The 336,942-nt window shown below is 40.7% G+C and carries 280 protein-coding genes, 4 tRNA genes, 1 pseudogene and 1 riboswitch (1 of these 286 only partly in view); of the genes and pseudogenes, 93 read left to right on the forward strand and 192 right to left on the reverse strand.

Going from position 1 to position 336,942, the window contains the following annotated elements:
* On the reverse strand, positions 1–151 hold the 5' portion of the coding sequence (locus tag OIZ54_RS07400; RefSeq protein WP_029772387.1) for a PilT/PilU family type 4a pilus ATPase. It extends 983 nt beyond the left edge of the window; 151 of the gene's 1,134 nt are visible here — the first part of the coding sequence; it begins with the start codon at positions 149–151; its stop codon lies off the left edge, out of view.
* 9 nt (positions 152–160) lie between these two features.
* A complete protein-coding gene (locus OIZ54_RS07405) occupies positions 161–1,201 on the reverse strand; it encodes a type IV pilus twitching motility protein PilT (RefSeq protein ID WP_004586840.1) in 1,041 nt (346 codons plus the stop codon).
* A gap of 2 nt (positions 1,202–1,203) precedes the next feature.
* On the opposite strand from OIZ54_RS07405, the gene OIZ54_RS07410 reads away from it, so the two are divergent.
* The 8 genes from OIZ54_RS07410 to OIZ54_RS07445 all read left to right on the forward strand — a co-directional run bounded on the left by OIZ54_RS07410 (position 1,204) and on the right by OIZ54_RS07445 (position 8,225).
* Positions 1,204–1,917, forward strand: a complete 714-nt coding sequence (locus OIZ54_RS07410) for a YggS family pyridoxal phosphate-dependent enzyme (RefSeq protein WP_096041190.1) — start codon at positions 1,204–1,206, stop codon at positions 1,915–1,917.
* Positions 1,918–1,934: 17 nt separating this feature from the next.
* Positions 1,935–2,756 carry a pyrroline-5-carboxylate reductase gene (gene proC / locus OIZ54_RS07415; protein WP_004586838.1) on the forward strand — a complete coding sequence of 274 codons (822 nt, stop codon included), beginning with the start codon at positions 1,935–1,937 and terminating at the stop codon, positions 2,754–2,756.
* A 26-nt stretch (positions 2,757–2,782) separates the two neighbouring features.
* Entirely contained in the window at positions 2,783–3,316 is a 534-nt protein-coding gene (locus tag OIZ54_RS07420; protein WP_004586837.1) for a YggT family protein, read from the forward strand.
* A 57-nt stretch (positions 3,317–3,373) separates the two neighbouring features.
* Positions 3,374–3,817 carry a DUF4426 domain-containing protein gene (locus OIZ54_RS07425; protein WP_004586836.1) on the forward strand — a complete coding sequence of 148 codons (444 nt, stop codon included), beginning with the start codon at positions 3,374–3,376 and terminating at the stop codon, positions 3,815–3,817.
* Positions 3,818–3,821: 4 nt separating this feature from the next.
* Positions 3,822–4,421 carry an XTP/dITP diphosphatase gene (locus OIZ54_RS07430; RefSeq protein WP_055254892.1) on the forward strand — a complete coding sequence of 200 codons (600 nt, stop codon included), beginning with the start codon at positions 3,822–3,824 and terminating at the stop codon, positions 4,419–4,421.
* Positions 4,418–5,554: a radical SAM family heme chaperone HemW gene (gene hemW / locus OIZ54_RS07435; RefSeq protein WP_055254894.1), complete on the forward strand. Its 1,137-nt coding sequence runs from the start codon at positions 4,418–4,420 to the stop codon at positions 5,552–5,554. The genes OIZ54_RS07430 and hemW overlap by 4 nt, the downstream gene beginning before the upstream one ends.
* Before the next feature lie 86 nt (positions 5,555–5,640).
* Positions 5,641–7,473, forward strand: coding sequence for a DUF885 domain-containing protein (locus OIZ54_RS07440; RefSeq protein WP_264390070.1), 1,833 nt, complete (start codon positions 5,641–5,643; stop codon positions 7,471–7,473).
* A gap of 83 nt (positions 7,474–7,556) precedes the next feature.
* The gene (locus tag OIZ54_RS07445) at positions 7,557–8,225 is read left to right on the forward strand and encodes a hypothetical protein (RefSeq protein ID WP_264390071.1); all 669 of its coding nucleotides are present in this window, start codon (positions 7,557–7,559) and stop codon (positions 8,223–8,225) included.
* Here OIZ54_RS07445 and OIZ54_RS07450 read toward each other — a convergent pair.
* On the reverse strand, positions 8,222–8,938 hold the full coding sequence (locus OIZ54_RS07450) for an SIMPL domain-containing protein (RefSeq protein WP_264390072.1): 717 nt from the start codon (positions 8,936–8,938) through the stop codon (positions 8,222–8,224). The genes OIZ54_RS07445 and OIZ54_RS07450 overlap by 4 nt on opposite strands.
* A 114-nt stretch (positions 8,939–9,052) precedes the next feature.
* Here OIZ54_RS07450 and OIZ54_RS07455 point away from each other — a divergent pair, with 114 nt between their 5' ends.
* Entirely contained in the window at positions 9,053–11,725 is a 2,673-nt protein-coding gene (locus OIZ54_RS07455) for a bifunctional acetate--CoA ligase family protein/GNAT family N-acetyltransferase (RefSeq protein WP_138577998.1), read from the forward strand.
* Complete coding sequence (locus OIZ54_RS07460) at positions 11,722–12,669, forward strand: ion transporter (protein ID WP_264390073.1); 948 nt, start codon at positions 11,722–11,724, stop codon at positions 12,667–12,669. Before OIZ54_RS07455 ends, OIZ54_RS07460 begins: the two co-directional genes overlap by 4 nt.
* 8 nt (positions 12,670–12,677) lie before the next feature.
* Here the strand turns inward: OIZ54_RS07460 and OIZ54_RS07465 are convergent, their stop codons facing one another.
* From OIZ54_RS07465 to OIZ54_RS07475, 3 genes are read right to left on the reverse strand one after another with little or no spacing between them, the layout of a single operon-like run.
* On the reverse strand, positions 12,678–17,183 hold the full coding sequence (locus OIZ54_RS07465) for an EAL domain-containing protein (protein ID WP_264390074.1): 4,506 nt from the start codon (positions 17,181–17,183) through the stop codon (positions 12,678–12,680).
* A 20-nt stretch (positions 17,184–17,203) separates the two neighbouring features.
* Positions 17,204–17,605 carry a GNAT family N-acetyltransferase gene (locus OIZ54_RS07470; RefSeq protein WP_004586827.1) on the reverse strand — a complete coding sequence of 134 codons (402 nt, stop codon included), beginning with the start codon at positions 17,603–17,605 and terminating at the stop codon, positions 17,204–17,206.
* 3 nt (positions 17,606–17,608) lie between these two features.
* Entirely contained in the window at positions 17,609–17,812 is a 204-nt protein-coding gene (locus tag OIZ54_RS07475; protein WP_004586826.1) for a DUF3283 family protein, read from the reverse strand.
* A 156-nt stretch (positions 17,813–17,968) separates the two neighbouring features.
* Here OIZ54_RS07475 and OIZ54_RS07480 point away from each other — a divergent pair, with 156 nt between their 5' ends.
* Entirely contained in the window at positions 17,969–18,667 is a 699-nt protein-coding gene (locus tag OIZ54_RS07480; RefSeq protein WP_024031530.1) for a substrate-binding periplasmic protein, read from the forward strand.
* A 15-nt stretch (positions 18,668–18,682) separates the two neighbouring features.
* Here the strand turns inward: OIZ54_RS07480 and OIZ54_RS07485 are convergent, their stop codons facing one another.
* Positions 18,683–18,928, reverse strand: a complete 246-nt coding sequence (locus OIZ54_RS07485; RefSeq protein ID WP_004586824.1) for a DUF1289 domain-containing protein — start codon at positions 18,926–18,928, stop codon at positions 18,683–18,685.
* A gap of 108 nt (positions 18,929–19,036) precedes the next feature.
* Entirely contained in the window at positions 19,037–20,176 is a 1,140-nt protein-coding gene (locus tag OIZ54_RS07490; RefSeq protein WP_029774392.1) for a 1-acyl-sn-glycerol-3-phosphate acyltransferase, read from the reverse strand.
* Positions 20,177–20,606: 430 nt separating this feature from the next.
* On the opposite strand from OIZ54_RS07490, the gene OIZ54_RS07495 reads away from it, so the two are divergent.
* Positions 20,607–21,551, forward strand: a complete 945-nt coding sequence (locus tag OIZ54_RS07495; RefSeq protein ID WP_264390075.1) for a D-2-hydroxyacid dehydrogenase — start codon at positions 20,607–20,609, stop codon at positions 21,549–21,551.
* A gap of 295 nt (positions 21,552–21,846) precedes the next feature.
* Positions 21,847–22,227, forward strand: a complete 381-nt coding sequence (locus tag OIZ54_RS07500; RefSeq protein WP_264390076.1) for a DUF3192 domain-containing protein — start codon at positions 21,847–21,849, stop codon at positions 22,225–22,227.
* 92 nt (positions 22,228–22,319) lie between these two features.
* Here OIZ54_RS07500 and OIZ54_RS07505 read toward each other — a convergent pair whose 3' ends face one another.
* The 3 genes from OIZ54_RS07505 to OIZ54_RS07515 all read right to left on the reverse strand — a co-directional run bounded on the left by OIZ54_RS07505 (position 22,320) and on the right by OIZ54_RS07515 (position 28,464).
* Positions 22,320–23,225, reverse strand: coding sequence for a diguanylate cyclase (locus OIZ54_RS07505; RefSeq protein ID WP_264390077.1), 906 nt, complete (start codon positions 23,223–23,225; stop codon positions 22,320–22,322).
* Positions 23,209–27,000: a PAS domain-containing hybrid sensor histidine kinase/response regulator gene (locus tag OIZ54_RS07510; protein WP_264390078.1), complete on the reverse strand. Its 3,792-nt coding sequence runs from the start codon at positions 26,998–27,000 to the stop codon at positions 23,209–23,211. The genes OIZ54_RS07505 and OIZ54_RS07510 overlap by 17 nt, the downstream gene beginning before the upstream one ends.
* A 66-nt stretch (positions 27,001–27,066) precedes the next feature.
* Positions 27,067–28,464: a PhoH family protein gene (locus OIZ54_RS07515; protein ID WP_264390079.1), complete on the reverse strand. Its 1,398-nt coding sequence runs from the start codon at positions 28,462–28,464 to the stop codon at positions 27,067–27,069.
* Between the two features lie 306 nt (positions 28,465–28,770).
* Between OIZ54_RS07515 and rapA the strand changes: the two genes are divergently transcribed.
* The 3 genes from rapA (at position 28,771) to OIZ54_RS07530 (ending at position 33,891) form a co-directional block, all read left to right on the forward strand.
* A complete protein-coding gene (rapA, locus tag OIZ54_RS07520) occupies positions 28,771–31,665 on the forward strand; it encodes an RNA polymerase-associated protein RapA (protein WP_264390080.1) in 2,895 nt (964 codons plus the stop codon).
* A 534-nt stretch (positions 31,666–32,199) separates the two neighbouring features.
* Complete coding sequence (rluA, locus tag OIZ54_RS07525) at positions 32,200–32,853, forward strand: bifunctional tRNA pseudouridine(32) synthase/23S rRNA pseudouridine(746) synthase RluA (protein WP_024031523.1); 654 nt, start codon at positions 32,200–32,202, stop codon at positions 32,851–32,853.
* Positions 32,854–32,934: 81 nt separating this feature from the next.
* Positions 32,935–33,891: an alpha/beta hydrolase family protein gene (locus tag OIZ54_RS07530; RefSeq protein WP_264390081.1), complete on the forward strand. Its 957-nt coding sequence runs from the start codon at positions 32,935–32,937 to the stop codon at positions 33,889–33,891.
* Here OIZ54_RS07530 and djlA read toward each other — a convergent pair.
* Genes djlA through OIZ54_RS07545 form a run of 3 tightly spaced genes read right to left on the reverse strand, consistent with a single transcriptional unit; the run spans position 33,874 to position 36,412 of the window.
* On the reverse strand, positions 33,874–34,734 hold the full coding sequence (gene djlA, locus OIZ54_RS07535; protein WP_029773301.1) for a co-chaperone DjlA: 861 nt from the start codon (positions 34,732–34,734) through the stop codon (positions 33,874–33,876). The genes OIZ54_RS07530 and djlA overlap by 18 nt on opposite strands.
* A 17-nt stretch (positions 34,735–34,751) precedes the next feature.
* Positions 34,752–35,414, reverse strand: a complete 663-nt coding sequence (gene murU / locus OIZ54_RS07540; protein WP_264390082.1) for an N-acetylmuramate alpha-1-phosphate uridylyltransferase MurU — start codon at positions 35,412–35,414, stop codon at positions 34,752–34,754.
* Positions 35,411–36,412 carry an aminoglycoside phosphotransferase family protein gene (locus OIZ54_RS07545; protein WP_264390083.1) on the reverse strand — a complete coding sequence of 334 codons (1,002 nt, stop codon included), beginning with the start codon at positions 36,410–36,412 and terminating at the stop codon, positions 35,411–35,413. Before OIZ54_RS07545 ends, murU begins: the two co-directional genes overlap by 4 nt.
* 101 nt (positions 36,413–36,513) lie before the next feature.
* Here OIZ54_RS07545 and lptD point away from each other — a divergent pair, with 101 nt between their 5' ends.
* From lptD to OIZ54_RS07580, 7 genes are all read left to right on the forward strand, one after another.
* Positions 36,514–38,766 (forward strand): LPS assembly protein LptD, encoded by a 2,253-nt coding sequence (gene lptD / locus OIZ54_RS07550; protein WP_055254919.1) that lies wholly within the window; start codon positions 36,514–36,516, stop codon positions 38,764–38,766.
* A 92-nt stretch (positions 38,767–38,858) separates the two neighbouring features.
* The gene (gene surA, locus OIZ54_RS07555) at positions 38,859–40,154 is read left to right on the forward strand and encodes a peptidylprolyl isomerase SurA (RefSeq protein WP_264390084.1); all 1,296 of its coding nucleotides are present in this window, start codon (positions 38,859–38,861) and stop codon (positions 40,152–40,154) included.
* Between the two features lie 2 nt (positions 40,155–40,156).
* Positions 40,157–41,149 carry a 4-hydroxythreonine-4-phosphate dehydrogenase PdxA gene (gene pdxA, locus OIZ54_RS07560; protein WP_024031517.1) on the forward strand — a complete coding sequence of 331 codons (993 nt, stop codon included), beginning with the start codon at positions 40,157–40,159 and terminating at the stop codon, positions 41,147–41,149.
* A complete protein-coding gene (rsmA, locus tag OIZ54_RS07565) occupies positions 41,146–41,952 on the forward strand; it encodes a 16S rRNA (adenine(1518)-N(6)/adenine(1519)-N(6))-dimethyltransferase RsmA (protein ID WP_004585856.1) in 807 nt (268 codons plus the stop codon). The genes pdxA and rsmA overlap by 4 nt, the downstream gene beginning before the upstream one ends.
* Positions 41,936–42,325 carry a Co2+/Mg2+ efflux protein ApaG gene (gene apaG / locus OIZ54_RS07570; RefSeq protein ID WP_004585855.1) on the forward strand — a complete coding sequence of 130 codons (390 nt, stop codon included), beginning with the start codon at positions 41,936–41,938 and terminating at the stop codon, positions 42,323–42,325. The genes rsmA and apaG overlap by 17 nt, the downstream gene beginning before the upstream one ends.
* An 11-nt stretch (positions 42,326–42,336) precedes the next feature.
* Positions 42,337–43,155, forward strand: a complete 819-nt coding sequence (locus OIZ54_RS07575) for a symmetrical bis(5'-nucleosyl)-tetraphosphatase (protein WP_264390085.1) — start codon at positions 42,337–42,339, stop codon at positions 43,153–43,155.
* A gap of 112 nt (positions 43,156–43,267) precedes the next feature.
* Positions 43,268–45,283: a methyl-accepting chemotaxis protein gene (locus OIZ54_RS07580; protein WP_004585853.1), complete on the forward strand. Its 2,016-nt coding sequence runs from the start codon at positions 43,268–43,270 to the stop codon at positions 45,281–45,283.
* Between the two features lie 86 nt (positions 45,284–45,369).
* Here the strand turns inward: OIZ54_RS07580 and OIZ54_RS07585 are convergent, their stop codons facing one another.
* Both OIZ54_RS07585 and OIZ54_RS07590 read right to left on the reverse strand, forming a co-directional pair.
* Positions 45,370–47,556, reverse strand: coding sequence for a YgiQ family radical SAM protein (locus tag OIZ54_RS07585; protein WP_264390086.1), 2,187 nt, complete (start codon positions 47,554–47,556; stop codon positions 45,370–45,372).
* Between the two features lie 105 nt (positions 47,557–47,661).
* Complete coding sequence (locus OIZ54_RS07590) at positions 47,662–49,863, reverse strand: EAL domain-containing protein (RefSeq protein WP_264390087.1); 2,202 nt, start codon at positions 49,861–49,863, stop codon at positions 47,662–47,664.
* 141 nt (positions 49,864–50,004) lie between these two features.
* Here OIZ54_RS07590 and OIZ54_RS07595 point away from each other — a divergent pair, with 141 nt between their 5' ends.
* Complete coding sequence (locus tag OIZ54_RS07595; RefSeq protein ID WP_004585850.1) at positions 50,005–50,586, forward strand: SRPBCC family protein; 582 nt, start codon at positions 50,005–50,007, stop codon at positions 50,584–50,586.
* A complete protein-coding gene (locus OIZ54_RS07600; protein WP_064385742.1) occupies positions 50,555–51,442 on the forward strand; it encodes a TIGR03899 family protein in 888 nt (295 codons plus the stop codon). The genes OIZ54_RS07595 and OIZ54_RS07600 overlap by 32 nt, the downstream gene beginning before the upstream one ends.
* Positions 51,443–51,466: 24 nt before the next feature.
* On the opposite strand, the gene OIZ54_RS07605 is transcribed toward OIZ54_RS07600, so the two are convergent.
* The 8 genes from OIZ54_RS07605 to OIZ54_RS07640 form a co-directional block, all read right to left on the reverse strand.
* A complete protein-coding gene (locus OIZ54_RS07605) occupies positions 51,467–52,237 on the reverse strand; it encodes a TIGR04219 family outer membrane beta-barrel protein (RefSeq protein ID WP_004585848.1) in 771 nt (256 codons plus the stop codon).
* Between the two features lie 3 nt (positions 52,238–52,240).
* A complete protein-coding gene (locus tag OIZ54_RS07610; protein ID WP_004585847.1) occupies positions 52,241–53,227 on the reverse strand; it encodes a DUF2333 family protein in 987 nt (328 codons plus the stop codon).
* Positions 53,228–53,235: 8 nt separating this feature from the next.
* Positions 53,236–53,748 carry a copper chaperone PCu(A)C gene (locus tag OIZ54_RS07615; RefSeq protein WP_264390088.1) on the reverse strand — a complete coding sequence of 171 codons (513 nt, stop codon included), beginning with the start codon at positions 53,746–53,748 and terminating at the stop codon, positions 53,236–53,238.
* Between the two features lie 79 nt (positions 53,749–53,827).
* Entirely contained in the window at positions 53,828–54,154 is a 327-nt protein-coding gene (locus OIZ54_RS07620) for a hypothetical protein (RefSeq protein WP_264390089.1), read from the reverse strand.
* 9 nt (positions 54,155–54,163) lie between these two features.
* Positions 54,164–54,370 carry a PspC domain-containing protein gene (locus OIZ54_RS07625; protein WP_024031508.1) on the reverse strand — a complete coding sequence of 69 codons (207 nt, stop codon included), beginning with the start codon at positions 54,368–54,370 and terminating at the stop codon, positions 54,164–54,166.
* 10 nt (positions 54,371–54,380) lie between these two features.
* Positions 54,381–55,073, reverse strand: coding sequence for a PspA/IM30 family protein (locus OIZ54_RS07630; RefSeq protein ID WP_264390090.1), 693 nt, complete (start codon positions 55,071–55,073; stop codon positions 54,381–54,383).
* A 245-nt stretch (positions 55,074–55,318) separates the two neighbouring features.
* Positions 55,319–56,308: a tRNA dihydrouridine(20/20a) synthase DusA gene (dusA, locus tag OIZ54_RS07635; RefSeq protein WP_126005878.1), complete on the reverse strand. Its 990-nt coding sequence runs from the start codon at positions 56,306–56,308 to the stop codon at positions 55,319–55,321.
* An 81-nt stretch (positions 56,309–56,389) separates the two neighbouring features.
* The gene (locus OIZ54_RS07640) at positions 56,390–57,010 is read right to left on the reverse strand and encodes a MarC family protein (protein WP_004589061.1); all 621 of its coding nucleotides are present in this window, start codon (positions 57,008–57,010) and stop codon (positions 56,390–56,392) included.
* A gap of 94 nt (positions 57,011–57,104) precedes the next feature.
* Here OIZ54_RS07640 and OIZ54_RS07645 point away from each other — a divergent pair, with 94 nt between their 5' ends.
* The 3 genes from OIZ54_RS07645 to OIZ54_RS07655 all read left to right on the forward strand — a co-directional run bounded on the left by OIZ54_RS07645 (position 57,105) and on the right by OIZ54_RS07655 (position 58,504).
* Positions 57,105–57,539, forward strand: a complete 435-nt coding sequence (locus OIZ54_RS07645; RefSeq protein ID WP_029773280.1) for a transcriptional repressor — start codon at positions 57,105–57,107, stop codon at positions 57,537–57,539.
* Between the two features lie 72 nt (positions 57,540–57,611).
* Complete coding sequence (locus OIZ54_RS07650; protein WP_029773279.1) at positions 57,612–58,079, forward strand: chemotaxis protein CheX; 468 nt, start codon at positions 57,612–57,614, stop codon at positions 58,077–58,079.
* On the forward strand, positions 58,076–58,504 hold the full coding sequence (locus OIZ54_RS07655; RefSeq protein ID WP_054983902.1) for a secondary thiamine-phosphate synthase enzyme YjbQ: 429 nt from the start codon (positions 58,076–58,078) through the stop codon (positions 58,502–58,504). The genes OIZ54_RS07650 and OIZ54_RS07655 overlap by 4 nt, the downstream gene beginning before the upstream one ends.
* A gap of 183 nt (positions 58,505–58,687) precedes the next feature.
* On the opposite strand, the gene OIZ54_RS07660 is transcribed toward OIZ54_RS07655, so the two are convergent.
* The 4 genes from OIZ54_RS07660 to orn all read right to left on the reverse strand — a co-directional run bounded on the left by OIZ54_RS07660 (position 58,688) and on the right by orn (position 59,960).
* A tRNA-Gly gene (locus tag OIZ54_RS07660) sits at positions 58,688–58,763 on the reverse strand.
* Positions 58,764–58,882: 119 nt separating this feature from the next.
* Positions 58,883–58,958, reverse strand: a tRNA-Gly gene (locus OIZ54_RS07665).
* A 196-nt stretch (positions 58,959–59,154) separates the two neighbouring features.
* Positions 59,155–59,230, reverse strand: a tRNA-Gly gene (locus tag OIZ54_RS07670).
* Between the two features lie 184 nt (positions 59,231–59,414).
* Positions 59,415–59,960, reverse strand: coding sequence for an oligoribonuclease (orn, locus tag OIZ54_RS07675; RefSeq protein WP_004589057.1), 546 nt, complete (start codon positions 59,958–59,960; stop codon positions 59,415–59,417).
* Positions 59,961–60,085: 125 nt separating this feature from the next.
* On the opposite strand from orn, the gene rsgA reads away from it, so the two are divergent.
* Together rsgA and asd are read left to right on the forward strand one after the other, a co-directional pair.
* Entirely contained in the window at positions 60,086–61,144 is a 1,059-nt protein-coding gene (rsgA, locus tag OIZ54_RS07680) for a small ribosomal subunit biogenesis GTPase RsgA (protein WP_264390091.1), read from the forward strand.
* Positions 61,145–61,159: 15 nt separating this feature from the next.
* Positions 61,160–62,038: an archaetidylserine decarboxylase gene (asd, locus tag OIZ54_RS07685; protein WP_004589055.1), complete on the forward strand. Its 879-nt coding sequence runs from the start codon at positions 61,160–61,162 to the stop codon at positions 62,036–62,038.
* 152 nt (positions 62,039–62,190) lie between these two features.
* On the opposite strand, the gene OIZ54_RS07690 is transcribed toward asd, so the two are convergent.
* Positions 62,191–62,517, reverse strand: coding sequence for a hypothetical protein (locus OIZ54_RS07690; RefSeq protein WP_096041164.1), 327 nt, complete (start codon positions 62,515–62,517; stop codon positions 62,191–62,193).
* A gap of 43 nt (positions 62,518–62,560) precedes the next feature.
* Between OIZ54_RS07690 and OIZ54_RS07695 the strand changes: the two genes are divergently transcribed.
* Entirely contained in the window at positions 62,561–62,911 is a 351-nt protein-coding gene (locus OIZ54_RS07695) for a DUF5522 domain-containing protein (RefSeq protein ID WP_029773276.1), read from the forward strand.
* A gap of 29 nt (positions 62,912–62,940) precedes the next feature.
* On the opposite strand, the gene OIZ54_RS07700 is transcribed toward OIZ54_RS07695, so the two are convergent.
* The 6 genes from OIZ54_RS07700 to OIZ54_RS07725 all read right to left on the reverse strand — a co-directional run bounded on the left by OIZ54_RS07700 (position 62,941) and on the right by OIZ54_RS07725 (position 69,651).
* Positions 62,941–64,044: a capsular biosynthesis protein gene (locus OIZ54_RS07700; RefSeq protein ID WP_096739093.1), complete on the reverse strand. Its 1,104-nt coding sequence runs from the start codon at positions 64,042–64,044 to the stop codon at positions 62,941–62,943.
* 175 nt (positions 64,045–64,219) lie between these two features.
* Positions 64,220–64,639 (reverse strand): group I truncated hemoglobin, encoded by a 420-nt coding sequence (locus tag OIZ54_RS07705; RefSeq protein WP_096739092.1) that lies wholly within the window; start codon positions 64,637–64,639, stop codon positions 64,220–64,222.
* Positions 64,639–65,472 (reverse strand): DUF3034 family protein, encoded by an 834-nt coding sequence (locus OIZ54_RS07710; protein ID WP_264390092.1) that lies wholly within the window; start codon positions 65,470–65,472, stop codon positions 64,639–64,641. The genes OIZ54_RS07705 and OIZ54_RS07710 overlap by 1 nt, the downstream gene beginning before the upstream one ends.
* The gene (locus tag OIZ54_RS07715; RefSeq protein ID WP_264390093.1) at positions 65,459–67,774 is read right to left on the reverse strand and encodes an EAL domain-containing protein; all 2,316 of its coding nucleotides are present in this window, start codon (positions 67,772–67,774) and stop codon (positions 65,459–65,461) included. The genes OIZ54_RS07710 and OIZ54_RS07715 overlap by 14 nt, the downstream gene beginning before the upstream one ends.
* The gene (locus OIZ54_RS07720; protein ID WP_264390094.1) at positions 67,767–68,426 is read right to left on the reverse strand and encodes a methylamine utilization protein; all 660 of its coding nucleotides are present in this window, start codon (positions 68,424–68,426) and stop codon (positions 67,767–67,769) included. The genes OIZ54_RS07715 and OIZ54_RS07720 overlap by 8 nt, the downstream gene beginning before the upstream one ends.
* Positions 68,427–68,547: 121 nt before the next feature.
* On the reverse strand, positions 68,548–69,651 hold the full coding sequence (locus OIZ54_RS07725) for a phosphoribosylaminoimidazolesuccinocarboxamide synthase (RefSeq protein ID WP_264390095.1): 1,104 nt from the start codon (positions 69,649–69,651) through the stop codon (positions 68,548–68,550).
* Between the two features lie 377 nt (positions 69,652–70,028).
* On the opposite strand from OIZ54_RS07725, the gene OIZ54_RS07730 reads away from it, so the two are divergent.
* From OIZ54_RS07730 to OIZ54_RS07745, 4 genes are read left to right on the forward strand one after another with little or no spacing between them, the layout of a single operon-like run.
* On the forward strand, positions 70,029–71,099 hold the full coding sequence (locus OIZ54_RS07730) for a CDP-glycerol glycerophosphotransferase family protein (RefSeq protein ID WP_096041158.1): 1,071 nt from the start codon (positions 70,029–70,031) through the stop codon (positions 71,097–71,099).
* Between the two features lie 11 nt (positions 71,100–71,110).
* On the forward strand, positions 71,111–71,809 hold the full coding sequence (locus tag OIZ54_RS07735) for an ABC transporter ATP-binding protein (protein WP_264390096.1): 699 nt from the start codon (positions 71,111–71,113) through the stop codon (positions 71,807–71,809).
* Positions 71,806–73,146 carry an ABC transporter permease gene (locus OIZ54_RS07740; RefSeq protein ID WP_264390097.1) on the forward strand — a complete coding sequence of 447 codons (1,341 nt, stop codon included), beginning with the start codon at positions 71,806–71,808 and terminating at the stop codon, positions 73,144–73,146. Before OIZ54_RS07735 ends, OIZ54_RS07740 begins: the two co-directional genes overlap by 4 nt.
* Positions 73,147–73,159: 13 nt before the next feature.
* Positions 73,160–73,660 (forward strand): DUF3299 domain-containing protein, encoded by a 501-nt coding sequence (locus tag OIZ54_RS07745; RefSeq protein ID WP_004589066.1) that lies wholly within the window; start codon positions 73,160–73,162, stop codon positions 73,658–73,660.
* Between the two features lie 5 nt (positions 73,661–73,665).
* Here the strand turns inward: OIZ54_RS07745 and mutM are convergent, their stop codons facing one another.
* Both mutM and OIZ54_RS07755 read right to left on the reverse strand, forming a co-directional pair.
* The gene (gene mutM, locus OIZ54_RS07750) at positions 73,666–74,475 is read right to left on the reverse strand and encodes a bifunctional DNA-formamidopyrimidine glycosylase/DNA-(apurinic or apyrimidinic site) lyase (RefSeq protein WP_024033345.1); all 810 of its coding nucleotides are present in this window, start codon (positions 74,473–74,475) and stop codon (positions 73,666–73,668) included.
* The gene (locus OIZ54_RS07755; protein ID WP_004589064.1) at positions 74,475–74,990 is read right to left on the reverse strand and encodes a hypothetical protein; all 516 of its coding nucleotides are present in this window, start codon (positions 74,988–74,990) and stop codon (positions 74,475–74,477) included. Before OIZ54_RS07755 ends, mutM begins: the two co-directional genes overlap by 1 nt.
* Before the next feature lie 118 nt (positions 74,991–75,108).
* Between OIZ54_RS07755 and OIZ54_RS07760 the strand changes: the two genes are divergently transcribed.
* Complete coding sequence (locus tag OIZ54_RS07760; RefSeq protein WP_264390098.1) at positions 75,109–76,035, forward strand: manganese-dependent inorganic pyrophosphatase; 927 nt, start codon at positions 75,109–75,111, stop codon at positions 76,033–76,035.
* 256 nt (positions 76,036–76,291) lie between these two features.
* On the opposite strand, the gene OIZ54_RS07765 is transcribed toward OIZ54_RS07760, so the two are convergent.
* The 8 genes from OIZ54_RS07765 to OIZ54_RS07800 form a co-directional block, all read right to left on the reverse strand.
* The gene (locus OIZ54_RS07765) at positions 76,292–77,041 is read right to left on the reverse strand and encodes a HesA/MoeB/ThiF family protein (protein ID WP_264390099.1); all 750 of its coding nucleotides are present in this window, start codon (positions 77,039–77,041) and stop codon (positions 76,292–76,294) included.
* On the reverse strand, positions 77,034–78,560 hold the full coding sequence (thiE, locus tag OIZ54_RS07770) for a thiamine phosphate synthase (RefSeq protein WP_264390100.1): 1,527 nt from the start codon (positions 78,558–78,560) through the stop codon (positions 77,034–77,036). The genes OIZ54_RS07765 and thiE overlap by 8 nt, the downstream gene beginning before the upstream one ends.
* Before the next feature lie 13 nt (positions 78,561–78,573).
* Positions 78,574–79,365: a thiazole synthase gene (locus OIZ54_RS07775; protein WP_264390101.1), complete on the reverse strand. Its 792-nt coding sequence runs from the start codon at positions 79,363–79,365 to the stop codon at positions 78,574–78,576.
* A gap of 4 nt (positions 79,366–79,369) precedes the next feature.
* Positions 79,370–79,564: a sulfur carrier protein ThiS gene (gene thiS / locus OIZ54_RS07780; protein ID WP_096739084.1), complete on the reverse strand. Its 195-nt coding sequence runs from the start codon at positions 79,562–79,564 to the stop codon at positions 79,370–79,372.
* Positions 79,565–79,571: 7 nt separating this feature from the next.
* Positions 79,572–80,573 carry an FAD-dependent oxidoreductase gene (locus OIZ54_RS07785; protein WP_055252896.1) on the reverse strand — a complete coding sequence of 334 codons (1,002 nt, stop codon included), beginning with the start codon at positions 80,571–80,573 and terminating at the stop codon, positions 79,572–79,574.
* A gap of 55 nt (positions 80,574–80,628) precedes the next feature.
* The gene (gene thiC / locus OIZ54_RS07790; RefSeq protein WP_264390102.1) at positions 80,629–82,581 is read right to left on the reverse strand and encodes a phosphomethylpyrimidine synthase ThiC; all 1,953 of its coding nucleotides are present in this window, start codon (positions 82,579–82,581) and stop codon (positions 80,629–80,631) included.
* A 143-nt stretch (positions 82,582–82,724) separates the two neighbouring features.
* A riboswitch (TPP riboswitch) is annotated at positions 82,725–82,830 on the reverse strand.
* A gap of 94 nt (positions 82,831–82,924) precedes the next feature.
* Complete coding sequence (locus OIZ54_RS07795; protein ID WP_004589048.1) at positions 82,925–83,323, reverse strand: META domain-containing protein; 399 nt, start codon at positions 83,321–83,323, stop codon at positions 82,925–82,927.
* 307 nt (positions 83,324–83,630) lie between these two features.
* Entirely contained in the window at positions 83,631–84,044 is a 414-nt protein-coding gene (locus OIZ54_RS07800) for an acyl-CoA thioesterase (RefSeq protein ID WP_248444157.1), read from the reverse strand.
* A gap of 83 nt (positions 84,045–84,127) precedes the next feature.
* Between OIZ54_RS07800 and OIZ54_RS07805 the strand changes: the two genes are divergently transcribed.
* Positions 84,128–86,245: a TonB-dependent receptor gene (locus tag OIZ54_RS07805; protein ID WP_264390103.1), complete on the forward strand. Its 2,118-nt coding sequence runs from the start codon at positions 84,128–84,130 to the stop codon at positions 86,243–86,245.
* Between the two features lie 846 nt (positions 86,246–87,091).
* On the opposite strand, the gene epmA is transcribed toward OIZ54_RS07805, so the two are convergent.
* Positions 87,092–88,066, reverse strand: coding sequence for an elongation factor P--(R)-beta-lysine ligase (epmA, locus tag OIZ54_RS07810; protein ID WP_096041146.1), 975 nt, complete (start codon positions 88,064–88,066; stop codon positions 87,092–87,094).
* Between the two features lie 56 nt (positions 88,067–88,122).
* Complete coding sequence (efp, locus tag OIZ54_RS07815; protein WP_004587956.1) at positions 88,123–88,689, reverse strand: elongation factor P; 567 nt, start codon at positions 88,687–88,689, stop codon at positions 88,123–88,125.
* A gap of 41 nt (positions 88,690–88,730) precedes the next feature.
* Here efp and epmB point away from each other — a divergent pair, with 41 nt between their 5' ends.
* Positions 88,731–89,744, forward strand: coding sequence for an EF-P beta-lysylation protein EpmB (epmB, locus tag OIZ54_RS07820; RefSeq protein ID WP_029773264.1), 1,014 nt, complete (start codon positions 88,731–88,733; stop codon positions 89,742–89,744).
* Here epmB and OIZ54_RS07825 read toward each other — a convergent pair.
* Positions 89,741–89,950, reverse strand: a complete 210-nt coding sequence (locus OIZ54_RS07825) for a hypothetical protein (protein WP_024031488.1) — start codon at positions 89,948–89,950, stop codon at positions 89,741–89,743. The genes epmB and OIZ54_RS07825 overlap by 4 nt on opposite strands.
* A gap of 82 nt (positions 89,951–90,032) precedes the next feature.
* Between OIZ54_RS07825 and OIZ54_RS07830 the strand changes: the two genes are divergently transcribed.
* Positions 90,033–90,323 (forward strand): hypothetical protein, encoded by a 291-nt coding sequence (locus OIZ54_RS07830; protein ID WP_004587953.1) that lies wholly within the window; start codon positions 90,033–90,035, stop codon positions 90,321–90,323.
* A 589-nt stretch (positions 90,324–90,912) separates the two neighbouring features.
* Here OIZ54_RS07830 and OIZ54_RS07835 read toward each other — a convergent pair.
* Positions 90,913–91,404 carry a DUF3016 domain-containing protein gene (locus OIZ54_RS07835; protein ID WP_248444166.1) on the reverse strand — a complete coding sequence of 164 codons (492 nt, stop codon included), beginning with the start codon at positions 91,402–91,404 and terminating at the stop codon, positions 90,913–90,915.
* 187 nt (positions 91,405–91,591) lie between these two features.
* Here OIZ54_RS07835 and galE point away from each other — a divergent pair, with 187 nt between their 5' ends.
* Together galE and rsuA are read left to right on the forward strand one after the other, a co-directional pair.
* Positions 91,592–92,608 (forward strand): UDP-glucose 4-epimerase GalE, encoded by a 1,017-nt coding sequence (gene galE, locus OIZ54_RS07840; protein ID WP_064386952.1) that lies wholly within the window; start codon positions 91,592–91,594, stop codon positions 92,606–92,608.
* Between the two features lie 497 nt (positions 92,609–93,105).
* The gene (rsuA, locus tag OIZ54_RS07845; RefSeq protein WP_264390104.1) at positions 93,106–93,804 is read left to right on the forward strand and encodes a 16S rRNA pseudouridine(516) synthase RsuA; all 699 of its coding nucleotides are present in this window, start codon (positions 93,106–93,108) and stop codon (positions 93,802–93,804) included.
* A gap of 89 nt (positions 93,805–93,893) precedes the next feature.
* Here rsuA and OIZ54_RS07850 read toward each other — a convergent pair whose 3' ends face one another.
* The 19 genes from OIZ54_RS07850 to OIZ54_RS07940 form a co-directional block, all read right to left on the reverse strand.
* On the reverse strand, positions 93,894–94,247 hold the full coding sequence (locus tag OIZ54_RS07850; RefSeq protein WP_024032429.1) for a four helix bundle protein: 354 nt from the start codon (positions 94,245–94,247) through the stop codon (positions 93,894–93,896).
* Positions 94,248–94,409: 162 nt separating this feature from the next.
* Entirely contained in the window at positions 94,410–95,183 is a 774-nt protein-coding gene (locus OIZ54_RS07855; RefSeq protein ID WP_055018931.1) for a YggN family protein, read from the reverse strand.
* 1,394 nt (positions 95,184–96,577) lie between these two features.
* Positions 96,578–97,498 (reverse strand): UTP--glucose-1-phosphate uridylyltransferase GalU, encoded by a 921-nt coding sequence (gene galU, locus OIZ54_RS07860; RefSeq protein ID WP_264390105.1) that lies wholly within the window; start codon positions 97,496–97,498, stop codon positions 96,578–96,580.
* Positions 97,499–97,659: 161 nt separating this feature from the next.
* On the reverse strand, positions 97,660–98,664 hold the full coding sequence (locus OIZ54_RS07865) for an NAD-dependent epimerase (RefSeq protein ID WP_264390106.1): 1,005 nt from the start codon (positions 98,662–98,664) through the stop codon (positions 97,660–97,662).
* Between the two features lie 80 nt (positions 98,665–98,744).
* Positions 98,745–99,911, reverse strand: a complete 1,167-nt coding sequence (locus tag OIZ54_RS07870; protein WP_264390107.1) for a nucleotide sugar dehydrogenase — start codon at positions 99,909–99,911, stop codon at positions 98,745–98,747.
* Positions 99,912–99,968: 57 nt separating this feature from the next.
* The gene (locus OIZ54_RS07875; protein WP_264390108.1) at positions 99,969–100,925 is read right to left on the reverse strand and encodes a DHHA1 domain-containing protein; all 957 of its coding nucleotides are present in this window, start codon (positions 100,923–100,925) and stop codon (positions 99,969–99,971) included.
* A 101-nt stretch (positions 100,926–101,026) separates the two neighbouring features.
* Positions 101,027–101,638, reverse strand: coding sequence for an adenylyl-sulfate kinase (gene cysC, locus OIZ54_RS07880; RefSeq protein ID WP_264390109.1), 612 nt, complete (start codon positions 101,636–101,638; stop codon positions 101,027–101,029).
* Between the two features lie 828 nt (positions 101,639–102,466).
* Positions 102,467–104,203, reverse strand: coding sequence for an SLC13 family permease (locus tag OIZ54_RS07885; RefSeq protein WP_264390110.1), 1,737 nt, complete (start codon positions 104,201–104,203; stop codon positions 102,467–102,469).
* 70 nt (positions 104,204–104,273) lie between these two features.
* Positions 104,274–105,686 (reverse strand): sulfate adenylyltransferase subunit CysN, encoded by a 1,413-nt coding sequence (cysN, locus tag OIZ54_RS07890; RefSeq protein WP_264390111.1) that lies wholly within the window; start codon positions 105,684–105,686, stop codon positions 104,274–104,276.
* A 103-nt stretch (positions 105,687–105,789) separates the two neighbouring features.
* A complete protein-coding gene (locus tag OIZ54_RS07895; protein ID WP_096739064.1) occupies positions 105,790–106,137 on the reverse strand; it encodes a four helix bundle protein in 348 nt (115 codons plus the stop codon).
* Positions 106,138–106,228: 91 nt separating this feature from the next.
* The gene (cysD, locus tag OIZ54_RS07900; protein WP_121636967.1) at positions 106,229–107,137 is read right to left on the reverse strand and encodes a sulfate adenylyltransferase subunit CysD; all 909 of its coding nucleotides are present in this window, start codon (positions 107,135–107,137) and stop codon (positions 106,229–106,231) included.
* 1,356 nt (positions 107,138–108,493) lie between these two features.
* Positions 108,494–109,363 carry a glycosyltransferase family 2 protein gene (locus tag OIZ54_RS07905; protein ID WP_264390112.1) on the reverse strand — a complete coding sequence of 290 codons (870 nt, stop codon included), beginning with the start codon at positions 109,361–109,363 and terminating at the stop codon, positions 108,494–108,496.
* Positions 109,364–109,366: 3 nt separating this feature from the next.
* Complete coding sequence (locus tag OIZ54_RS07910; RefSeq protein WP_264390113.1) at positions 109,367–110,236, reverse strand: glycosyltransferase; 870 nt, start codon at positions 110,234–110,236, stop codon at positions 109,367–109,369.
* A 160-nt stretch (positions 110,237–110,396) separates the two neighbouring features.
* Positions 110,397–112,028 carry a glycosyltransferase family 2 protein gene (locus OIZ54_RS07915; protein WP_264390114.1) on the reverse strand — a complete coding sequence of 544 codons (1,632 nt, stop codon included), beginning with the start codon at positions 112,026–112,028 and terminating at the stop codon, positions 110,397–110,399.
* 194 nt (positions 112,029–112,222) lie between these two features.
* Entirely contained in the window at positions 112,223–113,425 is a 1,203-nt protein-coding gene (locus OIZ54_RS07920; protein ID WP_264390115.1) for a hypothetical protein, read from the reverse strand.
* Positions 113,425–114,522 carry a glycosyltransferase family 61 protein gene (locus OIZ54_RS07925; protein WP_264390116.1) on the reverse strand — a complete coding sequence of 366 codons (1,098 nt, stop codon included), beginning with the start codon at positions 114,520–114,522 and terminating at the stop codon, positions 113,425–113,427. Before OIZ54_RS07925 ends, OIZ54_RS07920 begins: the two co-directional genes overlap by 1 nt.
* Positions 114,513–115,397 carry a hypothetical protein gene (locus OIZ54_RS07930; RefSeq protein WP_264390117.1) on the reverse strand — a complete coding sequence of 295 codons (885 nt, stop codon included), beginning with the start codon at positions 115,395–115,397 and terminating at the stop codon, positions 114,513–114,515. Before OIZ54_RS07930 ends, OIZ54_RS07925 begins: the two co-directional genes overlap by 10 nt.
* Before the next feature lie 6 nt (positions 115,398–115,403).
* On the reverse strand, positions 115,404–117,422 hold the full coding sequence (locus tag OIZ54_RS07935; protein WP_264390118.1) for a rhamnan synthesis F family protein: 2,019 nt from the start codon (positions 117,420–117,422) through the stop codon (positions 115,404–115,406).
* Complete coding sequence (locus OIZ54_RS07940; protein ID WP_264390119.1) at positions 117,422–118,489, reverse strand: HAD family hydrolase; 1,068 nt, start codon at positions 118,487–118,489, stop codon at positions 117,422–117,424. The genes OIZ54_RS07935 and OIZ54_RS07940 overlap by 1 nt, the downstream gene beginning before the upstream one ends.
* Positions 118,490–118,806: 317 nt before the next feature.
* On the opposite strand from OIZ54_RS07940, the gene OIZ54_RS07945 reads away from it, so the two are divergent.
* Together OIZ54_RS07945 and OIZ54_RS07950 are read left to right on the forward strand one after the other, a co-directional pair.
* On the forward strand, positions 118,807–120,195 hold the full coding sequence (locus OIZ54_RS07945) for an MBL fold metallo-hydrolase RNA specificity domain-containing protein (protein WP_264390120.1): 1,389 nt from the start codon (positions 118,807–118,809) through the stop codon (positions 120,193–120,195).
* Between the two features lie 511 nt (positions 120,196–120,706).
* On the forward strand, positions 120,707–122,218 hold the full coding sequence (locus tag OIZ54_RS07950; protein WP_264390121.1) for an OmpA family protein: 1,512 nt from the start codon (positions 120,707–120,709) through the stop codon (positions 122,216–122,218).
* A gap of 118 nt (positions 122,219–122,336) precedes the next feature.
* Here OIZ54_RS07950 and OIZ54_RS07955 read toward each other — a convergent pair whose 3' ends face one another.
* The 14 genes from OIZ54_RS07955 to wecA (OIZ54_RS08020) form a co-directional block, all read right to left on the reverse strand.
* Positions 122,337–123,125, reverse strand: coding sequence for a sulfotransferase family protein (locus OIZ54_RS07955; protein WP_264390122.1), 789 nt, complete (start codon positions 123,123–123,125; stop codon positions 122,337–122,339).
* A 1,142-nt stretch (positions 123,126–124,267) separates the two neighbouring features.
* Positions 124,268–125,122: a sulfotransferase domain-containing protein gene (locus tag OIZ54_RS07960; RefSeq protein ID WP_264390123.1), complete on the reverse strand. Its 855-nt coding sequence runs from the start codon at positions 125,120–125,122 to the stop codon at positions 124,268–124,270.
* 11 nt (positions 125,123–125,133) lie between these two features.
* Positions 125,134–129,123, reverse strand: coding sequence for a glycosyltransferase (locus tag OIZ54_RS07965; protein ID WP_264390124.1), 3,990 nt, complete (start codon positions 129,121–129,123; stop codon positions 125,134–125,136).
* Positions 129,123–130,211, reverse strand: coding sequence for a dTDP-glucose 4,6-dehydratase (gene rfbB / locus OIZ54_RS07970; RefSeq protein WP_264390125.1), 1,089 nt, complete (start codon positions 130,209–130,211; stop codon positions 129,123–129,125). The genes OIZ54_RS07965 and rfbB overlap by 1 nt, the downstream gene beginning before the upstream one ends.
* A 1,179-nt stretch (positions 130,212–131,390) precedes the next feature.
* A complete protein-coding gene (rfbD, locus tag OIZ54_RS07975; protein WP_264390126.1) occupies positions 131,391–132,299 on the reverse strand; it encodes a dTDP-4-dehydrorhamnose reductase in 909 nt (302 codons plus the stop codon).
* 21 nt (positions 132,300–132,320) lie between these two features.
* Positions 132,321–132,866 (reverse strand): dTDP-4-dehydrorhamnose 3,5-epimerase, encoded by a 546-nt coding sequence (gene rfbC / locus OIZ54_RS07980; protein ID WP_264390127.1) that lies wholly within the window; start codon positions 132,864–132,866, stop codon positions 132,321–132,323.
* Positions 132,867–132,878: 12 nt separating this feature from the next.
* Positions 132,879–133,790, reverse strand: a complete 912-nt coding sequence (rfbA, locus tag OIZ54_RS07985) for a glucose-1-phosphate thymidylyltransferase RfbA (RefSeq protein WP_264390128.1) — start codon at positions 133,788–133,790, stop codon at positions 132,879–132,881.
* A gap of 65 nt (positions 133,791–133,855) precedes the next feature.
* Complete coding sequence (locus OIZ54_RS07990) at positions 133,856–135,331, reverse strand: lipopolysaccharide biosynthesis protein (protein ID WP_248451572.1); 1,476 nt, start codon at positions 135,329–135,331, stop codon at positions 133,856–133,858.
* A 2-nt stretch (positions 135,332–135,333) separates the two neighbouring features.
* Entirely contained in the window at positions 135,334–135,984 is a 651-nt protein-coding gene (locus OIZ54_RS07995) for an ABC transporter ATP-binding protein (protein WP_248451573.1), read from the reverse strand.
* A gap of 18 nt (positions 135,985–136,002) precedes the next feature.
* The gene (locus tag OIZ54_RS08000; protein ID WP_264390129.1) at positions 136,003–136,788 is read right to left on the reverse strand and encodes an ABC transporter permease; all 786 of its coding nucleotides are present in this window, start codon (positions 136,786–136,788) and stop codon (positions 136,003–136,005) included.
* Between the two features lie 3 nt (positions 136,789–136,791).
* Positions 136,792–138,411 (reverse strand): polysaccharide biosynthesis/export family protein, encoded by a 1,620-nt coding sequence (locus OIZ54_RS08005; RefSeq protein ID WP_413680478.1) that lies wholly within the window; start codon positions 138,409–138,411, stop codon positions 136,792–136,794.
* 74 nt (positions 138,412–138,485) lie between these two features.
* Positions 138,486–138,875 carry a hypothetical protein gene (locus tag OIZ54_RS08010; RefSeq protein WP_248443205.1) on the reverse strand — a complete coding sequence of 130 codons (390 nt, stop codon included), beginning with the start codon at positions 138,873–138,875 and terminating at the stop codon, positions 138,486–138,488.
* Between the two features lie 45 nt (positions 138,876–138,920).
* Positions 138,921–139,958, reverse strand: coding sequence for a UDP-N-acetylglucosamine--undecaprenyl-phosphate N-acetylglucosaminephosphotransferase (wecA, locus tag OIZ54_RS08015; protein WP_096739041.1), 1,038 nt, complete (start codon positions 139,956–139,958; stop codon positions 138,921–138,923).
* Between the two features lie 136 nt (positions 139,959–140,094).
* Complete coding sequence (wecA, locus tag OIZ54_RS08020; RefSeq protein WP_096739040.1) at positions 140,095–141,150, reverse strand: UDP-N-acetylglucosamine--undecaprenyl-phosphate N-acetylglucosaminephosphotransferase; 1,056 nt, start codon at positions 141,148–141,150, stop codon at positions 140,095–140,097.
* Positions 141,151–141,675: 525 nt separating this feature from the next.
* Here wecA (OIZ54_RS08020) and OIZ54_RS08025 point away from each other — a divergent pair.
* From OIZ54_RS08025 to OIZ54_RS08050, 6 genes are read left to right on the forward strand one after another with little or no spacing between them, the layout of a single operon-like run.
* Positions 141,676–142,581, forward strand: a complete 906-nt coding sequence (locus tag OIZ54_RS08025) for a Wzz/FepE/Etk N-terminal domain-containing protein (RefSeq protein WP_264390131.1) — start codon at positions 141,676–141,678, stop codon at positions 142,579–142,581.
* Positions 142,581–143,411, forward strand: a complete 831-nt coding sequence (locus OIZ54_RS08030) for a glycosyltransferase (RefSeq protein ID WP_264390132.1) — start codon at positions 142,581–142,583, stop codon at positions 143,409–143,411. The genes OIZ54_RS08025 and OIZ54_RS08030 overlap by 1 nt, the downstream gene beginning before the upstream one ends.
* An 8-nt stretch (positions 143,412–143,419) precedes the next feature.
* Complete coding sequence (locus OIZ54_RS08035; protein WP_264390133.1) at positions 143,420–144,469, forward strand: glycosyltransferase; 1,050 nt, start codon at positions 143,420–143,422, stop codon at positions 144,467–144,469.
* Positions 144,466–145,191 carry a WecB/TagA/CpsF family glycosyltransferase gene (locus OIZ54_RS08040; protein ID WP_096739036.1) on the forward strand — a complete coding sequence of 242 codons (726 nt, stop codon included), beginning with the start codon at positions 144,466–144,468 and terminating at the stop codon, positions 145,189–145,191. Before OIZ54_RS08035 ends, OIZ54_RS08040 begins: the two co-directional genes overlap by 4 nt.
* Entirely contained in the window at positions 145,178–146,479 is a 1,302-nt protein-coding gene (locus OIZ54_RS08045) for a hypothetical protein (RefSeq protein ID WP_264390134.1), read from the forward strand. The genes OIZ54_RS08040 and OIZ54_RS08045 overlap by 14 nt, the downstream gene beginning before the upstream one ends.
* A 19-nt stretch (positions 146,480–146,498) precedes the next feature.
* Entirely contained in the window at positions 146,499–147,407 is a 909-nt protein-coding gene (locus OIZ54_RS08050; RefSeq protein WP_264390135.1) for a beta-1,6-N-acetylglucosaminyltransferase, read from the forward strand.
* A gap of 16 nt (positions 147,408–147,423) precedes the next feature.
* On the opposite strand, the gene OIZ54_RS08055 is transcribed toward OIZ54_RS08050, so the two are convergent.
* From OIZ54_RS08055 to OIZ54_RS08135, 17 genes are all read right to left on the reverse strand, one after another.
* A complete protein-coding gene (locus tag OIZ54_RS08055) occupies positions 147,424–148,719 on the reverse strand; it encodes an oligosaccharide flippase family protein (RefSeq protein ID WP_264390136.1) in 1,296 nt (431 codons plus the stop codon).
* Positions 148,709–149,941: a glycosyltransferase gene (locus OIZ54_RS08060; protein WP_264390137.1), complete on the reverse strand. Its 1,233-nt coding sequence runs from the start codon at positions 149,939–149,941 to the stop codon at positions 148,709–148,711. Before OIZ54_RS08060 ends, OIZ54_RS08055 begins: the two co-directional genes overlap by 11 nt.
* On the reverse strand, positions 149,938–151,185 hold the full coding sequence (gene wcaK / locus OIZ54_RS08065; RefSeq protein ID WP_264390138.1) for a colanic acid biosynthesis pyruvyl transferase WcaK: 1,248 nt from the start codon (positions 151,183–151,185) through the stop codon (positions 149,938–149,940). Before wcaK ends, OIZ54_RS08060 begins: the two co-directional genes overlap by 4 nt.
* An 8-nt stretch (positions 151,186–151,193) precedes the next feature.
* A complete protein-coding gene (locus tag OIZ54_RS08070; RefSeq protein ID WP_096739031.1) occupies positions 151,194–153,200 on the reverse strand; it encodes a secretin N-terminal domain-containing protein in 2,007 nt (668 codons plus the stop codon).
* The gene (locus OIZ54_RS08075; RefSeq protein WP_264390139.1) at positions 153,197–153,688 is read right to left on the reverse strand and encodes a hypothetical protein; all 492 of its coding nucleotides are present in this window, start codon (positions 153,686–153,688) and stop codon (positions 153,197–153,199) included. Before OIZ54_RS08075 ends, OIZ54_RS08070 begins: the two co-directional genes overlap by 4 nt.
* Positions 153,685–154,227, reverse strand: a complete 543-nt coding sequence (locus OIZ54_RS08080; protein WP_157774063.1) for a hypothetical protein — start codon at positions 154,225–154,227, stop codon at positions 153,685–153,687. Before OIZ54_RS08080 ends, OIZ54_RS08075 begins: the two co-directional genes overlap by 4 nt.
* Positions 154,224–155,183: a hypothetical protein gene (locus OIZ54_RS08085; RefSeq protein ID WP_264390140.1), complete on the reverse strand. Its 960-nt coding sequence runs from the start codon at positions 155,181–155,183 to the stop codon at positions 154,224–154,226. The genes OIZ54_RS08080 and OIZ54_RS08085 overlap by 4 nt, the downstream gene beginning before the upstream one ends.
* Positions 155,183–156,022 carry a general secretion pathway protein GspK gene (locus OIZ54_RS08090; protein ID WP_264390141.1) on the reverse strand — a complete coding sequence of 280 codons (840 nt, stop codon included), beginning with the start codon at positions 156,020–156,022 and terminating at the stop codon, positions 155,183–155,185. The genes OIZ54_RS08085 and OIZ54_RS08090 overlap by 1 nt, the downstream gene beginning before the upstream one ends.
* Complete coding sequence (locus tag OIZ54_RS08095) at positions 156,006–156,692, reverse strand: type II secretion system protein (RefSeq protein ID WP_096739026.1); 687 nt, start codon at positions 156,690–156,692, stop codon at positions 156,006–156,008. Before OIZ54_RS08095 ends, OIZ54_RS08090 begins: the two co-directional genes overlap by 17 nt.
* On the reverse strand, positions 156,673–157,062 hold the full coding sequence (locus OIZ54_RS08100; RefSeq protein ID WP_096739025.1) for a hypothetical protein: 390 nt from the start codon (positions 157,060–157,062) through the stop codon (positions 156,673–156,675). Before OIZ54_RS08100 ends, OIZ54_RS08095 begins: the two co-directional genes overlap by 20 nt.
* A 7-nt stretch (positions 157,063–157,069) precedes the next feature.
* A complete protein-coding gene (locus OIZ54_RS08105; protein WP_096739024.1) occupies positions 157,070–157,558 on the reverse strand; it encodes a prepilin-type N-terminal cleavage/methylation domain-containing protein in 489 nt (162 codons plus the stop codon).
* Positions 157,545–158,735 (reverse strand): type II secretion system F family protein, encoded by a 1,191-nt coding sequence (locus OIZ54_RS08110; RefSeq protein ID WP_096739023.1) that lies wholly within the window; start codon positions 158,733–158,735, stop codon positions 157,545–157,547. Before OIZ54_RS08110 ends, OIZ54_RS08105 begins: the two co-directional genes overlap by 14 nt.
* The gene (locus OIZ54_RS08115) at positions 158,732–160,405 is read right to left on the reverse strand and encodes a GspE/PulE family protein (protein ID WP_264390142.1); all 1,674 of its coding nucleotides are present in this window, start codon (positions 160,403–160,405) and stop codon (positions 158,732–158,734) included. Before OIZ54_RS08115 ends, OIZ54_RS08110 begins: the two co-directional genes overlap by 4 nt.
* A complete protein-coding gene (gspG, locus tag OIZ54_RS08120) occupies positions 160,380–160,784 on the reverse strand; it encodes a type II secretion system major pseudopilin GspG (protein ID WP_055016685.1) in 405 nt (134 codons plus the stop codon). The genes OIZ54_RS08115 and gspG overlap by 26 nt, the downstream gene beginning before the upstream one ends.
* A 97-nt stretch (positions 160,785–160,881) precedes the next feature.
* On the reverse strand, positions 160,882–161,598 hold the full coding sequence (locus OIZ54_RS08125) for a DsbA family protein (protein ID WP_264390143.1): 717 nt from the start codon (positions 161,596–161,598) through the stop codon (positions 160,882–160,884).
* 75 nt (positions 161,599–161,673) lie between these two features.
* Positions 161,674–163,509 carry a hypothetical protein gene (locus OIZ54_RS08130; protein ID WP_264390144.1) on the reverse strand — a complete coding sequence of 612 codons (1,836 nt, stop codon included), beginning with the start codon at positions 163,507–163,509 and terminating at the stop codon, positions 161,674–161,676.
* 293 nt (positions 163,510–163,802) lie between these two features.
* Complete coding sequence (locus OIZ54_RS08135; protein ID WP_264390145.1) at positions 163,803–166,475, reverse strand: SLBB domain-containing protein; 2,673 nt, start codon at positions 166,473–166,475, stop codon at positions 163,803–163,805.
* Positions 166,476–167,353: 878 nt separating this feature from the next.
* Between OIZ54_RS08135 and OIZ54_RS08140 the strand changes: the two genes are divergently transcribed.
* A complete protein-coding gene (locus OIZ54_RS08140) occupies positions 167,354–169,252 on the forward strand; it encodes an acyltransferase family protein (RefSeq protein WP_264390146.1) in 1,899 nt (632 codons plus the stop codon).
* A 54-nt stretch (positions 169,253–169,306) separates the two neighbouring features.
* Here OIZ54_RS08140 and OIZ54_RS08145 read toward each other — a convergent pair whose 3' ends face one another.
* Both OIZ54_RS08145 and OIZ54_RS08150 read right to left on the reverse strand, forming a co-directional pair.
* A complete protein-coding gene (locus OIZ54_RS08145) occupies positions 169,307–170,089 on the reverse strand; it encodes a YdiY family protein (RefSeq protein WP_121636916.1) in 783 nt (260 codons plus the stop codon).
* 190 nt (positions 170,090–170,279) lie between these two features.
* On the reverse strand, positions 170,280–171,098 hold the full coding sequence (locus tag OIZ54_RS08150) for a mechanosensitive ion channel family protein (RefSeq protein WP_024032471.1): 819 nt from the start codon (positions 171,096–171,098) through the stop codon (positions 170,280–170,282).
* 263 nt (positions 171,099–171,361) lie between these two features.
* On the opposite strand from OIZ54_RS08150, the gene OIZ54_RS08155 reads away from it, so the two are divergent.
* The 7 genes from OIZ54_RS08155 (at position 171,362) to OIZ54_RS08185 (ending at position 185,104) form a co-directional block, all read left to right on the forward strand.
* A tRNA-His gene (locus OIZ54_RS08155) sits at positions 171,362–171,437 on the forward strand.
* A 235-nt stretch (positions 171,438–171,672) separates the two neighbouring features.
* A complete protein-coding gene (locus tag OIZ54_RS08160; protein ID WP_264390147.1) occupies positions 171,673–173,001 on the forward strand; it encodes a hypothetical protein in 1,329 nt (442 codons plus the stop codon).
* An 11-nt stretch (positions 173,002–173,012) separates the two neighbouring features.
* A complete protein-coding gene (locus tag OIZ54_RS08165; protein ID WP_138577039.1) occupies positions 173,013–174,143 on the forward strand; it encodes a FecR domain-containing protein in 1,131 nt (376 codons plus the stop codon).
* 86 nt (positions 174,144–174,229) lie between these two features.
* Complete coding sequence (locus OIZ54_RS08170; RefSeq protein ID WP_264390148.1) at positions 174,230–180,391, forward strand: beta strand repeat-containing protein; 6,162 nt, start codon at positions 174,230–174,232, stop codon at positions 180,389–180,391.
* Positions 180,392–180,394: 3 nt separating this feature from the next.
* The gene (locus tag OIZ54_RS08175; RefSeq protein ID WP_096739013.1) at positions 180,395–181,243 is read left to right on the forward strand and encodes an MBL fold metallo-hydrolase; all 849 of its coding nucleotides are present in this window, start codon (positions 180,395–180,397) and stop codon (positions 181,241–181,243) included.
* A gap of 5 nt (positions 181,244–181,248) precedes the next feature.
* Entirely contained in the window at positions 181,249–183,471 is a 2,223-nt protein-coding gene (locus OIZ54_RS08180; protein WP_413680484.1) for a CHASE2 domain-containing protein, read from the forward strand.
* Positions 183,443–185,104 carry an HD family phosphohydrolase gene (locus OIZ54_RS08185; protein WP_264390149.1) on the forward strand — a complete coding sequence of 554 codons (1,662 nt, stop codon included), beginning with the start codon at positions 183,443–183,445 and terminating at the stop codon, positions 185,102–185,104. Before OIZ54_RS08180 ends, OIZ54_RS08185 begins: the two co-directional genes overlap by 29 nt.
* 258 nt (positions 185,105–185,362) lie before the next feature.
* On the opposite strand, the gene OIZ54_RS08190 is transcribed toward OIZ54_RS08185, so the two are convergent.
* The 12 genes from OIZ54_RS08190 to prlC all read right to left on the reverse strand — a co-directional run bounded on the left by OIZ54_RS08190 (position 185,363) and on the right by prlC (position 197,609).
* Complete coding sequence (locus OIZ54_RS08190) at positions 185,363–186,790, reverse strand: NAD-dependent succinate-semialdehyde dehydrogenase (RefSeq protein WP_054982874.1); 1,428 nt, start codon at positions 186,788–186,790, stop codon at positions 185,363–185,365.
* A gap of 229 nt (positions 186,791–187,019) precedes the next feature.
* Positions 187,020–187,358 carry an ISC system 2Fe-2S type ferredoxin gene (fdx, locus tag OIZ54_RS08195; protein ID WP_004585776.1) on the reverse strand — a complete coding sequence of 113 codons (339 nt, stop codon included), beginning with the start codon at positions 187,356–187,358 and terminating at the stop codon, positions 187,020–187,022.
* Between the two features lie 10 nt (positions 187,359–187,368).
* Positions 187,369–189,231: a Fe-S protein assembly chaperone HscA gene (gene hscA / locus OIZ54_RS08200; protein ID WP_054982875.1), complete on the reverse strand. Its 1,863-nt coding sequence runs from the start codon at positions 189,229–189,231 to the stop codon at positions 187,369–187,371.
* A gap of 41 nt (positions 189,232–189,272) precedes the next feature.
* A complete protein-coding gene (gene hscB / locus OIZ54_RS08205; protein ID WP_004585774.1) occupies positions 189,273–189,800 on the reverse strand; it encodes a co-chaperone HscB in 528 nt (175 codons plus the stop codon).
* Positions 189,801–189,896: 96 nt separating this feature from the next.
* Positions 189,897–190,220, reverse strand: coding sequence for an iron-sulfur cluster assembly protein IscA (gene iscA, locus OIZ54_RS08210; RefSeq protein WP_004585773.1), 324 nt, complete (start codon positions 190,218–190,220; stop codon positions 189,897–189,899).
* 9 nt (positions 190,221–190,229) lie between these two features.
* A complete protein-coding gene (iscU, locus tag OIZ54_RS08215; RefSeq protein WP_004585772.1) occupies positions 190,230–190,613 on the reverse strand; it encodes a Fe-S cluster assembly scaffold IscU in 384 nt (127 codons plus the stop codon).
* Between the two features lie 42 nt (positions 190,614–190,655).
* Complete coding sequence (locus OIZ54_RS08220) at positions 190,656–191,873, reverse strand: IscS subfamily cysteine desulfurase (protein WP_004585771.1); 1,218 nt, start codon at positions 191,871–191,873, stop codon at positions 190,656–190,658.
* 25 nt (positions 191,874–191,898) lie between these two features.
* Positions 191,899–192,390, reverse strand: a complete 492-nt coding sequence (gene iscR / locus OIZ54_RS08225; RefSeq protein ID WP_004585770.1) for a Fe-S cluster assembly transcriptional regulator IscR — start codon at positions 192,388–192,390, stop codon at positions 191,899–191,901.
* A 220-nt stretch (positions 192,391–192,610) separates the two neighbouring features.
* The gene (gene trmJ, locus OIZ54_RS08230; RefSeq protein ID WP_054982876.1) at positions 192,611–193,339 is read right to left on the reverse strand and encodes a tRNA (cytosine(32)/uridine(32)-2'-O)-methyltransferase TrmJ; all 729 of its coding nucleotides are present in this window, start codon (positions 193,337–193,339) and stop codon (positions 192,611–192,613) included.
* 99 nt (positions 193,340–193,438) lie between these two features.
* Entirely contained in the window at positions 193,439–194,194 is a 756-nt protein-coding gene (locus OIZ54_RS08235) for a class I SAM-dependent methyltransferase (protein WP_004585768.1), read from the reverse strand.
* Between the two features lie 50 nt (positions 194,195–194,244).
* Positions 194,245–195,426 (reverse strand): response regulator, encoded by a 1,182-nt coding sequence (locus OIZ54_RS08240; RefSeq protein ID WP_064386199.1) that lies wholly within the window; start codon positions 195,424–195,426, stop codon positions 194,245–194,247.
* 131 nt (positions 195,427–195,557) lie between these two features.
* Positions 195,558–197,609, reverse strand: a complete 2,052-nt coding sequence (gene prlC / locus OIZ54_RS08245; protein WP_264390150.1) for an oligopeptidase A — start codon at positions 197,607–197,609, stop codon at positions 195,558–195,560.
* Positions 197,610–197,835: 226 nt separating this feature from the next.
* Between prlC and gorA the strand changes: the two genes are divergently transcribed.
* The 3 genes from gorA (at position 197,836) to OIZ54_RS08260 (ending at position 201,141) form a co-directional block, all read left to right on the forward strand.
* The gene (gene gorA, locus OIZ54_RS08250) at positions 197,836–199,197 is read left to right on the forward strand and encodes a glutathione-disulfide reductase (RefSeq protein ID WP_055254577.1); all 1,362 of its coding nucleotides are present in this window, start codon (positions 197,836–197,838) and stop codon (positions 199,195–199,197) included.
* Positions 199,198–199,510: 313 nt separating this feature from the next.
* A complete protein-coding gene (locus OIZ54_RS08255) occupies positions 199,511–200,095 on the forward strand; it encodes a hypothetical protein (protein ID WP_264390151.1) in 585 nt (194 codons plus the stop codon).
* Positions 200,096–200,304: 209 nt separating this feature from the next.
* Complete coding sequence (locus OIZ54_RS08260; protein WP_055254579.1) at positions 200,305–201,141, forward strand: mechanosensitive ion channel family protein; 837 nt, start codon at positions 200,305–200,307, stop codon at positions 201,139–201,141.
* Positions 201,142–201,191: 50 nt separating this feature from the next.
* Here the strand turns inward: OIZ54_RS08260 and tldD are convergent, their stop codons facing one another.
* The 25 genes from tldD to OIZ54_RS08385 all read right to left on the reverse strand — a co-directional run bounded on the left by tldD (position 201,192) and on the right by OIZ54_RS08385 (position 230,451).
* Positions 201,192–202,631, reverse strand: a complete 1,440-nt coding sequence (gene tldD, locus OIZ54_RS08265) for a metalloprotease TldD (RefSeq protein ID WP_024032486.1) — start codon at positions 202,629–202,631, stop codon at positions 201,192–201,194.
* Positions 202,628–203,455, reverse strand: coding sequence for a carbon-nitrogen hydrolase family protein (locus OIZ54_RS08270; protein ID WP_264390152.1), 828 nt, complete (start codon positions 203,453–203,455; stop codon positions 202,628–202,630). The genes tldD and OIZ54_RS08270 overlap by 4 nt, the downstream gene beginning before the upstream one ends.
* A complete protein-coding gene (locus tag OIZ54_RS08275; protein WP_264390153.1) occupies positions 203,452–207,309 on the reverse strand; it encodes a YhdP family protein in 3,858 nt (1,285 codons plus the stop codon). Before OIZ54_RS08275 ends, OIZ54_RS08270 begins: the two co-directional genes overlap by 4 nt.
* Positions 207,309–208,781 carry a ribonuclease G gene (rng, locus tag OIZ54_RS08280; protein ID WP_004585759.1) on the reverse strand — a complete coding sequence of 491 codons (1,473 nt, stop codon included), beginning with the start codon at positions 208,779–208,781 and terminating at the stop codon, positions 207,309–207,311. The genes OIZ54_RS08275 and rng overlap by 1 nt, the downstream gene beginning before the upstream one ends.
* A gap of 1 nt (position 208,782) precedes the next feature.
* Positions 208,783–209,352: a Maf family protein gene (locus OIZ54_RS08285; RefSeq protein ID WP_264390154.1), complete on the reverse strand. Its 570-nt coding sequence runs from the start codon at positions 209,350–209,352 to the stop codon at positions 208,783–208,785.
* Positions 209,352–209,831: a rod shape-determining protein MreD gene (gene mreD, locus OIZ54_RS08290; protein WP_264390155.1), complete on the reverse strand. Its 480-nt coding sequence runs from the start codon at positions 209,829–209,831 to the stop codon at positions 209,352–209,354. Before mreD ends, OIZ54_RS08285 begins: the two co-directional genes overlap by 1 nt.
* Positions 209,824–210,666, reverse strand: coding sequence for a rod shape-determining protein MreC (gene mreC, locus OIZ54_RS08295; RefSeq protein WP_264390156.1), 843 nt, complete (start codon positions 210,664–210,666; stop codon positions 209,824–209,826). The genes mreD and mreC overlap by 8 nt, the downstream gene beginning before the upstream one ends.
* Positions 210,666–211,709, reverse strand: coding sequence for a rod shape-determining protein (locus tag OIZ54_RS08300; protein WP_002958401.1), 1,044 nt, complete (start codon positions 211,707–211,709; stop codon positions 210,666–210,668). Before OIZ54_RS08300 ends, mreC begins: the two co-directional genes overlap by 1 nt.
* Positions 211,710–211,845: 136 nt before the next feature.
* Complete coding sequence (locus OIZ54_RS08305) at positions 211,846–213,885, reverse strand: SUMF1/EgtB/PvdO family nonheme iron enzyme (RefSeq protein ID WP_004585755.1); 2,040 nt, start codon at positions 213,883–213,885, stop codon at positions 211,846–211,848.
* A 176-nt stretch (positions 213,886–214,061) separates the two neighbouring features.
* Complete coding sequence (locus tag OIZ54_RS08310) at positions 214,062–217,742, reverse strand: H-type lectin domain-containing protein (protein ID WP_264390157.1); 3,681 nt, start codon at positions 217,740–217,742, stop codon at positions 214,062–214,064.
* Positions 217,743–217,798: 56 nt separating this feature from the next.
* The gene (locus tag OIZ54_RS08315; protein ID WP_095206642.1) at positions 217,799–218,284 is read right to left on the reverse strand and encodes an agglutinin biogenesis protein MshP; all 486 of its coding nucleotides are present in this window, start codon (positions 218,282–218,284) and stop codon (positions 217,799–217,801) included.
* Positions 218,274–219,113 (reverse strand): type II secretion system protein J, encoded by an 840-nt coding sequence (locus tag OIZ54_RS08320; RefSeq protein WP_264390158.1) that lies wholly within the window; start codon positions 219,111–219,113, stop codon positions 218,274–218,276. The genes OIZ54_RS08315 and OIZ54_RS08320 overlap by 11 nt, the downstream gene beginning before the upstream one ends.
* Complete coding sequence (locus tag OIZ54_RS08325) at positions 219,113–219,655, reverse strand: prepilin-type N-terminal cleavage/methylation domain-containing protein (RefSeq protein ID WP_264390159.1); 543 nt, start codon at positions 219,653–219,655, stop codon at positions 219,113–219,115. Before OIZ54_RS08325 ends, OIZ54_RS08320 begins: the two co-directional genes overlap by 1 nt.
* On the reverse strand, positions 219,642–220,133 hold the full coding sequence (locus OIZ54_RS08330; protein WP_054982903.1) for a type IV pilin protein: 492 nt from the start codon (positions 220,131–220,133) through the stop codon (positions 219,642–219,644). Before OIZ54_RS08330 ends, OIZ54_RS08325 begins: the two co-directional genes overlap by 14 nt.
* Before the next feature lie 9 nt (positions 220,134–220,142).
* Positions 220,143–220,670 carry a prepilin-type N-terminal cleavage/methylation domain-containing protein gene (locus tag OIZ54_RS08335; protein ID WP_029773099.1) on the reverse strand — a complete coding sequence of 176 codons (528 nt, stop codon included), beginning with the start codon at positions 220,668–220,670 and terminating at the stop codon, positions 220,143–220,145.
* A 22-nt stretch (positions 220,671–220,692) separates the two neighbouring features.
* The gene (locus OIZ54_RS08340) at positions 220,693–221,277 is read right to left on the reverse strand and encodes an agglutinin biogenesis protein MshB (RefSeq protein ID WP_264390160.1); all 585 of its coding nucleotides are present in this window, start codon (positions 221,275–221,277) and stop codon (positions 220,693–220,695) included.
* A 5-nt stretch (positions 221,278–221,282) separates the two neighbouring features.
* Positions 221,283–222,500, reverse strand: coding sequence for a type II secretion system F family protein (locus OIZ54_RS08345; RefSeq protein ID WP_096041080.1), 1,218 nt, complete (start codon positions 222,498–222,500; stop codon positions 221,283–221,285).
* Positions 222,487–224,214, reverse strand: a complete 1,728-nt coding sequence (locus tag OIZ54_RS08350; protein ID WP_138611080.1) for a GspE/PulE family protein — start codon at positions 224,212–224,214, stop codon at positions 222,487–222,489. The genes OIZ54_RS08345 and OIZ54_RS08350 overlap by 14 nt, the downstream gene beginning before the upstream one ends.
* Positions 224,211–225,401, reverse strand: coding sequence for a tetratricopeptide repeat protein (locus tag OIZ54_RS08355; protein WP_264390161.1), 1,191 nt, complete (start codon positions 225,399–225,401; stop codon positions 224,211–224,213). Before OIZ54_RS08355 ends, OIZ54_RS08350 begins: the two co-directional genes overlap by 4 nt.
* The gene (locus tag OIZ54_RS08360) at positions 225,398–226,300 is read right to left on the reverse strand and encodes an ExeA family protein (protein ID WP_096041078.1); all 903 of its coding nucleotides are present in this window, start codon (positions 226,298–226,300) and stop codon (positions 225,398–225,400) included. The genes OIZ54_RS08355 and OIZ54_RS08360 overlap by 4 nt, the downstream gene beginning before the upstream one ends.
* 2 nt (positions 226,301–226,302) lie before the next feature.
* Positions 226,303–227,961, reverse strand: coding sequence for a pilus (MSHA type) biogenesis protein MshL (mshL, locus tag OIZ54_RS08365; protein ID WP_264390162.1), 1,659 nt, complete (start codon positions 227,959–227,961; stop codon positions 226,303–226,305).
* Positions 227,945–228,268 (reverse strand): agglutinin biogenesis protein MshK, encoded by a 324-nt coding sequence (locus OIZ54_RS08370; RefSeq protein ID WP_264390163.1) that lies wholly within the window; start codon positions 228,266–228,268, stop codon positions 227,945–227,947. Before OIZ54_RS08370 ends, mshL begins: the two co-directional genes overlap by 17 nt.
* Positions 228,246–228,926, reverse strand: coding sequence for an agglutinin biogenesis protein MshJ (locus tag OIZ54_RS08375; protein WP_264390164.1), 681 nt, complete (start codon positions 228,924–228,926; stop codon positions 228,246–228,248). Before OIZ54_RS08375 ends, OIZ54_RS08370 begins: the two co-directional genes overlap by 23 nt.
* Positions 228,923–229,522, reverse strand: coding sequence for a PilN domain-containing protein (locus OIZ54_RS08380; RefSeq protein WP_054982910.1), 600 nt, complete (start codon positions 229,520–229,522; stop codon positions 228,923–228,925). Before OIZ54_RS08380 ends, OIZ54_RS08375 begins: the two co-directional genes overlap by 4 nt.
* Positions 229,519–230,451, reverse strand: a complete 933-nt coding sequence (locus OIZ54_RS08385) for an MSHA biogenesis protein MshI (RefSeq protein WP_264390165.1) — start codon at positions 230,449–230,451, stop codon at positions 229,519–229,521. Before OIZ54_RS08385 ends, OIZ54_RS08380 begins: the two co-directional genes overlap by 4 nt.
* A 77-nt stretch (positions 230,452–230,528) precedes the next feature.
* Here OIZ54_RS08385 and OIZ54_RS08390 point away from each other — a divergent pair, with 77 nt between their 5' ends.
* Complete coding sequence (locus OIZ54_RS08390; RefSeq protein ID WP_264390166.1) at positions 230,529–231,437, forward strand: 1-aminocyclopropane-1-carboxylate deaminase/D-cysteine desulfhydrase; 909 nt, start codon at positions 230,529–230,531, stop codon at positions 231,435–231,437.
* A 138-nt stretch (positions 231,438–231,575) separates the two neighbouring features.
* Here OIZ54_RS08390 and OIZ54_RS08395 read toward each other — a convergent pair whose 3' ends face one another.
* The 6 genes from OIZ54_RS08395 to OIZ54_RS08420 form a co-directional block, all read right to left on the reverse strand.
* Complete coding sequence (locus tag OIZ54_RS08395; RefSeq protein WP_264390167.1) at positions 231,576–233,249, reverse strand: EAL domain-containing protein; 1,674 nt, start codon at positions 233,247–233,249, stop codon at positions 231,576–231,578.
* A 145-nt stretch (positions 233,250–233,394) separates the two neighbouring features.
* The gene (gene arsC, locus OIZ54_RS08400; protein ID WP_054982914.1) at positions 233,395–233,811 is read right to left on the reverse strand and encodes an arsenate reductase (glutaredoxin); all 417 of its coding nucleotides are present in this window, start codon (positions 233,809–233,811) and stop codon (positions 233,395–233,397) included.
* 9 nt (positions 233,812–233,820) lie between these two features.
* Positions 233,821–234,837, reverse strand: a complete 1,017-nt coding sequence (gene arsB / locus OIZ54_RS08405; RefSeq protein ID WP_264390168.1) for an ACR3 family arsenite efflux transporter — start codon at positions 234,835–234,837, stop codon at positions 233,821–233,823.
* Between the two features lie 9 nt (positions 234,838–234,846).
* Positions 234,847–235,569: an arsenical resistance protein ArsH gene (gene arsH, locus OIZ54_RS08410; RefSeq protein ID WP_264390169.1), complete on the reverse strand. Its 723-nt coding sequence runs from the start codon at positions 235,567–235,569 to the stop codon at positions 234,847–234,849.
* A 171-nt stretch (positions 235,570–235,740) separates the two neighbouring features.
* Positions 235,741–238,467 carry a response regulator gene (locus OIZ54_RS08415; RefSeq protein WP_264390170.1) on the reverse strand — a complete coding sequence of 909 codons (2,727 nt, stop codon included), beginning with the start codon at positions 238,465–238,467 and terminating at the stop codon, positions 235,741–235,743.
* Positions 238,468–238,637: 170 nt separating this feature from the next.
* Positions 238,638–239,549, reverse strand: a complete 912-nt coding sequence (locus tag OIZ54_RS08420; protein WP_264390171.1) for a LysR family transcriptional regulator — start codon at positions 239,547–239,549, stop codon at positions 238,638–238,640.
* 138 nt (positions 239,550–239,687) lie between these two features.
* On the opposite strand from OIZ54_RS08420, the gene OIZ54_RS08425 reads away from it, so the two are divergent.
* From OIZ54_RS08425 to OIZ54_RS08440, 4 genes are all read left to right on the forward strand, one after another.
* Positions 239,688–240,860: an MFS transporter gene (locus OIZ54_RS08425; RefSeq protein WP_264390172.1), complete on the forward strand. Its 1,173-nt coding sequence runs from the start codon at positions 239,688–239,690 to the stop codon at positions 240,858–240,860.
* A gap of 69 nt (positions 240,861–240,929) precedes the next feature.
* Positions 240,930–242,069: an MFS transporter gene (locus OIZ54_RS08430; RefSeq protein WP_024032516.1), complete on the forward strand. Its 1,140-nt coding sequence runs from the start codon at positions 240,930–240,932 to the stop codon at positions 242,067–242,069.
* An 11-nt stretch (positions 242,070–242,080) separates the two neighbouring features.
* A complete protein-coding gene (locus OIZ54_RS08435; protein WP_264390173.1) occupies positions 242,081–242,614 on the forward strand; it encodes a redoxin domain-containing protein in 534 nt (177 codons plus the stop codon).
* A gap of 63 nt (positions 242,615–242,677) precedes the next feature.
* Positions 242,678–243,088 carry a hypothetical protein gene (locus OIZ54_RS08440; protein WP_029773082.1) on the forward strand — a complete coding sequence of 137 codons (411 nt, stop codon included), beginning with the start codon at positions 242,678–242,680 and terminating at the stop codon, positions 243,086–243,088.
* A 121-nt stretch (positions 243,089–243,209) separates the two neighbouring features.
* Here OIZ54_RS08440 and ssb read toward each other — a convergent pair whose 3' ends face one another.
* The gene (ssb, locus tag OIZ54_RS08445) at positions 243,210–243,914 is read right to left on the reverse strand and encodes a single-stranded DNA-binding protein (RefSeq protein ID WP_024032519.1); all 705 of its coding nucleotides are present in this window, start codon (positions 243,912–243,914) and stop codon (positions 243,210–243,212) included.
* A 20-nt stretch (positions 243,915–243,934) separates the two neighbouring features.
* Positions 243,935–245,302: an MFS transporter gene (locus OIZ54_RS08450; RefSeq protein WP_264390174.1), complete on the reverse strand. Its 1,368-nt coding sequence runs from the start codon at positions 245,300–245,302 to the stop codon at positions 243,935–243,937.
* A gap of 163 nt (positions 245,303–245,465) precedes the next feature.
* Here OIZ54_RS08450 and uvrA point away from each other — a divergent pair, with 163 nt between their 5' ends.
* Together uvrA and OIZ54_RS08460 are read left to right on the forward strand one after the other, a co-directional pair.
* Positions 245,466–248,288: an excinuclease ABC subunit UvrA gene (uvrA, locus tag OIZ54_RS08455; protein ID WP_029773081.1), complete on the forward strand. Its 2,823-nt coding sequence runs from the start codon at positions 245,466–245,468 to the stop codon at positions 248,286–248,288.
* A gap of 35 nt (positions 248,289–248,323) precedes the next feature.
* Positions 248,324–249,361 (forward strand): hypothetical protein, encoded by a 1,038-nt coding sequence (locus tag OIZ54_RS08460; RefSeq protein ID WP_264390175.1) that lies wholly within the window; start codon positions 248,324–248,326, stop codon positions 249,359–249,361.
* 414 nt (positions 249,362–249,775) lie between these two features.
* On the opposite strand, the gene trpS is transcribed toward OIZ54_RS08460, so the two are convergent.
* Genes trpS through rpe form a run of 3 tightly spaced genes read right to left on the reverse strand, consistent with a single transcriptional unit; the run spans position 249,776 to position 252,165 of the window.
* Positions 249,776–250,780 carry a tryptophan--tRNA ligase gene (trpS, locus tag OIZ54_RS08465; protein WP_029771853.1) on the reverse strand — a complete coding sequence of 335 codons (1,005 nt, stop codon included), beginning with the start codon at positions 250,778–250,780 and terminating at the stop codon, positions 249,776–249,778.
* 36 nt (positions 250,781–250,816) lie between these two features.
* Positions 250,817–251,482, reverse strand: coding sequence for a phosphoglycolate phosphatase (locus OIZ54_RS08470; RefSeq protein WP_055254629.1), 666 nt, complete (start codon positions 251,480–251,482; stop codon positions 250,817–250,819).
* Complete coding sequence (gene rpe / locus OIZ54_RS08475; RefSeq protein WP_029771856.1) at positions 251,482–252,165, reverse strand: ribulose-phosphate 3-epimerase; 684 nt, start codon at positions 252,163–252,165, stop codon at positions 251,482–251,484. Before rpe ends, OIZ54_RS08470 begins: the two co-directional genes overlap by 1 nt.
* A gap of 409 nt (positions 252,166–252,574) precedes the next feature.
* Between rpe and OIZ54_RS08480 the strand changes: the two genes are divergently transcribed.
* Together OIZ54_RS08480 and OIZ54_RS08485 are read left to right on the forward strand one after the other, a co-directional pair.
* Positions 252,575–252,871, forward strand: a complete 297-nt coding sequence (locus OIZ54_RS08480) for a hypothetical protein (protein ID WP_029771857.1) — start codon at positions 252,575–252,577, stop codon at positions 252,869–252,871.
* A gap of 3 nt (positions 252,872–252,874) precedes the next feature.
* On the forward strand, positions 252,875–253,060 hold the full coding sequence (locus tag OIZ54_RS08485; RefSeq protein ID WP_024032525.1) for a DUF2970 domain-containing protein: 186 nt from the start codon (positions 252,875–252,877) through the stop codon (positions 253,058–253,060).
* Here the strand turns inward: OIZ54_RS08485 and OIZ54_RS08490 are convergent.
* From OIZ54_RS08490 to OIZ54_RS08530, 9 genes are all read right to left on the reverse strand, one after another.
* Positions 253,008–253,874 (reverse strand): Dam family site-specific DNA-(adenine-N6)-methyltransferase, encoded by an 867-nt coding sequence (locus OIZ54_RS08490; protein WP_004589353.1) that lies wholly within the window; start codon positions 253,872–253,874, stop codon positions 253,008–253,010. The genes OIZ54_RS08485 and OIZ54_RS08490 overlap by 53 nt on opposite strands.
* 53 nt (positions 253,875–253,927) lie before the next feature.
* A complete protein-coding gene (locus tag OIZ54_RS08495) occupies positions 253,928–255,298 on the reverse strand; it encodes an AAA family ATPase (RefSeq protein ID WP_264390176.1) in 1,371 nt (456 codons plus the stop codon).
* Entirely contained in the window at positions 255,298–256,368 is a 1,071-nt protein-coding gene (gene aroB, locus OIZ54_RS08500; RefSeq protein WP_024032528.1) for a 3-dehydroquinate synthase, read from the reverse strand. The genes OIZ54_RS08495 and aroB overlap by 1 nt, the downstream gene beginning before the upstream one ends.
* A gap of 28 nt (positions 256,369–256,396) precedes the next feature.
* Positions 256,397–256,915, reverse strand: a complete 519-nt coding sequence (gene aroK, locus OIZ54_RS08505; RefSeq protein WP_004589350.1) for a shikimate kinase AroK — start codon at positions 256,913–256,915, stop codon at positions 256,397–256,399.
* Positions 256,916–257,099: 184 nt separating this feature from the next.
* Entirely contained in the window at positions 257,100–259,190 is a 2,091-nt protein-coding gene (locus tag OIZ54_RS08510) for a type IV pilus secretin PilQ (RefSeq protein ID WP_096041064.1), read from the reverse strand.
* Positions 259,177–259,713 carry a pilus assembly protein PilP gene (locus OIZ54_RS08515; RefSeq protein ID WP_096041063.1) on the reverse strand — a complete coding sequence of 179 codons (537 nt, stop codon included), beginning with the start codon at positions 259,711–259,713 and terminating at the stop codon, positions 259,177–259,179. Before OIZ54_RS08515 ends, OIZ54_RS08510 begins: the two co-directional genes overlap by 14 nt.
* Positions 259,710–260,315, reverse strand: coding sequence for a type 4a pilus biogenesis protein PilO (locus OIZ54_RS08520; protein WP_096041062.1), 606 nt, complete (start codon positions 260,313–260,315; stop codon positions 259,710–259,712). Before OIZ54_RS08520 ends, OIZ54_RS08515 begins: the two co-directional genes overlap by 4 nt.
* A complete protein-coding gene (locus OIZ54_RS08525) occupies positions 260,305–260,877 on the reverse strand; it encodes a PilN domain-containing protein (protein WP_096041061.1) in 573 nt (190 codons plus the stop codon). Before OIZ54_RS08525 ends, OIZ54_RS08520 begins: the two co-directional genes overlap by 11 nt.
* Entirely contained in the window at positions 260,865–261,944 is a 1,080-nt protein-coding gene (locus OIZ54_RS08530; RefSeq protein ID WP_264390177.1) for a pilus assembly protein PilM, read from the reverse strand. Before OIZ54_RS08530 ends, OIZ54_RS08525 begins: the two co-directional genes overlap by 13 nt.
* Before the next feature lie 131 nt (positions 261,945–262,075).
* Between OIZ54_RS08530 and OIZ54_RS08535 the strand changes: the two genes are divergently transcribed.
* Positions 262,076–264,592: a penicillin-binding protein 1A gene (locus OIZ54_RS08535; protein WP_264390178.1), complete on the forward strand. Its 2,517-nt coding sequence runs from the start codon at positions 262,076–262,078 to the stop codon at positions 264,590–264,592.
* A gap of 55 nt (positions 264,593–264,647) precedes the next feature.
* On the opposite strand, the gene metL is transcribed toward OIZ54_RS08535, so the two are convergent.
* The gene (gene metL / locus OIZ54_RS08540; protein ID WP_264390179.1) at positions 264,648–266,993 is read right to left on the reverse strand and encodes a bifunctional aspartate kinase/homoserine dehydrogenase II; all 2,346 of its coding nucleotides are present in this window, start codon (positions 266,991–266,993) and stop codon (positions 264,648–264,650) included.
* A gap of 6 nt (positions 266,994–266,999) precedes the next feature.
* Positions 267,000–268,247, reverse strand: a complete 1,248-nt coding sequence (metB, locus tag OIZ54_RS08545; protein ID WP_264390180.1) for a cystathionine gamma-synthase — start codon at positions 268,245–268,247, stop codon at positions 267,000–267,002.
* Positions 268,248–268,515: 268 nt separating this feature from the next.
* Between metB and metJ the strand changes: the two genes are divergently transcribed.
* Positions 268,516–268,836 carry a met regulon transcriptional regulator MetJ gene (gene metJ / locus OIZ54_RS08550; protein WP_004589341.1) on the forward strand — a complete coding sequence of 107 codons (321 nt, stop codon included), beginning with the start codon at positions 268,516–268,518 and terminating at the stop codon, positions 268,834–268,836.
* A 61-nt stretch (positions 268,837–268,897) separates the two neighbouring features.
* On the opposite strand, the gene OIZ54_RS08555 is transcribed toward metJ, so the two are convergent.
* Both OIZ54_RS08555 and rpmE read right to left on the reverse strand, forming a co-directional pair.
* Complete coding sequence (locus tag OIZ54_RS08555) at positions 268,898–270,139, reverse strand: malic enzyme-like NAD(P)-binding protein (protein ID WP_029771819.1); 1,242 nt, start codon at positions 270,137–270,139, stop codon at positions 268,898–268,900.
* A 520-nt stretch (positions 270,140–270,659) separates the two neighbouring features.
* A complete protein-coding gene (gene rpmE, locus OIZ54_RS08560) occupies positions 270,660–270,875 on the reverse strand; it encodes a 50S ribosomal protein L31 (RefSeq protein WP_004589339.1) in 216 nt (71 codons plus the stop codon).
* A gap of 232 nt (positions 270,876–271,107) precedes the next feature.
* Between rpmE and priA the strand changes: the two genes are divergently transcribed.
* The 5 genes from priA (at position 271,108) to OIZ54_RS08585 (ending at position 276,208) form a co-directional block, all read left to right on the forward strand.
* The gene (gene priA, locus OIZ54_RS08565) at positions 271,108–273,294 is read left to right on the forward strand and encodes a primosomal protein N' (protein ID WP_064386261.1); all 2,187 of its coding nucleotides are present in this window, start codon (positions 271,108–271,110) and stop codon (positions 273,292–273,294) included.
* A gap of 11 nt (positions 273,295–273,305) precedes the next feature.
* Entirely contained in the window at positions 273,306–273,833 is a 528-nt protein-coding gene (locus OIZ54_RS08570; RefSeq protein WP_004589337.1) for an SPOR domain-containing protein, read from the forward strand.
* A 79-nt stretch (positions 273,834–273,912) separates the two neighbouring features.
* Positions 273,913–274,431, forward strand: coding sequence for an ATP-dependent protease subunit HslV (hslV, locus tag OIZ54_RS08575; RefSeq protein WP_004589336.1), 519 nt, complete (start codon positions 273,913–273,915; stop codon positions 274,429–274,431).
* 11 nt (positions 274,432–274,442) lie between these two features.
* Positions 274,443–275,771 carry an HslU--HslV peptidase ATPase subunit gene (gene hslU / locus OIZ54_RS08580; RefSeq protein WP_004589335.1) on the forward strand — a complete coding sequence of 443 codons (1,329 nt, stop codon included), beginning with the start codon at positions 274,443–274,445 and terminating at the stop codon, positions 275,769–275,771.
* A 62-nt stretch (positions 275,772–275,833) separates the two neighbouring features.
* The gene (locus tag OIZ54_RS08585; RefSeq protein ID WP_004589334.1) at positions 275,834–276,208 is read left to right on the forward strand and encodes a gamma-butyrobetaine hydroxylase-like domain-containing protein; all 375 of its coding nucleotides are present in this window, start codon (positions 275,834–275,836) and stop codon (positions 276,206–276,208) included.
* A gap of 31 nt (positions 276,209–276,239) precedes the next feature.
* On the opposite strand, the gene OIZ54_RS08590 is transcribed toward OIZ54_RS08585, so the two are convergent.
* The 3 genes from OIZ54_RS08590 to OIZ54_RS08600 all read right to left on the reverse strand — a co-directional run bounded on the left by OIZ54_RS08590 (position 276,240) and on the right by OIZ54_RS08600 (position 279,783).
* Positions 276,240–278,120, reverse strand: coding sequence for a methyl-accepting chemotaxis protein (locus tag OIZ54_RS08590; RefSeq protein ID WP_064386264.1), 1,881 nt, complete (start codon positions 278,118–278,120; stop codon positions 276,240–276,242).
* Positions 278,121–278,209: 89 nt separating this feature from the next.
* On the reverse strand, positions 278,210–279,247 hold the full coding sequence (locus OIZ54_RS08595; protein ID WP_096738977.1) for an MJ1255/VC2487 family glycosyltransferase: 1,038 nt from the start codon (positions 279,245–279,247) through the stop codon (positions 278,210–278,212).
* Positions 279,244–279,783 (reverse strand): phosphatase PAP2 family protein, encoded by a 540-nt coding sequence (locus tag OIZ54_RS08600; RefSeq protein WP_064386266.1) that lies wholly within the window; start codon positions 279,781–279,783, stop codon positions 279,244–279,246. Before OIZ54_RS08600 ends, OIZ54_RS08595 begins: the two co-directional genes overlap by 4 nt.
* 202 nt (positions 279,784–279,985) lie before the next feature.
* On the opposite strand from OIZ54_RS08600, the gene rraA reads away from it, so the two are divergent.
* Both rraA and OIZ54_RS08610 read left to right on the forward strand, forming a co-directional pair.
* Positions 279,986–280,483: a ribonuclease E activity regulator RraA gene (rraA, locus tag OIZ54_RS08605; protein WP_004589330.1), complete on the forward strand. Its 498-nt coding sequence runs from the start codon at positions 279,986–279,988 to the stop codon at positions 280,481–280,483.
* A 76-nt stretch (positions 280,484–280,559) separates the two neighbouring features.
* Positions 280,560–281,606, forward strand: a complete 1,047-nt coding sequence (locus tag OIZ54_RS08610) for a formimidoylglutamase (protein WP_264390181.1) — start codon at positions 280,560–280,562, stop codon at positions 281,604–281,606.
* 203 nt (positions 281,607–281,809) lie between these two features.
* Here OIZ54_RS08610 and OIZ54_RS08615 read toward each other — a convergent pair whose 3' ends face one another.
* Positions 281,810–283,474, reverse strand: a complete 1,665-nt coding sequence (locus tag OIZ54_RS08615; RefSeq protein WP_264390196.1) for a GGDEF domain-containing phosphodiesterase — start codon at positions 283,472–283,474, stop codon at positions 281,810–281,812.
* Between the two features lie 122 nt (positions 283,475–283,596).
* A complete protein-coding gene (hutI, locus tag OIZ54_RS08620) occupies positions 283,597–284,844 on the reverse strand; it encodes an imidazolonepropionase (RefSeq protein WP_264390182.1) in 1,248 nt (415 codons plus the stop codon).
* Positions 284,845–284,955: 111 nt separating this feature from the next.
* Here hutI and hutC point away from each other — a divergent pair, with 111 nt between their 5' ends.
* From hutC to hutH, 3 genes are all read left to right on the forward strand, one after another.
* Entirely contained in the window at positions 284,956–285,663 is a 708-nt protein-coding gene (hutC, locus tag OIZ54_RS08625) for a histidine utilization repressor (protein WP_029771749.1), read from the forward strand.
* A 67-nt stretch (positions 285,664–285,730) separates the two neighbouring features.
* Complete coding sequence (gene hutU, locus OIZ54_RS08630; RefSeq protein ID WP_126005641.1) at positions 285,731–287,404, forward strand: urocanate hydratase; 1,674 nt, start codon at positions 285,731–285,733, stop codon at positions 287,402–287,404.
* Between the two features lie 2 nt (positions 287,405–287,406).
* Positions 287,407–288,960 carry a histidine ammonia-lyase gene (gene hutH / locus OIZ54_RS08635; protein WP_248531375.1) on the forward strand — a complete coding sequence of 518 codons (1,554 nt, stop codon included), beginning with the start codon at positions 287,407–287,409 and terminating at the stop codon, positions 288,958–288,960.
* Here hutH and OIZ54_RS08640 read toward each other — a convergent pair.
* Positions 288,938–289,708, reverse strand: coding sequence for an NADP-binding protein (locus OIZ54_RS08640; RefSeq protein ID WP_248531377.1), 771 nt, complete (start codon positions 289,706–289,708; stop codon positions 288,938–288,940). The genes hutH and OIZ54_RS08640 overlap by 23 nt on opposite strands.
* A 116-nt stretch (positions 289,709–289,824) precedes the next feature.
* On the opposite strand from OIZ54_RS08640, the gene OIZ54_RS08645 reads away from it, so the two are divergent.
* From OIZ54_RS08645 to OIZ54_RS08660, 4 genes are all read left to right on the forward strand, one after another.
* Positions 289,825–291,852, forward strand: coding sequence for a methyl-accepting chemotaxis protein (locus OIZ54_RS08645; protein ID WP_029773386.1), 2,028 nt, complete (start codon positions 289,825–289,827; stop codon positions 291,850–291,852).
* A gap of 431 nt (positions 291,853–292,283) precedes the next feature.
* Positions 292,284–294,992 carry a preprotein translocase subunit SecA gene (gene secA / locus OIZ54_RS08650; protein WP_096738971.1) on the forward strand — a complete coding sequence of 903 codons (2,709 nt, stop codon included), beginning with the start codon at positions 292,284–292,286 and terminating at the stop codon, positions 294,990–294,992.
* A gap of 60 nt (positions 294,993–295,052) precedes the next feature.
* The gene (gene mutT, locus OIZ54_RS08655) at positions 295,053–295,451 is read left to right on the forward strand and encodes an 8-oxo-dGTP diphosphatase MutT (RefSeq protein ID WP_264390183.1); all 399 of its coding nucleotides are present in this window, start codon (positions 295,053–295,055) and stop codon (positions 295,449–295,451) included.
* Between the two features lie 5 nt (positions 295,452–295,456).
* Positions 295,457–296,524: a phosphotransferase enzyme family protein gene (locus OIZ54_RS08660; RefSeq protein WP_264390184.1), complete on the forward strand. Its 1,068-nt coding sequence runs from the start codon at positions 295,457–295,459 to the stop codon at positions 296,522–296,524.
* Between the two features lie 170 nt (positions 296,525–296,694).
* On the opposite strand, the gene OIZ54_RS08665 is transcribed toward OIZ54_RS08660, so the two are convergent.
* From OIZ54_RS08665 to pmbA, 3 genes are all read right to left on the reverse strand, one after another.
* Positions 296,695–298,770 carry a M13 family metallopeptidase gene (locus OIZ54_RS08665; protein ID WP_264390185.1) on the reverse strand — a complete coding sequence of 692 codons (2,076 nt, stop codon included), beginning with the start codon at positions 298,768–298,770 and terminating at the stop codon, positions 296,695–296,697.
* 250 nt (positions 298,771–299,020) lie between these two features.
* Positions 299,021–299,503, reverse strand: a complete 483-nt coding sequence (locus OIZ54_RS08670; protein ID WP_264390186.1) for a DUF721 domain-containing protein — start codon at positions 299,501–299,503, stop codon at positions 299,021–299,023.
* A gap of 117 nt (positions 299,504–299,620) precedes the next feature.
* Complete coding sequence (gene pmbA / locus OIZ54_RS08675) at positions 299,621–300,970, reverse strand: metalloprotease PmbA (protein ID WP_264390187.1); 1,350 nt, start codon at positions 300,968–300,970, stop codon at positions 299,621–299,623.
* 144 nt (positions 300,971–301,114) lie between these two features.
* Between pmbA and yjgA the strand changes: the two genes are divergently transcribed.
* Both yjgA and hemN read left to right on the forward strand, forming a co-directional pair.
* Positions 301,115–301,648, forward strand: coding sequence for a ribosome biogenesis factor YjgA (gene yjgA / locus OIZ54_RS08680; protein ID WP_004589315.1), 534 nt, complete (start codon positions 301,115–301,117; stop codon positions 301,646–301,648).
* Between the two features lie 112 nt (positions 301,649–301,760).
* Positions 301,761–303,134 (forward strand): oxygen-independent coproporphyrinogen III oxidase, encoded by a 1,374-nt coding sequence (hemN, locus tag OIZ54_RS08685; RefSeq protein WP_248452220.1) that lies wholly within the window; start codon positions 301,761–301,763, stop codon positions 303,132–303,134.
* 107 nt (positions 303,135–303,241) lie between these two features.
* Here the strand turns inward: hemN and OIZ54_RS08690 are convergent, their stop codons facing one another.
* From OIZ54_RS08690 to OIZ54_RS08700, 3 genes are all read right to left on the reverse strand, one after another.
* The gene (locus tag OIZ54_RS08690) at positions 303,242–303,757 is read right to left on the reverse strand and encodes a DUF2489 domain-containing protein (RefSeq protein ID WP_004589313.1); all 516 of its coding nucleotides are present in this window, start codon (positions 303,755–303,757) and stop codon (positions 303,242–303,244) included.
* A gap of 12 nt (positions 303,758–303,769) precedes the next feature.
* On the reverse strand, positions 303,770–304,369 hold the full coding sequence (gene yihI / locus OIZ54_RS08695; RefSeq protein WP_004589312.1) for a Der GTPase-activating protein YihI: 600 nt from the start codon (positions 304,367–304,369) through the stop codon (positions 303,770–303,772).
* Positions 304,370–305,111: 742 nt separating this feature from the next.
* Positions 305,112–305,744, reverse strand: coding sequence for a c-type cytochrome (locus tag OIZ54_RS08700; RefSeq protein ID WP_004589311.1), 633 nt, complete (start codon positions 305,742–305,744; stop codon positions 305,112–305,114).
* A gap of 280 nt (positions 305,745–306,024) precedes the next feature.
* On the opposite strand from OIZ54_RS08700, the gene yihA reads away from it, so the two are divergent.
* Positions 306,025–306,681, forward strand: a complete 657-nt coding sequence (gene yihA, locus OIZ54_RS08705) for a ribosome biogenesis GTP-binding protein YihA/YsxC (RefSeq protein ID WP_264390188.1) — start codon at positions 306,025–306,027, stop codon at positions 306,679–306,681.
* Positions 306,682–306,691: 10 nt separating this feature from the next.
* Here the strand turns inward: yihA and OIZ54_RS08710 are convergent, their stop codons facing one another.
* The 3 genes from OIZ54_RS08710 to polA form a co-directional block, all read right to left on the reverse strand.
* Entirely contained in the window at positions 306,692–307,210 is a 519-nt protein-coding gene (locus OIZ54_RS08710; RefSeq protein WP_264390189.1) for a DUF1285 domain-containing protein, read from the reverse strand.
* Positions 307,207–307,794, reverse strand: coding sequence for a YceI family protein (locus OIZ54_RS08715; protein WP_064386286.1), 588 nt, complete (start codon positions 307,792–307,794; stop codon positions 307,207–307,209). Before OIZ54_RS08715 ends, OIZ54_RS08710 begins: the two co-directional genes overlap by 4 nt.
* A 709-nt stretch (positions 307,795–308,503) precedes the next feature.
* Complete coding sequence (polA, locus tag OIZ54_RS08720; protein ID WP_264390190.1) at positions 308,504–311,233, reverse strand: DNA polymerase I; 2,730 nt, start codon at positions 311,231–311,233, stop codon at positions 308,504–308,506.
* 525 nt (positions 311,234–311,758) lie between these two features.
* Between polA and elbB the strand changes: the two genes are divergently transcribed.
* The 3 genes from elbB (at position 311,759) to OIZ54_RS08735 (ending at position 315,761) form a co-directional block, all read left to right on the forward strand.
* Entirely contained in the window at positions 311,759–312,406 is a 648-nt protein-coding gene (elbB, locus tag OIZ54_RS08725; protein WP_264390191.1) for an isoprenoid biosynthesis glyoxalase ElbB, read from the forward strand.
* A gap of 203 nt (positions 312,407–312,609) precedes the next feature.
* A complete protein-coding gene (locus OIZ54_RS08730; protein ID WP_004589305.1) occupies positions 312,610–313,005 on the forward strand; it encodes a c-type cytochrome in 396 nt (131 codons plus the stop codon).
* 182 nt (positions 313,006–313,187) lie between these two features.
* On the forward strand, positions 313,188–315,761 hold the full coding sequence (locus tag OIZ54_RS08735) for a diguanylate cyclase domain-containing protein (protein ID WP_096738961.1): 2,574 nt from the start codon (positions 313,188–313,190) through the stop codon (positions 315,759–315,761).
* On the opposite strand, the gene rep is transcribed toward OIZ54_RS08735, so the two are convergent.
* Complete coding sequence (gene rep, locus OIZ54_RS08740) at positions 315,754–317,772, reverse strand: DNA helicase Rep (RefSeq protein ID WP_004589303.1); 2,019 nt, start codon at positions 317,770–317,772, stop codon at positions 315,754–315,756. The genes OIZ54_RS08735 and rep overlap by 8 nt on opposite strands.
* A gap of 161 nt (positions 317,773–317,933) precedes the next feature.
* On the opposite strand from rep, the gene ubiK reads away from it, so the two are divergent.
* A complete protein-coding gene (gene ubiK, locus OIZ54_RS08745; RefSeq protein ID WP_004589302.1) occupies positions 317,934–318,197 on the forward strand; it encodes a ubiquinone biosynthesis accessory factor UbiK in 264 nt (87 codons plus the stop codon).
* A gap of 79 nt (positions 318,198–318,276) precedes the next feature.
* Here ubiK and OIZ54_RS08750 read toward each other — a convergent pair whose 3' ends face one another.
* The 8 genes from OIZ54_RS08750 to ilvG form a co-directional block, all read right to left on the reverse strand.
* Positions 318,277–318,924 carry an NAD(P)H-binding protein gene (locus OIZ54_RS08750; protein WP_264390192.1) on the reverse strand — a complete coding sequence of 216 codons (648 nt, stop codon included), beginning with the start codon at positions 318,922–318,924 and terminating at the stop codon, positions 318,277–318,279.
* 8 nt (positions 318,925–318,932) lie between these two features.
* On the reverse strand, positions 318,933–319,592 hold the full coding sequence (gene can, locus OIZ54_RS08755; RefSeq protein WP_024032154.1) for a carbonate dehydratase: 660 nt from the start codon (positions 319,590–319,592) through the stop codon (positions 318,933–318,935).
* A gap of 64 nt (positions 319,593–319,656) precedes the next feature.
* Entirely contained in the window at positions 319,657–320,832 is a 1,176-nt protein-coding gene (locus tag OIZ54_RS08760; RefSeq protein WP_064386297.1) for a methyltransferase, read from the reverse strand.
* A gap of 62 nt (positions 320,833–320,894) precedes the next feature.
* The gene (locus tag OIZ54_RS08765; RefSeq protein ID WP_039972499.1) at positions 320,895–321,881 is read right to left on the reverse strand and encodes an ABC transporter substrate-binding protein; all 987 of its coding nucleotides are present in this window, start codon (positions 321,879–321,881) and stop codon (positions 320,895–320,897) included.
* A 144-nt stretch (positions 321,882–322,025) separates the two neighbouring features.
* Positions 322,026–323,579: a threonine ammonia-lyase, biosynthetic gene (gene ilvA, locus OIZ54_RS08770; protein WP_264390193.1), complete on the reverse strand. Its 1,554-nt coding sequence runs from the start codon at positions 323,577–323,579 to the stop codon at positions 322,026–322,028.
* A gap of 2 nt (positions 323,580–323,581) precedes the next feature.
* Positions 323,582–325,438, reverse strand: coding sequence for a dihydroxy-acid dehydratase (ilvD, locus tag OIZ54_RS08775; RefSeq protein ID WP_024032149.1), 1,857 nt, complete (start codon positions 325,436–325,438; stop codon positions 323,582–323,584).
* Positions 325,439–325,543: 105 nt separating this feature from the next.
* Positions 325,544–325,786 (reverse strand): acetolactate synthase 2 small subunit, encoded by a 243-nt coding sequence (gene ilvM, locus OIZ54_RS08780; RefSeq protein WP_004589295.1) that lies wholly within the window; start codon positions 325,784–325,786, stop codon positions 325,544–325,546.
* Complete coding sequence (ilvG, locus tag OIZ54_RS08785) at positions 325,783–327,432, reverse strand: acetolactate synthase 2 catalytic subunit (protein WP_004589294.1); 1,650 nt, start codon at positions 327,430–327,432, stop codon at positions 325,783–325,785. Before ilvG ends, ilvM begins: the two co-directional genes overlap by 4 nt.
* Before the next feature lie 866 nt (positions 327,433–328,298).
* Here ilvG and OIZ54_RS08790 point away from each other — a divergent pair.
* Positions 328,299–329,177, forward strand: a complete 879-nt coding sequence (locus OIZ54_RS08790) for a TraB/GumN family protein (protein WP_004589293.1) — start codon at positions 328,299–328,301, stop codon at positions 329,175–329,177.
* Between the two features lie 36 nt (positions 329,178–329,213).
* Here OIZ54_RS08790 and OIZ54_RS08795 read toward each other — a convergent pair whose 3' ends face one another.
* The 6 genes and pseudogenes from OIZ54_RS08795 to OIZ54_RS08820 form a co-directional block, all read right to left on the reverse strand.
* Positions 329,214–330,626, reverse strand: coding sequence for an ATP-binding cassette domain-containing protein (locus OIZ54_RS08795; RefSeq protein WP_096041039.1), 1,413 nt, complete (start codon positions 330,624–330,626; stop codon positions 329,214–329,216).
* 77 nt (positions 330,627–330,703) lie between these two features.
* Positions 330,704–332,428: a response regulator gene (locus tag OIZ54_RS08800; protein ID WP_096041038.1), complete on the reverse strand. Its 1,725-nt coding sequence runs from the start codon at positions 332,426–332,428 to the stop codon at positions 330,704–330,706.
* 158 nt (positions 332,429–332,586) lie between these two features.
* Entirely contained in the window at positions 332,587–334,920 is a 2,334-nt protein-coding gene (locus OIZ54_RS08805) for a fatty acid cis/trans isomerase (protein WP_096738955.1), read from the reverse strand.
* Complete coding sequence (locus OIZ54_RS08810) at positions 334,917–335,282, reverse strand: hypothetical protein (protein WP_029774302.1); 366 nt, start codon at positions 335,280–335,282, stop codon at positions 334,917–334,919. Before OIZ54_RS08810 ends, OIZ54_RS08805 begins: the two co-directional genes overlap by 4 nt.
* Before the next feature lie 118 nt (positions 335,283–335,400).
* Positions 335,401–336,198, reverse strand: coding sequence for a VOC family protein (locus OIZ54_RS08815; RefSeq protein ID WP_054982956.1), 798 nt, complete (start codon positions 336,196–336,198; stop codon positions 335,401–335,403).
* A gap of 660 nt (positions 336,199–336,858) precedes the next feature.
* Positions 336,859–336,942 (reverse strand): annotated as a pseudogene (locus OIZ54_RS08820) (elongation factor Tu); the annotation flags it as partial.

Below are 336,942 nucleotides of genomic sequence, written 5' to 3' on the forward strand. Positions count from 1 at the left end.
CAAGCGATTGCTCGTCACTTAACTTATCGTCGCTAAGAGCGATAAGCTCACCATTAATTTTTGCACTGACTGGTAATTGACTAGAGACAAATAAATCCGAGCCTTTTTTATCAATCATTATGTGTAAAAAGTGATTTAAAGATAAATTCATAATATGTCCTTAGCCACCAAACTGGGTTTTATCTTGGGCTTTTTCTTTTGCGGCTGCGGTTGTCACAATACCGTGATTAACTAAATTATTTAAACATTGATCCATGGTTTGCATACCGTGTGATGCACCCGTTTGAATAGACGAATACATTTGTGCAATTTTATCTTCACGAATTAAGTTACGAATAGCCGGTACACCAATCATAATTTCGTGCGCGGCCACGCGTCCACCGCCAATTTTTTTAAGTAGTGTTTGCGAAATAACGGCACGCAGTGACTCAGAAAGCATTGAGCGCACCATATCTTTTTCTTCACCTGGGAATACATCAATAATACGGTCAATCGTTTTTGGTGCTGAGGTGGTATGTAGCGTACCAAACACTAAGTGGCCAGTTTCAGCGGCGGTCATCGCAAGGCGAATAGTTTCTAAGTCACGTAGCTCACCAACAAGTATTACATCCGGGTCTTCACGCAGCGCGCTGCGCAGTGCATTAGAGAAGCTATGCGTATCTCGGTGCACTTCACGTTGGTTAATAAGACTGAGTTTATTATCGTGTACAAATTCGATAGGATCTTCAATGGTGAGGATATGGTGATGTTTTGTTTGATTTATATAATCGACCATAGCCGCAAGCGTTGTTGATTTACCCGAACCAGTTGGGCCGGTAACCAATACTAAACCACGCGGGTTATCTGATATTGTTTTAAAAATATCTGGCGCACCTAAATCTTCAAGCGTCAGTACATCGCTAGGGATGGTACGAAACACCGCTGCAGGGCCGCGGTTTGAGTTAAATGCGTTAACACGAAACCGAGCAAGGTTAGGCACTTCAAACGAAAAATCCACTTCTAGATTTTGTTCGTAGTCCTTGCGCTGATTATCGTTCATAATGTCGTAAACAAGGCTGTTTACGTCTTTGTCTGCAAGTGCAGGTATATTAATGCGGCGAACATCACCATCTACGCGTATCATAGGTGAAACACCTGACGATAAGTGTAAATCAGATGCTTTGTGTTGCACACTAAACGCTAATAATTCGGTAATATCCATTTATGACTCCACAACTAACTGATAAATATATGGTTACAATAGCAGAACGACTCACATCCGCCTACGCTAGAATTGCCAGCGCGGCTAAAAATGCTAAACGTAGTAGCGATGCTATTACGCTGCTAGCAGTATCAAAAACAAAACCAAGCGACGATATTATTGCTGCCTACGAGCATGGCCAGCGCCAATTTGGTGAGTCTTATGTTCAAGAGGCTGTAGATAAAATAGCTCAACTACACACATTTAGCGACATCATTTGGCATTTCATTGGCCCTATTCAATCAAATAAAAGCGCCCTTGTTGCTGCACATTTTGATTGGGTACAAAGCGTAGATAGAATAAAAATAGCTAAGCGTTTAAACAGTCAACGTCCAGAAAACCTAACGCCTTTAAATGTGCTTATTCAAGTAAATATAAGCGCCGAGGAGGCAAAGTCAGGCTGCAGCGTAGAGCAAATACCCGAACTAGCTGAGTTTATTGACCAATGTGAGCAACTCACTTTGCGTGGTTTAATGGCTATTCCGGCTAAAAGCGACGATCCGAGTGAGCAAAGTCAATCTTTTGAGCAATTACAAACTTGCTTTGATAAACTAAAGGCCCAATATCCTCATATAGATACGTTGTCGATGGGGATGAGCAATGATGTTGAAGCCGCCATTAGCGCAGGTTCAACCATGGTGAGGATCGGCACAGATATTTTTGGAACTCGAACTTAAAAGGTGATAACAGACATATGTCAGATAAAACAATCGCATTTATAGGCACAGGTAACATGAGCTACGCCATTATTGGTGGCATGGTAAAAAACGGTTTTAATGCAAACAACATCATTGCTACAAACCGCAACCAAGAAAAGCTTGCCAAGGTAGCAGACGATTTCAAGGTGAAAACCACCAGCGACAATAACGAAGCCTTACGCGATGCTGATGTCATTGTATTGTCTGTTAAACCACAAATGATGGGCGATTTATGTAAATCGTTTCAAGAATCGGGTATCGACTTTAGTGATAAACTGTTTATTTCGGTAGCGGCTGGCTTAACCGTTAAGCGTTTACGCGAAATGCTTGGCCAAAACGTTAAAATGGTTCGTTGTATGCCAAACACGCCATCGCTACTAGGGCGTGGTGTATCGGGTTTATTTGGCGCAGATGAAACAGCCGAAGAGCACGACTTTGTACAACAAGTATTTGAGTGCACAGGTATTGTTGTTTGGGTAGAGCAAGAGTCGCAAATTAACGATGTCATTGCTGTGACAGGTTCATCGCCCGCTTACTTTTTCTTATTTATGGAAGCCATTGAAGAAAAAGCGAAAGCACTTGGCTTTAACGATGAAGATGCGCGCCGCTTAGTGCAGCAAACTGCGCTGGGTGCAGCCGAAATGGCATTGAGCCAACCAGAGATAAGCATTTCGCAATTACGCGCTAATGTAACTTCTAAAGGCGGCACCACCCATGCTGCGGTTGAGCATTTAAAAGGCGAAGGCCTAGTGCAAACAGTTAGCGATGCAATGGATGCGTGTATTGCGCGTGCAATGCAAATGGAAAAAGAACTTTAAAATTACTTTTTATTGAAGGTTACACTATGAATGCCATGCAATTTTTGATCAGTACCCTGTTTGATTTGTTTTTAATGGTGGTACTACTGCGTTTTTGGCTACAGTGGGCAAAAGCCGACTTTTACAACCCAATGAGCCAATTTGTGGTTAAAGCAACTTCGTTTGCAGTTAACCCGTTACGTAAAATTATACCCGGGTTAGGTGGGCTTGATTTAGCCTCTCTATTGCTGGCATTTATTGTAGCCGTTGCCAAAATTAGTACTTTAATGCTGGTGATATACGGCGCATGGGCTGCGCAACCTGTGTTTATACAAGCACTTATTACCGTACTTAAAGAAGGCTTAAACCTTGTATTTTGGGTATTGATTATTCGCGCTATTTTAAGCTGGGTAAGTCAAGGTTATAACCCAATAGAAGCGGTTTTCCATCAGCTTACTGAGCCAATGCTCAAGCCACTTCGTAAAATTATTCCACCAATGGGTGGCTTAGATTTATCGGTGCTTGTACTAATTATTGGTATTCAGTTTTTACAAATGCTGCTAATGGACTTTTTAGCCTAAATTTTTTGTTATAAGCAAAAGAGGCCCTTTGGCCTCTTTTTTATATAGGACATCATAATGAACCGTTTAATTAAGTTTTGCTTTATTAGTTTTTTAGCCTTTGCTTTTAATGCCCACAGTGAAGACATGCAAGGCGCACAGTACAAAGAGCTGGGCCCTTGGCAAGTGCATTACATTGCTTTTCCATCTACCTTTATTCAGCCGCAAATAGCTAAAACATATGGCCTTGAGCGTAGTGGTTATAAAGGCATTGTTAATATTTCAGTACTGAAAAACAATAGCGATAAAACCGCGCAAACCGCTCAGCTCAGCGGCACCGCAAAAAACCTACTCGGCAATAAGCAAGCCCTTACTTTTAAAGAAGTAAAAGAAGGTGAATCAATTTATTACCTTGCGCAAGTAGACTACACCAACGAAGAGATTTTACGTTTTGAGATAAACATCCAGCAAGGTAGTCAGTCTCAAAAACTCACGTTTCAGCAAAAATTTTACGTAGATTAAAAACATGACCAAAACATTAGTGCTTGCCACAGGCAACCCTGGCAAAGTTAACGAGCTGGCCAATATGCTTAGCCCGCTTAATATAAATGTGCTTCCGCAAAGCGATTTTAACGTAGGCGAAGTGGCCGAAACCGGCACCACCTTTGTAGAGAACGCGATAATTAAAGCCCGCCATGCTGCTAAAATTACCGGCATGCCAGCCATTGCAGATGACTCAGGCTTAGAGGTAGATGGCTTAAATGGTGCGCCGGGTGTTTACTCAGCTCGTTTTGCCGGTGAAAGCGCCAGCGATCAAGACAACATAGATAAACTACTTAACGAATTAGCCGATAACCCAAATCGTAAAGCCCGCTTTTGGTGTGTACTGGTATTAATGCGCCACGCCGATGACCCTACCCCACTTATTTGCAGCGCAAGCTGGGAAGGCGAAATTACACAAACCCAAAATGGCGAAGGCGGCTTTGGTTACGATCCGGTATTTTTTGTAGCAGAGCAAAACTGTACCAGCGCCGAGCTCACCAAAGAGCAAAAAAATGCGGTGAGCCATCGCGGCCAAGCACTTAAAAAGTTATTACTAGAGCTACAAAGCAAAGGCGGCCTGTGAACCTTCCACCACTGAGCTTATATGTGCACGTACCTTGGTGCGTGCAAAAATGCCCCTATTGCGATTTTAATAGCCATGGGCAAAAAGGCGATATTCCTGAAGCTGAATATGTTCAGCATTTAATTGACGACTTAAAAGCCGATTTGCACTTGGTGCAAGGGCGTAAAATTCACAGTATTTTTATTGGCGGCGGTACACCAAGCTTATTAACTGGCGATGCATATACCCGCTTATTAAGCGAAGTCGATAACCTAATTGGCCTAAGCGACAACTGCGAAATAACCCTTGAGGCAAATCCTGGTACCGTAGAAACCGGACGCTTTAAAGAGTACGTTAAAGCGGGTATTAACCGTATTTCTATTGGCGTGCAAAGCATGCAAAACGACAAGTTAAAAGCACTTGGCCGTATTCATGGCGCCGATGAAGCGCACTACGCTGCAGAGCAAGCTAAGCAAGCCGGGTTAAATAGCTTTAACCTTGATTTAATGCATGGCTTACCGGGGCAAAGCCTTGACGATGCGCTGAGCGATTTAAAAAAAATAATTGCTTTAAACCCGCCACATATTTCCTGGTATCAGCTCACTATTGAGCCTAATACACAATTTGCATCCAAGCCGCCAACTTTGCCACAAGATGAAACCCTATGGGATATTCAAGAGCAAGGCCAAGCACTACTTGCTCAAGCCGGTTACATACAATACGAAATATCGGGCTATGCAAAGCCAGGCTTTCAATGCCAACATAACTTGAATTATTGGCGTTTTGGCGATTATCTCGGTATTGGCTGTGGCGCTCATGGTAAGGTGACTGATGCAAAAACCGGCATTATTACCCGTACTGAAAAAATTAAGCATCCGCGCGGTTACATGGATATGCTTAAGCCGTACTTGTATAAAAGCTGGCAAGTAGAGCAAGACGATTTAGCCTTTGAATTTTTTATGAATCGCTTTCGCTTAGTCGAGCCTTGCCCTATTGATGATTACAGTGCGCTGACTAATCAGCCATTGCAAAGCCAACAAGCAGCGTTAACTAAAGCAATAAATGCAGGTTTGTTGATACAAGAAAACGGCCACTGGCAAGTTAGCCTCAAAGGGCATCGTTTTTTAAATGACCTGCTAGAATTGTTCGTGTAGTGGTTTTAACCACGCGCGATAAACATAAAATACAAGCAAATAAATATAATACACCCTAATGGGTTTCTAACAACAAAGGGAAAACAATGCGTAAACTTACCTTTATTGCAGCAGCCGTGAGCGTTGCTATTTTAGCCGGTTGCCAGCAGGCACCACAACAAACAACGCCAGCGCCTGCAGTACAAGCGCAACCTGTGCAAAGCGAAATCGACAAAGCGAATGCGTTTTTTGAAGATACCTTTAACCGCGATGTAATGAACAGCCCGGTTTATCAAACTTACATGGGTATTAAAAAAGATTACGATAAATGGGATGACGGCAGCGAAGAGCAAAAACTAAAAGACCTTGCGCAAGCAAAAGAAGACTTAGTTACTTTAAATGCTATCGACCGCGACCTGCTTGATGATGCCACTAAAGTAAGTTATGACTTAAAAAAACAAGACCTAGAAAGCTCGATTGCTGATTTTAAATGGCGTTACCATAACTACCCAGTTAACCAAATGTTTGGTACTCACTCTATGGTGCCTGCGTTTTTAATTAACCAACATTCAATTAGTAATGTTAAAGAAGCTAAAGATTATATTGCGCGTTTAAACGGTGTACCTACTGTATTTGATCAGCTAATTACTGATTTAGAAACCCGTGCTGATAAAGGCATTATTGCGCCTAAATTTGTGTTCCCACATGTTATAGATTCGAGCAAAAACATCATTCATGGTGCGCCATTTGAAAAAGGTGAAGACTCAACCCTATTAGCCGACTTTAAACGTAAAGTAAGCGCTCTTGAAATTAGCCAGAATGAAAAAGATGCCTTAATTAGCGAGGCAACTGATGCATTAAAATCAGCAGTTAAGCCTTCTTACTCTAAGTTAATTAATTACTTAGCACAGTTAGAAAAACGTGCAGATAACCGCGATGGCGCATGGAAACTGCCTGACGGCGAAGCGTTTTACAATAACGCACTTAAGCGCACCACAACAACTGACTTAACCGCTAAAGAAATTCATGCCATTGGCCTTGCTGAAGTAAAACGTATTCATGATGAAATGCGTGAAATTAAAGACAAAGTAGGCTTTAAAGGCGATTTAAAAGCGTTTATGCAGTTTATGAAAACAGATAAACAATTTTATTATGCCAATGACGAGCAAGGTAAACAGCGTTATTTAGATGAAGCCACTGGCCTAATCAACACCATGAAAACTCGCCTAGATGAGTTATTTATTGTTAAGCCAAAGGCTGATCTTAAAGTTAAAGCCGTAGAAGCATTCCGCGAAAAAGCAGCAGGTAAAGCATTTTACCAACAACCTGCGCCAGATGGCTCACGCCCTGGTATTTACTACGCAAACCTTTACGACATGGAAGCAATGCCAACGTACCAAATGGAAGCATTAGCATACCATGAGGGTATTCCGGGTCACCACATGCAAATTGCTATTTCACAAGAGCTTGAAGGTGTACCTAAGTTTCGTAAGTTTGGTGGCTACACCGCTTACATTGAAGGTTGGGGCTTATACTCAGAGTACATTCCTAAAGAAATGGGCCTTTACTCAGACCCATACTCAGACTTTGGTCGCCTTTCTATGGAATTATGGCGTGCGTGTCGCTTAGTCGTTGATACCGGTATTCACGCAATGAAATGGACTCGCCAAGAAGGTATTGATTACTACGTAAATAATACGCCTAACGCCACATCTGACGGTGTTAAAATGGTTGAGCGTCACATTGTAATGCCATCGCAAGCGACAGCTTATAAAGTGGGCATGCTTAAAATTTTAGAGCTGCGTGAAGAGGCTAAAAAGCAACTAGGCGATAAGTTTGATATTCGTCAGTTCCACGACGTTATACTTAAAAATGGCCCTGTACCACTTAACGTACTAGAGAACTTTGTAAACGAGTGGGTAGCAAGTAAAAAAGCTTAATACTTGGTTATAAATAGAAAAAGGTCGCTGATGCGGCCTTTTTTGTTTTATAGTAATAAAAACGCTCAGAGGTAGAGTTAATAATGGATTTAAGCATACAATTACTTAATGCGCGCATTGCTAAGCATCAGCTAGACGAGCTCGATAACGACTTTAAACAGTTAAGCCCTGCTCAGCAAACATTACAGCTAAACCACCTTTACGAAAGTGCTTTGCGGATGAGTATTAAATACGACTTTATGCAAAACATGGCAACACGTATTTTAACAACCAACACCCCACCAGCACCTTTTATAAACCAATTAACAACGACTGATGCATTAACGTTTTTTACACCTGCATTAAAAGAAAATAACGGCTTTTTAGCACAAGACAGCCAAGGAAATAATGTACTGCACAATGCATTTAAACACGCCAATGCTCAAAAGCTGGCGTTTAACTATGTGCGCTCATTAATGCTATTTGAATCTAACGATAATTTAGTAAAAGCCCTTGCACAAACAAATGCTCGTGGCCTTACCCCTGTTGCCTGTTATATCGCCTATGCTGATAAACCTAGCACACCAATAAAGCATGAATTTTCAGCATTATTAGCGCTTATGGAAATAGAGCAAAAACAAAATCCAACCGCTAAGCAGCAACTGGCAAATATATTAAAAGGCGCTGATATAAACGAAACCAGCATTTTACTTAGCGCTGCTTACCTACAGCGCTCAACCGCACAACTTGCCCACTTAGTTAGAGCAATTTAGTCACTTAAGTAATATTCAACACTGGTGACCACCCTCACCTTTTTGATATGTGGCGTGTTTGAATCGCGATTGCTAATGCTAAATTGCCCTTGGCGAGCGGATTTTATTTTACCCAGCGTTGAGTTCGAATCTTTAGCAAATTTGTTGGCAACTTCACGGGCTTTTTCTGTAGCCTCTTGCACCATGGCTGGTTTTATATCGTTAAGGCCGGTAAATAAATACTCAACTTTGGTTTCGTAGCTATTTTGCACAATGGCAATGCCCTGTTTAGCTAATTGACTCACTTTACTCAGCGCATTTTGTACTTTGTCGGGCGCGTTCGAATACACAATAATATTAGCGCGTACCAAGTAACGAAACTTTTGATTATCGTTAGCGTATTCTCGGGCTTGCTTATCAATTATCGACTGGCTACCCATACTTATTTCGTCATCATCAAAGCCATGTAGCTTTAAAAATGCAATAACAGCATCGTTTTTTTGCTCAACTCGACTAACCAGTTTTTCTAAGTCGTTGTCTGCATCACTGTATTGCAGCGGCCAAATTACCGTATCAGCGCTAACTTCACGCTCTGCTAACCCTTTCACCTGCACACTACGTTCCATGCTTTTTACATCTACTGCGGCACTTTTAATAATAAAGCCTAATAAAATTAAGCCTATACTTAGGCAAATTGCGGCTATAACGGTGTAAAAACCGGGTGTTTTATTCACAAAAAACTCCTTGATTGATATCAATAATAAGTATCTATGCGCTCGAAATAACACAGCAAACAGGGTACATTGAGACTATAAATAACGCAAAATATAATCAGCCAAGGATATGCCATGAGCTTAAAGCGCATCAGCCAATTTTTTAATCCGGCCTCGGTAGCCGTTATTGGCGCCTCGAATACCCCCACACGCGCGGGGTTTGTGGTTATGCGCAATTTATTACAAGGTGGGTTTAAAGGGCCAATCATGCCCGTAACCCCTACCCATAGTGCGGTACACGGTGTGCTTGCCTACCCTGATATTGCCGCGCTGCCCAAAGTGCCCGACTTAGCCGTTATTTGTACAAATAAAAATACCTTACTGAGCATTATCGAGCAGCTAGGTGAACTTGGCTGTAAAAGTGCAATTGTGATTGCTGATGGGCTCTCATTGAGCCAAAAAACAGCCTTAAAGCGCGCTGCAAATGCACATCACGTTACTTTGCTTGGGCCTAATTGTTTAGGGCTGCTTATTCCGCATATTGGCCTTAATGCCAGCTTTTCTCACACAGTTGCAGCACCAGGGAAACTGGCATTTATATCACAATCCGCAGCGGTGTGTTCCACTATTTTAGATTGGGCTAAAAATAAAGAAATTGGCTTTTCGTATTTTGTTTCGGTCGGTGATTGCCTAGATATCGATTTTGACGAGCTGCTCGATTTTTTAGGCCGCGATGCTAAAACCAAAGCGATTTTGCTCTACATAGATAATATTGAGGATATTCGCGGGTTTATATCAGCAGCACGGGCAGCGGCCTTTAGTAAACCGGTTATTGCCATTAAAACGGGAAAAACCGGAGCAGGCGCACTGGCTGCTGAAATTCATACTGGTGGCAAGCAAAGTTCAGATGCAGTGTACGATGCGCTTTTTCAACGCGCCGGAATGCTACGTGTTAGTGATCTGCGCGAACTTTTTGCAGCCACGCAAACACTTGCCATCCACCCTAAATTACTAAAAGTTGAGCAGTTAACCATTTTAACCAACGGCGGCGGCCCGGGGGTTATGGCGGTCGATGAGCTTATTTTAAATTCGGGCAAACTTACCCAGCTTAGTGAGCAAACACGATCCGCACTCAATAAAGTTATTCCGCAGTCGGATACTACATCTAACCCTGTCGATATTTTTGGCGACTCTGCTCCGGCGCGTTACAAGCAAGCATTAGAAATTTTACTTCGCGCCGAAGAAGTTAAAAACTTACTTATTATTCATACCCCTTCGGCACTGGCACCAAGTGAAGACTACGCCGATATGATAGTGCAAACCTTACAAAAAATACCAAAGATGGCGCGCCCTTATGTAATGACCAACTTTATGGGTGAAGATGCGGCTTATGCTGCGAGGCGTGTTTGCTCTAACCACACTATTCCAACCTATCGCACGCCTGAGGGTGCGGTTGGCGCATTTATGCATTTAGTTAGTTATCGTCGTAACCAAAAACATTTAACGCAAACACCCGAATCAAATACCGATGATGCAAAAATAAATAAATCAGCGGCCACTACGCTCATTAACGAATTTTTAGAAGAAGAGCAAAGCTACTTACCCACTCATCAAGCAAGCCAAATTCTTAGTCATTATGGTGTTGAGTGTATTCAAACAGAAGTAGCCTACACGCCCACAGAGGCGCGTGAGCAAGCAATTGAATTAGGCTTTCCGGTAGCGTTAAAGTTGATTAGCCCAAGTATTGCCTCAAAATCAGAAGTAGGGGGTGTGGTTCTTAACTTAAACGATGCAAACGAGGTTGAGCAAACCGCCTTTGCCATGCTGATACGAATTAAAAACACCTATCCAGATGCTGTTATTGAAGGGTTTTCATTGCAAAAAATGGCGCCGCGCGCCGGCGCTAATGAACTGCGAATCGCCATTAAAACTGAGCCTAATTTTGGCCCTGTTATATTACTTGGTGAAGCGGGTAATGGGTTAGAGTATGCCCAAGCAGCCGTTGCTTTGCCGCCGCTTAATATGAATTTAGCTAAATACCTCATTGCAGCAGCAAACGATAAAGGCGTATTAAAAGATCGCATTTTGCCAGAAAAAGTCGATAAATATCGCTTATGCGCCCTGCTCACACGTATATCTCAACTTGTTGTCGATCAGCCCGATATAAGTGCCATGGAACTTAATCCTATTTTAGCCAGCAATGGGCAATTTTTAGTGCTTGATGCCACTATAAGTGTTAATCGCTATCAGGCACGCAGCGATCGTAAACGTTTGTGTATTCGCCCTTACCCTATTGATCTTGTAGAAGAAGTAACCCTTAAAAATAATACGCGAGCTACATTAAGGCCTATTCGTCCAGAGGATGAAAAAGCCCACCAAGAGTTTGATCAATCACTCAACAAAGAAGATCGTTACAAACGCTTTTTTGGTGAGCTGCCCCAGTTTAACCACGATCAGCTCGCAAAAATGACGCAAATAGATTACGACCGAGAAATGGCCTTTATTGTTTGCCAGCGCTTTGAAGGTAAAAGCCGCACCCTAGGTGTAGCACGCGTTATTATGGACCCTGATAATTTACATGCTGAGTTTGCAACCGTGGTTCGCTCTGACTACCAAGGCTTAGGGCTTGGCAGACTGCTTATGAGCGCTGCAATAAATCATTGTAAGCGCCAAGGCGTAGAAGTAATTGAAGGCATAACACTGCCTGAGAACACCGGCATGATTGAGCTTGCCCGTAAGTTAGGTTTTACAATTAGCCGTGATTTTGAAGAAGGCAGTATTAATATGCTGTTAAAGCTAAACACATGAGCAGCACAGCAAGACAAACGTTAGCGCAGGTATTTGAAGGGACTGGCGATTACCGCAAAGCGGGGCATATACTCGATACCGCGCTGATTGCTTTAATTATGCTTAACGTTATTGCCATTGTGTTGGAATCAGTACCGAGTATAAACAAAGTATATTACCCGCAGTTTTTACTTTTAGAGGTTATTTCGGTGGCTATTTTTAGCCTTGAATACCTTGCAAGGCTCTGGGCCTGTGTCGATAAAAGCAAATACGCAGCTATAAAAGGTTCAAACGCAAAACGCCGGCTGCATTATTTTTTATCACCTTTGGCTCTTATCGATTTAATAGCCATTTTACCCAGCTTGCTAATGTTTGTGTTTCCTCTGGATTTACGTTTTTTACGTGTATTAAGGCTGTTAAGAGTATTTAAACTTACTCGTTACTCACGTGCAATGCAGTTGTTATTACAAGCATTTAAAGACGAAGCGAGCTCGTTACTGGCCGCGTTTTTTATTATGTCGGTACTGCTAATACTTGCCTCCTGCGGTATTTATTTATTGGAACACGATATTCAGCCAGATAAATTTGGCTCTATTCCTGCGGCTATGTGGTGGGCTATGGCGACCCTCACTACGGTTGGGTATGGTGATGTTGTACCGCTAACGCCACTTGGTAAACTATTTGGTGGCGTAGTTACTTTGGTGAGCATGGGAATGGTGGCAATTCCTACAGGCTTGCTTGCCTCAAGTTTTTCGGAGCAAATACGTAAACGCCGGCAATTTTTTGAAGATGCCGTACATGAGCAAATTCACCAAGGCAGTTTAGATGACTCACAGCGTTTGCACTTAGAGGAGCTGCGCTACAAGTTAGGTTTAAGTAAGCTTGAGGCCAATAAAGCAATTAAAACGCAGCTTAATCAACGCAACAGCCATTTATTTTGCCGCCACTGTGGTAAACGCCCATAAGCTTATTTTTACTGGTTAAATATGTTGCCCCAATCTTGTTTAATCATTGCGGGAACAGCTTCTTTAGGTACTGGCTTACTAAATAAATAGCCCTGAAAATGCTTACACCCTAACTGTTTTAAAAACTGCAGCTGTTGTTTGTTTTCAATGCCCTCAGCCACACACTCTTTACCTAAACTATGAGCTAAGGTAAGCGTTGATTGAATAATGGCTTCATCATCCGAGTCCACACCAATATCTTGCACAAAGCTTCTATCTATTTTTAGTACATCGATAGGAAAACGCTTTAAATACGTTAATGAGGCATAGCCTGTTCCAAAGTCATCCATGTAGAGCTTACAGCCAAGCTTTTTCAGCATTTCCATACTGTGCAGCGCATGTTTAGAGTCACGCATTAAAATAGACTCGGTAATTTCAAACACTATGGCTTCTGAGGGCACATTAGCGTGGCTCAACGCTTTATGAATGTCGGTTACAAGCTCTTCGTATTCAAAATCAAGTGCAGAGAGGTTTATCGACAAGTACAGCTGAGGTGAAATCTCACGCCATTGTTTAAGGGCTTGCAACGCACGGGCAAAGGTTTGCAGCATAATTTTTGTTATTAACCCTATGCTCTCAGCCGCTAAAGAAAACTCTTGCGTGGGCACTAAAGTGTTTTCTGGCCAGCGTAACAACACTTCAAAACCTTCGGTTTTTTGAGTGTGCGCATTCACTATAGGCTGGTAGTAATTGCAAAACTCTTGCTCTTGATACGCTTTAGTTAGCAAAGACTCTAAATGCAGGGCTTTTTGTACATGCTGATTCATCTCCTGCTTGTAAAACTTATAACTGCTTTCGAGCGACTCTTTTGCATGGTACAAAGCTATACTGGCAGCTTTTAACAGCGCAGCATGATCTGCGGCGTCATCAGGCGCTATTGCTACCCCGATACTTAAATTAACGTTTACCACCTGGCCATTAAATTCCATATTTTGGCTTACAGAGTCTATTAATTTAGAGCAAATAAGCAATACTTCTTCAATTTGCTGCACATCTTCCACCAGCACCACAAATTCATCGCCACCAAAGCGCGCAACACTTGCAGAAGGACGCAAAGAGCGCTTAATACGCTTAGCCACTTGCTTTATTAGCTCATCAGCCGCTTCACGTCCAAATGAGTCGTTAAAGTATTTAAACCGCTTAATGTTTATGTGCAGCATAGCTACTTTACATTGATGATTTTGCGCCTGCTCAATCGCATGCTCAACCCTGTCGTTAAACAGCATACGGTTAGGCAAACCGGTTAATGAGTCATAGTTGGCTAAAATATGAAGCTCATTTTCAGCCAATTTTTGCGCATGAATGTCGGTTAAAATAATAACGTAGCTGCTTAAACGGTGTTCGGTGTCGGCCACTGCACTTATTTTTACTAACACATGGCGCTGCTCACCACTGGCAAGGGTGACTAAGTCTTCACAGGAAAAATGCTCACCCACATTTAGCTTTTGCATTATCCGTAAGTAGTCAAAGCGATTACTTCGCGATATACCTAAATTAAGGGCGCGGCTAGAGCGTGGCTCACTAGGAAAGTTAAAGGCCGTTTGCAACGATTTGTTAGAGGCGCGAACCGTAAAGTTTTTATCAAGAATAAATACCCAATCGCGGGTTTGCTCAAACGCAGCGGTAAATAAACGGGCATGCTCTTCAAACACCATTTCGCGGGTCATATTGGTGTAAGTACCCGCTACTTTTTTAGGAAGTTGTCCGCTCCATTCCACCACTTTGCCAAAGTCTTTATACCAACGCCAATAGCCTTTAGCGTGGCGTAAACGATAAGTGCAATTAAAGTAGCCTTTATCGGTTGATAAAAATTCTAACCATTCTAATCTGAAAAGCGCTTTATCTTGCGGGTGAATTTTAGCTAGGTAATCATCTAGGCTCACGCTTTCTTGATCATACCCCAGTTCATTACATAAGCGCGGCTGGTAAATACTACTCGATGTAGACTGCCAATCCCACATGCCAGACTCACTACCCTCTAAGGCTAGTTTTAATCGCGCTTCACTTTCTTTACTTTCTTTATTAGCGGCCAGTAATATGCGCTGAATTTTGTTGCGGCGCATTACCCAAAAAGCAATAAATGCGATAAACAAAACACCATAAAGCACCATAAAATATGGCGCTCGCCACAGGGGATACTTAACACGAATTTTTAGCACTGCAGGCGGCGTGTACTCACCGGTTAACGGATCTTTAGCCCATACTTTGAGCTGGTAATTACCTGGATTTAATTTAGGGAATAACACCCGATTATTATTACGGGTGTAGGTTTTTTGGCCGTTATCGAGCTGGTACTCATAAATTATGCGCTCTTGATAGCTAAACGCCATCGCCGAAAACGCTACCTCTAAACCGATATCATCATGGTTGAGGACTATTTCATTTAATGGCTGTTTTAAATCGATAGATAAGTCGCGCGACATTAAATCAACTCGCGTTATATTTACATGATCAATTAATGAGTGGTAATTTTGATTTTCCATCGGATGAAAATATGTAATGCCCTTTAAGCTGCCATAGGCAATGCGCCCATCGCTTAAATGCGCCATGGCACTGCTGTTAAACTCAGCAGAAAGCAGCCCCTCAGATGTAGTAAACTGCTGAAAATGAAGTGTTTCTGGGTTTAGTCGCCATATGCCTTTATGGCTACTCATCCAAATCATGCCATTATCATCAAGCACCATGTCATAAAGTAAGGTACCTAACTTATTTTTTTCTAAGTCAATCGTGTGTACCAATTTGTAACTGGCTGCATCAAGCCCAATCAGACCAAAATTAGATAGCGAAATCCATAAAATATTGTTGTTATCGACCACGTAAGAAAGCACATTAATAGCCACGTTATCGTGCTGTTTTGGCACTTTATAAATGGTGTTTAATGCTAATGTGGTTGGGTTTACCTGATATAAAATACCCGCATTAAAAAACAGGGGCATATCAGGCTTGGTTGCCAGCGCTGGCGAAAAACCATGCGCCAAAAACGGCTCTATTTTGCTAAAGGCCCCTTCTAATCGGGTGATCTGCTGAGTATCAATATTATATACAAACATACCGTGATCTGAGTGCACATAGTACAAATCACCGTTAGGCATTAAGGTTACGCCGTGTACCCAGCCTTCTATGTAGGCTCTATTGTTGGGGTTTGTTATTGTTGGCTCGTTAATTTGATGCGTTATGGGGTCAAACTCAAACAACCCACGGTTTGTATGTAGCCAAAGCTTTTGCTTATAAGGAATAATTTCATACACGCTAAATTCGGTAGTCAGTAAGTCTACTTTGTGGTTTTTTAAGTAAACTTGGCTGGTGTTAGTGGCTAAATCAATTTCGGTTAAGCCATTATGCGTTGCCAGCCATAGGCTATTGCCATACTCCGTAATGCCCCAAACCGAAGGATGAGAAAGGCCATCGCCACCCAGTTTACTACCATCTATATTGCTAAAGTGATAGGTATTATTAGACAGATAAAATGCACCATCGGTTTTAGTAGCGAGCCAATACCCCCCCGATTTATCTTTTACCATGTCTATCATACTGGTATCAGATAGGCTGTATTTACTTTGCGTAATACGTGTGTTTTTTACCAACTCTTTGGTATTTAGATCAAACTTAAAGAGCCCTTTATTAGTCGCCAGATCTAGCTTTTCGCCTTCGTTGATGATGCGCCATACATTTAAATCGGCAATAACGGCTTGGTTTTTAAATGCTATGTCGGGGCGTTCAAACATGCCTGGCAAGTCGCTAATATCAACTTGATACAAGCCTTTAACGGTGCCTACTAACAACTGATTATTTTCAATAACCGAAAACGATTTAACGTTGTTTTGATAAATATGCTCAGCTTTGCTTTTTAAATGCTGCAGCGGCCTAATTTGCTCAGAGGCGATATCAAATACAAACGCCCCATGGCTTGTGCCTATAAAAATATACCCATTGTAATGAAAAAGCTCTCTGACTAAGGTGTTTTCGTATTCTTTAGGCAGCTCAAATAAGCTGGTTATTTTACCTGTTTCAATATCTAATTTAGCAAAGTCGCGACCACGCCCAATCCATAAGGTTTTGTCATCAACCGCTGCCATACTAAATACCGACTGGCTTAAAATTTGTTTTTCGCTGGTTGGTTGAGAAATAAATTGCTGGTAGGTGTCGGTACTTGGGTCGTATTTAAATAAGCCGGCAAGTAACGAGGCTATCCAAATATTGCCTGCGGGGTCTTGGTAAATACAATCAATTATGGCTTCTTCAAGCTCGCCATTAGGGCCATTAATTGAAACAACTTGGTAACCATCATAGCGGTTTAACCCCCCCTCGGTAGAGAGCCATAAGTAACCGTTATCATCAAGCAGCATAGTGTTCACATAGCTTTGCGACAGGCCTTCACTGGGGGATAAACGTTTAACCTGTGCGCCAACATGGCAACTAAATATAGCGATTAAAGCTATACAGCAACTAATGATCCAATGAACGCCTTTACTCATGGCTTGATCCGTTGTTTTTGTTATAAGTATTCGAGAGCGACTATATTTCGATGCGTATAAATATCAAAAAGTGCTTTTAAACCAGGAGTATATGTTAATACTTGGTTAAAACCAAGGCTCGTATATAAAGCTGTAATATTTTTATAAGCAAAGGTGTAAAGCGGCATGCTTTGCTGTTTTATAGCGGCGCATACAAGTTGCTTTGCCAGCCCTTTTGCACGGTGCTGCGGGGCAACAAATACGGTCGATAAAAATAAAAAGTCGTGTTTATTTTGTATTCGACACGCCGCAACTATCTGCATTTCACTGTAAACAACCCAAACCTGATCTTGCTTATTAGCACGTCCTCTTACGCTATACAGTGCATAAAACTTATTAACTAATGGAATCTTAAGTGTGTCTAACTTTTGTACTGTGTACATATATTAGCTTAGCATTAACGCCAAATACTGCTCAAACTGTTGCTTTAAAAACGTTTGCTCTGCCACTGGGCGGCTATGAATCGTATTATAAACTTGCTCACGTGTTTTTTTATTACGTTTAATTTGATAAGCCCAAAATGAGGCTTCGTAATCTAATTGAATCTGGTATTTTTGCTCTCGGGGTAAAGCACATAAATTAAAACTCACAACCACTCCTAAGTACGGTTAGTTATCCGCATTTATTATACGTATATTTGAACCCATTTACTGTTTAAAAAGCAACAAACATGGGCAAAAACCAAACTATTTTGGTATTATTCGCTGCGTTCATTTGCCCTCTCCTTATTTTAAACGGAAGTAACCTTGCAGATACAGCTCAATGCTTTGTTTTTATTAGTCGTTTTATTTTTTAGTAAAATTACACTCGCCAATCACAATAGCGTTATATTTAACCGCCCAGCCGACTCAGCTCAAGCAAGCTATGCGCTCGCTTTACTCACATTAGCCTATAAAGAACTTAATTATGAAGTACACATAATTGATTTTAATCGCCAAAATGCCTTATTAGCAGCCAATAATGGGGTGTTAGATGGCCAACTTGGCCGCGATATAAGTATAGAGGCGGACAATAAAAACCTGATCAGAATTAACTACCCACTGTTTGACTATAAGCTTTTACTGTTTAAAAACTGCCAACCCAATACACTCGATAAGCTCGATAGTATTGCGGTTTTATCAGGCTATCCAGTTCAGCACCATTACTTAAATGAGCATAAGTTTAACGGCAATATTATTGAAGTAAAAAATATTACGACCCAACTTAACCTACTAGCCCAGCATAAAGTTGATGGGGCAATTATGCTCGACTTTGTGCTTAAAGCCGATAACTTTTCCCTACCAGAGACCTGTATGCAAACCCAGCTGCTAAGTACATTTTCGCTCTATCACTATGTACATAAAAAGCACGCGGCTTTGGTAAGTAAATTATTGAATGCTTTAAATAAGCTACACGATAACGGCACTAGTCGCGCATTGCGCGCAAAATACAATTTAAAACTCTAGCATGTACAGCAAGGTTTAAAATTCAAAGCCTTGTTGTTTATCTAAAGTGGCTTGTGATTGCGCAGCTTGGCGCTTTTGTAAATACCGTTTGTAACGTTGTTGGCACAAGCTAAGTACTTTCTTTTTTTGCGCATTGCTTAACGCATTCCAATTAAAGCGCTCATCCCGGCTTCGGTAGCAGCCTTTGCAATAACCTCGGTTGTTTACTTGGCAAATACTTTTACAGGGGCTTGGAATATCAAATATTTCAATTTGTTGCATTGCGCCCCCTAAGTAAATTAATTGCTTTGTATGAGTATAGCGTTATTTATGCACAAAAAAAAAGCAGCGTTTACGCTGCTTTATTACACTATTTGCCAACGCAGATGCCTAATGGCTTTGCTCACATACTTTGTTTGTGATTTCAGTTTTGCGTTGAAATGGCTTTGCATACATAGCTAAAACAAGTGGCTTTAGCTCTTCTGGCACTAAGGCTAAACGCTGTTCAAAAGTGGCGGTATCGGGCTCATCAATAACTGCTTGCTTGCACCCACCGGCAATGTAATTTCCTGGGTGTAAGTAAAAAGACTCAACAATGTGCTTATCAATTGTTTGCGCCAGCTCATCAGCATCATCGCAACCGCTTTCAACCGGTTGTCCAAATGCTAAGTGCACATGCCCTTTAGCAGAGCTAAACCCTTCAACAATACTTGCTATGTCTTCGCCTGCTGATTTTACGTATTCACCGTGCTGCTGTTTATGATAAAGCTCTTTTGCTTTAGAAATTGCACAAGGCTCATACTGGTAAGAAATAGACACAGGAACAATTTTTAACTCTTTAATGTACTCGCCAAATTCTTTCTTTTGTTTACGACCATTAAGTTGCAGCATTTTTAAAAGCGCCGGATCTGTTTGATCAAAGCCGTCTTTTGCACGCCCTTCTTTTTGCGCAATCCAAATAGAATTTCCTGCTGTTAACGAGTCATAAATATACGATGACAACTGCGTAAGCGCCTTAAGCATCTCTTTAGGTGCTTTGGCTGAGCGCTTAACGATAAAGCTTTTATTTAAACGCATCAGCTCGGTTATATACGGTATTTGCAATAAGTTATCACCAATTGCTATACGCACCGTCTTCATTTTATGTTGATACAAACCCCAATTAACAAGTGCAGGGTCCAGCACTATGTCGCGGTGGTTTGATATAAATAAATACGCCTGCTGCGGGTCTAATTTGTCTAATCCCGAAAAGGTAACTTTTGAGGTAGTGCGTTTTATAAGTTTATCTAAATACTTTGCAACTTCGTTTTGTACATCTTCAACGCTCGTAAATTTACCCCATTTTTTTCGTAACTGGCTTCTCACCAGTGTACGAGCAATAAAAGGCATAGCGGATATAAAGCGCGGTAAGTTGTACTTTGCTATTACATCTATAAACGCATTATCGTTAATTAAACGCGCTAGCGAGGCCGCAACTTCATCGTCGTTGTAAGGTCTTATGTCTGCGTACTTATCTTCTAATTCACTCATTACTGCATCTACAATGTTAAAAAACGGCACGCAAAACGTACCGTTTATATATAATTTTGATTATAACTCAGCCACTCTTAAATAAGAAATAGCCATTTGGTTATGCTTATTTGCGAGCCATTTCAGTCTATGACCACACAAAAAGGGGTTGGTGCATTGTTTTTTTAGTTTTATCAACGTTAATAAGGCTTGTTGACCTTTCACAGGAAAGTGAGTTCAACCTCAATTGATAAACAGGCCCCAGCGATATAGCCCGCTAAAATATCATGTTATTTATATTTGAGTGGGCAGACCAGACAATTTAAACTTTTATCAGCAACCTGACTTTTTGTACTAAGCATTTGGTAGTAATAGCATTAACAAAGGTGTGTATTCGTAGTACCTTAAACGCTCTTGCCATTTTACGGTACGCATTTAGATAGGACACACAATGAAAATCACCATTCTCGATAACGCTACTTTAGCTAAAACCTCGTTAACTTGCATTGAAGAACTAGGTGAGCTAACTACTTACGAACTTACGTCACCTGAGCAAGTTGTTGCTCACAGCCAAGGCGCGGACGTCCTTATTACCAACAAGGTTGTGCTAAATCGCGATACGATAAGCCAACTTAAAACGCTTAAGCTTATTTGCGTAAGTGCAACAGGCACTAATAATGTTGATTTAAACGCCGCTGAAGAATTTGGTATTGCCGTTACCAACGTAGCAGGCTACTCAACCCCTTCGGTTGTACAGCACACGTTTTCGTTAGTAACTAATTTATTAGGTAATACACACCGCTACCAGCGCGACTGCCAGCAAGGCGCTTGGCAAAAAAGTGAGATGTTTTGCAGATTAGATTACAGCTTTAATGATTTACAAGGTAAAACATTTGCCATTATAGGTGGTGGAACGCTAGGTAAAGGTGTGGCGACAGTAGCGCAAGCTTTTGGAGCCAATGTAGTGGTTGCAGAGCGTAAAGGCGCCTCTTGTAGAGAAGGCCGTACACCTTTTGAAGAAGTATTAAAAACCGCTGATATAATTAGCGTGCACTGCCCGCTTACTGATGAAACACGCGATTTAATTTCGTTAGATGAGCTAAAAATGATGAAACCCAGCAGTATTATTATCAATACCGCCCGTGGTGGCATTATAAATGAAGCCGACTTAGCCACAGCCCTAGAGCAAAATTTAATTGCCGGTGCGGGAGTTGATGTACTTACTAAAGAGCCGGCAGAGCCTTCTAACCCGCTAGCTAATTACACAGGCGAAAACTTGCTTCTTACACCTCACATTGCATGGGCCAGCACAGAGTCAATCGTGCGCTTAATTAATGAGGTAAGCCTAAATATTGCAGCCTTTACTAACGGTGAGTCTCGTAACCGCTTGGTATAATAACAGTTTGCAATAATAATTAGCCGCATTGAGGCTAGGTTTTACCTGCCTCAAAGTCCCTCATTCTATTTAGTAAATAGCTGTAACGTGTTTTCGCTATGCTAAATAAACGCAGGCTTGCTTAATCGTTAAAAAACCTAAAAAGTGGCTGTTTTTGCTAATGATTTTTATAATTAATCACTTAAAAACAGCCATCACAATCTAACCCTATGAATTTTATAACTTTGTTATATTGGCCTATTACTTGCTCCTTATAAGTAAATAATTAAATTGAAACTCATCAAGGACTATAACAATGAAAAAATCACTTTTAGCTGCTGCACTTATTGCTCCGTTTTTAACAGGCTGTGTTATTGCCGTATCAGATGGCGAAGCAGAAACGCACTGGGCAGGTAACGACTCATCAAGCTGGCAACATCAGCATAAAAAAAACCGCGAAGCGATTGCAGATTTAAAAATGGATAGCAGCTACCAGTCTGTTTTAGCGCAATTAAAAACGCCAAACTTTACCGAGCTATTGAAAAAAGACGATGATGTGTATCAGGTACTGTTTTACGTGACTAACAGCATTCACTCTGATGGCAAAACAACAAAAGATGAATGCACGCCATTGGTATTTAAAAATGATAAATTGGTAGGTATTGGTGAAAGCGCGCTGGGCATGATCACAAAATAACAACGCGCTAGTATCGTAAAGTCGCCCCGCTAGGTAATAAGATTAACGTGTGGGGCCGATTTAAATAACGCTTTAATATAAACACAGCCACATTATAAGTTAAGCGCAACCACCTGATCGCGCCCTGCATCTTTTGCGGCATATAGCCCTAGGTCAGCTTGTTCAAGCAAGGCTTGTTCGGCACTTGCATTGCCGTTTTCCATACTAGCAATGCCAATACTGATTGTTATGTGATCTGCATTTAACGAAGCTTTGTGCTCTATATTGAGGCTGTTTACCGCTTTTCTTAACTTTTGGGCAAATGCTAATGCCTGTTGTTTATTAACATCGGGTAATACCGCAGCAAACTCTTCCCCCCCGTAGCGGGCAATAAAGTCAGTACTACGCTCACATTGCGCTGCTAACGCCTGGGCAACCTGCTTTAAACACTCATCCCCCGCTCGGTGACCATAGCAATCGTTGTAACGCTTAAAGTGATCTATATCCATTAATAAAACAGACAAACACGAGCCATTACGTTTACTTCTGCGCCATTCACGAGAGAGGTTTTCATCTAAATAACGCCTGTTGGGTATTTCCGTTAAACCATCAATTGAGGCAAGCATTTCTAACAAATCATTTTTTTGCTTGATCAGTAATTGGTTGCGTACCCGCACTCTGACTATAGACGCATTAAAGGGTTTAGTGATGTAATCCATTGCACCTAATTCAAGTCCTTTTGCTTCATCGGTGTGGCTATTATTAGCCGATATAAACACTATAGGAATAGACTGAGTAATAGGGTTTTCTTTAAGCTGTACAAGCACTTCGTAACCATCAATGCCTGGCATCACCACATCTAAAATAATTAAATCGACCTGATTTAATTTAATAAAGGTGAGCGCTTTTTCGCCGCTTTCGACTAAAAATACGTCATGCTCCGTGCCCAGTGTTTTTTCAAGCACCAGCCGGTTAAGGGGATCATCATCCACAATCAGTATTTTAGCTTTTTTCGACATCCCGTCCCCCTAAGGTTTCAATAAATATAATCACTTGCTTTAGCTGAATGATTAGCTCTTTTAAAGTGTGCTGAAGCGGCTCGTTAGTTGTTTTAAGGTGCGTTTCACATTGTTTTGCACACAATGAAAGCCTAATAAAACCTAAGTTACCTGCCACGCCTTTAATGCTATGCACTAAGCGTACCACTTCATCTCGCTGGGTGTTTTCTTCAATTTGTTCTAACTGCGTTTCACACAACTTCGCAAATTTTCCGACCATGGTTGCCAGTAAATTTTCATCAAAATTAAACTGGGTGAGCGCAAAGCTTTGGTCATAAAACTTAGGTTTTATAAAGTCTACGTCTCTAATTGCATCTAACAGCACAGCTGCAACCACAGGTTTAGTCAAATGCTTATTCATGCCGCTACTAAGTGAGCGCTCAACATCTGCAGGTTCACAATGTGCTGTTAAAGCAAAAATAGGCAGCTGGCGCGCGTCAAACTGTTGGCGAATCAATTGCGTTGCTTGGCAACCATCAATATGCGGCATTTGCACGTCCATCAAAATTAAATCTGGTTTTAATATTTGTAGCAGCTCTATTGCATCTGGCGCATTGGTAACCGTTATTACATTTATATGGGCCTGTTTTAGCACACTGCTAATAATGTCTAAATTAAGCGGGTTATCATCAACCGCCATAATAAGTAGACCCGATATATCTTTTTTTACTTCTTCATTATTTTCAGCGGCTTTAGGTGGCTCCGCCCCCGCATTAGCATTTAAGCTAATCAAGCGCTGAGCTAACGCCGTAGCTTTAACATGTTGCGCGTTAATTTGCGTAGTACAAGGCAATGCTAAAGTGTGCTCGTGATTCACCACAACCACAGGGGAAGAGTCGCCACTGAGCGTTTCGTGTATAGATTCAACCTTTAATAAATCGTTCAATGTGGTTTCATCAATAATCAGTTGCTGTGCATCAGCAAGCTTTATTGGGTAGCGAAGCGCCTCTTCTAAATCAATAGCTACCACTTGTGAGTAGGCATTAACCACTTCGTTTAGCTGTACAGTGTCATCGCTGACAATGGCTAATGTATTAGGTATAAATACACTATTTTTAGCCGTATCTACCGCAAGCGCTAGAGTAAAGAAAAACTCACATCCACGGCCTTTGTCACTATTAATTGCAATTTCGCCGCCCATTAAGGCTACACCATGTTTAACTATAGCAAGTCCAAGCCCGACCCCTTGGTGAATACGCGTAGAGGATTCATCGCCTTGAGTAAAAGCATCAAACAGTCGTCGTTGGTCAGCTTTAGCAATACCTACACCACTGTCTATTACGTGAAAACAAATACGTTGCTGATCTAAAACGTCATTTTCTTCAAGCACCATTTTTAAGGTAATACTGCCTTTATTAGTAAACTTAACGGCATTGGTAAGTAAGTTACCTAATATTTGTTGTAAACGTATTGAATCCCCCACCAGCGCGGGGTTAATGAGTGGATCTATTTCAATATTAAAGCTTAACCCTTTGTTTTGACACAATGGCGCTGTTAAGCTCTCGCAAATATCAATCAGTTCAACTAAGCAAAAAGGCACCGGTTTAATTTGCGCTTGCGAACTTTCTACTCGGGCAAAATCGAGCATTCTGTTTAGCATCAGCAACAAGCTTTGAGCTGCGTTTTTAGCCTGCTTAGTTTGTTGCAGCTGCTTATTTTTTAAGCCTTGCTCTACTATCATATCTAACAGCCCTAACACAGCGTTAAGAGGGGTGCGGATCTCATGGCTTAGATTAGCAATAAAGCGGCTTTTAGCTATTGTTGCGCGTTCTGCGTCATGCTTAGCTTTAGTCAGCGCACTTACATCTTGAATATGAATAACATAATAAGAGGGATCACGGTTTTCATCCCACACCAGCGACACACTCAGCTGCAGCCAACTTGTTAGTTTTCCTTGTGAGAGCGTTAAATGATAAACCCGTTTTTTATCATCTAATAAGTGACAAAGCGCATTTTTTATTTCTTGCCACTGCGCCTCATCAAACAGCATTTTTAGTGGCTCACCAGTTAAAATATCTTGCTGTGAAAATAACTTACGAGCCGCTTTGTTAACTTGCAATATGGTGTGCTCAAGCGAAAGTAACACCACACTGTTTGCTGCAAACTCTATTGCACTTCTAAATTTAGATTCTGACGCTTTTAACGCCGATAGAGTTTGCTGCTGCTCAGTAATGTCTCGCCCAATTCCCATAGTGCCTAATAAGTGCTGGTGCTCGTTATAAAATGGGGCAATCGTTAATTGATACGATTTGTCGGTGCTATCTATGCGTTGCTCAATGCTACTTTTGGTTTGTAAAACTTGCTTTTCTAGTAGGCTTAACTGTAAATCGTCGCTGTCTAAATCTTCAATACGCTTACCGACGAGGATGGCTTGCTCTTTGCCTACATAGGCTTCAAATGCTTTATTACAACCTAAAAAAGAGCCATCAATATTTTTAAAGTAAATAAGATCAGGCACACTATTTAGCATGGTATTTAATAGCGCTAGGTGTCGCTCTTTTGCTTCGTAGCTACGTTTTAGCTTTTGAGATTGCAGCTGTAACTGCTCATCGAGTTCTTTATTAGCCTCTTGGAGCGACTCAACTAACTGTGCATTTTTATCAAATACATATTTAACGCGAGAAAACCAAGGCTGCCAATTTAAAGGAATGGGGTAATTAGAAAGCGCGGCTTTAGGGGCATCATTTTGTTCAAAATATTGCATTAAATGAGTCATAGGTCTAACAAAAATACGTTGGCTTAACCAAAAAAATACCGCAAACATTAAGCTTAAAAATAACGTTAAAAACGCAAACTCTAAAAGAACCTCATACCTAATTGGCGTGATCACTTTTATTTGCGGCTCATAAAAGGCGGCATGAATGGGCAGATTCCCCATAGCTTGCATAAAAAACTGCGCATTTGTGTTATTAACTAAGTTTATTTTTTCATTGTTATGGGCTAATTCAGGCCAATAATCTTTTAAGGCTGTTGCTTCATTTAACTGCTTAACAGAGCTGGCTATCACTTGATGCGACTGGTTCATAAACACATATTCGCCTTCGCTTGGTGCCACCTTTTTAAGCCAGCTAGACATGGCCTCTAAATCGTATATTAAAATGATGTAGTCTGACGAATTAGGTTGTTTTTTACGGCCAATAGCAAAATAAGCGCTATCGCGTATTTTAACAATGGCGCTTGAGGTAAGCTGGCCAGGTATAAATGTGGGCTTAAAATTACCATTTAAAATTTTATTAAGCATAGTGCTTTGGCTTTTATTACGCCTTACCACATAGGCAAACCCCGAATCATCAACATAGGCAACGGCCGATAACGATTGCATAAGCGACAACGCGGTATTAAACGTCGGGCTTAGGGTTGTAGCTTGCTGCCATTGGATCAACGCCCGGTTAGAAAAAGCAAACTGCCCTTTACCGACTATTTCGCCTTGGCGCTCGCTAAAATGGCGGTAGTAGTAATTGTCGTATTGATTAATACCTTCTAGTAAGTTGCGATTGAACTGCTCAACACTAGGCTGCTGATACGATATAAAGGCATTGTCAAAAAAGTCGTTTACCGAGCTCATTATATGGCTAACTTGAGCCGACACTTGCTCAAAATCGGCTTGACGTTTTTCTATGGCGCGCTCAACTTTTATATTATACAAGTGCAAACACAGTAAAAATGCCACAAATAAGGGAACAAATAATGCTACAAATAAAGAGCGGTAATAGTCTTTTAGAGGTAAAAATTTCAACGTTTTGCCTAAGTTTTGGCCCGATAGTCAGCCACTAGACTATCGAGCCAAATTGTTCTGCGCAAGTTATAAATTTTCTTCTGCAAAGGAGGCTAAACGGCTGCGCACTACCCCGTTTAAATTAACTGTTGCACTACCTTCAAAGTCTTTAAAACGCTCAACAATATAAGTAAGGCCGGAGGTAACGGGGGTTAAGTAGTTACTATCTATTTGCGCTAAATTACCGCTACAAATTAGTTTTGTTCCCTCGCCACAACGGGTAATAATAGTTTTAAGCTGAGATGCCGTTAAGTTTTGGCTCTCATCCAAAATTACCACTGTATTTTGAATACTACGCCCACGCATAAAGTTCACCGACTTAAACTGTACATTGGCTTTTTCCATTATGTAATTGCGACTCGAAATTGGGTTCTCGTCTCCTTTGTGTAGTACCTCTAAGGTGTCGGTAATTGCAGCTAACCACGGCGCCATTTTTTCTTCTTCGGTTCCGGGTAAAAAACCGATAGACTCAGCTATTTCGGGGGTATTACGCGTTACAATGACCTTGTCGTAAATACCACGCTCAATCACCATTTCAAGCGCACTGGCCAGTGCCAGTAATGTTTTACCGCACCCCGCTGGACCGGTTAAAATAACCAGCTCAATACTAGGGTCAAGCAAAGCGTCGAGTGCCATACCTTGGTAAATATTTTTAGGTTTTACGCCCCACGCTTGCTGGTGCATTAAACGCTCAACACTAATATCTTTTAATTTAATACGCTCGTTATCGTAAGATTTGACCCGCGCAGCAAAGTGCTCGCTGCCATCAAGTATGTACTCATTGCAAAACACATCTGGAATTAAGTTTTTAGCCACATAATGAAACGTATCACGGCCGTGCTGCTGTGTTTCGCATTGCCCTACGTGCTGCCAAAAATCGCCCTCTATTTTTTTATAGCCGCTAGTTAATAAAGCAATATCATCAATTAGTTGGTCGGTACGGTAATCTTCAACATATTTAAGGCCTGCACCTTTTGCTTTAAGGCGCATGTTTATATCTTTTGTCACCAATACAATTTTTGAATCGCTGTGCTGTTTTTGTAAATACACGGCGCAGTTAATAATACGGTGATCGTTTTCATCCCCCGGTAAACCAGAAATAGAATCTGCAAAAAGATGATCATTAACAATAATGAGCGTGCCAGTGGAATTGGCATTTGCCTTTTTATTGCTAGGCAGTGCAACACCCTGCAACATTTGCTCTGGAGTTGCGTCTTTTAGTACCTCATCTAAGCCGCGAATAGCCACTCGTGCATCACGGCTTACGTCGTGTTTTCTATCTTTAATGTGGTCAAGCTCTTCTAAAACAGTCATGGGAATGACAACGTTATGTTCTTGGAAAGACAAATAAGCGAGGGGTTCGTGGAGTAATACATTGGTGTCTAGCACATACATTTTACTTTCAAGGTTCGAAGCTTTTTCCATAGCACTTTCCTTACGTTTTATGATTTTTATGCTATACCAAAATAACTAAGTAAAACGGGCATAAATTCAAACCTGCAATACTTAATTGCTAAGGCATAATCTAAGTTTAGTCTATTTGTCATAAAAGTCCGTTTTATTACAAACACGATATAGTTTTTATTTACCTAAAAAAGAGCCATTTGTTAGCACTGTTAATGGGATTAATTCGCACTTATAAAATTAATTAAAAGTGAGTCAAATAGCGCCTTGCAGTGGTGTTATGTAACAGGTAACATAGCCGCCTTTTTCTTCATAGACGAGACATACATGAATTTTTCCTTAGGTCAGCGTTGGATCAGTGATACAGAGTCAGATTTAGGATTAGGCACCGTAGTTGCCATTGAAGGCCGCCAGGTCAGCATTTTATTTCCTGCCAGTGGTGAAAACCGTGTTTATTCTAGTGCAGAAGCACCGGTTACCCGTGTGGCATTTAATCCAGGTGATGTGATCAAAAGCGTTGAAGAATGGGAATTAGAAGTAGAGTCTATTGAAGTGCAAGGTGAACTACTTTGCTACGTAGGTACTCGCGTTGATACCGGCGAAGAAGCAAAGCTAAAAGAAACCTTTTTAGATCATTTTATTAAGTTTAATAAACCGCAAGATCGTTTATTTGCAGGCCAAGTAGATCGCTTTGATCGCTACACCTTACGTTACCAAACATGGCAACACCAATTTGAGCGCCAGCAATCGCCTATTAAAGGCCTAATTGGCCAGCGCGCTAACCTTATTCCGCATCAGCTTTATATTGCACAAGAAGTAGGTAAACGTTTTGCCCCACGTGTACTGCTCTCAGATGAAGTAGGCCTTGGTAAAACCATCGAAGCCGGCATGATATTACACCAACAAATCATTAGTGGCCGTGCTAGCCGTGTACTCATTGTGGTGCCAGAAAACCTGCAACACCAATGGTTAGTAGAAATGCTACGCCGCTTTAATTTACGTTTTTCTATTTTTGATGAAGAGCGCTGCGACGAAGCCTTTGCAGACTCGCCAAACGTATTTGATACCGAGCAGTTAGTGCTTACCAGCCTTGAGTTTTTAACCAAGAAAAAACGCTGGTTTGAACAAGCAACACTTGCTGATTGGGATTTATTAGTTGTTGATGAAGCGCACCACCTAAGCATTAACAATGGTAAGCCGAGCACCGAATATCAGCGCATGGCTGAGCTTAGCCAAGATATTCCGGGTCTTATTCTATTAACAGCAACGCCTGATCAACTTGGTCACCGTAGCCACTTTGCCCGCTTGCAATTGCTCGACCCAGATAGATTTTACGACTACGACGTATTCAAAGAAGAAGAAGCTAATTACAAAGACGTTGCCGAAGCGGCAAATCAGCTACTGCAAGCACAAACCCTTGATGATACAGCCAAAGCGACACTTATTGAGCTATTAAAAGAAACCGATATTACTGATGTGCTTGAAAAAGCTCAGCAAGGTGATTTACCGGCGCGTAAAGAAATACTTAACATGCTGCTTGATCGCCACGGCACAGGTCGTATTTTGTTTAGAAACAGCCGCAGCGGAATTGATGGCTACCCTAGCCGTAAATTACATGCTTACCCAATGGCACTGCCAAAGCAATATAAAACAGCAATGTCGGTACTTGGCAGCATGAGCGGTATACAAAGTGCAGAGTTAAGCGCACAACGCGCGCTGTTTCCAGAGAAAATCTTTCAAGAGTTTGAAGGTGAAAGTGCCAGCTGGGGCGCATTTGATCCACGTGTAGATTGGTTAATCGAAACACTTAAAACCCTAAAGCACGAAAAAGTACTGCTTATTTGTGCCAAAGCCGAAACCGCTATTAGCCTTGAGCAAATTTTGCGTGAGCGTGAAGCAATAAAAGCATCTGTATTCCACGAGGGCATGTCGATTATAGAGCGTGACCGCGCAGCAGCCTTTTTTGCCGATGAATACGACAACGCACAAATACTGCTGTGTTCAGAGATTGGCTCAGAAGGACGTAACTTCCAGTTCTCGCATCACTTAGTGTTATTTGATTTACCACTAAACCCTGACTTACTTGAACAACGTATCGGCCGATTAGACCGTATTGGGCAAACAAAAGATGTTAATATTCATGTGCCGTATTTTGAAAATACAGCGCAAGAAGTATTACTGCGTTGGTACAACGAAGGCCTTGATGCATTTGAAAGCACATCTACCACTGGCCAGCTATTGTATAAAGAATTTAGTGAAGACCTACTTGATTACATTGCTGCCCATAATTGTGATGAAGAAGAGCTCGACCCTCTACTTGAGCAAGTAGCAAAGCAAAATGCCGTGCTACGCAAACAAATGGAAAGTGGCCGTGACCGTTTATTAGAGCTGCATTCATCTGGCCAAGGCGCTGCCGATTCATTGGTTGAAGAAATTGAAGCACTTGATAACCAATTTGAGTTACCAAGTTACATGATCAACGTATTCGACACATTTGGAGTAAGCCAAGAAGACAAAGGCGAAAACACCATTATTTTAAAGCCAACAGAGCATATGCTAAGTGCATCGTTCCCAAGCTTAAAAGAAGATGGCATGACGGTTACCTTTGACCGCGATACCGCCCTTTCGCAAGAAGACGTACATTTTATTAGCTGGGATCATCCTATGGTGCAAGGCACAATGGACATGATTTGTGATGATGACTTTGGTAGTGCCTCTGTTGCTTTACTTAAAAACAAAAAATTACCACCAGGTACCTTTTTTGTTGAGCTAATATTTGTAGCCGAAGCTATGGCACCAAAAGCCCTGCAAGTAGGTCGCTTTTTACCGCCAACGCCTATTCGCATATTACTTGATAAAGCCAGTAATAACCTCGGCGAAAACGTGGCGTTTGATAGCTTTAACCAACAGCTTTCAGCCGTTGGTCGTCAAACTGCAAGTAAATTAGCAGGCGCTTTACAAGGTGCGGTTCACCCAATGATCAACACCGCAAAAGACATGGCTCAGCAACAGCTTGAGGTTATACGCAGTGCGTCACTTGAAAAAATGCAAAGCACCTTAGGTGAAGAACAAGCTCGCCTTGAAGCGCTTAAGCAAATTAACCCTAATATTCGCCAAGAAGAAATTACCTTCTTCGATAAGCAGCGCAGCGAGCTGACAACGCATATAGAAAAAGCCCAGTTAAAACTTGATGCGATACGCTTAATCGTAGTTTCACACTAAAGGTTTTTGAGCGTTTAGTTTATAGCTATCTGCCGTTAGTTAGCTCAAGATTTAACTAAACTACACTTCAAAAAGCACGGTTTACAGGCCGTGCTTTTTACATTCACCTCTACAATTACTCATCAGTATCTTAGCCACCTAGTATAGCCATTATTTCAATATCTATTTCTGTAACTCTATAATAGATGCTGTCTGAGCCACAAACGGCACGTCGATTGATCACTAAAACCGCTTTTTTCTGAGTTAGCAAGCTTACCATTTATTGCTTCTGCTCTTCTTGCACGGCGAATTAAATCATTCACCAATTCACTTTTATTTATGTAATCCCCCCACGTTTTCAACGTAATTACGAAGCCATAAATCATTCTGTTCAGTAAGTGAAATACTTTGCCTTGCCATAATATGTTCCTATAACTTTAAGCTGGTGCAGTTTTACTCCAGCATGAAAAATACGCAATTAAACTTTTATCTTTTCCTTGAGCCTTTGCTCTCGCTCCCCTAGAATAGCGCCCTGCAAAATTACTGAGGTCGGCCGTGTTAGTTAATTACAATCCCCCAATGAGTCCGTATTTAACAATACTGCACCAAGATGACGACTTGCTCATCGTTAATAAACCCAGCGAACTTTTAACCGTCCCAGGTAAAGATCCAAAACATGCCGATAGCTTAATTAATCGCGTTAACCGTGTTTTTCCTACAGCTAAAATAGTGCACCGCCTAGATATGGCAACGTCAGGCATACTTTGCCTTGCTATGAATAAGGCAGCTCATAGGCATTTAAGTATGCAGTTTCAAGAACGTGAAACTGCAAAACGCTATATTGCACGTGTTTACGGCCAACTTGAGCAAGATACCGGATCGGTTGATTTGCCACTTATATGTGATTGGCCTAATCGTCCTAAGCAAATGGTTGATTATGAAAACGGTAAGCCCTCGCTAACCCACTTTAAAATACTTGCACGAGAAGCGGGCGCAACACGTGTAGAGCTCACGCCAATTACGGGGCGCTCGCACCAATTACGCGTGCACATGCTAAGCCTTGGCCACCCAATACTGGGCGATAGACTTTATGCCCATAAAGAGGCCCTAGCCGCGGCGCCACGTTTACAACTACATGCGCAAATGTTGCAACTAAAACACCCCGTGACCGAGCAAGTACTGACCTTTGAGGTAGAGCCCGACTTTTAATAGGTAAAGCCCGCAAAGTTAGTACTAAACTTTTACCTTAGCGCGCCGATACTTAGTTATTACTCACGTTTTGGGCTTACTATGATATCTGCGCAGCTAATCAAAAAAACGCTACAAAGTGTATGTTGTTGCTCTGCGTTATGCTTAAGCGCATATGCCAGTGCTGCAGAGCATATAGCCCCACCTTCTTTATCAAGTATCGAAAATAGCGATATAAAACGTCTACTACCCAATGATGAAGTTAAACCCATACTTGCTGGTGATACAGAATTTTTAAGTTTGTATAGCGAATACATGAGCCGCGATTTTAGAGGTATTGTATTACTCATCCCTGATTGGAATTCTCCCCCCACCAGCAATGCTGGCATGAGTTACCTGCGAAAAGAGCTTACTAATTTAGGTTACACAACCTACGCCATGACAGTACCCGATATAGATTGGCAAGCAAGTAAAATGGCTGCACAAGCAGCTGCCCAATCAAGCACGCAATCAAGTACGCAAGCGCAAAATGAAGATCCAACAAAAACGGCGCAAAGTAACAGCGACGGTGCTGTTACAACGGCTCAAGAGCCACACTTTGTTAATGCCATTGATTTGGTGAGTAATGAGGTACTAAGCAATTATAAAACTAATTTAATAATGCGTTATGAGGCGCTCTATCAAAACGCAATGAGTGAGCCAAATAATATTGTCGTCATAGCACAAGGTACCAGTGCCGGAGTATTGCTAGAATACTATGCCGATTTTCCTGACTCGCGAATAGATGCGTTTATAAGCTTAAGTAGTTATTTACCTAATACACAGCGCAATAAAGGTTTAGCGCAAACCACATCGCTGGTGACCCCCGCCTTGCTTGATATTTACTATGCAAATGACAATACCGATATACTTATGAGCCTTAAAAACCGCCAGCGCTGGGTAAATCGAAATGCTAAATTTGATTACCGCCAGCGCCAACTCTTTGGCCTGCGCGATGCGCCAGAGCAGCATGCACGGTTAACTAAAGTGATAGACGGTTTTTTACGCCGCCTTTTTTAAATACTCGTAAGCCGCTTGAATATCTTGGCTTTTTTTAACTGCTACTTCCATCATGTGTTTAGGTAGCCCTTGAGAGACTAATTTATCAGGGTGATGCTGCGCCATTAATTTACGATACGCTACTTTAATATCTCGTTGCGTCGCGTCACTACTTAACCCTAATAAAGCCAAGGCCTGTGAGCGGTTCATGCTGTTATTAGGGGGCACATGATGACCAGAACCTTCACGGTAACTGCTACTTTGACCTTGCTGCTGTTGCCTATACTGTTGTTGCTGCTGTCTAAAACTAAATTCAGCTTGGTAACGCTTAAGAATAAAAGCAAAATGGGTTTTAGAAATACCTAATTGCTTACTTACCTCTTGTAACAGCTGTTTTTCTTGCTCTGCGAGCACGCCATCAGAAAACGCCATTTGAATTTGAATTTCTAAAAACAGTTGCAGTAAGTCGTAACGTTTTGCAAAGCGTTCTTTAAAGTCGTGTACTGTTTCTTTAATCGAAAAGTCGCTGTCTTTACCTGATTGAAATGCATGCTGAGCTTCGCGGCGCTCATCGCCCTTTAGCCCCATTTCATCCATAAACATACTTGCCGCTTTTATATGCACCTCGCTTACGCGACCGTTCGACTTTGCAATATGCCCCATAACCGCAAAGCAGCTCGAAAAAAACAACGCTTGGCGCTCGTTTACATCATCACCTTTAAACAAACCTGAAAAGCCCCCGGCTTTATCAAAATCGTTTTTTAAGCTTTTATCAAATAAATGGCCGAGGTATAAACCTAAAATGGCACCAAAAATTTTGCCAAACATAAAGCCAAAACAAAAACCGAGTATTTTTCCCCACATCTAATTAACCGCCTCTATTAAAGTGTGTTTTGTATGCGCTCGTTGAGCTGCGCGAGTCGCTGTGGTGTGCCGATATCGTCCCACTGACCAATATAAAGCTCAGTTGAGATAACCTGTTGGGCGAGCTTTTCTCGCAATATTGGCCCAAGCGGGCGTATGCCAGGCTCTAAACCTTTAAAAAAATTAGCGTGGTAACGGCTAATTCCCGAAAATGTATACTTTTGACTCTCAGCCGATAAGTGACTTAACGCAAAATCCCCTTTTTCGTTATGAGGTGGGTTTTCTACTAACACTATGTGGGCCTCGCCGTCTTGCAGGTGCAACTGTGTAAGCGCACTCACATCGTAATCTGTGTATACATCGCCGTTAATTACAATAAATTGCTCACCTAGTAATGGCAGCGCCTGAATAATTCCGCCAGCGGTTTCAAGGCCGCCCTCAGCCTCTTGGCTATATTCAATGCGCACACCAAACTCAGCACCATTTTTAAAATAGCTTTTTATTTTATCCCCTTGCCAAGCTAGGTTTATAACAATGTTAGTAATGCCAGCGGCTTTAAGGTTATTAATATGGTGCTCAATCAGCGGTTTACCCGCCACTTTTAGCATAGGTTTAGGCATAGCTTGTGTAAGCGGCATCATTCGCTGGCCGCGCCCGGCTGCTAAAATCATGGCTTTCATGTGCGCTCCTTAGCTAATTTTAGTGTTACCTGCGGTATTACAGCGCTACTTACCCACTCACTTAAGGCTGCAAGCTCTGGATAGATTTTTGCAACATCAACAATGTAATCCAACGTCGGTAAAATATTATCAAGGTAGCCGGTTTTACCATCGCGTAAATAGAGCCGGCAAAATATTCCCGCTGCCTTTAAATGGCGCTGAATACCCGTTAAATCAAACCACTGTTTAAACTGCTCAAAAGAAGTATCTGTTATTAATTTTTGCGCTGTAAATTCTTCATACCCGTACTTAAGCAGCTGATTGAGCTGTGCTTGTGGCAACTTAAAGTAGCAATCACGTAGCAGCGACACTAAGTCATAGCACAGCGGCCCGCGCACGGCATCTTGGTAATCTATAATTGCCCACTGCTCATTGCTATACATAATATTACGGCTGTGATAATCACGATGAACCGTGACCGTAGGCTGCGCTAGCATAGCGTTCGTTAATAGCTCACAGCTTTGCTGCCAAAGTGTTTTTTGCTCAGTACTCATTGTTAAGCCAATAAAATCAGTAACCAGCCATTGACTAAAAATATTCAGCTCAAGATGAATAAATTCTTTATTATAATTTTGCATAGCTGCTGATTCAGGTGTTTTGGCCCAGCTTGCCGCTAAACGGATTAATTGCTTGTAATATTCATCTCTATTTGGCTCATCGAGCTTATCGGCTAAGTGTGTATTTCCTAAGTCACTTAACACAAAAAAGCCTTGTTCTTCATCGCTTGCAATTATTTCAGGCAATAAAAAGCCGTTGTCGGTGAATACTTTATTAAGAGAGATATACGGAGCGTTATTTACTTTTTGCGGGTCGGAGTCCATCACAATAAACGCTTTTCCGGCACAGCTTAAACGGTAATAACGGCGAAAGCTGGCATCCCCAGTAATGGCTACTAAGGAGTGTGGTTTAGCATCAAAGTGCGTATTTATAAATAGTTGTAAATTATCAAAGCGTGTCATTATATAAGATGTCTATTTTTATAGGTCAATTACTGTATTTGCCATTGTTTTCCTTTATTATGTCTAGCTTATAATAAACCAAAGAGCATTAAGGTCGATAAATGAGCAAAACCTGGGGCATATTGATGCTAGGCGTAATTAGCGCACCATCGCTTGCCGAAACTGAACTGGCACACAATTTATGTGGCATTTCAATGCAAACCAGAGCTTGGCAACCTCTACCAAACTTAGCGGTAGGATCGGTTGATATACAAGCTGACGATGTAGAGCTCCTAGGCACACAAAGCGCTGAATTTACCGGCAATGTTGATATTAACACCCTTGATATGAGTTTGTCCGCACAAACTGCGCTTATAGATAAACAGCGCGGTTTACTTAATGCAACAGGCCCTATTACTTATCAAGACCGTGTAAGCCAAGTAAACAGCTCAGGTTTAAATGCCGATTTAAATAATTCAGAAATAAGCCTACTAGGTGCCGATTACAGCTTAACAGCGCAACAAGGTAAAGGTGGCGCCGAAAAACTCACTGTCAACGAGTCTGGCTTATTGTTAATGAATGCAAGCTTTACTACTTGCCCAAGCGATACACCCGTGTGGGAAATAGAAGCCGACGAAATTAACCTCTCTCGTGAAGAAGGTTGGGGCGAAACCTATAACGCCGTTTTACGTATTCTTGACACTCCCGTTTTATATTTACCTTATTTCACGTTTCCGCTGGATGAGCGACGCAAGTCGGGCTTATTAACACCAAGCATTTCGAGCTCCGACCGTTACGGCCTTGAAACTGTTACGCCTTATTATTGGAATATTGCGCCTAATTTTGACGCCACTATTACACCACGTTATATGTCGCGCAAAGGCTTACAATTGCAAACCGAGTTTAGATACCTCACGGAGCAACATGAAGGCTTAGTCGGTATTGAATACTTAGATAGCGATGATTCGGAGCCAAGCCTTGATGAGCGCTATATGTTTCATTGGCAGCAACAAAGCTATTTAAGTGAAGACTGGCGCGCCAATATTGATGTAACTAACGTCAGTGATGACAACTACATCACCGATTTAAGCTCTAATTACGCAAATAAAACCGATACCCAACTTTATCGTACCGGCTCTGTGACTCACCTTGGTGACACATGGCGTACCGATATTAAATTTCAAAACTTTGAAGTACTGGGCGATCACTTAGAGTCGTATGCCGCGGTTCCACAAATTAGCTTTACACAAACCGCCCCATGGCGTTTTGATAACTTTGACTTTAGTTTGTCGGGTGAAGTAAGCCACTTTACCAACGACTCTTCAGAAATTGCCATAGACAGTGCTACCCGTGTACACGTAGAGCCAAAAGCGCGCTTTAACTACGCAACACATGCGTGGTCGTTTCTCTCAGAAGTGAGCTTATTGCAAACTAACTACAAGCAAAGTGGTAATTTAACGGGCACTCAATATAGCGATAGCGTTTCGCGTACCTTGCCAAAAGTACGTTTGTACTCGCAGCTTAACTTTGAACGTGACACCTCGACCTTTTTTGAAGATGGCATTCAAACTCTTGAGCCACAAATACAGTATTTATATACCCCTAATAAGGATCAATCTGAGATAGGTCTATTTGACACCACCCGCTTACAGGATGACTTTTTTGGCCTATTTAGAGATACGCGCTTTTCGGGTGTAGACCGTATAGCCGCAGCTAACCAATTTACGTTAGGTGCAACAACACGCTTATTTGATAATAAACACGAAGAAGTGTTTAACTTTAGCGCGGGTCAAATTTTTTACCTAAACGACTCGGCTAAACCTACCGAGCAAGATTTAGACTCAGAGACAAACTACAACGCCCTTTTTGCAGCGCAAACAATGCTACATTGGCACCGCCGTTGGTACCTCTCAGCGGGTATGCAATACGACACGGATGGTAAGCAAATGATCCAGTCAAATGTCACCCTCGATTACAAAGGTGACAATAATGAGCTAGTTCAATTGAACCATCGCTATGCAAATGATGTCTCAGGAAATACAATCGAGCAAACGGGTGTATTTACAAGTATCCCAATTAGTGATCAGTGGCAATTTATTGCAAGCTACCACCGGGACCTTGAAAATAATCGAAGCATCGAATTTTTAAGCGGATTACAGTATGAATCATGCTGTTGGGCAATCCAAATTACTGGTCACCGTCAGATTGAAACCGATTTAAATCAGTCTATCGGGCAGCAACAAGCCACTTTTGATTCAGGTATTAGTTTAAACTTTGTATTAAAAGGACTTGGCAGTAAGAGCCGTTACGATGCACAAAAATTATTACAACAAGGTATTTTTGGCTACCGTAGACCGTATTTTCTTAATAATTAAGGCAAACGAGCAATTAAGGTGATACTTTAAAGCCCTAAAATGCAGTACGCCCTGTTTTAAAGCAGTACTATTAGAAGAGTAGTAAAAAGAATATGAATTTAAAAAAACTATTATCAACAGCTATTTTAAGCTTAAGCTTATGCCATGGCGCATTTGCCGCCCCACAGGAAATCGACAAAGTAATTGGTGTTGTAAACCAAGGCGTAATTTTAAAAAGTGAAGTAGACACCATAATTAATCGTGTTAAAAAGCAAGCCGCAGAGCAAGGCCAACAACTTCCTAAAGACGAAACGCTTCGCGTACAAGCCGTTGAGCGTTTAGTTAACCAAACGCTTATGATGCAAATGGCTGAACGTATGGGCCTTGAAATTTCAGACAGCCAGTTAGACCAAACACTCGCGAATATGGCAAAAGATCAAGGCGGCAGCATTGCCGATCTTCGTCGTACCATTGAAGCCGCTGGCGAGAGCTTTCAAGCCTACCGCGAAGAAATTCGTAAAGAGATCACCACCCAACAGGTTACCCGTGCCAATGTAGATCGTCGAATCTATATTAGCCAACAAGAAGTAGATAACCTGTTGAAAATAATGGAAAGCCAAGGTCAAAACTCTGAAGAGTATGATATTGGCCACATCCTTATTGATATTCCTAACGATGCAACAGCAGATGAAATCAGCAGTGCTAAAACACGTGCTGACAAAGTTATTGAGCTATTAAACGATGGCCAAGAGTTTAAACGCATCGCTATTTCATCATCAGGTGGCTCAAAAGCGCTTGAAGGCGGACAACTCGGTTATATGGGTATCAACGAAATGCCTTCGTTATTTGCCGAAGCTGTAAAAGGTCAAAAGAAAGGCGCTATTGTTGGCCCGCTTCGCTCGGGTGCTGGCTTTCATATAATTAAGGTGCAAGATGTACGTGGTCGCCAATTAGTAGAAACCACAGAAGTACGCTCACGCCATATTCTTATTAAGCCTTCAATTATTTTAAGTGAAGAAAAAGCACGTAGCATGCTAGCAGGATTTGCCAAAGATTTACGCGCAGGAAAAGCAGACTTTGCTGAGCTTGCTAAAGAATATTCAGAAGATCCAGGCTCAGCCCTTAAAGGCGGTGAGTATGATTGGACTGACCCTACAACGTATGTACCGGCGTTTAAAGATACTTTGTTATCACTTGATAAAAATCAAATTAGTGAACCATTTAGAACACAATTTGGATGGCACATAGTACAACTTTTAGATAAACGTGTAGCAGATAAAACCGAGCTAGCTAAACGTAACCGTGCGCACGGCATGTTGTTTAATCGTAAATTTAAAGAAGAAAGTTTTAACTGGCAGCAAGAAATGCGCGAACAAGCCCATGTTGAAATTTTCCCTATAGACGAGTAATTATGACATTACGAATTGCAATTACCCCGGGTGAACCTGCGGGGATTGGCCCTGACTTGCTGCTGCAATTAGCGCAGCAACCATGGCAAGCTCAACTGGTCGCTATCGCCGACAAACAGTTATTAAAAGAACGCGCTCAACACTTGGGCCTTAATATTGAGCTAATTGATTTTGATGAAAATGCCCCTGCAGCTATAGCGCCTGCAGGTAGCATTTATATTCACCAAGTAGATTTAGGCACTGACGTTAAGCTAGGTGAACTAGATGACTTAAACGGCCAATACGTGCTTGATACCTTACGTATTGCCAGCGAAAAAAATATGGACGGTACCTTTGATGCCGTTGTCACGGGCCCTGTTCACAAAGGGATTATTAATAAAGCCGGTATTTCCTTTAGTGGCCACACTGAGTACTTTGCTCAGCAGTCGGGCACCTCTGATGTAGTAATGATGCTAGCAACTGAAGGCTTGCGTGTTGCCCTAGTAACAACGCATATACCGCTGGCTTATGTATCGCGTGCAATTACACAAGAGCGCTTAACTAAAGTTATTAGTATTTTAAACCACGACTTACAAACTAAGTTTGGTATTGAGCAACCAAAAATTTTAGTGTGTGGATTAAACCCCCATGCCGGCGAAGACGGTCATTTAGGCACAGAAGAAATAGAGACAATTTCACCTACGCTTGAGCTTTTAAACAGCCAAGGCATGAATTTAATTGGTCCGCTTCCTGCCGATACCCTATTTCAGGATAAATACCTCTCTCAAGCCGATGCCGTGCTTGCTATGTATCACGATCAGGGTTTACCTGTGCTAAAATACAAGGGATTTGGTAACTCGGTAAATATAACCTTAGGTTTACCATTTATCCGCACTTCGGTTGATCACGGTACTGCGCTTGATTTAGCAGGCACCGGTGACGCTGAAGTTGGCAGTTTTGAATTAGCGATCCGCGAAGCAATTAAGCTCGCCCATGAAAAAGCACAGAATCAATGACCGATAAAGTACATTTAGGACACCGCGCCCGTAAACGTTTTGGGCAAAACTTTTTATTTGATGAATCTATCATTGATAAAATAGTGACTGCAATCGATCCTAAACCACAAGACAACCTAGTAGAGATTGGCCCAGGTTTAGGCGCAATTACCGAGCCTGTTGCCGATTTAAGCGGCCAACTTACTGTTGTTGAGCTAGATAAAGACTTAGCTCAGCGTTTAATTGAGCACCCTTTTTTAGGTCCTAAATTAAACGTAAACCAAGGCGATGCAATGAAGTTTGACTTTGCAAGCCTTGTACGCGATGACAAAAAATTAAAAGTGTTTGGTAACCTGCCTTACAATATTTCTACGCCATTACTGTTTCATCTTTTTGAGTTTGCTGATCATATTGAGCACATGCACTTTATGCTGCAAAAAGAAGTAGTAAAACGTATGGTTGCAGGCCCAGGCAGCAAAACCTTTGGCCGTTTAAGTGTGATGACACAATACTACTGCCACGCAATGCCCGTGGTTGAAGTACCGCCAGAGTGTTTTAAACCAGCACCTAAAGTAGACTCTGCGGTTATTCGTCTGATCCCTAAAAAAGCCGAGCAACGTACCGCTAAAAGCGTGAAAATTTTAAACACCGTGTGTTTAGAAGCCTTTAATCAACGCCGTAAAACATTGCGTAACAGCTTAGGCAACTTACTCACCGCAGATGAGCTTACCAGCATTGGTATTGATATTACTTTGCGTGCTGAAAGCCTAACGTTACAACAATTTATTGATATAGCTAATTGGATTTATGACAACAAGCAGTAATATTGGCTCTCCTGTAAAAGTCTCTGTAGAGACTTTTTATGTTGAAGGGCAATCTCAGCCTGAGCTAGAAAAGTACGTTTTTGCCTACTCAGTGACAATTAAAAACCACAGTCTTTGCAGCGCTACACTTTTAAGCCGTTATTGGTTGATCACCGATGCCAATGGTAAAGAAGTTGAAGTAGAGGGCGAAGGCGTTGTGGGCGAAACCCCCGTTATAGGCCCAGGCGAAACTTACAAATACACCAGTGGCGCAATATTAGACACCCCTGTTGGCACCATGCAGGGACACTACACACTGCGCAATGAGTTTGGCTCTGAGTTTGAAGCACCTATAAGCGTATTTCGTTTAGCGTGCCCTAACATTTTACATTAGTAAAAAGCGCCATGGCTGATTACGCAATTGGTGATTTACAAGGCTGCTTTAAAGAGTTTAGCCGCTTGCTCAAACGGGTTGACTTTAACCCAAGCAAAGATCACCTTTATTTAGTGGGCGATATCGTCGCACGTGGGCCGGACTCTCTGGCCTGCCTAGATTATATTTATCGCCATCAAGACAGCATGACTGTTACTTTAGGCAATCATGATTTACACATGGTTGCCTGTCACTATCTTAATAAGCCAATCAACCCCAAAGATAACCTCGGTGCTATTTTTGATAGTAAAAAGCTTCCTCACTATATCGCCTATTTGCAAACTCAGCCGCTTGCTATTTATTTAGCACAGCACCGCAGCTTTATATCGCATGCAGGGCTTAACCCTAATTGGTCTATAGAAAGCGCACTTAAACACGCACAGTTTGCTCAGCGTTGTTATCAATCGGCAAATGCTAAGCACTTTTTTGAAAAAATGTATCAGCCTCATCCCGCTATATGGCATGACGATTTAAACGAATTTGATAAGTTTAGGTACATTGTTAACTACTTTACCCGCATGCGCTTTTTAACCAGCAACAACACGTTAGAGCTTAGTGCGAAAGGCGCAATTAGCGATAATAAAACGTTAACAGCCTGGTTCACTCACCCTAATATAAAAGCATTAGAAAACAACCTTATATTTGGCCATTGGGCCGCTCTTGAAGGGGTTACTCAGCTCAATCACATACATGCGCTCGATACCGGATGCGTATGGGGCGGTGCTTTAACGATGATGAACTTGCAAACTAAGCAAAAAATAGTAGAAAAGCCGACGCTTTTATCTAAATAAACTGTAAAACCCCAGCACATATGTTAAATTTAAATTAATAGATATTAATTGCTTAACTTATTGGTTAAAAAGCCGATAAGATGTGATTGAAGTACTTTAATTGGAAATCCATATGAATCTGACAGTAAGCCAACGAATTTGGTGTGGTTTTATATTTATCACCTTATTACTCATAATCATTGGTGGTAACTCTTTAATAAAAATTGCGAGCATTGACCGCTCTACCCAGCAGGTAAACCAGTTATCACTGCCCGCGCTTAATAAAAGCTCAGAACTACAAGCTGAATTTATTTTAATGAGTAAAGCAGCCCAAGCTAGTTTTTATACCACCTCAAGCGCACAGCTCACCCCTATAAAACAAAAAGTACTTGAGCAAAAAGACAAATTCAACTCGCTGCACGCCGACCTTCAACGTGTTGTAAAAAACGATGCATCACTGAGTCAAAAAAGCCAAGCAGTAGAAAAAACCTACTTAAGCTTTTTAGGTACGGTCGAAAACCTATTAGCTGATAAAGATAAACAACTAGCACTTAATAAAACCCTCACAGCACAGCTTGAAACAATTGAGATTGCAGCTGAAGATGCCAATTCAGTCGTGCTTGATATCACAGATATTACTAACTTTGAGCAAAATCACCCACGCGCTTACCAAGCCGCCAATAACTTAGAAAACAACTTTATGTCTGTGGTGAGTAACAGTACCGATATGCTCACGGTTAAAACGACAAACACCCTAGATATTGTAAAAAATGAGCAAGCTTATTACCTTGACGAAGTAATTCGTACTTTAACGTTAATAAAGCCAGCTATAGAGCAAGATAACAACGACCTATACAGTGATTTACAAGCATACGTTGATACGCTGATAGAAAATATCAGCGGTAATAATAGCCTAGCGGCCAATAAGCAGCGCCTTATTGACGCTATCGCACTTACCGAAAAAGAACTTGCCCAATCAGAGCAAGCGACCACTATGGCACTGTCGCAAATTGATGATTTAGTAACACAAGCAAGTACTGTAGCTTACAAATTACAAGAAGGTGTTCGCGAGGATGTAGACTCAGCGACGCTCTGGACATGGGCAGGTATGATCATCGCAACGTTAATTGCAATTGCAATTGCGATTCTTACCGTTAATAGAATCACTAAGCCACTGGCTGAGGTTAATCGGATTTTAGATATTGTTGCCAGCGGTGATATGACCCAACGCTTAGATGACTCTGCAAAAGATGAATTTGGCGAGCTATCAAAAAGCTGTAACACCCTTATAGATAGCCTACGTAGCTTAATTAAGGGCATTATTTCACGCTCAACTCAATTAGCAGCGGCGTCTGAGCAAACATCAGCCATTACCGGTGAGTCAAGCCAAGCTATTCGTAACCAACAAGCACAAGTAGAGCAAGCGGCAACCGCCACAACCGAAATGAGCAGCACGTCGCAAACAGTAAGTAACAGCGCACAACAGGCACTTAACGAAATTAAAAATGCCGATAAAGAAGCTGAACGTGTAAAAGGTATTTCTCATCAAAATAAAGCCACTATTGAGCAACTTGCTCGCGAGGTGGACGATGCATCAGGTGTTATTAATAAGCTTCATCAAGACAGCGCATCTATAGGCAGTATTTTAGATGTAATACGCGGCATTGCAGAGCAAACCAACCTATTAGCACTTAACGCTGCAATTGAAGCAGCGCGTGCAGGTGAATATGGCCGAGGTTTTGCGGTAGTAGCGGATGAAGTACGCTCACTGGCAAGCAAAACGCAAGAGTCGACCCAAGAGATACAATCTATGATTGAATCGCTTCAAAGTGGCGCAGAAGCGGCTGTAACAGCAATGGATAAAGGTAAACAGCAAGCAGAATCATGTGTTGAACAAAGCGACTTAGCAAGCAGCGCATTAGACTCAATTACACTTGCCGTATCGCAAGCACACGATGTAAGTGAAGAAATCTCTACCGCAGCTCAAGAGCAACAACAAGTATCACAAGAAATTAGTGAACGTTTAGAATCTATTGTAGCCATAGCCGAGCAAACAGCTGAGGGTGCAAATCAAACAAACATTTCAAGCTCAGAAGTAGCCAAACTTGCTGAAGAGCTAAGAATATCGGTAGAAAATTTTAAAGTGTAATGTACACCTAACAACAGTAAATTAACGCAATAAAAAACCCGATACTGTTACTCAGTATCGGGTTTTTTATTTACTTGTTTTAACACTTAGCGAGAAGCACGCTGGCGATTGCCGCCCACTTTAGGCTTAGTGTTAGCCTTTTTAAATTGGCTAAACCCAGTATGGCGCGTTAAGGCTGGACGCCCTCCTTTACCTTTACCAGCGCCTTTATGTGCTTTTTCATCGCGGCCTTCTTCTGGCACTAAGCAATTTGGGCCTTTACCAATTAAATTGGCTTTACCCATACTACGCAGTGCATCGCGGATCATTGGCCAACCCGATGGATCGTGATAACGCAATATGGCTTTGTGTAAGCGACGTTGGCGTGCTCCTTTTGGCACGGGCACTTGCTCTTTGTTGTTTTTAATATTACGCAACGAGTTCATTTCTGTATGGTAAATGGTGGTTGCATTGGCCATAGGCGACGGGTAAAAGTTTTGTACTTGGTCTAACTTAAAGTCGTTATATTTAAGCCACAATGCCATATTAACCATGTCTTCGTCTTTGGTACCTGGGTGCGCTGAAATAAAGTACGGTATTAAATACTGCTTTTTACCCGCTTCTTTTGAGTACTTATCAAATAGCTCTTTAAATTGATCGTAGGCTCCCATGCCCGGCTTCATCATTTTAGACAAAGGGCCATCTTCTGTGTGCTCAGGGGCAATTTTTAAATAGCCACCCACATGATGTGTCACCAGCTCTTTTACATAGCGAGGGTCTTGTACGGCTAGATCGTAACGAACGCCTGAGGCGATCAAAATCTTTTTAATGCCCTTCACTTCACGGGCTTTTTTGTATAAATCGATAGTAGGTGTATGGTCTGTATCCATGTGCTTACATATATCAGGGTAAACACATGAAAGTCGTCTACAAGTACTTTCTGCTTTTTTGCTCGTACAGCGCAATTTATACATGTTAGCCGTTGGGCCACCTAAATCAGAAATAACACCGGTAAAACCAGGTACTTTATCTCTAATTTGTTCTATTTCATCAATAATCGACTCTTGCGAGCGACTTTGAATAATACGTCCTTCATGCTCGGTAATAGAGCAGAACGAACAGCCACCAAAACAGCCACGCATAATATTAACCGACGTTTTAATCATATCGTAGGCTGGTATTTTTGCATCACCATAACTTGGGTGCGGTATACGCTGATAAGGCAAACCAAATACATCATCCATCTCATGGGTTTCGAGCGGAAATGCCGGCGGGTTAACCCAAATAGAGCGATCGCCATGGCGCTGAAATAACGCACGAGCACAACCTGGGTTGGTCTCTTGGTGCAAAATGCGCGAAGCATGGGCATAAAGCGGTTTATTAACACTTACTTGCTCAAATGCAGGCAGTTTAACGTATGTTTTTTCCCACGGTTTAGGACGCGCAGGCTGAATAGTTATTGGTTTAGCGGCCTCTGCTTTTAAATCAATACCGGCTTGCTTAAACTCTGATTTACTACACCCAACATCATCAGCCCCATAGGGGTTTGGAATAGGGTCAATTTTGCCAATTTTATCAATCGCTGTTGAATCACTTCCGCGCCAGCCCGGTATTGGCTCTTTACGAATAACCGCTGTACCACGAATATCCTGAATTGTATCCATAGTTTCGCCAGCGGCTATACGGTGGGCTACTTCCACCAGCGGGCGCTCTGCATTACCATAAATAAGGATGTCGGCTTTGGCATCAAATAAAATACTACGGCGTACTTTTTCTTGCCAGTAGTCGTAATGAGCAATACGGCGCAAGCTTGCTTCAATACCACCAATAACAATAGGCACACCTTTGTAGGCTTCGCGTAAGCGCTGAGAGTAAATCATCACCGCACGGTCAGGGCGCTTACCACCCACATTACCTGGTGTATAGGCATCGTCATGGCGCATTCGTTTTTCTGCCGTGTAGCGGTTGATCATCGAATCCATGTTGCCGGCTGTTACACCAAAAAATAAGTTTGGTTTACCAAGCCCCATAAAGGCATCTTTTGATTGCCAATCTGGCTGAGCAATTATACCCACTCTAAAGCCTTGCGCTTCAAGTACACGGCCAATTACCGCCATACCAAAACTAGGGTGATCTACATAGGCATCGCCGCTAATAATTATAATGTCGCAGCTATCCCAGCCAAGAGCGTCCATTTCTTCGCGAGTGGTAGGTAAAAATGGGGCGGTGCCATAACATTCTGCCCAATATTTGGGGTATGAAAATAGCGCGCGTTCAGCTTTAAGGGAGCTCATAGTTTTGGCCGTAGAATAACAAAAGGCGCGAATTATATCCTAATACATTGCTTATTTATACAACATTGCCTAGAGATATCGCGCCTACTGTAAAGTCTGTTGATATTAAGTTTTTTTATTTCGCTCTTTAATAAACTCTAAAAGTTCGTGCTCAGGCATCGGCTTAGCGTACATAAAACCTTGTACTTCATCACACCCTAAGTTTTTCAAAAACTCTGCCTGCTGCTGTGTTTCTACACCTTCAGCAATTGTTTTTAGTCCTAGTTTAGCACCAAGCGACACCACCAAAGCAGCAATAGCACCGGTATCGTTATCAGGTAAATCTTTTACAAATGCGCGGTCTATTTTAAGCCTATCAAGCGGTAAACTTTGTAAGTAACTTAACGAAGAAAAGCCCGTTCCAAAATCATCAATCGCCACTTCTACGCCTAATTCTTTTAACTCTTTTAGGGTATTGATCACGGTTTCTAATTCATCCATTACCACACTTTCAGTCACTTCTAACTCTATATTGCAGGGTTTAACGTCGTACTTTTGTAAGGTGTTTTTTACTGTTGAAGCGTAGCCTTTAACCTTAAATTGCGGCACAGATACATTTACAGCAATGCAAATTTCTTCACCGAGTGCCTCTAAGCGTTTTTGCTGTTGGCAAGCTTGTTCTAAAACCCATTGGCCAATATCAACAATTAAACCGGCATCCTCTGCTAAAGGCACAAACACCGCTGGAGATATAAACGAGCCATCTTCTGATGGCCAGCGCAGCAATGCTTCACAGCCAATCAAAGACAAATCATCGAGTGAAAGCTGAGGCTGATACCACACTTGGAGCTTTTGCCGAGCAAAGTCATGACGTAACTGCCTAATAATACCTAAGCGCCAAGCCATTTTGTCTTGCATATCAATATCGTAGTAAATACCCTCTTTGCATTTAAGCTTTTTAGCTTGGTTTAATGCAATATAGGCAACTTTGAGTGTATCTAACCCAGCACTTTGAAAGTCTTGCTGCTGACATAAACCAATTCTAAAATCGACAGGTAAAATATGCTCGCCAGCACTAAAAGGCACACTTAGCACGTCGTTAAATTGTTCAAGGTCAAACTCCGTTTGGCGAATAATAAAGCCAAATACATCTGCGCCAATACGCGACAATAACTTTGCGTCTGGGTAAGCATCTTTAAGTCGCTTTACAATCTCGATTAACAAATGATTGCCAATTTCTTGTCCTAAGCCATTGTTAATATCTGCAAAACCAATCACATCAATTAATACAAAAACGTAGTCATTAACATGTGGTTTTTGATAACGCACCACCCGCTCAATAAAATTAGTACGATTAGAAATACCGGTTAGTACATCTTTGTAGGCCGCATCTCTTAGTTTTACAAACAGCCTTACGTTATCAAGGGCTACACTCACATTAGTAAGAAAAATCTCTGCAAATTGCAGCTGCGCATCACTCGGTTTATGCTCGCACTCTAAATAAATAGCAGCCTGGCGGTGCTTACTTTTAACAATAAAAGTTACGCTCGAATCGGTTTGGCAATGCTGAGCCGACTCAAAACACTGCTCTACTTGTTCAAGCGCAACGCTATCAACATTAGCAAGCTTTTCACCAAAGTAGCTCTCATAATGGCCACTGCCACCTAATACTTGAATAAAGTTATCGCCATCTAGCTTACTGCATACCAACCCAACTTGCTGACACTCTAAAATAATGCCCAAGTGTTTAATAATCTCTTTGCACAACACTTTAATATCGGTAAGCCCTAAAATAGACTTTGAAGCCGAAACAATGGTGTTCATCGCATCACTTTGATACTCAAGTTGGCATACTTGCTCGTACGAGCGAATAGCGGTAATTAAAGAAGTTACTAATTTAGAACGAGTTAACTCTGTTTTTGTTTTATAGTCGTTAATGTCATATTCGCGAATTACTTTTTCTTCTGGGGTGTTGCCCGCTTGGCCGGTACGTAAAATAATTCGCACATGCTGGTTGTTAAGCTCTTCGCGTACGCGTTTTACAACTTGCAAACCCGCATCATCAGACTCCATCACTACATCTAAAAAAATAACGGAAATTGTATTATTGTTTTTGAGTATTTCGATGGCTTCGCTGCCAGAGTACGCATCGTGAAAACGCAGCCCTGCCCCCCAAAACTCTACGCCCGACAACGCAAGCTTAGTCACTGAATGTATTTCAGGATCGTCATCAACGATCAAAACATCCCAAAAATCAGATAATTCTTGGGTTATTTCTTCTTCGCTGTCTGGCGCTAAAAATAAAAAATCGCTTTGCTCTGACGACATTATCTACCCTTTATCAGTTTTAATACTTATATAAGCTCATACCTATGTGCTAAAAATATATTTTTGGTTTATAGGCTAATTCATACTATAGTCGATTAATAAAAAGTTGTTATATTTCAAACTAAAAAACTCGTAAAAGGTGTGCCTATTAAATTTTTTAAAATCCTTATAAAAACGCTCTTATTGTTAGTTTTAGTGGCTATTTTGATTGGTTTAACCCTGCCGCAAAATTACAGCGTAAATAAAAACATACAAATAAATGCCAATGTAGCGACCGTTAAATCGCTGGTCTCTGACTTTAGCCTTTGGCATACATGGTCACCTTGGGGCAAAGTAGATCCGTCTATCACTTTTACTTTAGGCGAACCTAGTCGCGGTATAGGCGCGCATCAATCGTGGCAAAGCGACTGGGGGTATGGAGAAATGACCATTACTTCGCTTTCGCAAAATAAAATGACCTTTAATGCACTTTTAAAAAATGAGCATATTATTGAAGGTGAAATTACATTTACCGAAGTAGAAGGTGTGGTAAATGTAACGTGTAATATTAATGGCCAAACCAATACCCCGCTAATTTCGGGTTATCTATCAATTTTTAGTGAGTATGTATTAAGCAATACAGTGTCACTTGGCTTAAATAACTTACAAACAGTGGCGCAATTACGCGACCAAAAAACACAGCTGGATAACGATGACAGTAAAATCAGCCCAAGCGAGAATTAACCTCGCCAATATCATTGAGTCTTTACTTGGTTACCCCGTAAAAAAAATAACCACAAATACTGGGCAACCAAGTACAGATCAAAGTTACGGTTCTAAAGGCGATCTAAACCCGCTTTATCACATAAATAGCGATAACCCTATTTTAGCGCGCGCCCAAAAGCGCCAAGATTTACTGCTTATAAAACAGCAGCAAAATATAGAAACCATTTTAGCTAAAGCAATGGGGTTTTGCCCCGATGTGGCAAGTAATAAGCAACCAGATGCCGACTGGATAGAACGCTTTATTGCCCTATGTGAAGACACCTCAAATGAATCGATGCAAACACTGTGGGCTAAAATTTTAACTGGCGAGACCCTCAACCCCGGTACATTTTCTATAAAAAGCTTACAAACACTCAAGCATATGACCCAACGCGAAGCAGATGCATTACAAAAGTGTGTATCGCTGAGCAGCTACAACGCAAAAGACGACAGCCACTTTATTTTATTAGGGTTTTATAAAAAGCCTTCGCTTTTCGACTTACTACGAAAAGGCAATAAGGTATCGCTTAATTTAGGAAAAACGGGGATCAGCTTTCCTGATATTTTAACGCTAATGGATCTTAATTTACTCTACAGAAAAGAAATAGAATCGGCGGTATTAAAAGCAGGACAAGAACTCACCCTGTCGTTTTTATCGCAAAAAGTGACATTAAAAGCTAAAAGCAGTGACTTAGTATTAAGCTATTACAAGTTTACCCAAACAGGCGATGAGCTTTCTAAGCTTATTAATTACCCTGTAAATAAGGTGTATAAGCAATTAATTAATAATGCATTGGAGGGAGAGTTTGATTTAACGTGGCATGTTAATAAATAACACACCACATAGTAGGTTTACTAATTAAAAGTGAACTTGAATACCCGCAAATGGGCCTGATGCGTCAATATCGGTATTAATATCATCAACATCATCTAGCTCTAACGTCATAGAACGGTAACCCGCTTTAATAGCTACATCTACCGCTAGGTTATCAATAAGTTCATATGCTACGCCTACTTGGTAGTCTTGTACTTTACTATCGTCGATAGCTAAAAAGCTGCCTTCAAAAAACACACTTAAACCCGTAAATGGTAAGCCTGCTTCAGCACGGCCATAAGCAAGTGGCACAAAGCCCGAAAAATCTTTAGTCTCAGAGAAGTTAGTGCCACCTTGTTGAGTGGTACCAGTTACAACAATGTCGCCGTCAAACTGCTTTGCGTTTAAACCTAAATCAATTGAAATTAAATCGTTATCAAAAATTTCGTAATAAAGAATGTAATCAATGTGAGTTAAATCACTTAATGTATTTGCAGTTGTACCAACCACGTAATCTGAGCCATTAAAGCTAAACGTATCAGTAAGGGTTGCTGAGCCATTAAGTTCAAGCTCAGTGTATTTAAGCTTTAGGTTAGGAACTAATGGCACTGGGTGCTCTAGTGCCGCGTAGTAGCTAATAAAGGTTTCGTCTTCAAAATTAAAATCTTGTGGTGCGTTATCTTTGTAAGAAAACTGACCGTCGTTATCTGACTGCCAGCCATCAACACCTACATATAAACCTAATAGAGTGTCAGCTTGCGCTGCTGGTGCTAAACATGCCATTGATAGGGCAGCTGCTAAACAATACTTTTTCATTTTTTATCCTTGAGCTAGTAGTTCGCTAAGTTCGATTAAAGCCGCATTGGCTCTTGAAATATAATTTGCCATAACTAAAGAATGATTTGCCACAAAGCCAAAGCCATTCCCGTTTAATATAATTGGGCTCCACACGGTTTCTTGTGTTGCCTCAAGCTCACGTATAATTTGCTGTAAGCTTACACGCGCATTTTTCTTTTCTAATACATCAGCAAAGTCATACTCAACTGCTTGTAAAAAGTGTAATAACGCCCACGTTGCACCGCGCGACTCGTAAAACACGTCGTCTATTTCCCACCACGACGTTCTTACTTGTTGCTGAAGTGGTGTATAGGTCGCTTGCGTGTTTGAAGAATTACCGGCTAAATCGGTATTTACTTTGTCTTGGCCAACACTTGCACTTAAACGCTGACTTAAACTGCCTAAACGCTTTTCGGCTTCTTTTAACCAGCTACGTAGATTATCTGCACGTGAATAAAATTGGCTATCGCGCTCATGCTCGTTAGCAATTTGTGAGCGGTACACAAGAAGGTAGTCTATTCCCTTTTGATACTCTCCCTCGGCACTTGGCCATGCCCATGCCTCAGAGCTAATATTAAATTGCGGCTGCGCTTTTTTAAGGGCTTCATGTTCGGTAGATTGCGACTGTGAACGGCTAAAGTCTTTACGCATTGATAGCGCTAAATCACGCACCATTTCAAGCGCGCCATATTCCCACGCAGGCATGTCATCCATTATCACACTTGGCGGCATCACATCGTTTGATAAATATCCACCTTGCTTATCAAGTAATGTGCTAGCAACGGTAATAAGCGTTGAGGTGGTTGTATAGCCTGTTACCATTTTTTCGTTGCGTGCTTGCGCGGTTTCTTTTGCATTAGTTACTACGTTAAAACGTGCCGGCTCAATGCTCCAATAAACTGCAATAGCGTAAAAAATAATAAGTAGTACCACCAAGGCACCAGCTATTTTTCCTTTATGTTGCGACATTTATCCTCCTAGTGATGAGCGTGTTGTTTTTTAGATGGCTTTGAATGCGCAGCTTGCGCTTCAAGCGAAACCACTTGAGCATTAGTAAACAAGCGGTTACCGTCACTAAAATATAGCGTGAGTTTACGTTCTTGCCCTACTTTTAGTGGCTCTTGTGGATCAAATACCATTAAATGGTAACCACCAGGCTCAAAGCTTAGGCTTTCATGACCCTTAATAGTAACGACTTTAACCTGTTGCATTTTCATCATGCCATTGACATGTTTGTGCTCATGTATTTCTACACGGCCTAAACCTTCGATGGTTGCTTTAGTTAATTTAGCAACACCACCACCGTGGTTAGAAATTGTTAAATAGCCAACACTCGACTTACTACCAGGCAAAAATGCCCTTACTTGTGCATGGCTTACTTCAAGCTTAGCTTCGTCTGTATCGTGGCTGTGCCCAGCATGTGCAGCAACCGATGACGAAAACACATTAATCATTAACGCCGAGGCCATAAAAAAGCACTGCTTCATCATCGCTTTATTCCTTGTGAAAGCATAAAATTTCACTTTAAATTTAACATAGTTAACTAATAATAGTCAGTTAAATTAAGGCTTAAGAGGTTACTTTTTTGTTATCGAGCACCAACCAGCACAGTACAGCTACAAATAATAATGGCCAGGCTATCATCACTGAACCAAATAACAGTGCCAAAATGGTGCCAACCAGCGCGACAATCCCTGCGCCTATTAACCCCATAGTCACTAAAGCCATTACGGCTACCACTGCAATAATAGCGACTAATACGCCAGCCAGCTCAAGCCCCACCCAGCTCATATCTGCAATCCAAAGTGGAAACTGCCATGAATCAAAATGTATTAGCGACACAGTATCAGTAAAAAGTAACACATATACGACAACACATATTGCTAAGATTTTCATATCCCTCTCCTAATACGCACGCTCTTCAAGGCAGCAGTGAGCAATCAAATAACCAAGCGCCACTGCAAACGGAAAACTTATGAATAATAAAATTGTTACTAAGCGTGTTGACCACACTGGAAAATCAAGGCGACGCGCTAACCCACTGCATACGCCCGATATTTTTTTATTCAGTGAATCTTTGTACCAACCACGCTGTGTTTTAAAGTTATTCATACTCTACTCCTTAAGCGCTTCGCGCAGTTGTATTGGTATTACTTTGCTTAACACTGGCTTTTAAACGAGCCAGCTCTGCATCTATTTTTTCATTTTTAACTAAAGACTCAATTTGCTCAGCGGTTGATTGCGCTGTATTTGTAAGTTCATAAGCATCAACCTGTGCTTCTATGCCTTCCACTTTTTGCTCTATCATTTCAAAGCGAGACAAAGCATTTGCGACCTTGTCACTGTGTAATTGCATGTTCACTTTTTCACGTGCAGCAACAATATCGTGGCGTTTTATTAATTGAGCTTGTTTGCTTTTAGCTTGCGCCATTTTTTGCTGTAAACGCTCACAATCTGCCGTAATTTTCTCTATCGACTCTTTTAGAGTATTTAGCTGAGTGTTTTTTGCTGCAATTTGCTCATCTACTCGCTGTTTTTCTACTAACGCAGACTTGGCTAAATCGTCACGGTTTTTAGCAACTGCCAGCTCAGCTTTTGTTTGCCACAAAGTTAAGTCTTTTTGTTTTTGTGCAATTTGGCGTTTAAGCGTTTTTTCTTCGCACAGCAAGGCTGCGGCCGTGCTTCTACATTCGTTAAGCGCTTCTTGCATTTCACTTAGCATAAGGTTGAGGAGTTTTTCTGGGTCTTCTGCTTTATCCAGCATGGCAGCAATATTGGATTGGATAACATCATTTACGCGATTAAATATACTCATTGTTTTGTCCTGTTGTTTTTAATTGATAACAACAACAAGATTCCAAGAGTTATGCCAAGTAACAAAAAGTTATTTATAAGCATTTAAATTCAATTAGTTAGACAGCTAATAAGTTATTTTAAACTGACTAAAAACTGAATATTAATAAGCGAAAATCACTAATTTATTTATCTTTTGACTAAATTTTAGTTATAAAAAAACCACTTTAAAAAGTGGTTTTTTTATAACTGCTCAGCGCTTTAGTATTACTCAGGCACAAAACTTAATGCTTTATCCATTACCGACAAATCAGCCTGTTTACCGTGACCATTTTCTGAAAGGTGACGTCTAAATCCGCGCGCCCCTGGCTGCCCCTGAAAAATCCCCAGCATATGGCGTGCTATATGCCAAAAGTTAGCACCTAAACGCATTTCTTCTTCTATGTAATCATACATAGCGCGCACCACATCGTGACGAGTCTGAGTATTAGCCACCTCACCGTAAATCTTTTCATCCACCTCATTAAGCATAAATGGATTACTATATGCTTCGCGACCAATCATAACGCCGTCTATATGCGCTAAATGCGCTAGGCTTTCTTCAATTGTTTTAACGCCGCCATTAATGCTTAAATCGAGCTGTGGGTAGTCTTTTTTTAGTTGGTAAACGCGTGGGTAATCAAGAGGCGGTACTTCACGATTTTCTTTAGGGCTTAAACCATTTAACCACGCTTTACGGGCATGAATAATAAAGTCATCACAGCCAACTTTATGGCTGGCTTCAATTAATGCGCATAAAAACTCATACGAGTCTTGCTCATCAATACCGATGCGTGTTTTTACCGTAACAGGAATACTAACTTCGCTTTTCATTGCCGCAACACACTGTGCAACCAGCTCAGGCTCGGCCATTAGGCATGCACCAAAGCGCCCGTTTTGTACTCTATCTGAAGGGCAGCCTACATTTAAGTTAATTTCATCGTAGCCACGCTCACCCGCAAGTTTTGCACACTTTGCTAGCGCCTCGGGATCAGAGCCCCCCAGTTGCAAAGCAACCGGCCCCTCGTGCTGATTAAAGTGTAGGTAATCGCCGCGACCAAATAAAATCGCCCCCGTGGTGATCATCTCAGTGTATAAAACAGCGTGCTTAGTCATCTTACGATGAAAAGTGCGACAATGACGATCAGTCCAATCAAGCATGGGTGCAACAGAAAAACGTCTGTTTAACGTTGGATTATCTAATGTGCGTTTTTGCAATGTAAAAGCCTCGGGGATTATAAGTAAATGCGCCCATAAAAAGGCGCTGTATTTTACACAAAAGCCTAATTAGCATCAATGTTAGCTGTATATTTGTAAACCAAAATAATGCGCGATACCGTTGAGTATATTTGTAACTGCCACAGAGCTTAAAATTAACCCCATGATTCTACTTATAATACTTGCGCCACTGTCGCCTATTAATTTATGCACATGATTTGCGAGTAACAACAGCACAAGCACAACAACTAACACAACCAACATCATCGACGATGTAGTAACTTGCTCAACCCACGTGTATTCTTCGTTGCGAGTCATCAGTACTGCGCCAAGCATGGCGCCTGGGCTTGCTATAGAGGGAATGGCTAGCGGAAAAATAGCTGTTTCTGTGCTGTCGCGCACACTTTTAATCTCAGACTCGGGCTTACTTTCACCAAAAATCATTGAAAGCGCAAAAATAAGCAGGACTATGCCCCCGGCTATTTGAAACGCCGACAGCGGTATTTCAATTGCATTTAATAGCTGCTCACCGGCAATAACAAAAAAGAGTAAAACCACAGCGGATACACCCACGGCTTTAAAAACAACTTTTCGTTTAAACTTTTCATCTTCCCCACGTGTCACAGCAATAAATACAGGTACTGTACCTATAGGGTCTATCACCGCAAAAAAGAAAATAAATATAGCTACCAGTTCATGCATTAATGGGGTTCCTAGATAAAAAGTGTTTAATAAAAACGCTGCAAGTACAACACAGTATGTTAGTATATCACGGTAGCGTAAGGATAAGAGAATGATGAATATAGAATCACTCGTAAGTAAAGCAAAACAAGTTTGTGACAACCGTGGTGCGCGTTTTACGCCTATCCGCGAAAAAGTATTTCGCCTATTAGCTAGCGCCCAAGGCGGCGTTGGGGCGTACGATTTACTTGAGCAATTAAAAGTAACAGAAACAGGCGCAAAACCTGCAACAATTTACCGTGCGCTAGACTTTTTATCAGAGCTGGGCTTTATTCACAAAATAGAAAGCACCAATGCATTTATGCTTTGCCATCACTTTGATCATATTCATCCTGTGCAGCTATTAATTTGTGACAGTTGTGGCTTTGTAAAAGAGCTGCACTCTACGGTTATTTCTCACGAGCTAAACAACTTAGCAGCAGAAAGCGGCTTTGTTGTATCAGGGCAAACTATTGAAGCACACGGTAAGTGTGAGTCTTGTAGAAGCTAAACCCAAAGTTTGTTTTAAAGCTATACTCATATTTAGATAGCCACTTTAGCACCAATTTTAAGAGTACCTAACATGAATGTTGAGTTCATTAATCCATTTTTATCTTCTTTGATCAATGTGTTATCTACAATGGCACAAACCGAGTTAAAACCAGGTAAGCCGCGTATAAAAACAGACGAAGTCGCCTGTGGCGATGTATCTGGTTTAATTGGCATGGTGGGCGCGCAAACTCGTGGCTCATTTTCAATTACCTTTGATGAAAACTTAGCTCTGACCATCATGGAACGCATGCTTGGTGAGCGCCCTGACAACATAGACGATGAAGTAACTGATATGGTTGGGGAAATTACTAATATGGTTACCGGTGGAGCTAAAAACTTACTCGGCGAAAAAGGCTATGACTTTGATATGGCTACGCCAATTGTAGTTGCAGGTAAAGGCCACACCATCACACATAAAAGTAAGGGCAAAAAAATAATTATGCCATTTAGCTGTGATGCAGGCGATGCAAATATAGAAGTTAGCTTTGATAAGTTATGAGCTGGCAACAAACTCAAATAACCTTAAAACCGCGTGCTCGAGGATTTCATTTAATTGATGATGAAATACTCGCGCAGCTGAGCGAGCTGGCTAATTATAAAGTTGGCCTATTACATTTGTTTATTCAGCACACATCGGCAAGTTTAACCATAAACGAAAACGCCGATCCAACAGTGCGCATGGATATGGAAAGCCACTTTAACCATTTCGTTCCAGAGCGCCAACCTTACTATCGTCACGATTACGAAGGTGATGATGATATGCCAGCCCATATAAAAACCAGTACGTTAGGGTGTGAATTAAGTATTCCTATAAGCAATGGGCGCTTAGCGCTAGGTACATGGCAAGGTATTTACTTAGGCGAGCATCGCGACGCTGGCGGCGCAAGACGTATTATAGCGACCTTGCAAGGCGAAACCTTTTAACCTTGTATTGACCTCCCCTCCCTAGCTTTACCCACGTCACTTCGCATTATTTAAAACCCTTTATATCGCGCGGCGGCATGCGGCCACTCGTGCGTTTAATATTTATAAATAATTTCCGTAGGTATAAATCAGATCAAAATATTGTTTTAAAGGTGTTTATTTTAGTGGGATATTTAGAGAGATTGGAGCGGCACACGAGGCTCGAACTCGTGACCTCGACCTTGGCAAGGTCGCGCTCTACCAACTGAGCTAGTGCCGCTTTATAGATTGTCAGTAATTTGTCCGTTGGTGCGCGACAGGTCGCGTCCTACGTTCTGGCAACTGAGCTAGTGCCACATTACATTTTATTCAATACTTCAATTTCTTTTGGTGAGAAATTGGAGCGGCACACGAGGCTCGAACTCGTGACCTCGACCTTGGCAAGGTCGCGCTCTACCAACTGAGCTAGTGCCGCTTCATAGTAAGTCAGTAATTTGTCCGTTGGTGCGCGACGGGTCGCGTCCTACGTTCTGGCAACTGAGCTAGTGCCGCTTTATAGATTGTCAGTAATTTGTCCGTTGGTGCGCGACAGGTCGCGTCCTACATTCTGGCAACTGAACTTGTGCCGCTTTACTTCGTTTACTATCACTACAATTTCTTTGGTAAGAAATTGGAGCGGCACACGAGGCTCGAACTCGTGACCTCGACCTTGGCAAGGTCGCGCTCTACCAACTGAGCTAGTGCCGCTTCATAGTTAGTCAGTAATTTGTCCGTTAGTGCGCGACAGGTCGCGTCCTACGTTCTGGCAACTGAGCTAGTGCCGCACTTACTGATGTGGTATTTAAACCACTCAAACACACCAACCCCGCGAGGGTTATCGTCTTGAGCGGGGCAGGATTCTACAATAATCTAATGTGTTTGCAAGTGTTTTTTACAAATTAAAGAATTTTTCTCTATACACCTTTAATTCCATAATAGAATCTTTAATGTCATCGAGAGCTAAATGAGAGCCTTTTTTATTTACCTGTTCTAGTACCTCAGGCTTCCAACGTCGGGCAAGCTCTTTAATTGTGCTTACATCTAAATTTCGATAATGAAAAAAGTCTTCAAGCTCGCGCATATACTTATTCATAAAGCGTCTGTCTTGACCTATTGAGTTACCACACATAGGTGATTTACCCGCAGGAACCCACTGCTTTAAAAAATTAAGCGTTTGTTCAACCGCATAAGCCTCATCGTATGTACTGGCTTTACAACGGGCAGTCAAACCTGATTTCCCATGCTGTGTAGTACACCATTCGTCCATGCCATCTAACAACTCATCACTTTGGTGAATAGCTATAGTAGGCCCTTCCGCGAGTATATTTAAATCGGCATCAGTTACTACTGTTGCAATTTCGAGTATTTTATCTGTGGCCGGCTCAAGTCCAGTCATTTCCAGATCAAGCCAAATTAAATTAGATTCATTAATAGTCATAGTAACCTTAAACAGTGCTTTTCTTTAGATCCAACGCATTTCGATATATCATATTAGCATCAACCGTCGAGCTAAAGCTTTTTTATACGCAAAGCCGACATTTAAACCAAGGTTATAGGCCAAAAGTGGCAAAACAGAAAAAATTAAGTAAAGGCCAATCTCGCAGGATCAAGGCTAATCATCAAAAGCGCTTAAATAATGCCGATACAAAATTGGCAAAAGGTGGCGCACAAGAGTGGCAAACAGATAATCTGGGCGCAACCGAAAACGCTGTCGTGATCAGCCGTTTTGGCCAACACGCCGATGTAGAAACACAAGAAGGTGACGTATTACGCTGTAATATTCGCCGTACCGTTACTAACTTAGTGTGTGGTGATGAAGTACTATTTCGCCGCGCAAAAGTAAGTGAAGGCGACTTAGCGGGCGTTATTGAAGCAACACAAGAACGCCGCTCACAGCTTACGCGTCCCGACTTTTACGATGGCGTAAAAGTAATCGCTGCAAATATTGACCAAATTTTAATGGTCTCAGCGGTACTGCCAGAGTTTACGCCCAGTATTATCGACCGTTACTTAATTGCCTGTGAAGACATGGGTATAGAACCTATTTTAGTACTTAATAAAATCGATTTAATCGACGACGAAGGCCTAAATGAAATTCAAAAAGTACTCGATATTTATCGAAGCCTTGGTTATCAGGTACTGCTTGTAAGTAGTGTAACCGGCGAAGGCATAGATGATTTAAAAAACGTACTGGTTGATAAAAATAATATTTTTGTTGGTCAAAGTGGCGTAGGTAAATCAACCTTAGTTAACACTGTGCTTCCTGATGCCGAAATATTAACTAAAGAAGTATCAGAAAACAGTGGCTTAGGGCAACATACCACCACTGTATCGCGCTTACATCACCTACCAAGTGGTGGTAACCTAATTGACTCACCGGGAATACGTGAGTTTGGTTTATGGCACTTAGATGTTGAACGGGTAACCTGGTGCTTTAAAGAGTTTAGAGAGTTTATAGGTGGATGTCGTTTTAGAGACTGTAAGCATTTAAACGACCCTGGCTGTATAATTCAACAAGCGGTAGCCGATGGCGATATTTCGCAATTGCGATTCGACAGCTACCACCGTATTTTAGAAACAATGGCCGATGGCCGTGCTGGTGCACGCGCACCTCGCGTTTAATTTAGGAAACAATCTGTGAGTTTAGACAAATTTAAAATTGCAATGCAGTATGCAATGCCAAAGCACTTTATTTCACGCGTAGTAGGTAAATTAGCAGCAGCAAAAGCAGGTGCTTTAACTACAACGCTTATTAAACTATTTATTAAACAATATAAAGTAGACATGAACGAGGCTTTGTATGAAGACCCAGCGCACTACAAAACGTTTAATGAATTTTTTACTCGCCCATTAAAAGATGGTGTGCGTCCAATGGCGCAAGGCGAGAACGTAATTACTCACCCTGTTGATGGTGCAATTAGCCAACTGGGCGACATTGTTGATGGGCAGCTAATACAAGCAAAAGGTCATGACTACAGTCTACAAGCACTATTAGGTGGCTCTGAAGATGATACAACACCATTTTTAGGCGGAAAATTTGCTACTATTTATTTAGCGCCAAAAGACTACCACCGTATTCATATGCCTATAGACGGCACACTAAGTAAAATGATTTACGTACCGGGCGACTTATTTTCGGTAAACCCGCTTACAGCGCGAAATGTCCCTAATTTATTTGCTCGTAACGAACGTGTAGTGGCTATTTTTGAAACCGAAATTGGCCCACTTGCTATGGTACTAGTAGGCGCAACCATTGTAGCCAGCATAGAGACCGTTTGGGCAGGCACAGTAACACCACCCGCCGGTAGCGATGTGTTTAGCTGGAACTACCCAACTAAAGGCGAAAACGCCATTACCCTTAAAAAAGGTGAAGAAATGGGCCGCTTTAAACTAGGCTCAACAGTGGTACTAGCATGGGGTGCAGATAAAGCAGACATTTTAGACGACCAACTGCCTGAAACAGTAACGCGTTTAAACACCGCATTTGCAACAATTAAAGAAAGTGAAGAGCTGTAAGCCCTCTGAATAAAGACGTTTTATCACATTGCTCTGTTCTCGTAGTTCACGGTTTTGAGTTCAGAGCAATGTTAATCTATAAGCTAAGTTTGATTTCGCTGCACCTGAAGATAATTTAAAACGGTTTAAATACAATCATTACTAAATTACGCTTAGCTCTGTAGCAGCTTCAACAATACAGTCAGCTTACGCTTATCAAGTTCACCCATTTGCTCGCTATTACTGAGCGCAAAAATAACCCCTTCGTGTTCGGCGCAATTTATATCATCTCGCGATTCAACCACATTTGCCCATAGCTCTAAATCATCTATCTCTATTTCGTGGTTTACACAACGTGTTAGCACGTCAATCAATACCGGCTTTGTGAGTGTATAACCGGGAGCACTTTCCTCTGCTGGGGTAGAAATAATCACGCTAATAGCATCATCTCTTTGCTCACCAAAGGTAATAAATTCGGCCAATGCTTTTTGTATATTCATAATATTTGTTATTCTTGCTGCTCTACTGCTGATAAGACTTAAAATGACGAGATTAAACTGCTCACAATGCCACACTGCGCTTAGTTGTAATGTAAACGATATAAACGCATGTTGGTGTAACCAATTACCTGCTATTTTACCGCTTGAAGAGTCAGCAACAAGCTGTTTATGCCCGCAATGTACGCTTAATAAAATAAACGCTTATTTAGCGCATATTTATACTCAGCCAATCAAAGCACAAATTGAGTTTGCTAAAAAGTTTAGAGGTAATGACAATTTAATTGAAGGGCTAGACTACACCATGCAAAATGGCTACATGGTGTTTAGTAAATGGTTTTTTTTAAAGCGAGGTACATGCTGTAAAAATGGCTGTAAAAATTGTCCTTACAGCTAAATCACAACATGTTGATATACTATACGCGGTTAAATAAGTTCGTTGGGCACATTGTTGCTGTATTGTGCAAATTTATCCGCCCCTTTAAAACGTAACTCAATTGCTTTGATATGCTCTTCTTCGGCGTGTTTCCAAACGCCCGGCACACTATACACATGCTTTAAATAGCAAAAAAACTTATCGCGTAGCTGCGGATTAAACTGCCATCCTTGAGCTACATCTGCTACTTGGGCAGCTAAGCCCTCACGAGTATCAGCATGCTTGACTAAGCCTTCTATATTATAACAAGCCTGCCCTACAGTAATTACGCGCTTATTTAGTAACAGTGCTTCTAAACCGACCGTAGAGTTGATAGTGATCACCGCTTCTGCGCATTCAATAAGTTCACAGGTTTTATTGCCGTTTGCAAAAAGTGCAATTGGGTCTTTATCGTATAAATGGGTGTAATGCTTGTGCCACGACGGGTGTTCTTTAAAAACGACCTTTAAACTAGGGTCGTTCAATGCTTTCACTGCGCTAACAACTTCATCGTATAGCATTTCCATTGAGTCAATCCATGGCGAAAAGCTCGCTAATTGCGTATCGTGAGGCACTTGAAAAGGCACAAATATGTAGCGTTCAGGTATATTTTCAGCTGCAAAATCACAGCGTTTTTTATGGTTTTCTCGTGGGACAAGCGCCGGTGCATCAAAGTTTAAGGCATTATTTGCATTAAAATTTAAATAAAAATCAGGATCTCGACTTAGCGACGCATTAAAGTTAATCCCTTGAGGGTCTAAACTGGTGGTACCCGGAAGTAAACCATTTTCATAATAAAATTGCTTAATACCCAGTGCCTTGGCAGCCATAGCAACGGTAGTATTAGGCAGTTTATTACCATTCCATATCACCATTACATCAGGGTTAACTTCCGTTAATAAAGCTAAATATTTTGCGTAACGCAAACGCTCAAAAAAGCGCAGCCCCACTTTGTAAACCGCCGATACTAAAGCATTGTTCCAAAGGTTATTACGGGCGCGCTTACGTTTTAGTTGTGCATTAATAACATCGTTAAAATCAACTTTAAACGCTTTACTTAAATAGTGTATAGCTGAAAGCTTTGGCGCCCCCATAACATGCAGTTGGCAATCCATACTCAGCTTTTTGATTATTTTTTTATAGTACTTTGCGTGTACATTTTTGCGGGATATAAATAGGTAAGACATACAAGCTGTGCGCGCCAATTATTGTTTATAGGAAATAATACTAAGTGGACACTATTACAAAAGTAAGGTTCACTCCTACGAGTAAATAATTTACAGATGTTACCTAAATTCTTATTATTTTACTACGCAGCGGTGCCATCCTAGATAGAATCTCATTTTGTATGCTATGGCTAATATTTTGCTCTTCCATCGCATTTACAAGTAAGTCCACCACATGGTTAAAATCTTTCTCAGTTATGTGCATCCCAGTATGAATATCTACCATAGAATCTCCTGTGTACTTGCATGGGCCATCAACTAGCATACACATATGCATAATAAAGCCTTCTCTAAAGTGGCTTATGTCGCTGTGTTCAAAATAATGCAGTACTTGTTCATCACTACCTATTTGGTAAATAAAACTGTCTACAATACGCGTAAGCCCCGCTCGGCCATCAAGCTGTTGATAAAGCGATAAATTTGTTGAGCTTGCGCACCCTGCCAGGGCACTTAAACACAACCATAAAATGACAACGTTTTTCATTACCAATACCCTGTTACCGATAAGTACCACCCTGTTTGATCGCTCGCTCCTGCAATGCTACCTAAATCTAAGTATGCAGCGGTGACACTCACGTGTTTGTTTGGCATCCAAGCAACAAATAAATCTTTCCAGTCTTGTTCACCCAAATTAAGGTTATTAGGCTTTTGCCTATACTCTATACCTACGGCAACACTTCGGCTCAAAAACACAGCGGTGCTGCCTTCAAATAAAATTTTTGCATCATCATTTGCCCCACCATAACCAAGCAAACCGAGTTGATTAGCCTCACTGTAGCGAGTTGTGACGTTCCAAAACCAGTTAAGCCCCCCTACAGCGCCTAAGTGGAGTTTACTAGCTGCGAGGTAGTAATCAGTTCCACTAGTATCTTGTGCACCTACTAGGGTCGCAACAGCGCCATCGTCAAGGGATTTATGCTGTATACCCACACTCAATTGCGGCCAGTCACTGTAAACTATATCGCCGTATAAACGAATTTTAGCGCCCGTGATAGATTGCTCTATTTCGGTATCAAGTGCAGGCACGTCAAAACGTTGTTGAGCATAGCTAAGTTCTACACGATTAAATAGGTTAACTTGTGCTCCACATACATCTAAAGTGTAGTCTGTTACATCTGCACGGCTACAAAAACCATTCACAGAGAACTCGTCTTCGCTGGCGTAACCTGCAAGCTGTGCCCAAGGCACAATACCGCCGCCCCCGCTGCCTTCTATTTGCGAAACCCCGGGGGTCGCTAATAATTTGCCATCGCTTGCGAAACCAGAAAAGCTCGAGCTAAGTAATAACCCAAGTAATAAACACTTAACTTTTTTCATAATATTCCTTTAGCCACTGTTCTAATAGTTCTGCTTTTAAAGGCCTACTTAGGTAGTAACCCTGAGCATGGTCACAATGCATAAGTTTAAGTAAGTCTAACGAATCCCTGTTTTCAACGCCTTCTGCAACAACGCTAAAGCCTAGTTGATGCCCTAAGGTAATAGACGACTGCACTATGTATTGATCCTTGCGCGACTCATCTAACTTTAAAATAAAGCACTTATCTAACTTTAGCTCATCAATAGGCAGCATTTTTAATCTCCCCAGTGATGTTTGCCCTACGCCATAATCATCCAATGAAATTTTTACACCGATGGCTTTTAAGTTTTGTAATGCTTTTATGCCTTTTTCTTCATTTTCAATCATGTCGCGCTCAGTTAATTCAACAGTAATGAGGGTTGGATCAACATTGTATTTTTTTAGAGTACGCACTAACGCTGAATGAAAACTCGGTGAGGCAATATCTTGTGCTGATACATTAATTGCTGCCTGCATTTCAATCCCTTTAGCCTGCCAATCAGCCACCTGAGAAACCACCGTGTTAACAACCCATGATGTAAGCTCAACGATAAGCCCCGATTGCTCAGCTAAATCAATAAACAGTTCTGGGTTTACCCAGCTGCCATCTTTACGTTGCCAGCGGATCAGTGATTCGACTTTATTTATTTTTTGTGTGTGTAAATGCAGTTTAGGCTGATAGGTCATAAATAATTGCCCATCATCATCGCTAATGGCTTGTTTAAGCTCATCTAACATTTTAAGACGATCTAAATGCGCTTCGTCTTCACCATTTTGGTAATAATGAATACTGTCTTGGCTATCTGTTGCATTGTCTACGGCAATAAGTACGCGTCGCATTAAATCGTCGCTGGCAAGACCTTGCATGGGATACTCGACAACCCCAGCGCTAAAGCGTAAGTTAATTTTTAACGTTTTAATGGTATAACACGCTAATAGCTGTGCCATTAAACCAACTATACCGCTTTTTTTCTCTCTGGCAGCGGCACTTGGAAACACAGTTAAAAACTCATCACCACCAATACGCGCATGAAAGCCGCCAAGTTCGTCCGAAAAGCCACTAATTCGATTGGCAACCGCTTTTAAACATTCATCGCCTACGCGTGGGCCTAGCTTATCGTTTATATGCCGTAAACCTTTTATATCAATAGCAACCAGGGTGTATTGTGTAGAGGGAGTCAGCTCATCATCGAGTACTTCAAGCATAGCCGAGCGATTATAAAAGCCTGTAAGCGAATCATGGCGTGCCTGAAAACTAATTTTTTGTTCACGCTCGTTAATATCGTTACCCATGTTATCAAAGGCGTTAGCAAGGGTTGCTATTTCGGTACTTTGTTTAGATGCATTAAATTCAAATGCGTAATTACCTTGTGCAAATTGCCTGGCAATAACTGCAAGCTGTGAGAGTGGGGTTGTTAAGTTATTTGCCAGTAAACTACTGGTAATAACCCCCACCAGCATCGTTAAAATGGCCATAATAATTAGCGTAAACAATAAGTTTTCAAAATCGTTATAGCTTTGCGTTAAATCAGCACTGAGCAAAATTGTTACCGCATCCCCTTGTAGGGAGGGCAACATAATATCTTGGTTTTTATATACAGGATAATCACCAAACAAACGCGTTGTTGTGGTGGTATTAAAGTAGTTTTTAGGTGAAAAAAACTCTGGCCGATTAAGCAACGAGCTTCTTACGAGGTTGTCCTGCTCAGCAATAAAGCTGACATCCATTCCTGTTAGGTTTTTAAGTTCTAGGGCGACTTCGTCATCAATTTTAAAACCCACTAAGCTGTATGCAACGGTTCTAGGCGCCCTTACAGGTAGTAAAATAACTTGATATAGCTGATTATTAAGAACGACAAAGCTCGATTGCTCTGGCGAAGTTAATAACTCATCCAGTAACGGCTTTAAATTTTGAGGGTACAAATCTGCATTAGTATTGGCTGAAATTAATTTACCTGATAAATCAATCAGTAGCATAAGCTCTGCATCAATACGCTGGCTGTGATTAAACAACACACTACTTATGGTGCCTGCATCGCGAGTGGCAACCGCTTGCTTAAAGCCAAAGTCGGCAGTGAGTACTTTAGCAGCAGTAAGCAGTAGGCTTTCTTTTGCGCTCAGATATTGCTTATATACATTTTGCGCTACGCTAATATCTTGATTTACTTTTTCTTCTTGAAATTTACTTGTAGACCACCAAAAGCTAACAATGCTCACCATAGTGGTCAGTAACACTAAGCCTACACATAAAACAATAATGCGGTTTTTTAAACTGTTAGTCATTTCCGCCCTTAAACTTACTGCCAAAAGTATTTCGCGGTGCTGGGGTGGAGGTATTAACCTTAATTAGTAACTCATTGTTATTGTTTATTGTTATCATTTTTTTATTTTCCAACGGTGCAGTTTGTAGCGCATGCCACACACTCAGCGTAGTCGGTAACGGCGTTATGTCTAAGGTTAACTTACCCGTATTATTAGTTTTATAAACGTATTCACTATTGGCTACATAAATATAGCCAACCATAGAGTCATGAATATCACAGCCTAGTACAACAACACCTTGTTGATCAAAAGTCACAGGCTCTTTAGGTTGGCCTGAATAGAGTTTTAGCTGAAAGGGCTTAGCCTGAGAAAAAGAGTAAACATGATGGCGAATATTATCGCTGTTAGGAAAGTTAACCTGCTGGCCTTTTTGCACCACCAGTAAATCAGGCAAAAACGCTTTATGTACTTGGTCCATTACCGCAACGGGTAACGTAGTGCGCTCTGACTTTGCCGCCTTATAAAGCTCAACGACTGCACCTTTTAGTGGCTGACCATGCTGGTCTTGAATGACTAAATCAATATTTGCACCCAGTACGCCTTGGCTAAAAAATAAAGTAGCGGCGAGTAAATAACCTCTTTTATTAAAAACTTGCTGCACTTGCCTAAACATATCAATACCTAAAAGTTAATCTTAGGTTAAGTTAATTAGAGACCAGCACTAATTGCAAGGAATATAGCCCAGTAACTAAAAATAAAGACTGGGCTTTGTTTGTTTTAATACTTTAGTTGTACTATTTTACAATAAGACCGTAATCAGTATCTAAAATATTAATTACTTCTTGGCGAGGATCTTCAGGAATTACAATCTCTTTACCAATGATTTTACTGGCAATGCCTACATAAGTGTTAGACACCTCAAGCATGACCGATTCTGGTAAAATAAAGTCTTTAGCAAGCTGCTCACGCTCATCCATGCGGTCTTTATTTAACAGCACGTCACTTTCTGGCACAGTAGAAATTAATAACTGGCGGAACCCTTCTTTAGAGTTTTCGATTATTTTACCATCGCGGTAAGCCGCGCCATCCCATATGCGCGAAGAATCTGGGGTGCCTACTTCATCAATATAAATAAGCTGTTGGTTACCGTCTAAATCCTCTACATAACCAAACTCAAATTTTGTATCTACAAATATTTGATCAAGCTTTGCCAGCTCTTCACTAATTAGCTTAAAGCCCTCAACCAATAGCTTTTCGTATTTAGTCACATCCTCTGCCGATTTAAAATTAAATACGTCTAAATTATCAGTGATATTAGCGCGCGTAATATTCACATCATCAACAGGTGGAATATCAGCCACGCCTTCGATAATACCTTTTGTAGAAGGGGTTATTAGTACGTTTTCAAGCTTTTGGTTTGCTCTTAAGCCCTCAGGTAAATCTATGCCACAAAAGTTGCGAACCCCTTTACTGTAATCACGCCACATGCTGCCGGTTATATATTGGCGCGCAATCGCTTCTACTTTTACGGTACTTGCTTTGCGTACAATCCATACATAAGGATGTGGAATATCAACAATGTGGTTACCCGCAAGGCCAGCTTTATCAAATAACTTAAACCAATGAGATGCAACAGAGTTAAGCGCAATACCTTTTCCCGGCACGCCGTTTAAGCCATTTTCGCCTTGCCAAATACAATCAAAAGCAGAAATACGGTCTGAAATAACCATAATTGCCAGCTCAGTTCCTTGCGGAACTTTATAGTTTTTTTCTTTAATGAGGCGTGCGCTGTCTTCATCTGTTAGCCAATAAACCGAACGAACTTTACCGCTGTGTACGCCACCTTTAGTGCGAATGGGTAAGTCATCGTTTACGTCTAAAACTTTATAGCTAGTCATGCTATCTCCGGGGTTAGGGATGCTCATAGAGCAAAGTATGGTATGGGGTTATAAGCGCTATATAATAAATCAGCCTACCCTAAAGCTCAATCAGCACTGAAAACTAAATAACCTGAACTCTGGTTAAGAGACTGACTAGGGCGTGTTGTATTATGCTGATATTTAAATTTATTTTCTCTAGCCAGAGATTTTCAATGAAAGTAAGGTGAATTTACGCGTCAATAGCTGGCCTATTGCAAGTAAGCTCAACGCAGTTAGCGCTGAAAATAGCTGCTAGAGATAGGTTTATTACCCAGAGCTCAGGTTAAATAACCACGCAATATTTATATGGCTGTAATAATGCGGTAAACTTAGCGTGCTAACTAGAGGAGTAACGCTTGGACTACCTAACTGCGACCGCAAATAAAAAATACCTAATGTATATTTCGCAAAATTATTCATACGCTATTTTAAGGCCGCTTCAGGCGCAAATTTTAGCCCATGGTGGAGAAGTTCGGTGGTTTTTAGCGGGTAATGAAGTAAACCCCGACTTTTTAGATGATGATGAAAAGCGTTTAAACTCGATTCCCGCTACCCAGAAATGGAATCCAGATTTAGTTTTTATTCCTGGTAATATTGTTCCAAGTTTTATTCCTGGTAAAAAAGTAGCTGTTTTTCATGGTTTTAATTCAGGAAAACTAAATAGAAGAGGGAAAGAAGATCACTTTAATATTCGTGGGTGTTTCGACTTATACTGTACGCAGGGTCCCAATACCACCACCAAATTTAAAGAGTTGGCGCGACAATATGGTTTTTTTAAAGTAGTAGAAACAGGCTGGCCAACATTAGACCCTCTTTTTAGTAATACGCTAAACAACCCTTATGTAAATAATGATCCACGTCCTACACTACTAATTTGCTCTACTTTTTCACGAAACCTGTCACTAGCTCCCAAACTATATGAACAAATAAAGCAATTTAGCCTGCAAGGGAAGTGGCGTATTTTAATGCAATTTCATCCTAAAATGCCCCAAGAATGGGTAGATAAATATAAAGCATTAAATAATAAAAACTTAACCTTTATAGAAACCGATAATGTGATCCCTCTTCTCAAAGCGGCTGATATAATGCTGTGTGATACATCATCGGTGCTATTAATGTTTTTATTACTAAGAAAGCCCGTTGTTACATTTCGAAATCAAAAGCCTCAGCCTCATTTAATCAATGTGACAGAGGCTGATAAAATAGAAGCAGCAATAGAGCACGCATTAACGAGACCTAAAAATTTAATGCAGCATATTGAAAATTATTGTCTAGATATTCACCCTTATAGCGACGGTAAATCTAGTTTACGCGTGCTTAACGCAGCTAATGAGTTTTTACACAAAAGCGACAAACTTAAACCAAAGCCAATAAATATAATTAGAAGCTTTAAAATGCGTAAAGACCTCAAGTATTGGGGTTGGTAACACCACACTGTATGATTGAGCTTGATAATGTAACCTTTAAATGGCATAAAAATGATGCCAAGCCTACGCTAAATATTCCAACCCTTAGGGTTGATAAAGGCGAGCATATTTTTTTACATGGTCCCAGCGGCGTCGGTAAATCAACCCTGCTTGCGCTATTGGCAGGTATAAACACACCAAGTAGTGGCAACATACGTATTTTAAATCGCGATTTAAATACACTTAGCAATACGCAAAGAGACGTATTTAGAGCGGAGAATATTGGCTATATTTTTCAAAACTTTAATTTATTACCGTATTTAACACCCATTGAGAATGTCACGCTTGGCTGTGAATTTTCAAAAAGTAGAAAACAAAAAGCCTTACAGCAAACAACAGAGTCCAAGCCAAGCTTACAAAAAGAAGCGATACGCTTATTAACAGCATTAGGCTTAAGTGAGTCTTATCATAGTAAAGATGTTGCCTCGCTCAGTATTGGTCAGCAACAGCGGGTTGCCGCCGCTCGCGCATTTATTGGCAGCCCAGAGATTATAATTGCTGATGAGCCTACCTCGGCACTCGATACCGCAAATAGAGAAAGCTTTATAAAGCTGTTATTCGAACAGGCTAAGCGCGCCAACAGTACGTTAGTTTTTGTAAGCCATGACGAAACATTAAAACCGCTATTTAATCGTGCAATTAGCCTAGTTAGCTTACAGGAGCAGTTATGATCCTGACTAAGTTAGCTTATAAAAGTTTGCTAAATCGCCGAGCAAGTGTACTGCTCACATTGTTTACCATTGCTATTAGCGTGATGCTTTTACTAAGTATTGAGCGAATTCGCGTGGATGCAAAAACCAGCTTTAGTAATACCATCTCTGGGACAGACCTAATTGTAGGCGCCCGCACCGGCGATATTCAATTACTGCTTTCCTCTGTATTTAGAATAGGTTACGCAAATAATGGGGTGAGCTGGCAAAGTTATCAGTACATCGCAGCTCAGCGTGGTGTTAAATGGAGCATTCCTATTAGTTTAGGCGACAGCCACAAAGGCCAAGCTGTACTAGGTACAAGCCGCGATTACTTTACCCACTATCGCTTTGGTAAAAAGCAAACGTTAAGTTTTCAACAAGGCCACGCGTTTGAGCATTTAAACCAGGTGGTACTTGGCAGCGATGTAGCGAGCCGTTTAGGGTATACACTAGGTGATAACGTAGTAATCTCACACGGCATGGGTAATACGAGCTTTCATCATCATAAAGACAACCCGTTTACTGTTATCGGTATTTTAAACGCCACTGGCACGCCAGTAGATAAAACCTTACACATACCTCTAGCAGCTATTGATTTAATACATGGTGGTTCACATTCTGCGAATAATGAGCACGATGAGCACGATGAGCACGATGAGCACGATGAGCACGATGAGCACGATGAGCACGATGAGCACGATGAGCACGATGAGCACGATGAGCACGATGAGCACGATGAGCATAACAACCTAATCGGTGAGCCAAGCCAAATTACTGCGTTTTTAATGGGATTCGACTCGCCTTTATACACATTGCAAATTAGGCGTAATATCAACCAATACAAAAAAGAGCCACTTCTGGCCATTATGCCCACAGTGACCTTAAAAGAGCTGTGGCAAATGCTCGCCATTGTCGAAAAAGTACTCTTACTGTTTTCAGGCGTTGTTATATTAGTCAGTTTATTGGGCATGTTGACCACACTACTGGCCAATTTAAATCAACGCCGAAGAGAGCTTGCTATATTGCGCTCAGTCGGCGCACGGCCATGGCAGCTATTTACACTAATAAGCATGGAATCGTTATTTACAACATTATTAGGCTGCCTAGTTGGCTGTGGTTTGTATTATGGCGTTATGCTTATCAGTAGCAGCTATTTGCAAAGCCATGCAGGCATAAGCGTTAATATTGCCATGCTCTCTTACTATGAACTCACTTTAATAGGCGTTATTATGGCCGCTGGGTTTATAATTGGCTTAATACCAGCTACCCGCGCTTACTTTTATTCGCTTAGCGATGGTATGAGTATAAAAACTTAACTTTAGGAATTTCATGATACTTTTTAAATCCGCGCTTTATTACTGCACGCTAGTAAGCTGCCTACTTATTAGCTTTGTCAGTAGTGCAAACCCGCCGAAAGAAATTTTTTGGGAAGACTTAATCCCGCAAGGGCATGTACAAATAGATACCCAAGCACAGGCTAACCACGAAGGCAGTGAACAAAACTGGGTGCAGCCAGAGTTAGATGCTCCTGTGGTTGAAGCATTAAATGGTCAATCAGTGAGCTTACCGGGGTTTGTTGTCCCACTTGAAGGCGACAGTGAAGTCATTACTGAGTTTTTGCTTGTGCCATACTTTGGCGCGTGTATTCACGTACCGCCCCCGCCTCCAAATCAAATCGTTCATGTAACAGTAAAAGGCGGCGTCCCCATTGAGAGCCTGTATGATGCGATTGTTGTTACCGGCGTTATCAGTACCGAAACCTGGTCTGGTGAAATAGCCCAAGTGGGCTATAAAATGAAAGCCGTCGGTGTGGCACCGTTTGAGCTATAACACGGCTATTTTTGGCAGTGCTTACAAAACACCGTACTGCGCTGCCCTAGTCTAATTTCTTCAAGTGGCGTTTTACACGTTACGCACGCCTCTCCTTTTCGTCCGTACACTAACAACTGTTGTGCAAAATAACCTGGTTTGCCATCACTTTGGGCAAAGTCTTTAAGGGTTGTACCGCCTTGTGTTATTGCCGCTGCTAGAGTGTCTTTAATAATAGGGATCAGGGTTTGATATCGCTTTAACGATACTTTGCCTGCTTCGCGTTTTGGGTGTATTCCCGCCTTAAATAACGACTCATTGGCATAAATATTACCTACGCCCACCACCACCGCGTTATCCATAATAAATTGCTTCACGGGGACTTTTTTATTTCGCGATTGCTCGTATACACGCTTTGCAAAAAAATCATCCGTAAGCGGCTCAGGGCCAAGTTTTGAGAGTAACTTATGAACATCCCCTGGTGCTTGCCATAAACAGCAACCAAACCGGCGAGGGTCGTTTAATCGCAGCGCCTTGTCATTACTAAGAACAAACTCAACATGATCATGCTTTTTAAGCGGCTCGCGTTTATCCACAACGCGCAAATTACCCGACATTCCCAAATGTAAAATAGCACTCCCTAATTCGCAGTGCAGCAATAAATACTTTGCACGGCGCTCAATTCGCTCTACCTTCAACCCTTCTAACTGATAAACATCATCGGGCACAGGCCATCGCATGCTGGCATTATAAATATTTACCTTCGTCACTACCTGGTTTTCTACATGCGGGGTGATCCCCAGTCTACTTACTTCTACCTCTGGTAATTCAGGCATTAATGCAACTCACTTTTTGAAAAATCAACACTTGGAAATAACTGCTTTGCAGTCGCTAAATCAAGCCCCATCACGCGCTGGCTATTTTTTTCCAACAAATAATACTTACCGTTACCTTTGTACAGTAAATAAACCCAAGGTAAGCGCTCACCAGCCAACTCAAAGGTGGCCACATACAATGGTGAGTTTGGATTAAATACAACAGACTCATTTACCTGCATCAACGCAGCCGTTTGCCAATGGTTAATTAGCTCAGCTAATTGCTGCTGTGATGCATCCCACCTCACGGGCGTATTTTCTTTTAATGCGGTTGTACGCCAACTTGTACCAATACGTTCAATTTTCTGATCAACAAAGCTCAGTGTTAACACAAAACTTTGTAATGGCAGTACCGGTTGTAATGTAGGCTCGTCTTCGCCCCCTAAAAACTGCTTATGCCAGCCATTTAAAAAGAAGATCATAATCAACATCGAAAAAATAATAACGTTGTTCCAACCTTTGCGGCCCAGTCGCATATTTATACACCCAGTAAATTCAAGATTTTAAAGTGTAACTAAAACTTAATTGCACTGTCTATATGTTAAAGGCCACAGACTTTGGTAGAATATCGGCAAATTTAAAGGAGTTCCGTCAATGTCTATGTATGTAGTGGGCCATAAAATCCCAGATTCAGATTCTATTTGTGGTGCAATTGCACTTGCTTATTTAAAAAACCAAATCGATGAGCCAGCAATACCAACACGCCTTGGTGAAGTGTCACCAGAAACTCAATTTATCCTAGATAAATTTGGCTTCGAAGCACCTGAGCTTAAATTAAGCTACGCTGGCGAAGATGTATATATTGTTGACCACACAGAAAAAACACAAGCACCAGATGATATCGACCAAGCACGTGTTGTTGGCGTAGTCGATCACCATAAACTAGGCGATTTAACGTCATCTACACCGCTTGAGTGTTGGATCCGTCCGGTAGGCTGTTCAAACACCATTATTAAAATGATGTATGACTTCTACAACGTAGAAATCCCTAAAGATATTGCTGGCATCATGCTATGTGCAATTTTAAGCGATACCGTTATTTTTAAATCGCCGACCTGTACAACGGCTGATATTAAATGTGTAGAAGCACTAGCAGAAATTGCCGGCATTGAAGACTATAAAGAACTAGGCATGGACATGTTCCGTGTTAAGTCAGCTGTTGAAGACACCCCTGTGCGTGACTTAGTAATGCGTGACTTCAAAGACTTCAACATGAACGGTCACCTAGTGGGCATTGGCCAGCTAGAGGTTATTGACCTTGCAGTGTTTGACGAAATTAAAGCAGACTTAGAAGCCGATATTGCTAAGCTAAAAATTGAAGGCAACCGCCACTCAGTATTTTTACTGCTTACCGACATCATGAAAGAAGGCTCACAAATGCTGATCGCTTCAGATGATGCAAACCTTGTAGAGCAAGCTTACGGTGAAAAGCCGAGCGAAGACAAAGTATGGCTAGATGGCGTATTAAGCCGTAAAAAGCAAGTAGTGCCACCACTACAAGACGTGTTTGCCAAGCTGTAAGCTGTAAGTAAAAATAAATATTAAGCACCGCGTTTACCATAAACGCGGTGCTTTTTTATTGGTAGGCGTGAAGCTTGCTCACGCAAAAAAGAAAAAGCGTAAATAGATTTTATATCAACGCGCCAGCAAGCAAGGCGCCTATAGATTAATTAAACTACGATGCTAATTTTAGCTGTCGACAAAGAGCTTGCTTACGTTAGAAGCGCAGCTTCTGATGGCTTAACCCCGAGTTTAGCCCCGCGAATTACCGCATACTTTATTCACCGCACTCTTTGCAGTTTATATCTTTAATCATTTTAAATTGCTGTTGCTTTAAGCTCAGCGCATCAAAGCTGATAAACACACTACCTTCAACATGCCCTAATAGCATATTAAGCGTAAGCTGTGCCTGCATAGAGCCTATAATTCCTAACAGTGGGCTTATTACACCTACATTACTACAATTTACAGCGGGTGCGGCGTCACTTTTTGCAAAAACACAGCCATAACATGGGCTACTGTTTTGCCTAAAATCAAAGCCCATAAGTTGCCCACGACTTGCAATCGCGGCACCTGCAATTAAAGGCAACTTATGAGTAAAGCAATAACGGTTAACACTGTAACGTGCTGCAAAATTATCAGAGCAATCAAGTACTATGTCGGCATTTTTTAAAAGCTCCCCTGCGTTGTTATCATCGAGCTTTTTACAATGCGTCACTATTTCTATTTGATTATTAAGGCTTGTTAATACTTTGCCAGCAGCGGTAACCTTGTTTTGCCCTAAGTGATTAACTTTAAAAAGCACTTGGCGCTGCAAGTTAGAAAGCTCAACCGCATCATCATCTATTAAAATAAGTTTACCAATACCTGCCGCAGCTAAATACAAAAGTGCAGGGCTACCTAGCCCGCCAACTCCCACTACTGCAACGGTGGCTGCTTTAAGTGCTAACTGACCTTCTAGGCCCACTTCTTTTAATAATAAGTGGCGACTATAACGCAGGGTTTCTTTATCGCTAAGCTTATTCATTAGGCTGGTTTATAGCACTTTGTAGCGCACTAATTGCAGCAATATAATCATCCGCTTCACTAATCGCTCGTACAACCGCAACACTGCCTACTCCTGTATTTGCAACCTCGCTTGCGCGGGTTAAATCTATGCCCCCAATGGCAACTGTTGGGTAGTTTTGCATTAATGGCACACACTTTTTAAGTTTATCGAGACCTTGTATTTGGCCGCTCATATCTTTGGTTGTGGTTGGGTAAATAGCACCAAATGCCATATAACTTGGTCGGTAGTTGTGCGCACGTAACATTTCGTAAAAACCGTGGGTAGAAAGCCCAAGCCTTAAACCTGCTTCTTTAATCGCGGCTAAATTAGCGGTTTCTAAATCTTCTTGGCCTAAGTGTACGCCGTAGGCACCGTGCTTTATTGCCAACTGCCAGTAGTCGTTTATAAATACGTGAGCGTGGTACTTTTTACCCAGCTCTACGGCCTGCTTAATTAACTCATCAAGCTCAAGGTTGGTTTTATTTTTAACGCGAAGCTGCGCCGTAGTAATACCTTGCTGCAAACATTTATCTAGCCAATCTAGGCTATCGACCACAGCATACAAGCCCAGCTTTTTGCTCTCACAAGGTGCAAAATCAGCCGCCATATTAAATTCCAGCGGCACATCAAAATCAAGCTCATCACCAAGCCAGCTACCAGGCTCAATTACTTGCGGGTAGTCATCTAACTGTGTAGGAAAAGCAGTATGTGCAACAGGGCCTATTCCTTCGCCGTATCTAACCGACTGCTTTAAGCCCTGATTTATATAGGCTTTAGCTAAAATAAAAGCATCTTTTAGGGGGTAGTCTTTTGCTAAACACGCGGCAATAACCGAGGCCATGCTACAACCTGTACCATGGCTATGAGGGCTTTGAATTTTTTTATTACCAAGCCAATACTCTTCGCCGTTTTGTGTGCAGTAATCAATACAATAACCTGTTGGGTAATCCCAGTGCCCGCCTTTAATAACAACCGCTTTTGCGCCCCAACTTAATAGCTTTTTAGCAGCGTCTTTCACGGCGCTTGGGCCAATTAAATATACGCCTGTTAATAATTGCGTTTCGTGCGTGTTAGGCGTTATTACATCCACCAGCGGCATTAAGCATTCTTTAATGGCACTTACGGTATCTTCCTCTGTTAATACATCACCACTTGAAGCAATTGCAACGGGGTCGTAAACAATCACAGGCGGTACAGGCCATTTTGCCTTATAATGCGCTATATGCTCGCTTATTAATTGAATTTGCTGCACATTAGCCAGCATGCCAATTTTAATTACTTTGGCTTTCATATCGCTTTCGAGTGCGAGTAATTGCGATTCAATAATATCGGTAGATACCGCGTTAATGGCCTCTACACCTAAGCTATTTTGCGCCGTAAGCGCGGTAATTGCAGTACAACCATGCACGCCAAAACTTTGCATTGCTTTTATATCGGCTTGAATTCCTGCGCCACCACCTGAGTCTGAGCCTGCAATTGTCCACACTAAATTATTCATACTCTTTATTTCCTTACTGCTGATGCCAAAACGGCATACCCATTGTAGGGGTTGAGGGGGCTGCTAAGTCTTTTTCAGGCATTGCTTTGGCATTATACGCAAAGCGCCCAGCCTCTACCGCGGCTTTAAATGCACGGCTCATCGTAATTGGGCAGCCAGCCCCTGCTATCGCTGAATTTAATAATACCGCATCATACCCTAATTCAAGCGCTTGGCAGGCATGCGAAGGCAAACCAAGCCCTGCATCTACAATTAATGTTGTGTTTGGTAAGCGCTCACGAATTGTTTTTAAATTATAACTATTTAAAAGCCCCTTGCCGGTGCCAATAGGCGCGCCCCAAGGCATAAGCACCTCACACCCTAGCTCGTTTAAACGCTGGCAAAGCACTAAATCATCAGTGCAATAAGGCAATACTTTAAAGCCATCATTAATTAATATTTTTGTGGCTTCTAACAATGCGAATGGGTCGGGTTGTAAGTTGTAGTCATCACCTATTAGTTCAAGCTTAATCCAATCGGTTGCAAATACTTCACGGCACATTTCAGCAAGTGTTACGGCTTCTTTTACACTGTGGCACCCTGCGGTATTAGGCAGTATTTTAAGGCCTGTGTTTTTTATAAGCTGCCAAAAGTCATCCCCTGCGGCAGCGCTTTGCTGGCGCCTTAATGACACCGTTACTATTTGCGCACCACAGGCTTTTATAGACTCTTCCATCACCGCTGGAGAGGGATAAAGCGCCGAGCCTATTAATAAACGGCTATTTAGTTGCTCGCCATAAATAGTTAAGCAATCGTTACCTTGCATAATGCTACCCACCTTGAATAGGCGATAACAATTCAATGCTATCCCCTTCGTTAATTGTGGTGCTGGCATGCAAACTTTGTGGAATAAATTCGCCATTTAGTGCCACCGCGAATGGAGGCTTTGCACCAAAATTTTGTAATACATCAACAAGCATTGCGCTTTTAATAGTTAGCAGCTCACCATTAATTGTTATAGTCATTTATTACTCACCCTATTTGAGATAACGCATCAGCCACTAAGGCGGGCCCTAACATGTAGCCATGACGATATAAGCCATTAATGCTAATTACGTTACCTGTTTTTAAAACCGCAGGGCGGTTATCGCTAAATGCGGGGCGTAACCCGCTTTGAATATTTAACAGCCGTGCTTCGGCAAACCCGCTGTGCACAGTGTAAGCCGCCGAAAGTAGTTCAAGCGTGGAGCGTACTGTTGCAGGGCCACTATCATCAGACTCTATTTCAGTTGCACCAATTACATACTCATTATTAGGTTTTGGCGCTATATAAATTGGGTAGCGCGGGTGCATTAAGCGCACAGGCCGCGTTAAATTAACCTCAGGTGCATGTAATCTAGCCACCTCACCGCGAACCCCTCTAAGGGGTTTATCGCCTTTAGCACCTAAGCCACGACAATCAATAATGTAATCAAACGCGCGGTTATTCACCTCGCCGTTTTGAATGCTAACGCGTTGGTTAAAAACAAACTTAACCTTACGTTTATTAAGCATGGTAAAGCTTGCTTTATAAAAGGCCTGGTTATCTATTTGCCCTTCGCAGGGTAAAAACACCCCTTGATTAAAACGATTAGCTAATTCGGGTTCTAACTGTGTTATTTGCTGAGCATTTAACGCCTGCGCGCTGTGCCCTGCTATAGGCTTAATACGCTGGCTAAAGCTTTGTAAGTCACCTTTATCTTGCTGGTGCGCCACGACCAGCGTGCCTTTTTGCTGATAAAAAACCTCGCCTTCAAGCTCGCTCACTATCTCTGGCCAGCGCTTGAGTGAATTTAGCCCCATGATGGCTAAATCCGTTTCACATAATACCGACTCAGCAAGCGGAGCAAGCATTGCCGCAGCCACTTTACCGGCACTATTTTGTGTGTGTTCGTCACTGGCTTCAAACACTGTTACATGATGCGACTTACTAAGCTCGAGGGCAGCTAAGCGCCCTGCTAAACCAAACCCCACAACAGCAATGTTGTAAAACATAAAACCTCCTTTTAATAAAAGGCTAGCAGCCATAAGCCGCTAACCTGTTATTGGCTTATATTGCTTTGTGGTAAATTTCTGAGCCCGTTTGTTTAAACTCTTCAGATTTCGCTTTCATTTGCGCTTCTACATCAACCATTTTGATCTCAATTGCATCACCAACATTGTTAGGATCGATCCCGCGTGATTCGAGATCTTTGGCGTAATCGCGTACCTCTTGGGTAATTTTCATTGAGCAAAATTTAGGGCCACACATAGAGCAAAAGTGCGCTACTTTGCCAGACTCTTGCGGTAGGGTTTCGTCGTGATATTCACGGGCACGTTCTGGGTCTAAACCAATGTTAAATTGGTCGTGCCATCTAAATTCAAAGCGCGCTTTAGATAACGCATTATCGCGCTCTTGAGCGCCGGGGTGGCCTTTGGCTAAGTCGGCCGCATGCGCTGCAATTTTGTAGGTAATTAGGCCCTCTTTTACATCTTCTTTATTGGGCAAACCTAAATGCTCTTTTGGTGTTACATAACACAGCATGGCACAGCCGTACCACGCTATTTGTGCAGCGCCTATACCCGATGTTATATGGTCGTACCCTGGTGCTATATCGGTCGTTAATGGGCCTAATGTGTAAAAAGGCGCTTCGCCACAATGCTCTAATTGTTCATCCATATTGGCTTTAATCATATGCATTGGCACATGGCCTGGGCCTTCAATAAATACTTGTACATCGTGTTTCCACGCAATTTTTGTAAGCTCCCCTAACGTACGTAGCTCACTAAATTGTGCTTCGTCGTTGGCATCAGCAATCGAGCCTGGACGAAGGCCATCTCCGAGCGAAAAACACACATCGTATTGTTTTAAAATTTCGCAAATATCTTCAAAGTGCGTATATAAAAAGTTTTCTTTATGGTGCGCTAAACACCACTTAGCCATAATTGAGCCACCCCGCGATACAATACCGGTTACTCGCTTTGCCGTCATTGGCACGTAACGCAGTAATACGCCGGCATGAATAGTAAAGTAATCAACACCCTGCTCGGCTTGTTCAATTAACGTATCGCGAAATATCTCCCACGTTAAATCCTCGGCCACTCCGTTTACTTTTTCTAGCGCCTGATAAATTGGTACGGTGCCAATGGGCACAGGCGAGTTGCGTACTACCCATTCACGGGTTTCGTGAATGTAACGCCCAGTTGATAAATCCATTACGGTATCGGCACCCCAGCGGGTAGACCACACCATTTTTTCTACTTCTTCTTCGATTGATGAGCTTACCGATGAATTACCAATATTAGCGTTCACTTTAACTAAAAAGTTACGGCCAACTATCATGGGCTCGGTTTCGGGGTGGTTAATATTATTTGGTAAAATAGCGCGACCGCGGGCTATTTCGTCGCGTACAAATTCAGGGGTAATAAAATCGGGAATACTCGCCCCAAACGATTCGCCTTTATGCTGTGCTGCTAGCAGCTCTTCTCTAATTTGTGCACGACCCATGTTTTCGCGTATGGCTACGTATTCCATTTCAGGGGTAATAATGCCTTGGCGAGCATAATGCATTTGCGTCACGTTTTTGCCCGCTTTACCACGGCGAATTTTAGGTAAATGATCAAAGCGAATATGATCAAGGCCGTCATCGGCCATACGTTGCTGAGCAAATTGCGAAGTGACTGAGTCGAGCACTTCGGTGTCGTTGCGCTCTTTTATCCACTGCTCACGAAATTTAGGTAATCCCTTACGTACGTCTAATTCAAAGTTAGGGTCGGTATACGGGCCTGATGTATCGTAAACACGCAGTGGATCGTTTGGCTCATACACAGGGTTTTGCTCATCGCCACCAATAAACGTATCGCTTAATGTAATTTCGCGCATACCCACGCGTACACCGCTTTGACTGCCCTCAACATACACTTTTTGTGAGCTTGGAAATTGCTGACCCGTTAAATTATAAATGTAATCTGACGCTGCAGCGCGCGTTTCTCGACGTGTAGATTTATTTGTAGTGTTTGACATGACTTACCTCATTGCTAAAGGGTTGTCTTGTCAGATATTCCATAAGGAATAGAGAAAGATCGTAAAGCAGTGGTTACGCTGCTTTGCGGCCTAAAATGGCTAGTTATTTTGTTGTGCGCATAAAAAAAGACGCACAAGCGTCCCATTTTAGGCAGCTTGTTCCCTACGCAGGTTTTAACCTGATCAGGTTCACGGATCCCGCTTTCGCGATCTCAGCCTTAATTATTTAAGGCACTCCGACAAGTAAAATTATGTTCGTTGATTTGCTATTTTTATCAAATCAGCGTTGAGTGTACGCCAGTTAAAAATTGCCCGCAAGGGGCAGTTTTAAATACTCATGCCACTACTTTGCAATAAATAAAAAAGTTTGATCGCCCTGCATAACTAACTGTGAGCCTTGCATGGTAAGCGTTGCACCTTCTCGTAGCGCTTGTAAAAACTGCTGCTCTAGCTCATCAACGTCTGCTCCGCACGACTTACGCGTCATGCCAAGTTTATTAACGCTAATACTGCTGTCTTTAAGCTCGCCTTCACCAAAAAACTTATTACATCCTGCAAACCCGTTTACTTGCAACGCTTCAATAAAGCTCATTGATGCACTGTACGAGGCCGGCACAGCTAAACCATCAACCTTTGATAGTTGCCATTGTGTGTACTTTAGCTGCTCAGTGGTCACCGTCCCTGTGGCTGTACAACCAATACATAAACCGATTAAAAGCATCGGTAGTGCTGCTAATTTCATGCTATTTCTAACTAAATATTTAATTACCGTAATAGTAACAATTTTTATGCGGTTTATCCGTTAAAAATGCATGTTTTAAATGTAAATTTTTGTTCTATGATAGTTTAGAGAGTGTTGAACTTTGCAGATTAAAACGTTTTCCAGTAAGGGGGCTTTAATCGCCTTGCTTGATTTGTAACTTAGTGGGCTCGATAACAGCACCTACGCTGCTCGCTATTTACGATAAACAACTCCACTACCTAGGCGCTGCTATAAAACAGACTAGGTTAAGGTTAAATTTAATCCCAAAGGTCACAGCCCCTAAAAATTATACTGGATAATCTTGGGTGTAATTTTTAAATAAATTATCTATTTCGGGAGGTAAAAAAGGGCGGCCTTTTTCATTAACCGAGGTGCCTATAACCTTGGCTTGTAGCATTACTTTGTTGTCGTGTTTACGCACTAAGGTTTGCTTAAACGCAAACTTTATACGGCTTATACGCTCAGGTTCAACTGCTATATAAAATTCATCATCTGGTACAAGCGAATGTTTATAATCAACCTCACTGCGTATCACCACTAAATTAACTTTTTGCTTTGCTAGTAGTGCAAAATCAACCCCATTTACAAACAAAAACTCATGGCGAGCATGCTCTAAATAATTAAAGTACACACTGTTATTTACAATTCCTTGTAGGTCACATTCGTAATGGCGCACTTTAAAATCAACTTTAAAGGTCATATTAGTAATCCTGATTATTTAACGTATAATCGCTGCGTTATAACACAAGTATTAAAATAATTGCTACCATACGAGTCCCCAAAATGGAGTTAAGTAACCTAATGAACTTACGTTTGTCTTTAATTACTGCGGCGTTATTACCGCTAATTAGTACACCACTTATAGCAAACGCTGATGACAGCGACCTAGAACGAATTGTTGTTACAGGCGACTTTCAACGTGAAAGCATTCAAACATTAAGCGCTAGCGCTAGCCTATTTAGCAAAGATGAAATTAATCAACGTGGTGCAAGTTACTTAGACGAAATGCTAGGTAGTACAGCCAACGTAAACTTTACATCTGGTGCCTCTCGTGGTCGTTATATTCAAATTCGTGGAGTGGGACTTCGTTCACAATTTGTAGATCCAATTAACCCATCGGTTGGCTTAGTTATTGACGGAATTAACTACTCGGGTTTAGGTGGCAGCTCATTATTATTTGATATAGACCAGGTAGAAATTTACCGCGGCCCACAAGGCACTCGCTTTGGTGCAGACGGCATGGCCGGTATGATCCAAATGGAATCAGCTCAGGCAACTGCCGATCCGAGCTTAAAATTACAAGTGGGTATGGGTACTTATAACTCGCGCGAAGCAGGCCTTGCAGCAAGTACTGGATTAACCGACGACACAAGTGCCCGCGTCAGCTACTTTCGCAGAAAATCAGACGGCTACGTAGATAACCTATATTTAAACGACGAAACTCAACAACAAGATGAGCAAGTAGCCCGCTTTAAATTAAACAGCCAACTTACTGAGCATTTAAACACAGAGTTAAACCTGCACTACATAGATATAAACAACGGCTACGATGCGTTCACGCTTGATAACAGCCGTAATAGTGTAGCCGACGAGCCAGGCCAAGATAATCAACAAAGCTACGCCATTGGTATTAATAATACCTACACAGGCTTTAATGCCTTTGATGTAAGCTTAAACCTTTCAGCCATTGATACAGAGCTACTTTACAGCTTTGATGAAGACTGGGTATGTAACGATGCAAGCGAGCCACAATTATGTGCAGCTGGCCTACACCCTTGGGGTTATAGCTCAACCGATGTGTACACGCGTGATCGCGATGATCAATCGGCTAATTTACAATTTAATTCTAAAACAGGTAACTGGGTTGCCGGTGTTTACTATCAAAACCGCGACGTAGATTTAGAGCGCGAATACACATGGCTTGCAAGTCCATTTGCATCAACCTACGAAACCAGTAACGTAGCTGTTTACGGCCAAGTAGCCACACCTATAGGCCCTAAAACCACGCTCATTACCGGTTTACGTGTAGAGCAATACCAAGGTGATTACACCGACAGCAACGGCTTTATTGAAGAGACTGACGACGTAATGGTAGGCGGTAAAATAGCACTTGAATACCAAGTGATTGATCGTACTATGATCTACACCAGCATTACCCGTGGTTATAAAGCTGGCGGTATTAATTCAGAAGCATTAGCCAAAGCTAAAGATGAAGGCTTAAACCTAGATGCTGATTTTTTCCAGCAGCATACAAGCTTTGACCCAGAATACCTTTGGAGCAGCGAGTTTGGCGTTAAGGGTTCATCGCTTGATGATAAATTTACTCTTCGTTTAGCAGCATTTTATATGCACCGCGACAACATTCAGTTAAAAGCATGGCAAGTAGAAGGTCAGCAATTTACAGGCTACGTTGATAACGCAAGCTCTGGTAGCAACTACGGGCTAGAAGTTGAAGGTAGTTACCAACTTACCGAAGACTTATTCTTAACAGGTAGTGCGGGTTACTTAAACACAGAAATTGACGACTTTGTAACGCAATCTGGCTTAAATCAAGACGGTCGTGAGCAAGCGCAATCACCTAAATACCAATACGCATTTAGCGCACGTTACAACTTTACTAATGAGCTGTACGGTATGATTGGTGTTGAAGGTAAGGACGATTACTACTTCTCCGATAGCCATAATTCAAAAGCACCCAGCAGCAATTTAGTAAACCTAAGTTTAGGCTACGAAGCCGACATGTGGGCAGTGCGCGCATGGGCACGTAACGTATTTGACGAAACAGTACCAACCCGCGGCTTTGAGTTTGGTAACGACCCACTTGATGGCTACGCTACACACACCTACGTGCAATTAGGTGAGCCAAGAGTAGCGGGTATAACGTTTACGTTAGAGCTGTAAGCTTTAAGCTGTAAGCTGTAAGCTGTAAGCTGTAAGCTGTAAGCTGTAAGCTGTAAGAAAAAATAAATATTAAGCACCGCGTTTACAATAAACGCGGTGCTTTTTTATTGGTAGGCGTGAAGCTTGCTCACGCAAAAAGAAAAAGCGTAAATAGATTTTATATCAACGTGCTAGCAAGCAAGGCGTTTACAATTAATTATTACTTCTTCACTACTGCATGTTTTCTGTGGTGATAAAATTTCTTTAGTTTTTACTTAAAAGAACAATTTTGACCACCGAGGGCGCAGCGCGCTACACTGAGACGTTGTTTGCTCTTCTCCTTCACTTCTCCGTGTTCTCTGTGGTGATAATAATTTCTTAATTACTGATGCACTAGAACAAAACGCTTTTACCACCGAGAACACCGAGGCACTGCCACTACACTGAGAAACACACAAATAGCAGCGAGTTTATCTCGCGTCTGGCATTTAATACAAAATACGCGGCATAAAGCCGCGACTACAACATGACCCTCTAAAGCGCAGCGCCTCCTAACCTCTTTGTGAAGAAATAACTTAACCCCTATTGCACAAAGAGAATAAAAAGAGGAGTAAATGAGAAAACATACAAGTAGCAGCGAGTTTACCTCGCGTCTGGGTTTATTGTTTTAACGCGGTATAAATACCAAATGCGCCTACATTAAAAACACAATGTCGTAGGCGTGAAGCTTGCTCACGCAAAACTGCAAATACTCAATATGCGGCATACGAATACAACATGACCCTCTATAGCGCAGCGCCTCCTAACCTCTTTGTGAATTAATGCTTTAAATTTTTTGGGTGGATAACCACGCCTACAGGTAAAGCATCACGCCCTATCTACATCAAACGCGATGACTTCTTTTATTGTATCTTTAGCGGTGGCTAGCATAACTAACCTGTCTATACCCATAGCAACGCCTGCGCATTGCGGTAAGCCGTGCTCAAGTGCGGCGATTAAGCGGGTATCCATAGGCACGTGGTTTAGCCCATTGGCAGCGCGATAGGCGTTATCTTCATCAAAGCGCTTTGCCTGCTCTTTAGCATTAGTTAGCTCATTAAAGCCGTTCGCTAATTCCATATTTTTATAATAAAGCTCAAAGCGCCCTGCTACGCGGTTATCGTGCTCACAAATTTGTGCCAATGCCGCTTGCGATGCCGGAAAGTGATACACAAAACACGGTTTAGTTTGCCCAATAGTTGGCTCTACTTTCATACAAAATAACAGCTGCAGCAAGGTATCTTTATTGGTCTCGTTTTCGGCTATATCGGCAAAGCCGTGATCGCAGGCAAGTGTTTGCAATTGTCTAAGCGTAGCTGTTAATGGGTCAAGCGCTAACACTTGCTCAAATGCTTGTTGGTAAGTCAGTCGCTCTGCAGGCTCTACATTTAAAATGAGCTGCATTAGCTCATCCATTTCATCCATTAATGCAAACTCATCAAACCCAGGGCGATACCACTCAAGCATAGTAAATTCGGGGTTATGATGGCGCCCCGCTTCTTCGTTTCTAAATGCCTTACAAAGCTGAAATATGGGCCCAGAGCCTGCTGCTAGCAAACGCTTCATTGCAAATTCAGGCGATGTTTGTAAATAAAGTGGCAAGCCACCCGCGTGGCCTGGGCCTACAAACTGTGTATTAAAACTTGCTAAATGCACATCGGTTACACTGGCACTGCTTAAGCTCGGTGTTTCTACTTCCATTACATTACGCGTATAAAAAAACTCACGAATTATTCTCAGTATGGCTGCACGCTGCTTAAGGGTGTTTATGCTTGCACTAGGTGCCCAAGGTGTTGCTGACATATTTTCTCCAAAAAAAATCCCAGCTTAAGCCGGGATTTTATAAACCGTACTCAAGCTTACTTAACACGGCCTACGTATTCACCGCTACGGGTGTCTACTTTAATTACTTCACCAATTTGTACGAATAATGGAACGCGTACTACTGCACCAGTGCTAAGCGTTGCAGGTTTACCGCCTGTGCCCGCTGTATCGCCTTTAAGACCAGGATCAGTTTCAGTGATCTCAAGCTCAACAAAGTTAGGTGGAGTAACCGCGATTGGGCTACCGTTCCATAATGTAATAGTACATACATCGTTTTCAACTAACCATTTAACGGCATCGCCAAGTGCTTTTTCGTCAGCGGCAATTTGTTCAAATGTTTCGTTGTTCATGAAATGCCAAAACTCACCGTCTGTGTATAGGTACGCTAAGTCGGTATCCATTACATCGGCGCCTTCAACTGATTCACCCGATTTAAAGGTTTTTTCAAGCACCTTACCAGAGATAAGTTTGCGGATACGAACACGGTTAAACGCTTGGCCTTTACCAGGTTTTACCATTTCATTTTCTAAAATACTGCAAGGTTCGCCGTCCATCATAATTTTTAGGCCGCCCTTGAACTCGTTGGTGCTATAATTCGCCATCGTTTCCTCTATTTAATTTTTTTCGAGTAATCTACGTGCCAATGATACAAAGAAATGAAGCAAATTTGCATAAAAACTGGCAAAAAGAATTAGCAAATGTAGTTACCTGCCCAAAAACCTTGCTTGAAATGGTCGGTTTATCGAGCCAAGCCCATGAAAACGACCTAAAAGCCCGCAGTTTATTTCCGGTACGCGTGCCAGTCCCTTTTATAAAAAAAATACGCAAGGGCGATGCAAACGACCCCTTATTGCTACAAGTTATGCCACGCCATCAAGAGTTTTTAACCAAAACAGGTTTTAATAAAGACCCTTTACTAGAGCAAGACAACGAACAGCCTGGGCTTTTACATAAGTATAAATCCCGTGTTTTAATTATGTTTAAAACTGGCTGTGCAGTAAATTGCCGTTACTGCTTTAGACGCCACTTCCCGTATCAAGAAAACCAGCTTAATAAAAAAAGCCTGCTTGATGCGCTGAGCTATATAAAATCAGATGCCAACATAAACGAAGTGATTTTAAGTGGTGGCGACCCACTTATGGCCAAAGACGATGCCATTAGCTGGTTTTTAGATGAGCTTGAGCAATTACCTCAAATTAAACGCATGCGAATACACAGCCGTTTACCCGTTGTAATACCTGCGCGAATTACCGATGAGCTGTGCGCGAGGCTAAAGCAATCACCGCTAAAAATTATATTTATTAACCATATAAATCATGCCAACGAAATAGACGACGAGTTTAAAGCCGCCATGCAAAAGCTAAAGCAAGCAGGCGTAACGTTATTAAACCAGGCAGTTATTTTAAAAGAGGTGAACGACACCGTTGAGGCACAAATAAATTTAAGTGAGGCGTTATTTGATGCCGACGTACTGCCATACTATTTATATTTGCTAGATAAGGTTGAAGGCGCAAGCCACTTTGATATAGAAGAGCCACAGGCAATAAAAATAATGGCAGAACTATTAAAAGCTCTGCCTGGATTTTTAGTGCCTAAATTAGTAAGAGAAATAGGCGGTCAAAAAAGCAAAACACCTATCGACCTTAAGTTAGTTTAAACGTATATATTCACATTGTTACCCAGTGTTGCAGTGACCGACTGAGCCGGTGATTGCGCACTTGTTGGCTGGGCAGCACCTTCAATTAGTGCAAGTGCTGCTGCGCCATCTGCTAATTGCTGCTTTTTAGACAAAGCAGCGGTATATACTTCACCACCTTGGCCAGAGCTAGACATAGCGGGTAGATTTCCACCTGATATATTCATCGTTATAAGCCTTAATCAACCTGACATTTAAATGTAATCCAAGTACTATATCGGCAATGCAGTACAAAGCTTTAGGAAAACCATGGATTCTATAATTGAACAACTCAACGCTAACTTAAAAATTGTTTATCGCCAAGCACTTGATGCCGACAAAAAACTAGATGAGCTACAGCAACAAGGCCACGGTAAATTTAAAGCCTTGTTCCCAGCTGATGCCGGATTTAGTTTTGAAGCTAAACGCTTTAAGCCATACGTACTTGATGTAGCAGCCGATGTAGAAAGCTTAAGCACAGATGGTTTTGATGAAGAAAAGCTTAAAACAACGGTTATTAAGCTACAACAGTTACTTACCCTGCTCGCTACGTTTAAGTAATAGCGGTAAGCAAGAATAAATATTAAGCACCGCGTTTGCAATTAACACGGTGCTTTTTATTAGTAGGCATGAAGCTTGCTCACGCAAAATATAAACATAATTTTCCGCCTCTAAAGCGACCCGCCTCTTAACCTTTCAGTGAATAAATAACTTAATATTTTGCACAAAGAGAAGTGAAAGAGGAATAAATGAGAAAACAAGACAAATACTTACTTTAAGCTTTTCTTTTCCTCTAAAGCGCAGCGTCTCTTAATCTTTTTGTGGATTAATTCTTTAATTTTTTGAAAAAGTGGAGTGCAAAGCTAGTAGCAGCGAGTTAACCTCGCGTCGGATATTTTGCATTAATAAATATACGCAGCATAAATTCCAAATCCACTAGCAAGCAATGCGCCTACAATAAATTTAACCTCGGAGCTTGTTTGGGTTGTAGACGTAGAGCTTGCTCACGTTAGAAGCGAAGCTTCTCATGGTTTTAAAATATAATAATAACCACTGCTTTTAAACGCCAGCAAGCTGCGCATCTACCAGGTGGTACTTAACACCTCTGTGATTTCAATCTAAGCAGTGAAGCCTACTCACGCAATACTACCTAATCTAAATTTGCTAAAATTTGCTCGCCAAACCATTCGGTTATTAAGCGTTTTTCATAAAAAAGCGGCTCGTCGCGACCCATTTTAATTTTATCCATAAAGCCCATGTCTTTAAGCTCTACATCGTCCTCTTCACTCACTACACTCCCTTTATTATCGCTTAGCGAGTAATTGAGCTTAATGCGCGGAAAATAAATAGGTTTTACTACGCGTATTTCATCCATGCCGCCATAGCGTACGTCCCCTGCTAAATCGATATCGGTTATTTCTAAATTTAGCTTGTAGCCTTTTGGCAATTGCTCAGCAAGTTTAGAAAAATGTTTTTCGAACTGAGTAGCAATTTGTTTGTGGTACGACGCTTTACCCTGGCTAGAAGCGCGCACATCGCGGTAGTCTTTAAAATCTTGCCACTTAACTACAGATTCTCCAGCGTGTGCAAATGCAGGTAATGTAATACACATTGCCATAGCGATTGTTTTAACTGAATTCATAGCATTCTCCAAAGGGGCAGTACTAATTATTTAGACTTAGCCCAGTAATAGACCATACAAGTTTAACACTAGTTTATTAACCATTACTTAATTAACCTATTTTAATACGCTTTTAAAATAAAGCATGTAAATACTAAGAATATATGATGAAATTAAGATAATTGAAAAAGGTATCCACGGAGCATTCATGGCAATTTTAGTAACAGGCGGCGCAGGCTACATAGGCTCACACACCGTTTTAGAACTTTTACAGCAAGGTAGCGAAGTTGTTGTTGTTGATAACTTAAGTAACGCATCAAAAGAGTCGCTTGCACGCGTAAAGCAAATCACAGGCAAAGAAGCCACGTTTTACCAAGGCGACATTCTTGATAAAGTTTTTTTAGATGCCATTTTTACAAGGCACACCATAGAGAGCGTTATTCATTTTGCTGGCTTAAAGTCGGTTGGTGAGTCGGTAGCTAAACCTGTTGAGTACTATCAAACAAACGTACAAGGTACGCTAACACTTGTAGATGCCATGCGTGATGCAGGCGTATTTAAATTAGTATTTAGCTCATCAGCCACAGTTTACGGCGACCCTGCAAGCTTACCAATTAAAGAAGACTTCCCGGTAGGTGGCACAACTAACCCGTACGGCACATCAAAACTGATGGTTGAGATGATGCTGCAAGATATTGCTAAATCAGATGAGCGTTTTGCATTTGCTATTTTGCGTTACTTTAACCCAGTGGGCGCACATGAGTCAGGCTTAATTGGCGAAGATCCAAATGGTATTCCTAATAACTTATTACCATTTATTGCCCAAGTTGCAGTAGGTAAATTAAAGCAGCTTGCTGTATTTGGTGATGACTACGACACCGTTGATGGCACTGGTGTACGCGACTATATTCACGTTGTAGATTTAGCGATGGGGCACTTAAAAGCGCTTGATAAAATTGCCAACAATACCGGTGCACTTGTATATAATCTTGGCACAGGCAATGGTTACTCTGTACTGCAAATGGTTAACGCCTTTATAAAAGCCAGCGGCCAAGACGTTCCTTATCAAGTATCGCCTCGTCGCCCTGGCGATATTGCTGCATGTTACGCAGCGCCAGAAAAAGCACTTAATGAGCTAGGCTGGGAAGCGGTGCGTGGAATAGATGCCATGATGGAAGACACATGGCGTTGGCAATCAAATAACCCTAATGGTTATAAAAGTTAATTAAACATACTTTTTAATTTTAGGTGTGAAGCTTGCTCACGCAAAACTGCTAATACTCAATACGCGGCATAAAGCCGCGACTACAACGTTACCCTCTAAAGCGCAGCCTCTCTTAATCTCTTTGTGAATAAATAACTAAACCCCCTATTGCACAAAGAGAAGAAAATGAGGAGTAAATGAGAAAACATATAAGTAGCAGCGAGTTTATCTCGCGTCTGGGTTTATTATTTTAACGCGGTATAAATACCAAATGCGCCAGCAAGCAAGGCGCCTACTTAAAAACACAATGTCGTAGGCGTGAAGCTTGCTCACGCAAAACTGCTAATACTCAATACGCGGCATAAAGCCGCGACTACAACGTTACCTTCTAAAGCACAGTTCACCCGCATCTATTTTTGCTTGGTAAAGCCTTAAAATTTGTGGGTAGTTTACTGTCATGGGGTTTCACTATCGGCTATAATCGCGCCCATTGTAGCCGACTAAAAATGTGAACTAAAATGAAATTCCCTTGCCGCTTAGATAAATTTATTAGCCACCTAGCAGAGCTGCCACGCTCAAAAGCACGCGCTGCAATTAAGCGTCAAGAAGCGCAAGTAAATGGTGAAGTTGTTACCGCGTTCGATTTTCAAATAACCCAGCAAGATGAAGTAACATTTGCTGGCGAGCCTATGGTGTTTTTAGGCAAGCGCTACTTTATGCTGCACAAACCTGTAGGCTACGTGTGTGCCAATGTAGATGAGCTACACCCTACGGTATTTGATTTGCTTGATGAGCCAAATATGGCCGACTTTCATGTAGCAGGTCGCCTTGATATAGATACTACTGGCTTAGTGCTTATTACCAACGATGGCGACTGGTCGCATCGTATAACCTCGCCCAAGCACAACAAATTAAAAACCTATTTAGTAGAAACCCAAGAGCCTATAACCGAAGACGCATTAGAACAACTACGCAACGGCGTACAACTTCACAACGAAAAAGATCTCACCCGCCCAGCTAAAGCAGAAGCACTTGCCACCTACAGCTTACGTTTATCAATCAGCGAAGGTAAATACCATCAAGTTAAACGCATGTTAGCCGCAGTAGGTAACAAAGTGGTAGAACTACACCGCGAGCAAATAGGGAATATTATACTAGACGAAAACTTAGCAGGTGGAGAGTATAGGGAGTTAAAAGAGGGAGAGGTAAAACTATAGAGCGGTCAGCGGTCAGCGGTCAGCGGTCAGCGGTCAGCGGTCAGCGGTCAGCGGTCAGCGGTCAGCGGTCAGCGGTCAGCGGTCAGCGGTCAGCGGTCAGCGGTCATTTTTAATGTTGCGATTAAACTAGTCAACATTTTTGAAAGCGCTACGGTTTCATCAAGCCACTTTCGACCAACGGACTTATCTATATAACAAATATCTATTCCAATATAAATTTGCGTTCTTGCTTCAGCTATTGATGAGCGAGCGATATCTAAAAACCTCACTTTTTCTTTATTGCTGTCTCTTGTCATTCCCTCGGCTATATTACTAGGAACAGACAAGCCAGAGCGCGTTAATTGATCTCTAAATCCGTAATCTTTTATAGTGCTAGTCGCTTTATAAATATCAGCACTTAAGCGAGCAGATCGTTTCCATACTTCCAAGTTTTCAAAGTTCATGGGCTAAATCCTAGCTATTTACTGTTAGCTTAGAAGTATTTCAAGAAATAGAAACCCTAAACGCAATTAAAGCCTAAAACTGACAGCTGACAGCTGACAGCTGACAGCTAAAAGCTAAAAGCTAAAAGCTAATAACTAACAGCTTATAACTCCCCACTTTTCTTACGATTTTATCTGCACTAAATCAAAGTCAGCCATGCCCGGGACTATCGCTTGCAAGCGCGATTCGGTCACATCAAGTGCGTTTAAACATTCGCAATACTCAGAGGCTTTAAGCTCAAGTTGCTGGGCCTTTTTTTGTAGTGATTTATCTATTTCTTTAGAGATAATATTCATACGTTGGCCCATGTCGTTAATGCGGTCTTCAATATTACCTTCGCGTGATTTAAACGCATCTCCAAGTGACATTAAAATAGCGCCTAACGAGCCATGTACGGCAGAGTGTATTTGCTGGCTTATTTCTTTAGTGAAAAAATCATCTATTTGCGAGAGAGATTGTGGAGCAATAAAAAAGAAGTCATCGCCGCGCTTAAATTTATCCATAAGCGCCCGCTCTACGTACTGGAGCTGGGTTTTTAGTACTTCCGGCTCTTTATCAGACATCCCCTCAACCACATGCTCAATGGCGCTTAAACCTAAGTTAACCCCATCAGTGGCTAAGTTAACAAGCTCAGGCACCGTATGACGAATACCATTACTAAATTGCTCAAGTACTTTGCTTTCTTCAGTGCTTAAATCAACCCAATAACCACGAATAAAAAGCTGGTTATTATTATTAATTTGCACGCGGGTTTGGCCTTTATCAAGAATACGTATAACGTCGTCGGTAATTATTAAGCCATGACTCAACTCAACATCGCACTGCGACTGAGCTAAAACTGCAGAGCTTGAAAGTGCTAAACACAACGCCAATATCGAACGAGATAACAACGCCATATACACCTCAACAAGCTAAAAAAGGAAGGTAGGTAGGTTAACAAAAAACCAACTTTATGCAAGAGAAATAGCGGTTAGCGGTTAGCGGTTAGCGGTTAGCGGTTAGCGGTTAGCGGTTAGCGGTTAGCGGTTAGCGGTTAGCGGTTAGCGGTTAGCCAGAATAAATTATTAAACACTGTGGTTACAATAAACGCATTACTTTGTATATGGCGTAGAGCTTGCTCAGGGGTGATGCGAAGCTTCTCATTATTTATATTAATTATTACCGTGAATACAGCGGTGCTTTGCGCTAAGCTGTACTAGCTAAGCCGAGAATGTATTAGATCTTCTCCTTCTCTTCTCCGTGTTCTCTGTGGTGATAACAATCGCTTAATCACTTGAATGGGCTTAGCCCAAAACAAATCTACCACCGAGGGCACAGAGGCGCTACGTGCTACACCGAGAAGGTATTAGCTCTTCTCCTTTTCTTCTCTGTGTTCTCTGTGTTCTCTGTGGTGATAATAATCACTTAATCACTTTGTGTATTTAAAAACAAATCTACCACCGAGAACACCGAGGCGCTTCGCGCTTCACCGAGAAGGTATTAGCTCTTCTCCTTTTCTTCTCTGTGTTCTCTGTGGTAATAACAACCGCTTAATCACTTTGCGTGTTTAACCTAAAGCAATTTGACAACCGAGAGCACGGAGGCGCTAAGCGCTACACCGAGCAGTTATTAGCTCTTATCCTTCCCTTCTCCGTGTTCTCTGTGGCAATAACAATCTCTTAATCACTTGAATGGGCTTAGCCCAAAACGAATCTACCACCGAGAGCACGGAGGCGCTACGCGCTACACCGAGCAGTTATTAGCTCTTCTCCTTCCCTTCTCCGTGTTCTCTGTGGTGATAACAATCTCTTAATCACTTGAATGGGCTTAATCCTAAACAATTTTACCACCAAGGGCGCAGAGCCGCTGCGTGCTACACTGAAAAGTTACTAACGCCAGCAAGCTGTGCGTCTACAAGTAACAATTACTTCTCCTCTGCGTGTTCTCTGTGGTAATAACAATCTCTTAATCACTTGAATGGGCTTAGCCCAAAACAAATCTACCACCGAGGGCACAGAGGCGCTTCGCGCTACACCGAGAAGGTATTAGCTCTTCTCCTTCACTTCTCCGTGTTCTCTGTGGTGATAATAATCACTTAATCACTTTGTGTATTTAAAAACGAATCTACCACCGAGAACACCGAGGCGCTTCGCGCTTCACCGAGAAGGTATTAGCTCTTCTCCTTTTCTTCTCTGTGTTCTCTGTGGTGATAACAACCGCTTAATCATTTTTTAAAATGTTAAGCAAAATATATACACTTAAAAAAAGCGCGGCATATAGCCGCGCTTTAAATAATATAAGCTTAAAAACTCTATAAATTTACAACATTTTCAGATTGAGAAGCTGGTTCATCATTTACCAACGTTGTTAAATATTGGCCAAAGCCTTCACCTAACTTAGCATCGCGCATACCGTATTCAACAATTGCTTTTAAGTAGCCTAGCTTGTCACCACAATCATGCGAGCGCCCACTCATATGGAATGCTTCAACCGTTTCTTGGGTCATTAGTGCATCAATAGAGTCGGTTAACTGTATTTCACCACCCGCGCCTACAGGTGTTTTAGCAAGTAGCGGCCAAATGTTTTTGCTTAGTACGTAACGTCCTACTACTGCAAGGTTTGATGGGGCTTTATCTGCCTCTGGTTTTTCAACCATGGTTTTAATTGCTGCGCTATTACCTGGTGTTAATTGCACGCCGTTTATATCAGCAATACCGTATTTGCTCACATCCGCCTGTGCTACTGGCTCAAGCATAATTTGACTTGCTTTGGTCTCGTTAAAGCGTTTGATCATTGCGGCGAGGTTTTCAGTTTTTTGATCGGCAGTATAAGCATCAAGTATTACATCTGGCAGTAATACTATAAAATCGTCGTCACCCACAATTGGCTTTGCACACAAAATAGCATGGCCTAAGCCCTTTGCCTCACCTTGGCGCACACTCATTATAGTTACATCATTAGGGCAAATAGAGCGTATTTCTTCAAGTAATGCACGCTTAACGCGTTTTTCAAGCGTTGCTTCAAGCTCGTAACTGGTATCAAAGTGGTTTTCTATGGCGTTTTTAGAGCTATGTGTTACCAGTACAATATCTTTAACACCAGCAGCTACACACTCACTTACTATGTATTGAATAAGTGGTTTATCTACAATTGGTAACATTTCTTTAGGAATTGCTTTGGTCATAGGCAACATACGCGTACCAAGACCAGCAACAGGAATAACAGCTTTCATGGGTAATCCTTTATTTATAAATTAATTATTTTTAACTTAGCAGGTTAAATGTATATGGGGGCTGAATGGAGAGAAGCTATCAGATCAATCAAAATGATAATTAAACAATTTTTAAGTAAACATTGCTTTCAAAAAAAGCAGTGTTTACTTCGCTATAAAGCTTATTTATAGAAATTTTTATACCATTTAATTAGTTCGCTAACGCCTTGCTCAACACTCACTTGGGCTTTATAACCCGTTACATCAAACAAGTTTTGCGTGTGGGCATATGTTTTATAAACATCGCCTGCTTGCATTTCACGAAAATTTTTATTTGCCTCAGTACCTAGCTCGGTCTCAATTGCTTCAATAAACTTCATTAGGTTTATTGGGCTACCGTGGCCAATATTATAAATAGCATAAGGGGCAGAACTAGTCGCTGGTGAACCGCTCTCTACACGCCAATCTGGGTTTGCTTGAGGTATGACATCGGCAGCGCGTACAACACCTTCTACAATATCATCAATGTAAGTAAAGTCACGCCACATATCACCATTGTTATTCACATCAATAATATCACCGGCGAGTATTTTTTTTGTAAAAATATACGGCGCCATGTCTGGGCGACCCCACGGGCCGTAAACGGTAAAAAAGCGCAGCCCAGTAGTGGGTAGTTTATATAAATGCGAATAGCTATGTGCCATTAACTCATTTGCTTTTTTAGTCGCGGCATAAAGTGATACAGGATGATCAACACTATCACTAGCTTCAAATGGCGTTTTTTCGTTTAGCCCGTAAACAGAACTAGATGATGCATAAATAAGGTGCTTAACATGGTTATGCCTACACCCTTCCAGTACATTTAAGTACCCCACTAAATTAGAATCAGCGTATGTATCCGGGCTCTCTATTGAGTAACGTACGCTTGCTTGCGCAGCTAAGTGTATTACTTTATCAAACTGCTGTGCAGCAAATAGCTCACTCATTGCAGCCCGTGCGCTTATATCAAGCCTAATAAACGTAAAGTTATCGTGGCTTTCAAACAGCGCCAAACGTGCTAATTTTAAATTTACATCGTAATACTCGTTTAAATTATCAATACCTACTACGATGTGGCCCGCTGCTAATAATTTTTGACACGTTGCAGCACCAATAAAACCTGCAGCACCGGTAACTAAATACTTCATATTTTCCTAAATTGAGCAAAAAGCCGCATCAACATAAATTCAGCGGCTTCTTAAAGTAATATCTAACAACTATTATTTAATTAGTCACTACCAAATAAATCACGAGTATACACTTTATCCGCAATGTCGCTTAATTCGTCAACCATACGGTTTGAAACGACTACATCTGATATTTGCTTAAACTCGTTTAAGTCTTTTATTACGCGTGAGTGGTAAAATTCGTTTTCTTCAAGCACTGGTTCAAATACAACAACCTCAATACCTTTAGCTTTAATACGTTTCATAATACCTTGAATAGCAGACGCTCTAAAGTTATCAGAGCCTGTTTTCATTACTAAACGGTAAACACCAACAATTTTAGGGTTGCGTTTAATAATTGAATCAGCAACAAAATCTTTGCGTGTTGTATTAGCATCTACAATAGCGCCAATTATATTGTTTGGTACATTTTGGTAGTTAGCACGCAGCTGTTTGGTGTCTTTTGGTAAACAGTAGCCGCCATAGCCAAACGATGGGTTGTTGTAATGCTTTCCGATACGTGGGTCTAAACCTACACCTTCAATAATTTGCTTACTATCTAAGCCATGCGCTTCTGCGTAGCTATCAAGCTCATTAAAATAGGCAACGCGCATAGCAAGGTAAGTATTAGAAAATAGCTTAATAGCTTCAGCCTCTGTAGAGTCAGTAAATAGCACTTCTACACCTTGCTTGATTGCACCTTGCTTAAGCAAATTAGCAAAAATAGTAGCGCGTTCACTTTGTTCACCTACAACAATACGTGACGGGTGCAAGTTATCATAAAGTGCTTTGCCTTCGCGTAAAAACTCAGGAGAAAATATTAAATTTTCAGCATTAAGTTGCTTTTTAATTTCCGCTGTAAAGCCTACGGGAATAGTCGACTTAATCACCATAACCGCATTGGGGTTATGCGCCATAGTATCTTTTATTACGGCTTCAACCGAGCTGGTATTGAAATAGTTTGTTTCAACATCGTAGTCGGTTGGTGTGGCTATAATAACGTAGTCGGCATTTTTATAAGCAGCCACTTTATCGGTAGTGGCTGTAAAATTTAAGTCATCACGGGTTAAAAAATCGCTAATTTCTGCGTCAACAATTGGCGACTGCTTGTTGTTTAAAAGTGCTATTTTTTTCTCGTCAATATCAAGCGCAACCACTTCATTGTGTTGCGCCAAAAGCATAGCGTTTGAAAGGCCTACATAACCTGTACCTACCACGGCAATTTTCATATTAATCCTGTAGAGTTAAAAAGTTTAGAGTTAAGCATTTTATTAAGTACTGAGATATTAATTATAAAAGCTTACAAGTTGCTCAACAAAATTAGCCACTTGTAATTTGGGTAACTCATTAATACCTGCAGCAGCAGCTCGGCCACCACCTGTAGCAAACTGACTACATACATCAACAGCACCTTGCTTATTGTTAAGTGGCGCTCTAACACTTACTAAATAGCTGCCCTTATTATTAAACGTAAGTACTGCATGCGCTTTATTAGGTGACCGATTAGCAAGATCATTACCTAAAACGCCGCTTACTCGGCGAGCCCAAGCTTCATCTTCTAATAAAATTACCTTAGCTGTATCGCAATCATGAAGTATTTGCGCATTAGCCGCTTTTTCCATATCCGCTTTATAAGCTTGCTCAAGAGTATAATAAACTGAGCTTTTATCGTTAATTGCATCAAAAGGCGACTTATACTGCACAAGCAGCTCGAATAAATCTTCTGGTGCAAAGTGTAAATCAGCCACTTCACTTCCGTAGCCGTTATAATTTATGTAAGTACCAAATGCTTTCAACTGTGACTTTTGAAGTTCAGTTAATCCAAGCTTATCGGCCTCCCTATCAGCCTTGGCAAATAAGTTATCACCATAGGCTGCAGTAATTGCCCATAAATGAAATTGTTTATCTATTAAATCACTGACAATTAAACTGGTACACATATTCGCATCTAAATCTATGTGTGCAAATAAATTAGTATGATTAGGTATATCGCCAGCTTTATGGTGATCTACATACATAACACGCGCCCCAACACACAAAGCATCGTGAAGAGCCGGCATATTTTTTTCCATCGAAATATCCAATACCCTAATACAGTCCCCTTCTTGCGGAGTGATTTTTTGCATTAATTGAATATCGCGTTTAACACCTGTTACCTTAATGGTATCTGTTGGGTTTGCTAATTGCAGCTGTAATAAGGCAATAATGCCGTCGGCATCACCGTTAAAAATGTCGTATTTCATAATACTCTCAAATACATAAACAAAAAGACGCCAATATAACTAAAGGGCACGTAAAAAGCGCAGCCTATTGCCACTCACTCGCTTTCCTTAGTTGGTAACTTTTAGCCATTAGCATTTACAATCTTGTTATTAATTAAATAATCTACAATTTGTCCAGCGCACTGCTCAATGGTTTGTTCGGCCGTTTTAACATGTATATCAGGGTTTTCAGGCACATCAAATGCTGAACTGATCCCTGTAAAGTTCGGTATTTCGCCTGCACGTGCTTTTTTATATAAGCCCTTTGGATCGCGGCTTTCGCAAACAGCAAGCGGTGTATCTATGAACACCTCTACAAATTCACCTTCATTAACTATACTTCGAGCTTGATCACGATCAGCTTTAAATGGCGAAATAAACGCAGTAGATACAATAAGCCCCGCATCTACAAATAATTTAGCAACTTCACTTATGCGGCGAATATTCTCAACACGGTCTTCATCACTAAATGTAAGCCCCTTATTTAAGCCCATGCGTACATTATCGCCATCAAGCAAATAAGTATGGCAGCCTAATGAAAATAGCTTTGCTTCAACAGCATTTGCCACTGTAGATTTACCTGAACCACTTAAGCCAGTGTACCAGAGCAATACAGGCTTATGACCTTTGTGCTGTTGCTTCTGCTTTCTCGACACTGTTTGAGCGTGCCATACTATATTTTCATCTTGGCTCATTGAAATACCCTTGTTCTATACTATTTAATATATTACTACTAAAAAGTGTTTGCGTGTAGAAGTAAAAAGACTATCGAAAAGCCATGCATATATTTTAACCTTTGCAGTACTCATTTAAATTAATTCAAAACGATTTTACCACCGAGGGCACAGAGGCGCTGCGCGCTTCACCGAGAGGGTATTAGATCTTCTCCTTCACTTCTCCGTGTTCTCTGTGGTAATAACAATCTCTTAATCACTTTGTGTATTTAAAAACGAATCTACCACCGAGAGCACCGAGGCGCTGCGCGCTTCACCGAGAAGGTACTAGCTCTTCTCCTTTTCTTCACAGTGTTCTCTGTGGTAATAAAATCACTTTCGTTGTTTATTTAAAAATAAATCTACCACTGAGAGCACCGAGGCGCTGCACGCTACACTGAGTTACAAACGCCAGCAAGCTGCGCGTCTACAAGTAACTATTTACTTCTCCTCTGCGTGTTCTCTGTGGTGATAATAATCACTTAATTACTTTGTGTATTTAAAAACGAATCTACCACCGAGAGGGTACTAGATCTTCTCCTTCACTTCTCCGTGTTCTCTGTGGTGATAATAATCGCTTAATTACTTTTGATTAAAACCAAAGCAATTTGACCACCGAGGACACCGAGGCGCTTCGCGCTTCACCGAGAAGGTACTAGCTCTTCTCCTTTTCTTCTCAGTGTTCTCTGTGGTAATAAAATCACTTTCGTTGTTTATTTAAAAATAAATCTACCACCGAGGGCACAGAGGCGCTTCGCGCTTAATCAAGAAGTTATTAATAGTGCAAGTAAGCTACTTGCCTACAACACCCTAATTTGCACTAAAAGGAAAAAAAACAGGTACGAACAGCAGCACAACCAGCGCATACACTATGCTGATAGGTAAGCCTATTTTCAAAAAGTCGTTTAACCTATAGTTACCAGAATTAAATACCATCAAATTAGTTTGATACCCATACGGGCTTATAAAGCTTCCACTTGCAGCAAACGCAACCGCCATTACAAAAGGCAGTACATCAACACCAAAGCCCAAAGCAACGCTGTAGCCTATAGGAAACATTAATGCAGCTGCGGCGTTATTAGTAACGAACTCCGTCATTAACCAAGTAACTAAATAAACCAGTATAAACGCAGTATACACATACCTAGGGTCATCGAATTGACCTATAACCCCACCTAGGGATTCAACCACGCCAGAGTTAACCAACGCACTTGATAGTAAAAGTGCAGATGAAACCACAAGCCAAATATCAATGGGAAATCGCCTTACCAGCTCATTGGTTGTTAAGCTTCGGGTAAATAAAAGACCACCCATAAGTAACACCAACCCTTCTAATAAATCTAGCACTCCAGCAGCCGCTAATGCTATTGTGGTTACAAAGCCCCCAATAGAAAGCCACGCGCGCCAACCGTTAATTCTACTTTCTGGCTCTACACCGGATAATGTTAAAAAGTTTTTGTTTATATTAGTCCTAGATTTATAGTCATCACCCACTGCTAATACTAAAAAGTCACCAGAGCGAATAACTACATCACCTAACTTACCCGAAACCTGTTCACCATCTCGCCTTATTGCCACTACTGCAGCATCAAACAACGCCCTAAAGCCCGTAGTTTTAAGCGTGCGTCCTACAATTATACTTTCAGACCTAACCACTACCTCAGTAAGGTTGCTGTTTAAGGTACCATTTTTTTCTGCAAAAATTTCTAACCCTGAAAATTGCCCTAATTGCAGCAACTTAGTTATGTCACCACAAAAAATAAGCCTGTCTGAAGGCTGTATTACCTCCGACGGAGAAACTGGGCTGATAAGCCTGCCTGAGCGTACTATTTCAACTAAAAATAATGACTCTAAATGCCTAAGCCCATTAACCTCAACAGAACGTCCTACTAACTCTGAGCCAGTAGATACTTTAGCATCAATAAAATACCCTTCAGAAGTAACGTTATTTTGCTCAATACTCGGTAACATGCGGGTACATAAAAACATAGTTAAACCGCAGCAAAGTACTAAAATGGCACCTACAGCAGTAAACGAGAAAAACGATAACGACTCACCTGACGCCTCAATATACATTGAGTTAACGATTAAATTAGTAGACGTACCTATTAACGTAAGCGTTCCTCCTAAAATAGAGGCATACGATAAAGGTAATAGCAATTTGCTAGCAAAATGATGGGGGTTATTCCTAATTGGCGAAAGTAACGTAGCCACAACCGCAGTATTATTTAATATAGAAGAAAAAAACGTGGTAATACCAAACAACCTAAACCAAGTAGAGATATAACTATCTACAATCGTTTTAGACGCTATTACTCTTAAAAGGCGGGTTTTTTCGAGTGCAAGCGAGCACAGTACCAATAAAATTAATGTTACTAGACCTGGGTTAGCAATGCTCGTTAAAAACTGCTCTTTAGTCACTAAATCACAAGCGATCAAAGCAATAAGTGTTGCACCAAAAACAGCAACGGGGCGCGTTTGCAAAACAATTAAACCTAAAATTGTAAAAGCAAAAATACAAAGCGTTAGGTATGCATCTAATGGCATGGGTAAAGTAGCCATCCTTAGTTAAAAAATAAAAGTGCGGGCTAAAAAAGCCCGCTATATCTTGAGTAATCTAACGAATTACTTTTGCATCCCAATGCGGGAAGTGCTTACGTACAAGCGCATTAAACTCAACTTCAAATGCAGAGTGCTCGCTTTTAGGTTTACTTCCTTTTGCATCCAACGGTCTGCGTATCATACCCGCGCCAACAGTAACGTTAGTTAAGCGGTCAATTACAATAAATGCCCCAGTATGTTTATTTACATCATAGGCATCAAATTGGACGGGCGCTGTTAATGCAAATTGACAGTTACCAATTTCGTTTAGATTTAATTGTGATGCTTCTTGCTGCTCTAAAGTATTTACATCAACTTTATAATTAATCGCCTCAGCGTAACCATAAACCGATTTACTTCCTACTTTAATTTCGTATTCACGGTCAACGTGTAAAGCTTCTTCAGTCATCCATACTACATCTGCTTCAAAGCTATCAGCTGAGTGAGGTTTTTGATGAGGGCGTACAAGCATATCACCACGGCTTATATCAATTTCATCTTCAAGCGTTAAAGTAATAGCCATACCTGCAGAGGCTTTTTCAAGGTCGCCATCAAAAGTAACGATTGACTTAACCTTACTTTCTTTACCTGAAGGGAGTGAAGCAACCGTATCGCCAACTCTAATATCACCCGCAGCAATCGTACCGCTAAAGCCCCTAAAGTCTAGATTTGGGCGATTAACATATTGCACCTGTAGCCTAAACTCATCGTTTTTCGCATGGTTTACTTGTACAGTATTCAGTAACTTCATTAAAGTAGAGCCAGGGTACCAGCTCATAGCTTCGCTTTCGTTTACTACATTATCTCCACGTAACGCCGAAATTGGTACAAAACGTACATCATCAAACGAAAGATCCTGCGCAAACTCGCGGTAATCTTTTTTAATGTTTTGATAAACCGACTGCTCGTAACCTACCGCATCCATTTTATTAATAGCGACAACTACGTTTTTAATACCTAATAAAGAGCAAATATAGCTATGGCGACGTGTTTGCACCTGCACACCATGGCGCGCATCAATTAAAATAATAGCCAAGTCACAGGTAGAAGCACCTGTTGCCATATTACGTGTGTATTGTTCATGCCCTGGCGTGTCGGCAATAATAAATTTACGTTGGTCTGTTGCAAAATAACGGTACGCAACATCAATAGTAATACCTTGTTCGCGCTCAGATTGCAGGCCATCTACTAAAAGAGATAAGTCGAAATCGTTATCTGTGGTATTAAAACGTTTTGAATCCTTTTCGATAGCAGCCATCTGATCTTCAAAAATCATTTTGCTATCATAAAGCAAACGGCCAATTAATGTAGATTTACCATCATCCACGCTACCACATGTTAAAATACGTAGCATGTCTTTGTTTTCGTGTACTTTTAAGTAAGCTTCAATATCTGTAGCAAGTAAGTTTGGTTGTGTTTGTTCGGTCATTTTAAGTCCTTTATAAGCTGTAAGTGACGAGCTGCGAGCTGCTGGCGTCGAGCTACGTGCTTAAATTTGTTTATGTTGCGAGCTACGAGCTACGAGCTACGAGCTACGAGCAACTTTTAATTGTTCTAATCAGACTACCTAGCATTTTCCCAATTAATTCACATTCACTAATAATCGATAAGCTATTTTCTTTTGAAATATAAGCTAGTTCAGTTGCAATCATTAACTGCGTTTTTAATTCGCCTAAAGAGCCCTTTGCTATAACTAAAAAGCGAGCTTTTTCTCTATCGGACTCTCTTTCAAAGCCTTCTGCAATATTGCTAGGAACAGAAACGCCGGCTCTACACATTTGATCTTTTAAGCCAAAGTCTTTTAGCTGCTCAAATGTTTTATAAATTTTTATACTTAGGCGAAAACTACGCTGCCAAACCTCTAAATTTTCGTATCTCATAAGCATCCTTGTTTATTACTTTTGGCTACTTACTGAGAGCTAATAGTTGCATATTTATGCTCGCAGCTCATAGCTAGAGGCCCTAAGCGCTTTAGAAGTAGCCTTCCATCTTTTTCTTCTCCATAGAACCTGCAGAGTCATTATCAATTACTCGCCCTTGACGCTCAGAAGTAGTACATAACAGCATCTCTTGGATTATCTCAGGAAGGGTTTGTGCTACAGACTCAACAGCACCCGTTAGCGGGTAGCAACCAAGCGTTCTAAAACGAACCATTTTATTTTGTACTTGTTCGCCCTCTTCAAGCTCCATACGCTCATCATCAACCATAATAAGCGTGCCATCGCGCTCAACTACAGGGCGCTCTTTAGCAAAGTACAATGATGGAATTTCAATACCTTCAAGGTAAATGTACTGCCAAATATCTAGCTCGGTCCAGTTACTAAGCGGGAACACACGAATGCTCTCACCTTTATCTACTTTACTGTTATAAACATTCCACAATTCTGGGCGTTGATTTTTAGGATCCCAGCGGTGGTTTTTATCTCGGAAAGAATAAACACGTTCTTTAGCACGCGACTTTTCTTCATCGCGGCGAGCACCACCAAACGCAGCATCAAAGTTATTCATATCAAGCGCCTGTTTAAGACCTTGCGTTTTCATAACATCCGTATGCTTAGCACTGCCGTGTACAAATGGGCTCATGCCCATTGCCATACCTTCAGGGTTTTTATGAACAATTAGATCAAAGTCATACTTTTCGGCCATTTGATCTCTAAACTGGATCATTTCTTTAAATTTCCAGTTAGTATCAACATGCATAAGCGGAAAAGGAATTTTACCGGGGTAAAATGCTTTACGTGCTAAATGTAATAAAACCGACGAATCTTTACCTACAGAGTAAAGCATTACTGGATTATCAAACTCAGCTGCAACCTCCCGCATAATATGAATCGACTCGGCTTCGAGTGCCTTTAGATGAGTTAGCTTTTCTTCATTCATGATGTTTTTTCATATCCTAATTTATCAAAATCCATTCGCGTCAATTTTAATGACCGACTTAAAAATTTTATGCACCGGTAGTCTATGTTTAATTACTAGGGCATGCAATGTGTGTATTTATTCAAAGGCGCCTAGCGGTCAATTAAGCATCGGCCAATTTTGGCGTAGACGAAGAGCTTGCTCACGTTAAAAGGCCAGCTGCTCATGGCTTCAAAATGTAATAAACACCAGCAAGTTGCCCCTCTACAAGTAATAATTAACTCTATTTCTCTTCCCCGTGGGGATAACCTTTTCATCACTTTGTGTATCTAGGCTAAAAATTTTTACCACCGAGAGCACAGAGGCGCTGCGCGCTACACTGAAAAAGATCTTCTCCTTCTCTTCTCCGTGTTCTCTGTGGTGATAATAATTTCTTAATCTCTTGAATGGGCTTAACCCAAAACAATTTGACCACCGAGAGCACAGAGGCGCTGCGCGCTACACTGAAAAGATCTTCTCCTTCTCTTCTCCGTGCTCTCTGTGGTGATAACAATTTCTTAATCTCTTGAATGGGCTTAACCCAAAACAATTTGACCACCGAGAGCACAGAGGCGCTGCGCGCTGCACTGAGAAAGATCTTCTCCTTCTCTTCTCCGTGTTCTCTGTGGTGATAATAATCTCTTAATCACTTTGTGCACTTAACCAAAAGAATCTACCACCGAGAGCACAGAGGCGCTGCGCGCTGCACTGAGAAAGATCTTCTCCTTCTCTTCTCCGTATTCTCTGTGGTGATAATAATCTCTTAATCACTTTGTGCACTTAACCAAAAGAATCTACCACCGAGAGCACAGAGGCGCTGCGCGCTGCACTGAGAAAGATCTTCTCCTTCTCTTCTCCGTATTCTCTGTGGTGATAATAATCTCTTAATCACTTTGTGCACTTAACCAAAAGAATCTACCACCGAGAGCACAGAGGCGCTGCGCGCTGCACTGAGAAAGATCTTCTCCTTCTCTTCTCCGTATTCTCTGTGGTGATAATAATCTCTTAATCACTTGATGGGCTTAACCCAAAACAATTTGACCACCGAGAGCACAGAGGCGCTGCGCGCTGCACTGAGAAAGATCTTCTCCTTCTCTTCTCCGTGTTCTCTGTGGTGATAACAATTTCTTAATCTCTTGAATGGGCTTAACCCAAAACAATTTGACCACCGAGAGCACAGAGGCGCTGCGCGCTACACTGAGAAGTTATTTATAACGCCAGCAAGCTGTGAGTCTACAAGTAACTATTACTTCTCCTTCTTTTCTCTGTGTTCTCTGTGGTGATAACAATCTATTCATTTTTTATGGGCTTAACCCAAACGCTTAGTCTTTCGCTCACTTACTTCCAATTCGATTTATACGGCCCTTTTCGGCCTAGTACCCCATCGACAATACCTTTAAGCATAAACACCAAACGCTTGCGCCTATTTTGTTGCATAACCGAATTTAAAAATAACCTTACAGGCATAAAAAATAAGCATCTGAGTTTCCAGTACATTGGCACATAAGGCCTGCGGCTCAAAAGTAGAATGTTTCTAAATTGATAATAAAGCCTAATAGGTGCGCCTACCTTATAAGTTACGCCTACAAACTTACTACGTGAATCGCCTAACCGGTGGACCATTTCTACATTTTTGGCCTTAGCAATATCAAACCCCATATCACGAGCACGCCAACACCATTCATGATCTACACCATCAATAAATAATGACTCATCTTTAAGCCCAATATGATCCAATGCACTCAAATCAATCATCATACCTGAGGCTATTATTTGTGTAACGCCCACTAAATCTTCGTATTCAAACACATCATGCTGTATACGAGGGCGAACATTTTTATCTGAAAAGGTACACTTAATACGTGGCCCTATTGCAACAATGTTTTGTTGTACCTTTTTTGAAGCTTCAAATAAGCTATGCAATTCAAAAACTAAATTACTTGGGATTAAGCTGTCTTGATCGAGTAAAAGCGCATATTCACAACCAGCCTTAAGTAAAAATATGAGGCCTGCGTTGTGTGCTGCAGCAATCCCTTTGTTCTCAGGGAAATGTATATAATGGTAGTGTTCAATAACCTTTTTAAAATCATTTGGCTTAGGGCTATTATCAACTATTACCACCTCATCTGTTTGGCCGTATAACCGAGTAAGTAAACGTTCTGTCAACGTAATATCAGGGTTATAAACGACTAAAACGGCACCAATCATATGCTAATTATGCTTTTTTAAATTTAATAAGAAACGATCTACTTTATAGGCAAACTTTATCCCCCACGACGGCATCATTCTTAAAAGCAATACAAAAGTCGCATAACTGTAGTTTTGTAATGAACGTTGCGAAAGAGCCTCCATAGCTAATAATCGAGCCTTAAATTCGTTAATTGATTTACCTCGTCCACGCCTTTTATAAAAACCATCTACGCGCCTAAAATGCAACAAAGGCTCTTTAACGTTGGCAAATTTATAACCATCTTTCGCTAAAGCAATCCATAAAAAGTAATCTTGTGTGTTTAGCTTATCTGCTAAATATCTGTGTCCTCGTTTAAAGACCGAGTACCTAATAGCAACAGTGGGATGGTTTATAGGGCAACGCCTAGAAAAGGAAGATAACAGTTTAGAGTGAGTGAGTGGTAGCCTACGAACTCCAGCTCTTACACCTTGTTCATCGACTTCCCATAATGCAGAACCTAACACGTCTATTTCACTATGCTTATCAAGTAACGTGACCTGCTTTTCAAATCTGTGTAATACGCAAATATCGTCGGCATCCATTCTAAAAAAATATTTAGGAGCCAAAGGAAGTGTCATCTCAATGATATAATTCATACATGCACTCAACCCTTGGTTTTGAGTACCATGTACCAATATAAAATTAGTGTATTTTTTTTCTGTTTCTGATAAATACAAAGAAATGGCATCGGCTATACCACCATCAATTACAACAACAAATAAGTCTGGTGGGAGAGTTTGGTTTAAAACGCTTTCAACAGCTTGCGTTACCCACTTAATTTTATCGTTTTTGTAAACAGACATCCCACAAACAGTCTCTACGCTTAAAGGTAAAGCTTGTGGTGTATTCATATAAAAATGACTGTTTGCAGCCGAGGTTGGATTCATATTATCTCTATAAAGTTAAAACAACCAAATAACAGTCATATATACTTAGCAATTCTGTCATTTTATCGCACTTTTATTTATGATTCAAAAAAACTATTAGTGAGTTATTTGCAACTAACAACACTTATTCAAAGGGTTTTATCGAAAAGTTTTCCCTACGAAGGGTTAAGTTTGGATTATAAGCAGGATCTGATAGTATCGTATCCTGCCATGTTGACTTTAAGTAATTTAGTTCATTTTCAAAGCGTTGAACTTTTTCAGGAGTATCTTCATAGCCTCTTGAAACCGATTCATGATGATACAAAACCGCTTCAGCACAATACAAGTTACGTCGTCCCAATTGCTGCACTTTTAGGCATAAATCAACATCATTAAAAGCAATCGCTAAGCTTTCTTCGTTTAAACCTTCAACCGCCCAAAAATCATTTTGTTTAATAAGCAAACATGCTGCAGTCACAGCACTATAATTTTGAGTAGCAATAAGTCTGTTCATATAGCCGTGGTGATCACCAGGAAAATATTTGTGTCCGTGCCCAGCACCACCTCCATAGCCCATTACTACACCTGCGTGTTGTATCCGTTTATCTGAATATAATAGCTTTGCACCTACACAACCTATATCTTCACGCATTACATGGCTAACCATATTTAAAAGCCAATCGGGTGTAATTACTTCAATATCATTATTAACTAAAGCGAGCACCTCTCCTTTGGCTTGCTTAGCAGCAAAGTTATTTATAGCGGAATAATTAAAAGGCTTATTATACGTTAATAGCGTGATCTTAGGGTGCTCACTTAGCTGATTAAAATAGCGTAGGGATTCACTATCGTCCGAATTATTATCTACTAATAATATTTCGTAATTAGTATATGTTGACTTATTTAAAATTGAATCAATACATGCTCGTACTAGCTCTTTAGCATTACAAGTAGGAATAATTATAGAAACAAGCGGTTTATAGTCTAAATGCCACCGTAAAGATAAAGTCGGCAAGTCATTGCTATTGTCTATTTCAGCCACTTTATTATATAAGGGTTCCAAAAATGCTTTTGCATTAGCAAAGCTAACAAAATTAGATGGCCTTGAAAGCATTACAAGCGGTATATGCTGTATTGTTAAAGGCAAATTATTTAAATAACAAAAAGCCAAATATTTAACCACATTAAATGCACTCAAAGAACCGCATACATCTGTAAAGTCAGCTAACGTTTTAACCCATAATCCTGAGTTAATATAACCCGCAGTTAATTGCAAATCAGGATTCCAATCAGGCTTAAAGTCTGGGTACTCTCGTTCGTGTTCATCATTAAGTGTATCAGTATCAAAGTAAGCTAAATCGCTCTTTGAATTTATATAGTGTGATAATGAAAACGTTAAATAGCAGTCAAGTTTATCGCCACTGTATATAATAAAACTAGCTTTGTTCTTACATTCACTTAACCGAGCATCTTCACTTAAATCAGACGTAATAATAAAATCAAATTTACAATGCTGTAATAAAAAACTAAGTAAGTTTTTTTCGTCATCGCCCCTACACCAAAAAACAATGGTAATAAAAGGAGTATGCTGATTTTTAATAGAATCAAGAGTTATAAGTAGCTCATTACTATCATATCGCTCAATACACACAAGCAATACAGTTTCATCGCGAATACTTATATCTATTTCTGTTAGCGCTGTTAGCTGAGCGTTTTGATGTTTCATATAAGCCAAGTAAGACGCTTTTTGCTCTTCTATAGTTTGTAGCTGATACATCAAACCGCTTTTATGTAAATTATTACTGTATGCTGCAACCAATTTAGGGTGTTTTTTAATACCTTCAACCCATGTATTAGGCGTATAGTTAATAATAAACTTAGCTAAATTTGCTATTAATTTTCTGACAAATTGCAATTAAGTAGTCCCGTAGCAATGAACGATAAAGACAGCCAGCTCAAACATCAACCTTATCAAGACGCTAGTAACGCTTTAATATAAGCCATTAAACTGAAGCGCACCTGAAGCAAGTTACACACATAGCCTCTGAAATCATTTTTTTTTGTATTTATTGTTTTCTCGCTGTTTACTATTAGCGTGGGGTAACGGCTGTAAATAGCATCTTTAGTGTATTGTATAAAACTGGGTAAAGCTTCTTTTGGCCGAACCGTTTCAAACAATGCAGCCACAAAAGGAAATCTATCCTCTACCTGTGGTTGAGCATAGACGCACAAAGCTAAACTTTTTAATAAAGCCCGATCTTGTGAGGCTATAAAATTAAATACATCTATACATTGCGCCTTAGAAACTTCTTGCTTAAAAAAGTGTTGATGGGGCTGCTTTTGTATTACAGCTATAAGCTCTTCTGCTTGCTCAAAAGGTGCTTGCTCTGCAAGCCTCTCTATCCAACGAATAGACTGCCTTTTATAGTCATTAAACTGATGCTTACCCACAAAAGTAAATTGCTTTATTCCTTTGTTATAAGCTTGCAGCACTCTGTCTAATCGGCCAGCATATTGACCTAACTCGTAATAATTAAAACATCGTTTAATTTCAAGTGCCTCTAAACAATATCCAGGGTTTATTCGCTCAGAGACCTGCACATCGTAATCAGTATTTTTGTTATTAAATACTACACTTAAAAAATCACATACAATGCTTTTTTTTACAAATAAATCGTCATGATAAGCTCGTAATGTAAGCTTTTTACCAAGCTGTTGCCCGTATTCTCCCAAGCGTTTTAGTGTGTGCATAGGTAGTGTTTCAGCCCTTTTTATAACCGCGGTATTACCATGGCGTTTAACTGACTGATTATAATGAGACTCGTGCAACTGAGCTGGGTTACGAACATACGCAATACATTGCGCATCAGGAATCGCTTTTATTAGTGCAGGTAAGCGGCTAAAAAAGAATTCTGAGCTTAATAACAATGTACTACAGTTAGCAGCTTGTGCTTTAGTTATTATGTCTTGCAGCTTCTTTGGGTTAAATACATAATCACCGTTATGCGCAGAAAAAACAGATAAAAAGTTACCCGAACTAATTCCGTTACTATCTTGCTGATGCTCGGGGTAATAGACCCCTTTAGCTAAAAGATAGCTGGCATGATCTTTCAGCCACTTTTGAATAGCAGACGTCCCCGTTTTAGGGGGGCCAATATGAATAATTGTTTTCATTAAAAATCTGTACGGTTAAATAAGCTTAAAAAGTTATTAACTCGCATATTTTCAGCATTTAATTTTAAATACGAGTTAACATAATCAAGCGTTGCTAAATTGGCCATTGAGCCATCCTCACGCTCAACTTGAACCGGTATATAATTAAGGCCACACGCTACACACAGCTTCCAAAATTCGTCCGACCAATGGCTAGAAAAAAGCTCAACCACGGTTGTACCTGGCCTACAAAATACTATATTAGCTAAACCGGCACCGTGCGGGGCAACAACAACATTTGCGGCTCTAAAAATTTTAGCATTTTGTTTTACCGTATTTTTCTCGCAATATATAGTATCAATACCAGCTAAATGTAGTTCGTTTATAAACTCGTTTTCATTTGTAATTATTCGTTTGCTACCTAAATTACGACTAATATACAAAGACGTACCAGCACTTATTGGTAAATTTGAAGAGAACGTCTCACGGATAAAATCAACAATCCAATCAGACGTATAAAGCGCATCCCTTGGCTCACTTACCGACACAAAACAACTACACTTTAATATCCTGTTATAGGCACTTCTGCCCTCTACTTTATTAAAGTCGATATTAAGAATCTCGAACGCTTCTTTAATGAAAGGCAAGTCTTTAAAATTAATAATTATTTTATCAAAAAAGTTTAAATCTATACCTAATGACTTAATAGCTTGCACTTTTGGTAACACGTCAAACAAAAAATGGCTATAAAACTTACCGCCCGGAGACGTTAAATCAAGCACCTTACACTTAGAATAGTCGGCATACTCTTTAGCAGCATTTAATTTATCAGCAGCTGCTTTATAGCTAAAGCCATTTACAACTTTACCGTGGCTTAAAAAACCTTTTTCTTCATCTAAACACGCCATAGCGTTGTTTGATGCAAAAACAGCAACCCCTTTTTGTTTAAATACATTGCCACGAAAACGGGCATGCTGAGAGACAGCCTCGGGTACTGCTACTGCCGGGTATTGAGCGCCCCTTTTTATTGTTATTTTTTCGCTTCTATTAATAATATCATCAATAATAAACTGACTATTTTTAGGTTTTGAGAGGCGTTTTAGTCGGTTTAAAAACACAAAATATCCCTACAAGGCTTTTGTGCAAACAGCTCATCTTGGCCTATAAACTCTTTAGCACAACGGCGATTTGGCCCTAAAAAGTGTGCATTTAAAGCCTGCAACTCACCTTTACTGAGCAAAAGGCGGGTAGGCTTTTTTGATTCTGGGTAGTCATTAATTTCAGCTATTAGCTCATCACGTATACGCGTGTATTGAGGTATATCGGTAACCCCCTTAGTACGCTCCTGCATGAGCATTAATGCACTTGTAGGTAAAGACTTATTTACAACAACATTGTCGTTAGTACTTTTAAGCTGAAGATCAAACAACCTCAAAAACGTCTCAACTACGCCATCGTCGTAATTAACCAGCCATATATTTTCTTTTCCTACCTTCGAAGCCCAACGATTAAGTTGCTGAAAGTAATTTAGTCGCGGAAAGTTATTCAACGCCATTTGAAAAAAACGCCCCTGATATCTTACTTGAGGATCTTTTACTAACTGATTAAATAACGATAAAAGTAAATCCGACTGACGCCTTACAGTGCCAATTACCACAACCTTTTTAAACTTTTTAACCCATTCCTGAAATCGAGGGTTATTAAAATAAAAAGGCGAAAGCTCACTAGAGATTAGTGCAGAATGACATTGATTAGCCCGTATCTCTTGCTCGAGTAAATCAAGTACTTCTGGTATTTTGTACTTTGCAGGGTAGCCATGAATAGGGGCAAAAGCTAAAGCAAAATGATGGTGCGCTTGGTCGTTCATTTGTAACAGCGTAGAATATAAAATCCCTTGTTGTTTTAGAGTCTCTTTTTGCAAATCTAACTGAAATTGCACTGCTGACGTACCGGTTTTAGACCAACCAATATGCAAATATAAAGTATCAAACATTAATTACTACTCACCTAAAAACCCAAAACGGCCAAAATCACTCACTAACACACCCCATTTAAGAATGTGTGCTTCGTTTAAACTTAATTCACCCACAAAAGGATTTACATACCCTGCGGCATGCCACTTATCGAGAGGGTTTAAAATATGTAAATTTTGCAGCCCAAAATCCCCTGGAATTTGTGCATCGGCTACAGCATTATCGCCCACATGTATAAAGCTCTGCCCCTCAGGCAAGCTTTCTTTTATATGTTGCCACAATGTACCATTGTCTTTACGCTTACCTAACTCACTTGAAACCAACAGCTCAAACCCCACGCTAACACCTACTTTTGCAAGCATAAGCGCCACTTGATTTTGTGTATAATACGTATCGGAGGCAACCGTTACTTGTTTGCCTGATAAAATTAAATGGTTAAACAAATCGACCATTTCATCTTTAGGCAAAATCATTTCTAAATCGTAGGCAAACTCTTGCTCTGCATAGCTATTAGCTTGCTCAACGGTCCAGTTATAACTACTAGCCAAATGTAAATACGTTTCAAAAATAGTTACATCGCCAACAAAGTTTTTTTGCTGCCTCACTTCAAACTCGGCATTGTTACGGGCTTTAACAAACTCGTGTTCATTTAAAACAATACCCTGCTCTACTAAATTTTTACCGAGCAACAGCTTAGCGTAGTCTGGCGCGTGATATTTGCGCCTTACTAATGTGTCAAACACGTCAAAACTAATATGTTCAAAACTATTAAGTTGATGAGTTAAGCCCTCAGCACTATTAACATACTGCGATAAAATAAAACTTTTATCATGGGTAAACTGACCCGAGGTAGGATAATAAAACAACTGTTGATAGCCATTTTTTTCTGCAAGAGAGCCGATTAAACGCTCAAGAGCGTGAAGCTCTGAGCCATCGTTAGGTAAGGGCTCTGCAGGAAAATCATCATAGTTGTATGACTTATTTAATAATTGCTTAAGTGCGTCAGGCCTTGCCCAAAACATACCACCAGCAGGGTAAGCTATAAAGTCATCCGCAAGCTCTATTTGCCACTCACCCGCCATTTTTTTAGCATGAGGTTTATTTTTAAGCCAGTGATTAACCCAATTAGGCATCATCCAAAACGAGGTTGGGTAATAAATTCCCGTACTTGGGTTATTATCAAAATGATTTAAAACTTGTTTAATAACATGCTGGTCTTTTAAAAGGTATTCGCCTAGGTAATCGGCCCATTGTGTTTGAGCGCGGCCAGAATAAAGCGATTTTTTAGAATGCATATGACAAAACAAATCGTAATTTTGTAAATCTTTAGCAAACTCAACAAGTAAAGGTCCAAAATTGCGCCCATGATTAGGCACAACTTTAACAGTTACCTTACTTACTTTTGGGCAGGCACTAAAAACATTTTGTGCTTTAGCTGCAAGCGTGTCACTCGCAACGCTTACAAATACATCCACCGATTGCTCGTATTTAGCTAAACAGCTGGCGTAATAATCTATAAACTCACCATAAAAAACATGAAAACACATGGCAATCTTTTTACTTTTTGGTGTGCCATCTGCGGTGGAGCTAATCGCTTTAGGGTGCCATTTACGAGCAGCAGGCATAGCTAAACGTCCTTCTGCTTGGCCATGTGCCATATAGTGCACTAATGCATGCTCGCCTTGTAAATAAATATCGGTATTACATTTATAATAAAGCTCAGTATCAAAGTTGGGGCTTGGGTTAACACAGCTAAATGTGCCCTTGTGTAAATAATCTTCAAAAGCTTCTTGTTCGCAGCTAAACACACGGCATTGATTAGCACTGTACCAATGACTATCAAACAAACCTTTAGCTTTAGCAGTCGTTAATAACATGGCTATTTTTTTTGGTGAATAATGTTTAAAACCAGCACTTCGTTTAACATACTGACGGGTTAATAGCCTACGCTCTACCCCTTTTGCAATCCTGAATAAAAAAGACTGTTTTTTAACAAAGTTAAATAAGCCAGGTGCTGTTTTTTTTATAAACTGTTTGTTAATCATTAACCTAAACCAAAAAATTGAATTGCATTTACGGTACCATTACCCGCCACATCGTCATCAATATCAAAAATGTGTCTCACCGCATGAGGGATCATATTAGGCTTAGCTAAATAGCCTTCTAATAGAGTTTCTAGCTCATTAGCTGTAAAACTAACTGCATACTGTGCATTGTGCTTACATAAATTTAATGCGCCCGCCATAACTTGCTCTAATAAGTGAAAGTAGCGCTGCGATGCAACCTTTCGCCCGTAATACATATCAAATTGTTTAGGGTTAAGAGTATTAAATTTAATGTCTCTAAACTGCCCGTTAGGTGCCGTTAGCAATGACTCTAAAAACATAGAACGGTCTAATGCTAAGTAACCATCTCCTAGTTTAACCCCCTCTTTTAAATAGCCTTGCATAAACGCGTTTGTGTTCGCTACTTTATGCGAGCCTGGGTTAGAAGAGATCAAATAATGCCCATGCGTATTTTTGTTAAGCAATATGCCTAACAAGCACTGAATGGTACCTGAGTAACCTAAATCGACTAAGTGCAGAGTATGTTGAGCGGTTACCTCTATTGACTTTAAATACGCTAAATAAGCACATTTTATAGGCGCAACCAATAAACCTATTTTATCGTGGTTATCAATTAATATAGCAATGACTTTGCTTTTATCTTTTTTTAAATCTATCTGCGTATTAAAAACGTGCTCGGTAAAAATGCTAGTAATTTCCGAGTCGCAAAGTAAAAAGCGAGTACGCATTAAATCATAAAATGTACCTGTAAAATTGCCTTTTAAAGAATACGCATAGCTTCGCTCATCACTAAGCAGCAGCTTGAATAAAAATGCACGCGACGCTAATAAATAATAGCTGTTACGCTGTTTGCCAGCGCCATTTAAATGCTGGTTATATGCTTGCTGTAACCAATAGCCTTCACGCGCTAAAAAATACAGTGGCTGGTCTGGCGGCTGGTTGTTTAATAGCCGTTGCGAAAAAAAGCTTAGTACTGGGCCTAAAAATACAGAGCCAAAGTTAGCAAAGCGAGGCTCACTTGTTGGCATTTCACAATTACTTAGCATAGTTTTAGTCCATACATATGTTTAAAAAGCGTTTAGCCGCACTATTTTATATACAGCTAAATTAACCGGCGGTGTATTGTAGGTTGCAATACAGCTTGAGTAAACTGCATTACTCCACACATAGGTAAATAACGATAGAAATGGGCCACCTAACTTTTTTAACACAAATAATGGCGTAAATTATATGCAAAATAAGCTTAATTTGCGCCCTCAAGCATTAGCCGCTACTTTTATGTAAGCTATATTATAATTACAACCTTCAGACTAACACCTCATAAACTAAGTAGGCAGCTTGGGTTAATTAAAAAAGGGAGACTATGCAAATTATTCACCACGGAGCGGTTAATGGCGTAACAGGGTCATGCCATGAGCTAGTAATTAACACCCACACTAGCATATTAATTGATTGTGGCCTCTTCCAAGGTGAAGACTCTAAAGCCGACTTATCAATAAAATTCAATACAACTAATATAAGTGCGTTAATAGTAACGCATTGCCATATTGACCATGTAGGGCGCATACCTTATTTATTAGCCGCTGGATTTACAGGCCCAATATTTACAACCTCTGCATCAGCAAGTTTGCTTCCTCTTGTAATTGAAGATGCCTTAAAAGTAGGTGTAACACGCGACCCAAAAATTATAAAAGCCTGTTTAAACTTACTACAAAAGCACATTGTAAAAGTTAACTTTAAAACATGGTTTACCCTTGCATGCAAAGGAGAGCAAAATGCAAAAGTAAGATTTCAGCGCGCTGGCCATATACTTGGCTCTGCATATGTAGAAGTAGACATTTCCAATAAAACCAATGTAAAGCAACCCAATAGCTCCCCCCATAGAGTGGTATTTTCAGGTGACTTAGGTGCTCCTTACACGCCCTTGTTACCAGCCCCAAAAGCTCCCTACAAAGCAGATACATTAGTAATTGAATCAACGTATGGAGATAAAAACCATCAAGGCCGAAAAGAGCGTACACACACATTAAAAAATATTATAGAACGTGCAGTTGCAGATAACGGCGTAGTATTAATACCTGCATTTAGTATTGGCCGTACACAGGAGCTACTTTACGAGCTAGAGCAGTTAATACATCAATCGGCTAAAGGCTCACCTTGGCGTAATATACACGTGATACTAGACTCACCTATGGCAGCCAACTTTACAGAGCAATATATTAAATTTAAACACTTATGGGACGCCGAGGCTAAACGCAAAGTAACCAAAGGCCGCCACCCGCTAGACTTTGAAAACCTAACCACGGTAGATACTCATAGCGAGCATATCGCTATTATTAATTATTTAGCCTCGCGCCAAACACCCGCCATTGTTTTAGCAGCTAGCGGCATGTGCAGCGGTGGGCGAATAGTTAATTACCTTGAGCGTTTTTTGGGCGACAAAACAACCGATGTATTATTTGTTGGCTACCAAGGACGCGGTACCCTAGGCCGCGAAATTCAAAAGTATGGCCCACGTAATGGGTATGTTTTTATAAACGATACGCGTATTACAATTAACGCACAGGTGCATACCATCAGCGGCTACAGCGCCCACGCCGATCAAAACGGCTTGGTTAATTTTGTCACCGGCATGCGTAAAAAGCCCAGCCATATAAAAATTGTGCATGGCGATGACAATGCAAAACGCACTTTAGCAAATAAGTATAAAGAGGTATTGGGCACTGAGGTTAAAATTGAGATAGGAAAGTAGCTTAACTCAACACATTTTTACCCCCAAGGGCACAGAGGCGCTTCGCGCTTCACCGAGCAGGTATTAGCGCTTCTCCTTCTCTTCTCCGTGTTCTCTGTGGTGATAATAATCTTTTAATCACTAAACCATTTCTACCACCGAGGGCACAGAGGCGCTTCGCGCTTCACCGAGAAGTTATTAGTTCTTCTCCTTCACTTCTCCGTGTTCTCTGTGGTGATAACAATCTTTTAATCACTAAACCATTTCTACCACCGAGGGCACCGAGGCGCTTCGCGCTTCACCGAGAAGTTATTAGTTCTTCTCCTCCTCTTCTCCGTGTTCTCTGTGGTGATAATAATCTTTTAATCACTAAACTATTTCTACCACCAAGGGTACCGAGGCGCTGCGCGCTACACTAAGATATTATTAGTGAATTACGCCAGCAAGTTAGTTGCCTACAAGATGTACTTTCCTTTACTTGTACCCGTAAATAATATAATTTTTATTTATTAAATTTTTAAGGAAGAGAATAATGAAAAAGGAACAATGCTCTGCACTCATGCTGTTATCGGGTTTATTTTTAGCCACACCTACAATAGCAAGTACAACCAACTTAGTTATAGATAAACTCCCTAACGCCAAACGCCTATCAAGTGCTTCATACGCTTATACACCCCTAGACATACTTATAAACACAAATAAAAAGCAATTTAAAACCCTTGAAGGGCAATACCATGTTTACTCTCAAAAAGTAGATGCCTCAGAGCAAATTAGTCACACCCATTACTTAACCGACATTAAACAAAAATTACAAAATGAGGGTTACACTGTGCCCGTATTTTGTTTAAAAGACTGCAATATAAAACCACTCAGAAACGCCATTGAAGAGGGCTTTAGATATAATAATTTGTATAAAATGAAATTAAGCAATGTAGAAAAAAATAGATTTGGCTTTTTAACAGCAATAAAACCAATCGACGGGCATGAGCAAGCTATTACTATTTTCGCACAAAATAATCGCTCAAATGATTTATTGGCTAGTTACGAACAACTAACCGAAATACCACTACCTAGCAGTGGTGTAAAAATAGCGAAAAACTTTGTTATTGAGCCACTCGACTATACAAGCTTAAAAGCCCCTAAAAAAGATACCAAAGGAACCTCAGACCATCCTTTAATTGAGCGTTTTCCTGGGAGTTATTTGGTGGGCTCTGCGGTTACCGATTTTGAATCGTACCCGTTAATAACTGGTAAGTATAAAAAAACCATACCCACTAAAAAAGTAGAGGGTAAAGTTACCACGGTTAATTACCGTATAGACAAAAAAGTAGGCCCCTACGCGGTATATAAAAATTATATGAATGCACTACAACAAGCAGGGTTTACCATTTTGCATAGCTGTAAGGCATCAACATGTGGCAACATGGTGTTACGCGATAACTTAAAAAATACCGTGTTTGTAAAAAACCATAAAAGTGACATATACAACATGAGTAAAAAAAGTCACTACTACCTTTTCACAGCAGAGAAAAAAGCCCCAGAAGGAAACATTTATACCTCTTTGTATAGCTTTCAACGTAGGGGCAGTGAAGAAGTAGAACTCGTTGTTGATATAATTGAAGAGCGCGAAATGAGTAAAGTGGCGCTAAATGTAGATGCCGACACCATAGGCAAACAAATTCAAAGTACTGGGAGCATATCGCTATATGGTATTGAGTTTGACTTTGACAGCCACACACTTAAGCCAAGTTCAAGTGAGCAACTTTCGCAAATAGCTGCATTTTTAAAACAAGCTAGCAATGTGAGTTTATACGTTGTTGGCCATACCGATAACAAAGGAGCCTACAGCTATAACCAAGACCTATCAGCACGCCGGGCTGCAGAGGTAGTAAAACAGCTTGTTAATAAATACCAAATAAAATCAAGCCGATTACACCCCGTAGGTGTAGGCCCTGTAGCGCCAGAGGCCATGAACGACACAGACCAAAACAGGCAAAAAAATCGCCGTGTAGAACTGGTATTAAAATCGCCAGAATATTTATAACTCGCTTTAAAAGTCGCGATTATAATAGCAAAAAGTCTTTATGGGCTTTGTAATGCCCATAAAGACTTTGGCAGGAAAGAAGTAAGACCTTTCGTTTTTGATAGCATGTATTTCATTATTAACTAAATAACAAATCTTCCTTATTACACTGCTTACTGTAAAGTGCTAAATCTTCCGCATACAGTTTTTTTACTAACTGTACTAGTTCTTCGGTATATAGTGCCTTATGGCTTGGGCATTTACCCGCACGTTTAAGTACAGCAATATCAAAGGCTGCTGTTTGGCTGTAGTTAGCATCGTTAAGCATTTCAAATTTGTCGGTGCCATGACCAGTTAAACTACGTGCATCAACCACGTTAAAATCGATTTTTTCATTTAATGTGACTATTGCCTTATCAAAATGCTCAAGGGCAAAGTAATCATCGTACTCTTTATAAAGTAAAAATTGGTTTTGCGGCTTCCAATGTATATTAGCCCCTTTCATGGGTGGTACAGCCAATGATTTTACAAATTGCTCAAAGGTTAAATCATCAAGGTTAACCTCGCGCTTTAGTAAATCTCGGTACTGCCACGCATCGGGCTCTTTAGCAACAAACTTATCTAAAAACACGCTTGCTAAACGTCTAAATGGGCAACGCAATACAACAAATTTATAGTGTGCTGTAGCTGCTTCTTTTAAAGTAGGCTTAAATGTTTGGTTATTAGCATGTATCCAATTACCTTGCTCAATACCGCTAATACAACCATTTGCAATTGCAACCGATAAGCGCAGTGTAGAGCAGCCATTTTTAGGTATAAAACTATATACGGCGTTACTATTAAACACCTGCATAGCATAGTTCATACAAAATTGATGCTGTCCGTTTTGATTTAAATTATTAAAATTGTTTGTGCTAAAATTAAACATAACTACCTGTATTCCTTGTTGATAAATACAATAAGTGTATTTTGCGATTTAGTTTTAACTTAATGCTTATAAATCTCTAAAAACTATTCCTAAGCCTTTTAAACTCAGCGCTTATACACTTATCTTTGTTTAAGCGTTCATTTAAACGCCCAATTACCTTTGAAACCGATAAATAGCGCCCAATATCAAACTTATCAGCAATCTTAAATAAAGTCGCTCCGGTTTAATCCTGGCACAGTTTAATAGCAAAACTTCTTGGTATATTTCGCCCCTTAACCCCACCAAATACTTTGTGCAAGGGCTCCGGCAGCCACATTAAAAAAGCCAGCTACTTTTATCATCAATATCATACCTTGCCACTATAAATTGCGTTTCGCTATTCGTGGTTAAAAAATTACCTTTTACCCACTTAATAAAAATCACTGCCAAGCATCGACAACTGCTTTTTAGCACCATAAAACGCTGCAACTTCTTCGTTTAACTCGCCCTCTACAAATAGTTTATAAGCTACTATGTTTTAGCGTTTATTCTGCAATGCAAAGGTAAAGATTTTATAAAACCAAGGAGGCGTTTTGCATTTATTTAAAAACATCGGATAACTTGTCCACTTATAATCAACCAGTTCGTTGACCATAAGGGTGCTACTTTCTATTGGGTTGCGGTGAATATAGCGGCTACATATGATAAGTAGTTATCTGCATCAACCAGTATTGCTTTGTAACGACCACTAAATAAAACACCGCCTTAATGGTAAATACGGTTAAACCACTGTTTATATAGCCATTAATATGCTTCATTACTTTGCCTAAATTCGCATCAGGCATTTTTGTCAATATATGCTAATGAATTGCCATTAAGCAATAGGCATGTATTTCGCAGTTAAATCGCTGGGTGGCAAGTTCTATACAATAAAGAAACTGCTTATAATCTCGCGCCGACAAAAATATATTTTCACGCCCTCTAAAACGGTTCATAACAGGATAAAAAGCGTTTTCATATTCAATTCTGAGTGGGCTAGCTATAGCAGCAACTTTAAACGTTATAATTGCTTAAAAGTAGAGACCGCTATGTCTTAAGTCAAGATTTGATCCAGCAGATCCCCACAGTCTTGGATTGGTCCATTGGCCCTGTGTAGTTTTTAACTAATAAGTTTTATAGCCAACATTTTTTAGTTCTTGTCCTATATTCTCTATAAAAATAGATTTTAGCTCGTCGCTTAGCTCTTTTTCCCACCTTAGATTAGACGAATCACCTTCCTTAGTTGTAAGGTGTTGTTTAACATTAGACCTATTTCCTAAAACAAAATCATAATCCAACTCACTACCTAGCCATTTAGATAGCCTTTTAGTCTCGTTATATGGCTCTTTTATAATATCTTCATATTTAATTTTAAATCTACGTTCGTCTTCTTCAATACTTGAAAAATGATGTAAATATTGCTTAAAACCAACACATAGCTCACGAATAAAATCGGCTTCAGACTGCTTTTCTTTCCAGCCAAAACCCAAGAAGTCCCTTTTCTTGTTAAACTCTCGGATAGAAATAAAAATATCCCTAGGATCCCTAATTAAAAATATATTTTTACAAAGTGCAATATTGTTATAATTTTCAATTGCTTGCGGCGTTGCTTTTTCGGGGTAATAAATACACTCTTCATTTAAACATTTTTCTTTACTAATGATCATATCAAAAAGGGTGTTTAAAAATCTTTTCCTTAATTCATTCGATAAGTTTTTTTTATCAAATATTTCGATGTCATTGTATGGTATAGGACCAAGTAAATTATTACCTTCAGATATTAATGAATCATTTGTCCATGTAGATAGTGGATCATTTCCTATAATAGAGGCAGCTTTGTCAAAGTAGGAAAGATACCTGTTTTCATATGGGTACTTATTGTCTACATATACATTTTTGCCTGATGAAAGTAATTGCATCATAAGCGTGCTACCACATCGCCCATGTATTAATCTTAAGAAAATAGGTATTTTCTTCATATTTCTTCCCTTTATAAAAATAATGATTCTTGAATTAGTTTACTATAGTTTTTTACCATAGACTCATAGTTAGGTAGACGTTTTAAGTGATACTTCGCGCCAGTAATTAATGATTTTCTTTTCGGTGTGTTAATTATAATCTTACTTAGTTTTATTGATAACTCTTCTACATCCCCTGGCCCATAGAACAGTGCACTCACTTCATCTTTAACTTGCTCAGCAATGCCAAATACTGGCGTAGTGACAATGGCTAGGCCACAATGCATCGCTTCTTGAATAACACGCGGAAAACTCTCAATACGAGAACAACATACAAAAATATCTGCTGCCGCATAATATAAACCTACATCTCGTGTTTCTGGAATTATAGCTATTTTCTTTTGTCGCTCTGCAGGCAGCTTTTTATATGCTTCATGCAGAGTATCACTATAATCTGATTTACGATCACCTATTACAGCAAATCGAGAACCTACTACAGTTTCATCTTCCAATAGTTCGATAGCTTTAATAAGGTCTACTTGTCCTTTTCTCTCACAAACTGTGCCAACTATAATAGTGTAGATCTCATTGCCTTTAAGGTTCAATTTAGCACGCGCTTCATCACGGGTGTAAGGTACACGTTCTGACATCAGTTCATCATCAAAGCCATTATAAATAACCGAGTAATTCTGTTTAAGTGCATACGGTTGATATATGTTCTTAGTTGCTTCAGAGACGAAAACAACTTGATAAGCATGCCCGAGACAAGCTTTCGCAGCGTTTATAGCAACTTCCCCCCATTCAGAAATATGACTAAATGGAGTTTCACTTTCATGAATAATCCAGACACTCGATATACCTAACTTTTCTGCTACATCCACTCCCCAAAAACAAAGGATAGTGTTAGCAAAAATGACATCGATATTATACTTATTTAACCAGTTAGTAATTAAATTTATACGATTAAAATAGTCAAACTGGATACCAGCTAATACTTCTGGTGGAATTATCGCAACCTCAATTCCTAGCTCTTCAACTTGCTTTCGTAAAGGGCCGTCTTGAGGGCTGATAAATAGAGGTTCAATGCCTTTTGACTCTTTTAACCCTGCTGCGATATCTAATAACTGAATTGGCGCACCTTCTAAATTTAGGTTGTGGGAGAAAAATGCAACTTTTTTATTGCTCAGATCACCTTCGTCATCTATGAAAGTACGCCCTTTAGCATTAAAGGTTTCATGGCTATTTACTAAGTTAGGGTTGTAGTATTTCTCCTTGAAATTTTTATATTTATTAACAAATGCAACTTCTTCTTTAGGGTTATCTTTATACCCACGTGATTTACCTTCATAGTGGTACAATTCTGCTGTTGGAGCATAAACAACACGTTTGCCACTTTCTAAAATTCTATAACACAAATCAACATCATTGTAAGCAACAGCAAAGTTCTTTTCGTCAAACTGACCTAGTGAATTAAAATCATCTCTTCTCATTAATAAGCATGCTGCTGTAACACATGAATAATTCCTAAGTACTTTTGCAAACCCCATATAGCCACCATCATAGTCTGCTAAATGCTTTAAAGAGTGGCCCGGTAATCCGTGATGTAAATCATGTAATACACCAGCATGTTGTACAGTATTATCAGGGTATAAAAGTCTAGCCCCTACTGCCCCAACCCCGTCAATTTGAAGGTAGCCAACCATTTGACTTAACCAATTCGGGGTTATTACCTCGGTATCATTATTCAGAAACAGTACAAGCTCTTCTTTGACTTTATTTACTGCTTGGTTATTTACGTAGGCATAACTGAAACCAGATTTTTTATTCTTAATATCAAAAACGGTATGCTCAGTTTGTTCAAATAGCGCTAGCGCGCTTTCTTCATCAGACTCGTTATTGACTATATAAACTTTAAAGTTTTTGTATGTTGTTTTTTCTAGAGATACGAGTAAACGTTTAGTAATTTCAGCTTGATTTTTTGTCGGTATTATAAGGGCAACACTTGGCCCATTATCACCAAAAGCATGACTATAAACACCACACCCTGCTTGCTCTGCCCATTCTGGCTGATAGGCCTTGGCAGGAATACCGCGCCTATCCAATGCGTCTTGTACAGCATTAATACCAGCAACAAAACTATAGTGTTTTTCGTTACCACTTGCAGCAGTTGAGCCAGGTAGTACTCTCCAATGATACAATACTTTAGGGATGTGACCTACGTGCCTTGCTTTTTCTGTGACTCTTAAAGCAAGATCATAATCTTGGGATCCTTCATAACCTAAGCGCGTTCCACCCACTTTTTTATATAGCTCAGTACGCACTGTAAAAATGTGGCACATGTACATGTAGGATAGTAATAACTCAGGAGACCATTCAGGTTTAAATTGGGGTGCAAATCGATTACCTTTTGGATCGTTTTTATCATCATCGGTATAAATTACATCTGACTCAGGGTTTGCATCAATATAAAGGGCAATTTCAGCTAAGGCATCAGGTGTAATTTCATCATCTTGATCCATGAAAACTAGAAAGTCACCGGTTGCTAGTTCTGCGGCACTATTAGTGGCTGCGCTAATGTGGCCATTTTCTTCTCTGAAACATATTTTGACTTGGTCATTATTTTTTGAATACTCTTCTAAAAAATGTTTCAAGTTAGGATCTGTACTACAGTCATCGGCAATACATAGCTCCCAGTTCCCATAAACTTGCTCTTCTATAGTTTTTAGAGCTAGCTTAAAAAACTTCATCGGAGGATTATAGACAGGCATGATAATACTGAGCTTAGGGAGCTTTTTATTTGATAATTTTTGTTTCAAAGCCCAGAAATGTTGGGAATTCCATTTATTCGCTTCACACCATGTTTGATAATGATCCTTCTTGGTTAATACCGGCTTACTGGCTTTAGTCTCAAAGCTTGTACGCGGTAAGTCTGAAATAGGCCTTTTTTCGCTTTCCCCCCAAAGTACAAAGTGTGTAAGCAAACTACCTTCAAAGTCCTTCAGATCCTGATTATTTTCTAAGTATACTCTTGGGTTGAAAAGAGGCTGGGGTTTACGGCCCTCACTTTCACCTATGATTAAATAATGATAAAAAGGATTTATACCATTTTCAGCCACATCTGGGTTAGTCGCTAAATAATAACAAATATTAAAGTGAGGGTTTGGATTTTTACCTTTTGAGGCCCCCTTGATAATAAAATCATAGAGCTTATTTGCGTGACATATTTCATCTGGATCTAACTGGCTAAAGTAATAACCTTCATCCCACAAATGCGACTCCTCTATCACTTTTGCTATATCCGCAATAGGAAGCTCACCAATAACTTTTACAGCGGTAAGTAGAGTGCTACTTTTTATTGTAATTGTTTTTTGCTCTATAACCGCATCACTGTCTTCTTTTTTAAATACAGCTTTTAATAATAAGCTATCTTTTAAAAACCAATGGGGCTTAATATAGCTACCATTTACAATATGGCTAAAACCACAACAGGTATTTTCTACTAAATCAGCTAGGTCGGTACGTTCGACATTGCACGGGCTACTCGTTATATGCTCGTGTTCAATATAGAGCTCAACATAATCGGCTTCATCACACCAGCCTGCTATAGAGCTTTCAATAAGCCCATCAAAACTATATCGGGTAACAGTAGACGGAATTTTAAAATGTAATTGTTCAGCTAACTGCTCGACACTTACTATACATTCGGCTACCTCATCAATATGCCCATTTATTATAAATTCGGCTTTCATAACAAGTGTTGTAAGGTGGCGCCATTCTTTTTTTATTTCAGCCTTAGTTAACGCGTAGTTAAAACTTGCGTTTGGATTAGATAAAACGCCTTCTAAATCTTGCCTAAAATCTTTGCAAGGTACCTCTGCTAACTTTTCACCTGCTAAAGAAATTATTACTGTATCGGCATTCTGAGCCCAACCTTTTAGTTGGCCATCAACTAAGCCATCAACAAATACGGCTGGTAAATCAACGTTAAAAGTTGGCTTTATTGTTTTATTACGCTTGAACACTACTTAGCTCCTAATAATGGGCCCCACCAGGCTTCGTTATCTAAATACCAATTTAATGTTTTGGCAAAACCTGTTTCAAAGCTCTCTGCGGGTACATAACCCAGTTCGTCATTTGTTTTGGTTGCATCAATGGCATAGCGGCGGTCGTGCCCTGCGCGATCTTCAACATAAGTAATTAATTGCTCAACATTATTTGCTATGGCCGATTTAGCATTCGGAAAGCGCTTTGCAAGTTCTGGGTTTGTAGCAAACTTTTCACCCATTACTTTGCACACGAGTTTAACTATATCTATATTGGCCCATTCGTTGTTGCCACCAATGTTGTAGTTTTCACCAATGCGGCCCTTTTGTAGCACTAGCTCTATACCACGAGCGTGGTCTTCTACGTATAGCCAGTCGCGAATTTGCTGGCCATCGCCATACACTGGCAGTGGCTTGTCGTTTAAAATATTAGTAACAATTAAAGGAATTAACTTTTCAGGAAAGTGGTACGGCCCGTAGTTGTTTGAGCAGTTTGATGTTGTTACCTCAAGCCCATACGTATGGTGGTAGGCGCGTACTAAGTGATCGCTTGCCGCTTTTGATGCAGAATAGGGTGAATTTGGTGCGTAGGCAGTTTCTTCGGTAAAGGCTGGATCGGTTGCACTTAGTGTACCGTATACTTCATCGGTACTCACGTGGTGAAAACGGTGCGCTAAAGGGGCTTTACCCGCGGCTTTTGGCTCATCTATCCACTTTTTTTTAGCTGCTTTTAATAAGCTGTATGTACCCAGTATGTTTGTTTCTATAAAGGCATCTGGCCCGGTTATTGAGCGATCAACATGTGACTCGGCAGCAAAATGCACTATGGTGTTTAATTGGTGCGTGTCGATTAAGTTTTCTATTAATGCAGTATCGCAAATATCACCATGTACAAAGGTCATATTTGGGTTGTTTTCTACTAGGTCAAGGTTGGCTTTGTTACCTGCATAGGTAAGGGCATCAAGCACAATTACTTTGTCTTGTGGATGGTTTGCAAGCCAGTAATGTACAAAATTGGCACCTATAAACCCTGCACCACCGGTTACTAATAGATTTTTTACTGTCATTTATTTTTCCATTTAAATTGGTTTTACAGCCCTGCGTAATCACTACAAGTAGTAAGCTGCAAGACTACACATTATTCAATAATACTTATTTTACTCGCCTAAAGAGTGAGGCTTATAACTCTCTCAATAAGCATTTTTATTACAGAGAATTGGTAACGCCAGCAAGCTGCGCGTCTACAAGTAACAATTACTTCTTTTTCACTTCTGCGTGTTCTCTGTGGTGATAAAATCACTTTCGTTGTTTATTTAAAAACAAATTTACCACCGAGAGCACCGAGGCGCTGCGCGCTTCACTGAGAAGTTACTAACGCCAGCAAGCTGCGCGTCTACAAGTATCAATTACTTCTTTTTCACTTCTGTGTGTTCTCTGTGGTAATAAAATCACTTTCGTTGTTTATTTAAAAACAAATTTACCACCGAGAGCACCGAGGCGCTGCGCGCTTCACCGAGAAAGATCTTCTCCTTCTCTTCTCTGTGTTCTCTGTGGTGATAAAATCACTTTCGTTGTTTATATTTAAAAACAAATTTACCACCGAGAGCACCGAGGCGCTGCGCGCTTCACCGAGAAAGATCTTCTCCTTCTCTTCTCTGTGTTCTCTGTGGTGATAAAATCTCTTAATCACTTTGTGTGTTTAAAAACAAATTTACCACAGAGGACACCGAGGCGCTTCACCGAGAAAGATCTTCTCCTTCTCTTCTCTGTGTTCTCTGTGGTGATAAAATCACTTTTGTTGTTTATTTAAAAACAAATCTACCACCGAGGCGCTGCGCTGAGAAGTTACTAACGCCAGCAAGCTGCGCGTCTACAAGTATCAATTACTTCTTTTTCACTTCTGCGTGTTCTCTGTGGTGATAAAATCACTTTGTGTGTTTAAAACAAATCTACCACAGAGGGCACCGAGGCGCTGCGCGCTTCACCGAGAAAGATCTTCTCCTTCTCTTCTCTGTGTTCTCTGTGGTGATAAAATCTCTTAATCACTTTGTGTGTTTAAAAACAAATTTACCACCGAGAGCACCGAGGCGCTGCGCGCTTCACCGAGAAAGTTCTTCTCCTTCTCTTCTCTGTGTTCTCTGTGGTAATAAAATCTCTTTCATCGCTTATTTAAAAACAAATCTACCACCGAGAGCACAGAGGCGCCGCGCGCTACACCGATAAGCTTTTAATAACGCGTCTACGGGTTAAATTTTTAGCGCTAGTTCATCTAACATATCACTTAACTGTGAACGCCAATGTATTGTTTGCACGCCACTCAACTGTTCTGCTTGCGCTTTATTTAACACGCTAAACGCGGGGCGCTTTGCCGGTGTAGGGTAGCTAGTTGCCGGTATAGGGCGTATTGGTATTGCTTTACTTAACAGCCCCTTTTCTATAGCAAGCTCTTGTATTGCTACAGCAAAGTCAAACCATGATGCTACACCTGCATCAGTCCAATTTAAAATTGTTGTTTTATTGCTATTTAGTGTTGAATTTATACCGCTTTTTTGATTTTGTTGAGTAGCTAATGCCCATAACATATTAGCAAGCCCTGCAGCCCACGTTGGTGTACCCACTTGGTCTGCTACTATACCTAATTGCTGTTTTTGTTGCATTAAATTCAACATACTTTTGACAAAGTTCCCACCAAAAACAGAGTACACCCACGCAGTGCGCACAATTATAGCTTGGCTGCCTAATAGATTGCTCACAGCTTGCTCGCCCGCTAATTTAGATGCACCGTACACACTTAACGGGTTGGTTATGTCGCTTGCTTCGTAAGGGGTGGTTTTTGTGCCATCAAACACAAAATCGGTTGATACATGAATTAATTTAGCGCCAATGGTTTTACACACGGAAGCTAAATTAGCAGCGCCTTGCTCATTCACTAAATAGGCTTGTTCCGCATCGCTTTCGGCTTTATCTACTGCGGTATAGGCTGCTGCGTTAATAACTACATCGGGAGAGTGTGCAATTAACACCTCATTTAGTGCAGCCATATTGGTGATATCTAATGCTTTACTATCAAATAATTCAAGTTCTATATCGGCAGGGCGTAGCTTTGCAAGCTCACTGCCTAGTTGGCCATTTTTACCTGTTACTAATACTTTCATATCTTTACTAACTTAAATTTATTAAAACGTAGGCGCAGCATTAAATGCAAGGCCTGCCTCATCTTTTGCCGAAAGCTGCGGGGCTTTTCCTTTTACTAGTGGCCAGTCTATGTTAAGCGTCGGGTCATCCCATTTAACTGATACCTCGGCATTTGGGTTGTAAACGTCGGTACATTTATATACAAACTCGGCGCTTTCGCTGGTTACATAAAAGCCATGGGCAAAGCCTTCTGGCACCCATAGTTGGCGTTTGTTTTCGGCCGATAATAACACCCCAACCCACTGCCCAAAGGTAGGCGAGCTTTTACGCATATCTACCGCTACGTCAAACACTTCACCTTGGGTAACACGCACTAATTTACCTTGGGTATTTTGTGTTTGGTAGTGCAGGCCACGCAGTATGCCATGTGCCGATTTACTGTGGTTTTCTTGCACAAAGGTGCGCTCGCCACAATGCTCATTAAACAGCGATATACGAAAGGTTTCCATAAAAAAGCCGCGCTCGTCACCAAATACTTGTGGTTCTATTATTTTTACATCAGGGATTTTTGTTTCAATAAATTTCATTTTTAATGCCTATTAAAATACAGTTTGATCCAATAGCCCTAGTAAGTACTTACCATAGCCCGACTTTTTAAGCGGTTTGGCTAACTTTTTAAGCTGTTCTGCGTTTATGTAACCCATGCGGTAGGCTATTTCTTCTGGGCAATTAATTTTTAAGCCTTGGCGTTTTTCTATTGCGCGAATAAAGTTAGCGGCATCGAGCAGGTCGTCTAATGTGCCGGTATCTAGCCATGCGGTACCGCGGCCCATAATTTCTACATTTAACTCTTTTTTGGCTAGGTACTGCTCTATTACATCGGTTATTTCTAGCTCACCGCGTACCGACGGCTTTACATTTTTTGCAAATTCAACCACGCGGTTATCAAAAAAGTATAGTCCTGGCACTGCATAATTTGATTTAGGTTTAGCTGGCTTTTCTTCAATTGATATTGCTTTACCGTTTGTATCAAACTCCACTACACCATATGACTCTGGGTTAGCGACATGGTAACCAAACACCGTGGCGCCATTTTCACAGCTAGTCGCATTTTGTAACGATACCGATAAGTCGTGGCCATAAAATAAATTGTCGCCTAATACTAAGGCAGCACTGTGGCCTTGTAAAAAGTCTTCGGCTAATAAAAATGCTTGCGCTAGGCCATCGGGGCTAGGTTGCTCTACGTATTCAAAGCTAATACCCCACGCACTGCCATCGCCCAGTAGCTCTTTAAAGCGTGGCAGCTCGGTAGGGGTGGCAATAATTAAAATTTCGGTTATGCCAGCAACCATTAAGGTGGATACGGGGTAAAAAATCATTGGCTTATCGTATACAGGCATTAACTGTTTACTTACCACTTTTGTAAGTGGGTATAAGCGCGTGCCAGAGCCCCCCGCTAAAATTATACCTTTGCGAGACGATTTTTGTTTTGGAGCAGTTATTATATTCATAATGTATCCGATTTATTTACTTTGTGTTTAAGTTTTTGTTAAGCCTACTCCCTTTTAGCTTAACGTTATCTGAGCTCTTTTACTGTTGCTAAAATTATTTTACCAATACCAAAAAGCATAAGCTGTAATACTGCAAACAGTAAAATATTGTATAGCGTTTTTGGGTATTGATTATCTTGCGGTAGTGTCGGTGCCTCTACCACTATTAGGTATTTTAATTGGCGGTACGCCTCTATACGCGCTTTATCAAGCGATACCTCTGATGCTGTATAGCCTTTTATAGCCAGCTCAAGCTCTATTTTTAAATCCGAAAACTGCGCTAATACTTCGCTTACTGCAGTATCGTTTGTATTTAAAGGTTTAGCTGTTGCTGAATTACTACCTGTACCTTGCTGTTGCGAAAGTCTTTCTCGCTCAAGCTCTAATTGTATTTTTAATGCGCTAAGCTCGGCCTCTAGCATAACCACTTGAGGTGCTTTTTCGGTCATGGTTGAGCGCAGCCCTTTTAGTTGTGCACTTTTAGTGGCTATTTCGCTTTCTAACCCATACGTAATTTGCTGTAATGCTGCGCCTTCTGCCTCAGGGTCTAGTAAGTTGTTTTTTTGCTGAAAGGCTAAAATTTTACTTTGTGCGTTACGTAGGCGCTGCTCTACTTTAGTATGTTCTGTTTTTATAAATTTAAGCTGCGCATCTGCCAATTGGTGGCCTATAGAATTTATGTACCACTCTGCACGGTTTACTATGGTTTGCGTTAATTGCTTTGCATACTCTGGTGTAAAACCCTGCACCAGTATTTTAATTACACCTGAATCTTCGTCAATTTCAATTGTGGTGTGCTCTTGGTAATATTTAAGTAAATCTTCAATACTTGCACTAGCACTTAATCGTGAAAAAATATCACCGCCTTCGTAATAGTGCTGCTTTATATTACTGTGGGCTTGTAAGTAGTTAAGCATGTCTTCTGAATGAATGTATGCTTTGGCTATTTCGGTATCGGCAGTCGAGCTAGAAGCAACCCCTAAACCACTTAGTATCGCCATAGAAGGGTCCATGGTTGCCATGCCATCAGGTTGCTGAATAATAAGCTGCGCTCTGCTTTCATACCGTGGTGCAGCCCACACAAGCTGATAAAACGCAAATAATATAAATGGCACTAACAATAGTACAAACCATGGTTGAGTGTATGTTTTAAAGTGTGGTTTTTTGCTTAACTCTGCATAAAAACTTTGTGCTTTTATAATATGTTTATTCTTATATAAATTATCAGCACTATTTTTTTCTGTAGATGAGCTTGTTTGTGTTTGCTTTGCCTTATTTGCTATTTTTGCTGAAAGGCGCTCAAGTTCTTTATTTATTTTCTCGCTTTGGGGTTTTAAGTTGCGGGCTCGTTGCATAATTCGGCGAGCTAAATATATGTCGTTTGGCTCTACTTGTTTAGCAAGGCCAATTAATTTTTCGCCATCATCCCAAATAGCTTTATCGGTTTTTAAACCAATATCTTGAAAACGTTGTTCTATTTTATCTACCGCTTGTTGACTCATAATTATAATGCCTGGTAATGAGCAATTCCTTGCTCTAAATCGTTGTAAAAAGTGAGTTCGCCTTTATGGAGCACAATCGCACTGTCGCAAAAATGCCTTAATTCGTCCATTTCGTGGCTTACCATAATAACATTAGCGCTTTTACTTTTTTGGGTAAGCGCTTGGCGTGTTTTGTTTCTAAAATTAGCATCACCTACCGATGTAACCTCATCAATTAGGTATACGTCAAAGTCGATACCTATTGAACATGCAAATGCTAAGCGGGGTTTCATACCACTTGAGTACGTATTTACAGGTAGGTCAAATTTAGGGCCTAGCTCGGCAAATTGGCGCACCCTGCGAACATATAGGTCTAAATCGGCCACACCGTTGATCATGCCAATAAACCGAGCGTTCTCAGCGCCACTCATTTGCGGGTGTATCCCTGTTGTAAGTGCTACCGGCCACGAAAGGTGTAAGTCGGTAATAATTTCGCCTTTATTGGGGTATTCGCTACCGGCTAACATTTTAAATAGTGTTGATTTACCCGCACCGTTTGAGCCTAAAATAGCAATATTGTGGCCACTGGGTATTTCAAAGGTTACGTTTTTAAAAATGTACTGGTTACCCAAAGATGAGGGGTAATACTTAGTTACATTACTTAGCTTAATCATTATTTAGCCTTATGTCCGTCATCGGCTAATTGCCTGCTTCCACGACACATGGTAGGTCGCTAATGCAAAAAATAGTAAAACTAACGCTGATGAAAACAAGTAAAACTCGCTAACGCCATCGGTAGGGTATGTTTTATACGCGGCATGGCGCGAAAGCTCTATTGCGTGCAACATAGGGTTCCAGTCTAAATAGGGCCAATATTCTTTGGGTATATCCTGCATCGAGAAAAACACTGCAGAAATAAAGAATAACGGCCTTACTAACACACTTTGCACCTTACCTAACTCAGGGATATAGCATTTACCTACAGCAAATAAAAGCCCTAGAGATATTCCAATTACCCATACAGAAAATGCGTTAAATAATAAAAACAAAGGGTCGCTAATTTTGAAATCCATACCTAAAAAATACATAAGCAAAATTATTAAAGTAAACACGACCAATTTAATTAATAAATAAAAGCTCGCCGTCGCTAAAACACTACTAATAGGCTGTACTTGCCTAAAAGCAAATAGCGCTTTGTTTTTTTTAATTGAGTTAGATGTATTCATTAACGTATCTAAAAAAAGCTGAATTAGCAGCATTCCATACATCATAAACTCAAAGGTAGGCACTGTGTGCGAATCGCTCCCTGCAATCATTCCACGTATGTACGATAGTAAAAAAATAAAACTTAAAGGCTCAAATACAGCCCATGCAAGCCCAAACTTATCATTAAAACCAGTGCGTATTTCGCGTACAAACAGGGCAAATATAACATCGCGCCATATTGCCCAGTTATTACGTTTTATAATAGTGGTCATTGGTTAGGTAGCCACATTTGCAGCTATCGCAATTTGATAAATAATTTGGGTAATATCTTTAACCGATTGCATTAGCTTAGTATCTACTTTAGGGAGCACTAAAATTTGGTCGCCCGCTTTTAGTGGTCCTGTGGCATCAAGGTCTATCATGCCATTAGGGTGAATTACCATTATTTGTTCATAGTTGGCTCGCTCGCTGTAGCCACCGGCCCACGCAACATAATCTTTAATTGTAGCTTGCTCGTTATAAACTAATGACTGTGGCATTAGTACCTCACCACTTACATGTACTAAATCGGTTTTTGCAGGTATATGAATAATATCCCCTTGCTCTAAGCGAACATTAGCCACTTTGCCACCATCAGAAATAACAACTTTACCTAATGGCACAGCTTTACGCGCTCGCTCGGTAAATTCTAAAATCATTCGACCTTCTTCGGCTCTAATTTTAGCTTCGCCGTCTGATGAAGCTGGTGCTGTAAATACACTTCGCTCTAGCCTATCTAACGATTGCTCTATCATTTCTTTTTGTTTAGCCGCTACACTTTTACGCTGGATATAAATGGCTTGATAATCAGCAAGGTCTTTATCAATTTCGATATTAGCTAGGAGGTCATGAAGACGTGTTTCTTTTTTAACAGCAAAGTACGACGGCCCTAAATAGCTGCCTGCGACTTGTATATCTAAAACTTGAGCACGTATGTCGTCATTAAATATAAGTTTATCACCATCTTTTAGCGTAAAGTGTTTAAATTCACCGTATGGCAAGTACACAGAAAAAGGCCCGTCGTTTCTATCCCCTGAAATTGCTACGTGGCTTACTTTAGCCATAGGTAGTGCAAACTCAGCTAATTGTTCGCCAGTTGCTTGGCTGCCCTTAAATTCAAACCTAAATGGAGCTCGTACACTCCCTGATACAACTACGGTTGCTTTTTGACGCTCTACTAAAATTACGTCACGGTCTTTAAAATTAAATTTGGGGAGGTAACCTTTTAAAATAAAGTCATATAGGTCAATATTTTGGATTACTTTATTGTCTCGTAATACTTTTATGCTGCGGTAACTACCGCGTTCAGAGTCTATACCACCTGCGCGTTTGAGGTAATAAAGTATGCTATCTGAGGCGATACCGGCATATTGCCCTGGGCGAGCAACACTACCGCTTATATAAACGCTAACCGGTGTAGCGGTAAGCAAGTTTACGTAAATCTCAACGCTCTTTTTATATACTTGCTTAATTTTTTTTGTCACGTAGCTATTTAACTGGCTGGCTTTAACGTCTGCTACATATACTGGGCCAATGTTAGTGATAAACAAATTACCCTGATTATCTACAGTAATAACCTCTGATTGGTTAATTGCACCCCATAACCATATTGATACTTTATCTCCTGGTGCTATCGTATAGTCGTCATTTAGACCATCTTGGCGTTCGCTTTCATAACCCCCAGCAAATAAGTTTGCACCGTAAGGTGGCGGTAAACCAGCCTCTGCAGAAGGTAGCAATTGCGAAGCTGACATTTCGCCCGGTAACATAGTCCCTGCGCGAGGCTGCGAATTGTAGGTGCCGTTTTCTAATTGGTTTAACGAAACTTTTTCAGCAGCATATGCAATATTTGTCACTTGTAAGCTTATAGCTAACAAGACCAACGCATAGATTGATTTTAAATTATGGATAAAAGTGTTCATAGCAGCCGTTAAACTCCAAAGCTAATTTGGTTATTTTTATTTTCGATAACTTGCGGGGTCATAGACCATTGCTGAGTTTTTTCGTTTTTGCATACTGTTCGACGCTCTTTTTTTACTTTGTTGTTTTCATCACTTAAATATATTATGCGGCACTGCGTGCCTAAAGCAGATGTATATTTTTTTCCTAAGAGCATCATTGTCCCATTGTAAATACTAACATATCCTTGTGGGCGGCCTTGAACTGCTTTATCTAGCTCACTAGGCAATGCATCTACTTTATTAGACTCTATAGGTTTATCAATAAGGGCAACTGAAGCTTTTATAACTGGAGGAGACGAAGTACAACCTAGTGTAAATAATAGAGGTGTAAGCAACGCAATTAAACTTTTATGTTTCATTTTATAATTCATAACCTTACGTATTAGAAAATTAGCAAACTAATGCTAACTATTTTTAAGCTCAATTTTATTCCATACACGCTGTGTTATAGCAGCATAACAGATAAATAAAATAATAAATGTGACTAGCATAATCCATTCAGGCACTAGAAATATATCAGCAGCACACCCTAGCACAGCCAGTAACGAGGCAAAACTAGAAATACAAATAAGTGCTGACGTACGACTATACCCTGCAGCTTCAAATAAATGATGTAAGTGCTGACGATCTGCAGAAAAAGCGGAGTTTCCAGATTTTAACCTGCGTATTATCACAGTAGCCATATCTAAAATAGGCACCCCCATTATATAGAGAGCGGTTACAGGCTTGAATGCAGGAGTTTCTAAGTTGACGCTTAATACCATTAACCACACCAATGATAAACCAATGAGCATGTTACCTGAGTCACCCATAAATATTTTTGAAAAAGACTTATGTAGCTTTAAGTTAAACATTAAATACGCAAGTAATGAGGCTATAAATAAAGTGGGGAGTAAAAACCAGTCATTTGCTACCCTATTTAAAAAAAATGCTATAGCAGCAAAAGCAATTAAGCTAAGCGCACCCGCAAGCCCATCGATTCCATCCATCATATTTATTGCATTAATGCCGGCAATAATCGCGACTATGGTTACAATAATTCCAAGTGTTCCAAGCTTAATTTCGAAATCACCTAAAAGATAACCAAGGCTATTTAAGTGCATTTCTGTTCCAAATATCATTAAAGAAGCAACAATAACTTGCGCAACTAACCTCGTTTTTACAGATAAGTCGTAACGATCATCCAGAACCCCTAAAAATAAAACTAAGGCTGCGGCGACTAAATATATATTTAAATTTCGGCTTTGCTCAATAAATAATACTGATGCAAGCATGATAGATAAATATATTGCTATACCACCTACTAAAGGTATGTGCCCTTCATGTACTTTGCGTGCGCATGGGTAATCAACTAGGCCTGTTTTTATAGCGATAGGATTTACAATCTTTATTGCTAAAAAAGATAATATAAAAGATATTGTTAGAGGTAACCAAAAGTCCATATTTAGGCCATTGAAACTGTTTAATCTGTATAAGTTAAATGTATATGCGCTTAAACAACTTTTATAGGGTTTGCATTAACCTACTAAAAAAGCCTTCGATAGAGCGTATGCTAAGCCCGTTAAACTGTAAACTCAATTAAATTTGCTTTGTAGTAAAACGCCTAACAAAAGTAAGTACCTTCCAGATGTGTAATATAGTAACACTGTAAATTAAGAATAAAATAATAAACCCAAAAAACATTACAAACTCGGGTACATTAAGTAATTCAGCTACCACACCTACGCCTGAAAAAAGTACACTTAAAGTAAATATAATTATCAAAGCTGAACGTGAGCTAAACCCAGCCCGAAGAAATATATGGTGAAGGTGATCTCTATCAGCATGAAATGGCGATCTCCCCTTTTTTATACGCCTCACAATAAGTGCGGCCATATCCATTAATGGTATAGCGACTATCCATAAGGCAGTAACAGGTCTAAAGCTTGCCGATTGTCCTTGAGTGTTGGTCACTAGTAACCATACAACCGTAAAACCTATAAACATACTACCAGCGTCTCCCATAAAAATTTTTCGATAACGGGTTCCACAAAAGCCTAGGTTAAAAATTAAATATGGAATTAATGCAACTACAATTAACACGGTAAATAGGTTTTCTTTTTGGTTTAGCAGTAACAAAAGTGCAATTGCACCTAAAGTGTTTATGGCCATAGCCCCTAAGAGACCGTCTATCCCATCAACCATGTTAAAAGCGTTTATCAAACCAATCACAGCTAAGTAAGTAAAAAAGATGCCAAAATAGCCTAACTGCACATCACCAAAATAAAAAATATCACCAAGTTCTACAATATAATTATCTATTGCTATTATCATGAACGTTGCCACAATAATTTGGAAAACAACTCTAAATTTCACGCTTAATTCGTGTTTATCATCCATCACACCAAGCAAAACCATTAAACCAGACGCACATAAATAGCTCGTTAGTTCTTGATTAAAAGGCAGCCAGATACTGCATGACATAGCAACACTTGCAAAAACAGCGACTCCACCAATAAGCGGTACATGTCCATCATGGTGTTTACGCTCATTTGGTTTGTCGACAAGATTATACTTAACTGCAAATGGTCTAAATAATTTAATGGAGCAAAGCGACAGAACAAATGATGAAATAATAGCTAAAATAAATTCCATACGCCCTCCTATGCTGTGTAATGTCTTAATGATAATTTATTAGTACTCATGAAAACCCATTTTTATTGTTACGCGCAATCTTAAGCGATTTATAGTATTTTTCTATAAATATGTGACTACTAACTTATGGCGCTTTTAAATGCGGATAAACCAATTGATATGAATATTATCAACAGATTCCTTCCCTTAAGCTTAAAGCATCCTGCTTTAAATTAACCCTAACCACTACTGCGTATCTAAACTTAACGCACCCATAAAATGAGTGGAGTTAAATTCTACTTTAAATCAAATAGTCGGAGATTCTAACATAGCTTTTTTTGTAAATCACAACTGTTTACACTGAGCTTGCAATTTACGAAAGCTTTTTAACTAAAGTCATACATTGAGTAGCTATTACGTTTTAATATCTCTTTTTACCCTACGTGTATTTACTAAGCGCACATTTGAGCTATGGCAACCTAAATAAACTTAGGTATAATCCCTCCACTAAAATTAAGTACGTCACTAATTAAGCAGGGAAAAATAATGGGCAATGCTGATAAAGCTTTAGAGAGCTTACCGCCTCCAGAACTGAGTGAAATAATAAGCTCTATATGGTCTTTTAAACTTTATATCTTTGCAATTTGCTTTGTCTGTGCAGTTATCTCTTTTTTTGTAGCCATAAATACTCCCAATACCTACAGAGCTGAAACATTACTAGCCCCAACACAGTTGCTTCAAGGGCAAAGCTCACAAATGGACTCACAGCTTGGAGGCCTTGCTTCTCTTGCTGGTTTAGGTAACTTAACAGATGACGATTTTAAAACAGAAGTTGCACAAGCAAAAATGTTAACCAAAGAGTTTGTATATGCGTTTATAAAAAAATACGACCTACTTGCACCTCTTGTTGCCGCTAAGAGCTGGAATAAAGAAGAGCAGTCATTTACATACGATTCAGAAATATACGACACTAACAACGCAAGCTTTTTGCTTCCAAAAAATACAAACCCATATTGGCTTGCCTTTAAAAAGTTTGAAAGCAACCTGCTAATAGATACAGAAAAAAATGGATTGGTGAGAATCTCTTATGAGCATATTTCCCCTGTACTCGCGCAACAAATTGTGACCAATTTAGTTAAAGATATAAACGCACAAATGCAAAGTTATGATATAGAACAAGCAGATAAAAGCATACATTACCTCAACGAAAAACTAACACAAACTCGTATTGCGGATATGGAAGCGGTTTTTTATAGGCTAATAGAAGAACAAACTAAAACAAAAATGTTAACCGAAATAAAAAGTGAGTATATATTTACTACTTTGGATCCGGCTATTATTCCTGAAGAAAAGGCTGGTCCTAAACGTGCTTTCATTATTATAGTAAGCATTTTTTTAGGTGGTATTTTTGGAAGTTTTATAGCCCTAATTCGCTTTTATAAGGCTCGCTAATGCAAGCCCCTTTAATAACAGTTTATATGCCAACGCATAATAGGCTTAACAACCTAAAACGTGCTGTACAAAGCGTGCTTAGTCAGTCTTACTCTCAGTGGGAGCTTATTATAGTCAACGATGGTTCATCTGACGGAACCTTTGACTACTTAAATGAGTTAGCGCTCACTGACCCACGCATTATTGTTTTTCATCATGAAACAGCCCTTGGGGCCTGCGCTGCTCGTAACAAAGCAATTAACACAGCCTCTGGTGAATTTATAACAGGCCTTGATGACGACGACGCATTCACATATGACAGGCTTTCCTATTTTATGGATAACTGGTCTGATTCATACACCTCGTTATGTACTCCTGTAACCGTATGTAAAAGCAACTCAAAAGTTGAGCACAATTTCTTTATAGGCGAACTTACCTTAAACGATATCCTTGTAGTGAATAAAGTAGGCAATCAATTGTTTTGCAAAACTGAAAACCTTAAAAGTATTTGTGGGTTTGATACTAAGTTTAAAGCATGGCAAGATTACGACACGTGGATTAGATTTTTCAAACATTATGGCACCGGCCTAAAACTACCTAAATCCACCTATCTACAATATGAAGAACAATGTGATACAAGTATAACGCGCTCTCCAAACAGGCTTACAGGATTTAAGCAGTTCTTAAATAAACACTCACTATTAATGGACAATAAGCAACTAAACGCCATGAAATGTTGGGAAGCAATTATATGTGGCAATTGGGTGTCGCTTAGTTTGCTAATAAATTCACATAAAGATATTTATAAGTATGCACTGCTTCACAATATGAAAAAATTACTGGGACGTTAGGTGTTAACATGCACATTTTTTTTGTTTTTGAAGACTTTTGCTTAGGTGGTGTAGAAAGGGTAACCGAGCAGCTTATAACCGGTTTGCAATCAATTCATAACTGTAATATTACGATTGTGTGCGAACAAAAAAGTGGCGAATTAACGGCTCGTTTTAAAGAACTAGCGCCAATTTACGAATTGGGTAATAAAAATAAATTTATAAATTTTCGCCAAATATCGCTCGACTTAAGCCCCGATTTAGTTGTATTCACTAAAGGCGGGCTATCTAAATATGGATTATTTATATCTAAAAAAATAAAAAAAATAGCCATACAGCATACACCTATTAATCTTCCTCAAGAGAGCAGATTTAAAAATGTCGTTAGGCGCTTAGGTGCCACATTCCTATACTCCCAGCTGGACGCTGTAGTTTGTGTATCAAAAGGTATTTTAACAAACTTAGTAAAACTAAATGTTGTATCAAAAAATAATGTGCATTGTATTTACAACCCTGTACTAGATGAGTCAATTAAACAATTAGCAAACAAAGAAGTTAAATACAGTGATTACTTTGTGTGTGTTGGTAGATTACATCATCAAAAAGGTTACGATTTACTTGTTGATGCGATTGGCAAGGCTAAGCAAACAAACCACGTAATAAAAGTCGTAATTATTGGCGATGGTCCTGAGCATAAAAATTTAAAAAAACTGATAAGCGATAAAAGTTTAAGTGACAATATAATTCTTCATGGTTCAACAAATAACCCATATAAATATATTGCCAACGCAAAGGCAATATTACTGACCTCACGATGGGAAGGCTTACCCACTGTTTTAGTCGAGGCCGCTTATCTAAATACACCAATAATAACGTTTGATTGCCGATATGGCCCTAAAGAGCTGACTAACAATGGTAAAAATGGCTATTTAGTCGACTTTTTAGATACAGATCAACTTGTAAAAGAAATAATCACTGTAAACGAAAAAAGAAACCTAATGCCCTCTCCTGCCGTGGATGATTTTTTATTACCTGCAGCCACACAATACTATTACACATTATTCAAATCACTATTATGAACGAACAGCTTAATAATAAAATACACTCTGGCGATCGCTTTATTGATATTCAAAACAGTGCATTTGAATCAAAAAATTCAACTGTCATTTCGTTTCTCAATCCCTTTTCGTATTACGAAGTAGTTAAAGAAGAAAGTTTAATTAATGACGTTGATATTTATTTTTCTGATGGCGCTTTGCTATGCATTCTTCACAACTTATTTTTACCCAAAATAACCAGGGCAAGCTTTGACTACAGCTCAATTGCGGAGCCTTTCTTACAGTATGTAGCAACAAAAAATAAACGCATTGCAATTATAGGTGCCACTACTGACGAAAATACGCTGGCCGTTATTAACCTAAAAAAGCAGTTCCCTAACTTGAATGTTGTGTACCAGCGAGATGGATATATCAATGACCCTGATAAGACAATTAATGAGCTTAATTTGCTAAAGCCTGATGTTGTGTTAGTCGGTATGGGTACTCCATATCAGGAACATTTTTCTATAAAGGTAAAACATCAACTGATTAAATCTGCTGTTATTATTACTTGCGGCGGTTTTTTAACGCAAACATCTATAAAACCCGATTACTATCACCCTTTAGTGAAAAAGCTTGGGTTAAGATGGCTACAACGTATGGTATTGCACAAGCATGTGCGCGACAGAGTATTAAAAAAATACCCTAAATTTACAATAAGCTATTTATATAAAATGATTGGGTTTAAGTTTGCAAAAAAATAATGTTCCTCTAAACACTGCACAATGGCTAGTGCTATCGACATTATTTGTTTTATGTTACTGGCCTACGTACTTTATCCCTACGATTGATGCAGCTGTGATGCAAAAATCATATTTTGTAGTGATGCTTGCTTATTTAACATTAATTGTTTTTGCAACTAGAATCAAAGTTAGCATACCTAATGTTGCGTTTGTATACTGCCTCCCGCTTTTTGCGATGTTGATAAGCTTTCCTTTTGCTATTAGAAATTTTTCAGCTTTTCATTTTTCTGTCCTAATTAAGCCGATTTTATTATTTTCATACGTTATATTTTTCTATTCTTTACTTGTAGAAAACTTCAATATTATCAATAGTATAAAAATAAAAAAAGCTTTAACCACTATTTTTATTATTCAATTAATAGTTATCTTATTACAAATAGTATTTGGTGATATTGCAGCATTGAAAATACTGAGCTTCAAGGACGTTTATAGTGGGTTTGGCTTTAGAGCACCTGGTACATTCGATTGGGTTTATATTACCTGTTATTTCTTAAGCTTTTTTATAGCTGTTTATATTATTGAGTTCTTTTTTGGTAGTAATAAAAAAGCTGCGGCTTTATATATTATTTTAGCCTTTCTTGCGATTTTTTTATCACAATCAAAAACCGGTTATTTAGCAACTGTAATTACTGCATTATATTTTACATTTTTTTCTATAATTTTAAGGCTGGGGATAGCTAAAAAAATTATGCTTAGTATGGTTATTCTTCTTACTTCATTTATATTTTTAATAGTCTATTTTGGAGTGAACCTTGATTACATAACAAGGTTTATTGATCTATTACAACAAGGTCATTTAGATGGCTCAACATCAACTCGCAAAGGACAAACCTTACTTGCCCTAAACGAAGGCTTTAAACATTGGTATAGCGGCTCACCAATGTCTCTTAAGGGCGTTATTATTGAGAATAGTTATCTAGATTATTTATTTCGCTATGGACTGCTTGGCTTAATCGCCTTTACTTCAATGCTATTTATTTTTTATTGTTATTCACTAATGGTTTGCATGAAGTGTAAAAAACTTTACGATAGAGAATTAGCTAGTTTTGAGCTATTTCAATTAAGTGTTGCTTGTCATATTAGTTTTTTTTCAGCAACGCTTTACTCATTTACAGGCACACCTGTAGATGCATACCGCTCTGCTTTATGGTCTAGTTTTCTTATCGCGCTTGTTGCTTTTATAAATAGACTAAATAAAAAACACCTCAAAACGCTACATAATAAAACGATAGCAAATAATAAATTTTAATGAAAACCATAGGTCATACATGAATTGTATAGCAATTACGGCACACCAAATAAGCTCCTCATTAGAATACACAGTATTAAAAGCGTCAAAAAATCCAAAAAACATCATTTTGATACATGTAGATAAAAAATCTAATATTGAACCATTTTTACACTTAAAATCTAAAAATGTTATTTTTATAGAAAAAAGAATAGAGGTGTCTTGGGGGGATGTATCGCAGATTGATGCCACTCTCGAACTTATTAAAGCCTCTTTAGAGTACCAATATCAATATTTTCATTTAATATCTGGTGACGATATATTAATCTCACAAAAAAGGTTAGATACATTGCCAAGTAATGGAAAGTATGAATATATTGCCTTTCAGGAAAGCCGCACTTCGCCTATAAACCCAGATCTTAGGGTGTTGTTTAATTATCCTTCTTTATGTTTTAAAAAAAATAACTCTTTTATTGAGAAAGTTTGTAAAAAAGTAATTTTTCCATACATTAATATACGTTTTAAATTAAGGCTGTACAGTAAACTCGACATTCAACTTTACAAGGGCACTAACTGGTTTAGCTTAACCAAAGGCTGCATTGAGATGATAAATAGCTTTGTTGCTCGCAATCCTCACTACAAGCTCAAATTTGCGCGTTCCTTATGTGCTGATGAAGTCTTTTTTCACTCTATAATTTATAATAGTGAGTTTAAAAATAACATTTATAAACATCCTAAATCTTTAAATATTGGTAGTATCGCGGAGCATGCACTGCGTTATGTAGATTGGAAAAGTGGTCCTGACTACCCGAGAACGCTGCAAAAAGAAGATTTTCAAAGGGTAAAAAATAGCGAAATGCTTTTTTCGAGAAAAATATCGAGCTCAATTTCATTAAACGAGCTTCGCTATTTTGATATTGAGTCTGACACTATAAACGACAGCATTTAAGCTGTCGTTTGTCGCTCTATAGCAAAGTGTAAAAAAAATATACAGACACATATAATCCCAAATTAGCACATAATATTAAAAAGAAACTTCTTTTCGATATGCTTTGGTTATAACGACCAAAATAGAAAAAAGATCCTATAGTTAAAGAGACTTGCAACCCAGCAACGCCTAACGCAAATTGATTTATATTGTTAAGTTGTGCGATAAAAAATAATGAAGTTACGCTTATAAAAGCAGATATCATACTCCATTTAAATTCAATTTTAGTATTACCCTTTGCTTGCGCTATTACGCCAAATAAACTACCAAAAGGTGCCACCAAACCAAGTATAAGTAATATGCACAATACGGGTAATGATTTTTCGTATTCATGAAAGAAAAAGCTTACTAAAACAAGTAACCCAACCACATAGAGTAAGTATAGGGTAGAGTTTAATATTAATAATGTTCTAGCCGAACCATTTAGTACCTTATAAAATTCTCTCTGGTTATCTTGAAATAGTGCAAGCTTTGGATAAAGCATTCTAGCAATTAATGTACGAATAAATTTAACTGGCTGCATTATGAGCTCTTTCGCAAAAGAGTAAAGGCCTAAGATTTCGACCCCCATCACCTTTCCTATAATTAACTGATCTAGCTGTGTACGCACTTGACTGACAATTTGTGAGCCCATTTGATAACTTCCGAATTCAAGCGCTGGCTTAATTATTTTTAGGTCTAATGTAAATGTTGGGTGCCATGTTTTTTCTGCATTGATTATAAAAATAATATAACGTGTAAAATTCATTATAAGATACGAATAAAGGTATGGAAAAATACTGGGTACACCTAATTTTATTAAGATGAATGTAGAAATTAGCATGCCAAATTTAACAAAAATATCAATTTTTGCTAAAACAACGTTTTTTTCACTTTTGATAAAATTGGCTTGATATTGCGCCGATATAGCCAATAAAATGAAATTAAAGGCCATAATATACATGCTTTTTGCTATATCATTGGACTCATAAAAGTTTTCAGCTGGCGAAGCCAGTAGCAAAATAACTATGCTCGCTAAGCCACCTAAAGCACAATTTGTAAAATACAGAGTAGAACTTTCTGCTCGGGTTAAATGCTGCTTATATATAAAGTAATTAGATAACCCCATATCTTGCACTAAAAATGCAATTGCTAAAAACACATTTACAATGGCTAATACACCAATTGCTTCTGGGCTTGTGTAATACGCTAGCATTGAAAATATTAAAAACTGCACACCTCCTGCTACCCCTGAAGATAAAAATAACCAAGCTCCCTGCTTTTTATTGCTCATTAACCTTTTCCAATATCCCTATAAACTCTTTGTAAAGTTTGGTTTGTTCAAAAGAAGCATCAATCCGTTCCTTGGCTTCTTTACGTATTTCTTCGATATTTATTTCATCATTTACTATTTTTAAAGCCACTTTAGCTATTTCTTCGGCATTACGCTCTGGTACTAAAAAGCCACTTTTCGAGTCAGTTATTAATTCTGGTATACCACTATGGTAAGTAGATACAGCAATTAGCCCCATGGCCATAGCTTCCATTAAGGACACTGGGATGCCTTCCATATCTCCTGACTTTGCTGTTATTGATGGCAATAAAAATACATCTGACTCATTAAGTAGATCTGAGACTTTATTTTGCGGCTGAAAGCCTAATAATTTTACATTTTTTAATGCTAATTTAGCTATTTTATTTTCAATATCACTTTTTAATTCGCCGCCACCAATAATATTGTATTCAAACTCAATTCCTTGGTTTTGCAATATAGCCATTGCATCTAGCGCGTATGTAAGCCCTTTTTTTTCTGTAAAGCGAGCGACGGTGATAATTTTAAGCTTTTTAGATAAAGGCTTATCAAAACTCCTACACTTAAACTGCTTACTATCTATCCCCATGCGATTGACTTTTATTTTATTCTCAGGACAGCCTAGCTCTTCTAGCCTACTCCTCCAGAGGTCACTAATAGGAACCATAAGTTCGCCGGTCATAAAGAGTTTTTTGTAGTCATCTTTAAATATTTTTAATATGGAATGAACAGAAATATCCGAACCATGGAAGATCGTTACAAGTTTACCCTTTAATAAATTTAGCTCTCTTAATTTGTTAGCTACTACGCCTGCGGTTCCAAAATGAGCAACAAAGATATCAGCTTCAAATACCTTGCTATTTCGAGTAACTATACTAGGTAATAATAGTGACTGACTGTGGAGCCCAAAACGATTAATATTTAATGCTTTTAATTTATTTTTTATGTTTAGTGGCTTAATTGTATTTAATATACGTTTAGCTCTAATATTAATCGCGCTATCTTGTGTTAATTCGCTTGTTAAGTAAGTCGTTTTTTCTATTAGTGAGTAATCTATTACAGATTGGTGGCACTGCGCTATATTACCCTTGCGAGTAGCAATAATATTGACTTCATTTCCAAGTTTGATCAGCCCAATGATCTGATTAATAACAAATGTTTCTGAGGGTTCTGGAAATTGGTTCAAAAAGAACGTGATTTTCATTTTTTTCCGCTGATATTATTCAATGTATTTTGTACCATCATCCTTACTTTTTGCCTTTCATGTTCAACCTGAACATTCATTTTTACTTTAACTTGCTCAATGTTGTTTAGTACTTCCTTTGCAGTGGTTAATAAATTACCATCAAATAAGGTACTAATATCTTTTGAAAGCTCGGGCATTTCCAGCTGCGCCATAATGCCTTTAGATTTGTGCTCGTAATTTATCGCAATTGCAGGCGTGCCAAAGTTCATTGAAATAATGGCGCTGTGTAGGCGAGTACCAATCGTTAAGATACAGTGGCTTAAAAAAGAGCCTAATTCGATGTCATTTAGCTCGTCCATTATGACATGGCAATGCTCAATTTCCGTAACTAATCTTTGGACTTTTAAAGCGACCATTCTATCGTCTCGATGATAACCTCCAATCCCAGTACACGTTGAACAAAGCACTACTTGATAGCCATCAGCTATGAGCTCATTAATGGCAAATGCAAAACGAGCTTCGTACTCTTGCTGAGTAACACCTAAGCGCTTGTCGAAAGGCGCCAGCTTTCTAAGTGTTATAGCAACGGTAGGTCTACCAGTAACTAATTTAGTAAGATGTGGCTTTAAAGTAAGTACGTTATTAGGCACCGTCCATGCTGTATCAGCGCCGCTAGTTACTTTTGAAGTACTAATGGATGCGCTATGCATATAATCAAGGCTTAAACTCTCTCTTAACGCTAGTGAGTCAATTGATGAAAAAACTTGATTTGCTAGAGCAGAATATTTTTTGCTATCGAATGGGCCAACTGAGTGCCCAAGCATAAATAGTTTTTTATTAGCAATTAAAGCACACAAAGCATGCTCGAACTGAGCAGGGCCATATAAATCAACGAAGAAAGACCCCCCTACTTGTATAACAGCGTCGTAATCTTTTAAACTCTCTATATATTGCTGAATATGCTCTGGTAACTTACTTATATTATTTGCTTTAAGTTTTTTAGCTAGACTGTACCCTAAAAACCGTTGACTGATTTTTTTCCATAAACGCTCTTTAAAAGAGCCACCAGATGAGTGGTACTCATCAAGTGGGTCTGGGTGCAGGGTTTCATTTAGTAAGTAACTTGAACTAATAGGAAAGCGACTGTAAATATCTAGCTTTATATCTGGATGTTGTAACTTTAATTCGGCAATTAAACCTCTTAAAATTGCACCATCGCCTCTATTCCCACACGTATGGTTACCTACTAATAATAACTTCATTTATATACTCATCTAATTGTAATAGGCGCACTGTATAGCTCAGCCATTGCTTCGCTGAATTCATCTACTTCGAAGCTTTCATTCACTACTTTAGTTGTAATTAGCATTACTAGCTCTGTGCGATCCATTGAATCTACATTGCTTTTAAATAAATTACCTAAAATAGGTATAGTGCTTAGTAATGGCACGCCATTGTTATATTTATTTTTCTTTTCTTGAATTAAGCCGCCCAACGCAACTGTTTGCCCGTCGGCTGATAAAATTTCAGAAGTGATTGCACGGTTTGTTATAGTTGGCGAAGTACTACCACCCAGCTCATTAGGATTTGCATCACTCACTGACATAGATACACTCAGTGTAATTACACCTTGTGAGTTAATAATGGGTGAAATAGACACATTTACACCTGTAGAGCGATATTGTACGGAGTTAGATACAGCGCTATTATCACCTAAACTTTCTACAGTTTGCGTAATAATAGGTACCTGATCTCCTGAGGTAATCGTTGCTGATTCGCCGTCTCTTACAATTAAGTATGGTCTTGATATAACACGCGCATCGCTCACGCTATCTTTCCAATTGAATGTTGCTTGCCAGTTGCCACTTAACACAGCCCCAGCAATACTACCTGAACTTGAAAGAGTTGCACTACTAGCAGAAAGCGAGTCGTTTGTATTTGAGTTTTCATAAAACCAATCTATACCCGATGACATACTATCACCAAGCGTTACTTCTAAAATGGTTACATCAAGAATCACCTGCCCAGGCAATACATCCATTTTTTGCATTAGCGATTCAACTAAACGATATTCATCGTTTGTAGCGTAAAAGATTAACGCATTTTGCTGCTTGTCGAGGCTAAAGCGCATAGTACCCGTTGTACCACTAGTTTTTCCTCTTTCCCCTTCACCATTAGCCCTTTTTGTGGTCGGAGCTTGGCCATTTAGCAATCCATTTATTGACTCCAACATTTCTTCTGCTTTAGCAAATTTAGGTTTGTATACAAAGTACTGCCTTTCATCACCAGCAATTGGAACATCTATTTTATTTGCCCAAAATGTAATTCGGTCGATTATTTTTTCACTCGCAGCATACGCTACAAAAGCATTAATACGAGGAATAGGAACAAACGATGCATCGCCCTCTTTAGATACATGCATACCATCTTCGATTAGCAGTTTTTCAATTTGCTCTATCCCCTCAATAGGCGAAATATTAGCAAATTCTATCAACCTAATCTGTCGCCCATATGCGCGTGGTACATCAAGCATATTAATTATTTTCATAGCGCGTAATATTTCAGCGCGCTCGCCTTCTAAAATAATTAATTTTTGTAGTGAATTCACTGTAACTTGGGCTGTTGATAGCTTTTTCATTATACTGGTAATGTTTCGGCTACTACTATAAACATATGGCACAATCTGTGTGATTGCACCTGATATGTCAGGGATATCCGCAGTATTATTACCTATACCAATTGCTATTGAATTTTTTTGATCTGAAGAGGTTGCTTTAGAAAGATATAAAATATTATCTTTCCTTAAAGTTCTAATAGCACTTTCTTCAAGTGTTTTTATTACTACTTCATAAAATGCAGCTCTGGAGATAGCACTCGATATGTTTAGTGTTATTTTTTCACCTGATGCCGCTAATTGAGGCGCAACTACATAGTTAATATTTAATAGATCGTCAAATACACGGCTTGTAAACTCTTTTATAGACACTTCGTCTGCAGAAAAAGTAATCGGCTCTCCGGTTAGCTCAGGCGCTTTTTTAGCTTCTTCTTCTAAACGTGTTATACCACCTAAATCTTGTACTTTTAATGAACTAAATTCAGCCTGCGTTTTAGTTTGTTCTTTAGCTATCTGCTCTTGCGTTTGTTTAATGCCTGTTGTTTTTAATATTGATCTATCTACTGATAAATCGTTATCTCGTAATTTACTTGTTGTTGTACAACCAGAAACTGCTAATGCAACTAAAACTAAAAGAGATCCTTTTAATGGTTTATTATTCATTTTGTTACTTCCTCAACACCATTTGTTTTTGTAATACTGATAATTTCGGGTTTATACATTTTCAGTAAAACTTGTTGACCGTTATTAGATAATTCAACCGCAGCTGCTAAAATTTCCTGTAGCTCTAACGATTCAAACTTATCTCCTTTTGAAAGGTTAATTAACTCCTCTCCATCAGGGGTTTTTATCTTGATTCTTGCATTTGCAACTTCACCACTGGTGTAAACAGAAACTAATGAAAGCGTAGCATCTATAACATCTGGGCCCTCAGAGTTTTCGCTTTCATCTTTACCTATTTCTGTGTAATCAACGCCTAAGGTGTTAGCCAATTGCTCTATATTAAATTGAGTTTGCGCTACTTTACTTGCATTTAACTTTACAGGTGCAGTATCCTTTTTTTGGCGACTTTGATTGTCGGGTAACAAAAAGTCACTTACCCATATAATTATCGCAATACATACACATAAAAGGATTAATATATTTCTCATGATTTTTTAAATACCCGTACAAACTCTATATTTGCAGTTACCCTATCGGGTGTTGCTTTTGTGCGCGTAAAAGAAACCTGCCGCACACGGTTACCCTCTTTTATATTTTCGAGTTCATAAAGTAAATTTAAAACCTCGTTATAACTTCCCGATACATTGAGTCTACCTGCATAGACAGAGTATGCATCGTTAATTTTTACTTCTCTAAAAGGGGCTTTGTTATTAATGTTCAGCTCATACCGCTCTACCGCCGCGTCAATGACCTGAAGCCATAGTAATGCAGGGTCCTGATTTTTATCTAAAGTAGGCAGCTGTGAGAAATCACTTAAGTTAGCTGCGATCGACTCGGAATTATTTTGCACCTGCTTATCTGAAGCTAGCAAGCTCTCCTGCTTCACTACTATTTTCTCTAAACTTTTTAGCTCATTTTTACTCGAATCTAACCAATCTAGCCAAGGGAAAACCAAAAACTCAAAACTTAAAAGCAACGCTATAGATATACCGCCCCACTTTTTTATAGATATAGATGATGCACTCACTTCCATGTCACCTCAATAGTAAATGTTTCCAAACCTTGTTTGTTTTTTGTAACAGCTCGCGAAAATTTTGCCTCTTTAATAGATTCAGCATTAATTATTTGCTCAAGTATTTTTGTTGCAGAGCCCTGTGTTGTACCAAATAGCTCAACTCCGGTAGGTATCAGTTTAACTCGTTCAATAAATACATCATCATCCTTGAGACTTACTTGGCTTAATTTATCAAGCACGTTTGGATTGGTAGCCAAAAATTCGATCAAACCAGAAGCTAAAGTTAATTCTTGATTTGTTGCTTGTCGCCCTGATAGGACCTCAGTTACAGCAGCTTCATTTTGTAACTTTTTACCGGTGTAATAACTAGTAGCAAGCATTAGATATGCACTTAAAAAGATAGCTGTTGCACTCAATAAAGAAATTATTGCTATCAGCAATTTTCGATTTGAAAGCTTTTCAGGTTTACTAAAAGCTTGATTGTTTAAGCCAAATAAACCCGATAAATTTAACCAGCTTAACGCATTCGCATGTGATGAAAAGTCGACTTTTTCTACATTATGCTTTATCAGTAAGGGTTGTACTTGTGCTTCTCCAGCGCTCGAATAAAGAGGAACGATTAAACGGCACTCAGAAGGAACTTTATCCAATACGTTCTGAGGCACCACAAAGTACGATATTGTAAACTGATTATTACTCAGCGCTTCTATTGACCAATAAAATTTTCCCTCCATAGGTGGAAGCTGCATTTTTTCGGCTTGAATTATGCTTTTAAGTTCAGTTATTGAAGTGTTTTCATAAGTGCGTGTTGTTGCCCAAAAAAGGTTTCTATCGAGTAAACACCCAGTTACCAAAGACAGCCTAGGCTTGCTCAATTTAGTTTGCTCTACAATACACTCTGCTGTCAGATGGTATTTGTAATGGCAAAAAGCCGAGGGAGAACCTAGCTTTTTTAATACTTTTTTCATTATCTAAAAATTAGCTCTTCATCTGTTATAGAGTATGGACGGAAGGAATCCTGTCCCCGTAATAAAATAAACTTTTTTGTTATTGAAATATTTTTATTTGAAGAAATCTTGATCAGAAAGCGTCCGCTAGGGTAAGTAACACCATCCTCTGATGTAGTTTGAGCGCTCTGCTCAGAAATTCCTAATGCGGAGTATAAAGATTTAGGCACAAATTGTCGAACTATGTAGTCTCCCCCATACATTGTAATATAAGGTTTTATTTGTTCATATAAAGCTTCGTTGTCTAAAACATAAATCAGTTCTTTCGTTGTTTGAATAATTCCATTTTTAGGCAGCTCAGGTTGTGCGTAATCGCCTTTTTCAGCCCCTTCTAAGTGCCTGAAGTTATCTTGGTCTTGCCAATCATCAAGCCTATCTTGTATTTTTAAAAGCTCTGTCTCTCCAACGCCTTGTAAGGCTAATAAGCGGTTAAAATCTTTTTTATTAAATGGCACAATAGAAACTAAGCCGCTTATATCCTGTACCGTAACACTGTAGTCGCCTCGTTTTTTGACTCCACTTGTTAAATTTTTAGTGAAATCGTTATTGACAGGCTTTCCTAAATAATCGGATCTAGGTCCTAAAATACTAAAGTTACTTGTCATGTAGCTGTAAATCATTTCTGCTTGAGCGCTTTCTAAGCGTAAATAGGCATCTGTGTTTTGTTTTACCATACCGGCTAGTCGTGCACTATTTTGGCCTTGCCCAGACATATACAGCATAATAACCGCCATTACAGCGGTAATCATTAACACAACAATTAAAGCCACCCCTTGGTTTGCCTTAACCCTCGAAAGCATTACTTGCTCCTAATTCAAAAGAAGTTAACTGAGGTATCTTAAATAATATATCAGTTTGTTCAGCTAAAGAGATCCGTACATATAGCGGCAACAGTTTTCTTTTTGCACCAGAAAAAGTTGCAGACCACAATGGTTTAGGCTTTACAGCTATATTTAAATATTCAGAATAAAAATTACTCAATTCAAAATTATCTTTCCACCCGAAGTAAGTTATAGAAATATCCTTGCCTGTCACATAGACAATTGGTGAACTACAGTCATTGGTAACGTGTTCAATATCTTCAAGTAAAAATGTACCATATTCGAGCTCACAGTATTGCACCGTATCGTCAACCACTTTTAACGTAGCAACCGCTAAGGGGGAAGTGACTTGAATGGGTCTATCTGTAATAAATGAAAATGCGTTACTACTACCTTGAAAAAAAGGAACCTGTTCACCCATCTCTGTTCTGAAGATAAACGGGATTAATGAATGAATTTGGCTGTTAATTAATTTTGTTGTGGTTAATAACTTTATTGAGTTATTTTTTTCTTCTTTAGTTAACTCGCTTAGTGAAAACCTGTAACTGGTTACAGAGACTGTCATTACTAATGAAAATATTACCATTGCGACGAGTACTTCGATTAACGTAAAAGCCGACTGAATCCTTTTACTGCTTCCAATATACATCTTTAAAGCTCAATATTTGTTTTTCTTGCTTTGTATCTCTTATAGTCACTTCATATAGCACTAAGTTATCTTCTTTTTTTCCAGCATCTTGTGTCATTTCTGAGGAGATAACGCGTACTACGGGCTTTGATTCAATGACTTCTAAGTTCCATTTATATTCGTTAGTACCTAACTTATAACTCCCTTGCGCTACATTTTCATATTGGTACTTATAACTCACAAAATCTTTTATATGTTCGGCGAGTATACCCCGAGATATATTATTTTTTAGCTTTTGCTCATGCAGCATTGACGCTCGAGATACAAAGCTAATTGCACTAACAGCTATAAATAAGATAATAGAAGCGATTAATACCTCTATAAGCGTCATTCCCTTGCTATATCTCAATTTTTTCCCTCTTTTGAGTTCCATTAATGCCAATAGTTATTACCACCTTTTTAAAGTAGCTATGTGCATCAAAAATAAAAGACTCTTCTTGTAATGTTAATGTATTAAATTCAATTTTTTTAATTAACCGCTCTAAACTTTCAGCGCTCTCTTTTTCACCTTGTAAATTTTGTTCATCATCAGGGTTATTCATTCCATCTGCGATTTCACTAACTTCTACGTCAGATTGCGGTATTTTTTGTTCGTAGACTCTTAATGTATCTTCGTTTAAAACTAACTTTAATGACCCCCCCTTATAAACGCTGTACTCTTTAGCAAAAGTTATAATTGAAGAGAGCTGTTTTTTTTCGCTATATAGTTTAGCTTGATCGAATTGTTTCCACATATTTGGTAAAACAAACGATGTTGCTAATCCAATCAGCACTAATACGATAAGGAGCTCTATTAAAGTAAACCCTTTATATTTAGAATGAGACATCGTTTATCGATACAATACTAAGTAGCATGGTGATAACCACAGAACCAACTACCCCACCCATAACTAAAATCAGTAATGGTTCTAGCATAGCTGTAAATTTAACTAGCCATTGCTCAAAGCTTAATCTTGAGCGCTGAGCTATTTCGGTGAATGAACTTGTAAGGGTGCCACTTTCTTCACCCACGGAAATTAGCGAAATTCCAATATCATCAAATAACGTTAATTTAGCTAACTCGTCACTTAATACGCCGCCAGCAGATACTGATAATACAATATTTTTTAAGCTTTTCTTTAATTTAGGGTTTATTACGGTTTCACTGGCTAGCTGCAACCCCGAAGATAAACTTACGCCACTTTCTAATGTCAACTGCAATGATGTGGCAAAGCGTATTCGATCTGATTGTTTAATTATAGTGCGTATTAAAGGTAAGTTTACTGTTGCCTGTATCATTTTTATTTTAAACTCATGATTTTGAAAGGCAAAAATAAGGCCCGATATCACTGCTATAATGCACACTAGTAAATGAAGCTGATAACTCTGTATCCATTGTGATGCGTCAATGAGTACTTGCGTGTAAGTAGGAACATCATCGACAGAATCAAACATTGATGACATGCTAGGTATAACAAAGTTAAAAATAGCCCAAATAGCGGTAATACATACTATAAGTATAAAAAAGGGATATGTTATTGCTTGAATTACCTTATTGCGCAGCGCATTTTGAAACAAAAGGTTTTGACTAAGTCTATTGAATACTTGAGGCAAGTTACCTGTACTCTCTCCTATTTTAACCATTTCTACGAATAAAGTAGAAAATGCCTCTGGTCTTTTTGCAAGTGCATCACTTAATAAAGCGCCTTGTTTTATATCTGAAAGCACAGATGACCATACCAAACCTATTGCCGATTTTTGATTTGACTTTACAAGCACAGAAAGTGCTTTATCAATTTTCAGCCCATTTTTAAGCAACGTTGCTAATTGATTTGTTGATTGCTCTAAATCAGCTAAGGTGATTCTTTTGCGCTGTCTTGCTTGGTAAGTTGCATTTACTTTAATAACTAACTTGTAATCTTCCTTTAATTTAGAAAACGCTTCTTTTTCATTTTCGGCAGTGATTTCTCCATTTACTGTTTCGCCGCTATGAGAGTAAGCTTTATACTTATACAGCTGGCTCATCCTGCCACCCTCATAACTTCTTCTATCGTGGTAACCCCTTGGATTGCTTTTAGTAATCCATCTTGCTTTAAGCTACGTAAGTTTTTATCTTCCATTAGTTGATAGAGGTGATCTAAAAGCTTTTCATCTTTAGGGATTTTTTTAATATCGCTATCACAAGGAAGGTACTCTAAAAAAGCAACACGTCCCGAGTACCCGGTATGCTCGCAATGATCGCAACCTACAGCCTGGTGTAACTTAATATTTTGTAACGGAGCTAACTTATTAAGTGTATATTTAGCAATAAGATCTTGACTGTCTTCTTGCTCTAACGGCTTCTTACAATGGCTACATAAAGTTCTGGCAAGGCGCTGCGCCATGATTGAGACCAAACCCGCATTAAGTAGGTATTCTTCTATACCTAAATCCATTAAACGGGTATAAGCTGAGGGCGCATCATTAGTATGAACAGTACTAAATACTAAATGCCCGGTTAATGCAGATTGCAGAGCAATTTTCGCTGTTTCGTTATCTCGGATTTCGCCGACCATAATAACATCAGGATCTTGGCGTACTATACTTCTTAAACCAGCAGAAAAATCAAATCCAATATCAGAGTTTACTTGCACTTGGTTTACACCCGCTAATTGGTACTCAATAGGATCCTCTAAGGTGATAATTTTGATATCGGGTTTATTTATCTGATTTAAAAAAGAATATAATGAAGTTGTTTTACCTGACCCTGTAGGGCCTGTCATTAAAATAACACCAGATGTACGCTTTAGATCTTGGTTTATATAATCTATTAAGTCCTCAGAATAACCTAAAGTACCTAAATCGAATTTAACCGCATTTTTTATTAGAAAACGCATTACAACACTTTCACCAACCCCTAGTGGTAATGTTGAGCAACGTATATCTAAGTCTGTAGAGCCTGCTTTCATTTCGATTTTGCCGTCTTGTGGTCGACGCTTTTCTGCTATATCCATACCTGATAAGATTTTTATTCTAGAGATAACGGCAAGCTGCAGACTATGTGGGATTGGATCAGCTTCTTTTAAAATTCCATCGATTCTATAACGGGCACGATATCGCCCGTCCACAGGTTCAATATGTAAATCGGAGGCTCCAAGCTTAACACCTTTATTTATAAGGCTATTCACTAAGTTAACTGTAGGTGCCCCTAACGCGAGCTCTTTAAGTGCGGCTACATTATCTGATGAAACTATTAAATCGGGCTGCTGCTGGAAAAGCGCTTTAAATTGCTCGCTGAGAAGCTCAAAATCTTTTTTTGATAAAGCAAAAAAATCTATTTCAAAATCTAGAAACCTTAGATAATCTAAACCATCCATATTATGTGGGGAAGCAAACCCCAGCTTAAGCGTTTTATTATTTATTTCTAGTGGCAATAGCTGTGCTGAGAGGAGAAAGTCTGTGTTGACAGCCTCTAACGCTTTTATATCTGCTTGATCTAGCTGCAGTGGCTGAGTCCACCTACCACACTTTAATAAGTCAGCGTACATAATACTTAGCTGATCTTCATCGATCCAACCAGAATTTAATAAGAGAACATCTAACTTCTCTGATGTTGCATTTTGGTATTCAAGAGCTTGAGAGAGCCTGTTTGCATCAATTAAATTATGTGCAGTTACATATTCCTTTATTTTAGTATTCCACATCAGCGTCTTCACCCTCGCCACCTAATTTGCCATCACGTCCAAAGCTTTTTAATACAAACATATCACTATTAGCTTCTGAGCTGGCAGAATAGCTGTACTCATTACCCCAAGGATCTAATGGGATTTTTTGTGGGAAATATGGTCCATCCCATTGTCTTTTAGTACTTTGGAGTAATTCATTTAGGGTGTCTGGGTAATAGCCAATATCAAGACGATATGAGTCTAGAGCAGTCGCGATTACTTGCATTTGCGCTTTCGCTGTCCCTTCTCTTGCAGAATCAACTTTACTGAACATGCGAGGTGCAACAATTGAAGCTAAAAGGCCTAAAATAACCATAACAATTAGCAGTTCTACGAGTGTAAAACCGGAGCTTTTAAATTTGTATTTCATAATCAAATCCATGACGTTTTGTTTTTTAGATAAAAAAGGAGGCTTTTTATTTAGCCCCCAAATTTATCACAGCTAAAAAGCAATGCAACTACATTCACTATTTAGATTTTTTTACTTCATCTATTACAGTTCCAAATTTTTCTAAGCTTCCAGCACCTGTCAATATTTGGTAGTTAGTAATATAATTACCTTCTTTTTTGCCAATAATAAACGTTGGCGTTGAAGATAAACCAAGTTCTGCCGCATCCTGTAGCGAACGGGTAACAATATTATGAACATCAGTATTTGCTAAACAAGCATCAAATTGCTCTTGATCTAAGTTAAAATCTTTTACAATTTCATCTAAAGAGCCTTTAACAACAGATTGACCCAGTTCGAACAAACGTTCTTTTACGTTTTCGTATTGATCTTGCTCATCGGCACAACGCAACGTAACGGCTGCGTAAGGCGCTTTAGGATGTAAGCTTGATAACGGAAATTCACGTGCCGAAACAGCTAATTTGTTAGTATCAACAAATTTGGCTTTTAACTCAGGCCACACTGTTTGCTGGAACTTTTTGCAATATGGGCAGTGTAAATCTGTAAACTCTATCATTACTACTTCAGCCTCTTTACTACCGATCCAAATAGCTTCTGAAGATAATTCTATTTTTTCTGGTCGAACTAGCTCACCTAAGCCTACTTTAATAGCAATTTGTCTTTGCACTTTCTTTAATTGCGCTAGCTCTTTTTTTAACTCTTCACTTTCATTGTTTTGCGTGCTTTGGCACCCTGATAAAATAACAACAAAACAAAGTAATAATAGCTTTTTCATTAATATTCCTTTTTATTAAAAAAAAACCCCCGCCTAAGCGAGGGTTTATCAGTAAATAACTAAACTAGTTAATTATTACTGGCTCCACTCGTTACGGTCAAGTACAGGCATTACACGGTCAGAACCGCCTAATGTACGTTGTACTGATACACCGTGAACTGTGTCACGTGGTGCTGTAACTGTGAAAGTTAACGTGTGACGGTTAGAGTTAGAGTTAGCATTTGAACCTAAATCACCTGCAGCGTAACCGCCGTCAGCGCCAGTGTAACCAGCTTGATCAACAGCTTCTTCAATTAGGTCTGGTACAAAGTAAACTACTGAAGACTGAGCAGCAACTGTGCCAAGTCTAACAGCGGTTACTTTACGGTTGTTAGTCGTACCGTCATCAGATTCGCCGAACACGTCTACAGTTACTTCTGCAGCTTCATCGTGCTCGTTTGTTACACGTACAAAGTTACCTTCGCCGTTTACAGCGTATGGTACTTTAAGAACCGCACCGTTAACACCAATTTCGTGTGAACGTACATTAAGGTTACAATGATCAATGTAATCTTCATCACCAAAATCTAATGTGTAGTTAGTATCCACAGTGTAATTGAAGTTCATAACACCGTCTGTGGTGTTTGTGTTAGTAACTGCATAAAACATTTGGTTGTACTCAGCACCATAGAGCTTACTAGAAGTTGGCACTGGGTTAGTTTCAGCATCGCCATTTACTTCGTTCGGTGTAAATACATCTAGCGCGTATGTTTCATACATAGGTGCAGAAGCTTCCGTTAAACCATAGTCACCCCATAGAGTACTTGCTTCAGCAGGCTCTTGTTCATCTAATACGCCCGTTGATGCTAGGCGAGAATTATATAGACCCATACGTACTGTATTACCAGGGTCAACTGAAGTTACAAATTTAGTTTCTAACTTGTCATCTAAGCTTAAGTCAATTTTACGATCCAGAATTGTTGCGCGATCATAAAAAGCAGATTTGAAGATAACTTGACTCTTACGAGACACTAACTGATTAGATGCATCAGGATCAAATACAAACTCAGTACGTGCCGTGATTGCTTCATTTATAGAGTTAGTACTTTCTGCATTTACGTCGCCTTCAGCTGTTAAACCATCTTGGAAAGCGTAAAACTGAGCAGAGATATCTGCAATTTTTGTATTTTGAGAAATTGCACCTAGTATACTGTAGCCATTACCACCATCAGTAATTGCTTCAAGTGCTTTAAGACTTACTGAACTAGAGATATCAGCAGTAGTACATGCATCATTAGCAATTAAAATTCCTACTGGCTCAATTGCATCACCTTCAAATTCATTATCTTCACCAGTAGAAATACGAGAGAATGCTAAACGCGTACCTGCGCCAATAGTAATACCCGCTTTAGTGATGAAAGTAATTTCTGACTCTCCGTCAACTTCACCATCTGAAGATGCTACCGCTTCAATTCTTGCAGCACCATCTTCATCTGTATGTTTAACTAAATGAATTTGGTTCGCGTTACCGTCGAACACAGCACCCGTTAATTTAAACTTAAGCTTTGTACCACCTGGAATATCAGTAGTTGGGATGTAAACTATATGTTGGTCGTCACCAGCTTCATCTACTTGAATATCACCGCCGGTGATATCATCAAAATCAATCGGTAAGTTTCCAGTAAGCTCGTAAGCGATCTTTATTTCATTTAATTGAAGTAATGTTGAGGTTGCTGGATTTGTTACTGTGAATTCTTCAACACGATCACCAGCACAAGCTGCGCCAGTGTACTTTTTATCAAACGCTGAAACGCCAGCATTGTCACCAGTTTTGTAAATTTCAAAACATGCTTCCGTACCAGCATATGCGTTACCTGCTAACACAGCTGTTACTGCTGCAGGGATTAGAGCGAGTTTAGTAAAACGCTTCATTTTTATCTCCTTGACCTTTTAATGTGCCAGTATTAGCACGTTAGTTTTAAAACTGTTTTTGCTAACTAAACCTAGTTAACATAAATATTCTTAAACTCATCCGATACTCCTCAAAAAGAAGCATCAGTTCGAGGTAGGGCAATTATGATAACTTAGGTTACTAAATTCAAGGATTTATTAATAAAAATGCTGCATAAATAATAAAAAAAAGGTTGAATAATGTTCAACCTTTTGAATATTAAGACTTTTAATTGCCATTCTATTAGTAACTTTTTATGAACATTTGTTCCTAATTAAAGCGCACTTAAAGCAGCAACAGCGACACCTAATTGATATAAAACTTGAGTCGCTTTACTCCACAGAGTTAGTTTATCCATATGCTCTGCATTTAATGGCACGACTATAGTATCGCCTGGCTCTAGCAGTGTTGCTTCATTAGCTGCAAACCAACTACTTTTATTGGGCACTTTAACTGAACCATTAGCTTTTATTATGTATATTCGATCGTCCGCAGCTCTCGATTTTAAGCCACCACTTTTGTCTATGTAATCTTCTATTGATATACCTCTTTCGTACAAATGCGATGTCGAGTAGTTAACCTCACCTATAACACTTATAGAATCACGCTTACTAGGTACAAACAGCATGTCTCCGTCTTGTAATACTAGCTTTTGTTTGTCTTGTACTATTGATGGTAAATTAATAACTAATCGGCCTACCGCTTTAACATTGGCTAAATCATCAAGTAGATTATTCATTTCGTCGTACGATAAAGAATTGCTGGTTATAGAACTTTGAAAACTTTTTGAAGCTATATCGCGACGTAACTCTGTTGATAAACGAGCTAATTGCTCTTGCTCTTGCTTTTTTATAGATTTACGAGTGAAAACGGCGGCACTTTGCTCGGCAAATTGCGAAAAACCACCTGCTCTTTTTAGTAAATCATTTAAAGTTTCGCCTCGCCTTATGATATATACCCCAGGAAATTTAACCTCCCCTTTTAACTCAACCTTTACATTTTCTTGCCAATTTGGAATAGGGAATATATTTAAGCTATCCTTACTTTTTAGCGTTATATTGTCATGATTATTGCCACTAACGACACTGTGCAAGTCAAACTGTATATGCTCAATCTTAGAAATATCTGTTCCCGCTATACGCGTAATTTCTGCTTGCTTTACGTAAGCCGACTCTAACAAACCTCCTGCCGCAGAAATTAAGTCACTCACTTTCCCACCTACGGACAATGGGTAAATTCCAGGGTAGGTTACATGCCCTGAAATTTCAACTAACTGCATGTTCTGATTAAAAGAGGCTTGCTTTCTTAGCTTAGCAATAATTGGCTCTAAAAGATTAAAACGACTAAATGTTGCATAATCTTCAGGTTTTAAGCTTTGCTCTTCCTCTTTTTTACGCTCAGTATATTCTGCTATTGTTAATATTTGATCATTATCAGTTATTAACTCTTGTTCCTTTTCGTTGATACCGATGTACTTTTCAAATTCTTTTTGTTCAAATTTTTGCCACTGCTGAGTTTTAAGTTGCTGAATGCGCTGCTTTTCACTTAAAGCCATATTAGCTAACGCTACTTTCTCAACTTCTTTCTCTTCGAATCGGCTAAAGATAATAACTTTATCGTTTGCTTGTAGCTCTAAATCGTTTTTCTTATTTTTAACTATTGCTTGCGCTACATCAAATTGATGAATTTCTATGTCACCATTAATATTTATTTCACGAATAACCAAACCATAGCTTAGATCCGCTTGTGGAAGCAGGTCGCCTCGTACAGACTTTAAAACATCAGAAATTCGCTTGCCTGATTGCCATTCATAGCTCCCAGGACGTGCCACAGCACCAATTAAGCTAATTGAATTTAAATATTGTTCACTTATTGAGTTGAAGCGTAAACGGTCACCATCTTGAGGGGTGTAATTAACTTGAGGTTTTGTAAAATCAATAGAAAGAATTTCTTTTCGTTCAGCGTTAAAGCGCTCTACAACAGCATTTTTAGCATATGCTCCTGGTTTGAGCCCACCGGCCATAGCGAGTAATTGCTTTGCTGTTTCGCCCGCTTTTAGCTCAAATATAGCTGGGCGCTTTACTAACCCCTCAACAGTTACTTGTTTTCCTACTGGAGGAACAAAGACAACATCGCCTGATTTTAATACTATGTCGTTACTGCTATCGCCTTTGATAAGTAAATCATAGAGATCGAAGTTAGTAATAACCTGACCAGAGCGCTTTACTTGAATATTTCGAAGTGAAGCTATATCTGATACCCCACCACTAACGAATAAAGCATGTGACACTGTAGTTAATGATGAGACGCTATAACTACCGGGTTTATAAGCTTCACCTAAAACAAGAATACGCATGCTACGTAGCTGCCCTAAAGATACAAATGCCTTAACCCCAATAACCTCTTGCTCTACCTTTAGTTTAATTAATTCTTTTACTTCAGCGAAAGTAAGGCCTGCGACCTCTACAGGGCTGAGATTAGGTATGCTAATGCGTCCCTCTCTGTCAACGGTTATATCAAAACTGTTACTTTCTTTTCCATAAAAACTAATTTTTAGCTCATCACCAGTACCAACAGTATAGGTATCTGGGATAGAAGCATTTTCACTTGGCATAAAGGTAGTTGGTTCACCAGCAAAAAGTTCATATCCAAACGGTTTCAGTTCTTCTACTTTAGGCTTAAACCGCTCTTCATCGGTTAAAGTTTTTTCTTCCTTGTCTAAACGTTCCGCAATAGATGTCTGCTGAGGTGAGTTGCTTGATTGCGAGGTTTGCTCATCACCTGTAATAGCTGAAATATCTACACCGTACTGCTTGGCTAAAGCCTCTTGCTGAGCGCGTGGTAAATTTTTAAATTGTTCAAGCTGGGCTGCTGTTGGTGTAAACGCTAATAAATTAACGCTAAAAACTAAAAATAAAAAACTTACGTAATATTTCAAAGCTTTCACGAGTGTATATATCCCTAATCGACGACCGAAAATTTCAGCTATCATACATTATTTGCTTTTAAATAGAAGCGCAGGGGATTAAGAAGCTAGCTATTTGTATTAACTATATTGAGTATTAATATGGCCTAACTTTATATTATTTTTCAGTAAGTAACAGGGTTTAGTACACCACGGAAAACGTAAAATATACATGAGGTATAAATCTTTTGGATTACAAATTGTTTAACCTAGAGAGAATTTTATTGCAACGTTAGGCTTTCACTCTAAGGAGCCCGATTACGCCCCGTGCTTTATTCAAGAAAATTACACCAGTATAGGAAAAGCTTCCGCGTCCTGCTCACGCTCCTTACCTACATCCGTGTAGGCAAAGCTTCCGCGTCCTGCTCACGCTCCTTACCTACATCCGTGTAGGCAAAGCTTCCGCGTCCTGCTCACGCTCCTTACCTACATCCGTGTAGGCAAAGCTTCCGCGTCCTGCTCACGCTCCTTACCTACATCCGTGTAGGCAAAGCTTCCGCGTCCTGCTCACGCTCCTTACCTACATCCGTGTAGGCAACAAAGAGTAATTTCTTCCAAACGGAACGATTAGATAACCCTTTTTGACTTTTATTCTACGTTATCGCCTATTTATGGGGGACATATACTTAGCTTTACCTAAATTCAAAACATATTGCTAAGAATTTAACTTTCGAAATCTGAAAGAACCTTTGAAATATTATACACTTACTATTTAAGCGAGCACTTTAACACTTAGATAATACAAGCTTTGGTATCGATAAATAATCCCTTCTAGCTGCGCCATACTTTAACGCTTTTGCTTAGAGTTAAGCTTATATATATACTTGCAGCATATTTATTACGGACATTTCTTTTTATTTATGCAGTTTAGAAAAGATATTAATGGACTAAGGGCTTTTGCAGTAATAGCCGTTGTACTATTTCATTTTAATCCAGCCACGCTACCTGGTGGGTTTGCTGGTGTAGATGTTTTTTTTGTTATTTCTGGTTATTTAATGACAGGAATTATTTTCAAAAAGCTCGATGCTAACAATTTTTCTCTATTCAGCTTTTATATAGCACGCGCGCGTAGAATTATTCCTGCTTTAGCCACACTCTGCTTAGCACTACTGCTTTATGGTTGGTTTTACTTGATTCCTTCTGAATTTCAGCTACTTAGCAAGCACACTAGCGTAAGTATGGGGTTTATTTCTAACTTAGCTTATTGGCGAGAGTCTGGCTATTTTGATGCAATTTCACACGAGAAATGGTTATTGCACACGTGGTCTTTATCAGTCGAATGGCAATTCTATATCATTTACCCTGCACTATTACTTTTGTTAAAAAGGAAGTTTACTCTTAGCGCAATAAAAAAGTTTATCTTGTGCTCAACCATTGTTGGGTTTTTGTACTGTATATATGCAAGTTACACCTCTCCTAATCTAGCTTATTATTTTTTATCATCAAGAGCATGGGAAATGATGATTGGCGGACTTGCTTATTTGTATCCGTTCAAATTCAATAGCACGGTAAGGAAAACCTCTCATTTAATAGGTATAGCTCTGATACTCGCTAGCTATATATTAATTGGCGAAACAAACTATTGGCCTGGTTTTTTAGCTTTAATACCTTGCCTTGGTGCGTACCTAATTATTATTGCACGTGATGATTATAGTTTTTTTACTGGAAACTATATATTTCAAAAAATAGGAACATGGTCTTACTCTATCTATTTGTGGCACTGGCCCTTAGTTATTTTTTACTATGAACGTTCAGGGGGCCATAGCTCGCCAATAGTTTACATTTTTCTATCTGTGTTTTTCGGAGTGCTGTCTTACAGATATATTGAATCTATTAACTTCAGACAACCATCCAATTTGTCTATTACTAATATTATTAAATTTAAACCTGTATTAATCACACTGTTTATTGCCCTCCTCTCTGTAGCTATTTACTCCACTACTGGCGCTGACTTAAAAGCTAGAAGTGCAGCTCAATCTGATACAGCGCTTTATTTAAAAAGATACCAAAAGGCAAGTTACGTCTCTAGCTTCGTAAAGCAAGCATATAGATCTGAATGTAACTACTATGATGGCAGTCTAGCAAAAAGTGATATTGCAAACACCTGTACGAGTAACGGCAGTGGCGGTATCTTTGTGTGGGGAGATTCACACGCTCAAGCATTGGGATACGGGCTGAGAAAAACTCTAAATAAAGAGAACTTCAATCAAGTAGCTACTTCTGGCTGCAGGCCATTAGTAAAAGAAGATAGTGAGAGTAAAGGAGAATTCAAAAAAGCATGTGATAGGTCTAATAAAAAAGCAATAGAGGCTATTTTAAAGATTCACCCTAAAGTGATTGTATTAGCGCAAAAACTAGATCACCATAAGAATGACTTTTTTGAAATAAAGGAGTTTTTGAGCAGAAACAATATTAATGCTCAAATCATATTGGCAGGGCCGGTACCTCAATGGAGGCCTTCGCTACCTAAAGCTATTGTTAAGCGCCATTTCGATACTCAAGAAAAATATATAAATGATATATACTTTCTTAAAGAAACCACTGAAGTAAACGCAATATTGAAAAAGCGTTATAATAACTCTACGATACATTATGTTTCTATTATAGACGCACTGTGTATTTCTAGTAATAAATGTTTAGCTAAAGTTGATGACAATAACACCCCTTTGGTCTGGGATTATGGGCATCTAACATTAGAGGGCTCCTTATATATTGCGGAGAATGTTTTTAAACCCGTTTTAAATAAAGCTCTACAATAAAAAAGGGACTTTCGTCCCTTTTGTCACTTAAATGTCATTAAATACGGTTTTTGGTTAAAAACTGTAAACTAACGTTAATGACGTCTCTGTATCTGTGCTTTCTTCGTCATCAGCAACTTCTGAGTTGTTGGTAACATTAAAAGCGACTTTCATTTGCAGCGAGCCATTTATTTTTGCTAGCAATGCAGTTTCTGAACGCGTTTTGGTGTTTGAATCACCGTACTCAACTGACACAAGCTGAGTAAAACGTGCGCTATCTGAAATCTGCCAGTTGTAATCAAGTTTACCCAAAGCAATTACTTCACTGTCGCTTTCGCCTGCAAGTAGATTACCGTCGTCATCAACTTGCGTGCTGTCGTCAGAGTATTCAAAAAATTTGTAACCCGGACCAAACTCTGCATTTAACCACATATCTGGTTGGTCAATTAAACGTAAGCCGTAACCCGCAGAAATTACAGATTCAGTTCTATACGCGCCAAAGTAGTCTGAAACGTGTGAACCATAAATGAATAAATGAGAATTCTTTTCATTTAATTTGTAATTACCTTGCGCAGATGCAGAGTACTTTTCGTTCGTACGCTGCTTGTCTTTGTCGCCGTTGTCATCCTCTACTTCATCTTCTTTATAGATGCCGTCGATTTTGTACTCGTTATTCCAGTTTTCTAGGTGATGTAATACCTTTAAACCGCCTTTTAACGTTGTAGTTTCAGTGTTACCACTAGTGACAATAGCACCTAGCTCGCTTGTTACTTCCCACGTTTTTTTCTCTGCGTCTTCAGCGAATGCGTTAGTTGCAGCAGATGCTGCAACTAACAGTGTTAAAAGCTTTAATTTCATTAAAAATAACCTATCTAATCCTAAAAATTATACTAATTCGCTTAATTAAGTAATCTATTTTGAGGCTGGAAAAACGTGTTGATAGCCAGGCAAAAAATTCGCTATTTAGTTGTTCTAAATGAGAATTTTTTAACGCAGATAGCGACACGTTTAACCCCGCAAAATGATTAAGTATTATTGCGGATTTGTATTAATCTTGCTTGTGTAAATGTACATCCATTTGTGGAAATGGGATTGTAATGTCTGCATCATCTAATGCAATTTTAATGTTCTCTAATAATGCCCAGTACGTTGGCCAGTAATCACCAGAGTTTACCCAAGGACGCACAATAAAGTTTACGCTTGAGTCTGCAAGTTCAGAAACTGCAACAGTGTATGCTGGATCTTTAAGTAAACGAGTCTCTGCGTCAAGTACTGACTGTAATACTTCTTTTGTTTTACGTAAGTCAGCATCGTAACCTACACCAATTACTAAATCGATACGGCGAGTAGACTCACGCGAGAAGTTAGTAATTGCACCAGACATAATTTGTGAATTTGGTACGATAATTACTTTGTTATCTGGAGTGCGAAGCTCTGTAGAGAATATTTCGATTTTTTTAACTGTGCCCATTTTACCGCCAGCTTCAACAAACTCACCAGATTTAAATGGACGAAGTAATATAATAAGTACGCCAGATGCAAAGTTAGACAGCGAACCTTGCAGCGCTAAACCAACAGCTAGGCCAGCCGCACCTAAAATAGCAATAAACGAGGTTGTTTCTATACCGATTTGCGAAAGTGCCATTAAAATAGTGGCAGCAAATACGATAGCATAAACTATACTCGATACAAATGAGCCTACAGCTTTATCAACTTTCTTTTTATCGAATGTTTTTTCTGTTAAACCTGCACAAAACTTGGCAATACGGCTACCAAGTAAAAAGATAACAAGCGCAATAACTGCTTGAATACCGTAGTGTAAAATTAGGCCTGAATTTTCGTTTAGCCAAGTAAGTATTGAATCCATAGTAACTCCAAATAGTTTTTATTAAGCAATTTCCCGCAAGTGAGTATACATTAATTTACATTTTATTCTCATTAAATAGTAAATTATCACTACAAAATAGTTTTTATTGTCAGCGCTATTACGCTACACACTCTTTATGAACCTTTACTGATAGTAGGCAATTTTATGAAATATTTATTTTTTTTGATTTTTTTTAATTTTAGGCTTCACAACATTTATAATATTATGTATTATGCGCGCCACACCAAACGAGGTGTGTAGTGGCGGTTGTAGCTCAGTTGGTAGAGCCCCGGATTGTGATTCCGGTTGTCGCGGGTTCAAGCCCCGTCAATCGCCCCATTCTTTTCCTTTTGTTCCTGTTTTATCCCCCGTTCGTTTTTAAATTTAAATTTGCTCATCTATCCTACTTTACCTAATACCTTACTTGATCAGATACTAAATTAGTTTGCTGTTTACAATCGCACAATAATGCACCAATATACTTTACATATAAACAGAAAGTGCTACCTTATTAACGTTTAATAGCATTTAGTATTAGCAAACCACCACTTCTTCTTGGGATATTCTAACGAGCATGATCAAACACGCTATTTTTATTTTATTACTTGGTTACCTTTCTTTTGCTAGCTTGAATGCAAAAGCTCAAAATAATATTTCCTATGTAAAGCTACTTGGTGAACTGCAATATTTAATTTCGCAAAAGCAATTTGATGAAGCATACAAAAGCAGTCAAAAACACTATAAATATTTGGGCGAACCTGATTTTGACTACTTACTTGGGGTTTCAGCACTAAATTCTGGTCTTTCTGCTCCGGCGGTATTTGCTTTTGAGCGAGTAATAGAAGCAAAACCACAGTGGTATGAAGCACGTTTATATTTGGTAAAATCTTATATTGCTGCCAATAATTTACCTGCAGCTAACGCTCAAGCGACTTTATTAATTAATACTGATACTTCACCAGAGGGTGTAAAAAAATCGGCTCGTTCTTTATTAGCAACATCACAGCACAAGCAGCGCTTAACAGAGCGTACATATGATCAGAGCATTGAGCTTGCATATGGTGTAGATGGTAACGTTAATGCAGGCACCTCTGAGGATACAATTTTAATCCCTAATTTGGGTGAGTTTTTACTATCACCAGAAAGTAAAAGCACCGACGATAATTATATAAAGCTAAATTATAAAGGGCGGTACTTTCACCCCATTGATCAGCGAAGCTCTTTTGCTTTAGGAGTAAATACCGATTGGTACAAATTTAATGAGCTATCTGAATATGACCGTATTAATACCAATATATCAGGTCGATACCAACAAAAGTTAAATGATAACACCCTGTGGTATTTGCAAGCTGGTATTACGCCTTTACTGTTAGATGGCGAGCTATACAGAACCGAGACATCATTAACAAGTGGAGCTAGTTACCAATTTGATAAACAATTAAGTGTATTTGGAGCGCTATCAATTGGCCTTATGAATAATACATTTGACGAGAAACTAGATAACTCCTTTTACACTCTTAATATAGGTGCAAGTTATCTGTCTCAAAAATGGTATCAAAGCGTTAGCGCAAACTTTAAAAATGAAAGCGCTAACATTGACGAAGGTGAGTTTAATGCAAGAAGCATTAGCGGAATTTATTACCAAATAAATGCATTACTTAGCCAACAATGGCAAGTCTCTGCACAAACAGGGTATCAATGGATTGAATATCAGGATGAGCACCCGCTATTTCTTCAAGAGCGAAGCGATAACCTATTGATACTTTCTAGCTCGTTACGCTACTTAGTTAATAAAAGTTTAGCGTTGCAATTAGCATTGAACTACCAAGACAAAACCAGTGATATTTCTTTGTTCGAATACGATCGCTTTGATACCAATATAAGCGCAAGTTACTCATTCTAATTAAGGTACTTATGAAACATTTAATTCCGGTATTAACCACCTTACTTTGTGTGAGTTTTTATTCTCAAGCGAGCACAACAGTTGCAGGAAAAACTATTTTAGCCCGGGGCGCTGTACTTGCTACAGATGCCGAATCCGCCCAACAACGAACACTTAAGCGACGCGACACGGTATATGGCGTTGATAAAATAACGACTGGCGAAAAAAGCAAAGCGCAATTTTCAATGTCTGATGGCGGCTTAATTGCATTAAAAGAAAACTCTGAGCTAAATATTGCTAACTATGAATTTAATACAACGACTCAGCAAGGCTCTGCCTCTATTGAGCTAATAAAAGGCGGGCTGCGTTCTATTTCGGGTGTTATTAAAAAAAATGGTGGCGCGTACAGTGTTAAAACACCGGTTGGATCAATTGGTATTCGCGGTACCCATTTTGAACTACAGCTTATAGATGGTGATATGTATGTAGCTGTTTGGGATGGCGCAATAGATTTAACATTAGAAGATCAAAGTGTTGTATCCCTTGGCAGTAATGAGCCTTTTTCTTTTGCGCAGGTTACTTCATTAGGGCGCGTGATTAAAACAACTCAGGCACCTGCTGTTTTTACCCAAACCATAGCAACTATTAGTGATGACACAAGTGCTGAGCAACCAACAGAGCAGCAATCAATAGTACAAAACAATACTTCAGAAAAAACGACAGATGCCGATATATCAATAACTGATGTTTATGCTCAGCAGCAATTTCAAGCGGTAAATGATGCAACCTTAATTGACCAAATCGCGCAGCGCCAAGGTGTTTTTAATTACCAAGCAACCAGCTTTGATGTGTCGTCGAGCCTAGGAGCAGTCAGTGATTTTTCTATGTCTATGTCGGTAGATTTTGATAACGGCACGGTTCCCGATGGTGAAATTAGCTTTAATGATGCTGGCGGCAACTGGTACGCAGCTTACAGCGGCTTAATTGATTTAACCAAACTAGATTTAGCCGTTACATTTGCTTCTCATAACAACAATAAAGCAACTGGCCAAATTGATGCTGTGTTTTTAAATGACATAGATACCATCACGGGTGATTTTAGCCTTAGTGAAATTAATAATCCTGCTGTAAATGCCGGTGGCGACTTTAGATTAGAACCTTAAGTAACCTGCACTGTGGGTAATAATTTTCTTAACTAGTATTCAGGTTAAGTAATTTGAATATAAAGCTTTTTATTGGAGTATGTAGAATGACAGCAAAGAACCTCTTTTTGCTCGGTTCAATGGTTTTTTTGCTTAGTGCGTGCGGAGGCTCCGATGAGACAGCTCAACAAGACTCAGAACAGCTACCTGTAGAACAAGTTACACCCACCCCTTCTGCTACACCGATAAACCTTACAGGTATAACGGGTAACTCTGTTGTTACTAAAACACAGGTGTCGGGTGCTGTCGCCTCTAGCAGAGGGGTTGTAGGCACAACGGTTGCAAACTCTCAGGCTACAATAACTCTTTCACAAATTAATGAAGTTATACAAGGCAATATCACTTTTTTACTTAGCGTATCTGATCCCGATGGCATTAGCGCAGTAAATTTAGTACTGCCGAGTGTAAATAAAAGCCTAGCACTTTGCACACAAGCATGTGGAACAGATTTTGAGCAGTCGGTTATAGGGTTGAGCCCTTACTTTTATGGCGTTGATCCTGGTGATCTACGCTTAGAGATATGGATCACCGATAGCCTTAACAACCAGGTACTTGCAGACGCAGTGACGGCTAATTGGCAACCCTACCAAATAGAAGGCACAACAGCACAGCGAGACGGAGAAACGATTAATTTAGCGTGGCAAGAAAACGAAAACTTAAACCGCTACAATATTTACTTAGCAACCGAAGCAGGCATTACCACCAGCAATATAAATACGCTAGAAAATGGCCAGCAGTTTTTAAGTGTATCTGGCTCTAGCTTTAGTGTAGACAACCTATTAGCTGATAAAAGCTATCAAGTTTTAATAACTGGTGTAGATGGCAGTGGTGAAAGTGGCTTTGCTGAGTTAATTAACGTAGCACCGCAAGGAGGAGAGCTAAACTTTGCGCCAAAAGCGGTAAACGATCAATTTTTAGTTAATGAAGATCAAGCCTTGCAAGGCAACGTTTTAACTAACGACACTGATGAGTACCAAGGGGAGCTATATATAAACACAACCCCTTTAGTTACCCCTCAGCATGGCAGTATTTCACTCAGCGAAAGCGGTGATTTTACTTATACCCCGCGAGCTAACTTTAACGGCATTGATGCATTTAGTTACCAAGTAATTAATGAGCTTGGGATGACAGATACCGGCATTGTAGAAATTACGATTAATGCTGTAAACGATGCCCCCATAGCCCTTAATAACACATACAACATAAGTGCTGACGGAACGTTATTAGTTGGCGCCCCCGGCTTATTAAATAACGACAGCGATATAGACCAAGATTTACTCACTCTAGATACAACGCCTGTTAGCCTACCAAGTAAAGGTACTCTCACACTTGTTGCTGATGGCAGCTTTGAATATGTAGGTAGTGCAAATATGCAAGGCACTGATAGTTTTCAGTACCGTATTTTTGATGCTCAAGGTGCTGAGGCTATTGCAAGTGTTACAATTAATGCACTGGATCAAAATAGCCCGCCTACTGCTGCAAACGATAGCTATAGTGTAGATGAAGATACCACACTTGTAGTTGATGCTAGCCAGGGTTTACTTGCTAACGACACAGACCCTAATAATGATACTTTCATCATTGATGATACTTATATTGTTTCACCTGCCCATGGGCAATTGCAATTAGCTACCGATGGTAGTTTTTCATATATTCCTGATGCTAACTACTACGGTATCGATGAATTTCAATACCAAGTGATCGACACTTTCGGTGCCACTGCCACTGCAACGGCAACACTCACAATAAATAGCACGCCTGATACCCCTAATGCTCAAAATGATGAATACCAATTTCAATATAATCAAACACTGGTTATTTCAGCTGAAAATGGCTTACTTAAAAACGATGTAAACATAGAGCCAGGTAATCTCACCGTTAACACCACTCCCGTAGTTAACGTACAAAGCGGTACTTTGGCACTTAACGTTGATGGGTCATTTTCCTATCAACCCGATTCAGATGCATTAGATGTTGATAGTTTTACTTATTCAGTTTCAAATGAACAAGGGCTAACATCCACAGCACAAGTTGTATTAAGTAAAACAGGGTCTAACTCCCCTGCTGAAGCTAATGACGATGAATATACGTTATTAGAAGACAGCCCAGCTACTTTGTTAAACGTATTAGAAAACGATACCGATGCCAACGGCGATACACTTACCCTTACTAATGTTACAAATACAATCGGCAGCGCACGCATTGTAAACAATAGAATTGAGTATACACCTGAGCCCAATTACTTTGGTGAAGTAACCCTAAACTATACGATTTCTGATGGCATTGCAGATGGCACGCCAGCTCAAAGTAGCGCAATAGCCACCCTCATTATTATACCGGTTAACGATGCCCCCATTGCGGTGGCTGATAGCGCCGCAATGCAAGAAGATGCATCGCCAATTTTAGTTGATGTGCTTGCCAACGATACAGATATAGACAGTGATAATTTAACTATAACAAGTGTTGGCACCGAATTTGGCTCAGCCAGTATTGTTGATAATAAAATTCAGTATAGCCCCCCCCCTCACAGTAATGGAGTTGCCATTGTCTCTTATACAGTATCAGATGGTAATGGAGCGAGTGCCAGCGCTAATTTACAAATAACTATATCTCCGACTAACAATGCACCCGTGGCAAATTCCGATAATATTACAATTGCTGAGGATGCACAGGCAACTTTAATAAATGTACTAAGTAATGATACTGATTTAGATGGCGACAACTTAACAATTAGTTCAGTAGTAAGTGATGTTGGTAATGTCTCTATTGCTAATAATCAAATTCAATATACACCTGAAGCAAACGATAATGGCACTGCCCGCGTTACCTACACTATTAGTGACGGTACGCAAAGTGCTACAGGTACGCTTACAGTAACAATTACACCTGTGAACGATGTCCCTGTAGCAAACCCTGATACTGCCACTATTTTAGAAGATGCCGCAGCAACAAATATAAATGTGCTGAGCAACGATACTGATATAGAAAACGATACTCTTTCTATTACTTCTGTAAATGCTGATGTTGGCGCTATTTCTAGCTCTGGTGCTAACGTTGTTTACACGCCAGAAGCCGACTTTAATGGCCAAGTAATCGTAAATTATATCCTAAGCGATGGTACAGACACTGCTGCGGGAACACTAACCATTAATGTAACCCCGGTAAATGATGCGCCTGTAGCGCAACCTGATACAGCAACAATCGATGAAGATGCTCCCGAAACAACCATTGACGTTATAAGCAACGACACCGATGCAGATGCAACCGATACCCTAGCTATAACAGCTGTTACAGCGGATATTGGTACAGCGAGCCTTGAAAATAATGAGATTAAATATACCCCCGCCTTAAACAACGAAAGCACAGCAACAATCACCTACACATTAAGTGATGGTACTGATGAGGTGCAAGGTAATTTAACCATTACAATTGTACCAATTAACGATGCTCCAACGGCAGTAAACCAAACCTTTGCTATTGGTGAAAATGCCACAGATGGAGAAACAATTGGTACTGTAACAGCGTCTGATATTGAAAATGATACCCTCACATTTAGCCTAAGCGGTGGCGAAACCTCATTATTTAATATTGATAGCAATAGCGGGTTGTTAACCGTAAATGGCAACAGTGCCTTTGATTTTGAAACAGCTACACAGCACACAGTTAATATAGATATTACCGATAACGGCTCTCCAAATGAAACCACTACAATAACCATTAATGTGAATATTACGGATGAAGAAGACCCGTTAATTCCTGTAGAAGATGATACATTTGGACGAGCGATTAGCGAACAGTTAGATCTTTCGAGCGTTTTTTCAAACGGTGAATTTAACGATAGCATTGAGCTTAACACTAACCTTTATTTTGTAGGTTACAATAACAACACAGATACAGATATCGTTGTTGTTTCTTATACCAATACGGGCGATTTAAACACTGCATTTAATAGCAGCGGCTTTAAAACGATAGATTTTGGTGAAGATGAAACAGGCACTGCTATCATCTCTGGTAATGGTGAGCTGTTTATAGGTTATTCAAGCTTTAATGGCTCAGAAACTGAAGCATGTTTATTAAAAATGAGTGCTACAGGCATTATAAGTACTAACTCTGGTGACGCTAACAGCGGTACTAAATGTACAACACTGGCTAGTGAATCTGTAATAAACGACCTTGAGTTCACCGATAATAAAATACAAGGCGTTGGCTACTCGGTAAGTGGCTCAGACAAAGACAGTTTATTTCTTAAATTTGATGTATCGTCCCTCGCTTATGAATCAGGCAGCCCAGGTATAGTGGATGTAAGTGGCCAGAACCTGGATGATGAATCTCACGCTATTAAAAACTTTGGTAACTCTGATTTACTTGTAGTGGGCAGCGCCATAGGTGAAGAAGGTGATTTAGATGCAACTATCAGATACCTTATTCCGGATGGCAACAATCGAGGAAGTTTTAACTCTGGCGAAGCGCTTATATTAGATTTATCGGATGAAGAAGGGGACGATGAGCTATTTGCTATTGGTGGCATAGACGCGATTAATTTTACTGCTTATTTAGGAGGTTATATTACTCGTCCATCAGGTGAAAAAGAAGCAGTTTTGATTTCAGTCGACCACTTAGGCGATATTGACGATGATGATATTGAAGAAGAAATTACAATTTATAATATTGATGGAAACTCGGGCTCTGCTAATGGCGGCGCACAAATAACGGGTGTGCAATACGCCCCTATGAGTAATCAACTAATTCTCTCAGGTACTACTGGTGTGGAAGCCTCTGGTGATACCCAAAACGAGCAACTATTTTCGGCGCGAGTATCTATATCTGATGGCGCGCTTGACACCAGCTACGGCAATGCAGGCATAAACATCGTCTCTAACGTTATCAGTCATCAATCTGCTAATGCATCAACTATTGATGTAAATGACACTCTGTGGCTATCAGGCAGATTTAACGATTCATCTAATGAGCCTTTTGTAACGTCAATAACGAGTGATGCAAATTTAAACACCGACTTTGCAATAAATGGCTATACAAGTATAAATGACTTAAGTGTTAGCTCAGACGACTTATCAATGAATGTATTGCAGCTACAAAACGGCGTGCAAGCCAATAAGTTTTTAAGTGCCTCTATTGCACAACTTAATACTAATAATAAGCTAGTGCTCACTCGCTATACCAGTGCAGGCATTATTGATACCAGCTTTAGCCTTGATGGTAGTAAAGCCCTAAATATTAATGTTGCCTTTAAAACCATTACTTTAAAAGAGCTTAGCGATGGCAGCATCATTATTGCGGGTACACTCATAAACGGTTTAAACGAAGAAGGCTTTATAGCAAAAATAGACCAGGACGGTTACCTAGATGAAAGCTTTGCCACCGAAGGTATTTATACCACTGTAGATATATTAAATATCAATATTAACTTTGCAGATGTTGCAGTAGATAGCAGCGGCTATATTGTTGCTGTAGGATCTTCGACTAATGCTTTAAGCGTAACAAGATCGTTTGCAACGATGTTAAAAAGCGATGGTAATTTAGAAAATAGCTTTGCTACAAGCGGTGCTTACTACGGCAGCGTAGATGAGTTTTTTGAAACACTCTATATAGATGCAAATAAAGATATATATATTGCAGGCAAGCAAGTATCTGGCAGTGACTCGCAATTAATAATGTTGAAAATAGACGACGATGCTAACGCGCTATTTAGCTATACAGATAGCCGCTCTTCGACAGATATTAGTAATAGAGCAGCAAAAATACTCGCCGATAGCGCGGCAAATCTCTATTTAGTTGCTAATGAAGGCACTACGCCAAACCAAGCGGTGATCATCAAGTTACAACCAGATGGAACTGAAGATACAAGCTTTGCCACTAGTGGTGTGGGGCAATATCAATTAGCACCAAGTTCTGATACTAAAGTTACCGATGCGGCGATTGATACTACAGGTAATATAATTTTATCAGGCATGAGTGATTCTAAAGGGGTGATTGGCCGTATATTAGCTAATGGCACTATCGACACCTTATTTGGAGAAAATACGCTTGGTTATTATCAGGCTAATCAATGCGATGGCACACATCAGTTTACATCAATGCTTTTACAAACAGATACCCAAGTGGTACTTAGCAGTACATGCTTTGATAATGCCTCTAATAATGTCAGTTTATCTAAGTTTAACTTTTACCCTGATGGAGTTAAGCCCTAAATTATGAAAGTTAAATTTTATGGCGTAAGAGGCTCAATGCCATCTCCGGGTGAGCATACGCACCTATTTGGTGGTAACACCTCATGTGTGTATGTTGAGCAAACAAATGGCAAAAGCCTGATTCTCGACTCAGGAACGGGCATTGCACAGTTAGGTGAAAAGCTCATAGAGCACACGACCCCCATTGCAATTTTATTAACGCATAATCATTGGGATCATATTCAAGGCTTTCCTTTTTTTAAGCCTATTTACCAAGCCGATCGTGATATAACCATTGTTGTAGGTGATGTTGAAGACGAGCAAACTAAAAATGCGATTTTAATGCAAATGTCTGGCTCTTTTTTTCCGGTTAGCTACCAACACTTACCTGCAAACATTACATTAAACACTCAGCTTGCTACTCAAAAAAACTTTACTCTAAATAGTTTTAACGTATTTACCGCGCCGTTAAATCACCCGGGCGGTGGTACAGCGTATTGTGTGCATGCTGAAGGCAAAAAAATTGCTTATATAACAGATAACGAATTGGCCCCACCCGGTGTTGTTAAAACCACAGTTACCCAGTGGGCTGATTTTATTAAAGATGCTGACTTATTAATTCATGATGCACAATTTACTACCGAAGAGCTCACGCTTAAGCACGGTTGGGGGCATAGTACATTTAAGCAAGTAGCTGAATTAGCAATGCAATCGTGTATTAAAAATTTAGCGATTATAAGCCACGACCCAACAAGAACCGATGACGAGCTACTCGCAATAGAAACACATTTACAGGCAAATTATGGCGAGCATATTAATATTGAATGTGCCAGAGAAGGCCGAACGTTTGAGTTTACGCCAAGTAAGGATTAATAGTTATTTCTCGCGTTTATATTCCTAAAATTTATCGCCACATATTTGTAGGCTTAGCCATTACGCTGCTTATAGCTGCTGTAGAATTATTCTCTAGTGGCGCATTAGCCAAGCTGCTCAATAGGGTCGAAGGTATTATTTACGACTCTAGGCTATTGCTAACTTTACCCGATACTCCCCGTCAGCTCGACGAAACCGTTGTTATTATCGACATAGATGAAAAAACGATGCAAGAGCAAGGGCGTTTCCCGTGGAGCCGGGCAAAAATGGCTGACCTGGTAAATAAACTCACAGAGGCCGGTGTTGTAGTTATTGCATTTGATATATTTTTTTCTGAACCGGAAACAAACCCTGTTAACCAAATTCAATCTAGAGCCCCTGATTTATTAAGTGCATACAAAGTAGCTTTAAATGATATTAAACATCAGGTAGATGCTGATACCACCTTTGCTAAAGCACTCAATAGTAACGATACCGTATTGGGTTTTTTATTAAACAACGATACCTACAAACAGCGTAACCCGTTGCCAGAGACAAGCGTACTATGGCCTAAGAGCGAGCAAAGTAACTCCCAAGTAACCCAGTTTTTAGGCGCTACTGTTAATATACCTATGCTGCAAAATAGTGCTACGGGCAACGGATTTATCAATGCTCACAGCGAAAACGACGGATTTATCCGTAAAGCGGCACTGGTTAATAGAGTAGGTGCTAAGCTCTACCCTTCTTTAGCACTTGAGGCAGCACGTTTATATACCTTAGCGGACAGTGTTGAAACACGCGCGAGTGCCCAAGGCGACCTGACTTTTTTTGAAGGGGTTAAATTTCATGAGCATTGGATTCAAACAGATGAGTACGGCCAAATTTATATCCCGTACAAAGGCCGTGCTAAAAGTTTTCAATATTACTCTGCCACAGATGTATTAACCAAAAAAGTTGCCGAGCAGCAATTAGAAGGCAGCGTAGCATTTATTGGTACATCCGCAATTGGTTTAGCTGATTTAAGAGCAACACCAGTGGGTTTACAATACCCTGGGGTAGAAGTGCATGCCAATATTTTTGAAGGGCTACTCCATCCAGAAATTTTACCTTCTCAACCCACATGGGCTTTAGGGGCAACATTATTAATAATTACCTTTGTGGGCTGTTGCTTATCGTTTTTAAGTTTTCGTAAAAGCGCCCGCTTTATTGTCACGCTTTCAGTGAGTATGGCCGGGCTGGTTATATTGCTTAATTTTTATTTATGGTCAGTACAAAAAATTAGTCTGCCGCTATTTATGCCGCTGTTACTTATTTCCCTATTAGCAGCCTACTTTGTTTTTATTGGCTCTATAGCAGAAATGAAGCACAGCCGAAAAATTAAATCGATGTTTAATCAGTATGTACCGCCTGATCATATTGAGCAGTTAATTCGCCAACGTAAACAGCTTACTCAGCAAAGTATAAAACGAAATATGACCGTATTATTTGCTGATATAAGAAGTTTTACTGCGCTGTCGGAAGGAATGAGCGCAAATCAATTAAGTGATTATTTAAATCAGTACTTATCGGCGACTACAAAAGTTATTTTTGATCACAGCGGCACTATAGACAAATACGTAGGCGATATGATTATGGCCTTTTGGAATGCCCCACTTGAAGATAGCGACCACGCAAAACACGGAGTTGAAGCAGCAATGGCAATGGTAGCAGGCCTTACAAGCCTTAATAAAGCATTTGCTGAGCAACAGCTTCCTCCCATTAGCATTGGTGTGGGTATAAGCACTGGCGAAATGAATGTTGGCGATATGGGCTCGGTGTACAGAAAAGCCTATACAGTACTTGGAGATGCAGTTAATTTAGGCTCAAGAGTAGAAAGCTTGACCAAATTTTACGGGGTAGCTATTCTGGTTACAGAAGAGACAATGCTTGCTTGTCCACATATTGCATTTCGCTTAATTGATAAAGTACAGGTAGTGGGTAAAGTAAATGCAACTGAGCTATATGAACCTGTCAACTTTATAGCTGATATAAGCGAAAGCCAGCTATTTGAAATTAAAAAGTCGTTCACTGCTATGCAGCATTACAATAATAAAAATTGGCAACTCGCTCTATCGTTATTTGAAGAGCTAAGTGAAACTAGCTTATTGACTGACCACGTTTACCACATTTTTATTAACCGAATTAAAAATACCGATTTGCAAACTTTAGCACAGGATTGGAATGGCGCCTTTATTCACAAAACAAAGTAGTAATAATATGTCTGAGTACATTAAAGATAGAACAAATCTTCATCACTTTATTGATATTAGTATTAGGCTAACAACAGAAAAGGATGCGAGTAAACTTCTTGAAGAAATTCTACAAGTTGTTATGTCTATTTCTAACTCTGACGCAGGGACTATTTACTCTATTACAGATGACAAGCAGCTAAAGTTTGAAACGGTTATTAATAAATCTTTAGACCTCTATTTAGGGGGAGCTTCAGGGAAGCCCGTTGACTTTCCTAATATAGATTTGTTTATAGATGGAAAAGAAAACAAAACAGCTATTGTCGCTCATGCGGTTAACTCTGGTGAGATTATTAATATTCCGGATGTCTACGCGGCCCTGCCCTTTGATATGAGCGCTGCGCGTAATATGGATGCGCGTACGGGATATCGTACTAAATCTATGTTAACGATTCCGCTAAAAGATCATACTGATGATATTATTGGTGTGATCCAACTTATCAACGTAAAAGATCAACACGACAATATAATCACTTATAGTGACGAACTTGTCACATTGATACGATCATTTGCATCGTTAGGCGCTATATCACTGACAAACTCTACCCTTATTAAGGGAATGGAAGAGCTATTTTCTAAGTTTGTAGAAACCATTGCTATGGCCATCGACGAAAAGTCCCCTCATACCGGCGGACACTGTAAGCGAGTTCCTGCGCTTACTTTAATGCTTGCTGATGCTGTGCATCAAATTGACCGTGGTCCCTTGGCTAACTTTTTAATGAGCGATTCAGACCGCCATGAGCTAGATATAGCAGGCTGGCTTCATGATTGCGGCAAAATAGCGACCCCCGATCACATCATGGAAAAGTCGACCAAGTTAGAAACTATTTTTGATCGTATTGAACACATTGAAGCTAAATTTGAAGTTATTAAACGTGATTTAGAAATAAGCTATCAAAAACAAATTATCTCTGCAATGAAGCTCAATAGGCCAATTGAGGTTTTACAATTTGAGCGCTTACTCGATACCGAATTAAAACAACTTTCTTTAGACCGCGCGTTTTTGCAAAGAGTTAATGTGGGTGGCGAGTTTTTATCAGATGAAGATGTTGCGAATATTGACCGCATAGCATCTCACTATCATTTAACTATAAACGGCAAAGATACCCCGTTACTAAACGCAGATGAAGTAGAGAATTTACAAATACGCAGGGGCACACTAACGCTCGGCGAGCGCGACGTTATGAAGCGCCATATGGATGTGACTAAAAATATTTTAGACACACTGCCATTCCCTAAACATTTAAGTAATGTGTCTGAATATGCATTGGGCCACCACGAAAAACTAGATGGTACAGGCTACCCGCAAGGATTAACTAAAGAGCAAATGTCGATTCCGGCAAGGCTAATGGCCATTGCAGACATTTTTGAAGCCTTATCAGCAGTAGATAGGCCTTATAAAAAAGCAAAGCCTGTGAGTGAGTGTTTAGCTATTTTAGGGAAAATGGTAGAGAACAACCATTTAGACGCCGATATATTCGCGGTATTTGTAGAGTGTGAAGTGTATAAGCACTACATAAATGAGTACGCAATTGCAGAGCAATTAGACTTTGTTGATTTAACCACCCTACCGGGCTATTCACCTATAAAATAAGCCGGCTTCACTTAGTCAAGCTATAAAAAATGCCACCTTGCGGTGGCATTTACACACGGGTTATTTCTACAAGTAGAAATTCTTTTTATTTTTGATTACTTTTAAACAAAAATTATGCCGTAAATGTAGCACTAAGGCCTATATCTAGCAATAAAAAGGTAACCTGTAGTTATAGATCACTTAATTAAGCAAACTGGTATTAGTAACCTAAGCTGTGTTGGATAAACCAATTTTTCATGGTTTATGGTGTCATCGTTTTTAAACTTTGATACACACGTATTTTTCTTCAAGGTATTCATCAAGCCCTTGATGGCCGCCTTCTCGGCCTAAGCCTGATTGCTTAACCCCACCAAACGGTGCCACAGGGTTAGATATAACCCCTTCGTTAACACCAACCATGCCAAACTCAAGCCCTTCGCTAATACGATAGATCTGCTTGATATTTTGACTGTAAAAATAAGCCGCTAAGCCGTATGGAACATCGTTAGCAAGGGCAAGTACTTCGCTTTCTTCATCAAAAGGAATAACCGTTAATACCGGGCCAAATACTTCTTCGTGGTATATATCCATTTCGGTCGTTACGTTAGTAACAATGAGCGGGTTTTGAAAGCTGCCGCCTAAGTCGCTGTTATCCCCTATTAGGTCTGCGCCTTTATCAAGTGCATCTTGCACAAGCTGCTGCACTTTTTCTTTCGCTTTTGGGTAAATAAGAGGGCCAATGTCTACGTCCTCTTCAAACCCATTGGCTACTTTTAATGCGGCTACTTTAGGCGTAATTTTACTCAGCACTTCATCTAAAATACTGCGCTGAATAAAAATGCGGTTTGCGGCTACACATGCTTGGCCACTGTTTCTAAACTTAGCCGCCATGAGGCCGTCGATTGCTTCGTCTATATCGGCGTTATCAAAAATAATAAAGGGGGCGTTTCCGCCAAGTTCCATGGAGGTACGTTTAATCGTACCCGCACACTGAGAAAGTAACTGCTTGCCTACGCCTGTTGAACCTGTAAAAGTAAATTTGCGCACCACTTCTGAGTCAGTAAGTATTTGTCCGACTGTTTTTGCGTCTTGCGAAATCAGTACGTTAAAAGCCCCTTTTACAAACCCAGCTTGATCGGCAAGGTATGCCAACGCCAAAGCACATAAAGGTGTATATTCAGAAGGTTTTAGCACAAAACTACAGCCTGCAGCGTATGCTGGCGCCACTTTACGTGTCACCATAGCAACCGGAAAGTTCCAAGGAGTAATGCCAGCCACAACGCCTACAGGTTGTTTAAAGCTCGTTAATCTATGTGTATCGTCGGTTGGGGGGATCACATCGCCGTAACTGCGTTTAGCTTCTTCTGCAAACCATTTTATAAACCCAGCGCCATAGTCTATTTCACCTAACGACTCTTTAAGCGGTTTACCTTGCTCTTTGGTCATTAGCTCAGCAAGCGTTTGCTTGTGTTTTATTATCAGCTCATACCAACGCATTAGCGTATTACTTCGCTCAGTGGCATTGGTTGATTTTAACTTAACAAACGCACCTTGCGCTGCCTTTATTGCGCTATTAACGCCTTGCTCGTCTATATCACTTACTTCAACAATACTTTTTTCGGTCGCGGGGTCGTCAACGCTAAAACGTTTATTGGTTTTATAAAATTCACCATTAATAAACGAGTCACAAAAAATTAGATTACTCAAAATAGACCTCCGAAATAGTTTTATGGGTTAGGTAAAACGCGTAGCAGCGGGTTTAGCCAAAAGCGATAATTCCTTGACTGTAATTCGACCTGTAAAACGTGATCACTTTAGATCTAGGCCTATTTTAAAAACGCGACATAAAGTCGCTGCTACGTGCTTATACAATCTCTTAAACAAAAAAGCCGCTGTAAAAAACAGCGGCTTTTAAAAAATTCTCGTTAATTAAAAACTAGTGCTCTTCATTAACGATATTGAGATTGTACTTAGGTATTTCAACTACTAAGTCTTCATCTCTAATCACTGCTTGGCATCCTAAGCGAGATTCTGACTCTAAGCCCCATGCTTTATCTAGCATGTCGTCTTCGAGCTCATCGCTTTCATCTAGTGAGTCAAAGCCTTCGCGGATCACTAAATGGCATGTAGTACATGCACACGATTTTTCACATGCGTGTGGAATGCTAATGCCGTTTTTAAGGGCCACATCAAGGACTGTTTCGCCCGCAGGCGCTTCAAGTGCTGCACCGTCAGGACATAATTCCGGATGGGGAAGAAAAATAATTTGTGGCATTCTAACCTCTTTAAACGTTGTCTACTGACTGCCCTGTAAGGGCCTTTTTAATTGATGCATCCATTCTGCGCGAGGCAAAATCGCTGCTAGCGTTATCTACTTTTTCAATTGCGGCTTTAATTTCACCTGGTTGCTGTGCGGTCTCGCGCACTTTAGCAAGCTCGCTTATTTCAGCTTTTAAATTAGCAAGTTGAATATCGTCGAGCAACTCACCGTCGCTAGCAAGTGACGCCTCTAGTGCTTCTATAACACGTAGCGCCTCTACTTGTTGCTCTTTAAGCATACGTGCTTGCATGTCATCTTTAGCGTTGCTCATTGACTCTTTAAGCATGTTAGCTACTTGGTCATCAGATAAGCCAAATGATGGTTTAACTTGGATTTCAGCTTGCACACCAGTCGATTTTTCCATTGCTGATACACTTAACAAGCCATCGGCATCCACTTTAAAGGTAACACGAATATGTGCAGCACCTGCTGCCATAGCCGGTATACCTTTTAAGCTAAATTTAGCCAGCGAGCGGCAATCGTCAACCAGTTCGCGCTCACCTTGTAGCACATGTAAAGACATTGCCGTTTGGCCGTCTTTAAAGGTAGTAAATTCTTGCGCACGAGCAACAGGAATAGTGGTATTACGCGGAATTATTTTTTCAACTAACCCACCCATCGTTTCAAGGCCAAGTGACAGTGGCAATACATCAAGTAATAGCATGTCAGAATCGGGCTTATTACCTACTAATACATCAGCTTGTAATGCTGCACCTAGTGCAACAACACGATCCGGGTCGATTGATGTTAGCGGCTCTTTTTCAAAAAACCCTTCAACTTGGCTGCGAACCAGTGGCATGCGAGTTGAACCGCCTACCATTACAACTTGCAGCACTTCTTCGTTTTCGATGCCAGCATCTTTTACTGCACGACGACACGAACGAAGTGTTTTTTTAACAAGTGGCATAGCCAGCTCGTCAAAAGTTTCGCGTGTCACTTCTACGGTGTGTTTTTGCTCGTCAAATTCAAGCACTACATTTACTTTTGCGTACTGGCTTAGGGCTTCTTTACAGGCTTTTGCTTTATTAATAAATAAGCGAAGCACAGAAGGTGATAATGATGACACACCTGTTTGCTGCTTAAAGTAATCGACTAATAACGAATCAAAATCATCGCCACCTAAGCTTGAATCACCGCCAGTTGCCATTACTTCAAACACACCTTGGTGTAAGCGAAGTATAGAAATATCAAAGGTGCCGCCGCCTAAATCGTAAACAGCAATGATACCTTCTTGGCCCGAGTCTAACCCGTAAGCGACTGCCGCAGCGGTTGGCTCGTTTAATAAACGTAATACGTTAATGCCAGCAAGTTCGGCTGCATCTTTAGTGCTTTGGCGCTGTGCGTCATCAAAGTACGCAGGCACAGTAATTACTGCACCTAAAATGTCTTGATTACCAAAGCTTTGCTCTGCACGCGCTTTTAGAGCCGCTAAAATATGGCTAGAGGCTTTAACAGGGCTGATTTTTCCGGCATCGGTTTGAATGGCAAGCGAGCCGTTATCTTCACAAAACTGGTACGGTAATTGGCCGTAGCTTTGCTCTATTTCGGCTTGAGTTTTACCTAAAAAACGCTTAACCGAAATAAGGGTATTGGCTGGGTCTTGTGTTGCAGCTTGTGCAGCATCGGTACCTACCGTGATGCCGCCAGCTTGGTAACGCACAACCGATGGCAACATGGCTGCACCAAGGTCATCTGTTAATGTGCGGGCTTCGCCACTTTGTACCGTTGCAACCAATGAATTAGTGGTACCTAGGTCAATACCTATTGCTAATTTGTGTTCATGTGGTGCCGCGCTCTGCCCCGGCTCAGCAATTTGCAATAATGCCATAATGCTCTTTAAACTCGTGTTGCTCGCTTTACAGCAAGTAATTAATCGTCAAATAAACTGTCTTCAATGCGCTCAAGTTCGTCTTCTAATTTATATACAAACTTTAATTTGCGAATGTTGTCAGCAGCTTGTTGATATTGCGCCTCGTCGTTACTTGCAAGTTGCTCGGCAAGTTCATTACTGTATTGGATTTTTAATTGCTTTATTTGTGATTCAAAATTGGCGATAGCGGCCTCAGGGTTACTTGCTGAAGCGAGCTCTTCAAGCTCCTCACGCAGTTCCATTTGCTGCATTAAGAACATTGGATCTTGCAGTGTTTGTTGCTCAGCTCGAATATCAACACCTAGTTCGCTGAGCATATATTCAGCTCGTTTTACTGGGTGTTTTAGCGTTTGTAGCGCATCGTTAATTTCAGCGGTACTTTGTACGGCCATTAACTTATCACGGCTGCTCGCATTAGCGTGGCGATCGGGATGCACTGCGCGCTGCAGCTCTAGGTAATGCTTATTTATTGTTGCCAAGTCAATGTTGTAATCAACTGGTATTGCAAATAACTCAAAGTAACGCATAGCTTCAACCAATAAAATTTAGAAATACAAATTTCACAAATAACAAAGCCCTACAATTACTGGCAGGGCTTAAAAATACTACAAAGGTAGCTGAGCTTAAACAGTAAAGCTTTCGCCACAACCACACTCGTCGGCTTGGTTAGGGTTATTAAATTTAAACCCTTCATTTAAGCCTTCTTTGGTGTAGTCAAGCTCAGTGCCGTCGATGTAAACCAAGCTTTTAGCGTCAACAATTAAGGTAACGCCTTTAGCTTTAAAGGTTTCATCGTCTTCGTTAAGCTCATCAACAAACTCGAGTACATAAGCAAGACCTGAACAGCCCGTCGTTTTAATGCCAACGCGCAGGCCTAAACCTTTACCGCGGTTTGCTAAAAATGATTGTACGCGGTTTGCTGCCGCATCTGTCAATGTCACTGCCATGAATTTCTCTTACTTCGCTTGTTTGCTTTTGTAATCAGCAATTGCTGCTTGAATTGCATCTTCAGCTAAAATTGAACAGTGAATTTTCACTGGTGGTAATTCAAGCTCTGCACTGATATCAGTGTTTTTAATAGTTGATGCTTCGTCTAGTGTTTTGCCTTTCACCCACTCTGTTACAAGTGACGATGAAGCAATTGCACTGCCGCAACCGTATGTTTTAAATTTTGCATCTTCAATAACGCCTTCAGACGATACTTTAATTTGCAATTTCATTACGTCACCACATGCTGGTGCGCCAACCATACCCGTTGCCACTGACGGATCATTTTTGTCTAAAACACCAACGTTACGTGGGTTTTCTACGTGGTCGATTACTTTATCACTATAAGCCATAATTCTATCCTCATTACCTGCTACGGTAGGTGCTCACTCGTATTAGTGGTGAGCCCATTCAACTGAATCTAAATCAACACCTTCTTGATGCATTTCCCATAAAGGAGACATCTCGCGTAGGCGACCGATAGAGTTTTTCATTAATTCAACGGTGTAATCAATTTCTTCTTCGGTAGTAAAACGGCCAATACTAAAACGAATTGAGCTGTGTGCTAGTTCGTCGTTACGGCCAAGTGCGCGTAATACATATGAAGGCTCTAAGCTTGCTGATGTACACGCAGACCCTGATGATACCGCTATGTCTTTTACTGCCATAAGTAACGACTCACCTTCAACAAAGTTAAAGCTGATGTTTACAATACCTGGTACTGATTGGTCTTGTGCGCCGTTAAAGTATACTTCGTCCATATCAGCCATAATGCCGTCAATTAGGCGTTTACGTAATGCGCTGATGTGTGCGTGATCTTTTTCAAAATCTTGCTTAGCAATTCTAAATGCTGCACCCATACCTACTAGCTGATGAGTTGCAAGTGTACCTGAACGCATACCACGTTCATGGCCGCCACCGTGCATTTGCGCTTCTAGGCGAGCACGTGGTTTACGACGAACGTAAAGTGCGCCAACACCTTTAGGGCCATATACTTTGTGGCCTGAGAACGACATAAAATCAACTTTAAGCTGTTGTACGTCGATTAATACTTTACCTGCGCTTTGTGCTGCATCTACGTGGAACATAATTTTACGTTCGCGACACATTTCGCCAATAGTATTGATATCTTGAATTACACCTAGCTCGTTATTAACGTGCATAATGCTGACAAGAATAGTGTCGTCACGCATAGTTTCTTCAAGCTTTTTAAGATCTAATAGGCCGTTTTCTTCAACGTCCATGTAGGTTACTTCAAAGCCTTGGCGCTCAAGTTCACGACACGTATCGATTACTGCTTTGTGCTCAGTTTTAGCGGTAATAACGTGCTTACCTTTCTTTTTGTAAAACTGCGCTGCACCTTTAATTGCAAGGTTATTTGATTCTGTTGCGCCTGATGTGAAAACAATTTCACGCGGGTCAGCATTAATTAAATCGGCAATGTCTGTACGCGCTTGGTCAACTACTTCTTCAGCTTGCCAACCAAAACGGTGCGAACGTGACGCAGGATTACCAAAATTACCGTCCATTGTCAGGCATTGCATCATTTCTTTTGCAACACGCTCGTCAACAGGCGTGGTCGCTGCGTAATCTAAATAAATCGGTAACTTCATTTCTCTCTCCGCTGCAGGTCAACTTTTATAGTTGACAGCTTACTTGAATGTTTTCCAACTGCTTAATTGCATTATTGATGCTGTTATCTTGGCGAGATGCGATTTCTTTCACATCTGATTTTTCCACCAATTCAGCTAAGGTAATATTATTTAAAAACTCTTCGATACGTGCGCTTAAATCAGACCATAGGTTATGAGTTAAACAACGCATACCGCTTTGACACCCGGTATCGGCACCTTGGCAACGTGTTGCATCTACCGATTCGTCTACGGCGCTAATTACATCGCCAACAGAGATAACCGCGGCTTCTCGGCCTAGCAAATAACCGCCACCAGGACCACGAACCGAGCTCACTAAGCCATTTTTACGTAAACGGGCAAATAATTGCTCAAGGTAAGACAAAGAAATTTCTTGTCTTTGTGAAATATCAGCAAGGGCAACAGGACCTACACTCGCATGTAGTGCAACATCCAGCATAGCTGTTACGGCATATCTGCCTTTTGATGTTAACTTCATAACGCCCCCCGCACAAAAGAGTGCAAATTTTAATTACCAGAGTAAAATAGTCAAGTATTATCACTTGATAAAAATTTGATTAAAGAACACTGTTCTATTAACAAATTTTTAATACCTGACCTTTTTGGTCAAGTATTAGGTGTATTGTAATTACTTGAGTGTTTTAGTCAAGTATTAGCTCGTTATTTACCCGCAGGTTTTTATAACCAATCGCTATACCTTACTTAGGAATAGATTTATTAATTGAGGTAAGAATACCGCGCAATATGTTTAGCTCTGCCTCTTCTGGGCGTGCACGGTTAAACAAACGGCGTAGCTTGGTCATTACTAAACCTGGATGCTGCTTAATAATAAAACCGGTGTTATCGAGCGTCTCTTCTAAATGTTCGTAAAATAACTCTGTTTGTTTTGAGCTTGGGTAAGCAGTCTCATCGTCTGCTTGCTCAGCCTTTGGCTGCTGATTTAAAAACGCCATACGTGTTTCGTAGCTTAGCGTTTGTACCGCCATAGCTAAATTAAGCGAGCTGTACTGTGGATTTGCAGGAATACATACATGGTAATTACACAGCTGTAGTTCTTCGTTAGTTAAACCGCTGTTTTCACGGCCAAATACAAGCGCTACAGGGCCGTTTACAGCCTCAGCAACTAGCTTTTCACCGCACTCACGTGGCTCAACCATAGGCCAAGACAGCGTGCGTGAACGAGCACTCGTACCAATAGTTAATGCACAATCGGCAATCGCATCAGCCACGGTATCAACAATAACCGCATTACCTAAAACATCGGTTGCACCGGCTGCTAAGGCGCTTGCATGGCTGTCTACTTCACAAGCAGGGTCCACTAAATACAGTTTTGATAAACCCATGGTTTTCATGGCGCGAGCCGCCGAACCAATGTTGCCAGAGTGTGAGGTATTAACTAAAACGATGCGAATATCATCTAAGATCATTGCTGTGCTACTTTACTATGCCAAAAAATTGTGCGAATTCTAACATAAAAGCGCGCTAAGATCCTAGATCCTTAAAGCCGATCAACACGCTAAATACCGTTAAACCATGGCCGCTTTTACATACACATCAAAACGGTTCTTTTTTGTTTTAATTTGCATACTGGGGGTTTGATTGTTTAAAAATGGGGCGTAATCAGGGCGTTTAACGACCACACGCTTACTGGCAAGTGGGTAGGCGAATTCAAGTAAGTCATCGGCGTCGGTATCTGCGCCTACTAATGCCTGAAATACGCGCATTTCTTTTTTAACTAACGCTGATTTTTCTCGGTGTGGAAACATAGGATCTAAATACACTACATCAGGCATGCTCTCGCACTGCTCTAATAACGTGTGGCTTGAGCCAAACACTAAGCTCATATTTTGCTGCATCCACGAACCAATCTCTGCATCTTCGTAAGCGCGTTTTAAGCCATCAAATAATAAAGCTGCTACCACAGGGTGGCGCTCATGCAGTATAACCTTACAGCCAAGTGACGCTAGCACAAAGCCATCTCGGCCAAGCCCGGCGGTGGCATCAAGTACAACAGGGGTTGCGCCTTTATTTAACCCTACCGCTTTTGCGATTGATTGCCCTTTGCCGCCGCCAAACTTACGCCTGTGAGCAACTGCACCTGTTACAAAGTCTACGTTTATTGCGCCAAGTTTAGGCTCATCGCTTTTTAAAAGGCTAAGGCCTTTATCGTCGTAATGCAGAGTAAAACCGCTACAACTTTGCGCCCATTGGGCTAAGTTAAAACGCGTTTCTAGCTCATTTAAATATGGGCGACACTCTTTAAAAGCACACTGAATAACCACTACACACTCCGACGAAAAATTTCAGCTGCAGTATAACAAGCGTTAAAGCACTAAAATAGCTCTATATCGCTTTGGTGCGCAAGACTATGTGAGCTGGCCTCCTCTACTTTAGAGCGTAAGTTGCACAATAATTCGTTGCGGCTCTCGGTCACTTGTTTAAGCTGGTACTTTATAAACGCTAAATCACTATTTGCGGTTACTAGCAGCTGCATAGTTTCGTCTAATTGCGACATGTATAAAGTTAAATCAGCAGGATTGGCGTGTGCTTGCGTTTGCTTAATTGCACAGTTGAGTTCATGAAGCTGCTCTATAAACTGCCTTGTGTAGTCATTTTGTACAACATTTTGGCTGGTAAGCTGCTTTACTATATCTTGCAAAGCAGTGCTAATTTGGGTGGCTTGTTCAAAGCTATTTTCGTTTCTTTCCATAGCAACGACCTTTTCGTTTGTCACTTCGAGTATGTGGGGAAATAAGTCTTTATAACGGCCGTATAAAGCACGATTATCAGCCGGCATATTCTTAATTAATAAAGATATTTTGGGGTAGTTAATAATGGTGCTGTTACCAATATCCACAAACCGATTGGCATTACGGTGCTGCTCTAAAAGCTCCTGCTCGAGAGGGCATACACCACTTTCTAAACTATAAAAATAGCTCCCCCCCTGATACCAAAACACAATAACCACGTCTAAATTAAACGGGCTAAAAAAGGCAAGTAAGTGCTCGCTTAACGAGTGAAAGTTATGACAGTGATAGCTTTGCCCCACAAACCTAACAATACGCCCCATATCCCCCGACTCCGCCAAAGCCATTGCGGCGGTATCTTGCGCTTTAGCTACATCAAATTTTAGCTTTTCACACTGCTGCCGGTACTCATAAAGCACTTTAATGCGTGCCATTAGCTCTTCGGTGTTGAAGGGTTTTATGATGTAGTCAGACGCGCCTACGCTGTAGCCTTTTACTCTATCGTTAAGCTCCACCTTAGAGGACAAAAACATAACGGGTATATCGTGTGTTGACTCATCTTCTTTTAGTGCTTGGCATACTTGGTAGCCGGATTTACCGGGCATTTCTATATCAAGTAAAATTATGTCGGGCGTGTGCTTTTTGGCTAGCTTAAGTCCTTGTTCGCCATCTTTAGCGTGAATAAGCTTACAAAAGCCCGCTAAAGCCTCTTCAATAATTCGATGAACATACAAATCGTCATCAATCGTTAGTACCAACTTTGCCATGCCCTAGTCCATTTTGCTGCGTATACACAAAGCATAGTACGGGAGGTTAAAATTACTAAAAACAATTGGCCAATATATTAAAAAACATAAAAAAAGCGCCATATAGGCGCTTTATAAGGTTAAGTAGTTGTTTATGCAGCTATACCACTGTGACGCAGTAAGGCATCAACATTTGGCTCGCGACCACGGAACTTTTTAAATAACTCCATAGGTTCTTCACTGCCGCCTTTTTCTAAAATATTTTCTAAGAAGGCTTTACCTGTTTCGGCGTTAAAAATACCGTCTTCTTCAAATTTAGAAAATGCATCGGCAGAGAGTACCTCAGCCCACTTGTACGAGTAGTAACCGGCGCTATAGCCACCTGCAAAAATATGACTAAAGCCATGTTGAAAACGATTAAACTCAGGCGGGTTAACCACCGACGTGCGGCTACGTACGTCGTTTAAAATCGCTTGAATTTGGCACTCTTGGTTTGCCTGGTAGTCGTGGTGGATTCTAAAATCGAACAACGAAAATTCAATCTGACGCAGCATTTGCATGCCAGAATTATAGTTTTTAGCAGCCAGTAGCTTATCAAGTAGCTCTTTTGGTAATGGCTCACCACTTTCAAAGTGGCCTGAAATAAAGCTCAGCGCTTCTTCATCGTAACACCAGTTTTCTAAAAATTGGCTTGGTAGTTCTACGGCATCCCATGCAACGCCGTTAATACCAGCAACAGGAGCAGCATCAACTTGGGTAAGCATGTGGTGTATACCATGGCCAAATTCGTGGAAAAGCGTGGTTACTTCGTCATGTGTAAATAGCGCCGGTTTGTCGCCTACCGCTTTATTAAAGTTACACACTAAGTATGCCACGGGTGTTTGCAATTCTCCGCTGGCGCGCACTTTACGCCCCATACAGTCATCCATCCACGCGCCGCCACGTTTGCGCTCGCGTGCATATAAATCAAGATAAAAACGACCGCGCAATGTATTACTGCTATCAAAAATTTCAAAAAAGCGAACATCGCTGTGGTAGCTATCAAAGTCGCTTACTTCTTTTACCTTAATACCAAAAAGGCGGCTAACGGTTTCAAATAAACCGCTAAGTACTTTATCTGCAGGGAAATAAGGGCGCAGTACTTCATCTGAAATTGCGTATTTTTCTTGCTTGAGCTTTTCGCTGTAGTAACCAAAATCCCATGCTTGAAGCTCAGTAATGCCATGGTGTTGCTCAGCATAGGCTTTTAGCTCTGCCACTTCTTGCTCTGCTTGAGGCTTAGACTTAGCGGCTAAGTCTTCTAAAAATGAGAAAACTTGCGCTGGCGACTCAGCCATTTTAGTTGCTAATGATTTTTCAGCGTAGTTATTAAACCCTAATAGCTGCGATAGCTCATGGCGTAGTGCAAGCTCTTCTTTCATAATGGCTGAGTTATCAAACTCACCCGCATTAGGGCCTTGATCTGAAGCGCGCGTACAAAATGCTGTGTAGGTTTCTTTGCGCAGTTCGCGGTCATCTGCATAGGTCATTACCGGTAAGTAAGACGGAAAATCAAGCGTAAATACCCAGCCGTCTAAACCTTTGCTTTTAGCTGTTTCGCTAGCAAGCGCTAATGCCGACTCTGGCAAGCCTGCCAATTGGCTTTCATCGGTAATGTGTTTATGCCATGCAAGCGTTGCATCCATTACGTTGTTGCCAAATTTAGAGGCAAGTTCAGATAAACGCGTGCTAATTTCGCCGTAGCGCTTTTGATCTTCTGCTGATAATGCAATGCCTGAAAGTTTAAAATCACGTAGGGCGTTGGTGATGGTTTTTTGCTGCGCAGTGCTGAGTGTTTTAAATTCATCGCTGTTATAAAGCGCATTATACGCTTCGTACAGCCCTTGATGCTGCCCGACAAATGTTGAGTACTCAGATATAAGTGGTAAACATTGCTCGTAGGCTTCACGCAGCTCGTCGTTATTCATGACTGAATTAAGGTGCGATACCGGTGAAAACATACGCGAGAGTTTATCGTCGGCTTCTTCAAGGGGTAATACTAAATCGTTCCATGTAAACGAGCCTTTTTCTAACACGTCATCTATGGCTTTACGACATTGCTCTATACCGTGCTTTAGTGCCGGTACTACGTACTCTGGCTTTATTTTTGAAAACGGGGGTAAGCCTTCTAGGCCAATGAGTGGATTTGTTTGTGCTTCGCTCATGAATTTTCTCAATTTAATTGACTATGAATTTGAAGTTGGGGCAAAACGGTGAAATACAAGCCTCCATTAATGGGTCTAATATAGCTTAGGATGAAACTGATCGGCATAATAAACAATTTCGTTTGTTGTATTTATCAGCTTTTTAGCGCGCCGCGCTGGGTGACTTGCACTTAGCATATGCTATCATCGGCACATTATAGTTAAATATATTTTTTGAGGATAAAACATGGCTCAGCATTTTGATTACATTGCGATTGGTGGTGGTAGTGGCGGTATTGCCTCTGCTAACCGTGCGGCAATGCGTGGCGCTAAAGTAGCGCTTATCGAAGCAAAACACATGGGCGGCACCTGTGTTAATGTAGGCTGTGTGCCTAAAAAAGTAATGTGGCATGGCGCACAAGTTGCTGAAGCAATTAACTTATATGCACCTGATTACGGCTTTAACGTAGAAGTAAAGGACTTTAACTGGAGCAAACTCGTTGAGAGCCGCGAAGCGTACATTGGTCGCATTCATAAAGGATACGACAACGGTTTAGCGAACAATGGCGTAACCGTAATTAATGGTTTTGCTAAATTTGTTGATAGCAAAACCGTAGAAGTAAACGGCGAGCATTACACGGCCGATCATATTTTGATTGCAGTAGGTGGCCGTCCGCATACTCCTAATATTCCAGGTGCTGAGTACGGTATAGACTCAAATGGCTTTTTTGAATTAACAGAGCAGCCAAAGCGAGTAGCGGTAATTGGCGCAGGCTACATTGCTGTAGAACTTGCCGGTGTACTGCATGGTTTAGGCACAGAAACTCATTTATTTGTACGCAGACACGCGCCACTTCGTAATTTTGATACGCTACTGGTTGAAACCCTGGTAGAGATCATGAAAAAAGAAGGCCCAACACTGCATACCGAATGCTCGCCTAAAGAAATTGTTAAAGAAAGCGATGGTAGCTTAACCATTCATTTTGAAAATGGTTACAGCCAAAATGTTGACCAAGTAATTTGGGCTATTGGCCGTGAGCCAAGCACTGATGTAATTAACATTGCAGCAGCAGGGGTCGAACTAAATAGCTCTGGTTATGTAAAAGTAGATGAATATCAAAATACAAACGTACCTGGTATTTATGCTGTGGGCGATATTATTGAGCACGGTATAGAACTTACGCCTGTCGCAGTTAAAGCCGGCCGTACCCTATCAGAGCGTTTATTTAATAAAGACCTACCTGATGATTTAAAAATGGATTACAGCCTTGTACCTACTGTGGTATTTAGCCACCCACCTATTGGTACTATTGGTGAAACCGAGCAAGAAGCCATTGCTCGCCACGGCGAAGAAAATGTAAAAGTGTACAAGTCGGGCTTTGCCGCTATGTACACAGCCGTTACACAACACCGCCAACCGTGTGCAATGAAGCTTGTATGCGTAGGCCCTGAAGAAAAAGTAGTTGGCTTACACGGCATTGGTTTTGCCGTTGACGAAATGATTCAAGGCTTTGCGGTTGCTATGAAAATGGGCGCAACTAAAGCTGATTTTGATGCTGTTGTTGCACTGCACCCTACAGGCTCAGAAGAGTTTGTGACGATGCGCTAAGCAAATTCTGCTTATAACGTTAAAAGCCCTTACTATGTTTTAGTAAGGGCTTTTTTATGTTTAACGCATTTAACCCTATACAGCACAACTAATTAACTCAACTTATTACAAAAAACACATCATAAATACATAATATAAAAACATAACCCATTAATTTAACAGCAAAAAACTTAGACCGATAAATATATAAAAAGTTTCTATAATGTTTTGGCTTTTAGCCATTTTTATAATTAAACTGCCGCGCATTGTTTTCTATTTGAGCTTTTATATGTTTTTACTGCGATCTTTTATTTACTTATTATGCTTAGCAGGTGTGGCTTTTTTAATTCAGCTTGAAGGTTTTGATTTACAGCAAAATGCACTTTACAGTGAAGAAACACTAACAGAACACATGCAAGATATTTTAACGTTTTTAAGTTGTATGCTGTTTTTCTACGCCTCACGTATTCACTCTAATCTTAAAATAGCCTCGCTGTTACTGGCTGCATTGTCGGCTGCTATGTTTGTTAGAGAATTTGACACCTACCTAGATATGTATGTGTTTGATGGCGCATGGCAAGCAATTGTATATACGCTATTAGCGAGCGTACTACTTTACTTAAAAGCCCAACGAGGCTTTATTTACAGCTCGTTAAAAGCCTATGCGCAAACACCGAGTTATGGTATTTGTCTATCTGGCTTAGTGACCTTACTCGCTTTTTCGAGAATGATGGGCAAGGGCGAGTTTTGGCACTCAGTTATGGGGGAACAATACGTTCGGGTCGTTAAAAATATTATTGAGGAAGGCATAGAAACCCTGGGTTACACACTTATTTTTATCGCTGCCATTGAGCTTGTATTGTTTTGCCAAAAACACGCTAAACACACGCAGGTCTCTATTACAGAGCAAACAGCCTAGCTGCTAAGTAATACCGGTTTAATTAAGTAGTAGCCATTCTAGCGTGCAAAATAAAGCGCTAATAGGGTTTTAACGCTATTCACCTATTACTATAAATGGCTCATGTCTTAACACAATTGGTATAAGTGATTTTATGTAGCTTAAATTTGCTAATTGGTTTGATTACTCAATATACTTAGCGTGCCTATTGCTACTCGTATTTGGAAGTTATGATTAAAGACATACTCATGCACCCTTTTTTAGTTTCTGTGCTCGTGCTTGCCATTGCTTTTGTGCTTAAAGTACTGGTTGATAAACTAGCAAGAAACCGCGCAGAAAAAAAAGAAAAAGACATTCGTTACATCACTCATAACATTAAGCACTTTATTAATTTTGTTATGGTGTTGTCGCTACTATTTGTATGGTCGACCGAAATACAAAATTTTGCGCTGTCTATTGCTGCGTTTGCTGTAGCTATAGTGCTTGCAACTCGCGAGTTTATACAATGCGTTATAGGCTTTTTTTACCTAGTTACCACCCGCCCATTTAGAGTAGGTGATTGGATACAAGTGGGTGACTATTTTGGTGAAGTAGCCGAAACAGACTGGGTAAAAACCACCATGCATGAAATAGACATGCACACTTATCAGTTTTCGCGCAAAACAATTTATATACCAAATAATAAGCTGATCACCAGCTCAATTAAAAACCTTAATTATGTAAAGCGCTTTGTTACTCATCATTTTACTATTGTACGCAGAGAGAGCTTTAACCCTTATGTTATTCATGACGAATTAGTCAATCAGGCAAAACTATACTGCGAAGAGTTTCACGATGTAGCAACACGTTATAATTCGATGATAGAGCGTAAACTCGATGCCAAAATTTCAGGTCCGGCACCGGTTATTCACTTTGGCACTACAGAGCTTGGTGAGTTTAAAGCAAGCTTTACGCTATTTTGCCCAACCAACAAAGCACTTGAAATAGAGCATAAATTAACTGAGTGTTTTATGGCTTTGTGGTACGAACAGGCGAAGAAGAACAAAGAAGAGCAAAGCGAGGCGTAAACCTCGCATTGGTAACCTAAAAAGCGCGAACTGCTTCGCGCTTTATTGTTTTATGCGGTACCACCTACTGTAAGTTGGTCTATTTTAAGGCTTGGTTGACCTACCCCTACAGGAACGCTTTGGCCATCTTTACCGCAGACACCTACGCCTTTATCAAGGGCTAAATCGTTGCCTACCATAGAAATATGCTGCATCACCTCTGGGCCATTGCCAATCAGTGTTGCACCTTTAATTGGCTGGGTAATTTTACCGTTTTCAATTAAATACGCCTCTGATGCGCTAAATACAAACTTACCTGAAGTAATATCTACTTGGCCGCCACCAAAGTTTGGTGCAAATACCCCTTTTTTAACTGAGCTTATAATATCGGCTTGGCTATGCTCGCCCCCTAACATGTAGGTGTTGGTCATACGCGGCATAGGTAAATGCGCATACGACTCACGACGTGCATTACCCGTTGGGTTTACACCCATTAAACGCGCATTGAGCTTATCTTGCATGTAGCCTTTTAAAATACCGTTTTCGATAAGTACGTTATAAGCTGCAGGTGTGCCTTCATCGTCAACGTTAAGTGAACCGCGGCGATCGGCCATGGTGCCATCATCAACTACTGTACACAGCTCAGACGCTACTTTTTGCCCCACTTTACCGCTAAATGCCGAGGCTCCTTTACGGTTAAAGTCGCCTTCAAGGCCATGGCCTACCGCTTCGTGTAAAAGCACGCCAGGCCAGCCATTGCCTAACACAACTTCCATTGTGCCAGCTGGTGCATCAATTGCCTCTAGGTTTACTTTAGCTTGGCGTACTGCTTCTTCGGCAAAGCCCATCCAACGTGGCTTGCCTTCAACTAGTTCTTTAAAGTAACCATAATCTAAGCGTGCGCCGCCTCCTGCACCACCGCGTTCACGGCGGCCATTTTTTTCAAGTAAAACGGAGCAGTTTAAACGAATAAGCGGGCGTATATCGGTAGCAAACGTGCCATCGCTGGCAGCAATTAATACTTCTTCGTATACGGCCGACATTGAACTAATTACTTGCTCAGCATCAGGGGCAAGTTCGCGTATGTAGTTTTCAAGCTCACGCAATAAACTCACTTTATCGCTGTCACTCATGCTTGATATTGGCTGATGCGGGGCAAATTGCTCTTTTGCTTTCACATCGCTAAATACTTTAATGGTTTTATCTTCGCCTGCATCGGCAATGCTACGAGCCGCCGTTGCGGCTTTGTTTAACGCTTCAAGGTTAATGGCATCAGAGTAAGAAAACCCTGTTTTTTCACCACTAACGGCACGAACACCTACTCCTCGCTCAACATTGTAAGAGCCTTCTTTTACTAAGCCGTCTTCAAGCACCCATGACTCATGATGGCTTGATTGAAAGTATAAATCGGCGTAATCCACTTTATGCTGATGAATATACCCAAGCGTTTTTTCGAGTTCTTCTCGATTTAGCTGGCTGTCGTGTAATAAATGCTGTTCAACCGAATTCATAATAAATGCTCTCTAAATCGTTGATGAGATTGCACGGGCATATCTCTTCTAATTTTATTTAACTGGTTTAGGTCGGCGTAACCGCTTATAAACCCTACCCCACTTTCAAGCGTTGCTATTTGCTCGCCCCACGGTGAAATAATAATACTGTGGCCGTATGTTTGGCGACCATTTTGATGCGTTCCATACTGCGCAGCTGCAATAACGTAACATTGCGTTTCTATTGCGCGTGCTTTTAATAAGGGTTGCCAATGTGCTTGCCCTGTAGGGAGTGTAAAAGCACTGGGCACTAAAATTATTTCAGCCCCTTGGCGCGTAAGTGCGCTAAATAATCCGCTAAAGCGCAAATCATAACATACTGTTAAGCCAATTTTACCAAACGGTGTAGCAACAACCACCACATCATCGCCTGCCTGAGTAAAGTCTGACTCTCGATAGCTGGCGGTTTTATCGGCCACATCAACATCAAATAAATGCATTTTATTATACGTGGCTACGCATTCACCTTGGCTATTAAATAAGTGCGAGGCCGCAAAGTATTTATTATTTTTGTGTGGCTCAGGGATGGTGCCCGCATTTAACCAAATATTATGCTTTTTACACAATGCACTTAATTGCTGCTTGTAGTGAGTAATACGTTTAGCAACCGCTAGCGTATCATGGCCACTTTTACTAAATACTAAAAACGCCTCGGGTAAACATACAAGCATTGGCCTGGCTGCGGGGAGTTTATTTAACGCCTCGCCAAGGGTTGCCATGTTTTCGTCGGGGTTGGTGCCTGAGCACATTTGCAAAGCAATTATATTGGCGTTTAGCGTACTCATTGTGTTGCTGTTACCGCGGCATCTTTAAGTGTGAGTGTACTGGCCGCTTGCGGCTGATTTTGCGCAGCTTGCGGTAAGGTAACTTCTTTACTTTTACGCTCAAGCTCTTGTACCACAGGGTCATTCATTTTGCCGGTTACTTTAAAGTTAATTTCGGAGATCACCCTTGCTGAGTGAATAACCTTATCAAGCGCTAAAGCGGCAAGCCCTGTGACGGGATTAACCATCCAAGCCACAATAACCGGAATACTAGATGTTACTTGTGGTGCCACAGCTAAATCGTAATCTATTTCAAGGGTGTTTAAATTAGCATAGCCGTTAATCGTTAAATCGGCTGGTACGCCATCCATTTTGGTATCTTTTGTGTAGGCTATACCTTTATCTAGCTGCATAGAGCCTTTTAAGCTGTTATAAAAAAAGCCTTTTGAAAATACATCTCTAAAATCGAGTTTTAATTTACGCACTAGCGAGTCAAGGCTAAGTAACGAAAACACACGTGCCCCACCATCACTTATTTCAGCAATGTGGCCTTCGCCTAAATCCCACTTAACTTCACCGCCCAAACTTGGTATATCAAAGTCATACGGAGCGCCTTGCCAAGCAAGGTTGTAGTTAATATCGGCTTTTGAGTCTTTTATTGCGGTGGTGATATCAAATTCATCAAATAGCGCGCCTATATCGTCACTTTTAAGTTCACCATTAAATTGCGTAAAGCCACCTTGCCATTGCCCTTTGGTACGTAAAATATGGTCGCCCTTATCAACCACAAGCTCAGAAATAGTGAGCTTGTCGCCTTCACCGACCAGCGAAGCGCTCACTTTATCAAGCTGATAACTTGCCACTTTACAATCTGCACACTCAAATTCAATGGCAGGTACTGTGTTAAGCCACGCTAGGTTTTGCTCTGGCAGTACATCGGTGATCTCAAGATCTTCTTCTACTTTAGGTGCAAAGTTAAGTCTTAAGTAATCGCTATTTATACGTATCGGCTGGCTTGGCTGAGAGTTGGGAATAAACACGTCAGCACGCAGTTCTTTGGCATTAAGCTTTAAATATAAGTCGTTTTGCTGGGGCGCTAAGCGCATTTCAAAATCGTTAAAAATAATGTCGCTAGCATTAACTTTATCAATATGCGCAACCACTTCATTTAATGGCGGCATAATACCCTCAGACTGCTGGTTTGGCTTAGCTTGAGCGGCTTTAATTATTTGGTCTATTAATTCAAACCATGCTTCTAGTTGCGTTTGTTCAAGGTTAATATTAACGCTTAAATCTTTTTGATTTAGCCCTAAATTTTGCTCACCAAGTACAATATGCATATTACTAAATTGCGGCTGACCGTTTTCTAAAATCGCATTAAAATATAGCTGCTGATTAGCATTAGCCGTAATAAGATTTGAAATATCATCGCCTTGCACTATGCCCGTTAACGGCCAAACCTGTTCACTTGTTTTGCCATAGGGCGCTGGTAGCGTGCTCGACAAGCCACGTAGCTCTGAGCTTACCTGAGCGCGGTAATTAAATCCTTGCTCAGTAAAATTAAGTGCAAGGCCTATATCAACTTCACTTTGCCCACTCAGGTACCCTTTCAGTACACCTTGCGCCTGGGTTGTTAGTGTATCTGCATTTAGTAACGCCGTTATATCAATATTAGCGGTGTACTGCTGTGCTTCGCTTGCACTATTATAGTTAATGCTAAGCGGCATACCCAACCATGTAGCGCTGGCGTTTTGCATGCTAATTGTATCGTTTTCAAAGCTGAGCTCGCCGCTTAGTTTTTCAAGCGCAATGCCTGGGGCTGCAATATAAACAGGCAAATCGTTTAGTTTTACTTTGCCGCTGACACTGGCTCCACCTTTAAATTTAGAGCCAATTAAAAGTGTTACGCTTGCATCGGCTTGACCTTTACCCTGCACCACTTCAAAAATATTGGCCAGTGGGTTTGCAATCGGGGTGGCTGCAAAAAAGTCATGCAGTTTTTCCATTTGCGCGCGTTTATCTATTTGTACAATGAGTTCATCAGCGTGCATTAAATCGGCAATACTCACTTGCACGCTATCGCCTACTTCTAAATTAACTAACTGGCCTTGCTGGCTATAAATATCCATTCGCTCGTTGGCAAAATGCAGCTGCACATTAGCGTTAGTTACTGCCGGCCAATTGGGGTCAAACGCGTACGTTGCGTTATCTATTTGCGCGAGTACATCAAATTGGCCGCTGCCATCGGTGAAAGGAAAACCTGAAAGCGGACCTGCAAATAATACTTGCGCCTTAGCTACTTCGCCCCCTTTTATTGCGCCGTTTAAGTAGCTTACAAGTTGAGGGCTCATTGCCTTTAACGGAAAGTAGTGCCCTGCTACTGTGGCATCCTCTGCATAGGCTTCTGCGTATAGATCTAAGCGAGGATCGTCGCTAAGGCTTACATTTAGCTCAGCCGCTAAGGTAACTTCGTTATTATCAAACCAAATATTATTACTGCTTACATTCCAGTAATTATCTGTTTTTGCTAAATCCAGATCGATATTAATTTGGTTGTAATCAATATTTTTACTGAAGCTGTCGCCGGTTATTAAAGTCCCGTTTTCGCCAAATAGCTGCACTCGCCCGCGCTGCTGATTTATAAGCCCCGAGACTCTAAGCGCCTGCGCTGCAGGAATACCAGACACTTCTTGCCAGCCAATATTATTAGCTGAAAACCATAACTGCCATTGCTCATCTGGATTAAGTTCTAGGTAGGCTTGATCGATAAAACCACTTGGTTTGCGGTTTAAAAGTGGCTGTAATGCTTCAAAATTAGTTAACGACGCCAAGTTACTCAGTAAAGAAAGATCAACCTGCTGCAGCCACACTTTATTTTGCTTACCTAAGTTTGCCTCAAATTCTAGACTTGGCCAGGTTGTGTCGTTATTACTAAATGTTAGGCCCGTGCTTTTTAAGTGCCAAGCGTTTGCCTCAGGAAATAAATGAAATCCCCCTTCGCTTAAGCTTACTTGTTTAGCTTGTTGGTTGTTTTGCCAGTGCACAAAGCTAGGTAACCACTGCATTTTTACATCGCTGATAAAACCATTTTCGAGCTTAAGCCAAGACTTTAAGTTTATGTCTGTGTAAAGCTGTTGTTTTTCAGTATTAATATATTGCGCCAACCAATTAGACACATCTACGCTATTTGCTTGTACGTAAATATCACCCGCAATTTGCTCTATAGTTTTGCCACTAAGTGCGATACGAGCGTCAAAGCTACCCACACTAATGCCGGGCAAGGCGAGGCTGCCGCTTCCTAAATGCTGTTCATCTTGGTTTTGCCATACTATGTTTTCGAGTAATAGTTTACGCTCTCTACCATCTTCTAAAATAAAATTAATACTCGAATTTTCAATAGCAAAATGCCCTGTATCTCCTAAAAACAGCTCTTCAATTAACTCTTTTTGTTCAAACGAGACATCATCGTTATTGGTGTTGTTAAATAAATTTTGAATATTTACACTGGTATGAAAGCCATTAATAACAAAGTAATTAGACTTTAACTGAAAGGCTTTAATGCTCTCCCATAGGTTAAGTTCTAGGCTTGTTTTGGCAATAGTGAGCGATATAGGCGCAGTTTCGTTATCCTTAAAGGAGAGATCTTCTAATACCAAGGCTGGGCCGGCTCCATGCCAACTGGCAGAGATTGCGCCTATAGAAAGACTAATGGCAAATTTATCGTGCAGGTAGGTTTCTATATCGCCTTTGTAGTCGTTTGCATAAGGTAAGGTGTACTTTAAAATAGAAACAATCACGGCCAGTAATACTAAAATTATGGCGCAGGTTTGCCATAACTTTCTAAAACAAAAAAAACAGACCGCTTTCGTTTTCATTACATCATTACCACATCAAACTGCTCTTGGCTGTATAGGCTCTCTGTTTGAATATTGACCTGCTTACCAATAAATAGTTCAAGTTCGGCAAGGTTATGATACTCATCATTGAGTAAGGCTTCACTTACAGCCGGCGCCGCATACACCATGAATTTATCGGCATCGTAGGCGCGATTAACGCGTACTATTTCGCGCAGTATTTCATAGCATACGGTTTCGACTGTTTTTTGTGAGCCACGTCCAGAGCAAGCCGGACATACATCACACAAAATATGCTCAAGGCTTTCGCGGGTGCGCTTACGGGTCATTTCTACTAAGCCTAATGCGCTTAAGCCGTTTATGTTGGCTTTTGCACGGTCTTTAGATAGTGCTGACTCTAGAGAATGTAATACTCTGCGTTTATGATCTTCGCTGATCATATCGATAAAATCGATAATAATAATACCGCCTAAGTTACGCAGGCGTAGCTGCCTAGCAATGGCTGATGTGGCTTCTACATTGGTATTAAAAATGGTTTCTTCTAAATTACGATGCCCTACAAACGCACCTGTATTCACATCAACTGTGGTCATCGCTTCGGTTTGGTCGATAATTAAATAACCGCCTGACTTAAGCGTGACTTTACGATGCAATGCTTTTTGAATTTCGGTTTCAACGTCAAATAAGTCAAAAATTGGGCGCTCACCTGGGTAGTACTCAAGTGCCTGCGAAAGCAAAGGCACAAACTCCTCAGTAAACAGCTTTAGTTCTTGATAGGTTAGCTTAGAGTCAACTCTAATGCGCTCCATATCTTCACCAACGTAGTCGCGCAGGGTTCTAAATGCAAGCGTTAAGTCTTCGTGTAATATACTGGCTTTATTGGTTTTTTTACGACGTGATACAATTTTTTGCCACAGTTTTCGTAAAAATTCAGCATCGTGTCTTAGCTCCGCTTCACTGGCGCCCTCTGCCGCTGTACGAACAATAAAACTGCCATTATCGTCGCCGTATTCTGCCACTATTTTTTTAAGTCGCGCACGCTCTTCTTCGGTTTCTATACGCTGACTAACACCTACATGCGTAGCGTCTGGCATAAACACTAAATAGCGCGAAGGAATAGTGATATCGGTAGTAAGCCTTGCTCCTTTAGTGCCTAGTGGGTCTTTAACCACTTGGACCATAATGTATTGGCCTTGGCGTACTAGCTCACGTATGTCTTGTACTTTTTTAATTGGCTCGTCGTCTACACCCTCAACTATTGAGGCACTATTGACTATGTCTGATGCATGTAAAAAAGCGGCTTTTTCTAGGCCTATATCAACAAAAGCAGCTTGCATGCCTGGTAGTACGCGGCTTATTTTTCCTAAATAAATATTGCCTACAATACCTAGGTTGCCTATACGCTCTAGTTGAATTTCTTGTAATACACCGTTTTCGATTAGGGCAACACGGCTTTCACTTGGCGTGACATTTATTAGTAATTCTGTACTCATGTTACCTTCTTAAGAATGCTTGTAATAATTGTTCGGTCTCGTATAAAGGTAAGCCTACAACAGCAAAATAGCTACCCGCAATGTGTGTAACAAAGCGACCACCTAAGCCTTGAATACCATAACCACCGGCTTTATCTTGTGGCTCGTTTGACTCCCAATAGCTATTTATTTCTTCATCGCTGAGGGTTTTAAAGGTCACATCGGTACTCACCACACAACTTAGTACATCTGTTTGTGTAGCAAAAGCAACGGCAGTAAGCACTTGATGTGTATTACCAGATAAACGTTTAAGTGTTGTTATGAAATCGTTTTTATCGCGTGGTTTACCCAACGATTCGTTATCAATAACAACCACAGTATCGCTACCAAGCACTGGGCGGTCTGTGTAACCAAGCGCCACGCCTGTTTGCGCTTTTAAGCGAGCTAAGCGCTCAACCAACGCATGAGGCTGCTCGTTTGCAAGTGGGGTTTCGTCTGCATCTACACTGAACTGTTCAAACTCAATGCCTAACTGACTCAACAACTCTTTACGTCGCGGGGAGGCTGACGCCAAATATACTGTGGTTGTCATTACCTGATCCTAAAATGTCTACGGTATTTGCGAAGAAGCAAAAAGACCCAAAACCAGCTAACCATACCGGTCGCCACTGGCCACAGGTATTGTGGATTAAAATAAACACCTAATAAAAAGTGATTTAACCAAAATTGCATTAAGTGATACAAGGTTAAAAATAAGCCCACTAATAAGCTTTGCTGCCAAAGGGAAAAGTTACGTATTTTTTGAAAGTTACTCGCAGTCACATATATACAAATAGAATACGTGAGTGAGTTCACTCCTAATGGCGAGCCTAATGCTAAGTCCATGAGTAGGCCTACAATCCACGCGGTACCAATATTTAATCTATGCGGCACTGCCAACGACCAATACATTAATACCAGTAATACCCAATCTGGTCTGAAGGGTTCAAACGAAAAAGGCAGTGGCATTAATGCCATAATTAAAGCAAAAAAGATGCTTAGTGCAATTAACAATGAATAACGATTAATCATCGCTGATTTGCTCCTGTTGATTGCGCCATAAAATAACCAACAAACGAATACGGTCTAGCTGTGCAATAGGCTCTGCAAATACCTGGGCAAATGGGTGTCCTTCATCGCGGTTTATTTCGGTGACAACGGCCACCGGATAACCTTCAGGAAACGTACCGCCAAGCCCCGAGGTCACGAGTACATCACCAATACGAACATCAAGGCTATGAGGTACATGCGAAAGCTTAACAACATTAATTTTACCTATGCCTTCAACTACCGTACGCACGTCGTTTCGTAGTATACGTACCGGCGTAGCATGAGTTGTGTCGGTCATTAGTAACACTCGCGATGTAGTAGAGCCTACTTTTGTTAACTGGCCAACAACTCCCATTTCATCGATTACGGCTTGGCCTTCGCTTAGGCCGTCGGTGGTACCGCGGTTAATAACCACTTGATGACTATAAGGGTTTGAATGTACAGAAAGTACTTGGGCTATTTTTTTACGATTAGATTGCTTAGCCGATGAGCCAAGTAAAGCGCGTAACTTTTGGTTTTCGCGAGCTAAAAATTGGTATTGTTGCAATTGCTCGCTTTGTAGCATCTGCTTTTTTTTCAGCGCTTCGTTTTCACTCAGTAACTGATCGCGGGTATGCAGGCTTTTAGCACCTAAGCTAAATATTTCGTAAGGTAGGTTGGCAACGTAAATTAATGGGCTGACAAGTGTATTAAGGCTCGTACGTACAACCGTGCCGCCTTGTGTAAACTTATCGCCCGCAATGAGCACTATGCTCAAAAGCACTGCGACAAAAAGTCGCAGTTGCAAAGAGATGGTTTGTCCAAACAGTAATTTCATTAATCGTAACTAAAAACGTCACCACCATGAACATCAATCATTTCAAGTGCTTTACCGCCGCCACGTGCTACACACGTAAGTGGATCATCGGCAACAACCACAGGAATGCCTGTTTCTTCCATTAATAAACGATCTAAATCTTTTAATAGTGCACCACCGCCAGTCAGAACCATACCGTGAGCTGAAATATCCGATGCAAGCTCAGGTGGAGACTGCTCAAGTGCAACCATTACGGCACTTACAATACCCATTAGCGGCTCTTGGAGTGCTTCTAAAATCTCGTGCGAGTTAAGTGTAAATGAGCGAGGAACACCTTCGGCTAAGTTACGACCGCGTACTTCAATTTCAATTGGTTCGTCAGTTTTAAAAGCAGAGCCAATTTGATGTTTAATATTTTCAGCCGTTGCTTCACCAATTAGGCTACCAAAGTTACGGCGTACATAATTAATAATGGCTTCATCAAATTTATCGCCACCAATACGCACAGACGATGAGTAAACAACACCGTTTAGTGAAATAATAGCAACTTCGGTAGTACCACCACCAATATCAACAACCATAGAACCAGTTGCTTCTGATACGGGTAGCCCAGCACCAATTGCTGCGGCCATTGGCTCTTCAATTAGGTACACTTCGCGCGCGCCGGCACCCATTGCTGATTCGCGGATTGCACGCTTTTCTACTTGGGTTGCACCACACGGTACACAAATAAGTACACGCGGGCTTGGGCGCATAAAGTTATTGTTGTGCACTTGTTTTATAAAGTGTTGTAACATTTTTTCGGTTACATAAAAGTCGGCTATTACGCCATCTTTCATTGGGCGAATCGCTTTAATATTACCCGGTGTACGCCCTAGCATTTGTTTTGCTTCTGTACCCACAGAAGCAACACTTTTAGGTCCACCAGCGCGTTCTTGACGAATAGCTACAACTGAAGGTTCGTTAAGTACAATACCTTCTTCTTTTACATAGATAAGGGTATTGGCTGTACCCAAGTCGATCGATAGATCGTTTGAAAAAATACCACGGAGTTTTTTAAACATGAGGCTGGATGACCTTTGAAATACGTTCTTATGTTAGCTGCACTCACTTTAACATGCCTAATTAGATGAGCAATATAAAGCGCAACTACCTTTGTTAATTTGTGAAAAAAGGAAGCTAGGCTTCCTTGGTTAAATGCTATCGTTCGCGGACTAAGCGAAAGCCAATGTAGTTAGATCTAAAATCTGGCGCTAAAATTAATCGTGTTGAAGCACGTGCAAGGCTCGGTGCAAAGTTCCACGCCCCGCCTCTTACTGCAACATCAGATTCGCCTGACTCTTTAGCTGTCCATTCCCACACATTGCCTACGGTGTCGTATAATCCAAATGCGTTAGGAGAAAAAGAACCCACCGGTGCTGCACGTTTGTTTGACCATTCGCTACCACACCAACCACAGTTAGCTAAATTTTTACCTATTTCGTTACCCCAAGGGTATTCTGTTTCTGTACCTGCGCGAGCGGCGTATTCCCATTCAACTTCATTAGGTAAACGGTACTGCTGCCCGGTTTCGCCAGAGAGCCATTCGGCATACGCTTTCGCGTCGTTAAATGTTAAACACACAGCAGGAAAATCGCTGCTTTGCTCAAAACCTGGGTTACGCCAGTTTAAATTAGCTTCCCATACGGGTTCGCCATTTAAATAATAAGCACACCCTTTGCTTTGCTCTGCTTGTGTTTTATACCCAGTACTTGCTACAAACGCTTCGTAGGCACCTACGGTAACCTCTTTGGTTTGCATAGCAAATGAACTGGCTATCACTTTTTCAATAACCGGGCGTTCATTTGCTAAACCATTGCCGTTAATATCGCCCATCTTAAATTTACCGGCGGGCACAACTACAACATTATTTTGTACATCAGCAGAGCGATTAGTGCTTGCTGTACGACTTACAGGTTTTGGTTGCTCGCGAGTGTAAGCCGGTGCAGCAATCGACTCAGACTTTTTTACTAAGTTAGCATGAATAGTCTGTGCTTTAGTTAAATCAACTCTTACTTTGTAAGGCTTATAACCTAATTTACGTATTTCTACGTTATGCACACCACGCGGTAAACGCGTAACTAAACGCGTAGAGCCAAAGCTCACCCCATCAATAAACACTTCATCATCGTAAACATTTGAACGTAAAGTCAGCTCAACTTGCTGATTTTTCTCTTTATTTATAATTGATGGATAGTTTTTTTTTGTAGGTGCAGCTTTCACTGAATAATCGCGCACTGGCTGATTGTTCATTCGCGATACAGACACAGTGTCGGTATTATCCGCGGCGTTGCTGAATGTTAACTGACTATCAGAGTAGGTTGTACCGTAACCAGGCTGATACGCTGTCGCGAGTGGCGAGCCATATTCAGAACAATAACGGTTATCTACGTTTAATAAGTTACATAGGCGGCTGCTGTTTACTTCGCCGCGCATGGTTACGCTTAAGTTAACGTTGTAATTGCCTTGTCCACTAAATGCACTGTTAACTACATGGCTACTTAAAATTTGTACTTGTGCGCCTGCCATGTTGCGTTTTGGTTCAACAATTCGCTCTTCTGTTAAATTAGCAAATATTTGATCAACAAAGCGCTTAGTGGCTTTTTGTAAACCCATTTGCTGGCCGCGTTGCTCACAGGCTGCGAGCGTTTCGGTACGCTTACAGTTAATTGTGTGGTTTACTTCAAGTGTACCTTCGCGGGTAAACTCATTACGTAAACGCTCTACTCGGGCTGTAGTTAATTGCTCTTTTAAGCTTTCTAAGGTGTTTAAAAGCGTATGTTTTGCAACACGAATTTGCTCTATATCTTTACGATGAGATGCAATTGCCGCCAACTGCATTGAGATGTCGTCTTTATTTTGCTTATGATCAACCACGGCTTTTTGATAGCGCGATTGGGCAGCACTAATATCAAGCGTAGGATCGTCAATTAAGCGGCGATACATTTCGTTCATCGCATCAAGTGCTTGGTTTTTCTCTTTATCAAGCTCTGTAGAGCGAGAACGAAGTAGTTCAAGTTGGTTTTGTAACTGACTTTCTTCTTTTAAGTGTTTTTCAAGTATTTGTGTCGAGTTATCGTATTCTGTTTGTTTAATACTAATCTCTGATTCAATTCCGGTTACTGTTGCTGTGTCTTGTGCAAATGCACTACTAGCTAACAAACTAGCGGAAATTAACAGAGATAAAGGAGCAATTCGCATATATTCCAGTCCCAAAAAGCGGCAATTATTTGGTCGTTATTATTGTTTATTAGAGTGTACTCACTTTTGAAAGCTGAACATTTTTCAACCATCAAAAATCAATACACCCAATGCCTTATGCTATGTACTTGAAGCACAAAACACAAGCTTTGTTCAATTATTATCTTAGTTTACAACTATTCTCTTGTTTCACGCCAGTAAATAACCCGATCATTTCCTCTAAAGCGACCAAATTGCAAAATAGCATGGGGATCTTGCTGTGAATTATCACCAAGCCAATCCCACTTTAACCAATTTTCTGTTTCGTATTCTAATGTAAATGTACCACTGCCATTTGGTGTTGCATAAATAGCATTGTTTGTAGGGTAGCTGCCTGCCTCTAATGAACCCGCTGCACCTGCACCATACTCATAGCTTAATATTGGCGTTGAAGGCGATATTTGGGATAACTGCGGATGCTCAAATACACTGCAGTTATCTTCGGTATTTAATACAAAGCCTGTTCCATTAAAGTACTGAGCCTGCATTGGCACACGTAATGAGTCTAAATCTGAGCCGGCATTGTTGCCTAGCACTAAGCGTCCAAAGCGAAAGTCTATTGGCACATCATTTAAACGCACGCTATTGCAATCAGTGCTGCAGCTTACTTGCGTACTCGGCTCATCGTTAGCATCAATTAACATAGCGCCTTCTGTGTTAGTGACGGTGGCCATAAGGTTAACCATAGTAAATGGGCCGTCGGGGTTATTTATAGCCAAGCGCGTTAACATGGCAGTGCTGTCGCTCATTTGCCACTGTCCATCGGCTAGAGTGTTCCAACTATTGCTGCTTATATTGGCTAACCTGCTGGTTAGCGTGGTTGCTGGTACATAATTACCAGCTTGATTGTTTTCGGCATTTATTTGTACTTGGGCTTTTTCAAAGCCTTGTTTGTAATTAGCCATTAGCTGGTTGTTATGATTAAGCGCTTGTACCGTAAAACCAAGCTCAAAGGGCTGATCTAAATAGGTTAAATTACTGCCTAACTGTGTACATTGCGCAGCAGCTTGAACACCTAATACTTGATAGTGCGATGGAGCAAACCGCCCTACGTTGTTTAGCTGCCCTTTTACATCGCCCACACCAAAATAATCGCCATCTTGTAAACCCGCAAATACGTTTATAGTACCCACTTGGTCATAAGCGTACTGCGATATGGATTCACTCAAGTTTCCCGTATCAGTAAAGGCAAGGGTACTTAGCGCTTCAATTTGCCCCTCATTACCGGGGCTGGGTAATACTAAGCTATGTGTTACTAAAGGAGACTCGCTAATGAAGTGTTTGGCAATGGGGTTGCTATGAATAGCGCTATAGTTATCAGGTATCCCATCGTTGTTATTGTCTTGCCCTGCACGCCACTGTACTGCATTCATTTTTAAATCAAATGACTCACCCGTTAATCTAAATAAACTATCGTTTGCTGTTTGAGCATAGCCGTCACTTGCAACTTGCATAGCTAATCCAAAGGGCTTAACTACATATTCGTTAGAACTACCGGTTAAGCTTACTGATAAATTAGTTACTGGGTCTAATACAATTGTTGCCCGTGCATTTAAGCTTAATTTAGCGGCATCAGGGTAGTTAATAGCAATAGGGGCTTTTGAGTCTTGATCAAAGGTGAGCGAAAAAGTTTGATATGCTTGCTGCACGCTATAAATATTCGCATTATTACTAAGTTGTATTGGATCTGAACACGTAGCGCCGGCACTGCAGCTATAAGCTAAATCTAAATCAACTTGACCACCTGCAGGGAATGCGGCTTCGCATACGCCTGTTGTGGTATTTGTTTTAACCGCTTGAATGGATAGCTCAGCGGCATTAAAACCCTCGCTAGAGGGTTTACCAGATAATTGAGTGGGGATACTCGCTGTATTGGCGGTGTCGTTATTAAAAATAAACCCTGCATCAGAAAAAACCACTTTGCACCCGCCCAGCCCTACGTTACTACCATTAATATAACAACGCAGCGGTGCAGATGGGTCGGCGGTATTATAGCCAAGTGTAACGGTGCCTGTGGTACGCTTTGCAAGCGCTACTGTGGCAGAGCCTGTAAAGGTAATATTTTCACCGCTTACCCAGCTTTGCTGGCCACTGTTATCTGGAGACAGGTCAAGTGCGGAAGGCTCATCGTAAAGTAAATCACATGCATCGTTTGCACAGGCGGTTAATGTCATTTCTTTTGCTTGGCAGGTTAAACCTTGGTTATCACTTAATGATATGCGGTAGTGATCAAGCAAAACCGGCGTAAAAATACCGCAAAACCCAGGAATACTCTCTGGCACTGTTAACGCATCAAACGTAGAGCTGCCCTCGGTTATTACTTGTGTTGCAGCGGTTATAGAGCCCTGGTACGTGACATTTTGGGCAATTCTTACCTCCCCCGTTGCGACAATATATGCAGCAATATTTGCATCGGCCGCAATGGCAACATCACCATCGACATATATAGCTAAATACGCCCCTTCTTCAACCGCAATATTCGTTTTGCCTATGTTCAAAAATGCGCTAGAAATTAGCGACGATGTATCTTTTAAAAAGATACGGGTGGGCGCTGTTACCTTGTACTCATCTTCCAATAAGTTAAGTGCTAGTTCGTCATAAAAATAATCACCAGCTAACGATACAGGCACATCACCGGTAGAGCTTCCATCGTTTGTGACCGTGGGTACTTGCGCAGCTTGATTTGGCTCAAGGGAGTTATACCCAGTGGCCACACAGCCTTGGCCATTACACAAAGGTGGGTTGGTGAGTGCAGTTGATATTAAATTAGTGGTGGTAATAAATTGTGCATTGCTATCGGTTATTTCCACACCTTGAACAAGCTGCACTTGTCCATCATTGTAGGTAGAAATAGCGCCAGGAAATAAAGTATCACAATCTAAAATATCGCCATTAAATACAAACGTACTGGTCATAGCTAATATAGAGGCTTCTTCTTTTACGTGGTTACGCTCTCTGTCGCCATCACGGTCTTCATCAACCACCAGCCCTAACCGATCCGCTCTTAAATTACAGCTGCGCAGCCACCCACCGTCTTCTTCAAGTCGGGAATTTTTACTTGCCACCACCAGCGGTGCCTCACTAAAGTTATTGTTAAAATTAAAGTAGTTACACCCATCATTCCAACCATCAACTTCGAATCCTGTAAAAAAGGTCTCCCACGACACTTCTACCCCATTGTCATCGGTAAAGGTGCGATTACTGCCAGGCTCTACAGCCATGTAGGCCACCGTTTCAGTTTGAATAACACCTAATGCGGTTTCTGAGGCCTCTAACGCTATATTTACCCCGCTTGTAGATAAAGAACCACTTTGCACTGCAATGGTTAAAAAAGGCACAAGCGCTTGAGACGGCGGGTCACTATCTAAACTATTTAGTGTTTGTAACGAATGAAAAAAGTTAGGCCTTACCGCAAACGGTTTATTAAATGTCAGTGATTTGTAACCTTTAGGTGTGATAGGTGCAAACCCCGACTTATCACCGTATTGTAGCTCAAGGCGTAAGTCGGTGTTCCCCACTTCCATAATGGTCCCATCAGGAAATTCATGCACTCCATATTCTACCGCTAAATAGTGCGCGCCCATGGTTATATGCTCGCCATCTTCTCCTGATGGCTCAAGTGGCAATGCTTCAAACCCTGTGGTTGTTACATTGCGTATTCTCACTATAGCGGGGTTACCGCCTTGATTAGTGGACAACATAAATACCGCAGGAGGGGTTATGTATTGCTGCTGAAAATTTATTTTTGTCCATATGGGTGAAGTGTACGTGTCTTGTAGCTCTATAAATCGCCCTTCAATTTTAGGCGGTACAGCCATAGCGCATCGGCTTAGTAGCAAACTTATTAAACATAAAATACAGAGGGTATGTTTGCTCATGGTAATGTTTTAGCCTCCACACTTAGAGTACGTTGGGTTTGCCAATATTCCTTTTGACATGCTGCACCGGCAGCACAATCATTGGCGGCGCACGTTGCAGAGCTTTGTAAGTAGTAAATATTAACGGTGCCAGAGCGGGTGCTGCTATCGGGTAAGGCTATGTATTCACTACAGCTCAGTTCAACCTCACAATTAGCTAGATAGAGGGTGCTAAAATTCCTACTGGTGGTTACTGCACTGCAAGTTTGCGCAGTGCTATTTAGTGCAAAAATTTCGCTTAAGCCGGTTTCTAATCCGCTTTGGGCTGCCATGTAAGCGCGCGCGCCGTAATACTCAATGGTATTTTGCTGCGCCGCACCCGATAACACTTTAGAAAGCGCCAGCCCTAGTGCCAGCAAAGTGACAATGATCACCAACGTAATTATGAGCAAATTACCTTGCTGCTTTTTAGCAAAACTGATGTTTTTTATATTAGGGGACATTAGGCACATGCACCTCATGGCTAATACTTATTTGTTCGGTGTCGTTAAACCCCATTTGCGCAAACACATTAACAACCGCGCTGCGCTGTAGCGAAATCTCACTTAACGTAAAAAAGGCTCTGCTCGTTAAGTCATTGGCAATATAATTACTCATTAAATCGCGTTTAACACCCGAGCTAACCTGTAAGCTGGCGGCGTTTAATTGGTTTGTAGTAAAGCCGTAGTTGCTATAGCGATACAGTGAATTACCTTCTACACAAAAGCTAACGGGCTGATCTAATAAATAAAGGCGCTTACTCGGTGACTCTTGAGCAAATGCTTTGCTAAATTGCCATGTATCTAGCTCACTTGTAACGGCGCTGTAGCCACTAACTTGTAGGCGCTTGTTTTGACTTTCATCGTATATATCGCTGCTATTTAATGGATAGATACTTGCCCAATCGTTTATTTGTGGCTCAGTTAAATTATTAAGCGCAAAATTAACGGCGGTAATCTCAAAAGGGGCACTAGTGGGTAAGTAATCGGTATAGTGAGTGGCAGATAAAAACGGCGTAAATTCTAAACATTGCTGCGTGCTACACGCTCCAATGCTGGCGTTATCGCAATTTAAGCGCAGTGAGTTAGGGGTTGCGTGGCGAAGCTCTTTACTTAATCGAGTTAAAACAAAGCGACTTTGCGCCACCGCTTCTTGGCGTTTCACACCTTGGCTGTAAATATTAAATCCAGCGCTAATAAACGAAAATGACGCTACCGCTAAAATGCCAATAATTACCATAACAAGTAATAGCTCAACTAAGGTAAAGCCACGCTTTTGCTTTGCTCTATTCATTAGTAATTACCTTTATATGCACTAAAGCCGTACACTTGCCCCAAGGGTGAGGTTACTTCAATGGTAATTCGTTTAAAGGCAACGCCATCGTTATTGGTTGCCTCGTTTAGGTCGCTGTCGTATTGCACGTTCACAACCAGTGAAAAGTCGCTATATTGCGCTAATGTATTCCCTAAACTATCACTAATAGGCTGCCCTGTGAGCGCAATGTAATCATCAACATCGTTAAAATTAGCCCGTGCTTCACCGCTATCAGCACCAAGCTCAGAATGAGTACTACAAGGCTGGGCACCTAAGCTTGTTTCGGAGCAGCGCCTAAATGGTGGCGTGCGCTCGCTATGTTCATCAAATGATTTAGCTAATATTTCGTTCATTAATGCTTGCCCAAGCTCTGAGGCCCTGAGTGCGACAATAGGCTTGGCACTTTGTTTTGCTTGAGGTGCTATAAGCGCTGTAATAATACTTAGCGCAATAGCAAACATCACAATGCCAATAATCAGCTCAATTAAGGTAAAGCCTGATTGTATTTTAGGGGCAGGCATAAATAAGCCCTTCACCGCTAATGCACACCGCGGCTAGACCCAGGTCAATTTTACATTGTACTGTGCAATTTTGATCTGCTCGCCCAAGTGGGTCAAAGTTAATTTGCGTAAACGCATTAGCATTGCTATCTAAGGCATTAAATCGTACGTCGCTGCGCTCGGTATTGATAGCAACAACTAAATGCTCGCTATTATTGGTACTTGGGCCACCAGTACAGGTTTCTGGCTCTGGCCCCGCAACCAAGGTAGGTGAAATATACAGTTTATGGCAGCTGCTTGTTGCAGTATTTTGCATCGCGCGTAATTGTACTGTGCGTAGGGCGTTTAATACCCTATCTCTGTATGAGTATGCTTGCTCTGTTGAACTACCTAGCAACTTGGGCACTGCCGTTACCGACAGTATGCCCAAAATAACTAAAGTAATAATTAATTCAACCAGTGTGAAGCCACGCAATCGTTGATTACTACTGCTATTCATTTATATAAATTAACACCCACTCGTGATAAGCGTAACAGTAGGAGGCGTTACAGACACAGGCGGTGTGCCGTCGTTTGCATCTGCTGCTTGTGTATACTCAATACGACAATCATCAGTTTGCACGTAGCTATTAGGGAAAATAATTGCTTTTTCATCAGCAGCAACTGCTACAAGGTTAAAATCTGCAGAGTCATCAGATGCAAATTCTACATCTAAAAAAGCCTCAAAAGCTGCTTCCGTCGCTGCAGGATAGCCATAAACTATAGATACGTCTGCACCACTATCTACAGAAACCGAATCTGAAGCTTTTTTATGGGTACTGGCGATAATAGACTTACCATTAACAATATTCATACCACTGCGAATTGAGCCTTGTAAACCTTCGAGTGTAGAAGCGTTAGCATCACCCTGCAGGTTTAAAAAACGAGGGGCAGCGGTCACCGCTAAAATACCTAAAATTACAATTACAATTATTAGTTCAACAAGCGTAAAACCTGCTTGCTTATTCATTGGTTGTTTTAATGACTGCGTTTTCATAAGTAAGCCTCTTTATAATTACTTAGTTTTTAAAAATTTGCACTTTGCCTGTTGTTGGAAAGTACGAAAACCCTACTTTTTTAGCCATAACGGCGCCATCGGTAGGTAGGTTATTGGTGTTTAAATTATGAGTTAAATAATAAATACACTGGTTGTTTTTAGTGTTATAACGCACTAAATAACTCACCTTGGTTATTATAGAAACCTCGGTACTTAATGTGCTTGTTGGCGCATCTTGTAAAATTACCCTTAATACTTTTTGGCATTGCAGTGCAGTCATTGCGCTGGCCCGCGTATCAGTATTAGTCGTTTTATCACCCGTTGGTGTGCCTCTGTGCCCATCGACACCAACAATGACACCTCCGTAATTAATATGTGTTGTATTATTAACGCCCTTTGGACGCCCCGATAATTCCCACTGACCTTTGACCATCAACACCGCAGAGGCAAATCCACCAGCCACCACATCCACACTCGCATTGTGTGCCTGATTTTTAATGCCTATGTATTGAGGTATAGCAAAAGCCATAATAACTGCCAGTAAAACAACTACTAAAACAAGCTCAAATAACGAAAAACCTGTTGCACGAACACGACCGTTAGTCACAATGGCTACCCTTTAATAGCCGACATCATGTTCCACATCGGCATAAAAATACCGAGTGCTAAAATAAGCACCATAATGGCAACAAACACCGTCAAAATGGGCTCTATTTTTGCGGTTAAACTGCGTAAATCGTAATCGACTTCTCGTTCGTAAAAATCAGCCGCTTCTTGTAGTAGCTCATCTACGCGACCAGTTTCTTCACCCACTGCCACCATTTGCAGTACCAACTGTGAAAATAGCTCGCTACTTCGTGAAGCCCGCAACAAACTGTCGCCTTTTTCGATATCTTGGCGCATGGTGATAATGGCTTTTTCCATGTAGCTGTTATCAACTGCATGGGCCGTTAACGACAGCCCTGTCGTCATAGGGACGCCCGAGCGCAGCACCATGGCTAAACTTTGGCTATAACGGCCAAGTAAGGTGCGTTTTAAAATATCGCCTACAAATGGAATTTTGAGTTTGTGGTGATCCCACTTAAAGCGCCCAGCCGACGTATTTAAATACCGACGCCATGCAACCACTCCCCCCACTAACATTAGCGCTAGCAGCCACCAATAATTGACAAAAAAGTTACTGGTGCCAATGAGGATCTGGGTCATTAAAGGCAGCTCTGCATCAAACTTTTCGAACATGCTGGCAAAGGTTGGGATCACAAAAATATTTAATATGATCATCGCAACTAAAAGCGCCAAAATAACAAAAGTGGGGTAACGCATAGCGGCTTTTATGCGCTTACGAGTCTCTTGCTCTTTTTCAAAGTAAATAGCCAGCTGATAAAACGCATCTTCTAATCGTCCCGACCCTTCTCCGACTTTAACCATAGAGATAGTTAAGCGGCTAAACACCTTGTTGTGTATAGCTAACGCACTAGATAGTTCACGGCCTTGTTCGAGCTGGCGTGTTACCTCAAGCAATACACTTTTAAACTCTTTATTTTGCGTGGTATCAGCAAGCCCTATCATTGCCCTAATAATGGGGATACCGGCTTTAAGTAAAGAATACATTTGCCGTGAAAACATGATCATGTCATCAAGGGTTATTTTTTCGCTAAATAAGTTATCGAATAACTTTATATTGTTTTTTGTTTCAACTAACGAAATTGAAATAGGTATGTACTGGCGCTTTAATAAGCTATCGGCCACACCGGCCTCATTATTTGCCTCAACACGCCCTTTAACCAGCGCACCTTTTGCGTCTTTGGCTTTGTAACTATAAAGCTGCATCGTCATCACCTACCACTTCAGGTACATATTCAGCCACTTTAAATACCTCATCTAACGAGGTAATGCCTTGCTTTGCATACGTTAAAGCCATATAAGAAAGCGGTGCAAAATTAGCGCTATTTTTAGCCGCTTCGGCAAAGCGCTGTGTGTCGTTAATACGCAGGGCATCCATCATAGCGTCGTTCATTTCTAACAGCTCAAAAATCCCCACCCTGCCTTTGTAGCCGCTATGGCTACATGCTGTGCAGCCTTGGCCTCGCCAAAACTGTGTGCTGCTAATATCTTCGCCTAAATAGGTAAGCCAGCTTTGTTCTTGTTTATCTGGGTGATACGGTGTTTTACATTCATTGCAAATACGCCTAACTAAGCGCTGAGCAATAATAGCGCGTAGTGAGCTTGCAACTAGATAAGCGGGTGCTCCCATATCAATTAAGCGCATTGCGCTTGATATGGCATCGTTGGTATGTAACGTAGAAAGCACTAAATGGCCTGTTAATGCAGCCCTTAGCCCTATATCAACGGTTTCTTGGTCACGCATTTCGCCAACCATAATAATATCGGGGTCTTGGCGTAACGTGGTTCTTAATACACTGGCAAAACTTAAGCCTATTTTGTTGTTTATTTGCACCTGGTTTACCCGTCCAATGCGGTATTCAACCGGATCTTCTACGGTAATAATTTTACTTTCTTGTTGATTAAGCTCACTTAAAGCGCCATACAATGTGGTCGTTTTTCCTGAACCGGTAGGCCCAGTCACTAACACCATGCCATGAGGGCGTTTTATAATGCTGCGCAGGCGTTTTAAAATATGCACCGGCATGCCCGTTTCATCTAACGATAACAGCCCTGCAGATTGGTCGAGCAACCGCATCACAACTGACTCGCCATATTGCACAGGCATTGTCGATAAACGTACATCAATGCTGTGCGCGTGCACTTTTATATTAAAACGGCCATCTTGCGGTAACCGCTTCTCCGATATATCTAACCCCGACATAAGCTTTAGCCTAAGTACTAAAGCAGAGGCTATTTTTACTTGGTTTAATGTGTGCTCTTGCAATACACCATCAACTCGTTGGCGAATGCGTAATAGCCTTTCATCGGGTTCTATGTGGATATCTGAGGCACGTACTTGTACTGCATCTTCAAATATAGATTGCAGTAGTTTTACTACGGTGGCGTCAGAGGTTTCATCTGCTAAGGAATTAAGATCAAACTCTTCTACGTCTTCGTATTCTTCGTGTAGCTTTTCAGCAAAGTTAGTAATATCTTCTGTTCGGCGGTACACATTATCAAACGCTGCCATAAGCTGGCTTTCTTGCACAACAGCAAGCTCAATTCGCTTAGGGGCTAGCATTGGCGCTAACTGATCCAATGCTCTCAAATCAGCGGGGTCACTCATTCCAACTAACACAGAATCACCGTTATCTTCTATTACTAATGCTCGGTAGCGCCTGGCATAAACCTCTGAAAGTAATTTAGATACATCTGAAGATATTTTGCGCTGCGAAATATCTAAAAACGGTATTTGTAATTGTTGAGCTAAAAAGCGCAATAATTGCGGCTCACTTATAAACTCAAGCGCAATTAATGTAGCCCCTAACTTTCGCCCTGACGCAGCTTGCACATTGAGTGCTTCGCTTAGCTGCGCTTCGGTGATCATTTGCTCATGAACGAGTAAGTCCCCTAAGCGCATTTTTAAACTGGGTCTCATACAGCCTCCTTCAATGCGACTAAGCGCTGTAGTGCATGTTGCGTCATTGCGGCATTTAAACCGCCTAAATCTAGGGCAACTTTATAAAGGTGCTTTGCATCAGCAAATTCCCCCAACGCATCTTTTGAAGTAGCTAACGCCAGCCACCACTTAGCCTGCTGAGGCTGAAGCTGTGTAAGCTGTGTAAAACTCGCAAGCGCTATTTGATGTTGCTGCGCATTTTGTGCTGCAGTGCCTTTTAATACCCAAAACTCCAAGTTTGCTTGCGGCTCAAGTTTGGCTATGAGCAGTTTAAGTACGCCTTCGTACTCTTGTTGCATAATTAAAATTTTACTGAGCATTACACGCCACTGCACAATCTCAGGGTTTATTTTTATGCCAGCAACTAATAACTGCTGAGCCATAAGTACATCTTGTTGCTGAAAATACGTTGCCGCGAGTAAATTACGCGCTTCTATATGCTCAGGTTGTGTTTGTAAAATAGCGGTTAAATCGTTAATCGCATCATCATATAAAGCAAATTCCAACGCTTGTTTAGCACGCTTTAATTGCAGTGCTATACGCTGGGCTTTGCTTTGCTTAACACTGGCAGTTTTTACTAATTTATTTTCAGCGGGCGGCTGCTCAGCCTGTGTAATGCTTTTTACTGGTGCACTGCTTTTTGCTTCAACTGGGGCATTTATTTCTGTGCTAGTGGCTACTTTAACGTTTGCTTCTGTGGGGCTTGCTTTTTTGCTCAGTAGCGCAGCTTTGTCTGCAGCGTGTAGCTGTATTACTTCGTCTTTTGGCTGATTAAGCAATGCGTTATTGCTTTGTACCTGCGCCAGCTCTTTTTGCGTATCTGCATTAATATGAGCTGCTTTAGCGCCAGTGTTTTCTTCGCTTAATTGTTTTAAGGGCTTAATTACGGGGGTAATTTTAGCTTGTGCAATTTCAATCGGCTGACTGTTATTATTAACCGCATATGCTTTTTCAGCCGTGTCCTTACTCGCTTGTGGTGCCTGTGCAAAAGGTAAATAAAGGTAGGCTGTAAAAATTAGTACAATCGCTAATAAAACACTCAGCACTTTAAATAATACATCGTGGTAGTCGCGTACAGGGGGAATATCGACCCCGCCACTTTGCTGATTACGCTGTGCAGTTTGGCGCTGGTCGATATTTTTTAGCATGTTATTAATAACACTCATAACCATTGCCTCCATACCCACATAACTGCAATAACAAAAACACTAATAGCTAATAAGCTGTAAGCCCAGTAATGGTTAGCATGGTGCTTTTTGCAATCTTCGGTGTCTGCAATGGCAAGATGTATATGGCGCGGTGTTACTTTATTAAGGCCTTCACCGTATGCCTGCAGTAAAACTTTATGGCATAAAATATTGACCAAACGGGGAATTCCTCGACTCGCACGCGCTATTTTTAATCCTAAACGATTCGTAAATAGGGGTGGCTGATTAAAGCCTGCCACCTGTAAACGGTGATTAATATAATAAATAACTTCACTGGCGGTCATTGCACGCAATGAGTAGGAAAAGCTGATCCGCTGGCGTAGTTGCCTCACTTTACTATTGGCAAGTTTTTCATCTAATTCAGGTTGGCCAAATAGCACCACCTGAATAAGCTTTTCGGTTTCGGTTTCTAGGTTTGTAAATAATCGAAGCGCCTCAAGTGTATCCCAACTCAGGCACTGCGCTTCATCTATTAGTAGTACAACCCGTTCGTTATCTTCTTGCAGCTCTAATAAGTAATGGTTTATTTGCTGGCTTAACGATTGTTGATCTAGGCTTTTATCTACCTCCATGCCAAGTTCTACAGCAATAGCCCAACGTAATTCTTCAGGGCTTAAATAAGAATTAGGTAAATAAGCCACAAAGTAGTCTTCTTCAATTTGATTTAAAAGTTTTCTGCATAGTAAGGTTTTGCCTGTCCCTACTTCTCCTGTTACTTTTATAAATCCCTCCCCCATTTCTAGCGCTGTGGTAAGTACTTGCATCGCTTCGTGGTGCGGCTCAAGTGCACAAAAAAACTCGGTGTTTGGGGTTAAGGTGAAAGGCATTTCACTTAAATTAAAAAAGCTCAAATACATAGTTAGTTCTCATACCATGTATTTAACAGCGCGCGGCTGTGAGCTTGTTGCTTTTTCCACGTGTCGGGCATCACCACCGTTGGCTTGATTAAAATAACGAGCTCTTTTTTCTCTTGGCGCTTACTAATACTTTTAAACAAATTACCTAATATTGGCACATCGCCCAAAATGGGTGTTTTCGATTCTTCATCTTCTGTGGTGGTTTGCATTAGCCCGCCAATTACGACTATTTCACCACTTTGGGCGCGGATCACCGTGTCAGATTCGCGAATATTGCTTTGCGCAAGCGGCAACTCAAAACGCTGATCATCTAAAGTAATCACCTTGAGCTGCTCTTCTGTTTCGGTTACCGACGGGTGAACGTGCAAAATAACTGAGCCATACTTATCAATTTGTGGAGTGACATCTAAGGCAATTCCCGAAAAAAACGGAGTTAAATCTATTTCTGGTGACGTAGTCGTTGAGGTGCCCGTTACTGTTGTGCTCGAAACGTTAGTAACAAAGTACTCATCTTGCCCCACTTTAATCACGGCTTTTTGATTGTTTGTTGCAGTTACACGCGGGTTAGAAAGCATTTGCAGGTCGCCCTGCGTTTCAAGCAAACTAATTACGCCGCTAAAGTCGCCTTTTTCAATCGTTAACGAGGAAACCCCTCCTAAAGTAGCTGAAATAGAATTACCTATGCTGCCTGCTGTAGTTGCAAACGACACCCCACCTTCTAACCCTCTAGAAATTCGCTCCCAGTTAACCCCTTGTTGGTATTCATCTTTTAAGGTTATTTCGACAATTTTAGCCTCAAGAATAACTTGTCGCTGAAGGTTTTCTTGGCTTTGACGTAAAAAGTCTTTTAACTGGTTTATTTCACTTGGTAATGCATTAACCGTAACCAAGCTTGCCTGTGGGCTGGCAACCACATAACGGCCATCGTTTGAACCAATAAGCGATTTAAGAGCAACTTCAAGCTCCTTCCAAAAGTCGTTTTGGTTAATTGTTTGGATGCGAGAGCCATTTAGCTCGGTATTTTGATTATCGCTGCCAAACTGAATATTTTGGCTCGAATTATTACTACTGTTTGAGCTTGAATTTGAACTTGAGTTGTTTTGTGAAAACTGGCTCACTCCACCAGCAACAACACTTACCGTTGATTGCCCATGGCGCTGCATCATTAAATAATTAACCGGTATAGTTTCTGTGCGCATGACCGCTGGCAACACCTGCACAATACGACCTTCTTGGACAATATCTAACGGGTACATGCGTTTAATAACAGCTATAACTTCTTCAAACGTTACGTTTTTTAAATTTAAAGAAATAACTCCGCTCACTTGTGGGTGTACTGCCACGCTGTATGGAGTATCAGCAGTTAATCCATTAAAAAATGAGCTTATTTCTACCTCTTTTGCGGCTACATCAAAACGCTTTACAGCTAACTCATTTGTTAAACTTTGCTCGCTATTAAGTGACGAAAGTAAGCTTTGTGTAAGCGCGCTACTCACCTCTACCGGGGCAACACTTTTAGCGTTTTTGCTTACAGGAGCAAGCTCTTGTGCTATATGTGGCTGAATCTCTTTTCCGGGCTTAAAACTATGGCACGCCGTTAAAAAAGGCGGTATTAAAATAAGCGCAAGCCATGGCTTTGTTATATTATTTTTTAATTTCATAGTCGTATAATTCTAATTTTATTTGCTTATCATCATTCGCTAACAACACTGAATTGGCGTTTATTGTTAGCACCCGAAATTCACCTATTACATCTCCTGGCTTATACAACTGCTTAGAAATAATCGCTTTGTATTGCTTTTCGGTTTTAATAATTGACTGTAACGACAGCGCTGCATTGCTAACTGCAGCGCCTTTTAGTATTGGTGCATTGCTTGGCTGAGTGGGGTCGCGCAGTATTTCAGCTGAACTAACAGAAAAAAAACACATGCAACATACACACAAACTATAAAGCGATAAATTTTTCATTGGCACTCACCGTTGCGATTTGTAATGTTAACTCTGCATTAGGGTATGTTTGCACCTGATAGTTAAACTGCTGTATTAACAACTTTTGTTGGCTAGCTTTAAGGCCTTCTAAATACTGCTGTAAGCTAAAATAACGCCCCTGCAAAGTAACCACCATTTGGTGTTCGAAAAACAAGGTTTGCGTATCGTGCTCACCAAGTTTTTCTACATCAATTGCTTTTGCTGGGTTTACTCTAAAGCCAACCACTTGCACATCGGGGGTATTTACTAATAAATCCTTTAATACAGCAGGTACTTTGTTTGCTGAAATAAAGCCTTGGCTAAACGTGCTTAACTTATTATTTATATCTTCTAGCTCGCGCTGGGTTTGCCCTACCTGATTTCTAAGTACTTTTGTGTAGTCATGCTCTAATGCCTGGGTAAGCATAGAGAGCTGTGCTTCATTGTGATTGAGTTTTTGCCACAATGTATTTTGTTCCACGCGTAAACTATTTACTGCATCTTGCTGTGGAAACACCACAAACCATAAACCTAAATAAACAATAAGAAATAAGCCAACAAACAGTACAGAATACTTTTCCCGCTGCTGTAATGCCGCAAATTGTGCTTGGTATTTAACAAATAATGGCCAGCCTTTATTTTCATTTTGCTCATTCATTGTGCTACCTCACTTGAACTAAGTTCTGTAGCCACATTAAACTCGCTCACGCCATCACTGCTCGACAGCTCCAGCACTGAAAACTCCTTCCCTTTAAAAAAGCTCGAATGCTTGAGATTAGCAAGCCAAATAGGTAAAAATTTGGCTTGCTGAGTACGCCCTTTGAGCATTACTTTTTGGCCTTCAAATTTTATCTGATCAAGCCAAATTTGCGGTTCGTGGTACGCTGCCAAATCGCGCATTACATCGGCATAATCCGTCTTCGTGTGCATGGATGTGTTTTCTAAATAATCAAACACCTGCTGTTTATGCAAAATTTCTTGTTGCAGTACTTTTAGCTCATCTATCAAATGCGATTTATTTTGTTTATCAGCTAATCGCTGCTTTACCACGTTTAATTGCTGCTGCGTTTGCTTTAGATAAGCTTGGCTTTGTGTAAGTAATTGCTGGCTATTGTGCTCTTCGTATAAATAAAACAACCAAGTTAATGCAACCACTAGCAATGTACCTAGCCACAGCAACAGCATTCCCTTAAAAGGCACGGGGTCGCGTCTAACCCTAATGGCCTTTTGGTAAAAATTAATCCGTGTTTTCATAGCACTGAATCCGGATCGGTTAATTGATACGCTGCGCCTAATGCGTAATAAAAGCTTGGTTCGAGCTCCTGTGCTAAATCTATATTAGGTTTAAAATCAACAACCTTTACTTGCAAAAACTCTGCAAGGCCTGCCCTTAACGTTAAAGACGATAAATCATCGCAATGCAGCTGAATGCTTCTAATAGGAGGCTGTTTTAGTTGGCTTTCAAAAAAATCCATTGATCGTTGGATCTCAAGCCCTAAGGCTTCAACCAAACCGTGTGTACGCTCTTTATCTGAAATGCCTAAAAATCCGTTTAAACGCCTAGCTAATAAAAGCTGACCATCACGAATAATTAAAATACGCGGCTCATGCCCTGCATGTTGCACTATAAGCATGTGCGCGCTTTTGTCTTCGCCAAACAAGGTCACTAAAATCATTTCTTCCGAGGTCATTGCTCTGAGCACAGGCTTTATTTTTGAAAAGCTATCAATAAAAGGCAGTAACTGTAGTTTATTAGTAAGAAACACATTCATTTTACTGCTTTGCATAGGCTGAATAATGGGGTAATCGATAAAGTCGGCAACAATGTTCTCTGGTGGAATATCAACTAAGTCTTTTGTTGTCCATGGTAGGGATTGAATGATCTCTTCGTCACTCAGCATGGGTTTATCCATTTGCACTATTTGATAAAAATAATGAGGAACCACTAAATTTACAGGGCACACCTCAGCGCAAACTTCATTTGTGCAAGTTGCAATAGCGACTGTATAATCCGTTTGGTCCTCTACATTCACACTGTGTGAGTTATGTACGTACCACTGCCCTTGATTTTTTTTTAAACACACCGCGTTTACTGTATCTGCATAAGTAGCAATACCAATCGCAGTGCTTGAGTCTAAACTGCGATTTAACCAAGATAACAACGAAAACAGCTTTTTTTTCATATAGCTACTATTGTTAATAAGAGATTAATTAAGTGTCGTACAAGATTGTTAGTTTGCAAGTTTAAACGCGAGAAATAATGCTTAACTTATTTAATATTGAAAAAGAAAGTCCAATACAACAAATAGATAGCGACTGTCTAAAAAAGAGAAACATACGGTTAAGTATAAAAAGAGATGACTTACTTCACCCGCTAATAAGTGGTAATAAATGGCGTAAGCTAAAATATAATTTACAGCAAATGCAAGCCCTTAATAAAACACAACTACTCACCTTTGGGGGGGCTTTTTCTAATCATGTTCACGCCTGTGCAGGGGCGGGTAAACTATTTAATATAAAAACCCACGCCATAATTAGAGGGCCACACTTAGATACTCAAAACCCCACCCTGCAATTTGCTAAACAGTGTGCAATGGATTTACATGCGGTTACTCGTATTGAATATAAGCAGCGCCATGACCTAGATTATTTAGCTCAGTTGCAAGCACGCTTTACACAAGCCTATATAATCCCAGAAGGTGGAAGTAATACATATGCCCTGCCTGGGTGTGCTGAGCTTGCTAAAAGCTTACCAAAACATGATTACTTAGTATGTCCCACAGGAAGTGGAGGAACTCTTGCAGGCTTAATTGAAGGTAGCTATGAGGCCACACAGCTATTAGGAATTGCGGTATTAAAACAAGCCGAGTACTTGAACAATGAAATTACAGCACTCAGTAAAAAAGCAGCTCAGCAATCCAATTGGCAGCTACTTACTGAGTTTCATGATGGCGGTTATGGCAAATTTAGTAATGACTTATGGCAGTTTTGCCAACGCATGCAGCAGCAACATAACTTACCTCTTGAGCCTATATACAGCGGTAAAATGATGTATGCACTATGGCAACTTATCGAGCAAGATTACTTTGCTGCTGGTAGTCATATAATGGCGATTCATACAGGCGGTTTACAGGGGCTCAATGGGCTAAAATACCGTAGCCTGATCTAGGGCTATTAACCTCTGGGCATTAAAACATGCTTACTTAAGGCCAGTTTAACCACGGTGCAATGTGTAACCTAGTGAGCTCTACAACCGCTGCTAGAGTGGCCCTTTTGGCTACGCTTAGCTTAAAAGGATTAACTGCCCTTAGTAAAACGTGGCATGTGTGTATTCCTGCAAGGGCTCAGAAAAGTAAAAACCTTGTGCGGCAACTACGCCTAGTTTAGCCAACATAAGTAGCTCTTTTTGGGTTTCTACACCCACCGCGTACACAGGTATATTGAGCAACTTGCTTTGCGCCACAATGTTTTTAACTTGTTTTTGCTGTTGTGTTTTTTCATCCACATTATGAACAAGCGGATACCCTAGTTTTATACCGCTAACTAATTTTTGAGAAGCAATTTGGTTAATGTGCTCCACATTCTGTACATTATCAATCACCAGCAAACTTTGTAGGGCTGTAAGTTTTTCAAAGGCACCTGCTAGTTGCGCTTGGTACTTAATAAAGTCTGCTTCGCTAATTTCAAACTGTAACTTTCGCTTTGTCGTAAAATCTTTCATATTGGTGACAAACCAGTTCCAAAACTGCTCGTTAAACCAATTACTTATATGCAAATTAACGCTTACCGTTAGAGCACTGGGCTCAGCTAAAATAAGCTTTTTAACTTGAAGTAGCACCGCTTTATCTAACTCAAATGCTTGGTGATTGTTAAAGTCTTGATTAATAAAGTAACGTGCAGCTAATAAACCGTGCGGTTGCTGCCTAATTCTTATTAGCACTTCATGTTGTACAATATCGCCGCTGGTGATCATAAATAACGGTTGAAAGAACAAGATAAATTTATTCTTTTTAATATTTTCAATAACCTGCTTACTTGAAATTAAGTTCCCTTGCTCGTGCTGTAACGCGAGCCTATGCCAGTGCTGAATTAAGCTTTTTTCTGAAAATACTAAGGCCGATTTAGCGAGTTTAAAAATAACGGGTTGCTCAGCCGCATATCGATAATCGCACAAACCAACCTTTATGTTTTTACGTGTTACTGTGCTTCGATAACGCTTACAAATTTGATAAACGCATTCGTGTAGGCTTTCACTGTATGTATCTAGCTTTGCTACAGGGATATTATTTAAAGTAATAGCAAGGTTGTTAGCATCAAATACATTAACTGATACTGCAGGAAGCTCTTTAAAATATTTTGCTATCAATACCTTAAAGCTTGCTTGGGTATCGGTATTTTCATCAAACACACAATCACATTTCACTATGGCAAATAAGCTATGACGCGCTGCACTAACACCGTACATAGACTTTACTTCGCAGTTTAATGTGGTGATTTGCGTAGAAAGTTTTTTTGCTGCTTTAGTTTTGCTGTAAGGCAATGGCAGGTTCGCTGCCGGTTTTTTTACTAATACTTTCCACCATCTAACCCACCAACTAGTGGCACCTAATATAATGATATTTAATAATAAAAATAAGTAGGCTTGCTCCACCCAGGCAGGCCAGTGGTATAAACTTATGCTGAGCGTTTTATAGCTAAATACATCGTGCTGTATATCAACTAAGTATTTGAAGTGTTCGGCATTTGAGTGTGCAGCCAGCATAAAGCCCTTACTTTGCACCAATGCCTGCACTATTTCTTTATCGGCATTGGCATTAATTTGCAGCTCAAAAATTTGCTGCGTTAACTGCTGACCATTTTTATGAATTTTTTTATGGAGCGTATCATTTAAAAGCACATTAAAAATAATTACCACCAGCGTGAAACTGGTTAAGTAAATTATTTTTTTTTGCTCAGCAATTTTTATTAAGGCTTTATGCATAGTGCTCTCTGTGGCAACGCGACTATTTAAAGTGTTGTTCAAAATAGTCATTAGCACAAGCAGGCAAAGCAAGTTTAAATGTTTATAATTTTGCTAAACAAAAAAAACCCGTGTAAACGGGGTTTTGGCAAATAGTTTATTACTTTTAGGGTTGCTCGCCCTGCGCGTTTAATATCATTTCGCCGTCTTCTTTGTATAGCTCACCTTTAGGCCATTGTGCTAATAGCGTTAAAACTTGCTCACTAGGGCGACATAGCTTAACCCCTTTTTCGGTGCACACTATAGGTCTATTAACCAGTATAGGGTGCTCAAGCATGGCCTCTAAAATAGCTTCATCTGTTACATTTTCATTTAACAAGCCTAGCTCTTCAGCAGGCGATTTACTCACTCTCAACGCTGTTTTTGGTGTTAAGTTTGCTGCGGCAAATAACGCTAACAATTGAGGTTTTGTCCAGCCCTCTTTAAGGTATTCAATAACCGTGGGGTTATAGCCAGCGGCTTTAATAATCTGCAATACATTGCGCGAAGTACCACAATCAGGGTTATGATGAATAACGACCATGACACTCTCCTAGTTAAACCAATGACGCGTTTTATTAGCAAAATAAACCAAGCTAAGCATAACAGGTACTTCAACAAGAACGCCCACAACGGTGGCAAGCGCAGCACCAGAGTGTAAACCAAATAATGAAATGGCTACGGCAACAGCGAGTTCAAAAAAGTTAGAAGTTGCAATCATGCAAGCTGGAGCTGCAATATTATGAGCTAGGCCCATTTTTTTTGCGGCTATATAGGCTATTGCAAAAATACCGTACGTTTGAATAAGCAGCGGAATAGCAATCAATACAATGGCTTCTGGGTTATCTATTAATGTTTGAGACTGAAAACCAAACAAAAGTGCCACCGTTGCCAGTAAGCCAATTATAGAATACGGTTTCATTACCTTTAAAAAGTGATTTAACCGTGTGTGATCTTCACCTTTATCTAACTTTTTGCGGGTAATAGCGCCTGCTATTAATGGAATAAGTACATACAAAACCACCGAGAGTAATAACGTGTCCCACGGTACCGTTATGTCTGTTACCCCTAGTAATAAACCTGCTATGGGCGCAAAGGCAAATATCATAATAATATCGTTGATAGATACCTGCACTAACGTGTAATTAGCATCACCTTTTGTTAATTGACTCCACACAAACACCATTGCAGTACATGGTGCTACTCCTAATAAAATCATACCGGCTATGTATTCTGTTGCCGTTTGTGGGTCGACAAAGTCTGCAAAAATGCATTTAAAAAATAACCACCCTAGTAAGGCCATGGTAAAGGGCTTTATGAGCCAGTTGATAACAACTGTCAGTACTAAGCCTTTAGGCTTTTTGCCTACATCTTTAATAGAAGAGAAGTCAATTTGCACCATCATTGGGTAAATCATAAACCAAATGAGTACAGCGATGACAATATTAACATGTGCATATTCTAAGCTTGCAACAACACTAAATACATCGGGTACGGTGTAACCGGCGACAATCCCTACCGCGATTGCCAGCGCAACCCACACCGATAAAAAGCGTTCAAATAACCCCACAGTAACCTCCTAAATGTCTTTTTGATTTACGCGTTTACTGAGCTGCTCTGCTGTTTCTACTCGCTCAGAGTATCTATCAACAAAGTAATCTTTTTGGTCGCGCATTAATAAGGTAAATTTTACGAGCTCTTCCATTACATCCACAATTCGATTGTAAAAAGCGGAAGGCTTCATTCGGCCATTCTCTTCAAATTCTAAAAACGCTTTAGGCACCGATGACTGATTAGGTATTGTTACCATGCGCATCCAGCGCCCTAATACGCGTAACTGATTAACCACATTAAATGACTGCGAACCACCACAAATCTGCAGCACAGCCAGCGTTTTTCCTTGTGTAGGTCTTACGCCACCCAGGTTTAATGGAACCCAATCAATCTGGTTTTTAAATACACTCGTCATAGCACCGTGTCGCTCCGGCGAGCACCATACTTGCCCTTCAGACCAGAGCATTAAATCACGTAGCTCTTGCACCTTAGGGTGCGTCTCATCTTCACTATCTGTTATGGGTAAACCTTCAGGGTTAAATATTTTAACCTCAGCACCAAAGTGGGTTAGCAAGCGTGCACTTTCTTCTATAACTAACTTGCTATATGAGCGAGCTCTTAGCGATCCGTATAACAATAAGATTTTAGGTTTATGAGATGAAAACGTTAGCGTGAAATCCTTAACGGTAGGCGGAGTGCTTTGTGAAAGTTCTAAATTAGGTAGCTCGTGTTCAATTGATTTACTCATAATCCTTAACCTTGTAGTTCTATAGTGAACTAAATATATATGAAAAAACGAATATATGAAATTTCACATATTAAAAGGTGTGAGTCAAACCCTATTTATATAAATTTTGCGTTTGGTTTTTTAACGTTGCAGGCGTTAAAGCCTGCTATTAAAGGTAGGTAATTGATAAGTTTATTTATTTAAGCAATTAAGTATTGTATCGCGTAATGTTTTAGCTTTTATTGGTTTAGCAACATGTGCATTCATACCAATAGATAGGTAGTGAGTAATATCATCTTTCATTACGTTTGCAGTTAACGCAATGATAGGCATAGAGGCAAGCGCAGTATTGCTATCACTGCGTATTACTTTAGTCGCTTCTACACCGTCCATAATGGGCATATGAATATCCATTAAAATAATATCATACGATTTTAATTTTACGGTTTGTATGCATTCTAAACCATTTTCTACTACGTGCACTTGCGCCCCACTGGCGGCTAATATATCGGATACAATTAACCTGTTTATGGCGTTATCTTCCACAACGAGTATTTTTACCCCTTGCAGTGGCTTTTCGGTGGCAGGTTTATGGGTATTACTTGTAGAAGGGCTAACCACTTTGCTTTTCATCGCTTCAAATAATACGCTGGTAAGCACAGGCTTATGCAAAATAGTTTTAATGTTTATTTTTTTAGCTATGTCGTAAATTGCGTCGTTTTTGCTTGCTGTAAGTACAATAATATTGTTGCAAAGCTGTGGGTTTACTTTGTAAATGCGGGTAAAAAACGTTTCACTGCTCATGGTCGGCATTTCACAATCAACAATAATAATTTTATAAGTGTTTATATTTTCTTTAATTATCTCTATTGCATCACTTGCCTGCTTGCAGGGCGTACAACGCAGCCCCATTGCACTAAGCTGACTTTTAATTAAGCTTAAATCATCTTCGTTATCATCTATTAGTAATACATCAAATGGTTCAGCAAATGATAACTGTGGGCTGTCTTCTATTAATGCTTGGGTGTTTACCTCAACGTTTATGGTAGCAATAAACTCACTGCCTTCACCTTGCGTACTGCTTACAGAAATATCGCCACCCATTGCTTGGCATAAACGTTTACTAATGGCTAAACCTAACCCAGTTCCCCCGTATTTTCGGGTTGTAGAGCTGTCGGCCTGAGTAAATGATTCAAACAAGTTAGGTAAGCTTTTTGCATCAATACCAATGCCAGTGTCTTTAACACTAAAGCGTAAAACAGTACTTTTGGTGTCATTGGGGGCTTCTTCTGCGTCTATTTGCACCGAAACAGCTCCATTAGAGGTAAACTTAATAGCGTTAGAGCACAAGTTAATTAATACTTGGTTTATACGCACCACATCGCCAACTAAGTTATGTTTCACGTTATCGCTAATATTAATCTCAAACGCAATACCTTTACTCCGCGCCCTATTTTCAAATGTAGTCGTTATATAATCGACAACCGCGTTTAACGAAAATGCAAAGGCCTCGAGTTTGATATTTCCTGACTCGATTTTTGAAAAATCTAAAATATCATTAATAACCACAAGCAATTGATCTGACGAGTACTTTATTTTTTCTAAATACTGTTTATCTTCTTCAGGTAAGTTTTTGCCCAATAAAATATTTGTCAGCCCTATAATGCCACTCATTGGGGTTCTGATCTCGTGACTCATATTGGCTAAAAATTCAGATTTTGACGAGGTAAGTTGCTCTGCTTCTTCTTTAGCTTGTAATAGCTCTTTGGTGCGTTGCTCTACACGCGATTCAAGTCGTAGCTTTTCTTCATCAAGCGCGTTTACAAGCTGAATGCGGCGGCGGTTTAATCGTAATACAAACACTAAAAAAGCGCTCAATACAAAAATAGTAATGGCGGCGCTGTAAATTAACACTTTATTTTGTTCAAAGTAACTCGGCTTGTAATAAGCAATAATCGATTTTTCTGGCAGGCTTTGCGGGGCAACATTATATTTTTTTAGCTGTCGCCAATCGTATTTATGAACACTTAAATTTTCATCGCTTATAGTAGGTAACACGTTATTTTCACTGTAAGAAATAATAGCTTCACCCACGCGTTTACCTATTTTCTCACCTGATAAAACATAACCACCCACTACACCTGAGCCCAATAAAACTTCCCAGTAGCTAAAAATGGGGGCGTTACTGTGCTGAGCGAGTAAGCTGACGAGCTGATACGGGCTAATCGACTTATTTTCGTAATTTCTAAATATAGGGGTAAACAAAATAATGGCGTCTGAAGGCACATTTTTTACTTTTTTCATCAGTTCAGCAGCCGGAAGATCAAACCATTGCTCAATCTCTAAATACGAAAAATCTTGGCTGATAATATTGAACAGCCCTGTATAAAAGTTTATACCTATTTCATTTTTAGTATCTAAGATGACTATGAGCCTTTTAGGTTTCATTAAATTAACCGCGCTGGCGGTTGCTTGCTTGTAGTCTAACTTAGCCTGCATTGAGGCACTATTAGTGTTTGCCGGCAGCCTAAACTGTTCGCCAGGTTCTAAATAAATTTTTGGTGTGCTAGTAAAAAAATCATTCAATTGCGATATTAACGTGGCAGCTGAGGGGGATTGCGTGACAATTATATCAATGTGCTTATTTTTATATTTTTGCTTAAGGTAGTCGCTCATTAATTGCGTTTGAGTGGCCTCATCAAAGCGCCCTACATCAATGTTTTCAACAAAAAGCTCATAGTCAAAAGTCCGTGTTGATAGCTCGCTATTTAAGCCCTCTTCAACACTTTTATGCCAAGGCATATGTTGGTTTGTAGAATTTATAAATAAGACATTGGTAATTTTAGAATCCGGTTGAGCGCTTACCGGCAAACTGGCAAATTGAAAAACAAGAAATAAAAATAAAATAATGGCTTTCATGTTTCTCATAGTTGCTTGAAGTAATTAGTACCACTAGAGTAGATGTTAATTAGTTACAAATCAATCAAATGAGATGTAAATTACAAAGGTGTTTTTGCGTTTTTGCGCATTTACGCCTCGCTAATTATTGCAGTGCATAAGTTAGCTAAAAGCGCTTTTATAAAGCCAACTCAATTACGCATGCTAAGCTGAATCTCTGCTTGGGCATTAAGTGCCATTTCTACAAACGCTTGCGTGGTAGCGCTGCTGTTAATTTGCTTGTATTGCAGCTGCAAATAAATTTGTGTGTCGACCTTTTCTAACTCTATAAAATGGCAACCCTCGCTATATAATTTACTTACACAATAAGGCGCTATAGCTAGCCCTAAACCAGCGGCAACCTCTGTTACTAAGGTTTGCATATGCCTTGGCTGACTAATAATGTTAGGTGAAAAGCCAGCGCGCTTGCAACGAGTAATAATTTCATCAAACAACCCTAAGGCTTCGTCGCGATTAAAAAGAATAAATGGCTCATTTTTAAGGGTTTTCAAATCAATAGTTTGCGCCGATGCAAAGGGATGATTTTTGTTGACCACCGCTACGAGGCGGTCAACGTACATAGTTTCACTTATAAACTCATCGGCTATGGTGCTTGGTAACGGCCGAGAAAACGCGACATCTACCCGTTCGTTTTTAAGGGCCTCTATTTGCTCGGTCGCGGTCATTTCTAGCAAAGTAACGTGAACATTAGGAAACTGCGACTTATACGTTCGGATTAATTTGGCCAAAAATGTTAAACACGCAGAGCTTAAATACGCAATACTCAGCGAGCCTAACTGCCCGCTATCGACCAGTTTAACCTTATTTTTAGCCCGCTCTGTAAGCGCTAAAATTGCCGTGGCATCTTTAACTAACTGCTCTCCGGCTTGCGTGATCGACACCTCCCGAGAGTTACGGGTAAACAAGCTAACACCTAGCTGCTCTTCTAACGAAGAAATATGGCGACTTATAGCGGGTTGAACTGTATGTAGCTCTTGAGCCGCTTCTGAAAAGCTCAGGTGCTTAGCCACTGCAATAAAACTTTTTAATATTTTTATATCCATGTGTGACTCAAATTTGCTCTGTGTGAGAGGTATAGCAGCAACTATACGTTATTTGTATAGATTCCATCAAATTTAAACATTTCTAACATCAAGCATCTCCCTCTATCATTCGCCTACCTTTTAATGTTGGAGAGCAAAATGACCCAGGTAACGCAAAGCGCCTCGTTAAGTCGCTTTATTTTATTGTTGATGACAACCGCCATTGCAGCAACCGCTGCAAACCTATATTACAGCCAGCCAATTTTACCTCTGATTGGTAACGAGTTTAATTTAACGGATTCACAACTTGGTAGCATTCCCGCATTTACTCAGTTTGGTTACGCTTTTGCCCTATTGTTTATTTCGCCGCTGGGGGATTCTATTGCGCGTCGTCGCTTAATAAGCATTTTATCGGGCTTACTGGTTATTGCATGTAGCTTTGCCGTATTTACACCTAACTTACCGCTGTTATTAATGTCGGTATTTTTAATAGGGGTAAGTGCCAACATTACCCAGCAATTAATCCCTTTTGCGGCATCACTTGTATCTGCTGAAAATAAAGGGGCTACATTGGGCACCTTAATGATGGGTCTAACCATTGGTATTTTACTTTCACGCACGTTAAGCGGTTTTATAGGAGAGCACTTTGGTTGGCGTGGTGTATTTGTTATGTCTGCAATATTAGCTGCGCTATTTGGTGTACTACTTAAGCTCTTTTTACCCCTAAATAAACCACAAATTAGCTTACGTTACTGGCCGCTACTTAAAAGTACAGTGGCGTTATTTAAACAGCACAAACCACTACAAGTGTTTACTTTAACTGGCGCGCTTTGGTTTGCTGCTTTTAATGTACTTTGGGCTACTTTAGCTATTTATGTCAGTGATGCACCTTTTAACTACAGTGCCCAAGAGGCCGGATTATTTGGCATCATCGCATTAGCTGGCGTAATAGGGGCTAAGTCTTCGGGTAAGTGGGTCAATGCGTTGGGCTCTAAAAAATTAGTCATGATAGTACTCACACTTGCCGCAATTGGTTTTGCTATTACAGGCGTTTTTTTAGGAAACCTAATAGCCCTAATTATCGGTATTATTTTAATCGACTTCGCTATTTTTAGCGCACAAGTAGCCAATCAAGTCCGCGTATTTAGCATAGACCCAAGCGCACAAAGCCGTATTAATGGTGTTTACATGCTTGGCTACTACTTAGGTGGCGCATTTGGCTCAATTATTGGTGTGAAAGCCTTTGCTTTGTACCAGTGGCCTGGCGTAGTCGTCCTTAGTGTAGTGTTAATTACCATCAGCGCTGCTTTTAACTCTCTCGCAAAAAAATAACCGCCATTAACTCCTTGCAACTAAGCGTAAGTCCCCCTTAGTTGCCCCATTTAAAAACAGAGAATACTTATGAATAAACTCAATAATGCAGGAAGCTACACTTTGCTGTGTATAGCTTGCTTAACAATCATGGTGGGTGCATTGGTTGCACCTGGTTTAATCAGTATATCTACAGCCCTAAATGTTGCTGACAGTGCGGTATTTTTAGTGACCTTACCGGCTTTAGGGGCTGTTATATTTGCGCCTATTGCAGGTAAATTAATTGATAAATATGGCGCTTACCGTTCATTAATTATTGGCTTATTTTTATACGGCTTTTTAGGTGCAAGCGTGTATTGGTTACAAGGGCCGTTGTTGGTTTTTGCTAACCGTATTTTGCTTGGCGGTGTTACCTCAATTGTTATGGCCGGTTGTACCGTTTTAATATCACAGTGGTACTTTGGTAAAGCGCGCCTAGGCATGCTTGCTAAGCAAGGTATGGCAATAGAGCTCGGTGGCGTTATATTTCTATTTATAGGTGGCCTACTTGCTGTGCAGCATTGGGCTTTACCATTATCGTTGTACCTTATTTCTTGGGTATTTTTAGCCATGTTGCTACTTTTTGTGCCGCGTAATCACCCTCAAGCACAAGAGGCACAAGCAACACAAGAGCACGTAATATCAAATAAAGGCTTATCTCTTAAGCATGTGTATTCGCTGGCTGTGCTTGCAATGATCACGTTTTTTAGCGCAATTGTTTTACTACCCAGCACAATGCATGCGCAAAATTATAATGAAGAACAAGTAGGTTTTTTACTCTCTTTCATCTCGTTAGTGGCTGTTGTTGGGGCACATTTTATGCCTCAGTTAACTAAAAAAATGGGCGAGCAAAAAGTACTTGCGCTGGCATTTATAGGCTATGGGGCATCATTTGCTTTCTTTTTACAAACGGGTACAGCGTTATTGGTAATAGGCGCTGTGTTTAGCGGTATTGGCTTTGGTTTTAGCATCCCACTATTAAACCATATGACCGTAGAGCGTAGCGCAGCCTCTGTTCGCGGTCGTAACCTCTCTTATTTCACAATGGCTGTTTTTTCTGGGCAATTTCTAACATCGTTTGTTGAATATATCCCCGGAGGCACACGCAATATTTTTATTAGCTGTATCGGCTTATGTGCTCTCACTGCGCTGTACTTATTTGTTAAAAAAAATCATTCACAATCAGTATAAAAGAGGTTTTTATGTCAGAGTCATTTAAATTAATAGCCGGTAATTCATTTCCAACAGTTACCGCACACTTGCTCGATGATACAACCGCAGATCTAAGTAAGCCGCACGGTGGCGCCGAGTGGCAAATGCTCGTGGTATACAGAGGCAAGCATTGCCCGCTTTGTATGCGTTACTTAAATTTACTAGAAGCGCAATTACCCGCATTAAAGGCACTTAGCGTAAGCGTTTGTGCCGTTTCTGCAGATACCCGCGCACAGCTAACACAAAGTATGGACACGCTCGCGATTAGCTTTCCTATTGCGTATGGATTAACACAGCAGCAAATGAAACAACTTGGGCTGTATATTTCCTCATCTCGCTCTGAGCAAGAAACCGATCACAACTTTGCAGAGCCCGCTATGTTTGTCGTAAATGAGCAAGGGATATTGCAAGCTGTAAATATTTCTAATGCCCCGTATTTACGCCCTGAGTTAGACGTGGTTGTAAGAGGCTTAAAGTTTATTAAAGAGCAAAATAACTACCCTATTCGCGGCACTGTTGTGTAACCATTTAAATTGCAGCCGTGGCGTTTATTACCTTACGGCTGCTTTATTAAGGCATAAGCTTTCATGAAAAACTTATTTAGTAATCTTTTAAATTTAGCCAGCGCGCTTTTTATGTTTAAGTTTGCCCTGCCAAAGTTATTAGCAGCGCAAGTAAGCGTTAAAACCTTTAGCTACTTTGCGCAGGTACTGCCCGTTAACGCTAAAATTTATATGTATAGCGTTGGTTTACTGGAGTTGGTAGTGGGTTTAATGATGCTTGCTCTTTTGTTTATTAAAAATGAAAAGCAAAAAGCACTGTTTACCTATGTTGCGTATGTTTTATTGGCGGGTACGTTAATTGGGGCGCTGTTACATGAATATTTTGTTCGCCCCGAGCCAATTGCTCAGTTAGTAACTTACTCAGGCTGCTTTTTAGTTATATGTGCCATTCAATTTTTAGCCTATAAAAAAGCGCTAATAGCGCGTTTTGAGTGACTTTAAGGCGTTAAATGGTAGATAGACACTGCACCTTTTGTACTAAAACGTGTTGTTACAAAAAAGCCGCTAAATAGCGGCTTTTAATATTATTTTTCAACATTCTTATTTTTGTCTTAGGTCAAAACGGAATGTCGTCATCAAAATCTATTGTTGGTTCCATAGGATTTGATGCACCGCCCTGAGGGGCGTTTTGCGGCTTAGGTGCAAAACCACCTTGCTGCTGTGGCGCATTACTTTGCCCAGGAGCAAAGCCACTGTTGTTTGATTGTTGGTATTGGTTATTTTGCTGTGGAGCAGGTGCTGCAGCTGGGCGTTGTGCTGGTGCAGCTTGTTGCTGTGGTGCATAACCACCTTGCTGGCTGTTTTGAGCTTGGTTGTTTTGACCATAGCCACCGCCTTGTTGATTATTTTGGTAACCGCCACCTTGTTGGCCGCCTTGATTACCTTGATAACCACCACCTTGCTGATCGCCACCGCGAGCGCCTAGCATTTGCATTTGACCCGTAAAGCCATCAACAACGATTTCTGTTGTGTATTTTTCTTGGCCTTGTTGGTCGGTCCATTTACGTGTTTGAAGTTTACCTTCAACGTAAATTTGCGAGCCTTTACGGCAGTACTCACCAACAATTTCAGCTAGCTTGCCAAAAAATACTACACGGTGCCATTCAGTTTTATCAACCATTTGGCCAGTGTTTTTGTCTTTATAGCTGTCTGACGTTGCTAAGGTAATATTTGCTACACCATTGCCATTAGGCATGTAACGAACTTCAGGATCTTGTCCTAAATTACCAACCAAAATTACTTTGTTCACACCGCGTGCCATGGAACCATCTCCTATAAACGTTAGATTAAACCAGCTACTTTACGTGCTTGGTCTAGGTCAAATTCTTTATCATTAATCTTTAAATAGCTGCGGCTTTCGTCGCGTACTACTGTTGCTTCTATTACGCCAGGTAAAGCAACTAGCTGAGAAGCAAGTGCTTGAGCTTGCTCTTCAGAACTTAAATTGGTCATTAAACTAATAACTTTACTTTTCGGTGGGACTTGCATTTTCCACGCAATAATAAGCCATATTAACCCAACAAGTGCCGCTGCCGCAAACACAGCTTGCGTACTTGTAGTTTGGGCAACATAACCCCCTAAAATACCACCTAAAAAAGCCCCCAAAAACTGGCTAGACGAATACCCACCCATTGCCGAACCTTTTTGGCTAGCGGGCGCAATACGCGATACAAGCGCAGGCATAGTGGCTTCTAAAAAATTAAATGCTACAAAATAAAGCAACATACAAATGGCAATGCCAACCACGCTATTCACCCAAATAGACATAGCAAGCATACTAATAGAAAGCAGTGCTACTGAGCCAATAAACGCTTGTTTTTCTTTTTCTTTTTTAATGGCAATAATCATAATAGGGACCATTAAAACAAACGCTAACAGCAATACCGGAATATATAAATACCAATGGTGGTTTGCCACTAAGCCATCTTTTATTAGTTGGCTGGGTAGTACCACAAAAATAGTGGTTAGCGTTAAATGTAGCAGTAATACACCTGCATTTAAGCGCGATAATTGCGGATGCTTAATAAGCTTTTTAATATCACTAAAGCTTGCCAAGGTATCGCCTTTGGGCGCTTTGTTTACTGCGTTTGGCACTAAAAATAAAATAATACCAATACCGAACACGGCAAGGATTGCTGTTAACCAAAATACCCCCGCTACACCCCACGACGCGGCAACAATAGGCCCAAGTAACATAGCAAAAGCAAAGCTCATGCCTATACTCATACCAATTACGGCCATTACTTTAGGGCGCTGTTCGTCGCGGCTTAGGTCGCTGGCAAAAGCAAGCAGCGCACTGGCTATAGCGCCCATACCTTGTAGTGCACGGCCCACTGTAACCATTTGAATAGATTCAGCAAGGGCTGCAATAACAGAGCCCAACGCAAACACAACTAAGCCACCAACAATTACTTTTTTACGGCCTATTTTATCTGACAAACGCCCCATAGGAATTTGCAGTACCGCTTGCGTTAAGCCATACGCGCCAATAGCAAATCCTATCCACATAGGCGAAAAACCATCAAGCGATTGGCCATAAATAGCCAATACAGGCATCAGCATAAACAAGCCGAGCATTCTAAATGCAAACACACTCGCCAGCGATACAGCGGCGCGCTTTTCTCGTGAATTAAGTGAAGATGCGGTCATTATCTGCGTATTCTTACGATATGAAAAATTTAGGCTGGGATTCTACCACAAGCTTGGCAATAATTAATCGCCTATAAGTAAGGATTTTTTCGTTGATCATTGATTAATAATGTTTCGTATTATGCGATACTGGACAAATAATTTTGGTAATAAACGAGATAGCATGGAAAACATTGAAGTCCGAGGCGCCCGTACGCACAATTTAAAAGACATCAGCCTAACCATCCCACGTGATAAATTAATTGTTATCACAGGCCTATCTGGTTCGGGAAAGTCATCACTGGCATTTGATACTTTATATGCAGAAGGACAGCGTCGTTATGTTGAGTCACTTTCTGCCTACGCAAGGCAATTTTTATCGTTAATGGAAAAGCCCGACGTTGATCATATTGAAGGCCTCTCTCCCGCCATTTCTATTGAGCAAAAATCTACATCGCACAATCCTCGCTCAACAGTAGGTACCATTACCGAAATATACGATTACTTGCGTTTAATGTTTGCCCGCGTGGGCGAACCACGCTGCCCAACCCACGACTTACCACTTGCAGCACAAACAATTAGCCAAATGGTTGATACCGTTTTAGCACTGCCAGAGGGCACTAAGCTGATGCTTTTAGCGCCAGTGGTTAAAGATCGTAAAGGTGAGCACGTTAAATTACTTGAGCAACTTGCAAGCCAAGGCTACATTCGCGCTCGTATAGACGGCGAAGTATGCGACTTATCAGATCCGCCAACACTTGAGCTTCATAAAAAACACACTATTGAAGTGGTGGTTGACCGCTTTAAAGTAAAAGATGGCCAACAGCAGCGTTTAGCAGAGTCGTTCGAAACCGCACTAGAGATGTCTGGCGGTGTGGCAAATGTAGCCTACATGGACGACAGCACGATAGAAGAAATGCTGTTCTCGGCAAATTTTGCCTGCCCCACCTGTGGCTACGCAATGACCGAATTAGAACCGCGCTTATTTTCGTTTAATAACCCTGCAGGTGCGTGTCAAAGCTGTGATGGTTTAGGCGTACGCCAATACTTTGATCCTAACCGTGTGGTACATAACCCAGAGCTCAGCCTTGCAGGTGGTGCTATTAAAGGATGGGATAAACGCAGCTTTTATTATTTTCAAATGCTACAGGCGGTCGCCGAGCACTATAACTTTGATTTAGATGTGCCATTTGAAAAGCTGGCTAAAGAATCGCAAAAAATTATTTTAGAAGGCTCAGGGCAAACAAAAATAGCCTTTAACTACCGTAACGACAGAGGCGATTTAATAACACGCAACCACGAGTTTGAAGGCGTGTTAAACAACATGAACCGTCGCTATCGCGAAACTGAGTCAAACTCGGTGCGTGAAGAGCTCGCTAAATATCAAACTAGCCAAGCGTGTCCTAGTTGTCATGGCTCGCGTTTACGCCAAGAAGCACGCCACGTATTTATAGGTCAAACAAACCTGCCTGCTATTACAACTATGAGTATTGGCGAAGCGATGGACTTTTTTGAAGGGCTATCACTAACAGGCCAAAAAGCCCAAATAGCTGAAAAAATCCTGAAAGAAATTCGCGACCGCTTATCGTTTTTGATTAATGTAGGCCTTAATTACTTATCGCTTGAGCGCAGTGCCGATACCCTCTCAGGTGGTGAAGCCCAGCGTATTCGTTTAGCCAGCCAAATAGGTGCAGGCCTTGTAGGCGTAATGTACGTACTGGATGAACCATCAATTGGTTTACACCAGCGCGATAACGACCGTTTATTACAAACATTGGTGCATTTACGCGACTTAGGTAACACCGTGATTGTAGTTGAGCATGATGAAGATGCGATTCGCGCAGCCGATCATATTATTGATATTGGCCCAGGCGCGGGTGTGCACGGCGGCCATATTATTGCACAAGGTACACGTGACGATATTTTAGCCACTAAAGACTCAGTAACTGGCCAGTTTTTATCAGGCGTGCGCAAAATAGAAGTGCCACAAGAGCGTAACCCAACCAGCGACAAATGGCTTGAGCTATTTGGTGCCACAGGTAATAACCTAAAAAATGTAGACTTAAAAATTCCATTTGGCTTATTAACCTGTATTACAGGGGTATCGGGCTCAGGTAAATCAACGCTCATTAACGATACACTCTTTAAGCTTGCGCATACTGAGCTTAACGGCGCGACCACAGCAGAAGCCGCGCCGTATAAATCAATTAGTGGCCTTGATCACTTTGACAAAGTGATTGATATTGACCAAAGCCCAATTGGTCGTACACCGCGCTCAAATCCTGCAACCTACACAGGTATTTTTACCGGTATTCGTGAGTTATTTGCAGGGACACAAGAAGCCCGCTCTCGCGGCTATAAAGTAGGTCGCTTTAGCTTTAACGTAAAAGGCGGGCGCTGTGAAGCTTGCCAAGGCGATGGCGTAATTAAAGTAGAAATGCACTTTTTACCTGATGTATATGTACCGTGTGATGTATGTAAGGGCGCGCGCTATAACCGCGAAACCTTAGAAGTACAATACAAAGGTAAAAACATTCACCAAGTGCTCGAAATGACCGTTGAAGACGCGCACGACTACTTTGATAAAATACCTGCAATAGCGCGTAAACTTAAAACGCTAATGGACGTTGGTTTATCGTATATTCGCCTAGGGCAAGCTGCTACCACGCTCTCTGGTGGTGAAGCACAACGTGTAAAACTGGCTCGTGAGCTTTCTAAACGCGATACAGGTAAAACATTGTATATACTTGATGAGCCAACAACCGGCCTTCACTTTGCCGATATTGAACAACTACTTGTGGTATTACATCGCCTGCGCGATCATGGTAATACCATTGTGGTAATTGAGCATAACTTAGATGTGGTTAAAACCGCAGACTGGGTGGTTGATTTAGGCCCTGAAGGGGGCGCTGGCGGCGGTGAAATACTCATTGCAGGCACGCCTGAAGAAGTAGCCGAATGTGAACGCTCGCATACTGGGCATTACCTAAAGCCCCTATTAAACTAACTGGGGTTTATTACCTCATACGATAAGGAAAGTCGGTGTTAAGGCGTTATAAAATTATAAAATGGCGAGCCAGTAGGCTATTTAAAAAGCTGCAAAAAAAATTGCAGCCTCTTAAAGCTGATATTGATAAGCATATTAAACCCATATGGTTTAGCCTTAGCACCGCGCAAAAGCTTTACTTAGCAGCGCTTATATCTGTGATTTTCTTTAAATCCTGGTCACTTTGTGCGCTTTTAACAATGACCGCCCTGGTAATTGAATTTTGGCCAAAGTTTAATAAACTATGGCACTCTTTAGCAGGCAAAGCTTTAATTTTGGTTTTTTATGCAACCATTGCTAATTTTGTTTTGGCAAATGCAAGCAGCATTGTTAACGATGTAACTCACGTATCAGCTGAAAACATGAGCTACACACACAATTTTGCAACTTTGATATATTTACCCATTTGGGCATTAGGAATTACACTCTGTACATTACTAATATTTCAATTTATTTTACCCTTTTATATCATAATGCTGTTACTTATAAAGCCATTTGGATCGCAAAGCATTAAATATATAAGTCAAAGCTACTCTCCCTTACTTACCGCATCTATTAGATTAATATTAGCCTTCATAACTTTAAGTACCCTCTATCCTTTTTTGGACGATAGGGATGAAGCAACATTTCTATCAGATATAGAAAACGGTTTCTATTTTGGAAGAGAGCTGGCTAGTGACTCTCCTGAAGTGAAGGGGCATGCTATGGTCAACCTAAATGAAAGGCTGGCTAAACAGGAAACAAAAACTCAACCCAGCTCGCCAAAAGCAGAAGAAATAAATGAATTCGCCGAATCTGCAAGTTCATTTGTTGCTACTGAAGGTTATTTTGGGCGTAGTAAACACCTTATAGCGATGTTTGCATTTAATTACGAAGCGGATGAATACTCAAGGTGTAAAAAAGCCAAAAATAGCAAAGTGGTAGAGTTGAACGATTACGAAATAGTAGAGATTACGCCAAATGAAACTATGCCTTATGGCTATTCTTTTATTGTAAAAGCCTGCGAATCGCCTGCGTTTAAGTCCACTAGCTAATAAATTATGGCTTTTTTAAGTGATGAATGAAGTATTAGAAGTTATAAAAAAATGCCGCTAAATTTAGCGGCATTTTTATTTGCTTATACTAGGGCGTGTTGATCTTTGATGGTTGAATTTGCAGCAGCATGTTTGGTTTTTAGGCAAGGCAGAGCCTATGAAGTGTGGTTACTCCCCATAAATAGGCGATAACGCAGCATAAATGCCAAACATGCGCTGCCCTTCGGGTTCTGCCTAGGGGCGATAAACTCTTTGTTGCCTACATGGATCTAGGTAAGGGGCGTGAGCAGGACGCGGAAGCTTTACTCGGTTTTTACTTAGCCCACTAGGTTACAAACCTCGCGCCGCGATTTAATCGCCCCTAGATTGAACAAATTTCAATCCGCAAAGATCAACACGCCCTAAGAAAGCAAATTATGTACGAGGAATAAACCCTAGTGCATCGTAAACCGATTTAAGTGTTTTTTCTGCACGTACACTGGCCTTTTCTGCGCCTGATTTCATGATGCTATCAAGTAGGTTTTGATCTTCTCTGATCTCTTTAAAACGTGCTTGGATTGGCTCAATCATGCTAACAACTGCATCGGCTGTGTCTTTTTTCAGGTGGCCATACATTTTATCTTCATACTCTGGCACTAAGTCTTCAATTGAGCGCTTAGTGGCTACGCTTAATAAAGTAAGTAAATTAGAAACGCCTGGCTTTTCAGTACGGTCAAAGTAAATACGCGCTTGCTCGTCTGAATCGGTTACTGCTTTTTTAAGCTTTTTCTCAATCTTTTTAGGCTCATCTAATAGCATGATGTAGCCATTAGGGTTTTCGTCAGACTTAGACATTTTTTTGAGCGGATCCTGAAGGCTCATTACACGTGCGCCAAATTCGGGAATATATGGCTCAGGTAACTTAAATACGTCACCGTATAAATTATTAAAGCGTGTCGCTATATCACGCGTTAACTCTAAGTGCTGCTTTTGGTCATCCCCTACCGGTACTTGGTCAGCTTGATATAATAAAATATCCGCTGCTTGCAATACTGGGTACGAAAATAAACCGACGTTTACATTGTTAGCATGCTTAGATGACTTGTCTTTAAACTGAGTCATGCGGTTAAGCTCGCCCATTTGTGCGTAACAATTTAGCACCCATGCTAACTGCGCGTGTTCTGGCACTTGCGACTGTACAAATAAGGCCGATTTTTCAGGGTCTATGCCACATGCCGCATATAACGCTATACCATCTAATACTCGAGAGCGAAGAAGTTCTGGCTCTTGGCGAACAGTAATCGCGTGTAAATCAACAAGCATAAAGAAACTTTCGTGGTCTTCCTGTAGCTTTAGCCACTGGTTAATAGCGCCAACATAGTTGCCTATTGTCATACCACCGGTTGGCTGAATGCCACTTAAAACTACTGGTTTACTCATGATTTTCCTTTAGTGTTGTTTAGTTAATTAAAAATTTTAACGCTGTGTTAGTGTTGGTATTATATCTAAGAAGTTATCGCATAGGTACTGTGGATTATAATCCTCAAGATTTTCGCCTTGGTTATAACCATAATCCACCGCTATTACATCAATTTTAGCGGCATGTGCTGCCAATATATCGCTTTTTGAATCGCCAATCATAATAGCCTTACTCGGCTCAACATTCAGCTTGTTACATGCATACAATAAAGGCGCTGGTGAAGGCTTTTTAGCCATATCGTCTCCACACACTATCACTTCAAAGTGACTGGTAAGGGAAAGCTTATCAAGTAGTAGCTCGGTAAATAGGCGCGCCTTATTAGTAACAAGTGCTTTTGGCATGCCCCGCAAAGCACTGAGCCCTGTTTCTACATGCTGATACAACACACTATACTTGCCCACTAGCTGCTCATAATGTTGGTAAAATAAGGCAATGGCTTTTGCACTAAGCGCTTCATCTAAATGTTCGCTAATTTGCATATCACCACTGAGTGCACGCTTGACTAGGGTTTCAATACCGTTGCCTATCCAGCTTTCAACCAAGCTTTGGCTAACAATAGGAAACGCTAAATCACTCAGTGTTAAGTTTACTGCTAGGTATAAATCGTAAACGCTATCAACAAGTGTGCCGTCAAGGTCGAACAAAGCTACATCATATTTCATTACTTTACGTTTCCTAACTGCTCACGCATTTGATCAATAACAACTTTGTAATCAGGCTCATTAAAAATAGCAGACCCTGCTACAAACATATCGGCACCTGCTTGCGCTGCTGCGGCTATGTTATCAACCTTAATACCACCATCTACTTCTAGGCGAATATCACGACCCGACGCAACTATACGCTGCTTAGCTTGAGCTAGTTTTTCAAGGGTGTGGGGGATAAAGCTTTGGCCGCCAAAGCCTGGGTTTACCGACATTAATAAAATAGTATCTAGCTTATCAATAACGTGATCGAGGTAGCTAAGGCTAGTGGCAGGGTTAAATACTAAGCCTGCTTTACAACCATGGTCTTTAATGAGCTGTATGGTGCGGTCTATATGCTCGCTGGCCTCAGGGTGAAAAGTAATTATTGATGCGCCGGCCTCTGCAAACAAAGGGATTATACTATCGACTGGTTTTACCATTAGGTGCACATCTATAGGGGCTGTTACACCGTAATCTCTAAGCGCTTTACACACCATAGGCCCAATAGTGAGATTAGGCACGTAGTGATTGTCCATGACATCAAAATGTACTACATCAGCGCCTGCAGCGAGTACTTTATCCACATCTTCGCCTAATTTTGCAAAATCGGCTGACAAAATAGAAGGCGCAATTAAGTATTTTTGTTCAGGGTTTAACATAGTAATCCGTCAATCAGTAAAATATGCCTTAATGTACCGTAAATGCTGAGGTTTCCCAAGTAATACACTGTAAATTAGGCATAACTAAAAATATCGATTTAAATATATAAGTATTTATTTATGAAAAGCTTTAGTGGTTGAGTTTTGGGCAGCATGTTTAATTTTTGGTAAGGCCGTGAGTAGACGCACAAGCTTTGCTTACATGATGTAAGCTATTAGATTAACGTAAGAGCAGTTATTGTGCCCACTCGATTACAAACTTCGGGGCGCGATTTAAAAACTCTTAGCTTGAGAACACACTTTAACTCGCAAGTTTCAACAGGCCTTAGCTATTACAGATAAATATTAGTTTGTTATTTATACAGCTTTTGTTATTATTAAAGGAGTAACTTAATTTTAGGCTAATATTATGCGTGCATTTAAAACAGGGATCTTAATTGCGTCGGCATTGTTATTTATTGGGGCATTTAGTTTTGCGCCAAGTTCTGAGCAAGATTTAAGCTTAGTTAGCAATTGTCAGCATCAGGCAAGTAGTAAAAACGCTTCAAACACCTTAACGTGTGCGAAAGTAGAAGAAGACTCATCGTGGTTTTCGTGGCTAACAGGCGATAGCCGCAGTGCGCAGTTTCATTATTTAGATTTATTAGAGCTGTTAACTAGCTCAGAAGACGCTAAGAATACGCCTTCAATAAAACCTCTATTTTAAATAATGCTGCACTTTATTAGCGCGTTGCAAAGTGTGCTAGCAGCATTTTTTGGTGTGCAATCAGAGCACAAACGCCAAGCCGACTTTCAACAACACTCCCCTCTTTTTATTATTGCTTTAGCTGTGCTGTTTTTTGTTATTTTTGTAGTGACAATTTACGCAGTGGTTGCTTGGGTGCTAAATACATAGCCATTAGCTCGTCGACCTTGTTGCGTGATCCACCTTTAGGGCTGATAGTACGTTTTACCTGAATTTTACCAAGCGTAGCTTGGCTATAAATTTTTCGCGTCCATACGGTATCGTGGTTAGATATAAGCACTGGGGTATTGTTTTCAAACGCAGCTTGCTCGGCTAAGTTTGCCAAGTTTGCTTGATCGTCTAAATTAAACCCGCCTTTAGCATAAGAGGTAAACGACGCTGTTTTACTTAGCGGCACATAAGGCGGATCACAATAAATAACCGCATTGTTTGGCACAAGCTTAAATACATCATCGTAGCTTAGGCAGGTAAATGTGGCTTTTTGTGCTTTTTCGGCAAAAAAGTACATTTCTTTTTCTGGAAAATAAGGCTTTTTATATTTACCAAATGGCACGTTAAAAATGCCTTTGAGATTATACCTACACAGCCCATTGTAACCATGGCGATTCATGTATAAAAAGAGCATTGCGCGCTCATATACATCATTGCTTTTATTAAACTGTACACGGTATTCGTAGTAAGCGTCTGGGTGGTTATTTAAATCAACAAATAGTTTTTTAGAGTCACTTATAAACTCATCAGGCGAGCGCTTGAGCTCTTTGTATAAGTTAATTAAATCAGCATTGATGTCGTTGAGTAAATAGTGCTTAAAATTACTATTTAAAAATACTGAGCCTGCACCTACAAAAGGTTCTACCAAGGTTTCAGCGTGTTTGCTGGCTTGAGATAAACGTGCATTAATATCTTCAACTAGGCTGTATTTACCGCCAGCCCATTTAAGGAAGGCTCTACTCTTTTGTTGCATTGGTTCTTAACTTCAATCTGCTGTAGCGCGATTTTACACTAAAGTGAGTCAGTTTACTGATCAAGTCGTGCAATTTCTTGTTTTATTTTGCTGATTTTTTTATAAAAAGGCTTGTTCTTTCTAAGCGCACTCGACAAGGCAGACAATGCACTTTTAGCATCAGCGAGTGATGCATAACTACCAATAGTAACCACCCACCACACTTTATTATTTCGCTTAGTTTGGTAAACCTTAGCGCGCTGGCTTAAATTATGTTGAATAATAAACTCACGGGTGATTTTTTCCTGTGTAACAGCTAGCAGCTGCACAGTTGTATTATTATCTGGCTGAGCTAAATACCAAGCGTTATCGGATACGTTATTTGAGGTTTTAGGCTGCGGGCTTTCTTTATCGTCACTTTCAATTGGCTCAATAGTCTCAGGAGTGTTTAAGCTTTGTGGTAACGCCTCGCTTTGTTCACTCTGAGCGCTTTGTTGAGCCTCACGCGTTAGGCTTTGCATTATCGCCGGCACATCGTTTTTATGAGGCGCTACATTCTCTTGTGATTTATCGCTGACCGGCTCTAAAAGCAAATCCGCTTTTGATATATCAGAATTGTCATTACTGACCTCTTTATCCACGCTTGGGATAGCGACAATTTTAGAAGCAGGAATAGCGGTATCTATGGCTTGGCTTTGTTGATTTTGATAGTACGTTTGCCACCACTGGGTCATATCATTTTTATACAGCAAACCAATGATAAGTAGCATAATTATAATTAACAACGAGATTAAGTGTACTCGCCACGACACTTTATCTTTTTTTACAATATCAGCCACATGCTCCGTTGGTTGCCATGCTAATAATAAGCTGGGGTTGCCTTTCGCTTCATTTAAAAATGCACTAAATACAGGGTCTTCATCGTACGGTAAATTAGGAAAATACCAGCTCATTAGCTGTTTAGATTCATGTGCAGATAAAGGCTCTAAGTAAATTTCAACGGCATTATTAATAGCTAGCTTTGATTGCGAAGCTAGCATGATATAAAGCGTTATAGGGCTATTTTTGGCAAGTAACTCTAACTCCTGTAATAGCTCTTCAGATAAGTGCCTTGCATTATCGAGCACCCACAAACAAGCCTCACACGGCTGCTGCTGCAACAATTGGTAAAAGTTTTCACTTAACGATAAATCGTGGTCAATCAGCGGAGAGTTAAAGCTTTGCTCTAATATATCACTCATCAGTGATACATCATTTACACTGGCACTTACTTGTACAAATGCTTTATTAAAACTGTTGTATTTGTCGGTGATGAAGGTTTCGAGCATATAACTTTTGCCTAGGCCAGAGGTGCCTAGTAATACAATTAAGTTTTGCCCGTATTCAAATTGCAGAGCGATTCTATCCACCAACGCCGCACGGCTTGGTAAAATTTGCGCCTGCATTATTGCTCGATTAACGCTCTAACTTGGTCGTCTGATACGTCATCTACCAATGCGCATTGACCAAATTGAGTAGGTAAAATAAAGCGGATAGTGCCTTTTTTATTTTTTTTGTCTTTACGCATATGCATTAAAAACTGCTCAGCAGTCATTTCACTTGGGATCTCAGTCGGTAAATTATAAAGCTTGAGTAGCGTTACAATTCTATCTACCTCAGTTTGCGATAAATCACCGCGTGTATGCGCTAATTTAGCAGCAAGTACCATTCCGGTAGCAACAGCCTCGCCATGTAGCCATACACCGTATCCCATTTGCGCTTCAATTGCATGCGCAAAGGTATGCCCTAAGTTGAGTAATGCACGAAGGCCATTTTCTTTTTCATCTTGCGCCACGATAAGCGCTTTAATTTCACAACATCTATAAATAATATGCTGCAAACTTGCTTCATCTAGTTGCTGTAGCTTTTCTACATTTTGCTCAATAAAAGCAAATAGCTCGGTATCGTAAATTAAACCATACTTAATAACTTCGGCCATACCCGCTGCAAATTCGCGCGCCGGTAAAGTGTGAAGTGAATTAGTATCAATAAAAACCGCTTGCGGCTGATAAAACGCCCCAATCATGTTTTTACCCAATGGGTGATTTACCGCTGTTTTACCCCCTACAGAGGAGTCAACTTGTGATAGTACCGTGGTCGGAATTTGAATAAACGGTACACCGCGCTGATAACATGCAGCAACAAAACCTGTTAAATCGCCAATAACGCCGCCACCTAGTGCAATTAAGCATGTGTCTCGGCCGCAATTATTTTGCAATAAAAAAGCAGATATTTTCTCAAACCATTCAAGTGACTTGTATTGCTCACCATCGGGAATGACAAAAGAAAGAGGGTCTAGATCAGCTAACGAATCAAGCAGTCCTTGTAAATATAAAGGCGCAACTGTGTCGTTAGTGATAATGATAGGCCGACAATCACCAATGTGGTGAACAAGGCGGCCATTATCTTGAAGTGCAGATTGACCAATAAAAATAGGATAACTTCGCTCGTCCAAATTAACAGTTAATTCAAGCATGCTTTGTTATTTCCTTTATTATTGGTTTTTAAAAATCTAATTTCTCGATGATTTGGTTAGCAACAACTTTAGCGCTTTGCTCATCGGTGCGTACAACAAAATCGGCAACTTCTTTGTATAGTGGCTCGCGTTCTTCTGCTAAGCGCTCTAGTACATTACGAGGTGCTTCTTCAGTTTGCAGTAATGGGCGACGCTTGTCGCGTTGCGTGCGTGCAACTTGCTTTTCTATAGGTGTCTCTAGGTATACAACGATACCACGAGCCGAAAGCTTGTTTCGAACTTCTTTACTCATTACTGAACCACCACCGGTTGCAAGTACAATACCTTGCATTTCGGTTAAGTCGCCAATAACAGATTCTTCACGAAGTCTAAAGCCTTCTTCACCCTCAAGATCAAACACCCAGGCAATATCTGCACCGGTACGGCGTTCGATTTCTTGATCAGAATCGACAAATTCAAGGTGTAATTGGTCAGCGATGTGACGACCAATCGTGCTTTTGCCAGCCCCCATGGGGCCAACTAGAAATATATTACGTTTCTCAGCCATATCTTTTAGTACAAACGAACTCTAAAATTTGAAATAAAACCCCGCCTAACGACCTGGCCCCAAAATTAAGGAGGGGATTATCTCAGTAATTGGCCGGGTATTTCAAGTCTATTACAATAAAAAGCCATATAACGAGCAATTATTATCAATAAACACTCGTTGACGAACATAAAACCACTAAATTTTAATCTATTTGTATTTTCGGTGTCACGAAAATAAGTAATTCACGTTTCTCATTAAACTCGCTGGTGCTCTTAAATAAGCGTCCAACATACGGAATATCACCAAGTACAGGTACTTTATTTGTGGTATTAATTATTTGCTGCTGAAAAATACCACCCAGCACAACGGTTTGGCCGTTATCAACCAGCACTTGTGTTTCAATTTGTTGAGTGTCTATCGAAACCGCTTCACCTGTTCCGGTTTGAACCGTTTCGCCACGAGTATCTTGTGTAATAACTAAGTCTAAAATAACTTTGTTATCAGGCGTTATATGCGGTGTAACCTCAAGGCTCAATACCGCTTTTTTAAAGCTTACAGTAGTAGCGCCACTTGAGGCCGATTCGGTATAGGGGATTTCAGTACCTTGCTCAATACGTGCTTTTTGCTGATTAGCTGCAGTAATGCGCGGGCTCGCAATAATCTCACCTTTATTTTCTTCTTCTAAAGCACTTAGCTCTAAATCAATTAAAGTGCCATTAGCCAACTTAGCTATGTGTAAACCAATACTTGCCGCAGGGTTAGTAATAGGTAGGTTTACATTAAGACGGTCTGATAAATCAGGAATAGTGCCATTTGAGATAGACTCAGCTCCTTCAAGCGAGCCAGATATACCATCACTATCTTGTTGATCACTAAATCCCCAACGCACGCCTAAATCTTCTGTGACGTTATCGCGCACTGTTACCATACGTGATTCAATAACAACCTGTTGCACTGGGATATCGAGTGTTTCAATCATACGGCGAATGCTCTCAATGCTCTTCGCTGTATCTTTAATAAGTAATGTATTGGTACGCTGGTCAACCGATACACTGCCTCGGGCAGAAATGATGCTGTTAGTGTCGGTTTTCAGTAAATCCGCAAAATCTTCAGCCTTAGCGTAGTTTAAACGAATATACTCACTGTAAAGCGGCTCTAAATCCTCGACCTTTTGTTTTGCTAGTAAATCTTTAGCTTCACGTGCAGCGAGCTCTTCAGCTGGCGCAACCATCAATATAGAGCCATCCATGCGCTTATCAAGGCCTTTAATACGCAGTACAACATCTAAAGCCTGATCCCATGGAACGCCATCTAAACGAAGTGTAATATTGCCAGTTACTGAGTCACTCGTTACTAAGTTAAACTCGTTATAACCCGCTATGATTTGCAGTACAGCTCTAACCGAAATATCTTGGAAGTTTAAGGTCATTGGACGACCTTGATATTCCTTGCCGCCATCTAAATAGGCATTTTGCGTTTCATCTTTTTCAATGGTTAACGTTAAAATGTTATCTATTTGCTGGTAGGTAAAGGTAAAAGCAGCATTAGGCTCAATAACTACACGGCTTAAGCTATCTTCTTTAAAGGTCTCAATGGTACTTACTACAGTACCAAAATCTAGCACATCTAATTCATACAGTAAGTCGTCTAAAATATCTGTGTGATGAAACTCTGCAATTATTTTTCCACCACTTTCATGTACTTCTATTGCAGCTTGCGTGTCTTGTAAAAATACTAAAACTTTTGCTTCACCTTTTTCACCACGGCGAAAATCAATAGATTGAATCCGATTAATATAAGCGCTTGAGGCATTATTACCATTGCTGCTTTCATCAGAAGCTTGTTCAGTAAGCGGGTTATCAGATACGCGCAACGACACTAAGTTATTATTAACTTGTGTTTCGTATATTTTTAAACGCTCTAAATTTACCGTAACTTTTAAGCCTTGCTCTGTCAGTACGCTGCTCACACTGTTAATACCTGCGTGATCGACCGGCACATTTTCAAGACCCTGTTCTAGTTCTGCACCATCAAATAACATTTCTATGCGTGCTGGTGTGTTGTGTACTTGAATTTTAGGTTGTTGTGTTAGCTCTTCGTCAAATACAAGTTGTAACTCTGTCTCGCCTTTTAGCAAGGGGTTATAACGTACATCATAAAGTAATGGCGCTGCACTGGCTGTTTTTACAACAAAAAGAGCCAATATGACAAATAACACCATTTGAAAACGATGATGCCAAAGTACATCCTTATACATGTGGGTTTTACCTTTTTTATTATTAATTTGCGCCATTATTTGCCGCCTCTAACATTTCCAATTTAGTCAGCCGCTCTTTCCAACAACCCGACCCATCAGGGATTAATTCAACTAGTTCTACATAATCACTACTTACAGACTTAACTTTACCGTCATACGTGCCTAAGTAATTATTTACCGTTATCCTATGCAACGTTTCATCCGCTGCGGTGATCAGTGCCCACATTTGACCGCTAGAGCCTAATGTACCTTTCATTGATAGGTTATCGAGCGGATACTTTTCTAGTGGCTCTCTCACTCTATCAGGGTCAGGGTGTAAACAATTTTTAATTTGCGTTAGTTTATTTTGAATAATTTCAGGCTGTGGAGCCACAAAAGGACTACGCAGCTGAGATGCATTATATTCAAAATGTTCAAACTGCGTTAATTCAGGTATTCCCTCAACTTTAGGCGTGGTGCTGGCCTTAACTTGGTCAATAAATTCTTTTTGCTCAGACGTATCGTCGTTACAACCTGCCAACAATAAAACAGACAATGATAATAAAGGGACTAGTCTCACTTTTTAACCCCTTCTTCATAACGATACGTTTTTGCTACCACACTGAATGTTAGTTGCTTTTCACCAGATGATACAATCGAAAAGTCATGTAAACTTACAATTCGTGGTAATTGGGCTACTTTTCCTACAAATTCACCAAACTCATGGTAAGTACCTATTACTTCAATTTTTATAGGCAGCTCGGTATAAAACTCTTTTTCGATTTCAGGTAACCAGCCAATTTTCAAAAATGTTAAACCGCTAGTAGTACCTACATAAGATAAATCGTCTAAAAGGCCAGGGGTTTCATTTGAGGTAGGTAATCGCTTTAGTAGTTGTGAAAACTTATCTTCCATCTCAACCATTTGCTGGCGATATATATCAAGCTTACTGGCTACAGCATATTTAGTTCTGTAGGTAGTACGCAGCTCGACTTCTTTTGCTACCGCGCTGTGATAGCTGTCTATTTCATCAGATACCAATAAGCTGTAACTAAAAAACAACACTAAACCGGCGACAAATAAGCAACAAATTGCTTTTACTGCAACCGGCCATTCACCAATGTTGTCGAGCTCAATTTCATTCCAATCTATTTCATTTAAGGCTTTTAAATCAAGGTTCATCACTTACCTCACCAATTTTATCAAATGGCTTTACATAAAACTCCATATTAAAATCACTGAGTAACCGTGATGTTTGATCGCCTGCCACAATGCCCTGCATGATTGGCCTTTCTAATAGATAAGAGCCTTGTACCTGACGTAGCATAGTAGATAAACGATTGTTTGATTCACTGCGCCCTAACACATGTATTTGTGTACCACGCCGCTCAAGCTTAGTTAAATACACGCCTTGAGGAACAATTTTAGCTACTTCATCCATAATTTGAGTACCTAAATTACGGCTGCTTTGTAGCTCTTCAATCAACCGCATTCGTTGTTGTAAATTCTCTTTTCGCTTATCGAGATCTCTAATCTCACTAATTTTTTTATCAAGAGTACTGATTTCTGAGCTTAAATAATTATTTTTTAAGTTCTGCCCATCTTTTAAACCCGCGTAAAAAGAGCTAAGTAAGTACATACTTGCAAAACTACCTAGTACTACTGCTATTAATATAGTTATAAATTTCTTTTTTGATTCTTCTCGTTGTAGCTCTCGCCACGGCAGTAGATTTATATGTGGCATGATGAAAAGCTCCTCAATGCCAAACCAGTAGCAATTGCAAACTGCGTTCTATTTCTTTGCATTACATTTCTGTCTACTTTTGGCGAAATTTCCATATTAGCGAACGGTTCAGTCACCACAGCATGAATACCGAGCTCTTCAATTAACAACCTATCTAAACCGTCTATCATTGATGTACCGCCGGTTAGCACTATATAATCTACTTGATCTTTACCTGTGGTTGTTAAAAACATTTGTACCGCACGGCGCACTTGTTGCAATAGTGATGTCTGAAACGGTGCCAGCACTTCAAAAGTATAATTAGCAGGTAAATCACCCGTTGTTTTGCCTATTTCGGCCTCATCAAAACTTTTATTATAATAAGATACAATACTATTAGTATATTGGTCGCCACCAAATACTTGGTCGCGGGTATAAATTGTTTCACCCGCTTGAACGACACTCACCAGCATTAAAACAGCGCCAATATCTACCACGGCAACACACTTATTAAAGGCATCACTTGGCAGTTGCTGATAATACACCTCCATCGCTCTACTTAACGCATAGCTTTCAACATCAACCACTTTAGCGGTTAAGTTTGCCGCCTCCAGCGCGCCCACACGGGCTTCAACACTTTCTGTACGCGCAGCAGATAACAACACATTCATTTTACTCGGGTCGGCTTCGTTGGTAGAGAGCTTTTCAAAATCTAAACTCACTTCATCAAGGGGGTAAGGTATTAAGCTGTCAGCTTCTATTTCAATTTGCGACTCTAATTCAGCGTCACTTAATGAAACATCCATAAAAATAACTTTAGTGATAACGGTTTGTCCTGATACAGCCACTGCCGCTGATTTTAACGATTTTGGTAGTTTTCTTTTTAATTTTGTAATTATGTTACCAATTGCTTCGATATCCTGAATAGAGCGCTCGCTCATTGCACCTTTTGGCATAGGTTCAATTGCAAGTGCTTCTAGTCGAAATCCCGTTTCAATTTCACTTAAAAGCACTGCTTTGATAGAGTGCGATCCGATATCAATTCCGACCATCGCAGGTGATGGCTTTTGAAATAGTTGACTTAGCATGTTTGCAACTTGACCTTTGTTTTAATAATAAACAAGTTATAATTTTTATAGTAAAAAATATTATTCATTTTTTAATCAATATATACTAGCAGTCTAAACTCGCAATTGGGAGTCCATTTAGGGAAATATAAGTGATTTTATTAAAAAGAACATTACAATTTTTTATCATTTGCACGTTAATTGGTCTGATCACTTTAATCAGCCTTTATTATTACGTTAAACCTGATATCCCCAGTGTGCAAGTTTTAAAAGACGTGCAATTACAAACCCCTATGCAAGTCTTTACCAAAGATGGACTCTTAATTAATCAATTTGGTGAAAAACGCCGCATCCCCGTTACTATAGACGAAATACCTCAACCTTTAATTAATGCCTTCTTAGCCACAGAAGATAACCGTTTTTATGACCATATTGGTATAGACCCTATTGGTATTGTCCGCTCTGCTATTGTGTTAATTTCAACAGGTGAGAAAAAGCAAGGCGCGAGTACCATTACTATGCAGCTTGCTCGTAACTTCTTTTTAACACGAGAAAAAGCGTATATTCGTAAAGTTAAAGAGATTTTTATAGCTCTACATATTGAAAGTGTATTAACAAAAGACGAAATTCTTGAGCTGTATCTTAATAAAATAGAACTAGGTAATCGTGCATTTGGTATTGGTGCTGCTGCTCAAGTTTACTATGGCAAAGAGCTAAAAGACCTCACTCTTGCACAAATGGCAATGATTGCCGGTTTACCTAAAGCCCCTTCGGCGCTTAACCCAATTCGTAACCCAATTAGAGCTAAAGCACGTCGTAATGTAGTGCTTGGTCGCTTACTTACTGAAAACTATATTACGCAACAGCAATACAACGATGCGGCTAACCAGCCTATCACTGCTTATTTTCACGGTGCTGAGATAGACCTTTACGCCCCTTATATCTCTGAGATGGTTCGTGCTGAGATGGTTGAGCGCTACGGTGTAGAAAAAGCATATAACTCTGGCTTTAAGATATTTACCTCTGTGGAGTCTAAAGTTCAAAAGGCTGCGCAAACAGCTTTAGTTAATAATTTACATAACTACGATATGCGTCATGGCTTTCGTGGGCCAGTAGACGTGTTATGGGATCCAGAAACACAGCCCGCCTTAAGTGAGCAGCAAATTATAGAAAAGCTAAAACCTGTTAAAGAAATGGCTGACTTGCATGCTGGCGTGGTGTTAAATGTGGCAGAGAAAACCGCTGACGTTATTTTAAAAAATGGCCAGCGCACCACACTTGATTGGGATAATTTAAAATGGGCGCGCAAATACATTACTCGCTACCGCCAAAGTTTTGCCCCTAAAGCCGCTACTGACATTCTTACCCCTGGCATGCAAATATGGCTGCGTAAAAATAACGACGACAGTTACCTACTAAGCCAAATACCAGAAGCTGCCAGTGCACTTGTTTCACTCGACCCACAAGATGGCCGTATTAAAGCTATAGTAGGCGGTTACAGTTTTGAGCAAAGCCAATACAACCGAGCGGTACAAGCTAAACGCCAAGTTGGCTCTAATATTAAACCCTTTATTTATTCTGCTGCGCTCGAAAATGGCTATACATTAGCCTCTATTTTAAACGACGCGCCAATAAACCAGTGGGATAAAAGTTTAGGTGTAGCGTGGCGACCAAAAAACAGCCCAGCAGTTTATAATGGCCCTATACGTATTCGCCGTGCACTTGCACAATCTAAAAACGTTATTTCTGTGCGCTTACTGCGCGGTGTAGGGTTACAACGCACCGCCGATCACTTGCTTAAGTTTGGTTTTAAAGATGCTGATATTAACCGCAGTGAATCGTTAGCATTAGGGAGTGCATCAATCACGCCATTAGAGCTTGCTCGCGGCATGAGCGCATTTGCTAATGGCGGTCACTTAATTGAACCTTACTTTATATCTGAAATTCAAGATGCTTATGGCAATGTACTATTTAAAGCAAACCCGGCTCTTGCTTGCGATGAAGACGAGCTATTACCCGTCTCTCAAGCAGTGGATAGCTTTGCCAACAATAACCTAGATACCGACATAACAGATGATACAGCCACGCAACCACGTTGTGCACCACGTGTTATTTCAAAGCAAAATGCTTTTTTAATTGCTGAAGCAATGCACAGCGCAGTATGGGGTGGCGGTAGCTGGACCCATAAAACAGGCTGGAGCGGGACAGGTTGGCGTGCGCAAGCATTAGATAGACGCGATCTATCGGGTAAAACAGGCACAACCAATGACTCTGTTGATACTTGGTTTAGCGGCTTTAACCGCAATGTAGTAACGTCTGTATGGGTTGGTTTTGACAACCCAGGTAACTCGTTAGGGCGCTCCACCTATAATAACAACCTAGATAGCAGCCAAATCTCTGGTGCTGAATCGGGCGCCAAAACGGCACAACCTGCTTGGGTTGATTTTATGAAAGTGGCGCTTGAGGGCACACCAGAGGCGCCAATAGAGCCTCCTGAAGGACTAGTTTCAATTCGTATCGATTTAAAAACAGGTTTGTTAAGTCATAAAAACGACTACACCAGTCGCTTTGAGTATTTTGAAAAAGGCACTGCGCCTACAAAATATGTGCTGTCTCAGCCAACTGATATTTTTGAAGAAGATACAAAAACAGAAGAAGAGTTATTCTAAAAACAAAAACGGCAGCTTACACAAGCTGCCGTTTTACTATTAATATTTGCCTGCGCTATTTTAGGTTTTTAACTAACCAATATAAATCAGAGTGCACGCCCGCGGCGGTCACTTCTTTGCCTGCCCCAGGGCCTTGTATTACTAAGGCGTTTTCGTTGTACCACTGGCTATTAATAACAAAGATATTATCGCCAGGTGTTAAGTTAGCTAAGGCGTCCCCTTTAGGCGCGTAAGTTATACCTACCTTCGCCGATACTTTACCCTGCTCTAATGCCAATAAACCGGTATACCTAAGTACAGCATCTTGCGCATTTGCCGCATCGGCATGGTGTTTAATAAAGGCATTTAGCTTATCTTTATTCACTAAAAAGTCATCCCATGAACCTTGGGCTAGCTCATCAGGCATTAATGCTTGTAAGCTTATATCATCTAAATCTAATTCAATGCCAAGCTCGCGTGCAAGTATCAGCAATTTACGTTGCATATCTCGGCCCGATAAATCCTCGCGAGGATCAGGCTCTGTAAAGCCCATTTTTTGCGCTTCAAGAACAAGGTCAGAAAATGCCACACTGCCATCGTACCTACTGCATAGCCACGAGAGTGTGCCCGAGAAAACACCTTCAATACGGGTAATTTTATCGCCACTATTTTGTAAATCGGCCAACGCAAAGTTAATCGGCAACCCTGCCCCAACACTGGTGTTGTAGCGCCAATGCAAATTACGCTCGCTAATACTTTGGCGCAGCGCGTTATACCAATTAGATGCAGCAGTGCCCGCATACTTGTTAGCACTTATTAAATGGCAGTCTCGCTCTACAAAGTCGGTGTATAATTGGCTAAATTGCTCGCTTGCCGTTATATCAACAACAACTTTGTGCTCGTAATCAAGTTCGTTTAATGCACTTAATAAATCCGCCTGCTCATAAGCAACGGCATTATGCTGCCATTGTTTTTTCCACTGTCCGAGTGTAATACCCGAGGCATTAAATAGCATATGTTGCGAGCGAATTAAGCCAACTAGCTTAATACTATAATCGCCCGACAAACGCTTAAATTGAGCATCTAGCTGGCTTAAAAATTCATCGCCTACATTACCTAAGCCAGCCACAACCAGAGCAACTTCTTGGCCTTTATTAATTAATTTTTCGTGCAATAAACTAAGTACATCGCTTTCTATTAACTGATCAGTTAACAGCAATGTATAGCCTGTATCTTGATGAATAAAACGAGGGTGAATACTTTGCTGATTTAAAACCTCAGCCGCTAATGTACTTAGTGTGTAAACATCTTGCGTAGGCGCAACCACCGCGCAGCCATTTAAATTAGACTCGCTTATATTTGCTCGCCCAGCAAAATAACTCACTACTTGATGCGTTGCACCCGCGGGCACAACTAAGTATGTATCGCCGTTGTGTATAAAATGATGAAGGCTGTGCTGAATAAGCTGGCTAACATGCGCCACTTCTCCCGCGTTAAGGCCTTCAACGAGCAGTAAATCAACGTTTTGTAATGTAGTAATAAAACGTTTTTGCTTAGCTTTGCCTTGTTTTACAATATCGGTAGGAGCAGTTTGCACATCAAAACTACTACGTACAGCCAGTTTAATATTACTGTTTTTTAAAGGCGAAAGCGTTTTAGCATGTAACACAGGGTTACCCAATCGAGCTAATAAGTTAGCTTGTTCACGGCACACCTTGTTGTACTTAATCGCCTTTTCAACTTTACGTGGGTCGGCACTAAAGACCCCTGGCGTATCAGTCCAAATACATACATTTTGTGCGTCGCAATAATTGGCCAATAAGGTGGCGCTGTAATCACTGCCATTGCGCCCAAGCGTAACTGTTTTACCATCAGCACTTGCTGCGATAAACCCTGTTACTACGTTAATTTTACTTGCATCAATAACTTGGCTGCATTGCTGTTTGTTTTGCGCATGCAAAAGCTCCCCGCTTGTTACACTAAACAGCGCTCTAGCATCATGAGCACACGCTTGAATGTTTAATTGCGTTAAATAGGCTGCTAATAATCGCGCAGACCACAGCTCACCATGCGCCAGTAAGGCCGCCTCTTGTAACTGCTGCTTGCTGGCTTGCTCCGCTACATCACTTAGCTCTTGCGCTAACACAGCTAAAGCCGTGTGTTTAGCATCGGCTTGTAATAACTCTTCAATTAATGCTGTTTGGTGATTACTCAATTGCAGCAAAATATCAGCCACAGCTTGCTTATCTTGTTGTTGATAACTTTGCCACAGAGAAACCAATGTATCGGTGGTTTTACCCGCAGCAGATACAACCACGCAATCGCCAGGCTGTGTGTGGCCAATAATTATTTTTGCCACACTTTGATAGCGCTCGCCCGAGCTTAAGCTCGAGCCGCCAAATTTATGTACACTTTTTACCATACTCAATCACCACAAAGCTGGATGAGCAGCCTGCTGCTTTACATCACCATTGGCATTGCCCGCAGCTTTACCAACACGCCCTACATTTTTATTTTGCCCAGGTTTAACTAGGTTAAATACACGTTCAAAATCAGCCAGTAGGTCTTCTACATCTTCAATACCGACCGAAATACGAATTAGCGTATCGCCCACACCCGCCTCTAAACGTGCTTGAGCTTCCATACCTGCGTGAGTCATGGTCGCAGGATGACAAATTAAACTCTCAACCCCACCTAACGATTCTGCTAAGCTAAATTCTATAAGGCTTGTTAAAAACGCCGCAGCATCATCCACATCGCCTTTAATATCAAAACTAACCATACCGCCAAACCCAAGCTGTTGGGCTTTAGCAAGTGCATGTTGAGGATGCGATTCAAGGCCTGGGTAGTAAACTTGGCTAACATACTCAGAGCTTTCTAGGTATTTAGCAATTGCCAGGGCATTTTCTTGGTGCTGTTTTAAACGCACATTTAAAGTACGTAAACCACGTAACGTTAAATAGCTATCAAATGGTGCGCCGGTAATACCAATGTTATTGGCCCACCAAGCAAGCTCATCACCAAGCTCTTGTGTAGCAGCAACAACTGCACCGCCTACAACATCAGAATGGCCGTTTATATATTTAGTGGTTGAGTGCACAACAATATCTACGCCAAACTTAATTGGGTTTTGTAATGCCGGTGATAAAAAGGTGTTATCGGCGGCCACTAATGCACCGCACTGTTTTGCTATATCCGTCACGGCTTTAATATCCGTTAGGCGCAGCACAGGGTTACTTGGTGTTTCTATCCAAATTAATTTAGGTTTAATGGTTAAAATTTGTTCTAGGCTTTCTGGTTTAGTTAAATCAAGCACTTTAAGTTTAAGCAAGCCGCGCTTTTCTAACGACGTAAATAAACGGTAGCTGCCGCCATAACAATCGTGAGGAATAACCAATGTATCATTGTTATTTAATAACTGTGTGGCTAAGTGCACTGCTGCCATGCCCGTAGCAGTAATAATTCCGCGTGCGCCACCTTCAAGCTCTGCTAGAGTGTCAGCTAAAATATCGCGATTAGGATTACCACTGCGTCCATAGTCGTATGCGCGCTTAGTATCAAAATCGGCAAACGAATAAGTCGTCGATAAATAAATTGGCGGTACAACGGCGCCATGATGTTTATCGGCATCAACCCCATTTCGTACAGCAATGGTTGCTTTGTTTTTTTCGCTCATATTCGTCACCTGATTAATTTGGATGTTTAGACGTCTAAAAGAGTAAGTTATCCATTATAATAAGTCAAAGCTTTTAAAGCTCTAGATGGCTAAAAATAACAGATGTGTAAAGCTTCAATGAGGCTGTATTTACTATTACAGCCAGCTTATTAAGATAGATTGCTATCTATTATTTGACTATCTTTTTTAAAACGATAGAATTTCACGCATATTTACACGCTTTTTACGCCGTGTGAGAAATTAATAATCTGAGGCAACGATACATCTTATGGCTAAATGGAATGGTGAGTATATTCACCCATACGCAGAACACGGGAAAAAATCAGAGCAAGTTAAAAAGATCACCGTTTCGATCCCGCTAAATGTATTAAAAGTATTAACTGATGAGCGTACACGTCGTCAAATAAACAACCTGCGTCATGCAACAAACAGCGAGTTACTATGCGAAGCGTTTTTGCATGCCTTTACAGGCCAGCCATTACCTAATGATGATGACCTACGTAAAGATAACGCAGAAAAAGTACCTGAAGAAGTTAAAAAAATAATGCAAGAAATGGGTTTAGAAGTGCCTATTTTAGACGAAGAATAAAACGTCTTTTTAAACAAAAAAACCTCAGCATGCTGAGGTTTTTTTGTTTCCGCGCTATATATTACGCCATATAATTTTCCGGTAAGTCAATTTGTGCCACGCCCGACTCAACAGCAGCAATAGCAACCGCCTTGGCTATACGTGGTAATAAACGCGGGTCCATCGGTTTAGGAATAATGTAATCAGCACCAAATTCGAGCTTTTCTACACCCGCTGCTTTTAATACTTGCTCAGGCACTGGCTCTTTAGCAATACTACGAATAGCTTCGACAGCGGCTATTTTCATTTCATCGTTAATTGCGCTTGCACGTACATCAAGTGCACCACGGAAAATAAACGGGAAACATAAAACATTATTAACTTGGTTAGGGAAATCAGAACGCCCCGTTGCCATAATTAAGTCTTTACGTGCACTGTGCGCAAGCTCAGGTGCAATTTCAGGATCTGGATTTGAACATGCAAACACCACTGGCTTATCGGCCATTAGTTTTAGATCTTCAGGTGCAAGTAAGTTAGGACCCGATACACCTACAAACACATCAGCATCAGCAATTACATCTTGTAGAGTACGTTTATCTGTATTGTTAGCAAAAAGCTGTTTGTATTCGTTTAAGTCATCGCGGCGAGTATGAATAACCCCTTTGCGGTCTAGCATATAAATATGTTCGCGCAGTGCACCACACTTAATTAACAGCTCCATACAAGCAACCGCTGCAGCGCCTGCACCTAAACATACAATAATGGCATCTTCTATTGATTTGCCCTGCACTTCTAAGGCGTTAAGCATACCTGCTGCAGTTACAATAGCGGTACCGTGTTGGTCATCATGAAAAACCGGAATACTGCAACGCTCAATAAGTGCTTTTTCAATTTCAAAACACTCTGGCGCTTTAATATCTTCTAAGTTAATACCACCAAACGTGTCGGCAATATTAGCCACTGTATTTATAAAGTCTTCGGTAGTGCGATGCTTAACTTCAATATCAATAGAATCTAGGCCAGCAAAACGTTTAAATAAAAGCGCCTTACCTTCCATAACAGGTTTAGAGGCTAATGGCCCTAAATTACCCAAACCTAAAATTGCCGTACCATTACTGATCACCGCAACCATATTACCTTTACCGGTATATTTATATGCATTGGCTGGGTCTGCTGCAATTTCGCGCACAGGCTCTGCAACACCAGGGCTGTATGCTAATGCTAAGTCTTGCACCGTTTCGGCTGGTTTTGTTAGCTCAATGCTGATTTTGCCTGGAACGGGGTGAGAGTGGTAGTGTAATGCTTGTTCACGAAAATCTGACATAACGCGATGGTATCCTGCAATTTAAGTTAAGTGAGAGGGAGTATGGGGCTAAGATACTCTTATTATTTTTAAATTCCAAGCAATATCAGGTCTATCCTGTTATATGCTATATCCGTTAATTTTAAGTGATTTATCAGCAACTTCGCTAAAAGTTATCAATATTAAACAAATAAAAATTCATTCAAAAAGTGCTTTTTGAGGTTCATTTTGCCCTGCCAATATTTTTCTAAAATAGCAGAATATTAAAATAGTAAAATGCACCAATATGGCGCGTTTATCACCGTTAAAAACAAATATCGCCACGATAAGCACTTTTAGCAGCTTGGTTAAAAATTAACGTATAAAAAATATAGAGAAGAATTGTGAGTTTGTCTGCAAAGGTTTATGCATATTCAGAATAAGAACAGGAAATAGTTATGCACACGTAGTACGGCAACAATCGGTAATTTTTTAGTAAAAATGATGAATTTTAGGCACAAAAAAAGCACCCGAAGGTGCTTTTTTTACTAAACAGCAATAATTACTTCTTGCTGCTAAGTGCACCGAAGCGCTTGTTGAAGCGATCAACACGGCCGCCAGTGTCTAAAATCTTTTGCTTACCAGTGTAAAACGGGTGACACGCAGAACATACGTCTAGGTGAATGTCTTTACAAAGAGTAGAACGAGTTTCGAATTTGTTTCCGCATGAACATGTTGCAGAAATTGCTTCGTACTTAGGGTGAATACCTTCTTTCATAGGAACCTCTAGTTAAGGCCGCATCGCTCTCCAAACCCGAAGTCTGGCACCATACGTCGTTAAAACAAATTTATAGGCCGCGGATTTTATCCAACTAGCTTGCCCCGCACAAGCTTTAATTACGCTTTTTGCCAAAAAAGTAACCAACCAGCGCTACCGCATCCATTTCTATGTAGGTTTTTAGCCTTATTTTTAGTACATTAAGCTATTACCCTTTATCACATGAGTTGTTATGCGTTTTGTTGAAGTTGCTATTAAAGTTCCGTTACCACGCACCTTTGATTATAAAATAGATGAACAACTCATCTCGCCCTCGGCGCCTATTATGCCAGGGATGCGTGTTTTAGTGCCTTTTGGCAATCAAAAGAAAGTAGCGGTTGTTCTTGCTCTTAAAACGCATACCGACGTGCCCGATAACAAAATTAAAGCGGTTACTGAGGTTATTGACCAAACCCCTATTTTATCATCACAGCATTTAGAACTGCTTAGCTTTACTGCACGCTATTATTGCTATCCGCTCGGCGAAACCATACACATTGCGCTGCCAGGTGCGCTTCGCCAAGGTGAAAACCCAGATAAAACCAGCATTAACATGATTAGCCTTACCGAAAAAGGCGCAAAGGTTCCATCATTAAAAGCGAAAACTCAGCTAAATTTATTAAAGCAACTCGCGCAATCGGGTAAGTCGTCGATAACCGAGCTAAAAGCGCTCGGCTTTAGTAAAAAAACAATAGATGCCTTAATAGATAAAGAGCTTATAACCCAAAGCATTGAGCATGATAATCAATGGCAAAGCGTTGCGCCCACAGTCGGCACCAAGCCAGTACTAAATAAAGAGCAAGCCGTAGCGTGCACTACAATAAATCAAAGTGTTGGCTTTAAGAGCTTTTTATTAGAAGGTGTGACAGGCAGTGGTAAAACCGAAGTGTATTTACAATGCCTAGAAGAAGTCCTTAAACGTGGCGAGCAAGCCTTAGTGCTGGTGCCTGAAATAGGCTTAACGCCACAAACTGTTAACCGATTTCGTCGTCGCTTTCCCGATACGCCAATTATGCTATGGCACTCTGCCCTAACCGATAACGAACGCTTGCAAACATGGCGTTTTTGCGAAAAAGGCAGCTGCGCAATTGTAATAGGTACCCGTTCGAGTATTTTTCTACCTTTTTTAAAATTAGGAATGATAGTGGTTGATGAAGAGCATGACTCTTCATTTAAACAGCAAGATACCTTACGCTACCACGCACGCGATTTAGCCGCTTATCGGGCATTTCAGCACAAAATACCGCTTATTTTAGGCAGTGCCACCCCTGCGCTCGAAACACTGCACAAAGCTATAAACAACAAATACCAACTTTTAAGCCTTACAGAGCGCGCACAAACTGCAACCGATAATCAGTTTATGTTGCTCGATATGAAAGGCCAGCCCGACCAAGCCGGTATTGCACACGCAAGCCTTGCCACTATGCGCCAACATTTAAACCGTGGTAAGCAAGTTATGGTGTTTTTAAATCGTCGTGGCTTTTCTCCTACGCTAATTTGTCACGAATGCGGTTGGCTGAGTGAGTGCAATCGCTGCAGCACCAGCGCAACCTTTCATAAAGCCATTGGCCAAATGATTTGCCACCACTGTGGTGAGCAACACCCAGTACCTCACCAGTGTCCTGATTGCGGTAGCACACAAATTTTTCCTAACGGTAAAGGCACCGAACAAATTGAAGAATTTTTATCGAGTGAATTCCCCGATACACCCGTAACCCGCATCGACCGCGATTCAACCCGCCGTAAAGGGAGCCTAGAAAAAGCCTTAGAGGAGATAAACCAAGGCGGGGCGCGTATTTTAGTGGGCACACAAATGTTGGCTAAAGGTCATCATTTTGCCGATGTTAGCTTAGTGCTTATATTAGATGTAGATAGCGGCTTGTACTCGTGCGATTTTAGAGCCACAGAGCATTTAGCCCAGCTGGTAACTCAAGTTGCTGGGCGCGCGGGTCGCTCTGGTGAGCCAGGCCAAGTATTACTGCAAACTCACTTTCCTGAACATCCTTTATTACAAGACTTAGTAAATAATGGCTACCAAGATTTTGCCCGCTTTGCTTTAAGTGAGCGTGATGATGCCGACCTTCCACCCATTACTAATATGGCTATAGTTAGAGCACAAGGGCACAGTATTAAGCTCGTTGTCGATTTTTTGACGGATTTGGTTCCTGTTAACGGTGTATCTGGTATACAATTGCTCGGTCCAATTCCTGCCCCACTAGAAAGAGTGGCGGGTATGTACCGGTTTCAATTGCATATTCAAGCGCAAGACCGCAAAGTATTGCATCAGTATCTTGCGCAAATGGTCGACTATTTAAGCACCAGCAAACTTGCACAAAAAGTGCGCTGGAGCCTTGATGTTGACCCTATAGACATGATTTAGGTTAAAGCCAAATGGCACAGCACGATTATATTAATAAAAAACCAGCGGGTAGAAAAAACACCAAGCAAGCCCCTGCTAAAAAACCATTTCCTATACTTTTAGTTGTTATTACTGTTTTGCTTGTAGGCGGCTTTGCTTACGGCTTATGGTTTATTAAAAATAACGCCGATCCTGAGCTTGTTGAGCAGCAGGCGCACCCTAAAACAGCTGAAAAAGTAGAAATAGCTAAACCTCGCGCTCCTAAGTTCATTGAAGAAATTAAAGAGCACGAGATCCAAGTTGAAGTAAGAGAAATTGAGCAAAAAGGCCCCTATGTTATGCAGTGTGGGTCGTTTAGAACACACGCACAAGCCGAAACCCTCAAAGCTAAAATTGCCTTTGCGGGCTTAATTTCTGAAATTAAAAAGACCACAGGTACTAATGGTGTTTGGTATAAAGTGCGTTTAGGCCCTTATAAAACAAAGCGCCAAGCCGAAAGCGACAAAAACAAACTCAAGCGAGTGCATGTTGTTAGCTGCGGAATTTGGGGCTGGACTTGAAATTAGTCCATTCACCCATATAACCTCATCATAATCGTTTTTTACAAGCTGCCCCCGCAGCTTGATGATGAGGAATAATATGACCACTATCGTAAGTGTACGCCGCGACAATAAAGTAGTAATTGGTGGCGACGGCCAAGTTTCACTTGGTAATACCGTAATGAAGGGCAATGCCCGTAAAGTTCGACGCCTTTATAATGGCAAAGTAATTGCTGGTTTTGCCGGCGGTACTGCTGATGCCTTTACCCTTTTCGAACGCTTTGAAAGCAAACTAGAAATGCACCAAGGTAACCTCACTAAAGCCGCTGTAGAAATGGCCAAAGACTGGCGTAGTGACAGAGCTTTACGCAAGCTTGAGGCACTCCTTGCGGTTGCAGATGAAACTGCTTCACTAATTATCACCGGTAATGGTGATGTAGTGCAGCCAGAAAACGATTTAATTGCCATTGGTAGCGGTGGTAACTTTGCTCAATCAGCAGCCACTGCCCTATTAGAAAACACCGATTTAAGCGCTCGCGATATCGTAGAAAAAAGCCTGACCATTGCTGGCAACATCTGTGTATTTACCAACAACTTCCAAACAATCGAAGAATTATAATAGGACCCATCATGTCTGCTATGACCCCAAGAGAAATTGTACACGAGTTAGATCAGCATATTATTGGTCAGGCTAATGCTAAAAAAGCCGTGGCTATTGCCCTGCGTAACCGCTGGCGCCGTATGCAACTAAACGATGACTTACGCAGCGAAGTAACCCCTAAAAACATTTTAATGATTGGCCCAACCGGTGTCGGTAAAACTGAAATTGCCCGCCGTTTAGCTAAGCTCGCTAATGCGCCTTTTATTAAAGTAGAGGCGACTAAATTTACTGAAGTGGGTTATGTTGGTAAAGAAGTAGAGACTATCATTCGCGATTTAGTTGATGTATCAATTAAAATGACCCGCGAGCAACAAACTAAAAAGTTTAAACACCGCGCAGAAGAAGCAGCAGAAGAGCGTATTTTAGATGCACTTTTACCACCGGCTAAAGATCAATACGGTGAAACGCAGCGCGATGACAACTCATCTACTCGTCAAACATTCCGTAAAAAATTACGCGAAGGTCAGCTTGATGATAAAGAAATAGAAATAGATCTAGCGCAAGCACAGCCAAACGTAGAGATTATGGCGCCTCCCGGTATGGAAGATATGACCAACCAGCTGCAAAGTATGTTCCAAAACATGGGTGGCGACAAACGTACTAAGCGTAAGTTAAAAATTAAAGAAGCCTTTAAGTTATTAACCGAAGAAGAAGCCGCTAAATTAGTTAACCCTGAAGAGCTAAAAGAGCAGGCTATTTTTGCAGTAGAGCAAAACGGCATTGTGTTTATTGATGAAATAGACAAAATTTGTAAGCGTGGCGATTCGTCAGGCCCAGATGTTAGCCGTGAAGGTGTACAACGCGACCTACTTCCATTAATTGAAGGCTCAACCGTTAATACTAAGCACGGTATGGTGAAAACCGACCACATGCTATTTATTGCATCAGGTGCGTTCCAAATGGCTAAACCATCAGACATGATCCCTGAGCTACAAGGTCGTTTACCTATTCGTGTAGAGCTTGAAGCACTAAGTGCTAATGACTTTAAACGAATTCTTACCGAGCCACATGCTTCACTTACTGAGCAGCAACGTGAATTGCTTAAAACTGAGCAAGTAAATGTTGAGTTTAACGATGATGCAATAGAGCGCATTGCTAAAGCCGCTTGGCAGGTTAACGAGAAAACCGAAAACATTGGTGCTCGTCGCTTACATACGGTAATGGAAAAGCTAATGGAAGAAATTTCATACGATGCATCTGAACAAGCTGGCTCTACCCTTACTATTGACGCCGCTTATGTAGAAAAACATTTAGGCGCATTAGTTGAAGATGAAGATTTAAGCCGCTTTATTTTATAAGGTAGGCAAAAATACTATACTAAAAGCCTCCATATTGGGGGCTTTTTAATGGGATATATAAAATGAAACACGTAACAAAAGTGCATTATCATAGCGTGAGTAAAAACCTAGATGTTTACTTTGATGATGACAGTATGGCTGTATTTAGCTGCGAGTTTTTACGCGTTCACTCTCCCTCGGCCGAAGTGCAAGGGCATGGTGCAGAGCCAATGAAGTTGGTACTTAATAAACAACATGTTGGTATAAAAAAGATTGTACCGGTGGGGCATTACGCACTGAGATTAGACTTTGATGATGGCCATAACAGCGGGCTATTTAGCTGGAGCTACTTTGAAACACTACAAGCGCAGCACGAAACCTTGTGGGATAAATACCAAGCGCGTCTTGCCGAGCACGAACAAAACAAAGATAGCGTACCAATAAAGTTTGTTCCCTAAACCTTATTGGCTTTTTAAACGCTACACTGTATTACACTTTAAATTTATCAATAGCCGCAAATAATACGCGCGCTTGTTCAGAGACTTCTTCACTGGTTTGCGCATTATTAACTGCATGCTCAGAGGCATCTTGGGCAATGTCTCTGATGCGTACTACATTTTTGTTCACCTCTGATGCCACCTGACTTTGCTCATCAATAGCAACGGCAATTTGAGTACTCATTTCCATTATGGTTTGCACATCTTCGGTAATAGCACCGAGTAAATCACCCGCTTTAATAGCTTGTGAAGCACTTTCATCACCTTGCGAGCGACATTGATGCATAATACTTACTACCTCTTGCGTGCGCTGCTGAAGCGTATTAATAATACCTTCAATTTCACTGGTAGACTCTTGTGTACGTTGCGCAAGCGAGCGTACTTCATCCGCTACAACAGCAAAGCCTCGCCCTTGCTCACCAGCACGAGCGGCTTCTATCGCGGCATTCAATGCAAGTAAATTGGTTTGCTCTGCAATGCCTCTGATTACATCGAGCACTGAGCCTATGGTTTCACCGTCTTTTTCAAGTTGCGATACCACACTTGATGCGTTACCTAACGACGAAGACAAATCGCGTATGTGCTTAACCGTAGAGTCTACTTCATTTCGCCCTTGCTGCGCGCTTAAATTGGTTGACTCTGCTTTTTTAGCGGCAGCTTCGGTATTATGAGAAATATCTTGAATCGTTGCCTGCATTTGCGTAGCCGCAGTGGCAACCATATCCGCTTCGTGTAACTGCTCTTGCATGCCTGAACTTGTTGCAGAGGTACTTTCAGATAAGTGCTCTGTTGCCACATTTAACGTATTAAGCGCGGTATTCACTTCGTTTATGAGGTTTTTAAAATCGCCTATTAAACTATTAAAGTCCGAGGTCATAATGGTAACTTCATCATTACCTGTTTGCTCTATCATTACGCTTAAGTCGTTATTACGGCGTATGTCGTTTATGGTGTGATATACCCGCTCAATAGGCACAATAATTGAGTGGCTAGTAAAGTACACCAACGCCAACACTATAATGCCCGAAATAACAAATACAACGATGGCAATAAACTGCGCTTGGTCAACGCTTTTCTCAACTTCCAGCTTAGTTGACTCAACAATTTGACCAACAACTTGATCGCTTTTTTCTACGTTAATACGCATAACGCCTAGTGCACCAGAGTCTAAATCTAGCCCTAACTGCGTTTGTGCCTTTACAAGATTTTGAAAAGCACTTTGATACGTATCTATTAAAGGGCTTATTTGCGACTTATAACTACTTTGTAAATCAGCTTGGGTAATTTTTTGTTTAAACGTACTAATAAGTTCGTTAAAGCGAGTTAAGTATTTTGCATCAAAGCGCAGCATAAAATCTTTCTCAGCGCGTCGCAGCTGTAGCATTGCCGATAAAAGCTCAAAGTTATCTTGCTCTTTTAATAGCACCTCAACTTCGTGCACTGCATTTCTGAGCTTGCCATATAACCCATCTTTAGGGTTTAAACCTATCTGCTGCTGTAACCTAACAACCTCTGAAAAATTGTTGTTGTAGTTAGTAATAAGCGTATGAAAATGCTCAATTTGCGCTGTGGTAATGCCCTGCTGTTGCATTACCTCCTGCAGCTTTTTGATTTTAGTGCTTAGCTGTTTAAAATCCTTATCAAATGATGTAAGTGCTTCCTGCTGCTTGTAAAAAAGAAAGTTTTTTTCATGCTTTCTAAGCTCTAGTGCATGTACGTTGAGCTCTTCTGCAAGCTGAATTGTTTTATTCAGATTGAGTGTTACGCGTGACTCATAAATTATCACACACAACAAAATGACCATTGCCAGACCGACTACCACTGCATTAAGTTGCAAACGCCTTTTAATGGTTAAGTTTTGTAAAAAATTCATTGAAAACACCTATATTTAATATTCACTAATAGTGTAGTACGTTCTGGCGCTTTATATTGAATTTTTTATTAACTTTTTATACATATAACTCATGCTTTTAGATTAACATTCCCCCATAAATCTTTATGCAATGAGTGAGTGTCATGCCACTGTTTATTAAGTAGCCATTTAACCAAAGGGGCAGGATCACTGGGAAAATTAATTTGTTTGTTTTGCGGGGCACTATTCCAATCATCCAGCGCTTGCGGGTTTAAATAATTCATTACATGGGCCATTTTCATAGCCCGCAATGTTTGTGCATTTGCATCTTGTTCAAACTGCCCATCGAGAGGTTTAAGTAATAATTTTTTCCCAAGCTTTAAGGCCTCACTTGCCAGCTCAAAGCCTGCATTACCAATTACGCCGCTGGTATTAGCTAAGTCGTTTAAAAACCCCGCACGTGAAGGAGTGCGCAAATGAATATGCCCAAGGGATTTATCCTGCGCATGCGGGTGGTAACAGTAAAACTCTTTTTCTGGGAAGTCCTTTAAATAATCAATAATGTTGTCGAGGTTCTCAAAGGGTAAATACACCAGCACTTTATTCATAACGGCGACAGGATTGCCATGGTTATGGTTTGCAATAAAGGGCGGTATAATATTATCTGCAAAAGGCTGCCAATGTACGCCTAAATAGGTGCTTGCTGGCGCGTAGTGCTTAATGAGAGATTTTCTAAATAAACCGCGGCCAAACATAGGCACGCTATTAGATAAAAAAGCCGCCTGGTGACTAATACCGACTACAGGTACGCCTGCGCGCTTTGCAGCCCAAGCTGAAATAGGCTCAAAGTCATTTAAGACGAAATCGTATTTTTTTACATTAAATGATTTTATATCGTTAACTAACTTACACACTCGGGCATTTTTTAATGTTTGATAGCTTTTTACTTGGCCGTTTTTAGTGCTAAACGATAACCCCCGGAAGGTTTTGTAATCAGCAAAGTCCTGCATATCAAAGTAGTCTTTTTCAGGGCGTCCTGAAAAAACGTAATCTACATCTATACCTAACTCTTTAAAACAACTTGCCATAACACGGGCGCGCGTAATGTGGCCATTACCTGTGCCTTGTATGCCGTATAATATCTTCATACAGGCACCACCAAAGCTAGCGCAAATAAACCGCATGAACTGCCAATAACGGCGCCTATTATTATATCTGCCGGAAAATGTACGCCTAATACTACGCGAGAAACCGCCACCCCCGATGCCCAACTAAACCAAAGCCACGCATACTCTGCAAAAAAGTGACTCAATATTACCGCAACTAAAAATGCTGCTGCACTGTGCCCAGAAGGCAAACTAAATTTGTCACTAGGCACAATATACGCATTACTGACTAAGCAATCACAGGGGCGGATTCGGCCGAAGCTACGTTTTGCTAAAAAATAAATAGGCCTTTCAATTGCAAACCCCAGTAACACCGATATTGGCAATAACTGATGCTGATCATTGGCACTTAACCACCAAATGGCGCCACACATAAGTAAATATAAACCACCATTACCACTTTTAGATAAACCAAGCGCAGCCGTTTTCAGCCATTTGGGTGAATTATAATTAAACAGAGTTAAAAAGAGTTGTTCATCCATTTGAGCCATTTTTTTAAGCACGTTATTGTCGTTCATTATTCACCCTTAGCTGCACAATATCTAACCATAGTTAAAGCTTAGTGGCAGAAAATAACAATTGAGTGACGCTTTTAAGACACTATTGTTGCCATTTCTAATTTCGGCATTTTTTGAATAAATTTACTGCTATTAAGTCGTTGTTATTGCATATAAGGAGGGTATACTGAGGGTAACTTATGTACCCTTTGAGGATAAAATAATGGATTACAGCACTTCTGACTTATGTGACTTTTTTGCCGATGTGGTTGACGTGCTTGAACCGATGTTCATCAACTTTGGTGGTCGACACACGTTTGGCGGCCGAATTAAAACGGTTAAATGTTTTGAAAATAATGAACTGATCCGTGAAATACTCTCACAAGACGGTACTGATCAAGTACTACTTATCGATGGTGGTGGCTCAACACGACGCGCCCTTATCGACATTGAACTTGCAGAGCTTGCGCTTGATAACAACTGGAACGGCATTATTGTATTTGGTGCTGTGCGTCATGTAGATGAGTTAGAAGAAATTGATTTAGGTATTCAAGCGATTGCATCAATTCCTGTGGCCGCCGACAGCGAAGGCGCTGGTGAAGATGGCATTGGCGTTAACTTTGCTGGTGTGTCGTTTTTTGATGACGATTTTATCTATGCAGATAGTACTGGCATTGTATTATCAGCAGAAGAACTTGAACTAGAAGTTATCGAAGAATAAAGTAACAAGCAGTGCTCAACAGAGCACTGCTTACGCCATCAGAATAATTTTTGCTGCTCAATACGGATTCAACACAGTGCACCCTACCTTAAAAGTGTATGATGAAAACGCCGTTAAACCCTACTGCTCCACACGCGTTAACGAAACAAAAACCTGGCAGTCTGTTGCCCTATTAGACACCCATGTAAATGTACAACAAGCCCTTAATGATGCAGCGCAATTTGGTATTCGCTACGTATTAATTGGTATATGTGAAGATATAGGCCCTCGCGCTAATTTAGGCAATGGCGGCTCACATCAAGCTTGGCCCGCTTTTTTACAATACTTTTTGAACCAACCAGTCAACCAGTTTAACGCGACCCAGCAGGTATTGCTGTTAGGCGAAATTGACGTTGATGATGTAATGGCGCAAGCGCAAGGCTTAAATAACCAGCATGCTGAAGAGCTTGCTCAACTACGCAAACTATGCGCAACAATAGATGAGCGTGTAGAGGCGGTATTAACGCTTATATTTAATGCGGGCCTTGAGCCTATTATTATCGGCGGTGGGCACAATAATAGCTTTGGCATACTCAGTGCTTTAAGCAAACATAGTGGGGCTTCAGTTAACGCTATAAATTTTGATCCCCATGCAGATTTACGGCCTTGCGAAGGTCGCCACAGCGGCAATGGTTTTAGCTATGCTTTGAGGAACAATGCATTGCAGCAATATCATATTATTGGCCTGCATGAGCAAAAAAATAACCAAGCCATTTTTGACTTAATCGCACAAAATCAATGTAGTTATCACAGCTATCAAGCTATTAATATACGCCGAGAAATATCACTAACCAATGCCGTACAGCACGCCTTAGCAACGTTTAATAATGCGCCACTTGGTATTGAACTCGACTTAGACAGTATTTCATTTTTACCGGCTAGCGCGTATACATGCTGCGGCTTTAGCGTTAGTGATGCTGAGCATTATGTGTATTTAACAGCAAAACACAGCACTGCCCGCTACCTACATTTGTGTGAAGCTGCACCGCTAAATCACCCTGCTGGGTTAACAGCAGGTATGCAAAGCTGTGGGCAAATTATTAGTGCATTAGTTAATGCCTACTTACATGCAAAAACGCGTTAATTGTAATTAGCTTAATTAATCGCTGCATTTTTTAAGGGCGCAGAATTGCCTTACTAGCTTAGCTAATAATGGTGAGTTAATTGAGCTTACTATTGGCAGGTGTATAACTCACTTTTGCACGCTATACGCTCATAAGTGAGTAATTCTATCGCAGCGAATTGCTGAGTTCCCCTTACAAAATAATTATTGCAGCTTGGCATAAATTATTGTGTTTGGTGGGCCTGCCACTGCTTTAGCCAACTCATTAAGCCAATGCTGCTTAACGGGTGGCCAAAATAATAACCTTGTGCTGCGTGCGCTTTTAAACTTTTTACAAACTTTAATTGGTCTAAGGTTTCAACGCCCTCAAAAATAACCTTGGTATTTTGTTGGTTATGCATTTCAACCATACCGCCTACTAGGCTGCGAATATTATTTTGATTGCTAAAATCTGCAGTAAGCGATGGCGCCACCTTAATGTATTCAACAGCTAGATTTGGCAGCTTAGAAAGAACAATGGGGTTATCGCCTAACCCATCAACGCATATTTTTAAGCCTATATTATTTAATCGGGCAATCATCGCACGGCCCTTATTATCTAAATCTGTGAATATATGCAGCGGGCATTCAACAATTAAATCTCCGTGCTGTAAGTTGTGCTCACTCACCACACTATCTACAAACTCAACAAACTCTTCGTTAAGCATTTCGGGGCCAAATAAGTTAATGCTCAGCGGTATAGCAATTCCCTCTATACGCAACGCCATGGCAAGCTCTGCGGCCCGCTCTATAACAAATTTAGCCAGTGGGTAAGCTAAACCCGCAATATGAATATCATCAATAAATCGGTGGGCAGATAAAATACCTTGTTGAGGGTGCTGCCAACGCAACAGAAGTTCTAAAAACTCAATTTGGCCGTCGTCATTGCGAATAATAGGCTGAAAATAAAGTTCAAGCTCGCTTACAAAATCAATATTAGCCAGCTCTTTTAAACGGGCTTGCTGCTCAAGTTGCTCAACCATCATTTGTTGGTGGTACACAACCACTGCTTTTTTAGGCTGACTATCAAGGGCTAAGTAAGCACACGATACTAAGTTATCAAAGTTAGCGTCTTGCTCATCGCAATTAACGTAACTCGCCCTTGCTTTTACCTCTACTGTACAGTTAGCGACGTTAAACGGCTTAAGTGTTGCGCCAATAATTTGCTCAATGATGTGCTCATGGCTATGTTTGTGCACAGCTAAGCTGCAAATAAAGGCAAAGTTAAGACCGCCTAAATGCGCCAATTTTTCTTGGCCACCTAAATCAATCACATTATCGTTATTTAGTAAGTCTTTTATTCTGTTGGCCGATTGAGCCAAAAGCAAATCACCAAAATCTCTGCCTATGTGCTGATTAACTTGCTCAAACCCTTCTAGACGAACAATCACCAGTGCTGCTTCCAGCTGTTTTTCTTTACACCAGCTGTAATAGCCTTGGCGTAACTGCTGTTTATCTGCAAATGCAGCAAGAGGAGAGTCATCTTGGTACGGTTCAAGCTCATTAATGTTATGCGAATCTTCAACTTTGGGCTCTTCTTCCTCGCTCATTAGCCCTACAACCGCTAGCAGAATAATAGCCACCACCACCCAAAATAGGGGCACGTCCATGAGTAAATGCGCTGAAAACAACACCACAAATAGCAACCCTGAAACGGCGCTTGTGATAATCATGCTCCAACTATTACGCTCAAACGCTTGCCATAAATGAAAGCAAAAACCAAAAGCGAGCAATATTGCTAACCAAGCAGCCCCGCTACTTAAAATGGCTAAACCGACAGCGCCTGTACATAAGTAACTAAATTTAATACTGGTATTTTTAACCGCAAATAACGTAGCGACCATCGCCATTAACAGCGCGCCGCTAAAAAATATTGGAAAGTTACTGTCAGTCAAAATACTCAAGCTTACGCCACTCCATTAGCAATAAAATTTAATAAAAGCATGTTAAATATGGACAAAAATAATACAAACTAATTAATTCTACCCAAAATCCATAGATTTAACAGTTTATTTACGCCAAATTGGTAACTTAATTGTGCAGGGTGACCTATTTGCCAGTGCGCAATATCAGCCCTTGCTCCAACCTTTAGCACGCCTCTGTCTTTCAAACCTAGTGCCTGCGCTGCATTGCGGGTTACTCCCGCAAGGGCCTGCTCAGGGGGGAGCCTAAATAAAGTACATGCCATGTTCATCATTAATTGCACAGAACATAAAGGCGAGGTGCCTGGGTTAAAGTCACTGGCAATAGCAATAGGCACATTGTATTTTTGCAGCAAATCGATGGGAGGAAGCTGTGTTTCTCGTAAAAAATAAAAAGCCCCAGGTAATAAAACAGCCACAGTGCCAGCCTCTGCCATGGCTTTTACGCCGTTTTCATCAAGGTACTCAATATGATCAGCTGAAAGGCCTTTATACTCAGCCACCAGCTGTGCGCCCTGCTGATTAGAAAGCTGCTCAGCATGGCATTTTACCGGCAAGTTATGTTTTGTAGCTGCATCAAACACTTGTTTTGTTTGTGCAAGACTAAAGCCTACATTTTCACAAAATACATCCACAGCATCGGCAAGGTTATTAGCCACTACCTGCTCAAGCATCTGCGTACATACTAAATCAATGTATTCATCTGCACGGCCTTTGTATTCAGGGGGTAGCGCATGAGCACCTAAAAACGTGGTTTTAATATCAATAGGGTGATGCTCATTAAGCAAACGCGCCACTTCTAAAATTTTTATTTCGTTTTCAACATCAAGCCCGTATCCCGACTTTATCTCAGCAGTCGTTACGCCCTCGGCAAGTAAAGTGTTTAAGCGATCTTTTGCATCAACAAATAACTGCTCATGATCTGCCGCGCGAGTGGCCTTAACGGTACTGGCTATACCGCCGCCTTGTGCAGCTATTTGTTCATAGCTTACACCTTGTAAGCGCTGCTCAAATTCCTCAGCTCGGGAGCCTGCAAATATTAAATGTGTATGGCAATCAATAAGCCCAGGTGTTAACCATTGCCCTTTAATACTTAATGTAGGGGTAGCAAAGGCATCAAAACTGGGTAAGTTTGATTGCTCACCTAACCATACAATTTCGCCGTTTTTAATCGCCAGTGCCGCATTTTCTATAGCCCCATAAGGTGCATCTATTGTGCTATCCATGGTTGCTATGTTGGCATCAGTTAATAATAAGTCGAGATCTTCTAAGGTGTAACCCGTTGTTTTATTTTGCATACTTAGCTCCCTAACGTGCTTAAAATACAGTCTAACAATACACCTTGTATATACAAGATAATTATGCCATCTTTATTAAATAGTTTATTTTAAGTACAGCTAATAATAGTAATGACCACACCTAAATTTGCACAAATAAAACAATTTATTGTCGATAAAATAAAAAATGGCGCATGGCAAGAAAACCAACGTGTCCCTTCAGAAAACGAGCTTAGCAGCCAATTTTCTGTAAGCCGTATGACCGCACGACGTGCACTGAGCGAATTAACAGATGCCGGTATTTTAACGCGCAGCCAAGGGTTAGGTACGTTTGTAGCAAGTTTTAAATCGCAGTCGTCACTACTTGAAATTAAAAACATAGCCGATGAAGTAAAAGAACGTAACGGGCAATACAGCTGTAGTGTGCAGGTGCTTGAATCAATCAATGCGGTAGCCCCCATAGCTATTGCGCTTGGCGTTGAAGTAGATAACGTGGTGTATCGCAGTGTGCTTGTACACAATGAGAACGACAAACCACTGCAAGTAGAAGAGCGATTTGTAAACCCAGCTTTAGCCGCGGGTTATTTACAACAAGACTTTAGCGCCCTCACCCCGCATGAATACTTATCGAGCGTAGCGCCGCTCACACAAGCGCGCCACACAGTGGAAGCGGTTATGCCCAACTCGCAAATGTGCCAATGGCTTAACCTGTATAACGAAGAACCCTGCTTACAGGTTATTCGTCGTACTTGGTCTACAAAAGGCATAGTGAGCTTTGCTCGCTTAGTATCACCGGGCAGTAAATACCGTTTGGGCGGGCACTTAACATTTAAAAAATAATAACAACGTAACGCTCAAGGGCGTTTTTTTGTAGCTGACCACCTTGTATATACAACAGGAGAGATTCATGAACAACCGGCTCGACACACACCGAGAAATCCGCGCGCCTCATGGCGATAAAATTAGCGCTAAAAGTTGGCAAACAGAAGCCGCTAAACGCATGTTAATGAACAATTTAGACCCTGATGTGGCAGAGCACCCTCACGCGTTAGTGGTATATGGCGGTATTGGCCGTGCGGCAAGAGACTGGCCAAGCTTTGATAAAATAATTGAAACCCTTGATAGGCTCGAAAACGACGAAACCCTGCTTGTGCAATCGGGTAAGCCCGTGGGCGTATTTAAAACCCACGAAAACGCGCCGCGCGTTCTCATTGCTAATTCTAACCTGGTGCCACATTGGGCAAATTGGGAGCACTTTAATGAGCTAGATAAAAAAGGCTTAATGATGTATGGGCAAATGACCGCGGGCTCTTGGATTTATATTGGCTCACAAGGCATAGTGCAAGGCACTTACGAAACCTTTGTAGCAATGGCAAAGCAACACTTTGGCGGTAATGCAAAAGGTAAATGGGTTTTAACAGCAGGCCTTGGCGGTATGGGAGGTGCGCAACCACTCGCCGCGACGATGGCAGGCTTTAGCGCATTAGTTGTGGAATGCGACGAAACCCGTATCGATTTTCGTATTAAAACCGGCTACGTTGATGTAAAAGCCACGACACTTGAGCACGCGCTTGAGCTAGTTACCGATGCTTGCATTAAAGGCAAGGCATTATCGGTAGGCTTATTAGGTAATGCTGCCGATATTTTTACTGCACTGGCAAACAGCAATATTACCCCTGATATAGTGACCGACCAAACCTCAGCGCACGACCCACTCAACGGCTACCTACCGCAAGGTTGGAACATGCAACACGCAGCAAAAATGCGTGAACAAAACCCACAGGCAGTGGTTAAAGCCGCTAAGCAATCTATGGCAGTGCAAGTAAACGCCATGCTAGCACTTCAAAAAGCCGGTGCTGCCACTACCGACTATGGCAATAACATTCGCCAAATGGCATTTGAAGAAGGCGTTACTAACGCGTTTGATTTTCCGGGCTTTGTGCCTGCTTATATCCGTCCGTTATTTTGTGAAGGAATTGGCCCATTTAGATGGGTTGCGCTTTCAGGCGACCCCGAAGACATTTATAAAACCGATGCAAAAGTGAAAGAGCTTATCGCAGAAGATACCCACTTACATAACTGGCTTGATATGGCGCGTGAGCGCATTCAATTTCAGGGTTTGCCAGCGCGCATATGCTGGGTTGGTTTAAAAAACCGAGCCCGCCTTGCACTGGCCTTTAACGACATGGTTAAAAATGGCGAGCTTAAAGCGCCGGTTGTAATTGGTCGCGATCATCTCGACTCTGGCTCTGTAGCAAGCCCCAACCGTGAAACCGAAAGTATGCAAGATGGCTCAGACGCCGTTTCTGATTGGCCGTTACTTAATGCTTTGCTTAATACTGCGGGTGGCGCAACGTGGGTGTCGCTGCACCATGGCGGCGGAGTGGGCATGGGCTTTAGCCAGCACGCAGGCGTGGTTATTGTTGCAGATGGTAGTGAACAAGCTGCGCAACGCATAGCTCGTGTGCTTTGGAACGACCCTGCTACCGGCGTTATGCGCCATGCTGATGCAGGCTACGACATTGCAAAAAATTGTGCGCAAGAGCACCACCTAGATCTCCCTATGCTAAACAAGGAATAGTCATGATTTCACACACTCTCACACCAGGGCAGTTAGATTTAAGCACCCTAAGAAAAATTAATGACTCAGCTGTCACACTTAACTTAGTCGATGGCGCCAGTACACAAATAGCGGCCAGTGCACAAACTGTTCAAAACGTAATAAACAAACGCCAAACGGTGTACGGTATTAACACCGGCTTTGGCTTATTAGCCAATACAAAAATAGCAGATGACGAGCTTGAGCTACTGCAGCGCAGTATTGTGCTTTCGCATGCTGCCGGTATTGGGGAGCTCATGGACGACAGCACTGTAAGACTAATGATGACCTTAAAAGTAAACTCTTTGTCTCGGGGCTACTCAGGGATACGCCTAGAGGTGATCGCATTTTTTATGCAACTACTGTGCAGTGAAGTGTACCCGTGCGTACCACAAAAAGGGTCTGTGGGTGCTTCGGGCGATTTAGCGCCTCTTGCTCATATGTGCCTTCCACTATTAGGTGAAGGCAAAATGCGCCACAAAGGTGAAATTATAAGTGCTTCTCAAGGGCTAAAAATTGCCAATCTTTCACCTATTACATTAGGCGCAAAAGAAGGACTGGCACTGTTAAATGGTACACAAGCCTCTACCGCGTTTGCGTTACAAGGGCTTTTCAAAGCAGAGGATTTATATGCACAAAGCTGTGTTATAGGCTCTATTAGCATAGAAGCTGCAATGGGTAGCCGTGCGCCCTTTGATGCACGCATTCACGAAATACGGGGGCAACGCGGCCAAATTGATACGGCCAGTGTATTTAGAGAGCTACTTAGTACTGAATCACAAATTAGCCAATCTCACGTAAACTGCGAAAAAGTGCAAGACCCTTACTGCCTTCGCTGCCAACCTCAGGTACTCGGCGCGTGTTTAACACAAATACGCCACGCCGCAGAAGTGTTGTTATGTGAATCAAACGGCGTTACCGACAACCCGCTGGTATTTGCCGATGTGGGCGATATTATATCCGGTGGTAACTTTCATGCAGAGCCCGTTGCCATGGCAGCTGATAACTTAGCCATTGCGATTGCCGAAATAGGCGCGCTGGCAGAGCGAAGAATCGCGCTACTTATTGATTCAAACCTCTCTACACTGCCACCTTTTTTAGTTGAAAACGGCGGAGTTAACTCAGGTTTTATGATTGCCCAAGTAACCGCGGCTGCGCTTGCCTCCGAGAACAAATCGCTTGCGCACCCCGCCTCGGTAGACAGCCTGCCAACTTCAGCAAATCAAGAAGATCATGTCTCTATGGCAACCTTTGCAGCAAGGCGCTTAAAGGAAATGGCCAATAACACCCGCGGGGTATTAGCAATTGAATGGCTTGGAGCTGTTCAAGGGCTTGAGTTTAGAGCCCCACTTAAACCTTCACCGCAAGTAGAAAAAGCAAAAGCTCTGCTGCGCGAGCATGTAAGTTACTACGATAAAGACCGCTACTTTGCCCCCGATATAGACGCAACCAATACGCTTTTAGCACAAGGGGCATTGTGCGACTTTATTCACCACAACCCACTACCATCGCATTTTAAATTCCATGCTGATAGCTAAAACCTAACGCTTCAATTGCTGAGCCAAGTACTTTGCGCTCAGCACTTTCATTACTGGTAAAGGTTGGCATTTCGCCGCCATGCTCTGCACACTTTTGTGCATAATAATTCGCTTTAGTTGGGTGCGATGGATTTACCACGTTGTAAATATTTTGCCCCGAGTTATAGTTTTCTATTACCGCAAAAATGGCGTTTATCACATCTTGTTGATGCACCATATTAACCACCTGCTGGCTCGATGAATTTAATTCTTTCCCAGCAACAAAGCGCCCCGGCTCGCGGTTAGGTCCTAATAACCCTGCTAAACGCAGAACTTTACCATCTTGCTCAAGCACCTTTTCTTCGCCATCGTATAGTTTTATTTGTCGCTCATTGGTACAACTTATTTCACTGCTTTCAGTGTAAACACCTGGCTCTTGGTCGTACACACCGGTAGATGAGCACAAAATAAAGCCCTTTGCATTTAATTGTTTAGAAAGAGTAAGTGCAGCGCTTAGTGTTTCTGGGTAGTTACTTTCACTGTGTCTGCTTCGTGGGGGGATTGCACACACCCAGTAAGCATCGTGTAAATCTATTTGATGTATTAGTTGCCCATCAATCAGTACAAATTGACGCTGAAAATCGTCTGTGTGCTCATCACTTCTATGCGTACCTTGTACCTGCCAACCCGCCTGTTTAGCTTGTAGGCACAAAGTATGACCCAACCAGCCTGCGCCTAATACTACTAATTTATTAGCTTTTGTTTCCATTTTTGCATAACCCTTCATTTTAAACGCATAATTAGTGCTTTTTATCTAACTTCATAGAGATTTAAAGTAAGATATGATTAGATATAACCTACTAAAAAACAATAATACGTGCACTTATGCTAAATAATTTATCATTACGGAAGAAAATATTATTATTGATTGGTGGCACCATCACCATTTTGCTAATTATTGCTTCAACATTTTTTGTAAATCACATCGCTAACCTTTCCAGAGTAAACATTGAGCGCGAAGCTCAAAGCTACCTACAAAGCGAACAACTTTCAATGCAAAGCTACTTTGCAAAGTATGGCAAGCTGGTTTCTACGTTTGTTAATAACCCGCATTTAGTTAATTTTTTTGAAAATTGGGATACTCGCGACCAGCCGATTAAAAACGCCCCCGGTTACAACGAAGTTAATCAAGATTTTGTACGCATTAGCTCAAATGACGAAAATGTACTGTCGGCGTTTTTCGCATCAGCAACCACCGGTGAATACTTTAAAGAAAACGAGCGTACCAGCCATTACAATGGCCAACCATACTACGCCTATAAACGTGGTTGGTGGCAAGAAGCCCTGCAAATTAATAAACTTTACGTAGGCCCTATATCGGTCGATTTAACCACTGGGGTTGCCTCAGCAGTTGTACAACAGCCGGTATACAACGCACAGCGTAAACTTATTGGTATGGGCGGCGTTGATTTACAGCTTAATAAAATCAACGATATGGTTGAAGGTATTCGCTTTAACGGCCAAGGCTATGGCTTTTTACTTGATGGCAATCAAAAGGTTGTACACTTTTCAAATGCTACCGGCCATAAGCTGTCTAACACCGACGAAGGCCCTAAAGGTAAAGAAGGGCTAGATGGCCTTGAAAGCCAGTTTAATAATACTTCAGGCTTTACAGAGCTTAACGCACAAATGCGTAATAACCTCGAAGGCAGCCAATTGGTGACCTTAAAAGGAGAAGAGTATTATGTGGTGTACCATCGCTTACAACTAGAGCAACCTTATCTAGATTGGTATGTAGGTATACTGATCCCAACCAGCATGATTGAAGCCCCCGTTAATGAGGCGGTTACCACCACAACCACCGCAGTGGTGATTATTTTAGTGATAATTTTAGCGATGATATTATGGGCAACCCACATGATCTCGCAGCCTATTACCACCTTAACTAACATAATGCGTGATATTGCATCAGGCGAAGGCGATTTAACCCAAAAGATTAATATTACCAGCCAGGATGAGGTCGGCCAGCTTGCCAATCACATGAATACATTCATTGATAAGCTGCGCGCCATGATGTTAGAAACAGCCGCACAAGCTGAGCAGTTAACCAATGCCGCAGCGCAACTTAAAAACGTATCTGCTCAAACCAACACCGAAATACAGCAAGAAAAACAACAAGTAGACAGCGTAAGTGCCGCCGTGACCGAAATGGCCAGCACTGTACTTGAAATATCGCGTAACGCACAGCATACCAACAGCGCCGCCGAAGAAGTACAAGCTATTACTGCCGAAGGGGCTGACCGCTCAACTCAAGCACAACGTGTGATGACCGAACTTGCGCTACACATAGGTGAAGCGTCTAAAGTGGTAGCAGGACTTGAGCAAGAAAGTAATAACATTGGTGCATTGGTGGATGTAATTAACTCCATTGCCGATCAAACCAACTTACTTGCTCTAAATGCCGCCATTGAAGCTGCGCGTGCAGGTGAGCATGGCCGTGGTTTTGCGGTAGTTGCTGATGAAGTACGTTCACTGGCAAGCCGTACGCAAGAGTCAACAGACGATATTCGTAATATGATTTCTCGCTTACAGCAAATTGCCCAACAAGCGTCGGTAATGATGCTACAAGGGCAAGAGCAAACTGAAGGCTCAGTATCGCAAACAAAAGAAGTGCTAAGTTCATTACAAAACATTGCTCAGTCGGTAACTAAAGTGCAAGACCAAAGCCACCAAATTGCCACTTCAACCGAGCAACAAACCGTTGTCGCAGAGGACATTAATACCAGCCTTGCAGCAATTAATGGCTTAGTAAACAGCACAGCTGATCACGCACACATTTTAGCAGATGAAGCACGCGATTTAAGCGATCTTGCTGTTGCCTTAAACAAAACGGTTAATCAGTTTAAACTATAAAAAGCACAGCGTAATAAGGTGGGTAACTAAGTATAAATTAACCCACCTAGGGTGTGTTGAGCATTGTAGATTGAATGAATTTCAATCACCCAAGGCCAGCATGCCCTAGCACTCTTGTTTTTAAATTTTTTAACACCATATCTTCACAACTTGCTGCTATTTTTTAGCGTAATTAAATCAGTTAAAGTGGTTTTTACGCATCAGATCAAATTTTTCTGTTTTTAATACACATCTTTTAGTTGAGATAGTTTGTTGTTTGGCAGAGTCTGGTATAGTAGCACACGTATTAAACAGTGCTTTGAGGCTCTTTAATACAAAATTGCTAATTAATATGTTCTACAGGTTATGTAAAAGTACATATTAATTACCAATTGTAAAAAATGGGTTAGCCGACACTCGGTTAACAAAGAATACATTGTAACGGTTTTATCATGATATCTAATTTATTTACCAAGATTTTTGGTAGTCGCAATGACCGCACTATTAAAAACCTAAGAAAGACGGTCGCGCTAATTAATGCGCTAGAAACGCAATTAGAAGCGCTTTCTGATGAAGATTTAAGAGCTAAGACAGCTGAGTTTAGAGAACGTTACGATAACGGACAAAGCCTTGACGACATTCTACCAGAAGCATTTGCTGTGGTACGCGAAGCGTCAAAGCGTGTAAATGGCATGCGTCACTTTGACGTACAGCTATTAGGCGGCATGGTTTTACATCAAGGTCGTATTGCAGAAATGCGTACCGGTGAAGGTAAAACCCTAACAGCCACACTTCCAGCCTACTTAAATGGCTTAACAGGCAAAGGCGTGCACGTAATTACCGTGAACGACTACCTTGCTAAACGTGATGCTGAAACAAACCGCGAGTTATTTGAGTTCTTAGGCCTTACTGTGGGCTGTAACGTACCAGGCATGATGCCACAACAGAAAAAACAAGCTTACAGTGCCGATATTACATACGGTACTAATAACGAGTTTGGTTTTGACTACCTACGTGACAACATGGCATTTAGCATTGATGAGCGTGTACAACGCCCACTGTTTTATGCGGTAGTGGATGAAGTGGATTCAATCTTAATTGATGAAGCGCGTACACCACTTATTATCTCAGGCCCAGCTGAAGATAGCTCTGAGCTATACATCGAAATCAATAAAATTGTGCCGCTTTTAGAGCTTCAAGAAAAAGAAGACGAAGAAGGCATTGAAGGTGATGGCGATTACACAATCGACGAAAAGTCTAAGCAAGTTCATTTAACTGAGCGCGGTCAAATTAAAGTTGAAGACTTATTAACTGAACGTGGCTTGATTGAAGAAGGCGACTCGCTTTACTCAGCCGGTAGCATTACCTTACTGAGCCATGTGTATGCCGCACTTCGTGCCCACAAGCTTTATCAAAAAGATGTTGATTACGTTGTTAAAGAAAACGAAGTTATCATTATCGATGAGCACACAGGGCGCTCAATGGAAGGTCGTCGTTGGTCTGAAGGTTTACACCAAGCTGTTGAAGCTAAAGAAGGCGTAAAAATTCAAAACGAAAACCAAACGCTGGCTTCAATCACCTTCCAAAACTACTTCCGTTTATACGAAACCTTAGCCGGTATGACAGGTACAGCCGATACTGAGGCATTTGAGTTTCAATCTATTTACGGCCTAGACACGGTTGTTATGCCAACTAATAAGCCGATGATCCGTGATGATCGCGCCGATTTAGTTTACCTAACACAAGAAGAAAAATACGAAGCTATTTTAGCCGATATTAAAGATTGCCAAGAGCGCGGACAGCCTGTGCTTGTAGGTACTATTTCGATTGAAAGCTCTGAGTATTTATCGCAGTTTTTACGCAAAGAAAAAATTAAGCACAACGTACTTAACGCTAAATTCCACGCGCAAGAAGCTGACATCGTATCGGATGCAGGCTTACCAGGTACTGTAACAATTGCAACCAACATGGCCGGTCGTGGTACCGATATTGTGCTTGGTGGTAACTGGAACAGCGAAGTTGAAAAACTAGAAAACCCAACAGATGAGCAAATTGCTGAAATTAAAGCGGCGTGGAAGATTCGCCACGATGCAGTAATTGAAGCTGGCGGTTTACACATTATTGGTACTGAGCGTCATGAATCGCGCCGTATAGATAACCAATTACGTGGCCGTGCTGGTCGTCAGGGTGATGCCGGCTCTAGCCGTTTTTACTTATCGATGGATGATGCGCTAATGCGTATATTTGCCGGCGAGCGCATGACTAACATGATGCGTAAACTAGGCATGCAACGCGGCGAAGCCATTGAGCACCCTTGGGTTAACCGTGCAATTGAAAACGCTCAGCGTAAAGTAGAAGCACGTAACTTTGATGTACGTAAACAATTGCTTGAGTACGATGATGTAGCAAACGATCAACGTCGTGTTGTTTACTCTCAACGTAACGAGCTGCTTGAAGAAGGCGATATTTCAGAAACCATTACAGCAATCCGTGGTGATGTACTTGCAGGTGTTATTGATCAATACATTGCACCACAAAGCCTTGCTGAAATGTGGGATATACCAGGCCTTGAAGAGCGCTTAAAACAAGACTTCCTGATTGAGCTGCCTATCACGCAGTGGTTAGCTGATGACAATAAACTATACGAAGAAAAACTTCGTGAGCGTATTGAGCAAGCGGTTGAGCAAGCTTACAAGCAAAAAGAAGAGCAAGTTGGCGACTCTGTACTACGTCAGTTTGAAAAAGCGATTATGCTTCAAAGTCTTGATCAGCACTGGAAAGATCACCTTGCTGCAATGGATCATTTACGCCAAGGTATTCACTTACGTGGCTATGCACAAAAGAATCCTAAGCAAGAATACAAGCGCGAGTCGTTTGAGCTATTCACCGAAATGCTTGAAAACTTAAAAGTTGATGTAGTGGGCATTTTAAGTAAAGTACAAGTTCGTGCCGAAGAAGATGTTGAAAAAGTAGAAGAGCAACACCGTAAAAGTGAAAATGCCCCTCGCGAGTACCAACACGAAGAAGCTGAACATGTAGGCGGTGAAGCACCTCAAAGCGCAACTGTAATGGCAAGAACAGCGCCTAAAGTTGGCCGTAACGATCCGTGTCCGTGTGGCTCAGGACAAAAGTTTAAGCAATGTTGTGGTAAATTAAAGTAACGACGCATTGTATGTAATTAAAAAGCGACGCTAGCGTCGCTTTTTTTATGGAGAAAAAACATGACAACAAAAATTGTAAATGTAGCGGTAGGCGTAATAAAAAAAAATAACGCCATCTTTATCTGCAAGCGCGCTGATGAGCAACATCAAGGTGGCTTATGGGAATTTCCAGGCGGGAAAGTAGAAGCTGGCGAGAGCGTATTTGCTGCACTTAAGCGTGAGCTAAGCGAAGAAGTTGGCATTACCATTCACAGCTCTAGCCAACTGATGGTGATTGAACATGACTATAGCGATAAATGTGTAAAACTTGATATTCACGTTGTGAGTAACTTTAGCGGTGAAGCACATGGCGCCGAAGGGCAACCAAGTGAATGGGTCGCTATTAATGAGCTTAGTAACTATGAGTTCCCTGCTGCTAACGCCGAGATTATCGAAAAAATACAAGCGCGATACGCCTAAAGCACATGAATACAGCAATACAAAATAAATTAAGTGAGCTATTAGCGCTAAACCCTGAGCTTACTCAGGTGAGCTCTTTAGGCAGCGGACATATAAACACCACGTGGCTGTTAACTAATGCTGCGCAGCAATTTGTTGTTCAAAAGCTCAATACCCATGTATTTAAAAAACCAGCACAACTGGTTAATAACGCACAGTTAATTGAGCAGCACCTAAGCGCTAAACAACAAGCAAATACTTACCCGCTCGACATTGTTAAGCATATAAGTACTTGCCAAGGTGAATACCTTATTACAATTAACAACGCGTACTATCGCGTGCTTAATTTTATTAGCCAAAGTATTAGCGAAGATGTGGTTACAGAGCCCCATCACGCACAGCAAGCCGCATTTGCATTTGGCACCTTTACACGTGCCTTGCTCGATTTTGACGCATCAAGTCTCTACCCTGTTATTACTGACTTTCATAACTTAGCTATGCGCTTTGAGCAACTTAATACAGCTATTAGCACCGCAACTAAAGAGCGGCTCCAGCAGTGTAAAAACGACATTGACTACTGCATTGCACAACAGCATTTAGTAAAAGAACTCGCTGACGTAACAGCCGATTTGCCCACCCGAGTGTGCCACAACGACACTAAAATAAATAATATGCTGTATTGCAGCAATACATATAAAGCTAAAGCAGTTATCGATTTAGATACTTGTATGGCAGGCTTTTTATTATATGACTTTGGAGACATGGTGCGCACATTTTGCTGCGCTGAGGTAGAGGATTCAATTAATCTGGATAAAGTGGTTATTCGCAAAGAGGTATTTACTGCGCTTGTTAAAGGCTACCTTGCCCCCCTGAAATCGGCTATTAGCAACAAAGAGCAAGCAAGTTTGCTACTTGGCGCTAAAGTTATGCCGCTAATGCTCAGTGTGCGGTTTTTAACTGATTACTTAAATAACGACGTGTACTTTAAAACCACCCATGCAGAACATAATTTAGAACGTGCGCAAAACCAGCTGGCTTTGTATAAAAATATTTTAAGCAATCAAAGCTGGATGCATAAAACACTCATGCAGTAGCCCTAAATTAAGTATTATTGCGCATTGGTATTATTGCGCATTGGTATTAGTACTCAGTATTTAAATATAAAAAAGCCAGCAAGCTAAACACTTACTGGCTTTTATTTATCAACCTGAATGCTGGGTAATTTATCTCTTAACCAGATTCAAGTTAACTAACAGGCTATCAATTACCAAATTTTTACGCGGTCTTCTGGTTTGATATACATTTTGTCGCCTTCTTTTACGTCAAACGCTTGGTAAAACTCAGGCATGTTCGACAAGATACCGATAACACGGTAGTGACTTGGTGAATGCGGGTCTGTCATTAAGCGGTTTCGTAGCTCTTCATCGCGGTACTTACGACGCCAAATTTGTGACCAACCCATAAAGAAACGCTGATCGCCGGTGTAGCCATCAATAACAGGCGCTTTGTTCTCACCTAACGATAATTGATACGCCTTATAAGCCACCGTTAAACCACCTAGGTCGCCAATGTTTTCGCCAAGGGTAAGCTCGCCGTTAACACCCGCATCTTCAAATGGTTTATATTCGTTGTATTGCGCTACTAACGCGCCGGTACGCTCTTCAAACTGTTTAAGGTCAGACTCACTCCACCAGTTACGTAAGTTACCGTCACCATCGTATTTAGCACCTTGGTCGTCAAAACCGTGACCTAGCTCGTGGCCAATTACTGCGCCAATTGCACCGTAGTTTACAGCGTCATCGGCTTCTAAATTAAAGAACGGTGGCTGTAAAATAGCAGCTGGGAATACAATTTCGTTATTTACTGGATTGTAGTAAGCATTCACTGTTTGTGGCGTCATGTGCCACTCAGAGCGGTCCACTGGCTTGCCTAATTTAGCAATCATGTCGCTATAAGCCCACTGACTGTAACGTATGTAGTTACCCACTAATTCATCAGGGTTAATGCTCAGCTGTGAGTAGTCTTTCCACTTATCTGGGTAGCCAATTTTTGGGGTAAATTTGTTTAACTTTTCTTGGGCTGCAAGCTTGGTTTCAGGGCTCATCCACTCAAGGTTTTCAATAGCAACGCCGTAACCTTTAATAACGTTATCTACCAGCTCTTCCATACGTGCCTTTGCTTCAGGCGGGAAGTTATCTTTTACGTATACTTTACCTAAAATTTCGCCAAGTACGCTGTTAGATGCATCAACCGCTTTTTTCCAAAGTGGCGCTTGCTCTTTTACGCCGCGTAATGTGGTGCTGTAGAAATCAAATTTAAGATCAACCAAGTCAGTGCTCAGTAACTGCGCGTAACCACTTACAAAATGAAACTTTAAGTAGTTTTTCCATGTTGCTAAATCTGTTTCTTTGTACACATCAGCAAACCCTTCTAAGTAGCTTGGCTGACGTACAATAATGTCTGAGGTATCTACCCCAGCACTATTGAAAAATGCTGCTAAATCAAAGTCGCCTGTTAGCTTATTTGCCTCCGCTACAGTCATTTTATTGTATGACTTAGTTGCATCACGGCTTTGTACTCTACTCCATTGTGCCTCAGCTAAAGCGCTTTCAAATGCGATAACGTTTTTCGCGGCATCAGCGGCATTTTCAACGCCTGATTTAGCTAAAATATCGGTTATGTATTGCTCGTAAGATGCGCGAATTTTAGTAAATTTTTCATCATCTTTTAAGTAATAGTCACGATCAGGTAAGCCAAGTCCAGATTGCGATAAGTACAGCGCGTATTCACTTGAATTTTTAGCATCGTTATTTACAAACCAGCCAAATGGTAAGCTCGCACCTTGCTGCTGAATTTTAGCCATTAAAGGAGCAAGATCAGCTTTTGAATCTAGGCTATCAATGGTATTAAGTGAAGGTTGTAAAGGTGTAATACCTAACTCATCACGTGTGTCTTTATCCATGTAGCTTTTGTAAAAAGCGCCAATTTTGTACTCATCGCTGCCTTTTTTAGCACTGCTATTATTAGCGGCACTTTCAAGCGCTGTTTTCATCGCTTTTTGCGACTCGTCGTATAACTGTGTAAACGAGCCGTAGTTCGACTTATCGCCAGGGATCTCTGTTTTAGCAAGCCACTGTCCATTCACATGGTAATAAAAGTCATCTTGTGCACGAACCGACTCATCCATATTGGCAAGGTTTACACCTAGCTCAAGCGTTTTTTCTGCAGGTGCTGTAACGGCAGCGGTGTCGGCCACTTGCGTTTCTTGTTGTTTTTCACCGCAACCTACTAGGCCCAGTGCAAGTGCGATACTTGCAGCGGTAATAGTTACTTTTTTCATAATTATTCCGTTTGTTAGTAAAGAATAAAATATCTATTTCATTAAACTATTGCATGCCAGAGAAAAAATAAAAGCGCCCTGCGATGCTTTCAATTAATGAAATTAATATTTAGGCGGTTAAAACAACACGCCGAATTTGTATGATAAACCCCATTAAAGAAACAATAAAATAGAATATGTAACAAAGTATTTTCTATGAGACGAGGTAACAAAATAGCCCTACCAACAACCATAATCGCGCTTTTGCGAGTTATTTTTTACCATGGCGAGCAAGGCGCTCTAGCTTTTCTTTCAGCGAAGGTGGGGCTGATGCGGCAATGGCATTAAGGTAATCTGAAGTTTGCTGGCTCATTTTTCTTGAATTGCCAGGTGCTTTACCTGCGGGGCCGGGTTTATCTGCAGTTGGGCTTAAGCGCGCTGTTGCTTGAGGGTTTGCAACAATTTTAATTTGTCCGAGCTCTGCCATGCCTGCCGCTCTAAAATGCGACTGCATATCCATTTTTAAATAATTAAGTTTAAGGGCAATTGCCGCCGATACAGCTTCAATCATCAACGTGCCATTGCGGTAATTACTCACACGGCATTTTTCAGCAAGCTTTGGGCCTAAAAACTCTTTAAGCAACACCTGTTGCTTATCAAGCGCTTGGCTTTTACCTGCATAGGCTGATAAGCGATTATTAAGGCCTGCCATAATGTCAGTCAGGGGTTTTGGTGCGTACCTATCTTTAGCCATTCAACACCTCAAAAATTTAAATAAAGCACGTTTAAGCCAAGCGTTTAAATGCTCGGCTTTAATATGTGCTTTTATATTTTACCAATTCGCTTAATTACGTATTATTGCAAATTGCTATTATGCGCCTGCTACTTGCATTTGCTCTATAAGTACTGAGCCGGTTTGAATGCCGCCTCTGCGCTCAATATCGCCCCCTATGGCCGAAATACCTTTAAACATGTCTTTTAAATTTCCGGCAATGGTAATTTCACTAACAGGGTACTGAATTTCACCGTTTTCTATCCAAAAACCAGCTGCTCCACGCGAGTAGTCACCCGTAACGGTGTTTACGCCTTGCCCCATCAGCTCGGTAACTAATAAGCCTGTTCCCATGGTTTTTAATAGCGCGGTTAAATCGTTGTGCGTTTGCTCAACTAACCAGTTATGAATACCGCCTGCATGGCCTGTTGGAGCCATATTTAGTTTACGCGCTGCATAACTTGCTAATAAGTACGTTTGCAGCTCACCGCCTTGAATAATTTCACGGTCAATCGTTTTTACCCCTTCGCTATCAAAAGGCGACGACGCTAATCCTTTTAATATATGAGGACGCTCAGCAATATTAACGCTCTTACTAAATACTTGAGTGCCTAGGCTGTCGAGTAAAAAGCTCGATTTACGATAAAGCGCCCCGCCGCCAATTGCCGACACTAAATGGCCAAACAATGAGTTGGCAATATCGGCTCTAAAAATAACAGGGACTTTCATAGTACCCAGCTTTTGGCTATTTAGTTTAGCCAGAGTTTCGGTGGCGGCTTCTAGGCCTACCGCAGCAGCGTCGTTAAGTCCGCCCTGATCGCGAGCAACAGTATAAGCAGAGTCGCGCTGCATGTGCTCGCCTTCTTTGCCTATTACCATAGTGCTAATGCTGTGGCGCGTACGTGGAAAACCAGCAATTAAACCATGGCTATTACCATACACACGTAAGCCTTGGTGCGATGAAAAACTTGCACCATCTGAATTAACAATACGCTCATCAGCATTTAAAGCGGCTTGCTCTGCAGCATGACATAGCTCAATACCTTGCTCAGGGCTTACATCCCACGGGTGATATAAATCAAGGTCCTTAGGGGCAAACTCGAGTAGTTCTTTATCGGCAATACCATTAAAAGGGTCGTCTGAGGTAAATTTGGCAATATCAATGGCTTTTTCTACTACCGTGCGCAGTGTTTTTGGGTTTAGATCAGCAGTAGATGCCGAGCCTTTATTATTCCCTACATAAACACTGATACCTAAACCACCATCTTGGTTAAACTCTATGGTTTCTACTTCACCCATGCGTGTGCTTACCGATAAACCCGATGTACTAGACATAGCAGCTTCTGCGGCAGTGGCACCCAATTTTTTAGCATGCTCGAGCACTTCAGCTACGGCATCTTTTACTTGAGAGATTTGAGAATAAATTGGATCGTGTTGTTGGCTTTTCATAAATTAAGTCCTGAGCCTTAAGGCAATATTGCACGCATTTCTTATCTTTAAATGCTAACACACTCACTGCACCACATCAGCTAATATTAATCACTAAAAGAATCGCGTATAATGGCAAAAGTTATTTTTACTTAAGAGCACCCCATGGCGAAGAAAAAAGGCAAGCCTGCTGAAATTGAAGAAGAAATTATTTACGTATCAAAAAGTGAACTAAAGCGCGACGCGCAAGAGTTTCATCAGTTAGGTTCTGAAATTGCTAAAATGGGGAAAAAGCAACGCGAACGCTTACCACTCAATGACGATTTGAAAGCAGCCATGGTAGTTGCTGATAAAATCAGTAATAAAAGCGATGCGTACCGCCGCCACTTAAATTACATTGCTAAAACGCTACGCACAGTAGAAAACGTTGAAGAAATTAAAGCCATTATTGACGTAATGCTTAATAAAAATAACCAAGCTGAGGTTTTAATTAAAAAAATTGAGCAATTACGTACCGACTTAATTGAGCAAGGCGATGATTTAATTAACGAAACTATTGAGCAATACCCAACCCTTGAGCGCCAAAAAATGCGCCAATTGGTACGCAACGCCGCTAAAGAAGTAAAAGCTGAAAAGCCAGGCAAGGGCTATAAAGAATTGTTTCAATACTTAAAAGATGCCCACAACATAACGTATTAACAAAAAATACTATTTTAAAAAGGTGCTTAGGCACCTTTTTTGTTGTAGATCAAAACCCCTCCCTTAAAAGCTTTTTATACTCAACACCTCATTAATACATAAGGTGCGCGTGATGATAAAGCTTCCAAAATGGGATCAAACTCTTATAAATAAGTATAACGTGTCAGGGCCACGCTATACCTCCTACCCTACCGCTTTATCTTTAAGCGAGGGGTATCAGCAACAAGACCTTGTTAGCGCTATAAAATCATCCTCTAGTCGCTCACTTTCTTTGTATATTCATATCCCATTTTGCAGTGAGCTTTGCTATTACTGCGGATGTAACAAGGTGATCACACGCCATCAGTCTAAAGCCGATGTATATTTAGATTACTTAACAAAAGAAATAGCAGCGCATGCCCCTTTATTTAAACACTACACAGTGGAGCAATTACATTTAGGGGGTGGTACGCCAACCTTTTTAACTGTAAAGCAAATGACGCGCTTAATTAACTTATTAGAGCAGCACTTTCACTTTACCCGCAACACTGAGCGAGGCATTGAAATAGACCCACGATCCCTTGCTAAAGATATGCTTATACACTTACGGGTTTTAGGCTTTAACCGCGTATCCTTTGGTATTCAAGATTTTAACGATGAAGTACAACAAGCAGTTAACCGCACACAGCAAGTAGATACCGTTAAAGCACTGATAACCCAAGCCCGCGAGCTTGGCTTTAAGTCTATAAATGCAGATATGATTTATGGCCTACCTAAACAAACACCCCAAAGCTTTGAAAAAACAATAGCGCAATTAATTGCCTTAAGCCCAGATAGAGTCTCTGTATTTAATTACGCGCATTTACCAGAGCGCTTTGCTGCGCAGCGTAAAATAAAAGAGGCTGACTTACCCAGTGCCCACGACAAGCTAACCATGTTTAAAAACACCTTGGCGCAAATGACCTTTGCAGGCTATCAGTTTATTGGTATGGATCATTTTGCAAAAGCCGACAACGAACTTGCAGTCGCGCAAAATAAAGGGCAGCTACATCGCAACTTTCAGGGCTATACCACTCACGGTAATTGCGACTTATTAGGTTTAGGGGTCTCGTCTATTTCGCAAATTGGCACTGCCATTTTACAAAACCAAAAAGTGCTTAAGCATTATTATCACGCAATTGAAACGCAAGCCGGCAGTGCTATACATAAAGGAATGCATTTAACGCACGATGATGTAATACGCGCGGAGGCTATTAAATCACTTATTTGCCAGTTTGAATTAGACACGCACGCATTTGCGAAAAAGCATTCTATACATTTTAATGAGTATTTTGCGGATGCGCTGTTAGCGCTAAAGCCTTTAATAGACGATGACATGGTGCATATAAACGATAAGGTAATACGCGTCACGCCTCGCGGAAATCTATTTATTCGTATTATATGTATGTGCTTTGATGCTCACTTACAAAAGCAAATAAGTAAAACCCGTTTCTCACGTGTGATTTAATTAGTGCTATACCAATTCGCTTATCACGTTTGAGGTGGTAAAAACGTGTCGATAAGCAGGCATAAAAAAAGCAGACCTGAGTCTGCTTTTTGTATTTTCTATAGGGTTTAATTAAACACGATGTTTTCGCTGCCCGGCGCAGCTTTAAACTCAACAATGATTTTGTCGCAATCGGCTTTAATCTCATCACTAAAGTTTTCTTCAGCTCGCCAACGTGCTGTATCTTGCTTAAAAATCTCTTTTTTAGAGTATTTTTTGCGTGCATCGTGAGTCGGCATTTCTTTCACAACGTTATACATTTTATAAATGCCTGGGTACGCTAGCGTTAAATCTCGCTCATCTTCAAAAGCGTACTGAGACATTAAAACCCAAATTCGTAAACAGCCTTCAGAGTACTCACATTGCTCTTCAGCCATTGCACGAGCAATTAGATGAATGCTATCTGCAAGTTTAGCGTTACGCTTTAAGCGCGACTGCTTAAGCTTTTGCTGTTGCTCTGCTTGCTTTTGCGCAATTAACTTTTTTTGCGCGTTAAGCTTATAGAGCAACTGACCTGCATAAAATGCTAAGCCAGCAATAATAACAGCACCTACAAACAAGGCTACAATCACTGCGGTACTCATTAAGCGCCCTTACTATTTATCGTCATCATCATCTAGCCACTCATTGGCTAAATCATCTGAAAGGTACTTATCGAAATCTGAGTTACCGTCGCTTTCGAAGTTATCTTCAAAATCATCTTCAAACTCGTCTTCGTCTTCATCTTCGATACCTAGTAACTTACAAAGTACTTGGTGGCGAGCAATACGGCTATTAAAGTACTTCGCATCTTTACCCGTCAGCATTTCACCTTGCTCATGGCGCTCAACGAGCTTAAGTAAACGCTCATCGTTTTCAAGCGCTTCTAGCTCTTGCTCAGGCGTAAGCTCTGGCTCTGTAACCTTTTTAAGCTCAACTGTTGGCTTTAAGTTACGCTTCATTTCTACTTGCGGCTGTGGTGCACTAGCCACTAAAGGCACGGCTTTTTTACTGCCGACGCGCTTATCTTTTGGCGCTGAGTTTGCTTTTTTAGTATCGCTATCTAATAGCTCAGGTGCATTACGAGAACCAGGCTTAGCGCCCTTTGGCTTTTTAACTCGTTGCTCTTTTAACGCACGCATTTCTTTAAGCTTATCTTGGCTTAAACGAACAGGGCCGTTTGAAGGAATTTTGCGTGATTTTTTCTTTCTACTCATATCTTGATCATCTCACTTAAGAGGTTTTGAGCGAGGCACATAACATGAGCATCGCAGTGCTGGCCTAGCCAGAAGAATTCGATTTGCGCATTAAAGCTTGGGTTGCTCGTTGAATTAGCGCATTAGCTTATTGCTAAACGGTGGGTATTGTAACAGGACAAATAAAAAGGCGGTAGAGAAAACATCTCTACCGCCTACTAATCTGAGCGCCATTATCTGGACACTTCTCCCTTCGACTTTTTTTAGTCTTTATTATTTTTATTATTATCAGTCCGTATTGTTATTATTTTAACCTTCCTTGTTACATTCCATTTTGTTTTTATTATTAAACTTCCTTGAGATTTTATTATTTACGGTCATCCTGACGCTTTCTTGTTATTTCCTTTTGTAGCACCTTCAATGTGCTATTCAGTCGTGTCGCGCCATTTTCCTTTAGCATAATCCATGTTGTTATTGTTGTTTTGCGACAGTGGTTAATTTACCCGTTAATATTTTTGTTACAACTGGTTTATATAATTTTTCTTACATAGAGCATATATAAAAAACAAAAAATTTATAATAAACATAAGTTTAACTGTAAAAATATTTTTAAAATAAGTTATTTCTTACAAAAGACCATGGCAAATGTCTCACAAACTAAAGGGTGATATCGTTAAAATGTGGACACAAAAAAAGCAGCGCAAGCTGCTTTTTTAATCATATTACATAGTATTACACTAGCTTATACTAGATAAATACGACTTTAGTGTAAGCCACCTAAGTATTGAGATAGTACTTCAATATCTTTATCAGTTAGCTTTTTCGCTATATCTTGCATCATACCGTTATGGTCGTTTTTACGGGTTCCATCACGAAACTTCTCTAGCTGAGCTTTAATGTACTCTGGGTGCTGAAAAGAAATCTTAGGAAACTTAGCAAGAGACGAACCATTGCCTCGCGGACCATGACACGCCGCACAAGCTGGAATACCACGTTCAGCATCGCCTGCTTTGTAAAGCATTTGACCAACTTCAACCACGTCTTTAGGGGTGGCGCCTTCAGTCATGTTCAATGAAGAAAAATAAGCAGATAGGTCTTTCATGTCTTGTTCGCTAAGTGGCATAGCCATCGCGCTCATTACAGGATCCATACGGCCTTCTTTACCGCCTGAAGTCATACCTAATTTTAAATCCTTAAGTTGTTTAAGGATGTAATCTGGGTGCTGGCCTGCAAGTTTAGGGTAAATATTAACCGGTGCATTACCGTCTGGGCCGTGACAAGCCGCACACGTTGCTGATTTTTCTTTACCTGCGTTTACATCGCCATCAAATGCTGTTGCGTTGCTTGCTGACAACGCACCAAGCAATATTGTTAAAGATAGTGCTATTTTTTTCATGGTGAATTCTCTGTTTCCGACCCTGTATCATCTACAATATGGATGTTGTAATTCATGTATTCTACACGATAAAAAATTCTCTGGCACGTTTTCTACTCATATTAAGCTTATAATTTATAGGGTTTTGACCTAGATTAACCTTTAAGCAGCTTTAATAGTGCCATTTATCGAGTTTTTAGGTGTTTAAATACGCTTTTTAATACATCCTTTATAGTATAAAATACGCGCCCTGAGTGAATTTAGCTCAATAAGATTAACTTTTACGTTTTTAGGAGAGCCTGTGCTCAAATCTCGTATCAAATATAATACTGCGTCTTTTGTAACAAGCGCGCCAGACATCACTAAATTACCTGCTGATACGGGAATTGAAGTCGCGTTTGCAGGTCGCTCTAATGCAGGTAAGTCAAGTGCTCTTAATGCACTGACAGATCAAAAACTTGCTCGTACCAGTAAAACGCCAGGTCGTACGCAGTTAATCAACACCTTTGAATTAGGTGAAGTAGACGATATGCGCTTAATCGACTTACCCGGTTATGGTTTTGCTAAAGTACCTATTGAAATGAAAAAGAAGTGGCAAAAGTCACTGGGTGAGTACCTACAAAAACGTCAAAGTTTAAAAGGTATTGTTATATTAATGGATATTCGCCACCCATTAAAAGATTTAGACAAAGATTTAATTAACTGGGCTATTGGCAGCGAAATCCCGGTACTGGCGCTTTTAACTAAAGCCGATAAGCTCAAGCAAGGTGCACGTAAAGCACAAGTACTGCAAGTACGCCGTGAATTAAGTGAACTAGACGGTGATATCACTGTACACGCTTTTTCATCACTTAAGGGAACAGGTTTACCAGAAGTCGCTAAAAAGCTAGATGAGTGGTATTTAGGGCCAATTGTGGCTGTTGCACCGCAAAGTGATAAAGACAGCTCAGACGCTTAAAAATAAGCACCTACGAAAGATAAAACTTTCCCCCTGCTGATTTGATAAAATAGCCGCGCTCATCAGCGTCGGCTATTTCAGCCCACTGATAAAACACACTCCGTGATACCCGCGCGCTACACCCATAAGGTAATTGCAAATAAGGCACCGCTGCATTTTTATAGTTTTTTATATAAAGAGGCTGCTCAGCACTGATTAACCATTGCCGTGCTAAATTATCTACACAACACATAACCTGCCCTTGCACTGTGCTCTCAATATGCCAGCTTACGATAACGAAAGGCGCATCTTGCAACTCTATCGCTATTTTTTCGATGGGTGTTTTTAAATAAAACTGCTCACCTTCTTTGCATAAAACACTGGCAAACAGTTTTACCATCGCGGGGCGAGTAATTTCGCTGCCATCGTAAAACCACAGCCCATGCTCGTTAATCATAATCGGCAGCTCACCACACTGGGTAGGCTGCCAACTATCAAACGGTTTGCTAGGCTCGCTTAATTGCTTACTAAGCGCCGTTAACGAGATCACTGTTTTTTAAGTGTTAGCGCAAAAGTAACTGGTACGGCTGTAGCAACTCCAGGTAAACCAGCTAATTGCTGTAGCTTTTTAACGCCTTCGGTCACACCAAAGTCTTGGCTATTTACAATCACAGGCGTAAACGACGACACGCTTAAATCGCCATTTTCGGCACTGCTAACAAGTACATTTATTTTTAATGGCTTTTTATTACCATGAAAATCAAGCTGTGCATCAACCTCTTTTAATACATGCTGGCCCGGCTTTTTAATATTACTTAATTGCTTTTTTAAATCCGCGGTTAAAACTGCATGAGGAAACTTAGCCGCTTCAAATACAAATTGAGTTAAACGTTCATTGCGAATAGGGATCAGTGTTTCTGCAGAGGTTAAGTCTATATTTACACTAAAAGCACCACTGTCTGAAAGTGTTCCTTCTAGGTTAGTAAAATGATGTGCCTCAGCAATCGAGTCTTTTTTGATAGAAACAAAACTTAATTGGCTCTTGTCATTGACTAGCTGCCAATCTGCATGAGCGGCATTAGACAAAGCAACACTTGATAACGATAAACCGATAATGGCTAACGTTTTAAACATAACGCACTCCTAAAATAAAATGAGAATAATAGCGCTTTCGATATTATCACCTGAAATAGGGGCAAACCACCTCAAATTAAAGACGTCGCTAAATTACTTAGCCTGTACAGTTATTAAAAAATTAATAACGATATAACAGACTATAACTGATGCTTTTTAGGGGCGTAGCGCAACATCCACGCTAATAATTGCGTGAGATAGCTTTACTTGCCTACGTTTGCTTTATAACTGCTTTATACATATACCCGTTTGAGGGCGCGCAAGGTATGGCACAAAAAATAATAAACATAAATGAGCATAAAGTGTGAATAGTAAAAAAGCGCTTTGAGGTGCTATTTAGCTTTAAAGGGCAATCTAATGAGGAAGAAAAAGCAGCCTGCTTAAAACAAGCAGGCCGATATAGCAAACTGGGGAGAAGCTATCAATTTGTTGCACCTTTTCAGATGCATCATCAACAGGATGTCCTACAGGATGAGGACGCGCGCACTTTAGCAAAAGCGCGCATAAAAATACAATGATATTCCGCCAAAATAGTTCGAATTGACGAACATATAACTATTTAATACAAATAGTTGCTTAAATTAACCTACTTTTAACTAAACTTTGTTTACGCGTAGAAATACTTATATCGATTCGCTTAATTGAGTGGGCTATTTAGAGGCAATAAAAAAGCGCCTTGCGGCGCTTTAAAATATAAGCATATTTTAGGTTAGTGGGCTTGTTCCCAGTTTTCACCTTCGTCAGCTTCTACAATTAAAGGGACATCTAAGCTAGCCGCTTGCGACATTAGCTCACAAATCTGCTTTGTGTATGCTTGCGCACAATCGGTTTTAATCTCAAACACCAATTCATCGTGTACTTGCATTAGTAACTTAATGGTATTGGGAGCTTGTTGATTAACCCAGCTATGCACGCTCAGCATTGCTTTCTTAATAATATCAGCGGCTGTGCCTTGCATTGGTGCATTGATTGCTGCACGTTCGGCGCCTTTACGGCGAGCTCCATTACGTGCATTAATTTCGGGTAAGTGTAAACGACGCCCAAAAATAGTTTCTACGTACCCGTTCTCGGCGGCTTTTTCGCGGGTTGTTTCCATGTACTCAAGTACCCCAGGGAAACGCTCAAAGTATTTATCTATGTAGTGCTGCGCTTCGTGGCGTGGTACATCAAGCTGACGCGCTAAACCAAAGGCTGACATGCCGTAAATTAACCCAAAGTTTACTGCTTTAGCTTTACGACGCATATCTGTGGTTACATCCTCTAGCTCAACCCCAAATACCTCAGCAGCGGTTGCACTGTGCACATCTAACCCATTAGCAAAGGCATTTAGTAGCCCTTTGTCTTGTGATAAATGCGCCATAATACGCAGCTCAATTTGACTGTAATCGGCAGCCACAATTTTATAGCCTTGTGCCGCTACAAATGCCTCACGTATACGGCGTCCTTCTTCAGAACGAATAGGGATATTTTGTAAGTTAGGATCGGTAGAACTCAAACGCCCTGTGGCCGTAACAGCTTGATGATAAGAAGTATGCACGCGCTGTGTTTTCTCATTAACCATTAGTGGTAATTTATCGGTGTAGGTTGATTTAAGCTTAGATAAACCACGGTGCTCAATAATCACCTTAGGCAATGGGTAGTCATGGGCAAGTTCTTGTAGCACTTCTTCAGCCGTTGAAGGTGCACCTTTAGGTGTTTTTTTAATGACTGGCAGCTCAAGTTTTTCAAATAAAAGTACTTGCAGCTGCTTTGGCGAGCTTAGGTTGAATGGTTCGCCAGCTATCTCAAACGCTTCTTTTTCAAGTTCAAGTAAACGCTCGCCTAAACGCTGGCTGTGCGCCGCCAGCATGTTACTATCAATTGCTACGCCGGTGCGTTCAATATCAGAAATAACATTCACTAATGGCATTTCTATTGTTTCAAATACTGACTTTAACTTCTCATCAGCTTCTAATTTTGGCCAAAGTACTTGGTGTAAACGCAGTGTAATATCGGCATCTTCTGCTGCATAAGGCGCAGCTTGCTCAAGCTCAATTTGATTAAAGGTAAGCTGCTTTTTCCCTTTGCCGGCTATATCTTCAAAGCTAATGTTTTTATGGCCTAAGTATTTAAGCGCTAATGAATCCATGTCATGGCGAGTGCCCACGCTATTAAATACGTACGACTCAAGCATAGTATCAAACTTAATGCCATTGAGCTCATAGCCTGCATTAGCCAGTACGCTCTTGTCGTATTTTAGGTTTTGCCCTACTTTAGCTTTGTTAGCATCGGCGAGGATTGGCCCAAGCTTTTGCATTACATATTCAAGGCTTAATTGCTCTGGTGCACCCGGGTAGTCGTGTGCAATTGGTAAGTAAGCAGCTTGGCCTGCTTTTACAGCAAAGCTCATACCAACTAACTGCGCTTGCATGTAATCAAGGCTGGTTGTTTCGGTATCAAAGGCAAATAACTCAGCGCTATTTAGCTGCTCAATAAGCGTATCAAATTGTGATTCGGTTAAGATAGTTTCGTAATGAGCGTCTTCTACTTTTGGCAGTTCATTTGCCTCAGTAGGGAGCGCTTTTTCTGCATCTTTTGGGTTATCAAGCAGCTCAGCTAACCAGCGGCGGAACTCACACTCACCATACAGTGCAATAAGCTCATCTTTATTTGGCTCTTGTACTTTAAAGGTATCTAGGTCTGACTCTACCTCAACATCACATTTAATGGTGGCAAGCTCATAACTAAGTGGTAAATGATCAAGGGCGTTTGCAAGCTTCTCACCAATCTTGCCTTTAATATCGCCGGCATTATCAATTACACCTTGAAGCGATCCATATTTTTGTAACCATTTAACAGCTGTTTTAGGTCCACAGCCTTCAACACCTGGGATATTGTCAACCTTATCACCCATTAGCGCTAAATAGTCGATGATTAGCTCAGGACCCACGCCAAATTTTTCAACAACGGTTTGAGGATCTGAAATGCTGTCGGTCATGGTATTGATTAGCGTAACATGCTCGTTAACTAGCTGAGCCATGTCTTTATCGCCTGTAGAAACCAATACATGGCGCTTTTGCTCAGTCGCTATTCGTGAAAACGTACCAATAACATCATCGGCTTCAACCCCTTCAATACTAATTAGCGGAAAGCCCATCGCTTTAATAATACTGTGCAGTGGCGCTATTTGCGTTCGTAAATCGTCAGGCATAGGCGGACGGTTAGCTTTATACTCGCTATACATGTCGTTCCTGAACGTTTTGCCTTTGGCATCAAACACCACCACCATGTGGCTCGGATCATATTGTTTGATCAAACTTTTAAGCATGTTTACCACGCCATAAATAGCGCCAGTTGCTTCACCTTTAGAGTTAGTTAAATGCGGTGGAGAATGATAAGCACGAAATAAATATGAAGAGCCATCAACTAAAATTAGCGGGTTTTCGGGGATCTGAGCCATGGTGAATTTGGATCCTAAATACAAAAAAGTAATATTATTACAAGCATGCCATAAGGTTGTGAATAAAACGACAGTGAATTACGCTTAGTAGCCATAATTATTGCGGAGCAACCTGTGGATAACTTTGTAGATAACAGCCACGCGCTATTCCTCCAATGCATAATAAAATGCTTAGAAAAATAAATAACTGCTTGTTTTGTTTAAAAAAGATAATACGAGGTTCTTTTTTTTATTATTTTAAAACCAATGTGGAAAAAGGTTTTCTAACTGATACATCCGCTGTTAGTCACTTTAGTTATTTGTATCCATTTAAATAACCGGAGGAGTATTCTAGCATAATGGATCAAAGATCATAGCGATCCTTTATAATTTTTTTTACAAGCGCACTGGCAAAAATGGCATAAACCGCAATACAACTTGCACTGCGAATACTTTTTAAACTAAAAAATTATTTTAGTGTGTGTTTTGGCCCGTGTTAAACTTCACCCAAACGACTTATTTAAAATACTTAAGGAGCACAAAAGCATGAAAAAGATAGCTGTAATATTAGCCGGCTGTGGTGTGTACGATGGCAGTGAAATAAACGAAGCAGTATTAACACTGCTGTACATAGCTAAAAACGGTGCTGCATATCAATGTTTTGCTCCTGATATAGAACAACTTCACACTATTAATCACCTCACCGGTGAAGAAATGCCAAGCAACCGTAATGTACTCACTGAGGCAGCACGCATTGCCCGTGGTGATATAAAATCATTAAGCGAATTAAAGGCATCTGAATTTGATGCGTTAATAGTACCAGGGGGATTTGGTGCCGCTAAAAACTTATGTGATTTTGCCGTTAAAGGCGCTGATGCGCAGATAAACGACCTAGTATTAGAGGCCTGTAAACAATTTGCTAATGCACAAAAAGCCGCTGGCTACATGTGTATTGCGCCGGCTTTAATTCCGTTTATATATCCCAATGCTACTTTAACCATAGGTAATGATGAACAGACCGCAAGCGCTTTAACCCAGCTAGGCTCTACTCACGCAGCCTGTGCGGTTGATGATATTGTGATTGATGAGGACAATAAACTCGTTACCACCCCTGCATATATGCTGGCGCAGTCTATTTTAGATGCCGATGCGGGGATCGAAAAATTGGTTAAAAACGTACTAGCATTAGCTTAAATAGTGATTTACTAAGCCACCGATTATAAATGTTTGTTAACTGAAACATGCAATTTTATTGCGTTAACGCAAAAATTAGTCAGTTTTATTGATAAAAACACCAGTGGGCGTTTTATAAATTGTTACACAAAGGTATAATCGGTTTAATTTCCGTCATCTATAATCGTGATTGATCACGTTCAAATCGAAGTGAGCAAGGCAAAATGAAAAAACTTTCAGCTGCAGCATTATTAGTGCTAGCAACCACCGCATACGCACAGCCATATGATAACTCTATGACTGAAGATGCGATTAAAAAACGTTTAGCACCAGTTGGCGCTGTTTATCTTGAAGGCGAGAAAGCTGCTGCAGCCGCAGCTCCTACTGGCCCTCGCTCTGGTGAGCAAGTGTACCAAGGCGCATGTTTTGCCTGTCACGGTACTGGCGCACTAGGTGCACCTAAATCAGCTGATGACTGGGCACCGCGTATCGCTAAAGGTAAAGATGTACTGCTTGATCACGCTATCAACGGTTTTAATGCGATGCCGCCAAAAGGAACATGTATGGATTGTTCTGATGATGAGATTAGCGCAGCTATTGATTTCATGACATCTAAATAATTTAATTAAACCCCTGATAAATAGGGTGATTAATTTAAAAAGGCCTATTTTTATAATAGGCCTTTTTTTATTTCTAAAATAATCTTTTTAGTTGCTATTTTAGGGCATTAGTTACTTGACGATCGCAACTAAAAGTGAAATTATACGTTTAATAAACATACAATAATAAAATAATATGATTCATGTCATCGGAAGATAAACCCGCGGCACCGAGTAAACTAGCGCACCAAAATAAACGTCTTAAAGCGCTATTAGAAAAGTATAAGCAATCTCACCACTTACAAAATGCCCTGATCCAGCTATCAGAGCAAGCAAGCTCTGTTGCCGAATTAACCTTACTTTACCCCGCTATCCATGACATTTTACAAGCATACCTACCTAGTAAAAGCTTTTACGTGGTGCTTGCTAATCAATATACTCATGCCCTGGAACTTTCTTATTTTTGCGATGAAAAAGATGGTATATCAGTCGCCCTCAATCAAGATAATAGTTTTGAAGAAGGCGCTACAGGCTACGTTTATAAGCTTGGCAAAACCACCTGCTTTACCAAACAAGAAATGCAAAGCGCTGCACAAAACGGCTTATTTAAAGCACTAGGCTCACCTGCTGAGTACTGGGTTGGTGTTCCTATCTATCAAGAGCAAAACATTATTGGCGTACTTGCTGCGCAAAGTTACGATAAACACCAAGATTACAGCAGTCAGCAAGTGCATTTACTCGAAGTAATGTCTTTATACTTAGCCACAGCCATAGAGCGAGTTAAAAAAAGAGAGCTGCTCGAATCTGAAGTAAAAATTCGTACCCGCGCGCTCACGCAAAGTAATGATGCGCTAAACCTAGAAATTGAACAACGAAAACGCGCACTACAACGCCAACAAATTTTGTTTAAAATATCGGAGTTGGCAACGCAAGCGCAAAACTTAGATGATGCCTATGTAAAAATTCATCAAATAATAAAAACCATTACATACGCAGAAAACTTATACATTGCACTTTATAACAAAGAGACTGGTTGGATTAGCTTCCCGTACTGTGTGGATGAATTTAAAGACAACACCGAGCCGAGGCCGTTTGCAAAAGGTTATAGCGAACTGGTTATTAGCAGCGAGCAGACCCAACTTATTCACCCTAGTAGAGCCAAAGAGCTATTAGAAAGTGGTGATGTACAACGAAATAAGCCAGTACCAGAGGAGCAAATGGCCACCAGCTGGCTAGGTGCTCCGCTTAAAACATCGCAAGGGGTTATCGGCTTAATTGCATGCCAAGCGTATAATAACAATCATATTTTTAGCAAAGACGACTGCGAGCTTATTACATTTGTATCACACCAAATTGCCACGGTTTTACAAACTAAATTAGCCACTCAAGCACTTAAATCTAGCCACCAAGAGTTAGAGTATCGAGTAAACGAAAAAACAAAGGCGCTGCAACAAGCTAACCTACATTTACAAATGCAAATTGATGAGCGTAAAAAAGTAGAGCAGCAGCTTTATCATGATGCGCATCACGACTCATTAACGGGCCTGCCTAACCGCAGCTTGTTTTTAACCCAGCTAGAAAAAACACTGCAGCATTACCATCGTTTTCCTGATCATCACTTTGCTGTGTTATTTATTGATTTAGATAAGTTTAAAGATATAAACGATCAACTAGGTCACCATGCCGGCGATCAATTTTTAATAAGTGTGGCTGATTTATTTTCGCATTGTATTCGCGAACACGATTTACTCGCTCGCCTTGGTGGTGATGAATTTGTAATTTTGCTTACCCACTTAACAGAGCTACAACAAGCAGAAGATGTAGCTGATCGCATTATTAATATAATGAAAAAGCCATTTTGCAGTAAAGGTACCTGCATTCAAAGTGGTGCAAGTATTGGTATAACGTACTCAAATTCAAGTTATCAGCATACCGATGAAATTATTCGCGATGCCGATGCTGCTATGTATTACGCTAAAAATGCAGGGCGCGACCGCTATGAGCTGTTCCACCCGTTATTAACGCAAACACTAACAAGTGCAGAATCTCCAGCACAGCACCATCTTGATTCACTTCCGATGAGTTTTAGAAGTGCAGATATTATAAACCTTGATGAACAACAGCAATCAGAGTCACTGTTTGAAGCCTTTGGTGAACACCCTGTATTAGGCTATACCAGTTTTGAAGTGCTGAAAAAGTTTGCAACCGATAAAGAGCAGCACCTCCAAGTTGAATTAGAACTCTTACAACACGCCTATTCCCATGCCTTAGCGGCAAATGTAGCCATGGTATTATTGCCATGCTCAGGGTTACTGTTAGAAGCGCTTGAATTCAATTTATTTACTGAGGTATTAAGTAAGCTGCAAGGGCAAAGCCAACTGTGTTTATTGTTTGACGACCAAGAAATACGTTACGCCTGTGCAACTCAACTAGAAAACCTTAAAAAGCTCTCGCAGCTTGGCTACAGCATTGGCTTAAATAACTTTGCAAAAGACCGCTGTGAGCTAAATGCACTGACCGACATTACCTTCGATTATGTACTACTTAGCTCAACCTTTAGTAAACGCGTACTGCAACAAGAAAGCTTTAACTTGCAATTACAAGGTGTACTGGCAATCACTCAGCTAAAAGGCATAAAAGTCATTGCCAAAGGCCCTTCTATACTCAACTTTAGAGCCTTGCTAGATAAATACGGACTAAACTTATTTGTTGCTAAGCAGCAAGGCTTATCGGAGTCAGTAGCGGCTAATAACAACGCCGCACAGTCTATTAACTAGGTTTTTTAAGCATCGCCCTTAAGTTAGCGACCCGTGCTTGGCCTTTTTCCATGCGCTCAGCTTGCGAGCTTGGGGCTTTTTTGTTTTCAAACGCTAGATCATCTTGCGGTAACTCTTGCACAAAGCGGCTTAGCTCTGTTTGTGAGGTTTCGCCAAACTGACGACGTATTTTTGCATACGTTAGTGTCAGCTCTTGCTGGGCCCGGGTGATCCCTACGTATGCTAAACGGCGCTCTTCATCTACGTTTTCTTCATCAATACTTACTTGGTGTGGCAATAACCCCTCTTCCATACCAACCATAAATACGTACGGGTATTCTAAGCCTTTAGATGCATGCAAAGTAAGTAACTGTACCGCATCAGACTCGTCTTCTTCCTCGTTACGCTCTAGCATATCGCGAAGCGTTAATTTGCTGACCACTTCAGGTAAGGTCATCGGTTCGTTATCGGCATCTCCGGTGAGCATATCGGTGATCCAACGATACAGCTCAGAGACGTTTTTCATGCGCATTTCTGCCGCTTTGGCACTTGGCGATGACTCATATAAATACGCTTCGTAGTTAATATTACGTACCAAGTCTTTTACCGCTTCGAGTGTATCGCTTCGCACTGCATTATCTGAAAGCTCAACAACCCAACGTGCAAACCCCGAAAGCGCATTTAAGCCACGCCCTTTAAGGCGGTAGCCTAGGTCGTTATCAAAACAGGTGGCAAATAAGCTTTGGTGCTTTTCGTTTGCAAGTGTGCCTAGCTTTTCAAGTGTAACGGTGCCTATTTCACGGCGCGGCGTATTAACAATGCGTAAAAAAGCATTATCGTCGTCTTGGTTAACCAACAAGCGTAAATACGCCATAATATCTTTAATTTCTGAACGCGAAAAAAACGACATTCCGCCACTAATTTTATAGGGAATGCGGTTACTCATTAATGATTTTTCAAAACCGCGCGCCTGGTGATTACCGCGATACAAAATAGCGTAATCTTTATAGCTGGTGCGCTTCATAAATTTATGAGAAATTATTTCAGCAACAACTCGCTCGCACTCATGCTCTTCATCCCTACAGCCAATCACTTTAATCGGCTCACCGTAACCAAGTTCACTAAATAGCTTTTTTTCGATATCGTGCGGGTTATTGGCAATTAAAATATTTGCTGCTTTTAGAATGCGCTGGGCACTGCGGTAGTTTTGCTCAAGCTTTATGAGCCTAAGGCCGGGGTAATCTTTACTTAACAGTACCAAGTTTTGGGGGCGGGCTCCGCGCCATGAATAAATAGATTGGTCATCATCCCCTACCACAGTAAAACGCGCTCGCTCGCCTACTAATAACTTAACAAGCTGGTACTGGCTGGTATTGGTATCTTGATATTCATCCACCAGCAAATACCTAAATCGTTGCTGCCAACGCTCTCGTGAGGTGGCATTACTACTCAGTAATAAGGTGGGGATCATTATTAAATCGTCAAAATCCAGTGCGTTATATGCTCGCAGCTGATTTTGATAACGCGCGTAAAGCTGCGCAAATAACGCCTTTTGCGCATCACGTGCTTCGCGTATGGCTTGCTCTGGCAAGATTAATTCGTTTTTCCAGCTGCCTATTTGCATTTTTAATAGATTAAGTAGGTCTTTGTCTTTTTTAAGCTCGTCTTCGGTTAAATCACCTAACAGCTGGTTAGTATCTTGGTCATCAAACAGCGAAAAACCTTCTTTAAAGCCAAGTGTTTTGAGCTCTTTTTTAATTATTTCAAGCCCTAGGGTATGAAAGGTTGATACCCACAGCCCTTTCGCCTCTTGCTTATTAAGCGTTTGTAATACACGCTCGCGCATCTCTTTGGCCGCTTTATTCGTAAACGTTACCGCAGCAATATTACGTGCTTTGTACTCGCACTTTTGCACCAAATAAGCAATTTTGTTAGTGATTACGCGGGTTTTACCTGAGCCTGCACCCGCGAGTACTAAACACGGACCACTAATATATTTTACTGCTTCATCTTGTTTTGGATTGAGTTTCATAACGACCATGGAGTTTTAAAAGGCAGCTAATTTTACCGTAACCACAGATACAGGCATAGCCATTAGATTAATTAATTCCATTGTGGTGATCATGTATTAAATACCTTAGGTATAAGGTAATATTAGTCATTATCATTTTAGGGCAACAGCAAGGGACGATTATGATCAATCCAGCAAAACTTGAAGAAATTGCTAAGCAAATCACCAACAACATGCCGCAAGGTGTAAAAAACCTAGCAGATACACTGGAAGGTAAAACCAAACAAGTTTTACAAAATAAGCTGGCTGAAATGGACTTTGTTAGCCGCGAAGAATTTGATGTACAAAGCCAAGTACTTATTCGTACTCGTGAAAAACTCACAGAGCTTGAAGCAAAAGTTGTGTTACTAGAGCAACAACTAAATGCTAAAAATAACGCCGAGTAGCACGTATTACGTCTGTATACTCAGCCACAAAAAAAGCAGCCAAGGCTGCTTTTTTGCTTTTAGTTTTAACATTTACCCACTATGTATTAAAAAGTGCCTCTAATACATAGTATTGCAGTGGTTGTTGCTGCGCCAAACTTACAGCGCACATTTTTAGCGCCACTTGCTTACCCGTAATGGGTTTATAACGTTTTAAAAAAGGAAGTTGAGTAATAACAGGTAACACAAATGCGCCTATTTGCTCAGCTATTCGTGTATCGTTTCGCTCACCAATTAATAAAGACGGCTGGAATATACTTACTTTTGCAAAGCCCAGCGTTTTTATGTGCTGCTCAAGCTCGCCTTTCATTTTTAAGTAAGGGCTGATGCTGTGCGCATTGGCGCCGCTTGATGACACTAAGCAATAATGGCTCACTGCATTGTTTGCCGCCATTTGCGCCGCAATAAACTGATAATCAAAATCAACTATACGCTGCGCCGCGGTTGAGCCAGCCTGCTTTTTAGTAGTGCCCAAACACGAAAAAAACACATCCCCTTTAAATAACGCGCAGTAGTTGGTTAAACAATCAAAATCAATAACCTGATTAGTGAGCTTAGTATGTTCAACGTCCAGCTTACGGCGAGTTATAGCAATCACATGGCCAAACGCAGGGTTTTGCAGTAAAAGCGTTAATAGCTCACTCCCCACAACCCCTGTTGCCCCTATGATTATCGCCGTTTTAGTCATTGTTTAAATTACTCGCAACCGGCTTTAGCGAGTACATGTGCAACGGCTTTTTTATACACATCGCCTTCTTCATCGGCGCAGGTTACAACCGATGATAAGTCGTGCAAGTGGCCGTTCTCTAATCCGTACACCCAACCATGAATCGTGAGCTCTTGGCCTTTATCCCATGCATCTTGAACTATGTTTGTTCTGCACACGTTACGTACTTGCTCAATAACGTTTAGCTCTATTAAGCGGCTTAAACGCTGTTGCTCATCCATTGCATTAAGCTGTTCTAAGTGTTTTTCTTTTACGTCGCCAACATGGCGTAACCAGTTATCGATAAAACCAAATTTGGCGTTATTTAATACCGCTTGTACACCGCCACAGCCGTAGTGGCCAACCACCATAATATGTTTTACTTTAAGCACCTCTACCGCGTATTGCATTACCGATAAACAGTTATGGTCAGTATGTACCACCACATTAGCTACATTACGGTGTACAAATAATTCACCCGGCAGTAAATCTACAATTTGGTTGGCAGGAACACGGGAGTCTGAGCAGCCAATCCACAAGTACTCTGGGTTTTGTTGCATTGATAATATTTTAAAAAACTCAGGGTTGGCTTCGGTTGTACGTGCAGCCCAACGTTTGTTGTTTTCGAATAAATTTTTTAGCTTTCTCATTGCATCTCTTATTTAGGACGGGATAGAAATTACACCCCAGAAAAGACAAATAATGAGCGCCTTTTTAGTTGGTGTTTGCAAGAATTAAAATATTGCGAGGAGTTAATTGTTTCTCACAAAAGGTGGTAACTGAAACGTGATAACCTTGCTGTTGCAAATATAAAGCACGATCGAGCACAAGCCAAACTTCTATTGCTCTTCTAAACACATGTCGAACCAGTTCGATTCGCTCTGTTACTTTTTTACGCGCCTTACCAATTAATAAAAACTTATCGTAATCAGTATCTTGAGGGATACTTATAGACTTTTTATCCCCCGCCCAAGCACAAAACTGTGCAAACGTATCAGAGAACACGGCTTTGTTAACGGAAGGCACACTCACGTAATATTGTTCATGAGTGAGTGACTTTCGAAGTGCGTCAAACCCTAAGCGCCATTCCACCTCAGTTTTTCGTATTTTAGCTACACGTGAAGGAGCTGTAACTGTTTCTTGCAGCGCCAGTTTTAGATCGCGGTGCGTTAAATTAAGCTTACTAGCAAGGGCAAGCTCACTCATTGCCTGATAACGACTATCGGTAAATAAGTGATAACAGCACGGCGAAAAACTAATACGTTTTACCCTAGCGGCGCTGGCGTGTTGCATAAATGTTTGGTGCAGTGCGCCACATGCATGCAGTGCCACCGCATGTGTGTCGGTATTAAAAAAATGGCGTGTTTCATCTTCAAGCACATTAGCTTGGCTAAATTTCATCGCTAAACCTTGCTTACGTGCACTGTGCTCTCCTTGCTCGCAAAGGTGCCCTTGTAGCTCAACACTGTGTACGCTTTGCGCGCCGTTATAAGCAAGCATTCGGCCTAAATGCCCTTTACCTGCGCACCATTCAAGTACAGGCTGCGTGCTACTCGTTAATGCTGAAACAAAGTCTTGCAGTTGCTCAAACTTACGCCCTTTAATACCGTTACTTATCCAAAACGGGTATTCACCGCGTTGCTGCTGGCTTTTTGGTAAATTGCACAGCTCAGGTAGCTGCTCTACCCCGGCAATAAACGGGCTAAAAAATTGATAAAGCTGTTGTTGATCGTTATCAAGCCTTGCGACATCTTCATCTGATAAGTTATTTAACGCCGCTTGTAGCTCAGGCCACGGTAATTCATCAAAATCAAATGCTGTACATTGCCAATATTCGCGGGTATTCATTAGCACTGCATCTAGTGCTGCAAACTGCTCAGCTAGGTTCATAACAACTTAAAATAGTAAAAAGACGTTTAATTATACCAGTTGCGCAGAGCAGCATTAAGCGGTTATTTTTTTCCAAGTATTAAACGCAAATAAAGGGGGATCGAAATAATACTCACAATAAAGGCGGCTATTAGCATCCACGACAGTTGTAATCGCTCTGGCTCTTGGTATTTATAAACAAACCCAGCTTTGTGCTCGTCAAATTGCGTTTGCTTAATGCCATAATAATCTGCAATTAAACGCCACTTGGCCATCGACATATTCCCTAAATGGGTCGTAGGCGGCATTATGTAGTCTTTCAATACTTCGGCTTCATAAGCTAGCTGATGAAAACTTTTGTTTGGCGCATACACTTGCTGAGTAATTGCAATGGCTTCATCCATATTCATCATCGCATAGCGCCAGCCTTTTAAGCTCGCTTGGTAAAACTTTTCGACCGTTTGCGGGTGCTTTTTAAGCATTGATTCGCTGGTAAATAACACATCACCATACACATCCATACCATAGCGCTGTGGGCATATAAGGCGGTGCGATACCCCTTGCTGAGTCATAAAGTAAGGCTGAGTGGTGACATACACTTGCATTGCATCAAGTTTGTTTTCTTGCCACGCTTGTAGCGCGGGCTCATCGCCTTCGTATACCTCTAAGGTAGCAATATCAATACCGCTGCGTTTTAGCATAACCAGCAGCTCGGTACTGTCTTTTTTACTCACTTCGGTAATACGTTTAGCGGTAAAATCGCGGGGGTGAAAAATATCAGAGCTGTCTTTTACCATCCAACAGTATGGGGAAAACTGTAAAATAGCCGCCATTGCTACAAACGGTTGGCCGTTTACTCTTTGTTGTAAAATCCCCGAATGCGCTACGCCAAACTGGGCTTCTCCACTTGCTACAGGCGTGAAAGTGTCAGGCATTTTAGGATTGGCTTCGCGTATGGTTACATCAAGTCCGGCGTCTTTGTAGTAGCCTTTTTGCTGAGCCATGTAATAGCCGGCGAACTGAAACTGGTGGGTCCATTTTAGTTGTAAAGTGACTGATTCTTGAGCCATTAGTTGGCTGCAAAAAAGCAAAATTACAAATATTAATCCTTTAATAAGCAACTGGGTGTTCCAAATAGTAGTCATTAGCTGTAACTATATTTAAAACACACGATAAAGCAAGCATGCAAACGTGCATACTTGCTTATAAAAACCCTAAGCTGAGGCTAAATTGTCAACGTTTGGGCTTTGTGGCTGAGAGGTTAAAAACTGCGTAAAACACGGGTTATGTGTTTCATCTTGTACACTGTAACCTAAGCGATTTAAGTGCTCGTTAAACATATCAAATTGGCTTGGCTCAATAGCAAAGCCCGCCAGTACATTTCCGATAGACCCCCCATGATTGCGATAATGAAATAAAGTAATATTCCAATTGCTACCTAGGGTATCTAAAAAGCGCGCAAGGGCTCCTGGGTATTCCGGAAATTCAAACCGTAATAACCTTTCGTGTAACTGCTCCGGTGCTTTACCCCCTACCATATAACGTACGTGTAATTTAGCGAGTTCGTTATCTGATAAATCGCAAAATTGGTAATCGTTGTTAGTCAGGTCTTGTTTTAGTTCGTTGAGTTCTTGCTCACCCTGGCGCAGGGCAATACCTACAAATATTTGCGCTTCACCTGGGCCTGCATAACGGTAGTTAAACTCAGTAATAGCCCGACCACCTAAAGAGGTGCAAAACTGCTTAAAGCTGCCTTTTTCTTCTTTAATGGTCACCGCAAGTAGCGCTTCGTTTTTTTCACCTAGCGCAGTACGCTCAGCCACATAACGTAAGCGATCAAAGTTTAAGTTAGCACCCGAAAGCACCGCTGCTAAATGCAGCCCTTTTAAGCCCGATTGCTGGCTCCACTTTTTAAGCCCTGCGGTTGCAAGTGCACCTGAGGGCTCTGAAATTGCGCGAGTAGAGACAAAAATATCTTGCATGGCGGCACAAATTTCATCGCCACTGACAGTTACAACTTCATCGCAAAATTTTTGCGCTAAGCGAAATGTTTCACTGCCAATAATTTTAACCGCTACGCCATCGGCAAAACTGCCAACACGGTCAAGCTCAACAGGCTCGCCCGCTTTAAGCGCGGCTTGTAAACATGCACTTTCGTCAGCTTCTACGCCGATGACTTTTATATCGGGGCGTAATGATTTGATATAAACCGCCATACCAGCAAGTAAGCCACCACCGCCAACAGGGATAAATACCGCATCAAGCTCGTTGAGTTGCTGCATAAGCTCGCGAGCCACTGTGCCTTGCCCCACTATTACGTCAGGGTCATCAAAAGGCGGTACAAATATGCCATTGCGTTGCTCTGTTAGTTCAAGTGCATGTGCTTTTGCAGCATCAAAATGATGGCCGTGTAAAACCACTTCACCGCCCAGCGCACGTACCGCACTTACTTTTATTTCAGGCGTGGTAACTGGCATAACGATAGTGGCTTTATGACCAAGGTGTGAAGCACTAAGCGCCACACCTTGTGCATGGTTACCTGCAGATGCCGTAATAACAACAGACCCTTTTGGTAACTTGTTTAATTTATTATAAGCACCGCGTAACTTAAACGAATACACGGGCTGTTGATCTTCACGCTTTAACCAAACATGGTTGCCTAATTTATCACTGAGGTCGCGCATTTCGCTGACCTCAGTCACTTTAGCTAGCGGTTCCATATTGGCCTGAATAATAGCGCGAAAATAATCGAGCTCTTGAGAAACCATAATTAGCTAAGCTCCTCCAGTTTGGCTAAATCACGTACTGCGCCTTTATCGGCACTGGTTGCAAGTAATGCATACGCTTTTAATGCCGACGATACATAGCGGTCACGATCAAGCGGCTTATACGCTTGCTTACCACGCGCTAATTGCTTTTGTTTACGTGCTTCTAGCTCTTCATCACTTAATGCAAGGGTGATTTCACGTGTTGCAATATCAATGATAATTTTGTCGCCATTTTCAACATACGCAATAGCACCGCCACTTGCCGCCTCTGGCGATACGTGGCCAATTGATAAACCAGAAGTGCCGCCCGAGAAACGACCATCGGTGATCAAGGCACATTTTTCAGCAAGGCCTTTTGATTTTAAGTAGCTCGTTGGGTAAAGCATTTCTTGCATACCTGGGCCGCCTTTAGGGCCTTCGTAGCGAATAACCACAACATCACCGGCTTTTACTTCGTCGTTTAAAATGCCTTCTACTGAATCATCTTGTGACTCGTACACCACGGCGGTGCCTTCAAAATGCAGCATTTCGTCAACTACGCCTGCGCTTTTAACAATACAGCCATCAACCGCTAAGTTACCTGAAAGCACAGCTAAGCCACCATCTTGTCTAAAGGCATGCTCAACACTACGGATACAACCATGCTCTCGGTCGTTATCGCCTTCATCCCAACGGCACTCTTGGCTCATTGCTTTTGTAGTACGAATACCGGCAGGGCCTGCACGGTAAAACTTTTGTGCTGCTTCGTTTGTAGGATCTGTCGCATCCCACTTTTTAACAAGCTCACCCATCGTCATACCCGCTACGTGGTTTACCGATAAATCAACTAAACCCGCTTTACCTAGCTCACGTACAATTGCCATCATGCCACCAGCGCGATGCACATCTTCTATGTGGTACTCAGGTGTAGCTGGGGCCACCTTACATAAAAATGGGGTTTTACGAGAAAGCTCGTCAATGTGCGACATATCAAAATCTACACCGGCCTCTTGTGCTGCTGCTAATAAATGCAATACGGTATTAGATGAACCACCCATGGCAATATCAACCACCATAGAGTTCATAAAGGCTGTTTTGTTTGCAATTGCACGCGGTAACACGTCGTGGTTGTCTTTTTGGTAGTACTCGCGACACAAGTCAACAATGCGAGCGCCGGCTTCTACATACAGTTGCTTACGATCTTTATGAGTTGCAAGCGTTGTGCCGTTACCCGGTAGAGCAAGGCCAATAGCCTCTAATAAACAGTTCATTGAGTTGGCAGTAAACATACCCGAACACGAGCCACAGGTAGGACACGCAGAGCGCTCTACTTGCTCTGAATCAGCATCACTTACTGTTTCATCAGCGCCTTTTACCATGGCATCAACTAAATCTAGTTTAATATCGATGTTAGCAAGTTTGGTTTTACCCGCTTCCATTGGCCCGCCCGATACAAAAATAACCGGTATATTTAAACGTAGCGCTGCAAGCATCATCCCTGGGGTGATTTTGTCACAGTTAGAAATACAGATCATCGCATCGGCGCAGTGGCCGTTAACCATATACTCAACAGAGTCTGCAATTAAGTCGCGAGAAGGCAGTGAGTAAAGCATACCACCGTGGCCCATTGCGATGCCGTCATCAATTGCGATGGTATTAAATTCTTTTGGAACGCCGCCTGCTTGCGTGATTGTTTCAGCCATTAGCTCACTAAGCTGATTAAGGTGTACATGCCCTGGTACAAATTGCGTAAACGAGTTAACTACAGCAATAATAGGTTTACCAAAGTCGGTGTCGGTCATGCCTGTTGCGCGCCATAATGCACGTGCGCCTGCGCGTTTACGTCCTTCAGTTGTTGTTGCACTTCTTAATTTAGCCATAGTTACCTCTGTTTTGCCGCTGTGTAAGCGGGCATTCCTCATTCTAAAAATTGTTGAGTTACTGATGGTTATATTCAGTAACGCGTAAATATGTTTCGTTAGCAGTTACACTGCTTGTTGCTGTAAATTTTCTAAGCTGATTTCTTTAACGTCCACCAACTTATTTAGCTGGCTGGTTAATAGATGAATAGGCTTATCGCTATCGACCGTCATTGCTATCGTATATTGAGCTTCATCGGTATTAAGCTGAAAATGCGTAAGGTCAAAACCACGGTGACGCACAACACGTAAAAAGCGCTCCACCGCAATACTTTGGTTTTTCAATGCTATAGTTAAGCTGTGTTTCATTGTGCTTTCTCCGTAATCATTTCGTCATTTGCAGCCCCTGGTGGTACAAGCGGCCATACGTTTTCTTTATCATCTATACAGGCATGTAAAATATACGGCCCTTCGCTGTTTACCAGTGCAGTGATTGCATCGTCTACTTCGTTGGCTTTAGTAATAGTTTGCCCAGGAATACCAAATACCGCCGCTAACTGAACAAAGTCAGGGTTATCTGAAAGATTGGTTTCAGAGTAACGCCCTTCAAAAAACAGTTCCTGCCATTGACGAACCATACCTAAGCGTTGGTTATCTAATATTAGTATTTTTACTGGTAAATTGTTACGACGTATAGTGGCAAGCTCTTGAATGTTCATCATGATTGAGCCATCACCCGACACCGTTATTACAAAATCGTCTGGGCGTGCTACTTGCGCGCCAATAGCCGCGGGTAAACCAAAGCCCATAGTGCCTGCGCCACCACTACTTAAGTGATTACTTGGGTGGTTAAATTTCATATGTTGCGCCACCCACATTTGGTGCTGGCCTACATCGCAGCACACTACGCCTGTTTTTGGCATACGCTGGCTTAACTGGTTCAATAAATACGGGGCAAATACTTTTTCGCCTGGGTAGTCGTAACGCCATGCGTGTTTTTCGCTCATGAGCTTATTTGTATCGCACCATGCTTTAGGTGTTACAACACACTCAAGTGCGGGTAATGAGGTTTTTAGATCAGCAATTAAGGACGCTTTAGCAGGTTTGCGTTTACCTACTTCGGCCGCGTCAATGTCTAAGTGAATTACTTTTGCTTTAGCTGCAAATTTGGCTAAGTTACCCGTTACGCGGTCATCAAAGCGCGCACCTATACATACAAGTACATCACACTCTTGTACTGCTATGTTAGCCGCTTGTGTGCCGTGCATGCCTAGCATTCCTAAGTAGTGCTCGTAATCTGGTAACACACTGCCTAGCGCTTTTAATGTTGATACCGCTGGCATTTGTGTTTTATTTAAAAACTGCATTAACTCATTTTGCGCATCGGCGGCTTGCACGCCACCACCTACATACGCTACTGGCTGCTTTGCTTCAGTTAATAACTGGTTTGCAATGGCTACTTGGTTTAAATCAAGTTGTGGTAAATATTCATCAGCAGCTAACCAAGGTTTAAAAGGCACTTGCGCCATTTGAATATCTTTTGGAATATCTACAAGCACTGGGCCTGGGCGACCACTTTGAGCTAAGTGCATGGCTTCTTGTAATATTTCAGCTAAGTCTTCTGGGCGCTCTACCATATAGCTATGTTTAGTACACGACAGTGACATCCCTAGTACATCGACTTCTTGAAATGCATCTGAGCCAATAGCGGCAGTCGGTACTTGGCCTGTAATTGCTAATAATGGCACTGAGTCCATCATTGCATCGGCAAGAGCTGTTATTAAGTTAGTAGCGCCAGGGCCTGAGGTAGCAAAACAAACGCCTAATTTGCCTGTGCTGCGAGCATAACCCACTGCGGCAAAGCCAGCACCTTGCTCGTGGCGAGTAAGGTAATGCTTTACAGGCGCGCCATACAGCGCATCGTAAATGGGCATAATAGCTCCGCCAGGGTAGCCAAATACTTCATTTACGCCGTGCTTGGCTAATAAATCGATTGTTAGTTCTGCGCCTGTCATTAATTAATCCTCATTCCTCAGTGACAACCCAATTACCTACTTACTTAAAAAACTTATAGCTAATACCAATCCGCAATAATACTTAATTATTTTTAGGGGGCTAAAAGTGTCGCTATCTGCGTTAAAAAATTCTCATTTAGAACAACTAAATAGCGAATTTTTTGCCTAGCTATCAACACGTTTATCTATCCTCAAAATAGATCACTTAATTAAGCGAGTTGGTATAAAATCTTTAAAACTTTGTGCTTAAAACTAAAAAGCCCTCCGAACGGTTAGGTGCGGAGGGCTTTTTAATGCTTAAGTTTATAGCACTACGAAGCCCTCGCGGGAATAATCACCACGATAATAATCAGGACTAGGTTAAGTGCATTTGTAAGCATGTAATTAATACCAAAATGTGTTCATTTGTTACGAAGTAATACTCTTCGCTCTGTATATGTATTTGTACCGCGCTAAGGCGAGTAAGTCAACACCAAACTTAATTCAACAAAAGAGCAAAAAGCGACTTTAAACGGATTTTAAATTCACAAAAAAAGGCTTAAATGAAAAATCTATACCTTAATTTGCATCAAGTAAATTCACTAGCCACATAATAGCCATATAGGGCTTGATTAATTTTTGATACATTGTAGTACAAATAACAGCGCAGCACGGTAAATAACTTAAAACTTTGCTAATTAGGCAGGTTTACTCCGCAAGCCCTATTACGCACCACTCAATTACATTCACCCAATTTAAACAAGGTGCCCTAGTGCAACTAAACTCATAAGCGCATTTAAAAGTGTTTAATATAACCAAATAGGTTTATTAAAGCGCTTTAATTTAAGCTAGTATTTAGGCAACTCAATTAGATTTAAGGACAAACCATGCAAGCCCTCTCTCGAATTAGTCAGTTCTTTATACTGGCACTTTTTATAGCAACTAGTTTTAATAGTGTCGCAGCGCCAGCATTATTCAAAGTAGAAAAAAACGGTACTAGCTCTTACTTGTTTGGCACGGTTCACGTAGGCGATGCCAGCATGAAAGGCTTACCAGAAAAAGTAACTAAGGCTATAGATCAAAGCGAGCAAGTTGTTGTTGAAGTAGATATTAGTAAACTCACGCCTTTGCAAATGCAGCAGCGTTCAATGCCCTTTATGATGCTTAAAGATGGCAAAACATTACAAACAGAACTCTCAAAACAAAACTACAATAAGCTTAAAGACTACTTTGCTAAAAAATCGATTGATATAGCTATGTTTAATGGCCTCAAACCTTGGGCTGTAATGGTAACCATGATGCAGATTGAATTTCAAAATGCAGGGTTTTCTGACCAAACAGGCATAGACAAGCAAGTACTTGCTTACGCTAAAAAGCAAAATATCACGATTGGAGAGTTAGAAACGCTAGAGCAGCAACTACAAATGTTTGATGGGATGGCTTTGCTTAGTAATGAAATGATTGAAGAAACGTTTGAACAGCTTGCCGATATTAATACTTATTTTATTAAGTTAGTAAACGCCTGGAAAAATGGTGATATGGATACGCTGACTGAATACTACAACATGAGTTTTGACGAGAGTAACTACGGTGAAATAAGCGAGCAGGTTATGCTAGTTAATCGTAATAATAAATGGGTGGAGCAATTAGTGCCTCGCTTAACTAACGAAAAGCTATTTATTGCTGTAGGCGCGCTGCACTTACCAGAGCAGCATGGTTTAATTAAACAGTTAACTGATGCAGGCTTTACCATTACTCGCCTATAACGTGGCGTTAAAGGTTGGGCCTAAATAGCCCAGCCTTTAATTAAAATCTTCCATTTTTAAGTAATGCTCAATCCCTTTAATTTTGTCTGCCGCATGGTGATTTACATAAATAACGGTGCTGGTATTTGCGGCACAAATTTTCTCTATTAAAATTAGTACTCGCTGTCTATTTGCTTCATCAAGCCCTAAGCAAGGTTCATCTAAAATGAGTAACGTGGGGTGTTTTACCATAGCACGCACTATTAATAGCATGCGCTGATCGCCGTATGAAAGTTGCGTAAATGAGCTATTTTGTTTATCGCCTAACCCAATCAACGCTAACCATTGCTTAGCTGTATTTACCTGTGACTCTGTTGGCTTTTGATATAAGCCAATGCTGTCGTAAAATCCAGAAATAACCGTATTCAATGCCGATATACTTACTCGATAATCCATATGCAGTGCATTTGATATATAGCCAATATGCTGTTTTATATCCCAAATACTTTCACCGCTTCCGCGTTTAAAACCAAATACCTGAATATCATTGCTGTAGCATTGAGGGTTATCGCCAGTTATTAAATTTAATAAGCAGGTTTTACCTGAGCCATTTTTACCACTCAATTGCCAGTGTTGATGTTTATTAATTTGCCAATTGAGATTTTTAAATACATCAACCCCAGCGTAGCTAACCTTTGTATTACTAAGCTTAACCAATGTATCGGCGGTATACTCTGCACGGCCTTGGGAGTCATCCGGTTGAGGTATTTCTAAAGCGGTATGGGTTAAATGCAGTAGTTTAAGCAAGTCAGCACGCTGCTCTGCGTTTGGATTATTAAGTACATGCTGCAACTGCCCCTGATTTACATAAGCGTAATGAGTAATAAACGGTGGGATTTCATCAAGCCTATTTAACACAAACACAAAGTTAATTGTTGAGCTAAGTGTTTCTAATAAAGTGTTTAGCACCTCACACGAATGTTTATCTAAGCCATCATATGGCTCATCTAGTACCACTAAATCAGCATGACTACTTAGCGCATTTATAAGTAGGAGTTTACGGGTTTCGCCGGTAGAGAGATCTCTAAAATGCCTATCTAAAAGGGCGCTGTAATTAAAGGCATCTATTAGTTTTGTACGTAGCTCATGGTTGTAGCTACTATTTTGAGGGAAGATAAAATCTTTTACTAAGCTGTGATGTTCATGCTCAATTTCATTTTTAATTAACTGCTTTTGCACATCAGATGACACAAGCTGCGTGCTATTAAAGGTACTTTTAAAAGTACCACTTTGCTGCTTAGCTTCACCCGTTAATGCGGCGCTCAATGCCGATTTACCTGCGCCATTAGCGCCTAGTAATAGCCAGTGCTCACCAGCATTCACTTGCCAACTTAAGTCATTAATTGTGAAACGGCTTTTACCTTGCCCTTTTAAATAACCACTAAATTGTTCAAATACAATACTTTGCACAATACTGCCTTCACCATAAACTAAATAAACAACTTAACGTATAGTAAATTGCTTTAGCAAGCGTATTTAATTGCGTATTAATTTATTTCATTAGCTATGCACACATTTACTAATGCATCAGCCACTGCCTGCTTACTTATGGGTTTATGAATATGCTCACTCGCGCCATATTCATAAATCAAGTCCATGTCTTCGGCTGAGGTATTTGCTGTAACAACGATTATCGGCATGGTTTTATTTAGCTCTTTGCGTATTTTTTTAGTCGCTTCAAAGCCATCCATGACCGGCATGTTTAAATCCATAAACACCACGTCATAGTCAGCCTTACCTACCTTTTCGCAGGCTTCTAGGCCATTTACAACGCATTCATAGTCCACACCTAACGTTGCCAAAATACGTGTGAGTAACAAGGTGTTTAATTCATTGTCTTCAACCACAAGGCAAAAAAGCTTTTTTTCGACTTCTCTTTCTGTTTGCTGGTTCGTAATTTCAATCGGCAAGTTAAGCGTAACATGAGCGCCACTCGCTGCGTTGTTTTTAAATGAAAGCGAACCATGCAGCGCTTTAACAACATACTGCGCCCGTGTTAATCCCGTTCTTAGGCCTTGAAAGTGGTTAGTTTGTTTAAATGAGTCAAACTCTAGTTCTGTTATTTCGCTAGAAAAACCACACCCACTATCATTAACGGTTAATTGTAATTGCGAGTTTTGCATGTTTGCAGCAACTTCAACCTCGCCCTTGTCGGTAAATTTTATTGCATTGCTAATTAGCTCGGTTAATACATGCTGTAAGCGCTGATGATCTAACTTACAAAAACAATTAAGAGACTCATCAAAATGAGTGATTAATGTTAGCCCTTTTTGCTGCGCTGCATACTCATACGCCAACACCACTTTGTTTATGGATTCTAAAAGGTTTTCGTTTTTAAGAATTGGCGCCCACTTTCCTGTGCTTAGTGCTTGTAGGTCTTGTAGCTCATCAAGCATAGATAGAAGTCTAAGGGCGCAGTAGCTTGCTTGCGTTTTAATATTTTGCTGCTCGGCATTGATGGATAGCTCATCAATCGACGTAATTAATCCCTGTAACGGTGTTCTAAATTCGTGGCTTGCTCTGGCAATAAAGTGCTCTTTGTTTTGGCTCATTTGCGCTACAAAGTCCTTTTGTTTTTGAAGAGCTGTTAAGGTGCGTTCCACCTCTTTTTCCATCGGCATAAACACAAATCTTAGCTCAACGAGCAATAACACCATGGCGACTAACCAGCACAGCAATTCTAAATTAGACACGCGGTTAACTTTTTTTACTGCGTGTTGCTCAAATAAAGTAACCGCGCGGTCAAGCTTAGCTAGCAGGTTTTCTACATGTGCTACGTTGAGCACCTGTGTGTCTACCTCGCCTTTTTGGTACAGCAGCCAACTAGCTTGGGCAATAAATTCATTCACTTCGCTATCTAGATTAGCTGGCTCAGCAAAGTATAACTTTACTAATTCTGGCGTTAAATAACGGTAACTACTACCTTGCTTGGTAAGTAATACCTCATGAGCTGTTTTAAATTGTGCGAGAGAGTGTTCGAGGGAATTGGTATGGGTAGCAACATCGATTCGTGATGAAAGAAGTGCATTGCTATGCCAAGCAATTTTTTGCGAGAGCATGCGCTGCTTACCTGCCATATTAATAATTTTGGCATCGTACTTTTGTACAGAAAAGCCATACTGCAGCAATAATGCTGAGCCACTTATTAACAGAGCAATAGCAATAAGCGCCCATCGGTAACGCTGTCTTACATTGGCAATAATTTTAAACATACAAGGCCGCTTTTTTATTTTAAGTGTAGCCTATATATAGAAAACTCAACATCAGCTTTAGTAATTATATAAATAAAAAGCCCAGTAACATGACTGGGCTAAATGTATTAAGTGTGAGACAAAAAGGGCAATACTTGCGACACTTTTGTAATTACCAGTTAGCGATTTTCTAATCGGTTGTAGTCAAACATACCAAATTCAACGCCGCGATACTCTTTAGCTACTTGGTGCATTATGTCGCTGTATTTCCAAAACTCTGGATGTGAGCGACGAATACCAAATTTTACTTTTAATGCAGCATAATCTGCTTCAATTTGCATCATAGGTAATAGCTGTGCAAATTCACCCACTTCATTTTGATCATTTAAATACCAAATAGCCGCAGGGTAATCACCAATAAAGCCTGGCACTAGGGTTGCGGTATCTTCATCATAAGCGCGCTGCCCATCTTCATTTAATAAGCTGGAAATATTGTAATGCGCGTTGTGATGAATAAGCGTATAAGCTTTATGTGAAGCATCGTCTTGCTTAACCAAAATATACGATAACTGCGGTAATAAATTTATAGCCTTAGCTGGCATATTGTTTAGTGCATTTAATGGCGTGGGTACTTTTGTGTAGTCGTAGTGCTCACTCAGTACTGGCGCTAAAGTTTGCTTAACTAACCCATACAGCTCGTGTTGTGGATCATCCGTTTTATATTCAATACCGCTAGGTTGGCTAAACTCTCGGTTGTTTTTAAAAAACTTAGATAAGCTTGGCGGAGACTTTCTATACCAGCTTTTTTTAATTTGATGGCGCTTCGCTTCAGGCAATAAAGCCAAAAAGTTTTGCTCACCCTCTAAACGTAAAAAGTCCATGTATAGGCGGGTCACTAATTGGTGGCCGATATTTCCGTATACATCAAAGCCTGCAACAAGTAAGTAATGAATACGCTCAAATAGCGCGTAATCTAATACCCACATAGTTTTAGGCTCTTGACCAATAAAGCCTTTCACTACCGTGGCACTATCAAAATGGCGAAATATTGTAAGCGCTGCATTTTTGTTATGCCCTTCACCTTTCCACAATAGGTCGGTTGTTAAATGCTCTCCGTTTTTAAACATCTCGTTAGCCAGTTCAACTTTGGCTTGTAAGTACTTTTTCTCACGCACTGAGTATTTAACCCAGCTAGAGATAGGCAATGCATTGCTTTCTTCTGCTGCAGGTAATTCAAGGGCTTCTTCGTGCTGAAGTAACATGTCTTCCACTGCTGGAGTCGCGACTTTTTCAGGGTCTGCAAAGGCAACCCAAAAATGATCGTTAATCACATTGAGTGCAATTTGGCCGCGGCATACAGGGCCCTTAATAAAGCCCATAATAATTAGCTCAGCCTCATCAAGCATAAATTGATACTTGGAATTAATAGGAATTACTTCAAACGTTTTAAAAGGATTAGATGCCGCCTCGCTCTTATAACTTGGCATTTTAGTGACCGTATAATCGGGAGCTATAAATTGCTCATAAATACGTGCAAGCTTTGCATCATCAAGCTTTAGCGGTAAATGTGTTTTTGATAAAACAGTTGAGCGATCCTGTAGTAAACGGTAATACACACGGCTTACTTTAGGGTCATCGTATGGTCGGCGCGTATTAATTAGCTTAATTTCTTCGCCTGGCGGCGTACTTGAACGAACCAGTTTAAAAAAGCTCTGTGGTTTATCAGAACCAAAATAAATATGGGCTAAAAACCAATGCTCGTAAATATAACGTGCGGCTAATTGGTATTTTAAACTGTCTTGATTTAAAAACGCTTCCCAGTTTTTAACGTTTGTTAGCTCGGCTTTGGTGGGCGGTTTAATATGCGCCATTTTTCCACCGTCTTTAAGCCACTTTTGTAAATGATAAAATTCCTGGCTAGACACGCCCGGTAAACCGTAAGGCATACCGCCATGAGGCTGCTCTGCAGCTAAACGATCGAATTCTCCCATAGTGGCGCACGTTTGAGAGCGGCTAAGTGAAAAGTCAAATTCATCATCAAGAATTTCATTCTCTGGTAACGGTGCACTTTGCTTAAGCACTAATGAATTAAATAACACCCCACCGGCAAGGTTTGCTTCTGGGTTTTGGTCACGCTCGTTAAGTACCGGAGTAAAGCCCTTTTTACGCCATTGCTCAGTGCTGGTTGCATCAAATAATAACCGGCTTGGTGTAGTGGCTAATAGCCGTGTACCATCATAAACAAGCTCTTTGCTTAGCCCTCTATCTATCCCTTCAGGGGACGAAAGCTTTAGCTGACAAGGCGCATCATAACAGCCATGGCATACTACACAGCGTGTATCTAGCACAGGTTTTACTTCTTGCAAAAACTCGGCACCAGCACCTGTATCATGCGGCACTATACGCTGCTGCGTTTGTTCATCACCAAATAAGTCGTTGTAGTGAGCATTGCCTAAATAAGCACACCCGCTGAGGATAATAAGGACGAATGTGCTGATCAGAATTTTTTTCATTCTTCATCCTCATCACCCAGGTCGAAGGTTGGCATCATATCCATTTGTGGAGAGACAAAAGTTTGGTTGTCGTGGGTATTTAACACCACACTTAACAGTGGGCCGTGGGTCAGCGTTATTTGTGCATCGTGCTCTTGGTTTAACAACGCATTAAATTCGCTGCTATGCGGCGCAAGCTCATACTCTTTTAAACTAATAGCGATACTGCTATCAGGTGCTGGGTTTTGGCATATCTGCGTCAGTAGCTCATCATCAAGAGCAAATGAAATGTCTAAATCGGGCTTTTCTACATCTCGCTCACTAAGCGACTCATTTAAAATAAATAACGGTAAGGTTAATTTACTATCTTGTTCAAATTCCATTGTGCTCTCTTGCTGACTGACGGTGTAATTACCCGCCATTATAGCAAAAAAGCACATAATTACTGCGCCTAAATAACCACACTAAAGTCTAAAATTTAGCCTTAAGCGCTGTTAATGACTAAGCTTTAATATCATCCATTGCCGATTCGATAATAGAAAATACAGCCCCTTGAGGGTCGCAAATAACACTAAAACGCCCTACATCAGGAATATCTGTAGCAGGTACACACACTTGCCCTCCAAGAGTCGCCGCTTTTTTTACATAGCTATCGCAGTTATCCACGGCGAAGTAAATCATCCAATGAGGAGGTACGTCTTGTGGCCACTCATCAGTCATTTGTAGCATGCCTGCTACCGGCTTACCTGCAACTAAAAACAAGGTGTAATCCATACCTTCCATAGGCTTTGTTTCACTTTTCCACCCCAGTAGTTCACAGTAAAAATCACGGCTTGTTTCACTATCGCGCGTTGCCATTTCATGCCAATAAGGCGTGTTGAGCTCACAAGGACGCTTACATCCTATATGCTCTTTACCTTGCCACAATGCCACCGTGGCACCCGCGGGGTCTTTAAGCATTAACATACGCCCTGCATCCATAACATTGTGAGGGCCTGCTATAATTTGCGCACCGAGCTCTTGCGCCTTAATTGCACATGCATCAACATCATCTACGGCAATATAGGTAAGCCAGTAGCTAGGCGTAGAGGCCACTTGCTCTTTAGGCATTTGATACATGGCAGCAATATCGTCACCTTGCTTTTGTAGCATAGTGTAATACTCATCATCGCCAATGGGCTGATCGTCATTTCCCCACTCAAACAACGAGGTATAAAAAGCTTTCCCGTCTTGCCAATTATGAGTACACAGTTCAGCCCAGCAAAATATACCTTGCGGATAATTATTTTTATTATTCATCGCCCATTTCCTGTTGTAAATTTAAGCCATTTTTAGCTTAGGCTAATACCCTGTAAGTGTCGATAGTTATTCACTCAATAAACCTCCTTATACATCAGTGACCACTTCTACTCGGGCTTTGTAAAGCCAACCCAAACAACATTATTTACATTAACGCCGAGCATCTAAAAGTTGATAGCTAAAAACTAATCACTTTTTTTCAGGCAATAAAAAAGGCCACCGAAGTGACCTCTTTTTAGTATTAATTAGCTAGGCTAATTAATACTCATTGAACGTTGCTACATAGCACCTACGCCTAAAGGTAATAGCGCCACCTTCACATGACATAAATTTTAGGCAATAAAAAAGGCCACCGAAGTGACCTCTTTTTAGTATTAATTAACTAGGCTAATTAATACTCATTGAACGTTGCTACATAGCACCTACGCCTAAAGGTAATAGCGCCACCTTCACATGACATAAATTTTAGGCAATAAAAAAGGCCACCGAAGTGACCTCTTTTTAGTATTAATTAACTAGGCTAATTAATACTCATTGAACGTTGCTACATAGCACCTACGCCTAAAGGTAATAGCGCCACCTTCACATGACATAAATTTTAGGCAATAAAAAAGGCCACCGAAGTGACCTCTTTTTAGTATTAATTAGCTAGGCTAATTATTACTCTACGATAGTTGCTACAACACCAGCACCTACAGTACGGCCACCTTCACGGATAGCGAAACGAAGACCTTCGTCCATCGC

Origin of the sequence: Pseudoalteromonas sp. A3, from assembly GCF_025942345.1 — a bacterium.
GTDB lineage: Bacteria > Pseudomonadota > Gammaproteobacteria > Enterobacterales > Alteromonadaceae > Pseudoalteromonas > Pseudoalteromonas atlantica.

What these genes read in the sequence shown, in the direction of transcription:
- OIZ54_RS07405 (WP_004586840.1), bottom strand. Translation starts at nt 1,201, where the DNA reads ATGGATATTACCGAATTATTAGCGTTTAGTGTGCAACACAAAGCATCT.
- OIZ54_RS07410 (WP_096041190.1), top strand. Translation starts at nt 1,204, where the DNA reads ATGACTCCACAACTAACTGATAAATATATGGTTACAATAGCAGAACGA.
- proC (WP_004586838.1), top strand. Translation starts at nt 1,935, where the DNA reads ATGTCAGATAAAACAATCGCATTTATAGGCACAGGTAACATGAGCTAC.
- OIZ54_RS07420 (WP_004586837.1), top strand. Translation starts at nt 2,783, where the DNA reads ATGAATGCCATGCAATTTTTGATCAGTACCCTGTTTGATTTGTTTTTA.
- OIZ54_RS07425 (WP_004586836.1), top strand. Translation starts at nt 3,374, where the DNA reads ATGAACCGTTTAATTAAGTTTTGCTTTATTAGTTTTTTAGCCTTTGCT.
- OIZ54_RS07430 (WP_055254892.1), top strand. Translation starts at nt 3,822, where the DNA reads ATGACCAAAACATTAGTGCTTGCCACAGGCAACCCTGGCAAAGTTAAC.
- OIZ54_RS07440 (WP_264390070.1), top strand. Translation starts at nt 5,641, where the DNA reads ATGCGTAAACTTACCTTTATTGCAGCAGCCGTGAGCGTTGCTATTTTA.
- OIZ54_RS07445 (WP_264390071.1), top strand. Translation starts at nt 7,557, where the DNA reads ATGGATTTAAGCATACAATTACTTAATGCGCGCATTGCTAAGCATCAG.
- OIZ54_RS07455 (WP_138577998.1), top strand. Translation starts at nt 9,053, where the DNA reads ATGAGCTTAAAGCGCATCAGCCAATTTTTTAATCCGGCCTCGGTAGCC.
- OIZ54_RS07460 (WP_264390073.1), top strand. Translation starts at nt 11,722, where the DNA reads ATGAGCAGCACAGCAAGACAAACGTTAGCGCAGGTATTTGAAGGGACT.
- OIZ54_RS07465 (WP_264390074.1), bottom strand. Translation starts at nt 17,183, where the DNA reads ATGAGTAAAGGCGTTCATTGGATCATTAGTTGCTGTATAGCTTTAATC.
- OIZ54_RS07470 (WP_004586827.1), bottom strand. Translation starts at nt 17,605, where the DNA reads ATGTACACAGTACAAAAGTTAGACACACTTAAGATTCCATTAGTTAAT.
- OIZ54_RS07485 (WP_004586824.1), bottom strand. Translation starts at nt 18,928, where the DNA reads ATGCAACAAATTGAAATATTTGATATTCCAAGCCCCTGTAAAAGTATT.
- OIZ54_RS07490 (WP_029774392.1), bottom strand. Translation starts at nt 20,176, where the DNA reads ATGAGTGAATTAGAAGATAAGTACGCAGACATAAGACCTTACAACGAC.
- OIZ54_RS07495 (WP_264390075.1), top strand. Translation starts at nt 20,607, where the DNA reads ATGAAAATCACCATTCTCGATAACGCTACTTTAGCTAAAACCTCGTTA.
- OIZ54_RS07500 (WP_264390076.1), top strand. Translation starts at nt 21,847, where the DNA reads ATGAAAAAATCACTTTTAGCTGCTGCACTTATTGCTCCGTTTTTAACA.
- OIZ54_RS07505 (WP_264390077.1), bottom strand. Translation starts at nt 23,225, where the DNA reads ATGTCGAAAAAAGCTAAAATACTGATTGTGGATGATGATCCCCTTAAC.
- OIZ54_RS07515 (WP_264390079.1), bottom strand. Translation starts at nt 28,464, where the DNA reads ATGGAAAAAGCTTCGAACCTTGAAAGTAAAATGTATGTGCTAGACACC.
- rapA (WP_264390080.1), top strand. Translation starts at nt 28,771, where the DNA reads ATGAATTTTTCCTTAGGTCAGCGTTGGATCAGTGATACAGAGTCAGAT.
- OIZ54_RS07530 (WP_264390081.1), top strand. Translation starts at nt 32,935, where the DNA reads ATGATATCTGCGCAGCTAATCAAAAAAACGCTACAAAGTGTATGTTGT.
- djlA (WP_029773301.1), bottom strand. Translation starts at nt 34,734, where the DNA reads ATGTGGGGAAAAATACTCGGTTTTTGTTTTGGCTTTATGTTTGGCAAA.
- murU (WP_264390082.1), bottom strand. Translation starts at nt 35,414, where the DNA reads ATGAAAGCCATGATTTTAGCAGCCGGGCGCGGCCAGCGAATGATGCCG.
- OIZ54_RS07545 (WP_264390083.1), bottom strand. Translation starts at nt 36,412, where the DNA reads ATGACACGCTTTGATAATTTACAACTATTTATAAATACGCACTTTGAT.
- lptD (WP_055254919.1), top strand. Translation starts at nt 36,514, where the DNA reads ATGAGCAAAACCTGGGGCATATTGATGCTAGGCGTAATTAGCGCACCA.
- surA (WP_264390084.1), top strand. Translation starts at nt 38,859, where the DNA reads ATGAATTTAAAAAAACTATTATCAACAGCTATTTTAAGCTTAAGCTTA.
- pdxA (WP_024031517.1), top strand. Translation starts at nt 40,157, where the DNA reads ATGACATTACGAATTGCAATTACCCCGGGTGAACCTGCGGGGATTGGC.
- rsmA (WP_004585856.1), top strand. Translation starts at nt 41,146, where the DNA reads ATGACCGATAAAGTACATTTAGGACACCGCGCCCGTAAACGTTTTGGG.
- apaG (WP_004585855.1), top strand. Translation starts at nt 41,936, where the DNA reads ATGACAACAAGCAGTAATATTGGCTCTCCTGTAAAAGTCTCTGTAGAG.
- OIZ54_RS07575 (WP_264390085.1), top strand. Translation starts at nt 42,337, where the DNA reads ATGGCTGATTACGCAATTGGTGATTTACAAGGCTGCTTTAAAGAGTTT.
- OIZ54_RS07580 (WP_004585853.1), top strand. Translation starts at nt 43,268, where the DNA reads ATGAATCTGACAGTAAGCCAACGAATTTGGTGTGGTTTTATATTTATC.
- OIZ54_RS07585 (WP_264390086.1), bottom strand. Translation starts at nt 47,556, where the DNA reads ATGAGCTCCCTTAAAGCTGAACGCGCGCTATTTTCATACCCCAAATAT.
- OIZ54_RS07590 (WP_264390087.1), bottom strand. Translation starts at nt 49,863, where the DNA reads ATGTCGTCAGAGCAAAGCGATTTTTTATTTTTAGCGCCAGACAGCGAA.
- OIZ54_RS07600 (WP_064385742.1), top strand. Translation starts at nt 50,555, where the DNA reads ATGACAGTAAAATCAGCCCAAGCGAGAATTAACCTCGCCAATATCATT.
- OIZ54_RS07605 (WP_004585848.1), bottom strand. Translation starts at nt 52,237, where the DNA reads ATGAAAAAGTATTGTTTAGCAGCTGCCCTATCAATGGCATGTTTAGCA.
- OIZ54_RS07610 (WP_004585847.1), bottom strand. Translation starts at nt 53,227, where the DNA reads ATGTCGCAACATAAAGGAAAAATAGCTGGTGCCTTGGTGGTACTACTT.
- OIZ54_RS07615 (WP_264390088.1), bottom strand. Translation starts at nt 53,748, where the DNA reads ATGATGAAGCAGTGCTTTTTTATGGCCTCGGCGTTAATGATTAATGTG.
- OIZ54_RS07620 (WP_264390089.1), bottom strand. Translation starts at nt 54,154, where the DNA reads ATGAAAATCTTAGCAATATGTGTTGTCGTATATGTGTTACTTTTTACT.
- OIZ54_RS07625 (WP_024031508.1), bottom strand. Translation starts at nt 54,370, where the DNA reads ATGAATAACTTTAAAACACAGCGTGGTTGGTACAAAGATTCACTGAAT.
- OIZ54_RS07630 (WP_264390090.1), bottom strand. Translation starts at nt 55,073, where the DNA reads ATGAGTATATTTAATCGCGTAAATGATGTTATCCAATCCAATATTGCT.
- OIZ54_RS07640 (WP_004589061.1), bottom strand. Translation starts at nt 57,010, where the DNA reads ATGCATGAACTGGTAGCTATATTTATTTTCTTTTTTGCGGTGATAGAC.
- OIZ54_RS07645 (WP_029773280.1), top strand. Translation starts at nt 57,105, where the DNA reads ATGAATATAGAATCACTCGTAAGTAAAGCAAAACAAGTTTGTGACAAC.
- OIZ54_RS07650 (WP_029773279.1), top strand. Translation starts at nt 57,612, where the DNA reads ATGAATGTTGAGTTCATTAATCCATTTTTATCTTCTTTGATCAATGTG.
- OIZ54_RS07655 (WP_054983902.1), top strand. Translation starts at nt 58,076, where the DNA reads ATGAGCTGGCAACAAACTCAAATAACCTTAAAACCGCGTGCTCGAGGA.
- orn (WP_004589057.1), bottom strand. Translation starts at nt 59,960, where the DNA reads ATGACTATTAATGAATCTAATTTAATTTGGCTTGATCTGGAAATGACT.
- OIZ54_RS07690 (WP_096041164.1), bottom strand. Translation starts at nt 62,517, where the DNA reads ATGAATATACAAAAAGCATTGGCCGAATTTATTACCTTTGGTGAGCAA.
- OIZ54_RS07695 (WP_029773276.1), top strand. Translation starts at nt 62,561, where the DNA reads ATGACGAGATTAAACTGCTCACAATGCCACACTGCGCTTAGTTGTAAT.
- OIZ54_RS07700 (WP_096739093.1), bottom strand. Translation starts at nt 64,044, where the DNA reads ATGGATTGCCAACTGCATGTTATGGGGGCGCCAAAGCTTTCAGCTATA.
- OIZ54_RS07705 (WP_096739092.1), bottom strand. Translation starts at nt 64,639, where the DNA reads ATGAAAAACGTTGTCATTTTATGGTTGTGTTTAAGTGCCCTGGCAGGG.
- OIZ54_RS07710 (WP_264390092.1), bottom strand. Translation starts at nt 65,472, where the DNA reads ATGAAAAAAGTTAAGTGTTTATTACTTGGGTTATTACTTAGCTCGAGC.
- OIZ54_RS07715 (WP_264390093.1), bottom strand. Translation starts at nt 67,774, where the DNA reads ATGACTAACAGTTTAAAAAACCGCATTATTGTTTTATGTGTAGGCTTA.
- OIZ54_RS07720 (WP_264390094.1), bottom strand. Translation starts at nt 68,426, where the DNA reads ATGTTTAGGCAAGTGCAGCAAGTTTTTAATAAAAGAGGTTATTTACTC.
- OIZ54_RS07725 (WP_264390095.1), bottom strand. Translation starts at nt 69,651, where the DNA reads ATGACTAGCTATAAAGTTTTAGACGTAAACGATGACTTACCCATTCGC.
- OIZ54_RS07735 (WP_264390096.1), top strand. Translation starts at nt 71,111, where the DNA reads ATGATTGAGCTTGATAATGTAACCTTTAAATGGCATAAAAATGATGCC.
- OIZ54_RS07740 (WP_264390097.1), top strand. Translation starts at nt 71,806, where the DNA reads ATGATCCTGACTAAGTTAGCTTATAAAAGTTTGCTAAATCGCCGAGCA.
- OIZ54_RS07745 (WP_004589066.1), top strand. Translation starts at nt 73,160, where the DNA reads ATGATACTTTTTAAATCCGCGCTTTATTACTGCACGCTAGTAAGCTGC.
- mutM (WP_024033345.1), bottom strand. Translation starts at nt 74,475, where the DNA reads ATGCCTGAATTACCAGAGGTAGAAGTAAGTAGACTGGGGATCACCCCG.
- OIZ54_RS07755 (WP_004589064.1), bottom strand. Translation starts at nt 74,990, where the DNA reads ATGCGACTGGGCCGCAAAGGTTGGAACAACGTTATTATTTTTTCGATG.
- OIZ54_RS07760 (WP_264390098.1), top strand. Translation starts at nt 75,109, where the DNA reads ATGTCTATGTATGTAGTGGGCCATAAAATCCCAGATTCAGATTCTATT.
- OIZ54_RS07765 (WP_264390099.1), bottom strand. Translation starts at nt 77,041, where the DNA reads ATGAATAAGCTTAGCGATAAAGAAACCCTGCGTTATAGTCGCCACTTA.
- thiE (WP_264390100.1), bottom strand. Translation starts at nt 78,560, where the DNA reads ATGAATAATTTAGTGTGGACAATTGCAGGCTCAGACTCAGGTGGTGGC.
- OIZ54_RS07775 (WP_264390101.1), bottom strand. Translation starts at nt 79,365, where the DNA reads ATGCAAGGTAACGATTGCTTAACTATTTATGGCGAGCAACTAAATAGC.
- thiS (WP_096739084.1), bottom strand. Translation starts at nt 79,564, where the DNA reads ATGACTATAACAATTAATGGTGAGCTGCTAACTATTAAAAGCGCAATG.
- OIZ54_RS07785 (WP_055252896.1), bottom strand. Translation starts at nt 80,573, where the DNA reads ATGTTTTACAACATTGCTGTTGTGGGGTTTGGTTTAGCAGGGCGCTTA.
- thiC (WP_264390102.1), bottom strand. Translation starts at nt 82,581, where the DNA reads ATGTCAAACACTACAAATAAATCTACACGTCGAGAAACGCGCGCTGCA.
- OIZ54_RS07795 (WP_004589048.1), bottom strand. Translation starts at nt 83,323, where the DNA reads ATGAAATTAGCAGCACTACCGATGCTTTTAATCGGTTTATGTATTGGT.
- OIZ54_RS07800 (WP_248444157.1), bottom strand. Translation starts at nt 84,044, where the DNA reads ATGACCTTTAAAGTTGATTTTAAAGTGCGCCATTACGAATGTGACCTA.
- OIZ54_RS07805 (WP_264390103.1), top strand. Translation starts at nt 84,128, where the DNA reads ATGGAGTTAAGTAACCTAATGAACTTACGTTTGTCTTTAATTACTGCG.
- epmA (WP_096041146.1), bottom strand. Translation starts at nt 88,066, where the DNA reads ATGTCAGCAACACCTTGGGCACCTAGTGCAAGCATAAACACCCTTAAG.
- efp (WP_004587956.1), bottom strand. Translation starts at nt 88,689, where the DNA reads ATGGCGAATTATAGCACCAACGAGTTCAAGGGCGGCCTAAAAATTATG.
- epmB (WP_029773264.1), top strand. Translation starts at nt 88,731, where the DNA reads ATGATACAAAGAAATGAAGCAAATTTGCATAAAAACTGGCAAAAAGAA.
- OIZ54_RS07825 (WP_024031488.1), bottom strand. Translation starts at nt 89,950, where the DNA reads ATGAATATATCAGGTGGAAATCTACCCGCTATGTCTAGCTCTGGCCAA.
- OIZ54_RS07830 (WP_004587953.1), top strand. Translation starts at nt 90,033, where the DNA reads ATGGATTCTATAATTGAACAACTCAACGCTAACTTAAAAATTGTTTAT.
- OIZ54_RS07835 (WP_248444166.1), bottom strand. Translation starts at nt 91,404, where the DNA reads ATGAATTCAGTTAAAACAATCGCTATGGCAATGTGTATTACATTACCT.
- galE (WP_064386952.1), top strand. Translation starts at nt 91,592, where the DNA reads ATGGCAATTTTAGTAACAGGCGGCGCAGGCTACATAGGCTCACACACC.
- rsuA (WP_264390104.1), top strand. Translation starts at nt 93,106, where the DNA reads ATGAAATTCCCTTGCCGCTTAGATAAATTTATTAGCCACCTAGCAGAG.
- OIZ54_RS07850 (WP_024032429.1), bottom strand. Translation starts at nt 94,247, where the DNA reads ATGAACTTTGAAAACTTGGAAGTATGGAAACGATCTGCTCGCTTAAGT.
- OIZ54_RS07855 (WP_055018931.1), bottom strand. Translation starts at nt 95,183, where the DNA reads ATGGCGTTGTTATCTCGTTCGATATTGGCGTTGTGTTTAGCACTTTCA.
- galU (WP_264390105.1), bottom strand. Translation starts at nt 97,498, where the DNA reads ATGAAAGCTGTTATTCCTGTTGCTGGTCTTGGTACGCGTATGTTGCCT.
- OIZ54_RS07865 (WP_264390106.1), bottom strand. Translation starts at nt 98,664, where the DNA reads ATGAAGTATTTAGTTACCGGTGCTGCAGGTTTTATTGGTGCTGCAACG.
- OIZ54_RS07870 (WP_264390107.1), bottom strand. Translation starts at nt 99,911, where the DNA reads ATGAAAATTGCCGTGGTAGGTACAGGTTATGTAGGCCTTTCAAACGCT.
- OIZ54_RS07875 (WP_264390108.1), bottom strand. Translation starts at nt 100,925, where the DNA reads ATGAAATACGACATTTTTAACGGTGATGCCGACGGCATTATTGCCTTA.
- cysC (WP_264390109.1), bottom strand. Translation starts at nt 101,638, where the DNA reads ATGAGCCAAGATGAAAATATAGTATGGCACGCTCAAACAGTGTCGAGA.
- OIZ54_RS07885 (WP_264390110.1), bottom strand. Translation starts at nt 104,203, where the DNA reads ATGCCATTAGATGCATACCTAACGCTTTGTATTTTTGCTTTTACAATT.
- cysN (WP_264390111.1), bottom strand. Translation starts at nt 105,686, where the DNA reads ATGACCGAACAAACACAACCAAACTTACTTGCTACAGATATTGAAGCT.
- OIZ54_RS07895 (WP_096739064.1), bottom strand. Translation starts at nt 106,137, where the DNA reads ATGAGATACGAAAATTTAGAGGTTTGGCAGCGTAGTTTTCGCCTAAGT.
- cysD (WP_121636967.1), bottom strand. Translation starts at nt 107,137, where the DNA reads ATGAATGAAGAAAAGCTAACTCATCTAAAGGCACTCGAAGCCGAGTCG.
- OIZ54_RS07905 (WP_264390112.1), bottom strand. Translation starts at nt 109,363, where the DNA reads ATGATTGGTGCCGTTTTAGTCGTTTATAACCCTGATATTACGTTGACA.
- OIZ54_RS07910 (WP_264390113.1), bottom strand. Translation starts at nt 110,236, where the DNA reads ATGAATACACCACAAGCTTTACCTTTAAGCGTAGAGACTGTTTGTGGG.
- OIZ54_RS07915 (WP_264390114.1), bottom strand. Translation starts at nt 112,028, where the DNA reads ATGTATCAGCTACAAACTATAGAAGAGCAAAAAGCGTCTTACTTGGCT.
- OIZ54_RS07920 (WP_264390115.1), bottom strand. Translation starts at nt 113,425, where the DNA reads ATGAAAACAATTATTCATATTGGCCCCCCTAAAACGGGGACGTCTGCT.
- OIZ54_RS07930 (WP_264390117.1), bottom strand. Translation starts at nt 115,397, where the DNA reads ATGTTTGATACTTTATATTTGCATATTGGTTGGTCTAAAACCGGTACG.
- OIZ54_RS07935 (WP_264390118.1), bottom strand. Translation starts at nt 117,422, where the DNA reads ATGATTAACAAACAGTTTATAAAAAAAACAGCACCTGGCTTATTTAAC.
- OIZ54_RS07940 (WP_264390119.1), bottom strand. Translation starts at nt 118,489, where the DNA reads ATGCTAAGTAATTGTGAAATGCCAACAAGTGAGCCTCGCTTTGCTAAC.
- OIZ54_RS07945 (WP_264390120.1), top strand. Translation starts at nt 118,807, where the DNA reads ATGCAAATTATTCACCACGGAGCGGTTAATGGCGTAACAGGGTCATGC.
- OIZ54_RS07950 (WP_264390121.1), top strand. Translation starts at nt 120,707, where the DNA reads ATGAAAAAGGAACAATGCTCTGCACTCATGCTGTTATCGGGTTTATTT.
- OIZ54_RS07955 (WP_264390122.1), bottom strand. Translation starts at nt 123,125, where the DNA reads ATGTTTAATTTTAGCACAAACAATTTTAATAATTTAAATCAAAACGGA.
- OIZ54_RS07960 (WP_264390123.1), bottom strand. Translation starts at nt 125,122, where the DNA reads ATGAAGAAAATACCTATTTTCTTAAGATTAATACATGGGCGATGTGGT.
- rfbB (WP_264390125.1), bottom strand. Translation starts at nt 130,211, where the DNA reads ATGACAGTAAAAAATCTATTAGTAACCGGTGGTGCAGGGTTTATAGGT.
- rfbD (WP_264390126.1), bottom strand. Translation starts at nt 132,299, where the DNA reads ATGAAAGTATTAGTAACAGGTAAAAATGGCCAACTAGGCAGTGAGCTT.
- rfbC (WP_264390127.1), bottom strand. Translation starts at nt 132,866, where the DNA reads ATGAAATTTATTGAAACAAAAATCCCTGATGTAAAAATAATAGAACCA.
- rfbA (WP_264390128.1), bottom strand. Translation starts at nt 133,790, where the DNA reads ATGAATATAATAACTGCTCCAAAACAAAAATCGTCTCGCAAAGGTATA.
- OIZ54_RS07990 (WP_248451572.1), bottom strand. Translation starts at nt 135,331, where the DNA reads ATGAGTCAACAAGCGGTAGATAAAATAGAACAACGTTTTCAAGATATT.
- OIZ54_RS07995 (WP_248451573.1), bottom strand. Translation starts at nt 135,984, where the DNA reads ATGATTAAGCTAAGTAATGTAACTAAGTATTACCCCTCATCTTTGGGT.
- OIZ54_RS08000 (WP_264390129.1), bottom strand. Translation starts at nt 136,788, where the DNA reads ATGACCACTATTATAAAACGTAATAACTGGGCAATATGGCGCGATGTT.
- OIZ54_RS08010 (WP_248443205.1), bottom strand. Translation starts at nt 138,875, where the DNA reads ATGAAACATAAAAGTTTAATTGCGTTGCTTACACCTCTATTATTTACA.
- wecA (WP_096739041.1), bottom strand. Translation starts at nt 139,958, where the DNA reads ATGGACTTTTGGTTACCTCTAACAATATCTTTTATATTATCTTTTTTA.
- wecA (WP_096739040.1), bottom strand. Translation starts at nt 141,150, where the DNA reads ATGGAATTTATTTTAGCTATTATTTCATCATTTGTTCTGTCGCTTTGC.
- OIZ54_RS08025 (WP_264390131.1), top strand. Translation starts at nt 141,676, where the DNA reads ATGGGCAATGCTGATAAAGCTTTAGAGAGCTTACCGCCTCCAGAACTG.
- OIZ54_RS08030 (WP_264390132.1), top strand. Translation starts at nt 142,581, where the DNA reads ATGCAAGCCCCTTTAATAACAGTTTATATGCCAACGCATAATAGGCTT.
- OIZ54_RS08035 (WP_264390133.1), top strand. Translation starts at nt 143,420, where the DNA reads ATGCACATTTTTTTTGTTTTTGAAGACTTTTGCTTAGGTGGTGTAGAA.
- OIZ54_RS08040 (WP_096739036.1), top strand. Translation starts at nt 144,466, where the DNA reads ATGAACGAACAGCTTAATAATAAAATACACTCTGGCGATCGCTTTATT.
- OIZ54_RS08050 (WP_264390135.1), top strand. Translation starts at nt 146,499, where the DNA reads ATGAATTGTATAGCAATTACGGCACACCAAATAAGCTCCTCATTAGAA.
- OIZ54_RS08055 (WP_264390136.1), bottom strand. Translation starts at nt 148,719, where the DNA reads ATGAGCAATAAAAAGCAGGGAGCTTGGTTATTTTTATCTTCAGGGGTA.
- OIZ54_RS08060 (WP_264390137.1), bottom strand. Translation starts at nt 149,941, where the DNA reads ATGAAAATCACGTTCTTTTTGAACCAATTTCCAGAACCCTCAGAAACA.
- wcaK (WP_264390138.1), bottom strand. Translation starts at nt 151,185, where the DNA reads ATGAAGTTATTATTAGTAGGTAACCATACGTGTGGGAATAGAGGCGAT.
- OIZ54_RS08070 (WP_096739031.1), bottom strand. Translation starts at nt 153,200, where the DNA reads ATGAATAATAAACCATTAAAAGGATCTCTTTTAGTTTTAGTTGCATTA.
- OIZ54_RS08075 (WP_264390139.1), bottom strand. Translation starts at nt 153,688, where the DNA reads ATGAGAAATATATTAATCCTTTTATGTGTATGTATTGCGATAATTATA.
- OIZ54_RS08085 (WP_264390140.1), bottom strand. Translation starts at nt 155,183, where the DNA reads ATGAAAAAAGTATTAAAAAAGCTAGGTTCTCCCTCGGCTTTTTGCCAT.
- OIZ54_RS08090 (WP_264390141.1), bottom strand. Translation starts at nt 156,022, where the DNA reads ATGCTTTCGAGGGTTAAGGCAAACCAAGGGGTGGCTTTAATTGTTGTG.
- OIZ54_RS08095 (WP_096739026.1), bottom strand. Translation starts at nt 156,692, where the DNA reads ATGTATATTGGAAGCAGTAAAAGGATTCAGTCGGCTTTTACGTTAATC.
- OIZ54_RS08100 (WP_096739025.1), bottom strand. Translation starts at nt 157,062, where the DNA reads ATGACGCTTATAGAGGTATTAATCGCTTCTATTATCTTATTTATAGCT.
- OIZ54_RS08105 (WP_096739024.1), bottom strand. Translation starts at nt 157,558, where the DNA reads ATGTCTCATTCTAAATATAAAGGGTTTACTTTAATAGAGCTCCTTATC.
- OIZ54_RS08110 (WP_096739023.1), bottom strand. Translation starts at nt 158,735, where the DNA reads ATGAGCCAGCTGTATAAGTATAAAGCTTACTCTCATAGCGGCGAAACA.
- gspG (WP_055016685.1), bottom strand. Translation starts at nt 160,784, where the DNA reads ATGAAATACAAATTTAAAAGCTCCGGTTTTACACTCGTAGAACTGCTA.
- OIZ54_RS08125 (WP_264390143.1), bottom strand. Translation starts at nt 161,598, where the DNA reads ATGAAAAAGCTATTATTACTTTGTTTTGTTGTTATTTTATCAGGGTGC.
- OIZ54_RS08130 (WP_264390144.1), bottom strand. Translation starts at nt 163,509, where the DNA reads ATGAAGCGTTTTACTAAACTCGCTCTAATCCCTGCAGCAGTAACAGCT.
- OIZ54_RS08140 (WP_264390146.1), top strand. Translation starts at nt 167,354, where the DNA reads ATGCAGTTTAGAAAAGATATTAATGGACTAAGGGCTTTTGCAGTAATA.
- OIZ54_RS08145 (WP_121636916.1), bottom strand. Translation starts at nt 170,089, where the DNA reads ATGAAATTAAAGCTTTTAACACTGTTAGTTGCAGCATCTGCTGCAACT.
- OIZ54_RS08150 (WP_024032471.1), bottom strand. Translation starts at nt 171,098, where the DNA reads ATGGATTCAATACTTACTTGGCTAAACGAAAATTCAGGCCTAATTTTA.
- OIZ54_RS08160 (WP_264390147.1), top strand. Translation starts at nt 171,673, where the DNA reads ATGATCAAACACGCTATTTTTATTTTATTACTTGGTTACCTTTCTTTT.
- OIZ54_RS08165 (WP_138577039.1), top strand. Translation starts at nt 173,013, where the DNA reads ATGAAACATTTAATTCCGGTATTAACCACCTTACTTTGTGTGAGTTTT.
- OIZ54_RS08170 (WP_264390148.1), top strand. Translation starts at nt 174,230, where the DNA reads ATGACAGCAAAGAACCTCTTTTTGCTCGGTTCAATGGTTTTTTTGCTT.
- OIZ54_RS08175 (WP_096739013.1), top strand. Translation starts at nt 180,395, where the DNA reads ATGAAAGTTAAATTTTATGGCGTAAGAGGCTCAATGCCATCTCCGGGT.
- OIZ54_RS08185 (WP_264390149.1), top strand. Translation starts at nt 183,443, where the DNA reads ATGGCGCCTTTATTCACAAAACAAAGTAGTAATAATATGTCTGAGTAC.
- fdx (WP_004585776.1), bottom strand. Translation starts at nt 187,358, where the DNA reads ATGCCACAAATTATTTTTCTTCCCCATCCGGAATTATGTCCTGACGGT.
- hscA (WP_054982875.1), bottom strand. Translation starts at nt 189,231, where the DNA reads ATGGCATTATTGCAAATTGCTGAGCCGGGGCAGAGCGCGGCACCACAT.
- hscB (WP_004585774.1), bottom strand. Translation starts at nt 189,800, where the DNA reads ATGCGTTACTTTGAGTTATTTGCAATACCAGTTGATTACAACATTGAC.
- iscA (WP_004585773.1), bottom strand. Translation starts at nt 190,220, where the DNA reads ATGGCAGTGACATTGACAGATGCGGCAGCAAACCGCGTACAATCATTT.
- iscU (WP_004585772.1), bottom strand. Translation starts at nt 190,613, where the DNA reads ATGGCTTATAGTGATAAAGTAATCGACCACGTAGAAAACCCACGTAAC.
- OIZ54_RS08220 (WP_004585771.1), bottom strand. Translation starts at nt 191,873, where the DNA reads ATGAAGTTACCGATTTATTTAGATTACGCAGCGACCACGCCTGTTGAC.
- iscR (WP_004585770.1), bottom strand. Translation starts at nt 192,390, where the DNA reads ATGAAGTTAACATCAAAAGGCAGATATGCCGTAACAGCTATGCTGGAT.
- trmJ (WP_054982876.1), bottom strand. Translation starts at nt 193,339, where the DNA reads ATGATCTTAGATGATATTCGCATCGTTTTAGTTAATACCTCACACTCT.
- OIZ54_RS08240 (WP_064386199.1), bottom strand. Translation starts at nt 195,426, where the DNA reads ATGGCAAAGTTGGTACTAACGATTGATGACGATTTGTATGTTCATCGA.
- prlC (WP_264390150.1), bottom strand. Translation starts at nt 197,609, where the DNA reads ATGAGCGAAGCACAAACAAATCCACTCATTGGCCTAGAAGGCTTACCC.
- gorA (WP_055254577.1), top strand. Translation starts at nt 197,836, where the DNA reads ATGGCTCAGCATTTTGATTACATTGCGATTGGTGGTGGTAGTGGCGGT.
- OIZ54_RS08260 (WP_055254579.1), top strand. Translation starts at nt 200,305, where the DNA reads ATGATTAAAGACATACTCATGCACCCTTTTTTAGTTTCTGTGCTCGTG.
- tldD (WP_024032486.1), bottom strand. Translation starts at nt 202,631, where the DNA reads ATGAATTCGGTTGAACAGCATTTATTACACGACAGCCAGCTAAATCGA.
- OIZ54_RS08270 (WP_264390152.1), bottom strand. Translation starts at nt 203,455, where the DNA reads ATGAGTACGCTAAACGCCAATATAATTGCTTTGCAAATGTGCTCAGGC.
- OIZ54_RS08275 (WP_264390153.1), bottom strand. Translation starts at nt 207,309, where the DNA reads ATGAAAACGAAAGCGGTCTGTTTTTTTTGTTTTAGAAAGTTATGGCAA.
- rng (WP_004585759.1), bottom strand. Translation starts at nt 208,781, where the DNA reads ATGAGTACAGAATTACTAATAAATGTCACGCCAAGTGAAAGCCGTGTT.
- OIZ54_RS08285 (WP_264390154.1), bottom strand. Translation starts at nt 209,352, where the DNA reads ATGACAACCACAGTATATTTGGCGTCAGCCTCCCCGCGACGTAAAGAG.
- mreD (WP_264390155.1), bottom strand. Translation starts at nt 209,831, where the DNA reads ATGATTAATCGTTATTCATTGTTAATTGCACTAAGCATCTTTTTTGCT.
- mreC (WP_264390156.1), bottom strand. Translation starts at nt 210,666, where the DNA reads ATGAAATTACTGTTTGGACAAACCATCTCTTTGCAACTGCGACTTTTT.
- OIZ54_RS08300 (WP_002958401.1), bottom strand. Translation starts at nt 211,709, where the DNA reads ATGTTTAAAAAACTCCGTGGTATTTTTTCAAACGATCTATCGATCGAC.
- OIZ54_RS08305 (WP_004585755.1), bottom strand. Translation starts at nt 213,885, where the DNA reads ATGCGAATTGCTCCTTTATCTCTGTTAATTTCCGCTAGTTTGTTAGCT.
- OIZ54_RS08310 (WP_264390157.1), bottom strand. Translation starts at nt 217,742, where the DNA reads ATGGCTGTACCGCCTAAAATTGAAGGGCGATTTATAGAGCTACAAGAC.
- OIZ54_RS08315 (WP_095206642.1), bottom strand. Translation starts at nt 218,284, where the DNA reads ATGTCCCCTAATATAAAAAACATCAGTTTTGCTAAAAAGCAGCAAGGT.
- OIZ54_RS08320 (WP_264390158.1), bottom strand. Translation starts at nt 219,113, where the DNA reads ATGAATAGAGCAAAGCAAAAGCGTGGCTTTACCTTAGTTGAGCTATTA.
- OIZ54_RS08325 (WP_264390159.1), bottom strand. Translation starts at nt 219,655, where the DNA reads ATGCCTGCCCCTAAAATACAATCAGGCTTTACCTTAATTGAGCTGATT.
- OIZ54_RS08330 (WP_054982903.1), bottom strand. Translation starts at nt 220,133, where the DNA reads ATGAATAGCAGTAGTAATCAACGATTGCGTGGCTTCACACTGGTTGAA.
- OIZ54_RS08335 (WP_029773099.1), bottom strand. Translation starts at nt 220,670, where the DNA reads ATGAAAACGCAGTCATTAAAACAACCAATGAATAAGCAAGCAGGTTTT.
- OIZ54_RS08345 (WP_096041080.1), bottom strand. Translation starts at nt 222,500, where the DNA reads ATGCAGCTTTATAGTTACAAAGCCAAAGACGCAAAAGGTGCGCTGGTT.
- OIZ54_RS08350 (WP_138611080.1), bottom strand. Translation starts at nt 224,214, where the DNA reads ATGAGACCCAGTTTAAAAATGCGCTTAGGGGACTTACTCGTTCATGAG.
- OIZ54_RS08355 (WP_264390161.1), bottom strand. Translation starts at nt 225,401, where the DNA reads ATGAGTGTTATTAATAACATGCTAAAAAATATCGACCAGCGCCAAACT.
- OIZ54_RS08360 (WP_096041078.1), bottom strand. Translation starts at nt 226,300, where the DNA reads ATGTATTTGAGCTTTTTTAATTTAAGTGAAATGCCTTTCACCTTAACC.
- mshL (WP_264390162.1), bottom strand. Translation starts at nt 227,961, where the DNA reads ATGAAATTAAAAAATAATATAACAAAGCCATGGCTTGCGCTTATTTTA.
- OIZ54_RS08370 (WP_264390163.1), bottom strand. Translation starts at nt 228,268, where the DNA reads ATGAAAAATTTATCGCTTTATAGTTTGTGTGTATGTTGCATGTGTTTT.
- OIZ54_RS08375 (WP_264390164.1), bottom strand. Translation starts at nt 228,926, where the DNA reads ATGAATGAGCAAAATGAAAATAAAGGCTGGCCATTATTTGTTAAATAC.
- OIZ54_RS08380 (WP_054982910.1), bottom strand. Translation starts at nt 229,522, where the DNA reads ATGAAAACACGGATTAATTTTTACCAAAAGGCCATTAGGGTTAGACGC.
- OIZ54_RS08385 (WP_264390165.1), bottom strand. Translation starts at nt 230,451, where the DNA reads ATGAAAAAAAAGCTGTTTTCGTTGTTATCTTGGTTAAATCGCAGTTTA.
- OIZ54_RS08390 (WP_264390166.1), top strand. Translation starts at nt 230,529, where the DNA reads ATGCTTAACTTATTTAATATTGAAAAAGAAAGTCCAATACAACAAATA.
- OIZ54_RS08395 (WP_264390167.1), bottom strand. Translation starts at nt 233,249, where the DNA reads ATGCATAAAGCCTTAATAAAAATTGCTGAGCAAAAAAAAATAATTTAC.
- arsC (WP_054982914.1), bottom strand. Translation starts at nt 233,811, where the DNA reads ATGGTCGTTATTCATCATAACCCTGATTGTGGTACTTCGCGCAATGTA.
- arsH (WP_264390169.1), bottom strand. Translation starts at nt 235,569, where the DNA reads ATGAGTAAATCAATTGAACACGAGCTACCTAATTTAGAACTTTCACAA.
- OIZ54_RS08415 (WP_264390170.1), bottom strand. Translation starts at nt 238,467, where the DNA reads ATGAAAGCCATTATTTTATTTTTATTTCTTGTTTTTCAATTTGCCAGT.
- OIZ54_RS08420 (WP_264390171.1), bottom strand. Translation starts at nt 239,549, where the DNA reads ATGGATATAAAAATATTAAAAAGTTTTATTGCAGTGGCTAAGCACCTG.
- OIZ54_RS08425 (WP_264390172.1), top strand. Translation starts at nt 239,688, where the DNA reads ATGACCCAGGTAACGCAAAGCGCCTCGTTAAGTCGCTTTATTTTATTG.
- OIZ54_RS08430 (WP_024032516.1), top strand. Translation starts at nt 240,930, where the DNA reads ATGAATAAACTCAATAATGCAGGAAGCTACACTTTGCTGTGTATAGCT.
- OIZ54_RS08435 (WP_264390173.1), top strand. Translation starts at nt 242,081, where the DNA reads ATGTCAGAGTCATTTAAATTAATAGCCGGTAATTCATTTCCAACAGTT.
- OIZ54_RS08440 (WP_029773082.1), top strand. Translation starts at nt 242,678, where the DNA reads ATGAAAAACTTATTTAGTAATCTTTTAAATTTAGCCAGCGCGCTTTTT.
- ssb (WP_024032519.1), bottom strand. Translation starts at nt 243,914, where the DNA reads ATGGCACGCGGTGTGAACAAAGTAATTTTGGTTGGTAATTTAGGACAA.
- OIZ54_RS08450 (WP_264390174.1), bottom strand. Translation starts at nt 245,302, where the DNA reads ATGACCGCATCTTCACTTAATTCACGAGAAAAGCGCGCCGCTGTATCG.
- uvrA (WP_029773081.1), top strand. Translation starts at nt 245,466, where the DNA reads ATGGAAAACATTGAAGTCCGAGGCGCCCGTACGCACAATTTAAAAGAC.
- trpS (WP_029771853.1), bottom strand. Translation starts at nt 250,780, where the DNA reads ATGAGTAAACCAGTAGTTTTAAGTGGCATTCAGCCAACCGGTGGTATG.
- OIZ54_RS08470 (WP_055254629.1), bottom strand. Translation starts at nt 251,482, where the DNA reads ATGAAATATGATGTAGCTTTGTTCGACCTTGACGGCACACTTGTTGAT.
- rpe (WP_029771856.1), bottom strand. Translation starts at nt 252,165, where the DNA reads ATGTTAAACCCTGAACAAAAATACTTAATTGCGCCTTCTATTTTGTCA.
- OIZ54_RS08480 (WP_029771857.1), top strand. Translation starts at nt 252,575, where the DNA reads ATGCGTGCATTTAAAACAGGGATCTTAATTGCGTCGGCATTGTTATTT.
- OIZ54_RS08485 (WP_024032525.1), top strand. Translation starts at nt 252,875, where the DNA reads ATGCTGCACTTTATTAGCGCGTTGCAAAGTGTGCTAGCAGCATTTTTT.
- OIZ54_RS08490 (WP_004589353.1), bottom strand. Translation starts at nt 253,874, where the DNA reads ATGCAACAAAAGAGTAGAGCCTTCCTTAAATGGGCTGGCGGTAAATAC.
- OIZ54_RS08495 (WP_264390176.1), bottom strand. Translation starts at nt 255,298, where the DNA reads ATGCAGGCGCAAATTTTACCAAGCCGTGCGGCGTTGGTGGATAGAATC.
- aroB (WP_024032528.1), bottom strand. Translation starts at nt 256,368, where the DNA reads ATGCTTGAATTAACTGTTAATTTGGACGAGCGAAGTTATCCTATTTTT.
- aroK (WP_004589350.1), bottom strand. Translation starts at nt 256,915, where the DNA reads ATGGCTGAGAAACGTAATATATTTCTAGTTGGCCCCATGGGGGCTGGC.
- OIZ54_RS08510 (WP_096041064.1), bottom strand. Translation starts at nt 259,190, where the DNA reads ATGGCGCAAATTAATAATAAAAAAGGTAAAACCCACATGTATAAGGAT.
- OIZ54_RS08520 (WP_096041062.1), bottom strand. Translation starts at nt 260,315, where the DNA reads ATGAACCTTGATTTAAAAGCCTTAAATGAAATAGATTGGAATGAAATT.
- OIZ54_RS08525 (WP_096041061.1), bottom strand. Translation starts at nt 260,877, where the DNA reads ATGCCACATATAAATCTACTGCCGTGGCGAGAGCTACAACGAGAAGAA.
- OIZ54_RS08530 (WP_264390177.1), bottom strand. Translation starts at nt 261,944, where the DNA reads ATGCTAAGTCAACTATTTCAAAAGCCATCACCTGCGATGGTCGGAATT.
- metL (WP_264390179.1), bottom strand. Translation starts at nt 266,993, where the DNA reads ATGGTAAAAAGTGTACATAAATTTGGCGGCTCGAGCTTAAGCTCGGGC.
- metB (WP_264390180.1), bottom strand. Translation starts at nt 268,247, where the DNA reads ATGAGCGAAAAAAACAAAGCAACCATTGCTGTACGAAATGGGGTTGAT.
- metJ (WP_004589341.1), top strand. Translation starts at nt 268,516, where the DNA reads ATGGCTAAATGGAATGGTGAGTATATTCACCCATACGCAGAACACGGG.
- OIZ54_RS08555 (WP_029771819.1), bottom strand. Translation starts at nt 270,139, where the DNA reads ATGTCAGATTTTCGTGAACAAGCATTACACTACCACTCTCACCCCGTT.
- rpmE (WP_004589339.1), bottom strand. Translation starts at nt 270,875, where the DNA reads ATGAAAGAAGGTATTCACCCTAAGTACGAAGCAATTTCTGCAACATGT.
- priA (WP_064386261.1), top strand. Translation starts at nt 271,108, where the DNA reads ATGCGTTTTGTTGAAGTTGCTATTAAAGTTCCGTTACCACGCACCTTT.
- OIZ54_RS08570 (WP_004589337.1), top strand. Translation starts at nt 273,306, where the DNA reads ATGGCACAGCACGATTATATTAATAAAAAACCAGCGGGTAGAAAAAAC.
- hslV (WP_004589336.1), top strand. Translation starts at nt 273,913, where the DNA reads ATGACCACTATCGTAAGTGTACGCCGCGACAATAAAGTAGTAATTGGT.
- hslU (WP_004589335.1), top strand. Translation starts at nt 274,443, where the DNA reads ATGTCTGCTATGACCCCAAGAGAAATTGTACACGAGTTAGATCAGCAT.
- OIZ54_RS08585 (WP_004589334.1), top strand. Translation starts at nt 275,834, where the DNA reads ATGAAACACGTAACAAAAGTGCATTATCATAGCGTGAGTAAAAACCTA.
- OIZ54_RS08590 (WP_064386264.1), bottom strand. Translation starts at nt 278,120, where the DNA reads ATGAATTTTTTACAAAACTTAACCATTAAAAGGCGTTTGCAACTTAAT.
- OIZ54_RS08595 (WP_096738977.1), bottom strand. Translation starts at nt 279,247, where the DNA reads ATGAAGATATTATACGGCATACAAGGCACAGGTAATGGCCACATTACG.
- OIZ54_RS08600 (WP_064386266.1), bottom strand. Translation starts at nt 279,783, where the DNA reads ATGAACGACAATAACGTGCTTAAAAAAATGGCTCAAATGGATGAACAA.
- rraA (WP_004589330.1), top strand. Translation starts at nt 279,986, where the DNA reads ATGGATTACAGCACTTCTGACTTATGTGACTTTTTTGCCGATGTGGTT.
- OIZ54_RS08615 (WP_264390196.1), bottom strand. Translation starts at nt 283,474, where the DNA reads ATGGCGATGGTCGCTACGTTATTTGCGGTTAAAAATACCAGTATTAAA.
- hutI (WP_264390182.1), bottom strand. Translation starts at nt 284,844, where the DNA reads ATGCAAAATAAAACAACGGGTTACACCTTAGAAGATCTCGACTTATTA.
- hutC (WP_029771749.1), top strand. Translation starts at nt 284,956, where the DNA reads ATGACCACACCTAAATTTGCACAAATAAAACAATTTATTGTCGATAAA.
- hutU (WP_126005641.1), top strand. Translation starts at nt 285,731, where the DNA reads ATGAACAACCGGCTCGACACACACCGAGAAATCCGCGCGCCTCATGGC.
- hutH (WP_248531375.1), top strand. Translation starts at nt 287,407, where the DNA reads ATGATTTCACACACTCTCACACCAGGGCAGTTAGATTTAAGCACCCTA.
- OIZ54_RS08640 (WP_248531377.1), bottom strand. Translation starts at nt 289,708, where the DNA reads ATGGAAACAAAAGCTAATAAATTAGTAGTATTAGGCGCAGGCTGGTTG.
- OIZ54_RS08645 (WP_029773386.1), top strand. Translation starts at nt 289,825, where the DNA reads ATGCTAAATAATTTATCATTACGGAAGAAAATATTATTATTGATTGGT.
- secA (WP_096738971.1), top strand. Translation starts at nt 292,284, where the DNA reads ATGATATCTAATTTATTTACCAAGATTTTTGGTAGTCGCAATGACCGC.
- mutT (WP_264390183.1), top strand. Translation starts at nt 295,053, where the DNA reads ATGACAACAAAAATTGTAAATGTAGCGGTAGGCGTAATAAAAAAAAAT.
- OIZ54_RS08660 (WP_264390184.1), top strand. Translation starts at nt 295,457, where the DNA reads ATGAATACAGCAATACAAAATAAATTAAGTGAGCTATTAGCGCTAAAC.
- OIZ54_RS08665 (WP_264390185.1), bottom strand. Translation starts at nt 298,770, where the DNA reads ATGAAAAAAGTAACTATTACCGCTGCAAGTATCGCACTTGCACTGGGC.
- OIZ54_RS08670 (WP_264390186.1), bottom strand. Translation starts at nt 299,503, where the DNA reads ATGGCTAAAGATAGGTACGCACCAAAACCCCTGACTGACATTATGGCA.
- pmbA (WP_264390187.1), bottom strand. Translation starts at nt 300,970, where the DNA reads ATGAAAAGCCAACAACACGATCCAATTTATTCTCAAATCTCTCAAGTA.
- yjgA (WP_004589315.1), top strand. Translation starts at nt 301,115, where the DNA reads ATGGCGAAGAAAAAAGGCAAGCCTGCTGAAATTGAAGAAGAAATTATT.
- hemN (WP_248452220.1), top strand. Translation starts at nt 301,761, where the DNA reads ATGATAAAGCTTCCAAAATGGGATCAAACTCTTATAAATAAGTATAAC.
- OIZ54_RS08690 (WP_004589313.1), bottom strand. Translation starts at nt 303,757, where the DNA reads ATGAGTACCGCAGTGATTGTAGCCTTGTTTGTAGGTGCTGTTATTATT.
- yihI (WP_004589312.1), bottom strand. Translation starts at nt 304,369, where the DNA reads ATGAGTAGAAAGAAAAAATCACGCAAAATTCCTTCAAACGGCCCTGTT.
- OIZ54_RS08700 (WP_004589311.1), bottom strand. Translation starts at nt 305,744, where the DNA reads ATGAAAAAAATAGCACTATCTTTAACAATATTGCTTGGTGCGTTGTCA.
- OIZ54_RS08715 (WP_064386286.1), bottom strand. Translation starts at nt 307,794, where the DNA reads ATGTTTAAAACGTTAGCCATTATCGGTTTATCGTTATCAAGTGTTGCT.
- polA (WP_264390190.1), bottom strand. Translation starts at nt 311,233, where the DNA reads ATGGCTCAGATCCCCGAAAACCCGCTAATTTTAGTTGATGGCTCTTCA.
- elbB (WP_264390191.1), top strand. Translation starts at nt 311,759, where the DNA reads ATGAAAAAGATAGCTGTAATATTAGCCGGCTGTGGTGTGTACGATGGC.
- OIZ54_RS08730 (WP_004589305.1), top strand. Translation starts at nt 312,610, where the DNA reads ATGAAAAAACTTTCAGCTGCAGCATTATTAGTGCTAGCAACCACCGCA.
- OIZ54_RS08735 (WP_096738961.1), top strand. Translation starts at nt 313,188, where the DNA reads ATGTCATCGGAAGATAAACCCGCGGCACCGAGTAAACTAGCGCACCAA.
- rep (WP_004589303.1), bottom strand. Translation starts at nt 317,772, where the DNA reads ATGAAACTCAATCCAAAACAAGATGAAGCAGTAAAATATATTAGTGGT.
- ubiK (WP_004589302.1), top strand. Translation starts at nt 317,934, where the DNA reads ATGATCAATCCAGCAAAACTTGAAGAAATTGCTAAGCAAATCACCAAC.
- OIZ54_RS08750 (WP_264390192.1), bottom strand. Translation starts at nt 318,924, where the DNA reads ATGACTAAAACGGCGATAATCATAGGGGCAACAGGGGTTGTGGGGAGT.
- can (WP_024032154.1), bottom strand. Translation starts at nt 319,592, where the DNA reads ATGAGAAAGCTAAAAAATTTATTCGAAAACAACAAACGTTGGGCTGCA.
- OIZ54_RS08760 (WP_064386297.1), bottom strand. Translation starts at nt 320,832, where the DNA reads ATGAACCTAGCTGAGCAGTTTGCAGCACTAGATGCAGTGCTAATGAAT.
- OIZ54_RS08765 (WP_039972499.1), bottom strand. Translation starts at nt 321,881, where the DNA reads ATGGCTCAAGAATCAGTCACTTTACAACTAAAATGGACCCACCAGTTT.
- ilvA (WP_264390193.1), bottom strand. Translation starts at nt 323,579, where the DNA reads ATGGTTTCTCAAGAGCTCGATTATTTTCGCGCTATTATTCAGGCCAAT.
- ilvD (WP_024032149.1), bottom strand. Translation starts at nt 325,438, where the DNA reads ATGGCTAAATTAAGAAGTGCAACAACAACTGAAGGACGTAAACGCGCA.
- ilvM (WP_004589295.1), bottom strand. Translation starts at nt 325,786, where the DNA reads ATGAAACACAGCTTAACTATAGCATTGAAAAACCAAAGTATTGCGGTG.
- ilvG (WP_004589294.1), bottom strand. Translation starts at nt 327,432, where the DNA reads ATGACAGGCGCAGAACTAACAATCGATTTATTAGCCAAGCACGGCGTA.
- OIZ54_RS08790 (WP_004589293.1), top strand. Translation starts at nt 328,299, where the DNA reads ATGCAAGCCCTCTCTCGAATTAGTCAGTTCTTTATACTGGCACTTTTT.
- OIZ54_RS08800 (WP_096041038.1), bottom strand. Translation starts at nt 332,428, where the DNA reads ATGTTTAAAATTATTGCCAATGTAAGACAGCGTTACCGATGGGCGCTT.
- OIZ54_RS08805 (WP_096738955.1), bottom strand. Translation starts at nt 334,920, where the DNA reads ATGAAAAAAATTCTGATCAGCACATTCGTCCTTATTATCCTCAGCGGG.
- OIZ54_RS08810 (WP_029774302.1), bottom strand. Translation starts at nt 335,282, where the DNA reads ATGGAATTTGAACAAGATAGTAAATTAACCTTACCGTTATTTATTTTA.
- OIZ54_RS08815 (WP_054982956.1), bottom strand. Translation starts at nt 336,198, where the DNA reads ATGAATAATAAAAATAATTATCCGCAAGGTATATTTTGCTGGGCTGAA.